We start from the raw sequence: 459844 nt of genomic DNA on the forward strand, positions 1-459844 counted from the left end.
AGCTGTTGTCGTCGGTTGGGAATGATTCCTTCGGGGCGGAAGCGCATGAGGAGGATGAGGGCGGCGCCGAAGGCGAGGAGTTGGTAGTCGTGGAGGAACTGGAGTTTGGCGGGGATGAGGTAGAGGAGGGCGGCGCCGAGGAGGGGGCCGGTGATGGTGCCCATGCCGCCGAGGATGACGGCGGCGAGCAGGAACGCGGAGTTGGGGGGTACGGGGCCGGCGAAGACGTACTGCTCGGGCACGACGGTGGTGGAGACGTGGGCCTGGACGGTGCCGGCGAGTCCGGCGAGGGTGGCGCCGAGGGCGAAGGCGATGAGTTTGACGCGGAATCCGTTGATGCCCATGGCGGTGGCGGCGGTTTCGTCCTCGCGGATGGCGATCCAGGCGCGGCCGATGCGGGAGTTTCCGGCGCGGCTGAAGACGAGGATGACGAGGAGGGTGACGAGGAGCATGAGGAGGTAGTAGTTGGCGAAGGGGTTGAGGGTGAGGCTGCCGAGGGTGTGGGTGTCGCCGAAGTTGTAGCCGAGGATGTTGAGGTTGGGGATGTTGGGTATTCCGTTGGGGCCGTTGGTGACTGAGGGGCCGGATTCGCCGTTGAGGTTGCCTACGGCGATGCGGAAGATCTCTCCGAAGCCGAGGGTGACGATGGCGAGGTAGTCGCCGCGCAGGCGGAGGGTGGGGGCGCCGATGAGGACGCCGAAGACGAGGGAGGCGGCGGCGCCGGTGAGAGCGGCGGCCCAGAAGGGGAAGTGGATGTGGAGGGTGGAGGCGGTGGAGCCGGAGACGAGGGCGGCGGTGTAGGCGCCGACGCCGAGGAAGGCGACGTAGCCGAGGTCGAGGAGGCCGGCGAGGCCGACGACGACGTTGAGGCCGAGGGCGACGGTGGAGAAGATCAGGATGTTGACGGCGATGAGGGTGTATTCGTCGGTGTCCTGGGTGAGAGGGAAGAGGGCGGCGGCGGTGAAGGCGGCGGTGATGGTGATGCGCCGGTGTTTCGCCGTGAGCTGGGAGAGGCGGGTGATGAGTCCGGCTTTGGCGAGGGCAGCGGTGGTGAAGCCGGTCAGGAGCAGGAAGCCGGTGAAGAGTTCTCCGTAGGCGGTGCCGATGCCGTAGGTGAGGACGTAGAGGCCGGTGCCGAAGGCGGCGGCGATGATGAGGATTTCGGCCCGGTCGGGCAGGGGCTTGGTCGGCGGTGGTGGGGTGGTCCGGCCGGTGGGCAGGGCGAGGGCGCCGAGGAAGGTGATGAGGGAGGCCGCTCCCGCGAGGTAGCCGCCGGGTTCGAGGTTGACGATGCCGCCGAGTTGTACGGCGATGGTGATGAGGGTGTACCAGGTGGTGGCGAGGGTGCCGAGGGCGAGGTGGGGTGGCGGTGTGGCTGCGGGTGGGGCTGAGCCGGCGGAGGCCGGGGGTGCCTGAGGCGGCGAGGGTGTGGGCGATGGTGAGGATGGCGCCGGTGAGGGTGAGGACTTGGAGTCCGCCGGGGTAGCCGGTGACGGTGAGGTTGCCGGGGAAGGCGTGGGTCCAGGTCCAGGCGAGGAAGGTGGAGGCGAGGGTGAGGACGGCGCCGCCGATGACGGTGATGCGGGCGGTGTCGGGGGACAGGGGATGCGGGGATCGCCCTGGTGCCGGAGGCACGGGTGGCGCGGGCGGTGCGGGCGGCGTCGTAGGGGTGCGGGTCGTCGTCGGGGGTGCCGGGGTCGTGCCGGTGGGTGGGTTCTTCCGGTTCATGGGTCTCACGCCCGATCCGCTACGCGTTCGCCGAGCAGTCCTTGTGGCCTGACGAGGAGGACGACGATGAGGAGGACGAAGGCCCAGACGTCCTTCCAGCCTCCGCCGCCGAGTTGCTGCATTCCGGGGATGTGCTGGATGTAGGTGGTGGAGGCGGCTTCGGCGATGCCGAGGACGACTCCGCCGAGCATGGCGCCGTAGATGTTGCCGATGCCGCCGAGGACGGCGGCGGTGAAGGCCTTCAGGCCGAGGATGAAGCCCATCTCGAAGTTGATCTGTCCGGCGCGCAGGCCCTGGGCGACGGCGGCGACGGCGGCGAAGGCGCCGCCGATGGCGAAGGCGATGACGATGATGCGGTCGGTGTTGATGCCCATGAGGCGTGCGGTGTCGGGGTCCTGGGCGGTGGCCTGCATGGCGCGGCCGGTGCGGCTTTTGGCGACGAAGAGGCCGAGGGCGAGCATGCACAGGGGGGCCGCGGCGAGGACGAAGAGGTCGTCGCGTTGGAGGTGGATGCCGCCGGTGAGGGCGAAGGCGTCGCCGTGGAACTGGGGGAAGCCACGGGATTTCTTGGCGTCGGGGTAGAAGGCCCAGACGATTTGCTGGAGGGCGATGGACAGGCCGATGGCGGTGATGAGCGGGGCGAGGCGGGGGCGCCGCGCAGGGGGCGGTAGGCGAAGCGTTCGGCGGCGGTGGCGACGGCGACCGAGGCGATGGCGCCGCCGAGGAGCATGAGGGGGGGCGGCGGTGGTGGGGGACGGAGTCGGGGAGCCAGAGGCGGACGGTGAGGGCGCCGAAGCCTCCGATCATGACGATCTCGCCGTGGGCGAAGTTGATGAGCTGGACGATGCCGTAGACCATGGTGTACCCGATGGCGATGAGGCCGTAGAGGGCGCCGAGGGCGAGTCCGCTGACCAGCGTTTGCGGCAGTTCGTGCACCGCGTTCCTCCCCGTTGGGGTGTGGTGGGGGCCCGCGCGAGGGCGTGTGGCCGGCCCGTTCGCGCGGGTGCGGGTGGGTGCTGCGGGGTGGGTGCGGTCAGTCCTGGAAGGTGGCGCTCTTGACGGACTTCCATGCGCCGTCGGTCACCTGGTAGACGGTGAGCTGTTTGTTGGTGGTGTCGCCGTACTGGTCGAAGGAGACCTTTCCGGTGACGCCGTCGAAGGAGACCTTGCCCACGGCGTCGAGGATTTTGGCCCGGGGTTCCGCGGGGAGTTTGCCGTTGTTGTCCTCGACGGTTTTCTTGACGGCCTGGATGATGGCCCAGGCGGCGTCGTAGGAGTATCCGCCGTAGGTGGCGTAGGGGTCTTTGTAGCCGGCGGAGTTGTAGTGGGTGACGAAGGCTTTTGCGGAGTCGAGTTGTTCGACGGGGTAGCCGACGGAGGTGCCGAGGTCGCCGTCGTTGTTCTCGCCGGAGGCGGTGATGAAGCCGGGGTTGTAGATTCCGTCGCCGCCCATGAGGGGGATGTGGGCTCCGGCCTTTTTGACCTGGTCGGAGAGGAGTCCGCCCTCGGGGAACTGGCCGCCGAAGTAGACGGAGTCGGCTCCGGAGGTCTTGATCTTGTTGGCGATGGCGGTGAAGTCGGTTTCCTTGACGGTGAGGTGGTCGGTGCCGGCGATCTCGCCGCCGAGGCGTTTGAATTCCTGGATGAAGATGGAGGCGAGTCCGGCGCCGTAGGTCTGTTTGTCGTCGACGACGAAGACCTTTTTCTTCTTGGCGTCCTTGTAGAAGTACTGGGCGGCGAAGCGGCCTTGGATGATGTCGGTGGTGGCGGTGCGGAAGTAGGTGGCGAAGGGGCGCTTCTTCTCGCCCTTGGCCCAGTCGTCGCCCTGGGTGAGGGCGGGGTTGGTGTTGGCGGGGGATATCTGGGTGAGGTCGGCCTTGGCGAAGACGCCCTGCATGGACTGGGCGACGCCGGAGTTCATGGGGCCGACCATGCCGACGACGCTTTTGTCGGCGACGAGTTTGGCGGCGTTCTGCTGTCCGGTGCCGGGGACGGCCTGGTCGTCGAGGGCGATGGTCCTGAAGGTGACGCCTTTGACCTCGTTGTTCTTGTTGGCGGTCTTCACGGCGAGGTCGACGCAGTTCTTGATGCCCTGGCCGAAGGGGGAGAGCGAGCCGGTCAGCGGGGCGTCGACGCCGATCGTCACGGTGGTCTGCTTGCCGCCGCCGCTGTCGCCTCCTGCCGTGTCGTCGCGTGATCCGCAGGCGGACAGGGCGAGGGCTGTGGTGGTGAGCGCGGTGGTGAGGACGAGGAGGGAACGGTGGCGCACGGTGAATCCTTTCCCTGGCGCGGCGGCTTCTGCCGAGGTGCCGGTTCGCTCGCCGGGCGCGAGGAAAGGTGCTGTGCTGGCTGGGTGATTCGCCCGGCGGGGTCGTGATGGGCCGTGACTCTAAGGGGTGGGCGCCGGGGTGGGGCAGAGGTGCTGACCGTGATGTGACTGTCTTGTTATGACGCAGATCACGTTCCGCTTGCGCGCCGGTCGCGGTGGGCCGCGGCCGGCGCCTGCGGGGCCGGCCCCGTGCCGGGGCGGGCGGGGGTGCGGGTCAGCTCGCGTCGTTGTCGCGCAGGAGGCAGGTGAGGCGGGCGGAGCAGACGCGCTTGTCGTGCTCGTCGGTGACGACGATCTCGTACGTGGCGGTGGTGCGGCCGCGGTGCACGGGGGTGGCGACGCCGGTGACCAGGCCGGAGCGGACGCCGCGGTGGTGGGTGCAGTTGAGGTCCACGCCGACGGCGAAGCGGCCGGGGCCGCCGTGGAGCATGGCGCCGACCGAGCCGAGGGTCTCGGCGAGCACGGCGGAGGCGCCGCCGTGCAGGAGCCCGTAGGGCTGGGTGTTGCCCTCGACCGGCATGGTGCCGACGACGCGGTCGGGGGAGGCCTCGACGACGCGGACGCCCATGCGCTCGCCGAGGTGTCCCGCCGAGAACAGGGCGTTCAGGTCGAGGCCGCTGCCGGCCCACTGCTCGAGGATCTCCGGCGGGAAGGTGGTCCTGCTGTGCTCGCCCATGCGTCGTCGCTCCGATCGTTGTCGGTCGTTGTCGTGTGAACGTCTTTTCAGCTGAACGATACTTTCGTCAACTACCGGCCCCTGCTTGTCCGCTATCGCTACCGCTACCGCGATGTGACGTCCGGTGCCGCCGGGGTGCCCTCGGCCCGTCCGGCCGGCTCCAGGCGGATGACGACGGACTTGCTGGCGGGGGTGTTGCTGGTGTCGGCGGTGTGGTCCAGGGGGACCAGGACGTTGGTCTCGGGGTAGTAGGCGGCGGCGCAGCCGCGTGCGGTGGGGTAGTGGACGACGCGGAAGCCGGGGGCGCGGCGTTCACTGCCGTCGGTCCATTCGCTGACGAGGTCGGCGTAGTCGCCGTCGGCGAGGTGGTGGGCGGCGGCGTCGTCGGGGTGGAGGAGGACGACGCGGCGGCCGTTCTTGATGCCGCGGTAGCGGTCGTCGAGGCCGTAGATGGTGGTGTTGTACTGGTCGTGCGAGCGGAGGGTCTGCAGGAGCAGGCGGCCTTCGGGCACGCGCGGGTACTCGACGTGGGCGGCGGTGAAGTTGGCCTTGCCGGTGGCGGTGGGGAAGGTGCGGCTGTCGCGGGGGCCGTGGGGAGGGTGAAGCCGCCGGGGCGGGCGACGCGGGCGTTGAAGTCCTCGAAGCCGGGGATGACGCGGGCGATGCGGTCGCGGATGGCGGCGTAGTCCTTCTCGAACTGCTCCCAGGGCGTGGTGCTGGTGGTGCCGAGGACGCGGCGGGCGAGGCGGCTGACGATGGCGGGTTCGGACAGCAGGTGGGGGCTGGCGGGGGCGAGGCGGCCGCGGGGAGGCGTGGACCATGCCCATGGAGTCCTCGACGGTGACGAACTGCTCGCCGGTGTGCTGCCGGTCGCGTTCGGTGCGGCCGAGGGTGGGCAGGATCAGGGCGCGCGCTCCGGTGATGACGTGGGAGCGGTTGAGCTTGGTGGAGACGTGGACGGTGAGCCGGGCGCGGCGTACGGCGGCTTCGGTGACGTCGGTGTCGGGGGTGGCGGAGACGAAGTTGCCGCCCATGGCGAAGAAGACCTTGGCCTGTCCGTCGCGCAGGGCGCGGATGGCGCGGACGACGTCGAGTCCGTGGGCGCGCGGCGGGGTGAAGCGGAATTCCTTCTCGAGGGCGTCGAGGAACGCGTCCGAGGGGCGTTCGAAGATGCCCATGGTGCGGTCGCCCTGGACGTTGCTGTGGCCGCGGACGGGGCAGACGCCGGCGCCGGGGCGGCCGATGTCGCCGCGCAGGAGCAGGAGGTTGACGACCTCCTTGATGGTGGGGACGGCGTGCTTGTGCTGGGTGAGGCCCATGGCCCAGCAGACGACGGTGCGCCGGGAGGCGAGGATCATGCGCAGGGCGGTCTCGATCTCCTGGCGGCGCAGGCCGGTGGCGCGCAGGGTTTCGTCCCAGTCGGCGGTGCGGGCGGTGGCGGCGAAGTCCTCGAAGCCGTGGGTGTGCTCCTGGATGAAGGCGGTGTCGAGGGCGCCTTCGGTGTCGAGGAGGAGTTTGTTGAGGAGGCGGAAGAGGGCCTGGTCGCCGCCGAGGCGGATCTGCAGGAAGAGGTCGGTGAGGGCGGTGCCGCCGCCGGCGAGGCCGCGGGCGTTCTGCGGGTTCTTGAAGCGTTCGAGGCCGGCTTCGGGGAGCGGGTTGATCGTGATGATCTTCGTGCCGCCGCGCTTGGCCTGTTCCAGGGCGCTGAGCATGCGGGGGTGGTTGGTGCCGGGGTTCTGGCCGGCGACGATGATCAGTTCGGCTTTGTGGAGGTCTTCGAGGAGGACGCTGCCCTTGCCGATGCCGATGGTCTCGGTGAGTGCGGTGCCGGACGACTCGTGGCACATGTTGGAGCAGTCGGGCAGGTTGTTGGTGCCGAATTCGCGGGCGAAGAGCTGGTAGAGGAAGGCGGCTTCGTTGCTGGTGCGGCCGGAGGTGTAGAAGACGGCTTCGTCGGGGCCGGTGAGGGCGTGGAGCTCTTCGGCGATGATGTCGAAGGCGCGTTCCCAGGTGACGGGTTCGTAGTGGTCGGCGCCTTCGGCGAGGTACATGGGGTGGGTGAGGCGGCCCTGCTGGCCGAGCCAGTAGCCGCTGCGGTCGGCGAGGGCGGCGACCGGGTGTTCGGCGAAGAAGGCGGGGGTGACCCGGCGCAGGGTGGCTTCCTCGGCGACGGCCTTGGCGCCGTTCTCGCAGAATTCGGCGGCGTGGCGCTTGTCGCCTTCGGGCCAGGCGCAGCCGGGGCAGTCGAAGCCGTCCTTCTGGTTGACCTTGAGGAGGGTGAGGGCGGTGCGGCGTACGCCCATCTGTTCATGGGCGATGCGCAGCGTGTGGGCGATGGCGGGCAGGCCGGCGGCGGCGTGCTGCGGGGCGGTGACGTCGGGTGCGTCCTGTACCGGATCGCCGGTGGGCGGGTTGCCTGCCATCTCGCTCCCCCTTGAGCGGTCGGTGGTGCGCGGGTCCGCGCGTTCGGTGCCGATCCTGCCACGGGGTGCGGCGGGGGTGGGGGCGAGGGCGGTGTGGCCGGGATTGTCAGTGGTCCGTGGCAGGATCGGGGGCGTGGCAGCAAAGGCATCGAAGACGAACGAGACGACCGGCACCGAGGCAGTGGAGGGAGGCCGCCCCCGTCTGCTGTTGATGGACGGGCACTCCATGGCGTACCGGGCGTTCTTCGCGCTGCCCGCGGAGAACTTCACGACCTCGTCGGGTCAGACGACGAACGCGGTGTATGGCTTCGCGTCGATGCTGGCCAACACGCTGCGTGACGAGCGGCCCACGCACTTCGCGGTGGCGTTCGACGTGTCGCGCAAGACGTGGCGCTCGGAGGAGTTCCCGGACTACAAGGCGACGCGGTCGGCGACGCCGGACGAGTTCAAGGGGCAGGTGACGCTGATCGGCGAGCTGCTGGACGCGATGGGCGTGCGGCGGTTCGCCGTGGAAGGTTTCGAGGCCGACGACGTGATCGCGACGCTGGCCACGGAGGCGGAGGCGGAGGGCTTCGAGGTCTCGATCGTCACCGGCGACCGGGACTCCTTCCAGTTGATCACCGATGCGGTGACGGTGCTGTATCCGACGAAGGGCGTCTCGGAGCTGACGCGTTTCACGCCGGAGAAGGTCGTGGAGAAGTACGGGCTGTCGCCGCAGCAGTATCCGGACTTCGCGGCGCTGCGCGGCGACCCGTCGGACAACCTGCCGGGCATCCCGGGTGTGGGGGAGAAGACGGCCGCGAAGTGGATCAACCAGTTCGGTTCGTTCGCGGAGCTGGTGGAGCGCGTCGAGGAGGTCAAGGGCAAGGCCGGGCAGAATCTGCGCGATCACCTGGATGCGGTCAAGCTCAACCGCCGTCTGACGGAGATGGTGCGGGACGTGCAGCTGTCCACGCACCCGGACGACCTGGAGCGTCAGGCGTACGACCGCCTGGCGCTGGTGTCGTTCCTGGAGCGGCTGGAGATCCGTAACCAGGGCCTGCGGGACCGGCTGCTGGCGGTCGACCCGGGCGGGGAGTCCGCCGAGGAGGAGCCGGTGGAGGCCGGCGCCGAGGTGGACGGCGTCGTCCTGGGCACGGGCGAGCTGGCGCCGTGGCTGGCCGGGCACGGCGTGGGCCCGCTGGGTGTGGCCGTCACCGACACCTGGTCGCGGGGCGCGGGCCGGGTCGAGGAGGTGGCGCTGGCGACGGGCGAGGGTCCGGCGGTCTGGTTCGACCCCGCGGAGCTGGACGAGGCCGACGAGCGGGCGTTCGCCGCGTGGATCGCGGACCGGGAGCGGCCGAAGGTGATGCACGACGCGAAGGCCGTGATGCGGGTCTTCGCCGATCACGGCTGGGTGGTCGAGGGCGTGGTGATGGACACCGCGCTGGCCGCCTATCTGGTCAAGCCGGGCCGTCGGTCCTTTGCCCTGGACGCGCTGTCGGTGGAGTATCTGGGCCGGGAGCTGGCCACGGCCGCGGCCGGTGACGGGCAGCTGGCCTTCGGCGCCGACGAGCAGGCCGAGGCGGACGCCCTGATGGGCCGGGCCCGTACGGTCCTGGACCTGGGGGACGCGTTCGCGGGCCGGGTCAAGGAGGTGGGCGCGGCGGATCTGCTCACGGACGTGGAGCTGCCGACCAGCGCGGTGCTGTCGGACCTGGAGCGGTCGGGCATCGCCGCGGACCGGGGCTGGCTGGAGCGCATGGAGCAGCAGTTCGCCGCCGCGGTGCAGCAGGCGGTGACCGAGGCGCACGCGGCCGCGGGCCGGGAGTTCAACCTGGGCTCGCCCAAGCAGCTGCAGGAGGTGCTCTTCGGGGAGCTGGGCCTGCCGAAGACGAAGAAGACCAAGACCGGGTACACCACGGACGCCGACGCCCTGGCCTGGCTCGCGGGCCAGACGGAGAACGAACTCCCGGTGATCATGCTGCGGCACCGTGAGCAGTCCAAGCTGCGGTCCACGGTGGAGGGGCTGATCAAGGCGATCGCGCCCGACGGCCGTATCCACACCACCTTCAATCAGACGGTGGCGGCGACGGGCCGGCTGTCCTCCACCGACCCCAACCTGCAGAACATCCCGGTGCGCACGGACGAGGGCCGGGCGATCCGCCGCGGCTTCGTGGTCGGCGAGGGCTTCGAGTCGCTGATGACGGCCGACTACAGCCAGATCGAGCTGCGGGTGATGGCGCACCTGTCCGAGGACGAGGGCCTGATCGAGGCGTTCGCCTCGGGGGAGGACCTGCACACCACGGTCGCCTCCCAGGTGTTCGGCGTCGCCAAGGACGAGGTCGACCCCGAGATGCGCCGCAAGATCAAGGCGATGTCGTACGGCCTGGCCTACGGTCTGTCGGCGTTCGGCCTCTCGCAGCAGCTGAACATCGCGCCCGATGAGGCCCGTCGTCTGATGGACACGTTCTTCGAGCGGTTCGGCGGCGTGCGCGACTATCTGCAGCGGGTCGTCGAGGAGGCCAGGGCCACGGGCTACACCGAGACGATGCTGGGCCGCCGCCGCTATCTGCCGGACCTCAATAGCGACAACCGCCAGCGTCGTGAGATGGCCGAGCGGATGGCGCTCAACGCCCCGATCCAGGGCACGGCCGCCGACATCGTGAAGATCGCGATGCTGCGGGTGGCCGTGGCGCTGGAGAGCGAGCGGCTCACCTCCCGCATGCTGCTGCAGGTGCACGACGAAATCGTGCTCGAGATCGCGCCGGGGGAGCGGGAGCGGGTGGAGGAGCTGGTCCGCCGGGAGATGGCCGGTGCCGTCGAGCTGCGGGCGCCGCTGGATGTGTCGGTGGGCGTCGGCGCGGACTGGGAGTCCGCGGCGCACTGATCGCGCCCCTGTCGTGTGCGGCCCCTCTCCCCTCTCGGGAGAGGGGCCGCGCGCGTTCTCGCGCGTGCGTGTGGTTCTCATCGGCGGCGCGCGTTGCTACCGTGCCCATCCCTGACGCCTCGTCAGGTCTGGGGATTCCCGCCGGGAGGCTTCGCATGCGCGCACTGGTCGCCGCGGCCGCCGGACTGGCCGCCGCCCTCGCCCTCGTCCTCGCCGTCACCGCCCTCGGATCGCCCGGCGGCGACACCTCCCCCGAGCCCCTGCTGTCCTCCCCGCCCGCGCATCCCTGAGAGGGGCCGCCGTGCGCCGCCGAGCGAGCCTGGTCCTGCTGGCCCTCGCCGTGTTCTGCACGGCCCTGTCACCCCTGCTGCGCTGGTACGCCTTCCCCCGCCTGGCCAAGGTCCCCGCCCACCACTACCAGGCCGTCGTCCTGGAGGCGAAGGACGCCACCCTCATCGACTACGCCACCCTCGAGCCCCGGCGGGTCTCCACGGTGACCATGGTCCAGACCCTCAAGGGCAACGTCGAACAGGCCCGCCGGGTCAAGGCCGCCACCGGCCGGGACGTCGTCGTCTGGGACACCCTCACCTACGCCGCCGGACCCGACGGCGCGATGGTCTCCCGCATCCCCGAGCGCTACGTCTTCGACGCCCACAGCCAGCAGCCCGTCCACGCGGGCGGCGAACACGTCGACGACACCCCCGTACGCCGCGACGGCATCGAGTTCAAGTGGCCCTTCCTCGTCGAGAAGCGCGACTACCGCTACTTCGACCTGATGACCCGCACCTCCGCCCCCATCCACTACAAGGGCACCCGCACCTTCCGCGGCCTGGACGTCTACTACTTCGAACAGACGATCCCCTGGACCGAGGTGCCGCTGCCCAAGCGGCTGCCGCTCGGTATCACCCCCGACGCGGTCCGGCAGCTCGGGCTCGAGCGCTGGTACACCACCCGGCGCATGTTCTGGGTCGACCCCGTCACCGGCGCCCCCGTCAACGGCGAGGAGATCCACCGCGAGGAACTGCGCTGGACCGGGCACCCGGAGAAGAAGCCGGTCACCGCCTTCGCCGGGCATGTGAAGATCCGCCCCGACTACGTCGCCGACACCGTCGCCACCGTCAAGGCCCAGCGCCGGCTCGTCCTCCTGCTCACCCGCGACCTCCCCTCGGGCCTGATCGCCCTCGGCGTCGCGCTGCTCGCCGCGGCGCTCGTCCTCGAGGCCCGAGATCGTCGTGCGCCCGCGCCCGGTGTGCCACACGATGGAGGGAAACCCGAACGGCCGCCCCCCGGCGAGGGGGCGCTGAGCAGAGGAGGCTCGCCGTGAAGGAGAGTCCCGAGGACACGTCCACCACGTCCCGCCCGCGCCGGCTCTACACCGGCAGCGAGCGGCCCTTCGACCCCGAGGACCTGGTCATGGCCTCCGGCCGGGATGTGACGCCCGAACGCGTCGAGCAGGCCAGGCGCCTCATCGAGGAGAAGGGGGCCGCGGCTGTCGAGCGGTACCTCCCCTGACGCACCCGGCCATCACCGCCGGGCAGCGGTCGCTCAAGGGCGGCGCGTGTTGGTGCGGCGCGTCGCCGTGGCCGTGGAAGGGTCCTCGGGCCACGGATGCCGGGGGTAGCGGCCGCGCAGCTCGGCCCGTACCGACCGGTAGCCGTCCTTCCAGAACGACGCCAGATCCGCCGTGACGGCGGCGGGCCGCCCGGCCGGCGACAGCAGGTGGACCAGGACGGGCACGCGCCCGCCCGCCACGCGCGGCGTTTCCTCCAGCCCGAAGAGCTCCTGCAGCTTGACGGCCAGTACGGGCTGCTCGCCGCCGTAGTCGATGCGGATCCGCGAGCCGCTGGGCACCTCCAGGCGCTCCGGCGCCAGCTCGTCCAGGCGCGCCGCCTCCCCGGTCGCCCACGGCAGCAGGCCCCGCAGCGCCGTCCCGGCGTCCACCCGCTCCAGGTCCGCGCGTCGGCGCGCCCGGTCCAGCTCCGCCCCCAGCCAGTCCCCGGCCCGCTCCAGCAGCGCGGCGTCCGAGACGTCCGGCCAGGGCTCGCCCAGCTCACGATGGAGGAACGCCAGCCGCTGCCGCAGCGCCGCCGCGTCCGCGCCCCAGCGCAGCAGCCCCCATCCCTCGGCCCGCAGCCCCTCGAGCAGCGCGGCCCGTACGAGCCCGGGATCCGGCGTGGACAGCGGGCTCGAGGCCAGCTCCACGGCGCCCAGCCGCGCCACGCGCCGGGCCACCACGTCACGGCGTTCGGCCGACCACCGCACCTCCTCGCCCTCGGCGAGCAGCGCCCCGGCCGCCGCCCTCGCCGTGTCCTCGTCGATCACGGCGCCCAGCCGGACCCGGGCGGAGGCGGCCGTGACCGGCCGGTCGGCCACGGCCACCGCGAGCCAGGGCGCGCTGCGCAGCCGCGAGGCGTCGCCCAGCTCGGCGCCCGTCCCCGACACCATCAGATACGCGCCCTCGCCGCGCGCCCGTGCCACCCGCTCGGGGAAGGCCAGGGCCGCGACCAGACCCGCCGCCGCGTCGTCGGTGAGCGCTCCGGCCCCCGGCGTGTCGCCCGTACGCCCCGCCGGGGCCGCGGCCTCGCCGGTGACGACCCGCAGCGAGCCCTCCAGCCGGCGTGCCTCCGCCCGCCAGCGGGCGCCGTAGGCGTCGCCGCCGCGGCGGGCGGAGCGCCAGGCGGCCGCGAGGTCGTCGCCGTACTCGCGGGGCGGTTCCTCGCTCAGCAGCGCCACGATCTCCGCCGCGCGGCGCGCGCCCACCTCCCGCGCGCCGTCCAGGAGGGCGCGCGCGAGACGCGGGTGCACCCCCAGGCGCGCCATCCGGCGGCCCCGGTCGGTGGGGCGCCCCCCGGTGTCGACGGCGCCCGTGGCCGTCAGCACGGCGCGCGCGGCGCCGAGCGCGCCGGCCGGCGGCGCGTCGAGGAGGGCGAGGGAGGACGCCGCCGTGTCGCCCCAGCAGGCGGCCTGCAGGGCGAACGCCGTCAGGTCCGCGACCGTGATCTCCGCGGCCGGGAACGCCGGCAGCCGCGTCTCGTCCGCCTCCGCCCAGCAGCGGTACACCGCCCCCGGCGCCTCGCGCCCCGCGCGGCCGGCGCGCTGCCGGGCCGAGGCGCGGGACGCCCGTACGGTCGTGAGCGCGCTCAGCCCCCGGGCGTGGTCCGTACGCGGCTCCCGCGCCAGGCCCGCGTCCACCACGACCCGCACCCCCGGCACGGTCAGGCTCGACTCGGCCACCGACGTCGCCAGCACCACCCGCCGCGTCCCCGAGCCGCCCGCCAGCACCGCGTCCTGCACGGCGGCCGGCGCCCTGCCGTGCACCTGCAGTACCTCCGCGCCGCCGAGCGCACCCGCACCGCCCAGCAGTCCCGCGACACGCCCGATCTCGCCCACGCCGGGCAGGAAGCACAGGACGTCGCCCTCGCGCTCGTCCAGCGCCCGGCGGACGACGGCGGCGACGTGCTCGAGGAGGGCGGGATCCACGCGCATCCCGTGCGGCGGGCGGACCGGACGGCGCGGCGGGGCCCAGACCACCTCCACCGGGTGCGAGACGCCCTGGGCCTCGACGACGGGCGCGTCGCCGAGCAGGCGCGCCCAGCCCGCGGCGTCCGTCGTGGCGGACGCCGCGACCAGGCGCAGCTCCGGGCGCAGGGCGGCGCGCACGTCCAGGAGGAAGGCGGCGGCGGTGTCGGCGTCCAGATGCCGCTCGTGGCACTCGTCGAGCACAACCGTGTCGACCCCGGCGAGCTCGGGATCGCGCTGCAGGCGCTGCAGCAGCACACCGGTGGTGACGACCTCGACCACGGTGGCGGGCCCGGCCCGCCGCTCGCCGCGGACGGTGAAGCCCACCCGGCCGCCCACCTCCTCGCCCAGCAGCCAGGCCATGCGGCGGGCGGCCGCGCGCGCGGCGATCCGGCGCGGCTCGGCGACGACGACGCGCCGCACGGGGGCGGAGGGGGAGGAGGTGCCAGGGCCGTCGGCCGCCAGCCCGGCCAGGACCAGCGGCACCAGGGTGGTCTTGCCCGTGCCGGGCGGGGCGCACAGGACGGCCGCGCCGTGGTCGTCGAGGGCCCGGGCGAGGGCGGGCAGGGCCGCTCGTACGGGCAGCCGGTGCAGGGCGTCGGTGCGGGCGGCGGGGGCGTCGGTGCGGGTCACGCACCCAGTCTCGCCGAGGGCCGGGGCCCGCCCCGCCGGGGCGGGCGCCGGCCCGGTGCGTCAGTCCCGCTCGCAGACGAAGATCGCGGTGCCCGGGATCAGGTTGCCGCGCAGGGGTGACCAGCCGCCCCACTCCTGGTGGTTCCAGGCCGGCCACTCGGGCTCCACGAGGTCGACCAGGTGGAAGCCGCCGGCCACCACGTCGCGCACCCGGTCGCCGATCGTGCGGTGGTGCTCGACGTAGACGGCCCGGCCCTTGTCGTCCTGCTCCACATAAGGGGTGCGGTCGAAGTAGGAGGCGGCCACCGACAGGCCCTCCGGGCCGGGCTCGTCGGGGAAGGCCCAGCGGATGGGGTGGGTGACGGAGAAGACCCAGCGGCCGCCGGGCCGCAGCACCCGGTGCACCTCGCGCATCACGCGGACCGGATCGGCGACGAACGGCACCGCTCCGTAGGCGGAGCACGCCAGGTCGAAGGAGCCGTCGGCGAAGGGCAGCGCCCCGGCGTCGGCCTCCACCAGCGGGAAGCCGTCGCCGATGCGCAGCGCGTGCTGCAGCTGCCGGTGGGAGAGGTCCAGGGCCACCGGGCGGGCGCCCTGGGCGGCCAGCCAGCGGGAGCACTGGGCGGCGCCCGCGCCGATCTCCAGGACGCGCAGGCCCTTCAGTCCGCTCGCGGGGCCCAGCAGGGCGGCCTCGGCCTCGTCCAGGCCCTCGGGCCCCCAGACGAAGCGGTCGTCGCCGAGGAAGCCGCCGTGCTCGCGCTGGTACTCGTCCGCGTTGCGGTCCCACCAGCCACGGCTGGCCCGGCTGCTCTCCGTATCGCCGGTCTCGCGGCGGGTGGCTTCGGGCTCGTATTCTTGGGTCATCTCGGCGGTCGCACCTCGGTGGTCGATCTTGGGTGCTCGATCTTCGCAGGTTCTCGCCCGAACATGACGCTCGGGCGCTGCCGGGGCCCTCGTGGCCTCGCAAAACCTAAGTTGTGCCGGATTTCATGCGATTCATCCCGGGTGTGCGCCTTCGCGCATTGACCGCGCCCCGCTGCCCCCGTATGCTACAAGTTGCGCTGCGGGCCTGCGCGCCTCAGACGGAGTAGGCCGCGCTCGCACTTGTTGTATGTCCCCTCGGTTGTCGAGGCGTTCCCGTTCTCCTACGGGTCCTAGGACTCTTTTCGAAGAGTGCGAAGGATTGCGTCTCCAAGGCTGTCCGGCTTCGGCAGTGCGATACGGGCTCTCGGCGTAGCAGTGCCTACGACTTCAATGTCCGTACCGGAGCCCTTTCCCACATGACGAGCAGCACCGAGACCACCGCCACCACCCCGCAGGTTGCGGTCAACGACATCGGTAACGAGGAAGCCTTCCTCGCCGCGATCGACGAGACGATCAAGTACTTCAACGACGGCGACATCGTCGACGGCGTCATCGTGAAGGTCGACCGGGACGAGGTCCTGCTCGACATCGGTTACAAGACCGAGGGTGTCATCCCCTCGCGCGAGCTCTCGATCAAGCACGACGTCGACCCGAACGAGGTCGTCAAGGTCGGCGACGAGATCGAGGCCCTGGTTCTCCAGAAGGAGGACAAGGAAGGCCGCCTGATCCTCTCGAAGAAGCGCGCCCAGTACGAGCGCGCCTGGGGCACCATCGAGAAGATCAAGGAAGAGGACGGGATCGTCACCGGTACCGTCATCGAGGTCGTCAAGGGTGGTCTCATCCTCGACATCGGCCTCCGTGGCTTCCTGCCGGCCTCCCTGGTCGAGATGCGTCGCGTCCGCGACCTCCAGCCCTACGTGGGCAAGGAGCTCGAGGCCAAGATCATCGAGCTGGACAAGAACCGCAACAACGTGGTCCTGTCCCGCCGCGCCTGGCTGGAGCAGACCCAGAGCGAGGTCCGCCAGACCTTCCTCACCACCCTCCAGAAGGGTCAGGTGCGCTCCGGCGTCGTCTCCTCCATCGTCAACTTCGGTGCCTTCGTGGACCTGGGCGGCGTCGACGGTCTCGTCCACGTCTCCGAGCTGTCCTGGAAGCACATCGACCACCCGTCCGAGGTTGTCGAGGTCGGCCAGGAGGTCACCGTCGAGGTTCTCGACGTGGACATGGACCGCGAGCGCGTCTCCCTGTCGCTCAAGGCCACCCAGGAAGACCCGTGGCAGCAGTTCGCCCGGACCCACCAGATCGGTCAGGTCGTCCCGGGTAAGGTCACCAAGCTCGTCCCCTTCGGTGCGTTCGTGCGCGTCGACGAGGGCATCGAGGGCCTGGTCCACATCTCCGAGCTGGCCGAGCGCCACGTGGAGATCCCGGAGCAGGTCGTCCAGGTCAACGACGAGATCTTCGTCAAGGTCATCGACATCGACCTCGAGCGTCGTCGCATCAGCCTCTCGCTGAAGCAGGCCAACGAGTCCTTCGGTGCCGACCCGTCCGTGGTCGAGTTCGACCCGACCCTGTACGGCATGGCCGCGTCCTACGACGACCAGGGCAACTACATCTACCCCGAGGGCTTCGACCCCGAGGCCAACGACTGGCTGCCGGGTTACGAGAAGCAGCGCGAGGAGTGGGAGCGCCAGTACGCCGAGGCGCAGCAGCGCTTCGAGCAGCACCAGGCGCAGGTCATCAAGTCCCGCGAGGCGGACGCCGAGGCTGCGGCCGAGGGCACCCAGGCCGCCCCGCAGGCCGGTGGCCAGGCTTCCGGCGGTTCGTACTCCTCGGAGTCGGCCGACACCTCCGGCGCCCTGGCGTCGGACGAGGCTCTCGCCGCCCTGCGCGAGAAGCTCGCCGGCGGCCAGAGCTGAGGCTCTGACCGGTAGCAGCTGACAGCTGACTGATGTAAGGCCCGCTCTCCTTGGAGGGCGGGCCTTACTCATGCCCCGAAACCGGCCGACCCGGGAATGGCCGGGGCCTCCAAGGACGTTCCCCCGTACGGAACATGAGGAGGAACGGTCACCGTGTTGGATCCGCAGGATTTGTACGAATGGGAGCCCAAGGGGCTCGCCGTCGCCGACCTGGCCCTGGCCCAGGACACCGCCGGCCTGGTCATGCTCTACCACTTCGACGGCTACATCGACGCCGGCGAGACGGGCGACCTGATTGTCAAGCGGCTGCTCGACGGCCTGCCGCACCAGGTCGTCGCCCGCTTCGACCACGACAGGCTCATCGACTACCGCGCACGTCGCCCCCTGCTGACGTTCCAGCGCGACCACTGGGCCGCCTACGAGACCCCGGCCATCGAGCTGCGCCTGGTGCAGGACGCCACGGGCGCCCCCTTCCTCCTCCTCAGCGGCCCCGAGCCGGACGTGGAGTGGGAGCGGTTCGCCGCCGCCGTGCGCCAACTGATCGAGCGGCTCGGCGTGCGCCTGTCCGTGAACTTCCACGGCATCCCCATGGGCGTGCCCCACACCCGCCCGGTCGGCCTCACCCCGCACGGCAACCGCACCGACCTCATGCCCGGTCACCGCGGCCCCTTCGACGAGGCCCAGGTGCCCGGCAGCGCCGAGTCCCTCATCGAGTACCGCCTGGCCGAGTCCGGCCACGACGTCCTCGGCGTCGCCGCCCACGTCCCGCACTACGTCGCCCGCTCCCCTTACCCCGACGCCGCCCTCACCGCCCTCGAGGCGATCACCGCGGCCACCGGCCTCGTGCTGCCCAACGCCGCCCACTCCCTGCGCAACGCCGCGCTGCGCACGCAGGAGGAGATCGAGCGCCAGCTCGCCGAGGGCGAGGAGGACCTCGTCTCGCTCGTACGGGGCCTCGAGCACCAGTACGACGCCGTGGCCGGCGCCGAGACCCGTGGCAACCTGGTCGCCGAGCCCGTCGACCTGCCGTCCGCCGACGAACTGGGCGCGGAGTTCGAGCGGTTCCTCGCCGACAGGGAGGGCGACGGCGGGCGCTGACCGGGCGCCCGATAGCGTGGGCCCATGCTGAAGGTGGGCCTCACGGGCGGAATCGGCGCGGGCAAGAGCGAGGTGTCACGGCTCCTGGCCTCGTACGGAGCGGTGATCGTCGACTCCGACAGGATCGCGCGGGAAGTGGTCGAGCCGGGCACGCCCGGACTCGCGGCGGTCGTCGCCGAGTTCGGGCCCGGCGTCCTCACCCCCGAGGGCACCCTCGACCGGCCGAAGCTCGGCGCGATCGTCTTCGCCGACCCGGACCGGCTCGCCGCCCTCAACGCCATCGTCCACCCGCTCGTCCGCGCCCGCTCCGCCGAGCTCGAGGCGGCGGCGGGCACGGCCGCCGTGGTCGTCCACGACGTCCCCCTCCTCGCCGAGAACGGGCTCGCCCCCCTCTACGACCTCGTCGTGGTCGTCGACGCCGGCACCGACACCCGCCTCGACCGCCTCGTACGGCTGCGGGGCATGGCCCCCGACGAGGCCCGGGCCCGGATGGCCGCGCAGGCCTCGCGCGAGGAGCGGCTCGCGGTCGCCGACGTCGTCATCGACAACGACGGCCCCCTCGAGACGCTGGAACCCCGGGTCGCGGCGGTGTGGGAGGACCTGCGCCGGCGGGCCGACCAGGACTGACGGCGGCTGGACCGTTCGCCCTATCGGGTGAGGCCCGCGGCGGCCCGCGGGGAGGGCCGGACGGCCCGTACACGGCCTCGTACCGGCGCTTCCGGCCCCACCGAGACGCCTGAGCGCCGGCCGGCGTGCGTCGCGGTGCGCGCGGATGCCCGGCGCGGATGAGTAGCGTTGCGCCCTCGACAGCGTCAGTGGAGCCGTCGTGAGGGGAGCACTCATGGCCATGCCCGAACTGCTCGGCGTAAGCCCGCTCGCGCCACCGCCCGTCCGCAGGTACCGGACCCGCGTCGGCGGCTTCTGCGTCGTCCTGGCCGGGCTAGCCCTCATGGAGGTCTCGGTCACGCACGCGGTGAAGGCCGCCGGCTATGTGGCCGACAGGGGCACCGTGACGGTCGCCCACTGCCGGATCCACCCGGCGCGGGGCCGCCGCAACGAGGAGAGCGTCTGCGACGGCGTCTACCGCCCCGCCGACGGCGGCGCCGCGCGCGACGACGCCGAAATCGACGGGTGGTACGTGCCCGGGGAGCAGGTGACCGTCTACCGCGAGGCCTCCGAGTACTTCCTCCTGAGCATGCGGGCCTTCTGGGGCTGGATGATCCTCTTCTTCCTCGGCATGCTCGGCGCCGCGCACGGCATGGTGACCATCGTCGTCGGCTTCCGCCGCACGACCATCGCCCAGTTCACCGCCGCCCGCGAGATGGTCGGGTGCTCCCTGATGGCGGAGCCCGTGAAGTGGCTGCGACGGGTGGGAGGCGTGGGCGCGCTGCTGTGCCTCCTGCTGGCGCTGGTATCGCCGTAGGACGCACGGTGCGTCCACGCGAAAGGGGGAGGGATCCGATGGGACTTCAGGTGGACACCGGCCGGCTGGAGCAGTTCTCCCGGCAGGTCGGCAGAGGCGCCGAGGACGCGGGGGAACTTCTCTCCTACGCCCGCGGGTTCACGCGCATCTCCGTCGAGCGGGCCGGGCTGATGGCCGACGTGGCCGGACACCACCGCGCCGTACGCGCCGACGTCCTGAGCGCCCTCGAACGGCTCGCCGGCGTTCTGCGGCACTCCTCGGACGAGTTGGGCGCCTCGGCGTCCTACTACCGGCACACCGACCGGGACGTGGCGGCCGACTTCGACGCGGCCCGCCCGCGGGTGAGGCGACCGGGCCGGCCGTGACGTTCACCGATGTCGCGGACCCCACGACGCATCTCGTACCCCCGGCGAAGCCGGAGGAGTTCACCGATCCCATGAAGCCGATCAACGCCGTGGCCGACGTGCTCAGCCCCGGATCGTGGCTGCTGAAACTGGCCGAGCTGATGCTGCCCAGGGACCCGGTGGAATGGGCGCAGCAGATCTTCGCCGGGGACTGGACGGCCTACGCCGAATGCTCCCAGGCCTGGCGGAACCTCGGCCTGGCGTGCGACGCCCTGGCCCGCAACCTCGAGTCGGGCAACGACGCCATCGACGCGGCCTGGCACGGCAACGCCGCCGACGCGGCCTTCCTCTACTTCGACGCCCTGCGAAGGAACCTCGAGGAGTTCCGCGACTCCCTGAACGCGATGGGCGGCGAGTACCTGGCCATCGCGCAGTCGGTCTCCCTCACCGCCGAGGCCGTCGGCCAGTGCATCGGCGCGATCGTCGACGCAGCGGTCACCGCCGCCATCGCGGCCGCCGCCTCCACGGCCGCCGGGTGGACCGGCTGGGCCGCCGCGATGGGATACGCGCTGGGGGCGGCGGAGGCCAAGGTCATCCTCAGGGAGTGGGGGCGGATGACCCACCTCGTCAACGCCGCCCAGGTGAGCGTGAGCGCCGGCTACGCGTCCATCGAGCGCCTCGGCGGTCAGATCACGGCCAGGCTCAACGCCTTCCCCCTGCCCCGCGCGAGCTACGACCATCCGGCAGTCTGAGCCAGGAGCGACCCATGGGTGAACGAGAAGTGGGCCACGAGGAGTTCCTCGCCCCCGGCCGTGACGAGACACAGGCCCGCGTCGTCCACCGGGCGCTGCGGCACCTGGCCGACGGCAGCGCCGGCGAGGTCCTGCGGGAGATGGCCCGCGAGGTCCTCTCCGGCCGTCTCGGCCTCGACGAGGCCGTACGGGTCGGCGCGTACGCCGAGGCGCTGGGCGAGCGGACCCGGCCGCTGCGGGAGGCGTGGGAGCGCGGCGCCCCGCGCGGCCCGCAGGACCCGGAGGCGACGCCGCCGGGCGGCCGCTAGCGGGCGTCGGGCGGGTGTCGGGTGGGCCTCGGGCGGCGTCGGGCGAGCGTCCCCTGAGGGCGGGCGCACGCTAGTGGCGCGGCTTTCCCTCGTGGACCGGTTCGTAGGGCGGGACGTCGCGGCCCGGCTGGTAGTGCGGGCCCTGCCGGATATGGCGGATGATCACCGTCAGGTCGACGACGGTCACCAGCAGTAGCAGCCCGCAGGCGACCGCCCAGCCCACCCGGCCCGCCACGGCGAACGCCGCCGTACCGGCCGCGGCGCACACCAGGCCGAAGACGGCGAGGCCGCAGCGCAGCCGCAGCGGACTGCGGGCGGTGCTCGGTTCGTTGCCCGTACGCATGGCGCACCATCTCCCACCCCCAGGATCCACCCGCGCGGGCGGATCCGGGGCGTCAGAGCAGGCGCTGGATCTCGCCGCGCACGCGGTAGAAGCCGGACGCCGTGGGGGACAGGGCCTCGACGACGTAGCGGGCGCCTGCCTGGCGTACGTGGCGGGGGAACTGGACGTTCCAGGCGGGTTCGTAGCCGTCGGAGACGACGTGGACGCGGAGCCGGCCGCCCTGCTGCACGCACTCGACCACGATGCCGGAGGCGGGCGGGGCGGAGACCGTGGCGACCGTGGTGGCGGGGGCGTAGGTGGGCAGCGCGGCGGCCGACTTGATGTCCAGCGGCACCGGGACCGTGCCGCCCTGCGCGGCCGCGATGGCGCCTTCCGAGGCGTCGACGCAGACCAGGGAGCCGTCCGTGGTGACCATATAGAGCTTCTCGTCGAGGTACTGCATGGACAGCGCCGAGCCGCCGCCCGTGCCGAGCTTCCACAGCCGCGTGCCGTCCGCCGCGAAGCAGTACACGGACGAGGAGGAGTCGCCGGCGAAGACGTAGCGGCCGTCGGGGGCGGTGGCGCAGGAGTAGACCGCCGCGTCGCAGCGGTACGTGGCCTCCACGGCGCCGTCGGCCTTGGCCAGCCGCTGGACGACGTTGCGGTGGGTGCCCGCGTACACCGCGTGCGCCTCCTGCCAGCCGAAGAGCACCGAGCCGGTGGTCCGCGTGTGCCACAGCTCGCCGCCGCCGTCCTGGGCGTACGCGGTGACGCCGGCGCTGTGGCCGTGGTAGACCGCGCGCTCGTCGCGGCGCACCATCCAGGCCGCCTGCCCGGAGCTTCTGCGCGACCACTGGTACTCGTCCTCGTGGTCGATGACGGTGAGCCCGCCGTCGCGGTCGGCGACGTTGAGGACCCCCTCGTGGATGTCGAGCCAGAAGATGTCGACGTCGGAGGCGATCTCGTAGGCGGCGAAGGGCACCTTGGCGGACAGGTCGTACACCGTGCCGTCGTCACAGCCCGCGTAGATCCAGAAGTCGTCCGCCACCAGGCACTTGACGCCGTCCGGCAGACGGTAGCGCGCGAGGACCTCGCCGTCGTGGCCCAGGGTGTAGACGTCGCCGGCCTGGTTGCCCACCCAGCAGCGGTCCTCGCCGATGTGGATGCCGAACGCGGCGGAACCGGTGCGGAAGCGCCACAGGACCGGGGCCACCGCGCGGGCCGTGGAGGGGGCGGAGGCGACCTGGCGGCGCGTCACCGGCCGGGCCGCCCGGCCGCCGGGCACCGCGGGGGCGTAGCCCTTGCGCACCTTCTCGCCGACCTTCCTCGCCGCCGCGGCGCGCGCCTTCTCGACGGTGGGGAAGACCGAGCTCTGCACCTGCCCGGCCGCGCCGATGCGTCCGTAGCGCACGGCCACCGTCGTGCCGTCGACCGTCACCTCGTAGAACTTGTGCGCCCCGCCGCCGTCCTGGGACAGCTCCAGGTACGTCGTGTTCCCCGCCATGGCAAAGCCCCTCTCCCACCGGCCGTGGCGACCGGTCTCGACTGACGGGAACGCTAGGGGCAGCCACTGACAATCGGTCACGAGCCGGGGGACGAGCGGGCGGAGGAGGGCGCTCCGGTGGCCGGGCCGGAGCGCCTGACGTGCAGGTCAGCGGTGGTTCACAGCGCGTCGTCCAGGGTGGCCTCCGCGTCGGTCGTGGCCGGCAGCCCGTCGAGGAACGAGGGGTCGTCCCCGTCGTCGGCCAGGGCCTCCGCGATGACGTGCGGGGCGTTGGTGATGATGCCGTCGACGCCCATCCGGGCCAGGGCGACCGCCTCGTCGGCGTCGTCGACGGTCCACGCCGAGACCTCCAGCGGCCGCCCGTGCGGGCCCTTGAGGGCGTGGACGGAACGCAGCCAGGAGGGGGTGACGCTCTTGTACGAGGGGTTGATCTGGTCGGCGAAGGCGGCGTAGGAGCGCAGCTCGGAGGCCTTGGGGGCGCCCAGGAAGCCCTTCTTGAGGTCGGGGCGGAGCGTGTGCAGCGTCCTCAGGGACGAGGCGTTGAAGCTCTGGACGATCAGCCTGCCTCTGACGTGCGCCGCGTCGAGCCAGCCGGTGCGGCGCAGTTCGGCGACTATCTGCCGCTCGATGCCGGGGTAGAGCTCCGGCGCCTTCACCTCCAGCAGCAGCTTCTGTCGGTTGTGGTCGACCCGGCGCAGATAGCGGTCGAGGGTCGGCACCCGCTCGCCCTTGAAGCGGCGGTCGTACCAGCTGCCGGCGTCCAGCGTGCCGATCTCGGCGAGGGTGAAGTCGGAGACCTTCCACGGCGCGCGCCCGGGGTAGAGCCGCTTCACGTCGGTGGTCCGCTCCAGGGTGGTGTCGTGCATGACGATCAGGGCGCCGTCCTTGGTGCGCTGGACGTCGTTCTCCACCCAGACGGTACCCAGCCGGGCGGCCCTGTCGATGGACGCCAGGGTGTTCTCCGGCGCCTGGACCGGCACCCCGCGGTGGCCGATGACGACGGGCTCGGCGTGGCGCGTGGCGGCGGCCGCCGGGGCGGCGGCGAGGCCGACCGTGGACAGGGAGGCGAGCGTCGTCAGGGACAGGGCGAGAAGTGCGCTGGTCACGGTGGAGACGGGGCGGATGCGCATGGCGGCTCCTCGTGGCGTCCGGACCGGGTGCGCGGCTCGCGCCCGGCCAGCGTGTACGGAAAGTCGTACCTGGTGCACGGAAAGTCGTACCTACGTGCACGGAAAGTCGTACACGAAACACCTACGCGATCGCGACGGGCAGGGCACCCAGACGAAGGACCCTTTGCCGAGTCTTCGCCGCGCGTTCGCCCGCGACGGGCCCGGAAAACGAGGGCCGAACGGGCGGGGCGAGGCCATTGTCAGTGGTGGGCCGTACGGTGGTGTCATGCGGCCCGTATCGAAGATCGAACGCAAGGTGGCGCCTTTCGAGGTCGTCAGCTCCTACCAGCCCAGTGGTGACCAGCCGACGGCCATCGCCGATCTGGAGCGGCGCATCCGGGCGGGCGAGAAGGACGTCGTCCTGCTGGGTGCGACGGGTACCGGCAAATCGGCGACCACGGCGTGGATGATCGAGAAGCTGCAGCGGCCGACGCTCGTCATGGCGCCCAACAAGACCCTCGCGGCCCAGCTCGCCAACGAGTTCCGCGAGCTGCTGCCCAACAACGCCGTCGAGTACTTCGTCTCGTACTACGACTACTACCAGCCCGAGGCGTACGTCCCCCAGTCGGACACGTACATCGAGAAGGACTCCTCCATCAACGAGGAGGTCGAGCGGCTGCGCCACTCCGCCACCAACTCGCTGCTCACCCGGCGGGACGTGGTCGTGGTGGCGTCCGTCTCCTGCATCTACGGCCTGGGCACGCCCCAGGAGTACGTCGACCGCATGGTGCCGCTGAAGGTCGGTCAGGAGACCGACCGCGACGAACTGCTGCGCCGCTTCGTGGAGATCCAGTACACGCGCAACGACATGGCGTTCACCCGCGGCACGTTCCGGGTGCGCGGCGACACCATCGAGATCTTCCCGGTCTACGAGGAGCTGGCCGTCCGGATCGAGATGTTCGGCGACGAGATCGAGGCGCTCTCCACGCTCCACCCGCTCACCGGCGAGGTCATCTCCGAGGACCAGGAGCTGTACGTCTTCCCCGCCAGCCACTACATCGCCGGCGCGGAGCGGATGGAGAAGGCCATCGCGGGCATCGAGGCCGAGCTGGAGGAGACGCTCGCCCGCATGGAGAAGCAGGGCAAGCTCCTCGAGGCCCAGCGGCTGCGCATGCGCACCACCTACGACATCGAGATGATGCGCCAGGTCGGCTCCTGCTCGGGCATCGAGAACTACTCGCTGCACATGGACGACCGCGAGCCCGGCTCCCCGCCGAACACCCTGCTCGACTACTTCCCCGAGGACTTCCTCCTCGTCATCGACGAGTCGCACGTCACGGTCCCGCAGATCGGCGCGATGTACGAGGGCGACGCCTCCCGCAAGCGCACGCTGGTCGAGCACGGCTTCCGGCTCCCCTCGGCCATGGACAACCGCCCGCTGAAGTGGGAGGAGTTCACCGAGCGCATCGGGCAGACCGTCTACCTCTCCGCGACACCCGGGAAGTACGAGCTCTCGCGCGGCAAGGGCTTCGTGGAGCAGATCATCCGCCCCACCGGCCTGGTCGACCCGGAGGTCGTCGTCAAGCCGACCGAGGGCCAGATCGACGACCTGGTGCACGAGATCCGCACGCGCACCGAGCGGGACGAGCGTGTCCTGGTGACGACGCTGACCAAGAAGATGGCCGAGGACCTCACCGACTACTTCCTCGAGCTGGGCATCCAGGTGCGCTACCTGCACAGCGACGTCGACACCCTGCGCCGTGTAGAGCTGCTGCGCGAGCTGCGGGCCGGCGAGTTCGACGTGCTGGTGGGCATCAACCTGCTGCGCGAGGGCCTCGACCTGCCCGAGGTGTCGCTGGTGGCCATCCTCGACGCCGACAAGGAGGGCTTCCTGCGCTCCGGAACGTCCCTGATCCAGACCATCGGGCGCGCGGCGCGCAACGTCTCCGGCCAGGTGCACATGTACGCCGACAAGATCACCCCGGCGATGGAGAAGGCCATCGAGGAGACCAACCGCCGCCGCGAGAAGCAGATCGCCTACAACACGGAGCGGGGCATCGACCCCCAGCCGCTGCGCAAGAAGATCGGCGACATCGTCGCCACGCTCGCCCGCGAGGAGCTCGACACCCAGGAGCTCCTGGGCACGGGCTACCGCAAGGGCGACAAGGACAAGGACAAGGGCAAGGCCCCGGTGCCGGCCAAGGGCAAGACGCGCGGCAAGGCCAAGGCGGCTGCCGTGCCCACGGACCGCCCCGCGGCGGAACTGTCCCAGCTCATCGAGGACATGACCGACCGGATGCGGGCGGCCGCGGCGGAGCTGCAGTTCGAGGTCGCGGCCCGGCTGCGCGACGAGGTGGGCGAGCTGAAGAAGGAGCTGCGGCAGATGCGCGAGGCCGGCCTGGCCTGACGGTCGGTGACGCGCCGGGCGCACCGGGTGGGGTGGCGCGCCGGCGGCGGGGCGGGAGCATACGGAAGCCGTGGCGGGGCATGTTGCAAGACCGCCACAAAGCCCCCCTCGGGTGCGTACACCGCTCCCGCCTGTGCATAGGGTCGTTCAAGAAGACCGCGCGAACGGCGCGGTCACGGGGATGAACGAACGAGAGGGACGCGCGTGACGGTCAATTTGTCCAAGGGCCAGGGCATCAGCCTGCAGAAGGCCGATGGGGGCACCCTGACCGCGGTGCGGATGGGGCTGGGCTGGCAGGCGGCCCCTCGCCGCGGACTGTTCGGATCGCGCACGCGGGAGATCGACCTGGACGCGTCGGCGGTGCTCTTCGCCGACAAGCAGCCGGTCGACGTGGCCTTCTTCCAGCAGCTGGTCAGCAAGGACGGCTCGGTGCGCCACACGGGCGACAACCTGGTCGGCGGCGCGGGCCAGGGCGGCGACGACGAGGCGATCCTCGTCGACCTGCAGCGCGTCCCCGTGCACGTCAACAACATCGTCTTCACGGTGAACTCCTTCACCGGCCAGACCTTCGCCGAGGTGCAGAACGCCTTCTGCCGCCTGGTCGACGAGACCACCGGCCAGGAGCTCGCGCGCTACACCCTCGACGGCGGCGGCCAGTACACCGCGCAGATCATGGCGAAGGTGCACCGTGTGGGCAACGGCTGGCAGATGACGGCCATCGGCACCCCGGCCAACGGCCGGACCTTCCAGGACCTGCTGGCGGAGATCCAGACCGTCCTGTAATCCGTCCGGGCCGCCATGGGCGGCCCGACGAGCGGCGACAGGGCCCGGCGGAGCATCCGCCGGGCCCTCGGCACACAGCGAGCACGACACAACGAGGGGAAGCGGCGATGACGGCCGAGCTGGTGCGGGGGCAGAACCACCCGCTGTCCGGGACACGACTGGAGATCCGGGTCTCGGCGGGCCAACCGGTGATGGCGGGGGTGACGCTCGGCAACGCGGACGGCAGGGTTCCGGGCGATGAATGGGTCGCTCACCCCGCGTCGCCGAAGCTGCCGGGCCTGGAGGTGTCCCGGCAGGCCGCCGCCGAGCACCGGCTGGCGGTCGACCTCGACGCCCTCCCGGAGACCGCGCACCGGGTCAACGTCCTGCTCGCCCTGCCCTCCGGGACCGGTGGCCCGGACCGCTTCGGGGCGCTGGCCGCCCCCTTCCTCGCCGTCACCGGCACCGACGGCACGGAGATGGCCAACTACACCGTCACCGGACTGGACGCCGAGTCGGCGGTCGTCGCCCTGGAGCTCTACCGCAGGCAGGGCGCCTGGAAGGTACGGGCGGTCGGCCAGGGATACGCGGGCGGCCTGACCGCCATGCTGCACGACCAGGGGCTGCCCCGGGCCGCCGAGACGGCGGCCCGCATCGAGGAGGCGATCGCCCAGGGCGTGGCCCGCGCGGTCGCCGCGCCGCCCGCGCAGGTCGGCGGCGGTGCCGCGGACGGCCGGACGGCTGTCGGCGCGGCCGGCCACGACCCGGTGGTGCCGGCCGCTCCGGCGGGAGGTGGCGCCGCGGCGGGCGATGGCGGTCCGGCCGGAAGCGGGGGTTCCGTCCCGGAGCCGGGCGCGGCCTCCGTCGGCCCCGTCAGCTACCGCCATCCCGGACGCCGGACCTCGGCGCCGCCGGAGCCGGCGCCCGCCGCCCCGGCCGCGGAGCCGGGACAGCCGTACCAGCCGGTGGCGGGCGACGCCACAGGCTGGACCATGAACGAGCGGCTCTACAACCAGGTCTGGGGCATGTTCGAGGACCTGGCCCGCGCGACCGCCGCCTACCGCAGCGCGGTCGACTTCGCGGAGTCGCGCCTGGAGCAGGAGCTGGACCGGGTGCTGTCCGACCCGAGCACCCGGGTCGGCCCGGCCGCCGACGCCGCCCGTCAGGAGGCGCGGGCCCGCCAGGCGGAGCTGGTCGAGCAGGCGCGCGCCGCGCTCGACCGGGACCTCGACCGGCTCGTCGTGGAGGCCGAGGTCGTCGAGCACGCGCTGCCGCCCGCCTTCGCGCGCTGGGACAACCCGGTGTGGCAGGCCTACCAGGTCCCGCTGGAGACGCCGATGGCGCTGCGGCTGGGGGACCTGCACCTGCCCGAGCGCAGGGGCCTGCGCATCCCCATGCTGGTGCGGCTGCCGCTGGAGCGCGGACTGTGGATCGACAGCGGCCGCTCCGCGGGCGGCGCGGACGCGAGCCTGGTGGACGCCGCCGAACGGCGCCGGCTCGCCCTGGACTGCGCGGTCTCCCACGCCGCGCGGCTGCTGGCCGTCCACCCGGTCGGCGACTACTCGGTGCACGTCATCGACCCGGCGGGCGCGGCCGGCACGGCGCTGGCCCCGCTGCTGGAGCACGGGGCGCTGAAGGAACCGCCCATGGCGGGGGCCCGGGGCGTGTCGGAGGTGCTGGGGCGGCTGACGCAGCGCGTCGATCTGGTGCAGATGGCGGTCCGCAGCGGGGCCGTGGACTCGCTCCCGCCGGACCTCGACACCGCCGAGCAGCTGCTGATCGTCAACGACTTCCCGCACGGCTTCGACGACCGCTCCGTGACCCAGCTGCGCTACCTCGCGGACGAGGGGCCGTCGGTGGGCGTGCACCTGATGATGGTCGCCGACCGCGACGACGCCCGGGCGTACGGGCCGGTGCTGGATCCGCTGTGGCGTTCGCTGCTGCGCGTCACGCCGGTGCCCGACGACCACCTCGCCGACCCGTGGGTGGGGCACTCCTGGACGTACGAGCCGTCGCTGGCCCCGTCCGGCAGCGATGTGCTGCGGCAGGTGCTCCGGCGCGTCGGGCAGGCCCGGAAGGCGTATGGCATCTGACGAGCAACCGGTCCTGAGCTGGGGTTTTGGGTTTCTCTTTACTGTTCCTTGGTGTTTCCTGTACTGTTTTGGGAACTGCCGTACGCCCGTACGACGTACCGGAGGAACAGTGGACGTCTCCCTGACCCTGTGGACGCTGACCATCCTTGGTCTGTGTGCCCTCATCGCCGCCGACTTCTTCATCGGAGGCCGTAAGCCGCACGAGGTCTCCGTGAAGGAGGCGGGCGTGTGGACGGCGGTCTGGGTGGCCCTGGCCGGGCTCTTCGGGCTGGGGCTCTGGATATTCGGCGGCGGTGCTCCGGCCGGCGAGTTCTTCGCCGGCTTCATCACGGAGAAGTCGCTGAGCGTCGACAACCTCTTCGTCTTCGTCCTGATCATGGCGAAGTTCGCCGTCCCGCCGGTCTACCAGCAGCGGGTGCTCATGGTGGGCGTCCTGATCGCCCTGGTCCTGCGCGCCGTGTTCATCGGCGCCGGCGCCGCGATCATCGCCAACTTCTCCTGGGTCTTCTACCTCTTCGGCGCCTTCCTGATCTGGACCGCGTGGAAGCTCATCCAGGAGGCGCGGGCGGACGAGGACGAGGAGGAGTTCGAGGAGAACCGCTTCCTGAAGCTGGTCGAGCGGCGCTTCCCCTCCACCGACCGCTACCACGGCACGAAGCTGTTCATCACCGAGAACGACAAGCGGCTGGTGACCCCCATGCTGATCGTCATGCTGGCGATCGGCACCACCGATGTGCTCTTCGCGATGGACTCCATACCCGCGATCTTCGGCCTCACCCAGGACCCGTACATCGTCTTCACCGCCAACGCCTTCGCCCTCATGGGCCTGCGCCAGCTGTACTTCCTGATCGGCGGCCTGCTGAAGAAGCTGGTCCACCTCTCCTACGGCCTGTCGGTCATCCTCGGCTTCATCGGCGTCAAGCTCGTCCTGCACGCCCTGCACGAGAACGGCGTCGCCGTCCCCGAGATCAGCATCCCGGTCTCGCTCGGCGTCATCTGCGCGGTGCTGGCCGTCACGACCGTCACCAGCCTGCGGGCCTCGGCCCGGCAGGCGCGGGAGGAGGCCGCCGAGGCCGCCGTGGCGGCACCGGCGGCCGGGGAGGGCAAGGACGACCGGGCGAGCGCCCGCGTCTGACCCTCCCCTCCGGCGGACGCCCGCTCAGGCGGGGGCCGGGCCGGTGGCGGCGGCGGGGGTGCGGCGGGCGTGGGACGGGTCTCGGGCAGCAGCAGGAAGCAGGCCATGCTGAGCAGGGCGACGCCGGACAGATAGGCCGCGACGCCCCAGGGCGTCCCGTCGCCCCGGGCGGCGGCGGTGGCCACCAGGGGGGTGACGGCACCGCCCAGGATGCCCGCCAGGTTGTAGCCGACGGCCGAGCCCGTGCAGCGCACCCTGGCCTCGAACAGCTCGGGCAGGTAGGCGCCGATGGCGCCGAAGGCGGTGCCGAAGGCCAGCATGGCGACGACGAAGCCCAGCAGCATCAGGGCGGGGCGGCCGGACTGCAGGAGGCCGACCAGCGGGAACATCCACAGCGTGACGGCGGCGCAGCCGGCCAGGCACAGCGGGCGGCGGCCGTAGCGGTCGGAGAGGAGGGCGACCAGCGGGGTGGCCGCGCCGTTGACGGCGACCGCCGCCATGGCGCAGCCGAGCATGACGGTCCGGTCGACGCCGAGCCGTTCGGTGCCGTAGGCCAGCGACCAGGTGGTGACCGCGTAGAAGACGGCGTAGCCGAACGACAGCGCCCCGGCGGTGAGCAGGAGCAGCCGCCAGTGGTCGCGGACGACCTCGGCCAGGGGGAGCGTGGCGAGGGCGTCGCCGTCGGACAGTTCGCGGAAGTCGGGGGTCTCGGTGAGCCCGCTGCGCAGCAGCAGGCCCAGCGCGGCCAGGACGCCGGCCGCCCAGAACGGTACGCGCCAGCCCCAGGACAGGAACTGCGCCTCCGTCAGGGTGGCCGAGAGGGTCAGGGTGATGCTGTTGGCGAGCAGGAAGCCGAGGGCGGGGCCGATCTGGGGAAGCTCGCCCACAGGGCGCGGCGGTGGGCGGGGGCGTGCTCGGTGGTGAGCAGGACGGCGCCGCCCCATTCGCCGCCGACGCCCAGCCCCTGCAGGAAGCGCAGGAGGAGGAGCAGCATGGGCGCGGCGACGCCGATGTCGCGATAGGTGGGCACGAAGCCGACCGCGACGGTGGCGAGGCCGGTCAGCAGCAGGGAGGAGATGAGCACCGGGCGGCGGCCGAGGCGGTCGCCGATGTGGCCGAAGAGCATCGAGCCCAGGGGGCGGGCGATGAAGCCGACGCCGAAGGTGCCGAAGGCGGCGAGGGTGCCGACGAGGGGGGAGGTGCCGGGGAAGAACAGCCGGCCCAGGACGAGCGCGGCCGCGGTGCCGTAGGCGAAGAAGTCGTAGAACTCGATGGCGGTGCCGGCCATGGAGGCGGCCGCCAGGCGGAACATGGCCGGGGAGCGGTCACGATTCATGTACGGCCCAACTTCCGCCGGGAGGCCCGGGAAACGGGGGCGTTGGGCCGGAAGCGGGAGCGTGAAGGAGGCATCGGCGGGGGCGCGACGGAATCGCGCCGTCCGCCTGTCGTGCGGACGACGCGCTACCGGGGGCTCCCGCCCCGCGTCACCAGCCGCGCTCGCGCCACTCCGCGAGGTGGGGGCGCTCGGCGCCGAGCGTGGTGTCGTTGCCGTGGCCGGGGTAGACCCAGGTCTCGTCGGTGAGCTCACCGAAGATCTTGGTCTCGACGTCGTGGAGGAGGCTGGCGAAGGCCTTGGGGTCGTCGTGGGTGTTGCCCACGCCGCCGGGGAAGAGGCAGTCGCCGGTGAAGACATGCGCGTGGCCGTGCGGGTCGTCGTAGACCAGGGCGATGCTGCCCGGGGTGTGGCCCACGAGGTGGCGGGCCGTCAGCTCCACGCGGCCGACGCGGATGACGTCGCCGTCCTCGACGAGCACGTCGGTGGGCACGGGAATGCCCTCGGCGTCGAGCCGGCCGGCGTAGGTGCGGGCGCCGGTGGCGTCGACCACCTCGCGCAGCGCGCCCCAGTGGTCGGCGTGCTGATGGGTCGTGACCACCGAGGCGATACCGCTGTCGCCGATCAGCGAGAGCAGGGTGTGCGGCTCCGCGGCGGCGTCGATCAGCAACTGCTCGTCGGTCGCGCGGCAGCGCAGCAGATAGGCGTTGTTGTTCATCGGTCCGACCGCGACCTTGGAGATCATCAGATCGGCCAACTCGTGTACGTCCGCAGGTCCGCCGACCTCTACCGCTCCGCTGTACGTCATGGTGATCACCCTATAGCGCGGGCAGAACGGGCAGGGGAGCGCCACCCGTTTCCAGCCCCGTGCCGTCGCGCCGTCCGGCCAGCCAGCCGAGCAGCGCGGGCGCCGGGCCGGTGACCGTCAGCGGGTCGCCGTCCGCGCGGCCGGTGCGCCACCGCCGGCCGTCGGTGGCGGCCACCACGATCGCCGGCACGGCGGGGTTGTCCAGGAAGCGGTCGGCGAGGAACTCGATCTCGCCGGCGGTGAACGCGTCCGGCAGGTCCTCCAGCTCATAGCCGATGCCGAGGTCGACGTGGTGCAGCTCGACCTCCATGAGGCGGCGGAAGGGGATGCGGGCGGCCTTCTCGGTGACGCCGTTGCGCATGATGACGGTGCGGCTCCAGTCGGCGGGCGCGGTGGCCGTCCGTACGAAGCCCTCGGTGCTCTCGCGCAGGTCGGCGATCTGGGCGTCGAGGGGGCGGGGGGTGTCCCGCTCGATGTCGGCGTCGCGCTCCTCGGAGCTGGCGTACATGGGGCGCCCCTCCAGCACGTTCACCAGGGCGTCGGCGTTGCGGGAGAGGTGGGCGAGGACGTGACCGCGGGTCCAGCCGGGGAGCCGTGACGGCCCGGCGAGCGCGGCGTTGTCCAGTCCGGCGAGCGCGGAGAGCAGCCGGTCGGTCGCCTCCCGTACGGCGTTCAGGTCGTGCACATGATCACTCATGCGGCCGACGATAACTCCGCCACTCCTTCGAGTGAAGGAGTCGCCTCTCCGCCGTAAATCGAATATGCGTGCTATAGGCTCGTGAGTGGCATCGCTTACGACATCCAGGTGGCCCGTGGTTGTCAGACGCCCCCCGTACTCTGGATCGAGGGGCCGCGGCCCACCCCCGCACCGCTCTCCAGAGCCGACTCTCACGAAAGGTGCCGACCCGCGTGGCTGACCGTCTCATCGTCCGTGGCGCTCGCGAGCACAATCTCAAGAACGTCTCGCTCGACCTCCCGCGTGACTCCCTCATCGTCTTCACCGGGCTCTCGGGGTCGGGCAAGTCGTCGCTCGCGTTCGACACGATCTTCGCCGAGGGGCAGCGCCGCTACGTTGAGTCGCTCTCCTCCTACGCACGGCAGTTCCTCGGGCAGATGGACAAGCCCGATGTGGACTTCATCGAGGGCCTGTCCCCGGCCGTCTCCATCGACCAGAAGTCGACCTCGCGCAACCCGCGCTCCACGGTCGGCACCATCACCGAGGTCTACGACTACCTCCGCCTGCTCTTCGCCCGGATCGGCAAGCCGCACTGCCCCGAGTGCGCGCGGCCCATCTCCCGCCAGTCGCCGCAGGCCATCGTGGACCGGGTGCTGGAGCTGCCGGAGGGCAGCCGCTTCCAGGTGCTCTCCCCGCTGGTGCGCGAGCGCAAGGGCGAGTTCGTCGATCTCTTCGCCGACCTCCAGACCAAGGGCTACAGCCGCGCCCGGGTCGACGGCGAGACCATCCAGCTCACCGACCCGCCGAAGCTGAAGAAGCAGGAGAAGCACACCATCGAGGTGGTCGTCGACCGCCTCACCGTCAAGGAGAGCGCCAAGCGCCGGCTGACCGACTCCGTCGAGACGGCGCTGGGCCTGTCCGGCGGCATGGTGATCCTCGACTTCGTCGACCTCCCCGAGGACGACCCAGAGCGTGAGCGGATGTTCTCCGAGCACCTCTACTGCCCGTACGACGACCTGTCCTTCGAGGAGCTCGAGCCGCGCTCGTTCTCCTTCAACTCCCCCTTCGGCGCCTGCCCCGACTGCACCGGCATCGGCACGCGCATGGAGGTGGACCCCGAGCTGATCGTCCCGGACGAGGACAAGTCCCTCGACGAGGGCGCGATCAGCCCCTGGTCGCACGGCCACACCAAGGACTACTTCAGCCGCCTGGTCGGGGCGCTCGCCGACGCGCTGGGCTTCCGTACGGACATCCCCTGGGCCGGGCTGCCCCAGCGGGCCAAGAAGGCCCTGCTCAACGGCCACAAGACGCAGATCGAGGTGCGCTACCGCAACCGCTACGGACGCGAGCGCGCGTACACCACCGCCTTCGAGGGCGCGGTGCCGTTCGTCAAGCGGCGCCACTCCGAGGCCGAGAGCGACTCCAGCCGTGAGCGCTTCGAGGGCTACATGCGCGAGGTGCACTGCCCGACCTGTGAGGGCACGCGCCTGAAGCCGATCGTCCTCGCGGTCACCGTGCAGGGCCGTTCCATCGCGGAGGTCTCCGCGATGTCGATCAGCGACTGCGCCGACTTCCTGCGCGACATGAAGCTCACCGGCCGCGAGAAGAAGATCGCCGAGCGGGTGCTGAAGGAGGTCAACGAACGGCTGCGGTTCCTGGTCGACGTCGGCCTGGACTACCTCTCGCTCAACCGCGCGGCCGGCACGCTCTCCGGCGGCGAGGCCCAGCGCATCCGCCTGGCCACGCAGATCGGTTCCGGCCTGGTGGGCGTGCTGTACGTCCTCGACGAGCCCTCCATCGGCCTGCACCAGCGCGACAACCACCGTCTCATCGAGACCCTCGTCCGCCTGCGCGACATGGGCAACACCCTCATCGTCGTCGAGCACGACGAGGACACGATCAAGGTCGCCGACTGGGTCGTCGACATCGGCCCCGGCGCCGGCGAGCACGGCGGCAAGGTCGTCCACAGCGGTCCCCTCAAGGAGCTGCTGAGCAGTGAGGCCTCGATGACCGGGCAGTACCTGTCCGGCAAGCGGTCCATCGCCACGCCGGACGTACGCCGCCCCGTGGACCCCACGCGCCGGCTGACCGTGCGCGGCGCCCGGGAGAACAACCTGCGCGATATCGACGTCTCCTTCCCGCTCGGGGTGCTCACCGCCGTCACGGGCGTCTCGGGTTCGGGCAAGTCGACGCTGGTCAACGACATCCTCTACACCCACCTGGCGCGCGAGCTCAACGCCGCGCGGGCGGTGCCCGGCCGGCACACGCGCGTGGACGGCGACGAGCTGGTCGACAAGGTCGTGCACGTCGACCAGTCGCCCATCGGCCGTACGCCGCGCTCCAACCCGGCCACGTACACCGGCGTCTTCGACCACGTCCGCAAGCTCTTCGCCGAGACGATGGAGGCGAAGGTCCGGGGTTACCTGCCCGGCCGCTTCTCCTTCAACGTCAAGGGCGGCCGCTGCGAGAACTGCTCCGGCGACGGCACCATCAAGATCGAGATGAACTTCCTGCCGGACGTGTACGTGCCGTGCGAGGTCTGCCACGGTGCGCGCTACAACCGGGAGACCCTGGAGGTCCACTACAAGGGCAAGTCCATCGCCGAGGTGCTGGACATGCCGATCGAGGAGGCGCTCGCCTTCTTCGAGGCCGTGCCGACGATCGCACGCCACCTGCGCACGCTCCACGAGGTGGGCCTGGGCTACGTCCGGCTCGGACAGTCCGCGCCGACCCTCTCCGGCGGCGAGGCGCAGCGGGTGAAGCTCGCGAGCGAGCTGCAGAAGCGGTCCACCGGACGCACGGTCTACGTCCTCGACGAGCCGACGACCGGCCTGCACTTCGAGGACATCAGCAAGCTGATCACCGTGCTGTCGGGGCTGGTCGACAAGGGCAACACCGTGATCGTCATCGAGCACAACCTCGATGTGATCAAGACCGCCGACTGGGTCGTCGACATGGGCCCCGAGGGCGGCTCGGGCGGTGGCCTCGTGGTCGCCGAGGGCACGCCGGAGGAGGTCGCGTCGGTTCCGGCCAGCCACACCGGCAAGTTCCTGCGGGACATCCTGGGCGAGCGCGTCAGCGACGCGCCGTCGGTGCCGGCGACGCGGAAGGCGGCCAAGAAGGCGCCGGCGAAGAAGGCCGCGGCCAAGAAGACCGCCGCCAAGAAGACGACGGCGGCGCGGGCGCCCCGGGCGTAGCGGGGACTCCCGGGTCCGGGGCGTAGCGGGGACCCGGCGTCCCGGCCCGTCCTGACCCGGGATCCAGGCCCGTCCGGCTCGGGTCCCGGCCCGGCTCGGATCCGGGCCCGTCCGGCTACGACGGCGCCAGCTCCGCCGCGTACGGCGGTTCCGCGCCGGTCCGGGCGCAGGTCAGGGCCGCCGCGCGGGCGGCGAAGGACAGGATGGCGGTCCAGGCCGCCGCGTCCAGGTCGGCGAGCCCGGCGGGGGAGAGCGCGCCCGCCGCCGCCAGGCGGTGCAGCAGCGCCGCGTTCACGGTGTCGCCCGCGCCGATGGTGTCCCTCACCTCGACCCGCTCGGCCGGGACGGCGTACGTACGGCCGTCGCGGGTGTGGACGGACATCCCCTCGCCGCCCCGGGTGACCACGACCGCTTCCGGGCCCCGGGCCGCCCAGTCGGCGGGGGAGCCGCCCAGCCACTCGGCGTCCTCGGCGGACAGCTTCAGCAGGCGCACGTCCGGCAGCCAGGAGCGGAAGCGCTCGCGGTAGGCGGCGGCGTCCGGGATGACGCCGGGCCGGACGTTGGGGTCGAGCAGGATGAAGACCCCGCGCCGGGCCTCCCGCCGCAGCAGCGCCTCGTAGGCGCTCGCGCCGGGCTCCAGGGCCAGCGAGCACGTCCCCAGGCACAGGGCGAGCGTCTCGTCCGGCAGCGGGCCCGGCAGCGCGAAGAGACGGTCCGCCGTGCCGCCCGCATAGAAGCCGTAGCCCGCCGAGCCGTCCGCTCCGACGGCCGCCACCGCGAGCGTCGTCGGCTCCGGGCCGCGCTGGACGAGCGAGAGGTCCACGCCCGCGGCCCGAAGCCCGTCCAGCAGCGCCTCCCCGAAGCCGTCCGTGGACACGCGGGAGCAGAAGGCGGCCGGCGTGCCCAGCCGCCCCAGCGCCACGGCGGTGTTGTACGGGCCGCCGCCGCGCCGGGGCAGCAGCGCCGGCAGGCCGTCGTCGCCTCCGGGGCCGCCGGGGACGAGATCGATCAGCGCTTCACCGGCTACGACGATCACTGGGGGGAGTCCTCTCGGGTCGGCGGAGCGAATGCTCCCGGTATTGTCACCACGTCGTGCCATCGCGTCCCGGCGCCGCGTCCCGTCGCACCGGGGCCGCCCGGATGCCCGTCTCCCCGTTGGAGCCCGCCATGTCCTCCCCCGCTGTTCCGGCCGTTCCCTCGGCGTCTCGCCGCACCGTGCTGCGCGGCGCCGCCCTGGCCGGGGCCGCCGGGCTGTGCGCGAGCGCCTGCACCGGCGGCAAGGAGGGCGGCTCGGCCACGCCCACGGCTCCGGTCGACCTCGGGGCCAAGGGCGAGGTCCCGGTCGGCGGGGCCCGGCTCTACCGCGAGCAGAAGCTGGTCGTCGCACAGACCGCCGAGGGGGAGTACAAGGCGTTCAGCGCCGTGTGCACCCACGCCGGCTGCGTGGTCGACAAGGTTGAGGACGGCAAGGTCACGTGCCCCTGCCACGGCAGCGTGTTCGACGCCGCCACCGGCAAGGTCCTCCAGGGCCCGGCCGGCGCCCCGCTGCCGTCCGTGCCCGTCAAGGCCGACGGCGGAAAGCTGATCGCCGGCCCCGCGGCCTGACCCGCCCGGGTAGACGCGTCGAAGGGCGGTCGGCGGCACGCTCAGCACCAGTCCCACGCGATACCCAGGATGCCCGGCCGTACCCCCTGTTCCACCAGGTGCACGCCCCGGTGCCGCCCCGACAGGGTCAGCTCCTGCTGCCCGTGCCGGGGCGCGCCCGCCGCGCTCTGGGCGAAGCGGCGGCAGCGCACGGGCAGGGCGTCGTCGTCGAAGCGGACCTGCAGCACGTACTGCCCGCCCGCGAAGCTGAAGCCCCGGACGTACTCGCCGCTGACGCCGCCCGTGCCGTCGTCGAAGCCGTAGCCGAAGACGTATGTCTCGCCGGTGCGCAGCCGGGTGTCGAAGAGCAGCTCGGCCACCAGCACCCCGGACGCCGTGTGCCACCGCACGCGCCCCACCCGGCAGTTCTCTCCCGCCCGTACGGTCACCCGCCCCGGATCGCAGCCGGGGTCGCCGTGGTGGATGGCCACATAGCGGTCCACCCCGTCGCGGTGCGCCCGCACCACGTGGTGGGAGGAGCGCTCGCGCATCTCCCGGCGGGGGCCGATGAAGACCCGCTCGAGCTGGCAGACGGTGTGCAGCCCGCCGTCGGCCGGCGACTCCAGCTCGCCCAGCAGCCGTTCCACGGCACCCGCCTCCTCGACCAGGGTGCGGTACGAGCGGGCGGCCGGGCGGTCCGGGCGGGGAGGGACCGGCGCGTCGGAGAGTAACCGGGTCAGGGCCTGCGCGGGCAGGTCGAGCACCTCCTCCAGCATCCGCACCGCCCGCAGGGACTCCGCCCGCCGGGGCCGCCGGACGCCCTGCTGCCAGTAACTCAGGCTCGTCACCCCGACCTTGACCCCGCGTTGCGCCAGCCGATGCTGGACCCGGTGCAGGGCCAGCCCGCGCGCCGTAAGGGCCGTGCGCAGGGCCAGGTGGAAGGGGCCCGTGCGCAGCGCCCGGGCCAGTTCGGCCTCGGCAGCGCCGATGCTGCTGCGTGCCATCCGCTCGCTCCTTGCGTGAATGTGAATATTCACGAACGGTGGTCGGGGCCCCGGTGACCAGGTGTGCCGCATTCCTCTTGGACGGGCACCGCTTGTTCACATCCGATTCGATCCGTTCACAGCGTGCTCTCACGCCGTATTGAAGCTGGTTGACCAGTCCTCGACAACACCCGATGCTCCTCACACGCGTCCGGACGCGCTCCTCCACCACAACCCCCCAACGGCGAGGAACGCGAAAATGACCCGTGCTCCGGCATCGGCACATACTGGAAAGACCCGCATACGCGGCAGACGGCTGTCCCTCGCGGCACTTGTCGCCTCCGTCCTGCTCTCCGTCCCCACCACGGCGAGCGCGACCACCGGCGAACAGGCGCCCCTGCGTGCGGCCAAGAGGCTCGACATCACCATGCAGGCCCAGCAGAAGAACAATTGGTGCTGGGCCGCGTCCGGAAACACCATCGCGACCTGGTTCGGCCGCAATTACAGCCAGAACCAGTTCTGCAATGCCGCCTTCAACCGCCAGCAGGGCACCACGTGCCCCAACAACCAGGCCACGCTCGGCAATGTGCAGAACGCTCTCGACTGGGCCGGCATCAACGCCGGTTCGTATGTGAGCGGCTGGCTGCGCTACCCCACCGTGCAGAGTGAAATCAACGCGGGCCGCCCGGTCGAGACCCGCATCCAGTGGTCCTCCGGCGGCGGCCATATGCACGTCCTCTACGGGTACGACGACGCGGACAGCATGGTCTACTGGGGCGATCCATGGCCCTCCAGCAACCGCTACAACTGGGCGTCGCACAGCTGGTACGTCAACAACGACCAGTTCTCCTGGACCCACTCGCTCTACCGGATCGGAGCGTGAGGGCGATGACCGACCGCAGGCCCCTCCACTCCCGCCGCGACGCCTCCCGCGCGGCCGCCGCGGGCGCCCTCACCCTCGCCCTGCTCGGCCTCGCGCCCCTCGCGCACGCCGCCCCGCCCCCGGCGGCCCCGCGCCCCCGCCGGCCGCGGGCGTCGCCGCCGCGCACGAGGCGGCCTCCGCCCCCTCGACGCTCGAGACGCTCTCCCGCTTCTTCGCCCGCGACGGCGCCGTCGCCAGGAGTGCGGCCCACCCGCGGATCGAGGGCGCCACGGTGCCCGTCTACACCCTCTCGCCGGCGTTCGTGGCGGGCGGCCACGACGCCGCGATCGCGCAGCTCGACTTCCTCGCCAGCGCGGCGGTCTCGGCCGACGGCCAGAAGGCCTCGGTGTGGACCGTGCGCACCAAGGACGCCTGGAAGGTGGTCAACATCGCCACCGGCGACGACGAGACGCGCTACGCAGCCGAGGGCGCCCACCGGCTCACCGGCGGCACCGTCTTCCGCGAGCCCCAGATCAACGCCTGGTACGTGCAGCGCGGCGACCGGGTGCTCCCGCTCGACGAGGACGCGGTCCGTGCGATCGGGGACAAGGGCACCACCGTCGACGCCTACCGCGACCGGGTGCGGAAGGCCTACGGCGACAAGCTGCCGGGTTCGGCCTACGCGAAGAAGGGCATGGCCGGCGGCTTCGGCGAGAACGCCGCGGCGGCCGGGTCCGGTGCGGCGGGCTCCGGCGCGGACCGGCCGGCGACCGCGGCGCCGGAGGGCGACGGCGGCCCGCCGGTCACGGCCACCGCCGCGAAGGCCGCGGGCGCGGCCGCCCTGGGCCTGGGCCTGTCGGTCGTGGCCGCCCGCAGGCTCCGGCGGCGCTGACCTCCGAGGGCGCCCTCCGGACCCGGGACCACGGGCCCGGAGGGCGCCCTCGCCCCGTCCCGCGCCCGGCTGGGCGATGGTGTTGTCACTGCCCGCAAGTAGGGTGTGTGACATGGCCGACCCCAGCAGCTACCGACCCAAGCCGGGACAGATCCCCGACTCGCCGGGGGTCTACAGATTCCGGGACGAGCACGGCCGCGTGATCTACGTCGGGAAGGCGAAGAGCCTGCGCCAGCGGCTCTCCTCGTACTTCCAGGACCTCGCCGGCCTGCACCCGCGCACCCGCACCATGGTCACCACGGCCGCCTCCGTGGAGTGGACCGTGGTCTCCACCGAGGTCGAGGCCCTGCAGCTGGAGTACTCCTGGATCAAGGAGTACGACCCGCGCTTCAACGTGAAGTACCGCGACGACAAGAGCTACCCCTCGCTCGCCGTCACGCTGAACGAGGAATTCCCCCGCGTCCAGGTCATGCGCGGCCCCAAGAAGAAGGGCGTGCGCTACTTCGGCCCGTACGCCCACGCCTGGGCCATCCGCGAGACCGTCGACCTGATGCTGCGCGTCTTTCCCGTACGGACCTGCTCGGCCGGGGTGTTCAAGCGCTCCGCCCAGATCGGCCGGCCCTGCCTGCTGGGGTACATCGGCAAGTGCTCCGCGCCCTGCGTCGGCCGCGTCAGCGCCGAGGAGCACCGCGAACTGGCCGAAGAGTTCTGCGACTTCATGGCCGGCCGTACCGGTGCGTACATCCGGCGTTTGGAACAGCGGATGCAGGATGCGGCCGAGGAGATGGAATACGAGAAGGCCGCCCGGCTGCGCGACGACATAGAGGCGCTCCGGCGCGCCATGGAGAAGAACGCCGTCGTGCTCGCCGACGCCACCGACGCCGACCTGATCGCGGTCGCCGAGGACGAACTCGAAGCCGCCGTGCAGATCTTCCACGTCCGCGGCGGCCGGGTGCGCGGCCAGCGCGGCTGGGTCACCGACAAGGTCGAGGCGGTCGACACCGCCGGCCTCGTCGAGCACGCCCTGCAGCAGCTCTACGGCGAGGAGAGCGGCGACGCGGTCCCCAAGGAGGTCCTGGTCCCGGCCCTGCCGGAGCCCGTGGAGCCCGTCGCCCAGTGGCTGGGCGAGCGCCGCGGCGCCCGCGTCGACCTGCGGATCCCCCAGCGCGGCGACAAGAAGGACCTGATGGCGACGGTCCAGCGCAACGCCCAGCAGGCCCTCGTCCTGCACAAGACCAAGCGCGCCTCCGACCTGACCACCCGCTCCCGCGCCCTGGAGGAGATCGCCGAGGCGCTCGGCCTGGACTCCGCGCCGCTGCGCGTGGAGTGCTTCGACATCTCCCACCTGCAGGGGCAGGACGTGGTGGCGTCCATGGTCGTCTTCGAGGACGGCCTGGCCCGCAAGAGCGAGTACCGCCGCTTCCAGATCAAGGGCTTCGAGGGGCAGGACGACGTCCGCTCCATGCACGAGGTCGTCTCCCGGCGCTTCCGCCGCTATCTGCGGGAGAAGATGAAGACGGGGGAGTGGGCCGAGGAGGCCCCCGGCGGCGAGATCGAGGATCCGCTGCCGGAGGACGACGGAAAGCCCAAGCGCTTCGCCTACCCCCCGCAGCTCGTGGTCGTCGACGGCGGTCAGCCGCAGGTCGCCGCCGCCCAGCGGGCCCTGGACGAGCTCGGGATCACCGACGTGGCCGTCTGCGGCCTCGCCAAGCGGCTGGAGGAGGTCTGGCTGCCCGGCGAGGACGACCCCGTGGTCCTGCCGCGCACCAGCGAGGGCCTCTACCTCCTGCAGCGCGTCCGCGACGAGGCGCACCGCTTCGCCATCTCCTACCAGCGCAGCAAGCGGACCAAGACCCTGCGCGCGGGCCCGCTGGACGCGGTCCCGGGCCTCGGCGAGACCCGCAGGCAGGCGCTGCTCAAGCACTTCGGCTCGCTCAAGCGGCTGCGGGCCGCCACGGTCGAGCAGATCTGCGAGACGCCCGGCATCGGCCGCAAGACCGCCGAGACGATCGCCGCGGCGCTGGCCGGGGCGGCGCCGCCCGCGCCGGCTGTCAACATGGCCACGGGCGAGATCATGGACGACGCGGAGGAATGATGGACCTGGCCGGACAGGACCCGGGCCCGCGGAAGCCGCAGTATGGAAGACGGGACGGCGCCCGTGGCGCCGTCGGCAGAACGGGGGAACGCACATGAACGAGACCGATCGGGACGGAGCACAGGTGAGTACGGGCACGACGGCGGATGCGGCCGGTGAGACGGCGGGTATCCCCGAGCTGGTGATCATCTCGGGCATGTCGGGGGCGGGGCGCAGCACCGCCGCCAAGTGTCTGGAGGACCTCGGCTGGTTCGTCGTGGACAACCTGCCGCCCGCGCTGATCCCCACCATGGTGGACCTCGGCGCCCGCTCCCAGGGCAACGTGGCCCGCATCGCGGTGGTCGTGGACGTCCGCGGCCGGCGCTTCTTCGACAACCTGCGCGAGTCCCTGGCCGACCTGGAGGCCAAGAAGGTCAAGCGGCGGGTGATCTTCCTCGAGGCGTCCGACGACGCCCTGGTGCGCCGCTTCGAGTCGGTGCGCCGCCCGCACCCGCTCCAGGGCTCGGGCCGCATCGTCGACGGCATCGCCGCCGAGCGTGACCTGCTGCGCGAGCTGCGCGGCGACGCGGACCTGGTCATCGACACCTCCAGCCTCAACGTCCACGAGCTGCGCGCCAAGATGGACGCCCAGTTCGCCGGCGAGGAGGAACCCGAGCTGCGGGCCACCGTGATGTCCTTCGGCTACAAGTACGGCCTGCCCGTCGACGCCGACCTCGTCGTGGACTGCCGCTTCCTGCCCAACCCGCACTGGGTGCCGGAGCTGCGCCCCTTCACGGGCCTGAACGAGGAGGTCTCGGGCTACGTCTTCAACCAGCCCGGCGCCAAGGAGTTCCTCGACCGCTACACCGAGCTCCTCCAGCTGATCGCCGCCGGCTACCGCCGCGAGGGCAAGCGCTACGTGACGATCGCGGTCGGCTGCACCGGCGGCAAGCACCGCTCCGTCGCCATGTCCGAGAAGCTCGCCCACCGCCTGGTCTCGGAGGGCGTCGAGACCGTCGTCGTCCACCGGGACATGGGGCGCGAGTGACCGGCCGCACCTTCAGGATGCGCCGCGTCCGCAAGCTGGTGCCCGGCCGGGCGCGCGGCGGCGAGCGCGGTGCGGGCCGTGGCGCGCAGCCCAAGGTCGTCGCCCTCGGCGGCGGCCACGGGTTGTCCGCCTCGCTCGCGGCGCTGCGCCGGATCACCGGCGACCTGACGGCGGTCGTGACCGTCGCCGACGACGGCGGCTCCAGCGGCCGGCTGCGCGACGAGCTGGGTGTGCTGCCGCCCGGCGACCTCCGCAAGGCGCTGGCGGCGCTGTGCGGCGACGACGAATGGGGGCAGACCTGGGCCCGGGTGATCAAGCACCGCTTCGAGAGCCGGGGCGACCTGCACGGCCACGCCGTCGGCAATCTGCTGATCGTCGCCCTCTGGGAGCAGCTGGGCGACCATGTGCAGGCCCTGGACCTGGTCGGCAAGCTGCTCGGCGCGCACGGCCGGGTGCTGCCCATGTCGGCGGTCCCGCTCGAGCTGCAGGCGCTGGTGCGGGGCCACGACCCGGCCGCCCCCGACGCCGTCAGCACGGTGTGCGGCCAGGCCACCGTGGCGCTCACCCCGGGCGAGGTGCAGTCCGTGCACGTCGTCCCGGAGGACCCGCCGGCGGTGCCCGAGGCCGTGGAGGCGGTGCTCGACGCGGACTGGGTGGTGCTCGGGCCCGGCTCGTGGTTCTCCTCCGTCATCCCGCACCTGCTCGTGCCCGAGCTCCTGCAGGCCCTGCAGGAGACCAAGGCCCGCCGGGTGCTGTCGTTGAACCTCGCCCCGCAGCCCGGGGAAACCGATGGCTTCTCCCCGCAGCGTCATTTGGAGGTTTTGGCCCGACACGCCCCTAAACTCGCCCTGGACGTGGTGCTGGCCGACGAGGCCGCCGTGCCCGACCGGCAGAGCCTCACCGACGCCGCCAAGCGGCTGGGGGCCACGGTCGAGCTGGCGCCGGTCGCCTCGCCCGACGGCTGCCCGACGCACGATCCGGAGCTGTTGGCCGCCGCGTACGACCGTATTTTTCGGATGCATGGAAGGATCGGCCCATGGCGATGACGGCAGCGGTGAAGGACGAAATCTCCCGGCTCCCCGTCACCCGGACCTGCTGCCGGAAAGCGGAGGTCTCGGCGATCCTGCGCTTCGCGGGCGGTCTGCACCTGGTCAGCGGGCGCATCGTGATCGAGGCGGAGCTGGACACCGGGATCGCCGCCCGGCGACTGCGCAAGGACATCCTGGAGATCTTCGGTCACGCCTCCGACCTGGTGGTGATGGCCCCCGGCGGGCTGCGCCGCGGCAGCCGGTACGTGGTGCGGGTGGTGGCGGGCGGTGACCAGCTGGCGCGCCAGACCGGCCTGGTCGACGGCCGCGGCCGGCCGATCCGCGGGCTGCCCCCGCAGGTCGTCTCGGGTGCCACCTGTGACGCGGAGGCCGCCTGGCGGGGCGCCTTCCTGGCCCACGGCTCGCTCACCGAGCCCGGCCGGTCCTCCTCCCTCGAGGTCACCTGCCCCGGCCCGGAGGCGGCGCTGGCGCTGGTCGGCGCGGCCCGTCGGCTGCAGATCGCGGCCAAGGCCCGGGAGGTGCGCGGAGTGGACCGGGTGGTCGTCCGGGACGGTGACGCGATCGGCGCGCTGTTGACGCGGCTCGGTGCCCATGAGTCCGTGCTGGCCTGGGAGGAGCGGCGGATGCGCCGCGAGGTCCGGGCGACCGCCAACCGCCTGGCCAACTTCGACGACGCCAACCTGCGCCGCTCGGCCCGGGCCGCCGTCGCGGCGGGCGCGCGCGTCCAGCGGGCGCTGGAGATCCTCGGCGAGGAGGTTCCCGAGCACCTCGCGGCCGCCGGCCGGCTGCGCATGGAGCACAAGCAGGCCTCCCTGGAGGAGCTGGGCGCCCTCGCGGAGCCGCCGCTGACCAAGGACGCCGTCGCGGGCCGGATCCGCCGCCTGCTGGCCATGGCCGACAAGCGGGCCCAGGACCTGGGCATCCCCGGCACGGAGTCCAACCTCTCCGACCTCTCGGACCTGTCCGAGGAGATGGCCGAGGGCATGGTCGGCTGACCCGCCGTTCCTGCGTCTCCCGCGCCCCCGTCACCCGCCCAGGGTGGCGGGGGCGTCGCGCTGTGCGGGCCCGTCGCGCCGCTCAGGCCCGGCGCGAAAGGCGCCGTTGACATGATCATGATGCGTTACCAGGCTGGCGCCCACGTACTCACGTGGCAGACAACAGCAAGGGGGGCTCATGAGACGCAGGGCTGGATCAGTCCTCGCGGTGGCTTCGCTGTTCCTCGGCGTGCTCGCCGCCACTCCCGACGCACACGCGCGACCGGCCGCCGAAGCGGCCCCGCGGGCCGATAGCGGCGCGCTGTCCGTCTGGACCGCCGAGGTCACCGCGGCCCAGGTCCCGCTCCTGCTCCGGGCGGGCATCGACGGTCACGAACTGGGCGGGCGCGTCACCGGCGACAAGGCCGTGCCCGTCGAACTCGACCTCACCGCCGACCAGGCCCAGGGGCTGCGGGACCAGGGCGTACGCCTCACCGAGAAGCGCCTGCCCAAGGGCGTGCTCGAGCACACCCAGGCCGCCGGCGACGGCGTCTTCCGCCCGTACAGCGGGAAGAACGGCCTCCAGCAGGAGATCAGGGACACCGGACGGGCCCACCCGGGCCTGACGAAGGTGGTCTCCATCGGCAAGACCACCCGCGGCCAGGACATCCTCGCCATGAAGGTGTCCAAGAACGCCGCGAAGAGCCCCGACGGCTCCCGGCCCGCCGTGCTCTACATGGCCAACCAGCACGCCCGCGAGTGGATCACCCCGGAGATGACCCGGCGGCTGATGCACCACTACCTCGACCGCTACGGCAAGGACCAGCGGATCACGAAGCTCGTGGACTCCGCCGAGCTGTGGTTCGTGCTGTCCGCCAACCCCGACGGCTACGACTACACCTTCCAGAGCCCCGCCAACCGGCTCTGGCGCAAGAACCTCCGCGACAACGACGGCGACGGCAAGATCACTGCCCGCGACGGAGTGGACCTCAACCGCAACTTCCCCTACAAGTGGGGCTACGACAACGAGGGTTCCTCCCCCCAGCCGGCGTCCGAGGTCTACCGCGGCCCGGCCCCCGCCTCCGAGCCCGAGACCAAGGCCCTGGACGCCTTCGAGAAGCGCCACGCCTTCCGCTACGCCGTCAACTACCATTCCGCGGCCGAGCTGATCCTCTACGGCGTGGGCTGGCAGGTCGCCACCGCCACCCCCGACGACGTCCTCTACCGGGCACTGGCCGGCACCCCCGGCAAGCCCGCGATACCCGGCTACCGGCCGCAGGTCTCCTCCGAGCTCTACACCACCAACGGCGACGCCGACGGCCACGCGGGCAACGTCAACGGCACGATGATGATCACCCCCGAGATGTCGACCTGCCAGACGGCCTCCGCCGTGGACCCCGACGACCGCTGGAAGCCGGGCGACTGCCGCTCCATCTTCACCTTCCCCGACGACGAGAAGCTGATCCAGCAGGAGTTCGCGAAGAACGTCCCCTTCGCGCTCTCCGTCGCCGAGACCGCCGTACTCGGCGACCGTCCCGTCTCCGCCGTCGGCCTGAGCGCCCCCGACTTCACCCCGCACGCCTTCACCACCTCCTACGCGCGCGGCGGCCGGCAGACCGTCGCCGTCACCGCCCGCAAGAGCGTCGCCGACAAGCACCTGAACTTCCGGATCGACGGCGGCCGGACGCACACCGAGGAGCTCAGGGCCTGGGACGGCGGCGACCGCTACGGCGGCGAGGACAACATCCGCTTCGACCAGTACCGCGCCACCGTCGAAGGCGCCCGGCCCGGCTCCACCGTCAGCGTCTGGTTCACCGGCCGCACCCGGGAGGGCAGGGCGACCGCCAGCGAGCCCTTCACCTACACCGTCGCCGCCACACCCCGCGCCGACACCCTGGTCATCGCCGACGAGGGCGGGAAGAAGCCCGCGCACGACGCCGCCCTCTACACCAAGGCCCTCGCCGACAACGGCCGCAAGACCGTCGTCTGGGACGTCGCGACCAAGGGCGCACCCCCGGCGCTGGGCGTGCTCGGCCACTTCGACACCGTGCTGTGGTACTCCGGCGCCTCCCGCCCCGACGGCGCCACCCTGCTGGCCGTGCGGGACTTCGTCAACGAGGGCGGCAAGCTGATCACCGCCGGCACCGAGGCGGGCGGCGGCGTGCAGATCGGCGACGCCGACACCGACGACTTCAGCCAGTACTACCTCGGCGCGGACGACCGGCGCGCCCAGGCCGGTCCGACCCGCTTCACCGGTGGCGGCGAGCTCGCGGGCACCACGGCCGCCCTCGGCGCCGCCTCGGGCGCCGGCCCGCTGCGCAGCGCCGGCTCCTTCAGCCCCATCTCCGACGTCCTGCCGCCCGAGACCTTCCCGCTGTTCCGCAGCGCCGCCGCCGGCGAGTACACCCCGAAGGTCACTCCCCGTGACGGAGCGGGCGCGAAGGCGCGCTGGTCGGCGGCCGTCACTACGCGTGACACCGTGCTGCTGGGCTTCGGCCTCGAGAACGTCGCGGACGGTCGTGAACGGGCCGCGTTGGCAGGTGCCGCGCTGCGTGCCGTCGGCGGTTGACGAACCACCTCATACCGGGCGGCCTTCTTTGCTCGTTCGGGCCCCCGACCGCTCGTTCGATCCCAGTCGCCCGAAGGGTTTCGGCCCCGGGCCGCCAATGTCACGTACCTCCCCTGTTAGAGGTAGGGTCGGTGGTGGTCGGGGACATCCCATACACCCGCCGGCGGACAGTCCGGCACACCAACGAGGAGATCGGTTCGTGACGATCCGCGTAGGCATCAACGGCTTTGGCCGTATCGGTCGTAACTACTTCCGCGCGCTCCTGGAGCAGGGCGCGGACATCGAGATCGTCGGTGTCAACGACCTGACCGACAACGCCACCCTGGTGCACCTGCTGAAGTACGACACCATCCTGGGTCGCCTCAAGCAGGACGTCAGCCACACCGACGACACGATCACCGTCGGTTCCATGACCTTCAAGACGATGGCCGAGCGTGACCCGGCCGCGCTGCCCTGGGGCGAGCTGGGCGCCGACATCGTCATCGAGTCCACCGGCATCTTCACCAAGCGTGAGGACGCGGCCAAGCACCTGGCCGCCGGCGCGAAGAAGGTCCTCATCTCGGCTCCGGCCAAGAACGAGGACATCACCATCGTGATGGGCGTCAACCACGAGAAGTACGACGCGGCCAACCACCACGTCATCTCCAACGCCTCCTGCACCACCAACTGCGTGGCGCCGATGGCCAAGGTCCTCGACGAGACCTTCGGCATCGTCAAGGGCATGATGACCACGGTCCACGCGTACACCAACGACCAGCGCATCCTGGACTTCCCGCACTCGGACCTGCGCCGCGCCCGCGCCGCCGCGGAGAACATCATCCCGACCTCGACCGGTGCCGCCAAGGCCACCGCCCTGGTCCTGCCCCAGCTGAAGGGCAAGCTGGACGGCATCGCCATGCGCGTCCCGGTCCCGACCGGCTCGGTCACCGACCTGGTCCTGGAGCTGGACCGCGAGGCCAGCAAGGACGAGATCAACGCCGCCTTCCAGAAGGCCGCCGAGGGTCAGCTCAAGGGCATCCTCGAGTACACCGAGGACGCGATCGTCTCCTCCGACATCGTCAACTGGCCGGCCTCCTGCACCTTCGACTCCTCCCTGACCATGGTCCAGGGCAAGCAGGTCAAGGTCGTCGGCTGGTACGACAACGAGTGGGGCTACTCCAACCGCCTGGTCGACCTGACCGTCTTCGTCGGCGGCCAGCTCTGATCTTCGCCTGAACGACTGGCGTCACAGGCAACGGGATGTAGGGGACGGGGCTCGTACGACGCGATGAAGCGTCGCACGGGCCCCGTCCCATGACTGTCCCCCAGCTGCCGCTGGGCGGATCACGGAAGTCACCGGAGTCAACTGCATGAAGACGATCGACGAACTCCTCCAGGACGGTGTCGAGGGCAAGCGGATCTTCGTCCGCGCCGACCTCAACGTCCCCCTCGAGGGCACCACCATCACCGACGACGGTCGCATCCGCGCCGTCGCGCCGACGATCGCCAAGCTCGCCGAGGCGGGCGCCAAGGTGATCGTCGCCTCCCACCTGGGCCGTCCCAAGGGCGCCCCGGAGCCCCGGTTCTCCCTCGCCCCCGCCGCCGCGCGGCTCGGCGAGATCCTGGGCAAGCAGGTCTCGTTCGCCACCGACACGGTCGGCGACAGCGCGAAGGCCACCGTCGCCGCACTGGCGAACGGCGAGGTCACGCTGCTGGAGAACCTCCGCTTCAACGCGGGCGAGACCAGCAAGGACGAGGCCGAGCGCGGCGCCTTCGCCGATGAGCTGGCGGCCCTGGCCGACCTCTACGTCGGTGACGGCTTCGGTGCGGTGCACCGCAAGCACGCCTCGGTCTTCGACCTCCCGGCGCGCCTGCCGCACGCCGCCGGCGACCTGATCGCCACCGAGGTCGGCGTCCTGAAGAAGCTCACCGAGGACGTCGCGCGCCCCTACGTCGTGGTCCTCGGCGGTGCCAAGGTCTCCGACAAGCTGGGCGTCATCGACAACCTGCTGGAGAAGGCCGACCGCATCCTCATCGGCGGCGGCATGTCGTACACCTTCCTCAAGGCCAAGGGCCACGAGGTCGGCATCTCGCTGCTGCAGGAGGACCAGATCCCGGTCTGCCTGGAGTACCTGGCGCGGGCCGAGAAGCGCGGCGTGGAGTTCGTCCTCCCCGTCGACGTCCTGGTCTCCGCCGACTTCCCGGACCTGAAGACCAAGGCCCCGGCCAACCCGGAGCTCGTCGCCTCGGACGCCATCCCGGCGGACAAGGAGGGCCTGGACATCGGCCCGAAGACGCGTGAGCTCTACGCCTCGAAGCTCGCCGACGCCGGCACCGTCTTCTGGAACGGTCCGATGGGCGTCTTCGAGCACCCCGACTACGCGGGCGGCACCAAGGCCGTGGCGCAGGGTCTGCTCGACAGCTCCGCCTTCACCGTCGTCGGTGGTGGCGACTCGGCCGCGGCCGTGCGCATCCTGGGCTTCGACGAGAACGCTTTCGGCCACATTTCGACCGGCGGTGGCGCCAGCCTCGAGTACCTCGAGGGCAAGCCGCTCCCCGGCCTCGCCGCACTGGAGGACTGAACCACTGTGAGTGCACGTACCCCGCTGATGGCGGGCAACTGGAAGATGAACCTCAACCACCTCGAGGCCATCGCCCACGTCCAGAAGCTCGCCTTCGCGCTCGTCGACAAGGACTACGAGGGCACCGAGGTCGCGGTCCTGCCGCCCTTCACCGACCTGCGCTCGGTGCAGACCCTGGTCGACGGCGACAAGCTGAAGATCAAGTACGGCGCCCAGGACATCTCGGCCTACGACTCCGGTGCCTACACCGGCGAGATCTCCGGCGCGATGCTCTCGAAGCTCAAGTGCACGTACGTGGCCGTCGGGCACTCCGAGCGCCGCCAGTACCACGGCGAGTCCGACGAGCTCTGCAACGCCAAGGTCAAGGCCGCCTTCCGGCACGGCCTGACGCCGATCCTGTGCGTCGGCGAGGGCCTGGACGTCCGCAAGGCGGGCAACCAGGTCGCGTACAGCCTCGCGCAGGTCGAGGGCGGTCTGAAGGACATCCCGGCCGAGCAGGCCGAGAGCATCGTCATCGCCTACGAGCCCGTCTGGGCCATCGGCACCGGCGAGGTCGCCACCCCCGAGGACGCCCAGGAGGTCTGCGGGGCCATCCGCGGCAAGCTGGCCGAGCTCTACGGCCAGGAGCTCGCCGACAAGGTGCGCATCCAGTACGGCGGCTCGGTCAAGTCCGGCAACATCGCGGCGATCATGGCCCAGCCCGACGTGGACGGCGCCCTGATCGGCGGCGCCGCGCTCGACGCGGACGAGTTCGTCAAGATCGTGCGCTTCCGCGACCAGTAGCAACTATGACGACGGCCCCGCGCCGTCGTACCCTGTCGGGGCCGGGACCGGCGCAAACGCGCCCCCCGGCCCCGCAGCATTGTCCATCCGAGTCAGTCCGAGAGAGTTGGTCCAGCCGTGGTCATCGGGTTCTCGATCGCCCTCATCGTCTTCAGCCTGCTGATGATGATGCTGGTGCTCATGCACAAGGGGAAGGGCGGCGGCCTGTCCGACATGTTCGGTGGCGGCATGCAGTCCTCCGTCGGCGGATCCTCGGTCGCCGAGCGCAACCTCGACCGGATCACGATCGTGATCGGTCTGCTGTGGTTCGCGTGCATCATCGTGCTCGGACTGCTGATGAAGCTCGACAGCTGACATACCGTCGTATGAGCCGCCTATGATGGGGGCTTGCGTCCTTACGGCCGGTCTGTAACTCCTGCCACTGGACGCGCGTTGGGCCTTACGTAGACTGGGGCGCCCGCAGCGGAGCCGATCGAGGACCCCGCGGCGCAGCCGCTATCCGGCACAGTGCAGCACCATCACGCAGGGAGTTACGACCGTGGCAAGTGGCAACGCGATCCGGGGAAGCCGGGTCGGGGCGGGGCCGATGGGTGAGGCCGAGCGGGGCGAGTCCGCGCCGCGCCTGCGCATCTCCTTCTGGTGCTCCAACGGGCACGAGACGCAGCCGAGCTTCGCCAGTGACGCACAGGTGCCGGACACCTGGGACTGCCCGCGTTGCGGCTTCCCGGCCGGCCAGGACCGGGACAACCCCCCGGACCCGCCGCGCACCGAGCCCTACAAGACGCACCTGGCGTACGTCCGTGAGCGGCGCAGCGACGCCGATGGCGAGGCGATCCTCGCCGAGGCGCTCGCCAAGCTCCGCGGGGAGATCTGAGCGACGACAACGACACATCGTCAACGGCCCGGCCGCACACCCCTTCGCGGGTGTGCGGCCGGGCCGTCGCATGCCCGCCTGTGCCCGGAATGGGCGGCAGATCAATTAGGTTGGAGATCAGCGGGGCCGTAACGAGAAGAAGTGGGCTGATGTCCGAGATGAACGCAGAGGGCCGCACCCGGCTGGACCGTACTCCCGAGTGGAACGCTCTGGCCAAGCACCGGGACGAACTGGGCGGGACGCACCTGCGGGAGCTGTTCGCCGCCGATCCGCGCCGAGCCGAGACGTACACGCTCAACGTCGGCGACCTGCACCTGGACTACTCCAAGCACCTCGTCAACGACGAGACGCTGCGACTGCTGCGCGAACTGGCGACGTCCGCCGGCGTGGCCGGGCTCCGCGACGCCATGTTCCGCGGCGAGAAGATCAACACCACCGAAGGCCGCGCCGTGCTGCACACCGCGCTGCGGGCCCCCGAGTCCGCCGTCGTCGAGGTGGACGGCGAGAACGTCGTCCCCGCCGTGCACGCGGTGCTGCGCAAGATGCAGGTCTTCGCCGACCGGGTGCGCTCGGGCGCCTGGAAGGGCCACACCGGACGGCGCATCAGGAACGTCGTCAACATCGGCATCGGCGGCTCCGACCTGGGCCCCGCGATGGCCTACGAGACGCTGCGCGCCTACACCGACCGCGACATGACGTTCCGCTTCGTCTCCAACGTCGACGGCGCGGACCTCCACGAGGCCGTGCGCGACCTCGACGCCGCCGAGACGCTGTTCATCGTGGCCTCGAAGACCTTCACCACCATCGAGACCATCACCAACGCCACCTCCGCCCGCAACTGGCTGCTGGCCGAGCTGGGCGCCGGCGAGGACGCGGTGGCCAAGCACTTCGTCGCGCTGTCCACCAACGAGGCGAAGGTCGCCGACTTCGGCATCGACACCGCCAACATGTTCGAGTTCTGGGACTGGGTCGGCGGGCGCTACTCCTACGACTCGGCCATCGGGCTCTCCCTGATGATCGCCATCGGCCCGGACCACTTCCGCGAGATGCTGGCCGGCTTCCACCTCGTCGACGAGCACTTCCGCACCGCGCCGCCGGAGGAGAACGCCCCGCTGCTGCTCGGCCTGCTGGGCGTCTGGTACGGCAACTTCCACGACGCCCAGTCGCACGCGGTGCTGCCCTACAGCCACTACCTGTCGAAGTTCGCCGCCTATCTGCAGCAGCTGGACATGGAGTCCAACGGCAAGTCCGTCGACCGCGGCGGTCACCCCGTCAGCTGGCAGACCGGACCGGTGGTGTGGGGCACCCCCGGCACCAACGGGCAGCACGCCTACTACCAGTTGATCCACCAGGGGACGAAGCTGATCCCCGCCGACCTGATCGGCTTCGCCAAGCCCGTCGACGACCTCCCGCCGGGGCTGGTGGCCCAGCACGACCTGCTGATGGCCAACCTCTTCGCCCAGGGCCAGGCCCTCGCCTTCGGCAAGACCCCCGAGGAGGTCGCGGCCGAGGGCGTCCCGCCGGAGCTCGTCCCGCACAAGACGTTCCGCGGCAACCACCCGACCACCACGATCCTCGCGAGCGAGCTGACCCCGTCGGTGCTCGGTCAGCTCATCGCCCTGTACGAGCACAAGGTGTTCGTCCAGGGCGCGATCTGGAACATCGACTCCTTCGACCAGTGGGGCGTCGAGCTCGGCAAGGTACTGGCCAAGCGCGTCGAGCCGGCGCTGACGGAGGGCGCGGACGTGCCGGGGCTGGACGCGTCGACGGCCGCGCTGGTGGCGCGCTACCGCGCCTTGCGGGGGCGCTAGGCGCCTGGGCCCGGGCCGCACCGGCGTCAACGACAATGGGCCCCACTCCCTCCAGGGAGTGGGGCCCATTGGTGTTACTCGGCTCAGGGCGAAGCCGGCGGGTACAGGTCCCGGGGGAGCCTTGCCGCGGCCGCGGCGTCCAGGAGCCACAGCGTGCGCCGGGTCCCGTACGCCCCGGCGGCCGGGGCCTGGATCTCGCCCGCGCCGCTCAGCGCGAGCGCCACGGCGTTGGCCTTGTCCTCGCCCGCCGCCAGCAGCCACACCTCGCGGGCCGCCCGGATCGCCGGGAGGGTCAGCGAGACGCGCGTGGGCGGGGGCTTGGGGGCGCCGTGCACGCCGATGACCGTGCGCTCGGTCTCCCGTACGCCCGGCAGCTCCGGGAAGAGCGAGGCGACGTGGGTGTCCGGGCCGACGCCCAGCAGCAGGACGTCGAAGGCCGGCACCGGAGCGTGGTCCTCGGGGCGGGCCGCGGCGGCCAGTTCGGCCGCGTAGGCCTCCGCCGCCGCGTCCGCGTCGTCGTACGTGCCGTCCGCCGCGGGCATGTAGTGCACCCGCGCCGGGTCGAGGTCCACCGCGTCCAGCAGCGCCTCGCGCGCCTGCGTGGCGTTGCGCTCGGGGTCGCCCTCCGGCAGGAACCGCTCATCGCCCCACCACAGGTCCAGCCGCGACCAGTCGACCGCGTCCCGGGCGGGCGCCGTGGCGAGGGCCGCGAGCAGCCCGTTGCCGTTGCGCCCGCCGGTGAGGACGACGGAGGCCGAGCCGCGCGCGGCCTGGGCGTCCACGATCTTCGTGATCAGCCGGGCCGCCGCGGCCTGGGCCATCAGCTCCTTGTCCCGGTGGACGACGATCTGAGGCGTGCTCACTTGCCCGCCGCCTTCTTGCCGGAGGCCTTCTTCGCCGGGGCGGGCCGCTCCTCGGCCTGCTCGGCGGGCTCACCGGCGGGCTCCTCGGCCGGCTGCTCCCCGGCGGCCGGCGCGGCGGCCGCGGGCGTGGCCGGTACCGGCTCGCCGAGCCGCTCCACGCCGTACTTCAGGGCGGACTCGTAGATGAGGTCCGGGTCCAGCCGGCGCAGCTCCTCGGCGAGGAGCTCGGCGGTGTCGCGCCGCTTGAGTGCCACCGAGCGGTCCGGCTGGCCGCGCATGGAGAGCGTGGCCAGGGAGCCGTCGGGGCGGTCGAGGGTGATGACGCCGGCCCTGGTCTCCAGGCGGACGGCCGTCAGGCCGGGGCCGTCGGAGACGGTGCGGCGGGCGGTGACCCCGAGGCGGTCGGCGAGCCACATGGCCAGCAGCTCACCGCTGGGGTTGTAGCCCTCGCCCTCGACCTCGGCCGAGATGACCTCGACGTCCGGCTGCTGGTCCAGGGCGGCCGCGAGCATCGAGCGCCACGGCGTGATCCGGGCCCAGGCCAGGTCGGTGTCGCCCGGCGAGTAGTTCGCGGCGCGCGAGGAGAGCTCCGCGAGGGGGTCCTCGGCGGCGTAGGTGTCGGTGACCCGGCGCTGGCCGAGCGCGCCGAGCGGGTCCTTCTCCGGGTCGACCGGAGAGGCCACCGGCCACCAGACGACCACGGGGGCGTCCGGCAGCAGCAGCGGCAGCACCACCGACTGGGCGTGGTCTATGACGTCGCCGTACAGCCGCAGCACCACCGTCTCGCCGGCGCCGGCGTCGGCGCCCACCCGGACCTCGGCGTCGAGCCGGGCCTGGGCGCGGTCGCGCGGGGAGCGGCTGACGCGCTTGATGACGACGAGCTTGCGCGAGGGGTGCTCGCGGGAGGCCTCGTTGGCCGCCTTGAGCGCGTCGTAGGCGTGCTCCTCGTCGGTGACGATGACCAGCGTGAGCACCATGCCGACGGCGGGGGCGCCCAGCGCGCGGCGTCCCTGGACCAGGGCGTTGTTGATCTTGCTGGCCGTGGTGTCCGTGAGATCGATCTTCATGGCCGACGCCAGCTCCGTCCGTCTCGTGCGAGCATCTCGTCCGCCTCGGCCGGACCCCAGGTGCCGGCCGCGTACTGTGCGGGCTTGCCGTGCTTGTCCCAGTACTCCTCGATCGGGTCGAGGATCTCCCAGGAGAGCTCCACCTCGCGCAGGCGCGGGAAGAGGTTGGCGTCGCCGAGCAGCACATCGAGGATGAGCCGCTCGTACGCCTCGGGGCTGGACTCGGTGAAGGACTCGCCGTAGGCGAAGTCCATCGAGACGTCCCGGACCTCCATCGAGGTGCCGGGCACCTTCGAGCCGAACCGCATGGTGACGCCCTCGTCCGGCTGCACCCGGATGACCAGGGCGTTCTGCCCCAGCTCCTCGGTGGCGGTGTGGTCGAAGGGCGAGTGCGGGGCGCGCTGGAAGACGACCGCGATCTCGGTGACGCGGCGGCCGAGCCGCTTGCCGGTGCGCAGGTAGAAGGGGACGCCCGCCCAGCGGCGGTTGTCGATCTCCAGCTTGATCGCGGCGTAGGTGTCGGTCTTCGACTTGGGGTCGATGCCGTCTTCCTCGAGGTAGCCGACGACCTCCTCGCCGCCCTGCCAGCCGTGCGCGTACTGGGCGCGCACGGTCTCCTTGCCGAGGTCCTTGGGCAGCCGCACGGCGCCGAGCACCTTGGTCTTCTCCGCGACGAGCGCGTCGGCGTCGAAGGAGGCGGGCTCCTCCATCGCGGTCAGCGCCAGCAGCTGCAGGAGGTGGTTCTGGATGACGTCACGGGCGGCGCCGATGCCGTCGTAGTAGCCGGCGCGGCCGCCGATGCCGATGTCCTCGGCCATGGTGATCTGCACATGGTCGACGAAGGACCGGTTCCAGATCGGCTCGAAGAGGGTGTTGGCGAAGCGGAGGGCCAGGATGTTCTGGACCGTCTCCTTGCCCAGGTAGTGGTCGATGCGGAAGACCGCCTCGGCCGGGAAGACCTCGTGGACGATCCGGTTGAGCTCCTGGGCGCTCTTCAGGTCGTGGCCGAAGGGCTTCTCGATGACGGCGCGCCGCCAGGTGCTCTCCGTCTGCTCCGCCAGCCCGTGCTTCTTGAGCTGCTGGACGACCGTGGGGAAGAACTTCGGCGGCACCGACAGGTAGAAGGCGAAGTTGCCGCCCGTGCCCTGCGCCTTGTCGAGCTCCTGGATGGTCTCCTTCAGCGTCTCGAAGGCCTGGTCGTCGTCGAAGTCGCCCTCGACGAAGCGGCAGCCCTGCACCAGCTGCTGCCAGACCTCCTCACGGAAGGGGGTGCGCGCGTGCTGCTTGACCGCGTTGTAGACCTCGTGGGCGAAGTCCTCGTCGGCCCAGCTGCGGCGGGCGAAGCCGATCAGGGAGAAGCCCGGCGGCAGCAGGCCTCGGTTGGCCAGGTCATACACAGCGGGCATCAGCTTTTTACGGGACAAATCGCCCGTGACGCCAAAAATGACCAGGCCCGACGGCCCCGCGATACGCGGGAGCCGTCGGTCCAGAGCGTCACGCAGCGGATTGCTGCTGCTCAATTCATGCCTCCGGAGCGAGGCGCTTGAGCTCCGCCTCAGTGGACTTCAGAAGGTCGTTCCACGCCTGCTCGAACTTGTCGACGCCCTCGTCCTCGAGGAGCTGGACGACCTCGTCGTACGAGATGCCCAGCTTCGCGATCGCGTCGAGCTCGGCCTTGGCCTGCTCGTACGTGCCGCGCACCGTGTCGCCGGTGATCCGGCCGTGGTCGGCGGTGGCCTCCAGGGTGGCCTCCGGCATGGTGTTCACCGTGTTCGGCGCCACCAGCTCGTCCACGTACAGGGTGTCCTTGTAGGCCGGGTCCTTGACGCCGGTCGAGGCCCACAGCGCACGCTGCTTGTTGGCGCCGGCCTTCTCCAGGGCGGCCCAGCGGTCGGAGGAGAAGACCTCCTCGTACGCCTGGTAGGCCAGGCGGGCGTTGGCCAGCGCCGCCTTGCCGCGCAGCTCCTTGGCCTCGTCGGTGCCCAGCGCGTCCAGACGCTTGTCGATCTCGGCGTCCACGCGGGACACGAAGAAGGACGCGACCGAGTGGATCAGGGACAGGTCCAGGCCCGCGGCCTTGGCCTGCTCCAGGCCGGTGAGGTAGGCGTCCATCACCGCGCGGTAGCGCTCAAGGGAGAAGATCAGCGTGACGTTGACGCTGATGCCCCGGCCGATGACGTCGGCGATGGCCGGCAGACCCGCCTTGGTCGCCGGGATCTTGATGAGGGTGTTGGGGCGGTCCACCAGCCAGGCCAGCTGCTTGGCCTCGGCGACCGTGGCGCGGGTGTCGTGTGCCAGGCGCGGGTCGACCTCGATGGAGACCCGGCCGTCCTGGCCGTCGGTGGCGTCGAAGACCGGGCGCAGGATGTCGGCGGCGTCGCGGACGTCGGCCGTGGTGATCATGCGGATGGCCTCGTCGACGGTGACCTTGCGGGCCGCGAGGTCGGCGAGCTGCTGCTCGTAGCCCTCACCGCTGGAGATCGCCTTCTGGAAGATCGACGGGTTGGTCGTGACGCCCACGACGTGGCTCTGGTCGATCAGTTCGGCCAGGTTGCCGGACGTGATGCGCTTGCGGGACAGGTCGTCGAGCCAGATCGCGACGCCTTCGTCGGAGAGGCGCTTGAGTGCGTCTGTCATGAGTTCGGCTCCTACTTGATGGTGTGTGCGGCGTCAGCGGCGGTTGGCGTCGGCGATCGACTCGCGGGCGGCCTCGACCACGGCCTCGGAGGTCAGGCCGAACTCGCGGTAGAGCACCTTGTAGTCCGCCGAGGCGCCGAAGTGCTCCAGCGAGACGATGCGGCCGGCCTCGCCGACGTAGCGGTGCCAGGTCAGGCCGATGCCCGCCTCGACGGCCACGCGGGCCTTGACGTCCGGCAGCAGCACGCCGTCGCGGTACGCCTCGTCCTGCTCCTCGAACCACTCGACCGACGGCATCGAGACCACGCGGGTCGGGATGCCCTCGGCCTGCAGGACCTCGCGGGCCTCGACGGCCAGCTGGACCTCGGAGCCGGTGCCGACGAGGATCACCTGCGGGCGGCCGCCCTCGGCCTCGAACAGCACGTAGCCGCCCTTGGCGACGCCCTCGTTGGCCTCGTAGGTCGGGACGTTCTGGCGGGTGAGGGCCAGACCGTGCGGCGCCGGGTGGGTGGTGTGACGCTTGGTGATCTCGCGCCAGGCGATCGCCGTCTCGTTGGCGTCGGCCGGGCGGACCATGTTCAGGCCCGGGATGGCGCGCAGGGCGGCCATGTGCTCGACCGGCTGGTGGGTCGGGCCGTCCTCGCCGAGGCCGATGGAGTCGTGCGTCCACACGTAGGTGACCGGCAGCTTCATCAGCGCGGCCAGGCGGACGGCCGGGCGCATGTAGTCGGAGAACACCAGGAAGGTGCCGCCGTAGACGCGGGTGTTGCCGTGCAGCGCGATGCCGTTCATGGTCGAACCCATGGCGTGCTCGCGGATGCCGAAGTGGATCGTGCGGCCGTAGGGGTTCGCCTCCGGGAGGGGGTTGCCCTCGGGGAGGAAGGACGACGACGCGTCGATCGTGGTGTTGTTCGAGCCCGCGAGGTCGGCGGAGCCGCCCCACAGCTCGGGGATCACGCCGCCCAGCGCCTTGAGGACCTCGCCGGACGCCTTGCGGGTCGCGACGTCCTTGCCGGCCGGGAAGACCGGGATGGCCTTCTCCCAGCCGTCGGGCAGCTCGCCCGCGCTGATGCGGTCGAAGTCGGCGGCGCGCTGGGGGTTTGCCTCGCGCCACTCCTGGATCCGCTTGTCCCAGGCGGCGTGGGCCTCGCGGCCGCGGTCGACGACCTTGCGGACGTGGGTGAAGACCTCGTCCTCGACCTGGAAGTGCTGCTCGGGGTCGAAGCCCATCACGCGCTTGGTGGCGGCGACCTCGGCCTCGCCGAGCGCCGAGCCGTGCGAGGCCTCGGTGTTCTGCGCGTTCGGGGCCGGCCAGGCGATGATCGTGCGGGCCGCGATGATCGAGGGGCGCTCGGTCTCGGCCTGCGCCGCCTTCAGCGCCGCGTACAGCGCCTGGACGTCGAAGTCGCCGCTGGCGGCCTGCTCGATGCGCTGGACGTGCCAGCCGTAGGCCTCGTAGCGCTTGAGGACGTCCTCGGAGAAGGCGGTCTCGGTGTCGCCCTCGATCGAGATGTGGTTGTCGTCGTACAGGGCGACGATGTTGCCCAGCTTCTGATGACCGGCCAGCGAGGACGCCTCGGCGGAGATGCCCTCCTCCAGGTCGCCGTCGGAGACGATCGCCCAGATGGTGTGGTCGAAGGGGGACTCGCCCTTCGGGGCCTCCGGGTCGAACAGGCCGCGCTCGTAGCGGGCGGCCATGGCCATGCCCACCGCGTTGGCGATGCCCTGGCCCAGCGGGCCGGTGGTGGTCTCCACGCCGCGGGTGTGACCGTGCTCCGGGTGGCCCGGGGTCTTGCTGCCCCAGGTGCGGAAGGCCTTCAGGTCCGACAGCTCCAGGCCGTAGCCGGCCATGAAGAGCTGGACGTACAGGGTCAGGCTGGTGTGACCGGGGGAGAGGACGAACCGGTCGCGGCCGGTCCAGCCGGCGTCGCTGGGGTCGTGCCGCATCAGCTTCTGGAACAGCAGGTAGGCGGCGGGCGCCAGGCTCATGGCCGTGCCCGGATGGCCGTTGCCGACCTTCTGCACGGAGTCCATGGCCAGGACGCGGGCGGTATCGACGGCCCGCTGGTCCAGTTCGGTCCATTCGAGGTCTGTGGTGGTCGGCTTGGTGCTCACCCTCGGATCAGGGCTCCTCTCCACATGTTCAATCTGCCGGGGGCGGTATTGCCCGCCACGACGCGGCGAAGTCGAGCCTACCCCCGCCTGGACACGCATTTTTTCGACGAACAGTCGGGCTCATGGGCACTCAAATGAGTGCCCGCAATTGATCGTCGCCCCCGGCAACCTCCTCGGCTCGGCAAAGATTCCCGCCATGGCGTGGCGGCCCTTCTCCCAGCCTGCCGGGCGCCGCCCGAGCCCGCCTGTCGAACACGACCGATCTGCCGGATTCGGCCACATGCGATCCGGCGGCGTGGCGGCCGCAAGATCCGGTGGCGCGGCGGCCCCAACACGACCCCACCCCGGCGGAGGAGGGGCTCACCCCTGCGTCTAGAGTGGCTTGGTACGCGCAAGCCTTCACCCGGGACAACCCGCCCGGACGCGCTTGCTGGCCTTATCTCTGTCAGGGGTGTGCGTGACGGCCGTCGAAACCCGTCCTGCGGGGGTGCTCGCCGAGGCCCCCGGTCACCGGCCGTTCGGGGCCCGTGTCAAGGCGTTCGTAGCACTGACGAAGCCGCGCGTCATCGAGCTGCTGCTGATGACGACGGTGCCGGTGATGTTCCTCGCGGCCGAGGGCGTCCCCGACCTGTGGCTCGTGCTGGCCACCTGCATCGGCGGCTACCTCTCCGCCGGCGGCGCGGGCGCGTTCAACATGTACTACGACCGCGACATCGACGCGATGATGGACCGTACGTCCCAGCGTCCCCTCGTCACGGGCATGGTCTCGCCCCGTGAGTGCCTGGTCTTCGCCTCCGCGCTGACCGTCGGGTCGACCGCGTGGTTCTGGTTCCTGGTCAATCCGCTGTCGGCCATGCTCTCGCTCGGCGCCTCGGTGTTCTACACCGTCGTCTACACGATGATCCTCAAGCGGCGTACCGCGCAGAACATCGTCTGGGGCGGCATCGCGGGCTGCCTGCCGGTCATCATCGGCTGGTCCGCGGTCAAGAACGAGGTCTCCTGGGCCTCCCTGATCCTCTTCCTCGTCATCTTCTTCTGGACGCCGCCGCACTACTGGCCGCTGTCGATGAAGGTGAAGGACGACTACGAGCGCGTCGGCGTGCCGATGCTGCCGGTCGTCGCGGGCAACAAGGCCGTGGCCAAGCAGATCGTCCTCTACAGCTGGGTGATGGTCGCCGTCTCCCTGCTGCTCACCCCGCTGGGCTACACCGGCTGGTTCTACACCGTCGTCGCCGTCGTCTGCGGCGCGTTGTGGCTGAAGGAGGCGCACGCGCTGCAGGCGCGCGCCAAGGCGGGTGTCACGGGCGCGAAGCTCAAGGAGATGCGCCTGTTCCACTGGTCGATCACCTATGTGTCGCTGCTGTTCACCGCCGTGGCGATCGACCCCTTCCTGCGCTAGTCCCGCGCCGCGGCCGCCGATCTCACCGACGGGCGGTCCGGGTGGCCAAAGCCACCCGGACCGCCCGTCGCCGTTTGGGCTACTCGTCGGTAGCATCCTGGCCATGGCAGACAACAAGCAGGCAGCGGCCCACCCCAAGCAGGCGGCGAAGCTGGCCAAGCAGATCACGGCCTTCGCCAAGAGCCACGGCGGCGCCGCTGAGGGCCAGCTCGCCCACATCGCCCGCGGCACCACCCGCATCGCCCTGGTCGGCGCCAACGGCGAGTGGGGCAACCTCGTGGCCGGCTCCTACGAGACCGCGCGGCAGGCCGCCGAGATCGCCGGCATCACCCTCCACGACGACTTCGACGGCGAGCTCGCCGCCAAGGTCCGCACCGGCCCCTACGAGTGGTCGCGGATGGCCGGCATCCAGATCGGCGGCCCCTCCAACGGCCCCGCCGATAACTGACGGCCCCCTCGCCCGTTAGACCCACCGGGAGCGGCGCCGCGCGCCGCGCGGTGGGGGACGGGCGAGGAGGCGGCATGGACGGCCTGACCGGGGGCATACCGCCGCTCGTCGACCAGCACAGCCACGGCGCCGTCCACGGCGACGTGGGCCTGGGGGAGTTCGAGACCCGCCTCGCCGAGGCCGCGGGCGCCACCGGCCCCGCACCGCCCGGCACCACCTTCTTCGACAGTCGCGCGGGCCTGGCCGTACGCCGCTGGTGCCCGCCCCTGCTGGGCCTCGAGCCGCACTGCGCGCCCGTGCGCTACCTCGCCAGACGCCGCGAACTGGGCGCCTACCGCGCCGGTCGGCTGCTGCTGCGCGGCGCCGGCATCGGCACCTTCCTGCTGGAGTCCTCCGCGTCCGGCGGTCTCACCTCGCCCGCCGAGCTGGCCCGCGCCGCCGACGGCCGCGCCCACGAGGTCGTCCGGCTCGAAACGCTCGCCGCCCGCGTCGCCGACACCGCCGGCGGCGCGGACCTCTTCCTCGCCCACGTGGCCGAGGCGCTCTACGCCGCCTCCGGCACTGCCACGGCCTTCGCCTCCGGCGTCGCCTCCTGCGACGACGCCCCGCCGCCGGCCGCCGAGGTGCGCGCGGCGGCCGGGCGCTGGCTGCGCGCCCGCCGCCCGGGCGAGACGCCCGGCGACCCGGTGCTCGGGCGGTACCTGCTGTGGTGCGCGGCCGCCACGGGCCTTCCCGTCCAGCTGCACTGCGCCGACCCCCGGCGGCTGACGGGCTTCCTGCGGGCGATGGCGGGCCGGGGCGTGGACCTGGTGCTGCTGCCGGACCCCTGGCACCGGCGGCAGGCCGCCCGGCTCGCCGCCGTCTTCCCGCACGTCTACGCGGACGTCGGCGCCCGGCCGGAGGAGACCCTCGGCGAGGCGCCGTTCGGCAAGCTGTTGTTCTCCACGGGCGCCCGGGGGCTGGCGGAGCTCTATGTGGTGGCCGCCCGGCTCTTCGTACGGGCCATGGAGCGGCTCATGGGCGACTGGGTCGCCGACGGCTGGTGCCGGGCGGCGGAAGCGGGACGCATCGCCTCGCTCGTGGCCGCCGGCACCGCGCGCAGGATCTACCGGCTGGACGCCGCCACGGGCTGACCGCCGGCCACGGCCTCGTGCTCCCCGGAGGGCGCCGGCACCGCCGCCGCCTCGCCGCGCTCGCGCAGCGACAGGAACACCCGCAGCACCGCGATCCACACCAGGCAGGAGCCGAACATGTGGACGCCGACGACGAACTCCGGCGAGTCGTTGAAGTACTGCACGTAGCCGATGACGCCCTGGAGCATCAGGACGACGAACAGCTCGACCACCCGGCGGCGCGGCACGGCCGGCGCCTTCACGGCCCGCAGCACGAACCACAGGGCGACGGTCAGGCCGATGACGATGTAGACGAAGTCGACGTGGAGCTGGGTGACCTCGCGCCAGTCCAGCGGGATGCGGTGGACGTCCTTCTTGGCGTCGCCCGCGTGCCGGCCGGAGCCGGTGACCACGGTGCCGACCACGATCAGCAGGGCGCTCGCGACGACCAGCACCCAGCTCAGCTGACGCACCGGCCCGGCCACCAGGTCGCGCGGCTCGTCGTCGCCCTCGCCCGAGCGGTGCCACATCACCACGGCCACCGTCAGCAGCGCGGTCGCCGCCAGGAAGTGCGCGGCGACGATGTACGGGTTGAGCCCCGTGAGCACCGTGATGCCGCCGATGATGCCGTTGCTCGCGATGAGCCAGAACTGCGTCCAGCCCAGCCGGGTGAGGGGACGGCGGCGCGGGGCACACGCGCGTGCCGCGACGATCGCCACGCCGACCACCGCGCACAGCACGTAGGTCAGCATGCGGTTGGTGAACTCGATGATGCCGTTGACGCCCATCTCCGGCGTCGGCGTCAGGCTGTCCTCGGTGCAGGTCGGCCACGTCGGGCAGCCGAGCCCGGACTGGGTGAGCCGCACCGCCCCGCCGGTCACGACGATGATCACGGCCATGACGACGCAGGCCAGCGCCGCCCGGTGGACGAAGCGGGCGGACGGCTGCCAACGGTCGGCGACCATCTGGAGGGGGTTCAGCGTTTTCGGCACGAGAGTCATCGTAAGGGTGTGCTTGTGCACGGATTCACGAGGGGCCCGTCCGGCCGCCGGCGCGCCCTGATCCCGGGGGGATCACTCCCAGCGGAAGAACCGGCCCGCCGCGCCCAGGCCGAGGACGGCCCACGCGGCCAGGACGCCCAGGTCGGCCCAGGGCATGCCCGCGCCGTCCCGCAGGACGTCCCGCAGGCCGTCCGAGAGCGCCGCGATGGGCAGCAGGGCGAGCACCGACTGGGCGGCGTCCGGGAACTTCTCCAGCGGCACGATCACCCCGCCGCCGACCAGCAGGAGCAGGAAGACGAGGTTGGCCGCGGCCAGCGTCGCCTCGGCCCTGAGCGTGCCGGCCATCAGCAGGCCGAGCCCGGAGAACGCCGCGGTGCCCAGGAGGAGCAGCAGCAGGACGGCCAGGGGGTTGCCGTGCGGGGACCAGCCGAGCGCGAAGGCGATGGCCGTCAGCAGCGTGACCTGCAGGACCTCGGTGACCAGCACCGAGCACGTCTTGGCGGTCATCAGCGCCCACCGGGGCAGCGGCGAGGCGCCGAGCCGCTTGAGCACGCCGTAGCGGCGCTCGAAGCCGGTCGCGATGGCCTGTCCGGTGAACGCGGTGGACAGCACGGCGAGCGCCAGCACGCCGGGGGCCAGGAAGTCGACGGCCTTGCCCTCGCCGGTGTCGACGATGTCGACGGTGCCGAACAGAAGCAGCAGGAGGGAGGGGATGATCACCGTCAGCAGCAGCTGCTCGCCGTTGCGCAGCAGCATCCGGGTCTCGAGCGCGGCCTGGGCGCGGATCATCCGACCGAGGGGGGCCGCGCCGGGCTTCGGCGCGAAGGTACCGGTCGCGGTCATCCGCGCAGCTCCTTACCGGTGAGTTCCAGGAAGACGTCCTCGAGCGTGTGGCGCTCGACCGTTATGCGGTCCGGCATCACGCCGTGCTGGGCGCACCAGGCGGTCACCGTGGCGAGCAGCTGGGGGTCGACCCGGCCGTTGACGCGGTAGGTGCCCGGGGTCGGCTCCACGGCGGCGGAGTCGGCGGGCAGGGCCTTGAGCAGCGAGGCGAGGTCCAGGCCGGGGCGGCCGCTGAAGCGCAGGGTGTTCTCGGCGCCGCCGCGGCACAGCTTCTCGGGGCTGTCCTGGGCGACGACCTTGCCGCCGTCGACGATGGCGACGTCGTCGGCCAGCTGTTCGGCCTCGTCCATGTAGTGGGTGGTGAGCACGACGGTCACGCCGTCGGTGCGCAGCTCGCGCACCAGCGCCCAGGTGGCGTGGCGGGCCTGCGGGTCGAGGCCCGCGGTCGGCTCGTCGAGGAAGACCAGCTCGGGGCGGCCGACGACGGCCATGGCGAGCGAGAGGCGCTGCTGCTGGCCGCCGGAGAGCCGGCGGTAGGTGGTGCGGCCGCAGTCGCCCAGCCCGAGGCGCTCGATCAGCGCGTCGACGTCCAGGGGGTGGGCGTGCAGGGAGGCGGTGTGGCGGAGCATCTCCTCGGCGCGGGCGCCGGCGTAGATGCCCCCGCTCTGGAGCATCACGCCGACGCGCGGGCGCAGGGCGGCGGAGTCGGCGACGGGGTCGAGCCCGAGGACGCGGACGGTGCCGGCGTCGGGGCGGCGGTAGCCCTCGCAGGTCTCGATGGTGGTGGTCTTGCCGGCCCCGTTCGGGCCGAGGACGGCGGTGACGCCGCCGGTCGCGACGGTCAGGTCCAGACCGTCGACCGCGGTCTTCGACCCGTACCGCTTGACCAGGCCGTGGACCTCGACCGCGGGCTCTTCATGCATGCCGGAAGTGTACGGAGGCCCGGCCCGCGCCAGGCCCGGCGGGGTGGACGCTTAGGTGACCCTAAGTGATCAAAGCCACCGTTCCGTGATCCAGTCGTCGCTTGTCGGTCTCCGGGCAATTACGCAACAATGGTGTTGTGAAATACGCGGGCGAAGCTCCACAGGGGCCCGCGGCCTCCTCGGCCGCCGGGCCGGGCTCCGCCCTGCCCGCCTCCGCCCCGCCGGAGCAGCGCGCTCACGACGAGCAGCGCGGCACCCGCAATCGCGTCGCACGCTCCATCCTCGACCACGGCCCCTCCACGGCGGCCGAGCTGGCCGTCCGGCTGGAGCTGACCTCGGCGGCCGTGCGCCGCCACCTCGACACCCTGATGGCCGAGGGCGTCGTCGAGGCCCGTGAGAAGCGGGTCTACGGCGCCCGGACCCGTGGCCGCCCCGCCAAGGTCTTCGCGCTGACCGACTGCGGCCGGGACGCCTTCGACCAGGCCTACGACAAGCTCGCCGAGGACGCCCTGCGCTGGATCGCCCAGTCCGCGGGCGGCGGCGAGATGGGCGAGGCCGCGGTCGCCGCCTTCGCCCGGGCCCGGATGGCCGCCCAGGCCGACGCCTACCGCAAGGCTCTGGAGGGCCTCGCCCCCCAGGAGCGCACGGAGGCTCTCGCCCGGGCATTGACCGCGGACGGGTACGCTGCTACGGCGCGCAGCGCACCGGTCGGCGAACAGCTTTGCCAGCACCACTGCCCGGTCGCCCATGTCGCCGAGCAGTTCCCGCAGCTGTGCGAGGCGGAGACCGAGGTCTTCTCCCGCCTGCTCGGGACTCATGTGCAGCGTCTCGCCACCATCGCCCACGGCGACGGAGTGTGCACGACGTTCATCCCCAAGAGCAGCAACCCGAAGACCACCACAGCATCCACCAGCACGGCCGGGAGGAACCCCGCATGACTCTCCCCACGGAGACTGCCCACCCTGAGCTCGAGGGCCTGGGCACGTACGAATACGGCTGGGCCGACTCCGACGAGGCCGGTGCCGCGGCGAAGCGCGGCCTGTCCGAGGACGTGGTCCGCGACATCTCGGCGAAGAAGTCCGAGCCCGAGTGGATGCTCAAGCTGCGTCTGAAGGGCCTGCGGCTGTTCGACAAGAAGCCCATGCCGACCTGGGGCTCGGACCTCTCCGGCATCGACTTCGACAACATCAAGTACTTCGTCCGTTCCACCGAGAAGGCCGCGGCCTCCTGGGAGGACCTGCCGGAGGACATCAAGAACACCTACGACAAGCTGGGCATCCCCGAGGCGGAGAAGCAGCGCCTGGTCGCCGGTGTCGCCGCGCAGTACGAGTCCGAGGTCGTCTACCACCAGATCCGTGAGGACCTGGAGGAGCAGGGCGTCATCTTCCTGGACACCGACACCGCCCTGAAGGAGCACCCCGAGCTCTTCCAGGAGTACTTCGGCACGGTGATTCCGGTGGGCGACAACAAGTTCGCCTCGCTGAACACCGCCGTGTGGTCCGGTGGCTCGTTCATCTACGTCCCCAAGGGTGTCCGCGTGGACATCCCGCTGCAGGCCTACTTCCGTATCAACACGGAGAACATGGGTCAGTTCGAGCGGACGCTGATCATCGTCGACGAGGACGCCTACGTCCACTACGTCGAGGGCTGCACCGCCCCGATCTACTCCTCCGACTCGCTGCACAGCGCGGTCGTGGAGATCATCGTCAAGAAGGGCGGCCGCTGCCGCTACACGACGATCCAGAACTGGTCGAACAACGTCTACAACCTGGTCACCAAGCGTGCCGTGGCCTACGAGGGCGCGACCATGGAGTGGGTCGACGGCAACATCGGCTCCAAGGTGACGATGAAGTACCCGGCCGTCTACCTGATGGGCGAGCACGCCAAGGGCGAGACCCTCTCCATCGCCTTCTCCGGCGAGGGCCAGCACCAGGACGCCGGCGCCAAGATGGTCCACATGGCGCCGAACACCTCCTCCAACATCGTCTCCAAGTCGGTGGCGCGTGGCGGTGGCCGTACCTCCTACCGCGGCCTCATCGAGATCGGCGAGGGTGCCCACGGCTCCAAGTCGAACGTGCTCTGCGACGCGCTGCTGGTGGACACGATCTCCCGGTCGGACACCTACCCCTACGTCGACGTCCGCGAGGACGACGTCTCCATGGGCCACGAGGCGACCGTCTCCAAGGTCAGCGACGACCAGCTCTTCTACCTGATGAGCCGCGGTCTGTCCGAGGACGAGGCCATGGCGATGATCGTCCGTGGCTTCGTCGAGCCGATCGCCCGCGAGCTCCCCATGGAGTACGCACTGGAGCTCAACCGGCTGATCGAGCTGCAGATGGAAGGCTCGGTCGGCTGATCGCCGTCCCCCTACCGCCCGCAGCGAACCCTTTGTGACAGGAAGAGAGCACGACGACAGCCATGGCTGACAACACTCCCGCCGGCAGCACGACCGACGGCGCCATCCAGGTGGGCGGCCCGAAGCAGCCCATCGACGCGCGGGTCAGCGCCCCCGCCTCGTACGACGTGGCGGACTTCCCCGTGCCGCACGGCCGCGAGGAGGAGTGGCGGTTCACCCCGCTCGCGCGCCTCCGCGGCCTGCACGACGGCACCGCCGTCGCCGACGGCGCCGGCGTCAGGGTCGAGGTGACCGCCCCCGAGGGCGTGACCGTGGAGACCGTCGGCCGCGACGACGCCCGCCTCGGCAAGGCCGGCAAGCCGGTCGACCGGGTCGCCGCGCAGGCGTTCAGCTCCTTCGAGAAGGCCTCGGTCGTCTCCATCCCCAAGGACGCGGTGCTCACCGAGCCCGTCCGGATCGCCGTGCGCGGCGAGGGCGGGGTGGCCTTCGGCCACCAGGTCATCGAGATCGGCGCCTTCGCCGAGGCCGTCGTCGTCCTCGACCACACCGGTGACGCCACGCTCGCCGCCAACGTCGAGTACCTGATCGGTGACGGTGCCAAGCTCACCGTCGTCTCCGTCCAGGACTGGGACCCCACCGCGGTGCACGCCGCCCAGCACACCGCGCTGGTCGGCCGCGACGCCTCCTTCAAGTCCGTGATCGTCACCTTCGGCGGCGACCTGGTCCGCCTCCACCCGCGGGTCGTCTACGCCGGTCCCGGCGGTGAGGCCGAGCTGTACGGCCTGTACTTCACCGACCAGGGCCAGCACCAGGAGCACCGCCTCCTCGTCGACCACGACACCCCGCACTGCCGCAGCAACGTCGCCTACAAGGGCGCGCTGCAGGGCAAGGACGCGCACGCGGTGTGGATCGGCGACGTGCTCATCCGTGCGGCGGCCGAGGGCACCGACACCTACGAGCTCAACCGCAACCTGGTCCTCACCGACGGCGCCCGCGTCGACTCGGTCCCCAACCTGGAGATCGAGACCGGTGAGATCGTCGGCGCCGGCCACGCCTCGGCGACCGGCCGCTTCGACGACGAGCAGCTCTTCTACCTGATGGCCCGCGGCATCCCCGCCGACGAGGCCCGCCGCCTGGTCGTCCGCGGCTTCTTCGCCGAGCTCGTCCAGCAGATCGGCATCCCCGATCTGGAGGAGCGCCTCATCGCCAAGATCGAGGCCGAGCTGGAGGCAGCGGTCGCATGAGCGAGTTCGTCAAGGTGGCAGCCCTGAGCGAGCTGGAGGAGGACACCCCCAAGCGAGTCGAGATCAACGGCACGGCGGTCTCCCTGGTCCGCACCGAGGGCGAGGTGTTCGCGATCAACGACATCTGCTCGCACGCCAACGTCTCGCTGTCCGAGGGCGAGGTCGAGGACTGCCACATCGAGTGCTGGCTGCACGGCTCCAGCTTCGACCTGCGCACCGGCAAGCCCGACGGCCTCCCGGCCACGCGTCCCGTCCCCGTATACCCCGTCAAGATCGAAGGGGACGACGTGCTCGTCTCCGTCACCCAGGAGTCCTGAGTTCCCCATGGCAACGCTTGAGATCCACGACCTGCACGTCTCCGTCGAGGCCGAGAACGGCCCCCGGGAAATCCTGCGCGGCGTCGACCTGACCGTGAAGCAGGGCGAGACCCACGCCATCATGGGCCCCAACGGCTCCGGCAAGTCCACCCTGGCCTACTCCCTGGCCGGCCACCCCAAGTACACGATCACCGGCGGCACCGTCACCCTCGACGGCGAGGACGTCCTGGAGATGTCCGTCGACGAGCGCGCCCGCGCCGGCGTCTTCCTCGCCATGCAGTACCCGGTCGAGGTCCCCGGTGTCTCGGTCTCCAACTTCCTGCGCACCTCCGCCACCGCCATCCGCGGCGAGGCCCCCAAGCTGCGCACCTGGGTGAAGGAGGTCAAGGAGGCCATGGAGCGTCTCCACATGGACCCCGCCTTCGCCGAGCGCAACGTGAACGAGGGCTTCTCCGGCGGTGAGAAGAAGCGCCACGAGATCCTCCAGCTCGAGCTCCTCAAGCCGAAGATCGCGATCCTGGACGAGACCGACTCCGGCCTGGACGTCGACGCGCTGCGCCAGGTCTCCGAGGGCGTCAACCGCGTCCGTGACACCGGCGAGGTCGGCACCCTGCTGATCACCCACTACACGCGCATCCTGCGCTACATCAAGCCCGACTTCGTCCACGTCTTCTCCGCGGGCCGCATCGTGGAGTCCGGCGGCGCCGAGCTGGCCGACAAGCTGGAGAACGAGGGCTACGAGGCGTACGTGAAGGGTGGCGTAACCGCGTGACGATACTGCTGCCGGGCCTCCTCGACACCGAGGCGATCCGCAAGGACTTCCCGATCCTGGACCGTGTGGTCCACGACGGGAAGAAGCTCGTCTACCTGGACAACGCGGCGACCTCCCAGAAGCCGCGCCAGGTGCTCGACGTGCTCAACGAGCACTACGAGCAGCACAACGCCAACGTCCACCGCGGCGTGCACGTGCTCGCCGAGGAGGCCACGGCACTGTACGAAGGCGCTCGCGACAAGATCGCGGCCTTCATCAACGCTCCCAGCCGCGATGAGGTGATCTTCACCAAGAACGCCTCCGAGTCGCTGAACCTCGTGGCCAACATGCTGGCCTGGGCGGACGAGCCCTACCGCGTGGACCACGAGACCGAGATCGTCATCACGGAGATGGAGCACCACTCCAACATCGTGCCGTGGCAGCTGCTCGCGCAGCGCTCGGGCGCGAAGCTGAAGTGGTTCGGGCTGACCGACGACGGCCGTCTCGACCTCTCCAACATCGACGAGATCATCACCGAGAAGACCAAGGTCGTCTCCTTCGTGCTGGTCTCCAACATCCTCGGCACGGTCAATCCCGTCGAGGCCATCGTCCGCCGTGCCCAGGAGGTCGGCGCGCTCGTCGTCGTCGACGCCTCCCAGGCCGCCCCGCACATGCCGCTGGACGTCCAGGCGCTGCAGGCCGACTTCGTGGCCTTCACCGGCCACAAGATGTGCGGCCCGGACGGCATCGGCGTCCTGTGGGGCCGCCAGGAGCTGCTCGAGGACCTGCCGCCGTTCCTCGGCGGCGGCGAGATGATCGAGACCGTCTCGATGCACTCCTCGACCTACGCCCCGGCGCCGCACAAGTTCGAGGCGGGTACGCCCCCGATCGCCCAGGCCGTCGGCCTCGGCGCCGCGGTGGACTACCTCACCTCGATCGGCATGGAGAACATCGCCCGGCACGAGCACGCGATCACCGAGTACGCGATCCGCAGGCTCCAGGAGGTCCCGGACCTGCGCATCATCGGCCCCACCACGGCCGAGGACCGCGGTGCCGCCGTGTCCTTCACGCTCGGTGACATCCACCCGCACGACGTGGGCCAGGTCCTCGACGAGCAGGGCATCGCGGTCCGCGTCGGACACCACTGCGCACGCCCCGTCTGCCTGCGCTACGGAATTCCCGCGACCACGCGGGCGTCGTTCTACCTGTACTCCACCCCCGGCGAGGTCGACGCCTTGATCGAGGGCCTGGAGCACGTACGGAACTTCTTCGGCTGACGGACGAGGCTGCCACTGTGAAGCTTGATTCGATGTACCAGGACGTCATCCTGGACCACTACAAGCACCCGCACGGCCGGGGCTTGCGGGACGGCGACGCCGAGGTGCACCACGTCAACCCCACGTGTGGCGACGAGATCACACTGCGGGTGCGGCTGTCCGGGCAGACCGTCGAGGACGTCTCCTACGAGGGGCAGGGCTGCTCGATCAGCCAGGCCAGCGCCTCGGTCCTCAACGAGCTGCTGGTCGGCAAGGACCTCGACGAGGCCCGCCGGATCCAGGAGACCTTCCTGGAGCTGATGCAGTCCAAGGGCCGCATCGAGCCGGACGACGCGATGGAGGAGGTGCTGGAGGACGCGATCGCGTTCGCCGGCGTCTCCAAGTACCCGGCGCGCGTGAAGTGTGCTCTGCTGAGCTGGATGGCGTGGAAGGACGCGACGGCGCAAGCGCTGTCCGAAGGGAAGACCGCATGAGCGAGAACGCTGAGACCACCACCAAGCCGGCCACCGAGGAAGAGGTCCGCGAGGCCCTCTACGACGTGGTCGACCCCGAGCTGGGCATCGACGTCGTCAACCTCGGCCTGATCTACGGCATCCACATCGACGACGCCAACATCGCCACCCTCGACATGACGCTGACGTCCGCGGCCTGCCCGCTGACCGACGTCATCGAGGACCAGGCGAAGTCCTGCACGGAGGGCATCGTCAACGAGCTCCGGATCAACTGGGTCTGGATGCCGCCGTGGGGTCCCGACAAGATCACCGACGAGGGTCGCGAACAGCTCCGGGCCCTGGGCTTCAACGTCTGAGCGCCCCGGTTCCCCGGCAGCCCGTCACCTGACCAGCGGTCAGGCGGCGGGCTGCTGTCGTGTGGCGCAGTGGATGCCGCCGCCGCCCTCGGCGAGCGCGGGGATCTCCACCGTCCGTACCGCGCGGCCCGGGTGGAGCGCGCCCAGCAGCGCCGCCGCCTCGTCGTCGGCGCGCCGGTCGCCGAAGCGGGGGACGATCACGGCGCCGTTGACGAGGTAGTAGTTGACGTAGCCGCCCAGGAAGTCGGGGCCGCGCTCGCCGAGCTCGGCCGAGTCCGGCTCGGGCAGGTCGATGATCTCCAGCGTCCTGCCGTCGGCGTCCGTGGCGGCCTCCAGGGCGGCCCGGGCCTGCCGGTAGACCCGCGTCCAGACGTCGCCGGGCTCCGCTCCGGCGGGCGGTTTGCTGAGCACGACCATGGCGGGCCCCACGAAGCGGGCGAGGGCGTCGACGTGGCAGTCGGTGATGTCCGCGCCGCGCACGCCCTCGAGCCAGATCACCCGGCGCACGCCGAGCAGGTCCTTGAGGTCCCGCTCGATGTCGTCGCGGGACCGGCCGGGGTTGCGGTCGTCGTCGACCAGCGAGCTCTCGGTGGCCAGGAGGGTGCCGGCGCCGTCGGTCTCGAAGGAGCCGCCCTCGGCGACGAGCGGCGCCTCGATGCGGGGGATGTCGAAGAGGCCCAGCACGCGCGCGGCGAGCGGTCCGTCGTTGGGGTGCGCCTGCTTGCCGCCCCAGCCGTTGAAGCGGAAGTCGACGCCCGCGAGCTCCCCGCCGGGGCCGGTGACGAACGTGGGGCCGGAGTCCCGCAGCCAGAGGTCGTCCACCGGCACCCGCACGATCTCCACGCCGCCGCCCCCGCACGCCCGGTGGGCGTCCGCGGCGTCCTCGGGCGAGGCCAGCAGCACCACGGGCTCGTACTCCGCGATCGTGCGGGCGATCGCCGCCACGTCGCGGCGCGCGTCCGGGGTGTGCCGGCCCCAGACGGAGCCGGCGGGGGGCCAGCCCATCAGCGTCCGGGCGTGCGGCTGCGACTCGGACGGCAGATGACGCATCGTCGGCTTCCCTCGGGCTGGGCGGACTGCGGGCGTGCTCCTGATCACCGTACGCCCGGGCCGGGCACCCGCGTCAGAGGCCTCCCGTGTACAGCAGACGGTTGGCGGTGCCGGGCTTGAGGTCCGTCACCGCGTTCCTCGTCGCCTGCCCGATCAGCCAGTCGGCGACCTGGGCGGAACCGGCCGAGGGGTTGCGCGCCTTGTACAGGGCCGCGACCCCGGCCGCGAACGGCGCCGCCTGCGACGTACCGCTCTTCGTCGTCGTGCCGCCGCCCATCCTGGTGGAGACGATGTCCGAGCCGGGGGCCAGGACGCGCACGCAGGGCCCGTAGCTGCTGAAGTCGGTCATCTGGTCCGACTCGTTCGTCGCCCCGACCGCGAGGGCCGCCACCGCGCCCGAGGGGGAGTGGTCGCAGGCGTTGTCGTTCTCGTTGCCCGCCGCGACGACGGGCAGGACGCCCCGGGCGGCCAGCCCCGCGGTGGCCGAGTCCACGGCCCGCGAGGCGGGGCCGACGATGGAGGCGTTGACGACCGAGGAGGAGGCGGCGGTCCTCGCGACGTAGTCGAAGGCCGCGACGAACCGGGCGATGGTGGTGCGGCCGTCGCAGTTGAGGACGCGCACGCTGACCAGCGTCGCCCCGCGCGCCACGCCGTAGGACCGGCTGCCGATCACACCCGCCACATGGGTGCCGTGACCGCTGCCGGTGCGGCAGTCGCTGCCGTCGCCGCCGACGGTGACCAGGTCGAGGCCCGCGCGCGCCCGGCCGCCGAACTCCGGGTGGGCGTAGTCGATCCCGGTGTCGATCACATAGACGGTGACGCCCGCGCCGGTGGAGGAGACGGTGTACTGGTGGTCGAGCGGGGGATTGTGCTGGTCGATGCGGTCCAGGCCGTACGAGTCCGTGCCGGCCCGGGGCCGGGCGGGTGCGGCGGGTGTGGCGGCGGCCCGGTCGGGGCCGTCGGCCTGGTAGAGGACCGTGTCCTGCTCGACGGCCTCGACGTCGGGGGTGCTGCGCACGGCCAGCAGCTGCTCCGGGCTGAGCGTGGCGGCGAAGCCGGTGAAGGCGTGGGTGTAGACGTAGTCGGGGTTCACGCCCAGCTTGGTGCTCAGGATGCGCGGCGCGGAGCCCTTGCGGAGGGTGACGATGTAGTGGTCGGGCACGGGAACGCCCCAGGTCGTGCGCAGCGGGGCGAGGCGCGGCGTGGTGCGGTCGGGGTCGGGGTCGGCCGAGGCGGCCGGGGGGATGGCCAGCGGCAGCAGGCTCAGGAGCAGGGCCGTGGGCAGGGCGAGCCGGGCCATTCGCATGCGCGTTCCGTATCTCACGCGGGTTCCGTTCCGGGCGATGGTGGATGATCAACGTCCCAGTCAATGGATATGTCGACTTATCCGTGGCCGCGAACCGGGCTGGGCCATCCGCGCCGGTTCGCCTTGAGAGGCCTGGTCCGGTTAGGTTTTCGGGCATGACCGATGCTGTTGCCCCCGCTTCCCGTACCTCCGGCGCCGTCGCCGCCGGCCTCGCCACGATCACCGTGGACGGCACCGTCCTCGACACCTGGTTCCCGGCTCCCGAGCTCGTCGACGCGCCCGGCCCGGCCGGCACCGAGCGGCTGACCGCCGAGCGCGCCGCCGAACTGCTGGGCGAGGACGCCCTCAAGGCCGTGGGCCCGGACACCCGCCGTGGCGTCGAGGTCGTGGCCGTCCGCACGGTCATCGCCTCGCTCGAGGACAAGCCCCTCGACGCGCACGACGCCTACCTGCGCCTCCACCTGCTCTCCAGTCGCCTGGTCAAGCCCCACGGCCAGAACCTCGACGGCATCTTCGGCCTGCTCGCCAACGTCGCCTGGACCTCGCTGGGCCCCGTCGCCGTCGACCAGGTCGAGGCGGTGCGCCTGAAGGCCCGCGCCGAGGGCCTGCACCTGCAGGTCACCAGCATCGACAAGTTCCCGCGCATGACCGACTACGTCGCCCCCTCCGGCGTCCGCATCGCCGACGCCGACCGCGTCCGCCTGGGCGCCCACCTCGGCTCCGGCACCACCGTCATGCACGAGGGCTTCGTCAACTTCAACGCCGGCACGCTCGGCACCTCCATGGTCGAGGGCCGCATCAGCGCGGGCGTCGTGGTCGGCGACGGCACCGACATCGGCGGCGGCGCCTCCACCATGGGCACCCTCTCCGGCGGCGGCAAGCAGATCATCTCCATCGGCGAGCGCTGCCTGCTCGGCGCCGAGTCCGGCATCGGCATCGCGCTCGGCGACGAGTGCGTCGTCGAGGCGGGCCTGTACGTCACCGCCGGCACCCGCGTCACCCTGCCGGACGGCGAGGTCGTCAAGGCCCTGGAGCTCTCCGGCGCCGACAACATCCTCTTCCGCCGCAACTCCACCACCGGCGCCGTCGAGGCCCGCCCCTACAAGAGCACCTGGGGCGGCCTCAACGAGGTGCTGCACAGCCACAACTGACGCCCCGTTCCGAGCGCCCTTCCTGGTCCCCGCGGGGGAACCAGGAAGGGCGCCGGACGCTCTGGTGATCTCGGGACACACTGCGCCACCATGAGGACCGTGCAGCGGAACCGACCGTCACGGGAGGCGTCATGAGGCTCGGCAAACCACTGGCCGTCGGCATCGCCGAGGAAACGCCCGCATCCGAGGAGACGCCCGCCCCGGCCGGCCGCGAGGCGGCGACGCCCGCCGCGGGACGCGCGCAGGCCCCCGCCGAAACCCCCGCCGAGGCCCCGGCCGCCGCGCTATGAGGCTGCGGCTCCCCCGGGAACACCCCACGACGCCGCCCACCGGCTACAAGATCGCCTACCCGGTGCTCTCCCACGACGGCACCCGGGCCGGCTTCACCGGCGTCTCGCTCGGCGGCGGCAGCCCCTACGGCGTACTGGCCGACGCGCGCTGCGCCTACGGCCGCCGGCACGCCGCCCCCGCCCGCCGCTGCGACTGCGGCTTCCACTGCCTCCACTCGCTCACCGAGACCCTCGGCCTGACCTGCGTCGGCGCCCACCGCCGCGCCGTGGTGCTCGAGGTGTCCGTGCTCGGCTCCTACATCCGCTACGAACGCGGCATGCGCTACGCCCGCCAGCGGGTGCGCACCGTCCGGGTCGGCCCCTGCGCCTGCGGCCGGGCCGCCACGCGCTTCGCGGACGCCGGCTGGGGGCGGCCGGGATGGCGGGCCGTGGCCGCCGACTGCGGGGGCTGCGCCCTGGGGCACGCGGGATGGACGTTCGGGGAGTTCGGGGAGCTGGCCGGCGGGGAGCTCGCCCTCACCGCCGAGGAGGGGGCCGGGGGCCGGCGGCCGGACGCCTCGACCGTCACCGAGCTCATGGCGGAGGCCGCCCTGCTGCAGGCCCGGCTTGACTGGTTTCAGGGCCGGCTGGAGAAGGCGGCCGGGCGGGGCTACCGGGACAGCGCGTTGTAGGCGTCGAGCAGCGCCGCCGTCCGTTCGGCGTCCGCCGGGCGCAGCGGGGCCCGTACCGGCCCGCCGGGCAGGCCGAGCGCGCCCAGCAGCGCCTTGGCGGTGACCGTGCCCGGCAGGCCGGCGGCCATCATCAGCTCGGTCAGCGGCAGGACGCGCTGGTGGTGGGCGGTGGCCTCGGCGGTCGCGCCGCGGTCGAAGGCGTCGAGGGCGGCGGCCAGCACCGGCCCCGCGACGTTGGCGACCGTGCTCACATAGCCCGTGGCGCCCACCGCGCGCAGCGGGAGGTTGAGCTCCTCGGAGCCGGAGTAGTAGGCGAGGCCGGTCTCCGCGATCACCTTCGAGCTGCCCAGCAGGTCGTACGAGCAGTCCTTCACGCCCGCGATGCGCGGGTGCTCGGCCAGCCGCAGCATGGTCGCCGGCTCGATCCTGGTGCCGGTGCGGCCGGGGATGTCGTAGAGCATCACCGGCAGCCCGACCGCGTCGGCGACCGTGCGGAAGTGCTCGGCGATGTCCTCCTGCGGAGGCCTGCTGTAGTACGGGGTCACCACCAGCACGCCGTGCGCGCCGGCCTTCTCGGCCGCCCGGGCCAGCTCCACCGTGTGCCGGGTGTCGGCCGAGCCGACGCCCGCCGTGATCCGCGCGCGGTCGCCGACCGCCTCGGCCACGGCCCGGATCAGGGCGCTCTTCTCCGCGTCGCCGGTGGTCGGCGACTCGCCCGTGGTGCCGCTGAGGACGAGTCCGTCGCAGCCGCCCTCGCCCACGAGCCGGTCGGCGAGGTGCTGGGCGCCGTCGAGGTCGAGGTCCCCGTCCGCGGTGAAGGGGGTGACCATCGCGCAGACGGTACGGCCGAAGGGGCTGGTGGGCGGCATGGGCGTCACTCTCTCGGTGGTTCGCGACAATGCTTGTCCACCGGATTCTGGGCCCCTTCGACCGTACAGGTCTATTTAATTGTTCTCCTGATCACCGCTAAGTGTTGCTACGGCTTCCAGCGCAGCACCTGCGGGTCGTGGTCGCTGGCCTGGTCGGCGAACTCGGCGTTGACGTGCACGATGTCGTAGTCGACGCGGCTGACGTTGCGGCTGGTCAGGATGTGGTCCAGGACCTGGGAGTTGCCCTGGAAGACATAGCCGTAACGCTCCTTCTTCGGCAGCTTGTCGACCAGGTCGGTCAGGACGGCGCCCGAGGTGAGCGTCTTGAGGGCGGGCGAGAACTGGTAGTCGTTGAGGTCGCCGGCGACGATCACGTTCGCGCGCCGGTCGGCGTCCAGCAGCCGGCGGACGAAGGCGTTGACGGCCTTCGCCTGCTGGGTGCGCTGGGTCTCCGAGGTGCGGGCCGGGGGCTGGAAGCGGCCGTCGACGGCCTGGTCGCCGCCCTTGGAGTTGAAGTGGTTGGCGACGACGAAGACGTCCTTGCCCCGGAAGGAGAACTGCCCCGCCAGCGGCTTGCGGCTGTTCGTCCAGGCCGCGTTCGCCGGGTCGATCCGGCCGGGGGAGGCGCTGAGCGCGGCCTTGCCGCCCTCGCGGGTGACCTTCACGGCCGTGGTGGAGTCGCCGCCGGGGACGTCCTTGAACGCCACGCGCGCGGGGTTGAAGAGGAAGGCGGTGCGGATGTTGCCGCCCGGCTGGCCGCCGTCCTGGCCGTCGACCGGATTGATCTGCCGCCACTCGTACGCCGGGCCGCCCGCGGCCTTGATCGCCTCCGTGAGCTTCCGCAGCGTCAGGGTGGCGTCGACCACGCCGCCGTTCGTGGTGCCGTCGTTGTCCTGCACCTCCTCCAGGGCCACGACGTCGGGCGAGGAGAGGTTGTTCACCAGCGCGGCCGCCAGGCGGTCGAACTTCGCCTGCGGGGTCTTGGGGGAGAGGTTCTCCACGTTGTACGTGGCGACGGCCAGCTCGTCGGTCTTCTGCTTGCGCGTGGTCTCGCGCGCGAGCTTGTGGTCGGTGAGCGTGCCCAGCTCGGTGGCCTGGATGGTGTAGCCGCCGAAGTTGTTGTAGTCCAGCGGGCCGGCGGTGCTGCCGGTCAGTTCGTCGCCGACATTCGCGACGGGGAAGGGGCGCTGCGCGTAGGGGATGAGCGAGGCGACCTTCACCCGGCCCGCGTTGGGGTCGGCGTACGAGCCGTAGAGCGTGCCGCCGCGGCCGGTGCGGTTGTGGCGGGGCTCGGTGGTGACCCACAGGTCCTTGTACTCGCTCGTCGCGCCGACCACGGAAGCGTCGCGGACCTCGACCCGCATGCCCTCCAGGGACTCGTACCGGTCCAGGGCGTAACGGCCGGGCTTCAGCGGGAGCTTCTCGATCGAGCCGCCGCGGGCGTCGGGCGCGTAGCGGTCCGGAACGAGGGACGGACGCAGCCGGACGGGGGCGGGCAGGACGTTGCCGGAGGACTTCACCGTCACCGTGGGCTTGCCGATCTGGGTGACCGACTGCAGGCCCGCGGCCTCGCCGCCGGGGTAGAACTCGCTCACCGTGCCCGAGACCAGCACCGCGTCGCCGACGGCGACCGGGGGCGGGGTCTGGCCGGTGAAGACGAAGACCGCCTCGCTGGTCGCGTCGTCGCGGTCGGGGGCGGTGTCCTGGAACCAGAAGCCGCGGGCCGAGCCGAAGTTCCGTACGGCGGTGACGACGCCCGGTACGTCCTGCACCTGCTGCCCGGCGAGCGGGGATATGCGGGTGGTGCCCTGGATGTCGTGGATCCGTATGCCGGAGCCGGGAGCCGCGCTCGCGGACTGGGCGGGAACGAGGAGTCCGGCCGCGAGGGCGCCGGCGACGAGGGAGCCGACGGTCGCCGCGCGGCGGTGCGTGCGCGTGAAACGGCGGTTGGGCAGCACAAGATCCTCCGAATGGGAGCGATGAGGGGGGTTGACCAGGAATCACTGATCATGTGTGGTGCTGGGTGATTACAAACCGTTGCGTAGGCAACACGCAATCTACGCGCGTCAATGTCCGGTGCGGGCGGGGCAGTTGTCAAGAGGTCGCGGGTATTCCGCTTGGCTGGGTCCGACGCCGGGCCCATGAACCGGGCGGCACGGGACGAAACCCGTCTACGCTGGAGCCTCGCGCGCCCCGACCACCGACGCAACCCGGGCGCGGCCGAACCGACGAGGAGATACCCCCCTGATGTCCGGAGACCGCCCGACCATGCCGCCGGTGCGGCTCCCCTCCGACGCGGAGCTCGCGCGGGACGCGCTCAGCGCACCGCTGTTCGCGCGCGCCGCGAAGCTCGCCCGCTGGGCGGCCGAGGGCACCCCGGTCGGCGCGGGCGGCGAACTGCTCGCCGGACAGCTCCGGACCGCCACCGAACTGCTCGGCCTGGCGGACGAGGAGGACGGCACGACCTACACCGCCGAGGCCTGGCAGCTCGCGCTCGACACCGGACTGGTGGAGTTCACGGAGGAGCCGGAGGCGGAGCACGCGGCCGGCGGTGAGGCCGACGAGGACGAGCCCTCCGGCACCGCCCGCGTCGGCGAGGAACTCGCCACGCTCACCTCCGGCAGCCCCGAGGACATCCTCGAGATCTGGCTCGCCGGCCTCGAGACCGTCCTGGCCGACGCCGCCACGCCCGACCTCGGCGACCTCGTCGACCAGCTCGACGAGACCGGGGACATCGACCTCGACTCCATCGACTGGAACCCCGAGGAGGAGGCCGACTTCCTCGACGGCATCCTCGGCAACCTCTACCTCCTCACCGCCCTCGACGAGGGCGAGGCCGGCCGGCCCGTACCGCTGCCCGCGCTCGCCGCCTCCCTGATCGTCCCGGACGACATGGACGAGCCCACGGACGACGTCCTCGAAGAGGTCTCCGACGCGATGATGCGGCTCGACGACCAGTTCCGGCTGCTCGAGCCGACCGGCCTGGTGAGCTACCGGCCGGTCGACGAGTCCCTCATCGAGGAGATCGACGGAGAGGGCCACATCCGCGAGTCCGTCGACGGCGTGACCTGCGACCTCCCCGAGGACGAGGACGTCAGCCGCTACGGCATGGTCGCCCTCACCCCCCTCGGCCTGTACGGCGTACGGGCCCGCATGCTCGACGCCGGCATCGACGCCCCCGCCGTCGGCGACCTCGCCGAGGCCGACGCGAACGCCCTCCTCGCCGCGCTCCCCGGCCACCCCGAGGGCCTGGCCCGCACCGAGACCGAGCTGTGGCTCGCCCGCCGCGCCCCGCTGGACGCGGCCCGCGAACTCCTCGCCGCCGCACACGGCGCGGACGAGGACGCCCCCCGCCGCCGCCTCGCCTGCCAGCAGACGCTCTCCCTCCTCGGCGCCGAGGCCGAGCCCGCCCTGCGCGAGGTCCTCGACGACCCCCAGCTCGGCGGCCTCGCCCGCGTCTGGCTCGCCGAGCGCGGCGCGGCCGACATCCCCGAGCCCGGCGAGGCGATGGTCTTCTGGCTGACCATCGACACGATCGCCGCACAGCTGGCGGCGCGCGGCGACGACGCCGTGGCGGAGTCGGAGGAGCTGCGGGGCCTGGTCATCGGCGTCGTGAGCGGCCACAGCGGCTTCTTCGACGCCGCGTGGCGGGTGGACCACCCGGCGACGGCGGAGGTCCTGGAGGCCATGGGGCGCCTGCACCCCGACAAGAAGACGGCGAAGGAAGCCCGCAAGGCCGCGTTCAAGGCACGCTCGCGCCGCTAGGCGCTGCGCTTGGCTTGCGGGGTCGTGCGGGGGCCTCGGGGCGGCCGGCGCGCCCGCCGCGCTGTGGCGCGGTCGTGTCGCGGGCCGTCGCGTGCGGCGGTTGGGCACCGCCGGTCCGCGCCGCGGGGGTTTCGCGCCGTCGCGGCGGGAGTTGTCGCCCGGCCCGTGCTTGCGGGGCCGGGGCCGGGCGGCGGCCCCCTCCGGGCCCGGCCTCGCGCGCCGCTCGTGCCCGTCGTGGCGGGAGTTGTTGGTCGGCGCGGGTCGCAATCAGGCCGTCGCATCGGTGCATAGGTGTGTTCATCGGGTGTTCCACGGGCAACGGGACCGTAGCGACGGCGTCCCGGGCGGTCCGGGGCCGTATCGCCCCGGGAGATGACGATGAGCATGGGCTTCAGCCGAAGAGAGTTCGCCAGGCGGTCCGCCCTCGTCGGGGCCGGTGTGGCCCTGACCGGCAGCGTCGGGGCGCTGGCGAGCGCGCCGGGCGCCCTCGCCGCCGAGCCGGACGCCGCCGCCGGCCCCGGCCGGCTCGGGTACGGGCCGCTGCGGCCCGACCCGGCCGGTCTCCTCGCGCTGCCCGCCGGCTTCTCCTACCGCGTGGTGACGCGCACCGGCGTCACCAGGCTCGAGTCGGGGGAGTCCACCCCGTCCAACCACGACGGCACCGCCGCGTTCGCGGGGCCGCGCGGCCGGACCCTGCTGGTCAACAACCATGAGCTCAAGGGCCCCCGGCCGGGCTGGAAGCACCCCGTACCGCTGGCCGAGGGGCTCGTCTACGACCCGGCCGCGGCCGGCGGCTGCACCGTCGTCGAGGTCGCCGGGCACGGCGACCACGTGGCCGAGTGGGTCGGCATCGCCGGTACGTCCACCAACTGCGCGGGCGGCAGCACCCCGTGGGGGACCTGGCTGACCTGTGAGGAGACCGAGGACAGGGCCGGCCAGAACGGGATGACGAAGGATCACGGCTACGTCTTCGAGGTCGACCCGCACGACCGGCGAGCCAACCGCGCCCCCAAGCCGGTCAAGGCGCTGGGCCGTTACGCCCACGAGGCCGTCGTCGTCGACCCCGGCCGCGGTCACCTCTACCTCACCGAGGACGCCGCCGGTCCCAACGGGCTCTTCTACCGCTGGACGCCGCCGCGCGGATTCCGGCACGGGCGCGGCCGGCTGCGGACCCTCGCCGACGACGCCGGCGTGCTGCAGGCCTTCAGGTGCTTCGACTCCGGCGGCCGGTTCGTGGACGACCTGTCCCGGGCCGCGCGCGTCGGCACGGTCTACGGCGTGGACTGGGCGGACGTACCCGACCGCGACGCGAGGTCCGTCCCCGTGCGCAAGCAGTTCGCGGCCGGCGCGGTCACCCGGGCGCGCAAGCTCGAGGGCATGTGGTGGGGCGACGGCGGCGTGTACGTGGTGTCGTCCTTCGCCCGGGAGGAGAGCCCGGTCCAGCACGACGGCCAGGTGTGGTTCTACGACCCGCGCCGCCGGACGCTGACGCTCAAGGTGCTGCTCGGCGTCAACAAGGACCCGGGCCGCGACGGCGCCTTCGACGGCCCGGACAACATCACCGTCTCGCCGTACGGCGGCCTGGTGATCGCCGAGGACGGCGAGGGCGTACAGCACCTGTTCGGCGCCCTCGACGACGGGCGCACGTACCCGATCGCGCGCAACGAGCTGAACATAGGCACGCCCCAGAAGCCGGAGTTCAGCGAGTTCACCGGGGTGACCTTCTCGCCGGACGGGCGGACGCTGTTCGCCAACATCCAGGAGCCCGGCATCATGCTCGCGATCACCGGGCCGTGGCGGCGGCAGGGGCGCCGGGAATCCTGACGCCCCGGTGATGTTGAAGAGGAGGTGACTCCTCTCCGGCTCTCCGTCCTCGACCGCTCCCGCACCCGGCGGGGGCGGGAGCCGGGCGAGGCGCTGCGCGCGACCGTGCGGTTCGCGCGGGAGGCGGAGGCACTGGGCTACCACCGGTTCTGGGTGGCGGAGCACCACAGCGTGCCGGGGGTCGCCGGGTCGGCGCCGACCGTGCTCGCGGCGGCGGTGGCCTCGGCGACCTCGCGCATCCGGGTCGGCACGGGCGGGGTGATGCTGCCCAACCACCGGCCGCTGGTGGTCGCCGAGCAGTTCGGGGTGCTGGAGTCGCTCTTCCCCGGCCGGATCGACATGGGGCTCGGCCGGTCGGTGGGGTTCACGGACGGCATCCGGCGGGCGCTGGGCACCGGGAAGGAGGCGATGGGGGGCTTCGACGAGCAACTGGCGGAGCTCGCCGAGTGGTTCGGCGGGGGCGGGCGCCGCTTCCCCGGGGTGCACGCCTTTCCCGCCGAGGGGCTGCGGGTGCCGCTGTTCGTGCTGGCCAACGACGCGGGGGCCGAGGTCGCGGCCCGGGCCGGGGCCGCCCTGGTCGTCGGGGGCATGACGGGCGGCGAGGCGACGGCCGCGGCGATCGGGCGGTACCGTGCGGCCTTCACGCCCTCGCCGTGGCGGGACGAGCCGTACGTGGTCGTCGCGGGCAACGTCGCGGTGGCGGACACCCGGGAGGCCGCCCGGCGGCTGCTCGTCCCCGAGGCATGGGCGCTGGCCCACTCCCGCACCCACGGAGCGTTCCCACCGCTGCGGCCGGCCGAGGAGATCGAGGCGCTGGACATGACGGACCGGGAGCGGACGTTCTTCGAGGACGCGCTGCGCGGGCACGTCCACGGCACGGAGGAGGACGTGGCCGCCGCCCTCACCGCCCTGGTGCGGCGGACCGCCGCCGACGAGGTGCTGATCACCACCAGCTCGTACGACACCGGCGCGCTGCTCGACTCCTACCGGAGGCTGGCCGGAATACCGCTGCCCGGCGGCACATCCGGGACGTAAGGGCGATCCTTCCCCCGCCTGCCGCTGCCCGGCGTTCGGTCTTCGGCAGCTGACCCCCGGCCGCAGGCCATGGCGAAGCGGGCCCGGATCGTGAAGACGATCCGGGCCCGCTCGTCATGGCCTCGCGGCTGCGCGGCGCCTACAGCGCCTGCGCGGCCGGCTGCACCAGGTCGCGGACCGTCTTGGCCTTGACGTAGTCGCCGATGGCCGTCATCTCCCACTCGCCCGAGAACTGACGGATGAACTTGCACATGAGGACGCCCGTCTTCGGCTCGGACCCGGTCAGGTCGAAGCGGACGAGCTCCTCGCCGGTCTGGGCGTCGAGGAGGCGGCAGTAGGCCTTGGCGACCTCGGTGAACTTCTGGCCGTTGAACGAGCTGACCGTGAAGACCAGGCCCGTCACCTCCGGCGGCAGGCCGCCCATGTGGACGGTGATGGTCTCGTCGTCGCCCGAGCCGTCGCCGGTGAGGTTGTCGCCCGAGTGCTGGATGGTGCCGCCCAGGATCTGCAGCCGGCCGAAGTAGCAGGCGTCGATCATGTTGCGCTCGGGGCCGTAGGCGATGACCGAGGCGTCCAGGTCGATGGCCCGGCTGTTCCAGGCGGGCTCCCAGCCCAGGCCCATCCGCACCGAACGGGTCAGCGGCTGCCCGCCCTTGACCAGGGAGACCGTCTCGTTCTTGCGGAGGTTCACCCGGCCCTTGTCGAGGTTGACCTTGCCGGGCGCGGCGGGCGCGGCCGGAACGGCGGGCGCGTGCAGCGGCGCCGGGGGAGCGGTGGCGGGCATGGGCGGGACGGCCGCCGGGGCCGGCTCCTCGACGCTCACGCCGAAGTCCGTGGCGATGCCCGCGAGGCCGTCGGCGTACCCCTGGCCGACCGCCCGGACCTTCCACGCGCCGTTGCGGCGGTAGACCTCCACGACCAGCAGCGCCGTCTCCGTGCCCAGCCGGGGCGGGGTGAACGTGGCGAGCACCGAACCGTCGTCGGCGTTGCGGACGGTCGCGGTCGGCTCGATGCCGGCGAAGGTGGCGCCCTGGGCGTCCGGGCTCGCCGTGACCACGATCTTCTCGATGGCGGCCGGGACGGCCGCGGTGTCGACGGTGATCGCGTCGGGCGTGGCGCCGGACGCGGCCCGGTGGCTCACGCCCGGGCCGCTGGGCTGGTTGTAGAAGACGAAGTCGTCGTCGGAGCGCACCTTGCCGTCGGCGGTGAGCAGCAGGCCCGACACGTCGAGCCGCACCGGGGCGGTGACGTCCACCGTCACACGGGCGACGGAGAGGGGGATGTTCGAGCCAGGTGTCATAGCGGTCATGTCCCGGGTAACGAGTCATGGGGCTTTACGGTTCCATGACCCGGGGCCCGAAGAGTGGAGGGGGAATATTCGAACGGCCGGGGCGGCTGGAATGGACGCATCCGTATCTCGATCTTGACTGTGGGGGGACATCGTGACTTTCGCGCAGGGCACCGTCGCCGAGGGGTTCGAGCCGGTACGCGAGGCCTTCGAGGCCACGCTGGCGCAGGAGCGCGCCGGGCACTCCGCGCAACTGGCCGCCTATGTCGGCGGACGGCGGGTCGTGGACCTGTGGGGCGGACCGGGGATCACGGGGGACTCGCTCACCGGAGTGTTCTCCTCCACCAAGGGCGCGGCACATCTGACCGTGGCGCTGCTGGTCCAGGACGGCACGCTGGAGCTGGACAAGGAGGTACGTCACTACTGGCCCGAGTTCGGCGCCGCGGGCAAGGAGGACGTCACCCTGCGGGACCTGATGTCCCATCGCGCCGGCGTGATCGGCGTCGACGGCGGCTTCACCGCCGAGGAACTGGCCGACGACCGGGCCCTCGCCCGGCGGCTGGCCGCCCAGCGTCCCTACTGGCGGCCCGGCACCGCCTTCGGCTACCACGCCTATGTCATCGGGGCCCTGACCGGCGAGATCGTCCGGCGCGCGACGGGCGCCACCCTCCAGGAGGTCTACGAGACGCGGGTCCGGGCCCCGTACGGCATCGACCTCTACCTCGGCCTGCCCGAGGAGCACGAGCACCGGTTCCTCGACATCCAGCCCATGGACCCCACGCCCGAGCAGAAGCGCGCCCTGGCGGAGACGGAGCCCGGCGCCCACAGCTGGGGCGGCATCGCCTTCAACCGCCACCACGTGGTGCCCACGGACCTGGAGTCCCTGCCCAACTCCCGGGCGGTCCGCGCCGCCGGGCCCGCCTCGGTGGGCGGCATCGGCTCCGCGCGCGGCCTGGCGCGCATGTACGCGGCCGCCATCAGCGAGGTCGACGGCAGGGCGCCGCTGCTGACGCCCACGACGGCGGCCGAGTTCGCCCAGCCGCACTCGACCGGCCACGACCTGGTGCTGGGCTCGCACAACGTGTTCGGGCTGGGCTTCGCCTCCTCGTCGGCCGACTACCCCTTCCTCGGGGCGCGGTCTTTCGGGCACAGCGGCGCGGCCGGGTCGCAGGCGCTCGCCGACCCCAGCACCGGTATGGCCTTCGGCTACACCCGGCGCCGCTTCGCCTTCCCCGGCGGCGCCGCTCCCGAGACGGCGGTGCTGATCAAGGCCGTGCACGACTGCATCGGCTGACCTCCGCGCCGGCGGACGTCGCGTCCGCCGGCGCGGGAGCGGGCCCAGGTCAGCGGGGGGAGACGAAACCGCACTCGTAGGCGGCGATGACCGCCTGGGTGCGGTCGCGCACCCCCAGCTTGGCCAGCACCGCCGCCACGTGCGACTTGACCGTCGCCGCGCCCACGTCCATCCGTTCGGCGATCTCGGCGTTCGACAGGCCGGCCGTCATCAGCTCGAGCACCTCGCTCTCGCGTACCGACAGCCGCTCGCGCAGCCTGCGCGCCGCGTCGTCCGCCCGCCGGACGGTGTGGGCGGCGGCCAGCGCCCGTACCGCCGAGGGGAAGAGCAGCGAGTCGCTGCGGGCCACCACCCGTACGGCCTGCACCAGTTCGTCGGCGCCCGCTCGCTTGAGGAGGAAGCCGGAGGCGCCGGCGCGCAGGGCGTCGTACACGTAGCTGTCGTTCTCGAAGGTGGTGACGACGATGACGCGCGGCGGCGTGTCCATGGTGGCCAGGATGCGTTCGGTGGCCCGGATGCCGTCGACCTCGGGCATCCGCACGTCCATCAGCACGATGTCGGGGCGCGTCTCGCGCACCAGCGACACGGCCTCCGCGCCGGTGGTGGCCTCGCCGACGACCTCCAGCCCCGGCTCGGCGCCCAGGATGGCCCGCAGGGCGGTGCGGACCAGGTGCTCGTCGTCGGCGAGCACGATACGTATCGGCGTCACCGGGCGTCCCCCCGCAGGGGCAGGCGCACCGACAGCCGCCATACGCCGTCGCGCTCGCCCGAGGCGGCGCTGCCGCGCAGCAGCCGGGCGCGCTCGGCGATGCCGGTCAGTCCGCGGCCGCCACCCGGGCGGCGGGGGGGCGGGCGGGCCGCACGGGGTTCTCCAAGGTGACCTCCAGGTCCTCGTCGTCCACAGTGATCCGCAGGCGTACGGGCACCCGGCCCGCGTGCCGCAGGGCGTTGCTGAGGCCTTCCTGCACGATCCGGTACGCCTCGCGGGAGACGACCGGCGGTATCTTCTCAGGTCCCGGGGCGCGGCGCAGTCGACCTCGCCGCCCGCGGCGCGGGTGCGCCGCAGGAGGCCGTCCAGGCCGGCGAGGGTGGGGGCGGGCGCGGAGGAGGCGGGGCCGTCCTCGCGCAGCAGGCCGAGGACGGTGTCGAGTTCGCCGACCGCCTCGCGCGTGGTCTCCTCGATGGCGGCCAGGGCCTGCCGGGCGAACTCCGGGTCGCTGTCCATGACCCTGCGCGCGGCGCTCGCCTGCAGGGACACCGCGCTGAGCGCGTGCCCGACGGAGTCGTGCAGCTCCCGGGCCAGCCGGTTGCGCAGGGCCAGCCGCATGGCGTGCCGTTCGGCCTCGGCGAGGCGGTCGGCCGGCGTCGGCCCCAGCAGGACGGGGGCGCAGCGCGCCAGCAGGCTGCCGGCGGCCCAGGAGGTGGCGACGACCAGCGCCAGCAGTCCCAGCCCGGCCGCCGGGGCCAGTGCCAGTCCAGGGCCCCGGAAGAACGCGATCCAGCCGGTGTCGCGGGCCCGGCCGTGGTCGCCCAGCAGGGGAAGGACGAGCAGGTACAGCGCGGCGGGCGGGGTGGCCAGCGACATCCCGCTGACGATCCCGCCGGTCAGCAGGTGCAGCACGTACCAGGCCGCCGTGCGCACCCGCGCCGCCCACGACCGGCTGGGCCGGGGGTCAAGCTCCTCCTTCGGCACCCCGCACAGCGCCCGCACGGCGCCGCCCATCAGCGGCCGTGCGAGCGGGTAGAGCCCCATGACGGCGGCGGGCGGGAGGGCCAGCGCGAAGGTGGCGAACTGCCAGCCTATGGAGGGGCTCATGAAGATGCTGGTGCCGGGCACGAAAAACGCCAGCACGGTGTTCGCCAGCAGGTAGGAGGGCATCAGCAGCGCGCCGCCGAGCAGTTGGTGCACCCAGCGCAGCCGGGCCCGGCTGCCCAGCGTCGCGCGCATCAGGCGGCGCGGGGCGGCCGTCACGAAGTACGGGCCGTGGCGGTCGCGCGGGCGAGCAGTCCGATGATCACCTGGACAGGGTAGGTGACGGCCCCGACCGTCAGGGCCCCGCACCGGGCGGGGTACAGCGGGTGGGATGGTCGTCCCGGTTCCCGCGGAACGCTGAAGGCATGAACTGAGGGGAAACAACCGTCTTCGGCGTGATCTGCTGTGAATGTTGCGTCAAGTTGCTCATAAGTCCAGAATTCCGCACCGGCCGTCCCGGCACGTCGGCCTGAACGGCAGACCGTATCGACCGCCGGTCGGAGATTCTCCTCGTGCCCACGCCCCATGCTGCGCGCCGGGTTGCCCTGCCCCGGTCCCATCCTCGAATCGTCCTCAGGAAGGGTGACCGGGGCCCGTCCGGGGCGGCCGCGGGCTCGTACAGTGCGTGCATGGCCTCCATGAACGAGAGCGCGGCGGTGCGTGACCTGCGGGAGCCGCCCGTGCTGCACATCAAGGGACGGATACTGACCGGCGCGGACCCCCTCGACGGGGTGCGCGACGAGCTGTGGGTGGTGGGCGGGCGGATCACCTTCGACCGGCCGGCCGGGGCGCGCGACGTCACCACCGTCGAGGGCTGGGTGCTGCCCGGCCTGGTGGACGCGCACTGCCACGTCGGCCTCGACGCGCACGGCGCCGTCGACGAGGCGACCGCCGAGAAACAGGCATTGACGGAACGTCACGCCGGGGCGCTGCTGCTGCGCGACGCGGGCTCGCCCTCCGACACCCACTGGATCGACGACCGCGAGGACCTGCCCCGCATCATCCGCGCCGGCCGGCACATCGCCCGCACCCGCCGCTACATCCGCAACTACGCGCACGAGATCGAGCCCGAGGACCTGGTGGCGTACGTGGCGCGCGAGGCGCGGCGGGGCGACGGCTGGGTCAAGCTGGTGGGCGACTGGATCGACCGCGAGACCGGCGACCTGGGGGCCTGCTGGCCGCGCGGCGAGGTCGAGGCCGCCATCGCCGAGGCGCACCGGCTGGGCGCCCGCGTCACCGCCCACTGCTTCGCCGAGGAGACCCTCGCACCGCTGGTGGAGGCGGGCATCGACTGCATCGAGCACGCCACCGGGCTGACCGAGGAGACGATCCCGCTCTTCGCCGAGCGCGGCGTGGCCATCGTGCCGACGCTGGTCAACATCGCCACCTTCCCCCGCCTCGCGGCCAGCGGCGAGGGCAAGTTCCCCCGCTGGGCGGACCACATGCGCCGGCTCCACGAGCGGCGCTACGCAACCGTGGGCGCCGCCTACGACGCCGGCATCCCCGTCTACGTCGGCACGGACGCGGGCGGTTCGCTGCCCCACGGACTGGTCGCCCAGGAGGTGGCCGAGCTGGTCACGGCCGGCATACCGGCGGCGGCCGCGCTGTCGGCCGCGACCTGGGGCGCACGCGCGTGGCTGGGCCGGCCCGGGATCGAGGAGGGCGCACCCGCGGACCTCGTGGTGTACGAGGCCGACCCGCGCGCCGACGTACGCGTCCTGGGCGCCCCGCGCCGGGTGGTGCTGAGGGGGCGCGTGGTGAGCTGAACCGGCGGCCGACGGGCCTCAGCCGACGGTGGTCAGCGCCTCCTCCAGGGCGGCGGCGAAGCGGTCCGTCGTCGCGCGGTCCCGTACCGCCAGCCGCAGATAGTCCGGCCCCAGGCCCGGGAACGTGTCGCCCCGGCGCACCGCGAAGCCCAGGCCGCGCAGCCGTGTCCGCACGGCCGCGGCCCGGGGCAGCCGGATCAGCACGAACGGCCCGGCCGCCGGCCCGTACACGGTCACCTCGGCGAACTCCGCGAGGCGCAGCTGCAGATGGGCCCGGTCGGCGGCGATCCGGTCCGCGGCCGCAGCCGCCTCGGCCAGGGCCGGGGCCGCGCTGCACGCCTCCGCCGCCGCCAGCGCCGGCGAGGACACCGGCCACAGCGGCTGGGCCCGCTCGAGCCGGGCGATCTTGCCGGGCGAGGCCAGCACGTACCCGACGCGCAGCCCCGCCAGCCCCCAGGTCTTGGTGAGGCTGCGCAGCACGATCAGCCCCGGCAGGTCCGTACGGGCGGCCAGCGACTCCCGCTCGCCGGGCACGGCGTCCATGAACGCCTCGTCCACGACCAGGATCCGCCCCGGCCGGGCGAGGCGCGCCAGCGCGCGGGCGGGGTGCAGCACCGAGGTCGGGTTGGTGGGGTTGCCCACGATCACCAGGTCCGCGTCCCCGGGCACGGCCCGCGGATCGAAGCGGAACCCGTCCGCCGCGTCGAGCACCACGCGCTCCACCGTGTGCCCGGCGTCCCGCAGCGCCGCCTCCGGCTCGGTGAACTGCGGATGCACCACCACCGGCCGCCGCACCGGCAGCGCCCGGGCCAGCAGCACGAACGCCTCGGCCGCACCCGCCGTCAGCAACACCCGTTCCTCCGGCAGCCCGTGGCGCGCTGCCACCGCCCGCCGGGCCGCCCGGCCGTCGGGGTACGCGGCGAGCGAGCCGAGCGAGCCGGCTATGTGCTCGCGCAGCCACAGCGGGGGCGTACCGGCCCGCACATTGACCGCGAGGTCCGTCAGTTCCGCGCCCATGCCGCGTACTTCGGCGTCTCCGTGGTGCCGCAGGTCGGGCTCGGTCGATTCGTGCATGCGATAGACGGTACTGAGGGCGCGTGCGCGGCGTTCACGCGGGGCGGCGCGCGACGGCCGCCGTGACGTGCGCGGACTTCCGTTTCGGCACGGCGAGGACCGCCCCCGGGCCGGCCGCCACCAGCGCGGCCGCCTCGGCGACACCGGGCGTTCCCAGCGCCCTGCGGGCCACCTCGGAAGGATGCGGGACCGGCTGCGCGGCGAGGACCGCCGGGGCGTAGGCGGTCAGGGGCACGCCCAGGCGCGCGGCCGCCTCCAGCAGCCCCGGCTCGGCGGCCCGCGCCTCCACGGTGGCCAGGACGGCGACCGTGCCTCCGCCGGCCTCCGCCAGGACGCCGCTGACCAGGGCGAGCACCTCGTCGGCGGCCACGTCACGGCACGCGCCGACGCCGACGCAGAGCGCGGCGCTCACCGCGCGGCCGCCGCCGCGGCCACGAACCGCGCCGCCGTGCCGGGGGCTCCCGCCCAGTGGACGTGCAGGTACGAGGCGTGCACGCCGCCCTGCGCGAAGCCCTCCACCCGGCGCGCCGGGTGGGTGATCCCCCAGGCCGGGACGGCCCCGGCGGCCGGATCGGTCACCGTGCGGTGGAACTCGTGCCCGCGGACGCGGGTGCCGGCGGCGGCGAGCGGATTGTCGGCGATCGCCACGGCCTCGCGGTAGCCGAGGGTGAGGCGCTCGCTCATGCGGGCGTCCGTCGGCAGGACACCGCACATCGGCTTCCCGTCGAGGGTGCGGGAGAGATAGAGCAGGCCCGCGCACTCGGCGGCGATCGGTGCGCCGCCGGCCGCGAGGGCGGCCACGGCTTCGCGGAGGGGCTCGTTGGCGGAGAGCTCCGGGGCGTACATCTCGGGGAAGCCGCCGCCGATGACGAGGCCGGCGGTGCGTTCCGGCAGGGCCTCGTCGCGGAGGGGGTCGAAGGTGACGACCTCCGCGCCGGCTGCGCGCAGCAGTTCCGTGTGCTCGGCGTACGAGAAGGTGAATGCCGGACCGCCGGCTACGGCGATCACGGGGGCACCGTTCGGGTGCGGCCCGGTGGTCGGGTTGTGCCCCTGCGGAACGCCTGCCCACGAACCGGTGGGCTCCCACTCCGGGCCCTCCACCGGCGGCGCACTGTGCGCCAGAGCCAGCAGCCGCTCCAGGTCGCAGCCTTCCCGTACGCGCGCGGCGAACTCCGCCACCGCGTCGACCGCCTCGGCCTGCCGCTCGGCGACCGGTACGAGCCCCAGGTGCCGGGACGGCGTGTGCACCGGGGCCGCCCGCCGCACCGCGCCCAGGACCTCGACCCCCGACTCGTCCAGGGCCTCCCGCAGCAGCGCCTCGTGACGGTCGGAGCCGACCTTGTTGAGGATCACCCCCGCGACCCGGACCTCCGGATCCCAGGAGGCGAAGCCGTGGACCAGCGCCGCCACCGACCGCGACTGCGACGACGCGTCGACGACCAGGACGACCGGCGCCCGCAGCAGCTTCGCCACGTGCGCCGTCGACGCCAGCTCGCCCTGCCCGGCCGCCCCGTCGTACAGGCCCATGGCGCCCTCGACGACGGCCAGGTCACAGCCCGCTGCCCCGTGCAGGAACAGCGGGGCGATCCGCTCCGGGCCGCACAGGAAGGAGTCCAGGTTGCGGCCCGGGCGGCCCGTCGCCAGGGAGTGGTACCCCGGGTCGATGTAGTCCGGCCCGACCTTGTGCGGGGACACCGCGAGCCCCGCGTCCGCGAACGCCCGCATCAGGCCCGTGGCCACGGTGGTCTTGCCGCTGCCGGACGCCGGCGCGGCGATGACCAGCCGGGGGATGCGCGTACTCACCACTCGATGCCCCGCTGGCCCTTCTGACCGGTGTCCATCGGGTGCTTGACCTTGGTCATGTCCGTCACCAGGTCGGCGAACTCCACCAGCTTCTCCGGGGCGTTGCGGCCGGTGATGACGACGTGCTGGGTGCCCGGCCGGTCGCGCAGCACCTCGATCACCTCGTCGGTGTCGATCCAGCCCCAGTGCATCGGATAGGCGAACTCGTCCAGCACGTAGAGCTTGTACTTCTCCGCGGCCAGGTCCCGCTTGACCTGCTCCCAGCCCTCGCGGGCCTTCTCCTCGTTGGACAGCTCACTGTCGCGCTGGATCCAGGACCAGCCCTCGCCCATCTTGTGCCAGTCGACCGCCCCGCCCTCGCCGGAGGCGCCCAGCACGCGCAGCGCGTTCTCCTCGCCGACCTTCCACTTCGCCGACTTCACGAACTGGAACACCCCGATCGGCCAGCCCTGGTTCCACGCCCGCAGCGCCAGGCCGAAGGCCGCCGTCGACTTGCCCTTGCCGGTGCCGGTGTGGACGAAGACCAGCGGCCTGTTGCGCCGCTGACGCGTGGTGAGCCCGTCGTCCGGTACGACGGTCGGCTGTCCCTTGGGCATTACGCGGCCCTCCTCGAGTTCGTGTTCCGTACGGTACGCACCCCGCGTACGAGAGTGGCGACGCTGTCGGCGCGCAGTTCCTCGAGCATCACGACCGGCCCGCCCAGCGCCCGGCCCAGCTCGCCCGCGAGCCCGAGCCGCACCGGCCCCGCCTCGCAGTCCACGACGACCGACGCCGTGCCCTCGCCGGCCAGCAGCCCCGCCGCCCGCGCGGCCCGTGCCAGCGGCTCGGGACCACCGGTGGCCCGGCCGTCCGTCACCACCACCAGCAGCGGCCGGCGCGACGGGTCGCGCATCCGCTCCACCCGCAGCACCTCACGCGCCTGCAGCAGCCCGGCGGCCAGCGGCGTACGACCGCCGGTCGGCAGCTTCTCCAGCCGCGCCGCGCCCGCCTCCACCGACGACGTCGGCGGCAGCGCCACCTCCGCGCCGGAGCCCCGGAAGGTGATCATGCCGATCTTGTCCCGGCGCTGGTACGCGTCCATCAGCAGCGACAGCACCGCGCCCTTGACGGCGCTCATCCGCTTGCGCGCCGCCATGGAACCGGAGGCGTCGACCACGAACAGCACCAGATTGCCCTCGCGGCCCTCGCGCACCGCCTCGCGCAGATCGTCACGGCGCACCACCAGGCCCGGCCCACTGCGCCCGCGCGCCCGCTGGTGCGGGGCGGCGGCCTGCACGGTCGCCGCGAGGTGCAGCCTGCCCAGCGCCCCGCCCCGGGGGCGGCGCGCCCCCGTGGTGCGCCCGTGCGCGGTCAGGGCGCGCGAGCGGCGCCCGTCGGCGCCCTCGCCCAGCCCGGGCACGTCGAACCTGCGGGCCCGGAACGGGTCGGCCGCGGCCACGGCGGCGGCCTCGGGGGCCTCACCGCCGCTGCCGGGTGCCCCCTCCGGAGCGCTCGAGCCCTCCTGGGGCGCGGGCGAGCCGGAGTCCTGCCGCTGCCCCGGCACGTCGGGGGCGGCGTCCGCCCGCTCCGGCCCGTCCTGCGGCCGTCCACCGTCGGGACCGCCGTCGCCCGGGCCGCCGCCGTCCGGACCGTCGCCGTCCGGACCGTCGCCGTCCGGGCCCTCGGGCTCCGGGTCCGGCTCGGGCTCGGGCTCGTCGTCCTCGAATCCGTTGAGGATCTCGTCCAGCCGGTCCTCGTCCAGGCCGGGGGCATCGAAGGGGTTGCGGCGGCGCCGGTGCGGCAGCGACAGCAGCGCCGCCTGCCGGACGTCCGCCGTCGTCACGTCCGTACGCCCCGCCCACGCGGCCAGCGCGGACGCGGTGCGCGCGGTGACGATGTCCGCGCGCATGCCGTCCACCTCGAAGCCGGCGCACACCGCCGCGATCCGGCGCAGCGCGCCGTCACCGAGCCGTACGTCCGGCAGCAGCGCCCGCGCGGCGGCGATGCGCTCGCGCAGCGCGTCCTCCTCGGCGGCCCACTTGGCGGCGAACGCCGCCGGGTCCTCGTCGTAGGCGAGGCGGCGGCGGACGACCTCGACACGCTCCTCGGTCTCCCGCGAGGCCGCGACCTCCACGGTCAGACCGAAGCGGTCCAGCAGCTGCGGACGCAGCTCACCCTCCTCGGGGTTCATGGTGCCGACGAGGAGGAAGCGGGACGCGTGACGGACGGAGACGCCCTCACGTTCCACGTAGGAGGCGCCGGTCGCCGCCGCGTCGAGGAGTGCGTCCACCAGGTGGTCGCCCAGGAGGTTGACCTCGTCGACGTACAGCACGCCGCGGTGGGCGGCGGCCAGCAGGCCCGGCTCGAACGCCTTCACGCCCTCGGACAGCGCGCGCTCGATATCGAGGGCGCCCACGAGCCGGTCCTCGGAGGCGCCGACGGGCAGTTCGACCATGCGGGCGGGGCGGACCTCCGGCGCCTCGCCGACCTCGTGCGGCCCGTCCGGGCACGAGGGGTCGGGGGCCGCGGGGTCGCAGGAGAACCGGCAGTCGGGGACCGTCACGACGTCGGGCAGCAGCGTGGCAAGGGCCCTGACTGTCGTCGTCTTGGCCGTGCCTTTCTCGCCGCGCACGAGGACGCCGCCCACCGAGGGCGAGACGGCGTTGAGCAGCAGCGCCAGCCGCAAGCTGTCCATGCCGACGACCGCGGCGAAGGGATAAGAGGTGCTCATGCGCTGATCGCTCCTTCGAGTGGCTCTCGGATTGCCTCGGGGCCGTGCGCGGTGCTCACGGCGCCCCCGGTGGGATGAAGGGGGCGCCGGCCGGCACCCCGTCCTCGATCAAGCGCAGCAGCGCATCCGTATCCGCGTGCTCCTCGATCAGGTCGCCCAGCCGGTCGAGCTGTTCCTCGCGCAGTGCCGCGAACGACGTGTCCGGCGCCGGGACGAACGCCCGTCCGGCCGCCTGTGCGACCCGGCGCAGGAACGCCCGGCGGAAGCCGTCGCTCTCGAGGGAGCCGTGCCAGTGGGTGCCCCAGACGGCGCCGACCCGGCAGCCGTCGAGGAACGGCTCGTCGCCGCCGTGGACGTCCGCGACGCCGTGGTGGATCTCGTAGCCCTCCACCCGTTCGCCCAGGGCGGTGCCCACCGGCCTCGCCAGGGTCTTCTCCGCGGCGAAGCGTACGCGTACGGGCAGCAGGCCGAGGCCCTCGACCACGCCGGCGCGGGACTCCACCTCGTCCTCGATCCGCTCGCCCAGCAGCTGGAAGCCGCCGCAGACGCCCAGTACCGGGCGGCCCTCCGCCGCGCGGCGGGCGAGCGCGTCGGCGAGGCCGCGTTCGCGCAGCCACGCCAGCGCGCGGACCGTGCCGCGCGTACCCGGTACGACCACGAGGTCGGCGTCGGCGAGCTCCTCGGGCCGGTCCACGAAGCGCACCACGACGCCCGGTTCGGCCGCGAGGGCGTCCACGTCGGTGAAGTTGGACATCAGCGGCACCGCGCACACCGCCACCCGCAGCACGTCGGCGCCGTGCGGTGAGGCCACCACCGATTCGCGGACGGCGCCGCGCAGCGAGACGCGCAGGCCGTCCTCCTCGTCGATGCCCAGGCCGTGGGTGAAGGGCAGCACGCCGAACGTCCGCCGGCCCGTCAGGTCGCGCAGCATGTCCAGGCCGGGCTCCAGCAGGCTCACGTCGCCCCGGAACTTGTTGACGATGTAGCCCGCTATCAGTTCCTGGTCCTCGGGCGAGAGCAGCGCCGTGGTGCCGAAGAAGGAGGCGAAGACGCCGCCCCGGTCGATGTCGCCGACGACGACCACGGGCAGCCGGCCGGCCCGCGCGATGCCCATGTTGACGATGTCGCTGCGCCGCAGGTTGATCTCCGCCGGGCTGCCGGCGCCCTCGCAGATGACCGCGTCGTGCGTACGCCGCAGCTCCTCCAGGCACTCCGTCACCGTGCCGAACAACTGCTCCTGGCGGCCCGCGTGATAGCCGCGCGCGCTGAGCTCGCCCACCGGCTTGCCCATCAGGACGACCTGGCTGCTGCGGTCGCCGCCGGGCTTGAGCAGCACCGGGTTCATGAGCGCGCTGGGCTCGACGCGCGCGGCCGCGGCCTGCATGGCCTGCGCGCGCCCTATCTCCGCGCCCTCGCGCGTGACGTACGAGTTGAGCGACATGTTCTGCGCCTTGAACGGCGCGACCTTGACGCCCTTGCGGACCAGCCAGCGGCAGATCCCGGCGGTCACCACGCTCTTGCCCGCGTCGGAGGTCGTGCCGGCCACCAGCAGGCCCCCGCCCCTCCCAGCTGTCACCGACAACGCTTCCTCCTCGTCACGGTCGCCACGACCGTTCTCGTCAGCAGGGCCGTTCCCAGGGCCAGGACCGACACCCGGCGCGAGAGCCGCACCGCGCGTTCGACGTCCACGACCTCGACCGGCCGGTTCTCCGCGCCCAGGACGGGGCGGTGTTCGACGCGGCCCGCGTAGGCGAGGGTGCCGCCGAGGCGCACCCCGAGCGCCCCGGCGAAGGCGGCCTCGACGGGGCCGGCGTTGGGGCTGGGGTGGCGGGAGGCGTCGCGGCGGGCGACGCGCAGGGCGCCGCGCGGGTCGGGGCCCGCGAGGACGGCGAGGGCGGCGGTGAGCCGGGCGCCGGGCCAGCCGGCGACGTCGTCGAGGCGGGCGGAGGCCCAGCCGAACCGGCGGTAGCGCGCGGACTTGTGGCCGACCATGGCGTCGAGGGTGTTCACGGCGCGGAAGCCCACCAGCCCGGGCACGCCGCCGAGGGCTCCCCACACCAGCGCGCCCACGACGGCGTCGGAGGTGTTCTCGGCGACGGACTCCACGACCGCGCGCGCGATCTGCTGCTCGTCCAGGGCCTGCGGATCGCGGCCGCACAGGTGGGGCAGCCGCTTCCGGGCGGCCGCCAGGTCGCCGGCGGCGAGCGCCCCGCCGACGGCGCGCGCCTCGCGGCCCAGCGATGTGCCGCCCAGGACGGCCCAGGTGGCGGCGGCGGTCAGGGCGACGCGCGCGGCAGGGGAGGGGCGTGCGGTACGGGCCAGCAGCCCGGCGCCGGCCACGGCGCCGCCCGCGCACAGCAGGGTGTGCAGGGCGCCGGTGCCGCGATGGTCGCGCCACAGGCGCTGTTCGACGGCGTGGGCGGCGCGCCCGAAGGCGGCCACGGGATGGCCGCGGCGGGGGTCGCCGAAGAGGAGGTCACCGGCGAAGCCGAGGGCCGCACCGCACGCGAAACCGAGGTGATCGGCGCGCATCGGTCAGGCCGCCGTCGTGCCTCGGCGGAAGGGGGGCTCACTGTCGGACGGTATGCGGCGGCCGGGCATGGCGATGTGTCCTCACTCAGGGTCCGCGCCCTGGCTCGACGTGACCGGCGACCAGAGTCTCCTGGCTCCCGGATCGACGTCGCTCCGGCCTTCCAGCCCGCGGGGCGGGCCGTGGCCCTCGGTGGAGGACGCTCCCCGGTGACAGTGGCGGGACCGCGCCGGATTCACACCGGCTTCCTCTGCTGTCGCCGTTTGGCTCCGGAAGTGCACCACGGCCCGGGAAGGGCAGTCAACTCACAGCTGACCTGCGGCCTTCCCGGGCCGTGGGAGGGGTATGCGGAGGTGCTCCGGGCGCTCGGAAGCACCCGGAGGGCGCCTTCAGGAGACGATGAGGAAGATGCCGTATCCGACGGCGGCCGCGCACAGCGCGAAGCAGGCGTACGCGCCGGTGCGCAGGAGCGCGTTGGGGGCGACGGGCGCGGCGACGGTGCCGTCCGGCTGCTCCTGGGCCTTGCGGGGCGCGGTGCCGACGATGCCGAGGGTGAAGACGCCGACGAGTGCGACGGTCACGACGAGGCTGACGCCGAAGACCTGGCCGAGGGCTTCCCAGTTGATCTGCATGACGGGGTTCCTTGGTTCCTTAGCTCGTCGCCGCGGCGGGGGCGGCGGGGGCGGAGGAGGCGGTCGCCGGGGCGGCGAGGGGCCGGCCGGCGGCGGGGCGACGGCCTGGAGGGCGGCGGTGATGACGCCGGCGGGCTCGAGGGGCTCGGCGTCCACGCCCTGCGGCTGGTTGAGGTCGTTGACGTTGTCGTGCGTCACCGGCTTGCGGCGCGAGGCCATCCAGATCGCACCGGAGACGCCGAGGCCGAGGACGGCGACCGCGGCCACGCCCCAGTCGCCCTGGTCGGCGAGGAGGGCGGCGCCACCGGCGACCAGGCCCGCGGCGGGCAGGGTCAGGCCCCAGGCCATGACCATGCGGCCGGCGGTGGACCAGCGCACCACGCCGCCCTTGCGGCCGAGGCCGGCGCCCATGATCGAGCCGGAGCAGACCTGGGTGGTGGAGAGCGCGAAGCCGATGTGCGAGGAGGCGAGGATGACGGTCGCGGCGCCGGTCTGGGCGGCGAAGCCCTGGGCGGGCTTGATGTCGGTCAGGCCCTTGCCGAGCGTCTGGATGATGCGCCAGCCGCCGAGGTACGTACCGAGCGCGATGGCCAGGCCCGCGGAGACGATGACCCACATGGGCGGGTCGGAGTGCGGGGCGACGACGCCGCCGGCGACCAGCGCGAGGGTGATCACACCCATGGTCTTCTGGGCGTCGTTGGTGCCGTGGGCGAGGGAGACCAGGGCGGCCGAGGCGATCTGCCCGGCGCGGTAGCCCTTGGCGGTCTCCTGCTCGTCGCGGCCCCGGGCGAGGCGGTAGGTGAGCCGGGTCGCGCACCAGGCGGCGATGCCGGCCACCAGCGGCGCGGCGACGGCCGGGATGAGGACCTTCATCACGACCTTGTCGGTGTTGACCGCGTCGAAGCCGACGGCGACGACCGTGGCACCGATCAGGCCGCCGAAGAGGGCGTGCGAGGAGCTGGAGGGAAGGCCCGCGAGCCAGGTCAGCAGGTTCCAGACGATCGCGCCGACGAGCCCGGCGAAGATCACTTCCGGCCTGATGCCCGCGGTCTCGTCGATGATCCCGCCGGAGATCGTCTTGGCGACCTCAACGGACAGGAACGCGCCGACGAGGTTGAGCACGGCCGACATGGCCACGGCCACCTTGGGCTTGAGGGCCCCGGTGGAGATGGTGGTGGCCATGGCGTTGGCCGTGTCGTGGAAGCCGTTCGTAAAGTCGAACACCAAGGCCGTGACGATCACGATCCCGATGAGAAGCGTGATGTTTTCCATTCACCCAGGCAATCAGCTCGATGGTCAGTACGCGGCGACCGTAGGGACTCAGGGTGAACGGAAGGTGAACTGGGCCCAGCCGAACCATTTCGTGAACCGGAGGCGACGACCGATGAGTGCGCACGAAGAGATCAGCGGCAGCGGACGCGACGCGGGCCCGGCGGCCGACGACCCAAGGCGCGCCTGGGCCGAGGTGGTGGCCACGGCCCGCCGCACCACGGCCGACGGGCTGGTCGTCGGCACCTCCGGCAACGTCTCCGCCAGGGTCGGAGACGTGGTGCTCGTCACGCCCAGCGGCGTCCCCTACGACCGTCTGGGCCCCGACGACATCACCGGAGTCGACCTCGCCGGCCGCCAGGTGATCGGCGATCTGACCCCCACCAGCGAGTTGCCCATGCACCTCGCCGTCTACCGCGCCACCGACGCCGCCGCGATCGTGCACACCCACGCCGTGCACGCCACGGCCGTCTCCACCCTCGTCGACGAGGTCCCGCTGATCCACTACATGGCCGCCGCCCTCGGCGGCCCCGTCCGCGTCGCCCCCTACGCCGTCTACGGCAGCGACGAACTGGCCGCCCACGTCCTCGCCGCCCTCGACGGCCGCAGCGGCTGCCTGCTGCGCAACCACGGCACCCTCACCTACGGCGCCACCCTCGAGCAGGCCCTGGACCGCACCGCCCAGCTCGAGTGGATGTGCCGGGTCTGGCTCGCCGCCTCCACCGTCCCCGGCCGCGCCCCGGCCCTGCTCACCCCCGGGCAGCTGGACGAGACGGCGGCCCGGCTGCGCGGCTACGGGCAGCGGGGGGAGTGACCCCGGGCCCCGGCGCGCACGTCCCGCGGGCGCGGCGCGCCGGGCCGCCAACGCCCACTGGCCCCGGCCGGGGCCCGAGCCCACACTGGGGGTGATGGACCCGCGCCGGGCGGCGGCCCTGACCGCCGCCACCGTGATCGGTGCCGGAGCGGCCGCGGTGGCGGCCGGACGGTACGCCGGTGACGCTGCCCTCAAGGCCGGCCCCGGCCGGCCGCCGCCCGGCGAGGCGAGGATCGCCGTCCACGACACCGGCCCGGGCACCGTCACGCTCACCCGCACCCCCGCCGCGCTGCGCCCCGGCACCTACGGCCTGACCGGGCGCGGCGTGCACGCCGTGGTCGGGGGCGTGGTGGCCGACGTCTCGCACCCCCACCACTGCGTCGTACGGCGCCTGGAGCGCGTCGCGCACGGCAGCCCGCGGCAGGGCGACCACGTCTGGCTGACCCCTCGGCTGCACGCGGGCAACCCGCGCGACGCCCTCGGCCTGGACCACGCCGACGTGGACGTGCCCGGCGAGCTGGGGCCGCTGCCCGCCTGGTTCGTGCCCGCCGCCCGCGACACCTGGGTGATCACCGTGCACGGCCTGGGCACCACGCGCGAGCACGCCATGAACCTCCTGCCGTTCCTGCACGCCCAGCGGCTGCCCGTGCTCGCCGTCACCTACCGGGGCGACCCCGGAGCACCCCGGCCGGCGCACGGAATCAGCCACTTCGGTGCGAGGGAGTGGCGGGATCTCGATGCCGCCCTGCGGTACGCCCTGCGCAACGGCGCCCGCCGCGTCGTGCTGCACGGCTGGTCCACCGGCGCCACCATGGCCCTGCTCGCCGCCCAGGAGTCCTCGCTCGGCCGCCATGTCGCCGGCCTGGTGCTGGACTCCCCGGTCCTCGACTGGCCCGCCGCGCTGCGCGCCCTCGCCGCCCACCGCGTCCCGGCGCCACTCATTCCGCTTGCGGTCCGGGCGACCGAGGGCAGGATCGGCCTCGCCCCCGGCAGCCTGCTGGACGCCGCCGACCCGGCCCACGTGTCCGTACCCACCCTCGTGGTGCACGGCACCGACGACCCCCTCGCACCGCTGGAGCACTCCCGCGAACTCGCCGCCGGGCGACCGGAACTGATCACCCTGCGGACCGTCCGCGGAGCCGGCCACGCCGGGTCCTGGAACGTCGATCCGGCGGGCTACGAGGAGACCCTGCGGCGCTTCCTGATCCCCCTGATGTAGCGGGCTCGCGCGGCGCCCGCGCCCTGCCTGCGACTTCCCATCACGGGGTGCGCGCGGCCGGATAGTTGATTCCGATTGGGTTTTCGGAGCGTGAACGGCAAGACTGCTCCTGTGACGTCCCGTACTCCGCGCGACTCCCGGCTCAGACTCGTCCCCCGACAGCCGATCGCCGCCGCCCGCCGGGCCGTGGCGAACCGAGGCTCCCGCCCGGCGCCCCGACCGCCCGCAGGCATCCCGGCCCGGCCGGAACTGTCCCGGCAGGCCAGAGCAGGACTCGCCGGCGCGGTCCGGCTGGCCCGCTGGGCCGCCGACGAGTGCGCCCGCGGCGGCGGGTTGTGCGACGAGACCGTCGACCGGGCCGCCGCGGCACTGGGACTGACGGCCGGCCAGGTGCGCTCCGAGTGGGACCGCGCCCGCCTCGCCGGGCTCCTCGAGCTCCACGACGGCACCGCCCGCCCCGGCTGGCGGCTGCAGGCCTGGGACCGCGACGACAGCGCCGTGCTGCGCGGCTGGGTCGCCCTCTTCGACGCCTGGTCGCTCGCCCACCCCGAGCCCGCCGGCACCGACCCGACCCTCGCCGCCGAGGTCGTCGAGGCCGCCCCCCAGCTGCTGTCCGTCATGCACCTGTCGGCCGGCCCGGTCTCCGTCGCCATGCTGCTCGACCTGCTCCAGCAGCGCGTCGCCGAGATCCGCGCCGAACGCTGCGAGGTCCCCTACGGCACCCAGCCGCCCCCGGCCCCCGCCCCTGCCCCGGTCGCCGGGGACCCGCTCCCCGAGCTGCTCGACTGGGCGCTGCGCGGCCTCGCCTCCGTGGGCGCGCTCGTCATGCGGGGCGACGCCGGGGCGCGCGCCGAGGCCCTGCTCACCCCCCTGGGGAACTGGGCGGTGTGGGTCAAGCTCGAGCAGATCTGCGTCGCCGCGCAGAGCCCCGCCGGCAACATCGAACTGTCCGCCGAGGCCATGCTGCGCGGCTGCGCCGACCTCACCCCCGGACCCGCCCGCGCCGAGTACCGCGCCTGGCTCGCCGCCCGGCCCGTGCGCAGCGCCGTCGCCGAGCTCCTGGAGGCCGCCCGCGCCGACGACGCCATGGTCCGGGGCCTGGCCTTCGAGGCCCTGCGGGCGGTCGGCGCCCCCGCCGAGCCCACCGTGCGGGCGGCGGCCGAGGAGCCGGTGCTGCGCCCGTACGCCCTGCTGTGGCTCGCCGAGCACGAGGGGCACGACCCCGAGGAGGCGGCGGAGGTCCTCACGCGGGAGGAGGCGACGTGGCTGTGGGTGGACACGGCGGCCGCCGTCGCCGACCACGGGGAGAGCCGGCTGCTGGTCCGCCACCTCGACTCCGCCGTCCAGGGCACGGTCCCCGGCCTGCTGGAGGAGGTACGGGCCGTGGGACACCCCCGCACGGTCCAGGTGCTGGTCGCGCTGGCGGCCGCCCACCCCGACCCGGCGCTGGCCAAGGCCGTGCGCCGGGCCGCCTTCCAGGTGCACCGGGGCGGCGCCTGACCGGGGCCGGGTCCTCAGTCGGTGATCTACGGCCCCTTCGGGGCGTACGTGCCGAAGACGCCGCCGCGCCCCCGGGAGCCGATCATCACCAGGCCGTTGCCGTAGACCAGCTCGGCGTGCAGCACGGTGCCGTCCTCGCTCTCGTACAGCGCGGTCCGCACGAAGCCGAAGGCCTCCGTGAGCTGGCGGATCGCCGCCTGCGCGTCGTCGTACAGCAGGGCGGGGGAGACGGCCGGCGAGGCCGTGGAGGTGTCCGTCATGACGCTCGCTCCTCGTGCGCCGGCGGAAGGTGCCGCGACGCCGCGGGTCGCCCCGGGGGCCCGGCACCCCTCCGACCAGGGCTTTCCACCCCGAGTATCGGCGAACCGGGCCCTCCCCGCCCCTTCCGGCGTGCCGGGGGGCGGCGCACGAGGCCAGCGAATCCGCTTGCGCTCCCCCGTTAGACTGGTCCGTATGGCATTCCTCCTCGCGCATTAGACGGCGTCATCGCGACCCCAGTCCGTCCCACCGCCGTCCACTTCGCCCAGGAGTAGAAACCCCCGTGATCACCGCCTCCGGTATCGAGCTGCGCGCCGGCGCACGCGTCCTCATCGAGTCCGCCAGCTTCCGCATCGCCAAGGGCGACCGCGTCGGCCTGGTCGGCCGCAACGGCGCCGGCAAGACCACCCTCACCAAGTGCCTCGCCGGTGAGGGCATCCCCGCCGCGGGCAACATCGCCCGCTCCGGCGAGGTCGGCTACCTCCCGCAGGACCCCCGCACCGGCGACCTCGAGGTCCTCGCCCGCGACCGCATCCTCTCCGCGCGCGGCCTGGACTCCGTCCTGCGCAAGATGCGCGAGAACGAGGACCGGATGGCCAACGGCAAGGGCGCCACCCGCGAGCGCGCGATGAAGAAGTACGAGCGCCTGGAGACGGAGTTCCTCACCAAGGGCGGCTACGCCGCCGAGGCGGAGGCCGCGACCATCGCCGCCAGCCTGGGCCTGCCCGACCGCATCCTGACCCAGCCGCTGCACACCCTCTCCGGCGGCCAGCGCCGCCGCGTCGAGCTGGCCCGGATCCTCTTCTCGGACGCCGACACGCTGCTCCTGGACGAGCCCACCAACCACCTCGACGCCGACTCCATCGCCTGGCTGCGGGACTACCTCAGGACCTACCGCGGCGGCTTCATCGTCATCTCCCACGACGTCGACCTCGTCGAGACCGTCGTCAACAAGGTCTTCTACCTCGACGCCAACCGCTCGACCATCGACGTCTACAACATGGGCTGGAAGCTCTACCAGCAGCAGCGTGAGGCCGACGAGAAGCGCCGCAAGCGCGAGCGCCAGAATGCCGAGAAGAAGGCCGCGGCCCTCAATTCGCAGGCCGACAAGATGCGCGCCAAGGCCACCAAGACCGTCGCCGCGCAGAACATGGCCAAGCGCGCCGAGCGGCTGCTCAAGGGCCTGGACGAGGTCCGCGTCTCCGACAAGGTCGCCAAGCTCCGTTTCCCGGAGCCCGCGCCCTGCGGCAAGACCCCGCTGACGGCGGAGGGCCTGTCGAAGTCCTACGGCTCGCTGGAGATCTTCACCGACGTCGACCTGGCCATCGACAAGGGCTCCCGCGTGGTCATCCTCGGCCTCAACGGCGCCGGCAAGACCACCCTGCTGCGGCTGCTCGCCGGCACGGAGAAGCCCGACACCGGCCAGGTCACCCCCGGCCACGGCCTCAAGCTCGGCTACTACGCCCAGGAGCACGAGACGCTCGACCCGGACCGCACGGTCCTGGAGAACATGCGCTCCTCCGCTCCCGACCTGGACCTCGTCGAGGTCCGCAAGACGCTGGGCTCGTTCCTGTTCTCCGGCGACGACGTCGACAAGCCCGCGGGCGTGCTCTCCGGCGGCGAGAAGACCCGGCTGGCCCTGGCCACGCTGGTGGTCTCCTCCGCCAACGTCCTCCTGCTGGACGAGCCCACCAACAACCTCGACCCCGCCAGCCGCGAGGAGATCCTCGGCGCCCTGCGCACCTACAAGGGCGCGGTCGTGCTGGTGACGCACGACGAGGGCGCCGTGGACGCGCTCGAGCCCGAGCGGATCATCCTGCTGCCCGACGGCGTCGAGGACCTGTGGGGCCCGGACTACGCGGACCTGGTGGCCCTCGCCTGACGGGTCGCACCCCGGCTTCTTGATCAGTGTGATCCGGATCATTCGGCCGACGGGTGATCCATCATCTGAGTGAGGGCGGCTCGTACCCCCGCACCTCCCCGTGCCCCGGCGCACGCGCTGTGCGAGGTGCGGGGCGCCGTTCGCGCCGCGCGGAGGGGTGCCCCGTCTGACCTGCCGCTTCACCTCGCCACCCGGACGGCCGTACGAGCCGGATCGCCTGGAATCGCCTGCTCCGAGGGCCCTCCCGGCCGGAAAACGCGGGATCTCTTTCCCGCGGACTTCGCATCGACCTTGCCGAATGGGTGGCCAGGAGGCCGCCTAGGGGTGATCATGAGAGACAAGAGGCGCATCTCCCATGAGGAGGCACGGGTGGCCGAGACTCTGAAGAAGGGCAGCCGGGTGACCGGCGCCGCGCGCGAAAAGCTCGCGGCAGACCTGAAGAAGAAGTACGACTCCGGTGCGAGTATCAGGGCGCTGGCCGAAGAGACCGGTCGCTCCTATGGCTTCGTGCACCGGATGCTCAGCGAATCCGGCGTGATCCTGCGAGGTCGCGGCGGAGCAACGCGCGGCAAGAAGGCCGCCTCGGCCTGACGCCGCGCACTCCCAGCACAGCAGTCAGGACAGTCCCACCCGGTCGGCCGACCGGCCGACCGGGTGGTTACTGTGCAGTCAACTAACGCGACTGCGGCCGATTCGGAGGCCCCCATGACTGCTCGCAAAACCCTGCTCGACCAGGACGGCGTACAGCTCACCGTCGATGACACGGTTGCCACCGTCACGCTCACCAATCCCGCCAAGCGCAACGCTCAGTCGCCCGCGCTGTGGCGGGCGCTGACCGAAGCGGGCCGGCTGCTGCCGGGTTCCGTGCGGGTGGTGGTGCTCAGGGGAGAGGGCAAGTCCTTCTCCGCGGGCCTCGACCGTCAGGCCTTCACCCCCGAGGGCTTCGACGGCGAGCCCTCCTTCATCGACCTCGCGCGCGGCACGGACGAGGCGCTCGACGCCGAAATCGCCACGTACCAAGAGGCGTTCACCTGGTGGCGGCGCAACGACATCGTCTCCATAGCGGCCGTTCAGGGCCATGCCATCGGCGCCGGCTTCCAGCTCGCACTGGCGTGCGACCTGCGGGTCTGTGCGGACGACGCCCAGTTCGCGATGCGCGAGACCAGCCTGGGCCTGGTGCCCGACCTCGGCGGCACCCAGCCGCTGGTGTCGCTCGTCGGCTACGCCCGCGCACTGGAGATCTGCGCCACCGGACGCTTCGTCTCCGCCGCCGAGGCCGAGCTCACGGGCCTGGCCAACGTGGTTGTGCCCGTCGCCGAACTCTCGGGGGCCGTCGACGACTTGGCCGCCGCCCTGCTGGCCGCCCCGCGCGACGCCGTCATCGAGACCAAGGCCCTGCTGCGCGGCGTGGCCGGCCGCACCTACGACGAGCAGCGCGTCGCCGAGCGCGCCGCCCAGGGCCGCCGCCTGCGCGACCTCGCGGGGCTCGGGGAGTAACGGCCCTAACGGCCCCGGCCGGAGTTCGTCGCCGCCCAGGCGGGGTACGCGGACCCCGCCTATGGTGGCGGTGAGGACCGGAAGAAAGGCGGCCGACGATGGCGGACACCGTGAGCCCGAATCCCCAGACCGGAAAGAGCGGCCCGAGCGGCGGCCAGGGCAAGCAGCCGCAGGTCGCCCCCGCGGACCGCGGCCGCACCACCATCGCCGACGGGGTGGTGGAGAAGATCGCGGGCCTGGCCGCCCGGGAGGTGCTCGGCGTCCATGCCATGGGCGGCGGGCTCGCCCGCACCTTCGGGGCCGTGCGCGACCGTGTCCCCGGCGGCGGCAAGTCCCCCAGCCGGGGCGTGAAGGCCGAGGTCGGCGAGGTCCAGACGGCCCTGGACCTGGAGATCGTCGTGGACTACGGCGTGGCGATCACCGAGGTCGCCCGCGCCGTGCGGGTGAATGTCATCGCGGCGGTGGAGCGCATGACGGGCCTGGAGGTCGTCGAGGTCAACATCGCCGTGACCGACGTGAAGCTGCCGGACGAGGAAGAGGAAGAGCCGGAGCCGAGGATCCACTAGGCCGGACGGACCGGGTGAGGAGCGCACGATGAGCATGGCCACGACCGGGATGATCGCCGGCATGGGCCTGGCGTTCGCCGGGTACTTCGGCGGGTTCGGGGCCTTCCTGCTGGTGGCGGCGCTGGGCGCCATAGGCTTCGTGGCGGGCCGGTTCCTCGACGGGGACCTCGAGCTCGGCGACTTCTTCCGCCCGCGCGACGGGCGCGGGAGGTAGCGCGTGGAGGCGCGAGAGGTGGTGGAGCCCGCCGTGCGCGGCGCGACCCGCATCGCCGACCAGGTCGTCGCCAAGATCGCCATGCAGGCGGCCCGGGAGGCGCTCGGCGCACCCACGCCGGACGGCCACGAGCCCCCGCGCACCTCGGTCTCCGTGCACGACGGCTCCGCACGGGTAAGAGTCTCGGTGGAGCTCGGCTATCCGGCGGACATCGGCGCCCGCTGCCGTGCGGTACGGCAGCGGATCACCGAACGCGTCAGGACACTGGCGGGCATGGAGGTCCCGGAGGTGGTGATCACGGTGGAGCGGCTGCACTCCGCGCACGGCGACCGCTCGGGCGGGGAGCGGGTGCGATGAGCGATCCCGCACCACCGCCGAAGAGCCCCGGCCCCGACGACGGCCCCGCGCACGACGGCGGGGCACACCGCTTCTGGTCGGCCCGCCGGCTGCCCGCCGCACTGGTGGCGGCCGCCGTGCTGGGCGCCGCCGGGGGCCTCCTCTACGACATCGTCTCCGTACGGACCGGCCACCCGGCCATGGGCTGGCGCCGCAACCTGGCCCACGCCCTGGCCACCCGCCACCTCGACGACCCCTTGATCGCCGGCGGCGCGGCCCTGGCGATGCTGCTCGGCCTCTGGCTGATCGTGCTGGCCGCCACCCCGGGCCTGCGCCGGGTGCTGCCGATGGCCCGCACCTCCCCGGACGTACGCGCCGGGCTCGACCGGGCCGCGGCCGCGCTGGTGCTGCGGGACCGGGCCATGGAGGTCGCCGGGGTGCGGTCCGTGCGGGTCGACGTCCGCCGCCGGGTGGTCAGGGTCCGCGCCCAGTCCCACTTCCGGGACCTGGACGAGGTGCGCACGGACGTGAACACCGTGCTGGCCGAGGGCGTCAGAGAGCTGGGCCTGGCCCGCCAGGCGTCGCTGTCCGTGCACGTCCGCCGACCCGCGAAGAGGTGAAGCCCGGTGCTGAGGACCGCCAACCGGATCCTGCTGGGGCTGGCCGGCGTGCTGCTGCTGGCGCTCGGTGCCGCCGTGCTCGCCGGGGCGCTGGACCTGCCCCGGCGCTGGGACGTCACCCTGCCGGCGGCCTGGCCCTTCGCAGGGCCGGACGACGTGCCGCTGAGCGCCGCCCGCCGGCGGGGGTGGGGCCGGCACGGCTGGTGGTGGCCCACGGTCATCGCGGCGCTGGGCGTCGTCGTGGCGCTGTCCCTGGGCTGGCTGCTCGCCCAGGCGCGCCGGCACCGGTTGCGCGAGGTGGGCGTCGACAGCGGCGACGGCGAAACGGTCGTGGTGCGCGGCCACGCCCTTCAGGACGCGCTGGCGGCCGAGGCGGCGGCGCTCGAGGGCGTGGACGACGCCGTGATCACCCTGACCGGGCGGCGCACGGCCCCCCGGGCGCGCATCGGCCTCACCCTCGCCCCGCACGCCCGGCCCGCCGACGCCCTGCGGCGCCTGGACGCCGAGGTCCTGCGGCACGCCCGTACCTCCGCCGGCCTGCTGCGCCTCCCGGCGGAGGTACGGCTGCGGGCGGTGCGCCACCCCGCGCGCCGGGTGGGCTGAGGGCGCGCCCGGGCCGCGATGCCCGGGACGCCCGCCCGCAGCCCCACCCGCCCAGGTGTCCTAGAAGCCGTGCCGGGCGCCGCCGTCGACGGGCAGCATCACGCCCGTCAGGTACGAGGCCGCCGGGGACAGGACGAACGCCGCCGTCCTGCCGAACTCCTCCGGGTTGCCGTAGCGGCCGAGCGGGATGGCCTGCGAGCGGCGGGCCCGCGTCGCCTCGGGGTCGCCGGAGAGCGCGTCGAGTTCGCGCAGCCGGTCGGTGTCGATGCGGCCGGGCAGCAGCCCGACCACGCGGATGCCGCGCGGGCCCAGGTCCACCGACAGCGACTTGGCGAAGCCCGCCAGGCCCGGGCGCAGGCCGTTGGAGATCGCGAGGCCGGGGATCGGCTCGTGGACCGACGCCGACAGCACGAAGCCGATCACGCCGCCCTCGCCGAGCTCCGCGGCCGCGGTGCGGGCCATGCGGACGGCGCCGAGGAAGACGGACTCGAAGGCCGCCTGCCACTGGTCGTCGCCGTTGTCGGCCGCCGAGCCGGGCGGCGGGCCGCCGACGCTGATCAGGACGCCGTCGAAGCGCCCGAAGCGCTCCCGGGCGGTGGCGACGAGGCGCTCGGCCGCCGTGGGGTCGGCGTTGTCGGCGCCCACCCCGACCGCGCGCGGGCCGATCTTCTCGGCCGCCGCGGCCGCGGCGGCGGCGTCCCGCCCGGAGACGACGACGCCGGCCCCTTCGGCCGCCAGCTCACGTGCGGTGGCGAAGCCCAGGCCCCGGCTCGCGCCGGTCACCACGTACGCCCTGTCCTTGAGTCCAAGATCCATAGGGTTAGTGTGCCGTGTCCTCGCCGGCCAGGAGAAGGGCGGTGCCCACGAGTCCGATGTGGCTGAAGGCCTGGGGGAAGTTCCCCAGCTGCCGGCCGGCCCGGGGGTCGTACTCCTCGGCGAGCAGGCCGAGGTCGTTGCGGACGGCGAGCAGCCGCTCGAACATCTCCCGGGCCTCCTTCTCCCGCCCGGTCATGCACAGCGCGTCGGCCAGCCAGAACGAGCAGGCGAGGAACGCGCCCTCGCCGCCCGGCAGCCCGTCCACGGGCGCCTCGTCCGGGGTGTCGTCCAGGCTGTAGCGGCGGATCAACCCGTCGCGCCTCAGCTCCCGCCGCACCGCGTCGACCGTGCCGACGACGCGCGGGTCGTCGGGCGGCAGGAAGCCCACGCGGGGGATGAGCAGGGTGGCCGCGTCCAGGTCGCGCGATCCGTAGTACTGGGTGAAGGTGTTGCGCTCCTTGTCGTAGCCCTTCTCGCAGACCTCGCGGTGGACCTCGTCGCGCATCGCCCGCCAGCCCTCGAGGTCGCCGGGCAGGCGCGGGTCCTGCTCCAGGGTGCGCACCGCCCGGTCGGCGGCCACCCAGGCCATGACCTTGGAGTGCACGAAGTGCCGGCGCGGGCCGCGGATCTCCCACAGGCCCTCGTCCGGCTCGCGCCAGTGGTCCTTGAGGAAGTCCAGGAAGCAGCGCTGGATGTTCCAGGCGTGCGGCCGCCCGCCGCCGAGGCCGCCGCCGCGGGCCGCGTACAGGGAGTCGATGACCTCGCCGTAGACGTCGAGCTGCAGCTGGCCGACCGCCTCGTTGCCGGTGCGCACCGGGGTGGACCGCTCGTATCCCGGCAGCCAGGACAGCTCCCGCTCGGGCAGCCGCCGCTCGCCCGCCAGCCCGTATATCGTCTGCAGGTCGCCGGGGTCGCCGGCGACGGCGCGCAGCAGCCAGTCCCGCCAGGCGGCGGCCTCGTCCTCGTAGCCCAGGGCGAACAGGGAGTTCAGGGTGAGGGTGGAGTCCCGCAGCCAGCAGTAGCGGTAGTCCCAGTTGCGGACGCCGCCGATCTCCTCGGGCAGGGAGGTGGTGGGGGCGGCGACGATGCCGCCGGTGGGGGCGTAGGTGAGGGCCTTGAGGGTGATCAGCGAGCGGACGACGGCCTCCCGGTGCGGCCCCCGGTAGCGGCAGCGCTCGGCCCACTCCCGCCAGTCCTCCAGGCTGTGCCGCAGCGACTCGTGCGGGTCGACGAGCCGGGGGCGGGCCTCGTGGGAGGGGTGCCAGGTGAGGACGAAGGCGACCGTCTCGCCGGCCTCGACGGTGAACTCCGAGCGGGTGCTGAAGTCCTCCCCGTAGGTGCGTACGGGCGGCTCGCTGCGCAGCCAGACCGAGTCGGGCCCGGCGACGGCGACGCGGTGGCCGTCGCTGCGCCGTATCCACGGGACGATGGCGCCGTAGTCGAAGCGCAGCCGCAGCACGCTCCGCATCTCCACGCTGCCGCTGACGCCCTCGACGATGCGTACGAGGTCGGGGGCGCGGTCGCGCTGGGGCATGAAGTCGGTGACCTTGACGGTGCCGTCGTCGGTCTCCCACACGGATTCGAGGACCAGGGAGTCCTCGAGGTAGGCGCGCCGGGTGCAGGCGCCGGCCCCGGCGGGGGCGAGCCGCCAGTGGCCGTTGTCCTCGTCGCCCAGGAGCGCGGCGAAACAGGCGGGGGAGTCGAAGCGGGGCAGGCACAGCCAGTCGACGGAGCCGTCGCGGCCGACCAGGGCGCCGGTCTGCAGATCGCCGATGAGTGCGTAGTCCTCGATGAGTGCCACGCGGGGCGTCTTCCCTGACGGGGCGGCGACTACTCGGGGCCGGAGGCTGTCCGGGCGACGCCGGCGGCGTCCTCGGGAGCACTGCCGGACTCGGGCGCGCGCCCGTCGCCGCCCTCCGCAGTGGCCTCCGCCTCAGCCTCGGCCGCCGCCTCCGCCTCCGCCGCCGCCTCGGCGCGGTCGCGGCGCTCGCGGCGGACCAGGATGAACCAGCCGACGGGCACGAAGGCGGAGAACAGCCACCACTGCACGGCGTAGGCCATGTGCGGGCCGATGCCGCTGTGGTCGGGGGCGGACAGCGGCCGCGGCTGGTTCTTCCCGGCGGGGGAGGTGAGTTCGACGTAGCCGCCGAGCAGGGTGCGGTGCAGCTCCCCGGCGCGCTGCTCGCTGCTGATGAGCATCACCTGGCGCGGTGGCAGGCCCGAGGTGTTCTTGATGCCGCTGGCCGTGGTCTCGTCGGCCCTGAGCCGGCCGGTGACGGTGACCTTGCCGGCCGGGGCGGCGGGCACGTCGGGGAACTTGGTCAGGTCGCCGTTCGCCGGGACCCAGCCACGGTTGACCAGGACGGCCCGGCCGTCCGTCATGACCAGCGGCGTGAGGACGAAGTAGCCCTGGTTGCCGTCGTCGTCGGTGCGCATCCGCACCACGACCTCGCCCTTGGGGTCGTACGTACCGCTTGCGGTGACCGTGCGCCAGACGTCGTCGCGCGCCACCGTGCGCCCGGGCCCGGTGAGCTCGGTCACGGGCACGGGGTCGGCGGCCAGGCTCCGGGCGATCTGATCGTTCCGCGCTACCCGGTGCTCGTGGCGATGCAGCTGCCAGAAGCCCAGTTGGATCATCGCCGGGATGAGGGCGAGCGCCACGAGTGTGGTGATCACCCACTGCCGGGACAGCAGGAAGCGGTACACGCTTTGACGGTACCTGGTGGGGTTCGCCCCCCGGCGGCCGGGTGCCACCGGTGGGCTATGTCGCTTTATGCCTCTTTTGTCGCCGGAGTCACATGCGACAACAGCTGTATGAAGGCTGCCTCGTCGACCACCGGCGTCCCGAACGAGCGGGCCTTGGCGGTCTTGGAGGTGGGCGCCTCCGGATCGTTGGTGACCAGCAGGCTGGTCAGCCGCGAGACGCTCGTGGCCACGTGTAGCCCCGCCTCGACCGCCCGGTCCTCCAGCAGCTCCCGGTCGACGGAGGTGTCGCCCGAGAACGCCACCCGCATGCCCTGCGTGAGCTGGCCGCCCGGTGCGTAGCGCCCCGGGTTGGGGTACGGGCAGGCCGGGCGCTTGCGGCTGGGCCGCCAGGTCCCGGACCGGTAGGACGGCTGATATCCGACCCTGGCCGGGCGGGCCGGGGCCGCCGGCCCGTCGGACCACTCGGTCAGCGGCTGGCAGGCCAGCAGCGGCAGCCGGATCCCCGCCTCGGCCGCCAGCCGCAGGCTCGGCCGGAAGGCCTCGGCCAGCACCCGGGCGTCGTCCAGCGCGTGGTGGGCGCGCTGCTGCACGACGCCGTAGTGCGCGGCGAGCGACTCCAGCTTGTGGTTGGGCAGCGGCAGCCGCAGCTCCTTCGACAGCGCGATGGTGCACAGCCGCTGGCGCACCGGGGCGGTCGCCCGGGCGCGGGCGTACTCACGGGCGATCATCGACCAGTCGAAGGCGGCGTTGTGCGCGACGAGCACCCGCCCGTCCAGGCGCTTGGCGAACTCCTCGGCGATCTCCGGGAAGAGCGGAGCGTCGGCGAGGACCTCGGAGGTCAGCCCGTGGATCCACACCGGGCCGGGATCCCGCTGGGGATTGACCAGCGTGTACCACTGGTCCTCCACCCGGCCGCGGGCGTCCAGCTGGTAGACGGCGGCCGACACTATCCGGTCATCCCGGGCGAGCCCGGTGGTCTCCACGTCGACGACCGCGTATCCCTGCGGATACGCGGCCGGCCACGGGGTGGGCGATGCGGCGTCGGTGCGGTCTTCGAGCATGGTCCAAGAGCTTAAGGGCCCCCGCTGACAACGCCGCAATCCGGCCGGGGACCGGACGGATCCGGACGGGGTGGATCAAGCCAGATCCGTGCGTACGGCCCCCCCCTCGGAACGGCCCGCGCCGCCGCGTGCCGACGCGTCGCGTCCCCGGCCTCTGTCACCCGGACGGTGGACGCCGGTCCACGACGCGCGGCCGCCAGCGAGGCCCGGCGGCCACCGGGACGCGGGCCCGCGACCGCTGTGGGTGGTGTCACCACCGAACCCGGGGTAACGATCTTTGGTACCCGAGGGTAACAACCCCTAGCGGCAGGCCTGTCGGCCCGCTTATGGTGCCGCCATGCCGCACCTTCCCGATGTCGTGTTGTGGTCCGTACCCGCCTTCATCCTGCTCACCGCCCTGGAGTTGGTGAGCTACCGGCTGCACCCCGACGACCGCTCCGAGGGCTACGAGGCCAAGGACGCGGCGACCAGCATCGGCATGGGGCTGGGCAGCCTCCTCTTCGACGCGCTCTGGAAGATCCCGATCGTGGCGATCTACACGGCCGTCTACGAACTCACCCCCCTGCGCGTGCCCGTCCTGTGGTGGACGCTGCCGCTGATGCTCCTCGCGCAGGACTTCTTCTACTACTGGTCGCACCGCGGCCACCACGTCGTCAGGGTCCTGTGGGCCTGCCACGTGGTGCACCACTCCAGCCGCAAGTTCAACCTGACGACGGCCCTGCGCCAGCCGTGGACGTCGCTGACGGTCTGGCCGTTCTACGTGCCGATGATCGCGCTCGGCGTGCACCCGGCGGCGGTGGCCTTCTGCTCGTCGGTCAACCTCGTCTACCAGTTCTGGGTGCACACCGAGCGGGTCGGCACACTGCCCCGGCCCGTGGAGTACGTCCTGAACACCGCCTCCCACCACCGCGTCCACCACGCCTCGCAGGGCGGCTACCTGGACCGCAACTTCGGCGGCATCCTCATCGTCTGGGACCGGATGTTCGGCTCGTTCGTCCCCGAGGGGGAGCGCCCGGTCTACGGGCTGACGAAGAACATCGACACCTACAACCCGCTGCGCGTGGCCACCCACGAGTACGCGGCCATCGCCCGCGACGTCAGGGCGGCGCGCACCTGGCGGGAGCGGGCCGGGCGGGTCTTCCGCGGCCCGGGCTGGCAGCCGCCGTCGGTCTCCCCGCCGCGCGGGGAGGCCCCGGCCGCCCCGGCCGCCGCCACGAGCGGGCGGGCCGCGTGAGAGGGGCCCGCGCGGCCGCGCCGGCCGCGACCGCCGCCGCCCTGGCCGTGGTGGCGGCCGTGCACCTGGGTGCGCTCCTGGCCGGTGCCACGACCGCCGTGCACATCACCAAGCCGGCCCTGATGCCGCTGCTGGCGGCGTACGTCCTGGCGCGCGGCGGCCCGCGGCTGCTCGTGGTGGGCCTGCTCTTCGGGTGCGGGGGCGACACCCTGCTGCAGACCGGCCGGGAGGCCCTCTTCCTGGTGGGAATGGGCTCCTTCGCCGTCGGGCACGTGTGCTACCTCGTGCTGTTCGCCCGGCACGGCGCCGCGTTCACCCGGCACGGCGCCGGCGCGGCCCGTACGTACCGCCTCACGGCCGCCTACGCCGCGGTCTGGGTCTCCGTCCTGGCGCTGCTGTGGGCCGGCCTGGAGGCGGATCTGAGGGTGCCCGTCGCGCTCTACAGCCTGCTGCTGACCGTGATGGCGCTGGGCGCGACGAGGGTGGGGCCGTGGGCCGCGGCGGGCGGGGTGCTGTTCCTGCTGTCGGACACGCTCATCGCCGGCGGCCTGGCCGGCTGGCCGCAGGCGCCGGCACCCCAGTTCTGGATCATGCTCACGTACATCGCCGCGCAGTACCTGGTGGCGCACGGGCTGCTGACCCACCTGCGGACGGGGGAAGAGCAGACGAAAGGGGCCGGGCGGAAGCCGCCCGGCCCCTTCGCCGCTCGTCGCGGACGTCAGTCCTGGACCGCCGACAGGGCGTCGACGATGCCGTAGCCGTAGAAGCTGTTGACGTTCTTGTTGCCGGTGCAGGCGGCCTTCCACTTACCGGTGCCGTCCGGGTCGTACGACGCGGTCGGGCAGCCGGGGTTCTTGGCCTGGGCCTTCAGGAGCCACTGGATCTCCTGCGGGCTGGACTTGGGGTGGGTGCTCTTCAGCAGCGCCGCCACGCCCGCCACGTGCGGTCCGGCCATGGACGTGCCCTGCAGGTAGGCCCAGTCGCCGCCCGGCATGGTGGAGAGGATGCCACCCTCCTTGGCCGGGGCGTCGGGCACCTGCATGGTGTCGCCGCCGGGGGCCGCGACGTCGACGGCCTTCAGGCCGTAGTTGGAGTAGAACGACTTGGCCGACTTCACGCCGGTGGCCGAGACGGTGACGACGCCGGGCAGCTGGGCCGGGACGTCGAGGCAGACCTTGGGGTCGACCGTACGGGCCGGCGGCTTGGAGCCGGTGTCGTTCGGGCTGCCGGTGTCGACGATCTTGTCGGCGGCCAGGTCGAAGTTGTCGTTGCCCGCGGAGGCGACGTTGACGACGCCCTTGCCCTGGGCGTACTGCGCGGCCCGGCCGACCGCGTCGGCTATCGCCTTCTGGTCGGGGTTGTCCGGGCAGTTGAACAGCCACGGGTCGACGTAGTAGCTGTTGTTCGTCACCGAGGCGCCGTGGTCGGCGGCGAAGACGAAGGCGCAGACGACGCTCTCGGCGTAGAAGAAGCTGTCCTTGGGCGTGCTGACCTTGATGCCGGAGACCTTCACGCCAGGGGCGACACCGGCCACGCCGACGCCGTTGCGGGCCGCGGCGATGGTCCCGGCCACGTGCGTGCCGTGGTAGTCGGTCTTCGGGTCGAAGGGACGCCACGCGCCGGGCGTGGTGTCGGCCTTGCCGGAGACGCAGCTGGCGGACTGGTTCGCGGCGAAGTTGGGCGCCAGGTCGGGGTGGGTGTCGTCCACGCCGGTGTCGATGACGGCGACGGTGACGTTCTTGCTGCCCGGGTTGACCTTGGCGGCCTTGTCGGCGCCGATGGCGGGCAGGTCCCACTGCAGGCCCTCGAGCGGCTCCTTGCCGGTGGCGGCCGAGCGCGCGGCGAGGGACTTGGCGCCCTCCTTCGAGAGCTTCAGCTTCTCCGGCTTGCCGTACTGGGTGGTGGCCGCCGCCTTCAGCGGGGCGGTGCGGGTGGCGCCGGCGGACTGCACGCCGGGGACCGCGCGCAGGGCCTTGGCGAACTCCGGGTTCTTGGAGTGCGCGACGACGACGCCGATCTTGTCGTAGGAGACCACGACGGTGCCGCCGGCCTGCTTGACGGCCTTCTTCACCTTGGTCAGAGTGGCGCGGTCGGTCGCGGTGTTGACCACGTACGACAGCAGCGGACCGTCGGTGGTGGTGGCCGCCCGCACGGCGGTGACGTCCTGCGGGGCGGCCGAGGCCGCACCGGGCAGGAAGCCGAGCGAGGCGGTGAGCGCCAGCCCGACGGGGGCCGCCAGCAGGGCGTGCCGGCGTCTGGGACGCAGCTGAGCCATGGGTTCTCCACATCATCCAGGAAGTCCGCCCGGGCGCATGGGCGCGCGTGGGCGGGTACATGACGAGTGAAGCTAGCGCCGATCATGGCCCTGGGCAATGAATTCACCCGGAAATCACATCGGAAGGAATTATTCCGCGCCAGATGTGGGCAGTTGGGGGGTCTTGCGCCCCCTGCGGAACGCTGCTTTCGGGGTAAATTTCAGGGCGAATCTCAAGGTGAATCTCAAGGCAGATCTGAAGGCAGGTCTCAGGGCGAAGTGCCCCCGCCGCGCAGGGTGTCGATGCTCAGCGGCGCCAGTGGCACCCGGGGCCCGTACCAGCGGCCCGGCGCCACGATCGCGGGCGGACGGCCGGTGCCGACGGCCGGCACCGGCGCCGTCAACCTGACGCTCCCGAACGGGCGTCGGTCGCCGGGGGACCGGTCGGGAGGTGGGGCAGCGCTCACACCAGGTCAACGAGGGCGGCGGCGGGCGGTTTTGCCCGGGGCGGCGGCCGCTGCGACATTCGGTGAACCGCCCCCTGTCGCATACTGCGGTGTCGCTCTACGATGCGTGATCCCAGTCACAGGCTCGGCTCGCGCTCCGTATTCACCCGTCAGGAGAGACCGTGGACTCAGAAGAGGCCGTGGGCACCCCACCGACCACAGCCAAGGGCCCGGACGAGCCCGTTCGTCCCGCCGTCCCCGCACAGCCCGACCGTTTCACGGACGTACGGAACAGCGAGGAGTTCGGCGAACTGCGCCGCGCGCACCGCTCCTTCGCCTTCCCGCTCACCGTGGCGTTCATCGCCTGGTACCTGCTCTACGTGCTGCTGTCCAACTACGCGGGCGGCTTCATGGACACCAAGGTGGCCGGCAACATCAACATCGCGTTGGTGTTCGGGCTGGCGCAGTTCCTCACCACCTTCCTGATCGCCTGGTGGTACGCGCGGCACGCCGCGGCGAAGATCGATCCGAAGGCCGAGGCCCTCAAGGCCCGTATGGAGGCGGGGGAATGAGCACCAGCACCACCTTGCTGAGCGCCACGGCGCATCCGCTGGCCGCCGGGGGCGCCGGCGAGCACCGCACTCTGATCATCACCCTGTTCTCGGTCTTCGTCGCCATCACCCTGGGCATCACGGTCTGGGCCGGCCGGCAGACGAAGGACGCCACCGACTTCTACGCCGGCGGCCGCTCGTTCACCGGTTTCCAGAACGGCCTGGCCATCTCCGGCGACTACATGTCCGCCGCGTCCTTCCTCGGGATCGCCGGGGCCATCTCCCTCTTCGGGTACGACGGATTCCTGTACTCCATCGGCTTCCTGGTCGCCTGGCTGGTGGCGCTGCTGCTCGTCGCCGAGCCGCTGCGCAACTCCGGCCGCTTCACCATGGCCGACGTGCTCGCCCACCGCCTCCGCCAGCGGCCCGTGCGCACCGCCGCCGGCACCTCCACCATCGTCGTCTCGATCTTCTACCTGCTCGCCCAGATGGTCGGCGCCGGCGCCCTGGTGGCCCTGCTGCTGGGCGCCACCGGCGAGGGGTCGCGGCGCTGGATCATCGCCCTGGTCGGCCTGGTGATGGTGCTCTACGTGACCATCGGCGGGATGAAGGGCACCACCTGGGTGCAGATCGTCAAGGCGGTGCTGCTCATCGCGGGCACCCTGCTGATCACCGTGCTGGTGCTCAACAAGTTCCACTGGAACCTCTCCACGCTCCTGGGCCGCGCCGCCGAGGCGAGCGGCAAGGGCGGCGCGTTCCTGGAGCCCGGCCTGCAGTACGGCAAGGACGGAACCTCCAAGCTCAACTTCGTCTCGCTCGGCCTGGCGCTCGTCCTGGGCACCGCCGGACTGCCGCACATCCTGATCCGCTTCTACACGGTGCCCACCGCCCAGGCCGCCCGTAAGTCGGTCAACTGGGCGATCGGCATCATCGGCGCCTTCTACCTGATGACCATCGCCCTCGGCTTCGGGGCGGCGGCCCTGGTCGGGCCCAAGGCGATCACGGCCTCCAACGAGTCCGGCAACACCGCGGCCCCGCTGCTCGCCCAGGAGGTCGGCGGCGGCGCCGGATCCACCGGCGGAGCGATTCTGCTCGCCGTGATCTCGGCCGTCGCCTTCGCCACCATCCTCGCCGTGGTCGCGGGCCTGACCCTCGCCTCCTCCGCGTCCTTCGCCCACGACCTGTGGGCCAACGTCATCCGGCGCGGGAAGACGAGTGAGAAGGAGGAGATCCTCACCGCCAAGATCGCCGCCGTCGTCATCGGCGCGATCTCCATCGCGCTGGGCATCTTCGCCCACCGGCTCAACGCCGCCGCCCTGGTGGCCCTCGCCTTCGCCGTCGCGGCCTCGGCCAACCTCCCCACGATCCTCTACAGCCTCTTCTGGAAGCGCTTCACCACCCAGGGCGCGCTGTGGTCGATCTACGGCGGGCTGATCTCCTCGGTCACCCTCGTGATCCTCTCGCCCGTGGTCTCCGGCAACCCCAAGGCGCTCTTCCCGGGCCTCGCCTTCGACTACTTCCCGCTCGGCAACCCCGGGCTGGTCTCCATCCCGCTCGGTTTCCTGCTCGGCTGGGCCGGGTCGCTGCTGTCCCGTCCCGCGCCGGACCAGGAGCGCAAGTACGCCGAACTCGAGGTCCGCTCCCTCACCGGCTACGGCGCGCACTGACCCCTCGCGGACGACCCGTCGCCCGGGCCTTCAACGAAGTGTTGAAGGTCCGGGCGATCGCGTACGCTGCGGAGTTATTGAACGACTGTTCCAGTCCGCGGGAGGGGCCCACACCGTGCTCATCGACACCTACGGGCGCGTCGCCACGGACCTGCGCGTCTCCCTGACCGACCGGTGCAACCTCCGCTGCACCTACTGCATGCCCGAAGAGGGCCTCGCCTGGCTCGCCAAGCCCGACCTGCTCACCGACGACGAGATCGTCCGCCTCGTCTCCGTCGCCGTCACCTCCCTCGGCGTCACCGAGGTCCGCTTCACCGGCGGAGAACCCCTGCTGCGCCCCGGCCTGGTCTCCATCGTCGAGCGCTGCGCCGCCCTCGCCCCCCGCCCCCGGCTGTCGCTGACCACCAACGGCATCGGCCTGGCCCGCACCGCCGGCGCCCTCAAGGCCGCGGGCCTGGACCGGGTCAACGTCTCCCTCGACACCCTGCGCCCCGACGTCTTCGCCACCCTCACCCGCCGCAGGCGCCACCAGGACGTCCTCGACGGCCTGGCCGCCGCCCGCGCCGCCGGGCTGACCCCCGTGAAGGTCAACGCCGTGCTGATGCCCGGCCACAACGACGACGAGGCGCCGGACCTGCTCGCCTGGGCGCTGGAGAACGACTACGAACTGCGCTTCATCGAGCAGATGCCGCTCGACGCCCAGCACGGCTGGACGCGCGACGGCATGATCACCGCCGATGAGATCCTGGCGAGCCTGCGCACCCGCTTCGCCCTCACCCCCGAGGGCGACGCCGCCCGCGGCTCCGCCCCCGCCGAGCGCTGGCTCGTCGACGGCGGCCCCGGGCGCGTCGGCGTCATCGGCTCGGTCACCCGGCCCTTCTGCGGGGCGTGCGACCGCACCCGGCTGACGGCGGACGGCCAGGTGCGCACCTGCCTCTTCGCCCGCGAGGAGTCCGACCTGCGCGGCGCGCTCCGCGCGGGCGCGCCGGACGAGGAGATCGCGGACCTGTGGCGGACGGCCATGTGGGGCAAGAAGGCCGGCTCGGGCCTGGACGACCCCGCCTTCCTCCAGCCGAGCCGGCCCATGTCGGCGATCGGCGGCTGAGCCCGTATCGGCGATCGGTGGCGAGCCGCGTATCGATGATCGGCGGCTGAGGTCCGCGGGCCACGCACCGGCTGTCAGCCGCTGCGGTTCTCCCACTCCTCGAGCGTCACCACGTCCTTGAGGAAACCGCGCAGCGCCAGGAAGTTGGACAGGTGCTCACGGTGTTCGTCGCACGCGAGCCACGTCTTGCGCCGCTCGGGCGTGTGCAGCTTGGGGTTGTTCCACGCGAGCACCCACACCGCTGCGGCACGGCAGCCCTTGGCGGAGCAGATCACGGCGGTTTCGGGGGAGTTCACACCGTAAACCTTACGTGGACACGGCGACGCCGGGCAGCCACGGGGGGAGCCGCCCGGCGTCGGTCTGTCGCTCCGACGGGGGATGCGGAGCGCCTACGAAGTATGTCACGGGGGGCCCGGCCGGGGGCACCGATCCACATGATTGATCTGAGGTTTTCTTGAGCTTGTCACACCGCTCGTGAGGCATCCGCCCGGAAGCGGAGGCTCACTGCTTGTCGGGTCCTTGATCAGGTCCGGGGGAGCGATCGGCTTCCGGGACGGATTCCGCCCCGGCCGCCGGGGAGCCCGCCGTCAGCACCGGCCTGGTGGGCGCCGGAACGAACGTACCCGGCAGTGAAGGGGCGTTCTCCCGGCCCGCGTTGGCTATCACGACGGCCACGTACGGCAGCGCCGCGCCCAGGATCAGGGTGCCCACCGCCACGTAGCGCTCGATGTTCCACAGGATCACGGTCAGCACCACCGAGAGCGTGCGGATGCCCATGGAGATCACATAGCGTCGCTGCCGCCCGCGGACGTCCTCCGCCAGGCCCTGACGGGCTCCGGTGATCCGGAAGACCTCGTTACCGCCCAGCTTCCGCATCACGTTCCACCACCCGACTGCCGCGCCGACGCCCCTCGGGCTTCTACGCATCCCACGTTACGCCGCGCCCGGTCCCCGGACGAGACCGGGTCGTCCACCCGGTGGCTTGCCCGAAGGCGCCCGACGTGCGCTCACGGCGTACGGACGACTCCGGCGTGCGCCGTAGGAGCGGCCGACCCACAATGGCGGAGCACGCCACATCGCCAAGAACGAGGAGGCGGCATGGACTGGCTGTGGGCAATCATCGTCGGCCTGGTCCTGGGCCTGATCGCCAAGGCGATCATCCCGGGCAAGCAGCAGATCCCGCTCTGGCTCACGCTCCTCTGCGGCCTGGCCGGCAGCCTGCTCGGCAACTGGGCCGCCGGCGCGCTGGGCGTCGAGCACACCAAGGGCATCGACTGGATCCGGCACGCGCTGCAGCTCATCGGCGCGATCATCATGGTCGCCCTCGGCAACCGGCTGTGGGTGGCCACCCGGGGCAAGAAGCACCGCGTCGGCTGACCCACGCCATCCCATGAGGCGGTCGCGAAACGAGGCGGCCGGTGCGCGATGCGCGCACCGGCCGCCTCGGAGTTCCGGCGGAAGGATTCCGGCGGAAAAGCGGGGGACTACAGCCCGCGCAGCTCCGCGATCTTGCGGCCGGCCTTGAGGTAGACCCCGCTCACCGCGCGACCGGCCAGCAGCTCACGGGCCACCTCGCCCAGCGGCCGGATGGCGTCGGCCTCCGCCAGCACCACGGCCTCCTGAGCGCCGTCGGCCTCCAGGACCAGCCGCAGACCGTTCTGCTTGGCGACCCGGCGGGCGGCCGAGGCGCTCGGCTGGAAGCCCAGCACCTTGCTGAGCACGGCCGTGGCCGGCTCCTCGCCGTGCTCGGCCAGGTCCACCACCGGCGTCTCGACGTCGGTGAAGCTCTTCTTCGAGAACTGCGCGATGAACCCCGCACGCGCCGCCATCGCCGCCTCCAGGCCGTACAGCGCGGCCACGACCTCGCCCGCCAGGACCTTCTTCAGGTCCATCGGGTGCAGCGACTTCTCCTCGACGCGGGAGAGCACGAGCGCGATCTCCGCGTCCGTCCACTCCGTCCAGGCCTTGAGGTACGGCTCCATCAGCCGGTCCGGCACCGACATGATCTTGCCGAAGACGTCGTCGGCGGGCGCGGTCAGCCCCACGTAGTTGCCCTTGGACTTGGACATCTTCGCGCCGGTGCCGTCCGTGCCCTCGATCAGCGGCATGGTGACGACGAGCTGCGGCTTCTGGCCCTTGAGCTCCATCAGCTTGCGGCCCATCTGCAGGTTCAGCAGCTGGTCCGCGCCGCCCAGCTCGACGTCGCAGTTCAGCGCCACCGAGTCCAGGCCCTGCGCGATCGGGTAGAGCAGCTCCGACATCGTCAGGCCCGAGCCGGACGCCAGGCGGGTGCGGAAGTCCTCGCGCTGCAGCAGCTGCGAGACCGGCACCTGGGAGAGCAGACCGAGCAGCTCCGGGAAGGTGTACGGGGCCAGCCACTCGCTGTTCTGGACGAACGAGACCTTCTCGAAGTCGAAGAACGGCCGCACCTGCTCGCGGTAGCCCGCGAGGTTGGCGGCGATGTCCTCGTCGGTCAGCGGCGGGCGCTCCGCCGTCCGGCCCGTCGGGTCACCGATCTTGGCGGTGAAGTCGCCGATGAGCAGGCTGACGTCATGGCCCATCCGCTGGAAGCGGCTGAGGATGATCACCGGCACCGCGTGGCCGAGGTGGACGTCGGCGGCCGTGGGGTCGATGCCCAGCTTGATGGCCAGGCCCCTGCCCTCGGCCCGGCGCAGCTCGATCCGCTCGGCCAGCTTGGCCACACCGGGCAGCACCTCGACCGTACGGGAGGCGATGAGCTCGGCCTGGTCCTTCGCCGACAGATCCGTCAGGTCCAGATAGCGCCTCGCCTTCGTCTCCGTGAGCAGCTGCTCCACGGTGGAGTCGGTGGAGAGGTCCTGCGCCAGCAGGGCGCTGGCGCGCGCGACGGAGTCGCCGAGGCGTGTCATCGTGGCGTTCCTGTAGGGGTTGTCGGACAAAGGACAGGTCGAGTCTATTTGCTCGGCGGAGTTCCTTCCGCGCCGGTCACACGCCCCGGCTGACCGAGCTCATGTTGAAGTCGGGGATCCGCAGGGCCGGCATGGCCGCCCGGGTGAAGTAGTCCCCCCACTCGCGCGGCAGCGTCGGCTCGGTGCGGCCCGCCTCGGTGGCCCGGGAGAGCAGCGAGACCGGGGACTCGTTGAAGCGGAAGTTGTTCACCTCGCCGACGACCTCCCCCTTCTCCACCAGGTACACCCCGTCCCGGGTCAGCCCGGTCAGCAGCAGCGACGCCGGGTCCACCTCGCGGATGTACCACAGGCACGTCAGCAGCAGGGCCGGCCCGTCGTGGCCGCTCGCGGCGACCATCTCCTCCAGCGACCGGCTTCCGCCGCCGTCCAGGATCAGGTTGTCGGTGTACGGGGTCATCGGCAGGCCCGTCAGCCCCGCGCTGTGCCGCGTGGTCAGCAGGTGCTCGAGCACGCCCTCGCGGATCCACTCGGTGGCCGCGATCGGCAGGCCGTTGTCGAAGACCGACGCGTCGTCGCCCGAGCTGCCCGCGAGCACGAACGGCGCGCACTCCAGGCCCGGCGCGTGCGGGTCGCTGCGCAGCGACAGCGGCAGGCCCGAGAGCTTCTCGCCGATCCGGGTGCCGCCGCCGGCCCGGGAGAAGACCGTGCGGCCCTCGGCCGCGTCCCGCGCCGTGGCCGACCACTGCTGGTACACCAGCAGGTCCGCCACGGCCGTCGGGGGCAGCAGCGTCTCGTAGCGCCCGGCGGGCAGCTCGAGCCTGCGGGCCGCCCACGCGAGCCGCTCGGCGAGCTCGGCGTCCAGCGCGCCGGGGTCCACGTCGGTGAAGTCCCGGGTGGCCCGCCCCGCCCACGCCGAGCGGGTGCGGTCCGGCGTCTTGGCGTTCATCTCCAGGGCGCCGGTGGGCTGGTCGTGGCGCAGCCGCAGTCCCGCCGAGGTGCCCAGGTAGGCGGACTCCATCTCGTGGCGGGCGAAGCCGTACAGCTCCCGGCCCTGGGAACGGGCCCGGGCGAAGGCCTCGCCGAGGGCCGGCGCGAAGGCGTCGAAGACGGCCGAGGAGGTCTCGGCGGGCGCGTCGGTGAAGCCGGGGGAGTGCGGCACGCCCGTCACCAGCGGCTGGGCGTCCTCCGCGGGCCCCGCCTCGCGGGCCGCCGCCTCCGCCGCCCGGACCAGCGGCTCCAGCTCGTCCATGGTGACGGCGGTCCGGGAGACCACGCCGGACGCCGTGCCCTCGGCCCCGTCCACGGTCGCCACGACGGTGACGCTCCGGCCGCGGGTGACGCCGTTGGTGGTCAGCGCGTTGCCGGCCCAGCGCAGGTTGGCAGTGGACTCCTCGCGAGCGATCACGACGCAGCCGTCGGCACGCGAGAGCTCCAGGACGCGCTCGACGATCTCGTGGGGCTTGGTGTTGCGCGGGCTCACTGACCGGCCTCCTGAGTCGTGTTCAAGATGTTGACGCCCTCGAAGAGGGCCGAGGGACAGCCGTGCGAGACCGCCGCGACCTGCCCCGGCTGGGCCTTGCCGCAGTTGAAGGCACCACCCAGGACATACGTCTGCGGGCCGCCCACGGCCTTCATGGAGCCCCAGAAGTCCGTCGTCGTCGCCTGGTAGGCCACATCGCGCAGCTGCCCGGCCAGCCGGCCGTTCCTGATCCTGAAGAAGCGCTGACCCGTAAATTGAAAGTTGTACCGCTGCATGTCGATGGACCACGAGCGGTCGCCCACGACGTAGATGCCGTTCTTCACGCCGGAGACGAGCTCCTCGGTCGACGGCCCGTCCGCCGCCGGCCGCAGCGAGACGTTGGCCATCCGCTGCACCGGCACGTGCGAGGGCGAGTCGGCGTACGCGCAGCCGTTGGACCGGCCCTGTCCGGTCAGCCGGGCGATGCGGCGGTCCGTCTGATAGCCCACCAGGACGCCGTCCCTGACCAGGTCCCAGGACTGGGCGGCCACGCCCTCGTCGTCGTACCCGATCGTCGCCAGGCCGTGCTCGGCGGTGCGGTCGCCGGTGACGTTCATGATGGGCGAGCCGTACTGCAGCGTGCCCAGCAGGTCGGGGGTGGCGAAGGAGGTGCCGGCGTAGGCGGCCTCGTAGCCGAGCGCCCGGTCCAGCTCGGTGGCGTGCCCGATGGACTCGTGGATCGTCAGCCACAGGTTGGACGGGTCGACCACCAGATCGTACGTGCCCGCCTCGACGCTCGGCGCCCGCATCTTCTCGGCCAGCAGCTCCGGCATCTCCGCCAGTTCGGCGTCCCAGTCCCAGCCGCCCGCGCCGGTCATGTACTCCCAGCCGCGCCCCGTGGGCGGGGCGAGGGTGCGCATCGAATCGAAGTCGCCGGTGGCCGGGTCCACGGCCACGGCGGTCAGCTGCGGGTGCAGCCGCACGCGCTGCTGGGTGGTGGTCGTGCCGGCCGTGTCCGCGTAGAACTTGTTCTCGTGCACGGTCGTCAGAGTGGCGTCCGCGTGGTCCACCCCGTCCGCCGCCAGCAGCCGCTCGCTCCACTGGGTGAGCAGCCCGGTCTTCTCGGAGTCCGGCACCCGGAAGGGATCGATGTCATAGGAGGAGACCCAGGTGCGCTCCGCGTGCACCGGCTCGTCCGCCAGCTCCACCCGCTCGTCGGACCCGGCGGCCGCGATCACCTTGGCCGACAGCTTGGCCATGGCCACCGCCTGCGAGGCCACCCGGGCCGCGGCGTCCATGGACAGATCGACGCCGGCCGCGAACCCCCACGAGCCCTCGTGCACCACACGCACCGCATAGCCCAGGTCGGTGTCGTCCGACGAACCCGCCGGCCGGGCGTCCCGCAGCCGCCACGACGCGCTGCGCACCCGCTCGAAGCGGAACTCCGCGTGCGAGGCCCCCAACGCGCGGGCGCGCGCGAGAGCGGCGTCTGCCAGCGGCCGCAGCGGCAGCGCCAGGAATGACGGATCGATCTCATGCGGCACGGTCCACTCTCCTTCTCGTATGTGACGGAAGTGAACCATGGCCGTGACCGCCGGACCTCGGTTCTGTAGAGATCCAACAGTGACCGCCGGTCCCCCCTGTCGCAGGTCGATTGCCGCTTTGGTGACGTCTACCGATACGTTCGGTGTAGTCCAGCACTACCTATGGATACGTAAACGGAAGGGTGATCCTGTGAGCCGCTCGGTTCTCGTCACCGGAGGAAACCGGGGCATCGGCCTCGCCATCGCGCGCGCCTTCGCCGATGCGGGGGACAAGGTCGCCTTCACCTACCGCTCGGGGGAGCCGCCCACCGAGCTCCTGGACCTGGGGTGCCTCGCCGTCAAGTGCGACATCACCGACCCGGAGCAGGTCGAGCAGGCCTACAAGGAGATCGAGGAGAAGCAGGGCGCGGTCGAGGTGCTGGTGGCCAACGCCGGCGTCACCCGCGACCAGCTGCTGCTGCGCATGTCCGAGGAGGACTTCACCTCCGTGGTGGAGACCAACCTGACCGGCACGTTCCGCGTGGTCAAGCGTGCCTCGAAGGGCATGCTGCGCGCCCGCAAGGGCCGCGTCGTGCTGATCTCGTCCGTCGTGGGCCTGATGGGCTCGGCGGGCCAGGCGAACTACGCCGCCTCCAAGGCCGGACTGGTCGGCTTCGCCCGCTCGCTCTCCCGTGAGCTGGGCTCCCGCAACATCACCGTCAACGTCGTGGCGCCCGGTTTCGTGGACACCGACATGACCCGCGTGCTCAGCGACGAGCAGCGCGCCGGCATCGTCGCCAACGTCCCGCTGGGCCGCTACGCGCAGCCCGAGGAGATCGCCGCCTCGGTCCGCTTCCTCGCCTCCGAGGACGCCGCATACATCACCGGAGCCGTCGTTCCCGTCGACGGCGGATTGGGCATGGGTCACTGACCGACATGAGTGGAATCCTCGCAGGCAAGCGCATCCTCGTCACGGGTGTCCTCACCGAGTCCTCGATCGCCTTCCAGGCCGCCAAGGTCGCCCAGAACGAGGGCGCCGAGGTCATCCTGACCGGCTTCGGCCGCCTTTCCCTCGTCGAGCGCATCGCCAAGCGGCTGCCCAAGCCGGCCCCGGTCATCGAGCTGGACGTCAGCAACCAGGAGCACCTCGACGGCCTGGCCGACAAGGTCCGCGAGCACATCGGCGACGACGTGCCCCTCGACGGCGTCGTGCACTCCATCGCCTTCGGCCCGCAGGGCGCCTTCAACTTCCTCGAGGGCACCTGGGAGGACGTCTCGACGGCCGTTCAGGTCTCGGCGTACTCCTACAAGTCGCTGTCGATGGCCCTGCTGCCGCTGATGCGCGAGGGCGCCTCGATCGTGGGTCTGACCTTCGACGCGCAGATCGCCTGGCCGAAGTACGACTGGATGGGTGTGGCCAAGGCCGCCCTGGAGTCCACCAACCGCTACCTCGCGCGCGATCTGGGCCCCAGGGGCATCCGCTGCAACCTGGTCTCGGCCGGCCCCATCAAGTCGATGGCCGCCAAGTCCATCCCGGGCTTCGAGGAGCTCGCGGACGTGTGGAACCACCGCGCCCCCATCGGCTGGGACCTCGCCGACCCCGAGCCGGCCGGCCGCGGCGTCGTCGGTCTGCTGTCGGACTTCTTCCCCCGCACCACGGGCGAGATCGTCCACGTCGACGGCGGCGTGCACATGATGGGCGCCTAGCACCCCACTCGCCGGACGGAGTCCGGCGCAGCCGTCCGAAGCCTGTGAGGCCCCCAGGGGCCGATCAGTGCGAGGGCGGCGTGCGGAAACGGTCGGCGGCGTGCACATGATGGGCGCCTGACGCTCGTCACGCATCCTCAAGCGGACGCCTGACGCCCGCAGCGCGTTCGTGATGCCCGTCCCGGCACCCGCCGGGGCGGGCATCACGCGTTCCCCGGGTCGTGCGCGGCGGCCCGCGCCCGCACACTGGGGGCAGGGAGGAGGTGGCAGGTGATGCGCTTCCCGATATGCGGCGCGGCGGCGCTGCTCCTGGCGACCGCCGCCCTGTCCGGTGCCCAGGCGACGGCCGCCGGGCACGGAGGACACGCCTCCCGCGCGCCGGAGCCGCGGCGCGAGGCGGAGTGCCACACCCGGGTGCTGGGCTCCCACGCCCGGTCCGACTGCTTCAACGGCGACTCGCGACCCGACCGCGTCCAGCTGCACGTGATGTGCGCCCGGTGGTGGGATCCGGCCATGGACACCGCCCCGGTCACGGTCGGCCCGGCCGGCCATGTCACCCTCACCCAGCGCTGCTGGCTGGAGGTCCGCAAGGCGTGGGTGACCCATACGCCCGGCTGACGGCCGCCGGGGGCGGGGTGGGAGACTGTGTCCCATGCCCGTACTCGACGAGAACCCCAAGAACGGCCAGAAGGCCCTGCTGACCATCCTCGGCGCGATGCTCGGCATCACCGTCGTCATCGCCGTCATCGCGACGATCGCCTCCCCCTGAGCCGGTGAGCGCCTCCCCCTGAGCCGGGGCGTCGCCTCGCGCCCTGAGCCGGGCCTCCGGATCGCGCCGCCCCTAGGGGATGGTGGGGCCAGCCCCACCATCCCCTAGGGGGTCAGGGTCAGGGAGGAGTGGGTGGGTTGCCGGATGGGCGCCGGCCCTCGCTCTCCGTAGGTTCGTAGTACACCGCGACGCGGCGGTGCACCGACCCTCGGAGGCGATCCCCATGTCCGCCGGCAGGCAGGTTCCCGTTCCCGCCAGCACACGGCCCGGACAGCAGACCAGGCTGCCGTGGTGGGCCCTGCTGCTTCCCGCCCTCGCGTTCGTGGCCCTCTTCTCCCTGCTGTCCACGCCCGCCGCGGCGGCCGGCGGCACCGAGCCGGGCGGGAGCACGCTGGCGCGCGTGGTGCGGTTCGTCGAGTACTCCGCCGGGCACTGGGCGCCGTGAGCGTCGTGCGCCGGGGCGCCACCCGGCGGGGTCAAGCCTGCCAACACCCCGCGCCTCGCCATGGGTTTCGTGCGAAGCTGGACGACATGAGCTCCTCCGACACCCGCAGGATTGTCATCCTCCGGCACGCCAAGGCCGAATGGTCCGACGGCGACGACCACGAACGCCCCCTCGCCGAGCGCGGCCGCAAGGACGCCCCCGTCGCCGGCCGCTGGCTCGCCGGGTCCGGCATCACGCCCGACCTGGCCATGTGCTCCACCTCCGCCCGCACCCGCGAGACCTGGAAGCTCGCCGTCCATGAGCTGCCGGAGCGCCCGCGGACGGTCTACGAGGACCGGATGTACGAAGCCTCCCTCGGCGAGCTGATCGCGCTGCTCAACGAGGTCTCCGACGAGGTGAACGACCTGGTGCTCATCGGTCACAACCCCGGCATGCACGGCCTGGCCGACGCCCTGGCCGGCGAGTCGGAAGGCGACCTGCTGGCCCGGATGAACCGTTCCGGCTTCCCCACCGCCGCGATCGCGGTGCTCACCTTCAGCGGTTCCTGGAAGGACGTCGAGCACGGCGTGGGCCGGCTGATCGCCTTTTGGTCCCCGCACGCCTGACCGGCGCGCGAGCCGCTGGGGCGGCCACCGGGGCGGGCGGCCTCACTCGTGGGTGTTGGCCGCCTCGACCTCTTCCCGGGTGACGCCCAGCAGATAGAGCACCGTGTCCAGGAACGGCACGTTCACCGCGGTGTGGGCTGCCTCGCGGACCACGGGCTTGGCGTTGAACGCCACGCCCAGGCCCGCCGCGTTGAGCATGTCGAGGTCGTTGGCGCCGTCCCCGACCGCCACCGTCTGGGACAGCGGCACCCCGGCCTCGGCCGCGAAGCGGCGCAGCAGCCGGGCCTTGCCCGCCCGGTCCACGATCTCCCCGGTGACCCGGCCGGTCAGCTTCCCGTCGACGATCTCCAGCGTGTTGGCGGAGGCGAAGTCCAGGCCCAGCCGCTCCCGCAGGTCGTCGGTGACCTGGGTGAAGCCGCCGGAGACCACCCCGACCTGGAAGCCCAGCCGCTTGAGGGTCTTGATCAGGGTGCGGGCGCCCGGCGTGAGCCGCACCTCGGCCCGCACCTTCTCCACCACCGACGCGTCCAGCCCCGCCAGCAGCGCCACCCGCGCGTGGAGGGACTGCTCGAAGTCCAGTTCGCCGCGCATCGCCCGCGCGGTCACCTCGGCCACCTCCGCCTCACAGCCCGCGTGGGCCGCGAACAGCTCGATGACCTCGTCCTGGATGAGCGTGGAGTCCACGTCCATCACCACCAGCCGCTGCGCCCGGCGCTGCAGGCCGGCCGCCACGACCGCCACGTCCACGCCCAGCGCCGCGGATTCGATGGCCAGCGCGGTGCGCAGCTTCTCCGTGTCCGCGCCCGAGACCGCGAACTCCACGGCCGTGACGGGGTACTTGGCGAGGCGGAAGATACGGTCGATGTTGCCGCCGGTGTCGGTGATGGCGGCGGCGATGGCGGCCGTCGACTCGGCGGTGAGGGGGTGGCCGAGCACGGTGACGTGCGAACGGCCGGTGCCACGGGGGCGGTTGTCGCCCCGGCCGGAGATGATCTCGGTCTGCAGGCGCATCGACTCCGCCCAGCTGTGCACGGTCGCCCGCAGCGAACCCTCGGTCGACGCACCCCCCAAGGGGGCGGTGACCAGCGCGCACAGGGTGATCCGGCCCCGCGTGACGACCTGCTCGATGTCTATGACGTCCACGGCGTAGGCGGCGAGGGTGTCGAAGAGCCCGGCGGTGATGCCCGGCCGGTCCTTACCGAAGATCTTGACGAGCAGGGTCGGGTCGTCTTCGCCGGTGACGGCGGTGGCAGGCGAGGTCTGCGATGCGCTCATGGTGGTTCCTACCGTATCCGTCCCCGCACCGGATCCGCACAGGTGTCCCGGTCGGCGGACGGCCCCGCCCCGGCCCCACCCCTATCCGCGCCCCCGTGGCGGAGGCGGCTCGTCCGGCGGGGGCACGGGCGAGGCCCCGTAGCGGTAGCCCGGCTGCCGGGGCGGGCGGGGCGGAGGACGCAGCGGCGAGCGGCTCGTCTGGGTGGGTGCGCTGTACGGGTCGTCCCCGGCTGCCGCAGGTAGGGATTGGTCTCCGGCCGCGCGGGCCGGTAGCCCGACGACGGGTTGTACGGCCCCGGCAGATACGCCGGATCGGGGTACGCCCCGCCCCCGGCGGCCACCGTCGCGCGCGCGAGCGGTGCCGCCCTGCGGCCCGCCGCCCCCGTCGCGTACGCCAGCAGCCCCCGGCCACCCCCGCCACCAACCCCCACACCGCGCCCAGCGCCGCGGCCGCCGGCGCGCTCCCGCTCAGCTCCAGGCCGGCCCCCATCGCGTCGATGCCCAGCACCGACAGGCTCGCGTCCGCCTTCACCCGCGTCGCCAGCACCAGCAGCGGCAGCGCCACCGCGGTGACCGCGCCCAGCGTCACCCCGCACCGCGCGGAGAAGCCCACCGCGCCCGCGTCGCCCCGGGGCGTACGGGCCGCCGTGAGCACCCCGGCCGTCAGCATCAGCAGCCCGCAGCCCATGGGCAGCAGCCACACGCCCTGCTCGAGCTCGGCGAGGCGGGCCACCGAGACGTCCTGCCCGGTCCGCATCCGCAGCAGGTCGTCCAGGGGGTGGGGCAGCATCTGCAGCAGCGACCCGCTCGCCATCCCCCGCAGGGGCACGAACAGCCCCAGCGGCACCCCCAGCCACACCCCGTTGGGCGCCCCGAGCAGCGCGGCGCCGGCCACCCGGCCGGGGTGGCCGTCGCCCGAGGCGGCGGCCACCGCGGCCGCCAGCCCCGCCACGACCGCCAGCACCAGCACCGCCCGCAGCGCCGAGGCCGCCGGGCGGACGCCGCGGTGCAGCGCCTCCCAGCCGCGTGGCAGCGGGGCCCGGCGGGCCGAGAGCAACGTGATCAGCAGCACACCCAGCACCCACGCCAGCCCGCCCAGCAACGAGGGGCCGGTGCGGACGGAGAAGCCGACGGAGGCCTTGGCGTCGGCGAGGTCCCGCAGGCGGTCGGTGAGACCGCCGCCGATGTCCCCGATGTCGCCGAGGCCCGGAATCTCCAGGCCCGGCCCGCCGCCGGACGCGCCCGGCAGGCCCAGCGCACCCCCGTCGAAGGTGACGGTGGAGGAGCCCGCCCAGGCGAGGGTGCCCAGAATGAGGAGGAAAAGGACGACGACCGCCCCCGCCCGGGCCGCGAGCTCCGCGCCGCCCACGCTCGGGCCCAGGGCGCGCAGCGACCGGGCGAAGACCCAGCCGAGCAGCAGCGCCCCCACCAGCGCGACGCCCAATGGCGCGATGTCGATGGTGGTGTGCGCCCCCGCGCCCGTCAGGCCGAATGCTTCGACCGAGCCCGAGGGGGTGACCGATCCGCCGACCGCCAGGACCACCACGGCGGCCGTCATCGGGCCCAGGGAACCGGCGGCGTCCGCCCCCAGCAGATGCAGCCCCAGCGCGGCCACCCCGGCCATCGCGAGGAACGCCCAGCTCGCCGCTGCGATCGCGGTCAGGAGCAGATCCGCGCCCCGCGCCGCGCGGCTGCCACCGGTCATGGTCATCACGGCCCCCCGGTCCATACCAGATGCCCCGGATGTTCATGATCCGTGCGTATCCATCGCATCCATGGGCGGTTACTACTGTCAGGGCCTGTTTCGCATCGGTCAACGGCGCCTGTTACAGGGCCGGTACACGGTCGCGCCACTCCCGACTTTCGGTTGAGGGACTGCGCCTGAAATAGTTCCTCCCGATGTTCGCCATCCCTAGACTCCCCCGTGCAGGGGGCTCATCGGGGGACAAGTAGTGGGGCATGGAGTGCCGGAACTCGTACTGGAATTGAATGGACAGACCTGGGCATTGGACCCGTCCCGGTCATACACCCTCGGACGCGATCCGCAGGGTGACTTGGTGCTGGAGGACGCCCGGGTCTCATGGCGGCACGCCACCGTCCGCTGGGGCGGACACGGCTGGATCATCGAGGACCACGGCAGCACCAACGGCACCTTCGTGCAGGGGCAGCGGATCGGTCAGACCGAGATCGGTCCCGGCTCCGCCGTGCACCTCGGCAACGCGACGGACGGCCCGCGGCTGAACTTCTCCGGTGCTCCCGGGGCCCCGGCCGCCGACCTGTACAACGCGCACACCGCCATGGCCACGCCCGTGCAGCAGCACGGACAGCAGCCCCCGCAGCAGTACCAGCAGCCGGGCCAGCCGTCCGGCGGCCAGGGATGGCCCGGACAGCAGTACCAGCAGCCCCAGCAGCAGGGCTGGCAGCAGCCCCAGCAGCAGGCGTACGTCCCGCAGCAGGCCCAGGCCGCGCAGCCGCCCGCCGGCGGCGCCGCGGGAGCCCCGCCCGTCTACGGCGACCGCAGCCCGACCAGCTTCCACCAGATGGCCGTCGGCCGCGTGATGCGCATCGGTCGTGCCCTGGACAACGAGCTGGTCGTCTCCGACCTCCAGGTCTCCCGGCACCACGCCGAGTTCCGGGCCACCGCCGGCGGCTTCGAGATCGTCGACCTCGGCAGCCACAACGGCACCTACGTCAACGGTCAGCCGGTCCGCCAGCAGATCATCGGCCCCAACGACATCGTCGGTGTCGGTCACTCGACCTTCCGGCTGGTCGGCGACCGGCTCGAGGAGTTCGTCGACACCGGTGACGTCTCCTTCTCCGCCCGCCACCTGACGGTCACGGTCGACGGCGGCAAGCAGATCCTCAAGGACGTCTCCTTCGGCGTCCCCGAGAAGTCGCTCATCGCCGTCATCGGCCCCTCCGGTTCCGGAAAGTCCACCCTCCTCAAGGCGCTCACCGGCTACCGGCCCGCCAACCAGGGTGACGTCCTCTACGACAACCGAAACCTGTACAAGCAGTTCGCCGAGCTGCGCCAGCGCATCGGTCTGGTCCCGCAGGACGACATCCTGCACAAGGAGCTCACGGTCCGGAAGGCGCTGCGCTACGCCGCCAAGCTCCGCTTCCCCGGCGACACCGCGGCCTCCGAGCGCGAGGCCCGCATCGACGAGGTGCTGCGCGAGCTCAAGCTCGACATCCACAAGGACAAGAAGGTCACCGCCCTCTCCGGCGGCCAGCGCAAGCGCGTCTCGGTCGCCCTGGAGCTGCTGACCAAGCCGTCGCTGATCTTCCTGGACGAGCCCACCTCCGGCCTCGACCCGGGCATGGACCGCGACGTCATGCAGCTGCTGCGCGGCCTGGCCGACGACGGCCGCACGGTCCTGGTGGTCACCCACTCCGTCGCCGAGCTCGCCCTGTGCGACAAGCTGCTCGTCATGGCCCCCGGCGGCTCGGTCGCCTACTTCGGCCCGCCGGAGGAGGCGCTCAACTTCTTCGGCTACGAGACCTGGGCCGACGTCTTCTCGGCCTTCGAGAACTACCGCGACTACGACTGGTCGGGCCGCTGGAAGGGCTCGCAGCACTACCAGATGTACGCGGCCGACATCGACGCCGTCGCCCCGCAGTCCGTGCACGTCCAGCCGCAGATGGTCCGCCCGTCGGTGCCCCAGAGCTGGGGCTCCCAGCTGTGGACGCTGATGCGCCGCTACAGCTCGGTCATCGCCTCCGACCGCGGCTTCCTCGCCCTGATGCTGCTCCTGCCCGCCGTCCTCGGCGGCGTGAGCGCCCTGATCCCGTCCGACTTCGGACTCGGTGCGCCGAGCAAGGGCCACTTCAACCAGGACGCCGGCACGATCATGCTGATCCTCGCGGTCGGCATGTGCTTCTCCGGCGCCGCCAACTCCGTCCGTGAGCTGATCAAGGAACGGGTCATCTACGAACGGGAACGCGCCGTCGGCCTGTCCCGGTCCGCGTATCTGATGTCCAAGGTGATCGTCCTCAGCTTCATCACCGTGGTCCAGGGCGTCCTCACCTGCGCCATCGGCTTCTCGGTCCGCAAGCTGCCGGACGAGGGCCTCATCCTGAAGTCGCTGCCGGCCGTCGAGCTCTGCCTCGTGATCATCGGCCTGGGCTTCACCTGCATGATGATCGGCCTGGTCATCTCCTCCCTGGTGAAGACCGCCGAGAAGACCATGCCGCTGCTGGTCATGTTCGCCATCGTCCAGGTCGTGTTCACCGGCATCCTGTTCAAGCTGTACGACGCACCCGGCGTCGAGCAGGTCGGCTGGCTGATGCCGGCCCGCTGGGCCATCGCCGGCGCCGGCACCACGCTGGACCTCTCGCACATCATGGCGCCGATGGACAAGAGCGACCCCAAGAACCTCGACCCGCTGTGGGAGCACAGCGCGGCGACGTGGGGCCTCGACATGATCGCCCTCCTCGCGATCGGCATCGCCTGCGGCTTCGCGGTCATCCGCCTGCTGCGCCGCCACGAGCCCGAGGTCATGCGCAAGTAGACGGCCTCACGCACAACGCCGAAGGGCGGCACCCGGTTGCGGGTGCCGCCCTTCGGCGCATGTGCTCTCCGTCCCCGGGGGCGGGGCCGGCTCAGTACGCCGAGTTGACGTTGTCCATGGAGCCGTAGACCTTCCACGCGTAGTTGCACGCGGCGGTGATGTTGGCGACCGGGTCGTAGATGTTCCAGGAGGTGCCGTCGACGTGGTACGCCTTGAAGGTCGGGTCGATCACCTGGAGCAGGCCCTTGGAGGGGATGCCGGCGGCGGCGTTGGAGTCCCAGTTGTTGATGGCGTTGGGGTTGCCCGTGGACTCCCGCATGATGTTGCGGTAGATGCCGTTGTACGAGCCGGGGATGCCCTTGGCCTTCATGATGTCCATCGCCTCCTTGATCCAGCCGTCAAGGTTGTTGGCGTAGGTCTTCGGAGCCGGGGCCGGAGCCGGAGCGGCGGGCGCGGCCTGGACCGGCTTGCGCTCCTGGGAACGGCTCGCGGCCTCCTTCTCGGCGCGCTCCTTGTCGGCCTTCGCCTTGGCGTCCGCCTCGGCCTTCTTCTTGTTGGCCTCGGCCTCGGCCTTGGCCTGCTTGGCGGCGTTGTCCGACTGCTTGGTCAGCTCGGCCTGCTGGGTCTCGCCGAACGCGGAGGTGTTCCAGGCGACCTGCTTCACGGCGACCGGCTTCTCGGTGTCGGCGGAGCCACTGGGAACGGCGGCGAACACCAGGGCGGCGGCACCGGCCGCGGCGATGCCGGCGGCGGAGAACTTGTGAACCTTGGTCAGGCGGGAATAGCCGGAGATGGGGGAGCGCATGCTGAGCTGAACCTCTTCCAGTCGCTTGAGTCGCATCAGGCCCGGATCGGCGCGAAGTAAGCGCCGCGTCTCGATCGACGGCGCCGTGCGACGGGGGCAATTCTTAGCGGCTGCAAAAAGGTGTGGCAAAGGTGTGACGTACTATCCCGCTTCGTTGCGGGCGTCGGGACCAAGGGCCCGGAAAAACGGCTCGCTCCCTGCTCGGGGCGATGCTTATGACCGCTTTAAGCCTCCACTAGGCCGCTTCGTACGTGACCTGCGTCCCATGAGCGGGCTCACACCGGGGGTAGCGCTCCCTCACCCGATGTGAGCGCGCAGGCACAAAGCGTTTGCGATCAAAAACGCTGCAACGTTGCTCGGTCGCTCAGACCTCGACCAGCACCTGCTCCAGCGTCTTGCGCACCAGATCCGGCACCCGGCAGTCCCTCGCCGGATACCCCACCGGGATCACCGCGAACGCCTTCTCGTTCGCCGGCCGCCCCAGCACCTCCGACAGGAACCGCATCGGGCTCGGCGTGTGCACCAGCGCCGCCAGCCCCGACAGGTGCAGCGCGGACAGCAGCATCCCCACCGCGATGCCGACCGACTCGTCCACGTAGTAGTGCTTGCGCCTGCCGCCGTCCTCGCCCAGCCAGTAGCGCTGCTGGAAGACCACGATCAGCGCGGGCGCGTCCGTCAGGTGCGGCTTGACCTCGTCCGTGCCCAGCGGCCGCAGCGCCGCCAGCCACTCCTCGCCCAGCCGCCCGTCGTAGGAGATCCGCTCCTCCTCCTCGGCCGCCCGCCGGATGCTCCGCCGCACCTCGGCGTCCTTGACCAGGACGAACGTCCACGGCTGCTGATGCGCCCCGGAGGGCGCCGTGGCGGCACAGGCGATCGCGTCCCTCACCACCTGCTCGGGCACGGGATCGGCGGAGAACTGCCGCACCGTCCGCCGCCGTCCCATCCGCTCCCGCAGCTCGGCGGCGCGGGCGAGGGACTCCGCGGCGGGCATCCGCTCCGGCCGGTACGGAACGGGCCGGTAGGGCTCGCCGTGGGTGGGCGTCCACTGTATTGGTATAGACATGCGGGGAGTCTTCCCCCGCCGTCCCACGGCCAGTCGTGCCCCCGAAGACGGAACGGAACACCGACCACCGGCCTAGGCCCCACGGCCCGGCCGCGGCCGCCCCCGGGCCGATCCCCCGCCCGACGGCGCTGGATACGGTGATCCCATGACCAACGGCCCCCGCTCCGGCCTCACGGCCGTGAGCACCGCACTGCTCGCCATGAGCCGCCACCTGGAAGTACGCGACGTCCTCAAGACGATCGTCGTCTCCGCCCGCGAGCTGCTGGACGCCGAGTACGCCGCCCTGGGCGTGCCCGACGACCACGGCGGCTTCGCCCAGTTCGTCGTCGACGGCGTCAGCGACGAGGAGTGGAAGGCCATCGGCCCGCTGCCCCGCCAGCACGGCATCCTCGCCGCGATGCTCCGGGAGGCCACCCCCCAGCGCCTCGCCGACGTCCGCCAGGACCCCCGCTTCGAGGGCTGGCCCGACGCCCACCCCGACATGAGCGACTTCATCGGCATGCCCGTCGCCGACGGCGAGGAGATCCTCGGCGCCCTGTTCCTCGCCAACAAGAAGCGGGACACCACCACCGGCGGCCGCCGCACGGGCTGCGGCTTCACCGCCGACGACGAACAGCTCCTGGCCGTCCTCGCCCAGCACGCCGCCATAGCCCTCACCAACGCCCGGCTCTACGAACGCAGCCGCGAGCTGACCATCGCCGGCGAGCGGGCCCGCCTCGCGCACGAGCTCCACGACGCCGTCTCCCAGAAGCTCTTCTCCCTGCGCCTGACCGCCCAGGCCGCCGCCGCCCTCGTCGACCGCGACCCCGCCCGCGCCAAGGGCGAGCTGCACGAGGTGGCCCGCCTGGCCGCCGAGGCCGCCGACGAACTGCGCGCCGCCGTCGTCGAGCTGCGCCCCGCCGGCCTCGACGAGGACGGGCTGGCCGCCACCCTGCGCACCCACGTCAAGGTCCTGGACCGGGCCCACAGCGCCCACGTCACCTTCGCCACCCGGGGCGTACGGGCGCTGCCCGCCGCCCAGGAGGAGGCCCTGCTGCGCGTGGCGCAGGAGGCGCTGCACAACGCCCTGCGCCACTCCGGCGCCTCGGTCGTCGACGTCACCCTGACCCGCCTGGGCCACGGCGCCGCCCTGCGGGTGCGCGACGACGGACGGGGCTTCGACCCCTCGGCCGTCCGTCAGGCCGGCCGCCACCTGGGCCTGGTGTCCATGCGCGACCGCGCGGACGGGGTCGGCGGGAAGCTGACCGTGGACTCGGAGCCCGGCAAGGGCACCACGATCGAGATGGAGGTGCCCGGTGGCTGAGGCCAAGGTGATCAAGGTGCTGCTGGTCGACGACCACCAGGTCGTCCGGCGCGGGCTGCGCACGTTCCTGGAGGTCCAGGACGACATAGAGGTGGTGGGCGAGGCCGCGAACGGCGCGGAGGGCGTCGAGCGCGCCGAGGAGCTGCGGCCCGACGTCGTCCTGATGGACGTGAAGATGCCGGGCATGGACGGCATCGAGGCCCTGCGCAAGCTCCGCGAGCTCGGCAATCCCGCCCGGGTGCTGATCGTCACCAGCTTCACCGAGCAGCGGACCGTCGTCCCCGCCCTGCGCGCCGGCGCCGCGGGCTACGTCTACAAGGACGTGGACCCCGACGCCCTGGCCGGCGCCATCAGGTCCGTACACGCCGGGCACGTACTCCTCCAGCCCGAGGTGGCCGGCGCCCTGCTCTCCCAGGAGGAGACCGGCAACGGTGGCCAGGGGCGCGGCGGCGCGCTCACCGACCGGGAGCGCGAGGTGCTCGCCCTGATCGCGGACGGCCGCTCCAACCGCGAGATCGCGCGGGCGCTGGTGCTGTCGGAGAAGACCGTCAAGACGCACGTGTCGAACATCCTGATGAAGCTCGACCTCGCCGACCGCACCCAGGCGGCGCTGTGGGCCGTCCGCCACGGGATAGGCGCCTGAGCCGGCGCCGTACCGGGCGGTAGCTGAACGTCACGTTCTGATCAGCGATTCATGCGGTCGTGTGATAACCCGCCCGCAGGCGCAACCCGAATGGCCCAGGGCCGTTTTCCATGGCGTAACCGCGGCAGCCGGCCGTGGCGACGCTCTGGAAACACTCCCAGGAAGGTCACAGAAAGAGTGAAGAACATGAAGAAGGCCGCTGCCGTCACCCTCGCTGTCGGCGGTCTCGCCCTGGCCGGCGCCGGTGCCGCCTCCGCGCACGGCGGGCACGGCGCGAGCGCCGAGTCCAAGGGCAACCCGGGCGTCGTCTCCGGCAACATCCTCCAGGCGCCGGTCTCCGTCCCCGTGAACGTCTGCGGCAACACGATCAGCGTCGTCGGCCTGTTCAACTCGTCGCTCGGCAACACCTGCGTCAACCAGTAACCGGCGCGATCCCGCCCCGCCGGAAACGTCGGCTCCGCTCCGGTGGAGCCGACATCCGGGTGGTGATCAATCGGCCGAACGAGGGCAAACACCGCCGATGGCCGTGCCATCGGCGGTGCACTGGCGTTCATCAGTGCACGACCCCATGGCTGGGGCCGGCAAGGTCAGTCGTCTCAAAGGAAGACCACCTCATGAACAGTGCCAAGAAGGCCGCCCTCGCTCTGGCCGCCGCAGGCGTCGCCCTCAGCGCCTCCGTGGCGCCCGCCCTGGCCGACGACGGCTTCAGCGGGGCCCTGGCCTCGGGCGTCGCGAAGGGCTCCCCGGGCGTCATCTCGGGCAACGTCATCCAGGTGCCGATCGACATCCCGATCAACATCTGCGGCAACACCATCGACATCATCGCCCTGCTCAACCCGACGTTCGGCAACACCTGCATCAACGGCGACACCCGTGAGCACCACAGCCACTACGAGGAGCACCACAGCCACCACGGCGGTCACGACCGCGGGCACCACGACGACGGCGGGCACCACGACGACGGTGGCCACCACCACGAGGGCGGCCACTAAGGACTGACGCCCCGCGCCCCCAGGGGGCGTACGGGCGCACAGCGAGAAGGCCCCGTGGACCGCGCGGTCCACGGGGCCTTCCCGCGCCCGGAGCCGGCTCCGTCAGCCCCGGCGCCGGTCCCGCTCCTCCACCATGGCGTTGTACGCGGCCACCTGGGCCCGCCGGGCCGTGCGCTCCACCGGCCGCAGCGCGGCCGACCGCGCCGCGATCTCCGAGGCGCTCACCGCGCCGCCGTGCTCACGCCCCTCGCGGTCGCCGGGCCGGTAGGCGAGGGAGATCAGCGCCCCCACCCGCCGGGCGAGCTCCAGCACCCGTACCGCGCGCGGCGGGTAGCCGGGCGCCAGCACCTCGCCCCCGCGCTCGGCCCGCGCCCGGTAGGCCTCCAGCGCCGCCTGCGCCACCGGCCCGGACCCGGCCACGTCCAGACGGATGAGCACCTCGGTCGCCTCGCGCATCGCCTCGGCGAGCTCCCGCTCGGCCTCCGACAGCGACGGCACGTCCGCGGGCGGCGCCTCCCGCACGGGCAGGCAGTGCCAGAGGACCTCCACGTGCACATCGCCCCCGGGCCCCGCCTCGGACACCTCCGGTACGAGCCCCAGTGCCGCGCCCGAGGCGACGACGGCCTCCTCGGCCTCCAGGGCGCGCGCGTTGAACTCCGGGGGCCCGCTCAGCCCCAGCGGGTGTCCGGGCGCCGGCAGCGCGAGGCGCAGCCCCGTCGCCCCGAGGGCGCGCAGCCGCCCCAGGGCCAGGGTCAGGCCGACGGGCCCGGACTCGCCGGGCAGGCCGGTGACACGGTGGACCGCGTCACGTCCGGTGATGTGGTGGGCCGCGTCATCCGGGGCGGCAAATCCGGCAAGCAGGGCATTTCCCCATGCGGTGAGCCGTCCTGAGCGAGGTTCATCGAGCATGCCCCCCAGCCTAGGGACTGCCATCCGCGACCGGTGGCGTAGGTTTTCCTATGGGGACTGCGCCGACAGGCGCAAGCGACGACGCGACTGCAATGGGAGACAACGCGCTCATGAGCGATGTGCTGGAACTGGTGGACGTATCCGTGGTCCGCGAGGGCCGGGCTCTGGTGGACCAGGTCTCCTGGTCGGTCAAGGAGGGCGAGCGCTGGGTGATCCTCGGCCCCAACGGCGCCGGCAAGACCACCCTCCTCAATGTCGCCTCCAGCTATCTCTTCCCGAGCAAGGGCACCGCCCGGATCCTCGGCGAGAAGCTCGGCGCCGTCGACGTCTTCGAGCTGCGCCCGCGCATCGGCATGGCCGGCATCGCCCTCGCCGACAAGCTGCCGCGCACCCAGACCGTCCTGGAGACCGTGCTCACCGCCGCCTACGGCATGACGGCCACCTGGCAGGAGGACTACGAGGAGGTCGACGAGCAGCGCGCCCGCGCCTTCCTCGACGTGCTCGGCATGACCGACCACCTCGACCGCAAGTTCGGCACCCTCTCCGAGGGCGAGCGCAAGCGCACCCTCATCGCCCGCGCGATGATGACCGACCCCGAGCTGCTCATGCTCGACGAGCCCGCCGCCGGCCTCGACCTCGGCGGCCGCGAGGACCTCGTCCGCCGCCTGGGCCGTCTGGCCCGCGACCCCCTCGCCCCCTCGATGGTCATGGTCACCCACCACGTCGAGGAGATCGCCCCCGGCTTCACCCACGTCCTGATGATCCGCCAGGGCAAGGTGCTCGCCGCCGGCCCCATCGAGCTCGAGCTCACCTCCCGCAACCTCTCGCACTGCTTCGGCCTCCCTCTGGTCGTCGAGCGCCGCGGCGACCGGTGGACCGCCCAGGGCCTGCCGATCTCCTGACGGGCCACCGCCGGGGCCGACCGGCCCCGGCACCCTGTCCGACGGCCGTCCCGCGCCCCTACCATGACCATGTGGACACATGGGTCTGGTGGCTCGTAGCCGCCGTCGGGCTGGGTATTCCGCTGGTCGTGACCGCCATGCCGGAGTTCGGCATGTTCGCGGTCGGTGCCGTGGCCGCCGCGGTCACCGCCGCCCTGCACGGGGGCATGGTGGCCCAGGTCGTGGTCTTCGCCGTCGTCTCCGTCGCCCTCATCGCCGTCGTACGCCCGCTCGCCAACCGGCAGCGCTCCCGTCGCCCCGAGGTGAAATCGGGCATCGACGCCCTCAAGGGCCGCCAGGCCGTCGTCCTCGAACAGGTCGACGGCAACGGCGGCCGCATCAAGCTGGCCGGCGAGATCTGGTCCGCCCGCGCCCTCGACCCGGGCCGCGTCCACGCGGTCGGGGAACAGGTCGACGTCGTCGAGATCGACGGCGCGACGGCCGTGGTCATGTGACCGGCCGTGGAAGCGGTGCCTTACGGACGACCTGCGGCCAACGCCTGCACGGCGGCACCGTGTTCTGAAAGACTCTGATCAAGTCCAACGACACAGGCAACGACACAGGCACGGGGAGCTGGAGCCACGATGGAACCGATCATCATCGTCCTGATCATCCTGGTGGTGCTCGTCTTCATCGCCCTCATGAAGACGGTTCAGGTCATTCCGCAGGCCAGCGCCGCCATCGTCGAACGGTTCGGCCGCTACACCCGCACCCTCAACGCGGGCCTGAACATCGTCGTCCCCTTCATCGACTCCATCCGCAACCGCATCGACCTCCGCGAGCAGGTCGTGCCGTTCCCGCCGCAGCCGGTGATCACCCAGGACAACCTCGTCGTCAACATCGACACCGTCATCTACTACCAGGTGACCGACGCCCGCGCGGCGACGTACGAGGTCTCCAGCTTCATCCAGGCCATCGAGCAGCTCACCGTCACCACCCTGCGCAACATCATCGGCGGCATGGACCTCGAGCGGACCCTCACCTCCCGCGAGGAGATCAACGCCGCGCTGCGCGGAGTCCTCGACGAGGCCACCGGCAAGTGGGGCATCCGCGTCAACCGTGTCGAGCTCAAGGCCATCGAGCCCCCGACCTCCATCCAGGACTCGATGGAGAAGCAGATGCGCGCCGACCGTGACAAGCGCGCCGCCATCCTCACCGCCGAGGGCATCCGCCAGTCCCAGATCCTCACCGCCGAGGGCGAGAAGCAATCCGCCATCCTGCGCGCCGAGGGCGAGGCCCGCGCCGCCGCACTGCGCGCCGAGGGTGAGGCCCAGGCGATCCGCACGGTCTTCGAGTCCATCCACGCCGGCGACGCCGACGAGAAGCTGCTCGCCTACCAGTACCTCCAGATGCTCCCGAAGATCGCCGAGGGCGACGCCAACAAGCTCTGGATCGTGCCCAGCGAGATCGGCGACGCGCTCAAGGGCCTCAGCGGCGCCGTCGGCAACCTCGGCCCCATGGGCTCCGGCGGCGGAAGCGGCCCCAGGACCACCAAGGAGAACCCCCGCCCCCGCCGCGAGCAGCCCCCGATCGACTAACCCGATCGACCAGGAGGACGGCGCCCGCCTCCCTGTCGCGACGCGACCCGTCTGATGCATGATCAGTGTGGCCCCTCGACCTCTGACGGCGGGGAGGCGACACACTGACGTAAGGAGATGGCTTTGTCCATCTGGGAAGCTCTCGCGATCCTCGCGGCCGGCATCGGCGCCGGCACCATCAACACCATCGTCGGCTCCGGCACCCTGTTCACCTTCCCGGTGCTCCTCGCCACCGGACTGCCCCCGATCACGGCCAACGTCTCCAACACCGTAGGCCTCGTCACCGGCAACATCAGCGGCGCCATCGGCTACCGCCGTGAACTGCGCGGGCAGAAGCGACGGATGGTCCGCTTCGGCCTGACCGCCCTCGTCGGCGGGCTCACCGGCGCGGTACTGCTCCTGGCCCTGCCGTCGAAGGCCTTCGACGCCATCGTGCCCGTCCTCATCGGCCTCGCCCTGGTCCTGATCGTCCTCCAGCCCCGGATCGCCCGCGCCCTCGCCGCCCGCCGCGAACGCAACGGAACCGCGGTCCCCACCGACGGCGGCCTCGCACTGCTCATCGGCCTGCTGGTCGCCAGCACCTACGGCGGCTACTTCGGCGCCGCCCAGGGCGTCCTGTACCTCGCCCTCATGGGCATACTGCTCCACGACGAACTCCAGCGCGTCAACGCCCTCAAGAACGTCCTGGGCGTCATCGTCAACGGCGTCGCCGCGCTCTTCTTCGTCTTCGTCGCCGACATCGACTGGCTCGCCGTCCTGCTCATCGCCGCCGGATCCACCGTCGGCGGCCAGATAGGCGCCAAGGTCGGCCGCCGCCTGCCGCCGACCGCCCTGCGCGCCGTCATCGTCGTGGTCGGCATCGTCGCGATCGTGCAGATGCTGCTCAAGTAGCCGCAATCCCCCCGGGGGGAACGCTCCGGGCCCTTCCCCCGTATCCAGCACGGGCCCGGAGCGTAGACAGCGGACGCGGTCACCCGGCGCAGAACCGGCCTCCGGCAGACGGCCGGCGCACCTGCGCCCCGCCGCCCCCGCCACTGCGGTATCCGCTGCCCGACGGCCGTATGCGAAGCCGCCAGCCAAGCACCACCACTGTGCGATCCGGACCGACGGGGGCGCAACGGAATTTCCGGTCGCTCGCGCGCGCCCGACGGGGCGTACGGACGTCAGCCCGAGGCCGGAACCTCGTACACGCCGATCAACTGCGCCCGCGCGAGCGAGTGGAACCGCAGGTGGAAGCCCACCACGGCCGGCGAGGCGTCCGCGTCCGGGCCGAGCTTCTCCTGGTCCACCGCGTACACGTTGAACACATACCGGTGCGGCCCGTCCCCGGGGGGCGGCGCGGCACCGCCGAAGTCCTTGCTGCCGTAGTCGTTGCGCGCGTGCAGCGCGCCCGCCGGCAGCTCCGTCATGTCACCGCTCGCCGCACCGGCGGGCAGCTCGGTCACGCCGGCCGGGATGTCGAACAGGACCCAGTGCCAGAAACCGCTGCCGGTCGGCGCGTCCGGGTCGAAGCACGTCACCGCGAAGCTCTTCGCGTTCGCCGGGAAACCCTCCCAGCGCAGATGCGGCGACGTGTTGCCGCCGGAGTACACCTGATCGTCCTTCAGCCGGGCGTCGGGCGCCACGTCCTCGCTCTCCACCGTGAACGACGGAATGGGAGGAAAGAAGTCGTGGGGGAGCGGCGGTTTGTTCTGGGCTGACACTGGGACACCTCCAGTACGAGCGGACGGGTGGGAGCGCCAGCCTAACGAGGCCACCGGGACACATCCGGATACCGGACTGCGACCATATGGAGTGTGCTTCATGTACTTCGCCACATTCGTCATATCCGCCACATTCGCCACAACGGGCCATCGGGACGACCGGGGCCGCCACCCCCGGCACCACGACCGGCGGAACCCCAACGACCGGAAGCCCGACGGCCGGCGGGCCGAGTGATGCGGGCGCTGGCCGTCCTCCTGGCCGCCCTGCCGATCCTGCTCCTGCCGGCCTGCTCGACGGGCGGTCAGAAGACCGAGAAGGCCCCGGCCTCCACCGCCACGACGACCGCACCGCCCTGGGCGAAGGGCATGAAGACCGTCCGCGAGGACAGACTGCCCCCCGAGGCCCGGCGTACCCTCGAACTCATCGCCAAGGGAGGCCCCTTCCCCTACGACAAGGACGGCAGCGTCTTCGGCAACTACGAGAACCGCCTGCCCCGACAGGCCCGCGGCTACTACCACGAGTACACCGTCCCCACCCCCGGCGCCCGCAACCGCGGCGCCCGACGCATCATCACCGGCGACCACGCCGAGCGCTACTACACCGGCGACCACTACCAGACCTTCGAAGCGGTGGTGCAACCATGACCGGCCCTCTGCCCGCCCCCGGCCTCCCCGGCCTCCTCAACGGATCCACGCCCCCGGCATCTACCGCCTGCCCCCGCCGACGCCCCCGAGGACGTCCCGGCCCTCGCCGCCGAGGCCGACTGGCGGGCATCCCGGCTCCGCCTCACCGGCGTCCACGACAAGGCCGTCTTCCTCGACCGGTGCGCGACCGACCTGGAATTCCCCCAGTGGTTCGGCCACAACTGGGACGCCCTGGCCGACTGCCTCACCGACCTGTCCTGGTGGGGATCCGGCAAGTTCCGCGGCTACCTGCTCCTCGCCGAGGACTGGGACGCCTTCGCCGCCGCGGCACCGGACGACGCCCGCACCGCCCTGGCCGTCCTCCACGACGCCGCCGACTACTGGTCGGGCACCGAATCACCCCTGGCCGTCCTCCTCGGCTGACGCCCGCCAGTGGGTACTCCTCGGCGGCCGGGCATGCGGAGGCCGGGGTACGGGCCGCCACCCGCACCCCGGCCCGTCCGGCTCAGAGCCAGTTGCGCTGGCCGCCGACCTCGGCGAGCCACTGGTTCAGATAGGCGGCCCAGTCGGTGTCCCCGAACGACTGCAGATCGACCGTGAACGACCGGTAGGTGTCGCTGCCCGAGCTGAACAGCCCCGGCTTCTTGTCCATCTCCAGAACGACGTCCATCTGACGATCGTCGGCGACGAACGACAGCTCGACCTCGTTCAGCCCCCGGTACTGCGCCGGAGCGTGGAACTCGATCTCCTGGTAGAACGGCAGCCGCTGCCGCGTCCCGCTGATGTGGCCACGCTCCAGATCCGCCGACTTGAAGGCGAAACCGAGCCGGCCGAACGCGTCGAGGATCGCCTGCTGCGCCGGCATCGGGTGCACGTTCACCGGATCGAGGTCCCCCGAGTCCACCGCGCGGGCGATCGCCAGGTGCGTCGTCACCCCCACGCTCATCCCGGTCAGGTGCCGGCCCATGAACATCGTGATCGGCGTCTCCCAGGGAATCTCCAGCCCGAACGGCACCACGTGCACCGCCCCTGCCTGCACCTCGAACTCCCCGCCGAGCTGGACGCGCGTGAACTCCACGTCCTGCTTGTACTCGCCGTCCTCGCCCTCCACCTCGACCCGGGCCTGCAGCCCCACCGACAGCCCCTCGATGCGCTGCGGGACCGAGCCGCCCTGAATACGCACCTCGCCCTGCACCACACCGCCCGGGACGACGTTCTCCTCGAAGAGCACCGTCTCGACCGACGCGCCGCCCGCGCCCAGGCTCGCCATGAGCTTCTTGAACACCATCGCTGTTCCAACCTCCCCGGGACCGGGACGAACCCCGACCCTTCCACTACGCTCGACCGGCATGATCGCCGCGCCTGACCGTATGCCACTGGCTCGGGAGTTCTTCGACCGTCCCGTACTGGAGGTCGCACCCGAGCTCCTCGGCCGCACGCTCGTCCGGACGACCCCCGAGGGGCCGATCGAGCTCCGCATCACGGAGGTCGAGGCCTACGCCGGAGAATCCGACCCCGGCTCGCACGCCTACCGCGGCCGCACGGAACGCAACGCGTCGATGTTCGGGCCGCCCGGACACGCGTATGTCTACTTCATCTACGGAATGTGGTTCAGCCTGAACCTCGTCTGCGGCCCCGAAGGCACCGCGAGCGGCGTCCTGCTCCGCGGCGGCGAGATCATCAAGGGCGCCGACCTGGCACGCGCCCGCCGCCCCAAGGCCCGCCGCGACCGCGAGCTCGCCCAGGGCCCCGCCCGCCTCGCGACCGCCCTCGACGTCGACCGGGCGCTCAACGGCACCGACATCTGCGCCGGCCCCGGCGCCCCCCTGTCCGTTCTCCAGGGCCACCCCGTCCCCGCACACGACGTCCGCAACGGCCCGCGCACCGGAGTCGGCGGCGAGGGCGCGACCCACCCCTGGCGCTTCTGGGCGGACGGCGACCCCACGGTCAGCCCCTACCGCGCACACGTGCCGCGCGACCGGAGCAAGCGCGCGTAGGACGTGGGGACGGTAGAGACGTGGGCCGGCGGGGGTGCCATGACGGTGCTTGACTCCGGCGTCAAGAGGGCCTAACGTAGGCGAGCCGCTTGAGACGGAGCAGCGCTGCGAGCGCGTATCCACTGGGCGGCGACAACCACTACTGCGAGGACATCCCGGGTCGGGATCTATTTCGGTGCGCCGAAATATGACGACGATCGGCTCGATTAGGAGCCGCAAGGGAAATCCGCTAAAGTAGTGGACACGCCGGAAGGCGCGAACAAACCCCGCTCCAACAGGGGGCCGGAAACGGAATTCGGACCGGAAACGGAACGGAAAACGGATCTGGTAAGGTTGGAAACAACGAAGGGAAGCGCCCGGAGGAAAGCCCGAGAGGGTGAGTACAAAGGAAGCGTCCGTTCCTTGAGAACTCAACAGCGTGCCAAAAGTCAACGCCAGATATGTTGACACCCCGTCCATCTCGATGGATGAGGTTCCTTTAAAAGTCCTACCGGGTCCTTTGCGGATCGGGTGGGCACACACAGCGAGGACGCTGTGAACGACCGGGCCTATTCCGCCTGGTTGTTCCGCTCAACGCGAGTGTGAACCGGATTACCGGTAAACATTCACGGAGAGTTTGATCCTGGCTCAGGACGAACGCTGGCGGCGTGCTTAACACATGCAAGTCGAACGATGAAGCCCTTCGGGGTGGATTAGTGGCGAACGGGTGAGTAACACGTGGGCAATCTGCCCTGCACTCTGGGACAAGCCCTGGAAACGGGGTCTAATACCGGATACGACCTTCGAGCGCATGCTTGAAGGTGGAAAGCTCCGGCGGTGCAGGATGAGCCCGCGGCCTATCAGCTTGTTGGTGGGGTAATGGCCTACCAAGGCGACGACGGGTAGCCGGCCTGAGAGGGCGACCGGCCACACTGGGACTGAGACACGGCCCAGACTCCTACGGGAGGCAGCAGTGGGGAATATTGCACAATGGGCGAAAGCCTGATGCAGCGACGCCGCGTGAGGGATGACGGCCTTCGGGTTGTAAACCTCTTTCAGCAGGGAAGAAGCGAGAGTGACGGTACCTGCAGAAGAAGCGCCGGCTAACTACGTGCCAGCAGCCGCGGTAATACGTAGGGCGCAAGCGTTGTCCGGAATTATTGGGCGTAAAGAGCTCGTAGGCGGCTTGTCACGTCGGATGTGAAAGCCCGGGGCTTAACCCCGGGTCTGCATTCGATACGGGCAGGCTAGAGTTCGGTAGGGGAGATCGGAATTCCTGGTGTAGCGGTGAAATGCGCAGATATCAGGAGGAACACCGGTGGCGAAGGCGGATCTCTGGGCCGATACTGACGCTGAGGAGCGAAAGCGTGGGGAGCGAACAGGATTAGATACCCTGGTAGTCCACGCCGTAAACGTTGGGAACTAGGTGTGGGCGACATTCCACGTCGTCCGTGCCGCAGCTAACGCATTAAGTTCCCCGCCTGGGGAGTACGGCCGCAAGGCTAAAACTCAAAGGAATTGACGGGGGCCCGCACAAGCAGCGGAGCATGTGGCTTAATTCGACGCAACGCGAAGAACCTTACCAAGGCTTGACATACACCGGAAACGGCCAGAGATGGTCGCCCCCTTGTGGTCGGTGTACAGGTGGTGCATGGCTGTCGTCAGCTCGTGTCGTGAGATGTTGGGTTAAGTCCCGCAACGAGCGCAACCCTTGTCCTGTGTTGCCAGCATGCCCTTCGGGGTGATGGGGACTCACAGGAGACTGCCGGGGTCAACTCGGAGGAAGGTGGGGACGACGTCAAGTCATCATGCCCCTTATGTCTTGGGCTGCACACGTGCTACAATGGCCGGTACAATGAGCTGCGATACCGCGAGGTGGAGCGAATCTCAAAAAGCCGGTCTCAGTTCGGATTGGGGTCTGCAACTCGACCCCATGAAGTTGGAGTTGCTAGTAATCGCAGATCAGCATTGCTGCGGTGAATACGTTCCCGGGCCTTGTACACACCGCCCGTCACGTCACGAAAGTCGGTAACACCCGAAGCCGGTGGCCCAACCCTTGTGGAGGGAGCCGTCGAAGGTGGGACTGGCGATTGGGACGAAGTCGTAACAAGGTAGCCGTACCGGAAGGTGCGGCTGGATCACCTCCTTTCTAAGGAGCACATAGCCGACTGCGAGCGAATGACTCGCACGGTTGCTCATGGGTGGAACGTTGACTATTCGGCACAGTTCTTGAGGGATCACTAGTACTGCTTCGGCGTGGAACGTGAATCTTGAAAGACTGGGCCGGGCACGCTGTTGGGTATCTGAGGGTACGGACTTCGGTCTGAACCTTCGCGATGCCGGCCCCGGTAAAGCTTTGCTTCGGCAGAGTGTGACGGGTGGCTGGTCGTTGCTTGAGAACTGCACAGTGGACGCGAGCATCTGTGGCCAAGTTTTTAAGGGCGCACGGTGGATGCCTTGGCACCAGGAACCGATGAAGGACGTGGGAGGCCGCGATAGGCCCCGGGGAGCTGTCAACCGAGCTTTGATCCGGGGGTGTCCGAATGGGGAAACCCGGCAGTCGTCATGGGCTGTCACCCGCTGCTGAACACATAGGCAGTGTGGAGGGAACGCGGGGAAGTGAAACATCTCAGTACCCGCAGGAAGAGAAAACAACCGTGATTCCGGGAGTAGTGGCGAGCGAAACTGGATGAGGCCAAACCGTATGTGTGTGATACCCGGCAGGGGTTGCGCATGCGGGGTTGTGGGATCTCTTTTTCATGGTCTGCCGGCCATGAGACGAGTCAGAAACCGTTGGTGTAGGCGAAGGACATGCGAAAGGTCCGGCGTAGAGGGTAAGACCCCCGTAGCTGAAACATCAACGGCTCGTTTAAGAGACACCCAAGTAGCACGGGGCCCGAGAAATCCCGTGTGAATCTGGCGGGACCACCCGCTAAGCCTAAATATTCCCTGGTGACCGATAGCGGATAGTACCGTGAGGGAATGGTGAAAAGTACCGCGGGAGCGGAGTGAAATAGTACCTGAAACCGTGTGCCTACAAGCCGTGGGAGCGTCGCGCATCAAGCTTGCTTGGTGCGTCGTGACTGCGTGCCTTTTGAAGAATGAGCCTGCGAGTTTGCGGTGTGTTGCGAGGTTAACCCGTGTGGGGAAGCCGTAGCGAAAGCGAGTCCGAATAGGGCGATTGAGTAGCGCGCCCAAGACCCGAAGCGGAGTGATCTAGCCATGGGCAGGTTGAAGCGGAGGTAAGACTTCGTGGAGGACCGAACCCACCAGGGTTGAAAACCTGGGGGATGACCTGTGGTTAGGGGTGAAAGGCCAATCAAACTCCGTGATAGCTGGTTCTCCCCGAAATGCATTTAGGTGCAGCGTCGTGTGTTTCTTGCCGGAGGTAGAGCACTGGATAGGCGATGGGCCCTACCGGGTTACTGACCTTAGCCAAACTCCGAATGCCGGTAAGTGAGAGCGCGGCAGTGAGACTGTGGGGGATAAGCTCCATGGTCGAGAGGGAAACAGCCCAGAGCATCGACTAAGGCCCCTAAGCGTACGCTAAGTGGGAAAGGATGTGGAGTCGCAGAGACAACCAGGAGGTTGGCTTAGAAGCAGCCACCCTTGAAAGAGTGCGTAATAGCTCACTGGTCAAGTGATTCCGCGCCGACAATGTAGCGGGGCTCAAGCGTACCGCCGAAGTCGTGTCATTCACACAATAACCCCAACGGGTGTGTGGATGGGTAGGGGAGCGTCGTGTGCCGGGTGAAGCAGCCGCGGAAGCGAGTTGTGGACGGTTCACGAGTGAGAATGCAGGCATGAGTAGCGATACACACGTGAGAAACGTGTGCGCCGATTGACTAAGGGTTCCTGGGTCAAGCTGATCTGCCCAGGGTAAGTCGGGACCTAAGGCGAGGCCGACAGGCGTAGTCGATGGACAACCGGTTGATATTCCGGTACCCGCTTTGAAACGCCCAATATCGAATCAGGCGATGCTAAGTCCGTGAAGCCGTCCTGGATCCTTCGGGTGAAGGGGAGTGGTGGAGCCGACGAACCAGACTTGTAGTAGGTAAGCGATGGGGTGACGCAGGAAGGTAGTCCAGCCCGGGCGGTGGTAGTCCCGGGGTAAGGGTGTAGGCCGTGTGATAGGCAAATCCGTCACACATTAAGGCTGAGACCTGATGCCGAGCCGATTGTGGTGAAGTGGATGATCCTATGCTGTCGAGAAAAGCCTCTAGCGAGTTTCATGGCGGCCCGTACCCTAAACCGACTCAGGTGGTCAGGTAGAGAATACCGAGGCGTTCGGGTGAACTATGGTTAAGGAACTCGGCAAAATGCCCCCGTAACTTCGGGAGAAGGGGGGCCATGTCCGGTGATGAGTCTTGCACTCTGAGCTGGGTGTGGCCGCAGAGACCAGCGAGAAGCGACTGTTTACTAAAAACACAGGTCCGTGCGAAGCCGTAAGGCGATGTATACGGACTGACGCCTGCCCGGTGCTGGAACGTTAAGGGGACCGGTTAGCTCTGTTTCGACAGGGCGAAGCTGAGAACTTAAGCGCCAGTAAACGGCGGTGGTAACTATAACCATCCTAAGGTAGCGAAATTCCTTGTCGGGTAAGTTCCGACCTGCACGAATGGCGTAACGACTTCTCGACTGTCTCAACCATAGGCCCGGTGAAATTGCACTACGAGTAAAGATGCTCGTTTCGCGCAGCAGGACGGAAAGACCCCGGGACCTTTACTATAGCTTGATATTGGTGTTCGGTTCGGCTTGTGTAGGATAGGTGGGAGACTGTGAAGTCATGGCGCCAGCCATGGTGGAGTCGTCGTTGAAATACCACTCTGGTCGTGCTGGATGTCTAACCTCGGTCCGTGATCCGGATCAGGGACAGTGTCTGGTGGGTAGTTTAACTGGGGCGGTTGCCTCCTAAAGAGTAACGGAGGCGCCCAAAGGTTCCCTCAGCCTGGTTGGCAATCAGGTGTTGAGTGTAAGTGCACAAGGGAGCTTGACTGTGAGACCGACGGGTCGAGCAGGGACGAAAGTCGGGACTAGTGATCCGGCGGTGGCTTGTGGAAGCGCCGTCGCTCAACGGATAAAAGGTACCCCGGGGATAACAGGCTGATCTTCCCCAAGAGTCCATATCGACGGGATGGTTTGGCACCTCGATGTCGGCTCGTCGCATCCTGGGGCTGGAGTCGGTCCCAAGGGTTGGGCTGTTCGCCCATTAAAGCGGTACGCGAGCTGGGTTTAGAACGTCGTGAGACAGTTCGGTCCCTATCCGCTGCGCGCGCAGGAGTCTTGAGAAGGGCTGTCCCTAGTACGAGAGGACCGGGACGGACGAACCTCTGGTGTGCCAGTTGTCCTGCCAAGGGCATGGCTGGTTGGCTACGTTCGGGAGGGATAACCGCTGAAAGCATCTAAGCGGGAAGCCTGCTTCGAGATGAGGACTCCCACCCACTTGATGGGGTAAGGCTCCCAGTAGACGACTGGGTTGATAGGCCAGGTGTGGAAGACCGGTAACGGTTGGAGCTGACTGGTACTAATAGGCCGAGGGCTTGTCCTCAGTTGCTCGCGTCCACTGTGTGGTTCCCGGGTTGCGAACAGTCGCACCGGTTGAACCAGTTTCACTTACTTAATTGAAGAGTGTGCTTGTTCGCTAGAACCCGATAGGGTTTCGGTGGTCATAGCGTTAGGGAAACGCCCGGTTACATTCCGAACCCGGAAGCTAAGCCTTTCAGCGCCGATGGTACTGCAGGGGGGACCCTGTGGGAGAGTAGGACGCCGCCGAACAATCTTTCAAGGACCCTTGGTCCCAGCGTTCACGCTGGGACCAAGGGTCCTTTTGTTTTTCTGTTGCTTTGCCGAAGCGCGCCTGTGAGCCGGGTGCGCGAGAATGACTGCGTTACCCGAAGACAGGAGTCACGTCGATGTCCACCAACTCTCCCGAGGGTCGCTCGGGCGGCGAGTCGCGCTACGGAGGCCCCCGCGGCCCGCGCAGCGGCGGTTTCCGGCGCGACGACCGTTCCGGTGGCTTCCGCCGTGACGAGCGTCGTGATGACCGTGGCCCGCGCCGCGACGATGACCGTGGTCCGCGTCGCGAGGACGACCGTGGCGGTTTCCGCCGCGATGACCGCGCCGGCGGCTTCCGCCGCGACGACCGTCGTGATGACCGTGGTCCGCGCCGCGACGATGACCGTGGTCCTCGCCGCGATGACCGTGGTGGCCGTCCTGGTGGTGGCTTCGGCCGCCGTGACGACGACCGCGGCGGCTTCCGCCGTGACGAGCGTCGTGATGACCGTGGCCCGCGCCGCGACGATGACCGTGGTCCGCGTCGCGAGGACGACCGTGGCGGTTTCCGCCGCGATGACCGTCCCGGCGGCTTCCGCCGCGACGACCGTCGTGATGACCGTGGTCCGCGCCGCGATGACGACCGTGGTCCTCGCCGCGATGACCGTGGTGGCCGTCCTGGTGGTGGCTTCGGCCGCCGCGACGACGACCGCGGCGGCTTCCGCCGTGACGAGCGTCGTGACGACCGCCCCGGTGGCTTCCGTCGCGACGAGCGCCGTGACGACCGTCCGGCCTTCCGCCGCGATGACGACCGTGGTGGCTTCCGCCGCGATGACCGTGGTCCGCGCCGCGACGACGATCGTGGCCCGCGCCGCGATGACCGTGGCGGCGAGCGCCCGGCCTTCCGCCGTGACGAGCGCCGTGACGACCGTGGTCCGCGCCGTGACGACGACCGTGGTGGTTTCCGCCGTGACGAGCGCCGCGACGACCGTCCGGGTGGTTTCCGCCGCGATGAGCGTCGTGATGACCGTGGTCCGCGCCGCGATGACGACCGCGGCGGCTTCCGCCGTGACGACCGTGGCGGCGAGCGCCCGGCCTTCCGCCGTGACGAGCGCCGCGATGACCGTGGTCCGCGCCGTGATGACGACCGCGGTGGCTTCCGCCGTGACGAGCGCCGCGACGACCGTGGTCCGCGCCGCGATGACGACCGCGGTGGTTTCCGTCGCGACGACCGTCGCGACGACCGTGGCCCCCGTCGTTCGTTCCGTGACGACCGTCAGGGCGGCGGATACCGCGGCGGCCGTGACGACCGTTCCGGTGGCTTCGGGCGCCGTGACGACCGCGACCGCGGTGACCGGGAGCCGGTGAAGCGGCTGCCGATCCCCGAGGACGTGACGGGCGAGGAGATCGACAAGGACGTGCGGCAGGAGCTGATGAGCCTGCCCAAGACCCTCGCCGAGGACGTCGCCCGCAACCTGGTCATGGTGGCCAACCTGCTGGACGAGGACCCCGAGCAGGCGTACGAGTACTCCCGGGTCGCCCTGCGGCTCGCGTCGCGCGTCGCCGCCGTGCGCGAGGCCGCCGGCTTCGCCGCGTACGCCACGGGCAAGTACTCCGAGGCCCTCGCCGAGTTCCGTGCCGCGCGCCGGATGACCGGTTCGGTCGAGCTGTGGCCGGTCATGGCCGACTGCGAGCGCGGCATGGGCCGCCCGGAGCGCGCCCTGGCCATGGCCGGCGAGCCCGAGGTGCAGAAGCTCGACAAGGCGAGCCAGGTCGAGATGCGCCTGGTCGCCGCCGGTGCCCGTAAGGACATGGGCCAGGCGGAGGCGGCCGTCGTGACGCTGCAGAGCCCCGAGCTGGCGTCGAACTCCGTCCAGCCCTGGACCGCGCGCCTGCGCTACGCGTACGCCGACGCCCTCCTCGACGTCGGCCGGGAGGCCGAGGCCCGCGAGTGGTTCGCCAAGGCCCTCGAGGCCGACCAGGGCGGCACCACGAACGCCTCCGACCGGCTCGCCGAGCTGGACGGCGTGGAGTTCACGGACGCCATGGAGGAGGACGCCGACGAGGCCGACACCGCCACCGAGGCCGACACCGCCGTCGAGGCCGAGGCCGAGGCCGAGGCCGAGGCCGACGTCGAGCCCAAGGCTGACGCCGACACCGACGCCGACGCCGAGACCGAGCCCAAGGCCGAGGCGAAGGACGCCGACGCCGAAGCCGACGCCGGTGCCGAGGCTCCCAAGGAGTCCGGCGACCAGGGCTGATCCGAAGCGATCGCACGTCGAACAACGCCGAGGGCGGGGGCCCGGATCATCCGATCCGGGCCCCCGCCCTCGGCGTTTTGCGTATCAGGGCTCAGTTCAGGGCCAGGCTCCGCAGCACCAGGCCCGTGGCCGGCTTGGGGCCGAACGACGTGGACTTGCGCGGCATCGTCACGCCCTGCTCGGCCAGCTCCCGCACGACGTCCTCGCGGACGGGGTGCATCAGGACGGCCGTACCGCCGTGGCGCTCGGCCTGCTTGACGGCCGCGGCCGTCTCGTGGATGTAGCCGATGTGCTCCGGGTCGTCGGGAACCCGCCAGATGTTCTCCAGCAGGACCGAGTGCAGCACCGTCGCGTCCAGTTCGCGCCAGGCCTGCGGGCGGTCGGCCGGGACCGTGCGGTCCAGCAGCAGCGGGTCGGGACGGTCCAGCAGGTGGAACCGGCCGTCGCCGGCGAGCAGGAAGGCGTTGCCCGGCCCCGAGGCGGCCTCGGCCAGCGCCTCGAGGGCGTTGGGCAGCGGGCCCTCGAGGGTGCGGACGCGGAAGGCGCCGCCCAGCGCGGCCAGGGCGTCCTGGACCGGCAGCCGGTGCAGGAGGCGGTGGATGGCCCGTACGCGCAGCGGGTAGCGGGCGGTGTCGACGAGCAGGACGAGGCCGAAGTCCCAGGGGCCCGGCGCCGGCTGTTCGGCGCGCAGCCGCAGGTAGGTGGCCCAGCGGTGGTGGCCGTCGGCGATCAGGGCGTGCCGGCGGCCGAGGTCGTGGTCGATGAGGGCGAGGTCGTCCGGGTCGGTGATGGACCACAGGCGGTGGGCGTAGCCGTCGTCGGTGGCGGTGGACAGCAGCGGCTCGGTGCGGATGACGCGATCGATGACGCCCGCCGCGCCCTCCTCCTCGTCGTCGCCGCCGCGGTAGGAGAAGAGCAGCGGCTCGAGGTTGGCGCCGGTGTCGCGCATCAGGGCGGCGCGGTCCTCGATGATGTGCGGCATGACGTCCTCGTGGGGGAGGACGACGCCCTCCTCGCGCGGGGTGAGGCGCAGTGCGCCGATGAGGCCGCGCTGGAGTATGCCGTCGCCGCTCTGCTCGTACACGTAGAGCGCGGGCTCGGGGTCGGCGGCCAGGATCCGCTCCTCCTGCCATCGGCGCAGGGTCTCGGCGGCCTGGCGGTGCCGGTCGGCGGCGGTGGCGGCCTGGGGGAGGATGAGGCGGACGATGTTGTGCGGGTCGGCGGTCTCCAGGTGGCGCAGGCCGTCGGGCCGCACGACGACGTCGTACGGTGGCGAGGTGACCGACGCGAGGCTGCCGACCCGCTCGGGGACGTAGCGCAGCCCTCGGAAGGGGGCGAGGCGCAGCCCCCGCTCTGCGGGGCTGCCGTTGGCGCCGTTGCCATGGCCTGGAGTGCTCATTGTGAAATGTTATGTCTCGTGGCCGGATGAGCAATGATCGTGGGAGAGACGTACAGCACAAGGAGCGAACACAGCATGAAGCAGACCGTCCGCACCCGGCCCGGCGGTAGCGAGCGGCGGCTGGACGCCGCCTATGACACGGCGCTGCTGGACCTCGACGGCGTGGTGTACGCGGGCGGCGAGGCCATCGCGCACGCCGTGGAGTCCCTGGGGACGGCCCGGGACGGCGGGATGCACCTGGCGTACGTGACGAACAACGCGGCGCGCACCCCGGAGACCGTGGCGGGGCACCTGACCGAGCTGGGGGTGCCGGCCGAGCCGGCGGACGTGATCACGTCCGCGCAGGCCGTGGCCCGGCTGATCTCCGATCAGCTGCCGTCCGGTTCCCGCGTGTTGGTGGTCGGGGCGGAGGGGCTGCGGGTCGCGCTGCGCGAGCGCGGGCTGGTGCCGGTGGAGTCGCTGGACGACGATCCGGCCGCCGTGGCGCAGGGGTACGGCGGTCCGGACATGCCGTGGTCGCGGCTGATGGAGGCGTCGTACGCGGTGGCGAGCGGGCTGCCGTGGTTCGCCTCGAACACGGATCTGACGATTCCCAGCGCCCGGGGCATCGCGCCGGGCAACGGCTCGGCGGTGCAGGTGGTGCGGATAGCCACCGGCGCGGAGCCGCAGGTGGCGGGGAAGCCGCTGCCGCCGATGCACCGCGAGACGATTCTGCGGACCGGTGCCGAGCGGCCGCTGGTGGTGGGCGACCGGCTGGACACGGACATCGAGGGCGCGCACGCGGGGGGTGTGGACTCGCTGCTGGTGCTGACCGGGGTGACGACGGCCGCGCAGCTGCTCGCGGCGCCCCCGGAGCACCGGGCGACGTACGTGGCGGAGGACCTGCGGGCGCTGCTCGTGCCGCAGCCGGAGGTGTCGGAGGCCGACGGCGGGGCGTTCCGGTGCGGTGGGTGGACGGCGTCGGTGAACGGCGAGGCGCTCGCCCTCGAGGGTGACGGTGACCGCGCCGACGCGCTGCGGGCGCTGTGCGCCGCGGCGTGGACGGCGGCGGGGGACGGCACGTGCGCGCTGGACTCCGCGAAGGCGCTGGCCCGGCTGGGCTGGTAGGGGTGCTGCCGCCGGGGCGGACGCGCACGCGTCCGCCCCGGCATCACGTTCCGGTCAGCCCAGTTCCGCCAGGAGGTCCTCTTCGGTGGCGCCGCGCCGCCAGTAGCCGGTGAAGGTCACCGCCCGGCGGTCGACGCCGCGGTCGCCGACGAGGTGGCGGCGCAGGGCGCGGACGGTGCCGGACTCGCCGGCGATCCAGGCGTAGGGCGTGCCGGAGGGCAGCCGTGCGGCGCGGACCGCGTCGAGGGTGGGTTGTCCGGCGGCGCCGCGGATCAGCCAGGTGATGTCGGCGTCGGCCTTGGTGGGCAGGTCCGTCACGTCGTCGGGGTGGGCGACCTCGAGGAAGACCTTGGCGGGGGTGCCGGCCGGGAGCCAGGCGAGGATGCCGGCCGCGGCGGGCAGGGCGGACTCGTCGGCGGTGATCAGGACCCAGTCGGTGCCGGCGGGGGCTGGAAGTCGACGCCGCCGTTCTCCTCGGCGGTGGGGCCGAGGATGGCGACGCGGTCGCCGGGGCGGGCGGTGCGGGACCACAGCGACGCGGGCCCGCTGTGCCCGTCGTCCGCTCCGTGCTGGACGGATCCGTGCTGGACGAAGTCGACGTCGAGCTCGTCGGGGTCGTGGCGCAGCTCGCGCACGGTGTACGAGCGCATGACGGCCCGTACGGCCGGGTCCTGGATGCGCCATTGGGCGTACCAGCCCACGCCCCGGTCGTCGGGGAGCACCGGGGCGGGCTGTCCCGGCCGGGGGAGGAACAGCTTGAAGCGCTGGTCGCGGCCGCCGGTGACCATCTCGCCGAGCTGGTCGCCGCCGAAGGTGACGCGGACCAGGGAGGGGCCGACCCGCTCGGTGCGCAGGACGTGCAGGTCGAACCAGCGGTAGGGCGGGGGCGGGGTTCCGGACATCGCCGGGGGCGGTCCTTTCGGTCGGTGCGGTCGGGGGCCGGGCGTCAGGACGTCTTCTTGGCCTTCTCGATGGCGGCGGCGAGGTCCTCCAGGAGGGGCGCGCAGCCGGCGTAGGAGAAGCGCGGCTCGCTCAGCCAGGGGGAGACCTGGCCGGCCTTGACGGCGGGGAGTTGCTCCCAGGTGGGCTTGGCGGCGAGGTCCTTGGGCTGCAGGGCGGAGGTGCGGCTGTCGAGGATGATGAGGTCGGCCTGGTACTTGTCGGCGTTCTCCCAGCTCAGGCTCTCGAAGTAGCCGCCCTTGTCGAGCTTGTCGGGGACGACGAGGTCGACGCCGAGCTCGCGGAAGTACATGAGGTCGGCGTTGACGGCCGGGTTGGAGACGTAGAAGAGGTCGGCACTGCCGGAGGCGGCCATGACCTTGATCCGGTTGGTCCTGGCGGCCTTGCGCAGGGTCTCGGCGGCCTTCTCGAAGCGGGCCTTGGCGTCGGTGACCTTCTTGGCCGTCAGGTCGGCGCCGAGGGAGCCGGCGAGGGCGGCGTAGCGCTTGATGGGCTCGAGCATGGAGACCCGGGCGGAGGTGAGGCCGACGCTGGGGGCGAAGCCGAGGATCTTCTTCTTGCTCTCCTCCGGCACGTACCACAGGGCCTCGGGCTCGAACATGTTGCTGACGAGCAGGTCGGGCTTGAGGGCCGCGTACTTCTCGATGCCGAACTCGCCCCAGGCGTTGCCGAGGACGGTCAGCTTGTCGATGTCGAGGTCGCCGGCCTGCGGGTCGGGCTTGCCGTCCTTGAGGGTGGTGGGGCCGAAGACGCCGACGCATTCGACGCCGAAGTCGTGGAGGGCGGCGGCGGTTCCGGTGAAGGCGACGATGCGCCGGGGGGTCCTGGCGGCCTTGACGGTCTTGCCGCGGTCGTCCTTGAAGGTCCAGGCGCCGTCTCCGCCGGAGTCGTCGGAGGCCGATGAGGACGAGCCGCCCCCGCAGGCGGTGAGGAGGGCGCCGAGGCCCAGGGCGCCGCCGGCGGTGAGGAAGCCGCGACGGGAGGGGGCGAGGGTGCGGGGGTGCTCATGGGGTAGTGCTTCTCCCGAGTGAGGATCAAATATGAGGGTAGGCTAACCTAACCTGGTGTTGGTCGACAGTGCCCCTCCCCCACCGCCGCCCCGGAGGCCGGACCCCGCCGCCGCGCCGCCCCGCGCGCCGCCGGACTCCTCGCCGCGGTCGGCGCCCTCCTGCTGGTCCTCGTCGCGTCCGTCGCCGTGGGCGCCAAACAGATCCCCCTCGACCGGGTCTGGCACGGGTTCTTCCACTACACCGGCAACGAGACCGACGTGGTCGTACGGGACGTACGCGTCCCCCGCACCCTCCTCGGCCTGCTCGTCGGCGCGGCGCTCGGCCTCGCCGGCACCGTGATGCAGGCCCTCACCCGCAACCCGCTCGCCGACCCCGGCCTGTTCGGCATCAACGCCGGCGCCGCGGCCGCCGTCGTCTCCGGCATCAGCTTTCTCGGCGTCAGCTCCCTGACCGGCTACGTCTGGCTCGCCTTTCTCGGCGCCGCCGCCGTCTCCGTGGTCGTCTACGCGCTCGGCGGCAGCCGGGGCGCCACGCCCGTACGCCTCGCGCTCGCCGGCACCGCCGTCACCGCGGCCCTCAACGGCTACGTCTTCTCCGTCCAGTTGCTCGACACCGCCGCCCTGGACCGGATGCGCTTCTGGACCGTCGGATCGCTGGCCTCCGCCAACTCCACCGTCGTCACCCAGGTCGCGCCCTTCATCGTGGCCGGCGTCCTGCTCGCCCTGACGCTGGCACGGCCCCTCAACGCCCTGGCCCTCGGCGACGACCAGGCCCGCGCGCTCGGCACCCGGCTGACCGCCACCCGCGTCCTCGCCCTGGCCGCCGTCACCCTGCTGTGCGGCGCGGCGACCGCCGCCTGCGGGCCCGTCATCTTCGTCGGGCTGATGGTGCCGCACGTCGTCCGCGTCTTCACCGGCCCCGACATGCGCTGGATCCTGCCCTACGCGGCCGTCCTCGCACCCGTCCTGCTGCTCGGCTCGGACATCGCCGGCCGCGTCGTCGTCCGCCCCTCCGAACTCCAGGTCGGCATCGTCACCGCCCTGCTGGGCGGACCGCTCTTCATCCACCTCGTACGGCGCCGGAGGATGGCCCGACTGTGAAGCACGCAAGGACCCTGCGCACCCGCGGCGGGCTCTCCGTCCGCCTCGAGACGCGCGCCGCGCTCGTCGTGCTGCTGCTCGCGGCCGGGGCGCTCGCCGCCTCCGTCGCCCTCATCGGCACCGGCGACTACCCCATGACCTTCGCCGACGTCGTCCGCACCCTGACCGGCGACGGCACCCCGGCCCAGGACTTCGTCGTCCACGACCTGCGGCTGCCCCGCGTCCTGGTCGGCCTGCTCGCCGGCACCGCCCTCGGACTGGCCGGCGCCGTCTTCCAGTCCGTCTCCCGCAACCCCCTGGGCAGCCCCGACGTGATCGGGCTCGGCCAGGGATCGACCGTGGGGGCGCTGCTCGTCATCGTCCTCTTCCAGGGCGACCCCCCGGCCGTCGCCGCCGGATCCCTCGCCGGAGGCGTCCTGTCCGGCGCCGCGATCTACGCGCTCGCCTGGAAGAAGGGCGTACAGGGCAACCGGTTCGTCCTCGTCGGCATCGCCATGGCCGCCATCCTCACCGCCGTCATCGGCTACCTGCTCACCAAGGCCAACCTCACCGACGCCGCCCGCGCCACCCTGTGGATGGTCGGCTCCCTGGGCGGACGCGACTGGGACCAGGTCCGGCCCCTGCTCCTCGCGTGCGCCGTGCTCGTCCCCCTCGTCCTCGGCCACGGCCGCGCCCTGCGCATGCTGGAGAGCGGCGACGACACCGCGTACGCGCTCGGGGTGCCCGTCGAGCGGACCCGGCTGGTCACCATGGCGGCCGCCGTGCTGCTGACCGCCGCCGCCACGGCCGCCGCCGGGCCCATCGCCTTCGTCGCCCTCGCCGCACCCCAGCTCGCCCGGCGCCTGACCCGCACCCCCGGACCCAACCTCATCGCCGCCGCCTGCACCGGCGCCACCCTGCTGGTCACCGCCGACTGGGGCTCGCAGCAGCTCTTCGGCGCCGACCGGCTGCCCGTGGGAGCGCTCACCGGCATGCTCGGCGGCTGCTATCTGCTGTGGCTGCTGTTCACCGAGCGCCGCGCGGGGCGGATATGAGCACGGCCCGCCCCCGTACCCCCGCACAAGGAGAGAACACCGTGAGCGACGCACGCGTGGCCACCGGCCCGCAGACCACCGCGAAGGCCGCACCCCGCGCGGACGGCGAAGCCGGCAGCACGACCACGACGAGCCGGCTGACGGCCGAATCCGTCACCCTCGCCTACGACGGACGGGTCATCGCCGAGAACCTCTCCGTCGCCGTCCCCGACAACTCCTTCACCGTCATCGTCGGCCCCAACGCCTGCGGCAAATCCACCCTGCTGCGCGCCCTGTCCCGCATGCTCAAGCCCGCCTCCGGCGCGGTGCTGCTGGACGGCGCGGCCATCGGCTCCTACCCCGCCAAGAAGGTCGCCCGCACCCTCGGACTGCTGCCCCAGTCCTCCGTGGCCCCCGACGGCATCACCGTCGCCGACCTCGTCGCCCGCGGCCGCTACCCCCACCAGGGCCTGCTGCGCCAGTGGTCACCCGAGGACGAACGGATCGTCGACGAGTCGATGGCCGCCACCGGCGTCGCCGCCCTCGCCGACCGGTACGTCGACGAGCTCTCCGGAGGCCAGCGCCAGCGCGTGTGGATCGCCATGGCCCTCGCCCAGCGCACCCCGCTGCTCCTCCTCGACGAGCCGACCACCTACCTCGACATCCAGCACCAGATCGAGGTCCTCGACCTGTGCGCCGAACTCCACGAGACCCAGGGCCGCACCCTCGTCGCCGTCCTGCACGACCTCAACCACGCCGCCCGCTACGCCACCCACCTCATCGCCCTGCGCGACGGGCGCGTCGTGGCCGAGGGACCGCCCGCCGAGGTGGTCACGGCCGAACTCGTCGAGCGCGTCTTCGGACTGCGGTGCCAGGTCATCGACGACCCGCAGACCGGCACCCCCCTGGTCGTCCCCGCCGCCCGCAGGCCCCGCACGGCCCAGGCCGGCGCTACAGGATCGCCCGCAGCCGCAGCACGTCCCGCAGGCTCGCCTTCAGCCTGACCCGGCCGCTGGCCCAGGCCCGCGCGAAGTTCAGCTCGCCGTCGACCAGGGCCACCAGATCGTCGCCCGTCATCTCCAGCCCGATCTCCGCCCGCGCCTCCGGGGCGCCCGGAAGAGTACGCACCTCCCGGATGTGCCCCTCGCGCAGATGGCCCACAAAGGTGACGTCGAGATCGGTGACATGGCAGCTCAGCGAGCGGTCGGGCGTGGCGGCGACACGGAGCTCGCCGCTCGCGCCCGCGAGATTCTCCGCCAGCCGGTCGAGTGCGGCACGGCACTCCTCGATCGTCGCCATCGCCATGGACGGTACACCGGCGAGCCCGGAACACCGGAGAAGCACCCGATAAGGGGTAGCGTCGGTTTCATGACCGACGCGACCCAGCCGCACCAGCCACCCCGGCGCCCCGCCCCCGGGCGCCGAGCGCGCCCCCACCGGCGACGCCGGCGTGGACGCCCACCTGGCCCGGCTGGCGGACGCCGACGACCTCGAGGTGAGCGGCCACCTCGAGGTGTACGAGGATGTACACCAGGGACTGCGCGACGCGCTCGGCGCGCTCGACCAGCGCCCCGGACCCCCTCGTCCGTACGACAACAGGAGCTGAACCGCACGTGGCAGTGACCCGCCGCCGACTCGACGCGGAGCTGGTGCGCCGCAAGCTGGCCCGTTCGCGCGAGCACGCGAGCCAGCTGATCGCCGCCGGCCGTGTGACCGTCGGCGGTACGACGGCGACCAAGGCCGCCACCCAGGTGGAGACCAGCGCCGCCCTCGTCGTCACCCAGGACGACAGCGACCCCGACTACGTCTCCCGCGGCGGCCACAAGCTCGCCGGCGCGCTCGCCGCCTTCGTCCCCCTCGGACTGAAGGTCGAAGGCCGCCGGGCCCTGGACGCCGGCGCCTCCACCGGCGGCTTCACCGACGTACTGCTGCGCTCGGGCGCCGCCCACGTCGTCGCCGTCGACGTCGGCTACGGCCAGCTCGCCTGGTCCCTGCAGAGCGACGAACGGGTCACCGTCAAGGACCGCACCAACGTCCGCGAACTGACCCTGGAGCAGATCGACGACCTGCCCGTCGACCTCGTCGTCGGCGACCTGTCCTTCATCCCGCTCGGTCTCGTGCTGCCCGCCCTCGTGCGCTGCGCCGCCCCCGACGCCGACCTGGTGCTGATGGTCAAGCCGCAGTTCGAGGTCGGCAAGGAGCGCCTGGGCAGCGGCGGCGTCGTACGCAGCGCCCAGCTCAGGGCCGACACCGTACGGGCCGTCGCGGCCCGCGCCGCCGAACTCGGGCTGGGCGTCATGGGTGTTACCGCCAGCCCCCTGCCGGGCCCGTCCGGCAACGTCGAGTACTTTCTGTGGCTGCGCGCCGGTGCGCCTGAACTGGACCCGGCGGACGTTGACCGTGCAGTGGCGGAGGGGCCCCGTTGACCACTTCAAAAGCACCATCAGCAGCACCGGCCGAGCCGGAGGCACAGACAGGACGCACCGTCTTCCTGCTCGCCCACACCGGCCGCCCGGCGGCCATCCGCAGCGCCGAACTCGTCGTCCAAGGACTCCTGCGCTGCGGCATCGGCGTACGGGTCCTCGCCGAGGAGGCCGCCGACCTGCCGCTGCCGCCCTCGGCGGAACGCGTCGAGGCCGGCCTCGGCAGGCCCGACGTCCTCGCCGGCTGCGAGCTGCTCATCGTCCTCGGCGGTGACGGCACGCTGCTGCGCGGCGCCGAGTTCGCCCGGCAGTCCGGCGTGCCCATGCTCGGCGTCAACCTCGGCCGCGTCGGCTTCCTCGCCGAAGCCGAGCGGGACGACCTCGACAAGGTCGTCGACCGCGTCGTGACCCGGGCGTACGAGGTCGAGGAGCGGATGACCCTCGACGTGCTCGTACGCACCGACGGGCACATCGTCCACACCGACTGGGCGCTGAACGAGGCCTCCGTCGAGAAGGCCGCCCGGGAACGGCTCCTGGAGGTCGTCACCGAGGTCGACGGCCGGCCCGTCTCCCGCTTCGGCGGCGACGGAGTGGTCTGCGCCACGCCCACCGGCTCCACCGCCTACGCCTTCTCCGCGGGCGGGCCCGTCGTCTGGCCCGAGGTCGAGGCGCTGCTCATGGTGCCCATCAGCGCTCACGCGCTGTTCGCCAAGCCGCTGGTGACCGCCCCGGACTCGGTGCTGGCCGTCGAGGTCCAGCCGCAGACGCCCAACGGCGTCCTGTGGTGCGACGGACGACGGACCGTGGAGCTCCCGGCGGGGGCGCGGGTGGAGGTACGGCGCGGCGCCGTGCCGGTCCGCCTGGCGCGCCTGCACCACGCCTCGTTCACCGACCGGCTGGTGGCGAAGTTCGCCCTGCCCGTCGCCGGGTGGCGAGGGGCGCCGCACTAGCTCGGGGCGGCCCCTCGGGGCCGCGCCGGGACCGGCGGGGGCGTCGGAAGTCGCCGTCCGGGTGCCCGCGAGGGTGGTGAACGCGACTGCCGCGGTGACGGCGAACGACGCGGCGGGACCGCCCGGAATGTGGATGATCATGGTTCCGCCCTGTCCCCCCAAGGGATCCCCGCACCATCGGGCCGTCACCCGGAACGGCGGCGGGGCTCTCCCCGGGCCGCTCGACGGGGGAGGCCGTCGCGAGCGGCCCCCGGAACCTCGTATGGTCGTATCCGTGTTGGAGGAGATGCGGATCCGGTCCCTGGGCGTCATTGACGACGCCGTTGTCGAGCTGTCACCCGGTTTCACCGCGGTGACCGGCGAGACCGGCGCCGGCAAGACCATGGTCGTCACCAGCCTCGGGCTGCTGCTCGGCGGGCGGGCCGACCCCGCGCTCGTACGCATGGGGGCCAAGGCCGCCGTCGTCGAGGGCCGGCTCGCCGTCGACGCCCGCTCGGCCGTCGCCGCACGGGCCGAGGAAGCCGGCGCCGAACTCGACGACGGCACCCTGCTCGTCAGCCGCACCCTCTCCGCGGAGGGGCGCTCCCGCGCCCACCTCGGCGGGCGCAGCGTGCCCGTGGGCCTGCTCAGCGAGCTCGCGGACGACCTCGTGGCCGTCCACGGCCAGACCGACCAGCAGGGACTGCTGCGCCCCGTGCGGCAGCGCCAGGCCCTCGACCGGTACGCCGGCGACGCCGTCTCCGTACCCCTCGCCGCCTACACGGGCGCCTACCGCCGGCTGCGGGCCGTCGCCACCGAACTCGCCGAGCTCACCACCCGCGCCCGCGAACGCGCCCAGGAAGCGGACCTGCTCCGCTTCGGCCTCGACGAGATCGCCGCCGTCGAACCCCAGCCCGGCGAGGACGCCGACCTCGCCGCCGAGGCCTCCCGCCTCGGCCACGCCGAGGCCCTCGCCTCCGCCGCCACCGCCGCGCACGCCGCGCTCGCCGGCGACCCCGAGGACCCCGAGGGCATCGACGCCGCCACGCTCGTGGCCGGCGCCCACCGCGCCCTCGAATCCGTACGGTCCCACGACCCCGCCCTCGCCGGCCTCGCCGACCGGATCGGCGAGATCGGGATCCTGCTGCGCGACGCCGCCGGAGAACTGGCCGGATACGCCTCCGACCTCGACGCCGACCCCCGCCGGCTGGCCGCCGTCGAGGAGCGCCGGGCCGCGCTCACGCAGCTGACCCGCAAGTACGGCGAGGACATCACCGAAGTCCTCGCCTGGGCCGAGCGCAGCGCCGCGCGCCTGGGCGAACTGGACGGTGACGACGACCGCATCGCCGAACTCACCACGGAACGCGACACGCTGCGCGCCGAACTCGGCGACCTCGCGCAGACGCTGAGCGACGCCCGGACCGAGGCGGCGAAGCGTTTCGCCGACGCGGTGACCGAAGAACTCGCGTCGCTGGCCATGCCGCACGCGCGCGTCTCCTTCGCCATCCGGCAGAACGAGATCACGGGCGGTGCCGCGGACGCCTCCGCGTCCGGTATCGAGGTCGGCGGGCGCGCCGTCACCTACGGGCCGCACGGCGCGGACGACGTCGAACTGCTCCTCGCCCCCCACCCCGGCGCCCAGCCGCGACCCGTCGCCAAGGGCGCCTCCGGCGGTGAGCTCTCGCGCGTCATGCTCGCCGTCGAGGTCGTCTTCGCCGGGTCCGACCCCGTGCCGACCTACCTCTTCGACGAGGTCGACGCCGGAGTCGGCGGCAAGGCCGCGGTCGAGGTCGGGCGCCGCCTGGCCCGGCTGGCGCGGACCGCGCAGGTAGTGGTCGTCACGCACCTGCCGCAGGTGGCGGCGTTCGCGGACCGGCACCTGGTGGTGGAGAAGACGCACGACGGCGCGGTGACGCGCAGCGGGGTGCGGGCGATGGAGGGGGAGGCGCGGGTGCGGGAGCTTTCGCGGATGCTGGCGGGGCAGGAGGACTCGGAGTTGGCGCGGGCGCATGCGGAGGAGTTGCTGGAGGCTGCGCGCGGGGGAGCTGAGGGGGAGGCCCGCTCTTGGTGCGGGTGCGTTGTGGGGCGGGGCCGGGGCGGATGGGCCGGGCCCTTACGGGACTGGATTATTTACGGCCCGGAGCCCTCTGGCGTGATGGTTGGCCCGTACGTGGGCCGCAAATAACCCTGACGTCCCTCTCAGGGCCCGGCCCATCCCACCCCGGCCCCTCCGGCCGGAGCCCGTCTGCGGGCGGGTGGGCAAACCCGACCACCGGGCCGCACCCGGCCACGTACAGTCGGCCCATGGGGATCGGGACAGCGGCGCTGCTCGCGCGGGGGACATACGAGGCACTGCGCCGCATCCGGCCCGGAGGGGCTGGGGTGTGGGACCGGAAGAACAGGTCCGGGCGGACCGTCGATCTGTGCGGTGGGCCCGCGGCGGTGGCCGGCACCGTGGGGGCCGTGGCGACCGCGTCCGCGTTGTCCGGCCGGCATCGGGTCGCCGGGGCGGTGGCCGTGCTGGTGGCCGGTGGGTGCGGGGCGTACGACGATCATGCCGGTGCCGGCGACCCGCGGCGGGGGTTCCGGGCGCATGTGTCGGCGTTGCGGCAGGGCGAGGTGACCAGCGGGGTGGTGAAGCTGCTGGGGATCGGGGCGGCCGGGATCGCGGCCGGTGTCGTGCTGAAGGAGCGGCCGCTCGACCGGCTGCTGGCCGGGGTCGTGATCGCCGGCGCCGCGCACGCGGTCAATCTGCTCGACGTGCGGCCCGGCAGGGCCGGCGCGGCGGTGCTCGCGCTCGGTACGGGCGGGATGCTGCGCGGCAGGGCGGCCGGACAGGTGGCCGCCGGGCCGGTGGGCGCGGCGGCGGCCCTGATCGCCGACGATCTCGGCGAACGGACGATGCTCGGCGACGCCGGCGCGCACGCGCTCGGCGCCGGTCTCGGGCTCGCCGTGGTGGCGGGCAACGGCCGGGCCGGGCTGGCCTTTCACGCCGCCGTGTTGACCCTTGCGGCGGTAGTCGCGGACGCCGGGAATCCCCAAAGTGGGTGAATCCGGAGATCTGTTAGCGAGGTGGGACGGGCCGGCCTCGGGACGGTGGTGCCGGGATGTCGGCGGAGGCTGGCATCCTGGCCTCAGCACCTCGCCGTACGCCCCGACCGACGTCGACCCAGGAGCTTCCCCCGCGTGAGCAGCACACCCGGCCCCTCGCACGGGCGGCCGCCCCTGCACGCTGTTCAGATCCTGGGCAGCGGGAGCGCGGGCAGCGGGGCGCATGTGCGGTCGCTGGCGGACGGGCTCGTGGCGCGCGGGCTGCGGGTGACGGTGTGCGGGCCGTGGGGGACGGGCGAACGCTACGAATTCACCGGCTCCGGGGCGGCCTTCACACCGCTGGGCCCGGGCGCGGGCGCCCTGACCGTCGCCGAGATCCGGGCGGCGAGCGCCGGTGCCGACGTGGTGCACGCGCACGGTCTGCGGTCCGGCGCCCTGGCCGCGCTGGCGCTGCGGGGCCGCGCGACCCCGCTGGTGGTCACCTGGCACGCCCGGGTACGGGCCGAGGGGCCGCGGTCCCATCTCGTACGGCTGATGGAGCGCCAGGCGGCACGGGCGGCGGCCGTGCTGCTCGGCACCTCGTCCGACCTGGTCGATCAGGCGCGGCGGCGGGGCGCGCGGGACGCCCGGCTGGCGCCGGTGGCGTTGCCGGCGCCGCGCACGCGGCCGGACGAGGACGAGTGCGTACGACTCAAGGCCCGGGCCGAACTGGGCGCGATGGCCAGGCCGTTGATCGTCACCGTGGGCCGGCTCGAGCCCGGCCAGGGACACGGCTTCCTGCTGGACGCCGCCCGGCTCTGGCGCGAACTGGACCCCGAACCCCTGCTGATCATGGCGGGTGAGGGCAGCGGACGCGCCGCGCTCCAACGCCGGATCGAGGACGAACAACTGCCGGTCCTGCTGGTGGGGCGCCGCGACGACGTCCCGGAACTGCTGGCCGCGGCGGACGTGGCGGTCCTGCCGAGCCGGTGGGAGGCGCGGTCCCTGCTGGCGCAGGAGGCCTTGCACGCCGGTGTTCCGCTGGTCGCCACGGCCGTTGGTGGAGTGCCGGAGCTTGTCGGTGACGCGGCGGAACTCGTCCCGTACGGGGATGCGGCGGCGTTGGCGGGGGCGGTGGCGCGGCTTCTGGACGATCCCGTTCGCTGTGCGGAGCTTGTGAGTGCCGGGCGGGTGCAGTCGGCGACGTGGCCCTCCGAGGATGACACCGTGGCCCACGTCCTGAGCGTGTACGACGAGCTCAGCCAGCGCCAGCCGAGTTGACGGCGCACCTGGCGCCCTGCTGGGGGGGCGATTCCGGGTGCGGCCCGTGGGTGGGTTTGTGCCCACCCGTTCCGCCCCAGCGGAACGACTGCCCACAAACAGGTAGGCGGAGATCCGGCCGGAGGGGCCGGGGTGGGATGGGCCGGGCCCTGAGAGGGACGTCAGGGTTATTTGCGGCCCACGTACGGGCCGACCATCACGCCAGAGGGCTCCGGGCCGTAAATAATCCAGTCCCGTAAGGGCCCGGCCCATCCCACCCCGGCCCCGCCCCACAACGCACCCGCACGAACACCCGTCACCCCACATGCCGCCGAGCCCGCAACGCCAGCCCCAGCGCCAGCACCGCCTCCGGGTCCTCCAGGTCCGTGCCGAGCAGCCGCCCGATCCGCCCCAGCCGGTCGTACAGCGTCTGCCGGTTCAGGTGCAGCTCCCGCGCCGTCTCCGCCTTGCGGCCCGCGTGGGCGCGGTAGGCCTCGAGCGTCGGCAGCAGCGCCGGCCGCGAGGCCGCGTCGTGGGCCAGCAGCGGCCCGATCACCCGCTGGACGAACGCCGCCAGGTCCCCGTGCGAGCGCAGCCGCCACAGCAGTACGTCCACGTCCAGCCGCCGCACGTCGTACCAGGGCGTACCCCCGCCTCCACAGCCTCCGCAGCCTCCGCGGCCCCCGCCGCGTACCGCAGCCCGGCCCCGCCGTCTCCCACGTGGCCGGCGCGCCCACGACCACCACCGGCGGCCGGAAGCCCGCCCGCTCGGCCCCCGCCCGCAGCGCCGCCGCCACCCGGTCGGCCACGGCGGGCCGGTCCTTCTCGGCGCGCAGCCCGACCAGCAGCGGTACGCGCCCCTCGGGCAGCCGGACGCCGAGCAGGACCGGGGCGCCGACGCCGGCCAGCTCCTCCTGGAGGGAAGCCGCCAGCACGGCCCAGCTCTCGGCGGGGACGAGGTCGTCGGCGGTCCGCGTCACCACGGGGAGCAGTGGTCCAGGGCCCGGCCGGAAGCCCAGGACCCGGGCCTGGGCCGCGGCGTCCGCCGCGTCCAGCCGGCCCTCGGCGAGGTCGGTGAGGAAGTCGCCGCGGCCGCGGGCGGCCAGTTCCTCCTCCTGCCGGGCCCGCATCAGGACGACGGCCAGGAGCCCGGCCGCCCGGTCGGCGGCGATCCGGTGGACGGGCGCCGGCGCCCCGTGCACGGGCAGCACGACGAGCCGGGCCCGCACCGCGTCCGTACCGCCCCTCGAGCCCCCCGAGCCCGCCGGCCCGCCGGGAATGTCGGCGATGACGCTCCCCGGCAGCCCCGCGGCGGAGGCGCGCAGCCCGGCCCAGACCTGCAGTGGGTCGGCGGAGCCGGGTTCGGCGGGAGGGGTGGGAGGTCCGGCGGCGTAGAGCAGGCGGCCGTCGGGGGTCTCGAGGAAGACGGGGTTGCCGGCGAAGTCGGCGAAGAGCCGTAGCAGCTCGGGTACGCCGCCCCCGCCCAGGAGCACCTCGGTGCAGCGCCGGTGCACGTCCTCGGCGCGGCGGAGCAGGGCGTAGTGGGCGTTGACGAGCTCGGTGTGGATCTCCTCGGTGACGGCCACGAACGGCACCTCCCGGTGCAGCTGCACCAGGGGCAGGGCGCAGGAGCGCGCGGTGTCGACGACGGCGGCGGGGAGGGTGGTGAAGCGCGCGCCGAGTTCGACGACGAGGGCGGCGATGCCGCGGTCGGCGAGGCCGCGGACGAAGGCGCGCTGTTCGGCGGGCCGGCTGCCGAGGCCCAGGCCGGTGGTGAGAAGCAGTTCGCCGCCCTTGAGGAGGGCGGCGATGTTGGGTGCCTCGCCGGCGTGGACCCAGCGCAGGGGACGACGCAGCGCGTCGCCGCCGACGAGCACCTCGGGGAGACCGCGCCGCAGGGCGGGCAGCGCCAGGGCTTCCGCCACGGTGATCGTGCCTTGTTCCATGGCGGGGAACCTAACAGGGCGGCGTGCCGCCCCCCGGCGCGGCGGTCAGCCGCCGAAGGCGCTGGAGGCGGCGAGCCGCAGCGCGGTGTCGATGAGCGGCACGTGGCTGAAGGCCTGAGGGAAGTTGCCGACCTGCCGCTGGAGGCGGGAGTCCCATTCCTCGGCGAGCAGTCCGAGGTCGTTGCGCAGGCCGAGCAGCTTCTCGAAGAGCTGGCGGGCCTCGTCGACGCGGCCGATCATGGCCAGGTCGTCGGCGAGCCAGAAGGAGCAGGCGAGGAAGGCGCCCTCGTCGCCCTCGAGCCCGTCGACGCCCGCGGCGGTGCCGGCGGTGGGGTAGCGCAGGACGAAGCCGTCGGGGGTGGACAGCTCGCGCTGGATGGCCTCGATGGTGCCGATGACGCGCTTGTCGTCGGGCGGCAGGAAGCCCATCTGCGGGATGAGCAGGAGGGAGGCGTCGAGTTCCTTGGAGCCGTAGGACTGGGTGAAGGTGTTGCGCTCCTTGTCGTAGCCCTTCTCGCAGACGTCCCGGTGGATGTCGTCGCGCAGCTCGCGCCAGCGCTCGAGGGGGCCGTCGACGTCGCCGGACTCGATGAGCTTGATGGTGCGGTCGACGGCGACCCAGGCCATGACCTTGGAGTGGACGAAGTGGCGGCGCGGGCCGCGTACCTCCCAGATGCCCTCGTCGGGCTCGTTCCAGTGGTCCTCGAGGTAGCCGATGAGGCGCAGCTGCAGCACGGAGGCGTAGTCGTTGCGGGCGAGGCCGGTCATGTGGGCGAGGTGGAGGGCCTCGATCATCTCGCCGTAGACGTCGAGCTGGAGCTGGCCGGCGGCGCCGTTGCCGACGCGGACGGGGGTGGAGTTCTCGTATCCGGGCAGCCAGGGCAGCTCGGCCTCGCCGAGCTCGCGCTCGCCGGCGATGCCGTACATGATCTGCAGGTTCTCGGGGTCGCCGGCGACGGCGCGCAGCAGCCATTCGCGCCAGGCGCGGGCCTCCTCGCGGTAGCCGGTGCGCAGCAGGGAGGAGAGGGTGATGGCGGCGTCGCGCAGCCAGGTGTAGCGGTAGTCCCAGTTGCGGACGCCGCCGATCTCCTCGGGCAGGGAGGTGGTGGGTGCGGCGACGATGCCGCCGGTGGGGGCGTAGGTGAGGGCCTTGAGGGTGATCAGCGAGCGGATGACGGCGTCCCGGTAGGGGCCGTGGTACGTGCAGTGGCCGACCCACTCCCGCCAGAACTCCTCGGTGGCCTCCAGGGAGCCCTCGGGGTCGGGCAGTGCGGGCGGCTCGCCGTGCGAGGGCTGCCAGCTGATGGTGAAGGCGACGCGCTCGCCGGGGGAGACGGTGAAGTCGGAGTAGGTGGTGAGGTCCTTGCCGAAGGTGTCGGCGGTGGTGTCGAGCCAGACCGAGTCGGGGCCGGCGACGGCGACGGTGCGGTCGCCCACCTTGTGCACCCAGGGGACGACCCGCCCGTAGGAGAAGCGCATGCGCAGGGCGGAGCGCATGGGCACCCGGCCGCTGACGCCCTCGACGATCCGGATCAGCTGGGGTGCCCCGTCGCGCGGGGGCATGAAGTCGATGATGCGGACGGTGCCGCGGGGGGTGTCCCATTCGGATTCGAGCACCAGGGAGTCGCCGCGGTAGCGGCGGCGGTCCGCGTGCGGTGGCGCCGCTCCCGAGGGGTGCGCCGGGCCGATCCGCCAGAAGCCGTGTTCCTCCGTGCCGAGCAGGCCCGCGAACGCCGCGTGGGAATCGAATCGGGGCAGGCACAGCCAGTCGGCCGTGCCGTCCCGGCAGACCAGGGCAGCGGTCTGCATATCGCCGATGAGTGCGTAATCCTCGATACGCCCGGCCACGTCATCTCCAGTCGAACGGCATCCAGGACCCCTTCAGGGGTCGAACGGCATCCAGGGCCCTGCGGGGCCCTTTGCTGGTCAAGCGATCTTCGACGAGCTCTGTTCCGGAGTGGCCCTTCCCAGAGGTAGCTGGGGGAGGGCGTGGTGCCGTGCCGGCCGGCTCGCTGCGTGTGTCCGAGCAGGATACGACGCCCAGTTGGCAGACGCGCGACGGTTGGCCGGGGAACTTGTGCCGAATGGGTGGCCTGTGACGACCGCCCGTGACGCAGGGTCGGTGGGGGCGTCGCGCCGCGTCACCGGAAGCGCCCGGGCCCGGTCGCTGATACCCTGGTACCCCGTGGACCGGTGGGCGCAAGACCCCCCAACCGCAGCGACGGCACCCCCGAAAACAACCGGGTGATCGCCGGAACGCACCCTCACTCGCGACCACGGGAGCCCCCCTTTGGCCATTGCCGCAAAGCCCACGACGACCAAGCACATCTTCGTCACCGGGGGTGTCGCCTCCTCGCTCGGCAAGGGGCTGACCGCCTCCAGCCTGGGCGCGCTGCTCAAGGCCCGGGGCCTGCGGGTGACGATGCAGAAGCTCGACCCGTACCTGAACGTCGACCCGGGCACGATGAACCCGTTCCAGCACGGCGAGGTGTTCGTCACCAACGACGGCGCCGAGACCGACCTGGACATCGGTCACTACGAGCGCTTCCTCGACGTCGACCTCGACGGCTCGGCGAACGTCACCACCGGCCAGGTGTACTCCACGGTGATCGCCAAGGAGCGCCGCGGCGAGTACCTGGGCGACACCGTGCAGGTCATCCCGCACATCACCAACGAGATCAAGCACCGCATCCGCCGGATGGCGACCGACGACGTCGACGTCGTGATCACCGAGGTCGGCGGCACGGTGGGCGACATCGAGTCGCTGCCGTTCCTGGAGACCGTGCGCCAGGTCCGCCACGAGGTCGGCCGGGACAACGTCTTCGTCGTGCACATCTCGCTGCTGCCCTACATCGGCCCCTCCGGCGAGCTGAAGACCAAGCCCACCCAGCACTCGGTCGCCGCCCTGCGCAACATCGGCATCCAGCCCGACGCGATCGTGCTGCGCGCCGACCGTGACGTCCCCACCGCCATCAAGCGCAAGATCTCGCTGATGTGCGACGTGGACGAGGCCGCCGTGGTCGCCGCGATCGACGCTCCCTCGATCTACGACATCCCCAAGGTCCTGCACACCGAGGGCCTGGACGCCTACGTGGTGCGCAAGCTCGACCTGCCCTTCCGCGACGTGAACTGGACCCAGTGGGAGGACCTGCTGGACCGCGTCCACAACCCCTCGCACGAGGTCACGGTCGCGCTGGTCGGCAAGTACATCGACCTGCCCGACGCCTACCTGTCGGTGACCGAGGCCATCCGCGCCGGCGGCTTCGCCAACCGCGCCAAGGTCAAGGTCAAGTGGGTCGCCTCCGACGACTGCAAGACCCCGACGGGCGCCCAGAAGCAGCTGGCCGACGTGGACGCGATCTGCATCCCGGGCGGTTTCGGCGACCGTGGCGTCAACGGCAAGGTCGGCGCGATCACCTACGCCCGCGAGAACAAGGTCCCGCTGCTGGGCCTGTGCCTGGGCCTGCAGTGCGTGGTCATCGAGGCCGCCCGCAACCTGGCCGGCATCGAGGGCGCCAACTCCACCGAGTTCGACCCCGCCACCGCCCACCCGGTGATCTCCACGATGGCCGAGCAGATGGACATCGTCGCCGGTGAGGGCGACATGGGCGGCACGATGCGCCTGGGCATGTACCCGGCCAAGCTCGCCGAGGGCTCCATCGTCCGTGAGGTCTACGGCGACCAGCCCTACGTGGAGGAGCGTCACCGTCACCGCTACGAGGTGAACAACTCCTACCGCGGCGAGCTGGAGAAGAAGGCGGGCATCCTCTTCTCCGGTACCTCCCCGGACAACAAGCTGGTCGAGTACGTCGAGTACCCGCGCGACGTCCACCCCTACCTGGTGGCGACCCAGGCGCACCCCGAGCTGCGCTCCCGCCCGACCCGCCCGCACCCGCTCTTCGCGGGTCTGGTCAAGGCCGCCGTGGAGCGTCAGCAGGGCTGATCTGTACGGTTGACCGGGGTGAGGGCCTCCGCTACGGAGGCGCTCACCCCGGTTTCGTATTTCTGGAGGACGCAGATGGGCAGCTTCACGGACACCCCCGCCGAGTGGCGGGTCAAGGCGAGCGCCACGCCGTTCCGGGGCAACAAGACCAGCGTGCGCACGGACGAGGTGGTCATGCCCGACGGCACCACCGTCACCCGTGACTACCAGGTCCACCCCGGTTCCGTGGCCGTCCTCGCCCTCGACGACCAGGACCGGGTGCTGGTCCTGAGCCAGTACCGCCACCCCGTGCGGCAGCGGCTGTGGGAGATCCCCGCGGGCCTGCTGGACGTCCCCGGCGAGAACCCGCTGCGCGCCGCGCAGCGCGAGCTCTACGAGGAGGCGCACGTCAAGGCCGAGGACTGGCGGGTGCTGACCGACGTCTACACCACCCCGGGCGGCTGTGACGAGGCCGTGCGCATCTTCCTGGCGCGCGGCATCTCCGACGTCGAGGGCGAGCGCTTCGAGGTCGAGGACGAGGAGCTGGACATGGAGCTGGCGAGGGTTCCGCTGGCGCTGCTGGGGCGCGGCATCCTCAAGGGCGAGCTCCACAACAACTGCCTGGTCGTCGGCGTGCTTTCGGTCATGGCCGCGATGGCGGGGGACGGCCTGGACGCGCTGCGCCCGGCCGACGCCCCCTGGCCGGCCCGCCCCTTCGAGGCGTGAGGGACGGGGCGCCCCGCGGCCGCCGCGGGGTGCCCCGGACGGGTGCCGTGGTCCGACCATCGGTCAACCCGAAGAGGTGATCTTCAGCATGGCGGGTCGGCGTTACCCGGAGTCCGGCGGGCGGTGAACTAGGCTCGATATGTTCCCGCCGCGGCCGCGGCGGGCTCGCACGTGCAGGTGGAACGGGAGTGGGCCCGTGGCGGAGCGGACGGTGGAGACCGGCGGACCGGCGGGGGCCCCGCCCGAGCGGCGGCTGCCCGCCCCCGCCCCGGAATGAGCCCCCGTCAGACGGCCGCCGCCGCACCGGCGTCGGCGGACCGTCCGTTCGTCGGCCGGCAGCGCGAGCTCAAGGAGCTGCGCGCCGACATCATCCGGGCGGGCCTGGACACCCTCTCCGGCCGTAAACAGCCGCGCGGCCGGGTCCTGCTCATCGCCGGCCGGCCCGGATCCGGCCGCACCGCGCTGGCCGAGCGGCTGGCCGGCCAGCTCACCAGGGAGTACCCGGACGGAGTACTGCGCGCCCGCCTCACGGGTGCCGACGGCTCCCCCGTGCCCACCGAGCGCACCGCCCGCGCCCTGCTCGCCGCCCTCGGCGCGCCCGTGCCGGCCGGGGCCGAGGAGGACGAGCTGACCGCCGCGCTGCGGGCCGCGCTGAACGGCAAGCGGGCGCTGCTGCTGCTGGACGACGCGGCGGGCGCCGAGCAGGTGGACCCGCTGCTGCCGGACGAGCCGGAGTGCCTGGTCGTCGCCGTCTCCCGGGGACCGCTGACCGGGGTGCCGGACGTCCGCCCGTGCGCGCTCGGCGGCCTGGACAAGGCGGCCGCCGTCGACCTGCTCGAGTGGTACGCGGGCCCGACGCGGATCACCTGCGACCCGGTGGCCGCCGGTGCCGTCGTCGAGGAGTGCGGCGGCCAGCCGGCCGCGCTGGTGCTCGTCGGCGGCTGGCTGGCCGCCCACTCGAAGATGTCGGTGGTGGACGCGGCCAAGCGGCTGCGGGAGCCGCCGCCGGCCGGGCGGCCCGAGAGCGCGGCCCGGCCGCTGGCGCGGGCGTTCTCGCTGGCGTACGAGGCCCTGTCGCCCACCGCCGCGCGCACCCTGCACCTGCTGGCGCTGGCCCCGGCCGGGCTGGCCGACGCGCATGTGGCCTCCGCGCTGGCGGGCTGCTCGCTGACCACCGCCCAGTCCGTGCTGGAGGACCTGACGGCCCGCGGCCTGCTGCGGCTGGAGGCCCCGGAGGGCGAGGGCGGCGTGCTGCCCGCGCAGTACCGCGTGCCCGGCTGCCTGGCGCCCATCTTCACGGCGCTGCTGCAGGCGCAGGAGCGGCCGGCCGAGACGGAGCTGGCGCGGGCCAGGATGCTGGAGCGGACGGTGCGGCAGCTGTACTCCTGCCGCGCGGTGACCGAGCGCGACGACCCGGCGGTCCGCCGCAGGATCGAGCAGCTGCCCAGGCCGCTGCGCTTCCCCTCGGCGCGCGCGGCCGAGGAGTGGCTGCTGGCCCGGCTGCCCGCCCTGCTTGCCGCGGCCCGGCTGGCGGTGGAGGACGGCCGGCTCGACACCCTGGCGCGGCGGCTGGTCTCCGCGCTGACCCGGGCGCTGACGGCCCATCTGGGCCCGGAGGCCGCGGCCCCCGAGCTCTACGGGCTGCACCAGCTCGTCCTCGATGTGGCCCGGCGTTGCGAGATGCCGCTGGAGAAGGCCGCGGCGCTGCTCAACCTCGGTGACCTGGACGCCCGGGCCGGGCGCACCGCGGAGGCCCTCGAGCGCTACCGCCAGGCGCTGGACTCGGCGCGGGAGGCGGGCGATCCCTACGCCGTCAGCCGGGCGCTGGAGTCGGTGGGCGCCGCGCATCAGGAGCTGGGGGACTGGCAGCGGGCCGCCGACTGGTACCGGCGCGGTCTGGAGCTGCGGCTGACCCGTGGGGAGCTCGCCGACGAGGCGCGGCTGTACGGGCGGCTGGGCGCGGTGCACGCGTACGCGGGCCAGTTGACGGAGGCGCTGCGCGACTGGCGGGCGGCGGCCGCGGCGTGCCGCCGGCTGCGGGACGTGCCCGGGCACGCGCGGGCGCTGGGCGAGGTGGCCCGGGTGCTGGAGCACGCGGGGCGGCCGAGGGAGGCGCTGCGCACGTACCAGGAGGCGGTGGAGTGCGCGCAGCAGGCGGGCGACGCCCGGCTGGAGGCCGCGCTGCGGCTGCGGCTGGCGGACGTGCTCGAGCGGGCGGGCGACGTCCCGGGGGCGGGAGCGCAGCGTCAGGCGGCCGAGCAGCTGCTGGACCGGGCGGGTCGCACCCCGTCGCAGGACGGCGTGTCACCCTGACGGTGCAACGCAGGGTAACCGATCGTGGACCTAAGAAACAGATGGCGTAACGCTCAAAGATTGGTGCATTGCAAGGCTAGACAGCGGGGGATCCTTCATTAGACTGGCAACGCCGCGATCGACGCGGTCTGCACTGGTGTGCCCGGGCATATCAGGAATAGCCTGTCATTCTCTGAACAAGGACCGTGATCGACGTGAAGGTCGGCATCCCCCGCGAGGTCAAGAACAACGAATTCCGCGTGGCCATCACCCCCGCCGGGGTGCTGGAGCTCGTGCGCAACGGCCACCAGGTCTTCGTGGAGAAGGGAGCCGGTCTCGGCTCCTCCATCACCGACGCCGAGTACGTCGGCGCCGGTGCCGCCATCCTGGACACCGCTGACGACGTCTGGGCCACGGCCGACCTGCTGCTGAAGGTCAAGGAGCCGATCGCGGAGGAGTACCACCGCCTCCGCAAGGGCCAGACCCTCTTCACCTACCTGCACCTGGCCGCCTCCCGCGAGTGCACGGACGCCCTGCTGCAGTCCGGCACCACCGCCATCGCGTACGAGACCGTGGAGCTCGCCAACCGCGCGCTGCCTCTGCTCGCCCCGATGTCCGAGGTCGCGGGCCGGCTGGCCCCGCAGGTCGGCGCCTACCACCTGATGCGCTCGGCCGGCGGCCGCGGCGTGCTGCCGGGCGGCGTCCCGGGCACCCACGCGGGCAAGGCCGTCGTCATCGGCGGTGGCGTCTCCGGCTGGAACGCCGCGCAGATCGCCGTCGGTATGGGCTTCCACGTCACCCTGCTCGACCGTGACATCAACAAGCTCCGCGAGGCCGACAAGGTCTTCGGCACCAAGGTGCAGACGATCGTCTCCAACGCCTACGAGCTGGAGAAGGCCGTCGTCGAGGCCGACCTGGTCATCGGCGCCGTCCTGATCCCGGGCGCCAAGGCCCCCAAGCTGGTCACCAACGAGCTCGTCGCCAAGATGAAGCCCGGAAGTGTACTTGTCGACATTGCGATCGACCAGGGCGGCTGCTTCGAGGACTCCCGTCCCACCACCCACGCGGAGCCGACCTTCCAGGTCCACGACTCCGTCTTCTACTGCGTCGCCAACATGCCGGGCGCGGTGCCGAACACCTCCACCTACGCGCTGACCAACGCCACGATGCCCTACATCGTGGAGCTGGCCAACCGTGGCTGGCAGGAGGCGCTGCGTCGCGACGCCGCGCTGGCCAAGGGTCTCAACACCCATGAGGGTCAGGTCGTTTACGGCCCCGTCGCCGAGGCGCACGGCCTGCCGCACGTCGAACTGAGCACCCTCCTCGGCTGAGTCGGCGCACGCCGTCGGCAGTCGACGAAAGAACAGCACATACCCGGCCGGGCCTTGTCGAGCAAGGCCCGGCCGGGGTGTTTCGCCATGGTTTCGCCCGACCGTGATTCTTCCGGGTTAGGGGCCGTACACCCTTGACAGAAGCCTGTTCGATTGCCGACACATCGTGCCGTCTCCGGCGGATTGTGTTGCTGCGGACCGCCGACACGCCATAGAGTCGCCAACCGTCGGCATGGTGCCACGCTGACCTATCTAGATGTTTCCTGGTCACCAAGGAGGTAGGACGACTTGTGAATGAGTCGACATTTGCTCCCGGGGGTGGTCACCCAGGAATGCCTGCGCTGGGCCAGAGTCCCGTGGGACTCCAAGCTGTCGGCTCCGTCGCTGTCCACACCTTCGCAGCCCACCAGAACATCCAGAGCATGACGACAGCCCACCAGAGCATGGACGGTCAACACGTGAACGCCATGGCCGGCAACCGGGGTGGGGCGGAATCCACCCGTCTCGCCGAGTACGAGGAAGTGCCGGACGGTCACTTCTACGACCCCGACGCGGAGTACGAGCCCGACCCCGAGTACGCGGCGACCCTCGCGCCCGACGCCGCCCGCCAGCGCCGCGAGCGCATCGGCCCCACCGGGCGTCCCCTGCCGTACTTCCCGATCCCCGGACCGCTGGCCGACCACGGCCCGGCGAAGATCATCGCGATGTGCAACCAGAAGGGCGGGGTCGGCAAGACCACCTCGACCATCAACCTGGGCGCGGCCCTCGCGGAGTACGGCCGCCGGGTGCTGCTCGTCGACTTCGACCCCCAGGGCGCGCTGTCCGTCGGGCTCGGAGTCAACCCGATGGAGCTGGACCTGACGGTCTACAACCTGCTCATGGAGCGGGGCATGTCGGCCGACGAGGTGCTGCTGAAGACGGCCGTGCCGAACATGGACCTGCTGCCCAGCAATATCGATTTGTCAGCGGCCGAGGTCCAGCTCGTCAGCGAGGTGGCCCGCGAGTCGACCCTCCAGCGGGCCCTGAAGCCCCTGATGGCCGACTACGACTACATCGTCATCGACTGCCAGCCCTCGCTCGGCCTGCTCACCGTCAACGCCCTGACGGCCGCTCACAAGGTGATCGTGCCGCTGGAATGCGAGTTCTTCGCGCTGCGCGGCGTGGCCCTGCTCACCGAGACCATCGAGAAGGTCCAGGAGCGGCTCAACCCCGAGCTCGAGCTCGACGGCATCCTCGCCACGATGTACGACTCGCGCACCGTGCACAGCCGCGAGGTGCTCGCGCGCGTGGTCGAGGCGTTCGACGATCACGTCTACCACACGGTCATCGGCCGTACGGTCCGCTTCCCCGAGACCACGGTCGCGGGCGAGCCGATCACCACGTACGCGTCCAACTCCGTCGGCGCCGCCGCCTACCGTCAGCTGGCCAGGGAGGTGCTCGCCCGGTGTCACGCCGAGTGAGTCTGCCCGGCGCCGACGAACTGTTCCGCACCACCGGCGGCATGGGACTGCAGTCCTCCTCCCCCCGCCGGAAGGCGAACGGCGAGACGCCGGCGAGGGTGCCGCAGCCGGGCGACGCGCCCGACGGCGAGCGGCCGGGCAAGACGACCGAGCGGGACGGGCGCGCCCCGGCGGCCCCCGCCCCGGCCGGCCCGGAGCAGGACGGCGAGCGGCGCCCCGCCCCGCCGGAGCGCGACCGCGCCACCACGGCCGCCCGTACGGCCTCCGAGCCCGCCACGGGCAAGCGGCGCGGCCGCGGCGCCGGACGGCGGCCCAGCGGCCGTGAGCGGCACGACGAGAAGATCACCGTCTATGTCTCCGCCGAGGAGCTCATGGACCTCGAGCACGCCCGGCTGGTGCTGCGCGGCGAGCACGGGCTCGCGGTGGACCGGGGCCGGATCGTCCGGGAGGCCGTCGCCGTCGTCCTGGCCGACCTCGAGCAGCGCGGCGACGCGAGCATCCTCGTACGGCGCCTGCGCGGCCGCTGAGCGGCCCGGCCGCGCTAGCCTCCTGCCGTACGCCGCTTCGGCCCGTACGGCCCCTTCCGCACCCGCACCCTGGAAACCCGATGCCCGCAGTCCCCGCCACCCCGGTCCGCCGTGCCCTGGGCCACGGCCCGGACGGGCCGCCGCCCCCGCCGGAGCGGGAGCCGGAGCCGCGGGACGGGACCGCGGGGAGTGAGCCGGGGGAGACCGGGGCCGGTGACGGGCGGTTCACGGTCCGGCTGGACAACTTCGAAGGACCGTTCGATCTCCTGCTGCAGCTGATCGCCAAGCACAAGCTGGACGTCACCGAGGTCGCCCTGTCCAAGGTCACCGACGAGTTCATGGCGCACATCCGGGCGATGGGGCCGGACTTCGACCTGGACCAGACCACCGAGTTCCTCGTCGTCGCCGCCACCCTCCTCGACCTCAAGGCCGCCCGGCTGCTGCCCGCCGCCGAGGTCGAGGACGAGGCGGACCTCGCCCTGCTGGAGGCCCGCGACCTGCTGTTCGCACGGCTGCTGCAGTACCGGGCGTACAAGCGCATCGCGGAGATCTTCAGCGACCGGATGGCCGCCGAGGACCGCCGCCGGCCCCGCACGGTCGGCCTGGAGCCGCACCACGCCGAGCTGCTGCCCGAGGTCGTCCTCGGCATCGGCCCCGAGCGCCTGGCGGAGCTGGCCGCCAAGGCGATGCGGCCCAGGCCCGCGCCGCAGGTCTACGTCGACCACATCCACGCGCCGCTGGTCAGCGTCCGCGAACAGGCGGAGGTCGTCGTCGCCCGGCTGCGCGCGGAGGGCGAGACGGACTTCGCCCGGCTCGTCGAGGACGCCCCGGACACCCTGACCGTCGTGGCGCGCTTCCTGGCCCTTCTGGAGCTCTACCGCGAGCGCGTGGTGGTTCTGGACCAGGGCGAGGCGCTGGGGGCCCTGATGGTCCGCTGGACGGGCGCGACGGACGCCGCCCCGCTGGTGACCGACGAGTTCGACCGTGAGCCGGAGACCGAGCCCGAGGAGGGGACGGCGTGAGCGAGGACCTGATGACGGACGCGAGCCAGGAGACGCCACCGGACGGGCCGGCGCCCGCGGGGGCGGCGGCGGTGACCCTGCTCGCCCTCAAGCCGGCCCTGGAGGCCGTGCTCATGGTCGTCGACGAGCCCGCCACCGAGGAGCACCTCGCCGGGGTCCTCGGGCGGTCCCGCCGCGACGTCGCCGCCGCCCTGCGCGAGCTGTCCGACGACTACACCGTCCAGGGCCGGGGCTTCGACCTGCGGCAGGTGGCCGGGGGCTGGCGGTTCTTCACCCGCGCCGAGTACGCCGACGCCGTGGAGGCCTTCGTCCTCGACGGGCAGCAGACCCGCCTCACCCAGGCCGCGCTGGAGACCCTGGCCGTGGTCGCGTACCGTCAGCCGGTCAGCCGTTCGCGGGTCTCGGCCGTCCGCGGAGTGAACTGCGACGGCGTCATGCGCACCCTCCTCCAGCGCGGTCTGGTGGAGGAGGCGGGGACGGAACCCGAAACAGGTGCGATCCTGTACAGGACGACGAATTACTTTCTGGAGCGCATGGGCCTGCGCGGCCTGGACGAGCTCCCGGAGCTCGCCCCCTTCCTCCCCGAGGCGGAAGCGATCGAGGGCGACACTCAGGAAGGTGTGCCGTCGTTCGATCCGGACGCACCGGACACCGACGCAGACGACAAGACGGAACTTTGATGCGAAGCAGCGGCAGGAACAGCGGAAGCGGCAACCGGGACGACCGGGGCGGCCGGGCAGGGTCTCCCCGTCCGGGGTCCGGGGGCGGGCGCGCGGGTGGCGGTCGTTCCGGCGGCGGGCGCCCCGAGAGCGGCGGCCGCTCCGGTGGCGATCGCTCCGGTGGCGGGAGCTACGGCGGCGGTCGCTCCGGTGGCAGCGGCTACGGCGGTGGCCGCTCCGAGGGCGGTCGCGCCGGGGACCGGCGTGACGACCGCCGGGACGACCGCCGTGACGACCGGCAGCAGGAGCGCCCGCGCCGTCCGCGCCCCGAAGAGCGCCGCTACGACGTGGGCCCGGACGCCGAGCGCACCCGGGGCGGTGCCACCAGCGGCCGCCAGAGCGGTCCCACGAGCGGTCGCGGTGCGGCGGCCCGCGGCGGCGCCAAGGGCGGCCCCCGCAAGAGCTCGACCGCCGGTGCCGGCGGCCGCAGCAGCGGCCCCGCCCGTGGCCACGGCTATGCCCCGGCCCGCCCGCGCGAGCTCGACGCCAAGATCGAGGAGCGCAACCGGGAGCGGCACAACAAGCCGCAGGTGAAGACCCCCAAGACCTTCCCCGGCGCCGAGCAGGAGGGCGAGCGTCTGCAGAAGGTGCTGGCCCGGGCCGGCATGGGCTCGCGGCGCGCCTGCGAAGAGCTGATCGAGATGTCGCGCGTCGAGGTCAACGGTGAGATCGTCACCGAGCAGGGCCTGCGCGTGGACCCGGAGAAGGACGAGATCAAGGTCGACGGCCTGACGGTCGCCACCCAGTCGTACCTCTTCTTCGCGCTGAACAAGCCGGCCGGTGTCGTCTCCACCATGGAGGACCCCGACGGCCGCCAGTGCCTCGGCGACTACGTCACCAACCGCGACACCCGGCTCTTCCACGTCGGCCGTCTCGACACGGAGACCGAGGGCATCATCCTGCTCACCAACCACGGCGAGCTGGCCCATCGCCTCACGCACCCCAAGTACGGCGTGCAGAAGACGTACCTGGCGGCCATCACGGGCCCGCTGCCGCGCGACATCGGCAAGCAGCTCAAGAGCGGCATCCAGCTGGAGGACGGCTGGGCCCGCGCCGACAACTTCCGGGTCATCCAGCAGACCGGAAAGAACTACCTCGTCGAGGTGACCCTCCACGAGGGCCGCAAGCACATCGTGCGCCGCATGCTCGCCGAGGCCGGCTTCCCGGTCGAGAAGCTGGTCCGCACCGGCTTCGGCCCGATCCCGCTCGGTGACCAGAAGTCGGGCTGGCTGCGCCGCCTGACGAACACCGAGGTCGGCATGCTGATGCGCGAGGTGGAGCTCTAGCAGGCCCTTCTCCCGGGGCGCTCCGGCCCCGGGAGACGGCCCGCTACGACCACAGGGCCAGGCCCGTCGCCCGGCCCTCCTCGTCCCGCTGGATCTCCATCATTCCCTCGACCGCGTCGCGGGTGATGCGCCCGAAGACGTGCGGGAAGAGGGTTCCGGGGGCCACCCCCGGCGGCGGGGCCGGGTCCGCGGCCTCCCAGCGGACCATCACGTCGAGCTTGTGCTCGTCGATCAGCAGGACCATCAGCGGGCCCGGCACGTCGCGGTAGTACGCCGTCGCCACCGCCAGGGTGGTCGCCTCGTCGGGTGAGCAGTGGACGAAGCCCTCCTCGCCGAGGGACGCGGGGGAGTAGGGACGGTCGGGCACGGCCAGCCAGTCGTCCAGGGGGACCACATGAAAGATCATGGGAACGTTCTACCCCGACTAGGCTGGGCGCCGTGAGAACCGCCCTTGTGATCGGAACCGGACTGATCGGCACGTCCGCCGCCCTCGCCCTCGCCGGCCGCGGCGTCCGGGTGCACCTCGTCGACCACGACCCCGCCCAGGCCCGTACGGCCGCCGCGCGCGGCGCCGGCACGGACCAGGCGCCCGAGGGACGCGTGGACCTCGCCGTCGTCGCCGTACCGCCCGCGCACGTCGCCGACACGCTCGCCGAGGCCATCAGGGGCGGGATCGCCCGCGCCTATCTGGACGTCGCCAGCGTCAAGGGCGGCCCCCGCCGCGAGCTCGAGGCGATGGGCTGCGACCTCACCGGCTACCTGGGCACCCACCCGATGGCCGGGCGCGAGCGCTCCGGCCCCATGGCGGCCACCGCCGACCTCTTCGAGGGCCGGCCGTGGGTGCTCACCCCGACCCGCGAGACGGACACCGAGGTCCTCAACCTCGCCCTCGAGCTCGTCGCCCTGTGCCGCGCCGTCCCCGTCGTCATGGACGCCGACGCCCACGACCGGGCCGTGGCGCTCGTCTCGCACACCCCGCAGCTGGTCTCCAGCCTCGTCGCCGCCCGCCTGCAGGACGCCGACGAGACGGCCGTACGCCTGTGCGGCCAGGGCATCCGCGACGTGACCCGGATCGCCGCCTCCGACCCGCGCATGTGGATCGACATCCTCTCCGCCAACCCCGGGCCCGTCGCCGACGTCCTCGCCGGCATCGCCGCCGACCTCGACGAGACCGTCACCGCCCTGCGCGCCCTGGAGTCCTCGGACGAGGAGCAGCGGCTGGGCGGCGCGGCCGGCATCGAGGACGTGCTGCGCCGCGGCAACACGGGCCGCTCCCGCGTGCCGGGCAAGCACGGCGCCGCCCCGGCGGCGTACGAGACGGTGACCGTCCTCATCGGCGACCAGCCGGGCGAGCTGGCCCGGATCTTCGCCGACGCCGGCCGGGCGGGCGTCAACATCGAGGACGTCCGCATCGAGCACGCCACCGGCCAGCAGGCGGGCCTGATCCAGCTGATGGTCGAGCCCACCGCGGTGACCGGTCTCACGGCGGCCCTGCGCGACCGGGGCTGGGCGGTGCGGCAGTAGGGCGGCCGCGCGCCCGCCGGTCCGGGGCGGTCCGGCGAGACAGTAACCTTGTGTGAGCCTGATATGGATCGCTATTTCTCCGCCCCGTGCACAAGGAAGGTGTCTGACACCGTGGAAACCGCCGCCCGGACCGCCCCGGCAGCTGTCATCGTCGGCATCGACGGCCCCTCCGGCACGGGGAAGTCCAGCACCTCCAAGGCCGTCGCCGCCAAGCTCGGCATGCGCTACCTCGACACCGGCGCCCAGTACCGGGCGATCACCTGGTGGATGCTGAGCAACGGCATCGACGTCGACGACGCCGCCGCCGTGGCCGACGCCGCGGGCAAGCCCGAGATCGTCTCCGGCACGGACCCGTCCGCCCCGACCATCGCGGTCGACGGCGCGGACGCCTCCGGGCCGATCCGCACCCAGCAGGTCACCGCCGCCGTGAGCGCGGTCAGCGCCGTGCCCGAGGTGCGCACCCGGCTGACCGAGCTGCAGCGGGCCATCGCCGCCGGTGCCCCGGAGGGCATCGTCGTCGAGGGCCGCGACGTCGGCACCACCGTCCTGCCGGACGCCGACGTCAAGATCTACCTCACCGCCTCCCCGGAGGCCCGTGCCGCCCGCCGCAGCGGCGAGCTCAAGGGCAAGGAGGCCGCCGACCTGGCCGCCACCCAGGCCGCGCTCGTCAAGCGGGACGCCGCCGACTCCGGCCGCAAGACCTCCCCGCTGGCCAAGGCCGCCGACGCCGTCGAGGTGGACACCACCGAGCTGACCCTGGAGCAGGTCATCGAGTGCGTGGTCACGCTCGTGGAAGAGAAGCGGTCGGCGTGACCGCATCCGGTGCCGTCGTCGGGCGGCGGATCGGCATCGGCCTGATGTACGGGCTGTGGAAGCCGCGTGTGCTGGGCGCCTGGCGGGTGCCCGCCGCGGGGCCCTGCATCCTGGCCGTCAACCACACCCACAACATCGACGGCCCGATGGTGATGGGCACCGCGCCCCGGCCCGTGCACTTCCTGATCAAGAAGGAGGTGTTCGTGGGTCCGCTCGGCCGTTTCCTGCGCGGGATCGGCCAGCTCGAGGTGGACCGCGCGGGCGCCGACCGCACCGCGATCACGGGCGCGCTGAAGGCCCTCGAGGACGGCGGCGTGCTGGGCATCTTCCCCGAGGGCACCCGGGGCGAGGGCGACTTCGCCTCGCTGCGCTCGGGCCTGGCCTACTTCGCCGTACGGTCGGGGGCCCCGATCGTGCCGGTGGCGGTATTGGGGAGCGCCGACCGCGCGGGACGTGTCATAAAGGGTCTGCCGCCGCTGCGCAGCGGCGTCGACGTGGTCTTCGGCGACCCCTTCGAGGCCGGCGACGGCAGCGGCCGCCGTACGCGCAAGGCGCTGGACGAGGCGACCGTGCGGATCCAGGAGCACCTGGCCGCGCACCTGGCGGACGCCAAGCGGCTGACCGGCCGCTGAACGAGACTTTTCAGTAGCGGGCCGTAAGGGTCCGCCGATGACGAAGAACGAGGAAACGACTTCATGAACGACCAGATCCACTCCGGCGACGAGCACGGTGAGCTTGGCGACGCCGAGTACGCGGAGTTCATGGAGCTCGCGGCGCAGGAGGGCTTCGACGCCGAGGAGGTCGAGGGCGCGCTCGGCGAGGCCGGTCACGGCCCGCTGCCCGTCCTCGCCGTCGTCGGCCGCCCCAACGTCGGCAAGTCGACGCTGGTGAACCGCATCATCGGCCGCCGCGAGGCCGTCGTCGAGGACCGTCCGGGCGTGACCCGTGACCGCGTCACCTACGAGGCCGAGTGGGCCGGCCGCCGCTTCAAGGTCGTCGACACCGGCGGCTGGGAGCAGGACGTCCTCGGCATCGACGCCTCGGTCGCCGCCCAGGCCGAGTACGCCATCGAGGCCGCCGACGCCGTGGTCTTCGTGGTGGACGCCACCGTCGGCGCCACCGACACCGACGAGGCCGTCGTCAAGCTGCTGCGCCGGGCGGGCAAGCCTGTCGTGCTGTGCGCCAACAAGGTCGACGGCCCCTCCGCCGAGGCCGACGCCGCCATGCTGTGGTCGCTGGGCCTGGGCGAGCCGATGCCGGTCTCCGCGCTGCACGGCCGCGGCACCGGCGACATGCTGGACGAGGTCCTCAAGGCGCTGCCCGAGGCCCCCGCCCAGACCTTCGGCGCCGCCCTCGGCGGCCCGCGCCGCATCGCCCTGATCGGCCGGCCCAACGTCGGCAAGTCCTCCCTGCTGAACAAGGTCGCGGGGGAGGAGCGGGTCGTCGTCAACGAGCTGGCCGGCACCACCCGCGACCCGGTCGACGAGCTGATCGAGCTCGGCGGCACCACCTGGAAGTTCGTGGACACCGCGGGCATCCGCAAGCGCGTCCACCTCCAGGAGGGCGCGGACTACTACGCCTCCCTGCGCACCGCCGCCGCGGTGGAGAAGGCCGAGCTCGCGGTCATCCTCATCGACGCGAGCGAGTCCATCTCGGTCCAGGACCAGCGCATCATCACCATGGCCGTCGAGGCCGGGCGCGCCATCGTCATCGCGTACAACAAGTGGGACACGCTCGACGAGGAGCGCCGCTACTACCTCGAGCGCGAGATCGAGACCGAGCTCCAGCAGATCGCCTGGGCCCCCCGGGTCAACGTCTCGGCGCAGACGGGCCGGCACATGGAGAAGCTGGTCCCGGCGATCGAGACGGCGCTGGCGGGCTGGGAGACCCGGGTGCCGACCGGACGGCTGAACGCCTTCCTCGGCGAGCTGGTGGCCGCCCACCCGCACCCGATCCGTGGTGGCAAGCAGCCCCGCATCCTCTTCGGCACCCAGGCGGGCACCAAGCCGCCGCGCTTCGTGCTCTTCGCCTCGGGCTTCATCGAGGCGGGCTACCGCCGCTTCATCGAGCGCCGGCTGCGTGAGGAGTTCGGCTTCGAGGGCACGCCGATCCACATCTCGGTGCGGGTCCGCGAGAAGCGCGGCCGCAAGAAGTAACGGAGACCGCCGACGGCGGTCACCGGCCGGCCACGGCCCGCCGGTCCGCCCCGGGCCCCCATGCGGGGTCCGGGGCTCCGTCGTAAGCGATTACGGCGGGAGCCGCGGCTAGAAGCCGCGCGTACGGCCGTCGCGCTGGCCGGGCGGCAGGGCGGGCAGCGCGCTGCCGCGCCGGCCGCCGTAGTAGGAGTCCCAGACGGCGTTGTAGGCCGAGGACCCCTGGTAGGGGGAGTTGCCCGCGGGGAGCTGGCCGGTGTGGCCGCCGTACCCGCCCGGCCGGGGGTCGAAGTCCTTGAACCTCAGCTCCTCCTCTCCCGCACGGTCCCCGGGCAGGGCCCGGAACGACCGGCGGTACTCGGAGCACAGAGCGTCGTAGATCGGGGTGACCGAGCCGGGGTGACCGTCCGAGGAGGCGTCGCGGGGTGGCCGCATGCCGGGGATGTAGTTCTGGTACGAGGTCCGGGCGGGTTCGTATGAGTACACATCCCTGCCAACGACCTCGAGGCCCGTCGGATGCGGCCCCGGACGCGAATGGCCCGCCAGGACGACGTCCGTGGAGTGCACGATGCGAACACCGTCCTCGTTCATGTGCCCGCCAGCGGCATGGTGCCACCGACCAGCCGGCCGGCCGCGGCGGCCCGGTCCAGGGCGGCGCGCAGCAGGTCCTCGCGCGGCTGGGCGCCGATCGTGCCGGACGGGGCGCAGAGGACGAGCACCTGGCCGGACTTGTTGAGGGCGGCCCGCCATTCGTCGGCGACCTGCATCGGGCGGTGCGCCTGCCACCACGCCTGCGCCGGGGTGCCGCCGACGGCCGGCTGGAGGACCGCGTGCAGCTTGCCCAGGGCCACCAGGACCGACCAGCCCGGCAGCTGCCCGGGGAGGTCGTTGACGTCGGTCACGGAGGAGAAGCCCTGCTCGCGCAGCAGGTCCAGGAAGACGTCCACGGGACCGCTGGTGCCGGGGCGGGCGATCGGGCCGAGCGGTTCGACGACCAGGGCCGGGTGGACGTCCCCGGCGGCCAGCACCAGGCCGCTGGTCACGCCGAGCTCGGCCTGCAGCGGCACCTCGGCCTCCGCCCCGCCGCCCTCGCCGGTGATGGACCGCACGGCGCCCTGCAGCTGCTCCTCCGCGACGGGGACGACCTGGGAGGGGATGCAGGCGGCGTGGGCGAAGGCCAGCACGGCGGTCTCGTCGCCGACGAACAGCACGGTGCTGGTGCGCTCCCGCTCGGTGTTCCCGGGCGTGCGGCAGGACGTGCAGTCGTAAAGACCCGGGGCGCTGTCGCCGCCCAGCAGGCGCTCCGCCTCTTCGTCACCGATCTCGGCGCGTACTTCGTCGCTGACATCGAGCATGCGCGGCACGGGGGCTCCTCGAACTTGGGTGTCGTACTCGGTGCGGGGGCGCCGGGTTGCGTCCGGCTCCTCTGGAGACAACGGACGATCCAGGGCCGGGGTCACGCCCCGGAAAAGTTCCCGGATCCGCTACCGATTCCTCATCGCTTGGGGAACGAGTTGGCGATCTAGGCCAACCCGGCGGGCCGCGCCACGGTCTAACCTCTCAGTGGAGGCGGGCTACCGGGAATGTCCGCGGCACACCGGCTGCATGGGGACGAATGCACATCTCATTCCTGATTCACAACGCGTACGGGATCGGCGGCACGATCCGTACCACGTACAACCTCGCGGGCACCCTCGCCGAGCACCACGACGTGGAGATCGTCTCCGTCTTCCGCCACCGCGACGAGCCCGTCTTCGCCCCCGGCGACAAGGTGCGGCTGCGCCACCTGGTGGACCTGCGCAAGGACAGCCCGGGCTACGAGGGCGACGAGCTCGAGTACCGCACGCCGGCCTCGTTCTTCCCCGCCGCCGAGGGCCGCTACAAGCAGTACAGCGCGCTCACCGACCGGAAGATCGCGGAGCACCTGCGGGGCCTGGACTGCGACGTGATCGTCGGAACCCGGCCCGGCCTCAACGTGCACATCGCCCAGCAGGCGCGCCGCGGCCCGGCCCGCGTGGGCCAGGAGCACCTGACGCTCAGCACCCACTCGTCGCCGCTGAAGCTGACGCTGCGCACCCACTACCCGCGGCTGGACGCGGTCACCACCGTCACCGAGGCCGACGCCCGTACCTACCGCAAGCTGATGCGGCTGCCCGGGGTACGCGTCGAGGCCGTGCCCAACAGCATCCCCGCCCCGGCGCTCGCCCCCGCCGACGGCAGCGGCAAGTGGGTGATCGCCGCCGGCCGGCTCGCGCCCGCCAAGCGCTACGACGTCCTCATCCGCGCGTTCGAGAAGGTGGTCGCCGAGCGCCCCGACTGGCGGCTGCGGATCTACGGCGCCGGCGCCGAGCGCGGCAAGCTGCGCGCCCTGATCGACAAGCGCGGTCTCTACAACCACGTCTACCTCATGGGCCCCGCCACTCCGCTGGAGCCGGAGTGGGTCAAGGGCTCCATCGGCGCCGTCACCTCCAGCCTGGAGTCGTTCGGCATGACGATCGTCGAGGCCATGCGCTGCGGCCTGCCGGTGGTCTCCACCGACTGCCCGCACGGCCCCGGCGAGATCATCGACGACGGCGTCGACGGCCTGCTCGTCCCCGTCGGCAAGGTCGACGCCATCGCGGCGGGACTGCTCAGGCTCATCAACGACGACGAACTGCGCCGGCGGATGGGCGCCAAGGCCCTGGAGAACTCGGCGCGCTTCGACCCCGCCGAGGTCGCCGGCCGCTACGAGAGCCTCTTCGCCGACCTCGCCGGCCGCGGCAACCTGCGCGGCTCGCTGCACCGCACCCGGGGCGCCCTGCTCAGCAGCGCCTTCCAGGCCAAGGACAGAAGCCGCACCGCCCTGCGAAGGGTGCGTGCCGCATGACCCCTTCCACCGCGCCCGGCGACGCCGGCGACGGCCTGCCCGCAGCGGCCCCCTCGACGGGCCGTCCGATCCCCACCTCCGAGGAGTGCGCCACCGTGTCTGCCCCTCCCCTGGCCTTCGGCGCGGGGAACCCCAGCGCCGACTGCATCGCGGACTCCGCGGGCGGACTCACCTTCGACCTCGACGTTCCCGGCCACTCCGCCGCCGACGCCGCGCACTGGTCCGCGGCGCTGGTGCTGCGCCGCCGGGGCGCCGACGCCGTCGAGAGCCCCGAGGAGGAGGTGCGGCTGCCGCTGACGCCCAACGGCGACGGCCGGCTGCGCGCCGTGCTGCCCAGCACGGTCGCCCTGCCCGAGGGCCGCTGGGACGTGCACGTCGCCTGCGGCGAGGCCCCCGCCCAGCGGCTGGTGCCCGGCATCGCCGACCTGCGGTCCCTGGTCGACCGCAGACCCGGCCCGAGCACCTCGCCGCTCGCGGTCCGCATCCCGTACGCGACCAAGCACGGCAACCTCTCGCTGCGCAGCTGGCTGCGCGGCCCGCACGCCGAGGCCGGGGACCTGCGCGTGGAGGCCGCCGGGATAACCGGACGGGGCACCCTCCACCGTGTCGAGAACCCCCGGGCGTGGCTCGACGGCGCGGTCCTCGAGGCCCGCTGCCGGCGCGCCGCGGAGCTGGTGCGGACCGTGCCGGTCACCGCCGAGGGGCAGGACTTCTCCTTCACCCTCCCCTTCGCCGTGCTGTGCGAGGAGTGGCGGGGCGGCCCGGAGATGTGGGACCTGTGGCTGCGCGGCGGCCCGGAGGGCGCCGAGGAGGCCCGCGTGGCGCGCCTCCTCGACGACGTCGCCGACAAGAAGCAGATCTTCACCTACCCGGCGCGGGACGTCGCCGCTCCCTACGCGCCTGCCCAGGTGGGGCCGTACTACACCGTCGACAACGACCTCTCGGTCCGGATCGACGAACGGCCGCCGGTGGGCGGCAGGTAGCCGCCCACTCCTGAGGGATCAGCCGGCGGGCCCGGCCGCCACCGGCGGCTCGGCCCGCCGCACCGTCTCCGGGTGGTGCAGGTCGAAGGCCGGCGACTCGGAGCGGATGCGGGGGATGGCGGTGAAGTTGTGGCGGGGCGGCGGGCAGGAGGTCGCCCACTCCAGCGAGCGGCCGAAGCCCCAGGGGTCCTCCACCTCCACGCGCTTGCCGTACCGGGCGGTCTTCCAGACGTTGTAGAAGAACGGCAGGTTGGACAGGCCCAGCAGGAACGCGCCGATCGTGGACAGGGTGTTGAGCGCGGTGAAGCCGTCGGCGGCCAGGTAGTCGGCGTAGCGGCGGGGCATGCCCTCGGCGCCCAGCCAGTGCTGGACGAGGAACGTGGTGTGGAAGCCCGTGAAGAGCGTCCAGAAGTGCATCTTGCCCAGCCGCTCGTCCAGCAGCTTCCCGGTGAACTTCGGCCACCAGAAGTAGAAGCCGGCGAACGTCGCGAACACCACCGTCCCGAAGACCACGTAGTGGAAGTGTGCGACGACGAAGTAGGTGTCGGTGACGTGGAAGTCCAGCGGCGGCGAGGCCAGGATCACCCCGGTGAGCCCGCCGAAGAGGAAGCTCACCAGGAAGCCCACCGCCCACAGCATGGGCGTCTCGAAGGACAGCGAGCCCTTCCACATCGTGCCGATCCAGTTGAAGAACTTCACCCCCGTCGGCACCGCGATCAGGAACGACAGGAACGAGAAGAACGGCAGCAGCACCGCGCCCGTCGCGAACATGTGGTGGGCCCAGACCACCAGCGACAGCGCCGTGATGGTCATGGTCGCGCCGATCAGCGTCAGGTAGCCGAAGATCGGCTTCCTGGAGAACACCGGGATGATCTCGGTGATGATGCCGAAGAACGGCAGCGCGATGATGTAGACCTCGGGGTGGCCGAAGAACCAGAACAGGTGCTGCCACAGCAGCGCCCCGCCCCACTGGGCCTCGAAGACCACGGCCCCGAACCGCCGGTCGGCCTCCAGGCACAGCAGCGCGGCGGCGAGCACGGGGAAGGCCAGCAGGATCAGGATCGAGGTGAACAGCACGTTCCAGGTGAAGACGGGCATCCGGAACATCGTCATCCCCGGTGCGCGCATGCCGATGACGGTGGTGAGGAAGTTGACCGCGCCGAGGATCGTGCCGAAGCCGGACAGCGCCAGCCCCATGATCCACATGTCGGTGCCGATGCCCGGTGAGCGGACCATGCTGCTGAGCGGGGCGTAGCCGGTCCAGCCGAACGTCGCGCCGCCCTCGGGCATCAGCAGGCTCGCGACCACGATCAGGCCGCCGAAGAGGTAGAGCCAGTACGAGAGCATGTTCAGCCGGGGGAACGCCACGTCCGGCGAGCCGATCTGCAGCGGCATGATCGCGTTGGCGAAGCCGGCGAAGGCCGGGGTGGCGAACAGCAGCAGCATGATCGTGCCATGGGCGGTGAACGCCTCGTTGAACCGCTCGTTGGTCAGCAGCTGCAGGCCGGGGCGGGCGAGCTCGGCGCGCATCACCATGGCGAGCAGGCCGGCGACGAGGAAGAAGCCGAACGACGTGATCAGGTAGAGGTGCCCGATCTTCTTGTGGTCGGTGGTGGTCAGCCAGTCCACGATGATCCGGCCGGGACGTCGTGCCCGGGCCGGGCCTTCCGTGGTGGCCTGCGCGGTGTCGGTCCCCATCCGGTGCCCCCTCGCTGTCGGCTCGCACGGGCTGCCCCGCCGTGGTGCGACGCGGAGGCAGTCGGGCATCCGCCATGATGCTCGCCGCGGGGCCGTCCGCGCGAGAGCGCCTCTGTCGACGGGCCGTCAAATCCGGCCTGCCGGGCGGGGTCCGATGTTCCCGGAATTTTATATTCCGGCCCGGGTACGAGGGCGGAAGCGGAGGGGCCGTCAATTCTCCCGTCCTGCTGCCGCATGCGAGGTGGGCGCGGAATTCACCGGGAGTTTCCATGCACCGTCGGCGGAACACGGGAAAAGCGCGGTGAATTCACCGCGAGGGTATTGCGAAGGCTTCGGCGGGGACGGGGAAAGGCACGTATGAGTGATGCGCGGCGCGGTAAACCCCCATGAGTTCACTGTGACAGAAGTGTGACCAGTGGCGGACCGGGCGGGGACGGAAGTATGCGGGGGCCCGGCTTCCGCGCCCGCCCCATGACGCCTACGGTGGCTGCCATGGCACCTCTTCCCGATCTCCCCGCAGAGCCGGACGACGACCTCGACGCCTATGTCGGCCTCGAGGCCGAGGCGGCGGCCGACCGGGCCCGCGCCCGGGGCTGGACGGACGTACGGGCGCTGGCGCCCGGCACGATCATCACCCTGCAATATGTGTTCGGCCGGCTGAACTTCGAGGTGGCGGACGGCACGGTGCGCCGCTGCTGGAAGGGCTGAGGGCGCCGGCGCCCGTACGCGAAGGCGGCCCCGGACGGTGTCCGGGGCCGCCTTCGGCGTGTGCGCTGAGGAGACGCCCTGGGTCAGCCGCCCGCGGTGCCCGCCGTACGGCCGCGGCCCGTGGCCGGGCCGAGCGGCGCGGTGCGGGGCACGCGGTCGGCGTGCGGCGGCCGGCGGCTGCCCGTCGGGGTGACCGGCGTCCGCTCGGAGCGGATGGTGTGCGTCCGGGGGGACAGGTGCGGCCGGCCGTCGGCGACGCGGGGCGGCGTCCCGCCGCCCGGGCGGCTGCCGGCGCCCACGGGCTCGCGCGCGGGCAGTTCGTCGTCGACGGCGGTGCGCGGCGCGCCCAGCACGACGCCCGCGGGGACCGGGGCCGGGACGAAGGTGACGCGGCGCTCGCGCAGCCGCCGCCACAGGGCCAGCAGCGCCGCCTCGGCGCGGGCCATCAGCGGCTCGAACCAGGGCAGGACCAGCAGCACCATCAGACCCGCGGTCCAGCCGAGGGTCACATCGCTCATCCAGTGCGTGCCCAGGTAGACGGTCGTCATCCCCACGCCCAGCGCCAGCAGCGCGGCGATCACCGAGGCGATCCGGCGGGCGTGCGAGGTGGTGGCCAGGTAGGCGAGGACGCCCCAGGTCACCACCGCGTTCGCGGTGTGGCCCGAGGGGAATATGTCGCCGCCGGCGAACATCTCGTTGGAGCCGATCGAGGTGGCGTAGTGCGGGCCGAGCCGGCCCATGCCGATCTTCGCGGCGCCCACGGTCGCGTTGAGCAGCAGCAACGACGTGCCCAGCACCAGCAGCGGGCGCAGGGTCTTCTGCTTGTGCGTGCACCAGCCCAGCCACGCGGCGACCGCCACGGCGGTCGGGCCGCGCTGGCCCAGGACCACGAAGTAGTCCAGGAAGGTGTGGATCTCCGGCCACTGCTTGTACGGCCGGAAGAGCATGACCTGCCAGTCGAACCGCACCGGCCAGGACGTGGTGAGCACGCCGACCACGATCGCCACATAGACCACGGAGGTCGCCACGAAGATCCCCAGACGGGTCCGGGTCATCCGTGGTCGCACGGGATCGGTCGGGCGCTCCTCCGCTGGGACGAGCTCGTCGTTGGTACGCACTCAATCGACGTTACATTGCGTGACGGGAAGCTTCGGCCGATCGAGGCGCTTTGTGATGACGATGTGATGTGGAATGCGTCTCAATCGTGGCGCCCCGCAGGTTTGAAACCGCGGAATAAGAAACGGATAAAGGTGCGTCAGCTGCGCCTCGGGTCATTGCCCGGCTGTTTAATTCTTTTATGTACGGCGGAGTTTATCGGTGATTTGCCGGGCGGCTCCGCCGTGTTTCCCGCCGGCCGCCGGGCCCCGCCGAATTACGATCATGGCGGGCCGGAGCCGTGCAGCCAGAACGCCCCGTAGACGGCCGAGGCGAGGACCACGGCGGAGACGATCGCCGCCGCGCGTACCGTGCGTAGTCGGGCCAGGGCCACCGCCAGGGGCAGCAGCAGGGGGAAGGCCGGCATCATCAGCCGCGGCTTGGAGCCGAAGTACCCCTTCGCCGTCAGCGCCAGCAGCAGCACCGTGCCCGCGTAGACCAGCAGCGGCAGCGGCTGCCCCTGCCGCACCCCGGCCCAGTACAGCCGCAGCACCAGGGCGACGCCGATCAGCAGGCCCAGCCCGGCGGCGAACGCCGGGGACGCCAGGCGCCCGGTGATGAAGGAGCCGAACGCCAGCCCGCCGTCGAAGCCGTTGCCCCAGCCGCCCTGGACGTCCAGATAGCCCGTCGGGCTGCCGGTGCGCACACCGACCCAGACGAAGTACGCCAGCCAGCCCAGCGGCGCCAGCGCCACGCCGAGCAGCAGCCGGGCGAGGGGCGGCCGTTCCCCGCCGAGGCGGCGCGCCCGGACCAGGGCCGCTGCCGCGGTGATCCATACGGCCGCGACCACCGCCGCGCCCACCGGCCGGGTCAGCCCCGCCAGCGCCGCGAACGCGCCCGCCCACACCCAGCGGCCGCTGAGCACGGCGTACACGCTCCACGCCGCCAGCGCCGTGAAGAGCGACTCGGAGTACGCCATCGACTGCACCACGCCGACCGGCAGCGCCGCCCACAGCACGACGAGCAGGACGCCGGCCCGCCGTCCGTACAGCCGCTCGCCGACCGCGAAGATCCCCCAGGCGGCGAACAGCGAGGCCACGCCCGCGACCACCAGGCCCGCGTCGTTCGCCGAGAGCGGCACGAGCGCGGACAGCGCCCGCTCCAGCCACGGCAGCAGCGGGAAGAACGCCAGGTCGGAGTGGACCTTGCCGCCCGCCAGATGAAGGGTGTAGCCGTAGCCGTCCTCGGCGATCCGGGCGTACCAGAGGGAATCCCAGCGCGCCGACAGCAACTGATGCGGACCTTTGCCGTCCGCCAGGCCCCACAGGGCCAGCGCCACGACGCCCAGCGCCCGCACCGCCGCGTACAGCAGCAGGGCGGGGGCGGCCAGGCGCAGGGCCCGGCCCCGGGGCGGGGCGGCCGCGCCGGAGGCCGCACCGGAGGCCGTGCCGGAGGGGGTGGCGAGAGAGGTCATCCGTCGATTGTCCCAGCACCGGCGACGTGCGACGTCGTGTGAGAGCTGCCACGTGGGTTCCGCCGGGACTCGCGTACTCTGTCGACTCACTCGCCCCTCGACACCGCCGGGGCCCATTTCCCCCAAGGCCACCGAGCGGCCGCGAGCGCATGACACGGAGGTGTGTGGATGTCCGGGACGACCACGGCCGGGCCCCGTCGGCCGGTCGGCGTTCCCCGGCCGCGCCGCGCGGAGGACCACGGCGCTCCCGGGGTGAGCCGGTGGACCGTGCTCGTCGTCCTGTGCGTCAGCCTGCTGCTCGTCGCCGTCGACGCCACCGTCCTGCACGTCGCGGTGCCGGCCCTCACCGAGGACCTGCGGCCGAGCGCCATCCAGCTGCTGTGGATCGTCGACGTCTACCCCCTGGTCTGCGCGGCCCTCCTCATCCTCTTCGGCACCCTCGGCGACCGCGTCGGCCGCCGCCGGGTGCTGCTGCTCGGCTACGCGCTCTTCGGGGTCGCCTCCGCGCTCGCGGCGCTCGCGACCGCGCCGGAGGTCCTCATCGCCGCCCGTGCGCTGCTCGGCGCCGGCGGCGCGATGATCATGCCGGCGACGCTGTCCATCCTGCGGCAGGTCTTTCCCGACCGGCGGGAGCGGGCCGTGGCCATCGGCGTGTGGAGCGCGGTGGCCGCGGTCGGCGCCGCGGTCGGACCGCTGCTCGGCGGCTTCCTGCTGGAGCACTTCTGGTGGGGTTCGGTCTTCCTCATCAACATTCCGCTGATGGCGGTCAGCCTCCCGGTCGGGCGGTGGCTGCTGCCCGAGTCGACCGGCGACCGCGACGGCCCCTGGGACGTGCTGGGCGCGCTGATGGCCGCGTTCGGCCTGTTCGGCGCGGTCTTCGGGGTCAAGCGGATCGGCGGCGCCGACCCGCTCTCGCTGGGCACGATCGTCCCGGCGGCGCTCGGCATCGCGCTGCTCGTCCTCTTCGTCCGCCGCCAGCGGCGCCGCCGCCACCCGCTGGTCGACCTCGCGATGTTCGCGCGGCCGGCCTTCGGTACATCGGTGGGCTGCATCGTGCTGGCCATGCTGGCGCTGGTCGGCCTGGAGCTCGTGGCCGCGCAGTACCTGCAGCTCGTCCTCGGCCTCACCCCGCTCGAGACCGGCCTGCGGCTGCTGCCGCTCACGCTCGCCGCGATGGCGGCTGGGCTGGCGGGCTCCCGGATCCTGCAGCGCTTCGGGCCGCGCACGATGGTCGTGACGGGATTCGTGCTGACGGCGATGGCGGTGCTCTCGCTGACGGTGATGGGCCGCCAGGACCAGCCCGCCGTCCTGGTCGTGGGCTTCGTGGTGCTGGGCTTCGGCCTGGAGACCACCCTCTTCGGGGCGTACGAGTCGATGCTGAACGAGGCCCCGGCCAGGAGCGCGGGCGGCGCCGCCGCGATCGGCGAGACCTCCTACCAACTGGGCGCCGGCATCGGCATCGCGCTGCTCGGCAGCGTGATGAACGCCGCGTACGCGCCGGGCGTGGAAGCCGTCCCCGGCGTCCCCAGCGCGGCGGGCGCCTCGGCGCGGCACTCGCTGGGCGAGGCCTACGCCGTCGCCGACCGGCTGGGCGGCGCCCCGGGTGCGGCGCTGCGCGCCGCCGCGCGCGACGCGTTCGTGCACGGCCTGCACGTCACCCTGGCGGTGAGCGCGGGGCTGCTGTTCCTCGGGGCGCTGGCCGCGCTGCGCCTGCCGCGCGTGATGGACTGCGGACGGCCCACGGACTGACGGGCGGCCGGCGGCCGGCCGGGTCTGGACGAGCGGGGTTACCCGGCCGTAGCGTCTGCGGTAACCGATGATCACCGCACCGTGCCGGAGGCTGACGTGTTCGACCCGCATGATCCGCTCGGCATCGACGACCTGCTCACCGACGAGGACCGGGCGATCCGCGGCACCGTCCGCGCCTGGGCCGCCGACCGCGTCCTGCCGCACGTCGCCGACTGGTACGAGCGTGGCGAGATCCCCGGCATCCGCGAGCTCGCCCGCGAGCTCGGTTCGCTGGGGGCCCTGGGCATGCAGCTGACCGGCTACGGCTGCGCGGGCGCCAGCGCCGTGCAGTACGGGCTGGCCTGCCTGGAGGTGGAGGCCGCCGACTCCGGCATCCGCTCGCTGGTGTCCGTGCAGGGCTCCCTCGCGATGTACGCCATCCACCGCTTCGGCTCCGAGGAGCAGAAGCGGCAGTGGCTGCCGGGCATGGCCGCCGGGGAGATCATCGGCTGCTTCGGCCTCACCGAACCCGACCACGGCTCGGATCCGGCGGGCATGCGCACCTACGCCAGGCGCGACGCCGGCGGCGACTGGGTGCTGACCGGGCGCAAGATGTGGATCACCAATGGTTCCGTCGCCGGGGTCGCGATCGTCTGGGCGCGGACCGACGAGGGCATCAGGGGGTTCGTCGTCCCCACCGACCGGCCCGGCTTCTCCGCTCCGGAGATCCGGCACAAGTGGTCGCTGCGCGCCTCGGTCACCAGCGAGCTGGTGCTGGACGAGGTCCGGCTGCCCGCCGACGCCGTGCTGCCGGAGGTCACCGGGCTGCGCGGGCCGCTGAGCTGTCTGAGCCACGCCCGCTACGGGATCGTGTGGGGCGCGATGGGCGCGGCGCGCACCTGCTTCGAGACGGCGCTCGCGTACGCGCGGAGCCGGGAGCAGTTCGGCAGGCCGATCGCCGGCTTCCAGCTCACCCAGGCCAAGCTGGCCGACATGGCGGTGGAGCTGCACAAGGGGATCCTGCTGGCCCATCATCTGGGGCGGCGGATGGACGCGGGGCGGCTGCGGCCGGAGCAGGTGAGCTTCGGGAAGCTGAACAACGTGCGGGAGGCGATCGAGATCTGCCGTACCGCCCGGACGATCCTGGGCGCGAACGGTATCTCCCTCGAGTACCCCGTCATGCGCCACGCGACGAACCTGGAATCGGTGCTGACCTACGAGGGCACGGTCGAGATGCACCAGTTGGTGCTGGGCAAGGCGCTGACCGGCGTCGACGCGTTCCGGTGAGGGCCGGCCCAGCACTTCGCCCCACGCGCCGTACGTACCCGGGGGACGTTCCCCCGGGCCCCGGCCGGGGGCGTCGGCGGCTCAGCTCTGGTTGAAGAAGCCGCCGTTCACGCGGCCCATGGGCTCGCCGCTGACGACCTTGTAGTCGGCGGGGGTGAGCAGGAAGACGCGGTTGGCCACCCGCTCGATCGAACCGCGCAGCCCGAAGGTCAGGCCGGCGGCGAAGTCCACCACCCGCTTGGCGTCGCTGGGTTCCATGCCGGTGAGGTTGACGATCACCGGGACGCCCTCGCGGAACAGCTCGCCGATGCCCCGGGCGTCCCGGAAGCCGTCCGGGGTGACCGTGGCGATGCGGGTGCCCTGCTCCTGCGCGACCTCGTCGGCCACCCGGACCTTGGGGTTGGTCACCCAGGAGTCGCCGGGCTCGGGCCCCTCGGCGTAGTCGTCGTCGTAGTAGCGCTCGTCATCGCTGTCGTCGACGAGGCCAAGCCAGGCACTCGCCTTGCGCACCGATCCCATGGACGCCTCCTCTCACACGCGGTGTGTTCCGCCCGCTCCTCTATGGTCGTCCATGATGCGGATGATGTGCCAAGTGGATGGCGGCCATGCGGGGATTTCGTGACGCATCTGGTGCAAAGCGGGTGGCGGTGCGTCAGAAACTCCTATGAGTGGACCGCAGGCGTTGGACCTGGGCATATGCGGCATGCAGCGGACGGGGCGGGTTCCGGCCGAGCACGATTGTCCCCGGTGAATAGGATGCCCGGGCACATCGACACCACACACGGGGGCACGTTTTGTTCGGGATCATCAGGCCATGCCGTCACCGGCTGTCCGAGAGCATGCGAACGGAGTGGATGGCCCATCTCTGCGGCCTCTGCCTGGCACTGAAGGGCGATCACGGGCAGCTTGCTCGAATAGCCACCAACTACGACGGTCTGGTCATATCCGTGCTGGTGGAGGCGCAGTCCGCGCACCCCGACGGCCCGGAGGGCGCCGCCTCCTGGCGGCGCACGGCGGGGCCCTGCCCGTTGCGCGGGATGCGCTCCGCGCCCGTGGCGCAGGGCGAGGGCGCGCGGTTGGCCGCGTCGGTCTCGCTCGTCCTGGCGTCCGCGAAGATGCGCGACCATGTCGCCGACGGCGACGGGATGTTGGCGCGCCGTCCGGTCGCGGCGGCCGCCCGCCGCGTCGCCGCGGTGTGGGACCGTGCGGGCGCCCGTACGGGATCGGAACTCGGCTTCGATACGGCGGTCCTGGTCGACGCCGTCGAACGGCAGGCCGGGCTCGAGGCGCTGGCCACGGCCGGCACCCCGCTGCTGGAGGTGACCGAGCCCACCGAGACGGCCACCGCCGCCGCCTTCGCCCACACCGCCGTTCTGGCGGGACGGCCGGACAACCGCGAACCGCTCGAGGAGGCGGGCCGGCTCTTCGGCCGGCTCGCCCATCTGCTGGACGCCGTCGAGGACCTGGACGAGGACGCCCGGGCCGGCGCCTGGAACCCCATCGCCGCCACCGGCACCCCGCTCGACGAGGTGCGGCGGCTGTGCGACGACGCGGTGCACGGCGTGCGCCTGGCGCTGCGCGACGTGGAGTTCGCGAGCAAGGCGCAGGGCAGGCTCGCGCACATCCTGCTGGCGCACGAGCTGGAACGTTCCGTCGACCGGGCGTTCGCGGGCGGCGGGTGCGCGACGGGCGCAGGCCATGAGCACCACGGCGACCACCCGCCCGCACCCGAGGGCTCCTACGCCCCCTACGGCGCACCGCCGATGCCGCCGCCGCCCGGTCCGCCCCGGCCGCCGCGGCGCCGGCGCGGGCTGATCGCGGGGTGCGCGGTGTGGACGGGGATGTTCTGCACCGGCCAGATCTGCTGCAGGGATCCCTACCCGGATCCGTGGTCCGGGGAGCCGCGCGAGGGCTGGTGCGCCAAGTGCTGTGACAACTGTGACGGCTGCGATGGCTGTAGCAACTGCGACAGCTGCTGCGACTGTTGCAACTGCTGCGGTGGCGATGGTGGCGGCTGTGATTGCGGATGCGACGGATGCGGTTGCGACTGCTGAGGAGACGAACCGGCTGGGCGGAGCGAGGGGAGGGCGCGGCCTGACGATCGCGCCGGTGAAGGCAGCGGGGCCGGGCGCCCGGGGCGCGGCCGGGGCACCTCCGGCCGTGGCCGGGGAGGGCGGGGTCAGCGCGTACAGGAGGCGGACCACACCCGACCGAAGTCGATGTGGTCGCGGGTGACCAGCCGCTGCCGTCGTCGCATGGGCCAAGTGGAGCAGGCATCCGTTTCTCCGTCAACTGCCCCCAGGCGCACGGTCCATAGTGTGGACGGCGTTCCGGACAGGCTTGACAGCGGACCGTGGCACCGGCATAGCCTCGACGTCCGGCCGTGCTGAGGGGCGCGGTCGCCCTGTGAAGGCAGCTCATCCCGTGTTCGATCCCGCATCCACGGAGCCTTCGCATGCCCGCACACCCCCGTCCGTCCTCGGACGAACCCGCCTCCGCCCCCGTGCCCTCCCTCGCCATCGTCGGCGCGGGCCCCGGGGCACCGGTCTCCTCGAGCGCCTCGCCGCCAACGCGCCCGCGCTCCTGGGGACCGGCCGCCTCGATGTGCACCTCGTGGATCCCCACCCGCCCGGCGGGGGCCGGATCTGGCGGCGCGACCAGTCGCCGCTGCTGTGGATGAACTCCCTGGCCGAGGACGTCACGATGTACACCGACGACAGCGTCGAGATGGCCGGTCCGGTGCGCCACGGGCCCTCGCTCGCGGAATGGGCGGCCCGCGTCCGCGACGGTGAGGAAACGATCCCGCTCGATCCCGGAACCGCCGCCGAGGCCCGCCGCCTGACGCCCCGGAGCTTCGCCGGACGACGGCTGCAGAGCGCCTACCTCACCTGGGTGTACGAGCGCGCGGTCGCTGCCCTGCCACGGGGGATCACCGTCCACGAGCACCGCCGGCGCGCCGTGCGGCTCGCCGGACCGCCCGACGGCAGGCAACGCCTGTGGCTGGAAGGACGTACCGAACCCCTTCACGCCGACCTCGTCGTCCTCGCGCTCGGCCACCTCGACGCCGAGCCCGCCCCCGAAGAACAGGCCCTCGCCGCCTTCGCCGCCGACCACCGACTGACCTATCTGCCGCCCCGGTTCACCGCCGACGCCGACCTCGGCGGCCTGCGCCCCGGCGAGCCGGTGCTCGTCCGCGGCCTCGGCCTCGCCTTCATCGACCTGATGGTCCTGCTGACCGAGGGCCGCGGCGGGCACTACACCGCCGACGACGCCGGAACCCTCACCTACCACGCCTCCGGCCGCGAGCCCGTCCTGCACGTCGGCTCCCGGCGCGGCGTGCCCTACCGCGCCAAACCCGGCTACGCCTGGCACGGCGAACGGCCCCCGCTGCCCCGCTTTCTCGGCCCGGCGCGGATCGAGGAGCTGCGCCGCCGCCCCGGCCCGCCCGACGCCCGGCGCGATCTGTGGCCGCTCGTCGAGAAGGAGCTGGGCTTCGCCCACTACCACCGTCTGTTCACCGCCCACCCGGGGCGCGTGAGCGTCGGCTGGGCCGACTTCGAGGAGAAGTACGCCGCCTGCGAGCCCGGCAGCGCCGCACTCGACACGCTCGTCGCCGCGTCCGTGCCCGACCCGGCCGACCGCCTCGACCTCGCCGCCCTGGACACCCCGCTCGCCGGGCTGCGCCTCCCCGACGGCGACTCCCTGCAGGCCGCCCTGCGCGCGCACATCGAGGCCGACCTGGCACGGCGTCACAACCCCTGTCACAGCCCCGACCTCGCCGTCTTCCACGCGCTGCTGTCCGCCTACGGACAGCTGGCGGCGCTCGGCGACACCGGTCCCCGCCGGCACGGCTTCTTCAGCTATCTGGCCTCCGGCCCGCCCGGCCCCCGGCTGCGGCAGCTGCTCGCCCTCTCCCGGGCCGGGCTGGTGCGCTTCCTCGGCGCGGACACGGCCGTCGAGGCCGATCCGGTGCGCGGAGTGTTCCGGGCGCACAGCCCGAGCGTGCCCGGCCGTGCCGTCGAGGCCCGCGCGCTGGTCGAGGCCCGGCTGCCCGAGCCCTCGGTGGCCCGGTCCCGGGATCCGCTGCTGCGGGGACTGGCCGGCGAAGCCGGTGTCACCGCCGGGGGGTTGCTCACCGTGCGTCCCGAGGACGGGCGGCTGCTGGGACGCGACGGGCGGCCCCACCGCCGCCGGTTCGCGCTCGGGCCGCACACCGACGCCCGGGCGTCGGCGGCGTTCGCGCGGCCGCGCGGCAACGCGCCCGCGTTCCGCCAGAACGACGCCACCGCGCGCGCCGCGCTCACCTTCCTGCGCGACCGCACGGGCTGAGGCCGGACGGCGCCCGCGGGCCCGTCCGCCCGCGCGCCCCGGACCGGCCGGAACGACCGCCCACCCCGTTCACCCACGGCTCTCTCAAGGGACCCCTCATGCCCGAACCCACCCGCCCCCTCCACCTCGCCGTCGCCTCGACCGGCCCGGCGCCCACGACGCCGGGCCCTACGTACGGGCCGCCCGGCTCGCCGAGCGCGGCCGGCTGGACTTCGTCACCCTCGGCGACTCCTTCGCCCCGCCCCGGCGCGGCGCCGGCCGCCCGGACGCCGTCGCCGCCCTGGCCCGGGTCGCGCCCGCCACCGAGCGCATCGGCCTGGTGCCGACCGTCACCACCACCCACACCGAGCCCTTCCACGTCTCCTCCGCCCTCTCCACCCTGGACTGGGTGAGCCGGGGCCGCGCCGGCTGGAACGTGGCGGTCTCCACCGGCGAGGCCGAGGCCCGGCACTTCGGCCGCCGCCCGGCGCCCACCGCGTCGGCGGCGTGGCGCGAGGCGGAGGCGGTCGCCGACGTCGTCGCCCGGCTCTGGGACAGCTGGGAGGACGACGCCGAGATCCGGGACGCGGCCACCGGGCGCTTCATCGACCGCGACAAGCTGCACCACGTCGACTTCCAGGGCCCCGGCTTCAGCGTCCGCGGGCCCTCCATCGTCCCCCGGCCCCCGCAGGGCCGCCCCGTCATCGCCGTCGAGGCCACCGCCGAGCCCTCCCGGGAGACCGCCGCCCGCCACGCCGACGTGGTCTTCGTGCGCGCCGAGCACGCCGGCGACGCCCGCAAGGTCCGGGCCGTCCGCGACGACCTGCGCCGGCGCGCCCGCGACCACGGCCGCGACGTGGCCGGCGCCGGCCGGATCGTCGTGCTGGCCTCCCTGCCCGTCGCGCTGTACGCGGCGGCCGACGCCGTCGCCCTCGCCGACCTCGTCGGCGACTGGTACGCCGACGGCGTGGCCGACGGCTTCCACTTCCGGCCCCGCGACCTCGACCGGGACCTGGCCCTACTCGTCGACGGCACCGTGCCCGTACTCCAGCACCGCGGCCTGTTACGCGCCTTCTACCCGGGCGGCACCCTGCGCGAGCACCTGTGCCTGCCCCGCCCCGCCAACCGCTACGCCCGTGTGAAGGAGACGGCATGACGCTCCGTCAGCGGCGGAGGCCGAACCGCCGTCCGATGCACCTCGCCGCGCACTTCCCCGGCGTCAACAACACCACCGTCTGGGACGACCCCCGCTCCGGCAGCCAGATCGACTTCGCCTCCTTCACCCACCTCGCCCGCGTCGCCGAACGCGGCCTGTTCGACTTCTTCTTCCTCGCCGAGGGGCTGCGGCTGCGCGAGCACAAGGGCCGCGTCCACGACCTCGACGTGGTCGGCCGCCCCGAGTCGCTGACCGTGCTCGCCGCCCTGGCCGCCGTCACCGAGCGGCTCGGGCTGGCCGCGACCGTCAGCGCCACCTTCAACGAGCCCTACGAACTCGCCCGCCGCCTCGCTTCCCTCGACCACCTCAGCGGCGGGCGCGCGGCCTGGAACGTCGTCACCTCCTCCGACGCCTTCACCGGAGAGAACTTCCGCCGCGGCGGATACCTCGAGCACGCCGAGCGCTACACCCGCGCCGCCGAGTTCGTCGCCACCGCACGCGAGCTGTGGGACTCCTGGACCCCGGAGGGCACCCCCCGCCCCTTCGCCCACCACGGGCGGCACTTCTCGGTGTCCGGGGAGTTCGACGTCCCGCGCCCGCCGCAGGGCCACCCCGTCGTCATCCAGGCCGGGGACTCCGGCGAGGGCCGGGAGTTCGCCGCCGCTGCCGCCGACGTCGTCTTCAGCCGGCACGGCACCCTCGAGGAGGGCCGCGCGTTCTACGCCGACGTCAAGCGCAGGCTCGCGGCGTACGGCCGCGCCCCCACCGACCTGAAGATCATGCCCGGGGTCACCCACGTGCTCGGCGACACCGCCGCCGAGGCCCAGGAGAGGGCCGCCGGGATCCGCCGGCGGCAGGTCTCCCCGCAGACCGCCCTGCTGATCCTGGAACAGGTCTGGGGCCGCGACCTGTCCTCCTACGATCCCGACGGGCCGCTGCCCCGTATCGACCCCGATCCCGGTGCGGAGGTCTCCCACGGCCGGGTCCGCCACCACGACCGGCTGGCCGTCGCCGCCCGGTGGCGGGCGCTGTCGGAGGCCAAGGGGCTCTCCATCCGGCAGACGGTGATCGAGACGACCGGCCGGCAGTCCTTCGTCGGCACCCCGCGCCAGGTCGCCGACGAGATGGCGCGCTTCGTGGCCGAGGAGGCCACCGACGGCTTCATCCTCGTCCCGCAGCTGACCCCCGGCGGGCTCGACGAGTTCGTCGACCGCGTCGTCCCCCTGCTCCAGGAGCGCGGGGTGTTCCGGACGGAGTACACGGGCCCCACCCTCCGCGATCACCTCGGGCTGGCCCGGCCCGTGGCGAAAGGCCGGACGGCATGAGACCGCGCGCCCGACGGTCGCATTCCGGCCGTCCCCGGGCGGTGGTCCGAGGAGCCCGGGGCCGGCGGGGGAGGGGAACCCCCTCGCGGGCCGAGGCGTCGAAGGGGTGCGGCGGGAGCCCGCGGAGTGCGGTCCCGGCGGCCGGGAGAGCCGTCGGGGCTCCTTGTCGTGCGCCGGGGGCGCGTCCGAAAGATGCTCTTGCGCTGTGCTCCCTTCCGCCCGAATACTCCCGAGCAGCGCTTGTCAGGGGCACGGCGAAAACGGAATCCGGTGTGTCTTTTGACCGCGCCTCACGGGCCCGTGCACGCCCCGGCCCCCGACCCCACTCGGGAGGAACAACGTGAGGATCAGGCGCACCACCCCCCAGAGCCGTACCGCAGGGCGAGCCAGGACCGTCGCCGCGGCGTCCGTACTCGTCGCCGCCTCCGCCCTCGCCGCCACCGACGCCCGTGCGGAGCCCGCCGGATTCCCGGCGGCGCGGCTGTCCTCCGCGAGCGCCGCCGTGGAGTCGGCGGACGTCGCGGGCACCGCCTGGGTCGTCGACCCCGCCACCCGCACGCTCGTGGTCACCGCCGACTCGACCGTCTCCCCGGCGGACATCGCCAGGATCAGAGCGCAGGCGGGACCCGACGCCGAGGCGATACGCGTCGAGACCGTGCCCGGCGCCTTCAAGAAGCTCATCGCGGGCGGCGACGCGGTCTACGCGCCGAGCTGGCGCTGCTCGGCCGGCTTCAACGTCCGCAAGGGCGGCACCTACTACTTCGTGACCGCCGGCCACTGCACCGAGGGCAAGCCGCAGTACTACGCCGACTCCGGCCACACCACGAGCATCGGCCCCACGACGGGGACCAGCTTCCCGGGCAACGACTACGGCATCGTGCAGTACACCAACGGCTCGCTCCCCCACCCGAGCGAGGTCGATCTCCACAACGGGCGCTCCCAGCGCATCACCGGCGCGGGCAACGCCTCCGTGGGCCAGAGCGTCCAGCGCAGCGGCTCCACCACCGGGGTGCACGGCGGCAAGGTCACCGGGCTGAACGCCACCGTCAACTACGGCAGCGGCCAGGTCGTCCGCGGCCTGATCAAGACCAATGTGTGCGCCGAGCCGGGCGACAGCGGCGGCGCCCTCTTCGCCGGGTCCACCGCCCTGGGCCTCACCTCCGGCGGCAGCGGCAACTGCCGCTCGGGCGGCACCACCTTCTTCCAGCCGGTCACCAAGGCCCTCAGCGCCTACGGAGTGAGCATCTTCTGATCCTCCCCGTGACCGCCCCCCCGCCGGGGCACCGCAGACGTCTGACCGCGAGCGTTCCGCCCTTCCCCAGCCTGCGGCCAGCAGCACAGGAGCCCCCGGCCCCTCCAGGGCCGGGGGCTCCGCCACGCCCCCCGCGGATCGGGGCGCCGCTGTGCTCGACCGCGCCGCGACGCGGGCATACCGTGGACGTAACACCTGACGTGCACGGCGGCAGGGGGTCCGTGATGGTCGAAGACCTCGTGGTGGTGGCATTCGCCACCCTCTCGGCGGGCGTGGTGTATCTGGGCGCCGCGGCCCGGGTGGTCCGGCAGTACGAGCGCGGAGTGGTGCTCCGCCTGGGGCGGCTGCGGTCCGAGATCCGCCAGCCGGGGTTCACGCTGATCGTTCCGGTGGTGGACCGGCTGCGGAAGGTGAACATGCAGATCGTCACCATGCCGGTGCCCGCCCAGGAGGGCATCACCCGGGACAACGTCACCGTCCGGGTGGACGCCGTCGTCTACTTCAAGGTCGTGGACCCGGCCGAGGCCGTCATCATGGTCGAGGACTACCGCTTCGCGGTCTCCCAGATGGCCCAGACCTCGCTGCGGTCCATCATCGGCAAGAGCGACCTGGACGATCTGCTGTCCAACCGCGAGAAGCTCAACCAGGGGCTGGAGCTGATGCTCGACAGCCCCGCGGTGGGCTGGGGCGTGCACATCGACCGGGTGGAGATCAAGGACGTCTCCCTGCCGGAGACCATGAAGCGGTCGATGTCGCGGCAGGCGGAGGCGGAGCGGGAGCGCCGGGCGCGGGTGATCAACGCGGACGCGGAGCTGCTGGCGTCGAAGAAGCTCGCCGAGGCGGCGCAGACGATGTCCACCCAGCCGTCGGCCCTGCAACTGCGGCTGCTGCAGACCATCGTGGCCGTCGCCGCCGAGAAGAACTCGACGCTGGTGCTGCCCTTCCCGGTGGAGCTGCTGAGGTTCCTGGAGCGGGCGGGCGCCGCCCCGGCTCCCACCGCCGCACCGGAGTCCGCGCCCGCACCGGAGTCCGCCCCCGCTCCCGACGCCGCCGTCGAGGCCGCCCCCGAGGTGACCTCGGGGACCGTCCCGGGCCTGAGCCCCGCCCCCGAACGGGAGCCCGGGCTGCCGGCCGAACGCGAGGGCGAGGCGGAGCCGCGGGCCGCGCGCGACGAGCCGGGGTCGTCGGCCAGGTGGGAGCCCGAGCCGCCGTTCGGGCCCGAATAGGAACCGTAACGCCGCCCTGAGCGAAGCTTCCGTCCCACGACTCCCGTGACCACGACGGGCGTCGGCGTACGGCATGCCACGGGGGCGCGCGTATGAAAATACGCGCGACTGGAAGTCGCCCTTGTGCACTCCCTCGCCCGATCGGGACACTCGACGGACCAACTTGGCATGGACGCGACCTCCTACCGGGGGTGCGGCTGTGTCGTTCGTCCTCCGGGCCCGTGTCCTGCGCGCGCGGGCCCAACCCCCCACTGGAGGTGCCGAGTTGAAGCTTCGTCGGATGCCCGTGCGCGCCGTCCTGGCGGGCGCGGCCATCGCCGCCCTGGCCATCGTGACCCCTACGCCGCAGCAGGCCCAGGCGGCGCCCGGTGACGACGGCGGCGGGCTCGTCGCCGGTGTCGTCGACACGCTCGACCGGGTGACGGGCGCGCACCCCGGGCGGGCGCGGATCGCCCGGGCCCGGCTGGAGTCGGCCCGGGCGACGCTGGACGAACGCGTCGCGATCCCCGGCACCGCGTGGGTGACGGACCCCAGAGCCGGCCGCGTCGTCGTGACCGCCGACCCCACCGTCACGGGCGCGAAGCTGGCGAAGCTCAACGAGGCCGTCGCCGGGCTCGGCGAGGCGGTGACGATCCGCAGAACCTCCACCAGGCTCACCCGGTTCATCGCCGGCGGCGACGCCGTCTGGGGCCCCAACGCCCGCTGCTCACTGGGCTTTTCCGTCAAGCGGACCGGCAAGCCGGACGGCTTCCTGACGGCCGGTCACTGCGGCAACGCCGTGACCACCTGGTCCGCGACGCGGGGCGGCCCCCAGATCGCGCGGACCGAGGCGTCGACGTTCCCCGGCGTGGACCACGCCATCGCGGCGTACACCGCCGCCGTCGACCACCCCTCCGCCGTGAGCCTCTACGACGGCACCTCCCAGCCCATCACCGGCGCCGGCCCGGCGGCCCTGGACGAGGCGGTCAGGCGCAGCGGTTCCACCACCGGGGTGCACGCGGGGAAGGTCACCGGCCTCAACGCCACGGTCAACTACCCCGAGGGTCAGGTCAGAGGGTTGATCAAAACCAATGTCTGCGCCCAGCCCGGCGACAGCGGCGGGCCGCTGTTCGACGGCCCCAAGGCGCTGGGGCTGCTCTCCGGCGGCAGCGGCGACTGCGTGCTCGGCGGGGAGACGTACTACCAGCCGGTGCAGGCGGCCCTTGCCGCCTACGGGGCGACGCTCGGCTGATCGCGCCGGCGCCCCGCACAAGCCGCGGCCCCCGGACACACCTCCACGGTGTCCGGGGGCCGCTTCCCGTGCCGGGGCCGGGCGTCGGTCGTCAGAACTCGAAGACCATGCCCTTGCCCGCCTTCAGCTCACAGGGGTTGGCGAAGGTGCGCTCGAAACTGACCCGGCGGCCTTCCCATACGCCTTCGGCCGTCACCGTGCTCGGGTTCCACTCCCGAGTACAGGCGGTGCCCTCCTTGACCTTGGTGACCTTGTCGAAGTCACCGCCGGCCATGCGCAGTTGGGCGCAGGCACCGCGGGTGTTCGGGTGAGTTCCGTCGGCCTTCGGTGTGCACGTGAGGGTCACGGCGCGCTGGACGCCGGCGCTGGCCGCCGAGTCGCCCTGACCGATGGTCAGTACGAGCGCTGAGGGCGCGTACAGACTCTGGGTCTGCGCCGCGGGTATGGGCGTGGGTGAGGCGGTCGCCGACGTCGCGGCTCCCGCCAGGCCGCCCAGTGCCAGCGCGGCTCCCAGCGCGATTCCCCCAGTGATGTACCGCATTCCGAACACTCCCTTGTTCGTCGGTGCAGATAACGGACGGAAGTCTTGCCGAAGTTGTGCATGAACGCACCCCGAACGAACACTTTCAGTCGCTGGTTGAAAACCCTGCGTAGTGCCGCCACGTGGCCGGATTCGATGTGAGGCAGGTCTCCTCGTGCGCCGCGCGATGCGGGGTAGGTCCGGCGGCATGTCCGACTTGGGGGAGAAAGCAGGGAATTAATGTTTCAGGGATGTTGACCAGCGCGGATTCCTTGTAATCGTTGATGGAATATCAAACTCCCCTGTGAAAGCATGATTTATGGCGCGTCGGACCGTTGGTTCTCATGAGTCTCGCGCCGAGCGGGGACGCCCCGGCAGCCCGGCCGAAAAGAGGCTCGCCCGCCCCGCGCGCGGCCGCCGGAGCGTTTTCGGAACGCCGCAGCAATGGCCGAAGACCACTCAGACCGACTGTTCGGTCTGTCGCCGAGGAGGCCCTTCGCCGCCGTCAGGCGGGGCCGGCGGGCCGGCGGCGGGCCCGGCGGGCCGCGCCGATCAGCGTGATGGCCGCACCGCCCGCCGCCCAGGCGGAGAGCACCAGCAGCGGGGAGGTCAGCGCGTTGCCGTGGAAGTAGGCGAGGGAGCGGGCGGACCAGGTGCCCGCGCCCGGTGGCAGGGCCGGGCCGACGGCGCGCCAGAACGGGGGCAGCAGGGGGTAGGGGTACGCCCCGCCCGCGCTGGGGTTGCCCAGCACGACGACGACGGCGATCGCCAGCCCGATGCCCACGATCCCCGCGAGGCCCTGGAAGGCCAGGGTGAGGGCGCCGACGGCGAGGACCACCAGCGAGCCCAGCCCCCACAGGCCCAGGAGGCCGGCCGGCAGCGCCCCCAGTACCGGGCCCGCGATCACGGCGCCCAGCAGGCCGGCGACGACCGCGTAGACGGCGATCGCCCCCAGCCGGATGACCGCCCGGTGGGGGTTGGCCGGGCGGGCGCCCGCGCTGACGGCGAGGATCGCGGCGCACAGATAGCCGCCCACGCACCAGCCCACGACCAGGTAGAACGAGCTCAGCCCGCGGGCGTCGCCGACGGCCGCCGGGTTCACGTCGACGACCTTCAGGGTGCGCCCTTCGGCCTTCTCGGCGCGGGCGACGACCGCCTCGGTGGCCTGGGCGAGCGAGGCGCCGGAGCCGGTGGCGACCAGCAGGGTGTCCGTGTCGCCGCGCGGGTCGACGATCAGGGCCCCGTCGAGGTCGCGCTCGTCGATCAGCCGCCGCGCCTCCGCCCGGTCGCGGACCGCGCGCGGGTCGAGGGGGGCGCCGGGCAGCGCGGCCAGCTTGTCCACCAGGGAGCCGGCGATCTGCCGGGGGGCGACCACCCCGATCGGGATCTCCTTCGGCCTCGGGCTGTGGAAGGCGCCGATGTAGGAGATGACGAACGCGAGCTGCAGCACCAGCGCGCCGATCACCAGCAGCGCCGCCCGGCCCGTCACCGCCTCCCGTACCTCCTGCGCGAAGCGGCTGCCGCCGTCGGGGGTGCTGGCCATGCCTCGAGCCTGCGGGGTCCGGGGGGTCCGCGCAGGCGGTGGGAGCCGTTCGGGTGTGCCGTTCGCATTGATTCGTACGAACGTTCGAGAAGTGGTTTATGGTGGAGACACAGGGGCGGTTTTCGGCCAGGGGGTGAGCGAGCGGCAGGAGGTGCGATGGCGTCGTTCTCGAGGACCCCGTCGTCCCCGGCGGCCTCCGCGTTCACCCACCTGCGCACCGCCTCGGGCTTCTCCACGCGGTACGGCGCCGCGCACCCCGAGCGGCTGGCCGGGCGGGCCGCCGAACGCGGCATGGACGCGCTCGCCCTCACCGACCGCGACAGCCTGGCCGGCGCGGTCCGCTTCGCCAGGGCCGCCGCCGAAGCGGGGGTGCGGCCGCTGTTCGGCGTGGACCTGGCCGTGCGCGAGCCGCTGCCCGCGGACGGGCCCACGGTGCGCCACCGCACCCCCGCCCGCGGGGGCGCCTTCGTCGACGAGTCCGCGCCCCGCGCCGTCTTCCTCGCCCGGGCCGGCGCACCCGCCTGGGCCGCGCTGTGCGGCCTGGTGTCCGCCGCCCACGCCGGGGGCACAGGCCGGCCGGAGCTGGCCCGGGAGGACCTCGCGGCCGCCGCCGGCGGGGCCCGCGCCCCGCTGACCGTCCTGCTCGGACCGGACTCCGAGATCGGCCGCGCGCTGGCCGCGGGACGCCCCGACCGGGCCGAGCGGCTGCTGCCGACCTGGCGGGAAATGTACGGTGACGCCCTGCGGCTGGAGGCCGTCTGGCACGGCCGCTCCGGCACCGGCCCCGGCTCCCTGCGGCTCGCCGCCCGTACCGTCGGCTTCGCCGCACAGCAGGGCGTACCCGCCGTGCTGACCAACGCCGTCCGCTACGCCGACCCCGGCCAGGGGCCCGTCGCCGACGTCCTGGACTCCGCCCGCCGCCTGGTGCCCGTCGACCGCCGCAGGCCCGAGGCCCTCGACGGCGGGGAGCGCTGGCTCAAGGACCCCGCCGCCATGGCCGCCGTCGCCGAGCGCGTCGTGGAGGCGGCCGGATTCCGCCGCGCCGACGCCCGCCGGCTGCTGGCCGCGACCGAGGACACCGCCGCCGAGTGCCTGGTCGACCCCGAGGCCGACCTGGGCCTGGGCTCCGTCCACTTCCCCGAGCCGCACCTGGTCGGGGCCGGCCGCCGCACCGCCGCGCGCGTGCTGCGCTCCCGCTGCGCCGCGGCCATGGTGCTGCGCGGATACGACCGCGACCGCCGCTACTGGGACCGGCTGGAGGAGGAGCTGCGCATCATCGAACAGCGCGGCTTCCCCTCGTACTTCCTCACCGTCGCGCAGGTCGTCGACGACACCCGCGGCCTGGGCATCCGCGTCACCGCCCGGGGCTCCGGCGCCGGCTCCCTGGTCAACCACCTGCTGGGCATCGCTCACGCCGACCCCGTCGCGCACGGCCTGCTGATGGAGCGCTTCCTCTCCACCCGCCGCAAGGCGCTGCCCGACATCGACATCGACGTCGAGTCCGCGCGCCGCCTCGAGGTCTACCGCGCGATCTTCGACCGCTTCGGCGCGGAGCGGGTCGCGACCGTCTCCATGCCCGAGACCTACCGGATCCGGCACGCCGTGCGCGACGTGGGCGCGGCCCTCGGCATGGACCCGGCCGAGGTGGACGCCCTCGCCAAGGCCTTCCCGCACATCCGGGCCCGCGACGCCCGCGCGGCGCTCGCCGAACTGCCCGAGCTGCGCGGCGTCGCCACCGGGCCGCACGGCCTCGCCGACACCCGGCTGTGGCAGCTGGTCGAGGCGCTGGACGGGCTGCCGCGCGGTATCGCCATGCACCCGTGCGGGGTGCTGCTCTCCGACGCCACCCTGCGCGGGCGCACCCCCGTCGTGCCGACCAGCGGCGAGGGCTTCGCGATGTCGCAGTTCGACAAGGACGACGTGGAGGAGCTGGGGCTGCTCAAGCTCGATGTGCTGGGCGTGCGGATGCAGTCCGCCATGGCGCACGCGGTGGGGGAGATCGAACGGGTCACCGGGCGCCGGATCGACCTCGACGACCCCGCGCAGGTGCGGCCGGGAGACAGGAGGACCTACGAGCTGATCCGCTCCGCCGAGACGCTCGGCTGCTTCCAGATCGAGTCGCCGGGCCAGCGCGACCTGGTCGGGCGGCTGCAGCCCTCGACCTTTCACGACCTCGTGGTCGACATCTCGCTCTTCCGGCCGGGGCCGGTCGCCGCCGACATGGTCCGCCCCTTCATCGAGGCCCGGCACGGCCGCGCCCCCGCCCGCTGTCCGCACCCCGACCTGGCCCCGGTGCTGAGCGAGACCTACGGCGTGGTCGTCTTCCACGAGCAGATCATCGAGATCCTGCGGATCATGACCGGCTGCGACCGGGGCTTCGCCGACGAGTCCCGGCGCGCGCTGTCCGACTCCCGGCTGGTGGGCCGGGTGCGGGCCTGGTTCGCCGAGCGGGCGCGCGGGCGCGGCTACGCGACCGACGTCGTCCGCCGCACCTGGGAGATCGTCGAGGCGTTCGGTTCGTACGGCTTCTGCAAGGCGCACGCCGTGGCCTTCGCCGTGCCGACGTACCAGTCGGCCTGGCTCAAGGCCCACCATCCGGCGGCCTTCTACGCCGGGCTGCTCACCCACGACCCCGGCATGTACCCCAAGCGGCTGCTGCTCGCGGACGCCCGGCGGCGCGGGGTGCCGATCCTGCCGCTGGACGTGAACCGCTCGGGGGCCGCCTATTCGATCGAACTGATGTCCGGTGACGCGGTGGGCGAGGGACGCTTCGGCATCCGCCTCGCCCTGCGCGAGGTGCAGGGCATCGGCGAGGCCGAGGCCCTGCGGATCGCGGCCGGCCGCCCGTACACCTCGCTGACGGACCTGTGGCGGCGCGCCCGGCCCGCGCGTCCCGTCGCCGAACGGCTGGCGCGGGTCGGTGCGCTGGACGCCTTCGGCGCCAACCGCCGGGACCTGCTGCTGCACATCGCCGAGCTGCACGGACGGCGGGACGCCGAGGGCGCCGTCCAGCCGACGCTCGTCGACAGCGCCCGGGCCGAGCCGGTCGGCCTGCCCGACCTGGACGCGGACGAACGGCTCGGCGCGGAGCTGAAGGTGCTCGGCATGGACGCCTCGCGCCACCTGATGACCGACCACCGGGCGTTCCTGGCCGAGCTGGGGGCGATCCCGGCCACGCGGCTGCGCGACGCACGGCACGGCGAGACCGTCCTGGTCGCGGGCGCCAAGGCCGCCACCCAGACGCCGCCGGTCCGCTCCGGGCGACGGGTCATCTTCACCACCCTCGACGACGGCACGGGCCTGGTCGACTGCGCCTTCTTCGACGACAGCCACGCGGCCTGCGCCCATACGGTCTTCCACTCCTGGCTGCTGCTCGTGCGCGGCGTGGTCCAGCGGCGGGGCCCGCGCAGCCTGAGCGTGGTGGGCGCGGCCGCGTGGGACCTCGCGGAGCTGGTGCGGCTGCGGGCCGAGGGCGGGCTGGGCGCGGTCGCGGCGGTCCTGGCCGCGCCCCCGGGCGCGGGCCCGCCCGCGGAGACCGGCCGCCGCATCCAGCTGCCCACCGGCTACGCCCTCCACCCGTGGGCGGACCTGCGGCCCGCCGGCGAGGGAGCGGCCACCGGGCGCAAGCTGTGGCACGCGAGTCCGGGGAGCGCGGGACGATGACCGAGCGCCGGCTGTCCCCGGTCCCGCCCCTTCCCACGACCGGAAGCCCTTCCCCCGGACCCCCGGAGGAGGCGACCGTCCTCTATGCGCACTTCCACCCGGCGACCGGCGCCGCCCTCGACGAGGAGACCTACGACGGCCTGCTCGCGCTGCTCGCCGAGATCACACCTGTCGTCCAGGCCGTGCCGCCCGACGCCGCCCTCATGGACGTCCGCGGCGCCGTCCGCTACTTCGGGCACGACCCCGCCGGGCTCGCGGAACTGCTCCGGGTGCGGACCCTCGCCCGCTACGGCGCCGACTGCACGGTCGGCATCGCCGGCAACCCGATGCTGGCGCGGATGGCCGCGCACGACGGCCCGCCCGGGGCGGTCCGCAGGCTCCCCGGCGAACCGGAGGCCGTGGCCGCGTTCCTGGCGCGCAAGCCGGCCGCCGCGCTGTACGGCGTGGGACCGGCCACCGCCCGGACCCTGTGCTCGTACGGGCTCGACAGCATCGGCCGGATCGCCGACGCGCCGCCGGCCGCGCTCCAGCGCATCCTCGGCGCGGCCGCCGGGCGGCGGATCCACGAGCGGGCGCACGGCATCGACCCGACGCCCGTCACCCCGGACGCGCGGGCCCGCTCGATGGGCGCCGAGCACCGCTTCGGCGGCGACGAACTGGACCCGGAGCGGCGGCGGCACGCGCTGCTGGCGCTCGCCGACGGGCTGGGCGCCCGGATGAGGGCGGGCGGCCAGGTCGCCCGTGGCCTGAAGCTCACCGTCCGGTACGCCGACGGCTCGACGAGCACCCGGTCGAGGACCTTCGCCGAACCCACCGCGCACACCCCCGAGCTGACCGCTGCGGCCTACGCGTTGCACGCGGCCCTCGCCCTGCAGCGGGCCAGGGTGCGGGCGGTGGCGCTGCGCGCCGAGGGGCTGTGCGAGGCGGGACGTACGGCGCACCAGCTGACGTTCGACCCGGCGGACGAGAAGGCGCGGCGCGTGGAGGCGGCGGTGGACCGGGCGCGGGCGCGCTTCGGCATGGCGGCGGTGGGGCCCGCCGCGACGCTGGACGTGGCGTAATCACGCCACCGCCGATTTCGGTGAATTTGCTTGACGCAAGCATGGAAATCGCCACACCCTACTCGCAAGTAAGTTAACGACCTTTTAATGCGCCCGTAACACCCGTTGCCGGTGCTTTTCGGCATACCCAACCCCCCACCTGCAAGGAGTTCACGTGAAGCTGCGTCGCAGAAACTGGAAGTCGCTCCGTTCCGTATGCACCGCGCTGACCCTGGCCGTGGGTGCCGCCGCCGTGCCGACCGCCGCGACCGCCGCCCCGGGCGCGGAGCGGAGGGTCACCAGTGGCTGGAACGACTACTCCTGCAAGCCCTCCGCGGCCCACCCGCGCCCCGTCGTCCTCGTCCACGGGACGCTCGAGAACTCCACCAGCAACTGGTGGGCGTTCGCGCCCTACCTGGTCAACCGCGGCTACTGCGTCTTCTCCTTCGACTACGGCAAGCTGCCCGGCGTCCCGGCCTTCCACGGCCTCGGTCCCGTCGCCAAGTCGGCCGAGGAGCTGGCCGGCGACGTGGACAAGGTGCTGGCCGCCACCGGCGCCGCCAAGGCCGACATCGTGGGCCACTCGCAGGGCGGGATGATCCCCCGCCAGTACATGAAGTTCAACGGCGGCGCGAAGAAGGTCAACGCCCTGGTGGGCCTCGCCCCCAACAACCACGGCACGACCCTGTCCGGCATCACCAGGCTCCTGGACATCGTCCCCGGCGCGCGCGGCGTGATCAGCGCCACCGCCCCCGGCCTGACCGACCAGGTCGTCGGCTCGGACTTCATGAAGCGCCTCAACGAGGGCGGCGACACCGTGCCCGGCGTCCGCTACACCGTGATCGCGACCCGGTACGACGAGGTCGTCACGCCCTACGAGACCCAGTTCCTCTCCGGTCCGAACGTCCGCAACGTCACGGTCCAGGACCTCTGCCCGGTCGACATCTCGATGCACCTGACCGTCGGCACGATCGACCGCGTCGCCTTCCACGAGGCGGCCAACGCCCTCGACCCCGCCCACGCCACCCCGGCGAACTGCGCGTCGATGGTGAGCTAGCGGGGAGCCTGCCGGACGGAAAACGAGTGGCTCCGCGCCGCGCGGCGGGAGAGGCTACGGTCGTTGACCGACGACGAGGCGTGGAGCGGGGTTTCGATGACGAGCGGGGCATTGACGGCGGGCGGAGCGGTGACGGTCCGTCTGGTGAAGGCGGGCCGGACCAAGGTGAGCTATCCCGCCGGGGTCGTGTACGACGACGGCACCCATGTCGTCGTCACGGCGCCGTGGGCGGGGGACGGCACCCGCGACTTCGGGTTCGTGCGCTTCGAGCACGGCGACGTCTTCACCGAGCACTACTGGCGCGACCGCTGGTACGCCGTCAAGGAGGTGCGCGACGCGGCCGGCGGGCTCAAGGGCTGGTACTGCGACGTCACCCGGCCCGCCCTCGCCTCGCGGGACGCGCTCGTCGTCGAGGACCTCGACCTGGACCTGTGGGTCTCGGCGGACGGGGCCACCGTCCTGCGCCTGGACGAGGACGAGTTCGCCGACAGCGGCCTGGCCGGGCGCGACCCGGCGGCCGCCGAGGCGGCGCTGCGGGCGCTGGACGAGCTGGAGGCGCTGGCCCGTTCGGACGGATTCGACGGTCTTCTCGCCCGGGCGTGACAGGGTGACGCCATGACCGACACCGGCAAGCGCACCTCCGCCCTCGACCTCGTCCTGGCCGTCGTCGACCCCGGCAGCTGGCGCTGCTGGGACGAGCCCGTCGCGCTGACCACGGACGATCCGGACTACCGCGCCGATCTGCTCGCCGCCCGGGAGCGGACCGGGCTGGACGAGTCGGTGATCACCGGCGAGGGAAGGGTGCACGGCCGCCGAGTCGCCCTGGTGGCCTGCGAGTTCCGCTTCCTGGCGGGGTCGATCGGTGTCGACGCGGGGGAGCGGCTGGTCCGGGCCGTGGAGCGGGCCACCGCCGAGGGGCTGCCGCTGCTGGCGGCGCCCGCCTCGGGCGGGACGCGGATGCAGGAGGGGACCATCGCCTTCCTGCAGATGGTGAAGGTGACCGGCGCGATCACCGATCACAAGGACGCGGGCCTGCCCTACCTGGTGTACCTCCGCCACCCCACCACCGGCGGCGTGCTCGCCTCGTGGGGTTCGCTCGGCCATCTCACGGCCGCCGAACCGGGCGCCCTCATCGGCTTCCTGGGCCCGCGCGTGCACGAGGCGCTGTACGGCGAGGAGTTCCCGCCGGGCGTCCAGGTCGCCGAGAACCTGCTGGCGAACGGGCTGGTGGACGCGGTGCTGCCGGCCGGGCGGCTGGCGGAGGTGGCGGCGCGGGCGCTGTCGGTGCTGTGGGCGGACGGCGCCCGCGAGCGCCCGCCCGCCCCGCCCGTCGCGGACCCCGCGCCCGCCGCGTACGAGGACGCGCCGCCGGTGGAGGAGTCGATCCGCCGGTCGCGGCGGCCCGACCGGCCGGGCGTGCGCGAGTTCCTGGGCGCCGCCGCCACCGACGTCACGCTCCTCAGCGGTACGGGCGCGGGCGAGCGCGACCCCGGGCTGCTGCTCGCGCTTGCCCGCGTCGGCGGCACCGCGTGCGTGGTCCTCGGCCACGACCGGGGCAGCCACCCCGACCCGGCCGCCGGGCAGGCGCTGGGGCCCGCCGGGCTGCGGGCGGCCCGGCGCGGCATGCGGATCGCGGCCGGACTGGGCCTGCCGCTGCTCACCGTGGTGGACACGGCCGGCGCCGCGCTCTCCCGGGAGGCCGAGGAGGGCGGGCTGGCCGGCGAGATCGCCCGCTGCCTCGCCGACCTGGTAAACCTCCCCGCGCCCACCCTGTGTCTGCTGCTGGGACAGGGGGCCGGCGGCGCGGCCCTCGCGCTGCTTCCGGCGGACCGGGTGGTGGCGGCCCGGCACGCGTGGCTCTCCCCGCTGCCGCCCGAGGGCGCCTCGGCGATCCTGCACCGCACCACGGACCGGGCGTACGAGATCGCCGCCCGCCAAGGGGTGCGCTCCGCCGACCTCTTGGCGAACGGAATCGTGGACCGCATCGTAGAGGAAGGGCGACCGGAGGACAGGAACTTCCTTACGGTTCTCGGGCGGGTGATCGGAGGGGACATGGCTGCTCTGACGGCGCGTGACCAGCGGGAGCGGCGCGCGGCGCGCCGGTCGCGCTATCGGCGCCTCGGCGGCGCGGGTGTTGTTCAACCCTAAAGGAAAGGGATCTTTCGGGGTATACGTTCGGAGAGAATTGACAAGGTTAGGTTTGCCTAACCTAAGGTCATCCTCGTGAACGTGACCGATGTCCGGACCACCCGGACGTCGCGGTCCGCCGCCGGCCGGCCCGCGACAACGCGCAGGCTGCTCCTCCTCGTTGGGGGAGCGGCCCTGCTCGTCGGCTGCGCGGCCCTCAGCCTCGCGGCGGGCTCCCGACCGGTGCCCCTGACCACGGTGTGGCACGCCCTGGCCGACGGCGACCGCAGCCGGGACGGCCTCGTCGTCACCGGACTGCGCGTGCCGCGCACGGTGATCGGCATCGTGGTGGGCGCCGCCCTCGGCGTCGCCGGCGCCCTCGCCCAGGGCATCACCCGCAACCCGCTCGCCTCGCCCGCCACCCTCGGCATCAACCACGGGGCCGGCTTCGCCGTGGTCGTCGCGAGCTACGCCCTGCACCTCACCCACCCCGCCCAGTACCTGCCCTTCGCCTTCGCCGGCGCGGCGCTCGCCACCCTCGCCGTGCTCGCCCTCGCCCGCCGCGCCGGCGACCTGGACCCCGTACGCCTCGCGCTCGGCGGCACCGTGCTGGACGCCGTGCTCATCTCCTGGACCTCCGCGGTGATGCTCACCAGCCACCGCACCCTGGACGAGGCCCGCTTCTGGCTCGCCGGCTCGCTCGCCGGGCGGCAGACCGGCATCCTGCTGCCCGTCCTCGCCCCGCTCGCCGTCGGCCTCCTCCTGGCCCTGGCCGTCACGCCCGCGCTCAACGCCCTCGTCCTCGGCGACGAGACCGCCCAGGCCCTCGGCGTCCCCGTCGCCAAGGTGCGCGCCGCCGGGGGAGTGGCGGTCATCCTGCTCGCCGCCTCCTCCGTCGCGGTCGCGGGCCCCCTCTCCTTCGTGGGCCTCGCCGCCCCCCACCTCGTACGCAAGCTCGTCGGCGCCGACCACCGCTGGCTGATCCCCGGCTGCCTGATCGCGGGCCCGCTGCTGCTGCTCGCCGCGGACGTCGCCGGCCGCCTCGTACTCCGCCCCGTCGAACTGGAAGTCGGCATCGTCACCGCCCTGCTCGGTGCGCCCCTGCTGGCCTTCCTCGCCCGGAAGGCGGCGCGATGACCACCCTCACGACCGACGCCGCGCCTCGCGCGGCAGGCGGCGCGCTCGCCCGGCAGCGCCGGCGGACCGCCCTGCTGAGCGCGGCCGCCACGGCCCTGCTCGTGGCGCTGACGGCGATCGGACTCGGCACCGGCGAGGTCCCGATCCCGCCGCTGGACGCCCTGCGCGGCCTGGTGGGCCTCGGCGACCCCGGGAACGTGATGCTCGTTCAGGAGCTGCGCGCACCCCGCGTGCTCTCCGCCGTGGCCGCCGGGGCCGGGCTGGCCGTCGCCGGCGCGATCCTGCAGCGCGTCGCCCGCAACCCGCTCGCCTCACCGGACGTCGTCGGCGTGACCGGCGGCGCCTCGCTGGGCGCCACGGCCGTCATCGCCTCCGGCGCGCCGGCCGCGCTGACCTCGCCCGCCGCCCTCGGCGGCGGCCTGCTCGCGGCCGGCCTGCTCTTCCTGCTCGCCTGGCGGGGCGGGTTCACCGTCTCCCGGCTCGTCCTCGTCGGCCTTGCCGTGCAGTCCGGCCTCGCCGCCGCGGTGAACCTCCTCATCGTCCGCTTCCCCGCCGAACTCGCCTCCTCCGCCCTGCAGTGGACCACCGGCTCGGTCTACGGGCGGACCTGGACCGAGGTGGAGGCCGGCGGCGGGGCGATCCTCGCCGGGCTCGCCCTCGCCCTGGCCTGCCACCGCCGGCTCGCGGTCCTCGACCTCGGCGACGACAGCGCCGCCGCCCTCGGACTGCCCCCCCATGCCGCCCGGTCGCGGCTGCTGCTGCTCGCCGTGGTGCTGGCCTCGGTGGCCGCCGCCCTCAGCGGCCCCGTCGGATTCGTCGCCCTGGCCGTCCCCCACGTCGTGCGGTTCCTGGCCGGGCCGCCCACCGCCGGCACGCTCGCGCTGACCGCGCTGACCGGAGCCGTCCTGCTGTTGGGCGCCGACCTCGTCGTCCTGCACGTCCTGCCCGTCCACGGGCTGCCCGTCGGCGTCGTCACCGCCACCCTCGGCGCGCCCTGGCTCCTCGTCCTGATGTTCCGTCAACTCAAGCCCACCGCCGGGAGTGCCACCCGATGAGCGCCACGACCGATGCCCACCAGCTCGCGGCCCACGGCCTCAGTCTCGGATACGGCGGACGCCTCGTCGTCGAGGGCGTCGACCTGACGCTGCCCGGCGGCGCCGTCACCGCCGTCGTCGGCCCCAACGCCTGCGGCAAGTCCACCCTGCTGCGGGGCCTGGCCCGGCTGCTGACCCCCGCCGCCGGCACCGTGACCCTCGACGGGGCCTCCATCCACCGGATGTCCGCCCGCGCCCTCGCCCGGCGCATGGGGCTCCTCCCGCAGCAGGCCGTCGCCCCCGAGGGCATCACCGTCGAGGCGCTCGTACGCCTCGGCCGCTACCCCCACCAGCGGCTGCTCACCCCCTGGTCCGCGGCCGACCAGGCGGCCGTGGAGGAGGCCCTGCGGCGCACCGGCACCCAGGACCTGCGCGACCGGGCCGTCGACGAGCTCTCCGGCGGCCAGCGCCAGCGCGCCTGGATCGCCCTCGCCCTCGCCCAGGACACCCCGCTGCTGCTCCTGGACGAGCCCACGACCTTCCTCGACCTGCGCCACCAGCTCGACGTGCTGGACCTGGTCGGGGAGCTCAACGCCGAGGCCGGCCGGACCGTGGTGATGGTCCTGCACGACCTCGGCCAGGCCGCCCGCTACGCCGACCACCTGGTCGTCATGCGCGACGGCCGCCCGGCCGCGGCCGGGCCCCGGCGGACGTCCTGACCGCCGAACTGGTCGAGGACGTCTTCCGCGTGGCGTGCCGCGTCGTCCCCGACCCCGAGACCGGTACCCCCTGGTCGTCCCCGCGACCGCTCCCGCGGACGCGCGGCGCCCGCCACCCCTGACGCCCCGCATCCCTCGACCGCCCGACGAAGGAACCCCCGCCATGACCGTGCTCCGACCGACCCTGTACCGCATGCGCAGAGTGAGCTCGCTGCTCCTCACCGTGATCGTCGGCAGTGCCGTCCTGACCGCCTGCGGCGACGACGCGACGAAGGACGACGCGTCCCGGCCCGCCGCCGGCGCCGGCTTCCCGCGCTCGGTCACCCACGCCATGGGCACCACCGAGATCAAGAAGAAGCCGCGGCGCGTCGTCGTCCTCGACACCGGCGAACTGGACGACGTCACCACGCTCGGCATCACACCGGTCGGCGCCGTCTCCCCCCACATGAAGACCGAGGGAGGCTTCCCCTCCTACCTCTCCGCCAAGGTCAAGGACACCAAGGACGTGGGCCCCATGGCGGAGCCCGACATCGAGCGCATCATGGCGCTCAAGCCCGACCTGATCCTGTCCTCCAAGGTCCGCCACGCCAAGGTCTACGACAAGCTCAAGGGCATCGCCCCCACCGTCTTCACCGAGACCACCGGCGCCCCCTGGAAGGAGAACCTCAAGGTCCACGCCCAGGCGCTGGGCCTGGAGAAGGAGGCCGCCTCGGCCCTGGGCGCCTACGAGAAGCGCGCCAAGGCCCTGGGCGAGGAGATCAGGAAGAAGAACGACGGCAAGACCCCGACCGCCTCCGTCGTCCGCTTCGTAGCCGGCCCCACCCGCCTCTACCAGAAGCAGTCCTTCAGCGGCATCGTCCTGTCCGACACCGGCCTGCGCCGCCCCGCCTCGCAGGACGTCGACAAGCCCATGCTCGAGGTCTCCCCGGAGCGGATCGACCAGGCCGACGCCGACATGGTCTTCGTGACCGTCGCCGACGACCCCAAGAAGACCCAGCAGGACGCCGTCCAGGAAAACCCGCTCTGGAAGGGCCTGGGTGCCGTCAAGAACGGCAAGGTCTTCCAGGTGCCCGACGAGACGTGGATGTCCGGCATCGGCGTCCAGGCCGCCGGCCACGTCCTCGACGACATCGCCAAGGCCGCCGGCGTCGACGCCCCCAAGTAGCCGGCCCGGCCCCCGCGTCACCGCCCTCCGCCGGACGGCCCCTCCCCTCGCGCCCCGGCGGACGGCGCCCCACACCCCACCCCTGATCACCGAAAGGTGCCCCCGTGCGGCTGCATCTTCTCGCGCTCAACCCGACCGACTCCGTCACCGAGGGCTATCTGCCCGCCGCCGCCCGCCTGGGCCTCGCGGTCACCCTCCTGACCGACCACCCCGACGCCCACCGGCGCGCCTACGCGCGTCACGTCGCGGACGACGGCGAACCGCTGCCCGAACTCGACATCGTCGCCTGCGACGTCCGCGACTTCCGCGAGGTCATCGGCCGGATCTGCGAACTCGGCCGGCCCGACGCCGTCTTCACCAACAGCGACCACCTGCAGACCCAGGCGGCGCTGGCCGCCGACTACCTCGGCCTGCCCGGCAAGGACTGGAAGGCGGCCTTCAACGCCAAGAACAAGGCCCAGCTGCGCCGGGCCCTGGCCGGCTCCGGACTCGACACCGTCCGCTCCCTCGAGCTCCGCCCGGACGAGGACCCGGCCGTCCTGGCCGAGTCGGACCTCCCCTTCCCGTGCGTGGTCAAGCCCCGCGAGGGCGTCGCCAGCGAGGACGTCGTCCTCGTCCACGACGCCGCCGAACTGGCCGAACGCTGCCGGGAGATCCGCGCCCGCCGGCCTGGGACGGCCCTCGTCGTCGAGGAGTACCTGGACGGGGAGCTGCACACCCTGGAGACCCTCGGCGACGGCACCACCCTGCACCCCTACGCCGCCTTCCGCACCCACCTCTCCCCGCTGCCGTACTTCATCGAGGAACGCCTCGACCTGCTGCCCGAACCGCCGCGGCCCCACAGCGAACAGGTCATCGCCCAGCTGAGGGCGCTGGGCATCGGGTTCGGCGTCTGCCACACCGAGTACGTCGTCCAGGGCGACCGCGCCCGCCTCATCGAGGTCAACTACCGCTCCATCGGCGACCAGTGCGACCTCGTCCTCGCCCCGCTGCTGGACATACCGCTCTTCGAGCACATCCTGCGCACCCACCTCGGTGAGCCACTCCCGGCCGAACTCGGTGCGCGCACCGACGGCCGGGTACGTATGGAGTACGTCTGCGCCGAGCGCGGTGGCGTCCTCAAGGCCGCGCCCGGCGCGAGCGACACCGAGCGCGACGGGGTCCGGCTGGTCTACCGGCCGCTGCGCGAGCTCGGCGAGGAGCACCCGCATTACCGCACGAACCGCGACTACCTGGGGGTGTTGCGGGCGACCGGTGCCGACCAGGACCGGATCGACCGTGCCGTCGCGGAATTCCTGGCCGCCCGGCGATGGGAGATCGTCTCATGAGCGCGGCCGAGACGACCGCACCGGCGCGCGACGCGCTGGAGGAGGAGCTCCTCGGCAGGGTGCTCAGCACCCTGCTGCGCGAGGACGCCTACCAGCTGCGCTCCAAGGCGGTCGCCGAGAGGCGTCCCGACGGCGACTGGCTCCGGCTCCCCGTCACGGGGGAAACGTTGCTGCTCCCGGTCGGCCCCGAGGGCTTCCAGTGCGAGGTCCGGGCCCGCGACGCCGTCCTGGAGACCGCCCAGGGACCGGTGCGGGGCCTGCGCCCCGCCCTCGCCCGGCTGCGCGCGGCCGCCGCCCCCGAGGACCGGCCCGGCTTCGACGCCTTCCTCGCCGAGTGCGACGAGGCGCTCGCCGCGCTCCGCCTGCACGGCCGGGTGCGCGACGACGTCGTGCGGCGGCTCGCCGACGCCTACGGACACTCCACCACCACGTGGACCGGGCTGCGCGGATCGCTCGCCTTCGACGCCCTGGCCGCCTTCCGCGACCATCCCGTCTACCCCACCGGACGCGCCCGCTCGGGCCTGACCGAGCGCGAACTACGCGCGTACGCCCCCGAGTTCCACCCCTCCTTCGCCCTGCGCTGGCTCGCCCTGCCGCACACGGCCGTCACCGGCGACCGGGCCGGGCTGCCCCACTGGTGGCCCACCCCCGCGGCGCTGGGCCTGCCGCACCTGGACGCCACCCACCTGGCGCTGCCCGTCCACCCGCTCACCGCCGGCGCCCCGCTCGCCGAGGCGCTCGCCGCCACCGGCCTCGCCGGCTCCGCCCACCTCGCCGACAAACCCCTGCTGGAGGTGGTCCCGACCCTGTCCATGCGGACCGTCGCCGTCGCCGACGACCCCACCACCCACCTCAAGCTCCCGCTGGCCACCGCCACCCTGGGCCTGCGCAACCGGCGCACCATCCAGCCCGGCACCCTCCTGGACGGCGAGGTCGGCCAGCGGCTGCTCGAGGAGATCGTCGCGGCCGAGCCGCGCTTCGCCGGCGCCGTGCTCGTCGCCGACGAACGCACCCACCTCGGCGCCGGCCACGAACTCCTGGCCACCCTGGTCCGCCGCTACCCGGACGGGCTCGCCGGCGCCCACGTCGTCACCGTCGCCGGACTGCTCGCCCGCACCCCCGACGGACGCCTGGTGGCCGACGCGCTCGCCGACCGGTACTACGGCGGATCGCTCGTCGCCCTGGTCGACGCCTATCTGACGCTGCTGCTGGACTGGCACACCACCCTCTTCTCGTACGGCATCGCCCTCGAATCCCACCAGCAGAACACCTCCGTCGTCCTCGACGAGATCGACGGCCGCCCCCGGATGCGGCTGCTGCTGAAAGACAACGACGGGCCGCGCGTGCACTCCGTCCGGCTCGCCGCCCGCCTGGGCGGCGAGGCCGCCGACCTGCTGGGATTCGACGACCGGCGCATCCTCGTGGCCGGCGACGGCCCCGTCGCCGACGTCTTCGCCACCATCACCGTCCACCTGTGCGCCGGCGCCCTGGCCTTCGAACTCGCCCGCCTGGGCCGGGGAACGCTCGAGCAGTGGCTACGGCAGCTGCGCGAGCGGCTCGCCCAGGCCGTGGAGCGGATCGCGCCCGGCCCCGCCGCCGTGCTGCGCGCCCGGGTCCTGGACGCCGACCGGCTCCCGGTCAAGGCCATGGTCACCGCGGGCACCCTGCTCACCAAGGAACGCTCCGGCGCCGCCGACATCAACAAGCACTACGTCGACGGCCCCAACTACCTGCGCGGGGTCCCGCGGTGACCGCCGTCCTGGAGCGCACCGGGACACGGGCGCCCGCCGGCCTGCGCACCCGGCAGATCCACGCGGTGGCGGCCTGCTACTTCGTCGCCTCCTTCGCGGCGCTGGGCCTGCCGCCCTACCTCACGGCGATCCTGCCCTCGCTCGGCGACACCGAGGCCCGCTGGGCCGGGCTGCTCTACATCGTGCCGACCGTCTTCAGCGCCCTCGGCGCCCCCCTGTGGGGGCGGCTCGCCGACCGCTACGGCCGCAAACGGCTGCTGCTGCGCGCCCAGCTGGGCCTCGCCGTCTCCTTCCTCCTCGCCGGATGGGCGGACAGCCTGCCCGCCTTCACCGCCGCCCTCGTCCTGCAGGGCGTCCTCGGCGGCACCTTCGCCGCCTCCAACGGCTACCTCGCGGCCGCCCTCGACGGGCACCGCCTGTCCTGGGCGCTGACCCTGATGCAGGGCGCCGCCCGGCTCGCGCTCGTCGCCGCGCCGATCGTGGTGGGCTCGCTCTCGCCGTGGGTCTCCCCGCACCGCCAGTACGCCCTGCTCGCCGTGCTGCCGCTGGCCGCCGCCCTGATGCTGGCCGCGCTCCCCGAGCCGCCACGGCCCGCGCCGCAGGCTCCCGGGACGCCGGCCGCCGGCGAGGCGGAGGCCGCCGTCCCGGCCGCCCGTTCGCCCCGCGCCCTGTACGCCCTCGAGTTCGCCTTCGTCCTGGCCACCGTCATCTCCTACCCGTACCTGATCACCCTGGTCGGACAGCGGCTGCCCGGCCTCGGGCCCTTCGCGAGCGGCGTCCTCTTCGCCCTGCCGCACATGTGCTACCCGCTGCTGGCCAGGCCCGTGCACACCGCCGTCGCCCACCGCCCGCTGCTCGGCGCGGTCAGCGGCTTCGCCCTGGTGGCCGTGGCCCTCGCCGGGCACTGGGGCGCCGGCACCGTGCTCTCCTTCGTCGCCCTGCGGCTGCTGCTCGGCGCCGGGATGACCCTCGGCCTGGTGAGCCTGTCCGCGCTCGCCGCCGACGCCTGCCGCGGCCGCGGGCCCGGCCGGATGTTCGGCACCTTGGAGTTCATATCCAAGGCCGGGGCCGTCGTCGCGGGGGCGGTGGCCGCCGTCTCCAACGACGTCTGGGGCCCGGCCGCGCCCATCGTCGCGGGATCCGCCGTCGCCGCCCTGACGGCGCTCGTCAGCACGCCAACCCTCCTCCGCTGGAGTCGCTGAAATGTCCTCCTCCGCTTCCTCCGCCGCCTCCCTGCGCCCGAGCCCCCCGGCGCCCGGCGGCCTCCCCGGCGCCGACCACGTGGTCGCCCACACGCTCCTGAACTGCCTGCTGCGCGAGGTCTCCGGCCCCGAGCACCAGACCGCCGTCACCGACGGACACCTGCTGCTGCGACTGCCCCGCGGCGGGGCCCTGCTGCGGGTCCGGCTGCGCCGCGCCTCCCTGATCGGCGCCCACCGCTTCACCGGCCCGGTCACCGAGGAACGCGACGGCGTCTGGCAGGAGCTGCCCTGGCGCACCCTGGCCGCGTACATCCACCACGAGCTGGAACTGCGCACCGGCGTCCGCAACGACGAGTTCCTCGGCCAGGTCGCCGCCGGCCACGCGGGTGTGAGCGCGGCCCTCGAGGCCTGGCGCCCGGCCCCCGGCGACCTCACCCCGGCCGGGCGCTACCTCGACTCCGAGCAGTCCCTGCTCTTCGGCCACCGCTTCCACCCCACCCCCAAGGCGCGCACCGGCTCCCCGGAGGACTGGGCCCGCTATGCCCCCGAGGCCCGCGCCTGCTTCCCCCTGCGCCACCTGGCCGTACGCCGCGCGCTCGTCCGCGAGGAGGCGGCCCGCCCGGGCGCCCTCGCCGCGCTCGACCGGCAGGGGAGCGTGCCCGAGGGCTACGTGCTGCTGCCCGCGCACCCCTGGCAGTACGCCCTGCTCGAGGACCACCCCGCGCTGCGGGCGGCCAGGGAGCGCGGCGACGTCCTCGACCTCGGCGAGCGCGGCGCGGACTTCGCGCCCACCGCGTCGGTGCGCACGCTCTATGACGGCCGGGACTTCCTGAAGTTCAGCCTCAACATCCGCATCACCAACTGCCTGCGCAAGAACGCCGAGTACGAGCTGACCGGCGCCGTCGCCCTGACCCGCCTGCTGGAGCCGGTGGCCGGCGACCTGGCCGCCCGTTTCTCCGGCGCCGGCCTGCTGCGCGAACCCGGCTACCGCACCCTGGACCTCGGCAGCCGCGAGCTCGCGGAGGGCTTCGGCGTCATCGTCCGCGAGGGCCTCGGCGCCCGCCTCGCGCCCGGCCTGACCGCCCTGCTGGCCGGGGCCGTCGCCGACGAGTACCCCACGACCGGCGCCCAGGTCGCCCGGCTGCTCGCGGGCACCGGCCCCGACGCCGCGCTCGCCTGGTGGGACGACTACCTGTGGCTGCTCGTCCCCCCGGTGCTGGCCGCCTATTTCGACCACGGCGTCGTCCTCGAGCCCCACCTGCAGAACGTCGTCGTCGGCGTCGACGGCGACGGCATGCCCCGCCAGGTCCTGCTGCGCGACCTGGAGGGCACCAAGCTGCTCGCCGAGCACCACGGGGCCGCCCTCGCGGAGCTCGCCCCCGAGGTGGCCTGCCCGATGACGTACGACCGCGAGCGCGGCTGGGACCGCGTCGTGTACTGCCTGCTGGTCAACCACCTCGCCGAGGTGCTCGCCGCCCTCGCCGACCGCCACCCCCAGCTCGAGCCCGAACTGTGGTCCGCCGTACGCCGGGTGCTGGCCCGGCGCGCGGAGGCGCACGGCAACCCGCCGCTGCTGCGGGCCCTGGTCGCCGGGGTGCCGCTGCCCGCCAAGGCCAATCTGCTCACCCGCTGGGAGCGCAAGGCCGACCGGCACGCCGGTTACGTCCGTATCGGCTCGCCCCTGGTCTCGGACCTGCTGTCGGTGGCCCGCGGCGGTCAAGGCCCGACGGAATCCCGCACCGAACCCTGGAGCGCCACCCAGTGATCACCCCCCGAGCCGCCGCCCACGCCGAACGCCTGCCGGCCGGCGAACTGCCCGCCTACCTCTACGACCTCGCCGCCCTCGACGAGCACGTCGAGCGGGTACGGGCCGCCCTGCCGCCGGAGGTGGAGCTGTACTACGCGGCCAAGGCCAACCCCGCCCCCGGGATCCTGCGGGCCCTCGCCCCGCACGTCGACGGGTACGAGGTCTCCTCGGGCGGCGAACTGGCGCACGTCCGCGAGGCCGTGCCCGGCCTCTCGCTCGCCTTCGGCGGGCCCGGCAAGACCGAGGAGGAGCTGCGGCTCGCCCTCGACCTGGGCGTCGAGCGCCTGCACGTGGAGAGCGAGAACGAGCTGCGGCTGCTGGCCCGGCTGGCCGGCGAGCGGCCCGGCCGGGCGCCCGTGGACGTCCTGCTGCGCGTCAACCTCCCCGTGGGGGACGGCGACCTGGGCGGCGCGGCGCTCGCCATGGGCGGCAGGCCCAGCCCCTTCGGCCTCGACCCGCGCCGCGCCGAGGCCTGCGTCCCCTCGCTGGGCCCCGGGCTGCGGCTGCGCGGCGTCCACGCCCACCTCGCCAGCGGCCTCGACGCGCCCGCGCAGCTGGCCCTCGCGGCCCGGATCACCGCCTGGGCGCGGGAGTTCGGCGACCGGCACGGGCTGGGCGCGATGGAGGTCAACGTCGGCGGCGGCATGGCCGTCGACTACGCGAGGCCGCACACCCGCTTCGACTGGGCCGGCTACGGGCAGGGGCTCGGCACGCTCGGCGAGCGGTACCCGGACGTCACCCTGCGCATCGAGCCCGGCCGGTCGATGACCGTCCACGCGGGCTGGTACGTCACCGAGGTCCTGGACGTCAAGCACAGCCACGGCGAGGCCTTCGCGGTGCTGCGCGGTGGCACCCACCACCTGCGCACCCCCGCCGCCAAGGGCCACGACCACCCCTTCACGGTGCTGCCCGTCCAGGACTGGGACCTGCCCTGGCCGCGCCCGGCGGCCCTGGACGAGCCGGTGACCCTCAGCGGACAGCTGTGCACGCCCAAGGACACCCTCGCCGCCCGGGTGCCGGTGGCGGAGCTGCGGGTGGGGGACCGGGTGGCGTTCTCCATGGCCGGCGCGTACGCCTGGAACATCTCGCACCACGAGTTCCTGATGCATCCGGCCCCGTCCTTCCACTTCCTGTCCTGAGCACGCCGTCGTACCCTCGCGGGACCGCCCGCCGTCGCCCCGCCGCCCACCAGCCGGTTCCCGGCCGTTTCGGCGACCGTAGATGGTGGATGCATCTATGTGGGCGTAGCGTCGTCCGACACGGTCCGCCGCACCCGCGGCGGACCGTGCCCACGGGGGACCGTCTACCGAGAGGGGACACCGCCCATGTGCGGAATCACCGGCTGGATCTCCTACGACCAGGACCTCACCACCGCCCGCGGCACGCTGGAGGCGATGACCGCCACCATGGCCTGCCGCGGTCCCGACGCCGGCGGCGTCTGGCTGGACACCCACGCCGCCCTGGGCCACCGCCGGCTGGCCGTCATCGACGTCGAGGGCGGCCGCCAGCCCATGCTCGCCGAACACGGCGGCCGCACCCCGCTCGCCCTCACCTACAGCGGCGAGGTCTACAACTACCGCGAACTGCGCGCCGAACTGCGCTCCCACGGCCACACCTTCCGCACCGACAGCGACACCGAGGTCGTGCTGCGCGCCTACCTCCAGTGGGGCGAGGCCTTCACCGAACACCTCAACGGCATGTACGCCTTCGCCCTGTGGGATCCGCGCACCGAGGAACTCCTGCTGGTCCGCGACCGCATGGGCATCAAGCCGCTGTACTACCACCCCACCGCCGACGGCGTGCTCTTCGGCTCCGAGCCCAAGGCGATCCTCGCCCACCCCGCCGTGCGCCCCGCCGTCGACGCCGAGGGCCTCGCCGAGCTGATGGCCTTCACCAAGACCCCCGGCCACGCCGTCTACAAGGGCATGCGCGAGCTGCGCCCCGGTCACATCGCGCGCGTGCGCCGCGAGGGCCTGACCTTACGCCGCTACTGGGCCCTCGAGGCCGACGAGCACACCGACGACCTCCCCACCACCGTCGCCCGCATCCGCGAACTGCTCGAGGACATCGTCGCCCGCCAGCTCGTCGCCGACGTGCCCCTGTGCACCCTGCTCTCCGGCGGACTCGACTCCTCCGTCATCACCGCGCTCGCCGCCAAGGGCCTGGCCGGCGCCGGACGCGGCCCGGTGCGCTCGTTCTCCGTCGACTTCACCGGCCACACCGAGAACTTCCGGGCCGACGCCCTGCGGCCCACCCCCGACGGCCCCTACGCCCACGCCCTCGCCGAGCACGTGCGCTCCGACCACAGCGACATCGTGCTCGCCACCGCGGACCTCGCCGACCCCGCCCACCGCGACGCCGTGCTGACCGCCCGCGACCTGCCCGTCGCCGGCTTCGGCGACGGCGACACCTCGCTCTACCTCCTCTTCAAGGCCATACGCCAACAGTCCACCGTCGCCCTGTCCGGGGAGTCGGCCGACGAGGTCTTCGGCGGCTACGCGTGGTTCCACAACCCCGAGCACGTGGCCGCCGACACCTTCCCCTGGATCGCCGCCCGCGTCGCCGACCACTTCTCCGGAGAGGGCAGCGGCGGCCGCACCGGGCTCCTGGACCGAGGACTTCTGGCCAAACTCGACCTGCCCGGCTACACCGACGCCGGCTACCGCCAGGCCCTCGCCGACGTCCCCCGCCTGCCCGGCGAGAGCGGGCGGCAGAAGCGGATGCGCGAGATCAGCCACCTGCACCTGACCCGGTTCGTACAGATGCTGCTCGACCGCAAGGACCGGGCCAGCATGGCCACCGGCCTCGAGGTGCGGGTGCCCTTCTGCGACCACCGCCTGGTCTCCTACGTCTTCAACACCCCCTGGTCGATGAAGACCTTCGACGGCCGCGAGAAGTCCCTGCTGCGCGCCGCCACCCGCGACCTGCTCCCCGCCGCCGTCGCCGACCGGGTCAAGAGCCCCTACCCCAGCACCCAGGACCCCCGCTACGCCGCCGCCCTGCGCGCCGAACTCGGCCGGGTGCTCGCCGACCCCGGCGCCCCCGTGCGCCCCCTGCTCGACACCGCCGCCGTCGCCGACGCGCTCTCCGGGGACGCCGGAGAGTCCTTCCGCGCCGCCACCGAAGTGGCCCTCGGCCTCAACACCTGGCTCGCCTCCCACGGCGTCCGGCTGGAGCTCTGAAACCCAGCGGGCCTGCGGGCACGGTGGGCACCCCTGGCGCACAATGGACGGCACACCGCCCGCCCAGCCAGGAGTCCCACCGTGGCCTTGCAGATGACCGTCGACCCGGACGCCGCCGAGCCCCCCTTCGAGCAGATCCGCGCCCGCATCGCCGAGCGCGCCCGCTCCGGCGCCCTCCCGGTCGGCTACAAACTGCCGACCGTACGCGGCTTCGCCGAGGAACTGGGCCTGGCCGCCAACACCGTGGCCAAGGCCTACCGCGCACTCGAGGCGGACGGTGTGATCGAGACCCGTGGTCGCAACGGCACATTCATCGCCGCCCGCGGCGACACCGCCGAGCGCGAGGCCGCGACGGCCGCCGCCGCGTTCGCCCAGCGGGCGCACCGCCTGGGCCTGGACCAGGAGGCGGCCCTGGCCGCCGCCCGGGAGGCGCTGCGGGCGGTCTACGAGCCCTGAGCCGCGAGGGCGAAAGGCCCTTCGGCGTCCCGCCTGCAGTGAAGGCACCGCACGTCCGTTCCGCCCCGGTTACCCTTTCCGTGATGGGACGTCATGGTGGATCTCGGACGTCGCCGCGGGCGACGTCGTGGCGGTCGTGGACGCCGCGGGCACGGCTCGCCGTCCTGCTCGCGACCGCGTTCGCCGCCCTGGTGGCGGTGGTCGCCGTGAGCCTCGCGGTACGCCCCGGCGGAGCCGGGGACGCCGGGGGCCGCGTCGGCGGGGCCGCCGCCGACATCGGCTGGGGCTTCACCCACACCCAGTACAGCGCCGACCTCGGCCAGGACCCCGCCCGCCGCACCGCCGCGCGCACCCTCTCCGGCGACCGGCTGCCCCAGAACCAGCACATCATGGGCTGGGGCGTCGACAACCCCGAGCCCAGAAAAGGGCGTTACAACTTCTCCGACCTCGACCGGCGCGTCGCGCTCATGCGCGCAACGGGCACCACCCCCGTCCTCACCCTGTGCTGCGCCCCCGACTGGATGAAGGGCGGCGACGAGCACACCGACTGGTCCCAGAAGTCCCTGGAGAAGGCCCCCGACCGGGCGCACTACAAGGACTTCGCCAAGCTCGCCGGCGTCATCGCCAAGCGCTATCCCGACGTCCGGCACTTCATCGTCTGGAACGAGTTCAAGGGCTTCTACGACGAATCCAGGAAGCGCTGGGACTACGAGGGCTACACCGAGCTGTACAACCTCGTCTACAAGGAAGTGAAGAAGAGGAACAAGCACGCTCTCGTCGGCGGGCCGTACGTCGTCATGGACAGCGAGGCCCCCGGAGCCGACTCCAACGCCTCCCGGGTGAGCGGCCCCTGGGGCGCGGTGGACCAGCGGGCCGTCGACGCGGTGGAGTACTGGGACGAGCACAAGGAGGGGGCGGACTTCGTCGTCGTGGACGGCGCCAGCTACACCCGTACGGGCAGCAGGACCGTGCCCGACGAGTTCCGGGCCACGGCCAAGTTCACCGACGTCACCGCCTGGCTGAACCGCACCACCGGGCTTCCGGTGTGGTGGGCCGAGTGGTACGTCGAGCCCGCCGACGAGCACGACAACCGCCGCATGTGGAACGAGTCCCACCGCGTGGCCGTGCAGGCCAGCGCCCTGATGCGGCTGGCCGAGGCGGGCGTGGCGGGCGCCTTCTACTGGAACCCCGAGGAACAGGGCGCCGACTGCCCCGGCTGCCTGTGGCGCAGCACCGAACTGGGCGACGGAGGAGGGCAGCTGCCGATGCTGGACCTGCTCACCCGCTTCGCCAAGGCCTTCCCGCCCGGCACCCGGCTGCGGGAGGTGGACGTGGGCGGCGAGGACCGCGCACAGGTCCAGGTGCTCGGCTCCGCCGGCGCGGTGCTGGCCGTCAACACCCAGGACCGCGCCGTCACCGCCCGCATCGACGGCCGCGAGGTCCGGCTCGGGCCGTACGAGACCCGCTGGCTGTGAGGCCGGCGGCACGGCCCCGCCGCGAGCGGCTCCCTCCCCACCGAGCGAAAGGAAGACCGCCATGCCCGATGACACGAGCCAGGCGCTGGTCATCGCCGACGCGGAGAACAACTACTACGTCCTGCCCCGCGAGGTCGTCGAGATGGCGCGGGCGGCGCCCGAGGCCCGGGCCGCCATCGACGAACGCCTCGGCGCGCAGGGCAGGATCCCGCTCGCGGAGGGCTACACCTTCGTCGGCGTGCTGCGCCTGCCGGCCGAGGGGGAGATGACCCACTACACCACCGAGGCCTCCTGGCCCGTGGCCACCACACCCTGATGGCCGCCGCCGACCCGCCGCTCCCGCTGCGCGCCACGATCACCCGGGCCCAGCAGCGCGCCTTCGCGGACCGGGGTCACGTGCCGCTGGCCGGGCTGTGGGACCGCGCCCTGGCCGAGGCGGTCGCGGCGGAGGCCCGGCGGCGGCACGCCGTCGCCGAGGTCCCCGCGACGGCCCGCGCACCCCGTCCCCGCCCGCCGCGCGCCGCGCCGGGCCACTCCCACCGCGAGCGGGCCGCTGCTGGCCCGGCTGCACCTGGCGCTGGTCGGCGCGGCCCGGGCGCTGACCGGCCGGCTGCTCGTGCCGACCTTCGCGGCCTACGGCTACTACGAGGGCGACGACGAGGTGTTCCTGCACGTCGACACCGAACAGTGCGATCTGACGCTGCTGACCGTCGCGTTCGGCGAGGTCGGCCCGCTGCATGTGCATCCCGGCCTGATCGGCAGCACCATGGAGCGGCTGGGCGAGCTGGAGGGCGACCCCGGCTGGGACCGCACCGGCGGCATCCGCGTCACCTACCCGGACACCGGCGTCACCGCCCTCGACGGCCACGTCCTGCCGCACCACCGGCCCGGCCGCCCGCGCCCCGGCCTCCACGCGGTGGCCGCCCTCTGCTACCGCTCCCTGTTCTGACACGACCGCTTACGAGAGCGTCACCAGCCGCCACACCAAGGACCCCAGCACCACCGCCAGCAAGGGCAACGCGAACCAGAACGAGCCCTGCAGCCACCGCAGCTGCCGCACCCCCGGCCGCACCCCCACCCTCACCAGCTCCCGGGCCGCCAGCAGCATCAGCAGCGCCGCCGCGGCCAGGGCGCCGACCACCGACACCGGCGTCCATGTCACCCGCGGCCCCGCCGGGCCGGGCCGGGGGTCCGGGGCGGGGCCGGCGGGCTTGTCCTTCAGCTCGTACAGCACCGCGTCGTCGTTGGAGAGCACCCGGCGCAGCTGCGGCAGCCCGTCCAGCGAGCTGCGCAGGCGCTGCTCCCAGCCGGGGGCGTAGCCCGCGCTGAACTCCAGGTAGACGGACTGGCCCCGGCTGACCATCAGATAGGCGTTGGGGCCGGCGGCGCGCAGCCTGTCCACGAGAGCGGGCGCGTGCGCCGTGTCGCGCGGGGCGAGCGTGGGCTCGTACAGGACGCGTTCCATGTCACGCGCTCCCCACGGTATGGCGGGGGTGACGTCGTTGACGGTGTCGCTGCTCATCCACAGCAGCCGCACGGTGGGCCGGTCGTGGCGGTAGACGTACTCCATGGCCGCGACCTCGCCGGGACGGACGCGCTCGAAGGGTTCGTTGCCCCAGCGGGCCACCAGGAAGCCGAGCACCAGCACCAGCCCGGCCAGCAGCGCCGCCAGCGGAGCCCGCCATCCCCCCTCGCCCCCGGCACCGGGCCGGGGGAACAGCGCGAGGGCGGCCAGGACGCAGGCGCCCGGCAGGGCGAACAGGAAGACGCGCAGGGCGACCTCGCCGCCGTAGGACTGCATCCCGAAGGCGAGGAACGGCACACAGGCGAGGACCAGCAGCGACCTGTCGCCGATCCCGGCCCGGCGGCGCCGCCACCAGCCCAGGGCGGCCAGGGCCAGCACGCCGCCCGCGAGGGCGACGCGGACGTAGAGCACCGCCTTGTGCGTGGCGCTGCCGCCCTCGATGCGGCCGGAGACGGACGAGGAGACGTTCCCGCCGAGCGAGCCCAGCCCGCCGAAGAGGTCGTCGAAGTGGCCCGACCAGTAGGGCTCGGCCAGGAAGCCGATCCAGACCGCGAGGGCCACCGCGCACAGCAGGGGCAGCCCCGGCAGGGACAGCCGGCGGGACAGGGCGAGCGCGGTCACCACGCCCAGCATGACGAACGGGGTCAGCTGGTGGCTGGCGACCGAGGCGACGAACAGGGCCAGCAGCAGCGCCAGCAGGACCGCGGCCTCGCCCCGGCCCACCGGCGCGACCTCCCGCTCGCCCGGCAGCAGCGCGCCGCGCAGCTGACCGGGCCAGCGGAACCACACCAGCAGCACGGCGACGAAGAGCAGATAGAACAGGTAGTTCAGCGACTGGGGGGAGAAGTAGTCCTGCCCCACCCAGCCGCTGAGCGCGAACAGCCACAGCGCCGTCCACTTCGCCCGCCGGCCGGCCCGGACCGCGCGCAGCAGCAGCCACAGCGGTGCCAGGCCGAGCAGCTGGATCGCCAGGGGCCACCAGCGCAGCACCCCCTCGAGGTCGTCCATGCCCGCGGCGCGGGCGGCGAACGCGACCAGCGCGAAGAAGCCCGGCCAGCTCCAGCGGGCGTCCAGGTCGGGCGCGGCCGTGCCGAAGCGGTCGAGGTAGTCCAGGAAGCCCAGGTGCTGCCAGGCCGTGGCGAAGCGCGGCTGGTCCTCCAGCACGGCGGGCACGGCGTGCAGGGACACCACGGTCGCCAGCAGCACGGCGACCGGCAGCCACCGGCCGGGCCGCGGCAGCCACAGCGTCCAGGCGAAGGCCGCCACCAGCAGCCCCGCGCCCAGCAGCGTCGCCACCGGCAGCACGGACACCAGCCCGAACCCGCCCATGCCGTCCAGGTCCACCTCGCCGGCGGCCGTCAGCGGCAGCCAGTACAGCGCCAGCGCGGCTGCCAGCAGCAGCCAGACCCCGGCCGCGGGCGTACGCCACCGGCGCGCGGGGCGCGGCACGGCGCCCCGGCCGGGGCCGGGAGCGCGGGGTTCGCTCGGCGGCCTCGGGGGCGGGCCTGACGTCGGGGCGCCGCTCCGGATGGTCGATGTCCAGCCGTACGCCCAGCGGCAGCGTGTCCGCGTCGAGCGCCGAGCGCAGCGCCCAGCGCGGGCGGAACCCGCCGCCCTCGCGCTCGCCGGGCCGGCCGTCCCCGCGGTCGCCGTGCACCGCGAGATCGGCCAGGTCCCCGTCGGGCGGGGTCTCGGCGTCCCGGGGCGCGGCCTCGCGCTCGGCCTTGCGCTCGGCCCGCAGGACCGAGCGCAGCTTGACGGCGGCGATGGTGACGATCACCGTGAGGCTGCAGATCTCCGCCACCCCCGCGCCCACGAGCCCCATCCGCGGCAGCAGCACCAGGGTCAGCCCCAGCACCAGCGCGCACAGCAGCCCCTGCAGATAGGCCAGTCCGGCGGTGCGGCTCTGCGCCCGCAGCACCGCGAAGTAGACCTCCATCACCACGCGCAGCGCCGCCCCGACCGCGAACCAGCGCAGCAGCGGGGTGGCCGCGTCGGCGTACCCCCGGCCGAAGACCCGCAGGACGTAGGGCGCGAGCAGGAAGAGCAGCAGGCACACCGGCACCATGAGCTTGGCCATCCGGCGCAGCGCCGCCCGGCAGTTCTCCGCCAGCCGCGCCGGGTCGTGCGAGCCCTCCACGGTCAGGGAGGCGCCCATGTTGATGGCGAGCAGATTGACCGTGCCGGCGATGGTGGAGGTGATGTAGAAGTAGGCGTTGTCGGCCGGGCCGACCTGCGCGGCGACGAGCACCGGCACCAGATAGACCACGGCCAGCGAGAACAGCGACCCCGTGCAGTCCCCCGCCAGGAAGCGGCCCATCTCCCGGTAGGAGGCCGGCCTCGCCGTCCGTTCGGTCGCCGCGACGTGCGCGGGCACCAGCCGCCGGAAGACCAGCCAGCCCAGCGGCAGCACCGACACCGCGATCGAGACCACCCAGGAGACGAACACCCCGGACACCGGCAGCGCCACCGCCACCGCCACCAGCAGGGCGAGCTTCACCACCGAGAAGACCGTGTTGCCCACCGGCACCCAGAAGGCGCTGCGCAGCCCGGTCAGCACCCCGTCCTGCAGGGTGAGCACCGACCAGGCCACGGCGGCGGCGACGAACCCCAGCCCCGCGAGCGGCCCGTGCAGGAAGCGGTACGACGGGCCCCAGTGGTCGAGGGTGAGGACGAAGACGCCCGCCGCGACCGCGACGAGCAGCGAACTCCCGGCGTACGTACGCCCGACCAGGGCGCCGGTGGTCCGCCCCGCGACCGGGATGAAGCGGGCCAGCGCCCCCGTGAGGGTGATGGCCGTCAGCCCCGCCAGGAGCTTCATCGCGGCGATGGCCGCCGAGCCCCGGCCGACCGACTCCTCGGTGTAGTAGTGCGCGGCGGCCAGCCAGAAGCCCAGCCCCAGGACGCCGCTGATGCCGGTGTTGAGCATCAGGGCGAAGGCGTTGCGGAACAGCGGGCTGCCGCTGCCGCGCCCGGGCAGCCGCAGCCGCCGGGCGGCCGGCTCCACGGCTCTTTCGGGCCGGGTGGACGTTTCAGGCACGGGATCCGTTCGCTTTCCTGATGCCGCTGTTCCTGACGAGAGTGCTGTTCCTGATGAGACCGCGGGTTCTTCGGACGACGGCGTACCCCTTGGTCAGCGCCCGGTCCCGGGCGAAGAGCCGGCCGATCGCCCTGCCCTCGACGAGCCGTTCGAACTCGGCGAGGGACGTCGAGCGGCGCACGGTCACCCGCTCCAGGGCGTACGGCCCCTGGCGGCGCGCGGCCAGCGCGTTCCCCACGGCGAGGGACACCCCGAACCCGGCCGCGCGCACCGTATCGCGCACCCGGCGGCTGGAGTAGCCGTAGGGATAGGCGAACGACTCGGGCGGGTGACCCAGTTCGGACGTCAGTACGTCACGGCAGTGCGTCACCTCGAACCGCAGCCGGTCGTCGGTGAGCTGGTCGAGCTGGGGATGGGTGTGGCTGTGCCCGCCGATCTCCAGCCCGGCCGCGGCCAGCTCCCGGACCTGCTCCCAGTGCAGCATCAGGTCCAGCGCGCCCCCCGTCTCGTGCTCGCCGCGCAGCCAGCCCGTGGAGGCGAACAGCGTGGCCGTGAAGCCGTACGCGGCGAGCACGGGAAGGGCGTAGCGGTGCACGCCCTCGTAGCCGTCGTCGAAGGTGATCAGCACCGGCTTCGGGGGCAACGCGGCGCCCGTGCGCCAGGCGGCGGCCAGCCCTCCGGCCGTCAGCGGCGTGAAGCCGTGCCGGGCCAGCAGTCCCATCTGCTCCCCGAAGGAGGCCGGCGAGACCGACAGCCCGTACGCCGCGCGGGCCGGCGAATGGGCCACCGAGTGGTACATCAGGATCGGCACCGGGCCGTCGCTCATGCGCCCGCCCCTTCGGGCGCCGCCGCGCCGCCCGGCACCGCTTCACGCCCCGTCCCCGGCGCGACCGCCGCCACCGCGAACCGGTCGCCGCCCCGGCGCGCCCGCAGCGTGCCCAGGGCGTAGCCCCCGGCCGCCGCGGCCACCCCGGCCACGATCGCCCCGGCCCGGCCCGCGCCGCCGGGCCGCCCCAGCAGCGCGTCCCGCACCCCGCGCCCGACGCCGGCCGGAAGCACACGGGTGGTGTAGCGACGCTCGCTCGAAAGCCCCTCCTGGGCGCCCACGCTCCGCGCCACCAGCGCCTTCGACAGGCCCTCGGCGTACGCCCGGGTGCGGAAGTAGCGGAACCGCTCGCGGACCGGCGGCACCCGGTGATGGATCACCGAGCGGTCGTCGATCAGCAGCACGGCGCCGGGCAGCGCCCGGGTCAGCCGGATGCACAGCTCCGTCTCCTCGCAGCCCAGCGGCAGCCGGTGGCCGTCGCGGCCGATGCCGGCGGCGAACCCCCCGGCCGCCTCCAGGGCCGATCTGCGGAAGGAGGCGTTGCCGCCGAGGACGTTGCGCACCGCCACCTTGCCCGGCGGCAGCCCCCGGTACGTACACCCCACGACCCAGTCGAACTCCTCCGGGAACCACGCCGGCCGGCGGCGGGAGGCCCACACCGGCTGGGTGCGGCCGCCCACCGCCATCACCCTGGGGTCGGCGTAGCCCTCGGCGAAGTGCAGCAGCCAGTCCCGCTCGGCGACGGCGTCGTCGTCCAGGAAGGCGACGACCTCGCCGGCGGAGGCGGCGACGCCGGTGTTGCGGCCCGCCGACAGGCCGCGGGGGCCCGCGTTGGCGAGAACCCGCACCGGCCGCGCCCCCGCGCCGTCGTCGCCGTAGGCCTTGGCGAGGCGGCGCAGCAGCGCGGGGTTGTGGTCGACGACCAGCAGCGTCTCCAGCGCGGGACAGGACTGCTCGCGCACCGAGGCCACCGCGGCGAGGATGTCGCCCCAGCGGTCCTCGGTGTAGACGCAGATCACCACCGAGACGGGCGGCATGCCGGTCCGTGGCGTGGGCACAGCACTCAAGAGACTTCCCCGCGGCTGGCGGTGGGCGCGATGGCGAGCGTCCCGCGCCCCCCGGGGGAGCGGCGGCCGGTGCCGCGTTCACGCAGGATGACCTTCAGCACCCGTAGTCCGTCGCGCACGGCCCGCAGGTTGCTGGTGCCGTGGATGCGCACGAACTCATGGCTGGGAATCTCCTGTACGCGCAGCCCGGCCTTCACCACTCTGATGTTCATCAGGGTCTCGACCTCGAAGCCGGCGCAGTCGAGGGCGATCTCGTCCAGGCAGTGCTTCCAGAACGCGTTGTAGCCGTAGCACAGATCGGTGTAGCGCGCGCCGAACTTGTGGTTGACCATCGAGGTCAGCACGCGGTTGCCCAGTTTGCGGATCAGCGTCATGTCGTCCGTGCCGCCGCCGTTGGCGAAGCGGGAGCCCTTGGCGAAGTCCGCTCCTCCCACCAGTGCGGAGACATAGCTGACGATCTCGCCGCCGTCCGCGGAGCCGTCCGCGTCGACCATCACGATGATCTCGCCCGTGCAGGCGGCGAAGCCCGTGATCAGGGCGTCGCCCTTGCCCTTGCCGAGCTGCTCGACGACCTTGACCTCCGGGTAGAGGTCGCGGGCGACCCGCACGGTGTCGTCGGTGGAGTTGCCGTCGACGAGAACCACTTCGTGGATCCAGTCCGGCAGGGTCTTGAAGACGTACGGAAGGTTCTCCGCCTCGTTCATGGCGGGAATGACGACGCTCACCGGTGGCGCTATCGCGAAGTGCGAGGTCACCGGTCGGTAGCGGCCTGATGTCTCCGGATCCTCTTCACTGGCCGCCGGCCGCAGGAACGCACTCATGTGTCTTCTTTCCCTCTCGTCCGGTGGACCGCCTGCCCCAGCGGTCCAATCGTGTATCCGGTTCGAAAAGGGGGTACTCGCCGTGCCCGCCCGGCATGAAAGACCATGCGGGCAGGGCGAGTTGGCAAGTATCACCGAGCCGCGCGGCACGCGACCCGGCGCTGTTGACTGGCCGAGCGCGGCACCCCCTGCCGCGCCCCGCGCCGGACATCATCGCGACGCTGTGAGCCCTCCCCGAGCCGCTTGGAGATGATGGGCCGATGCGGGTAGATGTACGACGGTATTGAAGCTTGAGACTGTATGGCAAGAGGTGGGGCGGAGACTCCTCCTTTGGTGTTTTTTGCGCCTATGCAACTATCCGTACCCTCTCAGCTCTTGACGACGGCTTCGCCGGGTCCGGTCCGCCCGGTCCATCCGGTATTCGGCCCGGGGGCGCCGCCCGGCCCGTCACTCGCCGTGCCGGATGCGCCCCACGCGCTTGAGCAGCCGGTCGGCCGGCTCGAACAGCTCCGGCCGGGACAGCACGGTGTTGCGCAGCGCGCGCACCGGCGCCCGCCGGGCCCGGTAGCCCAGCGCCACCGGATGCCGCCGGGTCACCCAGCCCTCCGAGACGCTGAGCTCACGGGTCTTGAGCGAGTCCTTGTACGCCTTGCCGCCCCGGCCCAGGTCCAGGTAGGCCAGCCCGTCCGCGGCGGCCCCCTCGGCCATCCGCATGTGCAGCACCAGCCCGGGGGAGTAGCGCGCGAACTCGGGGTCGTACGCCGGGAACCAGCAGGCCAGCACCGTCGTCGACCGCAGCCCGAAGTGCGCGGCGACCGGTCGTCCGGCGGCGTAGAGCACCGACAGCAGCCCGGCGAATGACTCCGTGCGGGTGTGGAACAGCTGCTCGACGAGATGGGATATCCAGGGGCGCGCGAAGCGGTCCGCACGCCCTGTTCTTCGGTACTGCGCCGATTTCCAGCCGGTCAGGACCCGCAGCGCGGCCGGATCGCGCTCGTCGTGGACGTACCGGATCTCCCCGACGTCGCGCGCCAGCCGTCGCTCCTTGGCCAGCGTGGTGCGGGTGAACTTCGGCGACTGCTTGCGCAGCGCCGCCAGATAGCGCTCGTAGCCCTGGTCGACGTCGATGACGGGCGAGGCGTACGACCCGGAGGCCGCCATCTCGAACGGCTTCTGCCCCTCCACCAGGTGGTCGAACTCCCACAGCGACAGCCCGCAGGCGAGCAGCAGCTCGCGGGTGTCCCACTGGAATCCGGGCCGGTGCACCAGGCCCTGGGCGTCGGAGACGCCCAGCCCGATGGCCCGCCCCACCCCCAGCGAGGACCGCTGGAAGGGGAAGAACGCCACCGGCTCCCCGTCCTCCCGTACGACCGCTATCCGCGCCCCGCGCCGGCAGCGCCCCACGGCCAGCGCGAACTCCGGAGCGAGGAAAGGATTCGCGAGCTGCGGCGAGCCGTCCTCCACGGCCCGTTGCTGCATCGCCGACCACTCCGCCCGGTCGGCCGCGGTGAGCTCACCGGGCCGGTACACGCTGATGTCCACGTCACGAAGCCCGACTTCTCGCGGCGCGGCCCCGATGGCGCCACGCGTGTGCCAGCAGGAACACCAGAAGGCTGACCGCCGCGACCGCCGCGACGCCGCCCCGCACCGTCCAGGCGTGCAGCGCCAGCATGACCTGGGCGATCAGCAGGTCGACGGCCACGGCCGCGCCCGCGGCCACCACCGCCCGGCTGAGCGGGTCCAGGCCGCGCAGCGCGGCCGCCACGGCGCACGCGGGCGCCACGATCAGGAAGAACAGCGTGAACGGCGCGCGCAGGGGCGATCCGATGTCGGCGAGCGCCAGCACTGCGCCCACCCCGGCGATGGCCGCGGCCGCGCCCGCCACCACGGGGAGCGAGTCCCCCACGGGAGCCCTCCTCCCGCCGTCACCGCCGCCCGTACCGTCCCGTTCCGCCGAATCGTCAAGACCGGTGAGATCAGTGAAGCTCTGCATTGGCGACTTAGCCCCCCGAAGCGCCGGATGCCGGGCTTCAATGTCGCGCAACGGGCAAAGGCACGTCAAGATGTGAAGGCCGTGCGAACAGCCCCCGAACGGTACGCCCGCCACAACCGGAAGCTGTCCGTCGGATGAACAGTCGGTGCGTCGTGACGATGATCCGACGTCCCGTCAATCAGGGGTCCGCCGGGGTGGGTTGACAGCCGTCGAGAGTTCAACTGCTTCGAACGGAATGTCATATACACGACACGAATCAGCCATCCTCCTAGGGTGTCGATCACCCGGTTTTGGCATGGACACTTCCAGCAACGCCGGGCCGCTGCTACCACGGTGGTGGCAGAAAACCCTGCTAAGGGAGATTCCATGAAACTGTCCCGGGTTGCGGGTGCCGCATCCGCGCTGTCCCTCACCGCCGCCCTCGCCCTCGGCGTCCCCGGCGTCGCGCACTCCGCCGAGCGAGCGTCAACCCCCGCCTATGTGGCGCTCGGTGACTCCTACTCCTCCGGCGTCGGCGCCGGTTCCTACGACCCCGCCGGCGGTTCCTGCAAGCGCAGCACGCGGTCGTACCCCGCCCTGTGGGCGGCGCGCAACGCCCCCTCCTCCTTCGCCTTCACGGCGTGTTCCGGCGCCCGAACGGGTGATGTTCTCGCCGGCCAGCTCGGCCCGCTCAACTCCTCCACCGGACTCGTCAGCATCAGCGTCGGCGGCAACGACGCCGGCTTCGCCGACACGATGACGGCCTGCGTCCTGGGCGGCGACAGCTCCTGCCTGGACCGCATCGCCCAGGCCCGCGCGGTCATCCAGAACGAGCTGCCCGCCAAGCTGGACGACGTCTACTCGGCCATCAGATCCAGAGCCCCCCGGGCCCAGGTCGTCGTCCTGGGCTATCCGCGCTTCTACCGGACCGGCGGCCTGTGCGCGGGCCTGAGCGACACCAAGCGCAAGGCCATCAACGCGGCCGCCGACCACCTCGACACGGTCATCGCCAAGCGGGCGGCCGACCACGGCTTCGCGTACGGGGACGTCAACACGACGTTCGCCGGGCACGAGCTGTGCTCGGGCAGCGCGTGGCTCAACAGCGTGTCCCTGCCGGTGGACGAGTCGTACCACCCGAACGCCGCCGGGCAGGCGAACGGATACCTGCCGGTGTTCGACAAGGCGGCCTAGCCGGAGGCCCCTCCGTACAGGCCCGGCCCCGACGGCTTCGACGCAGACGCCGATGCCGATGCCGATGCCGAGGGGGCCGGTCCGGACGGGCTCGGCGCGGCGGGGGAGGAGGACCCGCCGGTCGGCGCCTGTGCGCAGGACACCGTGAACGGCACCCGCTCCGAGCCCGCCGTGCGGGGGCTCTTGACCTCGACCGCGATCCAGTCCTTGTCCGGATCCCCGCTCCGGTGGCCGGTCTCCACGTGCTCCACGAGCTGCGTCAGCCCCGCGCCCGCGCCGAACCGCAGGGTCTTCCACCCGCCGTCGCTCACATGGCCGCTGCCCGTCACCCACCGGTAGACCACCTCCACCGGAGCCCGGTCCACGGCGATGCCCGCCTGGAAGGAGGGGGCCGAGGAGCGCGGCGGCGGGCAGGGGCCGGAGTAGCTGTCGCGCAGCGCGGTCACGACGACGTTCACCGCGGACGAGCCGGAGCCCCCGCCGGGGCCGGAGGCCGAGCCGGACGCGGCGCCGGCCCCGGCCTTCCCGTCGCCGCCCGCGGCCGACGTGCCGCCGCCCGGCGAGCCGCCCGCGCCCGACCCGCCGCCGCGGGTCAGCCCCCACACCAGGCCGGCCGCGGCCAGCGCCGCGACCAGCACGCCGGCCACCAGCACCGTCCGGCCGCGCCGCCCCGGGGCGCGGGGGCGTCCCCCTGTCCTCCCGCCCCTCCCGGCGCCGGCTCCGGTCCCGCTCCGCGCGCGGGCGGGGCCGGGTCGGCCGGTGCGGCCGCGACGGTCGGCGCGTACGCCGCGCCCGCCGCCGCCCGGGCGTCCGGCGCCGGACCTCCCGCGGCCACCGTCCGCAGCATGTTCTCCGCCTGCGGCACGCTGGGCCGTCCGGCGGGATCCTTGCGCAGCATCCCCGCCAGGACGGGGGTGAGCGCGCCCGCGCGCCGGGGCGGGGGGAGCTCGGCGTCGACCACGGCCCGCAGCGTGCTGAGCGGGGTGTCCTGACGGAAGGGGGTCCTCCCCTCGACGGCGGCGTAGAGCGTGACGCCCAGCGACCACAGGTCCGACTCCGGGCCGGGCGGACGCCCCAGCGCCCGCTCGGGCGCCAGGTACTCCGGCGAGCCCACCAGCTGCCCGGTCGCCGTCAGCGCCGAGCTGCCCTCGAGCGTCGCGATGCCGAAGTCGGAGAGCACGACACGCCCGTCGTTACCTATGAGCACGTTTCCCGGTTTCACATCGCGGTGGAGTACGCCCACGGCGTGCGCGCCCCGGAGCGCGGCCAGTACCTCCGCACCGATCCGTGCGGCGCGGGCGGGATCGAGGGGGCCCTCGGCCTCGAGCAGGTCCGCGAGCGACACGCCGCGCACGAGCTCCATGACGATCCACGGGCGGCCGTCGTCGCCCACCACGTCATGGACGGTGACGACGTTGCGGTGCGACACGCGGGCCGCCGCGCGCGCCTCCCGCTCCAGCCTGGCGTACAGCTGCCGCACGTCGGGGCCGGGCATCCCGGCGGGGGCCAGGACCTCCTTGACCGCGACCTCCCTGCCCAGCACCTCGTCCCGGGCCTGCCACACCACGCCCATGCCGCCGTGCCCCAGCCGCTGCTGGAGCCGGTAGCGGCCCGCCAGCAGTCGTCCCGTGCCGGAACTCCCGTCCATGACGTCCGTCCCTCCCCCGAGAGCGATTCGGGGTGAATGTACCGCAACGGAGTGTGATTGCCCCCTGTGCGGCGCCGGAATGTCCCGGCCAACTCGCGCTCGGTGACGGCAGGTTCACGCCAGGGTCGTCAACGCCCTTGACGGGGTGGTGAATCCGACCCGCGGATGCGCGGGTGACGCGATGGGGCGATAGGGTTACTCTGCCTGGGCCGGGTGCCTCGTACGGGTGGGGAGTCTCATGGATCAGATAGCAATGCGCAGCAGGCCGCGTGTGCCTGCCGTCAGCTACGGAAACGGCGCGTCCAGCGCGCGCCTCGACCGTCACCTCGCGGTGCTCGGCGGCCCCGCCGTGCCGCAGCGCGAGGCCGAGGGCGCGACCGTGCTGATGCGCGAGCTCACCGCGCGTGATCACACTCGTGCCGGGCAGAGGAAGACCGCCCGGGTCTCCCTGTTCGCCCCGATCAAGCGACTGCGCCGTTCGCTCTTCGGCAGCCACAGCGGCCCCGCCACCAGCGCCGGCAGCAGCCCCGCCTGACGGTTCCCCCGGCCCGAACCCGCACGGCCCGCCCCCATCCCCAGGGGCGGCCGGCTCCACCGGCACTCCGTCGTCCCCTCACCCGGGCCGTCCCCTTCCTCCGGCGGCCCGCCCGCAACCACCGGCAGCCGGCGGCTCCATGGCGCCCGCGCGCTCTCAGTGCGCGTCGAGCGTGACCGTGAAGGAGAAGCGGTCGCCGCGGTAGCGGATGCGGGCCACGTCGACGGGACGGCCGGAGTCGTCGTAGGTGACGCCCGTGTAGTGCAGGATCGGGCTGAGCAGCGGCACCTGCAGCAGGCGGGCCGTCTCGGGGTCCGCCAGGCGGGCCTCGACGGTGTCGGTGATGCGGCTGATGCGCACCCCGACCGCGTCCCGCAGCACCTTGGTCATCGGCCAGCGGGTCAGGTCCGCGAGGTCGATGCGCTCGGCCACCTCGGGGCGCACGAAGTTCTCCGCCCAGTTCGTCGGCTCGCCCGACGCCTCCTCGGACCGCAGCCGGCGGTAGGCCATCGCCTCGTCCAGGCCGGGGAAGTACTCGGCCAGGTCGGCCGGAACCGCCGTCGGGCCGTGCTCCAGGACGGCCGTGCGCTCGCCGGACTGCTGGGCGACGATCGTGTCGACCGAGCCCAGCAGCCGTACGGGCGAGCCGCGCCGGGCGCTGGGCTCGATGAAGGTCCCGCGCCGGCGGTGCCGGCTGATGAGCCCCTCCGACTCCAGCTCCTTCAGCGCCTGTCGCATGGTCAGCACGCTCACGCCGTAGTGGCCGGCGAGGGCGTCCTCGGTGGGCAGGCGCAGCGGGTCGTCCGGGCGCCGCCCGAGTATCGAGGCACGCAGCGACTGCGTGACCTGGTACCACAGCGGGAGCTTGCGGTTGAGCGCGAGGGAGTCGGGGGCGAAGGTGGTCACGGGAAACTCCGGCTCTACGGTGGCGTCAGCGACTGAAGTGGCGCTCCAGACCCTGCCATACCCCGTCGTAGCCGCTCTGAAGATGGTCGGCCTCCGCCGCCTGCGGCGTCAGCGTCACCGGCCAGCGGGTCTCGAACATGAAGGCGAGGCCGTCGTCGACCTTGTGCGGGGTCAGCTCGGCCGCGCTCGCCCGGTCGAAGGTCTCCCGGTCCGGGCCGTGCGCCGACATCATGTTGTGCAGCGATCCGCCGCCGGGGACGAATCCCCCCTCGCCAGCGGTCTTGGCGTCGTAGGCGCCCTCGATCAGGCCCATGTACTCGCTCATCACGTTGCGGTGGAAGTACGGCGGCCGGAAGGTGTCCTCGCCGACCAGCCAGCGGGGCGCGAAGACCACGAAGTCCACGCCGGCCAGGCCCGGGGTGTCCGACGGCGAGGTGAGCACCGTGAAGATCGACGGGTCCGGGTGGTCGTAGCTGACCGAGCCGATGACGTTGAAGCGGCGCAGGTCGTAGACGTAGGGGACGTGGTTGCCGTGCCAGGCGACGACGTCCAGGGGGGAGTGGTCGTACGTCGCCGACCAGAGGTTGCCGCAGAACTTGTTGACCACCTCGACCGGGCCCTCGGTGTCCTCGTAGGCCGCGACCGGCGCGAGGAAGTCCCGGGCGTTGGCGAGGCCGTTGGCGCCGATGGGGCCGAGGTCGGGCAGGACGAAGGGCTGTCCGTAGTTCTCGCAGACGTAGCCGCGGGCGGTGGCGTCCAGCAGCTCGACGCGGAAGCGGACCCCGCGCGGGATCAGCGCCATATGGCCGGGCTCGGCGCGCAGCAGACCGAACTCCGTGCGCAGCAGCAGCCCGCCGCGCTCCGGGACGATCAGCAGCTCGCCGTCGGAGTCGCTGAAGACCCGGTCCATGGAGGAGGTGGCGTGGTAGAGGTGCACGGCCATGCCGGCGCGCTGGGTGGCGTCGCCGTTGCCGCCCAGCGTCCACAGCCCGGCGAGGAAGTCCGTGCCCGGGGCGGGCTCGGGCAGCGGGTTCCAGCGCAGCCGGTTGGGGTCGGGGACGGTCTCGGTGAAGGGCGCGCCGCGCAGCGCGCCGCCCGCCACCGGGGTGAACGGCGGGTGGGCGGCCGACGGGCGGATGCGGTACAGCCACGACCTGCGGTTGTGCCGGCGGGGCTCGGTGAAGGCGGAGCCGCTGAGCTGCTCGGCGTACAGGCCCAGCGGCGCCCGCTGCGGGGAGTTGCGGCCCTGCGGCAGCGCGCCGGGCACGGCCTCGCTGCTGTGCTCGTTGCCGAAGCCGGACGAGTACACCAGCGCCTCGGCCGTCTTTCGTGCCTGCTCGTTGCCCCTACCGCTCATCGCGCGCTCCCGCTGCCGGTGGATCCCTCATGGATTCCTATGGAGGACCGTAGGATTCCTGGCGGGGCGCGTCAATGGATCAGCTGCCGGAACGGGGGACGCCGCCCGGAAACGGCCGTCGCGGCGGCCGGATCCCCGGGTTCGGTGACGCTCAGGACCAGGGCCGGCCCGGGTGCCACTGCGGGGACGGCAGGTGGATCAGTATGAGGACGAGACCGGCGAGGGTGACGTTGCGGAGGGCGGCCGCGAGGCCGTTCCACTTGGCCGACTGCCACATCGCGAACCACTCGCCGCCTATGGCCATGAAGCCCAGCCCGAACAGCAGCAGGAGCATCACCAGCCCCACCGTGGTGGCCCGCCGGGCCGGGTCGTAGCCCCGTCCGCCCGGCCCGAGGCCGCGCAGCCAGAGCAGGGTGGCCGCGATGAGCACCAGCGCGGCCAGTGCCTCCCAGCCGATGATCGCGACGTAGACGGCGTCCTGGACGGTGCGGTTCGTGATCGCCCGCCACATCAGGTCCTCGTCCTGGAACGTGGTGTCCATCGCCAGGACGTGCCGGACGAACTCCTGGTTGGTGCCGAAGTCGGTGATGTTGCCGAGGGCGACGAGCGTGATCAGGACCGCCACCGTGGCGGTCGACGCCGTGGCCGCCGCCGGCAGGGTGCGCTCAGCGGTCATGGCGGTATGCATGCCCGGGCGGCCGGTCCCGTACGCACCCCTAAGCGCTTGCTCAGGCGCCGGGGTATGGTGTGCGTTCCCTTCCGACGGCGAACAGGGCCCGCAGCGGCCCGGAGAGCGGGGCACGCTATGGGCGCGCAGGCGCAGCGCACCGAGGAGTGGGCCGACGTCACGCCCGACGCCGCCCGGCGGCTGCTCACCGCGGCCGTGGAGGCCTTCGCCGAACGCGGCTACCACGCCACCACCACCCGGGACATCGCCGGTCGCGCCGGCATGAGCCCCGCCGCACTCTATATCCACTACCGCACCAAGGAAGAGCTGCTCTACCGCATCAGCGGCGTCGGCCACCGCCTCGCCCTCGGCATCCTGCGGCAGGCCCGCGACGGCGCCGGCACCCCCGCCGAGCGGCTCGCCGACGCCGTGCGCCGCTTCGTGCGCTGGCACGCCGAACACCACACCACCGCCCGCGTGGTGCAGTACGAGCTCGGGGCGCTCGGCGAGGAGCACTACGCCGAGATCGTCGCGCTGCGCCGGGACACCGACGGCGCGGTGCGCGACATCATCGAGGACGGCGTCGCGGCCGGCGACTTCGACGTCCCCGACGTGCGCGGCACGACGCTGGCCGTGCTCTCCCTGTGCATCGACGTCGCCCGCTGGTTCAACGCGGACGGCAAGCGGAGCCCCGGGGAGGTCGGCGAGCTCTACGCCTCCCTGGTGCTGCGCATGGTCGGCTGCGCGCAGGAGCGCTGACGTACAGCTGACGTACAGTCGGATCCGTGCCCCAGATTCCACTGAAAGTCCACGAGCTCACGGTCGGGCAGCTCGCCGCCCGGAGCGGGGTCGCCGTCTCGGCCCTGCACTTCTACGAGGCCAAGGGGCTGATCACCAGCCGCCGTACCAGCGGCAACCAGCGCCGCTACAGCCGTGACGCGCTGCGCCGGGTCGCCTTCATCCGCGCCTCCCAGCGGGTCGGCATCCCGCTCGCCGTGATCGGCGAGGCGTTCGCCAAGCTGCCCGACGGGCGCACGCCCAACCGGGCCGACTGGGCCCGGCTGTCGGAGGCCTGGCGCACGGACCTGGACGAGCGGATAGCACGGCTGGCCAGTCTGCGCGACCGCCTCGACAGCTGCATCGGCTGCGGCTGCCTGTCCCTGGACTCGTGCGCGCTGTCCAACCCCGAGGACCGCATAGGCGAGCGCGTCGACGGCTCGTTGCTCAGCGGCTGAGCCGCGGCGGCGGGCCGCCGCCGGGGGCCGGCGCTCCCCTGCTCGTGCGGGGAGCGCGCCCTCACACCGTCGCGTACCGCTCCGCGAAGGCGTACCGCCGGGCCGCGAACAGCGCGGCGGGGGTGAGTACGGACACCGGGACCACGATGCCGCAGTCGGTGCAGACAGGTCCCTCGAGCGGGTAGCGCTCCAGGTCGGTGCGCCACTCGATGCGCTCCTGGGCGCACACGGGGCAGGCCTCGCCGGGCGCGGACTCCATGGCCGCGATCACCCGGCGCAGGACGTCGGCGAGCCGGGCGTCCGGCGTCACATCGGGCGACGCGCAGGGCACGATGTCACAGCCGCCCCAGGTGTTGCGGTGCCAGTCGTCGACGGCGCTGGGCTGGCGGATGCCGTCGTGCTTCTCGCGGCGGCGCCGGCCCGCGAACCCGGCCTCGTACGTCAGCCAGACCTCGCGCGCCTCCTCCAGCTCGGCCAGCGCGGAGATCAGCAGGGCGGGGTCGGGAGCGCGGTCGTCGGGGGCGAGGCCGGCGCGGGCGCACAGATGTCGCCAGGTCGCCCGGTGCCCGTAGGGGGCGAAGCGTTCGAGGCATTTGCGCAACGAGGTCCGCCGTAGCGCGATGGTGTTGCGGGGATTGCGGACCTCTCGGGCCAGTGCTCTGAAACCTGCCACTGCATCCCACCTCCGACGGAGCGGACTCGGATCGACATGGAAGGGACGTATCCCGTCGCCCATCGGATCCATCCGATCTTCGGATCCTCCGGACGCGCATACGCCCGACTCCGGTCTGCTACCCCCAAAGGCCGCACAGATGTGGGCTTCCTGGAAGGTGGCGGATGATCGCCGGTCATGCCCGCCCGAGGTCAGCGGACGAGCCGCCCGGCCAGCAGGACCAGGCGCGCCAGCTCGCCGTGGCAGATGTCGCTGTGGGCGCCCGCGGGCGGGCCGCCGCGCCGGACGACCGCCGAGACGTCGACGTTCACGCAGCCCTCGGCGGGCAGCCCCTCCAGGGCCTCGGCGAGCGGCAGGGCCGTGGTGCCCTCGACGGACTGGACGCCGTCGTGGCCCATCGCGCCCCAGCGGACGTCGCGCGGGCCGAACGCCGAGGCGGGGTCGCGGGAGACCTGGGAGGCGAGCGGGTAGAGCAGCCCCAGCGCCTGGTCGTGGTCGGAGTGGCAGCACACCACCGGGCCCCGCACCTTGGTGTGCAGCCCCTTCAGGGCGCCGCCGCGGCCGGCGTCGAAGGGCAGCCGGGGCGCGAACGCGTAGTGCGAGAAGGCGCCTTGGAGCAGGGTGAGGGAGTGCACGCACCCGGTGCGCTCCGGAAGCGCGCCGAGCGCGAACGCCATGAGCCGCCCGCCGAAGCTGTGCCCCACCAGATGGACGCGCAGCTCGGGGGAGGCCTCGGCGAGCAGCCCCAGCGCCGGCCCGAGTCCCGCGCCGCCGACCGTGCCCGCGCGCCGTTTCATCTCCCAGTACGAGCCCTGGCGCAGCAGCTCGAGGGCGCCGTTCCACAGCCGCCGGCCGAGGTCGCCGAAGAGCCCGGCCCCGGCCGCCTCGGGTGCCGCGCCGGGGGGAGCCTCCATGGCGGCCAGCGCGTCCGCGAAGCGGCCGCAGACGCGCGCCGGGTCGTCGGCGAACATCACCGGCTCCGCGGCGGCCTCCGCGTCCGGCTCCATGTCGTGCGCGGAGGGGCCCGCGGCGGCGGCGTCCGTCCGGCGCGGGGCGACGAGCCGGCGCACGAGGGCCGCGAACTCCTCCAGCCGGGCCGGGTCGTCCGGCCGCTGCTCGAGCAGTTCCGCCAGCCGGTCCAGCAGCGGCTCGCTGCCGGGGAAGGCGCGGGCCAGTGCCCGTAGCGTCGCGGGGGCGAGGCAGGGCGCGGCGGCCGGTGCGGCGGCTTGCGCCGGGAAGTCCGGAATCGGCTCGTCCGTGAACCGCATGGACGGCCAGATCACGCCGGCGTAGCCGAGGCGCGCGGGGCTGCCGGCGTCCCTGAGGAGAGCGGGGAAGGGGGCGAGGAAGCGGTCGTAGAGGAGGGTGGCGGTCGACCGGTCGTTGTTCCAGCCGTGCGAGAAGATCACCAGGTCGGTGAGTCCCCGCTCCGTCACCCCGCGTACCAGGGCGTCCCGTGCGCCCGCGTCGGGGTCCCCCTCGGCGTCGAACGTCAGCTCCCAGTACGGCTCCACGGATATGCCCGCCATGGCGCGTCCCCCTGCCCCGGTCCGATGTGCGCGCATCTTCCTGCCGTCAAGGGGACATGTCCAGCCTCTTCCGCACCTGTTCACCCGTCCGTGATTCGCAGGGTGAACCCTTGTGCGGGGGCCGGGCGGACGAGAGCCCGGGACGGGGCGTGCCCGGCGCCCTTCCGCCCCGACATACCGACCGGTTAGTCTGCTCGGGCCGTCGGTGCGAGGGAGGCACGAGCGTGAAGTCCGTACGGAACGCGGGAGTTGTGGTCACCGGGGCGGGCGGCGGCATCGGGGCCGCGCTCGCCCGCAGGTTCGCCGCCGAGGGGGCCCGGGTCGTGGTCAACGACCTCGACGCCGCCAAGGCCGCCGCCGTCGCGGAGGAGACCGGCGCCGTCGCCGTCCCCGGCGACGCCTCAACCGTCCTGCCCGCCGCCCGCGAGGCCCTGGGCGGCGTGATCGACGTCTACTGCGCCAACGCCGGCGTCGCCCACACCGGCGGCCCGGAGGCCGCCGAGGACGCCTGGGCCGCGTCCTGGGACGTCAACGTCATGGCCCACGTCCGCGCGGCCCGCGAGCTGCTCCCCGGATGGCTCGAGCGCGGCAGCGGGCGCTTCGTGGCCACCGTCTCCGCGGCCGGCCTGCTCACGATGGTCGGCTCGGCCCCGTACAGCGTCTCCAAGCACGCGGCCCTCGCCTTCGCCGAATGGCTCTCGCTCACCTACCGCCACCGGGGCGTCGACGTGCACGCCATCTGCCCGGCGGGCGTCCGCACGGACATGCTGCGCGACACCGGCGCGGCGGGGGACCTCCTCCTGCGGCCCACCGCCGTCGAACCCGACGCCGTGGCGGACGCGCTCTTCACGGGCATGGCCGAGGGCCGCTTCCTGATCCTCCCGCACCCCGAGGTGGCCGGCTTCGCCGCCGCCCGCGCGACCGACCCCGACCGCTGGCTCGAGGGGATGAACCACCTCCAGCGCAAGGTCGAGGACCTGGGACGGCCCGGGAGTCCGCCGGAGGCGGAACCGCGCGGGCGGTCGCGGGACTAGTGTGCGGGGCGTGCACGGGGCACAGCGGCGGAAGGGCGGGCAGCGGGCGATGACGACCAGGGCGGCGACGGCCAGGGCGACGGACAACGGCGGAAGGCCGGTGCCACGGCGGTTGCTGGCCGCCGCCACCCGGCTGTTCGCCGAACGGGGCTACGACCGGACGTCCGTACAGGACATCGTGGAGGCGGCGGGCGTCACCAAGGGCGCGCTCTATCACTATTTCGGGTCGAAGGACGATCTGCTGCACGAGGTCTACGGGCGGGTGCTGCGCCTCCAGCAGGAGCGGCTCGACGGCTTCGCGGGCGCCGACGCCCCGGTGGAGCGGCGGCTGCGGGCCGCCGCGGCCGACGTCGTGGTGACGACCCTGGAGAACCTCGACGACACGAAGATCTTCTTCCGGTCCATGCACCACCTCGGTCCCGAGAAGTGCAAGCAGGTGCGCGCCGAACGCCGCCGCTACCACGAGCGGTTCCGGGCCCTGGTCGAGGAGGGCCAGCGCACCGGCGTCTTCAGCTCCGCGACCCCGGCCGACCTGGTGGTGGACTACCACTTCGGCTCCGTCCACCACCTCGGCAGCTGGTACCGCCCGGACGGCGCGCTCGCGCCCCAGCAGGTCGCCGACCACCTGGCGGACCTGCTGATGCGGGCGCTGCGGCCGTAGGACCCGCCACCGCGGGCCCCCGGGTCAGCGGTGGCGCGCGAGCTCCCGGCGGGCCAGCGAGCGCTGGTGCACCTCGTCCGGCCCGTCGGCCAGGCGCAGCGTCCGCGCCGCGGCCCACAACTCGGCCAGCGGGAAGTCCTGGCTCACCCCCGCCGCCCCGTGCAGCTGGACGGCCTTGTCGAGGATGTCCACGACCGTGCGCGGGGTGGCGATCTTGATGGCCTGGATCTCGGTGTGGGCGCCCTTGTTGCCCACGGTGTCCATGAGCCAGGCCGTCTTCAGCACCAGCAGCCGCAGCTGTTCGACGGCCACGCGCGCGTCCGCGATCCACTCCCGCACCACGCCCTGCCCGGCGAGCGGCTCGCCGAACGCCGTCCGGGTCAGCGCCCGCCGGCACATCAGCTCGATGGCGCGCTCGGCCATGCCGATCAGGCGCATGCAGTGGTGGATGCGGCCGGGGCCGAGCCGGGCCTGGGCGATGGCGAAGCCGCCGCCCTCCTCGCCGATCAGATGGCCGGCGGGCACCCGGACGTCGTCGAAGACGACCTCGGCGTGCCCGCCGTGGTAGTGGTCCTCGTAGCCGTAGACCGTCATGGCGCGCCGGATCCGGACGCCGGGGGTGTCACGGGGCACCAGGATCATCGACTGCCGGCGGCGGACGTCCGGGGCGCCCGGGTCGGTCTGGCCCATCACGATGAAGATCCGGCACTCCGGGTGCAGGGCACCGGAGATGTACCACTTACGCCCATTGATGACGTAGGTGTCGCCGTCGCGCTCGATGCGCGTCTCGATGTTCGTCGCGTCGGAGGAGGCCACCTCGGGCTCCGTCATCGCGAAGGCCGAGCGGATCTCGCCGGCCAGCAGCGGGCGCAGCCAGCGCTCGCGCTGCTCGTCGTTCCCGAACTGCGCCAGCAGCTCCATGTTCCCGGTGTCGGGTGCCGCGCAGTTCAGGGCCGTGGGGGCCAGCTGCGGGCTCCGGCCGGTGATCTCGGCCAGCGGCGCGTACTGCAGGTTGGTCAGCCCGGCGCCGCGCTCCTCGCCGGGCAGCCCGGGGGTGTCGGGGAGGAAGAGGTTCCACAGCCCGCGCCGGCGCGCCTCCGCCTTGAGCTCCTCCACCACCGGCGGTACGTCCCACGGCGAGGCGAGCTTCGCGCGCTGCTCGGCGGCGGTGGCCTCGGCCGGGTGGACGTGCTCGTCCATGAAGGCCAGCAGCCTGCCGCGCAGTTCCTCGGTACGGGCGTCGAATGCGAAGTCCATGGGACTCAGCCCTCCTTGAGGGTGGTCAGGCCGTTGCGGACGAAGAGCGGGACGAGCTGTCCGATGCGGTCGAAGCCCGCGCCGACGGTCTGTCCCAGGGTGTAGCGGTAGTGGATGCCCTCGAGGATCACGGCGAGCTTGAAGTAGGCGAACGCGGTGTACCAGGGCAGCGCCGTGACGTCGCGGCCCGAGCGGGCGGCGTACCGCGCGACGATCTCGGCGGGCGTGGGATGGCCGGGCGCCTCGCGCGTGGTGGTGAGGGGGGAGCCGGGAACGGCCCGCTGCTCGCTGTACATCACCAGCAGGCCGAGGTCGGTCAGCGGGTCGCCGAGCGTGGACATCTCCCAGTCCAGGACGGCCCGTACGGTGTCGTCGGCGCCGACGAGCACGTTGTCGAGCCGGTAGTCGCCGTGGACGACGGCCGGCGCGGGGGAGCGGGGCAGCGCCCCGCCCAGCGCCGCGCGCAGCTCGTCGATCCCGGCCAGCTCACGGCTGCGGGAGGCCTCGAGCTGCTTGCCCCACCGCCGCAGCTGCCGCTCCAGGAATCCTTCGGGCCGCCCGAAGTCCGCGAGCCCGGCCGCCTCGGGGTCCACGGCGTGCAGGCCGACGAGCGTGTCGGCGAGGGCCAGCACGACCTCGCGGGTGCGCTCCGGGCCGATCGCGGCGAGCTGGTCCGCGGTGCGGTACGGCGTGCCCTCGACGAACTCCATGACGTAGAAGGGCGCCCCGAGCACGTCCTCGTCCTCGCACAGGAGCAGCGCCTGGGGCACGGGGACCGCCGTCCGGCGCAGCGCGCTGATCACCCGGTGCTCGCGCCGCATATCGTGCGCGGTCGCCAGGACGTGCCCGAGCGGCGGCCGGCGGACCGCCCACCGCGTCGTGCCGTCGGTGACGGCGTAGGTGAGGTTGGACCGGCCCCCCTCGATCAGCTCGGCCGTCAGCTCCCCGCCCGTCAGCCCGGGCAGCGCCCGGTCCAGATGGGCCCGGAGCCGCTTCGGATCGAGTCCGGGGGGATTGCCCTTGCTCATCGCACGCTCCTCGTCAGGGGAGTTGACCGCCACGTCCGGAGGCCATCATGCCGACCGGTCGGTATGCCGTCCAGAGGGAGCCCCCGGGCGGGGGCCGGTGGGCGGGGTCCGGCGGGCCGGCCGGCTCACGCGTGGCAGGCGATCGGGCGGCCGCCGTTCATCGTCTGCATGTCGGCGAGCACGGTGGGCGCGTCGAGCGGGGCGCCCAGCGGCAGGCCCTCCAGTTCGGCGTAGGCGCGGTGGAGGTTGGCGACCAGGCGCTCGCTCTCGCGCAGGCCCGCGAACTCGCCGAGGTCGGCGTCGCGGGCGGCCTCCAGCGGGGTGCGGCCGGCCGCGTGGGACGTCCGGGCCAGGTCCTGGACGAAGCGCAGGTAGGCCTCGACGGTGTCGTACACCCCGGGGTCGGTGACCCGCCCGTGGCCGGGCACGACGACGGGCGCGTCGAGGGCGCGCAGCCGCTCCACGGCGCGCAGCGAGCCGCTGAGCGAGCCCATCATGAGGAAGGGCGTGCCGCCGTGGAAGACCAGGTCGCCGGTGAAGACGACGCCGTGCTCGGGCAGGTGGGCGATGGTGTCGCCGACGGTGTGGGCCACACCGGGGTGGATCAGGCGCACCTCGGTCTCACCGATGTGCAGGGTGAGGGTGTCGGTGTAGGTGAGCGTCGGGGCGGTGACCTCGACGTGGCCGTAGTCGACCTCGGGCCACAGGGTGTGCAGCTGCAGGCCCGCGGCGAGCACCTCGGCGCGGCAGTCGTCGTGCCCGATGACGGTGGCCTCGGGGGTGAAGACGCAGTTGCCGTAGGTGTGGTCGCCGTGGTGATGGGTGTTGACCAGGAGGGAGGGCCGCGGGGCGCCGCCGGCCGCCACCGCGTCGCGCAGCAGCAGGGCCCGCCGCTCGGTGGGCGCGGTGTCGATCAGCAGGGTGCGCCCGCCGCCGGTGACGATCCCGGCGTTGTTCAGGCACCAGCCGCCGTCGGGCTGGATGTAGGCGCTCACCCCGGGGGCGAGCGGGACGGTGTAGGGCTCGGTGCCCTCGGCTCCCGGGGCGGGTGCGATGGTGCGCGTGCTGGTCATGCGAAGGCCTCCCGTGCCGTCCGCCGCCCGGCCGGGCGGATCCGATCACCCGTCAGAATACGGGCGGGGGCCGCCGCTTCACCCCCGGTGTTCGAGTCCGGGCCGCAGTCGCTCGAGGAGGCCGTACAGGGCCGTGCGCTCCGCCTCGTCGAGGGCGTCGAGCGCGCTGTGCGTGGCCTGCATCTCGGCGCGCACCCGGCGGATGGTCTCGCGGCCCTCGTCGGTGGCGACCACGTTCTTGACCCGGCGGTCGGCCGGGTCAGGCTCCCGGCGCACCAGGCCGCGCGCCTCCAGCCGGTCCACGATGCCGGTGACGTTGGAGGCGTCGCACAGCAGCAGCGCCGCCAGGCCGCGCATGGGCACCGGGCCCTTGAGCTGAGCCAGCAGCTTGGCCTGGACGGAGGTGAGGCCGTGGCGGGCCGCGGCGGCGGCGAAGTCCTGCCACTGGGCGGTGCCGAGCGCGGCGACGAGCTCCAGGAGCTGGGCCTTGGTCGGGGTGTGGGGGGTGGGGCCGGTCATGGCCTCGAGTGTACTCAAGAGCTTTATGTCATTAACCATTAACTTGACTACCTGAAGTATCCCCGCCTACCGTGGTCCGAGTTGCTTGACGATCTCAAGCATCAATGTCGTGAAGTAACACGAGCAACGTGAAGGAACACCCCCGCCCCATGACCTCCCAGGCCCCCGCCGCGCAGGGCAGCCGGCGCAACGAGACCGTCATCGTCTTCGCGCTGAGCCTCGCCGCCATGGTCGTCTCGATGATGCAGACCCTGGTCGTGCCGATCCTCGGCCTCATCCAGAACGACCTCGAGACCACCTCCGCCAACGTCAGCTGGGTCACCACGGCGACCCTGCTCTCCGCCGCCGTCTTCACCCCGCTGCTCGGCCGCTTCGGCGACCAGCACGGCAAGAAGCAGACCCTGGTCGGCGTGCTGATCGTCATGGTCGCGGGCTCCGTCCTCGCCGCCGTGACCCACTCCCTGCTCTGGCTGATCGTCGGCCGGGTCCTGCAGGGCGCCGCCACCGCGATCTTCCCGCTGGCGCTGTCCGTGCTGCGCGAGGAGATCCGCCCGGCCAAGCTGCCCGGCGCCATGGCCATGGTCAGCGGCACCCTCGCCTTCGGCAGCGGCCTGGCGCTGGTGGCCACCGGCCTGCTCACCTCCGGCGACAACCCCGACTACCGCAGCGCCTTCTGGCTGGCCACCGGCCTCGCCACGCTCGCCCTGATCGCCGTCGTCGCCCTCGTCCCCGCCACCCGCGAGACCACCGGCGGCCGCACCGACGTCCTCGGCGCCCTCACCCTGGCCGCCACCCTGGTGCTGCTCCTGCTGCCCATCACCCAGGGGCACGAGTGGGGCTGGTCCTCCGCCCGTACGCTCGGCTGCTTCGCCGGCGCCGTGGTGATGGCCGCCCTGTGGACCGTGGTCGAGCGCAAGGTCCGCGAGCCGCTGGTGGACATGCGGATGTTCGCCCACCGCCCGGTGCTCTTCGCCAACGTCGCCGGCCTGCTCGTCGGCTTCGGCTCCTTCGCCCTGTTCATCGGCGTCTCCTACCTCGTGCAGATGCCGTCGAAGGTCACCGGCTACGGCTTCTCCGCCAGCGTCCTGCGCGCCTCGGTGGAGTACCTGCTGCCCAGCACCGTCGTCTCGCTGCTCGCGGCCCCCGTCGGCGGCCAGCTCGTCCGCCACAAGGGCCCCCGCCTGGTGCTGCTGCTCGCCTCGCTGATCGGCACCGCCGGCTTCGTGTGGATCGCCCTCGACCACGAGCACACGTTCTCCGTCATCGCCGCCGGCATGCTCGTCGGCGCGGCCATCAGCTTCGGCTACGCCGCCATGCCCGCCGTGATCGTCGCCAGCGTGCCGCCCAAGCAGACCGGCATCGCCAACGGCATCAACTCCATCTCCCGGTCGACCGGCAGCGCCATCGGCAGCGCCATGATCACCACGGTGCTGGCCTCCAAGAGCATCGAGCACCTGCCGCCGGGCGCGCCCAAGCTGCCCGCCGAGAGCCAGTTCACCCTCACCTTCGTGATCGCCGGCACCGCGTTCGTCCTGGTCGCCCTGGTGGCCTGGGCCGGCCTGCGGAGGATCCACACCCTGCGGGCCGCCGAGGTGGCGGGCCCGGCCCCGGCGGCCGACGCTGGGACGGGCGGCCGGACGCCGGAAGCGGCCGCACCGAGCGACAAGGAGACGGCACGATGAAGGCTGTCAGCTACCGCGCCTACGGGGGCCCCGAGGCCCTGGAGTACGGCGAGCTGCCCGACCCCCGCCCCGGCCCGGACAGCGTCCTGGTGCGGGTCAGGGCCGCGGCCGTCAACCCCGTCGACTGGAAGGCCCAGGCCGGCTACCTCGCCGGCATGATCGACCCGGTCTTCCCCGTCATCCCCGGCTGGGACGTCTCCGGCGTCGTCGTCGCCCTGGGCGCCGACACCCCCGAGTTCCAGGTGGGCGACGAGGTCATGGGCTACGTCCGCGAGGACTTCCTCTCCCGGGGCACCTTCGCCGAGTACGTCGCCGCCCCGGTGCGCACGCTCGCCCGCAAGCCCGCCAACCTCTCCTTCGAGGAGGCCGCGGGCCTGCCCCTGGCGGGGCTGACCGCCTTCCAGAGCCTGAAGGCGGCGCGGGCCGGCGAGGGCGACACCGTCCTCGTCCACGCCGCGGCCGGCGGCGTGGGCTCCATGGCCGTCCAGCTCGCCCGGCACCTCGGCGCCCGCGTCATCGGCACCGCCAGCGAGCGCAACCACGACTACCTGCGCTCGCTGGGCGCCGAGCCCGTGACGTACGGCGAGGGCCTGAACGAGCGGGTACGGGCCATGGCGCCCGGCGGCGTGGACGTCGTCCTCGACCTCGTGGGCGGCGTCGTCAAGGACTCGGCCGAGGTGACCGCCGAGGGGGCCCGCCTGGTCTCCATCACCGACCCGGAGGTCACCGGGCTCGGCGGCCGCCTGCTGTGGGTCCGCCCGGACGTCGCGGACCTCACCGCGCTCGGCCACCTGGCCGAGCAGGGGGTGCTGTCCGTGGAGGTCGCCCGGGTCCTCCCCCTGGAGAAGACGGCCGAGGCCCAGCGGCTCAGCGCCGAGGGCCACACCCGGGGCAAGATCGTGGTGACGCCCTAGGGGTCCTGGGAGGTACACCGGCGCCGGACGGGCCGCTCAGCCCGTCCGGCGGTGCTCCCGCAGCCGGGCGTAGGCGGCCAGCCCGTCCGGCACCCACTCCCACGCGTCCAGGCGCGAGCGCAGCTCCTCCTCCGCCAGGAAGTCCCACCAGGCCACTTCCTCCTCCTGCGGCGCGACCGGCAGCTCGCAGCGGACCTCGTAGACCGCCGACCACCACCGCCCGCCGGGCCCCTCGTACAGGAACCGGAACAGCGGCGTGGGCGCGGGCAGCCCGCTGACCCCCAGCTCCTCCTCCGCCTCGCGCAGCGCGGCCTCGGCGTAGGACTCGCCGGTGCCGAGGACCCCGCCCACGAACATGTCGTACCGCGAGGGGAAGACGAGCTTGCGGTCGGTGCGGCGGTGCACGAAGATCCGCCCCCGCGCGTCCCGGGCCTGGACGAACACACAGCGGTGGATCAGGCCCTTCGCGTAGACCTCGCCCCGCGGCGCCCGCCCGACGACCCGGTCGTGCTCGTCGACGACGTCCAGCACCTCGTCGGCCGCGAGCGGCTGCTGATCACTCATGCGGCCATCCAACCAGCCCCCGTCCCCCGCGTCAGTGCGGCTGCAGGTCCCGCACCCGCCCCTCGGGGGTCATCCCCGACGGCATCGCCGGATGGCGGCCGATCAGCACGATCCCGCACACGATCGCCACCAGGCCCGCCGCCTGCCAGGCCAGCGCCCCGGGCGTGGCGCGCAGCCGGTCGCCGAGGAACCCCACCCCGCAGGCGATTCCGGCCAGCGGCTGGGCCGCGGTCAGCGCGGGCAGCGACATCCGCAGCGGCGCCGTCTCGAAGGCGCTCTGCACCAGCAACAGCGCCGTGAGCCCCAGGGCCGCCACCGCGTACGGCTGCCAGCTGGTGACCAGCGCCGCCACGCCGTGGGCGTCCAGGCGGTCGCCGGTCACCCGGGTGAGGGCGTCCTGGACGCCGTAGAGCAGCCCGGCGGCGACGGCCAGCAGGGCGGCCTCCGTGCTCATCCGCACCCGTTTGGAGATGGCCGCGAGCAGCAGCGCGCCGCCCACCATCACGCCGACGATCAGCCAGTGCCGCAAGGGGTCGGTGACGGTGGCGCCGCCGGTCGGCCGGCCCGCGACGATGAACGCGGCCACCCCGCCCGCGAGCAGCCACAGCCCGGCCCAGCCCGCGAGGCCCAGCGGCTGTCTGGTCTGCCAGCGGGAGAGGGCCATCGCGAACAGCAGGTTTGTCGCCATCAGCGGTTCGACCAGGGACACCTCGCCCCAGTTGAGCGCGAGGGCGCCCAGCACCATCCCGCAGACCATGAACGCGATGCCCGCCAGCCAGCGCGGCATGCGCGCGAGGTCCAGCAGCAGCCGGAAGGAGAGGAAGTCGCTCATGGGGGCGTGCTGCGCGGCGTTCTGCTGCAGCACGAACCCGACGCCCAGACAGCATGCCGCGCTCACGGCGAAGGCGAAGACCATCACGTCGCACCTCAAGACCGTGCGGTCGAAGGGGATTTGACAGAAAGCTGACAGAAATGCAACAGAAAAACGGTAGCCGCCCTGGGGGCGGTGTGGCGCCCGAGTACCCCTCTTTCGGCCGTTCATCCGGAACAGCCGTGCCCATCCCGATAAGGTCGAACATGAGTGCGTCGAGTATGCGTGCGTCCATCAGGGGTGCGCGGGGGTCGTCCCGCCCCGGAGGGTCCGGCAACTTGTACTGACGGTACGTTACTTGACGTTACGTCAGCATCAAGATCGGTCTTGACGCGGAGCCGTGACTACCGGTTTGCTGTGCGTGATCGAGCAAGCTTATTCACCGGCGCCCGGCGACCCGGCGCCCGGAGGGGACGTACGCCGTGGAGGAAGCCCGCAGATGACGCCCCCGCCCCCCTTGGGCCGCTCCCGGAACAAGGAGGGGCCGGCCTTCGAAGCGGCCCTCGACGACCATGAGCTGGCCACCGTCCGGGACGCGCTGGCCCGGGGCCGCTGGGCCGACGCCCGGCAGCTCCTCGCCCGCACCGGAGACGACTGGGACCGCCGCGGCCACCGCCTCGTCGTCCTCGCCGAGGGCCCCACCAGCGTCGCCTGGGCCCGCGAATGGCAGCTCGCCGAGCCCGACAGCCCCGACGCCGCCGCCCTCCTGGCCTGCGCCACCGTCGCCCGGGCCGTCCACGGCAAGGACACCCCCGACGCCGCCCGCGCCCTGTGCCTGGCCGCCGCCGCAATGGCCCCCCGCGACCCGACCCCCTGGCTCGGCATCCTCATCCTCGCCCGCCGCACCGGCACCGACGGCGAGCGCGTCCGCGCCTTCGACCAGGTGCGCGCCCGGCACCGGGACCACCACCACGCCCACCACCTGATGGCCGCCTGCCTGGCCGAACACCAGGACGGCGACCGCGACGACCCGCTCCACGAGGTCTACGACTTCGCCTCCTGGGCCGCCGAGCAGGCCCCCGCCGACTCGCCGCTGGCCGTCCTGCCCGTCGTCGCCCACGCCGAGCGCTACCGCGTCCTCGCCCGCGCCGGCCTCGAGCCCGCCGACCCCGCCCGGTCCGGCCACTGGGGCACCCGCCGCGCCCGCCAGGTGATGAAGGCCGCCTTCGACTGGTGGCTGGAATGGGACGTCGACGACGGCACCGCCCACCCCCGGCGCAAGGTCGACCTCAACTTCCTCGCTCACGCCAAGCTCCACGAGGGCCGCCCCGCCGAGGCCGCCGCCCTGCTCACCCGGATCGGACCGCACGCCACCCACGCCCCCTGGTCCTATCCCGACCGGGATCCCAGGAAGGCCTTCAGGGCCGCCCGCCGCGCCGCCCTCGGCGCCGCCTGAGCCGGCCTCACCCCACGGGAAGGACCCCTCCCGCCATGCCGACGGGCACCACCAGCGAGATCAGCACCTTCAAGGGCCGGGCCAGACGGCTGCGCGCCGACCGCATCGGCGTGGCCGGCCTGCTGCTGTCGGTCGTCGCCGCCAGCGCCCCCCTGATGGTGACGGCGGGCGTCATGCCCACCACCTACGGGACGATGGGCATCGTCGGACAGCCCCTGCTCTACGTCGCCCTCGGCGCCGTCCTGACCCTCTTCTCCGTCGGCTACGCCGAGATGAGCCGGCACGTCCACAACGCCGGCGCCTTCTACGCCTACATCGCCCGCGGCCTGGGCGGCACCGCCGGAGCCGCCGCCTCCGTCGTCGCCCTCGTCTCCTACAGCACCATGCAGGTCGGGATCTACGGCATCTTCGGCCACGAACTGGCCACCCTCCTCGACGACCACCTCGGGGTGAACGTCGCCTGGTGGGTGCCCGCGCTCGCCGCCGTCGCCGTCACCGGCGCCCTCGGCTGGCTCAAGACGGACCTCAACGTCAAGATCCTCGGCGTGCTGCTGCTCGTCGAGTGCGCCATGGTCGCCGTCTTCGACGTCGCCGCCTTCGCCGGCCCCGGCGCCGACGGCCTGTCCTTCCACGCCTTCGACCCCGCCACCCTCTCCGGCGCCGGCCTCGGCACCGCCCTCTGCCTGACCATCGCCTCGTTCGTCGGCTTCGAACAGGCCGCCGTCTACGCCGAGGAGACCAGCCGCCCGCAGGTCGTCGTCGCCCGCGTCACCTTCCTCGCCGTCGGCTTCATCGCCCTCTTCTTCGCCGTCGGCTCCTGGGCCCTGAGCGTGGCCGCCGGCCCCTCCCGGATCGTCGAGGCGTCCCGGGACGCAGGCCCCGGCCTGCTCTTCGTCCTCGCCGAGGACCGGCTCGGCGCCGGCTTCACCGACGTCATGCACCTCTTCTACGTCACCGGGACGTTTGCCGCCCTGCTCAGCTTCCACAACGTCGTCGCCCGCTACGCCTTCGCCATGGGCCGCGAGGGCCTGCTGCCCGCCGCCGTCAGCCGCACCGCCCGCACCAGCGGCGCCCCCGCCCACGGCTCGCTGCTGCAGAGCGTCGTCTCGCTCCTGGTCGTCACCGTCTTCGCCGTCACCGACGACCGCCCCCACGGCGACCCCACCACGCCCGTCATCCGCCTGTTCACCTGGACGGGCAACGTCGGCGCGCTCGGCGTCGTCCTCCTCATGGCCGCCACCAGCGCCGCCGTCATCGCCTTCTTCGTACGCCGCGGCGCGGCCCGCGCCCAGGCCCCGCGCCTGCTCGCCTCCGCCGTCGCCGGACTGGCCCTGGTGGTCATCACCGGCTACGCGGTCGCGGACTTCGGCGCCCTGCTCGGCACCGGCCCCCGCTCCGCCCTGCGCTGGCTCCCGCCCGGCGTCATCGGCCTCGCCGCCGTGGCCGGAGGGGTCCTCGGGCTGGTGCTCAAGGCCGTACGGCCCGAGGCGCACGCCCGGATCGGGCTGGGCAACGAGGCGTTCCAGCTGGAGCGCGCGGCGGAGGCCGCGACGGAGACCGCCACCTCGCGCACGGGCGCCCCATGAGGCTCCGCCCGCGGCCCGTCAGCCCTCGAGCGCCTTGCCCACCCGCCGCGAGACGGTGAACTCGTAGAGGTCCAGCACCCCCGGCGGCTCCGCGAGCCCCGGCCCGCCGGCCCGCACCCAGGCCGCGATGTCCGCCAGCGCGTCGTCGTCGTTGACCAGGCCGAGCCACACGGGCCGGCCTCCGGCCGCCCGGCCCGCCGCGGACGGCTGCACCACCATCACGTTCGCCTGGTCGCACACGTCCAGGCACTCCGACGCCCGCACCAGCGCGGCCTCGCCCACGGCCCCGCGCAGCCGCCCGATCTGCCCGGCGTGGTCCACCCCGGGCACCTTGCGCGCGTCGCCGCAGCAGCAGCCCCGGCACACCGTGATGCGGCAGGGCGCGGCGGAAGGGGCGGGAACGCGGGCACTGTTGGAGATCATCCGGCAGATGATACGCACGGCGTGCGCACGCCCCGCAGGCCCCGGCGTGGGCGGTGGGCCTCAGGCGAACTCCGGTTCCGCCGTGGCCGGACCGCCCAGGGCGTCGCGGCGCCGGGGCATCCGCAACGTCACCATCCGGCGCCAGCCGCCGAGGCGTTCGTAGGCGTAGAGGGCGTGGATGCCCGCCGTCAGCGCCGCCGACTTCGCCCGGGGCCAGCCCAGGAGGCGGCCCATGCGGTGCACGACCGCGAGGCTGACGTCCCGGTAGATCGCGATCTCGGCGAGCGCGCTCTCGCGCAGCAGGTCCCGGATGAGCCGGCCGTGGCCCTCCGCGGCCAGGCGCAGCAGCTCCTCGTGGCAGTAGGCGAGGTGGTTGGCCTCGTCCTGGCAGATCATCCGGACGGCGTTGCCGATCTCCGGATGGTCGCCGAAGTGCGCGGTGAGCATGTTCATCTGCTCGGAGGCGCGCTGCTCGGTGACCCGGCTGTGGGCGAGGTAGGCGATGATGTCGCGCTCGGTCAGCGGGGCGTCGGCGCGCAGCTTGGCGTGCGGCAGGCCGATGCCCTCCCGCTCGAGGATCCTGGTGTAGTCCGTCTCCGGCGGGACGTCGATCCGTTGCAGGCCGCGCCTGTGCAGCAGGGCGTCGAAGATCCGGCCGTGCTTGTCCTCGTCCGCGCCGTGCCGGGCGATCCTGGGGGCGAGCGCCCGCCGGCTCTCGGGTACGAGGGCGGCGATCCGGCCGTTCTCCCAGCCGCCCTGATGCTCGCCGCTCGCGGCGATGGAGCAGAACAGCCGGTAGGAGTCGTCGTTGTCGAGGATCTCCTGGAACAGACTTCTGGCCGTGAGCATGGCCGTCACCTCCGTAGGCACAGTCAAGTGCCCCGCACGGGGCGCGGCAATCAGGGGCCGCCGCGCGCTCGGCCGAACGGAGGATTTCGTACGGGGATTCAGGGGCCGCCCGGCGCGTAACCACCGGGGCGTCCCGGCGTTGTGCTCGGTGTCGGCCGTGGCGGGGAAGACGACCCCCGAGCCCCCACCACGGCCGCGGCCCCTCCCGGCGTTACGCCAGCCCGGCCCGCTCGAGCGCCTCGACGCCGGTGCGCAGGCCCGCGATCCGCTCGTCCAGGGTGAATCCCGCCGGGGCCAGCGACAGGGTGGTCACCCCGGCGTCGGCGTAGGCCTGCATCCGGTCGGCGATGCGCTCCACGCCGCCCAGCAGGGCGGTGGAGTCGATCAGCCGGCGCGGGACGGCCGCGGCGGCGCCCGCCTTGTCGCCGGAAAGGTACTTCTCCTGGATCTCGGCCGCCTCCTTCTCGTATCCCATGCGGCGCGCGAGCTTGTTGTAGAAGTTCTGCTTCGCGCTGCCCATGCCGCCCACGTACAGGGCGGTGTACGGGCGGAAGATGTCGGCGAGCGCGTCGATGTCGTCGCCCACGGCCATGGGGACGGTCGGGACGACGTCGAAGCCCTCGAGGTCCTTGCCCGCCTTGGCGCGGCCGGCCCGCAGGGAGCCCAGGGTGGTCTCCTCGGCGTGCTCGGGGGCGAAGAAGATGACCAGGGCGCCGTCGGCGATCTCGCCGGTCTGCTCCAGGTTCTTCGGCCCGATGGCCGCGATGTACAGCGGGATGTGCTCGCGCACCGGGTGCACGGTGAGCTTGATGGGCTTGCCGGGGCCGTCCGGCAGCGGCAGCGTCCAGTGCTCCCCGTCGTGGGTGACGCGCTCGCGGGCCATGGCCTTGCGGACGATCTCGACGTACTCGCGGGTGCGGGCGAGCGGCTTGTCGAACTTCACGCCGTACCAGCCCTCGGAGACCTGCGGGCCGGAGACGCCGAGGCCCAGGCGGAAGCGGCCGCCGGAGAGCGAGTCGAGGGTGGCGGCGGTCATCGCCGTCATGGTGGGCGTACGGGCCGGGATCTGGAAGATGGCCGAGCCGACGTCGATCCGCTCGGTCTGCGCCGCGACCCAGGACAGCACGGTCGCCGCGTCGGAGCCGTACGCCTCGGCCGCCCAGCAGACCGCGTAGCCCAGGCGGTCGGCCTCGCGGGCCACCGCGAGGTTGTCCGCGTCCATCCCGGCTCCCCAGTAGCCGAGGTTGATTCCGAGCCTCATCCGACTCATCCGGGGCACCCCTTACTGATCAGTAACGTCGTCGTTGCGGGGACTCTAGCGCGCCTGCCCGGGGTACGTCATCGGCGAGTTGTCCACAGGCAGTGGCGGCATGGCGACGCACCGCGGCCCGGACAGTAACCTCAGCGCTCATGGAACAAAGGCATCTCGGCCGCACGGGCCTGCGGGTATCCCGGCTCGGGCTCGGCACCCTCACCTGGGGCCGGGACACCGGGGAGCACGACGCCGCCGAGCAGCTCAAGTCGTTCCGGGACGCGGGCGGCACGCTCGTGGACACCGCCGACGTCTACGCCGACGGGGGCGCCGAGTACCTTCTGGGCCGGCTGCTGCGGGACCTCGTCCCGCGCCGCGACGTCGTCATCGCCACCAAGGCCGGCAGCGTCCTGGACCCCGGGCGGCGCGTCGACTGCTCGCGCGGCCACCTGCTCGCCGCCCTCGACGCCTCGCTGGAGCGGCTGGGCACCGACTACGTGGACGTATGGCAGATACACGCCTTCGACCCGGCCACGCCGGTCGAGGAGACGCTGCAGGCCATCGACCTCGCGGTCGGCAGCGGCCGGGCCCGCTACGCCGGCGTCTCCAACTTCTGCGGCTGGCAGCTCGCCAAGGCCGCGACGTGGCAGCTCGCCGCGCCGGGCGCGCGCACCCGGCTGGCCTGCACGCAGATGGAGTACTCCCTGCTGCAGCGCGGCATCGAGCGCGAGGTGCTGCCCGCCGCCCGCGACCTGGGGCTCGGCGTGCTGCCGTCCTCGCCGCTGGGCCGGGGCGTGCTGACGGGAAAGTACCGCCGCGCCACCCCGTCCGACTCCCGCGCCGCCTCCGAGCACCTGGCGCCCTTCGTCGAGCCCTACCTCGACGAGACGGCGACCCGCATCGTCGACGCCGTGGCCACGGCCGCCGACGGCCTGGTCACCACCTCCCTGCAGGTGGCCCTCGCCTGGATCCGCGACCGCCCCGGCGTCGTCGCCCCCATCGTCGGAGCCCGCACGGCTCAGCAGCTGAGAGAGGCACTGTCAGTGGAGGCCCTTACGCTTCCGGACGAGATCTGCCAGGCGCTCGACGATGTGTCGGCGCCCGTGCACCGCTACCCGGACCAGGACTGGAGCACGCTGTGAACGACGACCGCCTCGCCGGCGAGGCCACCGACGAGGCCCCCGAGGCGGCCACCCCGGTGGCCGCCGAGGAAGGCGACGGCCCGGGCACGCCCCCGGGCCCGGAGCCGGACGAGCCCGCCGAGCCGAGCGCGTCCGGTGGTACGGACGCGTCCGGCGATATCGGCGACTCCGGCGGTATGGAGGACTCCGGACCCGCAGCCGAGACACCTGGGACGCCCGAGGCGCCCGAGACGCCCGGGACGGCCCCGCGGTCCGCCGTCGCCGAGGCGCTCGCCGCGGCCGTGCGGGCCGTGGAGAGCGGGGAGCGCCCGGCCGCGTCGTTCTTCAACGAGCCGAAGCCCGCCGCGCGTCCCGCACGCCCGGCGCGCCCCGCGCCGGCCCCGCGCGCGGCCGCCGCGCCGCCCGCCCGGGCGGCGGTGATCCCGCCCAGCGCCGAGCTGACCGAGGTGCTCGCCGCCGGCGGGGCGCCGGAGCAGCTGGCCGGGCAGGTCGCCGCGACGCTCGGCGAGCACGCGGCCGAGGCCTTGCGGGAGGACCCGTGGCGGCTGCTGGCCGTGCCGGGCGTGCGGCCCGAGCAGGCGGACGGCTTCGCGCGGGCGCTGCTCGGAGCGGAGTGCGGGCCGGGGGACGAACGGCGGGCACGGGCCCTGGTCGGCTGGCTGCTGGAGCGCGCCGCCCTCGCGGGGCACACGGTGCTGGAGTCCTCGGCCCTGCGCGCCGAGCTCGCCCGGCGCTCCGTCCCGGACGCGGACGAGGCACTGCAGAGCGCCGTCGCCGAGGGCTCGGTGCTCGTCTTCCGTGAGGGGCCGGAGCCGGAGGAGACCGAGGAGACCGCGGAGGCGGACGGGAGCGGGGAGCCGGTCCGGCTGCTGCTGGGCCTGGACCGCTACGCCATGGCCGAGGAGAGCCTCGCCGACGGCCTGGCCCGGCTGGCGAACGCCGCCGGCCGGGACGAGGACCTCGCCGGCTGGGAGGACGCCGCCGCCGGCGCGCCCTCGCCGTCCGCCGCCGAGCTGATTCGTGCCGTCGCGGCCGCCGGCCTGGTCACCCACAGCGGGGGAGAGGCCGCCCGGGCCGAGCCCGCCGCGCTGATCGCCGCCGCCGAGGGACTGGGCCTGCGGGCCTGCGCCGCGGCGCACACCGAGGACGGCCGCCGGCGCCTGGCCGGGCTCGGCGTCACCGACGCCGTGACCGTGGCCGGCCTGCTCTCCGGCCAGGAGGGCCCGGGGCGCGACGAGGACGGCGCCCTGGCCCTGGACGTCCTGGCCGTCCTGGACGCCCCCCAGCTGGACGTGGAGACGGCCGCCCTGCTGGTGGAGTCGCTCGCCGACGGCACCCGCCTCGTCCTCTCCGGAGACCCGGGCGTCCTGTGGTCCGCGGGCCCCGGCCGGGTGTTCGCGGACGTCGTGGCGTCCCGTACGTGCCCGGCGGTCGTCTCCCGCACCCCCGACCCCGGCCCCGTCGGCGAGCTGGTCTCGGGCATCGCGATCGGCGAGCTCCAGCAGGTGGACGCCCCCGGCAAGGAGGTCGTGATCGTTCCCGTGCGGGATCCGGGCGAGGCGGTGCACCGCACCGTGCAGCTCGTCGCGGACTCCGTGCCGCGCGCCATCGGCGTGCCCGCCGAGCGCACCCAGGTCATCACCCCCGGGCACGGCGGCCCGGCCGGCACCCGCGCGCTCAACGCGGCGCTCAAGGAGCGGCTCAACCCCGGCCCCGGCCGGTTCGGCGGCTTCGACCCGGGCGACCGCGTCGCCTACGTGCCGGCGCCCGGCCGGATGGTCCCCGGCACCGTGGTCTCGGCGGACGCGGAGGGGCTGCGGCTGGACTGCGGCGGCACGCCCGTGGTCGTACCGCCGGCCCGGGTGGCCGAGGAGGTGCGTCACGGCTGGGCCGTGACGGCCCACCAGGCCGCCGGGACGCGCTGGGAGGCGGCCGTGGTGGTGCTGCCGGGCGACGCCGCGGCGACGCTCACCCGGTCGTGGGTCTACACGGCGTTCAGCCGGGGCGAGCGGCATCTGTCGGTCGTGCACGGGGTGGACCAGGCGCTGGCCCGCGCGGTCGCCGAGGTGCCGGCCACGGAGCGCGACACCCGGCTGCGGCCGCTGCTGGAGGCCCAGCTGCGGCCCGCCGGCTGACCGGCGCCCGCCCCGGGGGCCCAGGGGCCCCCGGGGCGGGCCTCGGTGGATCACCGGGCGGGGCCGCCCGCGGGGATCACCGCTTGGGCGTGCGGACGCCCCCGGTGTCGTCCTCCTCGTCCCCGTCGAGGTCCAGCTCGTCGTCGATCCCGTCGTCCAGCCCCTCGGCGTCGTCGAGGTCGTCGTCGGGGTCGTCGCCGAGAGCCGTCTCCTCGTCGAAGACGGCGCTGACGTCGAAGCGGCAGACGACCCGCTGGGCGTCGGGCTGGTCGAAGGGCGCGGACAGCCACTCGCCGGGCTCGGCGGGGTCGTCGGCGGCCGCCACCCACAGCGTGGAGTCGCCCTCCTCCAGGCCGAACTCCTTGTGCCGGGAGGCGATCTCGTCGGGTTCGTACTCCCCGAAGAGCACGCCGAGGGCCGTGTGCACGTTGTGGCCCACGCCGCCCGGGCCGGCCGGCGCCGTGTCGGTGGCGTCGGGATCGAGGTCGGCGACGCGCTGGGCCTGGGCGAGCAGACGCTGGGGCTCGACCACCGCGTAGTCCCTGCGGATCAGCACGCTGAGCGCGCTGGGTTCCTCGGGCCCGGCATAGGCGGGCAGCGCGTCGTCCCCGGGGATCTCGAAGGGGGTGACCTCGTCGTAGGCGTCGTAGAGCAGCTCGTCGTACGCCTCGGCTGTCGCGGCCAGCTCGTTGAACGCGGCGTAGACGGCCGGGTCGTCCTCCCCCGAACGGCGTTCGACGGCCTCGAGGTGGCGGTCCAGAGCGGCTTTGACCGCCTCGGCGGCGGCCCGTACCTCGGCAGCGGTTGGCTGCGCAGCATCAGACATAGTGCAGACGCTATCCGCACCGGGCCCGTTCCCGCACAATAGATGCGATGCCGGAATACGAATTCTGTGATGTGTATGTGCCCCGGGGCGTCTCCCGGAAGGCCGCCACACGACTGCTGACCGACCACGCCGAGTACGGACACTGGGAGTTGGACCGACTGCGCCTCTATCCCGACGGCAGCCGCAGGGCACGGCTGCGCCGACGGATCATCCGCCAGATCCGGGCGACCTGGTGACCGGGTGAACACGCCGGCCGGGTGACGGCCCCGCCGAGACGCGTCACGGAGCAGCTGGAAAAGCGTCAGGGAGCGGGCCCCGCGACCGCGGGACCCGCTCCCTGTACGTCCTCGGGCCGGCTGCCCGTCCTTCGGACCGGGCAGCCCCGACCGTCCTCAGCCCTGGGCGCCGCGCCCACGGCGGTAGAGCATGGCACCGCCGAGCAGCAGGCCCGCGCTGGCCGCGCCGGCCGCGCCGAGCTGGCCCGCACCGGTGTGCGCGAGCTCGGCGGCCTGCTGGGCCACCGTCGCCGGACGGTGCTCGGAGCCGAGCGCCGTCGGAGGCATGTGCGCGTCCTTGACCTCCATGGCGGGCTTGGCCTGGTGGTCGCCGGGCCCGCCCGGGTGACCGGCGGGCCGGTCCTGGTGGCCGGCCGGCTTGTGGCCCGGCTTCTCCTCGCCGGGCTTGCCGTGGTGGCCGCCGGGCTTGTGCTCGTGGCCGCCCGGGTGACCGGGCTTGTCGCCGTGCGGCGGCTGGTGGCCCTGCTCGTGGCCGTGGCCGTGGTCGTGGTCGTGACCGCCCGACTGGGCGTGTCCGCCGTTGACGCACGTGTTGCTGGTGGCCGGGTTGCCGATGCCGACGACGTTGACGCTGTTGCCGCACGCGTTGACCGGGATGCTCACCGGGACCTGCGCGGTGTTGCCGGAGAGGACACCGGGCGAGCCGGTGCTCTTGCCCTGCGCCAGCGCGCCGCCCTGGTGGCCGTGGCCGCCGCCCTCGTTGACACACCGGTTGCCCGTCGCGGGGTTGAGCAGCCCGATCACGTTCACGGTGTTGCCACAGGCGTTCACCGGCACGTGGACCGGAACCTGGACGGTGTTGCCGGAGGCGACACCGGGGGAGTGCGTCGCGGCACCCCGGGCTCCCGAGTCCGCCGAGGCGTAACCGCCCGTGACCGCCGCGAGCACTCCACTCGCCGCCGCTGCCGTGATCAGGCCCTTCTTGGTGACCTGTCGCATTTCGTCTTGCCCCTCTGCTGCTTTCTGTGCCATGCGGAATGCGCAGGGGCGTCACAACTCCGCCCACGCGCGAAAGACTCACGGGTCGAAAGCCGGGTGGCTCCGGCGCACATGGCATGTGCCCCGGAGCCACCCGGTTTTCAATCCTTCACGGGATGAGACGCAACGTCACTTGTTGACGCAGACGTTGCCCGCGGCGGGGTTGAGCAGCCCGACTACGTTGATCGTGTTGCCGCACAGGTTCACCGGCACCTCCACCGGGACCTGGACGACGTTGCCCGAGACGACGCCGGGGCTGTGCACAGCGGCGCCCTGCGCACCCCCGCTGGCGGCGGCGATGCCCGCGCCCGCGAGAACGAGGCCACTGGTGGCAGCCGCAGCAGCGACGACCTTCTTGAGCATTTTTCCTCCTTGTTGGCAATGCGGTCCCAGCCGCGGACCGCACACCTGTAACGACGAGGAGGGAATGGGGCTACGTAACCACTCCGGCGTTCACTCTTTCTGGTTAAGAAAACGCCAGATGTGTGCAGTCTGACGCTCGTTCAGGCGCGGCTCAGCACTGATCCAGGAATCGATCGAGCACGCGCGCCCCGAATTTCAGACCATCCAACGGCACCCGCTCGTCGACGCCGTGGAACATTCCCGCGAAGTCCAGCTCGGGCGGCAGCTTCAGAGGGGCGAAGCCGAAGCAGCGGATGCCCAGGTCGTCGAAGGACTTGGCGTCGGTGCCGCCGGAGAGCATGTACGGCACCGCCCGCGCGATCGGGTCCTCGGCCCTGAGCGCCGACTGCATGGCATCCACCAGGTCGCCGTCGAAGCTGGTCTCCAGGGCCTTGTCCGCGTGGACGTCCTCCCGCCGGACCCGGGGCCCCAGGATGCGGTCCAGGTCGGCGAGGAACTCCTCCTCGTACCCCGGCAGGAAGCGGCCGTCGACGTGCGCCGTGGCCTGTCCCGGGATCACGTTGACCTTGTAGCCCGCGCCGAGCATCGTGGGGGCCGCGGTGTTGCGCAGCGTGGTGCCGATCATCTTGGCGATGCCGCCGAGCTTGGCGAGCGTGGCCTCCATGTCCTCGGGGTCGAGGGGGGTGCCGAGCGCGTCCGACAGCTCGTCCAGGAAGGACCGTACGGTCTTGGTCACCCGCACCGGGAACTCGTGCCGGCCCAGCCGGGCGACCGCCTCGCACAGCTCCGTGATGGCGTTGTCCTTGTTGGTCATCGAGCCGTGGCCCGCCGTGCCGTCCACGGTGAGCCGCATCCAGTGCATGCCCTTCTGGGCGGTCTCGATCAGATAGAGCCGCAGGTTCTCGTTGACGGTGAAGGAGAAGCCGCCCACCTCGCCGATGGCCTCGGTCACCCCCTCGAAGAGGCCGGGGTGCTTGTCGACCAGATGGCGGGCGCCGTACGTGCCGCCCGCCTCCTCGTCGGCGAGGAAGGCCAGCACGATGTCGCGCGGAGGCTTGCGGCCCGAACGCAGCCGGTCGCGGACCACCGCGAGCGTCATCGCGTCCATGTCCTTCATGTCGACCGCGCCGCGCCCCCACAGGCACCCGTCCGCGATCTCGCCCGCGAAGGGATGGTGGGTCCAGTCGTCGGCGTCGGCGGGCACCACGTCGGTGTGCCCGTGGATGAGCAGGGCCGGCCGGGAGGGGTCAGCACCCTCTATCCGCGCGACCGTCGAGGCCCGCCCCTTGTGCGACTCGATGATCTTCGGCTCGAGGCCCACCTCGGCGAGCTTCTCGGCCACGTACTCGGCGGCCAGGCGCTCACCCGGCCCGGAGTGGTCGCCGTAGTTGCTGGTGTCGATCCGGATCAGGTCGCGGCACAGATCGACGACCTCGCTCTCGGCGCTCAAGCCGGCGGTGGCCGGCTTCGACTCGCTCACGCTGCCTCCTCGTCGTTGCCCGCCGGTCGGCCGGCCCGCGCGCGAGCGGCGGCCTCCGGCGGAGGTCCACCGCCATCCTCCACCCGGCGTTCCCCCAGCCCAAGGCCGCAATGCCGCCGACACGCCCCCGCAACGATCACGGCCCCCGCGGTCCGGCCGGGTGATCGAGCACCCCCGGATGTTTGCTATTGTTTTCCATGTCGCCGCGGGGAACACCGCGAACGACAGACACCTTGTCCGGGTGGCGGAATGGCAGACGCGCTAGCTTGAGGTGCTAGTGCCCTTTATCGGGCGTGGGGGTTCAAGTCCCCCCTCGGACACAAACGAGAACCCCACTTCGGTGGGGTTCTCTTGTTTTACCCGGCGGGCCCGCCGGGCCCGCCGGGCAGCCGCCCGGCCCGGTTCACAGCCAGCCGCGCCGCTTGAAGAGCCGGTGCAGCCAGAAGACGATGCCCGCCATCAGGACCAGCACGGCCGGGTAGCCCCATGGCTCGCGCAGCTCGGGCATGTGGTCGAAGTTCATGCCGTACACCCCGGCGACCATCGTGGGGACCGCCGCCATCGCCGCCCATGCGGAGATCTTGCGCATGTCGTCGTTCTGCTGGACGCCCATCTGCGCGAGGTGGGCGGAGAGGATGTCCGTCAGCAGGCGGTCCAGGCCGTCGACGGACTCGTTGGCCCGCGTCAGGTGGTCGCCCACGTCGCGGAAGAACGGCCGGGCACGCTCGTCGACGAACGGCAGGCCCGACCCCGCCAGCCGTATCACCGGCTCGGTCAGCGGGACGGTGGCCCGGCGGAACTCCACCACCTGGCGCTTGAAGGAGTAGATGCGCGACGCCGTGTGCCGGGTGTCGCCGCCCGGCGGGGCGAACACCTCGGCCTCCAGGTCGTCCAGGTCCGCCTGCAGCATGGCCGACACGTCGATGTAGTGGTCGACGACCTCGTCGCTCACCGCGTAGAGCACCGCCGTCGGCCCGTGCGCCAGCAGCTCGGGGTCCTGCTCCAGGCGGCGGCGCACCCGGGCCAGCGGGCTGCCCTCGCCGTGCCGGACGGTCACCACGAAGGAGTCGCCGAGGAAGAGCATCAGCTCGCCGGTGCTGACGGTGTCCGCGTCGTCGTCGTAGACCACCGGCTTGAGCACCACGAACAGCGAGTCGTCGTACACCTCCAGCTTCGGCCGCTGATGCGCGTTGAGCGCGTCCTCCACGGCCAGCGGGTGGAGCGCGAACTCGCTCGCCACCAGCTCGAACTCCTTCTCGGTGGGCTCGTGCAGCCCGATCCACACGAAGGCGTCGCCGGCCGCCCGCGCCTCGTCGAGCGCGTCGGAGAAGTCGGCGGGCCCTTCGGTGCGGTGCCCGTCCCGGTAGATGGCGCAGTCCACGATCACGCGGTGCATTCTGCCCTGCCTGCCGGAACGTAGTCGCGGTAGCCGTCCGGGGCCGTGGCGGGCGTCGTAGGCTGGCTGCCATGCCCACGCTGATCCTGGTCCGGCACGGCCGGTCCACCGCCAACACCGCGGGAGTGCTCGCCGGCCGGACTCCCGGCGTGGCCCTGGACGAACGGGGCGCGGCGCAGGCGGCGGCCCTGCCGGCCCGGCTGGCCGGCGTCCCGCTGGCCGCCGTGGTCACCAGCCCGCTGCTGCGCTGCCGCGAGACGGTCGCGCCCCTGCTCACCGCCCGGCCCGAGCTGTCCTCGTACGCCGACGAGCGCATCGGCGAGTGCCACTACGGCGACTGGACGGGCCGCAAGCTCACCGAGCTCGCCGACGAGCCGCTGTGGGAGACGGTCCAGCGCCACCCGTCCGCCGCCGCCTTCCCCGGCGGGGAGTCGCTGCGCGCCGTGCAGGCCCGCGCCGTGGACGCCGTACGGGAGTGGAACGAGCGGATCGAGCGCGAGCACGGCGAGCACGCCGTCTATCTGATGTGCACCCACGGCGACCCCATCAAGGCCGTCGTCGCCGACGCCATGGGCCTGCACCTCGACCACTTCCAGCGGATCACCGCCGACCCGTGCTCGGTCACCGCCGTCCGCTACACCCGGCTGCGCCCGTACCTGCTGCGCCTCGGCGACACCGGCGACCTGGCCGGTCTCGCCCCGGCCGAGCCGGCCCGTGAGGAGGGCCACAGCGAGGACGCGGCCGTGGGCGGCGGCGCGGGGGCCCCGTGATCGACCGGCGCAGTAGGGTGGTGACGCGGGACCGCCCCTGATCCCGCACCCGGAACAGTCACTTCCGACCACCGAACCCAATGGAGCAGGACGTTGTCCCGTCAGGTGTTCCTCTATGACCCGCCGGACCGCTTCGTCGCCGGTACGGTCGGGCTGCCGGGCCGCCGCACTTTCTTCCTCCAGGCCAGCGCCGCCGGCCGGACCACCAGCGTCGCCCTGGAGAAGGCCCAGGTCGAGGCGCTCGCCGAGCGCGTCGACGAACTGCTGGACGAGGTGGTCCGGCGCACCGGCGGCAGCGCCCCCGTGCCCGCCGTGGCCCCCGTCGAGTTCACCGACACCGCCCCCCTGGAGTCCCCCGTCGAGGAGGAGTTCCGGGTCGGCACCATGGCGCTGGCCTGGGACGGCGACGGCCAGCGCATGGTGGTCGAGGCCCAGGCCCTGGTCGAGCTGGAGGCGGACACCGACGAGGACCTCGCCGAGGCCGAGGAACGGCTGCTGCAGGACGAGCTGAACGGCCCGCCGATGCTGCGGGTGCGGCTGACCGGAACCATGGCCCGGGCCTTCGCCAAGCGCGCCCTGGAAGTCGTCAACGCCGGCCGGCCCCCGTGCCCGCTGTGCAGCCTGCCGCTCGACCCGGAGGGACACGTATGTCCGCGCCAGAACGGATACCGCCGCGGAGCCTGACCCCGCACGAGCTGCTCGCCGAGGGCGAGCTGACGGTGCGTGGGCAGATCCGCGAGGCGTCCAACGCGGTGCTCTACTGCACGGTCGAGTACGAGGGCGTGAGCGCCGCCTGTGTGTACAAGCCGGTCGCGGGGGAGCGGCCGCTGTGGGACTTCCCCGACGGCACCCTCGCCCAGCGCGAGGTGGCGGCCTACGAGCTCTCCGAGGCCATGGGCTGGGGCCTGGTCCCGCCCACGGTGCTGCGCGACGGGCCGTACGGGCAGGGCATGTGCCAGCTGTGGATCGAGGCCAGCGAGACCGGTGAGGCCAGCGAGGACAGCGAGGCCGGTGAGGACACCGGGGACGCCGGGGAGGGGGCCGGGCAGGACCGGCTGCTCGCCCTGGTCGAGGGCGACGAGCCCGGCCCCGGCTGGAAGGCCGTCGGCTACGCCGACGTGGGGGAGAACCGCACCGCGCTGCTCGTCCACGCCGACGACGAGCGGCTGCGCCGGCTGGCCGTCCTCGACGCCGTGATCAACAACGGTGACCGCAAGGGCGGCCACCTGCTGCCCGCCGCCGACGGGCGGCTCTACGCCATCGACCACGGTGTGACCTTCAACGCGGACGACAAGCTGCGCACGCTGCTGTGGGGCTGGGCGGGGGAACCGCTGACCGAGGAGGCCCTGGCGGCCCTACGGCGACTTTCGGCCGATCTGGCCGAGGACCGCCCTCTGGCCGTCCGGCTGGCGGAGCTGATCACTCCGGCCGAGATCGAGGCCCTCCGGGGCCGGGTCGCGGAGCTGCTGCGCACCGGGCGTCACCGTGAGCCCAGTGGTCAGTGGCCGGCGATCCCCTGGCCGCCGGTGTGATCTTTACGGGCCGGCGCATGGGAATACACATGTCGGGAGCGGTGCGCAAGAAGAGAACTTCGGCCAACCCCCGCGCCCGGTTCGTATCCGGAACGTGCATCCGGTTACGCTCAAGTCATGCATGCCTGGCCCGCTTCTGAGGTTCCCGCCCTGCCCGGCAGTGGCCGCGACCTCCGGATCCACGACACCGCGACCGGCGAGCGAGTGACCCTCGCCCCCGGTCCCGTCGCCCGTATCTACGTGTGCGGCATCACGCCGTACGACGCCACCCACATGGGGCACGCGGCGACCTACAACGCGTTCGACCTCGTGCAGCGCGTGTGGCTCGACACCAAGCGGCAGGTGCACTACGTCCAGAACGTCACCGACGTCGACGACCCGCTGCTGGAGCGGGCCATCGCCAACGGCGACGACTGGACCGCCCTCGCCGAGCGCGAGACCGCCCTCTTCCGCGAGGACATGACCGCCCTGCGGATGCTTCCGCCCCGCCACTACGTGGGCGCCGTGGAGTCGATACCCAAGATCGTCCCGCTGGTGGAGCGGCTGCGCGACGCCGGTGCCGCCTACGAGCTCGAGGGCGACATCTACTTCTCCGTGGCCTCCGACCCCACCTTCGGCAGCGTCTCCGGCCTCGACGCCGAGGCGATGCGCCTGCTGTCCGCCGAGCGCGGCGGCGACCCCGAGCGCCCCGGCAAGAAGAACCCCCTCGACCCCATGCTGTGGATGGCCGCCCGCCCGGGCGAGCCCAGCTGGGACGGGGCCTCCCTCGGCCACGGTCGCCCCGGCTGGCACATCGAGTGCGTCGCGATCGCCCTCGAGCACCTGGGCATGGGCTTCGACGTCCAGGGCGGCGGCTCGGACCTGATCTTCCCGCACCACGAGATGGGCGCCTCGCACGCCCAGGCGCTCACCGGCGAGAACCCCTTCGCCAAGGCGTACGTCCACGCCGGCATGGTCGCCCTCGACGGCGAGAAGATGTCGAAGTCCAAGGGCAACCTCGTCTTCGTCTCCGCGCTGCGCCGCGACGGCGTCGACCCGGCCGCCATCCGGCTCGCGCTGCTGGCCCACCACTACCGCGCCGACTGGGAGTGGACGGACGCCGTGCTGACCGGGGCCGTGGAGCGCCTGGACCGCTGGCGTGCCGCCGTCTCCCGCCCCGACGGCCCCTCCGCCGACGCCCTCGTCGAGGAGATCCGCGAGGCCCTCGCCGACGACCTCGACGCCCCGGCCGCGCTCGCCGCGGTCGACCGCTGGGCGGCGGCCCAGGCCGCCGACGGCGGCACGGACGAGGGCGCGCCGGGCGTGGTCTCCCGCGCGGTGGACGCCCTGCTGGGCGTGGCGCTGTAGCTGTCGCAAGGGAGCCGTGAGGCTTCCGCACCACCGGCTTCCGGGGCGCTCCCCGCGGATCCTCCGCGGGGAGCGCCCCCGTTCGTTCCGCCGGCCGGTACGGCCGAGAGAACCGTGTTTCCGTCAGTGCCCGCGGCGGCCGGTGCGATAAGTCCACGCGCCCGGTGCGCCAGTCCATGGTCGCCCGCAGGCCCGGTGGACTATCCACGCGGTCATGAGCATGCGACAGCGAACACGACGGCTGAGAGCGGTGGTCGCCGGCGCTCTCCTGGCGGCGGTGGCGACCATGGCCGGCCCGGTCCACGGAGCGCGGGCCGTCGCCGCCGAGGAGACCGTGGGCGACGTCACCGGCTTCGCGACGGCCGGGCCCGTCTTCCACCTCCGGGCGGGCACGGCGGCGGTGCGGGTGAGCTTCGTGTCGGTGGACTCGTTCCGGGTGGAGCTCGCGCCCGACGGTACGTTCACCGACCCCACCGGCAAGGACATCGTCCAGCGCCAGGGCCCGCCCCCGCGGACCCGCTGGCGCGAGCGGGCCGACCGCTACGAGCTGAGCACCGAGGCGGTCACCCTGCGCGCGTACAAGCACCCGCTGCGCTTCGCCCTGCACCGCGCCGACGGCTCCCGGCTGTGGGCCGAGACCAAGGGCCTGACCTGGTCCGCGGACCGCACCACCCAGACCCTGGCGCGCGGCGCGGACGAGCAGTTCTTCGGCGCCGGGATGCAGAACGGGCGCGGCAACACCTCGCACCGGGGCAAGACGGTGGAGGTGGGCGTCGACTACGACTGGAACGACGGCGGGCACCCCAACTCCGTGCCCTTCTACCTCTCCTCGGCGGGCTACGGCGTCTACCGCAACACCTACGCCCCCAACACGTACGCCTTCGCCGACCCCGTGACGGCGAGCGCGCGGGAACGGCGCTTCGACGCGTACTACTTCGCCGGGACGTCGGCGAAGGACGTCATCGGCCGGTACACGCGACTGACCGGGCGGCCCTTCCTGCCCCCGCTGTACGGCCTGGAGATCGGCGACTCCGACTGCTACCTGCACAACAAGAACCGCGGTGAGCGGCGCACGCTGGACGCGCTGAAGGTCGCCGACGGCTACGTGGCCAACGACCTGCCGCTCGGCTGGATGCTCGTCAACGACGGCTACGGCTGCGGGTACGAGAACCTCGCCGAGGCGAACAAGGGCCTGGGCGACCGGAAGATGAAGATGGGGCTGTGGACCGAGGACGGCCTGGCCAAGCTCGCCGACCAGGTGAAGGCCGGTCAGCGGGTCGCCAAGCTGGACGTGGCCTGGGTCGGCGACGGCTACAAGTTCGCCCTCGACGGCTGCAAGGACGCCTACAAGGGCATCGAGGACAACAGCGACGCCCGCGGCTTCACCTGGGCCCCCGAGAGCTGGTCGGGCGCCCAGCGGTGCGGAGTGCAGTGGTCCGGCGACCAGAAGGGCTCGTGGGACTACATCCGCTGGCAGATCCCGACCTACGCGGGCGCCACCATGTCGGGCCTCGCCTACACCACGGGCGACGTGGACGGCATCTTCGGCGGCAGCCCGAAGACGTACGTGCGCGACCTGCAGTGGAAGGCCTTCCTGCCGGCCGTGATGACCATGGACGGCTGGGCGCCCAGCGACAAGCAGCCGTGGCGGTACGGCGACCCGTACACCTCGATCAACCGGAAGTACCTGAAGCTGAAGGAGTCGCTGCTGCCGTACATGTACTCCTACGCGGCCCAGGCGACCCGCACGGGCGTCGGGCCGGTGCGCCCGCTGGCGCTGGAGTACCCCGACGACCCCAGGGCGTCGTCGGACGCGGCGAAGTACGAGTTCCTCACGGGCGAGTACTTCCTCGTGGCGCCGGTGTACGAGGACACCGACGTCCGCGACGGCATCTATCTCCCCCGGGGCACCTGGACCGACTACTGGACGGGCCGCACGTACCAGGGCCCGACCACCGTGAACGGCTACCGGGCCCCGCTGGACACGCTGCCGCTGTTCGTGAAGGCCGGCGCGAACATCCCGATGTGGCCCGGCATCCGGTCCCACGAGGACCGCACCGCGGACTCGCCCGTGGCCTGGGACGTCCACCCGAAGGGCACCTCGTCCTTCACCCTCTACGAGGACGACGGCGTCACACGGGCCCACCGCACCGGCGCGTACGCGGAACAGGAGCTGACGGTCCGGGCGCCGTCGGACGGCCCCGCCGGCGACGTGACGCTGTCCCTGTCCGCCCTGAAGGGCGACTACCGGGGCAAGCAGACGGCCCGCCCGAACCACTTCACGGTCCACACCGCCACCGCCCCGGCCACCGCCGCCCTGGACGGGCGGACCCTGCCGAGGCTGGAGTCGAAGGAGGCCTTCGAGGCGGCCGACGAGGGCTGGTGGTACGACGCCGCCGACCGCGGCGGCGTGGTGCGGGCGAAGACGGGCGTCCGGCCGACGGACCGGGGGCTGACGCTGGCGCTGCGGGCGCGGTGACCCGGCCGCGGCTCAGGGGCGGCCGGGCAGCACCGGCGGGTCGCCCTTGGTCCAGGTGATGTTCAGGACCATCCGGCGCAGGCGCCAGCCGTCGGGGGTGCGGACGGCCTCGGCGTCGACGTGGCCACCGGACTCGAAGAGGCGCTCGGGGGTGCCGAGCACGTGGGTGCTGAGCTGGTTCCAGCGGACGGTGGCGCGGTCGCCCTCGAGGTCGACGGCGATGTTCGAACCGAAGTGGACGGTGCGCGCGAAGAGCGCCATGGCCTCGCGCATGGAGGTCAGCTGGGCCTCGGCGCCTTCGTGTGTGCCGGCCGGGGTCCGTGTGGAGGCGTCCTCGGTGAAGACGGAACGGGCCCAGTCGTCGTCGAAGGCGCGCTCGTCGAGCGAGCGGAGGTAGTCCGTGACGAGGCGTTCGATGGCGGCGCGATCGGCGAGGGCGCGGAGTACGGAGTTCTGCTGCTGCGATTCCATGGTCATATCGTCTGACCTCAAGGGAGGTTGAGGTCAACCCCCGGACCCGGGGGGAGGGTCCGGGGGGTGCCGCCCGCGGGACGTTCAGCCGATGCGGACCCCGTAGGCGGTCAGCGGCTCCGTCACCGGCTGGAAGTACGTCGTGCCGCCCGCGGTGCAGTCGCCGCGGCCGCCCGAGGTCAGGCCGAGGGCCGTGGCGCCGTCGAAGAGAGGGCCGCCGCTGTCGCCCGGCTCGGCGCAGACATTGGTCTCGATCAGGCCGGAGACCGTGCCCTCCGCGTACTGGACGGTGGCGTTGAGGGCGGTGACGGTGCCTCCGTGCACCCCGGTGGTGCTGCCGCTGCGCTGCACGGCCTCGCCCACGAAGGCGTCCGCGGCCCGGGAGACGGGCTGCGCCGAGCCGTTGTAGAGGTTCACCTCGCCGGGGTGCTCGACGCCGGGGTCGTACTTCACGATCCCGAAGTCGTCGCCGGGGAACCGGCTGCCGGTCGCGCGCCCGATCTCCCGGCCGCTCGCGTCGTTCCACACGGTGCGGCCGTTCGTGCAGTGACCGGCGGTCAGGAAGTACGGGGTGCCGTCGCCGCCGAGCACGTTGAAGCCGAGCGAGCAGCGGGCGCCGCCGCTGAGGATGGCGTCGCCGCCCCGGATGTAGGTCGTGAACCGCGCGTCGGTGTGGCGCGTCTCGACCTTGTCGCCGAAGGTGCCCGCCATCGTGCTGAGGTTGCCGAACCGGGTGGCGTCGACGGTGCGGTCGGCGGTGACGACGATCTTGTTGATCCTCGGGTCGATCACCCAGGCCGTGCCCGGCGTGTTGGCCTTCTCCCGCAGCGCGGTCCCGGCCGCGTCGAGCTGCGCGGTGGTGTACTTCACCATCCGGGGCTCGGCCCCGGCCTTGCGCACCGTCGCGGCGCCGGCCTCGTCGACCACGTTCACCACGAGTTTCTTCGTGGCGGCGTCGTAGTACGAACCCGCCGCCCCCGCTTTGAGCTGGCCGGCGAGGGACGTCGAGAGGGTTCTGGCCTCCTCGTCGGAGAGGTCGCGCGGTTCGGCGTACGAGGCGGCCGGGGCCGGGCCCGCGGCGGCGCCGGCCATGCCGAGGCCGGCGGTGAGGGCGAGGGCCGCCAGGCCGGTGAGGGCGGCCGCCGTGATCCGGGAGATCGAGCGCTGCATGGTCAACTGCCTCCTGCGGGTCGCGGGGCCCCGGCCGCGAGGGGCCGACGGTCCCGGAGGGCACGGCGAGCGCGCATCCACCCGCCGTCACGGAGTGTAGGCGAATGGATGCGTTGCGTAGCGACGCTCAAGGTAGGGGGCGCTCCCGGGGCGCACACAAGAGTGGTGTTGCGCGCGCCCCGTCCGTCCCCGCGAGACCGGGCGCCCGCGTCAGGTCAGCACGGCCGCGCGGACCGGGCCTCGAGGCCAAGGCCCGGGGTGTACGAGCCGGGGGTGAGGACGACGGCCCGGCCGCCGTAGGACGGCCGCGGGTAGAGGCACCAGGCCATGCTGGTCTGGTTCTTCGCGCTGCGGACCGCCGGGTCGAGGTGGGGCGCGGCGCGCGGGAACATTCTCACACCGCCTCCCGAGTTGGGCTCCGACCAGGTGCACAGGCCGACGACGTGCGGGCAGATCGGTACGCGCGCCCGCCCCTGCGCGTCGGCCGTGGACGCCGGCAGCAGGGCCGCCGTTCCCCCAGCCGCGGTGGCGACCGCGAGCGTCACCGCCTTCGACATCGCATGCCTCATTGCACGCCTCATGGCCGTTCCTCCCTCGTTTCCGGCGATGGGGCCACCGCCAGGCGGTGGCCTTTCCCGCGGGCATCGCCGGCAAACGGGGGCAACAGCCGCAATCCTCCGATCGGGTGCGTCGAGCGACTCCGCCGCGCTACCGCGCGTTGAAGTACTTCGCCTCCGGATGGTGGATCACGATCGCGTCCGTGGACTGCTCCGGGTGGAGCTGGAACTCCTCCGACAGCCGCACGCCGATGCGCTCCGGCTCCAGAAGGGCGGCTATCTTCGCGCGGTCCTCCAGGTTCGGGCAGGCGCCGTAGCCGAGGGAGAAGCGGGCGCCGCGGTACTTCAGGGCGAACATGCCCTCGACGTCGTCCGGGTCCTCCGCGCCGAAGCCCAGCTCGGCCCGCACGCGCGCGTGCCAGTACTCCGCGAGCGCCTCGGCCAGCTGGACGGACAGGCCGTGCAGCTCCAGGTAGTCGCGGTAGGCGTCCGCCGCGAAGAGCTTCGCCGTCGCCTCGCCGATCCTCGAGCCGACCGTGACGACCTGGAGGCCGACCACGTCCGTCTCGCCCGACTCCTCCGGGCGGAAGTAGTCCGCGAGGCACAGCCGGCGCCCGCGCCGCTGGCGCGGGAAGGTGAAGCGGGTGCGCTCGGTGCCGTCCTCGTGCAGCAGGATGAGGTCGTCGCCCTTGCTCACGCACGGGAAGTAGCCGTAGACGACGGCCGCCTCCAGCAGGTTCTCCGTGTGGAGCTTGTCCAGCAGCCCCCTCAGGCGCGGCCGGCCCTCGGTCTCGGCCAGCTCCTCGTACGTCGGGCCGCTCGTACGGGCCTGCTTCAGGCCCCACTGGCCCTTGAACAGCGCGCCCTCGTCCAGCCAGGACGCGTAGTCCTTCAGCGGAATGCCCTTGACCACGCGCGTGCCCCAGAAGGGGGGCTCGGGGACGCGGTTGTCCACGGCGACGTCCGAGCGCACCGACCCCTCGGGCTCCTCGGCCTCGAGCACGGGCACGTCGCGCTTGGGCACGCGCCGCTGCTTGAGCTCCGGCAGGGCCGCGCCCGGGACCCCCCGCTTGACGGCGATCAGCGCGTCCATCAGCCGCAGGCCCTCGAACGCGTCGCGGGCGTAGCGCACCTCGCCCTCGTAGATCTCATGGAGGTCCTGCTCGACGTAGGCCCGGGTCAGCGCCGCACCGCCGAGGATCACCGGGTAGGTCGCCGCCAGCTTGCGCTGGTTCAGCTCCTCCAGGTTCTCCTTCATGATGACGGTGGACTTCACCAGCAGGCCGGACATGCCGATGACGTCGGCCCGGTGCTCCTCGGCGGCCTCGAGGATGGCCGAGACCGGCTGCTTGATGCCCAGGTTGACGACGTTGTAGCCGTTGTTGGACAGGATGATGTCGACGAGGTTCTTGCCGATGTCGTGGACGTCGCCGCGCACGGTGGCGAGCACGATCGTGCCCTTGCCCTCGGCGTCCGACTTCTCCATGTGCGGCTCGAGGTAGGCGACCGCGGTCTTCATCACCTCGGCCGACTGCAGCACGAACGGCAGCTGCATCTGGCCGGAGCCGAAGAGCTCGCCGACGACCTTCATGCCCTCCAGCAGGGTGTCGTTGACGATGTCGAGCGCCGGACGCCCGGTCAGCGCCTCGTCGAGGTCGGCCTCCAGGCCGTTCTTCTCGCCGTCGACGATGCGCCGGCGCAGCCGCTCCTCCAGCGGCAGGGCCGCCAGCTCCTCGGCCTTGCCGGCCTTCATGGACTTGGTGTCCACACCCTCGAACAGCTCGAGGAACCGCTGCAGCGGGTCGTACCCCTCGCGCCTGCGGTCGTGGATCAGGTCGAGGGCGACCTCGCGCTGCTCCTCCTCCAGCCGGGCGATCGGCAGGATCTTGCTGGCGTGCACGATGGCCGAGTCCAGGCCCGCCTCGACGCACTCGTTGAGGAAGACGGAGTTGAGCACCATGCGGGCGGCCGGGTTGAGGCCGAAGGAGATGTTCGACAGGCCCAGCGTTGTCTGGACGTCGGGGTGGCGGCGCTTGAGCTCGCGGATGGCCTCGATGGTGGCGATGCCGTCGCGCCGGGACTCCTCCTGCCCGGTGGCGATGGTGAAGGTGAGGCAGTCGACGATGATGTCGCACTCCCGCACCCCCCAGTTCCCGGTGAGGTCGGCGATCAGCCGCTCCGCCACGGCCACCTTGTGCTCGGGCGTACGGGCCTGCCCCTCCTCGTCGATGGTCAGGGCGATCAGCGCGGCGCCGTGCTCCACCGCCAACCGGGTGATGCGGGCGAAGCGCGAGTCGGGTCCGTCGCCGTCCTCGTAGTTGACCGAGTTGATCACGGCCCGGCCGCCCAGCTTCTCCAGGCCGGCCCGGATGACGGCGGGCTCGGTGGAGTCCAGCACGATGGGGAGCGTGGAGGCGGTGGCGAAGCGGCCGGCGATCTCGGCCATGTCGGCGACGCCGTCCCGGCCGACGTAGTCGACGCACAGGTCGAGCAGGTGCGCGCCCTCGCGGATCTGTTCGCGGGCCATCTCCACGCAGTCGTCCCAGCGGGCGTCCAGCATGGCCTCGCGGAACTTCTTCGAGCCGTTGGCGTTGGTCCGCTCGCCGATGGCCAGGTACGAGGTGTCCTGGCGGAAGGGCACGGTCTGGTAGAGCGAGGCCGCTCCCGGCTCCGGGCGCGGCGCGCGCTCGGTCGGGGTCAGGTCCCGCACCCGCTTCACGACCTGCCGCAGGTGCTCCGGCGTGGTGCCGCAGCAGCCGCCGACCAGGGACAGCCCGTACTCCCTGACGAACGTCTCATGGGCGTCGGCCAGTTCGGCGGGGGAGAGCGGGTAGTGGGCGCCGTTCTTGCCCAGCACCGGCAGGCCGGCGTTGGGCATGGCGGAGACGCGGGTGCGGGCGTGGCGCGAGAGGTAGCGCAGGTGCTCGCTCATCTCGGCGGGGCCGGTGGCGCAGTTCAGGCCGATCATGTCGATGCCCAGCGGCTCCAGGGCGGTGAGCGCCGCGCCGATCTCGGAGCCCAGCAGCATGGTGCCGGTCGTCTCGACCGTCACCTGGACCAGCAGCGGCAGGTCCACGCCGGCCGCCGCCATGGCGCGCCGGGCGCCGACGACGGACGCCTTGGTCTGCAGCAGGTCCTGGGTCGTCTCCACCAGGATCGCGTCGGCGCCGCCGGCGACGAGGCCCTCGGCGTTCTGCTGGTAGGCGTCGCGCAGCGTCCCGTACGAGGTGTGGCCGAGGGTGGGGAGCTTGGTGCCGGGGCCCACCGAGCCCAGGACCCAGCGGGTGCGGCCGTCGCCGGCCGCGTACGCGTCCGCCACCTCGCGGGCGATGCGGGCGCCGGCCTCGGAGAGCTCGAAGATACGATCGGAGATGTCGTATTCGCCCAGAGCGGAGAAGTTCGCTCCGAACGTATTGGTCTCCACGCAGTCCACGCCGACGGCGAAGTAGGCCTCGTGCACCGAGCGCACGATGTCGGGGCGGGTGACGTTCAGGATCTCGTTGCAGCCCTCGAGCTGCTCGAAGTCCTCGAGGCTGGGGTCCTGCGCCTGAAGCATCGTGCCCATCGCCCCGTCGGCCACCACCACTCGGGTGGCGAGGGCCTCGCGCAGTTGCGCGGCTCGGGCGGGCAGAGGGGTCGATGGCGTACGCGAGGCCATGGATGTGCTCCCGGGTGTGCGACGGCTGTCGGCTTTACGCCCTCCCTGCAGAGGGCGCACGCCGCAAGCGTAGCCGCAGCGCGCCGCGCGGGCAGGGGGCGTCCCAGGGAGCGGACGGGCGGCGTCCGGGGCGGCGTACGGCGGGGGTGGCCGGATTGGGCCGGAGGCGGGTCTCAGCGATCATGGAGAAGCCTGCTGTCGGGTACCCCCTGGTCGGCATCGGCCGATAGTGTTCAGCATTGCCGAACGGATACAAACGGATACAGCCGGTCGGCGGGTGTGTAAGGAGGTTGCTCGATGGCACGGACCATCCAGTCGCTCGAACGGGCTGCGGCGATGCTGCGGTTGCTCGCGGGCGGCGAGCGGCGGCTCGGACTGTCCGACGTGGCCTCCGCGCTGGGGCTCGCCAAGGGCACCGCGCACGGCATTCTGCGGACCCTGCAGCAGGAGGGCTTCGTCGAGCAGGACCCCGCCTCGGGCCGCTATCAGCTGGGGGCCGAGCTGCTGCGGCTGGGCAACAGCTACCTGGACGTGCACGAGCTGCGGGCCCGGGCCCTGGTGTGGGCCGACGACCTGGCCCGCTCCAGCGGCGAGAGCGTCTATCTGGGCGTGCTGCACCAGCAGGGCGTGCTGATCATCCACCATGTCTTCCGGCCGGACGACAGCCGTCAAGTGCTGGAGGTCGGCGCGATGCAGCCGCTGCACTCCACCGCCCTGGGCAAGGTGCTGTGCGCCTACGACCCGGTGGCGCACAGCGAGGTGGCCGAATCCGACCGCGAGGCGTTCACCCTCAGCACCGTCACGACCCTGCCCGATCTCGAGGGCGTGCTCGATCTCACCCGGGCCCGCGGCTGGGCCGCGGACGTGGAGGAGACCTGGGCGGGCGTGGCCTCGGTGGCGGCGCCCATCCACGACCGGCGGCGGATGCCGGTGGGCGCGGTCGGCGTCATGGGCGCCGTGGAGCGCGTGTGCGAGGAGGGCGAGGTGCGGGCACGCCTGGTGGCGGCCGTCCGCGACTGCGCGCGGGCCGTCTCCCGCGACCTCGGCGCGGGGCGTTTCTAGGTCCCGGAGCGGACCTGCGGAACGGACCGTGCGGTCCGTTCCGGGGGCCCTCGAGATCCCCTCGTTACCCGCCGGTATCCATACGGAGATTTCCGGCCAGTTGGCGCAATGTTTCCGGTCACAGAACCCTTGACGCGCCCTTAACCGTGCAGAAAACTGCCGTGCATCGGTCGGCATTGTCGAACACCTAACGACAATATTCGCTATGGTGTGCAGTGCGTGCAGTGACATGGGGCCGATCACCGCCCTCACGGAGGGCGCGGACCGCCGGAGCTACCCGGGGTTCGCCTTCCCCTGGACGAAGGACAAAGGAGTCGCGGGTGTCCAGCTCCGACATCTTCACCGGTGAGCTCATCGGTACCGCAGTGTTGATCCTGCTCGGCGGCGGCGTGTGCGCCGCCGTCACCCTGAAGCGCTCGAAGGCGCAGAACGCGGGCTGGCTCGCCATCACGTTCGGCTGGGGCTTCGCCGTACTGGCCGGTGCGTACATCGGCGCCAAGTCCGGCGCGCACCTCAACCCCGCCGTCACCCTCGGCCTCGCCATCGACGGCGCCGTCAAGTGGAGCGACGTTCCGCTCTACATCGGCTCCCAGATGCTGGGCGCGATGATCGGTGCGTCGCTGGTGTGGCTCGCCTACTACGGCCAGTTCAAGGCCCACATGACGGACCCGGAGCTCGTCGAGAGCCTCAACCCCGCCGAGGGCATGGTCGACCAGACCGCGACGCCCGAGGCCGGCCCGGTGCTGGGCGTCTTCTCGACCGGCCCCGAGATCCGCAACGTGGTGCAGAACCTCGTCACCGAGATCATCGCCACCGCCGCGCTGGTGCTCTTCATCCTCACCATGGGTCTGACCAAGGGCCTGGCCACCAGCGGCACGGGCACCCTGATGGTCGCCTTCGTCGTCGTGGGCATCGGTCTCTCGCTCGGCGGCCCGACCGGCTACGCCATCAACCCCGCCCGCGACCTCGGCCCGCGCATCGTGCACGCGCTGCTGCCGCTGCCCAACAAGGGCGGTTCAGACTGGGGCTACGCCTGGGTTCCGGTGGTCGGCCCGCTCGTCGGTGCCGCGCTCGCCGCAGGCATCCACAAGATCGCGTTCTGATCGCACCCGCCGAGACCCTTCAGACCTCAGGAGCAGACACCACCATGACCGAGACCACCGGCACCCACGCCCAGGGCCCGTTCATCGCCGCGATCGACCAGGGCACCACCTCCTCCCGCTGCATCGTCTTCGACCGCGACGGACGCATCGTCTCCGTCGACCAGAAGGAGCACGAGCAGATCTTCCCGAAGCCGGGCTGGGTCGAGCACGACGCCATGGAGATCTGGACGAACGTCCAGGAGGTCGTCGCGGGCGCCGTCGAGAAGGCCGGGATCACCGCCGCCGACGTCAAGGCCATCGGCATCACCAACCAGCGTGAGACCACGCTGCTGTGGGACAAGAACACCGGCCAGCCGGTCTACAACGCCATCGTCTGGCAGGACACCCGCACCGACGCCCTGTGCAAGGAGCTCGGCCGCAACGTCGGTCAGGACCGCTTCCGCCGTGAGACGGGCCTGCCGCTGGCGTCCTACTTCTCCGGCCCGAAGGTCCGCTGGCTGCTGGACAACGTCGAGGGCCTGCGTGAGCGCGCCGAGGCCGGCGACATCCTCTTCGGCACCATGGACTCCTGGGTCATCTGGAACCTCACCGGTGGCACCGACGGCGGCGTGCACGTCACCGACGTCACCAACGCCTCCCGCACGATGCTGATGAACCTCCGCAGCCTCGACTGGGACGAGCGCATCCTGGAGTCGATGGAGATCCCGGCCGCCGTGCTGCCGGAGATCCGCTCCTCCGCCGAGGTCTACGGCAGCGCCAAGGGCGGCGCCCTGGCCGGCGTGCCCGTCGCCTCCGCGCTCGGCGACCAGCAGGCGGCCCTCTTCGGCCAGACCTGCTTCTCCGAGGGCGAGGCCAAGTCGACCTACGGCACCGGCACGTTCATGCTGATGAACACCGGCGACGAGCCCGTCAACTCCTACAACGGCCTGCTGACCACCGTCGGCTACCGCATCGGCGACCAGAAGCCGGTCTACGCCCTCGAGGGCTCCATCGCCGTCACCGGCTCCCTCGTGCAGTGGATGCGCGACCAGATGGGCCTCATCAAGAGCGCGGCCGAGATCGAGACGCTGGCCAGCTCCGTCGAGGACAACGGCGGCGCCTACTTCGTGCCGGCCTTCTCCGGCCTGTTCGCCCCCTACTGGCGCTCCGACGCGCGCGGCGTGATCGCGGGCCTGACCCGCTACGTCACCAAGGCGCACATCGCCCGCGCCGTGCTCGAGGCCACCGCCTGGCAGACCCGCGAGATCACCGACGCCATGACCAAGGACTCCGGCGTCGAGCTGACCGCGCTCAAGGTCGACGGCGGCATGACCTCCAACAACCTGCTGATGCAGACGCTCTCGGACTTCCTGGACGCACCCGTGGTGCGCCCGATGGTCGCCGAGACCACCTGCCTCGGCGCCGCCTACGCCGCCGGCCTGGCCGTCGGCTTCTGGCCGGACACCGACGCCCTGCGCGCCAACTGGCGCCGGGCCGCCGAGTGGACCCCCCGCATGGACGCGGACACGCGTGACCGCGAGTACAAGAGCTGGCTCAAGGCCGTCGAGCGGACCATGGGCTGGATCGAGGACGAGGAGTAATCATGACAACCCCGCAGAGCGTTCCGACCCTGGGAACGCACCCGGCCGCCGGTGCCAACCCGGGCCGAGCCGAGACCCGGGAGCGACTGTCCAACGCGACGTACGACCTCCTGGTCATCGGTGGCGGCATCCTGGGCACCTCGGTCGCCTGGCACGCCGCGCAGTCGGGACTGCGGGTCGCGATGGTGGACGCCGGCGACTTCGCCGGCGCCACCTCCTCCGCCTCCTCCAAGCTCGTCCACGGCGGTCTGCGCTACCTGCAGACCGGCGCGGTCAAGCTGGTGGCGGAGAACCACCACGAGCGCCGGGTGCTGGCCAAGGACGTGGCCCCGCACCTGGTCAACCCGCTCACCTTCTACCTGCCCGTCTACAAGGGCGGCCCGGTGGGCGCGGCCAAGCTCGGCGCCGGTGTCTTCGCCTACTCGGCGCTGTCCGCCTTCGGCGACGGCGTCGGCAAGGTGATCTCCCCGGCCAAGGCCAAGGCCGACAACCCCGGCCTGCGCACGGACAACCTCAAGGCCGTGGCGGTCTACTACGACCACCAGATGAACGACTCCCGCGTGGCCGTCATGACGGTCCGCGCGGCCGTCGAGTCGGGTGCCGTGGTCCTCAACCACGCCGAGGTGACCGGCCTGCGCTTCACGCACGGCAAGGTGACCGGCGCGGAGCTCAAGGACCGCATGGACGGGACCGAGTTCGGCATCGACGCGCGCGTCGTCCTCAACGCCACCGGCCCGTGGGTGGACCACCTGCGGAAGCTGGAAGACAAGGGCGCCGCGCCGTCGATCCGGCTCTCCAAGGGCGCTCACATCGTGATGAAGCGCAAGTCGCCGTGGAAGGCCGCCATGGCCACCCCGATCGACAAGTACCGCATCACCTTCGCCCTCCCCTGGGAGGACCAGCTGCTGCTGGGCACCACCGACACCCAGTACGAGGGTGACCCGGCGGACGTGCGCGCCACCGAGGAGGACATCCAGCAGATCCTCGACGAGGCGGCGTTCTCCATCCAGGACGCGGACCTCGACCGCGACCTGATGACGTACGCCTTCGCCGGCCTGCGCGTGCTGCCCGGCGGACCGGGCGACGTCTCCCAGGCCAAGCGCGAGACGGTCGTCTCCGAGGGCAAGGGCGGCATGCTCTCCGTCGCCGGCGGCAAGTGGACGACCTACCGCCACATCGGCCGTACGGTCATGAAGAAGCTGGCCCAGGTGCCCGGCAGCCCGCTGACCGAGGACATGGAGCCCGTCTCCAGCCTGGTCCGCCGCACCCCGCTGCCCGGTGTCGCCAACCCCAACGCGGTCGCCCACCGCCTGCTGGTGGACCGCGAGCCCGGCAGCCGCATGGACCCGCTGACGGCCCGTCACCTGGCCACCCACTACGGCTCGCTGTCCTTCGACATCGCCCGCCTGGTCAACGAGAACCCCGAGCTCGGCGAGCGGATCCACGAGGACGGCCCGGAGATCTGGGCCCAGGTCGTCTACGCCCGCGACAACGAGTGGGCCGCCACGGTCGACGACGTGCTGCGCCGCCGCACCACCCTGACGATCCGCGGCCTGGACTCCGAGGACGTCCGTGCCCGGGTCAAGGGCATGCTGAACGACAAGAGCTGACGCTCTCGCCGACGCGCGAGCGGAAGGGGAGGGGCGCCCGGGGCGCCCCTCCCCTTCCACATGCGACCCGAACGCAACCGCCGCGGGCTCGAACACGTCCCTCGAAGGGAAGAGGGGGACGACATGAACCGGCCAAAAAAGCGGCGCACGACGCTGCTCAGGCGCCTCGCGGTGCGCGTCGCGACCGGCCTCGCCCTGCTGGTGCTGATACCCGTCGTGACGGCGGGCAGCGCGCTGCGGGCGTCGTACGCGGGCTCGCCCGCCCGGGACGCGGTCACGCGCGGCAGGGACGCCGTCTGGCTGGGGCACGCCTGGATCGACGGCCGCCGCGGCGAGGCCGACCTGGCACGGCTGAAGCGACGGATCGGGGACACCGGAATCCGCGACCTGTACGTGCACGCCGGCCCGCTCGGGAACGACGGCACGCTGCCCGCCTCGGCCTACCGCAACGCCGCCTGGCTCATCGGGGCCGTGCACCGCGAGCTGCCGGGCGTACGGGTGCAGGCGTGGCTGGGGAACAAGCTGGTGACCGGGCCGGGCGGCGCGGGGCTGTGGCTGGGCTCGCCGGCCGCCCGGGCCGCCGTGGTGGCCTCCGCGCGCCAGGTGATGCGGGCCGGGTTCGAGGGCGTGCACGTGGACGTCGAGCCGGTGCCCACCGGCGACGCCGCCTTCCTCGCCCTGCTCGACGACCTCCACCCGGTCGTGCGGTCGGCCGGCGGGGTGCTCTCGGTGGCCGCCCAGCAGATCGACCCGCTGCCCTCGATGCACAGCGCGGCCCGCGTGATGGGCAGCAAGAAGTGGTGGACCCAGAGCTACTTCGGCAAGGTCGCCCGCAGGGTGGACCAGATCGCCGTCATGTCGTACGACACCGCGCTGCCGTGGGAGAACCTCTACGGCGGCTATGTGGCCCGGCAGACGGCGCTCGCCCTCGAGGCCGCCCCGCCGACGACGGACCTGCTGATGGGCCTGCCCTTCTACCACACCGACACCTGGGGCCATCAGAGCCGGGCCGAGACCGCGGCGGCCGCCGTGCGCGGCGCCCGGCTGGGTCTGAGCCGCGAGGACCACGGCCGGCAGCGGTTCGGGATGGCCCTCTACGTGGACTTCGCGGCCACCGAGGCGGACTGGCGTGCCTACCGCAGCCAATGGGGCGTGCGTGGCTGAAAGGCCTCCCCCACGGGGGCTGCGAACGGGGGTCGTCGAAGTCGTAGGCTTGGGGCACACGCAAGGCAACGACAACTGCACGGAACGGCAACCGGCGACGCCCTGGACATCCGAGGGGCAGACCGGTCGGAAGGAGGCGCTGGGTGATCGAGCTTGAGGGGGTTCCCGAGCTGATCGACCCGGTCATGATCTGTGCCTTCGAGGGATGGAACGACGCCGGTGACGCCGCCTCCAGCGCGGTCGCGCATCTGGACCGGGAATGGAAGGGCGAGGTCTTCGCGGCGCTCGACGCCGAGGACTACTACGACTTCCAGGTCAACCGGCCCACGGTCTGGCTGGACGGCGGCGTCCGCAAGATCACCTGGCCGACCACCCGGCTCTCCGTGGTGCGCACCGGCGGCGACAAGGGCGCGCCGCGCGACCTCGTCCTCGTGCGCGGCATCGAACCGAGCATGCGCTGGCGCTCGTTCTGCAACGAGATCCTGGGGTTCGCCCACGAGCTGGGCGTGGAGATGGTGGTGATCCTCGGTTCGCTGCTCGGGGACACCCCGCACACCCGGCCCGTTCCGGTCAGCGGAGTGACCTCCGACCCGGACCTGGCCCGCACCCTGGACCTGGAGGAGTCCCGCTACGAGGGCCCGACCGGCATCGTCGGCATCCTCCAGGAGGCGTGCACCCACGCCGGCGTCCCGGCGGTGAGCCTGTGGGCGGCGGTTCCGCACTACGTCTCCCAGCCGCCGAACCCGAAGGCCACCCTGGCCCTGCTCAACCGCCTCGAGGACCTGATCGACCTGCGCGTCCCGCAGGGCGAGCTGCCCGAGGACGCGCGGGCCTGGCAGCTGGGCGTCGACCAGCTGGCCGCCGAGGACAGCGAGGTCGCCGAGTACGTCCAGTCGCTGGAGGAGGCGCGGGACACCGCGGATCTGCCGGAGGCCTCCGGCGAGGCCATCGCCCGGGAGTTCGAGCGCTATCTGCGCCGCCGCGACGGCCAGCCGGGGCAGCCCGGCGGGCTGGCGGCGGAGCCGGGCCTGACCGAGGGCGGCCGGGACGCCTCGTACCTCAGGGACACCACGAGCGGGCGTACGCGGCCTCCCAGGCCGCCCGCCAAGGATGAGGACGAGGGGGCGGCCGAGGGCCCCGAGAGGGGCCAGGACGGCCCGAAGGACGAGGACTGACCCTCCCGTCCCCGCTTTCGCGGGTTATCGACGCGACGCACCGTGGGGGGCGGTCGTACACTTGTCTGCCCGGTGAAGGCCGGTTCACCGCCCCGTACGGGGGTGGGGGACCGGCCTTCTCGTCCCCCAGGAGGTGTGCGGATGACCAGCACCATTCCCACTGTCGACACCCGTTCGGAGGCGTCGGCCCTGCAGGCCGTCCTGCTCGACATGGACGGCACTCTGGTCGACACCGAGGGTTTCTGGTGGGAGGTCGAAGTCGCGGTCTTCGCCGAGCTGGGACACCAGCTGCTGGAGGAGTGGCGCGAGGTGGTCGTCGGCGGCCCGATGTCCCGCAGCGCCTCCTTCCTGATCAAGGCCACCGGCGCGCGGATCGCGCTGGCCGAGCTGTCCGTCCTTCTCAACAGCCGCTTCTCCGAGATGATCGTCCGCGGGGTGCCGCTGATGCCGGGCGCCCGCCGGCTGCTGGCCGAGCTGGCCGCGCACTCGGTGCCGACGGCGCTGGTCTCGGCCTCGCACCGGGAGATCATCGACCGGGTGCTGCACAGCCTGGGCCCCGAGCACTTCACGCTCACCGTCGCGGGCGACGAGATGGCCCGGACCAAGCCGCACCCGGACCCGTATCTGCTGGCCGCCGCCCGGCTGGGCGTGGACCCCGCGCGCTGTGCGGTGGTGGAGGACACCCTCACGGGCGTGACGGCGGCGGAGGCGGCCGGCTGCCGGGTGGTGGCGGTGCCCTCGGTGGCGCCGATCCCGCCGGCGGCGGGGCGTACGGTCGTCCGCTCCCTGGAAGAAGTCGACTTGTCTTTTCTGCGGGGCCTGATCAAGGTCTGATCCCCGCGGGGCCTGCTCACGGGAATGCACCGGCGCATGCACTGAGCGTGCGGCGCCGGAATGACCAAGAACTCTTAGCGTTTGGTCGATTGTTTTCCGTGACGAATGCGGCGGCTGAATTCACGCGGTCGGCCGGGAAATCGGGCACGTGACGTTCGTCACCGGATCCGAAGTCCGCGCGTCGCCTTGCGTCGCCCCGTGAGGGTGTTCTCGAGGGCTGAAGCGCGCCCTTGTGTCCCGTTTGGTGATCTCCTGCCGGAATCGTTCCGGCGTCCGGATATCGGACATTCACCTGTCGTTATCACCGCGTGATTTTGCGTCGAGTTCGACCTGTTCCGGGGGCGGCGGCAGCGCGCACTAATCTTTTCGCGAGAACTTCACGACTGCCCGTATGACCAACACATCGACTATCGGTAGGGTCCGGGCAGTCGAACGCACCACAGGGAGAACCCCAGACAATGAACCGCAAGACGTTGGTCCTGCCGATCGTGGCAGGCCTGCTGGCACCCGCCCTCGTCGCCTGTGGCGGGGGCGAGGGATCCGGCGGGCACAAGGCCATCGTCATCGGCACGACCGACCGGTTCGAGGAGACCACCGACGCCCCGGCGCCGTTCGACCCCGCCGCCGCGTACGACATCGGCGCCTGGAACGTTCTCCACAGCACCTTCCAGACCCTGCTGCGGCTGCCCCGCTCCGGCACCGAGCCGGTCGGCGACGCCGCCGAGAAGTGCGTGTTCGGCGACCGCAAGAACGAGCAGCTCCGCTGCACGCTGCGCAGCGGCCTGAAGTTCTCCAACGGGCACGCGCTCACCTCCGAGGACGTCAAGTTCTCCATCGACCGCGCCCGGACGATCAACTTCGAGAACGGCCCGGTCTCCCTGCTGAACAACATCGACAAGGTGGAGACCCCGAGCGAGCTCGAGGTGGTCTTCCACCTCAAGTCGCCCGACGCCACCTTCCCGCAGAAGATCGCCACCCCGGCCGCCGCCATCGTCGACAGCGAGTCGTACGAGAAGGACAAGCTGGGCAACGGCTTCACGACGGTCGGCTCCGGCCCGTACACGCTGAAGACCGAGGCCAAGGACGGCCGGGTGGTCAAGGCCACGTTCAGCAGGAACGGGAGCTACAAGGGCTCCGTGAAAGTGCTGAACGACAAGGTCGAGATGCGCTTCTACGACGACTCCGCGTCGATGGAGAAGGCGCTCAAGAGCGGCGACGTGGACATCATGAACCGCGCCCTGCTGCCCGAGCAGATCGGCCGGCTGCGCACCGCCACGGACCAGGGCGTCCGCCTGCTGGAGTCGCCCGGCCAGGAGATCAGCTACCTCGCCTTCAACACCGAGGACCCGTCGGTCAAGCCCAAGGCCGTGCGCCAGGCCATGGCCCAGCTGGTCGACCGCCAGGAGCTGGCCCGCGACGACTACCAGCGCACGAGCGAGCCGCTGTACTCCCTGGTGCCCAGCGGCATCGCCGGCCACCAGAACTCCTTCTCCAACAAGTACGGCGAGCCCAGCACCGAGAAGGCCCGCGCCCTGCTGAAGGCCGCGAACATCACCACCCCGGTGCCGCTGACCCTCACGTACACCACCGACCACTACGGTGAGACCACCGAGAAGGTCTTCAAGTCGCTGCAGAAGCAGCTCAACGGCAGCGGTCTCTTCAACGCCAAGGTGCAGGGCGTGAAGTGGGCGGACTTCCGCCCCGAGGCGGCCAAGGGCAAGTACGCCGTCTACGGTATGGGCTGGTTCCCCGACTTCCCGGACGCGGACAACTTCATCGCCCCGTTCGTCGGCAAGGACAACTTCCTCTCCTCGCCCTACCGCAACCCGAAGATCTCCAACGAGCTGATCCCGCAGTCCCGCGAGGCCGCACAGCGCGACGCGGCCGCCAAGTACTTCCAGCAGGCCGCGGACATCGTCGCCGAGGACGTGCCGGTGCTGCCGCTGTGGCAGGGCAAGCAGTACGTCGCGGTGCGGGAGAAGATCACCGGCGCCGAGTGGGCGCTGAACTCGGCCTCCGAGCTGCAGCCGTGGGAGCTCACCCGCGGCTCCTGACGGCCGGCGCCACCTCGATTCGAACCACCAACGCAAGTCCAGCTTCACCGGTTTCACCAGATGGTCTTTTCTGCGATCAAGAACTGTGAGGAAAGTGCACGTGAGGAAACGTGACCAGTGGCTCGCCGCCCCGCTCGGCGCGGGGCTTGCCGCCGCCCTGCTGAGCGGGTGCGGATCGGAAGACGGCAACGCGGCCGGCACCGGGCAGTCGGTGGTCATGGGCATGTCGGACGAGGTGCTCTCCACCGACCCGGCATCCGGTTATGACCCGGGTTCCTGGCTGCTCTTCAACAACGTCTTCCAGTCGCTGATGAGCTTCCCCAAGGGAAGCACCACTCCGCAGCCGGACGCCGCCCAGAGCTGCAAGTTCAAGGACGACACCAGCACGGTCTACGAGTGCACGCTGGTGGAGGGGCTGAAGTTCAGCAACGGCCACGACCTCACCTCCGAGGACGTCGCCTACTCCTTCCGCCGCACGCTGAAGATCAACGACAAGAGCGGTCCGGCGTCGACCATGCTGTCGACGATCAAGAACATCAAGACGCCGGACAAGTCGACCGTCGTCTTCGAGCTCAAGCGCTCCGACGCGACCTTCCCGCAGAAGATCGCCTCCGGTGCCGGGTCGATCGTGGACCACACGGAGTACCCGAAGGACAAGCTCCGCACCGACGGCAAGGCCGTGGGTTCCGGGGTCTACAAGCTGGAGTCCTTCGACAAGAAGACGAAGGCCGTCTTCAAGCCCAACGGCTCCTACAAGGGCCCGGCCACGCTGCAGAACAGCGGCATGACCCTCAAGTTCTTCGACGGCAAGCAGGACGAGCTCAAGGCCGCCGTGCAGAAGGGCGACGTGGACCTGGCCTACCGAGGCCTGGCCATGAAGGACATCGCCGACATCGAGGCCGCCGAGGCCGGCGACAAGGGCAGCCTGAAGGTGATCGAGGGCACCAGTGCGGAGGTCCAGCACCTGGTGTTCAACGCCAAGGACCCCGTGGTCGGCAAGGTCGGCGTCCGCAAGGCGATCGCCTACACGATCGACCGCTCGACGCTCGTCCGCGACGTCTACAAGCGCACCGCCGAGCCGCTGTACTCGGTCGTCCCCAGCGGCATCACCGGCCACCGGACGCCGTTCTTCGACGTCTACGGCGACCGCCCGCAGCCCGACAAGGCCGCCGCGGCCATCAAGTCGGCGGGCATCACCGGCAAGGTCAAGCTCACCCTGTGGGCCACCCCGGTGCGTTACGGCCCGGCCACCGTGGCCGAGTTCAACGAGATCGCCAAGCAGTTGAACGCCAGCGGTCTCTTCGAGGCCGACGTGCAGAGCGTGCCGTTCGACCAGTACGAGAAGGACATCGCCGCCGGCAAGTACGGCGTCTACGTCAAGGGCTGGGTTCCTGACTACCCGGACCCGGACAACTTCACCGCGCCGTTCTTCGGCGAGGACAACGTGCTGGCGAACAACTACCAGTCCAAGGAGATAGCCGGCATCCTGCCGAACACCGCCGCCCAGGGCAGCCGTGCCGCGACCGTCGCCGACTTCACCAAGGTCCAGAACGCCGTCGCCCAGGACGTGCCGGTGCTGCCGCTGTGGCAGGGCAAGCAGTACGCGGTGGCCAACGAGCAGATCTCCGGTCTGCAGTGGACCCTGGACGCCTCGACCGTCTTCCGTTTCTGGGAGATCAGCAAGGGCGCCAAGGGATAACACCCCCCGTCGACACGACGACGCCCCGGCACACGATGACCGTGTGCCGGGGCGTCGTCGCGTCGCGGCGCCTCACTCGCGCTCGCGGCCTGAGGCAGTGTCGTACGGGGTGGGGTCTCACTGCGCCCCGGGGCGCACCAGTCCGCTCTCGTAGGCGTAGACGGCGGCCTGCACCCGGTCCCGCAGGCCCAGCTTGGTCAGCACATGCCCCACATGCGTCTTGACCGTGGTCTCGCTGACGAACAGATCCGCCGCGATCTCGGCGTTCGACAGGCCCCGGGCCACCAGCTTGAGCACCTCGACCTCACGGTCGGTCAGCGTGTGCAGGGTGTCCGGCAACACCTCCTCGCCCGACGGCAGATGCCCGGCGTACTTGTCCAGCAGCCGCCGCGTGATGCTCGGCGCCAGCATCGCCTCGCCGCCCGCCACCACCCGGATCGCCTGCACCAGCTCATGGGCCGGCGCGTCCTTGAGCAGGAAGCCGCTGGCCCCCGCCCGCAGCGCCTCGACCACGTACTCGTCGAGGTCGAAGGTGGTGAGCACCAGCACCTTCGCCGGGCCGTCGCGCTCCGGGCCGGTGATCTGCCGGGTGGCCTCGACGCCGTCCATGCGGGGCATCCGGATGTCCATCAGCACCACATCGGGCTGCAGGGCCCGGACCTGGTCGATGGCCTGCAGACCGTCCCCGGCCTCCCCGACGACCGCGAGATCCTGCTCGGCCTCCAGGATCATGCGGAAGCCGGTGCGCAGCAGAGGCTGGTCGTCGACCAACAGGACGCGGATCGCCACAGGAGAACTCCTTCGCTAGACCGCGTCCATTCTGCCCTGCGCCTCGCCGGCCGGGGCAGCCGGACCGTCGTCCGGCGCCGTCCGCGGCGCCGGAACGGGCAGCGGATACGGCGGGGGAGTGCCGCCGAACTCCGGGCAGAGCGCCTGGTGGTCGCACCAGCCGCACAGCTTCGTCGGCCGCGGCCGCCAGTCGCCGGTGTCGGTGGCCAGCGAGATCGCCTCCCACAGCGCGCGCAGCTTGCGCTCCACCGCCAGCAGCTCCGCCTCCACCGGGTCGTACGTCAGCACGTCGCCGCTGCCCAGGTAGACCAGCTGCAGGCGGCGCGGCATGCGGCCCTTCAGCCGCCACATCACCAGCGCGTAGAACATCATCTGGAACAGCGGGGTCTCGCGGTACCGCGGGGCGGGGGCCTTGCCGGTCTTGTAGTCCACGATGCGCACGTCGCCCGACGGGGTCACGTCCACCCGGTCGACGATGCCGCGCAGCTTCAGCCCCGAGTCCAGCACCGTCTCCACGAACAGCTCCCGCTCGGCCGGCTCCAGGCGCGTGGGGTCCTCGAGGGTGAACCACCGCTCGACCAGCCGCTCCGCGTCCGCCAGCCACGTCGCGAGCCGGTCGGCGTCCTGGCTGCCGTCCTCCCGCAGGAACAGCTCCGCCAGCTCCGGCTTCGAGCCCAGCAGCCGCTCCCACTCGCCCGGGACCAGCCCCTTGGCCCGCGGCGCCGTCCGCTCGGCCGCCGGGGCGTCGAAGAGCCGCTCGAGCACCGAGTGCACCACCGTGCCCCGGGTGGCCGCCGCGCTCGGCTTCTCCGGGAGCTTGTCGATCACCCGGAAGCGGTAGAGCAGCGGACACTGCATGAAGTCGGCCGCGCGCGACGGCGACAGCGAGGCCGGGCGGGCGGCGGTCGGCGCCGGGGCGGCGGAGGGCTCGGGGGCGGTATCCATGACACAAACCCTACGGCCGGTCACTGACAGTCGGACGCATACCATCGACGGTAGACCCCTTCGCACTGCATGATCGTAAGAATGCACCACGTGGGTGCGAATGACCGGATCCGACGAGGGGACACCGTGGACAACAGCGGGCAGGGCCAATCCGGCGGCGTCGGAGGCGCCGGCCGACCGGCCGGGCCCGGGGATCGCAAGCCGCAGCGCCCGCGCGAGAGCGGCGGCGGCATCCTCATGGGCCGGCCCTTCGGGGTGCCCGTCTACGTCGCCCCCAGCTGGTTCCTCGTCGCCGCCCTCATCACCTGGGTCTTCGGCGGCCAGCTCGACCGCGTCCTGCCCGAGCTGGGCCGCGTCCGCTATCTGGTCGCCCTCTTCTTCGCGGTCGCCTTCTACGCCTCCGTCCTGGTCCACGAGCTGGCCCACACGGTCGCCGCACTGCGCTTCAAACTGCCGGTGCGCCGCATCCAGCTGCAGTTCTTCGGCGGCGTCTCCGAGATCGAGAAGGAGACCGAGACCCCCGGCCGCGAATTCGTGCTGGCCTTCGTCGGGCCGCTGCTCTCGCTCGTCCTCGCCGGGCTCTTCTACCTCGGCGTGCTCGCCGTCGAGCCGGGCACCGTGCCCGCCGTGCTGCTCGCCGGGCTGATGGTCTCCAACCTGCTCGTCGCGGCCTTCAACCTGCTGCCCGGGCTGCCGCTGGACGGCGGCCGCATGCTCCGGGCCATCGTGTGGAAGATCAGCGGCCGGCCCATGACCGGCACCGTGGCCGCCGCCTGGGTCGGCCGCGCCCTCGCCGTCTCCGTCCTCGTCGGCCTCCCGCTGCTCACCCACCGCGACTCCACCGAGGAGCTCGGCGGCCTCGACACCCTCACCGACGCCCTGCTCGCCGCCATCCTCGCCGCGATCATCTGGACGGGCGCCGGGAACAGCCTGCGCATGGCGCGGCTGCGCGAGCACCTGCCCGCCCTGCGGGCCCGCGCCCTGACCCGGCGCGCCGTCCCCGTCGAGACGGACACCCCGCTGTCGGAGGCCCTGCGCCGCGCCAACGAGGCCGGGGCCCGCGCCCTGGTCGTCGTCGACGGACAGGGCAACCCCACCGCGCTGGTCCGCGAGGCCGCCATCGTCGGAGTCCCCGAGCACCGCCGCCCCTGGGTCGCGGTCGGCACCCTCGCCCAGGACCTGCGCGAGGGCATGCGCATCCCCGCCGAGCTCTCCGGCGAGGACCTCCTCGACGTGCTCCGGGCCACCCCCGCCACGGAGTACCTGGTCGTCGAGGACTCCGGCGAGGTCTACGGCGTCCTGTCCACCGCCGACGTCGAGCGCGCCTTCGTCGCGGCCATGGCCAGGCCCTCGTCCTGAAGGCTCCGCGGGCCTCCTGGTGCTTCGGGATGCTTCGGGGCGCCTCGTGGCGCCTCGTGGTGCTGAGGCCTCCGCGGGCCCGGTACGCTGGTCACATGTCCGAACCGACCGGTGCCGCCCGCCGTCGCGGGCCCTTCCAGGTCGGGGACCAGGTCCAGCTCACCGACCCCAAGGGACGCCACTACACGTTCACGCTCGAGGCCGGGAAGAACTTTCACACCCACAAGGGTTCCTTCCCGCACGACGAGCTGATCGGTGCTCCCGAGGGCAGTGTTGTCCGTACCACGGGAAACGTCGCCTACCTCGCGCTGCGCCCCCTGCTCCCCGACTACGTCCTGTCCATGCCCCGCGGTGCCGCCGTGGTCTACCCCAAGGACGCGGGGCAGATCCTGGCCTTCGCCGACATCTTCCCCGGCGCCCGCGTCGTCGAGGCCGGTGTGGGCTCCGGTTCGCTCAGCAGCTTCCTGCTGCGGGCCATCGGCGACCAGGGCATGCTGCACTCCTACGAGCGCCGCGCGGACTTCGCCGAGATCGCGCAGGCCAACGTGGAGCGCTACTTCGGCGGCCCGCACCCCGCCTGGCAGCTGACCGTCGGCGACCTGCAGGACAACCTCTCCGACACCGACGTCGACCGGGTCATCCTCGACATGCTCGCCCCGTGGGAGTGCCTGGAGGCCGTCTCCAAGGCGCTCGTGCCCGGCGGCATCCTGTGCTGCTACGTGGCCACGACCACCCAGCTCGCGCGGACCGTGGAGTCCATCCGTGAGATCGGCTGCTTCGCCGAGCCGCAGCCGTGGGAGTCGATGATCCGCAACTGGCACGTCGAGGGTCTCGCGGTCCGCCCGGACCACCGGATGATCGGTCACACCGGCTTCCTGGTCACCGCCCGCCGCCTGGCGGACGGCGTCGAGCCCCCGATGCGCCGCCGCCGTCCGGCCAAGGGCGCCTACGGCGACGACTACGAGGGCCCCAACAAGGGCTGACGCCCGCCCGTACCACCGAGCGCCGCCGCCGGGTTCCATGAACTCGGCGGCGGCGCTCGTGCGTTGAGTGAATCCAGGGCCCATGCCCGCCGTAGGACGGCCATGCGTCGTATGGCACGATGCGGAAGATCCTCGTCCCCAGCTCTCACAGGAGTCGGTGCGCGTGCAGTCCCCGGCAGGACCCGAGCCCCACCCGCACACCCGTCCCCGCCCGGTCCACTGGCTGGCCACCGCCGCCGCCCTGGCCGGCGTGATCACCGGCGTGGTCCTCCTGGGCCCCGGCGACGCCACCGCCACCGCGCCGGCCACCGCGGCCCCCGACGCCCGGGCCGTGCGGTATCCGGTGCACTGCGGCCTGGCGCGCGCGGAGGTCGTCCGCGCGGTCGCGGGAGACCTCGACGGCGACGGCCGGGCCGAGACGGCGGCGGTCGTGCGCTGCCCTGCGGGGGCGGGCACCCCGCCCAGCGGCGTCTACGTCCTCGCCCCGCCGGCCGCCCCGGGGGCCGCGCCCCGGATCGTGGCGACGCTGGTCGACCCCGGGCAGAAGATGAACGTCACCGGCCTCACCGTCACCGAGCGCACCCTTTCGGCCACTCTTCTCGGCTACTCCGCCGCGGCCGTCCCGCGCTGCTGCCCCGACCTGAGGCGGGCGGTCAAGTGGCACTGGCGCGAGGGGAAGTTCGCGCTGACCCCGCTGCCGGTCGCCACGCGTGCGTGAGCCGTTACGCCGCGTCCGGCCCGTAGACCTCGACCTTGTCCGAGACGCGCCGGACGTGGATGCAGTCCCCCGGGCACTCCCGGGCCGAATCCCGCACGTCGTCGAGCAACGGCAGCGGGACGCGCGTGGTGGCACCCTTGTCCTGGAGCAGCTCGTCGTCCGCGCTCTTCACATAGGCGAGACCGTCGATGTCCAGCTCGAAGACCTCGGGGGCGTACTGCGCGCAGATGCCGTCACCGGTGCACAGGTCCTGGTCGATCCAGACTTCCAGCTCACCGAGTCCCTCTTCCTGCACGGTCATCTCGCCTGCCGTTTCCTGCGTACGTGAACCAATTGGAGCCAGCCCTGACGGGTGTTGACCGACTCGACGATACAACCGCCCGCTTTCCGATGTTGATGGGTGGGTATTCCCCTCACGTGAGGACGTGCGCAAGGGTGAAGATCGGACACACTCCGACCGGGTTTGTGATCTAGGGGTTTCAACCTGCACCGGCCCAGGTAGGGTCAGGAAGCGTCCAGCTCCCCTTGGAGGAGGTGAGGACCGTGGCAGCCCACGACGACGACATGAACCGCGGCATCCGGCCCGGACGAGGGTCTGACGACCCCGCGGGCCAGGTTGCCTATCTCGAGCAGGAGATCGCCGTCCTGCGCCGCAAGCTCGCCGACTCTCCGCGTCACACGAGGATTCTCGAAGAGCGGATCGTCGAGCTCCAGACGAACCTGGCCGGCGTCTCCGCACAGAACGAGCGCCTCGCGAACACCCTCCGCGAGGCCCGGGACCAGATCGTGGCCCTCAAGGAGGAGGTCGACCGGCTCGCGCAGCCGCCGGCCGGCTTCGGGGTCTTCCTGGCGGCGAACGACGACGCCACCGCCGACATCTTCACCGGGGGCCGCAAGCTCCGGGTGAACGTCAGCCCCGGCGTCGGGCTCGAGGAGCTCAGGCCCGGCCAGGAGGTCATGCTCAACGAGGCCCTCAACGTGGTCGACGCCATGGCGTACGAGCGGCACGGCGACATCGTCACCCTCAAGGAGATCCTCGAGGACGGCGAACGCGCCCTGGTCATCGGGCACACCGACGAGGAGCGGGTGGTGAGGCTCGCCGAGCCGCTGCTGGACACCACCATCCGCCCCGGCGACGCCCTGCTGCTCGAGCCCCGCTCCGGCTACGTCTACGAGGTCATCCCGAAGAGCGAGGTCGAGGAACTCGTCCTCGAAGAGGTCCCGGACATCGACTACACGAAGATCGGCGGCCTGGGAAACCAGATCGAGCTGATCCGCGACGCGGTCGAGCTCCCCTACCTCTACCCCGACCTCTTCAAGGAGCACGAACTGCGGCCGCCCAAGGGCGTGCTGCTGTACGGCCCGCCCGGCTGCGGCAAGACGCTCATCGCCAAGGCGGTGGCCAACTCCCTTGCCAAGAAGGTCGCCGAGGTCACCGGCAAGCCCGCGGGGAAGAGCTTCTTCCTCAACATCAAGGGCCCCGAGCTGCTGAACAAGTACGTCGGCGAGACCGAGCGGCACATCCGGCTGATCTTCCAGCGCGCCCGGGAGAAGGCCAGCGAGGGCACGCCGGTGATCGTCTTCTTCGACGAGATGGACTCCCTCTTCCGCACCCGCGGCTCCGGGGTCAGCTCGGACGTGGAGAACACCATCGTCCCCCAGCTGCTCTCCGAGATCGACGGCGTGGAGGGCCTGGAGAACGTCATCGTCATCGGCGCCTCCAACCGCGAGGACATGATCGACCCGGCGATCCTCCGCCCGGGCCGGCTCGATGTGAAGATCAAGATCGAGCGTCCGGACGCCGAGGCCGCCAAGGACATCTTCTCGAAGTACCTGACCGAGACCCTGCCGCTGCACGCCGACGACCTCGCCGAGCACGGCGGGTCCGCCAGGGCGGCCGTCGGGGGCATGATCCAGTCGGTCGTCGAGCAGATGTACGCCGAATCCGAGGAGAACCGCTTCCTGGAGGTCACCTACGCCAATGGTGACAAGGAAGTCCTCTATTTCAAGGACTTCAATTCCGGGGCGATGATCCAGAACATTGTGGACCGGGCGAAGAAAATGGCCATCAAGGCCTTCCTGGACCACAACCAGAAGGGTCTGCGCGTCTCCCACCTGCTCGCCGCCTGCGTGGACGAGTTCAAGGAGAACGAGGACCTGCCCAACACCACCAACCCGGACGACTGGGCCCGTATCTCCGGAAAGAAGGGTGAGCGGATCGTCTTCATCCGCACCCTGGTCACCGGAAAGCAGGGCGCCGACACCGGCCGCTCCATCGACACCGTGGCCAATACCGGCCAGTATCTGTAACACCGCCGTCCGGCTGCGGATGTCCCTGAAGTTCCGCCTTCCCCGCCTCCGGGCGGGGGAGGACCCAGGGCGTCCGCAGCCGGACGCGTTTTGCACCATGTGTTGCACCACTTGTGGGACTCGCACAAGCGACGTTTTCCGACCGCCACAAGAACCGGAGCAATGACTGTAATGATCTCCCCAGGGCCGCAAAGCCGTTCTAGGCTCTTCGGTACCGCCGCCGAGCGCAATGGGGGATCGGGGACCGTGCACGTTCTGGATGCGCAGCGGTACTTGAGCGGCCACCCCACCCGGGGGAGCCGCCGGGCAAGGAGGGCCGCATGACCGTACGGCGAGTAATGGGCATCGAGACGGAGTACGGGATCTCCGTCCCGGGTCACCCGAACGCCAATGCCATGCTCACCTCGTCCCAGATCGTCAACGCCTACGCGGCCGCGATGCACCGGGCACGCCGTGCCCGCTGGGACTTCGAGGAGGAGAACCCGCTGCGGGACGCCCGCGGCTTCGACCTCGCCCGCGAGGCCGCGGACTCCAGTCAGCTCACCGACGAGGACATCGGGCTGGCCAACGTCATCCTCACCAATGGCGCACGCCTGTACGTCGACCACGCCCACCCGGAGTACAGCTCCCCGGAGATCACCAACCCCCGGGACGCCGTCCTCTGGGACAAGGCGGGGGAACGGATCATGGCCGAGGCCGCCGAGCGGGCCGCCCAGCTGCCCGGAGCCCAGCCGATCCACCTCTACAAGAACAACACCGACAACAAGGGCGCCTCCTACGGCACCCATGAGAACTACCTGATGAAGCGGGAGACCCCCTTCTCGGACATCGTGCGCCACCTGACGCCGTTCTTCGTCTCCCGCCAGGTCGTCACCGGCGCCGGCCGCGTCGGCATCGGCCAGGACGGCCACGAGCACGGCTTCCAGATCAGCCAGCGCGCCGACTACTTCGAGGTGGAGGTGGGCCTGGAGACCACCCTCAAGCGGCCCATCATCAACACCCGCGACGAGCCGCACGCCGACGCCGAGAAGTACCGCCGGCTGCACGTCATCATCGGCGACGCCAACCTCTCGGAGATCTCCACCTACCTCAAGCTGGGCACCACCGCCCTGGTGCTGTCGATGATCGAGGACGGCTTCATCGCCGTCGACCTCGCCGTCGAGCAGCCCGTGCGCACCCTCCACCAGGTCAGCCACGACCCCTCCCTGCGACGCCTGATCACGCTGCGCAGCGGCCGTACGCTCACGGCGGTGCAGCTGCAGATGGAGTACTTCGAGCTGGCGCGCAAGTACGTCGAGGACCGCTTCGGGGCGGACGCGGACGAGCAGACCAAGGACGTGCTCACCCGCTGGGAGGACGTCCTGAACCGGCTCGAGCACGACCCGATGAGCCTGGCCGGGGAGCTGGACTGGGTGGCCAAGCGGGAGCTGCTCGAGGGCTACCGCCGCCGCGACGGCCTGGGCTGGGACGCGGCCCGGCTGCACCTGGTGGACCTGCAGTACGCGGACGTGCGGCCGGACAAGGGCCTGTACAACCGGCTGGCGGCCCGGGGCCGGATGAAGCGCCTGCTGGACGAGGCCGACGTGGCCCGCGCCCGCACGGCCCCGCCCGAGGACACCCGCGCCTACTTCCGCGGCCGCTGCCTGGAGCAGTACGCCGAGGACGTGGCGGCCGCCTCCTGGGACTCGGTCATCTTCGACCTTCCCGGCCGTGACTCCCTGCAGCGGGTCCCCACGCTGGAGCCGCTGCGCGGCACCCGCAACCACGTCAAGGAGCTCCTGGACCGCTGTCGCACCGCCGAGGACCTGGTGCGGGTGCTCTCGGGCGGCTGATGCGGGGATCTCCCCGGCGATGCCGGGCGAAGGGTCTGAGAAGCACGGGATGAGGGAATCATCAGGGTGGTTCCGGGACGTTGTAGCAAGTGCGGGGCCGATGCCGGACCCTGCTTGTAGGGTCTGATCTTGTACGGCGCTACATCCGGAAGTTTCGTCCGAACACGAGCGGGGTGAGGGGTATGGCGACCAAGGACACCGGCGGCGGGCAGCAGAAGGCCACGCGTTCGACAGAGGAGGTCGAGGAGCAGGCGCAGGACGCGCAGGTCTCCGAGGACCTCAAGGAGCGCCAGGAGAAGCTGTCGGACGACGTGGACTCCGTGCTGGACGAAATCGATGACGTGCTCGAAGAGAACGCCGAGGACTTCGTACGTTCGTTCGTGCAAAAGGGCGGACAGTAGGGGCGGCACTCCGTCCCGTGTCCCGTGCCGGGGCACGGGACGGACGGCTTGACGGCCCGGCGGTATGGTCCCGTCCAGTATTTCTAGATGATCTCTTCGAAGGATTCGTGTGGAAGCCAACTTTCCCAGTACAGGGCGTCTGCCGGCTGCCTTCCTGACGCCCGGCTCCTCGTCGTTCATGGACTTCCTCGGGGTGCACCGGCCCGAGATGCTGCCGCGCAACCGGCAGCTGCCGGCGCAGGGCGTCATCGAGGCCCCGCACGGCACGACCATCGTCGCGGCCACGTTCACGGGCGGAGTGGTGCTCGCCGGTGACCGGCGGGCCACCATGGGCAACGTGATCGCGCAGCGCGACATCGAGAAGGTCTTCCCCGCCGACGAGTACTCCGCGGTGGGCATCGCCGGCACGGCCGGGCTGGCCGTGGAGATGGTCAAGCTCTTCCAGCTGGAGCTGGAGCACTTCGAGAAGGTCGAGGGGGTCTCGCTCTCGCTGGAGGGCAAGGCGAACCGCCTGTCGACGATGATCCGCAGCAACCTCGGCATGGCGATGCAGGGGCTGGCCGTGGTGCCGCTGTTCGCCGGCTGGGACGTGGACCGCCAGAAGGGCCGCATCTTCTCCTACGACGTGACCGGCGGGCGCTCCGAGGAGCACGGCTACGCGGCGACGGGCTCCGGTTCGCTGTTCGCGCGCGGTGCGCTGAAGAAGCTCTTCCGGGAGAACCTGACGGAAGAGCAGGCCGCCACGCTCGTCGTGCAGGCGCTCTACGACGCCGCCGACGACGACTCGGCGACCGGCGGACCCGACCTCGCGCGCCGCATCTACCCCATCGTCACCGTCATCACCGACGAGGGCTTCCGCAAGCTCACCGACGCGGAGGCCGCCGAGGTGGTCCGCGCCATTCACGAGCGGCGGCTCGAGGAGCCCGACGGCCCGCGGGCCGGGCTCCTGTGACGCCTTCGACACTGACGGAATCCCACACGAGAAGGGACGGATAACGGTGTCGACGCCGTTCTATGTCTCACCCCAGCAAGCCATGGCCGACCGCGCCGAATACGCCCGCAAGGGCATCGCGCGCGGCCGCAGCGTCGTGGTCCTCCAGTACAACGACGGCGTCCTCTTCGTCGCCGAGAACCCCTCCCGCGCGCTGCACAAGGTGAGCGAGATCTACGACCGGATCGCCTTCGCGGCGGTCGGGAAGTACAACGAGTTCGAGAACCTGCGCATCGGCGGCGTGCGCTACGCGGACCTGCGCGGCTACACCTACGACCGGGACGACGTCACGGCCCGCGGCCTGGCCAACGTCTACGCCCAGACGCTGGGCACGATCTTCTCCAGCGCGGGCGAGAAGCCGTACGAGGTCGAGCTGATCGTCGCCGAGGTCGGGGCCGGCCCCGAGGACGACCAGATCTACCGCCTGCCGCACGACGGCTCCATCGTGGACGAGCACGGCTCGGTCGCCGTCGGCGGCAACGCCGACCAGATCAGCACCTACCTCGACCAGCGGCACCGCGACGGCATGACGCTCGCCGAGGCGCTCAAGCTCGCCCGGGCCTCCCTCGCCCGCGACACCAACGGCACCGAACGCACGCTGACCCCCGAGCAGCTGGAGGTCGCCGTCCTGGACCGGACGCGGCCGCAGCAGCGGAAGTTCAAGCGGCTGCTGGGCCGGCAGCTGTCGCTGCTGCTGGAGGAGGGCTCCGGCGCCACGTCCGTCGCGGACGTGGCCGACGAGTCCGGCGAGGACGCCGGCTCGCAGGGCTGATCCGCCCTACCCCACCGACGCCTCACGCCGCGCGCCCCGCCGGGTCTCCCGCCCGCCGGGGCGCGCGGCGTCGTACGGCCCGCTGGTCCCCCGGGTGACCAGCTCCACCGGCACGGTCGTGGTCGTCGCGGGCTCCCCGTCGAGCACGGCCACCAGGGCCCGCATCCCCGCCGCGCCCACGGCCTCGGCGGGCAGGCGGACGGTGGTCAGCTCCGGCTCGACGGCGGTCGCGAGCGAGAGATCGTCGAAGCCGGTCACCGACACGTCTTCCGGCACCCGCAGGCCCAGCCGCCGGGCGGCCTTGCAGGCGCCCGCCGCCAGGACGTCGTCGTCGCAGATCAGGGCGGTCGGGCGGGGTCCGGGCCCGGTCAGTGCCCGCTCGGCCGCGCGCAGGCCGGCGGCCACGGTCAGGGCGGCCGGCTCGGTGCGTACCACCGCCGCGCCCGCCGTGGCCCCGACGGCGTCGGCCAGGGCCCGGGCGCGGACCCGGAAGGTCCAGGAGTCGACGTCGGCCGCGAGGTGCGCGACGTGCCGGTGGCCCAGGGCCAGCAGATGCTCCGTCACCTGGCGCATGCCGTCGGCGATGTCGAGGTTGACGGTCGCCACGGCCTCCGTGCGGTCGGGGTCGCTGTCCAGCATGACCAGGGGCAGGCCGCCCTCGCGCAGGTCACTCAGGGCGTCCGCCGCCATGGAGGAGGCGATCACGCCGTCGAGGGTCGCCCGGGCCGAGGCGAAGGGGTCGCGGGCCGGGCCGGTGCCCTCGGGCGAGGGGTAGAGGACCACGCCGACGCCGTGCTCGGCGGCGACGCGGGCGGCGCCGGTGTAGACGCCGGCGAAGAACTCGTTGGTGAGGGCGGGGACGACCAGCAGCGCGGTGCGGGTGCGGCCCAGGCGCAGGTTCCGGGCGGCGAGGTTGGGGCGGTAGCCCAGCTCGCGGGCGGCGGCGCGCACGGACTCGGCGGTGGGCTCCGAGACCCGGCCCCGCCACTTGCCGCCCATCACCAGGGAGACCGTGGCCTGGGAGACGCCCGCGGCGCGCGCCACGTCCCGGCTGGTGGCCCGGGCGGCAGCGGCGTGCCTGCCCCGGACGGTCGGCCAGCGCGTCCCGGCGCCCGTGTCGTCCCCGCCCCCGCGCTTGTCCTCGGCCACCGCCGCGACACCCCTCTCCGCTGCCTGCAGTACCGCGCGGGTGGACCCGCGGGCTGCCGTCATGGTACGTATAACGGCGCTAGTTATACGTAAAACCGGGATGGCTCGGTCATAAGACTACCGGGCCTGTCAAAAACAGACCGGTTTCAGGAGAGGCGGACCATGGCGGCGGCGGGCGGCGGATACGTCGAGATGCTCAGAACGCGGCACGCGGCGCGACTGCTCACCGGCACCCTGGTGGGGCGGCTGCCCAACGCCACGGCCGCGCTGGCGATCGTGCTCTTCGTGCGCGCCGAGGGCGGCAGCTTCACCCTCGCCGGAGCGCTCTCCGCGGTCTACGGAGTGGCCAACGCCGTCGGCCAGCCGCTGCTCGGCCGGGCCGTCGACCTCTACGGCCAGCCCCGCGTCATCCTGCCCTCGGCCCTGATGACCGCGCTGGGCATGGCCTGCTTCACCGTCGTGGGCCTCGACCCGCTGCCGCTGTCCTACCTGGCCATGATCGTGGCCGGCTTCTTCGCGCCGCCGCTCGAGGGCGGCCTGCGGGCCCTGTGGCCGTCGGTGCTCAAGAACGAGGACGACCTCCACGCCGCGTACTCCCTGGACGCGATCGCGCAGGAGCTGATCTACGTGGTCGGCCCGCTGATCGTCACCCGGATCGTGGCGATCTGGTCCGAGGCCGCCGCGCTGAACGCCCTCCACCTGATGGGCGTCGTCGGCGCCCTCGCGGTGGTCACCTCGCCGCCCTCCCGGAAGTGGCGCAGCGAGCCCCGCGAGGCCCACTGGCTCGGCGCGCTGCGCTCGCGCGGGTTGCTGGTGCTGCTGGGCGCCTTCTTCTTCATCGGCTCGGCGCTGGGCTCCATAGCCGTGGCCGCGGTGGCCTACGGCGACGCCCACGGCGGCGGCAACATCGCCGGCTGGCTGCTGTCGGCCCTGGGCGTCGGCGCCCTGATCGGCGGCTCCGTGCACGGGGCCCGGCAGTGGCCCGGCAGCCCCGAGCAGCGCCTGCGGGTGCTCGTGGGCGGGCTGGCCCTGCTCTACGTGCCGCTGGTGCTGACGCCCGGCGTGGTGGCCATGACGGTCCTGGCCGGCGTGGCGGGACTCTTCCTCGCGCCCTGCCTGGCCACCGCCTTCGTGGTCGTGGACCGGCACGCGCCGCGCGGCACGGTGACCGAGGCGTTCTCCTGGCTGGTGACCTCCTTCGGCGTCGGCGCGGCCATCGGGACGGCCTTCGTGGGGCCGGCGGTCCAGTCCGGCGGCGCCCGGGCGGGCTTCCTGGTGGCGGTCGGCGGCGGGGCCGCGGCCCTGCTCGTCATGGTGCTGGCCCGGCGCTCTCTGCGGGCCCCCTCGGTCCCCTCGCCCGTGGTGGCCCGGTCGGAAAATGATCGAAGCGGTGCTGTCGAACCCGGTTTCAGCGCAGGGCATCAGGCGTAGTGTTCAGGCATGGACCGCCGCATTTTCGGGCTGGAGAACGAGTACGGCGTCACGTGCACCTTCAGGGGACAGCGCCGGCTGTCCCCTGACGAAGTGGCGCGGTACCTCTTCCGCCGTGTCGTTTCCTGGGGCCGCAGCAGCAATGTCTTCCTGCGCAACGGCGCTCGCCTCTACCTCGACGTGGGTTCGCACCCGGAGTACGCAACTCCGGAGTGCGACAGCGTGACCGAGCTGGTCACCCACGACAAGGCGGGGGAGCGCATCCTCGAGGGCCTCCTCGTCGACGCCGAGAGGCGTCTGCACGAGGAGGGCATCGCGGGCGACGTCTACCTCTTCAAGAACAACACCGACTCCGCCGGGAACTCCTACGGCTGCCACGAGAACTACCTCGTCGCGCGGCACGGGGAGTTCTCGCGTCTCGCGGACATCCTCATCCCCTTCCTGGTCACCCGGCAGCTGATCTGCGGTGCCGGGAAGGTCCTGCAGACCCCTCGCGGCGCGGTCTACTGCGTCAGCCAGCGGGCCGAGCACATCTGGGAGGGCGTCAGCTCCGCCACCACCCGCTCGCGCCCCATCATCAACACCCGGGACGAGCCGCACGCCGACGCCGAGCGCTACCGCCGGCTCCACGTCATCGTCGGCGACTCCAACATGTCCGAGACCACGATGCTGCTCAAGGTCGGCGCCACCGACCTCGTGCTGCGCATGATCGAGGCAGGCACGGTGATGCGCGACCTCACCCTGGAGAACCCCATCCGGGCCATCCGCGAGGTCAGCCATGACATCACCGGCAGACGCAAGGTGCGGCTGGCCAGCGGCCGGGAGGCCTCCGCCCTGGAGGTCCAGCAGGAGTACTACGAGAAGGCCGTGGACTTCTGCGAGCGCCGTGGCATCCGCACGGGCACCGTGGAGCGGGTGCTCGAGCTGTGGGGCCGCGCCCTGGAGGCGATCCGGGACGAGCAGCTGGACCGCATCTCCACCGAGATCGACTGGGTGATGAAGCACCAGCTCATCGAGCGCTACCGCACCAAGAACAACATCACCATGTCGCACCCGAGGATCGCCCAGATAGACCTCGCCTACCACGACATCCACCGCCGCCGGGGCCTGTACTACCTCCTGGAGCGGCGGGGGCAGGCCGCCCGGGTGTGCGACGACCTCAAGATCTTCGAGGCCAAGTCGGTACCCCCGCAGACCACTCGCGCCCGGCTGCGCGGCGACTTCATCCGCCGGGCCCAGGAGCAGCGCCGGGACTTCACCGTCGACTGGGTCCACCTCAAGCTCAACGACCAGGCGCAGCGCACGGTGTTGTGCAAGGACCCGTTCCGGTCGGTGGACGACCGGGTGGAGAAGCTCATCGCCGGAATGTGACGGCGGGGGCGGCGAAGGCCGCAAAAGGCACGCGTGTGCGCCGGGTTCACCGTACCCGGCGCACAACCGTGTCGGACGGGGTTGATCGGCGCGATACAGGCCGTAGAGTGACGGGCACTGCCCAGCCGACCCCTATAGCCCGAGTTGGACTTGATGAACCACACGAAGAACGCGCGTCGCCTCGCCGCGGCGTTGGCCGTGCCCGTCCTGCTGCTGACCGCCTCGGCGTGCGGGTCCGACGACGGCGGCTCGTCCGACGCCAAGGTGACGGTGGAGGGGAAGTTCGGCGAGAAGCCCGAGATCTCCGTGCCGAAGGACACCAAGCCGGCGGACAAGCTCGTCGTCAAGACCCTGACGGAGGGGACGGGCGCGAAGGCCGAGAAGGGCTCGTTCGTCCGGCTCGACTTCGCCGGGCAGACGATGAAGGACAACAAGCCGCTGGGCGGTACCTGGGCGACCCAGGACAAGTCGGGCAGCAAGGGTCCGCGCCGTCAGATGGTCCAGCAGCTCGGTCAGCCCAGCCAGGAGATGCCCGCCAAGGTGCTGGACGCCGTGATCGGCCAGAAGGCCGGCTCCCGCATCGAGGTCGAGGGCACGGCGAAGGCGCTGATCGGCGACCAGCTCAACCCGCAGGCGGGCGTCAAGCCCGAGGACGGCCTGGTGTGGGTCATCGACATCGTCGGCGCCCAGAAGGTCGACCCCAAGGCCGAGGTCAAGGGTGAGCAGGCCAAGCCGGAGGAGGGCATGCCGGAGGTCAAGGCCAACGCCCAGAAGGCCGCGGACATCACCATTCCCAAGGACACCAAGCCGCCGACGGATCTCAAGGACCAGGTCCTGATCAAGGGCAGCGGCCCGGAGATCAAGGCCGGCGACGGTCTGATCGCCCAGTACACGGGTGTGAAGTGGGAGGACGGCAAGAAGTTCGACTCCTCCTGGGACCACTCCGGGGCCACCGCGTTCCAGATCGGCACCGGCTCGGTCGTCCAGGGCTGGGACAAGGGCCTGGTCGGCAAGCACGTGGGGGACCGGGTGGAGCTGGTGATCCCGCCGAAGTTCGGTTACGGGGGCCAGCCGGGCAGCGAGCTGGACAAGAACACCCTGGTCTTCGTCGTGGACATCGTGGGCAAGGTCTGATCCGCTGATCGGGATCTGCCAGAATTGCACGGTTGTCCACAGGATTGATTCGTAGGAGCACGTTCGTGAACATCGAGAAGCCCGAGATCGACTTCCCCGAAGGCCCCGTTCCGACCGATCTCGAGATCACCGAGATCTGGGAGGGCGACGGCCCCGTGGCCAAGGCCGGCGACTTCGTCAAGGTCCACTACGTGGGCGTGGCCTTCTCCACCGGTGAGGAGTTCGACGCGAGCTGGAACCGCGGCAACCCGCTGGAGTTCAAGCTCGGCGCCGGCCAGGTCATCCAGGGCTGGGACCAGGGCATCCAGGGCATGAAGGTCGGTGGCCGCCGCAAGCTGGTCATCCCCGCCCACCTCGCCTACGGCGAGCGTGGCGCCGGCGGCGGTGTCATCGCCCCGGGCGAGACGCTGATCTTCGTTTGTGACCTGATGGGCGTCTGAGACACCCCGAACGAAGGCCGAGGGCCCGTGCCAGCCTGGCGCGGGCCCTCGGCTTTTGTCGTACGAGCCGTGAGCGGTACGGTCAACGGTTGAGAGCACAAGTAGAGAGGGCGTCGATGGCGATTGCCAAGGCCGAGCGGCTGATGAACCTGGCGTTGTGCCTGCTGGGCACGCGCCGCCCGCTCAGCAAGGGGGAGTTGCGGGCTTCGATCGAGGCGTATATCGAAGCGGCCCCGGTCGGCGAGTCCGGGAACGACGACGCCTTCAACCGGATGTTCGAGCGTGACAAGGACGACCTCCGCGAGCTCGGCCTGATCATCGAGACCGTCGAGGGCCTCGACGGCGAGACCGGCTACCAGGCCCGCCGCGACAGCAACCGCCTCCCCGCGATCACCCTCGACGTCGAGGAGGCCGCCGCCCTGGGGCTGGCCGCCAAGGTCTGGCAGCAGGCCCGGCTGGCCGGCGCGGCCAGCGGCGCGCTGCAGAAGCTGCGGGCCGCCGGGATGCCGCTGGCCGAGGACGGCTCCCTCAGCGTCCTCGAGACCCGCATCCCCGCGCACGAGGCCGCCTTCGAGCCCCTGATGCTGGCCGCCCGCGACCGCCGCCCCGTGGTCTTCGACTACCGCAAGGCCAACGCGGTCCACCCCGAGCAGCGCCGCGTCGAGCCCTGGGCCCTGGAGTTCTGCCGCGGCCACTGGTACCTGGCCGGCTGGGACCGCGACCGCCAGGCCGAGCGCGTCTTCCGCCTCTCCCGCATCACCGGCAAGGTCCGCTCCCGGTCCCTGCCCTTCACCGCGCCCGTGCCCGACCACGTCACGGTCCGCACGACCGTGGAGAGCTGGGCGGGGGAGACGGCCACCGGCACGGCCCGGATCAAGGTGCGGGCGGGCCACGGCTACCCGCTGCGGGCCCGCGCCGGCGTCACCCGCGACCTCGGCGACGGCTGGGACGAGCTGGAGATCCCCTCCGGGCACGGGCTGGACGCCTGGCTGGTGGAGTTCGGACCCGACGTGATCGTGCTGGAACCCGCCGAACTGCGGGCCGATGTGATCGACCGGCTGCGTGCCGTGGCCAAGGGCTGAGAGGAACGGGAGCGACTTCTGATGGCAGCCAACGCCATTGACCAGACCCGGCGGATGCTGTCGCTGGTCACCTACCTGCGCGAACGGCCCGGTGCCCGGGTCGCCGACGTCGCCCGCGCCTTCGGCATCACCGAGGACGAGCTGATCGGCGACCTCGACGTGCTGCCCATGTGCGGCACCAGCTTCCGCGGCGGCGACCTGCTCGACATCGACACCGACGGCGACCGCATCTGGTGGCACAACCCCGACGCCTCCGGCACCAGCACCGGCGAACCGCTGCGCCTGGCCGCCGACGAGGCCACCGCGCTGCTGGTCGCGGCCCGGGCCGTGGCCACCCTGCCCGGCCTGCGCGAGAGCGACCGGCAGGCGCTGCTGCGCGCCACCGCCAAGATCGAGGCCGCGGCCGGCGAGGCGGCGGGCGCCAGCTCCCGGTTGTCGGTCCGCTTCGAGTCCGAGGGCGGGGTCTTCGCCGACGTCGACCGGGCGATCTCCGAGCGCCGCCGCGTCTGGCTGCGCTACTACTCGCCCGCGCGCGACGAGCTCACCGAGCGCGAGGTCGACCCGATCCGGCTGTTCGCCGTGGGCCACACCTATATGGAGGCGTGGTGCCGGCTGTCCGAGGCGCGGCGCACCTTCCGCCTCGACCGGGTGGCCGAAATCCGGCTGCTCGACGAGCCCTCCGACCCCCCGCCGGTCGAGCTGCGCGACCTGTCCGAGGGCCTGGTCCAGCCCGCCGCCGAGGACCCCGAGGTGGTCATCGAGGTCGGCCCCGGCGGCCGCTGGGTCGCCGAGTACTACCCCCACGACAGCGCCGAGGAGCTGCCCGAGGGCGGCCTGCGGATCACGCTGCGCACCCCCGACCCCGCCTCGCTGCGCCGCCTGGCGCTGCGGCTGGGCCGGGACGGGCGGATCGTCTCCCCGCCCGAGCTGTCCGGCAGCGCGCGGGAGGCGGCACGCGAGGCCCTTGCGGCGTACGGCGAGTGAAGGGGAACGTGAGGGTGGACGGCGCAGGGGACGTCATGGACGCGAGGACGTCGGTGGCCGCGGTCTTCAAGGCCGCGTGCCCCGACTGCCGGGGCAGCTTCGAGCTGGCGGCCGGCGCGCTGCGGCTGGCGATCGGCGCCAGCGACCGCACCACCTTCTACTCCTTCACCTGCCCCGACTGCGGCTCCGCGGTCCGCAAGCCGGCCGGCGAGCGGATCGTCGAGCTGCTCACCGACGGCGGCGTGCGCACCCTGCGGCTGCACATCACCGCCTGACCCCACCGCCCCACCCCACCTCGTCCGACCAGCGAGATCCGGCCAAGTGTTCCCCCGGCCGGTCCTCGCCCCCCGATAGGCTCGTCCCCATGTTCTGGCCCATGCTCGCCATCGCCCTCGGCTTCTGCGGCATCGCCGTCCTCGCGGTCCTCGCCGCGCGCGTCTTCGCCGAGGTGCGGCGGCTCTCCCGGCAGGTCTCGGAGGCCTCGCACCGGATCACCCGGGCGGCCGAGGACCTGGAGCGGGCCGCGTCCCCGCTGGCGGCACAGACCGCCCGTACGCTGCGCGAAGGCCGCTGAACGCCGCATACGGGGGCTCTCCTGCGGTTTCGGGGCGGACGGTACGCTGGTCGAGGTGGCCCTGTTGACGAGGCGGAGGGTCGCGACTGGGAGTATGCACAGGGATTGCCGAGCGTTTACCCCTGCGCGTTACGATCGCTGCCGTACGGCTGATGGACATATGTCCGGTCAGCCGGCCGGTCCCACACCCATCCCGCTTCGGTGAGAAGGTAAACCCTTATGTTCGGACGGCTCGGAGCCCCGGAGCTCATCCTCATCGTCGTCGTTCTCTTCCTGCTGTTCGGTGCGAAGAAGCTTCCGGACATGGCGCGCTCCCTCGGCAAGTCCGCCCGCATCCTCAAGAGCGAGGCGAAGGCCATGAAGTCCGAGGGCCAGGACACCGCCGCCGCCCCGGCCGACCCGCCCGCCGCCGAGCAGGCCCCTCGTACGATCAAGGCCGCGCCCGGCGACGTGACCTCCCGCCCGGTCGGCGAGCCGAGCGACCGTACGACCCAGCGCTGACCCCCGGACAGACCTCAGACGGCCGCCGTGTTCGGGCGACCGTCTGCCGCACGAGAATAGGGACGTGGGTTGCCGAAGTCCGCCCGCAAGAAGGAGAAGGACCCCGAGGGGCGGATGCCGCTCGCGGAGCACCTGCGTGAGCTGCGCAACCGGCTGGCGAAGTCCGTCCTCGCCGTCGTGCTCGTCGCCGTGGTGGCGGCCTTCTCCTACAAGGACATCATCGAGGTCTTCAAGCACCCGATCCAGGAAGCGATCGGCTGCAAGATCTCCTTCGCGGAGCTCGCGAACAAGGACAGCCGCCAGCAGTGCGCCAACATCACCATGTCCGGCCTGGTCGGACCGTTCACCCTGATGGTGAAGGTCTCGCTGGTCTCCGGCCTGGTGCTGGCGAGCCCGGTGTGGCTCTACCAGCTGTGGGCGTTCCTCGCGCCGGGGCTGCACAAGACCGAGAAGAAGTACGCCCTGGGCTTCGTCGCCGCGGGCGTGCCGCTCTTCGCGGCGGGCGGGTTCTTCGCCTACAAGGTCCTGCCCTCCGCGGCCAAGGTCCTCATCGAGTTCACCCCGGGCGGCGTCGACAACCTGCTGCCGCTCGATGAGCTCATCGACCTCGTCACCCGCCTCGTGGTCGTCTTCGGCCTCTCCTTCGAGCTGCCGCTGCTGCTGATGATGCTCAACTTCGGCGGAGTGCTCACCGGCCGCCGCATGCTGGGCTGGTGGCGCGGCATGATCATGGGCGTCACGATCTTCTCCGCCGTGGCCACCCCGACCGTCGACCCGTTCTCGATGTTCCTGCTGGCCGGCCCGATCATCGTGCTGTACTTCATCGCGGTGGGCATCGCGCTGCTGAACGACAAGCGCAAGCGCGAGGCCAACCCCGACCAGCTGCTCTCCGACGACGAGGCCGCCCCGCTCGACCTCACCCCGCAGCCCATCGGCGACTCCGAGCCGCTGCCCCCGCTGACCGAGCAGTCCGCCGGCCACAGTAAGGGCTACGACGACGTGACGTGACCGGGCGCGCCCGACGCACCCGGACCCGACCCGCGAAGGGGCGGCCGCTGATCCCAGCGGCCGCCCCTTCGTCGTACCCCGCCCCTGCCGACCGGTAGTGTCCCCGGGTGACCAGCGACATCACGTTATTCGTCAACCCCACGGCCGGCCGGGGCCGCGGCGCCCGGGCGGCCGCGCCCGCCGCCCGCGTGCTGCGGGACGCCGGATTCCACGTCCGTACGGTCGTGGGCGCCGACGGCCCGGACGCGCTGCGGCGCGCCCGCGAGGCCGTCGCGGGAGGCACCGGGGCGCTCATAGCCGTCGGCGGCGACGGCATGACCTCGCTGGCCCTGAACGCCGTCGCCGGCACCCCCACCCCCCTCGGCGTGGTGGCCGTCGGCACCGGCAACGACTTCGCCCGCGCCGCCGGACTGCCCGTCCGCGACCCCGTCGCCGCCGCCACGGTGGTCGCCGCCTCCCTCAAGGGCGACGGCGGCCGGGCCGTCGACCTCGGCAGGGTCGGGGAGCGGTGGTTCGGCACCGTCCTCGCCTCCGGCTTCGACTCACGGGTCAACGACCGCGGCAACCGCATGCGCTTCCCCACCGGGCGACTGCGCTACGACGCGGCCCTGCTCGCCGAGCTGGCCGCGCTGCGCCCCATCCCCTACCGGCTGCGCCTCGACGACGGCCCCGAGCAGCACATCCGGGCCACCCTCGTCGCGGTCGGCAACGGACGCTCCTACGGCGGCGGCATGCGCATCTGCGCGGGCGCCCGCCTCGACGACGGCCTCTTCGACGTCACCGTCGTCGGCCCCTGCCGCCGCTCCACCCTGCTCACCGTCTTCCCGAAGGTCTACCGCGGCACCCACCTGAGCCACCCCACGGTGACCACCCACCGGGCCGCGAAGGTGACCCTGGAGGCGGACGGCGTCACCGGCTACGCCGACGGGGAACCCCTCGGCCCGCTGCCGCTCACCGCCGAGACCGTGCCCGCCGCCGTGCGGCTCCTGGGAGCTCGATAAAGATCGGGTGGCTGTCGGAGGTCCCCGGTAGGCTCGTAGACAAGATGACCGACGACATGTCCCCTGCTGAGCGCTACGCCCTGGCACGGCAGCGCGCCGCGGAGCAGGCCACCGCGCTCGCCCCCTTCCGCGAGATGTACGAATTCGAGCTTGACCCCTTCCAGATAGAGGCCTGCAAGGCCCTGGAAGCCGGGAAGGGAGTGCTGGTCGCGGCACCGACCGGCTCCGGAAAGACCATCGTGGGCGAGTTCGCCGTCCACCTGGCCCTCACCCAGGGCCGCAAGTGCTTCTACACCACGCCGATCAAGGCCCTGTCCAACCAGAAGTACAACGACCTGGTCCGGCGCTACGGCGCCGCCAAGGTCGGCCTCCTGACCGGCGACAACAGCGTCAACGCCGACGCCCCCGTGCTGGTGATGACCACCGAGGTCCTGCGCAACATGCTCTACGCGGGCTCGCAGGCGCTCATAGGCCTCGGCCACGTGGTCATGGACGAGGTGCACTACCTCTCCGACCGCTTCCGCGGCGCTGTCTGGGAAGAGGTGATCATCCACCTCCCCGAGTCGGTGACGCTGGTCTCCCTGTCGGCCACCGTCTCCAACGCCGAGGAGTTCGGCGACTGGCTGGACACCGTCCGCGGCGACACCGAGGTGATCGTCGCCGAGGAGCGCCCCGTCCCGCTGTGGCAGCACGTGCTGGCCGGCCGGCGGATGTACGACCTCTTCGAGGAGGAGACCGACCACGGCGGCCGCGGCGCCGCCCGCCGCGAGGTCAACCCCGACCTGCTGCGCATGGCCCGCATGGAGAACAGCCGCGTCTACAACCCCCGCGAGCGCCGCCGCGGCAAGATGGTGCGCGAGGCCGACCGCGAGCGCGAGCGCCGCCAGCGCAGCCGGATCTGGACCCCCGGCCGCCCCGAGGTCATCGAGCGCCTGGACGCCGAGGGCCTGCTGCCCGCCATCACCTTCATCTTCAGCCGCGCCGGCTGCGAGGCCGCCGTCCAGCAGTGCCTCTACGCCGGCCTGCGGCTCAACGACGACGCGGCCCGCGCCCGGGTCCGCGAGATCGTCGAGGAGCGCTGCGCCCCCATCCCCGACGAGGACCTGCACGTCCTGGGCTACTTCGAATGGCTCGAGGGGCTCGAGCGGGGCATCGCCGCCCACCACGCGGGCATGCTGCCGACCTTCAAGGAGGTCGTCGAGGAGCTCTTCGTCAAGGGCCTGGTCAAGGCCGTCTTCGCCACCGAGACCCTGGCCCTGGGCATCAACATGCCCGCCCGCACCGTGGTCCTGGAGAAGCTCGTCAAGTGGAACGGCGAGCAGCACGCCGACATCACCCCCGGCGAGTACACCCAGCTCACCGGCCGCGCCGGCCGCCGCGGCATCGACGTCGAGGGCCACGCGGTGGTCCTGTGGCAGCGCGCCATGGACCCCGCCGCGCTGGCCGGCCTGGCCGGCACGCGCACGTACCCGCTGCGCTCCAGCTTCAAGCCGTCGTACAACATGGCGGTCAACCTGGTCTCGCAGTTCGGCCGGCACCGCTCGCGCGAGCTGCTGGAGACCTCCTTCGCCCAGTTCCAGGCGGACAAGTCGGTCGTCGGCATCTCGCGTCAGGTGCAGAAGAACGAGGAGGGCCTCGCCGGGTACCGCGAGGCCATCGAGTGCCACCTCGGCGACTTCGAGGAGTACGCCCGCCTGCGCCGCGACCTGAAGGACCGTGAGACCGAGCTGGCCAAGCAGGGCGCGGTCCAGCGGCGGGCCGCCGCGTCCGCCGCGCTGGAGCGGCTCAAGCCGGGCGACGTCATCCACGTCCCCACCGGCAAGTACGCGGGCCTCGCGCTCGTGCTCGACCCGGGCGTGGCCCCCGCCCGCACCGACCGCCACCGCGGCTACGACCACCACGAGGGCCCGCGCCCGCTCGTCCTGACCGCCGAGCGGCAGGTCAAGCGGCTCGCCTCGATCGACTTCCCGGTGCCGGTCGAGCCGCTGGAGCGGATGCGCATCCCCAGGTCCTTCAACCCGCGCAGCCCGCAGTCCCGCCGCGACCTCGCCTCCGCGCTGCGCACCAAGGCCGGCCACCTCGACCCCGGCCGGCAGCGCAGGTCCCGCGGCGCGGCCGCCGACGACACCGAGATCGCCCGGCTGCGCACCGCCCTCCGCGCGCACCCCTGCCACGGCTGCGACGAGCGCGAGGACCACGCCCGCTGGGCCGAGCGCTACCACCGCCTGCAGCGCGACACCCGGCAGCTCGAGCGGCGCATCGAGGGCCGGACGAACACCATCGCCCGGACCTTCGACCGCATCTGCGCGCTGCTGACCGAGCTGGGCTATCTCCACGGCGACGAGGTCACGGAGAACGGCCGCCGCCTGGCCCGGCTCTACGGCGAGCTGGACCTGCTGGCCTCCGAGTGCCTGCGCGACGGCGTCTGGGACGGCCTGAAGCCGGCCGAGCTCGCGGCGTGCGCCTCGGCGCTGGTCTACGAGGCCCGCGCCGCCGACGACGCGGCCCCGCCGAAGCTGCCCTCGGGCGCGGCGCAGGACGCCCTCGGCGAGATGGTCCGCATCTGGGGCCGGCTCGACGCCCTGGAGGAGCAGCACAAGATCAACCAGACGGAGGGCGTCGGCCAGCGCGAGCCGGACCTCGGCTTCGCCTGGCCCGCCTACCGCTGGGCCCTGGGCCACGGCCTGGACGAGGTGCTGCGGGAGATCGACATGCCGGCCGGCGACTTCGTGCGCTGGACGAAGCAGCTGATCGACGTCCTCGGCCAGATCGCGGCGGCGGCCCCGCCCGGCAGCCCGGTCGCGCGCAACGCGCGCAAGGCCGTCGAAGGACTGCTGCGCGGCGTCGTGGCGTACTCGTCGGTGGGCTGATCCCCCCCCGGGACGGGCCGGTTCCCACCGGCCCGTCCCGGGTCCTACGCGTCCGCCGGGCGCGAGCGCGTCAGTCCCAGCAGGTCACGCGCCGGCCCCACCGGCCGGTGGCCCGTCGGCCACACCGCCCGCAGCGCACGCCGCAGGGGGACGTCCGCCACCGGGATCTCCACCAGGCGCCGCCCTGCCAGCTCCTCGCCGATCGCGAGTTCGCTGATGACCGAGGGGCCCGCCCCGCTGACCACCGCGGCCTTCGCCGCCGTCGTCGAGGCCAGTTCCAGCAGCGGCTCGGCCGCCGCGAGCCCGCCGTGCGCGGCCAGCGCCGCGTCCAGGACCTGGCGCGTCCCCGACCCCCGCTCCCGCAGGATCAGGGGCGTCGCCGCCAGCTCTCCCGCGCTCAGCGGCGCCCGGCGGCGCGCCCAGGGGTGCTGCGGGGCGGTGACCACGACGAGCCGGTCGTGGCCGATCACCGTGCCGTCCAGGCCGGGCGGCACGTCCAGCCCCTCGACGAACCCGAGGTCCGCCTCCCCGGCGAGCAGCCGCGCGGCGACGGCGGTGGAGTTGCCGGCGAGCAGCGAGACGGCCGTGTCCGGCCGCTGCGTGCGCAGCGCGACCAGCCATCCCGGCAGCAGGTACTCGGCGATGGTCATGCTGGCGGCGACCCGCAGGCGCGCGTCGCGCCGCCCCCGCAGCGCCTGCGCGCCCGCGTCGAAGGCCTCGGCCGCCTCCACGATCCGCCGCGCCCAGTCCGTGACGAGCACGCCGGCGTCCGTCAGCCGCGAACCGCGCGGCGAGCGCTCCACCAGCGCGACCCCGAGCTGACGCTCCATGCCGCGCAGCCGGCCGCTCGCGGCGGGCTGGGTGATCCCCAGCTCCTTCGCCGCCCGCCCCAGGCTGCCCAGCCGGGCCACGGCGAGCAGCAGCTCGAGCGCCCCGAGGTCGGGCACCCGGTGCGCCAGCGGCACCCGGAACGGCTCCTGAGTCATCAGTCCAGCTTATGTCCTCATAGCCACATCGTCCCTGGTGAGGGCCTCGCCCCGGGGAGAGGGTGGAACCATGAGCACGCACAGCCACCCCACACCCCTGCGCCACCTCGGCCCCAACTGGTACGCCACCGTCATGGGCACCGCCATCGTCGCGTCCGCCGGGGCCGCCCTGCCCGTCCACGCGCCGGGCCTGCGCGGGGCGTACGAGGCGGTGTGGGCGCTGGCCGTGCTGCTCCTGCTCACCCTCCTCGCCGCCCGCGCCGCCCACTGGGGCCGCCACCCCGACCAGGCCCGGCGGCACCTCGGCGACCCGGCCGTCGCGCCCTTCTACGGCTGCCTGGCGATGGCCGTGCTCGCCGTCGGCGGGTCCACGCTCTCCGTGGGTTCCGGGGTCGTCGGCGAGCGCGCGGCCGTGGCCGCCGACGCCGTGCTGTGGGTGGCCGGCACCGGCATCGGGCTCGCCGCGGCGGCGGCCATCCCGTATCTGATGGTCACCCGCCACCGGATAGCGCCGGGCGACGCCTCCCCCGTATGGCTGCTGCCCGTCGTCGCGCCGATGGTCTCCGCCGCGCTCGGCCCCGCGCTCGTGCCGCACCTGCCGGCCGGGCAGTGGCGGGAGGCGATGCTCCTGGGGTGCTACGCGCTGTTCGGCGCGAGCCTGCTGGCGACGCTCGTCATCCTGCCCGCCGTCGTCGCGCGCCTGATCCACCACGGGCCGCTGCCGCTCGCGCTGACCCCCACGCTCTTCCTCGTCCTCGGCCCGCTGGGCCAGTCCACGACGGCCGTGGGCAACCTCGCCGACGTCGCACCGGGAGCGGTCGCGGCCCCCTACGCCGACGCCCTGGCCGGCTTCGCGGTCCTCTACGGCGTGCCCGTCATGGGCTTCGCCCTGCTGTGGCTGGTCCTGGCGGCGGCCATGACCCTCCGTGCCGTCCGCGGCGGCATGGGCTTCGCGATGACCTGGTGGGCCTTCACCTTCCCCGTCGGCACCTGCGTCACGGGCGCCGCCGGCCTCGCCCGGCACACCGGGCTGACCGCCCTGACCTGGGTGGCGGTCGGGCTGTACGCCCTGCTGGTGACGGCGTGGGCCCTCGCGGCGGCCCGCACGGCGGCCGGGCTGGTCAGCGGCCGGCTGCTCGCAGCGCCGCGCCCAGCACCGCCGGCGCCCGCACGAGCGATGGCCCGTACCACGTGAGATGACGCCCGCTGACGAGCGCGGACGGCAGGCCGGGGAAGGACTCCGGCCCGTCGTCCGCGCCGAAGCGGTAGGGCTCGTCGGGCAGCACGACCAGCTCGGCGCCGCAGGAGTTGAGCTCCTCGAGCGGGATGCGCGGGTAGCGCTCGCCGTGCCCGGCGTGGACGTTGGCCACCCCGAGGCGGGCGAGGACGTCGCCGGCGAAGGTGTCCCGGCCCAGCACCATCCAGGGCCTGCGCCACACGGGCACGACGGCCCGCGTCAGGGGCCCCTCCGCCCGTACGTCGCGCCACGCGTCGCGCGCGTCGTCGAGCCAGCCGGGACGGGCCAGCCGGCAGCCGCGCACCAGGACGCGCTCCAGCTCGGCGAACGCCTGCTCGAGCGTGCGGACTTCGGTGACCAGGACGTTCAGCCCGGCCGCCCGCAGGGCGCCGAGGTCGGGGGCGCGGTTCTCCTCCTCGTTGGCGACGACGAGGTCGGGGGCCAGGGCCACGATCCGTGCCACGTCGGGGTTCTTGGTGCCCCTGACGCGGACGACGTCGAGGTCCGCGGGGTGTTCGCACCAGTCGGTGGCCCCGACCAGCAGCTCCGGCGCCGTGGCGGCCACGGCCTCGGTCAGCGAGGGGACCAGGGAGACGACGCGGCGTACGGCGGGGCGAACCCTGGACGCGGGAGACGTCGGGGTCGTGGGGGTCACCGCCCCACCGTACGCCTGTTCGTCAGTTGCCGGCAGGCGCCATCCTGTCGGCGTAGCCCGGGTGGGCGTCGAGCCAGCGGCGGGCGGACTCCTTCTCCTTGCCCTTGCCGCCGCTCTGGATCTCCGCCTCGAGCGAGGAGAGGTCCTTCTCGGTCATACGGAAGCTCTTCATCCACTCCGCGACGCGCGGGAAGTCCTGGGCGAAGTCCTTCTTGCCCACCGCGTGGATCTCCTCGCCCTTGCCCCAGGCGCCCTTGGGGTCCTTGAGCTTCTTCAGGTCGTGGGTGCCGTACGCCCAGTGCGGCGACCAGAGCGTGGTGACGATGGGTTCCTTCTTCTTGATGGCCCGGTCGAGGTCGGCGAGCATCGCGGAGGTGGAGGACGAGACGACCTTGTACTCGCCGTCCAGGCCGTACTCCTTGAGCACCGTGTCGTTGAGCCGGGCCATCATGCCGGCACTGGCCTCGATACCGGTGATCTTTCCGCCGAACAGCGCGCCCTTGCCCTTGAGGTCCGCCAGGGAGTCGACGCCCTTGACGTAGGAGGGCACGGACAGCTCCAGCGAGGTGGGGCCGTACCAGGAGCCGAGGTCGGCGAGCTTGTCGCCGTAGCGGTCCATGTACTGCTTGTGGGTCGTGGGCAGCCAGGCGTCGAACTGCAGGTCCATCTGGCCCTGCGCGAGGGCGGTGTAGAGCGGTCCCGGGTCGAGCTGCTGGACGGTCGGCTTGTAGCCGCGGTCCTCGAGGACGTTCTGCCAGAGGTAGGTGGAGGCGACCGCCTCGTCCCAGGGGAAGTACCCGAGCTTGATGCTCTTGCCCTGGCCGACGTTCTGGCCGGCGGCCATGCTCTGCCGGCCGTCGTCGCCGCCGACCAGGCGCAGGCCGCCGCCGATGAGTGCGAGGACGACGATGCCGACGGTGGCCACCGCCGTGCCGGGACGGTAGCGCAGGAACGCGGGGGTGGCCCGGCGCGCCGAGGCGGCGGCCTTGGCCGAGGCCCGGCGGCCGAGCGGGGAGACCCGCCGGCCGAGCGCGCCGGTGATGCGGTCGAGGTACATGGCGAGGACGACGACCGCGAGGCCGCTCTCGACGCCGCCGCCGATGTCGACCTTGGTGACGGCGGAGTACACGGCCTCGCCGAGACCGCCGGCGCCGGCCATGCCGGCGATGACGACCATGGACAGCGCCAGCATGATCACCTGGTTGACGCCCGCCATGATGGTGGGCAGGGCCAGCGGGAGCTGGACGCGCACGAGGGTGTCGCGCGGGGTGGTGCCGAAGGCCCGGGCGGCCTCGACGAGTTCGCCGTCGACCTGGCGGATGCCGAGCTCGGTCATCCGTACGCCCGGGGGCATCGAGAAGACGATGGTGGCGATCAGGCCGGGGATGGGCCCGATGGAGAAGAACATCACGCCCGGGATCAGGTAGACGAAGGCGGGCATCGTCTGCATGACGTCCAGTACGGGCCGCAGCACCCCGCTCACCCGGCGGGAGCGTGCCGCCCAGATGCCGAGGGGGACGGCCACGAGCAGGGTGATGAGGCTGGCGACGAGGACGAGCGAGAGCGTCGCCGTCGCCTCGTCCCACAGCCCGAAGGAGTCGATCAGCGCGAGCCCGGCGAAGGCGAGCACGCCGGCGGCCAGCCCGCGCAGCCACCAGGCGAGGACGGCGAGGATGCCGGCGACGATCAGCGCGTCGGGCGCGCCGATGACGGCGTCGACGCCCTCGTACAGGCCGGTCAGCACGGTGTTGACGGCGTCGAAGAGCCAGGCGAGGTGCGTCTGCAGCCAGCCGACGGAGCTCTCCGCCCAGCCGCCGAGGTCGATGCTAGGCACGGGCGGTCACCTCCTCGGTGGTGGTGCGGGGTTGTTCGCCCAGCGCGGCCAGCAGACCCTCGCGGGTGACGACGCCGGCCGGCTCACCGTCCTCGCCGGTGACGGCGACGGGGGAGCCGCTGCGGGAGAGGGGCGCGAAGAGCTCGGCCACGGGCGTGTCGGCGTCGACGCTGGTGGCGGTGGCCGGGACGGCGGCGGACGACTCGTCCATGATCGAACCGGCGGTGAGCACGCGGGAGCGGTCGACGTCCTGGATGAAGGAGGCGACGTAGTCGTCGGCGGGCCGCACGAGGATGTCCTCGGCGGTGCCGTTCTGCACGATCCGGCCGTCGCGCATGACGGCGATGCGGTCGCCCAGGCGCATGGCCTCGTTGAGGTCGTGGGTGATGAAGACGATGGTCTTCTTCAGCCGCTTCTGCAGGTCCAGCAGCTGGTCCTGCATGTCGCGCCGGATCAGCGGGTCCAGCGCGCTGAAGGACTCGTCCATCAGCAGCAGGTCGGCGTCGGTGGCCAGCGCGCGGGCGAGGCCGACGCGCTGCTGCATGCCGCCGGAGAGCTCGTCCGGCCAGGAGGTCTCCCAGCCGGCCAGGCCGGCCAGCTCCAGGGCCTCGGCCGCGCGCTCCTCGCGCTCGCGGCGCGGGACGCCGCGGACCTCGAGCCCGTAGGCGGCGTTCTCCAGCACGCTGCGGTGCGGGAAGAGGGCGAAGTGCTGGAAGACCATGCTGATGTTGCTCGAGCGCACCTCGCGCAGCTCGCGCGGGGACAGCGCGGTCAGATCGCGGCCGTCGTAGAGGACGCTGCCGGAGGTCGGCTCCAGCAGTCCGTTGAGCATGCGCAGCAGCGTGGACTTTCCGGAACCGGAGAGCCCCATCACCACGAAGATCTGGCCGGCCTCGACCTCGAACGACGCGTCGATCACCGCCGCGGTGGTGCCGTCGGCGCGCAGCTCGTCGCGGCTCGCGCCGTCCTCGAGCCGTCGGACGGCGGCTTCGGGTCGTCTGCCGAACACCTTGTACAGGTGCTCGGCCTTCAGCCTGGACACATAGACCTCTCGGGTTGAACTCGTTCCGGCCCGCCTCCCCCCAACCGGGCCGGGCCACTCCGGGCTCGCGCCTGCCCCGGGCCATTAAGGGCAAACCGAACAGTGATCCGCTTCACATCCCGGTGGGGCGCTGTCGGTGGTGTGCGGCATGATCGAGCCGTGACCCGACGCCTGATGCTCCTCGACACCGCCTCCCTGTACTTCCGCGCCTATTACGGGGTGCCGGACTCGGTGAAGGCCCCCGACGGCACGCCCGTGAACGCGGTGCGCGGCCTGCTGGACTTCATCGCCCGCCTGGTCCAGGACCACCACCCCGACGACCTGGTGGCCTGCATGGACTTCGACTGGCGGCCGCACTGGCGGGTCGAGCTGATCCCCTCGTACAAGGCGCACCGGGTGGCGGAGGAGACGGCGTCCGGCCCCGACGAGGAGGAGGTGCCGGACACCCTCTCCCCGCAGGTGCCGGTGATCGAGGCCGTGCTGGACGCGATCGGCATCGCGCGCGTGGGGGCGACGGGGTACGAGGCCGACGACGTGATCGGCACGCTGGCCGGGCGGGCGGCGGGCCCGGTGGACATCGTCACCGGCGACCGCGACCTCTACCAGCTCGTCGACGACCGGCGCGGGATCCGGGTGCTGTACCCGGTCAAGGGTGTGGGCACGCTGAACATCGTGGACGAGGCGGTCCTGCGGGAGAAGTACGGGGTGGACGGCCCGGGCTACGCCGACCTGGCGCTGCTGCGCGGCGACCCCAGCGACGGGCTGCCGGGCGTGCCCGGGGTCGGGGAGAAGACGGCCGCGAAGCTGCTGGCCTCCTTCGGCGACCTGGCCGGGATCATGGCGGCGGTCGACGACCCGGCGGCGAAGGTCACCCCGGCGCAGCGCAGGCGGCTGGACGAGGCCCGTCCCTATCTGGCGGTGGCGCCGAAGGTGGTGCGGGTCGCCTCGGACGTGCCGCTGGCGCCCTTCGACGCGGCGCTGCCGGTCGCGCCCCGCGATCCGGCCGGCCTCGAGGAGCTCTCGGCGCGCTGGGGGCTGGGCGGTTCCCTGCAGCGGCTGCTCTCCTCTCTTTCCGGCTGAGATGTTAGGTTAGGCAGGCCTAACTTATCGCGATCAGGGGATCAGGGGAGAACGCCATGGCAGACCGTCCCGTCCGTAAGAAGCCGCAGCTCACGCAGGCGCACGTGATCCGCACCGAGCGGATCGCGCCGCACATGGTGCGGGTGGTCCTCGGCGGCGAGGCCCTCGCGGACTTCGGCGCCGGCGCGTGCACCGACCACTACGTCAAGCTGCTCTTCCCGGTGCCGGGCGTGGCCTACCCCGAGCCCTTCGACATGGAGGTCATCCGCCGCGACCTGCCGCGCGACCAGTGGCCGCGCACGCGCACGTACACCGTGCGCTCCTTCGACCGCGCGGCCCGCGAGCTGGTGATCGACTTCGTCGTCCACGGCGACGAGGGCCTGGCCGGCCCCTGGGCCGCGACGGCGCGGCCGGGTGACGAGATCCGCATGCTGGGCCCCGGCGGCGCGTACGCCCCGGACCCGGCCGCCGGCTGGCACCTGCTGGCGGGCGACGAGAGCGCGCTGCCCGCGATCGCCGCGTCCCTCGAGGCGATGCCGGAGGGCGCGGTCGTGCGGGCCTTCGTCGAGATCGCCGACGAGAGCGAGGAGCAGAAGCTGGAGCTGCCCGCCGGCGTGGAGGTCACCTGGCTGCACCGCGGCGGCTCCCCGGTGGGCGAGGCCCTGGTCGCGGCCGTGCGCTCGCTGGACTTCCCGGCCGGGGACGTACAGGCCTTCGTGCACGGCGAGGCCGGGTTCGTGAAGGAGCTGCGGCGCCACCTGCGGATGGAGCGCGAGGTGCCGCGCGAGCGGCTGTCCATCTCGGGCTACTGGCGGCGCGGCCACGACGAGGACGGCTGGCAGGCCTCCAAGCGCGAGTGGAACCAGCAGGTGGAGGTGGAGCAGGAGGGCGGTACCGCGACCGCCGCCGGCTGAGACCCGAGGCGACCTGACGGACCGTCCGCCACGGCCGTTCTCGTATTCTCGCCGCATGAACCCTGCCCGGACCTCGCTGGCGGCCCTGGCCGCTGCGGCCCTCGTCCTCACGGCCGCCCCCGGCGCCGCCGCGGACCCCTCCCTGTCCGACTCCGAGAGCTCGATATCGAGCGGTGCCCCCACCCAGCGCGGCCGCGAGGTGGTCTTCACCGTGACCACCGGGCAGACCACGCTCGACGAGCACGACGGCTATCTGACCGTCGAGTCGCCGGCGTTCGCCAAGAAGCTCACGCTGCGGGCGAAACGTTTCCAGGAGGGCAAGAACGGCGAGCTCTACACCAAGGTGGCGGGCATGGTGCTGTGCGACATCGAGCCCGGCACCTACCCCGTGGAGCTCAGGGACGGCGGCGAGGACGAACCGGCGGACTCCGTCGAGCTGACGGTCGTCTCCGCGATGGACCCGGGCAACCGCGAGTTCTGCGCCGGCCCCGCCGACTACGACTCCGCCGTCGATCGGACCAGCGAGACGGCGCCGGACGAGGACGAGGAGGAGGGCGTCACCCTCGGCGAGCTCGCCGCCGTCATCGCCGGCACGGCGGCCCTGGCCGCCGCCCTCGCGGCGACGGCCACCTATCTCCTCACCCGGCGGCGCCGCGGCAAGGGGCCGGAGGGGCCGGACACGCCGGCGTGACCGCCGGACGGGTACGGCACCCGGCCCCACCCGCCCGGGTGGACCGCGCCCAAAGCCCGGACGCCGGGGCGCCGGGCCGGGAACGATGCCGGGCATGCCGGCCGACCCTCACCCCGCGCCCCGTGCCCCTCTCGTGCGGTGCAACCGCTGCCACCACCCCCTGTGGTGGGACCTGACGCCGGGGCAGCCCCGTGCTGGTACTGCTCGCCGTGCGGGCACCCGGCGGAGCGCAGGATCAACGCCGCCGCCGTCCCGCCCCCGTGCCCCCGGGGGTGTTCCTCCCCGGTCACCGAGATCCGGGACGGGGTGCGGCGGCACATCTGCCACTGACCGCCGCGGGCGTCACCGGCGCGAGGCCGCCGCCCGCACCAGCGCCTGGGCCAGGCACAGGTCGTCCCGGGCCTCGGGGTGCCACTGGACGCCCAGGGCGAAGCGCTCGCCCGGGTACTCGAGGGCCTCCACCGTGCCGTCCTCCGCGTGGGCGGTGGCCGTCAGCCCGTCGCCCAGCCGGGCCACCGCCTGGTGGTGGTGGGTGGCCACGTCGAGGGCGTCGGGCAGCAGGCGGGCGGTCAGCGTGCCCGGGACCGGCTTGACGAGGTGGCCGGTGAAGACGCCCGCCCGGGGGTTGTGGGCGTCGTGGCCCACCTCGTCCGGGAGGTGCTGCAGCAGCGTGCCGCCCGCGTGGACGTTCATCAGCTGCATGCCCCGGCAGACGCCCAGCACCGGAACGCCCTGGTCCAGCGCGGCGGCCAGCAGGGCCAGCTCCCAGCGGTCGCGTTCGGGCACGGCCGCGCCGGCGCGCGGGTGGGGCTCCTCGCCGTACAGGGCCGGGTCCAGGTCCTCGCCGCCGGCGAGCACCAGGCCGTCCAGCCGGCCGATCACGGAGGCGGCGGCCGCCGGGTCGTCCGGCGGCAGCATCACCGCCAGGCCGCCGGAGCGCTGGACGTACTCGGGGTAGGCGGCCGGTAGCAGGGCCGCGGGCAGGTCCCACGCCACCCCCCAGCGGGCCCGGGTGAGGTAGGTGGTGACGCCGATCAGGGGTGCCCCGTCGGGCCGTGACCGGGGCGGCTGTGACTGAGCGTTCAATTCCATGCTCCTTTCCTGCCTGTCGCGCCCGCGCGTCAATCGCGGGCCAGTTCCGCTTCCGCCCGGGCCAGCGCCGCGAACTCCTCCTCGGGCGCGCTCGCCACCAGGCGGTGCCGGCTGTAGAGGGCGAAGTACGCCGCGGCGACGGCGTACACGCCCAGCGCGATCAGCGCCGCCGTCACGTCCACCAGGAACGTGGCCACCAGCGCCGAGCAGGCCAGCAGGAACGCCACCGTCGAGGTCACGGTCCCGCCCGGCGTGCGGTAAGGCCGGGCCAGGCCCGGCTCGCGGCGGCGCAGCACGATGTGGGAGAGCGACATCAGCGCGTACGAGATGGTTGCGCCGAACACGGCGACGTTGAGCATCCGCGCCCCGTCGCCGCTGGCGGCGGCCAGGGCGAAGCCGAGCGTGCCCGGCACCAGCAGGCCGAGCCAGGGGGCCTTGCGCCGGCTGGTGAGGGAGAGGAAGCGGGGGAGGTAGCCGGCCCGGGAGAGGGCGAAGAGCTGGCGGGAGCCGGCGTAGATGAGGGAGAAGAAGGAGGCCACCAGGCCCGCCAGCCCCGCGTAGTTGACGATCCGGCCGAGGGTGGTGGGGTGGCCGTCCGGCTGCAGCGCGGCGACCAGCGGATTGCCCGCGTCCTTCATGGCGTCGGCCCCGCCCGCCCCGGTGGAGGCGAGGAAGGTCACCAGGGCCAGGACCAGCAGGATGCCCATCGAGGTGGCCATGGCCCTGGGCAGCGTACGCGCCGGGTCGCGGGTCTCCTCGGCGGCCAGCGGCACGCCCTCGACGCCGAGGAAGAACCACATGCCGAAGGGGAACGCCGCCCAGATGCCCAGCAGCCCGAACGGCAGCCAGGACGAGGACCCGAAGGCGTGCGGGTCGGCGGGGATGTCGTGGAGGCGGGCGGCGTCGAAGTCGGTGAAGGCCCCGACGGCGAAGACGATCAGGGCGGCCACCGCCACGCCCGTGACGACGAAGCTGAACCGCAGCGCCTCGCCGACGCCCCACAGGTGGATGCCGATGAAGAGCACGAAGCAGGCGAGGTAGACCGGCCAGGAGGAGGTGAGGCCGAACAGGTGGAGGGATTCGACGTAGTCGCCGATGAAGAGGGAGATGGCGGCGGGGGCCAGGACGTATTCGATGAGGATGGCGGTCCCGGTCAGGAAGCCGCCCCAGGGGCCGAGGGCCCGGCGCGCGAAGCCGTAACCGCCGCCCGCCGTGGGGAGGATGGCGGCGAGCTCGGCCAGGGCGAAGACCATACAGGTGTACATCAGGCCCATCAGGGCTGCGGCGACGGCGAGCCCGCCGAAACCGCCCTGGGCCAGGCCGAAGTTCCAGCCGGAGAAGTCGCCGGAGACGACGTAGGCGACGCCCAGGCCGGTGAGCAGGAGGGGACCGGCGCTGCCGCGGCGCAGGGTGCGCCGGTCGAGGTAGCCGGTGGATCCGGGGAGCCGCCGGGCGGGGCGGCGGGGGCGGTGCGCTGGGGAGTCCGTGCGATCGGCCATGAGCCGCTCCTGCCTGGAAATGCCGGGGGGCAAAGGTTTTGCGCCATACCTTTGCCCCGGCGGCGGCCGCAATGCAACCCCTGTGCGTTAAACCCGGGTTACTTCCCCCCTCCCGCGCCGGTTACGCCGGGAATCCGCACCGGTCACGCCGGGAACCCGTGCCGGTCACGCCAGGAAACCGCGCAGCAGCGCCGCCGTCCCGCAGCAGTGCTCGCGCATCACCTCGCGCGCCCCGTCCGCGTCCCGGTCCAGCACCGCCTCCACCAGCGCGGTGTGCTGCCGCTGCGAGTGCTCGAGATTGCGTACGAGCAGCGGGATGCCGTCCAGCAGGTCGTTGACGGTGGCGCGGACGGCGGCGTACTGCGCGGCCAGCGTCACCGACCCGGACAGCTCGGCCAGCGTCAGGTGCAGCAGGGTGTCCAGGCGGCGGTAGTCGGCCAGCGGCGCGTCGTGGGTGGCGGCCAGCGCGGCGCGCAGCCGCCGCGTCTGCTCGCCGGTCAGCCCGTGGGTCGCACACAGTCCGGCCGCGCCCACCTCCAGTACCTCGCGGAAGCGCAGGGTGTCCTCGACGTCCACCGCCGCGACCCGGCGCCGCACCTCCTCCTCGCTCGCCGAGCGCGTCCTGGCCAGGACGAACGTCCCGCCGTAGCGGCCACGCCGGCTCTCCACCAGCCCCTGGTCCTGCAGCACCTTCAGCACCTCGCGCAGCGTCACCCGGCTGATGTGCAGACGCTCGGCCAGTTCGCGTTCGGCGGGCAGCCGTTCGCCCTGGGGCACCAGTCCCAGCCGCACGATCTGCAGGATCTGCTCCAGCGCCTCCTCGAAGCCGTTGCCGGCCCGGACCGGCCGCAGTACCGGCGCCAGTCGGTCGTCCATCTCGTGCCCAGTCATCGTTCCCCCCTTCCCAATCAATGGTCTACGGCCCTACCTTAAGACCTCCGGCCGCACCGACAGGAGGCCCACCGTGGCAGACCGCATGCCCCCGCTCACGGTCGACGAGCTGCGCCGGCTCGTGGACACCGGGGAGATCGACACCGTCGTCCTCGCCTTCACGGACATGCAAGGACGACTCCAGGGAAAGCGGTTCGCCGCCCGGTTCTTCCTCGACGACGTCCTCGAACACGGCACCGAGGGCTGCAACTACCTTCTCGCGGTGGACGTCGACCTCAACACCGTCGACGGCTACGCGATGTCGTCCTGGGAACGCGGCTACGGCGACTTCGCCATGCGCGGCGACCTCTCCACCCTGCGCCGCACGCCCTGGAACCCCGGCACCGCCCTGATGACCGCCGACCTGGCCTGGCACGACGGCACCCCCGTCGTCGCCTCCCCGCGCCAGATCCTGCGCCGCCAGCTGGACCGGCTCGCCGAGCACGGCTGGAGCGCCTACGCGGGCACCGAGCTGGAGTTCATCGTCTTCAAGGACACCTACGAAGCCGCCTGGAACCGCGGCTACCGCGAGCTGACCCCCGCCAACCAGTACAACAGCGACTACTCCGTCCTCGGTACCGGCCGCGTCGAACCCCTGCTGCGCCGCATCCGTAACGAGATGGGCGCCGCCGGCATGACGGTGGAGTCCGCCAAGGGCGAGTGCAACCTCGGCCAGCACGAGATCGCCTTCCGCTACGACGAGGCGCTGACCACCTGCGACCAGCACGTCGTCTACAAGACCGGCGCCAAGGAGATCGCCGCCCAGGAGGGCATGGCGCTCACCTTCATGGCCAAGTACAACGAGCGCGAGGGCAACTCCTGCCACATCCACCTCTCGCTGCGCGACGAGGCAGGGCGGCCCGTGCTCGCCGACGACTCCGGCCCGTACGGCATGTCCCCGCTGATGCGGCACTTCCTCGCCGGACAGCTCGCCGCGCTGCGCGACTTCACCCTCCTCTACGCCCCCAACATCAACTCCTACAAGCGCTTCCGGCCCGGCTCCTTCGCCCCCACCGCCGTCGCCTGGGGCCCCGACAACCGCACCTGCTCCCTGCGGGTCATCGGCCACGGCCACTCCCACCGCTTCGAGAACCGGCTGCCCGGCGGCGACGTCAACCCCTACCTCGCCGTCGCCGGCATGGTCGCCGCCGGACTCTACGGCGTCGAGCACCGGCTCGAGCTGCCCGAGGCCTGCACCGGCAACGCCTACACGGGCGACGCGGCACACGTCCCCGCCACCCTGCGCGAGGCCGCCCAGCTGTGGGAGAACAGCCCGATAGCCCGCGAGGCCTTCGGCGACGACGTCGTCGAGCACTACCTGAACATGGCGCGTGTCGAGCAGGAGGCGTACGACACCGCCGTCACGGACTGGGAGCGGTTCCGCTCCTTCGAGCGGATGTAAAGGACAGCCGCCTTGGACATCGTCAACCCGGCGACCGAAGAGATCGTCGCCACCGTCCCCGACACCACCCGCGAGGACGTCGACGCCGCCGTCGCCCGCGCGGCGAAGGCCCAGACGGCATGGGCGGCCCTGCCCCCCGGCGACCGCGCCCGCCATCTGCGCCGCTTCGCCGACGCCGTCGACACCCACCTCGAGGAGCTCGCCCAGCTGGAGGTCCGCGAGGCCGGCCACCCCGTCGGCAACGCCCGCTGGGAGGCGGGCAACGCCCGTGACCTGCTGGAGTACGCGGCCGGGGGAGTCGAGCGGCTCAACGGCTCCCAGATCCCCGTGCCCGGCGGCCTCGACGTCACCTTCCACGAACCGCTCGGCGTCGTCGCCGTCATCGCCCCGTGGAACTTCCCGATGCCCATCGCCGCCTGGGGCTTCGCCCCCGCGCTCGCCGCGGGCAACGCCGTGCTCCTCAAGCCCGCCGAGACCACCCCGCTGACCGCCCTGCGGCTGGCCGGCCTGGCCCTGGAGGCCGGGCTGCCCGAGGACCTCTTCCAGGTCCTGCCGGGGGCCGGCCCGGTGGCGGGCGACGCGCTCGTCGGGCACCCGGGCGTCGCCAAGGTCGTCTTCACCGGCTCCACCGCCGTCGGCAAACAGATCATGGCCAAGTGCGCGGCGGACGTGAAGCGCGTGACCCTCGAACTCGGCGGCAAGAGCCCCAACATCGTCTTCGCCGACGCCGACGTCGAGCGCGCCGCCGCGGCCGCCCCCGGCTCCTTCCTCGACAACACCGGCCAGGACTGCTGCGCCCGCAGCCGCATCCTCGTCCAGCGCCCGGTCTACGACCGCTTCATGGAGCTCCTGGAACCGGCCGTGAAGTCCTTCGTCGTCGGCGACCCCACCGACCCGGCGACCCAAATGGGCCCGCTGATCTCCGCCGCCCACCGCGAGCGCGTACGCTCCTACGTCCCCGAGTCCGCCCCCGCCGCCATCCGCGGCGAGGTCCCGGCGGGCAAGGGGTTCTGGTACCCCGCCACCGTGCTCGAGGGCCGGCCGGAGGACCGTACCGCCGTCGAGGAGATCTTCGGCCCCGTGGCCGTCGTCATCCCCTTCGAGGACGAGGCGGAGGCGGTACGGATCGCCAACGCCACCGACTACGGCCTGGCCGGCTCCGTGTGGACCCGCGACGTCTCCCGCGCCCTGCGGGTCTCCCGGGCCGTCGCCGCCGGCAACCTCTCCGTCAACTCCCACTCCAGCGTCCGCTACTGGACGCCGTTCGGCGGCTTCAAACAGTCCGGCCTCGGCCGGGAGCTCGGCCCCGGCGCGGTGTCCGCCTTCACCGAGACCAAGAACGTCTTCATCGCCATCGACCCCGTGGAGGAGTCCAAGTGACCGACCAGAGCCCCGTCTGCCGCCGCCTCGTCGGCCGCACCGCCGTCGTCACCGGAGCCGGCAGCGGCATCGGCCTGGCCACCGCCCGCCGGCTGGCCTCCGAGGGCGCGAACGTCGTCTGTGCCGACATCGACGAGAGCGCGGGCAAGGCCGCCGCGGCCGAGACCGGCGGCCTGTTCGTCAAGGTCGACGTCACCAGCCCCGAGGAGGTCGAGGCGCTCTTCAAGACCGCCCACGACACCTACGGCTCGGTCGACATCGCCTTCAACAACGCCGGCATCTCGCCGCCCGACGACGACTCCATCCTCACCACCGGCCTCGAGGCCTGGAAGCGCGTCCAGGAGGTCAACCTCACCTCCGTCTACCTCTGCTGCAAGGCCGCGCTGCCGTACATGCAGCGGCAGGGCAAGGGCTCCATCATCAACACCGCCTCCTTCGTCGCCGTGATGGGCGCCGCCACCTCCCAGATCAGCTACACCGCCTCCAAGGGCGGCGTGCTGGCGATGTCCCGCGAGCTGGGCGTGCAGTTCGCCCGCGAGGGCATCCGCGTCAACGCGCTGTGCCCGGGGCCGGTGAACACCCCGCTGCTCAAGGAGCTCTTCGCCAAGGACCCCGAGCGCGCCGCCCGCCGCCTGGTGCACGTGCCCGTCGGCCGCTTCGCCGAGCCCGAGGAGATCGCGGCCGCCGTCGCCTTCCTCGCCAGCGACGACTCCTCCTTCGTCAACGCCGCCGAGTTCCTCGTCGACGGTGGCATCGCGGGCGCGTACGTCACCCCGCTGTAGGGTCCATGATCAAGTGCCGGGACCGGCCCGCGGCGCACGCTCCGGCGCCGGTCCCGCCGCGAGCCCTGCCCTCCTCACGCACCAAAAGAGAGCACATGCGCACCAAGTCCGCCATCGTCGTCGGCCTCGCTGCCGCCGCGGCCCTCGCCGCGTCGGTCCCGGCCCTCGCCGCCCCCGCCCACGAGGCCCCCGCCGCAACTGCCCCCAGCTCGACACGAAGCTCCCGTGGGCCGGCGACAACCGCGCCAGGCTCCAGAAGATGATCGACGAGCGCGGCACCTGTTCCGGCAAGAACGGCCCGCGCCCGGTCGCCGCGTTCGACTGGGACAACACCGTCGTCAAGAACGACATCACCGACGCCACGCTCGCCTGGGCCCTCAAGCACGACAAGATCCTGCGGCCCAGGAGCTGGAAGGACACCAGCGCCTGGCTCACCGCCGCCGCCGACAAGGCCCTGACCAAGGCCTGCGGCACCGCCGTGCCCGTCGGCCGGCCGCTGCCCACCTCGAAGAACACCGCCTGCGCCGACGAGATCTTCGAGATACGCGAGAAGTCGCAGACCATGTCCGGCGAGACGGCCTTCGCCGGCGAGTGGAACCACCGGCGCACGGTGCCCGCCTACGGCTGGATCCCGCAGCTGTTCGCCGGACACACCCCCGCCGCCCTGACCTCCTTCGCCCGCCAGGCCCGCGCCGAGCAGCTCGCCGCGCCCGTCGGTGCCAAGCAGACCGTCGGCACCCACACGATCGCCGGGTACATCCGCTACTACGACCAGCAGAAGGACCTGATCCGCACGCTCAAGGCGGCCGGCTTCGACGTCTACATCGTCTCCGCTTCCTCCGAGCCGATCGCCGAGGCCTGGTCCAGCGGCGTCGGCCTGGACCGCAAGCACACCATCGGCATCCGCAGCATCACCAAGCGCGGCCTCCTCACCCCCGCCCTCAAGGGCTGCGGCGGCGTCGAGACCGGCCGCGGTGACGCCCTGCCGTACATGGACGGCAAGCGCTGCATGATCAACCAGGAGATCTTCAAGATCAAGGGTGCCAAGGCCTGGCAGCAGCAGGACTTCAAGCACCGCATCGCCCTCGGCGCGGGCGACGCCGACACCGACGTGACGTTCGTCAACGACGCCACCGGCGCGCACGTCGCCATCAACCGCAACAAGTCCGAGCTGATGTGCCGGGCCTACGACGACGTGGACGGCCGCTGGGTGGCCAACCCGATGTTCATCGACCCGATGCCGCGCAAGTCCGGCGCCTACCCCTGCTCGACGACCGGCGCCACGGCCGAGGACGGCTCGAAGGTGCCCGTCCGGCGCGCCGACGGCTCCGTCATCGCGGACCAGGTGGACAAGGCGTTCTGAGCCGAGCGCTCACAGGAACGTCCGCCCCTCGCCCCGGTAGGTGGCGACCGTGTCGACGACGCGGTCGCCATCGACGAGGTGCAGCGCGGGGAAGCGCTCGCACAGCTCGCCGGCCTTCGCGTGCCGGAACCACACCCTGTCGCCGATCAGCAGGTCGTCCGCCGCCTGGCCCAGCAGGGGCGTCTGCACCTCGCCGGCGCCCTCCCGGGGCGAGAGCCGCAGCCCCGCCGGGAGATACGGCACCGGCAGCCGGTCCGCGCCGGCCGTGCCGGAGGCGGGGTAGCCGCCGCCGAGCACGGTCACCACGCCCACTCCCGGCCGGCGCACCACGGGCAGCGCGAACAGCGCCGCCGGGCGGGCCCGGAACGCGCTGTAGTCGTCGAACAGGCGGGGCGCGTACAGGCCCGAGCCCGCCGCGACCTCCGTCACCGCCGGCTCGGCGGCGGTGTCGTGCACGCTGCCGGTGCCGCCGCCGTTGACGAACTCCAGGTCCGCCACCTCCCGCACCGCCCGCACGGCCTCGTCCCGCAGCGCCCGCAGGTGGGTGCGGGCGGCGGACTGCATCAGGCGGACCGCACGGGCGCGCAGCGGACGGCCCGCCGGGCTGTCACCCACGCCCGCCACATGGGCCTCATAGGCCATCAAACCCACCAGTCGGAAGCCCGGTCTGCGGTCGACGGCCCGGGCCAGCTCGGCCAGCCGCCCCGGATCGCCCACCGGTGACCGTAACGCCCCGATCCGTACCCGCCCGCCGAGCAGCCACAGCGAGACGTCCAACTCCAGGCACACCCGTACCTCCTCGCGCCCTTGCCGGGCGGCGTCGATCAGCGCCAGCTGGGCCGGGTCGTCCACCGTCACCGTGACCGCGCCCGCCAGCTCGGCGTCCGACGTCAGCTCGGCGAACCCCGCACGGTCGGCCGAGGGATAGGCCAGCAGGACGTCCGCCACGCCCGAGCGCGCCAGCCACAGCGACTCGGCGAGCGTATGGCTCATCACGCCCGCGAAGCCCTCCCGCGCCAGCACCCGGTCCAACAGCGCCCGGCAGCGTACCGACTTGCTCGCCACCCGCACCGGCTTGCCCCGCGCCCGCCGCACCAGATCGGCGGCGTTGGCGTCGAACGCCCGGAGGTCGACCACCGCCAGCGGAGCCTCGAGGTGGGCGGTGGCACGGTCGTAGCGCACTCGGTCCGACGGCATGGCGCGCAGCTTGCCAGAAGGCGAATCGCGCTGGATAGGGGGAGGGCGCGGGCGAATGGCACCCGCCGTGCCACGCACCGTAAAGTGGCGCGCACGCCGGGCCCTTCGGGCCGCGGCCGATGTCCGACATGGGGCGGTTCGGCGAGCCGGGCCCGCGAGGGGGAGCGCACGTGAGCACCGAAGCGGATGCCCTCGCGCCGCCTGCCGCTCCCCTGTACCCGCCGCCGCCTCCGGGGCCGCCCCCGGCCGTCGGCGCACGGCCCGCCGCCCGCAGGAGCGCGGCCGCCGCCGTATGCCTGTTCGCCGGACTGGGCCTCATAGCCGGGGCCGCCGCCGGAAGTTGGCTCACGGGCGGCCGGCCCGACCCGCCCGCCGACCGGGCGGCGTACGAGCGCGGCGCCACCGTGTGGCGCACCGTACCCGTCGACGAGCTCTTCCCCCGCAGCGTGCACGGCGACGCGGCGGGCCCCGGCGGGGCGCGGCGCGACTGGACCCGCGTCGGCGTCGCCCCCGACGGCGACTGCCGGGGCGCCTTCGACCCCCCGCTGGCCGAGGCCCTCGCCCCCGTGGGCTGCCGGCGCCTGCTGCGCGCCACCTACGCCGACGTCACCTCCTCCAGCGTGACCACGGTCGGCCTGATGGTCACGGACACCGGCACCTCCGGCATGCGGGAGCTGCGCGAGCGGTTCGCCGCCGAACGCCTCGACGAGCGGGCCGGCCTGATGCCCCGCCCGTACGCCCCCCGGGGCACCGTCGCCGAGCGGTTCGGCGACGCCCAGCGCGCCAGCTGGCGCATCAGCGTCCTGACGGACGTCCCCGCCGTCGTCTACTCCGTGACCGGCTTCGCCGACGGCCGCACCGGCACCCCGCCCCAGCCCGCCGCCCGGGCGGTCGCCCCCGGCGCGACGACCGCGCCGGCCCAGGCGGGCCTCGGTCACGACGCGACCGCCCTCGAGGAGGAAGTGGAGCGCGTATTCCGCCGGAACGCGCACAAGCCGGGCTCCGGGAGCGGCCGATGACGGTCCGGCGGCGCCGCCCGCGCGTCCTCGCCCCGCTCGCCGCCGCCCTCGCCCTCGCCCTCGCGCTGCCGGCCGCGCCGCCCGCGCACGCCGACGCCATAAGGGCACAGGAGTGGGCGCTTCAGGCGCTGCACGCCGAGGACGCGTGGCGGACGACCAAGGGCGCGGGCGTGACCGTCGCCGTGCTCGACACCGGGGTCGACGACGGGCACCCGGACCTGCGCGGCCGGGTGCTGCCGGGTAAGGACCTGATCGGGTTCGGCGCGGCGCCGGGGGAGCGCTCCTGGGCCCGGCACGGGACCGCCATGGCCGGCATCATCGCCGGCCGGGGCCACGGCCCGGACGACGCCGACGGCGTCATGGGCGTGGCACCCGAGGCCAGGATCCTGCCCGTGCGCGTGATCCTCGAGGACGCCGACCCCGCCCGCCCCAAGGCCCGCGGGGCGCGCGGCAGCGCCCTCGCCGACGGCATCCGGTGGGCCGCGGACCACGGCGCCGACGTCATCAACCTCTCCCTCGGGGACGACAGCGACACCGCGCACCCCGAGCCGCGCGAGGACGCCGCGGTGCAGTACGCGCTGAGCAAGGGCGCCGTCGTCGTCGCGTCGGCCGGCAACGGCGGCGAGAGCGGCGACCACGTCTCCTACCCCGCCGCCTACCCCGGTGTGATCGCCGTGACGGCCGTGGACCGCTACGGGGCGCGGGCCGCGTTCTCCACCCGGCGGTGGTACGCCACCGTCAGCGGGCCGGGCGTCGACGTCGTGATCGCCGACCCCGACCGGCGCTACTACGAGGGGTGGGGGACGAGCGCGGCCGCCGCGTTCGTCTCCGGCGCCGTCGCCCTGGTCCGGGCGGCCGGCCCCGGCCTGAGCGCGGCCGAGATCCGCGCGCTGCTGGTGCGCACGGCGCAGGACGCGCCGCCCGGCGGGCGCAGCGACGACCTGGGGGCCGGGCTGGTGGACGCGGCGGCGGCGGTGGCCGCCGCCGGCCGGGGCACGCTCTCCACACGCGGCGGGGCGGCGGAGGCCCCGCGCTACTTCGGCGGAGGCCCGGGCCCCGCCCGCCGGGACGGCGCCGGCGACGCGCCGCCGACGCCGGCCCTGGCCGCGGGCGGCGCGGGAGCGGTGCTGCTCGCCGTGGCGGCGGTCCTGCGCCGGCGGCGCCCGCGCCGGGCGGCCTGAGCCCGTCCGCGGCAGTGCCGGGAGCCGGTCCCCGGCCCGGACCCGGGCCGGCCTCCGGCCCCGGACGCCCCGCGAAGGCGGCCGGCACCGCCCGATAGGCTCGCCCCGTGGCCCTGAAGAACATCCCCGATCCCGGTTTCTCCGACGACGACGGCTCCGCCGACCCGGCGCTGACCGAGGCGCTCGCCTCTTGGGCGGCCGACCGGTCCGCCGAGGGGCGGGTGCTCGCGGCCCTGCCGGGAGCACGACTGCTCGTCCCCGTCGTGGCGGTGCTCGGCGAGGTGGAGACCGGGCCCGACGGGCTCCGGCGCGAGAAGACCAGCGACATGGCCGTGCCGACGCTGCAGGCGCCGGACGGGCGGCGGGCGCTGCCCGCGTTCACCTCGACGGAGTCGCTGGCCCGCTGGCGCGCGGACGCCCGGCCCGTGGCCGTACCGCTGCACCAGGCGCTGCAGGCGGCGGCGCACGAGAAGGCGGACACCATCGTGCTCGACCTGGCCGGACCGGTGACGTACCCGCTGACCGGCCCCGCGCTGCTCGCGCTGGCCGAGGGGCGCACCAGCGCCGACCCGCTGGCCGACCCGGCCGTCGCGGACGCGCTGCGCGGCGTGCTGGCGGCCGAGCCGGGCGTGCTGCGGGCGCACCTGGCCCCGGCCCCGGAGGCGGACGGCACCCTGGTGCTGACGCTGGCTCCGCAGGCGGCGGCCGGCGAGGTCGTGGGGCGGCTGGCCCGGGCGCTGGCGGCCGACGAGGTGCTGCGGGCCCGGCTCGTGAAGGGCCTGGAGGTGGCTCTGCTGCCGGCCGGGGCGACGGTGCCGGCGGGCGCGGAGGAGCTCTTCAGCCGCTGATCTCCGCTCTTCAGCCGCTGATCTCCGAGAGGCGCCGGGGGAGAGATCGTCCGACAATTGCGTACGGACGGTCCACGAGATCCTCGGGAGGACGCCATGGACGCCCTGAAGAACGTGAAGCCGGCGTGGGAGAACCTCGACCCGGTGAAGACGAGGGCCATTTCCGCCGAGTTCCTCGGGACCCTGCTGCTGGTCTTCTTCGCCGTCGGCTGTGTCGTCCTGGCGGCCGACTACATCGGTGTGCTGGGCATCGCGCTGGCCTTCGGCTTCACTCTTCTGGCCCTCGCGTACGCCCTCGGACCGGTCTCCGGCTGCCACGTCAACCCGGCGGTGACGCTGGGGCTGCTGCTCGAGCGCCGGATCTCGCTGCACACGGCCATCGAGTACTGGATCGCCCAGGTGCTCGGCGCCATCGTCGGTTCGGCGATCCTCTTCCTGCTGGCCAAACAGGTGCCGGGGCTCAAGACCCACGGCGCCTTCGGCAGCAACGGCTTCGCCGAACGATCGGCCGTGCACCTCAACACCGGCGGTGCGTTCCTGGCGGAGGTCGTGATGACCTTCCTGCTGGTCTTCGTGGTGCTCTCGGTGACGCACCGGGTCGCCGTGGTCGGCTTCGACGGGCTGGCGATCGGCGTGGCCCTGGCGGTCGTCCACCTCATCGGCGTGCCGCTGACCGGCACGTCCGTGAACCCGGCCCGCAGCATCGGCCCGGCGCTCTTCGCGGGCGGCGGGGCGCTGTCCCAGCTGTGGCTGTTCATCATCGCCCCGCTGATCGGCGCCGCGCTCGCCGCCTGCGCACACCGGGTCACCCACCCCCTGCACTCGCCGGCCATCGTCGCGGACGACATCGCCGCCCCCGAGCGGCTGGCCGCGCGGCCGGCGGCCAACCCGCGGGGCGGCCCCGGCGGCACGGCGGACGAGCGGGGCCCGGAGGGCGGCGCGGGGACCGGCCCGGCCTGAGGCCTGCGGGGCCGGCCGCGCCGGCCGTCAGGAGGACGCGGCCGTCAGGAGCAGGCGGCCGTCAGGAGTAGACGGGCCCGGTGAACTTCTCGCCGGGCCCCTGGCCGGGCTCGTCCGGCACCACGGACGCCTCGCGGAAGGCCAGCTGCAGCGACTTCAGGCCGTCGCGCAGCGGCGCCGCGTGGAAGTTGCTGATCTCGGTGGCGCTCGCGGTGACCAGGCCGGCCAGGGCGTGGATCAGCTTCCTCGCCTCGTCCAGGTCCTTGTGCTTCTCGCCCTCCTCGGCGAGGCCCAGGTTGACCGCCGCGGCGCTCATCAGGTGCACGGCGACGGTGGTGATCACCTCGACCGCGGGGACGTCCGCGATGTCGCGCGTCATGCTGTCGAAGTCCGGTGCGCCCTCGTTGTCGGGGGTGGCCTCGGGGGTGGCGTCGCTCATCGTTGCTCTTCCGTTCTTCACGTTCTTCGTTCCGCGGCGGTGCGCCCAGCCTAGGGCCAGGGCCCCGGCGCGCTCGGGTGGGGACCTGCCCGGCTCGCTGGTATGCTGGACCACGACCGGCCGGACACCCGTGTGCCCGGCCCACAAGTGGAGGCTCCGATCTCCCACCTGACCGACCCCTGGTCGGCAGGTCTCGGGTCAGACAGGTGGCCCATCGTTCCGTACGGACGATGGGGAGCTGTCTATCGCGCCTCGCGGCTCACCGCGGCGGTGCTCCCTGAGTGTGAGGAGCCCTGCCTGTGACCCGTCCGGGGCGTTTTTTGCGTCTCGCGCGACGCGGCGGTCACACCGAAAAGACGTTACGCGGCTGTCCGCCAGGCGGCCGTGTGGTGCTACCGAGGAGGCCCCATCAGCGCCGAGCCCCGCATCAACGACCGGATCCGAGTCCCCGAGGTGCGACTTGTCGGTCCCAGTGGCGAGCAGGTCGGCATCGTGCCGCTTGCCAAGGCACTGGAGCTTGCGCAGGAGTACGACCTCGACCTGGTCGAGGTCGCGGCGAACGCCCGTCCGCCGGTCTGCAAGCTCATGGACTACGGGAAGTTCAAGTACGAGTCGGCCATGAAGGCCCGTGAGGCGCGCAAGAACCAGGCGCACACGGTCATCAAGGAGATGAAGCTCCGGCCGAAGATCGACCCGCACGACTACGACACCAAGAAGGGTCACGTCGTCCGGTTCCTCAAGCAGGGCGACAAGGTCAAGATCACGATCATGTTCCGTGGTCGCGAGCAGTCCCGGCCCGAGCTGGGCTACCGACTGCTGCAGCGCCTCGCGGAAGACGTCCAGGACCTGGGTTTCGTCGAGTCGAACCCCAAGCAGGACGGCCGCAACATGATCATGGTCCTCGGTCCGCACAAGAAGAAGACCGAGGCGATGGCCGAAGCCCGCGAGGCGCAGGCCGCCCGCAAGGCGGAGCGCCAGGGTGGATCCACCGCGGACGCCGCTGAGGAGCCCGCAGAGGCGTGATCCCGGGGCCCGTAGCGGCCCCGGCGCTCACTCCGGGGCGTCCCCGCCCCGGAACAGCAACCAACAGTTGACGCTCCCATGCGCCCTGAAACGGGCCGGGAGTGCCACCGACGAGGAGAGAACGGCGCTATGCCGAAGAACAAGACGCACAGCGGTGCCAAGAAGCGCTTCAAGGTGACCGGCTCCGGCAAGGTGCTCCGTGAGCGCGCCGGCAAGCGCCACCTGCTCGAGCACAAGTCGTCCCGCCTGACGCGTCGCCTCACCGGCAACGCCGAGATGGCCCCGGGCGACGCCGCGAAGATCAAGAAGCTTCTCGGCAAGTGACGTCCGGCGCCACCGCGCCGAACGCCCGCACCGGGACCCAATCGAATTCGGGCCGTGTGAGAACCCACCACGGCCCCGCTACAAGGAGTTAACAAGTGGCACGCGTCAAGCGCGCAGTCAACGCGCACAAGAAGCGTCGGGCGATCCTCGAGGCGGCCAGCGGTTACCGCGGCCAGCGGTCGCGTCTGTACCGCAAGGCCAAGGAGCAGGTCACCCACTCCCTGGTCTACAACTACAACGACCGCAAGAAGCGCAAGGGCGACTTCCGTCAGCTGTGGATCCAGCGCATCAACGCCGCTGCCCGCCAGAACGGCATGACCTACAACCGCCTCATCCAGGGTCTGAAGGCCGCCAACATCGAGGTGGACCGCAAGATCCTGGCCGAGCTCGCGGTCAACGACATGAACGCGTTCGCCGCGCTCGTCGAGGTCGCCCAGAAGGCGCTGCCGGCCGACGTCAACGCGCCGAAGGCTGCCGCCTGATCCAGGCGCCACCAGGCGTTGAGCGGACCCGCAGGCCCCCGCGGCCTGCGGGTCCGCTGCCTTTTGCCGCTTGATGCCGCTTGCCGCTCGCCGCGCAGTCCGCGAGGCCGTACGACCCCACCCAGTGAAGTGAGCCGCCGCCCATGGGCACCCCCGAGCTGATCTCCCCGCGTTCCCCCCGCGTCATCGCCGCACGGCGGCTGGCCAAGCGTAGTTTCCGGGTCAAGGAGCGCCGGTTCATCGCCGAGGGCCCCCAGGCCGTGCGCGAGGCGATCGAGCACCGCAGCGGCGGCGAGCCGACGCTGATCGAGCTCTTCGCGACCGTCGAGGCCGCCGAGCGGCACGCCGAGATCATCGGCGCCGCCCACGACGCCGGGGTGCGCTGCCACCTCGCCGCCGACGACGTGATCGCCGACCTGTCGCAGACCGTGACCCCGCAGGGCCTCGTCGGCGTCTGCCGCTTCCTCGACTCGTCCTTCGAGGAGATCCTGGCCGCCCGCCCCCGGCTCGTCGCCGTCCTGGCGCATGTGCGCGACCCCGGGAACGCCGGCACCGTGCTGCGGTGCGCGGACGCCGCGGGCGCGGACGCCGTCGTGCTCACCGACGCCTCGGTCGACCTCTACAACCCCAAGTCCGTACGGGCCTCCGTCGGCTCCCTCTTCCACCTGCCGGTGGCCGTGGGCGTTCCGGTGGAGCTCGCCGTGCAGGGGCTGCGGGCCGCGGGCGTGCGGATCCTGGCCGCCGACGGCGCGGGCGACCGCGACCTGGACGCCGAGCTGGACCGGGGCACCATGGGCGGGGCCACCGCCTGGGTCTTCGGCAACGAGGCCTGGGGCCTGCCGGAGGAGACCCGGGCGCTCGCCGACGCCGTGGTGCGCGTGCCCATCCACGGCAAGGCCGAGTCGCTCAACCTCGCCACGGCCGCCGCCGTGTGCCTGTACGCCTCCGCCCGTGCGCAGCGCGCGTCCGGAGGGTGCCGCTCCGTGACCTCCAGCTAGTAGGGTGGCGCTCCGGGGGCTCGGGAGGGGGTGCGGATGAGGTACGTCAGAACTTCCGGGAGCGTGGCCGGCACCTGCCCGGCCGCGTCCCCCGCGGGCTTCGGCCTGCACCCCGACGACCTGCCCGACGGCCTGGTCGTCGCCGATGCCGCCGGCCGTGTGACCTGCTTCAACTCCGCCGCCGCCCGCATCACGGGCGTCCGCGCGGGCGACGCCGTGGGCAGGCCCCTGGAGAGCGCGCTGCCCCTGGAGGACCTCGACGGCCGCCGCTGGTGGGCGCTGACCGACCCCTACGGAGGCCTCGCCACCCGCACCGGGCAGCCCGAGCGCAATCTGCTGCTGCCCGGCGGCCGCCAGGTGCTGGTCTGCGCCCGCTACGTGCGGGAGCGGCCGGGCGGCCCCGTGACGCGCGTCGTGGTCCAGCTGCGCGGCACCGAGGCGCGCCGGCGCACCGAGCGCAGCCACGCCGAGCTGATCGCCACCGTCGCCCATGAGCTGCGCTCCCCGCTGACCTCCGTCAAGGGCTTCACCGCGACGCTGCTGGGCAAGTGGGAGCGGTTCACCGACGACCAGAAGCGGCTGATGCTGGAGACCGTCGACGCCGACGCCGACCGGGTCACCCGGCTGATCGCCGAGCTGCTGGACATCTCCCGCATCGACTCCGGCCGCCTGGAGGTGCGCCGGCAGCCCCTGGACATCGCCGCCGCCGTGCACCGCCACGTCCAGGCCCACGTGCGCGCCGGGCAGAGCGAGGACCGCTTCGTGATCCGTGTCGCGAAGGAGCCGCTGCCCGCGCTCTGGGCGGATCCGGACAAGATCGACCAGGTGCTGGGCAACCTCCTGGAAAACGCGGTGCGCCACGGCGAGGGAACGGTCACCATAGAGGTGGCACCAGCAGTGATGAAGGCCCGTGCGGAGGGGACGGCGGTCACCGTGAGCGATGAGGGCCCCGGCATCCCCGAGGAGTCGATGGCCCGCGTCTTCACCCGCTTCTGGCGGGGCAGCAAGCGCGGTGGCACGGGCCTGGGTCTGTACATCGTCAAGGGCATCGTCGAGGCCCACGGCGGGACGATCACGGTGGGACGCGCCCCCCGCGGCGGCGCCCAGTTCCGATTTACCCTGCCCGTGAGCGCCCCGGCCTTCCTCACCCAGGCCTGAAGCCGCGCCCCACGGGCTCACCGGACCACATGCGCCCCTTAGACTCGACCTTTGGCACCTTTGGCATCACCTGGCCAATGTCGTCGGGCAAAAGCCGCGCAGCGAAGCGAAGCCAGCCAACTGGAAGCACGGGAAGAGATGTCGGCACCGAATAAGTCGTACGACCCTGTCGAGGTCGAGGCACTGAAACCGCAAGAGATCGAGCGCATGCGGGACGAGGCGCTCGCCGCCTTCGCCGCCGCCGCCGACCTGGAAGCCCTGCGCGAGGCGAAGGCCGCCCACATGGGCGACCGCTCCCCGCTGGCGCTGGCCAACCGCGAGATCGGCGCCCTGCCCCCGCAGGCCAAGGCCGAGGCGGGCAAGCGCGTGGGCATGGCCCGCGGTGCCGTGAACAAGGCCCTCGCCGCCCGTCAGGCGGAGCTGGAGGCCGAGCGCGACGCCCGGGTCCTGGTCGAGGAGGCGGTCGACGTCACGCTGCCCCACGACCGTGTCGCCGCCGGCGCCCGGCACCCGCTCACCACGCTCTGCGAGCGCATCGAGGACGTCTTCGTGGCCATGGGCTACGAGGTCGCCGAGGGCCCCGAGGTCGAGGCCGAGTGGTTCAACTTCGACGCCCTGAACTTCGAGCCGGACCACCCGGCCCGCGCCATGCAGGACACGTTCTTCGTCCAGGGTTCGGACAAGAAGAGCGAGTCCGGCATCGTCCTGCGCACCCACACCTCCCCGGTGCAGGTCCGCTCGATGCTGGACCGCGAGCCCCCCATCTATGTCGTCTGCCCGGGCCGCGTCTACCGCACCGACGAGCTGGACGCCACCCACACCCCGGTCTTCCACCAGGTCGAGCTCCTCGCCATCGACGAGGGCCTGACCATGGCCGACCTCAAGGGCACCATCGAGCACATGGTGCGCTCGCTGTTCGGTGAGGGCCTGACCACCCGGCTGCGGCCGAACTACTTCCCGTTCACCGAGCCCTCCGCCGAGCTGGACATGGAGTGCTACGTCTGCCGCGGCGAGTCGGTCGGCAACCCCGAGAAGGCCTGCCGGACCTGCTCCAGCGAGGGCTGGATCGAGTTGGGCGGCTGCGGCATGGTCAACCCCCGGGTGCTGGTCTCCGCGGGCATCGACCCGGAGAAGTACAGCGGATTCGCCTTCGGGTTCGGCATCGAACGGATGCTGATGTTCCGCCACAACGTCGAAGACATGCGAGACATGGTCGAGGGTGACGTGCGCTTCACCCGGCCGTTCGGGATGGAGATCTGATGCGCGCCCCGCTTTCCTGGCTGCGGGAATACGTCGACCTGCCGGCGGGCGAGACCGGCCGTGACGTACAGGCCAAGCTCATCGCCGCCGGTCTCGAGGTCGAGCGCGTCGAGCAGCTCGGCGCCGACATCAAGGGCCCCCTGGTCGTCGGCAAGGTGCTGACCATCGAGGAGCTCGAGGGCTTCCGCAAGCCGATCCGCTTCTGCACCGTCGACGTCGGCGACGCCAACGGCACCGGCGAGCCGCAGGAGATCGTCTGCGGCGCCCGGAACTTCTCCGTCGGCGACAAGGTCGTCGTGGTGCTGCCCGGCGCCGAGCTGCCCGGCGGCTTCGCCATCGCCGCCCGCAAGACCTACGGCAGGGTCTCGCACGGCATGATCTGCTCCGGCGAGGAGCTGGGCATGGGCGACGACGGCACGCACGGCATCATCGTGCTCTCGCCCGAGCACGAGGCCGGCACCGACGCCATCGAGCTGCTGCAGCTCGTCGACGAGGTCCTCGACATCGCGGTCACCCCCGACCGCGGCTACTGCCTGTCGATGCGCGGCATCGCCCGCGAGGCCGCCACCGCCTACGGCCTGCCGCTGCGCGACCCGGCCCTGCTGGACGTGCCCGCGCCCAACAGCTACGGCTACCCCGTCCAGGTCGCCGACCCCACCGGCTGCGACCGCTTCACCGCCCGCACCGTCACCGGCCTCGACGCCGAGGCGCGCTCCCCGCTCTGGCTGCAGCGCCGCCTGCAGAAGGCGGGCATGCGCCCGGTCTCGCTGGCCGTGGACATCACCAACTACGTGATGCTCGAGCTGGGCCAGCCGCTGCACGCCTACGACCGCTCCCGTGTGGACGGCACCCTCGGCGTGCGCCGCGCCCTGCCCGGCGAGAAGCTCGTCACCCTCGACGGCACCAAGCGCGTCCTGGACGCCGAGGACCTGGTCATCACCGACAACCGCGGCCCCATCGGGCTCGCCGGTGTGATGGGCGGCGCCGACACCGAGATCGTGGACCACGCGGCCGGCCAGGGCACCACCGAGGTCGTCATCGAGGCCGCGCACTTCGACCCGGTCGTCGTCGCCCGGGCCGCCCGCCGCCACAAGCTGTCCTCGGAGGCGTCCAAGCGCTTCGAGCGCGGCGTCGACCCGGAGGCCGCCTCCGCGGCCGCCCAGCGCACCGTCGACCTGCTGGTACTGCTGGCCGGCGGCACCGCCGAGGCCGGCGTCACCGAGATCGTCGCCCCCAGTGGGCCGCGCACGATCACGATGCGCGCCGACCACCCCGACCGCGTCGCGGGCGTCGAGTACGGCCGCGAGACCGTTGTGCGCCGCCTGCAGGAGGTCGGCTGCGACGTCTACGGGCAGGACGAGCTGATCGTCACCGTGCCCAGCTGGCGGCCGGACATGACCGACCCCAACGACCTCGCCGAGGAGGTCATCCGGCTCGAGGGCTACGAGAACCTCCCCGCCACCCTCCCGCAGCTGCCGGCCGGCCGGGGCCTGACCCCGCGCCAGCGCCTGCACCGCCGGGTCGGCCGGGCGCTGGCCGGCGCCGGGTACGTCGAGGCGCTCAACTACCCCTTCATCGGGGAGTGGGCCCTGGACCACCTGGGCCTGGAGGCCGACGACCCGCACCGCACCGCCGTGCGGCTGGTCAACCCGCTCTCCGACGCCGAGCCGCTGCTGCGCACCACGCTGCTGCCGGGGCTGTTCGCCGCCCTGCGCCGCAACGACAGCCGTGGCGAGCACGACCTGGCGCTCTTCGAGACCGGCCTGGTCTTCCGCCCGACCGGCGACGAGATCGCCCCGGTGCGCCTGCCCGTCGACCGCCGTCCCACCGACGAGGAGATCGCCGCGCTCGACGCCGCGCTGCCCCGGCAGCCGCGCCGCGCCGCCGTGGTCCTCGCCGGGGCCCGCGAGCGGGCCGGCTGGTGGGGCCAGGGCCGCCCGGCCACCTGGGCGGACGCCGTCGAGGCGGGCCGTTCCGTGGCCCGCGAGGCCGACGTCGAGCTGATCGTCCGCCAGGACCAGCAGGCGCCGTTCCACCCGGGCCGCTGCGCCGCGCTGCTCGCCGTCGTCGACGGCGAGGAGGTGCTCGTCGGCAACGCCGGTGAGCTCCACCCGCGCGTCACCAAGGCGTTCGGCCTGCCGGAGCGCACCTGCGCGATGGAGATCGACCTGGACCGCCTGGAGCAGGCCGGTACCGGCCCGGTCATGGCGCCGCACGTCTCCTCCTTCCCGGTGGCCACCCAGGACGTCGCGCTCGTCGTGGACGCCTCGGTCGCCGCGGCCGACGTCGAGGCCGCGCTGCGGTCCGGCGCGGGCGACCTGCTCGAGTCGCTGCGCCTGTTCGACGTCTTCACCGGCCCCCAGCTCGGTGAGGGCAAGAAGTCGCTGGCCTACGCCCTGCGCTTCCGCGCCGACGACCGCACGCTGACCGCCGACGAGGCCTCCGCGGCCCGTGACGGGGCGGTCCGGGCGGCCGTGGAGAGCACGGGCGCGGTGCTGCGCGGCGCGTAGCGCCCGCAGCGGCCGACGCGCCGTACGCACGCGCGAGGGGCGCCCCGGACTTCCGGGGCGCCCCTCGTGTTTGTCACGCATCGTCAGCGAGGCACGCTCCGAATATCACTCAATGGGGTGGAATCAGGGAGTCAGGTCGTTACTTTCGCGTGACCGCTCGCAAGAATCGAGCGCGTCATTGCTGCAATGGGGGGCCGACGGCATGATCCGTGAACGGGCGCTTCAATGGCGGCGGGCCCTGGTGGTGGCGCTGCCCGGGCTGTGGGTCCTCGGGGTCGTCTGCTGGGAGCTGCTGAGCCCCCTGGGAACCCAGTTCGTCCAGCTCCTCGCCGCCACCCCCGCGATCGCCTGCGCCGGCAGCGGACGCCGCCAGTGCGTCGTCCTGGGCGGCGCCTGCGCGCTGTTCGCCCTGGTGCCGCTGGGCTCCACCGGCCGCGCCGACGACGCCACCCGGCTCGGCACCTGCTGCGCGATCCTCGCGGTCCTCGGCGCCGCCTACCTCACCTCGGGCCGCGGCCGCCGCCTCGCCCAGGAGCTCGAGCACGTCAGGGCGGCGGCCGCCGCCGCCCAGCGCGCCCTGCTGCGGCCCCTGCCGCCCCGGCTCGAGGGCCTCGCCCTGGCCGGCGGCCATCTGTCCGCCAGCAGGGGAGCCCTCGTCGGCGGCGACCTCTACGAGGCGCTCGCCACCCCGCACGGCGTCCGCGTCGTCATGGGCGACGTCCGCGGCCACGGCCTGCCCGCCCTGGGCACCGTCGCCGCCCTGCTCGGCAGCTTCCGCGAGGCCGCCCACGACGAGCCCGAACTGCCCGGCGTCCTGCGCCGCCTGGAGCGCGCCCTGCAACGGCACCTGCGCGAGAGGGCCCGCGCCGACGCCGGGCCCGGGAGGGAACGCTGCGACGCCGAGGAGTTCGTGACCGTCCTGCTGCTGGAGGTCGGCGAGGACGGCGAGATCACGGCCCTCAACTGCGGGCACCCCTGGCCGCACCGCCTCACCGGCACCGGACACGGCGGCCCCCGCGCCGTCGCCGTCGCCCCCGGCGACCCGCTGCCGCCGCTCGGCATGTTCCCGCTGCCCGCCGAGCTGCCCCCGCTCACCCTGGACCGGCTGCGCCCGGGCGACACCCTGGTCCTGCACACCGACGGCGCCGAGGACGCCCGCGACGCCGCCGGGGCGTTCTTCCCCCTCACCGGCGTCCTCACCGAGGCCGCCCGCCGCCCGCTCCTGGCCCCCGCGGCCGTCGTCGAGCACGTCCAGGACGCCCTGCTGCGCCACACCGGCGGCCGGGTCGGCGACGACTTCGCGCTGCTGGCCCTGCGCAACGACCGCCCCCGCGTCCCCGCCGAAGCGTCCCCCCCCCCTCGCCCGCTGCGCCCGGCACTGAAGTCACCTACGGCGGTGGCTCGTTCACACCCCGTGCGAAGCAGCCTCCACTACGCTGATCCCACCGAGCGCACCGGAGGGCGGGCATGGAGCCCAACACACTGCTCGACGCCATCCTCGACGAAGCGGGAATATCCCACGCCGGCCTGGCCGCCCACATCAACGCGGCGGGCCGGGCGCGGGGGCTGGCGTTGCGTTACGAACACACCGCCGTCGCCCGCTGGCTCAAGGGCCAGCGGCCCCGCGGCCAGGTGCCGGACCTGATCTGCGAGGTCCTCGGCGAGCGGCTGCACCGCGCGCTGACCCTCGACGACATCGGCCTGGGCACCCCCGGCACCCCCCGGGCGCCGGGCACCCCGCTGTCGGGCTTCGTCGAGCGCGCCACCGCCCTGTGGCGCTCCGACGAACAGCAGCGCGAACACGTCGTCCAGGCCCCCGCCGTCACGGGCACCCCCGCCGTCATCCCGGTCTGGGAGTGGGAGAACCCTCCCGAGGACGCCGACGTCTCGCGCCGCGGGCTGACCCGCGTCTCGCCGACCGACATCGAGATGCTGCGCGCGGCCCGCGCCCACTACGAGCAGATGTACCGCAAGGCCGGGGGCGTCGCGACCCGGGCCAGGGTGGTCGGCTTCCTCAACGCCGAGACCGCGCCCCTGCTGCGCGGCAGCTACTCCGACGCCACGGGCCGTCAGCTGCACCGGGCCACCGGGGGCCTGGTGGCCGTCGCGGGCATCTGCGCGTACGACTCCGACGCCCACGGACTGGCCCAGCGCTACTTCCACCAGGCGCTGCGGCTGGCCAAGGCCAGCGGGGACCGGGGCCTGGGCGCGTATGTGATCGCCCTGCTCGTCAACCAGTCGCTCTTCATGGGGGAGTACCGCCAGGCGGTCGCGTTCGCCGAGTCCGCGCTGCGGGCCGCGGGCTCCGACCTCACCCCCGCGCTCGCCGCGGACCTCTACGCCATGCAGGCCAAGGCGTACGCGCGGCTCGGCGACGGCGCCGGGGCGCTCGGCTGCATCCGGCGGGCCGAGGCGGCCGCCGAACGCATCCACCGCGGCCAGGAGCCCGCCGAGACCGGCTACGTCCAGCCCGGCCTGGTGAACGTACAGGTGGCGGAGGCGCTGCTCAGCCTCGGCGACCTCGGACCCGCCCGTGAGCACGCGGACCGGGCCGTCGACACCCCCGCTCACGACCGGGGCCGTGTCCACCGGCTCGCCATGCTCACGCACATCGAGCTGCGTCAGGGAGACGCGGACAAGGCGGTGGCCACCGCACGGGAGATGACCGAGCAGGCGAGAGGCATGGAATCGCAGCGCTTACGGGACCGGCTCCGAGCGGTGCGCGAGCACCTGATCGAAAGTGGGTGCGCGGCCACGGCCGAGGCCGCCGAGATGATCGACGGGGCGCTGCGCGTGCCCTTGTGAGACACGTCGCCGGGACGACGCCCGGGAGGTGGCCACCTCGGCGGAAGGTGGCTTACACGTGCGCTGGAAGAATCTCAGGGAGCTGACCGTCTACGAGAACCGCTGGTTCCAGGTCAATCTCGCGGACGTCGAACTCCCCGACGGCCGTCACCTCGACCACTTCGTCATCCGGCTGCGGCCCGTCGCCGTGGCCACGGTGGTCAACGCGGCGAACGAGGTCCTGCTGCTGTGGCGGCACCGTTTCATCACCGACAACTGGGGCTGGGAGCTGGCGGCGGGCGTCGTCGAGGACGGCGAGGACATCGCCGGCGCCGCGGCCCGCGAGATGGAGGAGGAGACCGGATGGCGGCCCGGCCCGCTGCGGCACCTGATGTCCGTCGAGCCGTCCAACGGTCTCACCGACGCCCGGCACCACATCTACTGGACGGACGAGGCCGAGTACATCGGTGACCCGGAGGACGGCTTCGAGTCGGACCGCCGGGAGTGGGTGCCGCTCAAGCTGGTGCCCGACCTGATCGCCCGCGGTGAGGTGCCAGCCGCCAACATGGCGGCGGCCCTGCTGCTCCTGCACCACATCCGGCTCGGCTGACGCCTCCCGCGTCGTCGGCCGTCCCCGTGGTTCCGCGTTCATCGGCCGACCGCCTGCCAGACGGCGACCGCCAGTCCGGCGAGGCCGGTGAGCGCGGCAAGTGACGGCAGCGGCCATGTGCCGTGCTCCAGAGCCCGTACCCGCTCGGTCATCTCGGTCAGATCGCGCTCCGCCTGGTCGCTGCGCTGGGTGAGCAGGGCCAGGTGCCCGTCGATGCGGACGACGCCGACGTCGAGGCTGCGCCTGAGCTCCGCGAGCTCGGCCGCCCTGACGGCGTGCTCGGGATGGATGGTCACGGTCCGTACCCCTTCCGGAAGGTCCATGCGTGGTGACGACGATCCGAGTCAATCGCGCGGACGGGCGGGGCGGGAGCGTGTGCGGAGGGTATCCGCGGGTCACCGGCGCACACCCCGTGTGAACGCGGAACCCCCGTCGGCGGGCCGGCGGGGGCGCGGTCGGTGACCGAGGGTCAGCGCACGGGGTGCTCTCAGTAGGTGTAGAAGCCCGAGCCCGTCTTGCGGCCCAGGCGGCCGGCGTCGACCATGCGCTGCAGCAGCGGCGGGGCGGCGTACAGCGGCTCCTTGTACTCCGCGTACATGCTGTCGGCGACCGAGGCGACGGTGTCCAGGCCGATCAGGTCGGACAGCCGCAGCGGGCCCATGGGGTGGGCGCAGCCCAGCTCCATGCCGTTGTCGATGTCCTCGCGGCTGGCGATGCCGGACTCGAACATCCGGATCGCCGAGAGCAGGTAGGGGATGAGCAGGGCGTTGACCACGAAGCCCGAGCGGTCCTGGGCGCGGATGGCGTGCTTGCCCAGCACCTTGGCGACCAGCGCCTCGGCGCGCCGGATGGTCTCCTCGCCGGTGGTGAGCGCGGGGATCAGCTCGACGAGCTGCTGCACCGGGGCGGGGTTGAAGAAGTGGATGCCGATGACCTTGTCCGGGCGGGAGGTCGCCACGGCCAGCTTGACCAGCGGGATGGAGGAGGTGTTGGAGGCCAGGATCGCGTCCGGGCTGGTCATCACCTGGTCGAGGACCTTGAAGATCTCCGTCTTGACCTGCTCGTTCTCCACGACGGCCTCGATGACCAGGTCGCGGTCGGCGAACTCGCCGAGGTCGGTGGTGAAGCTCAGCCGCGCCAGGGTGGCGTCGCGCTCCGCCTCGGTGATCTTGCCGCGTTCGGCGGCCTTGCCGAGGGAGTTGGTCAGGCGGGTGCGCCCCAGCTCCAGAGCGTCACCGGTGGTCTCGGCGACCTTGACGTCCAGTCCCGCCCGGGCGCACACCTCCGCGATGCCCGCGCCCATCTGGCCGCAGCCGACCACTCCGACGCGTGCAATGCCGGCGATTGAGTCTGTCACCTCGTGCCTTTCGCTGATCTTCGTCGATTGCCGCGGGTGGTCGAAGGTCGTCCGGCTCCCGCCTTGGCAAAGACGTTACTCCGCGGTCGGCGGTGGCGAGTGGGCCGGGGCGGGCATGCTCTGCGCGAATGGTGTGACACACGAGGCATCCTCAAGCAGGGAGAATTCGCAAATGGGGCGTTTGACCAGAAGAGGGTTCGGGGTGGCCGCCGCGGGTGCGATGACGGCGATACTGGCGACGGGTGAGGCGGGCGCGCTGCCGGCGCCCGAGGACGCCGGGCGGAACCGCAAGCGGGAGTTCCGGGGCATGTGGACCGCCACGGTCGTCAACGTCGACTGGCCGTCCAGGCCCGGACTGCCGCCCGAGCGTCAACAGGCCGAGCTGACCGCGCTCCTCGACGTCGCCGTGGCCCGCCGGCTCAACGCCGTGGTCCTGCAGATCAGGCCCACCGCCGACGCCTTCTGGCCGTCCCGCTACGAGCCGTGGTCGGAGTATCTGACGGGCACTCAGGGCCGTTCGCCGGGCTGGGATCCGCTGGCCTTCGCGGTGCGCGAGGCCCACAAGCGCCGCCTGGAGCTGCACGGCTGGTTCAACCCGTACCGTGTCGCCAACCACACCGACCCCGGCCGGCTGACGCCCACCCACCCGGCCCGGGTGCACCCCGGCTGGGTGCTGCCCTACGGCGGCAAGCTCTACTACAACCCCGGCCTGCCGGAGGTCCGCCGCTTCGTCCAGGACGCCATGCTGGACGCGGTCTGGCGCTACGACCTGGACGGCGTGCACTTCGACGACTACTTCTACCCCTACCCCGTGGCCGGGCAGACTTTCGACGACACGGCGGCCTACGAGCGCTACGGCGCCGGCTTCCCCGACCGGGCGGCCTGGCGGCGCGACAACATCGACCGGCTGGTGCGGGAGATGGCCGAACGCATCAAGAGGCGCAAGAGACATGTGCGGTTCGGCATCAGCCCGTTCGCCGTCTGGCGCAACCGCGCCACCGACCCGCTGGGCTCCGACACCCGGGCCGGCGTGCAGACCTACGACGACCTCCACGCCGACACCCGCAAGTGGGTCCGCGAGGGCTGGATCGACTACATCGTCCCGCAGTGCTACTGGCACATCGGCTTCACCGTCGCCGACTACGCCAAGCTCCTGCCCTGGTGGGCGGAGACCGTACGCGGCACCGGCGTCCACCTCTACATCGGCGAGGCCCTCTACCGGGCCGGGGACCCCGCGCAGCCCGCGCCCTGGCAGGACGCCGCCGAGCTCTCCCGCCACGTCGCCCTCGGCAGGACGTATCCGGAGGTGCTCGGCAACGTCTACTTCTCCGCGCAGCACGTCGCCCGGGATCGCATCGGCGCGATGGAGCGCGTGGTGAAGGACCACTACCCCCACCGCGCGCGTCCGCCGCGCTGAGGTCCCGGCGCGGCTACTGGCCGGTGGCCTTGCGGTGGTCCACCACGGAGTCGGGCCCCGGCGACATGATGGTCTCGTGGCCGTCCTCCGCCCGGACCCGGTACGGAGGGGTGCCGTTATGGCCGAGGACCTCGACGATCTCCACGACGTGGTCCTGCTGGCCGACAGTCCTGCCGTGCACTACCAACCGGTCGCCCTTGCTCGCATGCATCGACGTGACCCTTTCGTCGCGAGAGACAGGTCCACTCGGATACTCCCAGCCTAGGGCGACCGGCGGTATAGGGCGCGCCCAGGAAACCGCCGCTCACCCCGCCGCCCGCCGCGCCGCGGCGGTCAGCGCGCGGCCCGCTGGGTCACGCCGATGCACACCAGCACGGCGAGGGCGGCCGCCGGGGCCGCCGGCGTCAGCCGTTCGCCCAGCAGCACCACCGACCACACCAGGGTGAGCAGGGGCTGGGCCAGCTGCAACTGGCTGGCCCGGGCCACGCCGATCACGGCCATGCCCCGGTACCAGATCCACAGGCCGACGAACTGCGAGCCGACCGCCACCCACAGCAGCCCGGCCACGGTGTGGGCGGTCAGCCGCACCGGCTCGGCCGACAGGGCCCACGCCGCCCCGGCGGCCGCCACCGGCAGGCACAGCACCAGGACCCAGGCGGTGACCTGCCAGCCGGGCATCTCCCGCGCGAGCCGGCCCCCTTCCGAGTAACCCGCCGCGCACACCAGCAGGGCGGCGAAGAGGTACAGGTCCTCGGTGGTCGGCGCCCCGCCGCTCTGCCACAGGGCGAAGCCCGCCACCACGGCCGCCCCGGCCACCGCCGCCGCCCAGAACAGGCGCGAGTGCCGGGCCCCGGTGCGCAGCGCCGCGTAGGCCGCCGTCGTCAGCGGCAGCAGGCCGACGACCACGGCCGCGTGGGAGGTGGTGGAGGTGCGCAGGGCGAGCGTGGTCAGCAGCGGGAACCCGACGATCGTGCCGCCGGCCACCACGAGCAGGGCGGGCCAGTGGCGGCGCGCGGGCCGGGCCACCCGCCCCGCGAGCAGGGCGGCCCCGGCGAGCAGGCCCCCCAGGACCAGCCGGCAGGTGGTCACCGACCACGGGCCCATGCCCTCCAGGGCCCAGGCGGTCGCGGGGAAGGTGAGGGAGAAGGCGGCGACTCCCAGGGCGGCGAGCATGGTGCCCGTGCCGAGCCCGGACCGGTCCGGGCGGTGATCCACCGCTATCGCGACCGGGGGAGTAGCGCTATCGTGTGCTGTCATGCACGAGCGTAACAGCGTGAGCGAGCTGGCCGGGATCCTGCGCGGAGAGCTCCACCGCTACTCTCCGGGTGAGAAGCTGCCGTCCAGCCGCTCCCTCGTCGACCGCTTCCGCGTCAGCCCCGTCACCGTCTCGCGGGCGCTCGCCGCCCTGACCGCCGAGGGCCTGGTCGTCACCCGCCCCGGCGCCGGCGCCTTCCGTGCCGAGCCCCGCCCCGCCCCCGCCCGGACCGGCGACACCTCCTGGCAGCAGGTCGCGCTGAGCGCCGAGACCGGCGACGAGGCCGTTCCCCGGTCCGTCGACGCCTCCGGCGTCGTCTCCAGCCTCGCCGTCCCGCTGCCCGGGGTCATCGAGCTCACAGGCGGCTACCTCCACCCCACGCTCCAGCCCGAACGCGCCCTGGGCGCCGCCCTCGCCCGCGCCGGGCGGCGGCCGGGCGCCTGGGAACGTCCGCCGCTGGAGGGCATGGGGGAGCTGCGGGCCTGGTTCGCCCGCGAGATCGGCGGCCCGGCCGGCCTGCTCGCCGCCTCCGACGTGCTGATCACCGCCGGCGGCCAGAGCGCCCTGACCACCGCGCTGCGCGCCCTCGCCCCGCCCGGGGCGCCCGTGCTCGTCGAGTCCCCCACCTACCCCGGCATGCTCGCCGCCGCCCGCGCCTCGGGGCTGCGTCCCGTGCCCGTCCCCGTCGACGTCCACGGCCTGCGGCCGGACCTGCTCGCCGACGCGTTCCGGGCCGTCCGCGCCCGCGTCCTGGTCTGCCAGCCGCTCTACCAGAACCCCACCGGAACGGTCCTGGCGGCCGACCGGCGGCGGGAGGTGCTGCGCGTCGCCCGCGCGGCCGGCGCCTTCGTGATCGAGGACGACTTCGCGCGCCGGCTCGCCCACGAGGACGCCCCGCCGCTGCCGCCCACCCTCGCCTCGGACGACCCCGACGGCGTCGTGGTGCACGTCTGCTCGCTGACCAAGTTCACCTCGCCCAGCCTGCGCGTGGGCGCCCTCGCCGCCCGGGGCCCGGTCCTGGAGCGGCTGCGGGCCATCCAGATCGTCGACAGCTTCTTCGTCCCCCGCCCGCTGCAGGAGGCCGCGCTCGAACTCGTCGGCTCGCCCGCCTGGTCCCGCCACCGGCGCACGGTCGCCGCCGAGCTGCGCGTCCGCCGCGAGACGCTGCTGGCCGCGCTGCGCCGGGAACTCCCCGGCCTCACGGCGGAGTACGTACCGCCCGGCGGCTTCCACGTCTGGCTGCGCCTGCCGGACGGCACCGACGAGAGCGCCCTGGCCGCCGCCGCGCTGCGCGCCGGCGTCGCCGTCACCCCGGGCCGGCCGTTCTTCTGCGCCGAGCCCCCGGCGCCGCATCTGCGGCTGTGCTTCGCGGCGGCCGCGAGCACCGCCGAACTGGAGGAGGGCGTCCGCAGGCTGCGCACCGCCTGCGAGGAGACGGCCGGCTAGGACGCGTCCGGCTCCGCCGGCCCGCTCGCGATCCGCGCCACCGCCGCGCGCAGCCAGCGGTGGGCCGGGTCGGTGTCCAGCCGCACGTGCCAGGCCATGCCCGTGGTCACCGCCGGCAGCTCCAGCGGGATCTCCCGCACGGCCAGCGGCAGCTCCTCGGCGGCCCGGGCCGCGACGGCGGCGGGCACCAGGGCCAGGACGTCGCCGCGCAGCGCGAAGAAACACGCGGTGATGTGCGTGGGAACGGTGGCCAGCACCCGGCGGGTCAGCCCGAGGGCGGCCAGGCGCTCGTCGACGACGCTGTGGAAGCGGCCCCTGCGCGAGGCGGTGATGTGCGGGATCGCGGCGAAGGCCGCGGGGGTCAGCGGCTCGTCCGCGCCCGGTGCGTCCCGGCGGCACACCGCCGCGAAGCGGTGCCGGGCCAGCTCCCGGCCGCGTACGTCCTGCGGGAGGTCCGGCAGGTGGCCGATGTCGAGGTCGACGCGGTCCCGCAGGTCCGCAGGGTCCTCGTCGCCCTCGGGCAGCCAGCGCAGCTGGACGCCGGGCGCCTCCCGCGTCACCCGCTCGGTCAGCGCGGGGCCCAGGACGACGGCGAGCCCGTCGTCCGAGCGCAGGGTGAACCGGCGCCGCACCGCCGCGATGTCCACCGGCTGCGCCGGCCGCAGCGCGGCCAGCGCCCCGGCCAGGGCCGCCTCCACCGACGGTTGCAGCTGAAGCGCCCGCGGGGTCAGGGCCAGCCCCCGCCCGGCCGGCACCAGCAGCGGGTCGTCCAGCACCCGGCGCAGCCGGCCCAGCGTGCGGCTCATCGCGGAGGGGGAGACGTTCATCCGGGTCGCGGCCCCGGTCACGCTGCCCTCGCGCAACAGGGCGTCGAGGGCCGGCAGGAGGTTCATGTCGGGCAACTGCATGAGCGCCATCGTTGCATGGGAATCAAACGTGGCTTGAATATTCGGACCTTGTGGTCAACCGTCGCGCGTTCCACGATGGGCGGGACGAGAAAGCGATGGAGCAGATGATCGATACCAAGCAGCGCAACACGGCCCTCCTGGTGGCGGGGTGCTTCTTCATGGAGAACCTGGACGGCACGATCGTGTCGACGGCCGCGGAGTCCATGGGGGAGTCCCTGGGCGTCGCTCCGACCGCGATAGGGCTGGTCGTCACCGCCTACCTGGTGACGCTGGCCGTCCTGATACCGCTCAGCGGCTGGCTGACCGCCCGCTTCGGGCCCCGGCGCGTCTTCCTGACGGCCATCGCCGTCTTCTCCCTCGCCTCGCTGGGCTGCGCGCTGAGCTCCAGCCTCGGCGAACTGGTGGCCATGCGGGTCCTGCAGGGCGCGGGCGGCGCGATGATGGTGCCGGTCGGGCGCCTGATGGTGGTCGCCCGGGCCGCCAAGCCCGACATACCCCGCCTGGTCTCCTACGTCGTCTGGCCCGCCCTGGTCGCCCCCGTGATCGCGCCGCTGCTCGGCGGCCTGCTCACCACCTACGCGAGCTGGCACTGGATGTTCCTGGTCAACCTCCCCCTGGGCGCCGCGGCCTTCGGCATCGCATGGCGCCTGATCGACGCCGCCCCGCCCGGCCCCGACGTGCCGCGCCTGGACCTGTGGGGCGTCCTGCTCACCTCGACCGGCCTCGGCGCGCTGACATGGACGGCGCACCTGCTGTCCGGCGCGGGCGAGCCCTGGCAGCCCGCGGCCGCCACCGGCGCCCTGGCCGTGCTGCTGCTCGCCGTGGCCGCGTGGCACCTGCTGCGCACGGACCGGCCGCTGATCGACCTGCGCACCCTGAAGGTGACGACCTTCCGTGCGTCGGTGTCCGGGGGCTCGCTGTTCTGGATCGTGGTCGCGGCCGTGCCCTTCCTGCTGCCGCTCCTCTTCCAGGAGGTCTTCGGCTGGAGCGCGGTGCGCTCGGGCGCCGTCGTGCTGTTCGTCTTCGTGGGCAACATCGGCATCAAGCCCGCGACCACCTACCTGCTCAACCGCTTCGGCTTCCGGCCGCTGCTGCTCGCCGCCACGCTCGGCGTCGGCGCCACGACGGCCGTCTGCGCCTTCCTCACCGCCGCGACGCCGCTCGCCCTGATCGTCGTGGTCACCGTGGTCAGCGGCGCCGCCCGCTCGCTGGGCCTGACCTGCTACCAGGTCATCGCCTTCGCCGACGTCCCGCACGAGCGCATGCGGGACGCCAACACCCTGCAGTCCACCGCCCAGCAGGCCGCCGCGGGCCTGGGCGTCGTCGCCGCCACGGTCGCCCTGCGCGCCGGCGGCCCGCTCGGCGACCTGCTGCCGGGCACCCCGTCCGCGGGCACCGCCTACGGCATCGCCTTCTGCCTGCTCGCGCTCGTCAGCCTCGGCGCCCTGGCCGGGGCCGTGCGCCTGCACCCGACGGCGGGCGACGCCGTGCGCCGCCCGGCTCCCGCCCGCGAGCCGGCGCCGGCCGGCGGCCGCTGACGTCCACCGGAACCGACGGGGGCGGCCGCGACGCGGCCGCCCCCGTCCGGCTGTGCCCGCCCGAGGTGGCCGGAATCCGACGACCCGGGCGGGAGCCCGCCGCTCGGCGGGGATCCGTTCGGCGGGAGGGCGTTCAGCAGGGGTCCGACTCGTGCTCCTCGAGCCGCTCGGAGATCGCCTCGCACGCCTCCGCGAACCGGTCGAGCAGCTCGGGCCCCAGCACGTCGGCGAACATCGCCCGGACCGAGGCCGCGTGCGTCGGCGCCGCACGGACGATGGCCGCGTAGCCCTGCTCGGTCAGCACCACCTCCGGGTACCGGGCGCCCGGCACCGCCTCCCGGCCGACCAGGCCGCGCCGCTCCATCCGGGACAGCTGGTGGGACAGCCGGCTCTTCTCCCACTGGGTGGCCCGGCCCAGGTCCGCGGCCCGCATCCGCCGTCCCGGCACCTCGGAGAGGTTCACCAGGATCTCGAAGTCCTGCGGGGACAGGTCGAACTTCCGCTGCAGCTGCCGGCCCAGATGGGTGCTCAGGCGTTTGCTCATGGCCAGGTATGCCCGCCACGCCCGCTGTTGCGTCTCGTCAAGCCAGGGTTCCTCTGCCATGGGACGCATTCTAGCCATAGGTTGACGCATCAACCCGAGCCCTCTACTTTGGTTGTCATATCAACCTGCAGTTCGGGGAGGACTGGAAATGAGCGAGCAGAAGATCATCGCGGTGGTGGGGGCGACCGGCGCTCAGGGCGGCGGGCTGGCCCGGGCGATCCTGGCCGACCGCGACGGGGGGTTCGCCGTCCGGGCGATCACCCGTAACACCGAGTCGGCCAAGGCCCAGGCGCTCGCCGACCTCGGAGCCGAGGTCGTGGCGGCCGACCTCGACGACGAGGCCGCGCTGCGGGCCGCGTTCGAGGGCGCGTACGGCGCGTTCGTGGTGACCAACTTCTGGGAGCAGCGCTCGGAGGACGAGGCGCGCACCCGCACCGCGGCCCAGATGGAACTGGCCCAGGCCGGCAACGCCGCGCGGGCCGCCAAGGCCGCGGGCGTGCGCCACGTCGTCTGGTCCACCCTGGAGGACACCCGCCCGTTCTTCGGGCTCGGCGGCGAGCGGGTGCCGACGCTCGACGACGGCACGTACACGGTGCCGCACTTCGACGCCAAGGCCGAGGCCGACGACATCTTCCGCGAGGCGGGCGTGCCGACCACGTTCCTGCGCACGAGCCTGAACTTCGACGCCTTCCTGACCATGATGGCGCCGCGCCGCGACGAGCAGGGCGCGCTCGTGCTCGCCCTGGCCATGGGCGACGCGACGATGTCCGGGATCGCCTCCGAGGACGTCGGCCGGACCGCGTACGGCATCCTCCGCCGCGGCGGCGACCTCATCGGTCAGACGATCTCCGTCGCCGGCGACCACCTGACCGGCGAGGAGTACGCCGCGGCCATGAGCAAGGCCTTCGGCGAGCCGGTCACCTACTACGCGCAGCCCTTCGAGCAGCTGCGCCAGTTCTCCGTCGAGACCGCCAACATGTTCCAGTACTACGCCGAGAACGAGAAGGAGTTCGTCGGCGCTCGTGACCTCAGCCGGGCCCGGGAGCTCAACCCGGAGCTGCAGTCCTTCGAGGCCTGGCTGGCCGCCCACGCCGACGCCATCCCCCGGGGCTAGGCGAGGGATCCGACGGCCAGGACCGGACACCCGGTCCTGGCCGTCGGCGTTTCCGTATGCCGGCGTTCCCGCACGTCGGGCGGGGCGTTGCATAAAACTTCCTGGCTCCGTATAGTCATGCTGCATACGGAGGAGGACCGATCCATGGCGATACGTGCGGCAGTGGCCGGAGCGAGCGGATACGCGGGCGGCGAGGTGCTGCGCCTGCTGCTCGGACACCCCGAGGTGCGCATCGGCGCCCTGACGGCGAACTCCAACGCCGGACAGCGCCTGGGCGCCCTCCAGCCCCACCTGCCCCAGCTCGCGGACCGGGTGCTCGAGCCCACCGGCGCCGGGACGCTCGCCGGGCACGACGTCGTCTTCCTCGCGCTCCCGCACGGACAGTCGGCGGCCGTGGCCGACGAGCTGGGCGACGACGTGCTCGTCATCGACTGCGGCGCGGACTTCCGGCTCAAGGACGCCGGCGCGTGGGAGCGCTTCTACGGCACCGCGCACGCCGGCACCTGGCCGTACGGGCTGCCGGAGCTGCCCGGCGCCCGCAAGGCGCTGGGCGGAACCCGGCGGATCGCGGTCCCCGGCTGCTACCCCACCGCCGTCTCGCTCGCCCTCTTCCCCGCCTACGCCGCCTCCCTGGCCGAGCCCGAGGCCGTGATCGTCGCCGCCTCCGGCACGTCCGGCGCCGGCAAGGCCGCCAAGACGCACCTGCTCGGCAGCGAGGTCATGGGCTCCATGAGCCCGTACGGCGTCGGCGGCGGCCACCGGCACACCCCCGAGATGGCGCAGAACCTCTCCGCCGTCGCCGGGGAGCCGGTCACCGTCTCCTTCACCCCCACCCTCGCGCCCATGCCCCGCGGCATCCTCGCCACCTGCAGCGCCAAGGCGCGCCCCGGCGTCACCGCGCAGGGCGTGCGGGCCGCGTACGAGAAGGCCTTCCAGGACGAGCCGTTCGTGCGGCTGCTGCCGGAGGGACAGTGGCCGGCCACGGCGCATGTCAACGGCTCCAACGCCGTGAACGTGCAGGTCGCCCTCGACGAGGCGGCCGGCCGGATCGTCGCCGTCAGCGCGATCGACAACCTCACCAAGGGCACCGCCGGCGGCGCGGTGCAGAGCATGAACATCGCCCTCGGGCTCCCCGAGGAGCTGGGCCTCCCGTACACCGGAGTGGCGCCGTGAGCGTACGCCGGGCACTCGCGAGCCTTCTGGTGCGGCTGACCCCGTGCCACACCCCCCAGGACATGACGACCATCGAGTCGGTACACAAGGAGATGGCGTGAGCGTCACCGCAGCGAAGGGATTCACGGCCGCGGGCATCGCCGCCGGGATCAAGGAGAGCGGCAGCCCCGACCTGGCCCTGGTGGTCAACCGCGGCCCCCGCCTGGCCGCCGCCGGCGTCTTCACCGCCAACCGGGTGAAGGCCGCGCCCGTCCTGTGGTCGCAGCAGGTCCTGCGCGGCGGCCAGGTCTCGGCCGTCGTCCTCAACTCCGGCGGCGCCAACGCCTGCACCGGCCCCGAGGGCTTCCAGGACACCCACGCCACCGCCGAGAAGGCCGCCCAGGTCCTCGGCCACAGCGCGGGTGAGATCGCCGTCGCCTCCACCGGCCTCATCGGCGTCCGGCTGCCCATGGACAAGCTCCTGGCCGGCCTCGACAAGGCCGCGGTCGAACTCTCCGAGCACGGCGGCGAGAAGGCCGCCATCGCCATCAAGACCACCGACACCGTCCACAAGACCGCCGTCGCCCAGGGTGACGGCTGGACGGTGGGCGGCATGGCCAAGGGTGCCGGCATGCTCGCGCCCGGCCTCGCCACCATGCTCGTCGTCCTCACCACCGACGCCGACGTGGACGCCCCCGGCCTCGACGCCGCCCTGCGCTCCGCGACCCGGCAGACCTTCGACCGGGTCGACTCCGACGGCTGCATGTCCACCAACGACACCGTGCTGCTGCTGGCCTCCGGCGCCTCCGGCGTCACCCCGGAGGCGGCCGCGTTCGCCGAGACCGTACGGACCGTCTGCGACGACCTGGCCCGCCAGCTCATCGGCGACGCCGAGGGCGCCAGCAAGGACATCCGCATCGAGGTCGTCGGCGCGGCCACCGAGGACGACGCCGTGGAGGTGGGCCGCTCCATCGCCCGCAACAACCTCCTCAAGTGCGCCATCCACGGCGAGGACCCCAACTGGGGCCGGGTGCTCTCCGCCATCGGCACCACCTCCGCCGCCTTCGACCCCGACAGGCTGAACGTGGCCATCAACGGCGTGTGGGTCTGCCGGAACGGGTCCGTCGGCGACGACCGCGACCTCGTCGACATGCGCTACCGGGAGGTCCGCATCACCGCCGACCTGGCCGAGGGCACCGAGTCGGCCGTCATCTGGGCCAACGACCTCACCGCCGACTACGTCCACGAGAACAGCGCGTACTCCTCATGACCGCCACCACCGAGCCCCAGAGCACCCGCAGGCACACCGCCCTGCCCAAGGCCCGCACCCTCGTCGAGGCGCTGCCCTGGCTGACGCGCCATCACGGCAGGACCGTCGTCATCAAGTTCGGCGGCAACGCCATGGTCGACGAGTCGCTGAAGGCCGCCTTCGCCCAGGACGTCGTCTTCCTGCGCCAGGCCGGCCTCAAGCCCGTCGTCGTGCACGGCGGCGGCCCCCAGATCAGCGCCCACCTCGACCGGCTGGGCCTGGAGTCGGAGTTCAAGGCCGGGCTGCGGGTCACCACGCCCGAGGCGATGGACGCCGTACGGATGGTCCTGGCCGGCCAGGTGCAGCGCGAGCTCGTCGGGCTGCTCAACCAGCACGGCCCGCTCGCCGTCGGGCTCACCGGCGAGGACGCGCACCTGATGGCGGCCACCCAGCACTACGCCCACGTCGACGGCGAACGCGTCGACATCGGCCGGGTCGGCGAGGTCACCGGGATCGACCCGGGCATCGTCCGCACCCTGCTGGACGACGGCCGCATCCCGGTCATCTCCTCCATCGCGCACAGCGCCGACGCCGACGACGCCGGCGGCGTGTTCAACGTCAACGCCGACACGGCCGCCGCCGCCCTCGCCGTCGCGCTGGGCGCGGAGACGCTGATGGTCCTCACCGACGTCGAGGGCCTCTACGCGGACTGGCCGCACAGCGACGACGTCATCAGCAGGCTCACCGCCAGCGAGCTCGAGGAGCTGCTGCCCGAGCTGGCCAGCGGCATGGTGCCCAAGATGGAGGGCTGCCTGCACGCCGTGCGCGGCGGCGTCACCACCGCCCGCGTGATCGACGGGCGGGTCCAGCACTCGATCCTGCTGGAGATCTTCACCGACGAGGGCATCGGCACCATGGTCGTCCCCGACCCCGAGGGGCAGCAGTGAACAACGCGGACCTCACCCGGCGCTGGCAGGGCGCGCTGATGGACAACTACGGCACCCCCCGCATCCCGCTCGTACGCGGCGAGGGGACGGCCGTATGGGACGCCGACGGCACGCGCTACCTCGACTTCGTCGGCGGCATCGCCGTCAACGCGCTCGGCCACGCGCACCCCGCGATCGTCCGGGCGGTGTCCGACCAGATCGCCACCCTCGGCCACGTCTCCAACCTCTTCACCGCCGAGCCCACCGTCAGGCTCGCCGAGCGGCTGCTGGAGCTGGCGGGCCGCCCCGGGCGCGTGTACTTCTCCAACTCCGGCGCCGAGGCCGTCGAGGCCGCCGTCAAGATCGGACGGCGCACCGGGCGTACGCACATGGTCGCCGCCGCCGGCGGCTTCCACGGCCGCACGATGGGCGCCCTCGCCCTGACCGGCCAGCCCGCCAAGCAGGAACCCTTCCTTCCGCTGCCCGGCGACGTCACCCACGTCCCGTACGGCGACACGGAGGCGCTGCGGGCCGCGGTCACCACCGACACCGCGCTCGTGGTCCTGGAACCCGTCCAGGGCGAGAACGGCGTGGTCGTGCCTCCGCCCGGCTATCTCGCGGCGGCACGGGAGATCACCCGGGCCACCGGAACGCTGCTCGTCCTGGACGAGATCCAGACAGGTATCGGCCGCACCGGCGACTGGTTCGCGCACCTCGAGCAGGGCGTCGAACCCGACGTCGTCACCCTCGCCAAGGGCCTCGGCGGCGGCCTGCCCATCGGCGCCACCCTGGCCTTCGGCCCCGCCACCGACCTGCTGACGCCCGGTCAGCACGGCTCCACGTTCGGCGGCAACCCCGTCTCCTGCGCGGCCGCGCTCGCCGTCCTGGACACCCTCGCGGCCGAGGAAACCCTCCGACAGGTCCGCCGTACGGGCCGCCTGTTGAGTGACGGGATCGCTGCGCTCGGCCACCCCCTGGTGGACCACGTCCGTGGCACCGGCCTGCTCCTGGGTATTGTCCTTGGCGAGCCCCTCGCACCGAAGGTGCAGCAGGCGGCCCAGGAAGCCGGTCTCCTGGTGAACGCGGTCGCGCCCCACGTGGTGCGGCTGGCCCCGCCACTGATCATCACCGAGGATGAGGTGGGGGCGTTCCTCCGGGCGCTGCCAGGTGTCCTGGACGCCGCCGGCAGGGCCCACGAGGAATGACGACCCGGAGACTGACGACAACGATGACCGAGGCGCAGGAGACCGAGCCGGGCCACGGCGGACAGGCCGTGCCGCAGACCCGTACCGCACGCCACCGCCGGATCGTGGACATCCTCAGCCGGCAGGCCGTGCGGTCCCAGAGCCAGCTCGCCAAGCTGCTGGCGGACGACGGGCTCTCCGTCACCCAGGCCACGCTCTCCCGAGACCTCGACGAACTGGGTGCCGTCAAGATCCGCAACACCGGCGGCGAGCTGATCTACGCCGTCCCCTCCGAGGGCGGCGACCGCACCCCCCGCGCCCCGCTGGGGGAGTCCGCCACCGAGGCCCGCATGGGCCGCCTCGCCGCCGAGCTGCTGATCTCCGCCGAGGCCTCCGCCAACCTGGTCGTGCTGCGCACCCCGCCGGGCGCGGCCCAGTTCTTCGCCTCGGCCATCGACCAGGCGGGCGTCCACGAGATCATCGGCACCATCGCCGGCGACGACACCCTCCTGCTGATCAGCCGCGACCCGGCCGGCGGCCAGGCCCTGGCGGACCACCTGCTGAGGCTGGCGCAGAAGGAAGGCTGAGCGCCCCCGCGGCGGGGGCCCCGGTCCCCGCCGCGGGCGATCGCCCGGATAACGCGAAAGGCCGTTTCCGCGTCTGCGGAAACGGCCTACGACCTGCGAAAATCGCTGGTCGGGACGGCGGGATTTGAACCCACGACCCCTTGACCCCCAGTCAAGTGCGCTACCAAGCTGCGCCACGTCCCGGTGCGACGTTCCCTCCGGTGTTTTCTTCCCGGTGGGGCGTGCAGAAAGAAAATATCCTGTTCCGGGCTGTGATCCAAATCCGGGGGTCCGGTGGGGGTCAGGTGCGGCGCTTGAAGGTGTCCGTGGGGATGTCGACCGCCCGCCCGTCCGGAAGGCGGAGGGGGATGGTGTCGCCGTACTTGTACAGCTCGCGCCGGGCGTAGATGTCGTCCCTGGGGCGAGTGAGCAGGGTGCACTCCCCGAGGAACGGGTCGATGATCAGGTAGACGGGGACGCCGAAGCGGGCGTACTGCCGCACCTTGATCGCGTAGTCGTTCTTGTCGTACTTCGACGAGACGACCTCGATTGCGGCCAGGAGGTCCTCGTAGGTGAACTTCTCCGTGGCCTCGTCCTCGACGATCGACAGGTCCGGGCAGCGCTTGGGCTCCCCGGGGAAGGCGAACTCGACGTCGGAGAACACGCGGTCCTTCCGGATACCGGCTGTCACGGCGGCGTCGCGGACGTCAAAGATGGTCAGGCTCTGGACGCTGCTCTGCGGCGTCATGATGATGCGGTCCCCCACTGCTTCGATCTTGAAGCCGTCCAGCACCGCCGCGATGCGCTCGATGGTTTCCTGCAGGGAATCGCTCTGCGCGGTCATGGTCAAAACAGCCTCCCCTACTTGGGCCGATCGATAGTCGCATCGTAGACCCCGCCCGAACGCGCCGAAGCCCGAACATTCACCCTCGCGCGCTATTGACGAAACATACGGCGCAGTGCATAGTTATGCCTAACAGCGCATGGAACAGCGCACTGCACCGTAAGGAGAAACCCGTGACCGAGCGCGTCGTACTCGCCTACTCCGGCGGCCTTGACACCTCCGTCGCCATCGGCTGGATCGCCGAGGAGACGGGCGCCGAGGTCATCGCCGTCGCCGTGGATGTCGGCCAGGGCGGCGAGGACCTGGACGTCATCCGCAAGCGCGCGCTCGCCTGCGGTGCGGTGGAGGCGGAGGTCGCCGACGCCAGGGACGAGTTCGCCGAGGAGTACTGCCTCCCGGCGATCAAGGCCAACGCCCTCTACATGGACCGGTACCCCCTGGTCTCCGCCCTCTCGCGGCCCACGATCGTCAAGCACCTGGTGGCCGCCGCCCAGAAGCACGGCGCGACGACCGTCGCCCACGGCTGCACCGGCAAGGGCAACGACCAGGTCCGGTTCGAGGCCGGCATCTCCTCGCTCGCCCCCGAGCTGAAGTGCATCGCCCCGGTCCGGGACTACGCCATGACCCGGGACAAGGCCATCGCCTTCTGCGAGGCCAAGGGCCTGCCGATCGCGACGACCAAGAAGTCGCCGTACTCCATCGACCAGAACGTCTTCGGGCGGGCCGTCGAGACCGGCTTCCTCGAGGACATCTGGAACGCCCCCATCGAGGACGTCTACGACTACACCGCCAACCCGGCCACCCCCCGGGAGGCCGACGAGGTCGTCATCTCCTTCGAGCGGGGCGTGCCCGTGGCCCTCGACGGCAAGCCCGTCAGCGTGCTGCAGGCCATCCAGCAGCTCAACGAGCGGGCCGGCGCCCAGGGCATCGGCCGGATCGACATGGTCGAGGACCGGCTGGTCGGCATCAAGTCCCGGGAGATCTACGAGGCGCCCGGCGCGATCGCGCTGATCACCGCCCACCAGGAGCTGGAGAGCGTCACCGTCGAGCGCGAGCTGGCCCGCTACAAGCGGCAGGTCGAGCAGCGGTGGAGCGAGCTGGTCTACGACGGCATGTGGTTCTCCCCGCTCAAGCGGGCCCTGGACGGCTTCATCGACGAGGCCAACGAGCACGTCACCGGCGACATCCGGATGACCCTGCACGGCGGCCGGGCCGTGGTGACGGGCCGCAAGTCCGCCCAGTCCCTCTACGACTTCAACCTCGCCACCTACGACACGGGCGACACGTTCGACCAGTCCATGTCGAAGGGCTTCATCGAGATCTTCGGCCTCTCCGCCAAGATCGCGGCCAAGCGGGACCTGGTGTGAGCGACGAGCAGCAGGACGTACGCCTGTGGGGCGGCCGGTTCGCGGACGGACCGGCCGAGGCCCTCGCCAAGCTGTCCGCGTCCGTCCACTTCGACTGGCGGCTCGCCCCGTACGACATCGCCGGCTCCCGGGCCCACGCCCGGGTCCTGCACAAGGCCGGGCTGCTCACCGACGACGAGCTGAAGCGCATGATCGAGGGCCTCGGGCTGCTCGAGGCCGACGTCGCCGCCGGTACGTTCATGGGCACCATCGCCGACGAGGACGTGCACACCGCCCTCGAGCGCGGCCTGCTGGAGCGGCTCGGCGCCGACCTCGGCGGCAAGCTGCGCGCCGGCCGGTCCCGCAACGACCAGGTCGCCACGCTCTTCCGGATGTACCTGCGCGACCACGCGCGGATCATCGGCGGCCTGATCGCCGACCTTCAGGACGCGCTCGTCGGCCTCGCCGAGGCGCACCCGGACGTCGCCATGCCGGGGCGTACGCATCTGCAGCACGCCCAGCCGGTGCTCTTCGCCCATCATGTGCTCGCCCACGTCCAGGCACTCTCCCGGGACGCGGAGCGGCTGCGGCAGTGGGACGAGCGCACGGCGGTCTCGCCCTACGGGTCGGGGGCGCTGGCGGGCAGCAGCCTCGGCCTGGACCCGGAGGCGGTCGCCGCCGACCTCGGCTTCGAGCGGGGCTCGGCGGGGAACTCCATCGACGGCACGGCCTCGCGCGACTTCGTCGCCGAATTCGCGTTCATCACGGCCATGATCGGCATCGACCTGTCGCGGATCGCCGAGGAGGTCATCATCTGGAACACGAAGGAGTTCTCCTTCGTGACCCTCCACGACGCCTTCTCCACCGGCTCCTCGATCATGCCGCAGAAGAAGAACCCGGACATCGCCGAGCTGGCGCGCGGCAAGTCCGGGCGGCTGATCGGCAACCTCACCGGGCTGCTCGCCACGCTCAAGGCCCTGCCGCTGGCGTACAACCGCGACCTGCAGGAGGACAAGGAGCCGGTCTTCGACTCCTGCGACCAGCTGGAGGTCCTGCTTCCCGCCTTCACCGGGATGATGGCGACCCTCACGGTCCACCGCGCCCGGATGGAGGAGCTGGCCCCGGCCGGTTTCTCGCTGGCCACCGACATCGCCGAATGGCTGGTCAAGCAGGGCGTGCCGTTCCGCGTGGCGCACGAGGTCGCGGGGGAGTGCGTCAAGGAGTGCGAGGCGCGGGGCATCGAGCTGGACGGGCTGAGCGACGAGCAGTTCGCCGCCATCTCCCCGCACCTGACCCCCGAGGTCCGCTCGGTGCTCAGCGTGCCGGGCGCGCTGGCCTCGCGCAGCGGGCGCGGCGGCACGGCCCCCTCGGCGGTCGCGGTGCAGTTGCAGGAGGTCAAGGCGGACCTGGCCGTCCAGCGGGGATGGGCGGACGCGACGCGACACGGCTGATCATTTTGAGACGGCCACCACCCGAATGAGACATTCGTGTCTCATTCGGGTTATGGTCGTCTCATGAGCCTTGATCGCCGCGAGCATGTACTGAGAGCAGCCGCAGCCCTGCTCACCCGTAAGGCGACCGCCTCCATGGACGAGATCGCCAAGGCCGCCGGCATCAGCCGCGCCACCCTCCACCGCCACTTCGCCGGCCGCGACGCGCTCGTACGGGCCCTGGAGAAGCTCGGCATCGAGCAGTTCGAGCGGGCCCTGGACGAGGCCCGGCTGGACGAGGGCGACGCGGCGCAGGCCGTGCGCCGGCTGATCGTGAAGGCCGAGCCGGCCGCCGGCCTGATGTCCTTCCTGTACTCCGAGAACCAGCTCTTCGAGGGCGAGGTCAACGACGGCTGGAACCGTCTCGACGCCCGCGTCCACGCGCTCTTCCTGCGCGGCCAGGAGGAGGGTGCCTTCCGGGTCGACCTCTCACCCGCCTGGCTCACCGACGCGCTGTACGGGCTGATCGCCTCCGGGGCGTGGGCCGTGCAGGATGGGCGGGTGGCCGCCAAGGACCTCACCCGCATGGTCTCCGAGCTGTTGCTCGGCGGGGCGCAGCGGAGGGCCGAGCGGTGAGCGCCAAGACCGCCGATCCGGCGCCCGGTGCGCCCGCGTCGGTGGAAGCGCCGCGGCCGGGCCGCTGGCTCGCCCTGGCCGTCCTCGCCCTGGCCGTGCTGCTCGTCGCCGTCGACGCCACCGTCCTCGGCCTCGCCACGCCCTTCCTCAGCGAGGACCTGCGCCCGACGGGCACCCAGCTGCTGTGGATCGGCGACGTCTACTCCTTCGTCATCGCCGGACTTCTCGTCTCCATGGGCAGCCTCGGCGACCGCATCGGCCGCAAGAAGCTGCTGCTGTGCGGCGCGGTGGCGTTCGGCGCGGTGTCGGCGCTCAACGCCTACGCCTCCAGCCCCGAGATGATGATCGCGGCCCGCGCGCTGCTGGGCGTGGCGGGCGCGACGCTGATGCCCTCCACCCTCGCCCTGATCCGCAACATCTTCCACGACCCCCGGGAACGCAGCCTGGCCATCGGCATCTGGGGTGCCATGGCGTCGGCCGGCGCGGCCGTGGGCCCGGTCGTGGGCGGCTTCCTGCTGGAGAACTTCTGGTGGGGCTCGGTCTTCCTGATCAACCTGCCGGTCATGGCGGTGCTGGTGCTGGTCGGCATCAAGCTGCTGCCCGAGTCCCGCGATCCCTCGCCGGGGCCCTGGGACCTGCTCAGCGTGGTGCTGTCGATGGTCGGCATAGTGACGGTCGTCTACGCGATCAAGGAGGTGGCGACCCACGGGCCGACCTGGCCCATGGCCCTCGTGGGCGTGACCGGCGTGCTGGCGCTGGTGTGGTTCGTACGCCGCCAGCTCACGCTCCCCTCGCCGCTGCTGGACATGAGGCTCTTCCACCACGGGGGCTTCTCCGGCGCCGTGCTGGCCGACCTGCTGACCGTGCTGGGGCTGTCCGGGATGGTCTTCTTCCTCTCGCAGTTCCTGCAGCTGGTGCAGGACCGCAGCCCGCTGGAGGCGGGGCTCGCGGAGCTGCCCGCGGCCGTCGGCGCGGTGACGGCGGGCCTGCTCGCCGGCCAGGCGGCCCGGCGCTTCTCGGTACGGTCGGCGGTCACGGCCGGCCTCGCGGCGATCGGGGTGGCGCTGGCGGCGCTGATGTGGCTGTCCCCCGACACCGACTATCCGGTGCTCGGCGCGGTGCTGCTGATCGTCGGCGTGGGCGCCGGCCTCTCGTTCACCGTCACCGCCGACGTGATCCTCTCCAGCGTTCCCAAGGAGCACGCGGGCGCGGCCTCGGCCGTCTCGGAGACGGCGTACGAGCTCGGTGCCGCGCTCGGCATCGCCCTGCTCGGCTCGATCGTCACCGGCGTCTACCGTGACTTCACCGTGCCCCCGGGGGTGCCGGCCGCGCAGGCGGGCGAGGCCCGCGAGTCGCTGGGCGGCGCGGTCGAGTCGGCGTCGACGCTGCCCGCCGACACGGGCCAGGCGCTGCTGTCCTCGGCGCAGGAGGCCTTCGTGGACGGGCTGCGGATCGCCTCCGGGGTGGGTGCCGTGGTGCTGCTGATCACGGCCGTCGCGGCCTGGTTCCTGCTGCGCGGACAGCGGCTGGAGGAAGGGTACGGCGGCTGAGCCGGATACAGCTCGGATGAGCAAACATCACAGGGGCCGGGGCTGACAAGCCCCGGCCCCTGTGATGTTTACCGGCCGGTAACTCTCTTGACGGCATCCTTATGCGCCGGAGAACATCACGTCCACCGGTCGACATTGTCGAACGTGGTTCGGACGAGGGCGTCCGCAGTGGGACGCCGTGTTCAAAGGAATCCCCCACATGCGTCTGCGTACCACCGCACGGTTCCTGGTCGCCGCCGCGGCCACCGCCGCACTGAGCCTCATGGGGCTCACCGCCACCCCGGCGTCCGCCTCGCCGCTGGACATCCCGCCCAAGGGCGCCAACGACTGGTCCTGCAAGCCGGACTCGGCGCACCCGCAGCCGGTCGTGCTGGTCAACGGCACGTTCAAGCTCATGGCCGAGAACTGGGCCAAGCTCTCCCCGGCCCTGAAGAACGCCGGCTACTGCGTCTTCGCCTTCAACTACGGGCACCTGGAGACCGACCCCATACCGCAGGCCGCCGCCGAGCTCTCGGACTTCGTGGAGGCCGTGCGCGGCGCCACGGGCGCGGAGAAGGTCGACATCGTCGGCCACAGCCAGGGCGGCATGATGCCGCGCTACTACGTGAAGTTCCTCGGCGGCGCCGCCAAGGTCGACGACCTCGTGGGCATCGTCCCCTCCAACCACGGCACGAAGAACCCGCTCGCCATCCCCGCGGGCTGGACCTTCTGTCCGTCCTGCGTGGACCAGCAGGTCGGCTCCGACCTGCTCAAGAAGCTCAACGAGGGCGACGAGACCCCGGCCGGCCCGGACTACACGGTCATCACGACCCGCTACGACGAGGTCGTCATCCCCTACACCAGCGCCCTGCTGACCGGTCCGGCCGAGCACCTCACCAACCTCGTGCTGCAGGACAAGTGCCCGCTCGACCTCTACATGCACGACCAGGCCACCAAGGACCCGGTCGTCGCCCAGTGGGTGCTCAACGCGCTGGGCCGCAAGGGCCCGGCCGACGCGGGCTTCCAGCCCCGCTGCCTCGGCGGGGCGTAGCCACCCGGCCGCCGTCAGGCGGCCTTGGCCTCGCGGGCCTTGGTGGCGTACATGTCGACGTACTCCTGGCCCGACAGCTCCATCACCTCGCTCATCACCTCGTCGGTGACGGCGCGCAGCACATAGCGGTCGCGGTCCATGCCCTCGTAGCGGGAGAAGTCCAGCGGCGCGCCGAAGCGCACCGTCACCGGCGCGATGCGGGGCAGGCCCTTGCCGCTCGGCTGGACCTTCTCGGTGCCGATCATGGCGAACGGCACCACCGGCGCGCCCGTCATCAGCGTCAGGCGGGCGATGCCGGTCCGGCCGCGGTAGAGGCGGCCGTCGGGGGAGCGGGTGCCCTCCGGGTAGATACCGAAGATGTTGCCCTCCTCCAGGATCCGGCGGCCCGTCATCAGCGCGGCCACACCGCCGTTGCCGCCGTCGCGGTCGACCGGGACCATGCCCGAGGAGCTGAAGAACCACGCCATCAGCCGGCCCTTGACGCCCTTGCCGGTGACGTACTCGTCCTTGCCGATGAAGAAGACCTGGCGCTTGACGATCAGGGCGAGGAAGAGCGAGTCGATGAACGTGGTGTGGTTGCCGGCGAGGATCACCGGCCCGCTGTCCGCGATGTGCTCGGCCCCCTCCACCTTCGGGCGGTACAGGACGCGCATGAGCAACCCGAGAAACGCCTTGAGCAAGATGCGGGACAACGGACCCTCCGGTCGTGGTGTATCGGACTGGCGCACAGAGCGCGGTCGCTGACGATACTCGTGGGTACCACCCCTGTGCACGCGGGGTTGACCGACTCGAAACAGAGTGTTGACGTGACTTTTCACTCCGTTCCGTTTCCGTTTCTTCAACAGGGAAGTCGTACGTGCATACGATCACCCGGCAGTGCACCACCACGGAACGAGGAGAGTTCATGCAGCAGGAGCAGCGGCCCGGCAGGCGTACGGTGCTGGGAGCGGCGGCGGCGCTCGGCGCGGGAGCGGTCGTCCTCGGCGGCGGCATCACCCCGGCGGCGGCGGCCGAGCCCTCGGCGCGGCGGGGCGGCCACGGCGGTTCGTACCAGGACCTGCCGGTGCCCACCGTCATCGGACACCGCGGCTGCAGCGGCTCCCGGCCCGAGCACACCCTCGGCTCCTACCAGTTCGCCCTGGACAACGGCGCGGACGTCATCGAGCAGGACCTCGTCCCCACCAAGGACGGCCACCTGGTCTGCCGCCACGAGAACGACATCACCGGCACCACCGACGTCGCCTCCCGCCCGGAGTTCGCCTCCCGCAAGACCACCAAGACCGTCGACGGCGAGGCCCACACCGGCTGGTTCACCGAGGACTTCACCCTCGCCGAGCTGAAGACGCTGCGCGCCAAGGAGCGCATCCCCGGCACCCGCCAGCACAACACCCTCTACGACGGCCGCTGGCAGGTGCCCACCTTCGAAGAGGTCCTCAAGTGGGCCGAGGAGCAGGGCCGCAAGCGCGGGCGCCGGATATGGCTGCACGTCGAGACCAAGCACCCCACGTACTTCCGCAAGGCCGGCCTGGGCCTGGAGGAGCGCCTGGCCAAGCTGCTGCGCCGCTACGGCCGCGCCGGCCGCGACGGTCACACCTTCCTGCAGTCCTTCGAGCCCAGCAGCCTCCAGCGGCTGGGCAAGCTGGGCATCGACTGCCCCAAGGTCCTGCTGCTGGACGACCTGCCGACCCGCCCCTGGGACTTCACCGAGGCCAAGGACCCGCGTACGGTCGCCGACCTCATCACGCCCAAGGGCCTGAAGTGGGTCTCGGGCTTCGCCCAGGGCATCGGCCCGTGGCTGAACCTCGTCATCCCGCGCGACAAGGACGACAGGCTCACCAAGCCCACCACGCTGGTGCGCGACGCGCACGCCGCCGGGCTGATCCTGCACCCGTACACGATGCGCAACGAGAACAGCTTCCTGCCGGCCGACTTCCGCCGGGGCACGGACCCGAACGCCTACGGCGACGTCTTCGCCGCGTTCCGGACGTACTTCGCCACCGGCATCGACGGCATCTTCACCGACAACCCCGACACCGGGGCGCTCGCCCGCGCGGACTTCGTCAAGGGCTGACCCTCGCCGTCCCCCGGACGGGTGGTGCCCGGTCGTCGCGGAAACCGCCGGCGGCCGGGCACGCGTCACGGTTCCCGTGACGCAGAGTGATCTTCTGACCGGGCTGGGCCCGCTGCTGAAGGCGGAGTGCGCCGCCGAGGCGGCCGCGGCCGGCGGCGTGGAGGCCGCCGACCTCGAACAGGGCGTCTGGGTCCGGCTGCTCGACGACGGCCGCACCGCCGTGACGGCGGTGCGGTTACGGGCGACCGTACGGGCCGAGGCCCGCGCCGCACGGCGCCGGGCGCGCCGCGAGGTGCCCTACGACCCGACCGCGCAGCCGCCGCCCACCACCGCGCCCGGAGTCGAACAGACGGTCCTGGACGCCGAGGCACGCCGCGAACTGCGCGCCGCCGTCCGCCGGCTGCCCGGCCGCTGCCCCCGCCTGCTGGGCGCCCTGCTTTCCGCGAACGACCCGACCTACCGGGAAATCGCAGGGAAGTTGGGTATGTCACAAGGATCTTTGGGACCGGTACGTTCCCGTTGCCTGGGATGCCTGCGCAGAATGCTCTTGGCAGAGATTGCGGCTCCTTGACCCGGGGGAAAGGAGCGGTAAGCGACCCACCAGGGGAGGCATGCGCACATGGGTATGAGCGTGACCATCTCGGCCGCGGCCGGGGAAGATGCCGAGCAGATCCTCAAGCTCCAGTACCTCTGCTATCAGAGCGAGGCCGCACTCTACGGCGACTACTCCATCGAGCCCCTCACCCAGACCCTCGACGACCTGCGCGCCGAACTGGGCCGCGGCTGCGTGCTCGTGGCCCGGCTCGGCGAGGAGGTCGTCGGCTCGGTGCGCGGCACGGTCGACGACGAGGGCACGGCCGTGATCACCGGCCTCATCGTCCACCCCAGGATGCAGCGGCACGGCCTGGGCGGGCGGCTGCTCGCCGCCCTCGAGGAGCGCCTGGCGGGGGAGTGGGCCGCCAAGCGCTACCGGCTGGCCACCGGCCAGCGCAGCGAGGGCAATCTGCGGCTCTACCGCAAGTGGGGCTACGAGCGCACCGGATCCCGGGTGGTGACCCGCGCGTTCACGCTGGTCACCCTGGAGAAGGAGGCCCGGACCGCGCTGGCGGCCAGTGCCTAGGGCGTGTCCGATGGGTCAGCACAGACCCCACGACGCCTGGCACGGCACCTCGCCGCGTTGTCGCATCACCCGAGTACGCCCAGTACGCGGGAGATGCTCCGCCTTGCGATGCACCGCGCCAGACGCCGCGGGGCCCGCACCGCCCCATCGGACACGCCCTAGCCCCGGGGCGCCCGGCGCAGCCACATCATCGCGGTCACCGGAAGGATGACCGGGATGAAGAGGTAGCCCATGCCGTAGTCCGACCAGACCGTGGCGTCGGGGAAGGCGGACGGCTCGAGCAGCGTCCACGTCCCCACCGTCATCACGCCCGCCAGCTCGGCGGCGCAGCACACCAGCGCCGCCCGGCGGGCCGACTCCCCGCCGCGCACCAGCGAGTACGTGATGAAGGCGTACACCACGGCCGCGCCGGCCGAGAGCACGTACGCGAGCGGCGCCCTGCCGAAGTCCAGGATCATCTGGACGATGGAGCGGGACGCCGCCGCGACCGTGAACACCCCGTAGAGCCAGACCAGCAGCCGGCCGGGGCCCTGGCCCAGGTCGAAGCCGGAGCGCTGCCGCGTGTCGGTGGACTCGGCCATGTCAGCCTCCCCAGATGTCGTAGAGCCGCACCTCGAGCACGGCGAGGATCACGGCGCCCGCCGCGACGGTGGCCGAGCCCCAGCGGGTGCGCTCGGTCAGTGACATGAAGCCCGCCGCCGGCACCGCGGCCGCCGCGCCCAGCAGATAGGCGACGAAGATCGCCGTGCCCTGCTCGGGCTTGTCGCCGCCGGCCAGCCGCACCACGCCGATGACGAGCTGCACCACGGCGAGCAGGGAGACCACGGCCATGCCGATGAAGTGCCAGTCCTTGGTGGACTGGTCCCGCGAGAAGGCGAAGCCGCACCAGGCGGCCAGCGCGAGCGCGGCCAGACCGGCCGCGAGCGTCAGCGCGTGGATCACCGCGGCCCCCGGTCGGTGAGGGTGTGCGGATGGGGCATGACAGGCATAGGGCGACTCTAATGGCCCGCGCCCGGCCGGCCGTGCGCGACCCCGGGCGTCCACGGACTGAACCACCCTGTCCGCTATACGGACAGGCTTGGCCTATTCGCACACGCTTCTGTTTTACTTGCCCGCATGACCACGACGAGCACCCGCATCCTTGCGACCGAGGCGATGACGACGCCCGGTGCTGCTCGTCGCATGTGTCGAATGTGTGACTGCTGAGGGCCCCCGTCCGTGCCTCGCGCCCCGAAGCGAGACCCCGTAGAGCCCGTCCCGGCCATCCCGGCCGGAACGAACAGCTCCCCGCCCCGCGTCACCAGGAACCCCTTCACCGCGCCACAGCGCATTGTGAGGGGACCCCTATGCCGCGTTCCGCAATGAATTGCCCGTGCCGGCATTCACCGCCGCGCACTCGACAGTGACGGAAACCCCCTGTGATCACCACTACGGGCCTGACAAAGGTCTACCGCTCACGCGGCCGCGAGGTCACCGCCCTCGACGGCGTCGATCTGCACGTCCGTGAGGGCGAGGTGTACGGCGTCGTCGGACAGAGCGGCGCCGGCAAGTCGACCCTCATCCGCTGCGTCAACCTGCTGGAGCGCCCCAGCTCCGGCACGGTCACCGTGGCGGGCCAGGACCTCACGGCGCTGGCCGGCCGCGGCTCCCGCGCGGGCGCCGACCTGCGCAAGGCGCGCAGCCGCATCGGCATGGTCTTCCAGCACTTCAACCTGCTCTCCTCGCGCACCGTGCAGAGCAACATCGAGCTGCCGCTGGAGATCCTCGGCGTCTCGGGCAAGGAACGCGAGCGCAAGGCCCTCGAGCTCCTGGACCTCGTCGGCCTCGCCGACAAGGCCAAGGCCTACCCCGCCCAGCTCTCCGGCGGCCAGAAGCAGCGCGTCGGCATCGCCCGCGCCCTGGCCGGCGACCCCAAGGTGCTGCTCTCCGACGAGTCGACCTCCGCGCTCGACCCGGAGACCACCCGCTCCATCCTCCAGCTGCTGCGCGACCTCAACCAGCAGCTGGGCCTGACCGTCCTCCTCATCACCCACGAGATGGAGGTCGTCAAGACCATCTGCGACTCCGCCGCGCTGATGAAGGGCGGCCGGGTCGTGGAGTCCGGCACCGTCTCCGAGATCCTCGCCACCCCCGGCTCCGAGCTCGCCGCCGAGCTCTTCCCCGTCGGCGGCGAGGCCTCCGGCCCCGACCGCACCGTCGTGGACGTCACCTTCCACGGTGAGGCCGCCACCCAGCCGGTCATCTCGCAGCTCTCCCGCACGTACAACATCGACATCTCGATCCTGGGCGCCGCGATGGACACCGTCGCCGGCAAGCAGGTCGGCCGGATGCGCATCGAGCTGCCCGGCCGCTTCGAGGAGAACGTCGTGCCGATCGGCTTCCTGCGCGAGCAGGGCCTGCAGGTGGACGTCGCAGACACCAAGACCGCGGCGCCCGCCGACGCGCTCCTGAAGGAAGGTGCCAAGTGACCTGGACCGAGATGCAGCCGCTGCTGCGCGACGCCTGTCTCGACACCCTCTTCATGGTGTGGTGGTCCACCGTCTGGGCGATCATCGGCGGAATCCCGCTGGGCCTGCTGCTGGTCCTCACCGACCGCGGCGCGCTGCTGCAGAACGTCGTGGTGAACAAGGTCGTCGGCGCCGTCGTCAACCTCGGCCGCTCGCTGCCCTTCATCATCCTGCTGGTGTGGCTGATCCCCTTCAGCCGCCTGGTCGTCGGCACCTCCATCGGCCCCAGCGCCGCCGTCGTGGCCCTGGTCATCGGCGCCGTGCCGTTCTTCGCCCGGCTGGTGGAGACCGCGATCCGCGAGGTCGACCACGGCCTGATCGAGGCGGCCCAGTCGATGGGCGGCGGCACCCTCACCGTGATCTTCAAGGTGCTCCTGCCGCAGGCCCTGCCCTCCCTCATCGCCGGCCTGACCACCACGGTCATCGCCCTCCTGGGCTACTCCGCCATGGCCGGCGCGGTCGGCGGCGGCGGCCTGGGCAACCTCGCCATCACCTACGGCTACATGCGCCACGAGACCGACCTGATGAACGTCACGATCCTGCTGCTCATCGCGATCGTCACCGTCGTCCAGCTCGCCGGCGACCTCGTCGTACGACGTCTGTCCCACCGCAGCGGACGCCAGGCCCCCGCCGCGGGCCTGCGCCGGCTCCGGTCCGCCGCCGTCCCCAAGCCCCGCACCGCCCCCGAGGCCGCGGAGCCCACCAAGGCGGCATAAGGCCCACGGCCGCACCCCCAGAACCCACGAGCCCGGACCCTTTGCCGGGCGGCAACACCTCGTGAGAACAAGAAAGAGGCACTCTTCGTGCGTACCACCCTCAAGCTCACCGCCGCCGTCGCCGCAGCCGCCGCACTCACCCTCGGCCTGAGCGCCTGCAGCGCCCCCTCCGACACCTCCTCCGGCTCCGGCAAGAAGGGCAAGGACGCCGACCCGGCCGCCAAGCTCGTCGTCGCCGCCAGCCCCACCCCGCACGCCGACATCCTGAACTTCGTCCGCGAGAAGCTCGCCAAGGACGCCGGCCTGAACCTGGAGGTCAAGGAGTTCAACGACTACGTCCTGCCGAACACCGCGACCCAGAACGGCGACGTCGACGCGAACTTCTTCCAGCACAAGCCCTACCTCGACGACTTCAACAAGAAGAACAAGACGGACATCGTCCCCGTCGTCAACGTCGAGATCGAGCCGCTGGGCCTGTACTCCAAGAAGGACAAGAAGGTCGGCGACCTCGGCTCCGGCTCCACCATCGCCGTCCCCAACGACGCCACCAACGAGGGCCGCGCCCTGAAGCTGCTCGCCGACAACGGCGTCATCAAGCTCAAGGCGGGCGTCGGCGCCGAGGCCAAGCTCTCCGACGTCGAGGACAAGAAGGGCGTCGAGTTCACCGAGCTCGAGGCCGCCCAGATCCCCTCCCGCCTGGCCGACGTGGACGCCGCCGTCATCAACGGCAACTTCGCCATCGGCGCCAAGCTCAACCCCGCCAAGGACTCCCTGGCCCTGGAGAAGGCGGAAGGCAACCCCTACGCCAACTTCCTCGCCGTCAAGAAGGGCAACGAGGGCGACCCCCGCATCGCCAAGCTCGTCAAGCTCCTCAACTCCGACGAGGTCAAGAAGTTCATCGAGCAGAAGTTCAGCAACGGCGCCGTCATCCCCGCCTTCGGCACCCCCAAGAGCTGACACCTTGTAACCTCGGCCCTTCGTACGGTCGCAGGCCCCGCGCACACGAACCGCCCGTGCGCGGGGCCTGACACTTGGCGTATCCACCTGCCGATGCTGCATGCTGGTGCACCCGAGCCAGACCGGTACCACCCCCGAGCCATCTCGCACCGGCGTTGGAGCAGCACATGACATCCACCTTTCCGGACATCTCCATCAGTACGGACCGGCTGGTGCTGCGCCCGTTCGAAGCGGGAGACGTCTCCCCGCTCGCCGAGATGATGAACGACGAGCTCATCACCGCCTGGACCTCCGCCCCGCACCCCTACACCACCGCCGACGCCCGCGACTGGGCCCTGCGGCGGGCCCCCTCGGAACGCATCTCCGGGCGCGGAATCGTCTTTGCGGTCACCGAGTTCCTCACCCAGCGCCTCGTCGGCACCCTCCACCTGCGCAACACCGACTGGCGGACCCTGACCACCGAGGTCTCCTACGTCACCGCCCCCTGGGCCCGTGGTGAGGGCTACGCCTGCGAAGCGGTGCTCGCCGCCGCCCAGTGGCTCTTCCGCGACCAGAAGTTCGAACGACTCGAACTGCGCACCGCCGCCGACAACAGCGCCGCCCAGCAGGTCGCCCAGAAGATCGGCTGTGTCAGCGAGGGCGTCCTGCGCAACGCCTGGATAGCGCGCAGCCGCACCGAGGACGCCGGCTGGACCGAGATCCGCACCGACCTCATCGTCTGGAGCCTGCTCCCCGAGGACCTCGACGAGTACCGCGACGCCCCCACCGGCGGCTACGACCACCCCGACTACGCCGCCCGCCGCATCGCCCAGCACCGCGGCTCCGCCGTGGTCCTCGCCGACGGCGACCCCGGCTTCTTCGGCGTCGTCCGCACCCTGCGCGGCCCCGAGCACGGCCTCGAGGTCGAGGTCGTACCCGCCGTCTCCTCCGTCGCCGCCGCCTTCGCCCGGGCCGGCATGCCCTGGGACGACGCCCAGATCGTCGTCGCCCACAGCCGCGACCTGCGGCGCGCCGTCAACGTCTGCCGCGCCCACCCCAAGGTCGCCGTCCTCACCTCGCCCGGCGCCGGTCCCGCCGAGCTCGCCCTCCTCCTCGGACCCGTCCACCGCACCTTCGTCATCTGCGAGGAACTGGGCACCGACCGCGAGGAAGTCACCGTCCTCACCTCCGACCGGGCCGTCGACCACGTCTGGCGCGACCCCAACGTCGTCATCGTCATCGGCGGCTCCGGGGCACCCGTACGGGGCGGCGGCTGGATCGCCGGCCGCGACCCCTCCGCCGTACGCGGCTGGGCGCTGCCCGCCGACGCCTACGCCGGCCGCCCCGGCGAGGGCGAGACCACCGAACTGCGCGCCGCCCAACTGGCACGACTCGGACCGCGCGTGGGCGACCTGGTGTGGGACATCGGCTCCGGCAGCGGCGCCGCCGCCGTCGAGGCCGCCCGGTTCGGCGCGGCCGTCATCGCCGTCGACCACGACCCCGAAGCCTGCCACCGCACCACGGCCGCGGCCCGCCACCACGGCGTGCAGCTGCAGGTGGTCCAGGGTGCCGCCCCCCAGGTCCTGGAGGACCTCCCCGAACCCGACGTCGTCCGCGTCGGCGGCGGGGGCGCACCCGTCGTCGCCGCCTGCGCCGACCGCCGCCCCGAACGGATCGTCGCCCACGCCGCCACCCGCGACGACGCCGAGGCCATCGGCCGCGCCCTCGCCGAAGGCGGCTACACGGTGGAGTGCACGTTGCTCCAGGCAGTGGAGTTGGACACAGCCGCCTGGACCGAGCGCGAGCGCGCCGTAGCCTTCCTCCTGAGTGGCCGTCGCACGCACCCCTGAGGCCCCGCTAAAGGGCGGAGGGTAGGCTGGCGGATCGTTGTGCCGCCCCCCGGTGTCCGACACCACAGTCGCCAATGCTCCGAACGCCCCCCTCGATTGGCGCGTACAGGGCAAGGTGACACGGGACGGCACACAACGTGCCGCGAGGCATGCACGCTCGTTCTTGTCTATGGGCGTGAGCGGTTGGAAGGAGCACTACCGATGGGCGAGGGGTACGCATGACCGACACCGGCCGGTTCCCGGACGAGGGACAGCCGGAGAACGCAGGCGCCGCGGCCCCTGCCGACACCGGAGCTCGCGGACCCCACTCGACGTACGCCTTCCTCGAGGGGGACACCGCGGACGAGGACGACCTGCTGCTGATGCCGGGCGCCCAGGGCGCCTGGATGGAGCAGCCGCCCGCCCAGGCCGGTACGCACGAGACGGGCGGCCGCGACACGGGCTCCCTCGACTACACCGACGTGCGCACCCCGCCCCCGGCGACCGCGCCCGCCGCCACCCCGCCGCGCCGCCCGCTGCACATGGGCCCGCCCGTGCCGGACCCCACCAGCGGCGTCGTCCGCTCCCTGGCCGACCGCGGGCCCGCCACCCAGCAGCAGCCCGTCGGCTCCCCGGTCCCTCCGCCGGCCCCGCCGGTCGGCGGCGTCGAGTACCTCGACGCCCCGCTCGAGGAGACGGCGCCTTCCTTCGTCCCGCCGCAGACGGCCGAGGCACAGGCCGTCGCCGTCGCCCCGGCGCCCGAGACGCTCCTCGGGACCACTCCGCAGGCTGACGAGCCGTCAACGGCCCCGGCCGTTCCCGCCGCGCCGGCGGAGAGCCTCGACCTGGGCACCGAGCCGGCCGCGGCCGTGCAGCCGGTGCCGCCGGTGCCGAGCGCGGACGCCGCGCTGGCGGTCATCGCCAGGGCGACGCAGGAGGTCGCCTCGGCCCTGACGCAGCCGGCGCCGGTTGACGTCCCGTCGGAGCAGCCCGCGCCGGAGGCGGCGGAGGCCGTAGCCGAACCGGCCCCGGCACCCGCCCCGGCCGCCGAGCCCGAGCCTGAGGCCGCCCCGGTGGCCGAGGCTCCCGAGGCTCCCGAGGCCGTGCCCGCCGCCGAGGAAGCGCCGGCCGAGCCGGTTCCGGCGGAGCCCGTCGTGGCAGAGGCCCCGGCTCCGGTCGCCGTACCCACCGAGGAGCAGCCCGCCGAGCCGGTTCAGGAACCGGTCCAGGAGCAGGAGCAGATCCCGGCGGAGCCCGTCGCCGAGCCGGTGCAGGCCGCCCCGGCACCGGTCACCCCCGAGCCCGTCGCCGTGCCCGCCCAGCCGGAGCCCGAGCCGGCCCCGGCCCCGGCCGCCCCGCGCCGGAGCCGGTGCAGGCCGAGATCCCGCAGCCCGCGCCCGTGGAGCAGACGCCGGAAGCGGTGGCGCCCGCGCCGGAACCCGTGGCCGAGCAGGCGGCGGAGCCCGGGCGCCCGCCGAGCCTGCCGTGGCCCAGGAGCCCGTGGCAGCGCCGGAGCCCCGGCGCCCGAGGAGCCCCAGGGCGCCGAGCAGGCGCTGGCCGCCGAGCAGGCCCCGGCCCCCGAACCCGTACCGGCCCCGGAGCCCGAGCCCGCACAGGAGCCCGCCCCGGAGCCGGCAACGGCCGCGACCCCCGAGCCGCAGCCCGCACCGGAACCCACCCCGGCCCCCGAGCCGCAGCCCGAGGCCGCAATGGAGCCGACGCCAGTGCTGACTCCGGCCCCGGAACCGATTTCGGAACCGACCCCGACCCCGGCACCGGATCTGACCCCGACTCCGGAGCCGACTCCGGCACCGGAACCGATCCCGGCACCCGACCTGACCCCGGCACCGGCACCGGAACCGACGCCCGATCCCGAACCCGAACCGGAGCCCGTAGGCCCCCCGGCGGTCGGCTACGACGAGGCGGAGCGCGCCGCGGTCCACCGCGTGATGCGCGAACGCCGCGACATCCGCAACGGCTTCCGTCGCGACCCGATCCCGCACGAGGTGCTGCTGCGCGTCCTGGAGGCCGCGCACACCGCGCCCAGCGTGGGGCACTCCCAGCCGTGGGACTTCGTGGTCATCCGCTCCGAGGAGACCCGCAGGACGATGCACGAGCTGGCCACCCGCCAGCGCGATGCGTACGCCAAGTCCCTCCCCAAGGCCCGGGCGAAGCAGTTCAAGGAACTGAAGATCGAGGCCATCCTCGACACCCCGGTCAACATCGTCGTCACCGCCGATCCCACCCGGGGCGGACGCCACACCCTGGGCCGGCACACCCAGCCCCAGATGGCGCCGTACTCCTCCGCGCTCGCGGTGGAGAACCTCTGGCTGGCCGCGCGTGCCGAGGGCCTCGGCGTCGGCTGGGTCAGCTTCTTCGACGAGCGCGAGATGGTGCGTACGCTCGGCCTGCCGGAGCACCTGGAGGTCGTCGCGTACCTCTGCGTCGGCTACGTCGACGAGTTCCCGGACGAGCCCGAGCTGATGCAGGCCGGCTGGTCGAAGCGGCGCCCGCTGTCGTGGGTGGTGCACGAGGAGGAGTACGGGCGCAGGGCGCTGCCCGGCGAGGACCCGCACGACCTCCTCGCGGAGACCCTGCGCGGCATCCGCCCGCTGGACGCCAAGGCGCTCGGCGAGGCGTGGGAGCGCCAGAAGCGGATGACCAAGCCGTCCGGAGCGCTCGGCATGCTGGAGATCATCTCCGCGCAGCTGTGCGGCCTGTCGCGCAAGTGCCCGCCGCCGATCCCGGAGCCCGCCGCCGTCGCGATCTTCGCGGGCGACCACGGGGTGCACCACCAGGGCGTCACGGCGTGGCCCCAGGAGGTCACCTCCCAGATGGTCGCCAACTTCCTGGGCGGCGGGGCGGTCTGCAACGCCTTCGCCAACCAGGTCGGCGCCGAGGTCGTCGTCGTCGACGTCGGCGTGGCGGGAGAGCTGCCCAGCACGCCGGGCCTGCTGCCGCGCAAGATCCGCCCCGGTACGAGCGACTTCACCAGCGGCCCCGCGATGACCCGCGAGGAGGCGCTGCAGGCCGTCGAGGTGGGCATCGAGACGGCCCGCGACCTGGTCACGGCCGGCAACAAGGCCCTGCTCACGGGCGAGATGGGCATCGCCAACACCACCGTGTCGGCGGCCCTGATCTCGGTGTACACGGGCGCCGACCCGGCCGAGATCACGGGCCGGGGCACGGGCATCAACGACGAGATGCACGCCCGGAAGATCGACGTCGTCCGCCGCGCGCTGGAGCTGCACCAGCCGGACCCCCAGGACCCGATCGGCGTCCTGGCCGCGGTCGGCGGCCTGGAGCACGCGGCGCTCGTCGGCCTGATCCTGGGCGGCGCGTCGCTGCGCACACCGGTGATCCTCGACGGCGTCAGCGCCGGAGCCGCGGCGCTGGTCGCCCGCGCGATCGCGCCGGAGGCACTCGCGGCGTGCATCGCGGGCCACCGCAGCGCCGAGCCCGGCCATGTCGCGGCGCTGACCAAGCTGGGCCTGCGCCCGCTGGTCGACCTCGACCTGCGGCTGGGCGAGGGCACGGGGGCGCTGCTGGCGCTTCCGGTGGTGCAGAGTGCGGCTCGTGCGATGCACGAGGTGGCCACGTTCGACACGGCAGGCGTCACGGAGAAGGGCTGACGCCCTTGGGGGTACGGGTGTGGGTGCGGGCCCGGTCGTCGGGTTTGTGCCCACCCTCCCCAGCTACCGCTGGGAGGTACCCCAGCCCAGCGGAACGACTGCCCACAAACGGGCGGCGGGGTGACTGGCCACCCGCCCGCAGTCAAAGGTCCGGCCTGAGGGGCCGGGGTGGGAGGGGCCGGGTCCGGAGAGGGACGTCGGGGTTATTTGCGGCCCAAGTACGGGGCAACTCTTTCCCGTAGAGGGTTCCGGGCCGTAAATAATCCAGTCCCGTAAGGGCCCGGCCCCTCCGCCCCGGCCCCGCCCCACAGCGCCCCCGCCCCCACGTAAGGTGTCCCCACCAGCGCATTCGCACGAGGAGCCCGCATCCATGGCCGAGCTGCACGCACACGTCGCCGCCTATCCCGTCGGACTGCGCCTCGCCGGGCGCCGGGTCGTCGTCCTGGGTGCCGGTCAGGTGGCCCAGCGCCGTCTGCCCGCCCTCCTGGCCGCCGGTGCCGACGTCCTGCTGATCTCCCCCTCCGCCACCCCTTCCGTGGAGGCGATGGCCGAGGCGGGCGAACTGCGCTGGGAGCGCCGCGGCTACCGCGACGGTGACCTGGACGGCGCCTGGTACGCCCTGATCTCCACCGACGACCCCGCCGCGAACGAGGCGGCCTCCGCCGAGGCCGAGGCCCGCCGCGTGTGGGCCGTACGCAGCGACGACGCCGACGCCGCCTCGGCCTGGACCCCGGCCACCGGCCGCGCCGCGGGCGTCACCGTCGCGGTACTGACCGGCCAGGACCCCCGCCGCTCCGCCGCCGTGCGCGACGCGGTGGTCGAGGGCCTGCGCGACGGTTCGCTCGCCGCCCCCCACCACCGCGCCCGCGCCAAGGGCGTCTCCCTCGTGGGCGGCGGCCCCGGCGACCCCGACCTGATCACGGTGCGGGGCCGCAGGCTCCTCGCCGAGGCGGACGTGGTCGTCGCCGACCGCCTGGGCCCGCGCGACCTCCTCGACGAACTTCCCCCGCACGTCGAGGTCATCGACGCGGCCAAGATCCCCTACGGCCGGTTCATGGCCCAGGAGGTCATCAACAACGCGCTGATCGAGCACGCCAAGGCCGGAAAGGCCGTGGTCCGCCTCAAGGGCGGCGACCCCTTCGTCTTCGGCCGCGGCATGGAGGAGGTCCAGGCCCTGGCCGAGCACGGCATCCCGTGCACCGTCGTCCCGGGCATCTCCAGCTCGATCAGCGTCCCGGCAGCCGCCGGAATCCCCGTCACCCACCGTGGGGTGGCACATGAGTTCACGGTGGTCAGCGGGCACGTGGCGCCCGACGACCCGCGTTCGCTCGTCGACTGGGAGGCGCTCGCCCGGCTGCGCGGGACGCTGGTCCTGCTGATGTCGGTGGAGAACATCGGGGCGATCGCGGAGACGCTGATACGGCACGGCCGCCCCGCCGCCACGCCCGTGGCGGTGGTGCAGGAAGGAACCACGGCGGCCCAGCGCCGTGTGGACGCGACGCTGGAGACGGTGGGGGAGAGGACGGCGGCGGAGGGCATACGCCCGCCGGCGGTCATCGTGATCGGCGAAGTGGTGAACGCGGCCCGGCCGAACGAAGGCTGAAGCGACACGGACTCCACCGGCACCCCAGCCCACCCCGCCCCAGGCGGGGTCCGGCACCCGATTTCGAACCAGGCGAACCAGGAAAAACAGACCATGGCCGACCTCATCACCATCGACGACCCCGACGACCCCCGCCTGCACGACTACACCGGCCTGACGGACGTCGAACTGCGCCGCCGCCGCGAGCCCGAGGAGGGGCTGTTCATCGCGGAGGGCGAGAAGGTGATCCGCCGCGCCGGGCAGGCCGGCTACGGGATGCGGTCGATGCTGCTGACGGCCAAGTGGGTCGAGGTGATGCGGGACGTCATCGAGGAGAGCACGGCCCCGGTCTACGCCGTGACCCCGGACCTGGCGGAGCGGGTGACGGGCTATCACGTCCACCGCGGAGCTCTCGCCTCCATGCGGCGCAAGCCGCTGCCGGAAGCCGGTGAGCTGCTGCGCACGGCCCGCCGGGTCGCGGTGCTCGAGGGCCTGGTGGACCACACCAACATCGGCGCGATCTTCCGCAGCGCGGCCGCGCTCGGGATGGACGCGGTCCTGCTGTCCCCGGACTGCGCCGACCCGCTCTACCGCCGCTCGGTGAAGGTCTCGATGGGCGCGGTCTTCTCCGTGCCCTACGCCCGCCTGGACAGCTGGCCGGCCGATCTGGAGGCGGTGCGCGAGGCGGGATTCGGCCTGCTCGCCCTCACCCCGCACGAGAAGGCGACGTCCATGGACGAGGCGGCTCCGCACCGCCTGGAGCGGGTGGCGCTGATGCTGGGGGCGGAAGGTGACGGCCTGTCCGACCGTGCGCTGCGCGCGGCCGACGAGTGGGTCCGGATCCCGATGGCCCACGGAGTCGACTCCCTCAACGTGGGCGCGGCGGCGGCGGTGGCGTTCTACGCGGTGACGACGGGCCGCCCGACGGCCTAGCGGCCGACCGCCCCGGCCCCCGGGCCGACCGCCGCTCCGGAAACCCCCACTGGCGCCCCCGGCAAGTGCGGCGCCTCCGGCACGAGCGGCGCCTCCGGCGCGAGCGGCGCCACCGGCACCCCCGAGACCTCCCCCATACTCCGGGCAGGCCCCTGGCACCCCTGGGCGGCCGCGATCCCGAGCGCGACCAGCAGGGTCACCACGACGAAGACGATGAGCCGCTGCCGCAGCAGCTTGCGGTCCGGCCCGGGCCGCCGCCCGCCGCTCCCCGGGCGCGTGCGGGCACCGGTACGAGCACCGGTGCGGGAGGCGTTGCGGTCGCGTACGCCCCGCTGGGCCGCCACCGGCCCCCGCCGGTCGATGGCTGTCGGGCCGGGCGCGGGCGCGCCTTGCGGGACCTGTGGGGCGTGTGGGGCGTGCGGCCGCGGCGTGGGGGCGCTGCCGGGCCGCCGCTCGGTGCGCTGGCGCTCGTACTCGGCGGCCCGCCGGGCCGAGGGCCGGTCGGGCTCGCGGCGCGGGGACGGCGGCCGGCCCTCGGCCAGCCCGTGCGCCTCGCGGGCCGCGATCTCCTTCAGCCGCAGGGAGAGCTGCAGGGTGCTGGGCCGCTCCTCGGGGTCCTTGGCGAGGCATGCGTGAATGAGCGGGGCCAGGGCGTCGGGCACGCCCATGAGCTGTGGCTCCTCGTGGACGACGCGGTAGAGCATGACCTCCGAACTGCCCTGCCCGAACGGAGAGTCGGCCGTCGAGGCGTAGGCCAGCGTGGCGCCGAGCGCGAAGACGTCGGTCGCGGGGGTCACGGCGGCGCCGCGCACCTGCTCGGGGGCGAGGAAGCCGGGGGAGCCCACGGCCGTGCCCACGTGGGTGAGCGTGCTCGCCCCGGTGGCCCAGGCGATGCCGAAGTCGATGATGCGGGGGCCCTTGGGGGAGAGCAGGATGTTGGAGGGCTTGAGGTCCCGGTGGACGACGCCGGCGTCGTGCACGGCCAGCAGTCCTTCCGCCAACGCGGCCCCGATGGAGGCGGTCTGAGCGGCCGACAGCGGCCCTTCCTCGGTCACCTTGTCGTGCAGGGAGGGGCCCGGCACGTACTGCGTGGCGAACCAGGGCCGGTCCGCCTCCAGGTCGGCGGCCACCAGCCGCGCCGTACAGCCGCCGCGGATGCGCCGGGCGGCGGAGACCTCGCGGGCGAAGCGGGAGCGGAACTCCTGGTCCTCGGCGAGGTCCGGACGGATGACCTTGAGCGCCACGCGCTGCCCGCGCCGGTCGGAGCCCAGGTAGACCACGCCCATGCCGCCCGCGCCCAGTCTGCGGTGCAGCCGGAAGGAGCCGACGACACGCGGGTCCTCGCGCCGGAGCCGCATCATCGTCATGTTCGTCCCCTACCTCCGGTGGGACTGCCCCACATCGCTGCCCTTCGGCCGTCCGGCCCTTTGGTCGGGCCGTCAGGCCCCGTTGGCCGCCCGGCCTCTGACGTGGCACAGCTTACGGATTGACGGACGGTCGCGCTGCGAGGCCGCGCATGCGTCGGCAGGTGGATTGTCGGTGCCGGGCGGGATGCCCGAAGTGCGGGCGCGCGGCGGCGGAAGGCCGCCCCCGGCGCCGGACCGGCGGCTCAAGGGGCCGCAGCGAAAGGGGGATTGGCGCCTTCAGGGGGGACCGGGCGGAGAGCACCTCGGGCGCCGGGGGCAGGACTCGAACGTATGACGTGACGGCAGGCCGGGCGGCCCCGAGGGTGGAGGCGGCGGTCCGCCGGGACGTGGTGGAAGTGAGCGAAGTCACCCGGCGCGCGGTGCCGCGCGCGGTGCCGTGGGCGGACGGGAGGGGTGTCCCCTCGGGGAGGACCCCCAAGGCGCGGGGGAGGGGTCTCCACCCACGGGAGTAGCCCCGGGGCGCGGCCTCATCCTCGCGGAGAACCGTCAAGCGGTACGAGGGCATGACGCCGGGCGGCGGCCCCGCGCCTAGTGTTGAAGGCAAGCGGCGGGCGCGAACACTCGTCCCCCGAGGTCAGGTGCCCGCCGCCCCCAGGCAACGCACGAGCGGGCATGCACGAACGGGCATCACAGGCGGAAAGCGGAAGGGAGAGGACCGATGGCGCACTACGCGGAACGTCCCGGCGGCCGGGCAAGGACCCGGCAGTCGGTGGACGTCTTCGGGCAGCGCCCGTCCTCCACCCGCCACCCGCTGGTCGCGGCGGCCATGGTGCTGCCGCTGGCGGCTCTCCTGGCCGTCGTCTTCGGCGGCTGGGACGCCGTCGTCACACAAGCGTCGTCCGTGGCCGGAATGCTGGGGCGCTGACGCGCCCCGGGTCCGGGAGAGCGGCCCGGGCCGAGAACGGTCATAACCCCGTGGGGACGGGGGTGCGGCGGACGGCACGAGGGGCCGGGCACCTGGGGAGGTGCCCGGCCCCTCGCGTTCTCGTACAACCCACCACTGCGACGTACCGGACGAAAAAGACCGGTGGCCGGAGCCCTGGGGGCCCCGGCCACCGGCCGTGATGGTGCGCGATACTGGGATTGAACCAGTGACCTCTTCCGTGTCAGGGAAGCGCTCTCCCGCTGAGCTAATCGCGCGGGAAGATCCTTGCGGACCTGGTGGACGATACTGGGATTGAACCAGTGACCTCTTCCGTGTCAGGGAAGCGCTCTCCCGCTGAGCTAATCGTCCGGGTGGTGCTGCGTGCGCGATACTGGGATTGAACCAGTGACCTCTTCCGTGTCAGGGAAGCGCTCTCCCGCTGAGCTAATCGCGCGGGAAGATCCATGCGGATCTGGTGGACGATACTGGGATTGAACCAGTGACCTCTTCCGTGTCAGGGAAGCGCTCTCCCGCTGAGCTAATCGTCCTTGGAGGTGGAGACGGGATTTGAACCCGTGTAGACGGCTTTGCAGGCCGTTGCCTCGCCTCTCGGCCACTCCACCAGGAGTGCGGGGGTTCGGGAAGATCCCCCTACTCGAGCGGACAACGAGACTCGAACTCGCGACATCCACCTTGGCAAGGTGGTGCTCTACCAACTGAGCTATGTCCGCAGGTGCCTCCCCCGGATCACCGGGAGCTGCTCCGCCGTTTCGCTTCCGCGTCCCGGCGACGTGTTGAACTTTAGCGGATTCCGGCGCCAGCTCAAATTCCGTTTGCCCAGCGTGCTGCGCTGATCCCACGCGAGGGCCGGTCGCGGACCCCGCGCCATAGACTCGATGACGTGCAGAGCCTCCCTCCGATGTCCTCCCCGATGGCCCGCTTCGGCGGCCTGATCGCCACTGACCTGCGGGATGTCACCAGTGACCCGGCCGCCCTGGAATCCGCCGGCTGGTGGGCCGTCGTCGCCGACTTCGAGGGCGGCCTGACGTGCGCGCGCTTCGGCGACGTCCGGCCCGCTCCCGCGCCCGCCCCGGTGCCCGGCCGCTGGCGGGGCCCGGCGCCCGAGGACTGGACCAGCTCCCTGGACCGCGACGCCTACGTCGCGGGCGTCCGGCGCGTACGCGAGCACATAGCCGCCGGCGAGGTCTACCAGGCCAATCTCTGCCGCGTCCTGAGCGCGCCGCTGCCGGACCCGGACGCCGCCGACGTGGACGCCCTGACCGCGCTGCTCGCCCGGGGCAACCCCGCCCCCTACGCCGGAACGGTTCGCCTGCCCGCGCACGGGGTGGAGGTGGCCACCGCCTCGCCCGAGCTCTACCTGCGCCGCTCCGGCCGCACCGTGGAGTCCGGACCCATCAAGGGGACCGGCCGCACCGCCGAGGACCTGCTGGAGAAGGACCACGCCGAGAACGTGATGATCGTGGACCTGGTCCGCAACGACCTCGGCCGCGTCTGCGCCACCGGCTCCGTGACCGTCCCCGCGCTCTGCGCGGTCGAGCCGCACCCCGGACTGGTCCACCTCGTCTCCACCGTCCGCGGACAGCTCGCCGACGACGTCGGCTGGGCCGAGCTGTTCGACGCGACCTTCCCGCCCGGCTCCGTGACCGGCGCCCCCAAGGCCAGCGCCCTGGACATCATCGGCTCCCTGGAACCCGCCCCGCGCGGCCCCTACTGCGGAGGCATCGGCTGGGTGGACGCCGACCGGGGCACCGGCGAGCTGGCCGTCGGCATCCGCACCTTCTGGATCGACCGCGCGGCACCCGGCGGACCGGTCCTGCGCTTCGGCACCGGAGCCGGCATCACCTGGGGCTCCGACCCGGAGCGCGAGTGGGCCGAGACCGAGCTCAAGGCGTCCCGGCTGCTCGCGATAGCGTCGGGAACACACCGGCCGCTGGAAGGGACGAACCGGTGAGAATCTGGCTCAACGGTGCGCTGCGCGACGCCGACAGTGCCCATGTCTCCGTCTTCGACCACGGCCTGACGGTCGGCGACGGCGTCTTCGAAACACTGAAGACCACGGCCGGCCGGCCCTTCGCCATGACCCGCCACCTGGCCCGGCTCGCCCGCAGCGCCCAGGGCCTCGGCCTGCCCGAGCCCGACCTCGACGAGGTGCGCCACGCCTGTGACGCCGTCCTCGAGGCCAACCCCATGCCGCTCGGCCGGCTGCGGATCACCTACACCGGAGGGCTCTCCCCGCTGGGCTCGGACCGCGGCACCGCCGGCCCCACCCTCGCCGTGGCCCTCAGCGAGACCACCCGGCGCGCCGACACCACGGCCGCCGTCACCGTGCCCTGGACCCGCAACGAGCGCGGCGCCCTCGCCGGCCTGAAGTCCACCTCGTACGCCGAGAACGTCGTCGCCCTCGAGCGGGCCCGGCAGCAGGGCGCCACCGAGGCGCTGTTCGCCAACACCGTCGGCGCGCTCTGCGAGGGCACCGGATCCAACGTCTTCGTCGTCCTCGACGGCGAGCTGCACACCCCGCCCGTCGCCGCCGGCTGTCTGCCCGGCATCACCCGCGCCCTCGTCATGGAATGGACCGGCGCCCACGAGAGCGACCTGCCCCTGGAGGCCCTCGACCGCGCCGAGGAGATCTTCCTGACCTCCAGCCTCCGCGACGTCCAGGCCGTCCACACCCTCGACGGCCGCCAACTCCCCGGCGCGCCCGGCCCGGTGACCGCCAAGGCGATGCGGGTCTTCGGCGAGCGCGCGGCCGCGGACATCGATCCGTAAATCCCGTGACGGGGGGCCGCCAGGCCGGTAGAACACCAGGAATGACGACCACCCTGCGGCCCACCGCACCCGAACAGCGCACCGACGACGGCGCCCGGTCCCGTTCGTACGAGGTCTGCGTCAACAGCCGGCGCGTCGGCACGGTCGACATCTCCACCGAGCCCCGCCTCGGGCCGGCCGTCGGCAGGATCGCCCACCTGGTCATCAACGAACGCGACCGGCACCGCGGGCGCGCCACGGTCGCCGCGCTCGCCGCCGAGGAGGTGCTGCGCGGCTGGGGCTGTGAGCAGATCGTGGTGAGCGTCCCCGCGAGCGCGACGACCGCCCTGGGACTGGCCGGGGCACTCGGCTACACCGAGCGCAGCCGCAACATGTCCAAACCGCTGGCCGCCGCCCCCGAGCTGCCCGCTGGCAGCACCCCCCGCCCCATGGACGAGGCGGAGTTCCGCCGCTGGCTGGACCACTCCCGCCGGAGCTACGCCCGGGACTGGATCGAGCGGGGCCTGCCGCCCGCCCTGGCCGAGGCCAAGGCCCGGCGCGACCACGAGGGCGCGCTCGGGCAGGGCCTGGCCACGCCCGGCACCACCCTGGCCGTCCTGTCCCACGACGGCGAGGACGTCGGCACCCTGTGGGTGGGGCCGCACCCCGACGGCCGCTACGTCTTCGACGTCGAGGTCGGCGAGGCCCACCGGGGCCGCGGGCACGGCCGCACCCTGATGCTCCTCGCCGAGCGCGAGGCCCTGGCGGCCGGCGCGGCCGCGCTCGGGCTCCACGTCTTCGCCGGCAACACCCCGGCCCTGCGGCTGTACGAGTCGCTCGGCTACCGGCCGACCGCCTTCAACCTGTACAAGCCGCTGCTCTAGCCGCGGTGTCTCCCCGCGGTGTGTCCCTACGGCGTGTCCGAGGGGTCAGCCCGCGAGCAGCCGGTCGGCGATCTCCTCGATCCGCTCCCGCAGGCCCTCCTGGCTCTTGCCGCCGTCCAGCCGCTCGCCGTCGATGACATAGGTGGGCGTCCCCGTCACGCCGATGGCCTTGCCCTCGGCCTGGTCGGCGTCGACGATCAGCATGTGCCGCCCGTCGATCAGCGCGGTGTCCACCTCCTCGGCGTCCAGCCCCAGCTCGCCCGCCGCCTCCACGAGCACCTTCTCGCCCCGGGCGCCGAGCTCCGCGGTGCGCTCCAGCAGGGCCTCGGCGTACGGCCACGCCGTGCCCTGCTCCGCCGCCTCCTCGGCGGCCTGCGCCGCGGCGTAGGCGTGCTTGTGCTTCTCCAGCGGGAAGTGCCGCAGCCGGATCTCCAGCCGGTCGCCGTAGCGGGCGCGCAGCGCGCGCACGTCGTCGAGGGCCTTGTGGCAGTCGGGGCACTGCAGGTCGCACCAGACGTCGAGGACGGCGCGGACGGTGTCGGTATCGCTCATGGGGCCAGTCTCCCAGCCCCCGCCGCCCGGGCGTGATCCCCTACCTGAGGAGGAGGCCGGAGGGGCCCGGACCCGGAGTTCTCCCCGAGGACCGGGCCGGTCGTGGCATGTCCGGCCCCGCCCGGTGCACGATGGAGGCGAGGAGAACGTCACCGGCAGGAGGCCCCGGATGCTGACCTCGACCGTATGCGTTGCCGTGTCCGCGGCCGGCCTGGGCATCGCCCTGCTGACGGCCTACCGCAGGCGCTTCCTGGCCGCGGCCCGGATCGCCGCCTGGTCGCTGGTGCCCGTAGGGCTGGTGATGACGGGCGTCGTGGACTGGCTGGCGGGCATCGTGTTCGACCCCACCGTCTGGGCCGGCTTCGGCGTGCTCGCGCTCTCCGCCGTGCTGTTCCTGATCACCCGGACCGTCGAGCGCCGCCGCGCCGGAGGCCGCCGCGAGCGCCGCGAGGCCGCGTCCGCCGGGCGGCCCGGAGCCGTGGCCCCGGCCGCCTCCGCACCCTCGCTCGGCCCCACCCGCACCAAGGCCCCCCGGCCCGCCGGGACGAAGGCCCCGGCCGGCGACGCAGAGGACTTCTCGGACATCGAGGCGATCCTCAAGAAGCACGGGATCTGACGAACTCCCCCTGGCAGTTGGCGCGTTGGTGAGCGGGCGGCCCCGCCGCTGCGCCATGATCTGTCGGAGATGAACGACGAACCACCGGCCCAGATCACCGACGAGCCGCGCGGCTGCCTGTTCGCGCTGTCCCAACCGCCGCTGATGTTCTTCCTCGCCTTCGTCGCCACGCTGGTCCTGCTGACCGCCGTGCACGACCTCTACCGCTGGTGACCCCGCCGGCCCGGCGGTCGTCAGTCCGCGGCCCCCCGGCGACGCGCCCGGTACGCGGCCACGTGCAGCCGGTTCCCACAGGTGCGCCCGTCGCAGTAGCGGCGCGAGCGGTTGCGGGAGAGGTCGACGAACGCCCGCCCGCAGTCCGGCGCCGCGCAGCGCCGCAGCCGCTCGCGCTCGCCCTCCACCAGCAGGAACGCCAGCGCCATCCCGCCGTCGGCCGCCAGGTGCTCGGCCAGGGAGGCGCCGGGCGCGAAGTAGTGGACGTGCCAGTCGTAGCCGTCGTGATCGGTCAGCCGGGGCGTCGTGCCCGCCTCGGCGACCAGTGCGTTCAGGAGCGTCGCGGCCGCCCGCGCATCCTCGGTGTCGAACACCTGGGCGAAGCGGTCGCGTATGGACCGGACCGCCGCCAGGTCCGGCTCCCGCAGGACGTCGATGCCGCTGATCTCGTGGCGCTCGACGAAGCCCCGCAGCGCCGCCAGATCGTCGAGCTCCATGTTCAGCAGGTCGACGACGGTGTCGAGCGTGCGGCGGGTGTCGTGGTTGATCAGCACGAAACGTTCGCTCCCTGGCCGGACGGACGGAGGGCGGCAGGTGTTCGACCGCGGGGAGCAGACTCTAGCGGCTCCACGACGCGACGGCGCCGTCGTCCGCGGTGGATCCGCGGCGACGGCGCCGTGTCGTGGGTGTTCGATGTGCGGTTGTCCGGATGCGCGGCGCCCGGCCTCCCCGAGTGGGCCGGCGCGCCCTGGTCAGCTACGGCCCGGCATCAGCTCTCGGCCAGGATGTGCGAGAGCTCGGTGTCCAGATCGAAGTGACGGTGTTCGGTGCCTGGTGGCACCGCGGCGTCGGTCCGCTTCAGGAACGACTCCAGTGCCCGCGCCGGCGCCTCCAGCAGGGCTTCGCCCTCGGGAGAGCTCAGCGCGATGCAGACGACGCCCTGGCCATGACTGCGGGACGGCCAGACGCGGACGTCGCCCGTGCCCGTGGGCCGGTGAAGGCCCTCGGCGAGCAGATCACGGGCGAAGACCCACTCGACCGTCTCTTCGGCTCCGGTGTGGAAGGTGGCGTGCACGGCATACGGATCGGCCGTGTCGTACCGCAGGCCCGCAGGTACGGGCAGTGAGGATTCGCTCGACACAACGAGGCGCAGGTGCAGCTCGCAGCTGACCGTGGTGTTCATAAGCGCCAAGGCCTTTCGCTCAGTGTGCGCTCGGGGATTCGCACGTCGGCGAAATCGACATGCCACCTACGGTGCCGTTGTAAACCCCTCTGCCCGTTTTGAGGCTCTTCGGATACCTCGGACGGCCCAGCGCTCACGCCACGCATACCGCCGAACCGGTGATGTCACGCCCTTCGGGTACGTTGGACCTCATGAACGCGGAGAGTGACGAGCGGAGATCCGCTCCGGCGGACGGCGACGCCGAGCCCGGCAAAGGCCTCGGCTCGCGAGCCCCGCACTTCATCAAAAGATCCCGGCCGCTCCACCTGAGCTGGCAGGCCGGCGTCTTCGTCGTCGGCCTCGCCGTCGTCGTCGCGGGCATCATCATGCTGCCCCTGCCCGGCCCCGGCTGGCTGGTGATCTTCGGCGGCATGGCCATCTGGGCCACCGAGTTCGTCTGGGCCCAGCTCGTCCTGCGCTGGACCAAGCGCAAGGTCACCGAGGCCGCCCACCGCGCCCTCGACCCCAAGGTCCGGCGCCGCAACATCACCCTCACCGTCCTCGGCCTGCTGATCATCGCCGGACTCGCGGGCTTCTACGTCGCCAGCTACGGCCTCACCCTGCCCTGGAAGGCCGCCCACTGACCCTCCCCGGGCCCCCTGACCAGGCACGGGTGGCGCGAAGCACCGCCTGACATGCGGTAATGTTTGCGGTGCGCCCGGGCGATTAGCTCAGCGGGAGAGCGCTTCGTTCACACCGAAGAGGTCACTGGTTCGATCCCAGTATCGCCCACATCCCACCGAGGGTCCGCAAGGTTCACACCCCCTTGCGGACCCTCGGTTTTTCGTATGCCCTTGGTCCTCATGGCCCGCCGCCGCACGCACTCGCCGCATCACTACCGCTTCCGCGACGCCTGGACCCTCCCGGCGCCGCCCGACACCGTCTACACGGTGCTGGAGGCCGTCGCCGACTACCCCTCCTGGTGGCCCCAGGTCCGCCGCGTCCACCAGGCCGACGACATCAGCGGCACCGTCCACATCCGCTCCCTCCTGCCCTACGGGCTCACCCTCACCGCCCGCCAGAGCCGCCGCGACCCCCACGCCCGCGTCCTGGAGGTCGTCGTCCACGGCGACCTGGAGGGCTGGGCGCGCTGGACCGTCCTCCCGCACGGCACCACCGGCAGCATCGCCCGCTTCGAGCAGGACGTGGACGCGACCAAACCCCTCATGCGGCGCCTGGCCGTCCCCGCCCGGCCCCTCTTCCGCGCCAACCACGCATGGATGATGCGCGGCGGACGACGCGGCCTGCGCGCCCTCCTGGAGAGCCGGCCGCAGGGCCGGCCCGAGGCCGGGCCGGAGGGGATTTGAAGGAGGGCCGCCGCGACCTGTATTGTTCAGTGCGTCGCCGGGGAAAACCCCGAAGACAGCCCCGGGCGATTAGCTCAGCGGGAGAGCGCTTCGTTCACACCGAAGAGGTCACTGGTTCGATCCCAGTATCGCCCACGCCCGGGAAGGCCGGTCCGTCAACTGACGGACCGGCCTTTCGCATTACCGGCACCCTCACGCCGCAGCGGGCAGCTCCGGACGCAGCGGCCACGCCGGATCGCACTCCTCGTCCGAACCGTTGCGCGCGAACCACGCCTGCAGCCCCCGCGCCTGCGCCGCATGCCACACCGCCTGCCGGGTGTGCAGCTCCGCCGGACTCAGCCGCTCCAGCCGCGACGCGAAACGCCGCCCCACCGCCCGCACGACCTCCAACGCCGCCGTGGCGTCGACGGCCGCGTCATGCGCCCCCGCCAGCTCCACCCCGTACTGCGCACACAGGTCCGTCAGCGTCCGCCGCCCCTTGCGATAGCGGTCCAGATGCTTGTCCAGCACCCACGGATCCAGCACACACAGCGGCGCACCGCCCAGATAGTCCGCCAGCGACGACGCCCGGTGCCGCCGCAACTCCCGGTCCAGCAACGTCAGATCGAACGGGGCGTTCATCACCACCAGCGGCACACCACGCGCCGCATGCCCCGCCAGGGCCCTCGCCACCTCCTCCATCACCGGGGCCGGCCACCGGCCGTACCGCTGCAGATGGTCCTCGCTCAGTCCGTGTATCGCGGTCGCCTCGGCGGGAACGGGAACCCCCGGATTCACCAGCCAACGGGTGGCCACCGGCGCGGCCCCCGCCTGCGACTGCGTCACGAAAGCCGCCGAAACGATCCGGTCGCGCTCCACGTCCACCCCGGTCGTCTCGGTGTCGAAGGCGGCCAACGGCCCTTCGAGCCAGCACGGCATGACACAACTCCTCGCGCTTGTGCGGCACATGGCGTGTTTCCCCTCCCCGCCAGGTGATACCCGGCCACCCGAGTACCCGAACCGCCGCCGTTTGCCGGGGAGTTCGCGTGGAGACAACACAGATGTACGACCAAAGAACCGGCGAGCCCGGAAGGTTTTTCGGACATGGCGCTCGCTCAGCCCGACCCGGCCACCCCCACGGCCGCCGGCCCCCGGGCACCTGACCGCGCCCCGCGGCAGCCTCGCCGTCACCGCGTGCATGGAGACCCTCCAGGTCGGCTACCTGCACGCCGTCGCGGCCGCCGCCGGCTGCTCCCTCGCCCAGCCCTTCCCCGACAACGGCATCGACTGGCACGTCAGCCACAGCGCCCCGGCCACACCACCGACGACGAGGTCACCATCAAGGTGCAGCTCAAGAGCACCTACCAGCTCGGCCCCCGCCCACCCGGCCCGACCTTCGGCTTCACCCTCGACAACGACCACCTGGTCAAGCTCGCCCGCACCCCCGTCTCGGTCCACAAGATCCTCGTCGTGATGATCGTTCCGCGCACCCAGGACGACTGGCTACGGGCCGGCCCCGACCACCTCGAACTGCGCCACTGCTGCTACTGGACCAACCTCGCCGGCCACCCCGCCACCGGCCGACGCAGGACCACCGTGCGGATCCCGACCACACGCGTCTTCGACGACCGCGCACTGCGCGAGATCATGACCCGGGTCGGGGCGGGAGGGAGACCCTGATGCACCGGCCGACCGACGACCCCCGCACCACCCCCACGACCCCGCCGTCCTCGGCACCCTCCTCGCCCGCCACGGCTGGCGACGACACGGCGGAGCCCCCGGCCGCTACCACCGCTGGACACCCCCACCGGCCCCGGCACCGGCACCAGCCTCCTCGTACCCGCCGGCAACGCCTTCCCCGACAGCACCGACCTCCTCACCGAAGCCCTCACCGCCCTCGAACACAGCGCCGCCCCTCCGCCCGCGAGATCCTCATCGCCCTCCGCACCCCCAGCGACGAGATCCGCTGGCACCGCGAGAACCCCGCACACCGCGCCCCCACCGCCGCCTGGGCCGACCAGGAACGCCTGCGCACCGGCGCCCGCGCCATGCTGCTCGCCGGAGCCCTCGCCACCCGCGCCCGCACCGGCCACCACGGCGCCCGCCACCGCCGACAGGCCGAGACCACCCTGGCCCCCCTGCTCCTCGGCCCCACCCCGGCGGAAGCGACCTCACCGTCTTCCTGCCCCTCGAAACCCCGGCCGCCACCGGCAGGCACACCGGACAGAACCCCACCGACGGCCCCGACCGCCTCGCCGCCACCCTCCTGCGCGCCCTGCAGACCACCCGCGACGCCACCGACTACCGCCGCACCACCGGCCGGCCCGACGCCTTCGACAAAGCCGTCGAAGCCGGCGTCAGCCGGGAGCTCACCGACGCCCTCGTCACCCTGACCGCCGGATCCCAGGGCATACGGATCACCGTGGAATGGGCACCCGCCGCCGGCCCGCCCGAAGGCTTCGCCACCCGCCCCGAACCGCTGGAATTCTCACCCGGCGACCTCCCCGCCCTCCGCGAAGCCGGAGCCCGATACGTACGCGACGAACCCTCCGTCCCCGTCCGGATCACCGCAGCCGTGGTGCGGCTGCGCCGCGAGACACCGGGCGGGACGGGCGTGGTGCGCCTGCGGGTGCTCGAGGGAGCCGACGTCCCCCAGGTGCGGGCCACCCTCACCGACGACGACTACCGCGCCGCCGGCCACGCCCACCTCGCCGGCCTCCCGGTCCGGGTGAGCGGGCGCCTGGAGAGCCGCGGCGGCTTCCGCCGCCTGGCCGACGCCCACAGCGTCACCCCCGTCCCGGCGGACGAAGCCGAACGGGACGGACTGCTGAAGTCCCTGCAATCCCCGGAGGAGGAATAACCGTTTAGCGACCAGGGGGCCGGGCTCGGTACGATTCAAGCGCGCAGCGACCGCTGTCGTGCCCCATAAGTCAGGAGAGACCGGTGTCAGACGTCCGTGTGATCATCCAACGCGATTCCGAGCGGGAAGAGCGCGTGGTGACGACGGGCACTACGGCCGCCGATCTCTTCGCCGGAGAGCGCACCATCGTCGCCGCGCGCGTCGCGGGCGAGCTGAAGGACCTGGCGTACGCCGTCGCCGACGGCGAGGAGATCGAGCCCGTCGAGATCTCCTCCGAGGACGGCCTGAACATCCTGCGCCACTCGACCGCCCACGTCATGGCCCAGGCCGTGCAGGAGCTCTTCCCCGAGGCCAAGCTGGGCATCGGCCCGCCGGTCAAGGACGGCTTCTACTACGACTTCGACGTCGAGAAGCCCTTCACTCCCGATGACCTCAAGCTCATCGAGAAGAAGATGCAGGAGATCCAGAAGCGCGGTCAGCGCTTCTCGCGCCGCGTCGTCACCGACGACGCCGCCCGCGAGGAGCTGGCCGACGAGCCGTACAAGCTCGAGCTGATCGGTCTCAAGGGCTCCGCCTCGCACGACGACGGCGCGGACGTGGAGGTGGGCGCGGGCGAGCTCACCATCTACGACAACCTGGACGCCAAGACCGGCGAGCTGTGCTGGAAGGACCTCTGCCGGGGCCCGCACCTGCCGACCACCCGTGTCATCCCGGCGTTCAAGCTGATGCGGAACGCGTCGGCGTACTGGCGGGGCAGCGAGAAGAATCCGCAGCTCCAGCGCATCTACGGCACCGCCTGGCCGACCAAGGACGAGCTGAAGGCGTATCTGGAGTTCCTCGTCGAGGCCGAGCGGCGTGACCACCGCAAGCTGGGCGCCGAGCTCGACCTCTTCTCCTTCCCCGACGAGCTGGGCCCCGGCCTCGCGGTGTTCCACCCCAAGGGCGGCATCATCCGCAAGGAGATGGAGAACTACTCGCGCAAGCAGCACGAGGCCTCCGGCTACGAGTTCGTGAACACCCCGCACATCTCGAAGGAGCACCTCTTCGAGACCTCCGGGCACCTTCCGCACTACGCCGAGGGCATGTTCCCGCCCATCGAGTTCGACGGGCAGAACTACCGCCTCAAGGCCATGAACTGCCCGATGCACAACCTGATCTTCAAGTCGCGCGGGCGCTCGTACCGTGAGCTGCCGCTGCGGCTGTTCGAATTCGGCACGGTGTACCGGTACGAGAAGTCCGGCGTCGTCCACGGCCTGACCCGCTCGCGCGGCTTCACCCAGGACGACGCGCACATCTACAGCACCAAGGAGCAGATGCCGGAGGAGCTCGACACCCTCCTCACCTTCGTGCTCGACCTGCTGCGCGACTACGGCCTGAACGACTTCGAGCTGGAGCTCTCCACCCGCGACCCCGAGTCGGACAAGTTCATCGGCTCCGACGAGGACTGGGCGGAGGCCACCGAGGCGCTGCGCCTGGCGGCCGAGAAGCAGGGGCTGCCGCTGGTCCCGGACCCGGGCGGCGCCGCGTACTACGGCCCGAAGATCTCCGTGCAGGCGAAGGACGCGATCGGCAGGTCCTGGCAGATGTCGACCATCCAGGTCGACTTCAACCAGCCCAAGCGGTTCGGTCTCGAGTACACGGCGGCCGACGGCTCGCGCCAGCAGCCGGTCATGATCCACCGTGCGCTCTTCGGCAGCATCGAGCGGTTCTTCGGCGTGCTGCTGGAGCACTACGCGGGCGCGTTCCCGGCGTGGCTGGCCCCGGTCCAGGCGGTCGGCATCCCGATCGGCGACGCCCACGTCGAGTACCTGCAGGAGTTCGCCGCCGAGGCGAAGAAGAAGGGCCTGCGGGTCGAGGTGGACGCCTCGTCGGACCGGATGCAGAAGAAGATCAGGACCCATCAGAAGGCGAAAACCCCGTTCATGATCATCGTCGGTGACGAGGACATGGCCGCGGGTACGGTCTCGTTCCGCTACCGCGACGGGTCGCAGGAGAACGGCATCCCGAGCGACCAGGCGATCGCGAAGATCGTTGATGTGGTGGAGCGCCGCGTCCAGGTGTGACGTGTTCCCCGCGCAGGCGGGGGTGAGCCGAAGATCCGGAAGCACCACAAGTTCAAGGTGCCGTGCGCTCCGCTAGGGCGGAGGTAGAGGGGCGGCCCGTACGGGCCGCCCCTCGTCGCATTCGCATCCACCCCAAGGAATATGCTGACTCGCATGACGAGTGAGCCGGAGCAGCAGTTCGGGGTGGGGACGCCAGACGCCTTTCAGCGGTTGTGGACGCCTCACCGGATGGCGTACATCCAGGGTGAGGGCAAGCCCACCGGGCCCGGGGCCGATGACGGCTGTCCGTTCTGCTCGATTCCGGCGAAGAGCGACGAGGACGGGCTGATCGTGGCCCGGGGCGAGCTCGTTTACGCCGTGCTGAATCTTTACCCCTACAACGGCGGGCACCTGATGGTCGTGCCGTTCCGGCATGTCGCCGACTACACGGAGCTGGACGAGGCCGAGACGGCCGAGCTCGCCGCGTTCACCAAGCGCGCGATGCGTGCGCTGCGTGAGGCGTCCGGGGCGCACGGTTTCAATATCGGGATGAACCAGGGTGGCGTCGCGGGTGCCGGCATCGCCGCCCATCTGCATCAGCATGTGGTGCCGCGTTGGGGTGGTGACACCAACTTCCTGCCGGTGATCGGGCACACCAAGGTGCTGCCGCAACTTCTCGCGGACACCCGCAAGATGCTGGCGGATGTCTGGGCGGCGGTCTAGGTCGTCGGTGGGTGGGGCAGTTCCGGTCGGATGACGACCGGACGGGACCGGACAGGACACACCCCGCCCAGAATCGGGCAAATCTCACCAATTCTTCTTAAAGAAGCTCTAATAGGACGGTGACCTTTCTTCACCGTCGTACCGTGCTGCGCGCGGCCGCCGGCAGTGCCCTGGCCGGGGCCGCCGGCGGTGCGGTCGCGGGCTGCGACGCCGAGCGGTCGGCCACCGAAGGGGCCCGGCAGCGCACTCCCGAGCCGGCGGGTGCGTCCGCCCCGGCGCGGGCGGGGGCGCGGGCCAGGGCGTCGGCGCCGCCCGGGCCGGGCCTGCTGCTGGCGAAGCTGCCCTCGGGGTTGCCGGCGCAGATCGACCACGGTCCGCGGAAGGGCCGTTCGGTGGCGCTGACGTTTCACGGCCGGGGTGATGCGAAGTCGGCGACGGCGTTGCTGGCGGAGGCCGAGCGGGCCGGGGCCCGGGTGACCGTACTGGCCGTCGGGGACTGGCTGGACGCGGAGCCGCGGATGGCTCGCCGGGTGCTCGACGGCGGGCATGAGCTGGGCAATCACACCATGCGGCATCTGAACATCTGCTCGATGCCCGCGAAGGCCGCCTATGCCGAGATCACCGAGTGCGCCGACCGGCTGCGCAGGCTCACGGGCGGCATCGGCCGCTGGTTCAGGCCCTCGCGCGCGCAGCGGGCGACCGATCAGGTGGTGCGGCTGGCGAGAAAGGCCGGTTACCCGCACGTCCTGTCGTACGACGTGGACTCCCTCGACTTCACCGACCCGGGCGCCGAGGTGGTCCGGCGTACCGTGTTGAACGCGGTACGGCCGGGGTCGGTGGTCAGTCTGCACTTCGGGCACGCCGGCACGGTCGCCGCGCTGCCCGCGATCCTCGACGGCCTGCACCGCCGCGGCCTGCGCGCGGTGACGACTACGGAGCTGCTGACCCGATGATCCAGTTCTCGCATCACCGTCCTCGACGCTCTGTCCGTTCTCTCCGCTCCCTCGGTCCCCTCCGCTCTCTCCGCGCTCCTGGTGCGTCCCGGTCGTCTCTTCCTGGCCGTTCCCTGCCCGGTTTCCCGTTCCGCTCGCGGGGCCGGCGCAGGGCCGCGTTGTTCGCCACGGCCTGTGCGCTGCTGGTGGCCGGCTGCGGGGGCGGTGACGGCGGGGACGGTGCCGCCGCCCGGCAGCCCCGGCAGCCGGGTGGGGGTGCGCACAGTCAGGGGGCGGCGCGGGGTGTTCCGCAGGGGTTGCCGGGGATGCCGCCGCTGCTGGATCCCAACGATCTCTACGCGGCGGACCGGCCGAACGCGTTGTCGCCGGTGGTGAAGGACTTCCCGTCGCGGGTGTACGTGCCGAACACGGAGTCCGACACGGTCAGCGTGATCGACCCGGCGACGTACAAGGTGATCGAAACGATCCCGGTGGGCGAGCAGCCGCAGCACGTGGTGCCGTCGTGGGACATGAAGACGCTGTGGGTCAACAACGACCGTGGTCATACGCTCACCCCGATCGACCCGGCGACGGGGAAGAAGGGGAAGACGGTCGATGTGCACGACCCGTACAACCTCTACTTCACCCCGGACGGCAAGTACGCGGTGGTGATGGCGTCGATGGACCGTGAGCTGGTGTTCCGGGACGCGCACACGATGAAGCGGATGAAGACGGAGCATGTGAACTGCCTGGGGGTGAATCACGCCGACTTCTCGCCCGACGGGCGGTACTTCATCGTCAGTTGTGAGTTCTCGGGGGAGTTGCTGAAGGTCGACACGGCGCGGATGAAGGTGATCGGTCAGCAGAAGCTGCCGTTCGACGGGGCGATGCCGCAGGACGTGAAGATCTCCTCGGACGGCCGGACCTGGTACGTGGCGGACATGATGGCCGACGGGGTGTGGGTGCTGGACGGGGACAAGTTCACGGAGCCGTGGCTGATGCCGACGGGCAAGGGGGCGCACGGTCTGTACGTCAGCCGGGATTCGAAGTCGCTGTACATCTCCAACCGGGGTGAGGGTTCGATCTCGGTGCTGGATCTGCTGAGCCGCAAGCTGGTGAAGAAGTGGGAGTTGCCGGACGGCGGGAGTCCGGACATGGGCGGTGTGTCGGCGGACGGCAAGGTGCTGTGGCTGTCAGGGCGTTACAACAGCGAGGTGTACGCGATCGACACGACGGACGGGCATCAGATCGCGCGGATCAAGGTGGGCGACGGGCCGCATGGTCTGGCGGTCTATCCGCAGCCCGGGCGGTACTCGCTGGGCCACACCGGCATCTTCCGGTAGTGGCCCGGCCGCTTGGCCGCCGCGCCGTGTTCTAGGCGTCGTAGACGTCGACCCTGCCGGGCTTGGCGTCCTGGACGGCGCCGCTGAGGTTGCCCGCGCGGGAGACGAACTTGGAGGTGTCGACGCCGTTGTCCTTCAGGACGCGCAGGGCCGCTTCGTGGACGACGCGCAGGACGGGGGTGGCGGCCCGTAGTGCGTCGTCGGCCATGAAGCGGTGGCGCCAGGGCTTGTCGGCCCAGGCGTGGCGCAGTCCGAAGGGCTCGGGGAGGACGAGCTTGCCGCCCCAGTACTCGAGGAGGGGCGGGTACCAGGTGAGGGGGGCGCGGGCGGCGAGCCGTACGACCTCCCTGGGCTCGACGATGGGGAGGGTGCGGGTCCAGGTCTCCCAGAACTTGATGCCCTTTTTGAAGGTCTTGGTGCGGTTCTTGGGGCGGCCGTTGAAGACGGAGTGGGTGGGGCCGAGGGCGTAGCCGGTGACCTCGATGCGCAGGGTCTTGTGGAGGACGGTGACGTTGATGAGGAGATTGATGACGAGCTGGCCGTCCCAGAGGACGAACTGGACGCCGAGGTAGTGGCGGTCGCCGCTGCCGAAGTGTTGTTTGTCGCAGATGTCCTGGAGCTGGGCGCCCCTGATCTGGTACGAGGCGGCGTCGGTGCCGCCGGGGCGGGACACGGCGGAGGCGCCCTCGCCGATGGGGACGACGACCCAGTGCTCGACGTGGGGCGCGGTGAGGCCGCCGGTGTTGATGGGGGTGCGCTCGAGGAGCTTGAGCTGGTCGTGGATGGCGCGGGCGATGTCCCAGCTGCGGAAGGGGTTGATGTCCCGGCCGGGCTCGGCGGGGACGAGGTCCTCGGCGAGCTGCCAGCTGCCCCAGCGGGTGCCCATGCCGAGTATGCCCTTGGGGCCGGCGTAGAAGACGATGTTGCTCTGCTGCTCGGCGGAGAGCTTCTGCAGGCTCTGGCGGAGCTGTTCGGCGGCGCTCTCGCCGGGGTCGCGGGGCACGCTCTCGGGGATCTTGGCGGCGACGGCGCCGCCGTCGAGCAGCCCGGTCCAGCGGTCGCGCAGGTCCTTCGCGGTGCGCTCGCAGGCGGTCTTGGCCCAGAAGCCGCCGATCAGGGGGGCGATGACCATGGCGCGGAGGTAGAGGCCCCAGAAGCCGTGCAGCGGCGCCTTGACCATGGCGACGGCGATCACGACGGCGAGGGCGACGAGGAGGGTGGTGCCCAGGGCGCCGGCGCGCTTGTTCTGGGCGCCGGCGAGGCTGCGGCGCAGCTGGAAGGCGCCGAACCAGAGGAGGACGCCGGGCAGGAAGAGCAGGCCGAAGACGGCCATGATGACCGTCAGCTGGGCGTCGCGGATCTTGCGGATGCGGTTGGCGGCGAGGCAGTGCTCGACGATCACCTGGGGTTCGAGGCCGAAGGACTGGATGAGGGGCTTGCGGCCGCTGCCGAGCATGCGGGTCTGCACGGCGCGGGCGAAGGCCTCGCCGAGGTTGGGCTCGAAGAGGGAGATCAGGGGTTTCTTGACCTCCGAGGTGGCCCAGTCGGAGTTGGCCTTGAGGAGCTCGTCCACGGGCCCGTCGCGGTAGGCCGCGGAGGCCAGGGCCTGTGTCGCCGCGGTGCCTCCGGCACCGCCCGATACCGGGATCTGCGCACCCGGGCTGAAGTCGTACCCGTCTCCTGCCACCGCTGCCCCCAACCCCGCGCCCGTCCGGACGCGGGCCCGCTCCCGACTGCCGCCCACGGTCTGTGTCATGGGTCGCGTGCTCAGCGTAATGGGGCGGGGTGCCGGCTGTCGTGGGAGATCGGAAAGCCGCCCGCCCCAAGTGAGTTGGGGCGGGCGGCTTGTGAACTATGAGCCGTTCTCGGCCTGTTCGCGAACGCGGTCCGCGATCTGCGGGGGCATGGGCTCGTGCCGCGCGTAGGAACGGCTGAACCGTCCCGTGCCGTGCGAGAGGGAGCGCAGGTCCACCGCGTACCGGCCGATCTCGATCTCCGGTACCTCGGCGCGTACGAGCGTGCGGCCGGAGCCGGACTGCTCGGTGCCCACGACCCGGCCGCGCCGCCCGGACAGGTCGCTCATGACCGGGCCGACGTAGTCGTCGGAGACCAGGACGCGGACCTCGGCGACGGGCTCGAGGAGGTGGATGCGGGTCTCGGCGGCGGCCTCGCGCAGGGCGAGGGCGCCGGCGGTCTGGAAGGCCGCGTCCGAGGAGTCCACCGAGTGGGCCTTGCCGTCGAGGAGGGTCACCCGCACGTCGACCAGGGGGTAGCCGGCGGCGACGCCGCGCGCGGCCTGGGCCCGTACGCCCTTCTCGACCGAGGGGATGAACTGGCGGGGGACCGCGCCGCCCACGACCTTGTCGACGAACTCGATGCCGCTGCCGCCCGGCAGCGGCTCGACCTCGATCTCGCAGATGGCGTACTGGCCGTGGCCGCCGGACTGCTTGACGTGCCGGCCGCGGCCGGTGGCGCGGGAGCCGAAGGTCTCGCGGAGCGAGACCTTGTGCGGCACCACGTCGACCTGGACGCCGTAGCGGGTGCGCAGCCGCTCCAGGGCGACGTCGCGGTGGGCCTCGCCCAGGCACCACAGGACGACCTGGTGGGTGTGCGGGTTGTGCTCCAGGCGCATGGTGGGGTCCTCGGCCACCAGGCGCGCCAGGCTGTGGGAGAGCTTGTCCTCGTCCGCCTTGCTGTGGGCCTCGATCGCCACGGGCAGCAGCGGGTCGGGCATGAGCCAGGGTTCCATCAGCAGCGGGGCGTTCTTCGCGGAGAGGGTGTCCCCGGTCTCGGCGCTGACGAGCTTGGCGACGCAGGCGATGTCGCCGGCGATGGCCTGGGACAGCTGCCGCTGCTGCTTGCCGAAGGGCTGGGACAGGGCGCCGATGCGCTCGTCGACGTCGTGGTCCTCGTGGCCGCGGTCCTCGAGGCCGTGCCCGGAGACGTGCACGGTCTCGTCGGGCCGCAGGGTGCCGGAGAAGACGCGGACCAGGGAGACGCGGCCGACGTAGGGGTCGGAGGCGGTCTTGACCACCTCGGCGGCCAGCGGCCCGGCCGGATCGCACGTCAGCGGCGGGCGGGAGGAGCCGTCGGGGAGGTGACCTCCGGCGGCGTCCGTTCGGGCGGGGTGGGGAAGCCGCCGGTGATCAGCTCCAGCAGCTCCACGGTGCCCAGCCCCTGCCGGGCGCCCTCCTGGGCGGGGGCCGCGGCCAGCACCGGGTGGAAGCTGCCCCGGGCCACGGCCCGCTCGAGGTCCTCGACGAGGGTCTTGACGTCGATCTCCTCGCCGCCGAGGTAGCGGTCCATGAGGGTCTCGTCCTCGCTCTCGGCGATGATCCCCTCGATGAGGCGGTTGCGGGCCTCCTCGATCAGCGGGAGCTGGTCGTCGTCGGGCGCGGTCTCGGTGCGGGTGCCGGAGGAGTAGTCGAAGACGCGCTGGGTGAGCAGTCCGACGAGCCCGGCCACCGGGCGGTGGCCGTCGGGGCCCTCCTTTCCGTGCAGGGGGAGGTAGAGGGGCAGGACGCCGTCGCCGGACTCGCCGCCGAAGGCGGCACGGCAGGTCTCGGTCATCTCCTCGAAGTCCGCCCGGGCCGCCTCCAGGTGGGTGACCACGATGGCGCGCGGCATGCCGACGGCCGCGCACTCCTCCCACAGCATGCGGGTGGCGCCGGCGACCCCTTCGACGCCCTCCGCCGCCGAGACGACGAAGAGGGCCGCGTCCGCGGCGCGCAGACCGGCCCTCAGCTCGCCGACGAAGTCGGCGTAGCCGGGTGTGTCCAGCAGGTTGATCTTGATCCCGGCCCATTCGACGGGCACCAGGGACAGCTGTACGGAGCGTTGCTGGCGGTGTTCGATCTCGTCGTAGTCGGAGACGGCCGCGCCGTCCTCGACCCGGCCCGCCCGGTTCACCGCGCCGGTCGCCAGGGCCAGCGCCTCGACCAGCGTCGTCTTGCCCGAGCCGCTGTGGCCGACCAGCACCACGTTCCGGATGTTGCCCGGCCGGTCGGCCGCCACTGCTCTGCCCGCGGCCCCTGGATGTGCACTCGTCTTCTCGCCCATGTGCCTCGCCTCTCGGTCGACACCTGCGGTCCTTCGAGCTTTCCACCGTGGTCACGCTGCGTCCATACGTCGCACACGGGCGCGCAACCGTCCGCCCCCCGGGTGAGCCGGCGGCAGGGGGCGGCCGTGACGGGCGTGACCTGCGCCATGGCCCGGGGGAGCGATGTGTGCGCGGCGGCCCGGGACGGGCTGGCTACGATGGGCCAGCCGGTGGCCTTCCGACCACCCGGCCCGATCACTACCTTCCGGGAAGGCCATGCTGAACAAGTACGCGCGTGCTTTCTTCACGCGTGTTCTCACACCGTTCGCCGCCCTGCTCATCCGCCTGGGGGTCAGCCCCGACGCGGTGACCCTCATCGGTACCGGTGGAGTGGTGGCGGGCGCGCTGGTCTTCTACCCCCAGGGCGAGTTCTTCTGGGGAACGATCGTCATCACGCTGTTCGTCTTCTCCGACCTCGTCGACGGCAACATGGCGCGGCAGCTGGGCCGCTCCAGCCGCTGGGGCGCCTTCCTGGACTCCACCCTCGACCGCGTCGCGGACTCGGCGATCTTCGGCGGGCTCGCGCTCTGGTACGCCGGGCGGGGCGACGACCTCGCGCTGTGCGCGGTGGCGATCTTCTGCCTCGCCAGCGGCCAGGTCGTGTCGTACACCAAGGCGCGCGGCGAGAGCATCGGCCTGCCGGTGAACGTCAACGGCCTGGTCGAGCGCGCCGAGCGCCTGGTGATCTCGCTGGTGGCCTGCGGCCTCTCGGGTCTGCACACGTTCGGCGTGCCGCACATCGACATCCTGCTGCCCATCGCGCTGTGGATCGTGGCCGTCGGCAGCCTGGTCACCCTGATCCAGCGGGTGATCACCGTCCGCCGCGAGTCCGCCGAGGCGGACGCCGTCGCGGCCGGCGGGGGCGAGGCCGGGTGAGGGAACGCCTGACGGACGCGCTGTACGGGCTGGGCTGGGGCACGGTCAAGAAGCTCCCCGAGCCCATGGCCACGGCCCTGGGCCGGAACATCGCCGACACCGCCTGGAAGCGGCGCGGCCAGGGCGTCACACGCCTGGAGGCCAACCTCGCCCGCGTCGTGCCCGACGCCGGACCGCAGCGGCTCGCGGAGCTGTCCCGGGCCGGCATGCGCTCGTACATGCGCTACTGGATGGAGTCCTTCCGGCTGCCCGTCTGGAGTGAGGACCGCATCCGCTCCGGCTTCGCCCCGGAGGACCTGCACCACCTGGAGGAGGCGCTGGCCTCCGGGCGCGGCGTCGTCGCCGCCCTGCCCCACATGGGCAACTACGACCTGGCCGGGGCGTGGGTCACCACCCGCCTGGGGGTGCCCTTCACCACCGTCGCCGAGCGGCTCAAGCCCGAGACGCTCTACGACCGCTTCGTCGCCTACCGCGAGGGGCTCGGCATGGAGGTCCTGCCGCACTCCGGCGGCAGCGCCTTCGGCACGCTGGCCCGGCGGCTGCGCTCGGGTGGCCTGGTCTGCCTGGTGGCCGACCGGGACCTGTCCGCCTCCGGCATCGAGGTGACGTTCTTCGGCGAGGCGGCGAAGATGCCCGCCGGCCCCGCCGCGCTCGCCCTGCAGACCGGCGCCGTGCTGCTGCCGGTCACCCTCTGGTACGACAGCTCTCCGGTGATGCGCGGACGCATCCACGCCCCGGTCGAGGTGCCCGGCGAGGGCACCCGGGGGGAGAAGGCCACGGCCATGACCCAGGCGGTGGCCGACGCCTTCGCCTCCGGCATCGCCGAGCACCCCGAGGACTGGCACATGCTCCAGCGGCTGTGGCTCGCCGATCTCGACCGGCGGCCGCGGCCCGGCCACGACAAGAGCTCCGGAACGGAGAAGCCTTGAGGATCGGGATCGTCTGCCCGTATTCGTGGGACGTCCCCGGGGGCGTGCAGTTCCACATCCGTGACCTGGCCGAGCACCTGATCCGGCAGGGCCATGAGGTGTCGGTGCTGGCGCCCGCGGACGACGAGACGCCGCTGCCGCCGTTCGTCGTCTCCGCCGGGCGGGCCGTGCCCGTCCCCTACAACGGCTCGGTGGCCCGCCTGAACTTCGGCTTCCTGTCCGCCGCGCGGGTGCGCCGCTGGCTGCACGAGGGCGACTTCGACGTCATCCACATCCACGAGCCCACCTCGCCCTCCCTGGGCCTGCTGACCTGCTGGGCCGCGCAGGGCCCCATCGTGGCGACCTTCCACACCTCCAACCCGCGCTCGCGCGCCATGATCGCGGCCTATCCGATCCTGCAGCCCGCCCTCGAGAAGATCAGCGCGCGCATCGCCGTGAGCGAGTACGCCCGCCGCACCCTGGTCGAGCACCTGGGCGGCGACGCGGTCGTCATCCCCAACGGCGTCGACGTGGACTTCTTCGCCCGCGCCGAGCCCCGGCCCGAGTGGCAGGGCGGCACCATCGGCTTCATCGGCCGCATCGACGAGCCCCGCAAGGGCCTGCCCGTCGTGATGCGCGCCCTGCCCCGGATCCTCGCCGAGCGCCCCGGCACCAGGCTGCTGGTGGCCGGGCTGGGCGACGAGCGGGAGGCCGTGGCCTCCCTGCCCCCCGAGACGCGCGCCCAGGTCGAGTTCCTCGGCATGGTCAGCGACGAGGACAAGGCCCGCCTGCTGCGCAGCGTCGACGTCTACCTCGCGCCCAACACCGGCGGCGAGTCCTTCGGCATCATCCTCGTCGAGGCGATGTCGGCGGGCGCGCCCGTCCTCGCCAGCGACCTCGACGCCTTCGCGCAGGTCCTGGACCAGGGCGCGGCGGGCGAGCTGTTCGCCAACGAGGACGCCGACGACCTGGCCGCCGCGGCCGTCCGGCTCCTGGGCGACGCCGATCGCCGGGCCGAGCTGAGCGAGCGCGGCAGCCGGCACGTACGGCGCTTCGACTGGGGCACGGTCGGCGCCGACATCCTGGCCGTCTACGAGACGGTCGCGGCCGGCGCGGCGTCGGTGGCCACGGACGAACGCAGCGGCTTCCGCGCGCGCTTCGGCCTCGCCCGCGACTGACGGGGTCCCGTCCGACCACCGGCCGGGCTTCGCCCGCGTCCGACCGGGCTTCGCCCGCGACCGACCGGGACGAGCCGGGCGGGCCCGGTACTGTGACCTCGCGTGACCACATTGATCTGGATCGCGGCCGCCCTGGTCGTCATCGGCGTCTACCTGAGCTGGACCGCGGGCCGCCTGGACCGGCTGCACAGCCGCATCGACGCGGCGCGCGCGGCGCTGGACGCCCAGCTGCTGCGCCGTGCCTCGGTCGCCCAGGAGCTCGGCACCGCGGGCGTCCTCGACCCGGCCGCCTCGATGGTCCTCTACCAGGCCGCGCACGCCGCGCGGCAGGCGGAGGAGGAGCACCGCGAGGTCGCCGAGAGCGAGCTCAGCCAGGCGCTGCGCGCCGTCTTCGCCGAGGCGCAGCAGGCGGACGTGGTGCGTGGGGCGCCCGGCGGCGAGGAGTCGCTGGAGGAGCTGACCCAGGCCGTGCGGCGGGTGCCCATGGCCCGGCGGTTCCACAACGACGCGGTGCGGGCGGCCCGGGCGCTGCGCCGGCACCGTAAGGTGCGCTGGTTCCGCCTCGCGGGCCACGCGCCGTTCCCGATGGCCTTCGAGATGGACGACGAGCCTCCGGCCGTACTGGGCGACCGGACAGGCCACTGACCGCGGATTGGCCCTTTTCCCGGCCCTCGCGCCCTGGGTTTGATGACGCTGCAGCTTCACCGCCCTTGATAGCGAGGTCACATCGTGTCCACCCCCACCACCGCCCAGACCCCCGAGACCGGCACCGCGCGCGTCAAGCGCGGCATGGCCGAGCAGCTCAAGGGCGGCGTGATCATGGACGTCGTCAACGCCGAGCAGGCAAAGATCGCCGAGGACGCCGGCGCCGTCGCGGTCATGGCCCTGGAGCGGGTGCCCGCCGACATCCGCAAGGACGGCGGCGTGGCCCGGATGTCCGACCCGAACATGATCGAAGAGATCATCGAGGCCGTCTCCATCCCGGTCATGGCCAAGTCCCGCATCGGTCACTTCGTCGAGGCCCAGGTCCTGCAGTCCCTCGGCGTGGACTACATCGACGAGTCCGAGGTCCTCACCCCGGCCGACGAGATCAACCACTCCGACAAGTGGGCGTTCACCACCCCCTTCGTCTGCGGTGCCACCAACCTGGGCGAGGCCCTGCGCCGCATCGCCGAGGGCGCGGCCATGATCCGCTCCAAGGGCGAGGCCGGCACCGGCAACGTCGTGGAGGCCGTGCGCCACCTGCGTCAGATCAAGAACGAGATCGCCAAGCTGCGCGGCTTCGACAACAACGAGCTGTTCGCCGCCGCCAAGGACCTGCGCGCCCCGTACGAGCTGGTCAAGGAGGTCGCCGAGCTCGGCAAGCTGCCGGTCGTGCTGTTCTCCGCCGGTGGCGTGGCCACCCCGGCCGACGCCGCGCTGATGCGCCAGCTCGGCGCGGAGGGCGTCTTCGTCGGCTCCGGCATCTTCAAGTCGGGCGACCCGGCCAAGCGCGCCGCCGCCATCGTGAAGGCCACCACCTTCTACGACGACCCGAAGATCATCGCGGACGCCTCCCGCAACCTGGGCGAGGCCATGGTCGGCATCAACTGCGACACCCTTCCCGAGGACCAGCGCTACGCCAACCGCGGCTGGTAACACCCGTTCTTCCCCAGGTGGGCGGCCCGCGTCAGGTGCGGGCCGCCCACCGGCGGTCGTACATCCGAGAGGTAGTCCCCCCGTGTCCACCCCCACCATCGGCGTCCTCGCTCTCCAGGGCGACGTCCGCGAACACCTCATCGCCCTCGCCGCGGCCGACGCGCTCGCCCGCCCGGTGCGCCGCCCCGAGGAGCTCGCCGAGGTCGACGGCCTGGTCATCCCCGGCGGCGAGTCCACCACCATGTCCAAGCTCGCGGTCGTCTTCGGGATGCTCGAGCCGCTGCGCGAGCGCGTACGGGCCGGCATGCCCGTCTACGGCACCTGCGCGGGCATGATCATGCTCGCGGACAAGATCCTGGACGGCCGTGAGGACCAGGAGACGCTCGGCGGCATCGACATGATCGTGCGCCGCAACGCCTTCGGCCGGCAGAACGAGTCCTTCGAGGCGTCGGTCGAGGTGGCCGGCATCGACGGCGGCCCCGTCGAGGGCGTCTTCATCCGCGCCCCCTGGGTCGAGTCCGTGGGCGCCGCGGCCGAGGTCCTCGCCCGGCACGACGGGCACACCGTCGCCGTGCGCCAGGGGAACGTGCTGGCCACGTCCTTCCATCCGGAGCTCACCGGAGACCACCGCGTCCACGGCCTGTTCGTGGACATGGTGCGCGCGGCGCAGTAGCCCGGTCCCGGTAGGATCTCTGTCGTTCGTTACGAATTGGGTTACGCGAAGGAGACAGGCGGATGTCCGGCCACTCTAAATGGGCTACGACGAAGCACAAGAAGGCCGTGATCGACGCCAAGCGCGGCAAGCTCTTCGCGAAGCTCATCAAGAACATCGAGGTCGCGGCCCGCATGGGTGGCGTCGACATCGAGGGCAACCCGACGCTCTACGACGCCATCCAGAAGGCCAAGAAGCAGTCGGTTCCGAACAAGAACATCGACTCCGCGGTCAAGCGCGGCGGCGGCCTCGAGGCCGGCGGCGCCGACTACGAGACCATCATGTACGAGGGCTACGGCCCCAACGGCGTCGCGGTGCTCATCGAGTGCCTCACCGACAACCGTAACCGCGCCGCCTCCGACGTGCGCGTCGCCATGACCCGCAACGGCGGTTCGATGGCCGACCCGGGCTCGGTGTCCTACCTGTTCAACCGCAAGGGCGTCATCATCGTCCCCAAGGGCGAGCTGACCGAGGACGACGTGCTCGGCGCGGTCCTGGAGGCCGGCGCCGAGGAGGTCAACGACCTCGGTGAGAACTTCGAGGTCATGAGCGAGGCCACCGACCTGGTCGCGGTCCGCACCGCGCTCCAGGAGGCGGGCATCGACTACGACTCCGCCGAGGCCAACTTCGTGCCCACCATGCAGGTGGAGCTCGACGAGGACGCCGCGCGCAAGATCTTCAAGCTGATCGACGCCCTCGAGGACAGCGACGACGTGCAGAACGTCTTCGCCAACTTCGACGTCTCCGACGACGTCATGGCGAAGGTCGACGCGTAGGCGTTCCGGCTGCGGTCGGCGGACGGGCCGGCGGGACACGCGTCCCGCCGGCCCGTCGCGTTGTCAGTGGCGGCCGATAGCCTGCTGCGGCAGGTGGAACCGGCTGATCGGAGGGGGGCGGGACAATGCGGGTGCTGGGTGTGGACCCGGGGCTGACGCGGTGCGGCGTCGGGGTGGTCGAGGGCGTCGCGGGCCGGCCGCTGCGCATGGTGGGGGTCGGCGTCGTCCGCACCCCCGCGGACGCGGAGGTCGCCGACCGGCTCGTCCTCATAGAGCGCGGCATCGAGCAGTGGCTCGACGAGTACCGCCCCGAGTACGTCGCCGTCGAGCGTGTCTTCAGCCAGCACAACGTCCGTACGGTCATGGGCACCGCCCAGGCCAGCGCGGTCGCCATGCTCTGCGCCGCCCGCCGCGGCCTGCCCGTCGCCCTGCACACCCCCAGCGAGGTCAAGGCCGCCGTCACCGGCTCCGGCCGGGCCGACAAGGCCCAGGTCGGCTCCATGGTCACCCGGCTGCTGCGGCTCGACGCGCCGCCCAAGCCCGCCGACGCCGCCGACGCCCTGGCGCTGGCGATCTGCCACATCTGGCGGGCCCCGGCGACCAACCGCCTGCAGCAGATCGCCGCCGCGCACCGGCGCGTCACCGCTCCCGTACGACTCCCGAAGGGCACCCGATGATCGCCTTCGTCTCCGGGCCGGTCGCGGCCCTCGCACCGGACACCGCCGTCGTCGAGGTCGGCGGGATCGGCATGGCCGTCCAGTGCACCCCCGGCACGCTCTCCGGGCTGCGCGTCGGCCAGCAGGCCCGGCTCGCCACGTCCCTCGTCGTCCGCGAGGACTCCCTGACGCTCTACGGCTTCGCCGACGACGACGAGCGGCAGACGTTCGAGCTGCTGCAGACCGCCAGCGGCGTCGGCCCCCGGCTGGCGCAGGCCATGCTCGCCGTGCACAGCCCCGACGCGCTGCGGCGCGCGTTCGCGTCCGGCGACGAGAAGGCGCTCACGGCCGTGCCGGGCATCGGCAAGAAGGGCGCGCAGAAGCTGTTGATCGAGCTCAAGGACCGCCTCGGCGCCCCGGTCGGGTCCGCCGCCGCGGCGGTGGGCGCCCCCGTCACGCAGGGGTGGAGCGACCAGCTGCACGCCGCGCTCGTCGGGCTCGGTTATGCCACGCGCGAGGCGGACGAGGCCGTCGCGGCGGTCACGCCCCAGGCCGAGGCCACCCTCGCCGAGGGCGGCCTGCCGCAGGTGGGCTCGCTGCTGCGCGCCGCGCTGCAGACTCTGAACCGGGCCCGCTGAGACCGCCGAGAAGTACCCCGCCGAGCACTTCCGACCGTGAGGTTTTGAAACCGTGAACTGGGACGACGAGTCCGCACCCGTCACCACAGGTGATGGCGACCGCCTGGTCGAGGCCGCCGCCGACGGCGAGGACCGGGCCGTCGAGGCCGCGCTGCGCCCGAAGGACCTGGGCGAGTTCGTCGGCCAGGAGCGGGTCCGCGAGCAGCTGGACCTCGTGCTGAAGGCCGCCCGCGCCCGGGGCGCGACCGCCGACCACGTCCTGCTGTCCGGCGCTCCCGGGCTCGGCAAGACCACCCTCTCGATGATCATCGCGGCCGAGATGGGCGCCCCGATCCGCATCACCTCGGGCCCCGCCATCCAGCACGCCGGCGACCTGGCCGCGATCCTGTCCTCCCTCACCGAGGGGGAGGTGCTCTTCCTCGACGAGATCCACCGCATGTCCCGCCCCGCCGAGGAGATGCTCTACATGGCGATGGAGGACTTCCGGGTCGACGTCATCGTCGGCAAGGGCCCCGGCGCCACCGCCATCCCCCTCGAGCTCCCGCCGTTCACCCTGGTCGGCGCGACCACCCGGGCCGGTCTGCTGCCGCCCCCGCTGCGCGACCGCTTCGGCTTCACCGGCCACATGGAGTTCTACGCCCCGCTCGAGCTGCAGCGCGTCATCCACCGCTCGGCCCGGCTGCTGGGCGTGGAGATGGAGGAGGCGGGCGCCGCCGAGATCGCCGGCCGCTCCCGGGGCACGCCCCGCATCGCCAACCGCCTGCTGCGCCGCGTCCGCGACTACGCCCAGGTCAAGGCCGACGGGGTGGTGACCCAGGAGATCGCCGCCCAGGCCCTGCAGGTGTACGAGGTCGACGCCCGGGGCCTGGACCGGCTGGACCGTGCCGTGCTCGGCGCGCTGCTCAAGCTCTTCGGCGGCGGTCCCGTGGGCCTGTCCACCCTGGCGGTGGCCGTGGGCGAGGAGCGCGAGACGGTCGAGGAGGTGGCGGAGCCGTTCCTGGTGCGGGAGGGGCTGCTGGCGCGTACGCCCAGGGGCCGCGTGGCCACTCCGGCGGCCTGGGCGCACCTCGGGCTGACGCCTCCCGGACAGGGCTCGACGGGCCCCGGCCAGCAGGGACTCTTCGATCGGTGACGGTGTGGGTACTGGTCCGCCCAGGAACCGCGGTGCCATGCTGGGCGTTGTTCCATAGGTGCGGGCTCGCTTAGACTCCGCCGATGCCGTCCGTACCGGTGCGGCATACCACCCCCGTAGACCAGGCCGCGTCCCCAAGCGGTCGTGTGAAGGAAACCCCGTCCCGTGAATATCGTGACTCTCCTGCCGTTCATCGTGCTTATCGGGGCCATGTTCCTGATGACCCGGTCGGCGAAGAACAAGCAGCGCCAGGCGATGCAGATGCGCGACCAGATGCAGCCGGGTACCGGTGTCCGGACGATCGGCGGCATGTACGCCACCGTCAAGGAGATCCACGAGGACACGGTCCTCCTCGAGGTCGCCCCGAGCGTGCACGCGATCTTCGCCAAGAACTCCATCGGCGCCGTGCTCGAGGACGCGGAGTACAACCGCATCGTCCACGGCCTGGAGCCGGAGGAGACCCCGGTGGTCCCGGACGACGCCTCCGCGCTGACCGAGGCCGTCGAGACCGGTGAGCCCCCGGCCGAGCAGAAGATCGACCTGGGCAAGGGCGCGGCCGCCGGCGACGAGGCGAAGAAGGCCGACGAGCCGAAGAAGGCCGACGACGCGGCCGAGGCGGAGACCAAGGACGCGAAGCGGGACGGCGACACCGACGCCAAGTAGCTGCTTTCCGGAACCGCGGAGCACCCGACGAGCGGTGCACCGCGGTTCCGTTACGGTCTAGGCTCCGGCGGGGGCAGGTCCCCACAACACATCGTGGCCGTCCGGCGAACACCCGACGCCCGGCGGTTGGACAGGGAGAAACGACAAGGTGGCAGCACCGAAGAAGGGCCGCAGGTCCCCGGGCGGCCAGGGGAGGCCGGGCCGTGTCCTGGCCCTGATCCTGATCGCCATGGTGGCGCTCACCGGGGGGATGTTCGCCTCCGGGCACACCACGCCGCGGTTGGGCATCGATCTGGCGGGTGGCACGAGCTTCACGCTGGAGGCCAAGAACCAGCCCGGCAGGCCCAACGCGATCAACGCGACCAACATGAACACGGCCGTCGGCATCATCGAGCGGCGTGTCAACGGTCTCGGTGTCACCGAGGCCGAGGTCCAGACGCAGGGCGACAACCACATCATCGTGAACATCCCCAAGGGGACGGACGCGAAGCAGGCCCGTCAGCAGGTCGGCACCACCGCCCAGCTCGGCTTCCGGCCCGTTCTGACCGCCACTGCCGGTGTCAAGACCCCTGAGCCCGTGCCCGGCGCGACGGGCAAGGACAAGGGCGACAAGGGCAAGCAGGACGAGAAGAACGGCGACAAGAGCAAGGACGACAAGAGCACCGGGGCCACGACCAAGCCCTCCGGCGCGCCGTCCCCGACCGCCAGCGCCAAGCCCCAGGGCCGTCCGGTCACCGACGCCCTGAAGGCCGACGAGGCCGACGCCACCCCGGGTGCCTCCGCGTCCGGCAAGCCGGACGCGAAAAAGGACGACAAGAAGGCGCCGACGCCCACCCCGGCGCCCGGTGGCGACGCGGCCGCCCTGCAGAAGAAGCTCGACGCCCTGGACTGCTCCACCAAGGAGGGCCGCGCCAAGGCCAACGAGGCCGCCGCCGCCTCCGCGCCGACCGACATGATCGCCGCGTGCCGCAAGGACGGCCAGGTCAAGGAGATCCTGGGCCCGGTGGCCGTCGAGGGCACCAACGTCAGCGGCGCCAGCGCCGTCTTCGACACCCAGCAGGGCAAGGGCTGGCTCGTCCAGCTGAAGTTCGACTCCGCCGGCGCCAAGAAGTTCGCGCAGGTCACCGGCCAGCTGGCCACCAAGCAGTCCCCGCAGAACCAGTTCGCCATCGTCCTGGACGGCGAGGTCGTCTCCGACCCGTCCGTGAGCACCTCGATCGGCGGCGGCTCGGCGGAGATCTCCGGCGGCTTCACCCAGCAGAGCGCCTCGGAACTGGCCAACGTGCTGTCCTACGGCGCCCTGCCGCTGTCCTTCGACGTGGTCAACGAGACCACCGTGACCGCCGCGCTCGGCGGCGAGCAGCTGCGCGCCGGTCTGGTCGCCGGTGCCATCGGCCTCTTCCTGGTGATCGTCTACCTGGTCGCGTACTACCGCGGTCTCGCGCTCGTCGCCCTCGCCAGCCTCGCGGTCTCCGCGATCCTCACCTACACGATCATGGTGCTCCTCGGCCCGGCCATCGGCTTCGCGCTGAACCTGCCGGCCGTCTGCGGCGCCATCGTGGCGATCGGCATCACCGCCGACTCCTTCATCGTCTACTTCGAGCGCATCCGGGACGAGATCCGCGAGGGCCGCACGCTGCGCCCGGCCGTGGAGCGCGGCTGGCCGCGCGCCCGCCGCACCATCCTGGTCTCGGACTTCGTCTCCTTCCTCGCCGCCGCGGTGCTCTTCGTCGTCACCGTCGGCAAGGTGCAGGGCTTCGCGTTCACGCTCGGCCTGACCACGCTCCTCGACGTCGTCGTGGTCTTCTTCTTCACCAAGCCGCTCATGACGATCCTCGCCCGCCGGAAGTTCTTCGCCAGCGGTCACCCCTGGTCCGGCCTGGACCCCGCCCGGCTGGGCGTCAGGCCGCCGCTGCGGGCCTCCCGCCGCCGTTCCGCCCCCGTCGACCCGAAGGAGGCGTGAGATGTCGCGACTCGGCAACCTCGGTGCCAGGCTCTACCGCGGTGAGGTCGGCTACGACTTCGTCGGCAAGCGGAAGATCTGGTACGGCATCTCGATCCTCATCACCATCACGGCCATCGTCGGCCTGGCGGTGCGCGGCCTGAACATGGGCATCGAGTTCTCCGGCGGCGCGGTCTTCAACACGCCCCCGACCTCGGTGTCGGCCACCCAGGCCCAGCGGACGGCGGAGGACACCTCCGGCCACGCCGCCGTCGTCCAGAAGCTGGGCAACAAGACCCTCCGGGTCCAGGTCAGCGAGCTCACCACCGAGCAGTCGCGCAAGACCCAGGAGGCGCTGGCCAAGAAGCTGGACGTCCCGGTCAACAAGATCAACACCGACATCGTCGGCCCGAGCTGGGGCGACCAGATCGCCAAGAAGGCCTGGACGGGCCTGGGGATCTTCATGATCCTCGTGGTGATCTACCTGGCCATCGCCTTCGAGTGGCGGATGGCCGTGGCCGCCCTGGTGGCGCTGATCCACGACCTCACCATCACCGTCGGCGTCTACGCGCTGGTGGGCTTCGAGGTCACCCCGGGCACCGTGATCGGTCTGCTGACCATCCTCGGCTACTCCCTCTACGACACCGTCGTCGTCTTCGACGGTCTCAAGGAGAGCTCGAAGGACATCACCAAGCAGACCCGCTTCACCTACAGCGAGATCGCCAACCGCAGCCTCAACGGCACGCTGGTCCGCTCGATCAACACCACCGTCGTGGCGCTGCTGCCGGTCGCCGGCCTGCTGTTCATCGGCGGCGGCTTCCTCGGCGCGGGCATGCTCAACGACATCTCGCTCGCCCTCTTCGTCGGCCTCGCGGCCGGCGCCTACTCCTCGATCTTCATCGCCACCCCGCTGGTCGCCGACCTCAAGGAGCGCGACCCGCAGATGAAGGCCCTGACCAAGCGCGTGCGTGCCCGGCGCGCCGCCGACGCGGCCAAGGCCGAGGCGGGCGACGCGTCGGCCAACGCGGCGGGCGAGGACGAGGACGTGCAGGACGCGGCGGCGGGCGTCGTCGGCCAGCGCGGCGAGGACGCCGGTCGCAGCCGCGGCCGCGGCGGCCGTCCCTCGGGGAAGCGCCGATGAGCGCCACCAGCGCCTTCGGCGCCGACCAGGAGCTGCGCACGCTGCTGCTCAGCCGGATCCACGACGTTCCGGACTACCCCAAGCCGGGCGTGACGTTCAAGGACATCACCCCGCTGCTCGCCGACGCCACCGCGTTCGCCGCGCTGACGGACGCCTTCGCCGGGCTGTGCCGTGAGTACGGCGCCACCAAGGTCGTCGGCCTGGAGGCGCGCGGCTTCATCCTCGCCGCCCCCGTGGCCGTACGCGCCGGGGTCGGCTTCGTGCCCGTGCGCAAGGCGGGCAAGCTGCCCGGCGCCACGCTCGGCCAGGCCTACGCGCTGGAGTACGGCACCGCCGAGATCGAGCTGCACGCCGATGCGCTCGTCCCCGGCGACCGGGTCCTCGTCATCGACGACGTCCTGGCCACCGGCGGCACCGCCGAGGCCTCGCTCAAGCTGATCCGCCGGGCGGGCGCCGAGGTGGCGGGCGTCGCGGTGCTGATGGAGCTCGGCTTCCTGCCGGGCCGCGAGCGCCTGGCCGGCGAGCTCGCCGGGGCGCCCCTGGAGGCGCTGATCACGGTCTGACCGTCCTACTGCGCCGCACGGCGCGCGAACGGCCCCGAGGCGGGCACCGGGAAGCTCCCGGTGCCCGCCTCGCGTTATGCCTGACGTCCCCTGTGACGCCGGCGGCCGCACGGCGGTCCGGCGGCCGGGATCGATACCATGGCAGTCCGGACCTGATCGGGGGGCCGGAACGCATGAGGAGTGCTCTTGCCAGACGAGGTTCAGCCGCTCTCCCCCAGACTCCGTCCGGGGGGACCCCCAGCCGCCCAAGAAGACAAGGCGTCTCCCGAGGCCGCGGCGGGCAAGGGCACGCCCGCCGGCCCCGCCCGGAGCACGAGCCCCGCCCGGAGCACGAGCGGTCCCGCGCCCGCGACCGACGGGAGCAAGGCGGCCGAACCGCCCCAAGGCCGCCCCGCAGGCCCCGCCCCGGCCGCACCGGCCCGCGCGGCCGCCGGCCAGGGCGCGGTCTCCCACCGGCTCCTCCAGCCGGGTCCGCGCCCGCCTCGCCCGTCTGGGCGTACAGCGCTCCAACCCGTACAACCCGGTGCTCGAGCCGCTGCTGCGCATCGTGCGCGGCAACGACCCGAAGGCCGACACCACCACGCTCCGCCAGATCGAGCGCGCCTACCAGGTCGCCGAGCGCTGGCACCGCGGCCAGAAGCGCAAGAGCGGCGACCCGTACATCACCCACCCCCTCGCCGTCACCACGATCCTCGCCGAGCTGGGCATGGACCCGGCCACCCTGATGGCCGGCCTGCTGCACGACACCGTCGAGGACACCGAGTACGGCCTGGAGGACCTGCGCCGGGACTTCGGCGACCAGGTCGCCCTCCTCGTGGACGGCGTCACCAAGCTCGACCGCGTGCAGTTCGGCGAGGCCGCGCAGGCGGAGACCGTCCGCAAGATGGTCGTCGCCATGGCCAAGGACCCGCGCGTCCTGGTCATCAAGCTCGCCGACCGCCTGCACAACATGCGCACCATGCGCTACCTCAAGCGGGAGAAGCAGGAGAAGAAGGCCCGCGAGACCCTCGAGATCTACGCCCCGCTGGCGCACCGGCTGGGCATGAACACCATCAAGTGGGAGCTGGAGGACCTCGCCTTCGCGATCCTCTACCCCAAGATGTACGACGAGATCGTCCGCCTCGTCGCCGAGCGCGCCCCCAAGCGCGACGAGTACCTGGCCGTCGTCACCGACGAGGTGCAGGCCGACCTGCGCGCCGCCCGCATCAAGGCGACCGTCACCGGCCGCCCGAAGCACTACTACAGCGTCTACCAGAAGATGATCGTGCGGGGCCGCGACTTCGCCGAGATCTACGACCTGGTGGGCATCCGCGTCCTCGTCGACACCGTCCGCGACTGCTACGCGGCGCTCGGCACCGTCCACGCCCGGTGGAACCCGGTCCCGGGGCGGTTCAAGGACTACATCGCGATGCCCAAGTTCAACATGTACCAGTCGCTGCACACGACGGTCATAGGGCCCAGCGGCAAGCCCGTCGAGCTGCAGATCCGCACCTTCGACATGCACCGCCGCGCCGAGTACGGCATCGCCGCGCACTGGAAGTACAAGCAGGAGGCCGTCGCCGGCGCCTCCAAGATCCGCACCGACGTGCCCAAGAACGCCGGCAAGAACCAGGACACCGTCAATGACATGGCCTGGCTGCGGCAGCTTCTGGACTGGCAGAAGGAGACCGAGGACCCGGGCGAGTTCCTGGAGTCCCTGCGCTTCGACCTCTCCCGCAACGAGGTCTTCGTCTTCACGCCCAAGGGCGACGTCATAGCGCTGCCGGCCGGCGCCACCCCCGTCGACTTCGCCTACGCCGTCCACACCGAGGTCGGCCACCGCACCATAGGGGCGAGGGTCAACGGGCGGCTGGTGCCGCTGGAGTCGACCCTCGACAACGGCGACCTGGTCGAGGTCTTCACCTCCAAGGCGGCCGGTGCCGCACCCTCGCGGGACTGGCTGGGCTTCGTGAAGTCCCCGCGCGCCCGCAACAAGATCCGCGCCTGGTTCTCCAAGGAGCGCCGCGACGAGGCCATCGAGCAGGGCAAGGACGCCATCGCGCGGGCCATGCGCAAGCAGAACCTGCCGATCCAGCGCATCCTCACCGGCGACTCGCTGGTCACCCTCGCCCACGAGATGCGCTACCCCGACATCTCCTCCCTCTACGCCGCCATCGGCGAGGGCCACGTCGCGGCCCAGGGCGTGGTGCAGAAGCTCGTCCAGGCGCTGGGCGGCGAGGACGCGGCCACCGAGGACATCGAGGAGGAGGCGGCGCCGATCCGGGGCCGCTCCAAGCGGCGCTCCAGCGCCGACCCGGGTGTGGTCGTCAAGGGCGTCGACGACGTCTGGGTCAAGCTGGCCCGCTGCTGTACGCCCGTCCCCGGCGACCCGATCATCGGCTTCGTCACCCGGGGCAACGGCATCTCGGTGCACCGCGCCGACTGCGTGAACGTCGACTCGCTCTCGCAGCAGCCCGAGCGGATCCTCGAAGTCGAGTGGGCGCCCACCCAGTCCTCGGTCTTCCTCGTCGCCATCCAGGTGGAGGCGCTGGACCGCTCCCGGCTGCTGTCGGACGTCACCCGCGTGCTGTCCGACCAGCACGTCAACATCCTCTCGGCCGCCGTGCAGACCTCCCGCGACCGGGTGGCCACCTCGCGGTTCACCTTCGAGATGGGCGATCCCAAGCACCTGGGGCACGTGCTCAAGGCGGTGCGCGGTGTGGAGGGCGTCTACGACGTCTACCGCGTGACGTCGGCCCGCAGGCCGTAAGCGGACATGCGTAAGGGGCTCCGGCCATGGCCGGAGCCCCTTACGTCATGCCCTTATGCCGGCGTTCAGCCGCCGAACTCCTCCAGGCCCTTCAGGGCCTGGTCCAGCAGCGCCTTGCGGCCCTCGAGCTCCCTGGCGAGCTTGTCGGCCTTGGCGTCGTTGCCGGCGGCACGCGCCTTGTCGACCTGCTCCTGGAGCTTGTCGACCGCCGACTGCAGCTGCCCGGTCAGACCGGCCGCACGCGCCCGGGCCTCCGGGTTCGTACGCCGCCACTCGGCCTCTTCGGTCTCCTGGATTGCGCGCTCGACCGCGTGCATCCGGCCCTCGATCTTCGGCCGGGCGTCGCGCGGTACGTGACCGATGGCCTCCCAGCGCTCGTTGATCGAACGGAACGCCGCCCGCGCCGACTTCAGGTCCGTCACCGGGAGCAGCTTCTCGGCCTCGACGACCAGCTCCTCCTTGAGCGTGAGGTTGCCCTGCTGCTCGGCGTCGCGCTCGGCGAACACCCCGCTGCGCGCCTGGAAGAAGACGTCCTGCGCGCCGCGGAAGCGGGCCCACAGCTCGTCCTCCGCCTCGCGCTGCGCGCGCCCGGCGGCCTTCCACTCCGACATCAGGTCGCGGTAGCGCGCGGCCGTCGGGCCCCAGTCCGTCGAACCGGAGAGCGCCTCGGCCTCGGCGACCAGCTTCTCCTTGACCTTGCGGGCATCCTCGCGCTGCGCGTCCAGCGAGGCGAAGTGCGCCTTGCGTCGCTTGGAGAACGCCGAGCGGGCGTGCGAGAAGCGGTGCCACAGCTCGTCGTCGGTCTTGCGGTCCAGGCGGGGCAGGCCCTTCCAGGTGTCCACCAGGGCGCGCAGCCGCTCGCCGGCCGAGCGCCACTGCTCGCTGGCCGCCAGCTCCTCGGCCTCGGCGACCAGCGACTCCTTGGCCGTACGAGCCTCCTCGGACTGCTTGGCCTTGGCCGCCTTGCGCTCCTCGCGGCGCGACTCGACGTCGGACACCAGCTTGTCGAGCCGGGTCCGCAGCGCTTCGAGGTCGCCCACCACGTGATGCTCGTCGACCTGGGTGCGCAGGTGGTCGATCGCCACCGACGCGTCCTTGGCCGACAGGTCGGTGGTCCTCACCCGGCGCTCGAGGAGGCCGATCTCCACGACCAAGCCCTCGTACTTGCGCTCGAAGTAAGCAAGGGCCTCCTCGGGAGACCCCGCTTGCCACGATCCGACGACCTGCTCGCCGTCGGCGGTACGCACGTACACGGTCCCCGTCTCATCGACGCGGCCCCACGGGTCGCTGCTCACAGCGCCTCCTCCACATGATGCCGGGGCCGGTGTGCGGCCCGCGTGCATCGTCCACAGTTGATCCGGCCGGGGCCGCGCCCCGACCGGTCCGACAGCTTGATCATCCGGGTGCGTACAGCCGCCGGATCAGGCACCCTACACAACGCCAACATAGGCGAACGGCGCCCCGGCTGTCCGTATCCCGCGCGACCGAAATTTCGCCGCGAGGGCGTCAGGATCGCGTCAGGACTTCGCCACCGTCGCCTTGTCGATCACCACGGTGGCGTTCGGGGCGCCGTCGCCGGCTCCGGTCTGCTCTCCCGCGTCGGCGATCTTCTTCAGGGTCTTCATGCCGTCGGCGCCGATGGTGCCGAACGGGGTGTACTGCGGGGGCAGCTGGCTGTCCTGGTAGACGAGGAAGAACTGGCTGCCGCCGGTGTGCGGCTGGCCGGTGTTGGCCATCGCGATGGTGCCCGCGGGGTAGACGTTCCCCTTGAGCTTCTCGTCCTTGAGGTTCTCGTCCGGCAGCGTGTAGCCGGGGCCGCCCTGACCGGTGCCCTTGGGGTCGCCGCACTGCAGGACGTAGATCCCGCCGGTGGTGAGCCGGTGGCACTTGGTGTGGTCGAAGAACCCTTCCTTCGCGAGGAACTCGAAGGAGTTGACCGTGTGCGGGGCGTTCGCGGCGTCGAGCTTGACGTCGATCGTGCCGCAGGTGGTCTTCAGGTTCATCGCGTACGACGCCGACTTGTCGACGCCCATCTCCGGCTCCGACTTCCACGTCTTGGCGGCCGGGGAGCCGGGGGCCGGCTTGGCGCAGGGGTCCGGACCCTTCTTCGGGGTCGGCAGGGCGTCCGCGGCGTCGGCCTTGTCCTTCTTGCCGCCGCCCGACAGCGCGCCGGTGGCGTACGCGGTCGCGCCGCCGACCACCACCATCGCGAGGACGGTGGCGATCACCGCGTTGCGGCGGCGGGCCTTGCGGCGTGTCGCCTCGCGACGCTGCTGCTGCCGTTCGAACTTCTCACGGGCCAGCTGTCGCCGCCGCTGCTCGTTACTGACCACCGGGGTTCTCTCCTCGTGCCGTTTCGTGCATGTCCTGAGCCGCGAATCGCGAGTGTGCCCGTACCGTATACGGGTTCGCGGCGGCGGGAGTGCCGCCGGTAGGCTCTGATCGGTCGGGTGTCCCCAGCAGGGGGCTCCGGCAGGGGCCCACCGCTCCGGCCGTCGACCGACCGAAGACCGACCGACATTAAGGACGAACGTGCTCATTGCCGGGTTCCCCGCCGGGGCCTGGGGGACCAACTGCTACCTGGTCGCCCCTGCCGCAGGCGAGGAGTGCGTGATCATCGACCCGGGCCACCAGGCGGCCCAGGGCGTCGAGGAAGCGCTGAAGAAGCATCGGCTCAAGCCCGTCGCCGTCGTCCTCACCCACGGCCACATCGACCATGTCGCCTCGGTCGTCCCGGTGTGCGGCGCCCATGACGTCCCGGCCTGGATCCACCCCGCCGACCGCTACATGATGAGCGACCCGGAGAAGGCCCTCGGCCGCTCCATCGGGCAGCAGCTCATGGGCGAGCTGACCGTGGGGGAGCCGGACGACGTCAAGGAACTGACCGACGGCAGCAGGCTCGAGCTCGCGGGGCTCGAGTTCACCGTCGCGCACGCGCCCGGCCATACCAAGGGGTCGGTGACCTTCCGGATGCCCGAGACGACCGAGATCCCCTCGGTGTTCTTCTCGGGCGACCTGTTGTTCGCCGGCTCCATCGGACGCACCGACCTGCCCGGCGGTGACCACGCCGAGATGCTCCAGTCGCTGGCCCGAGTGGCCCTGCCGCTGGACGACTCGACCGTGGTGCTGTCCGGCCACGGCCCCCAGACGACCATCGGCCAGGAGCGCGCCACCAACCCGTATCTGCGGGAGGTGGCCGCCGGCCTCGGAGCCGGATCCCCGGCTCCGCGACGAGGAATGTGACGAAAGCTTCCGTGAGCACCTTCAAGGCCCCCCGGGGCACGTACGACCTGATCCCGCCGGTCTCGGCGGTCTACCTGGCCGTCCGCGAGGCCATCTCCGCGCCGCTCAGGCGCGCCGGCTACGGCTACGTCGAGACCCCCGGCTTCGAGCAGGTGGACCTGTTCTCCCGCGGCGTCGGCGAGTCGACCGACATCGTGACCAAGGAGATGTACACCCTCACCCAGCGCAGCGAGGGCAGCGAGCGCCTCGCCCTGCGCCCCGAGGGCACCGCCTCCGTGCTGCGCGCCGCCCTGGAGGCCAACCTCCACAAGGCCGGCAACCTTCCCGTCAAGCTCTGGTACTCCGGCTCGTACTACCGCTACGAGCGCCCGCAGAAGGGCCGCTACCGCCACTTCTCGCAGGTGGGTGCCGAGGCCATCGGCGCCGAGGACCCGGCGCTGGACGCCGAGCTGATCATCCTGGCCGTCGACGCCTACAAGTCGCTGGGCCTGAAGAACTTCCGGCTGCTGCTGAACTCGCTCGGCGACAAGGAGTGCCGCCCCGCCTACCGGGCCGCCCTGCAGGACTTCCTGCGCGACCTCGACCTGGACGACGACACCCGCCGCCGCGTCGAGATCAACCCGCTGCGCGTCCTGGACGACAAGCGCGAGGCCGTGCAGAAGCAGCTCACCGGCGCCCCCATGCTGCGCGACCACCTGTGCGAGGCGTGCAAGGAGTACCACGAGCAGGTCCGTGAGCTGCTGACCGCCGCCGGCGTCGCCTTCGAGGACGACGAGAAGCTGGTGCGCGGTCTGGACTACTACACCCGCACCACCTTCGAGTTCGTCCACGGCGGCCTCGGCTCGCAGTCCGCGGTCGGCGGCGGCGGTCGCTACGACGGCCTGTCCGAGATGATCGGCGGCCCCGCGCTGCCGTCCGTAGGCTGGGCGCTGGGCGTGGACCGCACGGTGCTGGCGCTGGAGGCGGAGGGCGTCGAGCTCGAACTGCCCGCCGCCACCGAGGTCTTCGCCGTGCCGCTGGGCGACGAGGCCCGGCGCGTGCTGTTCGGCCTGGTGACCGAGCTGCGCCGGGCCGGCGTGGCCACGGACTTCGCCTTCGGCGGAAAGGGCCTGAAGAACGCCATGAAGTCGGCCAACCGTTCCGGCGCGCGTTTCGCCCTCGTGGCGGGCGAGCGGGACCTGGCCGAGGGCGTGGTGCAGCTGAAGGACCTGGAGAGCGGCGAGCAGAAGGCCGTCCCGTTCGACACCGTGGTGAGTGAAGTCCGTTCGGCCCAAGGCTGATTCACAGCCTACTGGTGCAGAATGGGCGACTACGGCCTACTGATGGGATCGACAGCGCTATGACGACTTCGGCACTCGACCGCGACACGGATGGCGCGGAGCGGGACGGACCCGCCACGGGTGCGGTGGGCGGCAGCCGTGCGTTCGCGTGGCTGCTGGTGATCACCGGCGCGGCGGGGCTGCTGGCCTCCTGGGTCATCACGATCGACAAGCTGAAGATCCTCGAGGCCAAGGTCGAGGGGAAGACGTTCACCCCCGGGTGCAGCCTCAACCCCATCGTCTCCTGCGGCAACATCATGGAGAGCGCCCAGGCCAAGGCCTTCGGGTTCCCCAACCCGATGATCGGCCTGGTCGCCTACGGCGTGATCATCGCGGTCGGCATGGGCCTGCTCGCCGGTGCGCGCTTCCGCCGCTGGTACTGGCTCGGCATGGAGGCCGGCTGCCTCTTCGGCGTCGGCTTCGTGACCTGGCTGCAGTACGAGTCGCTGTACGTGATCGGCTCGCTGTGCCTGTGGTGCTGCCTGGCCTGGGTCGCCACGATCGTCATGTTCTGGTACGTGACCGTGCAGAACCTGCGCCACGGCTTCATCCCGGCGCCGGAGGGCCTCAAGCGGGGCCTGCTGGAGTTCCACTGGGTGGTGCCGGTGCTGTGGATCGGCGTCATCGGCATGCTGATCCTCACCAAGTGGTGGTGGTTCTGGACGGGCGGCACGGCCTGACCGTCCCCCTGCCCCTGTACCTGGCTTGATCGACGCCGCCGGACCTCCGGGTCCGGCGGCGTTGTCAGTGGGGTGGCATAGGGTTTCGAGCGTGGAGCCCGACCTGTTCACCGCGGCCGCAGAGGACCGCCAGGAGAAGGACCCGGCGGCCAGTCCGCTGGCCGTCCGGATGCGCCCCCGCACCCTCGACGAGGTGGTGGGGCAGGCGCATCTGCTCAAGCCCGGCAGCCCGCTGCGCCGCCTGGTGGGGGAGGGCGGCGGCGGCCCCGCCGGACCCTCCTCGGTGATCCTGTGGGGCCCGCCCGGCATCGGCAAGACCACGCTGGCCCACGTGGTCAGCCGGGCCACCAACAAGCGCTTCGTGGAGCTGTCCGCCATCACCGCCGGGGTCAAGGAGGTGCGGGCCGTCATCGACGGCGCCCGCCGCGCCTCCGGCGGCTACGGCAAGGAGACCGTCCTCTTCCTCGACGAGATCCACCGCTTCAGCAAGGCCCAGCAGGACTCCCTGCTGCCCGCCGTGGAGAACCGCTGGGTCACCCTCGTCGCGGCCACCACCGAGAACCCCTACTTCTCGATCATCTCGCCGCTGCTCTCGCGGTCCCTGCTGCTGACCCTGCAGGCCCTGACCGACGACGACCTGCGCGGCCTGATCCAGCGCGCCCTCACCGACGAGCGCGGCCTCGACGGCGCGGTGACCCTCCACGAGGACGCCGAGGCGCACCTGCTGCGCATCGCGGGAGGCGACGCCCGGCGCGCGCTGACGGCGCTGGAGGCGGGGGCGGGCTCCGCCATCGCCAAGGGCGAGGCCGAGATCAGCCTGGAGACGCTGGAGGGCGCGGTCGACCGGGCGGCGGTGAAGTACGACCGCGACGGCGACCAGCACTACGACGTCGCCAGCGCCCTCATCAAGTCCATCCGCGGCTCGGACGTGGACGCGACCCTGCACTACCTGGCCCGGATGATCGAGGCGGGGGAGGACCCGCGCTTCATCGCCCGCCGGCTGATGATCTCCGCGAGCGAGGACGTCGGGCTGGCCGACCCCACGGCCCTGCAGACCGCGGTGGCCGGGGCGCAGGCGGTGGCGCTGATCGGCTTCCCGGAGGCCCGGATCATCCTGAGCCAGGTGGCCGTGGCGCTGGCCCTGGCGCCGAAGTCGAACGCCGCCTACCTGGCCATCGACGCGGCGCTGGCGGACGTACGCGCGGGCCTGGCCGGCCCCGTCCCCGCCCACCTGCGCGACAGCCACTACAAGGGCGCCCAGAAGCTGGGCCACGGGCAGGGCTACGCCTACCCCCACGACGTCCCCGGCGGCATCGCCGCGCAGCAGTACGCCCCGGACTCCGTCCACGGCAAGCGGTACTACGAACCGACCCGCTACGGCGCCGAGGCGCGCTACGCGGACGTCGTGGAACGGGTGCGGGAGAGGCTGCGCGGCGAGCGGCCACCCGGCAGCAAGGACCCGGCGCCCTAATCCGCCGCCGCCTCGAAGAGCCGGTGCATCTCCGCGCGCAGGCCTACGATGTCCCGCACCGGGCGGGGGAACTCGAACCGGGCGTCGAAGGAGCGGTCCGCGGCCGTGCCGCCGCCCAGGCGCCGGGTGAAGCGCACGCGCAGGCCGAAGCGGTCCAGCGCCAGCGGCACCGCCCGCTCGAAGACGTCCGGGCCCTCCTCGCGCCCGCCCAGCAGCGCGGCCAGGCCGCGCACCTGGTCGCCGTGGCCGGAATGCAGATGCTGCAGCAGCTCCGCCTCATGGGCGACGAGGGGGTCGGGGGCGGCGCCTGCGAACTCCTCCGGCTCCACGTCCTCCGTGCCCCACAGGTCGTCGACGCTCACCTCGCCCAGCTCCAGGCGCAGCAGCATCCGTCCCGGTTCGGCGATCCCGGGGACGCAGGTGAGCCAGCCCGACAGCCGGGCGCGGCCGCGGATGCGGTGGGGGACGGAGACGGGCGCCACATCGGTGAGCTCGAGCACCGCCGCCAGCTCGTCGTCCTGGGCGTGGGTGGCGGCCCGTACGGCCGGGGAGTCGGCGGGCATGACGAGGAAGACCTCGCCGTCCGGGCCGACGGTGCGCACCTCGGGGATCAGGTGGTCGGGGAAGGCGGTGGGAGCCCCCGGAATGAGCAGCACGGCGGAGCATGTACTCTGTACGAGAGTTCGTGTGCGCTCGGCTGCTGACGGCATCCGTGCGATTTCAAGTCCGCTGGGACGCGGCTGACCACGATCTGATCGGACCTCCGTCACATCGACGCCGTCGCCATCGGGCGCTTCGGCCTCTTTCGTGCTGTCCGTGATGTGACTGGTGTTCCCCGGGCGAGACATGCGATCTCCTTGAGTAAGGTAAGCCTAACCTAACTTACAACGGAGGTCTGGAGAACGTGCCTAACCAGTCGCGTCCCAAGGTCAAGAAGTCTCGCGCGCTCGGCATTGCGCTGACGCCGAAGGCCGTCAAGTACTTCGAGGCCCGCCCCTACCCGCCGGGCGAGCACGGCCGTGGCCGCAAGCAGAACTCGGACTACAAGGTCCGTCTGCTCGAGAAGCAGCGTCTGCGCGCCCAGTACGACATCAGCGAGCGCCAGATGGCGCGTGCCTACGACCGCGCCAAGAAGGCCGAGGGCAAGACGGGCGAGGCGCTGGTCGTCGAGCTCGAGCGTCGCCTCGACGCCCTGGTCCTGCGTTCGGGCATCGCCCGCACCATCTACCAGGCCCGCCAGATGGTCGTCCACGGCCACATCGAGGTCAACGGTGGCAAGGTCGACAAGCCGTCCTTCCGCGTTCGCCCGAACGACGTCGTGATGGTCCGCGAGCGCAGCCGCGCCAAGGCCCTCTTCGAGACGGCCCGCGCCGGTGGCTTCGCCGCCGAGGGCGAGACCCCGCGCTACCTCCAGGTCAACCTGGGTGCGCTGGCCTTCCGCCTGGACCGCGAGCCGAACCGCAAGGAGATCCCGGTCATCTGCGACGAGCAGCTCGTCGTCGAGTACTACGCCCGCTGATCCGGACGTAACACTCTCCTGCGCACAGCCCGTCGTCTCGCCTGCCCCCGTGGCCGGCGAGCCGGCGGGCTCACGCGTTTCCGGGCCCGCCCGCCCGTACACCGCGCCCGTACATCCGTGCTCGTACGGACCGGTAATGCGGTACGGGCGAAGAGGCCCGGCGCGATAAGGTCGATACCCGACGTTCAAGCGAAACTACAGCTAGGGAGCGGTGCAGCGTGTCCGGTGGAGAGGTGGCCGGGATCCTCGTGGCCGTCTTCTGGGCGATCCTGGTGTCCTTCATCGCCCTGGTTCTGGTACGGCTCGCGCAGACCCTGAAGGCGGCCACCAAGCTGGTCGCCGAGGTCTCCGAGCAGGCCGTGCCGCTGCTGGCCGACGCCTCCGCGACCGTCCGCTCCGCGAACACCCAGCTCGCCCGCGTCGACTCGATCACCGCCGACGTCCAGGAAGTCACGGCGAACGCCTCCGCGCTCTCCTCGACCGTCTCCTCCGCCTTCGGCGGCCCCCTCGTCAAGGTCGCCGCGTTCGGCTACGGCGTGCGACGAGCGCTGGGCCGCAAGCCGGAGCCGGCCCGGGAGGGCACCGTCTTCGCGGGCCGGACCGTCGGCAACGACCTGCCGTCCGCCCGGCTCGGCGGCCGCCGCATCCGTGGGAAGGGCTGACCCCAGAAATGTTCCGCCGCACGTTCTGGTTCACCACCGGTGTAGCAGCCGGTGTCTGGGCCACCACCAAGGTCAACCGGAAGCTCGCCAAGCTCACCCCGGAGAGCCTGGCCCTGCAGGCGGCCGACCGCGCGGTCATCGCCGGCCGCAAGGTCAAGCTCTTCGCGCTGGACGTCCGCGACGGCATGGCGCACCGGGAAGCGGCGCTCAAGGACGCGCTCGGCCTCACCGCCGCGCCGCCCGCGCCCGAGCACCGCGCCCTGCCCGAGCAGCGCCGCCTGGTCGCTCTCGAACAGCACCACACCCACCACCCGTTCCCCCGGAAAGAGGACCACTGATGGAGTCGGCTGAAATCCGCAGGCGCTGGCTGCGCTTCTTCGAGGAGCGTGGGCACACCGTCGTGCCGTCGGCGTCGCTCATCGCGGACGACCCGACGCTGCTGCTGGTCCCCGCGGGCATGGTGCCCTTCAAGCCCTACTTCCTCGGCGAGGTCAAGCCGCCCTTCCCGCGCGCCACCAGCGTGCAGAAGTGCGTCCGCACCCCGGACATCGAAGAGGTCGGCAAGACCACCCGGCACGGCACGTTCTTCCAGATGTGCGGCAACTTCTCCTTCGGCGACTACTTCAAGGAAGGCGCCATCAAGTACGCCTGGGAGTTGCTGACGACTCCCGTGGCGGACGGCGGCTACGGCCTGGAGCCGGAGAAGCTCTGGATCACCGTCTACCTCGACGACGACGAGGCCGAGCGCATCTGGCGCCACGTGATCGGCGTGCCCGCCCAGCGCATCCAGCGCCTGGGCAAGACGGAGAACTACTGGTCCATGGGCGTCCCCGGCCCGTGCGGACCGTGCTCCGAGATCAACTACGACCGCGGCCCCGAGTTCGGTGTCGAGGGCGGCCCGGCCGTCAACGACGAGCGCTACGTGGAGATCTGGAACCTGGTCTTCATGCAGTACGAGCGCGGCGCCGGCGAGGGCAAGGAAGACTTCCCCATCCTCGGCGACCTGCCCAGCCAGAACATCGACACCGGTCTCGGCCTCGAGCGCCTGGCGATGATCCTGCAGGGCGTGCAGAACATGTACGAGACCGACACCCTGCGCGTCGTGATCGACAAGGCCACCGAGCTCACCGGCGTCCGCTACGGCGCCTCCCAGAACACCGACGTCGCGCTGCGCGTGGTCGCCGACCACATGCGCACGTCCACCATGCTCATCGGCGACGGCGTCACCCCCGGCAACGAGGGCCGTGGCTACGTCCTGCGCCGCATCATGCGCCGCGCCATCCGCAACATGCGCCTGCTCGGCGCCACCGGCCCCGTCGTGGCCGAGCTGCTGAACGTCGTCATCCGCACGATGGGCCAGCAGTACCCCGAGCTGCTCACGGACCGTCAGCGCATCGAGACCGTGGCGCTCGCCGAGGAGGCCGCCTTCCTCAAGGCCCTCAAGGGCGGCACCAACATCCTCGACACCGCCGTCACCGAGACCAAGTCCGCCGGCGGCACGGTCCTCTCCGGCGACAAGGCGTTCCTGCTCCACGACACCTGGGGCTTCCCCATCGACCTCACCCTCGAGATGGCCGCCGAGCAGGGGCTGTCCGTGGACGAGGACGGCTTCCGCCGTCTGATGAAGGAGCAGCGCGAGCGCGCCAAGGCCGACGCCAAGGCCAAGAAGACCGGCCACGCCGACCTGTCCGCGTACCGCGAGGTCGCCGACTCCGTCGGCGAGACCGAGTTCACCGGCTACACCCTCACCGAGAACGAGTCCACCGTCGTCGGCCTGCTCGTCGACGGCGTGCCCTCGCCCGCCGCCACCGAGGGCGACGAGGTCGAGGTCGTCCTGGACCGCACCCCGTTCTACGCCGAGGGCGGCGGCCAGCTCGCCGACCAGGGCCGCATCAAGCTCGACAACGGCGCCGTGATCGAGATCCGCGACGTGCAGAAGCCCGTCCCGGGCGTCAACGTCCACAAGGGCGTCGTCCAGGTCGGCGAGGTCACCGTGGGCGCCTCCGCCTACGCCGTGATCGACGTCCGGCGCCGCCGGGCCATCGCCCGCGCCCACAGCGCCACCCACCTCACCCACCAGGCGCTGCGCGACGCCCTGGGCCCGACGGCCGCCCAGGCCGGTTCGGAGAACTCCCCGGGCCGCTTCCGCTTCGACTTCGGTTCGCCGGCCGCCGTGCCCGGCTCGGTCCTCACGGACGTCGAGCAGCGCATCAACGAGGTCCTCTCCCACGAGCTCGACGTCCACGCCGAGGTCATGAGCCTGGACGAGGCCAAGAAGGCCGGTGCCATCGCCGAGTTCGGCGAGAAGTACGGCGAGCGCGTGCGCGTGGTGACCATCGGCGACTTCTCCAAGGAGCTGTGCGGCGGTACGCACGTCGCCAACACCGCCCAGCTGGGTCTGGTGAAGCTGCTCGGCGAGTCCTCGATCGGCTCTGGCGTGCGCCGCGTCGAGGCCCTCGTCGGCGCCGACGCCTACAACTTCCTGGCCAAGGAGCACACGGTCGTCGCCCAGCTCACCGAGCTGGTCAAGGGCCGTCCGGAGGAGCTCCCGGAGAAGATCTCCGGCATGCTCGCCAAGCTCAAGGACGCCGAGAAGGAGATCGAGCGCTTCCGCGCCGAGAAGGTGCTGCAGGCCGCCGCCGGTCTCGCCGAGGGTGCCAAGGACGTGCACGGCGTCGCCCTGGCCATCGGCCGGGTGCCGGACGGCACCGGCGCCGACGACCTGCGCAAGCTCGTCCTGGACGTCCGCGGACGCATCCAGGGCGGCCGGGCCGCCGTGGTCGCGCTGTTCACCGTGGCCAACGGCCGCCCGCTGACCGTCATCGCCACCAACGAGGCCGCCCGTGAGCGTGGCCTCAAGGCCGGCGAGCTGGTCCGTACGGCCGCCAAGACCCTCGGCGGCGGTGGCGGCGGCAAGCCGGACGTCGCCCAGGGCGGTGGCCAGAACGCCGACGCCCTCGACGAGGCCATGGCCGCCGTCGAGCGCCTCGTGGCCGAGGCGGCCTGAGCATCGTGCGACGAGGCAGGCGTATCGCCGTGGACGTAGGGGACGCCCGGATCGGGGTCGCGTCGTGCGACCCCGACGGGATCCTCGCGACCCCGGTGGAGACCGTCCCCGGACGTGACATCCCGCAGGCCCACAAGCGGCTCGCGGCGATCGTCGCGGAGTACGAGCCGGTCGAGGTCGTCGTGGGTCTGCCCCGCTCCCTCAAGGGGGGAGAGGGGCCGGCCGCGGCCAAGGTGCGGACGTTCGCCCGGGAGATGGCCCGGCGGATCGCCCCGGTGCCGGTGCGGCTCGTCGACGAGCGCATGACGACCGTCACGGCCGCGCAGGGCCTGCGCGCCTCCGGCGTCAGCTCCAAGAAGGGGCGTTCGGTGGTCGACCAGGCGGCCGCCGTGGTCATCCTGCAGAACGCCCTGGAGATCGAGAAGATCTCCGGGCGCCCCCCGGGCGAGGCCGTCGAAGTGGTCATCTGATCGCAATACGGTAACGTTCCGCGCGACATGGCAGCTGTTCGAATGTCTGCCGGGCAGGACCAGACGTCGGACTTTCGCGCTTCACCTGGCGCACTGGCTGCCGCTGTGCGGCTCTAGGGGATAGATGACTGAGTACGGCCGGGGTTCCGGCTCCCAACCGTGGCATCCCGAGGACCCTCTGTACGGGGACCAGGGATACGGCGGGCAGCAGTACGCGCAGCACCAGCCGCAGTCTCAGCCCACCCACGAGCAGCCCTATCCCGATCAGCAGCAGTACGGCTGGGACCCCTCGCAGAACGCGGGGGGCCCCGGGCCGTACGCCGCCGCGGGCCCCGGCGACCCGTACGCCGGGCACGGCGGGACGTACGGGGGCGGCGGGCAGCCGGATCCCTACCAGTACGACACGGGCACCAACGCCTACCCGCCCCAGCACCAGGCCCCGTACGCCGGGGATCAGCACACGGGGCAGCACCCGATTCAGCAGCAGACCGGGCAGCACCCGGTCCAGCAGCAGACCGGGCAGCACCCGATTCAGCAGCACACGGGGCAGCACCCGATTCAGCAGCACACGGGGCAGCACCCCGTCCAGCAGCACACGGGGCAGCACCCCGTCCAGCAGCAGACGGGCCAGCACCCCGTTCAGCAGCAGACCGGCCAGCACCCCATCCAGCAGGCCCAGGTGCCGGCCGAGGCGTCCGCGGAGGTGGTCGAGCAGAAGATCTCCCTCTTCGACGACCCGCTGCCGCCTGCCCCCGCCCGGGACGAGGACGAGTACGAGGACGACGACCCCGAGCCGCGCGAGGAGCCCCGCAGGGGCCGGGGCGGCCGCGGCAAGGGCAAGGGCAAGGAGAAGGGGCCCAAGCGCCGTAGCGGCACCGCCTGTCTGCTGGTCGCCGTGGTGCTCGTCGGCGGCGTGGGCGGCGGCGGTTACCTCGCCTACGACTACTGGCAGACCCACTACGGCTCCGCGCCCGACTACGACGGCGAGGGCTCCGGCTCGGTGCAGGTCGAGATCCCCAAGGGCTCGTCGCTGACCCAGATGGGCCAGGTCCTGCAGAAGGCGGGCGTCGTCAAGAGCGTCGGCGCGTTCACCTCGGCCGCGGCCAAGAAGTCCATCCAGCCGGGCACGTACACCCTGCGCAAGGAGATGTCGGGCGCGGCGGCCGTCGCGCTGATGACGGACTCCGGCAACTTCCTCACCTTCGGTGAGGGCATGCGGGCCAAGGACATGTACGCCGCCATCGACAAGAAGCTCGGGCTCGGCGCCGGCACGACCGGCGGCGTCGCCAAGAGCCAGGCCAAGAACCTCGGGCTGCCCGAATGGGCCACGGCCGACCCCAACGTCAAGGACCCGCTGGAGGGCTTCCTCTTCCCGTCGCAGTACACCGCGGGCAAGGGCACCAAGCCCGAGGACATCCTGCGGCAGATGGTCGCCCGGGCGAAGAAGAGCTACGAGGAGCAGGACGTCGTCGGCAAGGCGCAGGCGCTGGGCCTGAAGTCGCCGCTGCAGGTCATCACGGTCGCCAGCCTCGTGCAGGTCGAGGGCAAGTACAAGCACGACTTCGACAAGATCTCCCGGGTGGTCTACAACCGGCTCAAGCCGGACAACAAGGAGACCTACGGGCTGCTCGACTTCGACTCCACGGTCAACTACGCCAAGAGCCAGAGCACCCTGAACACCGGTGCGGTCAGCGACCTGCGCAAGTTCAAGGACCCGTACAACACCTACAACATCAAGGGCCTGCCGCCCGGGCCGATCAGCAACCCCGGCATGGAGGCCCTGAAGTCGGCCCTCGAGCCCGCGGCCGGTCCCTGGTACTACTTCGTCTCGATCAACGAGAACGAGACGCTGTTCGCCGTGACGAACGAGGAGCACAACAAGAACCGGCAGCGGTACGAGCAGGAGAACAAGAAGAAGGCCGGACAGTGACCGCACGTCACCGGGCCGCGGTGCTCGGCTCGCCGATCGCCCACTCCCTCTCGCCCGCGCTGCACCGGGCCGCCTACGCGGACCTGGGCCTGGCGGAGTGGACGTACGAGCGTCACGAGGTCGGCGAGGCGGCCCTTCCGGCCTTCCTCGCCGGCCTCGACGACACCTGGGCCGGGCTCTCGCTCACCATGCCGCTCAAGCGCGCGGTGATCCCGCTGCTGGACGAGGTCAGCGCCACCGCCCGGTCCGTGGAGGCCGTCAACACCGTCGTACTGACGGAGGACGGCCGCCGCGTCGGCGACAACACCGACATCCCCGGCATCGCGGCCGCGCTGCGCGAGCGCGGCGTGGAGAAGACGGAGTCCGCCGCCGTCCTCGGCGCCGGAGCCACCGCCTCCTCCGCCCTGGCCGCCCTCGCCCGCATCTGCACCGGCGAGGTCACCGCGTATGTGCGCAGCCCCGAGCGGGCCGCCGAAATGCGCCAGTGGGGTGAGCGGCTCGGCGTGTCCGTGCGCACCGCCGACTGGTCGCGGGCCGCCGAGGCGCTCACCGCGCCCCTGGTCGTCGCCACCACCCCGGCCGGTGCCACCGACGCCCTCGCCGGCGCGGTCCCGGACCGCCCCGGCACGCTGTTCGACGTGCTGTACGACCCGTGGCCGACCCCCCTGGCCGCCGCCTGGGCGGCCCGCGGCGGCACGGTCCTGGGCGGCCTGGACCTCCTGGTCCACCAGGCGGTCCTCCAGGTCGAGCAGATGACCGGGCGCGCCCCCGGCCCGCTGGCCGCGATGCGGGCCGCCGGCGAGGCGGCCCTGGCCGCGCGGACGCACTGACCGCTGCCCACGACCCGGGACGGCCGGTCCACAACCTGGACCGGCCGCCGGGGAAGCCCTCGCGGCGTGGGAGGATCGGAGCGAGCATTTCGCAAGGCCTTGGCTACTGAGGAGCACCGTTGAGCAGGTTGCGCTGGCTGACCGCGGGGGAGTCGCACGGCCCCGCACTCGTGGCGACGCTGGAGGGTCTTCCCGCCGGCGTGCCGATCACCACGGAGATGGTGGCGGACCACCTGGCCCGGCGGCGCCTCGGCTATGGGCGCGGTGCCCGCATGAAGTTCGAGCGCGACGAGGTCACCTTCCTCGGCGGCGTCCGGCACGGCCTCACCCTCGGTTCCCCGGTCGCCGTCATGGTCGGCAACACCGAGTGGCCCAAGTGGGAGAAGGTCATGTCGGCCGACCCGGTCGACCCCGCCGTGCTGGCCGAGCTGGCCCGCAACGCCCCGCTGACCCGCCCCCGTCCCGGCCACGCGGATCTCGCGGGCATGCAGAAGTACGGTTTCGACGAGGCCCGTCCGATCCTGGAGCGCGCCTCCGCCCGGGAGACCGCCGCCCGTGTCGCCCTCGGCGCCGTGGCCCGCTCCTTCCTCAAGGAGACGGCCGGCATCGAGATCGTCTCCCACGTCGTGGAGCTGGCCGCCGCCAAGGCCCCGTACGGCGTGTACCCCAAGCCCTCCGACGTCGAGAAGCTCGACGCCGACCCGGTGCGCTGCCTGGACCAGGCCGCGAGCGAGGCGATGGTCGCCGAGATCGACCAGGCCCACAAGGACGGCGACACCCTCGGCGGCGTCGTCGAGGTGCTGGCCTACGGCGTGCCGGTGGGCCTGGGCTCCCACACCCACTGGGACCGCCGCCTGGACGCCCGCCTGGCCGCCGCCCTGATGGGCATTCAGGCCATCAAGGGCGTCGAGGTCGGCGACGGCTTCGAGCTCGCCCGGGTGCCCGGCTCCCAGGCGCACGACGAGATCGTGGCCACCGAGGACGGCATCCGCCGCACCTCCGGCCGTTCCGGCGGCACCGAGGGCGGCCTGACGACTGGTGAGCTGCTGCGCGTACGCGCCGCGATGAAGCCGATCGCGACCGTGCCCCGCGCGCTGGCGACGGTGGACGTCGTCACCGGCGAGGCCGCGCAGGCCCACCACCAGCGCTCCGACGTGTGCGCCGTGCCCGCGGCCGGCATCGTCGCGGAGGCCATGGTGGCGCTGGTGCTCGCCGACGCCGTGGTGGAGAAGTTCGGCGGCGACAGCGTCGCCGAGACCCGCCGCAACGTCCGCGGCTACCTCGAGAACCTGGCCATCAAGTGACGGCACCCGGCACTCCCGCGGTCGTCCTGGTGGGCCCGCCCGGCGCGGGCAAGTCCACCGTCGGCGCCCTGCTCGCCGAGCGGCTGGGCACCGGCTACCGCGACACCGACGCCGACATCGAGCGCGTGGCCGGCAAGCCCATCCCGGAGATCTTCATCGACGAGGGCGAGCCGCACTTCCGCGAGCTGGAGCGGCAGGCCGTGGCCGCCGCCGTGGCCGAGCACCCCGGTGTGCTCGCCCTCGGCGGCGGCGCCGTCATGGACCCCGGCACCCGGGCCCTGCTCGCGGGCCTGCCCGTGGTCTTCCTCGACGTCGAGATGGCCGACGCCGTCCGCCGGGTCGGCCTGGACGCCCCGCGCCCGCTGCTCGCCGTCAACCCCCGCAAGCGGTGGCGCGAGCTGATGGAGCAGCGCCGCCCGCTCTACACCGAGGTCGCCCGCGCCGTCGTCGGCACCGGCGGCCGCACCCCGTCCCAGGTAGCCGACGCCGTGATGGAGGCGCTGCGGCTGCCCCGGGCCCACACACCGGACACCACGCAGTGAGGAACGCATGACCGACGCCCCCACCCGTATCCAGGTCGCCGGCAGCGCGGGCACCGCGCCGTACGAGGTCCTGGTCGGGCGCCAGCTGCTGGGCGAGCTGCCCGGCCTGATCGGCCCCAAGGCCAAGCGCGTGGCCGTGCTGCACCCGGAGGCGCTCGCCGAGACCGGCGAGGCGATCCGCGAGGACCTGGCCTCCCAGGGCTACGAGGCCATCGCGATCCAGCTCCCGAACGCCGAGGAGTCCAAGACCGTCGAGGTCGCCGCCTACTGCTGGAAGGCGCTCGGGCAGACCAGCTTCACCCGCACCGACGTGATCGTCGGCGTGGGCGGCGGGGCCACCACCGACGTGGCCGGCTTCGTGGCCGCCACCTGGCTGCGCGGGGTGCGCTGGATCGCGGTGCCCACCACCGTGCTGGGCATGGTCGACGCGGCCGTCGGCGGCAAGACCGGCATCAACACCGCCGAGGGCAAGAACCTCGTCGGCGCCTTCCACCCGCCGGCCGGCGTGCTGTGCGACCTGGCCGCGCTGGACTCGCTGCCGGTCCACGACTACGTCAGCGGACTCGCCGAGATCATCAAGGCCGGCTTCATCGCCGACCCGGCCATCCTCGAGCTCATCGAGGCCGACCCCGAGGCCGCCCGTACGCCCGCCGGCCCGCACACCGCCGAGCTGATCGAGCGCTCGATCCGGGTCAAGGCGGAGGTCGTCTCCTCCGACCTCAAGGAGTCCGGCCTGCGCGAGATCCTCAACTACGGGCACACCCTCGCCCACGCGATCGAGAAGAACGAGCGCTACAACTGGCGGCACGGCGCGGCCGTGGCCGTGGGCATGGTCTTCGCGGCCGAGCTCGGCCGGATCGCCGGACGCCTGGACGACGCCACCGCCGACCGCCACCGCGCGGTCCTGCAGTCGGTGGGCCTGCCCGTCACCTACCGGGGCGACCAGTGGCCGAAGCTGCTGGAGACCATGAAGGTCGACAAGAAGACCCGCGGCGACCGGCTGCGCTTCATCGTCCTGGACGGCCTGGCCAAGCCCACGGTCCTGGAGGGACCGGACCCGGCGATGCTGCTGGCCGCGCACGCCGAGATCGCGGCGTGAGCGGCATGAGCGGCATGAGCGGCGAGAGCGGCGTGAGCGGCGGGGCCCGGCGGGTCCTGGTCCTCAACGGCCCCAACCTCGGCCGGCTCGGCTCCCGCGAGCCCGACGTCTACGGCTCGACGTCCTACAAGGGGCTGGTCGAGGAGTGCGCCCGGCTGGGCGCCGAGCTCGGCTTCGACGTCGAGGTCCGCGAGACCAACGACGAGGGCGAGCTGGTGCGCTGGCTGCACGAGGCCGCCGACGGCGCGCTGCCCGTGGTCATCAACCCCGGTGCCTTCACGCACTACTCGTACGCGATGCGGGACGCGGCGGCGCAGCGCACCGCGCCGCTGATCGAGGTGCACATCTCCAACCCGTACGCCCGGGAGGAGTTCCGCCACACGTCCGTGATCGCGGCGGTCGCCAGCGGCACCGTGGCGGGCTTCGGCATCGGCTCCTACCGGCTCGCGCTGCGCGCGCTGGCGGAGGAACTCGCGGGCTGACGGCCCGTCGGGCACTTCGTGTCACCCCCGGCCGTTGAGCGATGCGGCGGCCGGGGAGGGCGGTCTCGGGTACTCTCCCGTCTGGCCCAGCGCCCTTCACCACGCGACCGCACGAGACGGAGTGCCACCGGATGCAGTACCCCGTGGGACCGCCGCTGCCACCGGCCCACCCCCGATGCCGGCCGTTCCCCGCCGGGGAACGAGGCCGCCGGACACCTTCCCCGGCCCCCGTGGCGGCCGACGCCTCCACCGCCGCCGTCGCGGTGCTCCTCATCGGCCCCGCCGGCGCCGGCAAGACCACCGTGGCCCGGCACTGGGCGGACACCCGCCGGGTGCCCACGGCCCACATCAGCCTGGACGACGTGCGCGAATGGGTGCGCTCCGGCTTCGCGGACCCGCAGTCCGGCTGGAACGACCACTCCGAGGCGCAGTACCGCCTCGCCCGGCGCACCTGTGGCTTCGCCGCCCGTAACTTCCTCGCCAACGGCATCTCCTGCATCCTCGACGACGCCGTCTTCCCCGACCGGCCCGTGGTGGGCCTGGGCGGCTGGAAGCGGCACGTGGGCCCCGGCCTGCTGCCCGTCGTGCTGCTGCCGGGCCTGGAGGTGGTCCTCGAACGCAACGCCGAACGCAGCGGGAACCGCCGGCTCAGCGACGAGGAGGTCGCCCGGATCCACGGCCGGATGGCCGGCTGGTACGGCTCGGGGCTGCCCATCATCGACAACACCCACCAGGACGTCGCCACCACGGCCCGGCTCCTGGACGAGGTCGTCGCCCGCGCCCTCACCTCCTGGTAGCGCGCGGGGCCCCGGTCGGAGTCCTCCGGAAGGCCGGAAAGCTCCGCCGAACGTACGCTCGGAGGCATGTCCGAGGTGTACGCGGCACGGCGCTCCAGGCTGCGCGAGCGGTGCGAGGCGGCCGGCAGTGAGGCCGCCCTGGTCTCCGGCGAGGCCAACGTGCGCTATCTGGCGGGCGGAGCCCCGGCCGGCGCCGTGCTCCTCCTGGGGCCGGGCCCCGACGTGCTGGTGTGCGGCATCGACCCCTTCGCGGACGTCACCGGCGCCGGCCGGCCCGCCGACGACCTGGGCGTCCTGGTGCTGCCGAGCCCGGAGGGGGATCCGGCCGTGGCGGCCGCGGAGCGTGCCGTCGAGGCCGGGGCGGGCTCGCTGGCCCTGGAGGAGCACCACCTGACCGTGGCCCGGCACCGGGCGGTGCGTTCGGTGGCGCCCCGTGCGCGCCTGGAGGACCTGGGAACGGCCGTGGAGCAGCAGCGGATCGTCAAGGACGACGAGGAGATCTCGCACCTGCGGATCGCCGCCGAGATCACCGACCAGGCGCTGGGGGAGCTGCTGGAGTCGATACTCGTCGGGCGCACCGAGCGGCATCTGGCGCTGGAGCTCGAGCGCCGGCTGATCGATCACGGGGCGGACGCGGCGGCGTTCCCCACCTCGGTGGGGGCCGGGCCGAACTCGGGGCGCGCCGGTCATGTGCCGACCGACCGCCGGGTGGAGGAGGGCGACTTCCTCAGCGTCTGCCTGGGTGCGGACTATCGTGGATACCGGAGCGAAATCGCTCGTACGTTTGTGATCGGATCCTCCCCGGCGGACTGGCAGATCGAGCTGTACGAGCAGGTGTTCGCAGCCCAG

At 72.6% G+C, this 459844-nt stretch carries 395 protein-coding genes, 10 tRNA genes, 3 rRNA genes, 23 pseudogenes and 1 riboswitch (1 of these 432 cut by a window edge); of the genes and pseudogenes, 288 read left to right on the top strand and 143 right to left on the bottom strand.

The window, feature by feature from the left end:
- The 5 genes and pseudogenes from J1792_RS10015 to J1792_RS10035 form a co-directional block, all read right to left on the bottom strand.
- A pseudogene (locus J1792_RS10015) lies at positions 1–1728 on the bottom strand (branched-chain amino acid ABC transporter permease); the annotation flags it as partial.
- A gap of 5 nt (positions 1729–1733) precedes the next feature.
- Positions 1734–2664 (bottom strand): annotated as a pseudogene (locus tag J1792_RS10020) (branched-chain amino acid ABC transporter permease).
- 97 nt (positions 2665–2761) lie between these two features.
- Positions 2762–3997 (bottom strand): branched-chain amino acid ABC transporter substrate-binding protein, encoded by a 1236-nt coding sequence (locus tag J1792_RS10025; protein WP_207247134.1) that lies wholly within the window; start codon positions 3995–3997, stop codon positions 2762–2764.
- A 274-nt stretch (positions 3998–4271) separates the two neighbouring features.
- Positions 4272–4733, bottom strand: a complete 462-nt coding sequence (locus J1792_RS10030; protein ID WP_086575256.1) for a PaaI family thioesterase — start codon at positions 4731–4733, stop codon at positions 4272–4274.
- A gap of 104 nt (positions 4734–4837) precedes the next feature.
- Positions 4838–7156: an FdhF/YdeP family oxidoreductase gene (locus tag J1792_RS10035; RefSeq protein ID WP_242645868.1), complete on the bottom strand. Its 2319-nt coding sequence runs from the start codon at positions 7154–7156 to the stop codon at positions 4838–4840.
- A gap of 133 nt (positions 7157–7289) precedes the next feature.
- Here J1792_RS10035 and polA point away from each other — a divergent pair, with 133 nt between their 5' ends.
- The 4 genes from polA to J1792_RS10055 all read left to right on the top strand — a co-directional run bounded on the left by polA (position 7290) and on the right by J1792_RS10055 (position 11537).
- Positions 7290–10025, top strand: coding sequence for a DNA polymerase I (polA, locus tag J1792_RS10040; RefSeq protein ID WP_086572329.1), 2736 nt, complete (start codon positions 7290–7292; stop codon positions 10023–10025).
- Positions 10026–10180: 155 nt separating this feature from the next.
- Positions 10181–10315: an SPW_0924 family protein gene (locus J1792_RS10045; protein WP_107431158.1), complete on the top strand. Its 135-nt coding sequence runs from the start codon at positions 10181–10183 to the stop codon at positions 10313–10315.
- 11 nt (positions 10316–10326) lie between these two features.
- Positions 10327–11349, top strand: a complete 1023-nt coding sequence (gene pgfA, locus J1792_RS10050) for a cell envelope lipid trafficking protein PgfA (RefSeq protein WP_207247135.1) — start codon at positions 10327–10329, stop codon at positions 11347–11349.
- The gene (locus J1792_RS10055) at positions 11346–11537 is read left to right on the top strand and encodes a hypothetical protein (RefSeq protein ID WP_086572332.1); all 192 of its coding nucleotides are present in this window, start codon (positions 11346–11348) and stop codon (positions 11535–11537) included. Before pgfA ends, J1792_RS10055 begins: the two co-directional genes overlap by 4 nt.
- Before the next feature lie 33 nt (positions 11538–11570).
- On the opposite strand, the gene hrpB is transcribed toward J1792_RS10055, so the two are convergent.
- Both hrpB and J1792_RS10065 read right to left on the bottom strand, forming a co-directional pair.
- On the bottom strand, positions 11571–14177 hold the full coding sequence (gene hrpB / locus J1792_RS10060; protein WP_086572334.1) for an ATP-dependent helicase HrpB: 2607 nt from the start codon (positions 14175–14177) through the stop codon (positions 11571–11573).
- A gap of 60 nt (positions 14178–14237) precedes the next feature.
- Positions 14238–15041: a class I SAM-dependent methyltransferase gene (locus J1792_RS10065; protein WP_086572336.1), complete on the bottom strand. Its 804-nt coding sequence runs from the start codon at positions 15039–15041 to the stop codon at positions 14238–14240.
- A gap of 416 nt (positions 15042–15457) precedes the next feature.
- On the opposite strand from J1792_RS10065, the gene rpsA reads away from it, so the two are divergent.
- The 7 genes from rpsA to J1792_RS10100 all read left to right on the top strand — a co-directional run bounded on the left by rpsA (position 15458) and on the right by J1792_RS10100 (position 20882).
- The gene (gene rpsA / locus J1792_RS10070) at positions 15458–16957 is read left to right on the top strand and encodes a 30S ribosomal protein S1 (protein ID WP_086572338.1); all 1500 of its coding nucleotides are present in this window, start codon (positions 15458–15460) and stop codon (positions 16955–16957) included.
- Between the two features lie 153 nt (positions 16958–17110).
- Complete coding sequence (locus J1792_RS10075) at positions 17111–18055, top strand: PAC2 family protein (RefSeq protein WP_207247136.1); 945 nt, start codon at positions 17111–17113, stop codon at positions 18053–18055.
- Positions 18056–18079: 24 nt separating this feature from the next.
- A complete protein-coding gene (gene coaE / locus J1792_RS10080; RefSeq protein ID WP_086572342.1) occupies positions 18080–18682 on the top strand; it encodes a dephospho-CoA kinase in 603 nt (200 codons plus the stop codon).
- Positions 18683–18896: 214 nt separating this feature from the next.
- Positions 18897–19478, top strand: coding sequence for a hypothetical protein (locus tag J1792_RS10085; RefSeq protein ID WP_086572344.1), 582 nt, complete (start codon positions 18897–18899; stop codon positions 19476–19478).
- Positions 19479–19516: 38 nt separating this feature from the next.
- Complete coding sequence (locus tag J1792_RS10090; protein WP_086572346.1) at positions 19517–19843, top strand: type VII secretion target; 327 nt, start codon at positions 19517–19519, stop codon at positions 19841–19843.
- Complete coding sequence (locus tag J1792_RS10095) at positions 19840–20574, top strand: WXG100 family type VII secretion target (protein WP_086572348.1); 735 nt, start codon at positions 19840–19842, stop codon at positions 20572–20574. The genes J1792_RS10090 and J1792_RS10095 overlap by 4 nt, the downstream gene beginning before the upstream one ends.
- Positions 20575–20588: 14 nt before the next feature.
- A complete protein-coding gene (locus J1792_RS10100) occupies positions 20589–20882 on the top strand; it encodes a hypothetical protein (RefSeq protein WP_207247137.1) in 294 nt (97 codons plus the stop codon).
- Positions 20883–20952: 70 nt separating this feature from the next.
- Here the strand turns inward: J1792_RS10100 and J1792_RS10105 are convergent, their stop codons facing one another.
- The 3 genes from J1792_RS10105 to J1792_RS10115 form a co-directional block, all read right to left on the bottom strand.
- On the bottom strand, positions 20953–21225 hold the full coding sequence (locus tag J1792_RS10105; protein WP_086573318.1) for a DUF6343 family protein: 273 nt from the start codon (positions 21223–21225) through the stop codon (positions 20953–20955).
- Between the two features lie 52 nt (positions 21226–21277).
- Complete coding sequence (locus J1792_RS10110; protein ID WP_207247138.1) at positions 21278–22708, bottom strand: WGR domain-containing protein; 1431 nt, start codon at positions 22706–22708, stop codon at positions 21278–21280.
- A gap of 158 nt (positions 22709–22866) precedes the next feature.
- The gene (locus J1792_RS10115) at positions 22867–23838 is read right to left on the bottom strand and encodes a glycerophosphodiester phosphodiesterase (RefSeq protein WP_086573321.1); all 972 of its coding nucleotides are present in this window, start codon (positions 23836–23838) and stop codon (positions 22867–22869) included.
- A gap of 265 nt (positions 23839–24103) precedes the next feature.
- Here J1792_RS10115 and uvrB point away from each other — a divergent pair, with 265 nt between their 5' ends.
- From uvrB to J1792_RS10135, 4 genes are all read left to right on the top strand, one after another.
- A complete protein-coding gene (gene uvrB / locus J1792_RS10120) occupies positions 24104–26224 on the top strand; it encodes an excinuclease ABC subunit UvrB (protein WP_086573323.1) in 2121 nt (706 codons plus the stop codon).
- 204 nt (positions 26225–26428) lie between these two features.
- Positions 26429–27007, top strand: coding sequence for a TerD family protein (locus J1792_RS10125; protein ID WP_086573324.1), 579 nt, complete (start codon positions 26429–26431; stop codon positions 27005–27007).
- Between the two features lie 107 nt (positions 27008–27114).
- On the top strand, positions 27115–29079 hold the full coding sequence (locus J1792_RS10130) for a TerD family protein (protein WP_207247139.1): 1965 nt from the start codon (positions 27115–27117) through the stop codon (positions 29077–29079).
- 109 nt (positions 29080–29188) lie between these two features.
- Positions 29189–30214, top strand: a complete 1026-nt coding sequence (locus J1792_RS10135; RefSeq protein WP_207247140.1) for a TerC family protein — start codon at positions 29189–29191, stop codon at positions 30212–30214.
- A 47-nt stretch (positions 30215–30261) separates the two neighbouring features.
- Here the strand turns inward: J1792_RS10135 and J1792_RS10140 are convergent.
- The 3 genes and pseudogenes from J1792_RS10140 to J1792_RS10150 form a co-directional block, all read right to left on the bottom strand.
- A pseudogene (locus J1792_RS10140) lies at positions 30262–31526 on the bottom strand (MFS transporter); the annotation flags it as partial.
- Between the two features lie 172 nt (positions 31527–31698).
- The gene (locus tag J1792_RS10145; RefSeq protein WP_086569365.1) at positions 31699–32355 is read right to left on the bottom strand and encodes an MBL fold metallo-hydrolase; all 657 of its coding nucleotides are present in this window, start codon (positions 32353–32355) and stop codon (positions 31699–31701) included.
- A 10-nt stretch (positions 32356–32365) separates the two neighbouring features.
- Positions 32366–33052 carry a maleylpyruvate isomerase family mycothiol-dependent enzyme gene (locus J1792_RS10150; RefSeq protein ID WP_086569353.1) on the bottom strand — a complete coding sequence of 229 codons (687 nt, stop codon included), beginning with the start codon at positions 33050–33052 and terminating at the stop codon, positions 32366–32368.
- 212 nt (positions 33053–33264) lie between these two features.
- On the opposite strand from J1792_RS10150, the gene uvrA reads away from it, so the two are divergent.
- Positions 33265–36228, top strand: coding sequence for an excinuclease ABC subunit UvrA (gene uvrA / locus J1792_RS10155; RefSeq protein WP_086569355.1), 2964 nt, complete (start codon positions 33265–33267; stop codon positions 36226–36228).
- Positions 36229–36343: 115 nt separating this feature from the next.
- Here uvrA and J1792_RS10160 read toward each other — a convergent pair whose 3' ends face one another.
- Positions 36344–37264 (bottom strand): carbohydrate kinase family protein, encoded by a 921-nt coding sequence (locus tag J1792_RS10160; RefSeq protein ID WP_207247141.1) that lies wholly within the window; start codon positions 37262–37264, stop codon positions 36344–36346.
- Between the two features lie 131 nt (positions 37265–37395).
- Here J1792_RS10160 and J1792_RS10165 point away from each other — a divergent pair, with 131 nt between their 5' ends.
- The gene (locus tag J1792_RS10165) at positions 37396–37833 is read left to right on the top strand and encodes a Rieske (2Fe-2S) protein (RefSeq protein WP_086569359.1); all 438 of its coding nucleotides are present in this window, start codon (positions 37396–37398) and stop codon (positions 37831–37833) included.
- Positions 37834–37874: 41 nt separating this feature from the next.
- Here J1792_RS10165 and J1792_RS10170 read toward each other — a convergent pair whose 3' ends face one another.
- Positions 37875–38816 (bottom strand): hypothetical protein, encoded by a 942-nt coding sequence (locus tag J1792_RS10170; RefSeq protein ID WP_086569361.1) that lies wholly within the window; start codon positions 38814–38816, stop codon positions 37875–37877.
- A gap of 238 nt (positions 38817–39054) precedes the next feature.
- Here J1792_RS10170 and J1792_RS10175 point away from each other — a divergent pair, with 238 nt between their 5' ends.
- The 13 genes and pseudogenes from J1792_RS10175 (at position 39055) to pgi (ending at position 54292) form a co-directional block, all read left to right on the top strand.
- Positions 39055–39678 carry a papain-like cysteine protease family protein gene (locus tag J1792_RS10175; RefSeq protein ID WP_086569363.1) on the top strand — a complete coding sequence of 208 codons (624 nt, stop codon included), beginning with the start codon at positions 39055–39057 and terminating at the stop codon, positions 39676–39678.
- Between the two features lie 271 nt (positions 39679–39949).
- The gene (locus J1792_RS10180) at positions 39950–40549 is read left to right on the top strand and encodes a hypothetical protein (protein WP_372446094.1); all 600 of its coding nucleotides are present in this window, start codon (positions 39950–39952) and stop codon (positions 40547–40549) included.
- 112 nt (positions 40550–40661) lie between these two features.
- Positions 40662–42644 carry an excinuclease ABC subunit UvrC gene (gene uvrC, locus J1792_RS10185; protein ID WP_086569493.1) on the top strand — a complete coding sequence of 661 codons (1983 nt, stop codon included), beginning with the start codon at positions 40662–40664 and terminating at the stop codon, positions 42642–42644.
- 94 nt (positions 42645–42738) lie between these two features.
- A complete protein-coding gene (gene rapZ / locus J1792_RS10190) occupies positions 42739–43671 on the top strand; it encodes an RNase adapter RapZ (protein WP_179198874.1) in 933 nt (310 codons plus the stop codon).
- On the top strand, positions 43668–44717 hold the full coding sequence (locus J1792_RS10195; protein WP_086569491.1) for a gluconeogenesis factor YvcK family protein: 1050 nt from the start codon (positions 43668–43670) through the stop codon (positions 44715–44717). Before rapZ ends, J1792_RS10195 begins: the two co-directional genes overlap by 4 nt.
- On the top strand, positions 44708–45715 hold the full coding sequence (gene whiA, locus J1792_RS10200; protein ID WP_086569489.1) for a DNA-binding protein WhiA: 1008 nt from the start codon (positions 44708–44710) through the stop codon (positions 45713–45715). Before J1792_RS10195 ends, whiA begins: the two co-directional genes overlap by 10 nt.
- A 178-nt stretch (positions 45716–45893) precedes the next feature.
- Positions 45894–48170, top strand: a pseudogene (locus J1792_RS10205) (M14 family metallopeptidase); the annotation flags it as partial.
- 292 nt (positions 48171–48462) lie between these two features.
- Positions 48463–49467, top strand: coding sequence for a type I glyceraldehyde-3-phosphate dehydrogenase (gap, locus tag J1792_RS10210; protein ID WP_086569484.1), 1005 nt, complete (start codon positions 48463–48465; stop codon positions 49465–49467).
- A 145-nt stretch (positions 49468–49612) separates the two neighbouring features.
- Entirely contained in the window at positions 49613–50824 is a 1212-nt protein-coding gene (locus tag J1792_RS10215; RefSeq protein WP_086569482.1) for a phosphoglycerate kinase, read from the top strand.
- A gap of 6 nt (positions 50825–50830) precedes the next feature.
- A complete protein-coding gene (tpiA, locus tag J1792_RS10220) occupies positions 50831–51607 on the top strand; it encodes a triose-phosphate isomerase (protein ID WP_086569480.1) in 777 nt (258 codons plus the stop codon).
- A 117-nt stretch (positions 51608–51724) separates the two neighbouring features.
- A complete protein-coding gene (gene secG / locus J1792_RS10225; protein ID WP_107431054.1) occupies positions 51725–51961 on the top strand; it encodes a preprotein translocase subunit SecG in 237 nt (78 codons plus the stop codon).
- 232 nt (positions 51962–52193) lie between these two features.
- On the top strand, positions 52194–52481 hold the full coding sequence (locus tag J1792_RS10230; RefSeq protein WP_004002138.1) for an RNA polymerase-binding protein RbpA: 288 nt from the start codon (positions 52194–52196) through the stop codon (positions 52479–52481).
- A 158-nt stretch (positions 52482–52639) separates the two neighbouring features.
- On the top strand, positions 52640–54292 hold the full coding sequence (gene pgi / locus J1792_RS10235; RefSeq protein ID WP_207247754.1) for a glucose-6-phosphate isomerase: 1653 nt from the start codon (positions 52640–52642) through the stop codon (positions 54290–54292).
- Between the two features lie 83 nt (positions 54293–54375).
- Here pgi and pgl read toward each other — a convergent pair whose 3' ends face one another.
- From pgl to tkt, 5 genes are read right to left on the bottom strand one after another with little or no spacing between them, the layout of a single operon-like run.
- Positions 54376–55155, bottom strand: coding sequence for a 6-phosphogluconolactonase (gene pgl / locus J1792_RS10240; protein ID WP_086569477.1), 780 nt, complete (start codon positions 55153–55155; stop codon positions 54376–54378).
- A complete protein-coding gene (gene opcA, locus J1792_RS10245; RefSeq protein WP_086569474.1) occupies positions 55152–56222 on the bottom strand; it encodes a glucose-6-phosphate dehydrogenase assembly protein OpcA in 1071 nt (356 codons plus the stop codon). Before opcA ends, pgl begins: the two co-directional genes overlap by 4 nt.
- On the bottom strand, positions 56219–57742 hold the full coding sequence (gene zwf / locus J1792_RS10250; RefSeq protein ID WP_086569472.1) for a glucose-6-phosphate dehydrogenase: 1524 nt from the start codon (positions 57740–57742) through the stop codon (positions 56219–56221). The genes opcA and zwf overlap by 4 nt, the downstream gene beginning before the upstream one ends.
- Before the next feature lies 1 nt (position 57743).
- Entirely contained in the window at positions 57744–58859 is a 1116-nt protein-coding gene (gene tal / locus J1792_RS10255; RefSeq protein WP_086569470.1) for a transaldolase, read from the bottom strand.
- 33 nt (positions 58860–58892) lie between these two features.
- Positions 58893–60974, bottom strand: coding sequence for a transketolase (tkt, locus tag J1792_RS10260; RefSeq protein WP_086569469.1), 2082 nt, complete (start codon positions 60972–60974; stop codon positions 58893–58895).
- A gap of 457 nt (positions 60975–61431) precedes the next feature.
- On the opposite strand from tkt, the gene J1792_RS10265 reads away from it, so the two are divergent.
- From J1792_RS10265 to J1792_RS10275, 3 genes are all read left to right on the top strand, one after another.
- The gene (locus tag J1792_RS10265; RefSeq protein ID WP_086569467.1) at positions 61432–62373 is read left to right on the top strand and encodes a heme o synthase; all 942 of its coding nucleotides are present in this window, start codon (positions 61432–61434) and stop codon (positions 62371–62373) included.
- A 103-nt stretch (positions 62374–62476) separates the two neighbouring features.
- On the top strand, positions 62477–62821 hold the full coding sequence (locus J1792_RS10270; RefSeq protein ID WP_086569465.1) for a hypothetical protein: 345 nt from the start codon (positions 62477–62479) through the stop codon (positions 62819–62821).
- Between the two features lie 74 nt (positions 62822–62895).
- Entirely contained in the window at positions 62896–63954 is a 1059-nt protein-coding gene (locus tag J1792_RS10275; protein ID WP_086569463.1) for an amidohydrolase, read from the top strand.
- Here the strand turns inward: J1792_RS10275 and J1792_RS10280 are convergent.
- The 3 genes from J1792_RS10280 to J1792_RS10290 all read right to left on the bottom strand — a co-directional run bounded on the left by J1792_RS10280 (position 63927) and on the right by J1792_RS10290 (position 66700).
- The gene (locus tag J1792_RS10280) at positions 63927–64925 is read right to left on the bottom strand and encodes a COX15/CtaA family protein (protein WP_086569461.1); all 999 of its coding nucleotides are present in this window, start codon (positions 64923–64925) and stop codon (positions 63927–63929) included. The genes J1792_RS10275 and J1792_RS10280 overlap by 28 nt on opposite strands.
- A gap of 81 nt (positions 64926–65006) precedes the next feature.
- Entirely contained in the window at positions 65007–65777 is a 771-nt protein-coding gene (locus J1792_RS10285; RefSeq protein WP_086569459.1) for an ABC transporter permease, read from the bottom strand.
- Complete coding sequence (locus J1792_RS10290; protein WP_086569457.1) at positions 65774–66700, bottom strand: ABC transporter ATP-binding protein; 927 nt, start codon at positions 66698–66700, stop codon at positions 65774–65776. The genes J1792_RS10285 and J1792_RS10290 overlap by 4 nt, the downstream gene beginning before the upstream one ends.
- A gap of 137 nt (positions 66701–66837) precedes the next feature.
- Here J1792_RS10290 and J1792_RS10295 point away from each other — a divergent pair, with 137 nt between their 5' ends.
- The 8 genes from J1792_RS10295 to J1792_RS10330 all read left to right on the top strand — a co-directional run bounded on the left by J1792_RS10295 (position 66838) and on the right by J1792_RS10330 (position 73453).
- Entirely contained in the window at positions 66838–67638 is an 801-nt protein-coding gene (locus J1792_RS10295) for a helix-turn-helix transcriptional regulator (protein WP_086569456.1), read from the top strand.
- Positions 67635–69056: a Fe-S cluster assembly protein SufB gene (gene sufB / locus J1792_RS10300; RefSeq protein ID WP_086569454.1), complete on the top strand. Its 1422-nt coding sequence runs from the start codon at positions 67635–67637 to the stop codon at positions 69054–69056. Before J1792_RS10295 ends, sufB begins: the two co-directional genes overlap by 4 nt.
- Before the next feature lie 62 nt (positions 69057–69118).
- Positions 69119–70300 carry a Fe-S cluster assembly protein SufD gene (gene sufD / locus J1792_RS10305; protein WP_086569452.1) on the top strand — a complete coding sequence of 394 codons (1182 nt, stop codon included), beginning with the start codon at positions 69119–69121 and terminating at the stop codon, positions 70298–70300.
- Positions 70297–70617, top strand: coding sequence for a non-heme iron oxygenase ferredoxin subunit (locus J1792_RS10310; RefSeq protein ID WP_086569450.1), 321 nt, complete (start codon positions 70297–70299; stop codon positions 70615–70617). The genes sufD and J1792_RS10310 overlap by 4 nt, the downstream gene beginning before the upstream one ends.
- Positions 70618–70624: 7 nt before the next feature.
- Positions 70625–71389 carry a Fe-S cluster assembly ATPase SufC gene (gene sufC / locus J1792_RS10315; protein WP_086569449.1) on the top strand — a complete coding sequence of 255 codons (765 nt, stop codon included), beginning with the start codon at positions 70625–70627 and terminating at the stop codon, positions 71387–71389.
- Between the two features lie 2 nt (positions 71390–71391).
- The gene (locus J1792_RS10320; protein ID WP_086569499.1) at positions 71392–72645 is read left to right on the top strand and encodes a cysteine desulfurase; all 1254 of its coding nucleotides are present in this window, start codon (positions 71392–71394) and stop codon (positions 72643–72645) included.
- A gap of 17 nt (positions 72646–72662) precedes the next feature.
- The gene (sufU, locus tag J1792_RS10325) at positions 72663–73118 is read left to right on the top strand and encodes a Fe-S cluster assembly sulfur transfer protein SufU (RefSeq protein ID WP_086569447.1); all 456 of its coding nucleotides are present in this window, start codon (positions 72663–72665) and stop codon (positions 73116–73118) included.
- The gene (locus tag J1792_RS10330; protein WP_086569446.1) at positions 73115–73453 is read left to right on the top strand and encodes a metal-sulfur cluster assembly factor; all 339 of its coding nucleotides are present in this window, start codon (positions 73115–73117) and stop codon (positions 73451–73453) included. The genes sufU and J1792_RS10330 overlap by 4 nt, the downstream gene beginning before the upstream one ends.
- Before the next feature lie 39 nt (positions 73454–73492).
- Here the strand turns inward: J1792_RS10330 and J1792_RS10335 are convergent, their stop codons facing one another.
- Both J1792_RS10335 and J1792_RS10340 read right to left on the bottom strand, forming a co-directional pair.
- On the bottom strand, positions 73493–74503 hold the full coding sequence (locus J1792_RS10335; RefSeq protein ID WP_086569444.1) for an agmatine deiminase family protein: 1011 nt from the start codon (positions 74501–74503) through the stop codon (positions 73493–73495).
- 73 nt (positions 74504–74576) lie between these two features.
- The gene (locus tag J1792_RS10340; protein WP_086569442.1) at positions 74577–75809 is read right to left on the bottom strand and encodes a S8 family peptidase; all 1233 of its coding nucleotides are present in this window, start codon (positions 75807–75809) and stop codon (positions 74577–74579) included.
- 155 nt (positions 75810–75964) lie between these two features.
- Here J1792_RS10340 and dapD point away from each other — a divergent pair, with 155 nt between their 5' ends.
- The 3 genes from dapD to J1792_RS10355 all read left to right on the top strand — a co-directional run bounded on the left by dapD (position 75965) and on the right by J1792_RS10355 (position 77921).
- Positions 75965–76960, top strand: coding sequence for a 2,3,4,5-tetrahydropyridine-2,6-dicarboxylate N-succinyltransferase (gene dapD, locus J1792_RS10345; protein WP_086569441.1), 996 nt, complete (start codon positions 75965–75967; stop codon positions 76958–76960).
- A 131-nt stretch (positions 76961–77091) separates the two neighbouring features.
- Positions 77092–77250: a hypothetical protein gene (locus tag J1792_RS10350; protein WP_207247142.1), complete on the top strand. Its 159-nt coding sequence runs from the start codon at positions 77092–77094 to the stop codon at positions 77248–77250.
- Entirely contained in the window at positions 77247–77921 is a 675-nt protein-coding gene (locus tag J1792_RS10355) for a hypothetical protein (RefSeq protein WP_086569439.1), read from the top strand. Before J1792_RS10350 ends, J1792_RS10355 begins: the two co-directional genes overlap by 4 nt.
- On the opposite strand, the gene dapA is transcribed toward J1792_RS10355, so the two are convergent.
- Positions 77900–78790 carry a 4-hydroxy-tetrahydrodipicolinate synthase gene (gene dapA, locus J1792_RS10360; protein ID WP_086569438.1) on the bottom strand — a complete coding sequence of 297 codons (891 nt, stop codon included), beginning with the start codon at positions 78788–78790 and terminating at the stop codon, positions 77900–77902. The genes J1792_RS10355 and dapA overlap by 22 nt on opposite strands.
- 107 nt (positions 78791–78897) lie before the next feature.
- On the bottom strand, positions 78898–80745 hold the full coding sequence (locus tag J1792_RS10365; RefSeq protein WP_207247755.1) for a DUF8508 domain-containing protein: 1848 nt from the start codon (positions 80743–80745) through the stop codon (positions 78898–78900).
- Between the two features lie 292 nt (positions 80746–81037).
- Here J1792_RS10365 and J1792_RS10370 point away from each other — a divergent pair, with 292 nt between their 5' ends.
- From J1792_RS10370 to J1792_RS10380, 3 genes are all read left to right on the top strand, one after another.
- Entirely contained in the window at positions 81038–82555 is a 1518-nt protein-coding gene (locus tag J1792_RS10370) for a hypothetical protein (RefSeq protein ID WP_207247143.1), read from the top strand.
- A gap of 384 nt (positions 82556–82939) precedes the next feature.
- Positions 82940–84379 carry an alkaline phosphatase PhoX gene (locus J1792_RS10375; RefSeq protein WP_086569494.1) on the top strand — a complete coding sequence of 480 codons (1440 nt, stop codon included), beginning with the start codon at positions 82940–82942 and terminating at the stop codon, positions 84377–84379.
- Between the two features lie 24 nt (positions 84380–84403).
- Positions 84404–85414, top strand: coding sequence for an MsnO8 family LLM class oxidoreductase (locus J1792_RS10380; RefSeq protein WP_207247144.1), 1011 nt, complete (start codon positions 84404–84406; stop codon positions 85412–85414).
- 139 nt (positions 85415–85553) lie between these two features.
- On the opposite strand, the gene J1792_RS10385 is transcribed toward J1792_RS10380, so the two are convergent.
- Complete coding sequence (locus J1792_RS10385) at positions 85554–86714, bottom strand: TerD family protein (RefSeq protein ID WP_207247145.1); 1161 nt, start codon at positions 86712–86714, stop codon at positions 85554–85556.
- A gap of 142 nt (positions 86715–86856) precedes the next feature.
- Between J1792_RS10385 and J1792_RS10390 the strand changes: the two genes are divergently transcribed.
- Positions 86857–87996, top strand: a complete 1140-nt coding sequence (locus J1792_RS10390; RefSeq protein WP_242705066.1) for a serine hydrolase domain-containing protein — start codon at positions 86857–86859, stop codon at positions 87994–87996.
- Positions 87997–88045: 49 nt separating this feature from the next.
- On the opposite strand, the gene J1792_RS10395 is transcribed toward J1792_RS10390, so the two are convergent.
- Positions 88046–88747, bottom strand: a complete 702-nt coding sequence (locus J1792_RS10395) for a response regulator transcription factor (protein WP_086574189.1) — start codon at positions 88745–88747, stop codon at positions 88046–88048.
- A 426-nt stretch (positions 88748–89173) separates the two neighbouring features.
- A pseudogene (locus J1792_RS35340) lies at positions 89174–89944 on the bottom strand (histidine kinase); the annotation flags it as partial.
- Positions 89945–90378: 434 nt separating this feature from the next.
- Here J1792_RS35340 and J1792_RS10405 point away from each other — a divergent pair.
- Positions 90379–91515: an amidohydrolase family protein gene (locus tag J1792_RS10405; protein ID WP_242645871.1), complete on the top strand. Its 1137-nt coding sequence runs from the start codon at positions 90379–90381 to the stop codon at positions 91513–91515.
- Positions 91516–91533: 18 nt separating this feature from the next.
- On the opposite strand, the gene cobC is transcribed toward J1792_RS10405, so the two are convergent.
- The 8 genes and pseudogenes from cobC to J1792_RS10445 form a co-directional block, all read right to left on the bottom strand.
- The gene (cobC, locus tag J1792_RS10410; protein WP_086574191.1) at positions 91534–92589 is read right to left on the bottom strand and encodes an Rv2231c family histidinol phosphate aminotransferase CobC; all 1056 of its coding nucleotides are present in this window, start codon (positions 92587–92589) and stop codon (positions 91534–91536) included.
- Positions 92590–92623: 34 nt separating this feature from the next.
- The gene (locus J1792_RS10415) at positions 92624–93001 is read right to left on the bottom strand and encodes a cobalamin biosynthesis protein (protein ID WP_307842949.1); all 378 of its coding nucleotides are present in this window, start codon (positions 92999–93001) and stop codon (positions 92624–92626) included.
- Complete coding sequence (locus tag J1792_RS10420; RefSeq protein ID WP_307842950.1) at positions 92998–94392, bottom strand: cobyrinic acid a,c-diamide synthase CobB; 1395 nt, start codon at positions 94390–94392, stop codon at positions 92998–93000. Before J1792_RS10420 ends, J1792_RS10415 begins: the two co-directional genes overlap by 4 nt.
- Entirely contained in the window at positions 94389–94988 is a 600-nt protein-coding gene (gene cobO, locus J1792_RS10425) for a cob(I)yrinic acid a,c-diamide adenosyltransferase (RefSeq protein WP_086574197.1), read from the bottom strand. The genes J1792_RS10420 and cobO overlap by 4 nt, the downstream gene beginning before the upstream one ends.
- Complete coding sequence (locus J1792_RS10430) at positions 94988–97102, bottom strand: putative cobaltochelatase (RefSeq protein WP_207247147.1); 2115 nt, start codon at positions 97100–97102, stop codon at positions 94988–94990. Before J1792_RS10430 ends, cobO begins: the two co-directional genes overlap by 1 nt.
- 55 nt (positions 97103–97157) lie before the next feature.
- Positions 97158–98678, bottom strand: a complete 1521-nt coding sequence (locus tag J1792_RS10435; protein ID WP_372446095.1) for a cobyric acid synthase — start codon at positions 98676–98678, stop codon at positions 97158–97160.
- A complete protein-coding gene (locus J1792_RS10440; RefSeq protein ID WP_086574203.1) occupies positions 98675–99634 on the bottom strand; it encodes a cobalamin biosynthesis protein in 960 nt (319 codons plus the stop codon). The genes J1792_RS10435 and J1792_RS10440 overlap by 4 nt, the downstream gene beginning before the upstream one ends.
- Positions 99635–99758: 124 nt before the next feature.
- A riboswitch (cobalamin riboswitch) is annotated at positions 99759–99882 on the bottom strand.
- 457 nt (positions 99883–100339) lie between these two features.
- Positions 100340–101536, bottom strand: a pseudogene (locus J1792_RS10445) (inorganic phosphate transporter); the annotation flags it as partial.
- A gap of 112 nt (positions 101537–101648) precedes the next feature.
- Between J1792_RS10445 and J1792_RS10450 the strand changes: the two are divergent.
- From J1792_RS10450 to J1792_RS10460, 3 genes are all read left to right on the top strand, one after another.
- Positions 101649–102347 (top strand): class II aldolase/adducin family protein, encoded by a 699-nt coding sequence (locus J1792_RS10450; RefSeq protein ID WP_207247149.1) that lies wholly within the window; start codon positions 101649–101651, stop codon positions 102345–102347.
- 94 nt (positions 102348–102441) lie between these two features.
- Complete coding sequence (locus tag J1792_RS10455; RefSeq protein WP_086574385.1) at positions 102442–103566, top strand: alpha/beta hydrolase; 1125 nt, start codon at positions 102442–102444, stop codon at positions 103564–103566.
- A 111-nt stretch (positions 103567–103677) separates the two neighbouring features.
- Positions 103678–105066, top strand: a complete 1389-nt coding sequence (locus J1792_RS10460; RefSeq protein WP_207247150.1) for a hypothetical protein — start codon at positions 103678–103680, stop codon at positions 105064–105066.
- Between the two features lie 47 nt (positions 105067–105113).
- Here J1792_RS10460 and J1792_RS10465 read toward each other — a convergent pair.
- Positions 105114–105326 (bottom strand): annotated as a pseudogene (locus J1792_RS10465) (VOC family protein); the annotation flags it as partial.
- 281 nt (positions 105327–105607) lie between these two features.
- On the opposite strand from J1792_RS10465, the gene J1792_RS10470 reads away from it, so the two are divergent.
- The 8 genes from J1792_RS10470 to amaP all read left to right on the top strand — a co-directional run bounded on the left by J1792_RS10470 (position 105608) and on the right by amaP (position 111042).
- Positions 105608–107206 (top strand): ABC-F family ATP-binding cassette domain-containing protein, encoded by a 1599-nt coding sequence (locus tag J1792_RS10470; RefSeq protein WP_086567432.1) that lies wholly within the window; start codon positions 105608–105610, stop codon positions 107204–107206.
- A 369-nt stretch (positions 107207–107575) separates the two neighbouring features.
- Positions 107576–107797: a helix-turn-helix domain-containing protein gene (locus J1792_RS10475; protein ID WP_030366669.1), complete on the top strand. Its 222-nt coding sequence runs from the start codon at positions 107576–107578 to the stop codon at positions 107795–107797.
- A gap of 114 nt (positions 107798–107911) precedes the next feature.
- Positions 107912–108703: an enoyl-CoA hydratase/isomerase family protein gene (locus J1792_RS10480; RefSeq protein WP_086567430.1), complete on the top strand. Its 792-nt coding sequence runs from the start codon at positions 107912–107914 to the stop codon at positions 108701–108703.
- Positions 108704–108801: 98 nt separating this feature from the next.
- Entirely contained in the window at positions 108802–109269 is a 468-nt protein-coding gene (locus tag J1792_RS10485) for an Asp23/Gls24 family envelope stress response protein (RefSeq protein ID WP_086567428.1), read from the top strand.
- Between the two features lie 28 nt (positions 109270–109297).
- On the top strand, positions 109298–109483 hold the full coding sequence (locus tag J1792_RS10490) for a hypothetical protein (protein ID WP_086567426.1): 186 nt from the start codon (positions 109298–109300) through the stop codon (positions 109481–109483).
- An 81-nt stretch (positions 109484–109564) separates the two neighbouring features.
- Complete coding sequence (locus J1792_RS10495; protein WP_242645992.1) at positions 109565–109840, top strand: Asp23/Gls24 family envelope stress response protein; 276 nt, start codon at positions 109565–109567, stop codon at positions 109838–109840.
- On the top strand, positions 109837–110439 hold the full coding sequence (locus tag J1792_RS10500; RefSeq protein ID WP_086567422.1) for a DUF6286 domain-containing protein: 603 nt from the start codon (positions 109837–109839) through the stop codon (positions 110437–110439). Before J1792_RS10495 ends, J1792_RS10500 begins: the two co-directional genes overlap by 4 nt.
- 6 nt (positions 110440–110445) lie before the next feature.
- The gene (gene amaP, locus J1792_RS10505) at positions 110446–111042 is read left to right on the top strand and encodes an alkaline shock response membrane anchor protein AmaP (RefSeq protein WP_086567420.1); all 597 of its coding nucleotides are present in this window, start codon (positions 110446–110448) and stop codon (positions 111040–111042) included.
- A gap of 60 nt (positions 111043–111102) precedes the next feature.
- On the opposite strand, the gene J1792_RS10510 is transcribed toward amaP, so the two are convergent.
- The 4 genes from J1792_RS10510 to J1792_RS10525 form a co-directional block, all read right to left on the bottom strand.
- Positions 111103–111858 carry an SDR family oxidoreductase gene (locus tag J1792_RS10510; protein WP_086567418.1) on the bottom strand — a complete coding sequence of 252 codons (756 nt, stop codon included), beginning with the start codon at positions 111856–111858 and terminating at the stop codon, positions 111103–111105.
- A 4-nt stretch (positions 111859–111862) separates the two neighbouring features.
- A complete protein-coding gene (locus J1792_RS10515; protein WP_086567417.1) occupies positions 111863–113659 on the bottom strand; it encodes a glycoside hydrolase family 15 protein in 1797 nt (598 codons plus the stop codon).
- Positions 113660–113688: 29 nt separating this feature from the next.
- Positions 113689–114564, bottom strand: a complete 876-nt coding sequence (locus J1792_RS10520) for an SURF1 family cytochrome oxidase biogenesis protein (protein WP_207247151.1) — start codon at positions 114562–114564, stop codon at positions 113689–113691.
- A gap of 65 nt (positions 114565–114629) precedes the next feature.
- The gene (locus J1792_RS10525) at positions 114630–115625 is read right to left on the bottom strand and encodes a DEDDh family exonuclease (RefSeq protein WP_086567414.1); all 996 of its coding nucleotides are present in this window, start codon (positions 115623–115625) and stop codon (positions 114630–114632) included.
- 337 nt (positions 115626–115962) lie between these two features.
- Here J1792_RS10525 and J1792_RS10530 point away from each other — a divergent pair, with 337 nt between their 5' ends.
- Positions 115963–116859 (top strand): sterol desaturase family protein, encoded by an 897-nt coding sequence (locus J1792_RS10530; RefSeq protein ID WP_086567412.1) that lies wholly within the window; start codon positions 115963–115965, stop codon positions 116857–116859.
- Positions 116856–117617: a lysoplasmalogenase gene (locus J1792_RS10535; RefSeq protein WP_242705069.1), complete on the top strand. Its 762-nt coding sequence runs from the start codon at positions 116856–116858 to the stop codon at positions 117615–117617. The genes J1792_RS10530 and J1792_RS10535 overlap by 4 nt, the downstream gene beginning before the upstream one ends.
- Here J1792_RS10535 and J1792_RS10540 read toward each other — a convergent pair.
- Entirely contained in the window at positions 117578–119134 is a 1557-nt protein-coding gene (locus tag J1792_RS10540) for a S8 family serine peptidase (protein WP_086567410.1), read from the bottom strand. The two genes, J1792_RS10535 and J1792_RS10540, sit on opposite strands and share 40 nt — an antisense overlap.
- Before the next feature lie 248 nt (positions 119135–119382).
- Complete coding sequence (locus J1792_RS35025) at positions 119383–119517, bottom strand: hypothetical protein (RefSeq protein ID WP_278186247.1); 135 nt, start codon at positions 119515–119517, stop codon at positions 119383–119385.
- A gap of 224 nt (positions 119518–119741) precedes the next feature.
- Between J1792_RS35025 and J1792_RS10550 the strand changes: the two genes are divergently transcribed.
- The 3 genes from J1792_RS10550 (at position 119742) to moaA (ending at position 122882) form a co-directional block, all read left to right on the top strand.
- Entirely contained in the window at positions 119742–120131 is a 390-nt protein-coding gene (locus J1792_RS10550; protein ID WP_179198792.1) for a DUF485 domain-containing protein, read from the top strand.
- Positions 120128–121777, top strand: coding sequence for a monocarboxylic acid transporter (locus J1792_RS10555; RefSeq protein WP_086567405.1), 1650 nt, complete (start codon positions 120128–120130; stop codon positions 121775–121777). The genes J1792_RS10550 and J1792_RS10555 overlap by 4 nt, the downstream gene beginning before the upstream one ends.
- A 115-nt stretch (positions 121778–121892) precedes the next feature.
- The gene (gene moaA / locus J1792_RS10560) at positions 121893–122882 is read left to right on the top strand and encodes a GTP 3',8-cyclase MoaA (protein WP_207247153.1); all 990 of its coding nucleotides are present in this window, start codon (positions 121893–121895) and stop codon (positions 122880–122882) included.
- 74 nt (positions 122883–122956) lie between these two features.
- Here moaA and J1792_RS10565 read toward each other — a convergent pair whose 3' ends face one another.
- Together J1792_RS10565 and J1792_RS10570 are read right to left on the bottom strand one after the other, a co-directional pair.
- On the bottom strand, positions 122957–123178 hold the full coding sequence (locus J1792_RS10565; protein WP_086567401.1) for a hypothetical protein: 222 nt from the start codon (positions 123176–123178) through the stop codon (positions 122957–122959).
- A 205-nt stretch (positions 123179–123383) separates the two neighbouring features.
- Positions 123384–123758 carry a DUF3099 domain-containing protein gene (locus J1792_RS10570; RefSeq protein ID WP_086567400.1) on the bottom strand — a complete coding sequence of 125 codons (375 nt, stop codon included), beginning with the start codon at positions 123756–123758 and terminating at the stop codon, positions 123384–123386.
- 222 nt (positions 123759–123980) lie between these two features.
- Between J1792_RS10570 and J1792_RS10575 the strand changes: the two genes are divergently transcribed.
- Entirely contained in the window at positions 123981–124259 is a 279-nt protein-coding gene (locus J1792_RS10575; RefSeq protein ID WP_086567398.1) for a GlsB/YeaQ/YmgE family stress response membrane protein, read from the top strand.
- 107 nt (positions 124260–124366) lie between these two features.
- Here the strand turns inward: J1792_RS10575 and tyrS are convergent, their stop codons facing one another.
- From tyrS to J1792_RS10590, 3 genes are all read right to left on the bottom strand, one after another.
- Positions 124367–125770 carry a tyrosine--tRNA ligase gene (gene tyrS, locus J1792_RS10580; RefSeq protein ID WP_086567437.1) on the bottom strand — a complete coding sequence of 468 codons (1404 nt, stop codon included), beginning with the start codon at positions 125768–125770 and terminating at the stop codon, positions 124367–124369.
- A 76-nt stretch (positions 125771–125846) separates the two neighbouring features.
- Positions 125847–127250 carry a metallopeptidase TldD-related protein gene (locus J1792_RS10585; protein ID WP_086567397.1) on the bottom strand — a complete coding sequence of 468 codons (1404 nt, stop codon included), beginning with the start codon at positions 127248–127250 and terminating at the stop codon, positions 125847–125849.
- Positions 127247–128773, bottom strand: a complete 1527-nt coding sequence (locus J1792_RS10590) for a TldD/PmbA family protein (protein ID WP_207247154.1) — start codon at positions 128771–128773, stop codon at positions 127247–127249. Before J1792_RS10590 ends, J1792_RS10585 begins: the two co-directional genes overlap by 4 nt.
- Before the next feature lie 190 nt (positions 128774–128963).
- On the opposite strand from J1792_RS10590, the gene fabG reads away from it, so the two are divergent.
- From fabG to J1792_RS10615, 6 genes are all read left to right on the top strand, one after another.
- Positions 128964–129683 carry a 3-oxoacyl-[acyl-carrier-protein] reductase gene (fabG, locus tag J1792_RS10595; protein ID WP_086573878.1) on the top strand — a complete coding sequence of 240 codons (720 nt, stop codon included), beginning with the start codon at positions 128964–128966 and terminating at the stop codon, positions 129681–129683.
- Positions 129684–129688: 5 nt separating this feature from the next.
- Complete coding sequence (fabI, locus tag J1792_RS10600; protein WP_207247155.1) at positions 129689–130459, top strand: enoyl-ACP reductase FabI; 771 nt, start codon at positions 129689–129691, stop codon at positions 130457–130459.
- A gap of 273 nt (positions 130460–130732) precedes the next feature.
- Complete coding sequence (locus J1792_RS10605) at positions 130733–131077, top strand: hypothetical protein (protein ID WP_086573880.1); 345 nt, start codon at positions 130733–130735, stop codon at positions 131075–131077.
- 34 nt (positions 131078–131111) lie between these two features.
- Positions 131112–131228 (top strand): SGM_5486 family transporter-associated protein, encoded by a 117-nt coding sequence (locus J1792_RS35030; RefSeq protein ID WP_278186248.1) that lies wholly within the window; start codon positions 131112–131114, stop codon positions 131226–131228.
- 223 nt (positions 131229–131451) lie between these two features.
- Positions 131452–131673: a hypothetical protein gene (locus J1792_RS10610; RefSeq protein WP_086573882.1), complete on the top strand. Its 222-nt coding sequence runs from the start codon at positions 131452–131454 to the stop codon at positions 131671–131673.
- Positions 131674–131759: 86 nt separating this feature from the next.
- The gene (locus J1792_RS10615) at positions 131760–132278 is read left to right on the top strand and encodes a SixA phosphatase family protein (protein WP_086573884.1); all 519 of its coding nucleotides are present in this window, start codon (positions 131760–131762) and stop codon (positions 132276–132278) included.
- A 42-nt stretch (positions 132279–132320) separates the two neighbouring features.
- Here J1792_RS10615 and serB read toward each other — a convergent pair whose 3' ends face one another.
- Together serB and J1792_RS10625 are read right to left on the bottom strand one after the other, a co-directional pair.
- Entirely contained in the window at positions 132321–133553 is a 1233-nt protein-coding gene (gene serB / locus J1792_RS10620; protein ID WP_086573886.1) for a phosphoserine phosphatase SerB, read from the bottom strand.
- Entirely contained in the window at positions 133474–135264 is a 1791-nt protein-coding gene (locus tag J1792_RS10625) for a streptophobe family protein (RefSeq protein ID WP_307842954.1), read from the bottom strand. Before J1792_RS10625 ends, serB begins: the two co-directional genes overlap by 80 nt.
- A gap of 241 nt (positions 135265–135505) precedes the next feature.
- On the opposite strand from J1792_RS10625, the gene J1792_RS10630 reads away from it, so the two are divergent.
- Positions 135506–138064, top strand: a complete 2559-nt coding sequence (locus tag J1792_RS10630) for an ABC transporter ATP-binding protein/permease (protein WP_086570705.1) — start codon at positions 135506–135508, stop codon at positions 138062–138064.
- 91 nt (positions 138065–138155) lie between these two features.
- Here J1792_RS10630 and J1792_RS10635 read toward each other — a convergent pair whose 3' ends face one another.
- On the bottom strand, positions 138156–138869 hold the full coding sequence (locus tag J1792_RS10635) for a transglycosylase SLT domain-containing protein (RefSeq protein WP_086570710.1): 714 nt from the start codon (positions 138867–138869) through the stop codon (positions 138156–138158).
- 364 nt (positions 138870–139233) lie between these two features.
- Positions 139234–139932 (bottom strand): nitroreductase family protein, encoded by a 699-nt coding sequence (locus J1792_RS10640; RefSeq protein WP_207247156.1) that lies wholly within the window; start codon positions 139930–139932, stop codon positions 139234–139236.
- A 145-nt stretch (positions 139933–140077) separates the two neighbouring features.
- Here J1792_RS10640 and J1792_RS10645 point away from each other — a divergent pair, with 145 nt between their 5' ends.
- From J1792_RS10645 to J1792_RS10660, 4 genes are all read left to right on the top strand, one after another.
- Positions 140078–141235, top strand: a complete 1158-nt coding sequence (locus tag J1792_RS10645; RefSeq protein WP_086570702.1) for a GAF domain-containing sensor histidine kinase — start codon at positions 140078–140080, stop codon at positions 141233–141235.
- Positions 141228–141878 (top strand): response regulator, encoded by a 651-nt coding sequence (locus tag J1792_RS10650; protein ID WP_086570700.1) that lies wholly within the window; start codon positions 141228–141230, stop codon positions 141876–141878. Before J1792_RS10645 ends, J1792_RS10650 begins: the two co-directional genes overlap by 8 nt.
- 177 nt (positions 141879–142055) lie before the next feature.
- Positions 142056–142301, top strand: a complete 246-nt coding sequence (locus J1792_RS10655) for a chaplin (protein ID WP_086570698.1) — start codon at positions 142056–142058, stop codon at positions 142299–142301.
- A 191-nt stretch (positions 142302–142492) separates the two neighbouring features.
- The gene (locus J1792_RS10660; protein ID WP_086570696.1) at positions 142493–142870 is read left to right on the top strand and encodes a chaplin; all 378 of its coding nucleotides are present in this window, start codon (positions 142493–142495) and stop codon (positions 142868–142870) included.
- Between the two features lie 102 nt (positions 142871–142972).
- Here J1792_RS10660 and J1792_RS10665 read toward each other — a convergent pair whose 3' ends face one another.
- Complete coding sequence (locus tag J1792_RS10665) at positions 142973–143779, bottom strand: Rv1486c family protein (protein ID WP_086570694.1); 807 nt, start codon at positions 143777–143779, stop codon at positions 142973–142975.
- A gap of 92 nt (positions 143780–143871) precedes the next feature.
- Here J1792_RS10665 and J1792_RS10670 point away from each other — a divergent pair, with 92 nt between their 5' ends.
- From J1792_RS10670 to J1792_RS10685, 4 genes are all read left to right on the top strand, one after another.
- On the top strand, positions 143872–144681 hold the full coding sequence (locus J1792_RS10670; protein ID WP_086570692.1) for an ABC transporter ATP-binding protein: 810 nt from the start codon (positions 143872–143874) through the stop codon (positions 144679–144681).
- Between the two features lie 71 nt (positions 144682–144752).
- Positions 144753–145175 (top strand): NfeD family protein, encoded by a 423-nt coding sequence (locus J1792_RS10675; protein ID WP_242705073.1) that lies wholly within the window; start codon positions 144753–144755, stop codon positions 145173–145175.
- 129 nt (positions 145176–145304) lie between these two features.
- Entirely contained in the window at positions 145305–146258 is a 954-nt protein-coding gene (locus J1792_RS10680) for an SPFH domain-containing protein (RefSeq protein ID WP_086570690.1), read from the top strand.
- Positions 146259–146381: 123 nt separating this feature from the next.
- Entirely contained in the window at positions 146382–147149 is a 768-nt protein-coding gene (locus tag J1792_RS10685; RefSeq protein WP_086570688.1) for a sulfite exporter TauE/SafE family protein, read from the top strand.
- A gap of 272 nt (positions 147150–147421) precedes the next feature.
- Here the strand turns inward: J1792_RS10685 and J1792_RS10690 are convergent, their stop codons facing one another.
- Entirely contained in the window at positions 147422–147961 is a 540-nt protein-coding gene (locus tag J1792_RS10690; RefSeq protein WP_086570686.1) for a YbhB/YbcL family Raf kinase inhibitor-like protein, read from the bottom strand.
- A gap of 100 nt (positions 147962–148061) precedes the next feature.
- On the opposite strand from J1792_RS10690, the gene J1792_RS35035 reads away from it, so the two are divergent.
- The 3 genes and pseudogenes from J1792_RS35035 to J1792_RS33960 form a co-directional block, all read left to right on the top strand.
- Entirely contained in the window at positions 148062–148196 is a 135-nt protein-coding gene (locus J1792_RS35035) for a hypothetical protein (RefSeq protein ID WP_278186249.1), read from the top strand.
- Positions 148196–148606, top strand: coding sequence for a guanyl-specific ribonuclease (locus tag J1792_RS10695; RefSeq protein WP_207247157.1), 411 nt, complete (start codon positions 148196–148198; stop codon positions 148604–148606). Before J1792_RS35035 ends, J1792_RS10695 begins: the two co-directional genes overlap by 1 nt.
- Positions 148607–148792: 186 nt before the next feature.
- A pseudogene (locus J1792_RS33960) lies at positions 148793–149029 on the top strand (barstar family protein); the annotation flags it as partial.
- An 82-nt stretch (positions 149030–149111) separates the two neighbouring features.
- On the opposite strand, the gene J1792_RS10705 reads toward J1792_RS33960, so the two are convergent.
- Complete coding sequence (locus J1792_RS10705; RefSeq protein WP_086573294.1) at positions 149112–149894, bottom strand: sporulation protein; 783 nt, start codon at positions 149892–149894, stop codon at positions 149112–149114.
- A 61-nt stretch (positions 149895–149955) separates the two neighbouring features.
- Here J1792_RS10705 and J1792_RS10710 point away from each other — a divergent pair, with 61 nt between their 5' ends.
- The 6 genes from J1792_RS10710 to J1792_RS10735 all read left to right on the top strand — a co-directional run bounded on the left by J1792_RS10710 (position 149956) and on the right by J1792_RS10735 (position 158615).
- On the top strand, positions 149956–150603 hold the full coding sequence (locus tag J1792_RS10710; RefSeq protein ID WP_207247158.1) for a DNA-3-methyladenine glycosylase: 648 nt from the start codon (positions 149956–149958) through the stop codon (positions 150601–150603).
- Between the two features lie 604 nt (positions 150604–151207).
- Positions 151208–152731 (top strand): 16S ribosomal RNA (locus J1792_RS10715).
- Positions 152732–153007: 276 nt separating this feature from the next.
- Positions 153008–156130 (top strand): 23S ribosomal RNA (locus J1792_RS10720).
- 110 nt (positions 156131–156240) lie between these two features.
- Positions 156241–156357 (top strand): 5S ribosomal RNA (gene rrf, locus J1792_RS10725).
- The 16S, 23S and 5S rRNA genes sit together here, the layout of an rRNA operon.
- A gap of 237 nt (positions 156358–156594) precedes the next feature.
- Positions 156595–157722 carry a hypothetical protein gene (locus J1792_RS10730; protein ID WP_207247159.1) on the top strand — a complete coding sequence of 376 codons (1128 nt, stop codon included), beginning with the start codon at positions 156595–156597 and terminating at the stop codon, positions 157720–157722.
- A gap of 50 nt (positions 157723–157772) precedes the next feature.
- Entirely contained in the window at positions 157773–158615 is an 843-nt protein-coding gene (locus tag J1792_RS10735; RefSeq protein WP_207247758.1) for a tetratricopeptide repeat protein, read from the top strand.
- 91 nt (positions 158616–158706) lie between these two features.
- Here J1792_RS10735 and J1792_RS10740 read toward each other — a convergent pair whose 3' ends face one another.
- Positions 158707–160014, bottom strand: a complete 1308-nt coding sequence (locus J1792_RS10740) for a DUF1015 family protein (protein WP_207247160.1) — start codon at positions 160012–160014, stop codon at positions 158707–158709.
- A 75-nt stretch (positions 160015–160089) separates the two neighbouring features.
- Here J1792_RS10740 and J1792_RS10745 point away from each other — a divergent pair, with 75 nt between their 5' ends.
- A complete protein-coding gene (locus tag J1792_RS10745) occupies positions 160090–161121 on the top strand; it encodes an HAD-IIA family hydrolase (RefSeq protein ID WP_207247161.1) in 1032 nt (343 codons plus the stop codon).
- 54 nt (positions 161122–161175) lie between these two features.
- Here the strand turns inward: J1792_RS10745 and J1792_RS10750 are convergent.
- Together J1792_RS10750 and J1792_RS10755 are read right to left on the bottom strand one after the other, a co-directional pair.
- A pseudogene (locus tag J1792_RS10750) lies at positions 161176–162023 on the bottom strand (siderophore-interacting protein).
- A 44-nt stretch (positions 162024–162067) separates the two neighbouring features.
- Positions 162068–163123 (bottom strand): ABC transporter substrate-binding protein, encoded by a 1056-nt coding sequence (locus J1792_RS10755; RefSeq protein ID WP_207247759.1) that lies wholly within the window; start codon positions 163121–163123, stop codon positions 162068–162070.
- A 126-nt stretch (positions 163124–163249) separates the two neighbouring features.
- Between J1792_RS10755 and J1792_RS10760 the strand changes: the two genes are divergently transcribed.
- The 3 genes from J1792_RS10760 (at position 163250) to J1792_RS10770 (ending at position 166208) form a co-directional block, all read left to right on the top strand.
- Entirely contained in the window at positions 163250–164191 is a 942-nt protein-coding gene (locus tag J1792_RS10760; RefSeq protein ID WP_207247760.1) for a FecCD family ABC transporter permease, read from the top strand.
- Positions 164188–165225 carry a FecCD family ABC transporter permease gene (locus J1792_RS10765; protein WP_086573700.1) on the top strand — a complete coding sequence of 346 codons (1038 nt, stop codon included), beginning with the start codon at positions 164188–164190 and terminating at the stop codon, positions 165223–165225. The genes J1792_RS10760 and J1792_RS10765 overlap by 4 nt, the downstream gene beginning before the upstream one ends.
- Before the next feature lie 137 nt (positions 165226–165362).
- The gene (locus J1792_RS10770; protein WP_242646006.1) at positions 165363–166208 is read left to right on the top strand and encodes an ABC transporter ATP-binding protein; all 846 of its coding nucleotides are present in this window, start codon (positions 165363–165365) and stop codon (positions 166206–166208) included.
- On the opposite strand, the gene J1792_RS10775 is transcribed toward J1792_RS10770, so the two are convergent.
- Positions 166156–166503: a sterol-binding protein gene (locus J1792_RS10775; protein WP_086573704.1), complete on the bottom strand. Its 348-nt coding sequence runs from the start codon at positions 166501–166503 to the stop codon at positions 166156–166158. The genes J1792_RS10770 and J1792_RS10775 overlap by 53 nt on opposite strands.
- A 151-nt stretch (positions 166504–166654) precedes the next feature.
- Between J1792_RS10775 and J1792_RS10780 the strand changes: the two genes are divergently transcribed.
- The 6 genes from J1792_RS10780 (at position 166655) to J1792_RS10805 (ending at position 172867) form a co-directional block, all read left to right on the top strand.
- Positions 166655–166810 carry a hypothetical protein gene (locus J1792_RS10780; protein ID WP_372446096.1) on the top strand — a complete coding sequence of 52 codons (156 nt, stop codon included), beginning with the start codon at positions 166655–166657 and terminating at the stop codon, positions 166808–166810.
- A 13-nt stretch (positions 166811–166823) separates the two neighbouring features.
- Positions 166824–167630, top strand: a complete 807-nt coding sequence (locus tag J1792_RS10785) for a TlyA family RNA methyltransferase (protein WP_086574909.1) — start codon at positions 166824–166826, stop codon at positions 167628–167630.
- Positions 167627–168577: an NAD kinase gene (locus tag J1792_RS10790; RefSeq protein ID WP_086574907.1), complete on the top strand. Its 951-nt coding sequence runs from the start codon at positions 167627–167629 to the stop codon at positions 168575–168577. Before J1792_RS10785 ends, J1792_RS10790 begins: the two co-directional genes overlap by 4 nt.
- Positions 168578–168839: 262 nt before the next feature.
- Positions 168840–170741: a DNA repair protein RecN gene (recN, locus tag J1792_RS10795; protein WP_207247162.1), complete on the top strand. Its 1902-nt coding sequence runs from the start codon at positions 168840–168842 to the stop codon at positions 170739–170741.
- A gap of 119 nt (positions 170742–170860) precedes the next feature.
- Positions 170861–171607, top strand: coding sequence for a hypothetical protein (locus J1792_RS10800; protein WP_086575497.1), 747 nt, complete (start codon positions 170861–170863; stop codon positions 171605–171607).
- Between the two features lie 135 nt (positions 171608–171742).
- Positions 171743–172867, top strand: coding sequence for a glycosyltransferase family 4 protein (locus tag J1792_RS10805; protein WP_207247163.1), 1125 nt, complete (start codon positions 171743–171745; stop codon positions 172865–172867).
- 295 nt (positions 172868–173162) lie between these two features.
- On the opposite strand, the pseudogene J1792_RS10810 reads toward J1792_RS10805, so the two are convergent.
- Together J1792_RS10810 and J1792_RS10815 are read right to left on the bottom strand one after the other, a co-directional pair.
- Positions 173163–174792 (bottom strand): annotated as a pseudogene (locus tag J1792_RS10810) (PucR family transcriptional regulator).
- A 45-nt stretch (positions 174793–174837) separates the two neighbouring features.
- A complete protein-coding gene (locus J1792_RS10815) occupies positions 174838–176640 on the bottom strand; it encodes a glycoside hydrolase family 15 protein (protein WP_086575373.1) in 1803 nt (600 codons plus the stop codon).
- Positions 176641–177082: 442 nt separating this feature from the next.
- Here J1792_RS10815 and pyrG point away from each other — a divergent pair, with 442 nt between their 5' ends.
- The 9 genes from pyrG to J1792_RS10860 all read left to right on the top strand — a co-directional run bounded on the left by pyrG (position 177083) and on the right by J1792_RS10860 (position 188077).
- Complete coding sequence (gene pyrG, locus J1792_RS10820) at positions 177083–178735, top strand: CTP synthase (protein WP_242645874.1); 1653 nt, start codon at positions 177083–177085, stop codon at positions 178733–178735.
- A gap of 75 nt (positions 178736–178810) precedes the next feature.
- The gene (locus J1792_RS10825; RefSeq protein ID WP_086575470.1) at positions 178811–179440 is read left to right on the top strand and encodes an NUDIX domain-containing protein; all 630 of its coding nucleotides are present in this window, start codon (positions 178811–178813) and stop codon (positions 179438–179440) included.
- 273 nt (positions 179441–179713) lie between these two features.
- Complete coding sequence (locus J1792_RS10830) at positions 179714–181753, top strand: tetratricopeptide repeat protein (protein WP_207247164.1); 2040 nt, start codon at positions 179714–179716, stop codon at positions 181751–181753.
- A 194-nt stretch (positions 181754–181947) separates the two neighbouring features.
- Positions 181948–183063 carry an alanine dehydrogenase gene (gene ald, locus J1792_RS10835; protein WP_086570328.1) on the top strand — a complete coding sequence of 372 codons (1116 nt, stop codon included), beginning with the start codon at positions 181948–181950 and terminating at the stop codon, positions 183061–183063.
- Positions 183064–183395: 332 nt separating this feature from the next.
- On the top strand, positions 183396–184523 hold the full coding sequence (locus tag J1792_RS10840; RefSeq protein WP_086570322.1) for a ParA family protein: 1128 nt from the start codon (positions 183396–183398) through the stop codon (positions 184521–184523).
- On the top strand, positions 184508–185050 hold the full coding sequence (locus J1792_RS10845; RefSeq protein ID WP_179198905.1) for a hypothetical protein: 543 nt from the start codon (positions 184508–184510) through the stop codon (positions 185048–185050). Before J1792_RS10840 ends, J1792_RS10845 begins: the two co-directional genes overlap by 16 nt.
- An 80-nt stretch (positions 185051–185130) precedes the next feature.
- Positions 185131–186072: a segregation and condensation protein A gene (locus J1792_RS10850; RefSeq protein WP_207247165.1), complete on the top strand. Its 942-nt coding sequence runs from the start codon at positions 185131–185133 to the stop codon at positions 186070–186072.
- An 11-nt stretch (positions 186073–186083) separates the two neighbouring features.
- The gene (gene scpB, locus J1792_RS10855; RefSeq protein WP_207247762.1) at positions 186084–186752 is read left to right on the top strand and encodes an SMC-Scp complex subunit ScpB; all 669 of its coding nucleotides are present in this window, start codon (positions 186084–186086) and stop codon (positions 186750–186752) included.
- Positions 186752–188077 carry a pseudouridine synthase gene (locus J1792_RS10860; protein WP_207247166.1) on the top strand — a complete coding sequence of 442 codons (1326 nt, stop codon included), beginning with the start codon at positions 186752–186754 and terminating at the stop codon, positions 188075–188077. Before scpB ends, J1792_RS10860 begins: the two co-directional genes overlap by 1 nt.
- 43 nt (positions 188078–188120) lie before the next feature.
- Here J1792_RS10860 and J1792_RS10865 read toward each other — a convergent pair whose 3' ends face one another.
- A complete protein-coding gene (locus tag J1792_RS10865; RefSeq protein ID WP_086570773.1) occupies positions 188121–188483 on the bottom strand; it encodes a DUF952 domain-containing protein in 363 nt (120 codons plus the stop codon).
- Between the two features lie 32 nt (positions 188484–188515).
- Here J1792_RS10865 and J1792_RS10870 point away from each other — a divergent pair, with 32 nt between their 5' ends.
- From J1792_RS10870 to der, 4 genes are all read left to right on the top strand, one after another.
- Entirely contained in the window at positions 188516–189601 is a 1086-nt protein-coding gene (locus J1792_RS10870; RefSeq protein ID WP_086570771.1) for a prephenate dehydrogenase, read from the top strand.
- 99 nt (positions 189602–189700) lie between these two features.
- Positions 189701–190414: a (d)CMP kinase gene (gene cmk / locus J1792_RS10875; RefSeq protein WP_207247167.1), complete on the top strand. Its 714-nt coding sequence runs from the start codon at positions 189701–189703 to the stop codon at positions 190412–190414.
- A 44-nt stretch (positions 190415–190458) separates the two neighbouring features.
- Positions 190459–191046: a lysophospholipid acyltransferase family protein gene (locus J1792_RS10880; protein WP_086570783.1), complete on the top strand. Its 588-nt coding sequence runs from the start codon at positions 190459–190461 to the stop codon at positions 191044–191046.
- Positions 191047–191109: 63 nt separating this feature from the next.
- Complete coding sequence (gene der / locus J1792_RS10885) at positions 191110–192570, top strand: ribosome biogenesis GTPase Der (protein WP_086570767.1); 1461 nt, start codon at positions 191110–191112, stop codon at positions 192568–192570.
- Positions 192571–192678: 108 nt separating this feature from the next.
- Here the strand turns inward: der and J1792_RS10890 are convergent, their stop codons facing one another.
- Both J1792_RS10890 and J1792_RS10895 read right to left on the bottom strand, forming a co-directional pair.
- Positions 192679–193134: a hypothetical protein gene (locus tag J1792_RS10890; RefSeq protein WP_307842955.1), complete on the bottom strand. Its 456-nt coding sequence runs from the start codon at positions 193132–193134 to the stop codon at positions 192679–192681.
- 20 nt (positions 193135–193154) lie between these two features.
- On the bottom strand, positions 193155–193931 hold the full coding sequence (locus J1792_RS10895; RefSeq protein WP_086570766.1) for a DUF8842 C-terminal domain-containing protein: 777 nt from the start codon (positions 193929–193931) through the stop codon (positions 193155–193157).
- Positions 193932–194182: 251 nt separating this feature from the next.
- On the opposite strand from J1792_RS10895, the gene J1792_RS10900 reads away from it, so the two are divergent.
- Positions 194183–195433, top strand: coding sequence for a glycosyltransferase family 4 protein (locus J1792_RS10900; RefSeq protein WP_086570764.1), 1251 nt, complete (start codon positions 194183–194185; stop codon positions 195431–195433).
- On the top strand, positions 195430–196416 hold the full coding sequence (locus tag J1792_RS10905) for a hypothetical protein (RefSeq protein WP_242645877.1): 987 nt from the start codon (positions 195430–195432) through the stop codon (positions 196414–196416). Before J1792_RS10900 ends, J1792_RS10905 begins: the two co-directional genes overlap by 4 nt.
- Positions 196417–196434: 18 nt before the next feature.
- On the opposite strand, the gene ctaD is transcribed toward J1792_RS10905, so the two are convergent.
- Entirely contained in the window at positions 196435–198114 is a 1680-nt protein-coding gene (ctaD, locus tag J1792_RS10910; RefSeq protein ID WP_086570762.1) for an aa3-type cytochrome oxidase subunit I, read from the bottom strand.
- A 492-nt stretch (positions 198115–198606) separates the two neighbouring features.
- Here ctaD and J1792_RS10915 point away from each other — a divergent pair, with 492 nt between their 5' ends.
- A complete protein-coding gene (locus tag J1792_RS10915) occupies positions 198607–198822 on the top strand; it encodes a proteinase inhibitor I78 (RefSeq protein ID WP_086570761.1) in 216 nt (71 codons plus the stop codon).
- Between the two features lie 83 nt (positions 198823–198905).
- Here the strand turns inward: J1792_RS10915 and J1792_RS10920 are convergent, their stop codons facing one another.
- Both J1792_RS10920 and J1792_RS10925 read right to left on the bottom strand, forming a co-directional pair.
- Positions 198906–199940: a phosphatase PAP2 family protein gene (locus J1792_RS10920; RefSeq protein ID WP_179198927.1), complete on the bottom strand. Its 1035-nt coding sequence runs from the start codon at positions 199938–199940 to the stop codon at positions 198906–198908.
- A gap of 260 nt (positions 199941–200200) precedes the next feature.
- Complete coding sequence (locus tag J1792_RS10925) at positions 200201–201391, bottom strand: glycosyltransferase family 39 protein (RefSeq protein WP_207247168.1); 1191 nt, start codon at positions 201389–201391, stop codon at positions 200201–200203.
- A 168-nt stretch (positions 201392–201559) separates the two neighbouring features.
- Between J1792_RS10925 and J1792_RS10930 the strand changes: the two genes are divergently transcribed.
- Together J1792_RS10930 and J1792_RS10935 are read left to right on the top strand one after the other, a co-directional pair.
- Positions 201560–203140: an MFS transporter gene (locus J1792_RS10930; RefSeq protein WP_086569076.1), complete on the top strand. Its 1581-nt coding sequence runs from the start codon at positions 201560–201562 to the stop codon at positions 203138–203140.
- Between the two features lie 81 nt (positions 203141–203221).
- Entirely contained in the window at positions 203222–204406 is a 1185-nt protein-coding gene (locus J1792_RS10935) for an acyl-CoA dehydrogenase family protein (protein WP_207247169.1), read from the top strand.
- A gap of 81 nt (positions 204407–204487) precedes the next feature.
- On the opposite strand, the gene J1792_RS10940 is transcribed toward J1792_RS10935, so the two are convergent.
- The gene (locus J1792_RS10940; protein ID WP_086569072.1) at positions 204488–204925 is read right to left on the bottom strand and encodes a cell division protein SepF; all 438 of its coding nucleotides are present in this window, start codon (positions 204923–204925) and stop codon (positions 204488–204490) included.
- 275 nt (positions 204926–205200) lie between these two features.
- Between J1792_RS10940 and J1792_RS10945 the strand changes: the two genes are divergently transcribed.
- The 7 genes and pseudogenes from J1792_RS10945 to J1792_RS10975 all read left to right on the top strand — a co-directional run bounded on the left by J1792_RS10945 (position 205201) and on the right by J1792_RS10975 (position 214904).
- Positions 205201–206460 carry a DUF5685 family protein gene (locus J1792_RS10945; RefSeq protein ID WP_207247170.1) on the top strand — a complete coding sequence of 420 codons (1260 nt, stop codon included), beginning with the start codon at positions 205201–205203 and terminating at the stop codon, positions 206458–206460.
- 401 nt (positions 206461–206861) lie between these two features.
- A pseudogene (locus tag J1792_RS10950) lies at positions 206862–208735 on the top strand (FAD/NAD(P)-binding protein).
- A 98-nt stretch (positions 208736–208833) separates the two neighbouring features.
- Positions 208834–209870 (top strand): annotated as a pseudogene (locus J1792_RS10955) (LLM class flavin-dependent oxidoreductase).
- Positions 209867–211195, top strand: coding sequence for an NtaA/DmoA family FMN-dependent monooxygenase (locus J1792_RS10960; protein ID WP_207247171.1), 1329 nt, complete (start codon positions 209867–209869; stop codon positions 211193–211195). Before J1792_RS10955 ends, J1792_RS10960 begins: the two are co-directional and overlap by 4 nt.
- Positions 211196–211535: 340 nt before the next feature.
- Positions 211536–212447, top strand: a complete 912-nt coding sequence (locus J1792_RS10965; RefSeq protein ID WP_207247172.1) for a S1 family peptidase — start codon at positions 211536–211538, stop codon at positions 212445–212447.
- A gap of 224 nt (positions 212448–212671) precedes the next feature.
- A complete protein-coding gene (locus J1792_RS10970; RefSeq protein ID WP_086574075.1) occupies positions 212672–213673 on the top strand; it encodes a slipin family protein in 1002 nt (333 codons plus the stop codon).
- A 280-nt stretch (positions 213674–213953) separates the two neighbouring features.
- Positions 213954–214904 carry a S1 family peptidase gene (locus tag J1792_RS10975; RefSeq protein ID WP_086574077.1) on the top strand — a complete coding sequence of 317 codons (951 nt, stop codon included), beginning with the start codon at positions 213954–213956 and terminating at the stop codon, positions 214902–214904.
- A 91-nt stretch (positions 214905–214995) separates the two neighbouring features.
- On the opposite strand, the gene J1792_RS10980 is transcribed toward J1792_RS10975, so the two are convergent.
- Together J1792_RS10980 and J1792_RS10985 are read right to left on the bottom strand one after the other, a co-directional pair.
- Positions 214996–215445, bottom strand: coding sequence for a subtilase-type protease inhibitor (locus J1792_RS10980; protein WP_086574079.1), 450 nt, complete (start codon positions 215443–215445; stop codon positions 214996–214998).
- Positions 215446–215929: 484 nt separating this feature from the next.
- Complete coding sequence (locus J1792_RS10985; protein ID WP_207247173.1) at positions 215930–216967, bottom strand: YhgE/Pip domain-containing protein; 1038 nt, start codon at positions 216965–216967, stop codon at positions 215930–215932.
- Positions 216968–217123: 156 nt separating this feature from the next.
- Here J1792_RS10985 and J1792_RS10990 point away from each other — a divergent pair, with 156 nt between their 5' ends.
- The 19 genes and pseudogenes from J1792_RS10990 to J1792_RS11080 all read left to right on the top strand — a co-directional run bounded on the left by J1792_RS10990 (position 217124) and on the right by J1792_RS11080 (position 241059).
- Positions 217124–220630 carry a DNA polymerase III subunit alpha gene (locus tag J1792_RS10990; protein ID WP_086574083.1) on the top strand — a complete coding sequence of 1169 codons (3507 nt, stop codon included), beginning with the start codon at positions 217124–217126 and terminating at the stop codon, positions 220628–220630.
- Positions 220627–221691: a DNA polymerase Y family protein gene (locus J1792_RS10995; protein WP_086574086.1), complete on the top strand. Its 1065-nt coding sequence runs from the start codon at positions 220627–220629 to the stop codon at positions 221689–221691. The genes J1792_RS10990 and J1792_RS10995 overlap by 4 nt, the downstream gene beginning before the upstream one ends.
- Positions 221692–221845: 154 nt before the next feature.
- Positions 221846–222727, top strand: coding sequence for an esterase/lipase family protein (locus J1792_RS11000; RefSeq protein WP_086574084.1), 882 nt, complete (start codon positions 221846–221848; stop codon positions 222725–222727).
- 96 nt (positions 222728–222823) lie between these two features.
- Positions 222824–223330, top strand: a complete 507-nt coding sequence (locus J1792_RS11005) for a ribonuclease FAU-1 family protein (protein WP_207247764.1) — start codon at positions 222824–222826, stop codon at positions 223328–223330.
- A 12-nt stretch (positions 223331–223342) separates the two neighbouring features.
- A complete protein-coding gene (locus J1792_RS11010) occupies positions 223343–224875 on the top strand; it encodes a carboxyl transferase domain-containing protein (RefSeq protein WP_207247174.1) in 1533 nt (510 codons plus the stop codon).
- 147 nt (positions 224876–225022) lie between these two features.
- Positions 225023–225991, top strand: coding sequence for a FecCD family ABC transporter permease (locus tag J1792_RS11015; protein WP_207247765.1), 969 nt, complete (start codon positions 225023–225025; stop codon positions 225989–225991).
- Positions 225988–227046 carry a FecCD family ABC transporter permease gene (locus tag J1792_RS11020; RefSeq protein WP_086574053.1) on the top strand — a complete coding sequence of 353 codons (1059 nt, stop codon included), beginning with the start codon at positions 225988–225990 and terminating at the stop codon, positions 227044–227046. The genes J1792_RS11015 and J1792_RS11020 overlap by 4 nt, the downstream gene beginning before the upstream one ends.
- Positions 227043–227866, top strand: a pseudogene (locus tag J1792_RS11025) (ABC transporter ATP-binding protein). The gene J1792_RS11020 and the pseudogene J1792_RS11025 overlap by 4 nt, the downstream one beginning before the upstream one ends.
- 41 nt (positions 227867–227907) lie before the next feature.
- Positions 227908–228909, top strand: coding sequence for an ABC transporter substrate-binding protein (locus J1792_RS11030; protein WP_207247175.1), 1002 nt, complete (start codon positions 227908–227910; stop codon positions 228907–228909).
- A gap of 104 nt (positions 228910–229013) precedes the next feature.
- Positions 229014–230237 carry an ATP-grasp domain-containing protein gene (locus J1792_RS11035; RefSeq protein ID WP_207247176.1) on the top strand — a complete coding sequence of 408 codons (1224 nt, stop codon included), beginning with the start codon at positions 229014–229016 and terminating at the stop codon, positions 230235–230237.
- Positions 230234–231988, top strand: coding sequence for an IucA/IucC family protein (locus J1792_RS11040; RefSeq protein ID WP_086568740.1), 1755 nt, complete (start codon positions 230234–230236; stop codon positions 231986–231988). Before J1792_RS11035 ends, J1792_RS11040 begins: the two co-directional genes overlap by 4 nt.
- The gene (locus J1792_RS11045) at positions 231985–233190 is read left to right on the top strand and encodes an MFS transporter (RefSeq protein WP_242705075.1); all 1206 of its coding nucleotides are present in this window, start codon (positions 231985–231987) and stop codon (positions 233188–233190) included. Before J1792_RS11040 ends, J1792_RS11045 begins: the two co-directional genes overlap by 4 nt.
- Before the next feature lies 1 nt (position 233191).
- A complete protein-coding gene (locus J1792_RS11050; RefSeq protein ID WP_207247177.1) occupies positions 233192–234955 on the top strand; it encodes an IucA/IucC family protein in 1764 nt (587 codons plus the stop codon).
- The gene (locus tag J1792_RS11055) at positions 234952–236136 is read left to right on the top strand and encodes a type III PLP-dependent enzyme (RefSeq protein WP_242705076.1); all 1185 of its coding nucleotides are present in this window, start codon (positions 234952–234954) and stop codon (positions 236134–236136) included. The genes J1792_RS11050 and J1792_RS11055 overlap by 4 nt, the downstream gene beginning before the upstream one ends.
- Positions 236137–236322: 186 nt before the next feature.
- Positions 236323–238179 carry an asparagine synthase (glutamine-hydrolyzing) gene (gene asnB, locus J1792_RS11060; RefSeq protein WP_086568743.1) on the top strand — a complete coding sequence of 619 codons (1857 nt, stop codon included), beginning with the start codon at positions 236323–236325 and terminating at the stop codon, positions 238177–238179.
- An 81-nt stretch (positions 238180–238260) separates the two neighbouring features.
- Positions 238261–238635, top strand: a complete 375-nt coding sequence (locus J1792_RS11065) for a GntR family transcriptional regulator (protein WP_086568745.1) — start codon at positions 238261–238263, stop codon at positions 238633–238635.
- 83 nt (positions 238636–238718) lie between these two features.
- On the top strand, positions 238719–240110 hold the full coding sequence (locus J1792_RS11070) for a glycoside hydrolase family protein (RefSeq protein ID WP_086568747.1): 1392 nt from the start codon (positions 238719–238721) through the stop codon (positions 240108–240110).
- A gap of 61 nt (positions 240111–240171) precedes the next feature.
- Positions 240172–240426 carry a hypothetical protein gene (locus J1792_RS11075; protein ID WP_086568749.1) on the top strand — a complete coding sequence of 85 codons (255 nt, stop codon included), beginning with the start codon at positions 240172–240174 and terminating at the stop codon, positions 240424–240426.
- A gap of 300 nt (positions 240427–240726) precedes the next feature.
- The gene (locus tag J1792_RS11080) at positions 240727–241059 is read left to right on the top strand and encodes a hypothetical protein (RefSeq protein WP_207247178.1); all 333 of its coding nucleotides are present in this window, start codon (positions 240727–240729) and stop codon (positions 241057–241059) included.
- A 9-nt stretch (positions 241060–241068) separates the two neighbouring features.
- On the opposite strand, the pseudogene J1792_RS11085 reads toward J1792_RS11080, so the two are convergent.
- From J1792_RS11085 to J1792_RS11110, 6 genes and pseudogenes are all read right to left on the bottom strand, one after another.
- Positions 241069–244564, bottom strand: a pseudogene (locus J1792_RS11085) (lipopolysaccharide biosynthesis protein).
- Positions 244565–244667: 103 nt separating this feature from the next.
- On the bottom strand, positions 244668–245501 hold the full coding sequence (locus J1792_RS11090; protein WP_086568754.1) for a polysaccharide deacetylase family protein: 834 nt from the start codon (positions 245499–245501) through the stop codon (positions 244668–244670).
- On the bottom strand, positions 245498–246538 hold the full coding sequence (locus tag J1792_RS11095; protein WP_086568756.1) for a glycosyltransferase family 2 protein: 1041 nt from the start codon (positions 246536–246538) through the stop codon (positions 245498–245500). The genes J1792_RS11090 and J1792_RS11095 overlap by 4 nt, the downstream gene beginning before the upstream one ends.
- A 26-nt stretch (positions 246539–246564) precedes the next feature.
- Positions 246565–247389 carry a glycosyltransferase family 2 protein gene (locus tag J1792_RS11100; protein WP_086568757.1) on the bottom strand — a complete coding sequence of 275 codons (825 nt, stop codon included), beginning with the start codon at positions 247387–247389 and terminating at the stop codon, positions 246565–246567.
- A 447-nt stretch (positions 247390–247836) separates the two neighbouring features.
- A complete protein-coding gene (locus J1792_RS11105; RefSeq protein WP_086568759.1) occupies positions 247837–248931 on the bottom strand; it encodes a GNAT family N-acetyltransferase in 1095 nt (364 codons plus the stop codon).
- Position 248932: 1 nt separating this feature from the next.
- Positions 248933–249295 (bottom strand): hypothetical protein, encoded by a 363-nt coding sequence (locus tag J1792_RS11110; RefSeq protein ID WP_307842956.1) that lies wholly within the window; start codon positions 249293–249295, stop codon positions 248933–248935.
- Between the two features lie 453 nt (positions 249296–249748).
- Between J1792_RS11110 and J1792_RS11115 the strand changes: the two genes are divergently transcribed.
- Positions 249749–250552, top strand: a complete 804-nt coding sequence (locus J1792_RS11115; RefSeq protein WP_086568761.1) for an SGNH/GDSL hydrolase family protein — start codon at positions 249749–249751, stop codon at positions 250550–250552.
- On the opposite strand, the gene J1792_RS35345 is transcribed toward J1792_RS11115, so the two are convergent.
- Together J1792_RS35345 and J1792_RS35350 are read right to left on the bottom strand one after the other, a co-directional pair.
- Positions 250549–251199, bottom strand: a complete 651-nt coding sequence (locus J1792_RS35345) for a hypothetical protein (protein WP_307842957.1) — start codon at positions 251197–251199, stop codon at positions 250549–250551. The two genes, J1792_RS11115 and J1792_RS35345, sit on opposite strands and share 4 nt — an antisense overlap.
- A complete protein-coding gene (locus J1792_RS35350; protein ID WP_307842958.1) occupies positions 251145–252200 on the bottom strand; it encodes a serine/threonine-protein kinase in 1056 nt (351 codons plus the stop codon). The genes J1792_RS35345 and J1792_RS35350 overlap by 55 nt, the downstream gene beginning before the upstream one ends.
- Positions 252201–252438: 238 nt before the next feature.
- On the opposite strand from J1792_RS35350, the gene J1792_RS11125 reads away from it, so the two are divergent.
- Positions 252439–252735: a hypothetical protein gene (locus J1792_RS11125; RefSeq protein WP_207247180.1), complete on the top strand. Its 297-nt coding sequence runs from the start codon at positions 252439–252441 to the stop codon at positions 252733–252735.
- 156 nt (positions 252736–252891) lie between these two features.
- Here J1792_RS11125 and J1792_RS11130 read toward each other — a convergent pair whose 3' ends face one another.
- The 3 genes from J1792_RS11130 to J1792_RS11140 all read right to left on the bottom strand — a co-directional run bounded on the left by J1792_RS11130 (position 252892) and on the right by J1792_RS11140 (position 255674).
- Entirely contained in the window at positions 252892–253641 is a 750-nt protein-coding gene (locus J1792_RS11130; RefSeq protein ID WP_086568767.1) for a GntR family transcriptional regulator, read from the bottom strand.
- A gap of 25 nt (positions 253642–253666) precedes the next feature.
- Positions 253667–254998: a homogentisate 1,2-dioxygenase gene (hmgA, locus tag J1792_RS11135; RefSeq protein ID WP_086568768.1), complete on the bottom strand. Its 1332-nt coding sequence runs from the start codon at positions 254996–254998 to the stop codon at positions 253667–253669.
- A 151-nt stretch (positions 254999–255149) separates the two neighbouring features.
- A complete protein-coding gene (locus tag J1792_RS11140) occupies positions 255150–255674 on the bottom strand; it encodes a DUF2165 domain-containing protein (protein ID WP_242645878.1) in 525 nt (174 codons plus the stop codon).
- Positions 255675–255803: 129 nt separating this feature from the next.
- Here J1792_RS11140 and J1792_RS11145 point away from each other — a divergent pair, with 129 nt between their 5' ends.
- Positions 255804–256424 (top strand): TetR/AcrR family transcriptional regulator, encoded by a 621-nt coding sequence (locus J1792_RS11145; RefSeq protein WP_086568772.1) that lies wholly within the window; start codon positions 255804–255806, stop codon positions 256422–256424.
- A 26-nt stretch (positions 256425–256450) separates the two neighbouring features.
- Positions 256451–256900, top strand: a complete 450-nt coding sequence (soxR, locus tag J1792_RS11150) for a redox-sensitive transcriptional activator SoxR (RefSeq protein WP_086568773.1) — start codon at positions 256451–256453, stop codon at positions 256898–256900.
- Positions 256901–256961: 61 nt separating this feature from the next.
- Here soxR and J1792_RS11155 read toward each other — a convergent pair whose 3' ends face one another.
- Together J1792_RS11155 and J1792_RS11160 are read right to left on the bottom strand one after the other, a co-directional pair.
- On the bottom strand, positions 256962–257573 hold the full coding sequence (locus J1792_RS11155; RefSeq protein ID WP_086568776.1) for a hypothetical protein: 612 nt from the start codon (positions 257571–257573) through the stop codon (positions 256962–256964).
- Positions 257574–257764: 191 nt separating this feature from the next.
- Positions 257765–259102, bottom strand: coding sequence for an alpha/beta fold hydrolase (locus J1792_RS11160; RefSeq protein WP_086568777.1), 1338 nt, complete (start codon positions 259100–259102; stop codon positions 257765–257767).
- A 224-nt stretch (positions 259103–259326) separates the two neighbouring features.
- Between J1792_RS11160 and J1792_RS11165 the strand changes: the two genes are divergently transcribed.
- Together J1792_RS11165 and J1792_RS11170 are read left to right on the top strand one after the other, a co-directional pair.
- Positions 259327–260136 (top strand): SDR family oxidoreductase, encoded by an 810-nt coding sequence (locus J1792_RS11165; protein ID WP_086568779.1) that lies wholly within the window; start codon positions 259327–259329, stop codon positions 260134–260136.
- A gap of 49 nt (positions 260137–260185) precedes the next feature.
- Entirely contained in the window at positions 260186–260797 is a 612-nt protein-coding gene (locus J1792_RS11170; RefSeq protein ID WP_086568781.1) for a TetR/AcrR family transcriptional regulator, read from the top strand.
- Between the two features lie 24 nt (positions 260798–260821).
- On the opposite strand, the gene J1792_RS11175 is transcribed toward J1792_RS11170, so the two are convergent.
- From J1792_RS11175 to J1792_RS11190, 4 genes are all read right to left on the bottom strand, one after another.
- Positions 260822–262054, bottom strand: a complete 1233-nt coding sequence (locus tag J1792_RS11175; protein ID WP_086568782.1) for an acyl-CoA dehydrogenase family protein — start codon at positions 262052–262054, stop codon at positions 260822–260824.
- 5 nt (positions 262055–262059) lie between these two features.
- Positions 262060–263082, bottom strand: a complete 1023-nt coding sequence (locus J1792_RS11180) for a phosphotransferase family protein (RefSeq protein WP_207247181.1) — start codon at positions 263080–263082, stop codon at positions 262060–262062.
- A 125-nt stretch (positions 263083–263207) separates the two neighbouring features.
- A complete protein-coding gene (locus J1792_RS11185; protein ID WP_207247182.1) occupies positions 263208–264155 on the bottom strand; it encodes an MBL fold metallo-hydrolase in 948 nt (315 codons plus the stop codon).
- Positions 264156–264233: 78 nt separating this feature from the next.
- Positions 264234–264674: a MarR family winged helix-turn-helix transcriptional regulator gene (locus J1792_RS11190; RefSeq protein ID WP_086568787.1), complete on the bottom strand. Its 441-nt coding sequence runs from the start codon at positions 264672–264674 to the stop codon at positions 264234–264236.
- Between the two features lie 149 nt (positions 264675–264823).
- On the opposite strand from J1792_RS11190, the gene J1792_RS11195 reads away from it, so the two are divergent.
- Positions 264824–266356 (top strand): MFS transporter, encoded by a 1533-nt coding sequence (locus J1792_RS11195; RefSeq protein WP_086568788.1) that lies wholly within the window; start codon positions 264824–264826, stop codon positions 266354–266356.
- Complete coding sequence (locus J1792_RS11200; RefSeq protein WP_086568790.1) at positions 266353–267270, top strand: NADP-dependent oxidoreductase; 918 nt, start codon at positions 266353–266355, stop codon at positions 267268–267270. The genes J1792_RS11195 and J1792_RS11200 overlap by 4 nt, the downstream gene beginning before the upstream one ends.
- Positions 267271–267306: 36 nt before the next feature.
- Here J1792_RS11200 and J1792_RS11205 read toward each other — a convergent pair whose 3' ends face one another.
- Together J1792_RS11205 and J1792_RS11210 are read right to left on the bottom strand one after the other, a co-directional pair.
- Positions 267307–267834: an NUDIX hydrolase gene (locus J1792_RS11205; RefSeq protein WP_207247183.1), complete on the bottom strand. Its 528-nt coding sequence runs from the start codon at positions 267832–267834 to the stop codon at positions 267307–267309.
- A gap of 31 nt (positions 267835–267865) precedes the next feature.
- Positions 267866–268750, bottom strand: a complete 885-nt coding sequence (locus tag J1792_RS11210) for a DMT family transporter (RefSeq protein WP_086568794.1) — start codon at positions 268748–268750, stop codon at positions 267866–267868.
- 394 nt (positions 268751–269144) lie between these two features.
- On the opposite strand from J1792_RS11210, the gene J1792_RS11215 reads away from it, so the two are divergent.
- Together J1792_RS11215 and J1792_RS11220 are read left to right on the top strand one after the other, a co-directional pair.
- Positions 269145–270101 (top strand): hypothetical protein, encoded by a 957-nt coding sequence (locus tag J1792_RS11215; protein WP_086568795.1) that lies wholly within the window; start codon positions 269145–269147, stop codon positions 270099–270101.
- A gap of 35 nt (positions 270102–270136) precedes the next feature.
- Positions 270137–271687: an APC family permease gene (locus J1792_RS11220; protein ID WP_086568797.1), complete on the top strand. Its 1551-nt coding sequence runs from the start codon at positions 270137–270139 to the stop codon at positions 271685–271687.
- A gap of 18 nt (positions 271688–271705) precedes the next feature.
- Here J1792_RS11220 and J1792_RS11225 read toward each other — a convergent pair whose 3' ends face one another.
- The 3 genes from J1792_RS11225 to J1792_RS11235 all read right to left on the bottom strand — a co-directional run bounded on the left by J1792_RS11225 (position 271706) and on the right by J1792_RS11235 (position 274220).
- Entirely contained in the window at positions 271706–272110 is a 405-nt protein-coding gene (locus J1792_RS11225) for a hypothetical protein (protein ID WP_086568798.1), read from the bottom strand.
- A 60-nt stretch (positions 272111–272170) separates the two neighbouring features.
- A complete protein-coding gene (locus J1792_RS11230; RefSeq protein ID WP_086568800.1) occupies positions 272171–272959 on the bottom strand; it encodes a hypothetical protein in 789 nt (262 codons plus the stop codon).
- A 211-nt stretch (positions 272960–273170) separates the two neighbouring features.
- A complete protein-coding gene (locus tag J1792_RS11235) occupies positions 273171–274220 on the bottom strand; it encodes an LLM class F420-dependent oxidoreductase (RefSeq protein WP_086568802.1) in 1050 nt (349 codons plus the stop codon).
- 149 nt (positions 274221–274369) lie between these two features.
- Here J1792_RS11235 and J1792_RS11240 point away from each other — a divergent pair, with 149 nt between their 5' ends.
- Together J1792_RS11240 and J1792_RS11245 are read left to right on the top strand one after the other, a co-directional pair.
- On the top strand, positions 274370–275353 hold the full coding sequence (locus J1792_RS11240; RefSeq protein ID WP_086568804.1) for an aldo/keto reductase: 984 nt from the start codon (positions 274370–274372) through the stop codon (positions 275351–275353).
- Positions 275350–277488: a helix-hairpin-helix domain-containing protein gene (locus tag J1792_RS11245; RefSeq protein WP_372446097.1), complete on the top strand. Its 2139-nt coding sequence runs from the start codon at positions 275350–275352 to the stop codon at positions 277486–277488. Before J1792_RS11240 ends, J1792_RS11245 begins: the two co-directional genes overlap by 4 nt.
- Before the next feature lie 76 nt (positions 277489–277564).
- Here the strand turns inward: J1792_RS11245 and J1792_RS11250 are convergent, their stop codons facing one another.
- Complete coding sequence (locus tag J1792_RS11250; protein ID WP_086568808.1) at positions 277565–278314, bottom strand: hypothetical protein; 750 nt, start codon at positions 278312–278314, stop codon at positions 277565–277567.
- Positions 278315–278361: 47 nt separating this feature from the next.
- Here J1792_RS11250 and J1792_RS11255 point away from each other — a divergent pair, with 47 nt between their 5' ends.
- On the top strand, positions 278362–278550 hold the full coding sequence (locus J1792_RS11255) for a DUF5703 family protein (RefSeq protein ID WP_086568809.1): 189 nt from the start codon (positions 278362–278364) through the stop codon (positions 278548–278550).
- Positions 278551–278706: 156 nt separating this feature from the next.
- Here the strand turns inward: J1792_RS11255 and J1792_RS11260 are convergent, their stop codons facing one another.
- The 3 genes from J1792_RS11260 to J1792_RS11270 all read right to left on the bottom strand — a co-directional run bounded on the left by J1792_RS11260 (position 278707) and on the right by J1792_RS11270 (position 281431).
- A complete protein-coding gene (locus J1792_RS11260; RefSeq protein WP_086568812.1) occupies positions 278707–279549 on the bottom strand; it encodes a chaplin in 843 nt (280 codons plus the stop codon).
- Positions 279550–279717: 168 nt separating this feature from the next.
- A complete protein-coding gene (locus tag J1792_RS11265) occupies positions 279718–279951 on the bottom strand; it encodes a chaplin (RefSeq protein ID WP_086568814.1) in 234 nt (77 codons plus the stop codon).
- Between the two features lie 151 nt (positions 279952–280102).
- Positions 280103–281431 (bottom strand): M20/M25/M40 family metallo-hydrolase, encoded by a 1329-nt coding sequence (locus J1792_RS11270; protein ID WP_207247184.1) that lies wholly within the window; start codon positions 281429–281431, stop codon positions 280103–280105.
- 235 nt (positions 281432–281666) lie between these two features.
- Here J1792_RS11270 and J1792_RS11275 point away from each other — a divergent pair.
- A tRNA-Leu gene (locus tag J1792_RS11275) sits at positions 281667–281751 on the top strand.
- Positions 281752–281834: 83 nt separating this feature from the next.
- Here J1792_RS11275 and corA read toward each other — a convergent pair.
- Entirely contained in the window at positions 281835–282827 is a 993-nt protein-coding gene (gene corA, locus J1792_RS11280; protein WP_086568817.1) for a magnesium/cobalt transporter CorA, read from the bottom strand.
- A gap of 71 nt (positions 282828–282898) precedes the next feature.
- Between corA and J1792_RS11285 the strand changes: the two genes are divergently transcribed.
- From J1792_RS11285 to J1792_RS11305, 5 genes and pseudogenes are all read left to right on the top strand, one after another.
- A complete protein-coding gene (locus J1792_RS11285) occupies positions 282899–283597 on the top strand; it encodes a histidine phosphatase family protein (RefSeq protein WP_086568819.1) in 699 nt (232 codons plus the stop codon).
- A gap of 93 nt (positions 283598–283690) precedes the next feature.
- Positions 283691–284281: a DUF3090 domain-containing protein gene (locus J1792_RS11290; RefSeq protein WP_086568821.1), complete on the top strand. Its 591-nt coding sequence runs from the start codon at positions 283691–283693 to the stop codon at positions 284279–284281.
- Positions 284245–285129 carry an SCO1664 family protein gene (locus tag J1792_RS11295; RefSeq protein ID WP_086568823.1) on the top strand — a complete coding sequence of 295 codons (885 nt, stop codon included), beginning with the start codon at positions 284245–284247 and terminating at the stop codon, positions 285127–285129. The genes J1792_RS11290 and J1792_RS11295 overlap by 37 nt, the downstream gene beginning before the upstream one ends.
- Positions 285130–285246: 117 nt before the next feature.
- Complete coding sequence (gene mshC / locus J1792_RS11300; protein ID WP_086568825.1) at positions 285247–286476, top strand: cysteine--1-D-myo-inosityl 2-amino-2-deoxy-alpha-D-glucopyranoside ligase; 1230 nt, start codon at positions 285247–285249, stop codon at positions 286474–286476.
- A 220-nt stretch (positions 286477–286696) separates the two neighbouring features.
- Positions 286697–288943: pseudogene (locus J1792_RS11305) on the top strand (glycoside hydrolase family 31 protein); the annotation flags it as partial.
- A gap of 24 nt (positions 288944–288967) precedes the next feature.
- Here J1792_RS11305 and J1792_RS11310 read toward each other — a convergent pair.
- From J1792_RS11310 to metH, 4 genes are all read right to left on the bottom strand, one after another.
- Positions 288968–289426, bottom strand: coding sequence for a nuclear transport factor 2 family protein (locus J1792_RS11310; protein WP_207247185.1), 459 nt, complete (start codon positions 289424–289426; stop codon positions 288968–288970).
- A gap of 84 nt (positions 289427–289510) precedes the next feature.
- The gene (locus tag J1792_RS11315; protein ID WP_086568829.1) at positions 289511–290596 is read right to left on the bottom strand and encodes a S1 family peptidase; all 1086 of its coding nucleotides are present in this window, start codon (positions 290594–290596) and stop codon (positions 289511–289513) included.
- A 215-nt stretch (positions 290597–290811) separates the two neighbouring features.
- The gene (locus J1792_RS11320) at positions 290812–291153 is read right to left on the bottom strand and encodes a peptidase inhibitor family I36 protein (protein ID WP_179198848.1); all 342 of its coding nucleotides are present in this window, start codon (positions 291151–291153) and stop codon (positions 290812–290814) included.
- 151 nt (positions 291154–291304) lie between these two features.
- Complete coding sequence (gene metH / locus J1792_RS11325) at positions 291305–294811, bottom strand: methionine synthase (RefSeq protein WP_086568833.1); 3507 nt, start codon at positions 294809–294811, stop codon at positions 291305–291307.
- Positions 294812–295108: 297 nt separating this feature from the next.
- Here metH and J1792_RS11330 point away from each other — a divergent pair, with 297 nt between their 5' ends.
- The 9 genes from J1792_RS11330 to J1792_RS11370 all read left to right on the top strand — a co-directional run bounded on the left by J1792_RS11330 (position 295109) and on the right by J1792_RS11370 (position 307092).
- Entirely contained in the window at positions 295109–295873 is a 765-nt protein-coding gene (locus J1792_RS11330) for an IclR family transcriptional regulator (protein ID WP_207247186.1), read from the top strand.
- A gap of 320 nt (positions 295874–296193) precedes the next feature.
- A complete protein-coding gene (locus J1792_RS11335; protein WP_086569143.1) occupies positions 296194–296976 on the top strand; it encodes an MIP/aquaporin family protein in 783 nt (260 codons plus the stop codon).
- A 44-nt stretch (positions 296977–297020) separates the two neighbouring features.
- Positions 297021–298556, top strand: coding sequence for a glycerol kinase GlpK (gene glpK, locus J1792_RS11340; RefSeq protein ID WP_086569145.1), 1536 nt, complete (start codon positions 297021–297023; stop codon positions 298554–298556).
- Between the two features lie 2 nt (positions 298557–298558).
- The gene (locus tag J1792_RS11345; RefSeq protein WP_207247187.1) at positions 298559–300166 is read left to right on the top strand and encodes a glycerol-3-phosphate dehydrogenase/oxidase; all 1608 of its coding nucleotides are present in this window, start codon (positions 298559–298561) and stop codon (positions 300164–300166) included.
- 123 nt (positions 300167–300289) lie between these two features.
- Entirely contained in the window at positions 300290–301330 is a 1041-nt protein-coding gene (locus tag J1792_RS11350; RefSeq protein ID WP_086569148.1) for a glycoside hydrolase family 18 protein, read from the top strand.
- A gap of 143 nt (positions 301331–301473) precedes the next feature.
- Positions 301474–302505, top strand: coding sequence for a PAC2 family protein (locus tag J1792_RS11355; RefSeq protein ID WP_179198863.1), 1032 nt, complete (start codon positions 301474–301476; stop codon positions 302503–302505).
- Positions 302506–302646: 141 nt separating this feature from the next.
- Positions 302647–303339 (top strand): HAD family hydrolase, encoded by a 693-nt coding sequence (locus J1792_RS11360; protein WP_086569150.1) that lies wholly within the window; start codon positions 302647–302649, stop codon positions 303337–303339.
- A gap of 458 nt (positions 303340–303797) precedes the next feature.
- The gene (locus J1792_RS11365; RefSeq protein ID WP_207247188.1) at positions 303798–305393 is read left to right on the top strand and encodes an ABC transporter substrate-binding protein; all 1596 of its coding nucleotides are present in this window, start codon (positions 303798–303800) and stop codon (positions 305391–305393) included.
- 100 nt (positions 305394–305493) lie between these two features.
- A complete protein-coding gene (locus tag J1792_RS11370; RefSeq protein WP_086569154.1) occupies positions 305494–307092 on the top strand; it encodes an ABC transporter substrate-binding protein in 1599 nt (532 codons plus the stop codon).
- A 117-nt stretch (positions 307093–307209) separates the two neighbouring features.
- Here J1792_RS11370 and J1792_RS11375 read toward each other — a convergent pair whose 3' ends face one another.
- Positions 307210–307881 (bottom strand): response regulator, encoded by a 672-nt coding sequence (locus J1792_RS11375; RefSeq protein ID WP_086569156.1) that lies wholly within the window; start codon positions 307879–307881, stop codon positions 307210–307212.
- A 15-nt stretch (positions 307882–307896) separates the two neighbouring features.
- Positions 307897–308826 carry a RecB family exonuclease gene (locus J1792_RS11380; RefSeq protein ID WP_242645879.1) on the bottom strand — a complete coding sequence of 310 codons (930 nt, stop codon included), beginning with the start codon at positions 308824–308826 and terminating at the stop codon, positions 307897–307899.
- A 126-nt stretch (positions 308827–308952) separates the two neighbouring features.
- Between J1792_RS11380 and J1792_RS11385 the strand changes: the two genes are divergently transcribed.
- The 3 genes from J1792_RS11385 (at position 308953) to J1792_RS11395 (ending at position 311886) form a co-directional block, all read left to right on the top strand.
- Positions 308953–310185, top strand: a complete 1233-nt coding sequence (locus tag J1792_RS11385; RefSeq protein WP_086569160.1) for a site-2 protease family protein — start codon at positions 308953–308955, stop codon at positions 310183–310185.
- Positions 310186–310280: 95 nt separating this feature from the next.
- The gene (locus tag J1792_RS11390; RefSeq protein ID WP_086569162.1) at positions 310281–311168 is read left to right on the top strand and encodes a tRNA (adenine-N1)-methyltransferase; all 888 of its coding nucleotides are present in this window, start codon (positions 310281–310283) and stop codon (positions 311166–311168) included.
- Positions 311169–311331: 163 nt separating this feature from the next.
- Positions 311332–311886 (top strand): hypothetical protein, encoded by a 555-nt coding sequence (locus J1792_RS11395; RefSeq protein WP_086569164.1) that lies wholly within the window; start codon positions 311332–311334, stop codon positions 311884–311886.
- A gap of 4 nt (positions 311887–311890) precedes the next feature.
- Here the strand turns inward: J1792_RS11395 and J1792_RS11400 are convergent, their stop codons facing one another.
- Positions 311891–312187 (bottom strand): ferredoxin, encoded by a 297-nt coding sequence (locus J1792_RS11400; protein ID WP_086569165.1) that lies wholly within the window; start codon positions 312185–312187, stop codon positions 311891–311893.
- A gap of 242 nt (positions 312188–312429) precedes the next feature.
- Between J1792_RS11400 and arc the strand changes: the two genes are divergently transcribed.
- The 5 genes from arc (at position 312430) to prcA (ending at position 318192) form a co-directional block, all read left to right on the top strand.
- Positions 312430–314196: a proteasome ATPase gene (arc, locus tag J1792_RS11405; RefSeq protein ID WP_086569213.1), complete on the top strand. Its 1767-nt coding sequence runs from the start codon at positions 312430–312432 to the stop codon at positions 314194–314196.
- Positions 314197–314516: 320 nt separating this feature from the next.
- Positions 314517–316028, top strand: a complete 1512-nt coding sequence (gene dop / locus J1792_RS11410) for a depupylase/deamidase Dop (RefSeq protein ID WP_207247190.1) — start codon at positions 314517–314519, stop codon at positions 316026–316028.
- Between the two features lie 182 nt (positions 316029–316210).
- On the top strand, positions 316211–316429 hold the full coding sequence (locus J1792_RS11415) for a ubiquitin-like protein Pup (protein WP_086569168.1): 219 nt from the start codon (positions 316211–316213) through the stop codon (positions 316427–316429).
- A gap of 109 nt (positions 316430–316538) precedes the next feature.
- Positions 316539–317381, top strand: coding sequence for a proteasome subunit beta (prcB, locus tag J1792_RS11420; protein WP_086569170.1), 843 nt, complete (start codon positions 316539–316541; stop codon positions 317379–317381).
- 46 nt (positions 317382–317427) lie between these two features.
- Positions 317428–318192, top strand: a complete 765-nt coding sequence (gene prcA, locus J1792_RS11425; protein WP_086569172.1) for a proteasome subunit alpha — start codon at positions 317428–317430, stop codon at positions 318190–318192.
- A gap of 6 nt (positions 318193–318198) precedes the next feature.
- On the opposite strand, the gene J1792_RS11430 is transcribed toward prcA, so the two are convergent.
- Positions 318199–319236 carry a LacI family DNA-binding transcriptional regulator gene (locus J1792_RS11430; RefSeq protein ID WP_372446124.1) on the bottom strand — a complete coding sequence of 346 codons (1038 nt, stop codon included), beginning with the start codon at positions 319234–319236 and terminating at the stop codon, positions 318199–318201.
- Positions 319237–319503: 267 nt separating this feature from the next.
- On the opposite strand from J1792_RS11430, the gene J1792_RS11435 reads away from it, so the two are divergent.
- The 12 genes from J1792_RS11435 to J1792_RS11490 all read left to right on the top strand — a co-directional run bounded on the left by J1792_RS11435 (position 319504) and on the right by J1792_RS11490 (position 331737).
- Positions 319504–320772 carry an MFS transporter gene (locus tag J1792_RS11435; protein ID WP_086569176.1) on the top strand — a complete coding sequence of 423 codons (1269 nt, stop codon included), beginning with the start codon at positions 319504–319506 and terminating at the stop codon, positions 320770–320772.
- Positions 320773–320781: 9 nt separating this feature from the next.
- Positions 320782–322143, top strand: a complete 1362-nt coding sequence (gene pafA, locus J1792_RS11440; RefSeq protein WP_086569178.1) for a Pup--protein ligase — start codon at positions 320782–320784, stop codon at positions 322141–322143.
- A gap of 153 nt (positions 322144–322296) precedes the next feature.
- Positions 322297–323277, top strand: coding sequence for an FKBP-type peptidyl-prolyl cis-trans isomerase (locus J1792_RS11445; protein ID WP_086569180.1), 981 nt, complete (start codon positions 322297–322299; stop codon positions 323275–323277).
- A 65-nt stretch (positions 323278–323342) separates the two neighbouring features.
- Positions 323343–323717, top strand: a complete 375-nt coding sequence (locus J1792_RS11450; RefSeq protein ID WP_086569183.1) for an FKBP-type peptidyl-prolyl cis-trans isomerase — start codon at positions 323343–323345, stop codon at positions 323715–323717.
- A 116-nt stretch (positions 323718–323833) separates the two neighbouring features.
- Positions 323834–324799 (top strand): helix-turn-helix transcriptional regulator, encoded by a 966-nt coding sequence (locus tag J1792_RS11455; protein WP_086569185.1) that lies wholly within the window; start codon positions 323834–323836, stop codon positions 324797–324799.
- Positions 324800–324820: 21 nt separating this feature from the next.
- Positions 324821–325783 carry a helix-turn-helix transcriptional regulator gene (locus J1792_RS11460; protein WP_086569187.1) on the top strand — a complete coding sequence of 321 codons (963 nt, stop codon included), beginning with the start codon at positions 324821–324823 and terminating at the stop codon, positions 325781–325783.
- Between the two features lie 35 nt (positions 325784–325818).
- Positions 325819–326058: a hypothetical protein gene (locus tag J1792_RS11465; protein ID WP_107431044.1), complete on the top strand. Its 240-nt coding sequence runs from the start codon at positions 325819–325821 to the stop codon at positions 326056–326058.
- 89 nt (positions 326059–326147) lie between these two features.
- Positions 326148–326357 carry a hypothetical protein gene (locus tag J1792_RS11470; RefSeq protein WP_086569189.1) on the top strand — a complete coding sequence of 70 codons (210 nt, stop codon included), beginning with the start codon at positions 326148–326150 and terminating at the stop codon, positions 326355–326357.
- Between the two features lie 219 nt (positions 326358–326576).
- Entirely contained in the window at positions 326577–326858 is a 282-nt protein-coding gene (gene tatA, locus J1792_RS11475; RefSeq protein ID WP_086569191.1) for a Sec-independent protein translocase subunit TatA, read from the top strand.
- Positions 326859–326927: 69 nt separating this feature from the next.
- The gene (gene tatC / locus J1792_RS11480) at positions 326928–327866 is read left to right on the top strand and encodes a twin-arginine translocase subunit TatC (protein ID WP_086569193.1); all 939 of its coding nucleotides are present in this window, start codon (positions 326928–326930) and stop codon (positions 327864–327866) included.
- A gap of 107 nt (positions 327867–327973) precedes the next feature.
- Positions 327974–328867, top strand: coding sequence for a diacylglycerol kinase (locus tag J1792_RS11485; RefSeq protein WP_086569195.1), 894 nt, complete (start codon positions 327974–327976; stop codon positions 328865–328867).
- A gap of 44 nt (positions 328868–328911) precedes the next feature.
- Positions 328912–331737: a DEAD/DEAH box helicase gene (locus J1792_RS11490; RefSeq protein ID WP_086569197.1), complete on the top strand. Its 2826-nt coding sequence runs from the start codon at positions 328912–328914 to the stop codon at positions 331735–331737.
- Between the two features lie 44 nt (positions 331738–331781).
- Here J1792_RS11490 and J1792_RS11495 read toward each other — a convergent pair whose 3' ends face one another.
- On the bottom strand, positions 331782–332723 hold the full coding sequence (locus J1792_RS11495; protein ID WP_086569199.1) for a LysR family transcriptional regulator: 942 nt from the start codon (positions 332721–332723) through the stop codon (positions 331782–331784).
- A 70-nt stretch (positions 332724–332793) separates the two neighbouring features.
- On the opposite strand from J1792_RS11495, the gene J1792_RS11500 reads away from it, so the two are divergent.
- Positions 332794–333918: a TDT family transporter gene (locus J1792_RS11500; RefSeq protein ID WP_207247191.1), complete on the top strand. Its 1125-nt coding sequence runs from the start codon at positions 332794–332796 to the stop codon at positions 333916–333918.
- Here the strand turns inward: J1792_RS11500 and J1792_RS11505 are convergent.
- From J1792_RS11505 to J1792_RS11515, 3 genes are read right to left on the bottom strand one after another with little or no spacing between them, the layout of a single operon-like run.
- Complete coding sequence (locus tag J1792_RS11505; protein ID WP_086569202.1) at positions 333845–334615, bottom strand: helical backbone metal receptor; 771 nt, start codon at positions 334613–334615, stop codon at positions 333845–333847. The genes J1792_RS11500 and J1792_RS11505 overlap by 74 nt on opposite strands.
- A 22-nt stretch (positions 334616–334637) precedes the next feature.
- Positions 334638–336449: an ABC transporter permease/substrate binding protein gene (locus tag J1792_RS11510; RefSeq protein WP_207247192.1), complete on the bottom strand. Its 1812-nt coding sequence runs from the start codon at positions 336447–336449 to the stop codon at positions 334638–334640.
- The gene (locus J1792_RS11515; protein WP_086569206.1) at positions 336442–337491 is read right to left on the bottom strand and encodes a quaternary amine ABC transporter ATP-binding protein; all 1050 of its coding nucleotides are present in this window, start codon (positions 337489–337491) and stop codon (positions 336442–336444) included. The genes J1792_RS11510 and J1792_RS11515 overlap by 8 nt, the downstream gene beginning before the upstream one ends.
- Before the next feature lie 174 nt (positions 337492–337665).
- Here J1792_RS11515 and J1792_RS11520 point away from each other — a divergent pair, with 174 nt between their 5' ends.
- From J1792_RS11520 to J1792_RS11530, 3 genes are read left to right on the top strand one after another with little or no spacing between them, the layout of a single operon-like run.
- Complete coding sequence (locus tag J1792_RS11520; protein ID WP_086569217.1) at positions 337666–338571, top strand: 5'-3' exonuclease; 906 nt, start codon at positions 337666–337668, stop codon at positions 338569–338571.
- A gap of 56 nt (positions 338572–338627) precedes the next feature.
- A complete protein-coding gene (locus J1792_RS11525; protein WP_086569207.1) occupies positions 338628–339485 on the top strand; it encodes a siderophore-interacting protein in 858 nt (285 codons plus the stop codon).
- Between the two features lie 55 nt (positions 339486–339540).
- On the top strand, positions 339541–340176 hold the full coding sequence (locus J1792_RS11530; RefSeq protein WP_086569209.1) for a hypothetical protein: 636 nt from the start codon (positions 339541–339543) through the stop codon (positions 340174–340176).
- A 342-nt stretch (positions 340177–340518) separates the two neighbouring features.
- On the opposite strand, the gene J1792_RS11535 is transcribed toward J1792_RS11530, so the two are convergent.
- From J1792_RS11535 to J1792_RS11545, 3 genes are all read right to left on the bottom strand, one after another.
- On the bottom strand, positions 340519–341268 hold the full coding sequence (locus J1792_RS11535) for a gamma-glutamyl-gamma-aminobutyrate hydrolase family protein (RefSeq protein ID WP_086569211.1): 750 nt from the start codon (positions 341266–341268) through the stop codon (positions 340519–340521).
- A gap of 29 nt (positions 341269–341297) precedes the next feature.
- Positions 341298–342767, bottom strand: coding sequence for an ethanolamine permease (eat, locus tag J1792_RS11540; protein ID WP_207247193.1), 1470 nt, complete (start codon positions 342765–342767; stop codon positions 341298–341300).
- A 165-nt stretch (positions 342768–342932) separates the two neighbouring features.
- Positions 342933–343658: a FadR/GntR family transcriptional regulator gene (locus tag J1792_RS11545; RefSeq protein ID WP_372446098.1), complete on the bottom strand. Its 726-nt coding sequence runs from the start codon at positions 343656–343658 to the stop codon at positions 342933–342935.
- A 73-nt stretch (positions 343659–343731) separates the two neighbouring features.
- Here J1792_RS11545 and J1792_RS11550 point away from each other — a divergent pair, with 73 nt between their 5' ends.
- From J1792_RS11550 to J1792_RS11565, 4 genes and pseudogenes are all read left to right on the top strand, one after another.
- Positions 343732–345099, top strand: a complete 1368-nt coding sequence (locus J1792_RS11550; RefSeq protein ID WP_086573614.1) for a glutamine synthetase family protein — start codon at positions 343732–343734, stop codon at positions 345097–345099.
- Positions 345100–345111: 12 nt separating this feature from the next.
- Positions 345112–346479: an aldehyde dehydrogenase family protein gene (locus J1792_RS11555; protein WP_086573613.1), complete on the top strand. Its 1368-nt coding sequence runs from the start codon at positions 345112–345114 to the stop codon at positions 346477–346479.
- On the top strand, positions 346476–347261 hold the full coding sequence (locus J1792_RS11560; RefSeq protein ID WP_086573611.1) for a 3-oxoacyl-ACP reductase: 786 nt from the start codon (positions 346476–346478) through the stop codon (positions 347259–347261). The genes J1792_RS11555 and J1792_RS11560 overlap by 4 nt, the downstream gene beginning before the upstream one ends.
- 95 nt (positions 347262–347356) lie before the next feature.
- Positions 347357–348624 (top strand): annotated as a pseudogene (locus J1792_RS11565) (HAD family hydrolase).
- A gap of 9 nt (positions 348625–348633) precedes the next feature.
- Here J1792_RS11565 and J1792_RS11570 read toward each other — a convergent pair.
- Entirely contained in the window at positions 348634–349821 is a 1188-nt protein-coding gene (locus tag J1792_RS11570) for an alanine racemase (RefSeq protein WP_372446099.1), read from the bottom strand.
- A gap of 170 nt (positions 349822–349991) precedes the next feature.
- On the opposite strand from J1792_RS11570, the gene J1792_RS11575 reads away from it, so the two are divergent.
- The 4 genes from J1792_RS11575 to J1792_RS11590 all read left to right on the top strand — a co-directional run bounded on the left by J1792_RS11575 (position 349992) and on the right by J1792_RS11590 (position 353829).
- Entirely contained in the window at positions 349992–350840 is an 849-nt protein-coding gene (locus J1792_RS11575) for a hypothetical protein (RefSeq protein WP_086568982.1), read from the top strand.
- Positions 350837–352021 carry a type VII secretion-associated serine protease mycosin gene (mycP, locus tag J1792_RS11580; protein ID WP_086568980.1) on the top strand — a complete coding sequence of 395 codons (1185 nt, stop codon included), beginning with the start codon at positions 350837–350839 and terminating at the stop codon, positions 352019–352021. The genes J1792_RS11575 and mycP overlap by 4 nt, the downstream gene beginning before the upstream one ends.
- A 107-nt stretch (positions 352022–352128) precedes the next feature.
- Complete coding sequence (locus J1792_RS11585; protein WP_207247194.1) at positions 352129–352869, top strand: SseB family protein; 741 nt, start codon at positions 352129–352131, stop codon at positions 352867–352869.
- 96 nt (positions 352870–352965) lie between these two features.
- The gene (locus tag J1792_RS11590; protein ID WP_242645880.1) at positions 352966–353829 is read left to right on the top strand and encodes an MIP family channel protein; all 864 of its coding nucleotides are present in this window, start codon (positions 352966–352968) and stop codon (positions 353827–353829) included.
- Between the two features lie 61 nt (positions 353830–353890).
- On the opposite strand, the gene J1792_RS11595 is transcribed toward J1792_RS11590, so the two are convergent.
- Positions 353891–354268, bottom strand: coding sequence for a DUF1844 domain-containing protein (locus tag J1792_RS11595; RefSeq protein ID WP_086568977.1), 378 nt, complete (start codon positions 354266–354268; stop codon positions 353891–353893).
- Positions 354269–354652: 384 nt separating this feature from the next.
- Here J1792_RS11595 and infC point away from each other — a divergent pair, with 384 nt between their 5' ends.
- The 10 genes and pseudogenes from infC to J1792_RS11645 all read left to right on the top strand — a co-directional run bounded on the left by infC (position 354653) and on the right by J1792_RS11645 (position 365417).
- Complete coding sequence (gene infC, locus J1792_RS11600; RefSeq protein WP_086568975.1) at positions 354653–355291, top strand: translation initiation factor IF-3; 639 nt, start codon at positions 354653–354655, stop codon at positions 355289–355291.
- A gap of 129 nt (positions 355292–355420) precedes the next feature.
- Entirely contained in the window at positions 355421–355615 is a 195-nt protein-coding gene (gene rpmI / locus J1792_RS11605) for a 50S ribosomal protein L35 (RefSeq protein WP_086568974.1), read from the top strand.
- A gap of 95 nt (positions 355616–355710) precedes the next feature.
- Entirely contained in the window at positions 355711–356097 is a 387-nt protein-coding gene (gene rplT, locus J1792_RS11610; RefSeq protein ID WP_071964710.1) for a 50S ribosomal protein L20, read from the top strand.
- A gap of 143 nt (positions 356098–356240) precedes the next feature.
- Positions 356241–357095, top strand: coding sequence for a TrmH family RNA methyltransferase (locus J1792_RS11615; RefSeq protein WP_086568972.1), 855 nt, complete (start codon positions 356241–356243; stop codon positions 357093–357095).
- A 36-nt stretch (positions 357096–357131) separates the two neighbouring features.
- Complete coding sequence (locus J1792_RS11620; RefSeq protein ID WP_086568970.1) at positions 357132–358253, top strand: sensor histidine kinase; 1122 nt, start codon at positions 357132–357134, stop codon at positions 358251–358253.
- Between the two features lie 138 nt (positions 358254–358391).
- Positions 358392–359513 carry a phenylalanine--tRNA ligase subunit alpha gene (pheS, locus tag J1792_RS11625; protein ID WP_086568968.1) on the top strand — a complete coding sequence of 374 codons (1122 nt, stop codon included), beginning with the start codon at positions 358392–358394 and terminating at the stop codon, positions 359511–359513.
- A complete protein-coding gene (pheT, locus tag J1792_RS11630) occupies positions 359513–362023 on the top strand; it encodes a phenylalanine--tRNA ligase subunit beta (RefSeq protein WP_207247195.1) in 2511 nt (836 codons plus the stop codon). The genes pheS and pheT overlap by 1 nt, the downstream gene beginning before the upstream one ends.
- Positions 362024–362225: 202 nt before the next feature.
- Positions 362226–363389 (top strand): annotated as a pseudogene (locus tag J1792_RS11635) (PP2C family protein-serine/threonine phosphatase); the annotation flags it as partial.
- Positions 363390–363490: 101 nt separating this feature from the next.
- A complete protein-coding gene (locus tag J1792_RS11640) occupies positions 363491–364828 on the top strand; it encodes a tetratricopeptide repeat protein (RefSeq protein WP_086568964.1) in 1338 nt (445 codons plus the stop codon).
- Positions 364829–364886: 58 nt separating this feature from the next.
- Entirely contained in the window at positions 364887–365417 is a 531-nt protein-coding gene (locus J1792_RS11645; protein ID WP_086568962.1) for an NUDIX hydrolase, read from the top strand.
- A 38-nt stretch (positions 365418–365455) separates the two neighbouring features.
- Here the strand turns inward: J1792_RS11645 and J1792_RS11650 are convergent, their stop codons facing one another.
- Positions 365456–365713 carry a hypothetical protein gene (locus tag J1792_RS11650; RefSeq protein WP_086568989.1) on the bottom strand — a complete coding sequence of 86 codons (258 nt, stop codon included), beginning with the start codon at positions 365711–365713 and terminating at the stop codon, positions 365456–365458.
- 191 nt (positions 365714–365904) lie between these two features.
- Positions 365905–366762 (bottom strand): 3-hydroxybutyryl-CoA dehydrogenase, encoded by an 858-nt coding sequence (locus tag J1792_RS11655; protein WP_086568987.1) that lies wholly within the window; start codon positions 366760–366762, stop codon positions 365905–365907.
- A 184-nt stretch (positions 366763–366946) separates the two neighbouring features.
- Here J1792_RS11655 and J1792_RS11660 point away from each other — a divergent pair, with 184 nt between their 5' ends.
- Positions 366947–368191, top strand: a complete 1245-nt coding sequence (locus J1792_RS11660; RefSeq protein ID WP_086568960.1) for a glycoside hydrolase family 10-like protein — start codon at positions 366947–366949, stop codon at positions 368189–368191.
- Positions 368192–368204: 13 nt separating this feature from the next.
- Here J1792_RS11660 and J1792_RS11665 read toward each other — a convergent pair whose 3' ends face one another.
- Entirely contained in the window at positions 368205–368402 is a 198-nt protein-coding gene (locus tag J1792_RS11665) for a DUF1918 domain-containing protein (RefSeq protein WP_086568959.1), read from the bottom strand.
- Between the two features lie 122 nt (positions 368403–368524).
- Positions 368525–369448, bottom strand: a complete 924-nt coding sequence (locus J1792_RS11670; protein ID WP_207247196.1) for a DMT family transporter — start codon at positions 369446–369448, stop codon at positions 368525–368527.
- Here J1792_RS11670 and J1792_RS11675 point away from each other — a divergent pair.
- The gene (locus J1792_RS11675; protein ID WP_207247197.1) at positions 369447–370892 is read left to right on the top strand and encodes an aminotransferase-like domain-containing protein; all 1446 of its coding nucleotides are present in this window, start codon (positions 369447–369449) and stop codon (positions 370890–370892) included. The genes J1792_RS11670 and J1792_RS11675 overlap by 2 nt on opposite strands.
- Here the strand turns inward: J1792_RS11675 and J1792_RS11680 are convergent.
- The gene (locus J1792_RS11680) at positions 370889–371800 is read right to left on the bottom strand and encodes a LysR family transcriptional regulator (RefSeq protein ID WP_207247198.1); all 912 of its coding nucleotides are present in this window, start codon (positions 371798–371800) and stop codon (positions 370889–370891) included. The two genes, J1792_RS11675 and J1792_RS11680, sit on opposite strands and share 4 nt — an antisense overlap.
- Before the next feature lie 104 nt (positions 371801–371904).
- Between J1792_RS11680 and J1792_RS11685 the strand changes: the two genes are divergently transcribed.
- Positions 371905–373338: an MFS transporter gene (locus tag J1792_RS11685; RefSeq protein WP_086566665.1), complete on the top strand. Its 1434-nt coding sequence runs from the start codon at positions 371905–371907 to the stop codon at positions 373336–373338.
- 133 nt (positions 373339–373471) lie between these two features.
- On the opposite strand, the gene J1792_RS11690 is transcribed toward J1792_RS11685, so the two are convergent.
- Positions 373472–373942 (bottom strand): MarR family winged helix-turn-helix transcriptional regulator, encoded by a 471-nt coding sequence (locus tag J1792_RS11690; protein WP_086566634.1) that lies wholly within the window; start codon positions 373940–373942, stop codon positions 373472–373474.
- A gap of 88 nt (positions 373943–374030) precedes the next feature.
- Here J1792_RS11690 and J1792_RS11695 point away from each other — a divergent pair, with 88 nt between their 5' ends.
- From J1792_RS11695 to J1792_RS11720, 6 genes are all read left to right on the top strand, one after another.
- Positions 374031–374996, top strand: a complete 966-nt coding sequence (locus tag J1792_RS11695; RefSeq protein ID WP_086566635.1) for an NmrA/HSCARG family protein — start codon at positions 374031–374033, stop codon at positions 374994–374996.
- 144 nt (positions 374997–375140) lie between these two features.
- Positions 375141–376169, top strand: coding sequence for an N-acetyl-gamma-glutamyl-phosphate reductase (gene argC / locus J1792_RS11700; protein ID WP_086566637.1), 1029 nt, complete (start codon positions 375141–375143; stop codon positions 376167–376169).
- A 97-nt stretch (positions 376170–376266) separates the two neighbouring features.
- On the top strand, positions 376267–377418 hold the full coding sequence (gene argJ / locus J1792_RS11705; RefSeq protein ID WP_086566638.1) for a bifunctional glutamate N-acetyltransferase/amino-acid acetyltransferase ArgJ: 1152 nt from the start codon (positions 376267–376269) through the stop codon (positions 377416–377418).
- Positions 377415–378344 (top strand): acetylglutamate kinase, encoded by a 930-nt coding sequence (gene argB, locus J1792_RS11710; protein ID WP_086566640.1) that lies wholly within the window; start codon positions 377415–377417, stop codon positions 378342–378344. Before argJ ends, argB begins: the two co-directional genes overlap by 4 nt.
- Positions 378341–379528 carry an acetylornithine transaminase gene (locus tag J1792_RS11715; RefSeq protein WP_207247199.1) on the top strand — a complete coding sequence of 396 codons (1188 nt, stop codon included), beginning with the start codon at positions 378341–378343 and terminating at the stop codon, positions 379526–379528. Before argB ends, J1792_RS11715 begins: the two co-directional genes overlap by 4 nt.
- 23 nt (positions 379529–379551) lie before the next feature.
- Complete coding sequence (locus tag J1792_RS11720) at positions 379552–380094, top strand: arginine repressor (RefSeq protein ID WP_086566643.1); 543 nt, start codon at positions 379552–379554, stop codon at positions 380092–380094.
- Between the two features lie 106 nt (positions 380095–380200).
- Here J1792_RS11720 and J1792_RS11725 read toward each other — a convergent pair.
- Positions 380201–380277: transfer RNA gene (locus J1792_RS11725), tRNA-Pro, on the bottom strand.
- Between the two features lie 97 nt (positions 380278–380374).
- Positions 380375–380917, bottom strand: coding sequence for a Uma2 family endonuclease (locus J1792_RS11730; RefSeq protein WP_086566645.1), 543 nt, complete (start codon positions 380915–380917; stop codon positions 380375–380377).
- 173 nt (positions 380918–381090) lie between these two features.
- On the opposite strand from J1792_RS11730, the gene J1792_RS11735 reads away from it, so the two are divergent.
- The 5 genes from J1792_RS11735 (at position 381091) to J1792_RS11755 (ending at position 386909) form a co-directional block, all read left to right on the top strand.
- On the top strand, positions 381091–382284 hold the full coding sequence (locus tag J1792_RS11735; RefSeq protein ID WP_086566646.1) for an argininosuccinate synthase: 1194 nt from the start codon (positions 381091–381093) through the stop codon (positions 382282–382284).
- On the top strand, positions 382281–383714 hold the full coding sequence (gene argH, locus J1792_RS11740) for an argininosuccinate lyase (RefSeq protein ID WP_086566648.1): 1434 nt from the start codon (positions 382281–382283) through the stop codon (positions 383712–383714). Before J1792_RS11735 ends, argH begins: the two co-directional genes overlap by 4 nt.
- A gap of 63 nt (positions 383715–383777) precedes the next feature.
- A complete protein-coding gene (locus J1792_RS11745; RefSeq protein ID WP_086566649.1) occupies positions 383778–384329 on the top strand; it encodes a TetR/AcrR family transcriptional regulator in 552 nt (183 codons plus the stop codon).
- Entirely contained in the window at positions 384326–385879 is a 1554-nt protein-coding gene (locus tag J1792_RS11750; protein WP_307842964.1) for an MFS transporter, read from the top strand. The genes J1792_RS11745 and J1792_RS11750 overlap by 4 nt, the downstream gene beginning before the upstream one ends.
- Before the next feature lie 199 nt (positions 385880–386078).
- Positions 386079–386909, top strand: a complete 831-nt coding sequence (locus J1792_RS11755; protein WP_086566651.1) for an alpha/beta fold hydrolase — start codon at positions 386079–386081, stop codon at positions 386907–386909.
- 14 nt (positions 386910–386923) lie between these two features.
- Here J1792_RS11755 and J1792_RS11760 read toward each other — a convergent pair whose 3' ends face one another.
- A complete protein-coding gene (locus J1792_RS11760; RefSeq protein ID WP_086566653.1) occupies positions 386924–387601 on the bottom strand; it encodes a lysophospholipid acyltransferase family protein in 678 nt (225 codons plus the stop codon).
- Between the two features lie 212 nt (positions 387602–387813).
- On the opposite strand from J1792_RS11760, the gene J1792_RS11765 reads away from it, so the two are divergent.
- From J1792_RS11765 to J1792_RS11775, 3 genes are all read left to right on the top strand, one after another.
- The gene (locus J1792_RS11765) at positions 387814–388980 is read left to right on the top strand and encodes a glycerophosphodiester phosphodiesterase (RefSeq protein ID WP_086566654.1); all 1167 of its coding nucleotides are present in this window, start codon (positions 387814–387816) and stop codon (positions 388978–388980) included.
- Positions 388981–389056: 76 nt separating this feature from the next.
- Positions 389057–389551 carry a sigma-70 RNA polymerase sigma factor region 4 domain-containing protein gene (locus J1792_RS11770; protein ID WP_086566656.1) on the top strand — a complete coding sequence of 165 codons (495 nt, stop codon included), beginning with the start codon at positions 389057–389059 and terminating at the stop codon, positions 389549–389551.
- Between the two features lie 48 nt (positions 389552–389599).
- Entirely contained in the window at positions 389600–390100 is a 501-nt protein-coding gene (locus J1792_RS11775) for a GNAT family N-acetyltransferase (RefSeq protein WP_086566657.1), read from the top strand.
- 158 nt (positions 390101–390258) lie between these two features.
- Here J1792_RS11775 and J1792_RS11780 read toward each other — a convergent pair whose 3' ends face one another.
- Together J1792_RS11780 and J1792_RS11785 are read right to left on the bottom strand one after the other, a co-directional pair.
- Positions 390259–390681 carry a hypothetical protein gene (locus tag J1792_RS11780; protein WP_207247200.1) on the bottom strand — a complete coding sequence of 141 codons (423 nt, stop codon included), beginning with the start codon at positions 390679–390681 and terminating at the stop codon, positions 390259–390261.
- 1 nt (position 390682) lies between these two features.
- Positions 390683–391042, bottom strand: coding sequence for a hypothetical protein (locus J1792_RS11785; RefSeq protein ID WP_086566660.1), 360 nt, complete (start codon positions 391040–391042; stop codon positions 390683–390685).
- 476 nt (positions 391043–391518) lie between these two features.
- Here J1792_RS11785 and J1792_RS11790 point away from each other — a divergent pair, with 476 nt between their 5' ends.
- The 8 genes and pseudogenes from J1792_RS11790 (at position 391519) to J1792_RS11820 (ending at position 402235) form a co-directional block, all read left to right on the top strand.
- Positions 391519–392568, top strand: a complete 1050-nt coding sequence (locus tag J1792_RS11790; protein WP_086566662.1) for a methionine ABC transporter ATP-binding protein — start codon at positions 391519–391521, stop codon at positions 392566–392568.
- A complete protein-coding gene (locus J1792_RS11795) occupies positions 392565–393323 on the top strand; it encodes a methionine ABC transporter permease (RefSeq protein WP_086566663.1) in 759 nt (252 codons plus the stop codon). The genes J1792_RS11790 and J1792_RS11795 overlap by 4 nt, the downstream gene beginning before the upstream one ends.
- Positions 393324–393410: 87 nt before the next feature.
- Entirely contained in the window at positions 393411–394280 is an 870-nt protein-coding gene (locus tag J1792_RS11800; RefSeq protein WP_207247201.1) for a MetQ/NlpA family ABC transporter substrate-binding protein, read from the top strand.
- 167 nt (positions 394281–394447) lie between these two features.
- Positions 394448–394930, top strand: a pseudogene (locus J1792_RS33970) (GNAT family N-acetyltransferase); the annotation flags it as partial.
- A gap of 141 nt (positions 394931–395071) precedes the next feature.
- Positions 395072–396109: pseudogene (cbiE, locus tag J1792_RS33975) on the top strand (precorrin-6y C5,15-methyltransferase (decarboxylating) subunit CbiE); the annotation flags it as partial.
- 218 nt (positions 396110–396327) lie between these two features.
- The gene (gene cobT, locus J1792_RS11810; protein WP_207247203.1) at positions 396328–399720 is read left to right on the top strand and encodes a nicotinate-nucleotide--dimethylbenzimidazole phosphoribosyltransferase; all 3393 of its coding nucleotides are present in this window, start codon (positions 396328–396330) and stop codon (positions 399718–399720) included.
- A gap of 370 nt (positions 399721–400090) precedes the next feature.
- Entirely contained in the window at positions 400091–401323 is a 1233-nt protein-coding gene (gene cobA / locus J1792_RS11815) for a uroporphyrinogen-III C-methyltransferase (protein WP_207247204.1), read from the top strand.
- 93 nt (positions 401324–401416) lie between these two features.
- A complete protein-coding gene (locus J1792_RS11820; protein ID WP_207247205.1) occupies positions 401417–402235 on the top strand; it encodes a TrmH family RNA methyltransferase in 819 nt (272 codons plus the stop codon).
- Here the strand turns inward: J1792_RS11820 and J1792_RS11825 are convergent.
- Positions 402232–403602, bottom strand: a complete 1371-nt coding sequence (locus J1792_RS11825) for a serine/threonine-protein kinase (protein ID WP_207247206.1) — start codon at positions 403600–403602, stop codon at positions 402232–402234. The genes J1792_RS11820 and J1792_RS11825 overlap by 4 nt on opposite strands.
- A gap of 266 nt (positions 403603–403868) precedes the next feature.
- Between J1792_RS11825 and J1792_RS35755 the strand changes: the two genes are divergently transcribed.
- Positions 403869–404114, top strand: a complete 246-nt coding sequence (locus J1792_RS35755; RefSeq protein ID WP_372446125.1) for a DUF8836 family protein — start codon at positions 403869–403871, stop codon at positions 404112–404114.
- A 206-nt stretch (positions 404115–404320) separates the two neighbouring features.
- Complete coding sequence (locus tag J1792_RS11830; protein WP_086574469.1) at positions 404321–404527, top strand: hypothetical protein; 207 nt, start codon at positions 404321–404323, stop codon at positions 404525–404527.
- 200 nt (positions 404528–404727) lie between these two features.
- Here J1792_RS11830 and J1792_RS11835 read toward each other — a convergent pair.
- The 6 genes from J1792_RS11835 to J1792_RS11860 all read right to left on the bottom strand — a co-directional run bounded on the left by J1792_RS11835 (position 404728) and on the right by J1792_RS11860 (position 405258).
- A tRNA-Val gene (locus J1792_RS11835) sits at positions 404728–404802 on the bottom strand.
- Between the two features lie 19 nt (positions 404803–404821).
- Positions 404822–404896, bottom strand: a tRNA-Val gene (locus J1792_RS11840).
- A gap of 13 nt (positions 404897–404909) precedes the next feature.
- Positions 404910–404981 (bottom strand) — tRNA-Val (locus tag J1792_RS11845).
- Between the two features lie 19 nt (positions 404982–405000).
- A tRNA-Val gene (locus J1792_RS11850) sits at positions 405001–405075 on the bottom strand.
- A 1-nt stretch (position 405076) separates the two neighbouring features.
- A tRNA-Cys gene (locus tag J1792_RS11855) sits at positions 405077–405150 on the bottom strand.
- A gap of 35 nt (positions 405151–405185) precedes the next feature.
- Positions 405186–405258 (bottom strand) — tRNA-Gly (locus tag J1792_RS11860).
- Between the two features lie 188 nt (positions 405259–405446).
- On the opposite strand from J1792_RS11860, the gene J1792_RS11865 reads away from it, so the two are divergent.
- The 3 genes from J1792_RS11865 to J1792_RS11875 are packed head-to-tail and all read left to right on the top strand — an operon-like array spanning position 405447 to position 408180.
- Positions 405447–406499: a chorismate-binding protein gene (locus tag J1792_RS11865; protein WP_242646048.1), complete on the top strand. Its 1053-nt coding sequence runs from the start codon at positions 405447–405449 to the stop codon at positions 406497–406499.
- Positions 406496–407317 (top strand): aminotransferase class IV, encoded by an 822-nt coding sequence (locus J1792_RS11870; RefSeq protein ID WP_086574473.1) that lies wholly within the window; start codon positions 406496–406498, stop codon positions 407315–407317. The genes J1792_RS11865 and J1792_RS11870 overlap by 4 nt, the downstream gene beginning before the upstream one ends.
- A 41-nt stretch (positions 407318–407358) precedes the next feature.
- Positions 407359–408180, top strand: a complete 822-nt coding sequence (locus tag J1792_RS11875; RefSeq protein ID WP_086574475.1) for a GNAT family N-acetyltransferase — start codon at positions 407359–407361, stop codon at positions 408178–408180.
- A gap of 45 nt (positions 408181–408225) precedes the next feature.
- On the opposite strand, the gene J1792_RS11880 is transcribed toward J1792_RS11875, so the two are convergent.
- Positions 408226–408732 (bottom strand): DsbA family protein, encoded by a 507-nt coding sequence (locus J1792_RS11880; RefSeq protein ID WP_086574477.1) that lies wholly within the window; start codon positions 408730–408732, stop codon positions 408226–408228.
- Between the two features lie 169 nt (positions 408733–408901).
- Between J1792_RS11880 and J1792_RS11885 the strand changes: the two genes are divergently transcribed.
- Together J1792_RS11885 and J1792_RS11890 are read left to right on the top strand one after the other, a co-directional pair.
- Positions 408902–409348: a hypothetical protein gene (locus J1792_RS11885; RefSeq protein WP_207247207.1), complete on the top strand. Its 447-nt coding sequence runs from the start codon at positions 408902–408904 to the stop codon at positions 409346–409348.
- A gap of 69 nt (positions 409349–409417) precedes the next feature.
- On the top strand, positions 409418–409561 hold the full coding sequence (locus J1792_RS11890) for a hypothetical protein (protein WP_179199106.1): 144 nt from the start codon (positions 409418–409420) through the stop codon (positions 409559–409561).
- 20 nt (positions 409562–409581) lie between these two features.
- Here J1792_RS11890 and J1792_RS11895 read toward each other — a convergent pair whose 3' ends face one another.
- Both J1792_RS11895 and J1792_RS11900 read right to left on the bottom strand, forming a co-directional pair.
- Positions 409582–410115, bottom strand: a complete 534-nt coding sequence (locus J1792_RS11895) for a CGNR zinc finger domain-containing protein (protein ID WP_086574480.1) — start codon at positions 410113–410115, stop codon at positions 409582–409584.
- 215 nt (positions 410116–410330) lie between these two features.
- Entirely contained in the window at positions 410331–410744 is a 414-nt protein-coding gene (locus tag J1792_RS11900) for an SsgA family sporulation/cell division regulator (protein WP_003959770.1), read from the bottom strand.
- 191 nt (positions 410745–410935) lie between these two features.
- On the opposite strand from J1792_RS11900, the gene J1792_RS11905 reads away from it, so the two are divergent.
- The 4 genes from J1792_RS11905 (at position 410936) to J1792_RS11920 (ending at position 412225) form a co-directional block, all read left to right on the top strand.
- On the top strand, positions 410936–411367 hold the full coding sequence (locus J1792_RS11905) for a TIGR02611 family protein (protein ID WP_086574482.1): 432 nt from the start codon (positions 410936–410938) through the stop codon (positions 411365–411367).
- A 76-nt stretch (positions 411368–411443) separates the two neighbouring features.
- Positions 411444–411515 (top strand) — tRNA-Val (locus J1792_RS11910).
- A gap of 56 nt (positions 411516–411571) precedes the next feature.
- Positions 411572–412090: an SRPBCC family protein gene (locus J1792_RS11915; RefSeq protein WP_086574483.1), complete on the top strand. Its 519-nt coding sequence runs from the start codon at positions 411572–411574 to the stop codon at positions 412088–412090.
- Between the two features lie 63 nt (positions 412091–412153).
- Positions 412154–412225, top strand: a tRNA-Val gene (locus J1792_RS11920).
- A 57-nt stretch (positions 412226–412282) separates the two neighbouring features.
- Here J1792_RS11920 and J1792_RS11925 read toward each other — a convergent pair.
- Complete coding sequence (locus J1792_RS11925; RefSeq protein WP_086574485.1) at positions 412283–413008, bottom strand: 3'-5' exonuclease; 726 nt, start codon at positions 413006–413008, stop codon at positions 412283–412285.
- Positions 413009–413173: 165 nt separating this feature from the next.
- Here J1792_RS11925 and J1792_RS11930 point away from each other — a divergent pair.
- From J1792_RS11930 to J1792_RS11955, 6 genes and pseudogenes are all read left to right on the top strand, one after another.
- A pseudogene (locus J1792_RS11930) lies at positions 413174–413749 on the top strand (DUF4365 domain-containing protein).
- A pseudogene (locus J1792_RS11935) lies at positions 413748–414929 on the top strand (hypothetical protein); the annotation flags it as partial. The pseudogenes J1792_RS11930 and J1792_RS11935, both read left to right, overlap by 2 nt.
- Positions 414930–415012: 83 nt before the next feature.
- The gene (gene thrS, locus J1792_RS11940; protein ID WP_242705079.1) at positions 415013–416992 is read left to right on the top strand and encodes a threonine--tRNA ligase; all 1980 of its coding nucleotides are present in this window, start codon (positions 415013–415015) and stop codon (positions 416990–416992) included.
- A 141-nt stretch (positions 416993–417133) separates the two neighbouring features.
- Positions 417134–417694 (top strand): HIT family protein, encoded by a 561-nt coding sequence (locus J1792_RS11945; RefSeq protein ID WP_086573687.1) that lies wholly within the window; start codon positions 417134–417136, stop codon positions 417692–417694.
- A gap of 119 nt (positions 417695–417813) precedes the next feature.
- On the top strand, positions 417814–418647 hold the full coding sequence (locus tag J1792_RS11950) for a polysaccharide deacetylase family protein (protein ID WP_242705080.1): 834 nt from the start codon (positions 417814–417816) through the stop codon (positions 418645–418647).
- 113 nt (positions 418648–418760) lie between these two features.
- Positions 418761–419969: a YVTN family beta-propeller repeat protein gene (locus J1792_RS11955; protein ID WP_207247772.1), complete on the top strand. Its 1209-nt coding sequence runs from the start codon at positions 418761–418763 to the stop codon at positions 419967–419969.
- Between the two features lie 31 nt (positions 419970–420000).
- Here J1792_RS11955 and J1792_RS11960 read toward each other — a convergent pair whose 3' ends face one another.
- Together J1792_RS11960 and J1792_RS11965 are read right to left on the bottom strand one after the other, a co-directional pair.
- Complete coding sequence (locus J1792_RS11960; RefSeq protein WP_242645884.1) at positions 420001–421725, bottom strand: AbeC-like domain-containing protein; 1725 nt, start codon at positions 421723–421725, stop codon at positions 420001–420003.
- Positions 421726–421821: 96 nt separating this feature from the next.
- Positions 421822–424028: pseudogene (locus tag J1792_RS11965) on the bottom strand (elongation factor G-like protein EF-G2).
- 256 nt (positions 424029–424284) lie between these two features.
- Between J1792_RS11965 and pgsA the strand changes: the two are divergent.
- The 15 genes and pseudogenes from pgsA (at position 424285) to J1792_RS12040 (ending at position 439640) form a co-directional block, all read left to right on the top strand.
- A complete protein-coding gene (pgsA, locus tag J1792_RS11970) occupies positions 424285–424944 on the top strand; it encodes a phosphatidylinositol phosphate synthase (protein ID WP_086573680.1) in 660 nt (219 codons plus the stop codon).
- On the top strand, positions 424941–425873 hold the full coding sequence (locus J1792_RS11975) for a phosphatidylinositol mannoside acyltransferase (protein WP_086573678.1): 933 nt from the start codon (positions 424941–424943) through the stop codon (positions 425871–425873). The genes pgsA and J1792_RS11975 overlap by 4 nt, the downstream gene beginning before the upstream one ends.
- Positions 425870–427030: a glycosyltransferase family 4 protein gene (locus J1792_RS11980; protein WP_086573676.1), complete on the top strand. Its 1161-nt coding sequence runs from the start codon at positions 425870–425872 to the stop codon at positions 427028–427030. The genes J1792_RS11975 and J1792_RS11980 overlap by 4 nt, the downstream gene beginning before the upstream one ends.
- A 102-nt stretch (positions 427031–427132) precedes the next feature.
- Positions 427133–427675, top strand: a complete 543-nt coding sequence (locus J1792_RS11985) for a hypothetical protein (protein WP_086573675.1) — start codon at positions 427133–427135, stop codon at positions 427673–427675.
- Between the two features lie 81 nt (positions 427676–427756).
- Entirely contained in the window at positions 427757–428668 is a 912-nt protein-coding gene (gene pdxS, locus J1792_RS11990; protein ID WP_086573673.1) for a pyridoxal 5'-phosphate synthase lyase subunit PdxS, read from the top strand.
- Positions 428669–428750: 82 nt separating this feature from the next.
- Positions 428751–429341 (top strand): pyridoxal 5'-phosphate synthase glutaminase subunit PdxT, encoded by a 591-nt coding sequence (gene pdxT / locus J1792_RS11995; RefSeq protein WP_086573671.1) that lies wholly within the window; start codon positions 428751–428753, stop codon positions 429339–429341.
- A 62-nt stretch (positions 429342–429403) separates the two neighbouring features.
- Complete coding sequence (locus J1792_RS12000; protein WP_086573669.1) at positions 429404–430156, top strand: YebC/PmpR family DNA-binding transcriptional regulator; 753 nt, start codon at positions 429404–429406, stop codon at positions 430154–430156.
- A 125-nt stretch (positions 430157–430281) separates the two neighbouring features.
- Positions 430282–430833 carry a crossover junction endodeoxyribonuclease RuvC gene (ruvC, locus tag J1792_RS12005; protein ID WP_086573668.1) on the top strand — a complete coding sequence of 184 codons (552 nt, stop codon included), beginning with the start codon at positions 430282–430284 and terminating at the stop codon, positions 430831–430833.
- A complete protein-coding gene (ruvA, locus tag J1792_RS12010; protein WP_207247208.1) occupies positions 430830–431450 on the top strand; it encodes a Holliday junction branch migration protein RuvA in 621 nt (206 codons plus the stop codon). The genes ruvC and ruvA overlap by 4 nt, the downstream gene beginning before the upstream one ends.
- Before the next feature lie 52 nt (positions 431451–431502).
- Positions 431503–432582 carry a Holliday junction branch migration DNA helicase RuvB gene (gene ruvB / locus J1792_RS12015; protein WP_207247209.1) on the top strand — a complete coding sequence of 360 codons (1080 nt, stop codon included), beginning with the start codon at positions 431503–431505 and terminating at the stop codon, positions 432580–432582.
- A gap of 165 nt (positions 432583–432747) precedes the next feature.
- Complete coding sequence (yajC, locus tag J1792_RS12020) at positions 432748–433245, top strand: preprotein translocase subunit YajC (protein WP_086573663.1); 498 nt, start codon at positions 432748–432750, stop codon at positions 433243–433245.
- 148 nt (positions 433246–433393) lie between these two features.
- Positions 433394–435208 (top strand): protein translocase subunit SecD, encoded by a 1815-nt coding sequence (gene secD / locus J1792_RS12025; RefSeq protein ID WP_207247210.1) that lies wholly within the window; start codon positions 433394–433396, stop codon positions 435206–435208.
- 1 nt (position 435209) lies between these two features.
- Positions 435210–436328, top strand: a complete 1119-nt coding sequence (gene secF, locus J1792_RS12030; RefSeq protein WP_207247211.1) for a protein translocase subunit SecF — start codon at positions 435210–435212, stop codon at positions 436326–436328.
- Positions 436325–436891 (top strand): adenine phosphoribosyltransferase, encoded by a 567-nt coding sequence (locus J1792_RS12035; protein ID WP_207247212.1) that lies wholly within the window; start codon positions 436325–436327, stop codon positions 436889–436891. The genes secF and J1792_RS12035 overlap by 4 nt, the downstream gene beginning before the upstream one ends.
- Before the next feature lie 186 nt (positions 436892–437077).
- A pseudogene (locus J1792_RS12040) lies at positions 437078–439640 on the top strand (RelA/SpoT family protein).
- Between the two features lie 65 nt (positions 439641–439705).
- On the opposite strand, the gene J1792_RS12045 reads toward J1792_RS12040, so the two are convergent.
- The gene (locus tag J1792_RS12045) at positions 439706–440935 is read right to left on the bottom strand and encodes a DUF349 domain-containing protein (protein WP_086566740.1); all 1230 of its coding nucleotides are present in this window, start codon (positions 440933–440935) and stop codon (positions 439706–439708) included.
- A 222-nt stretch (positions 440936–441157) separates the two neighbouring features.
- Positions 441158–441973: a peptidylprolyl isomerase gene (locus J1792_RS12050; RefSeq protein ID WP_086566738.1), complete on the bottom strand. Its 816-nt coding sequence runs from the start codon at positions 441971–441973 to the stop codon at positions 441158–441160.
- 199 nt (positions 441974–442172) lie between these two features.
- On the opposite strand from J1792_RS12050, the gene J1792_RS12055 reads away from it, so the two are divergent.
- The 4 genes from J1792_RS12055 (at position 442173) to J1792_RS12070 (ending at position 446353) form a co-directional block, all read left to right on the top strand.
- Positions 442173–442883, top strand: a complete 711-nt coding sequence (locus J1792_RS12055; protein ID WP_086566736.1) for an MBL fold metallo-hydrolase — start codon at positions 442173–442175, stop codon at positions 442881–442883.
- An 11-nt stretch (positions 442884–442894) separates the two neighbouring features.
- Positions 442895–444163 carry a histidine--tRNA ligase gene (gene hisS / locus J1792_RS12060; protein ID WP_086566734.1) on the top strand — a complete coding sequence of 423 codons (1269 nt, stop codon included), beginning with the start codon at positions 442895–442897 and terminating at the stop codon, positions 444161–444163.
- Between the two features lie 59 nt (positions 444164–444222).
- On the top strand, positions 444223–444882 hold the full coding sequence (locus tag J1792_RS12065) for a vitamin K epoxide reductase family protein (protein WP_086566733.1): 660 nt from the start codon (positions 444223–444225) through the stop codon (positions 444880–444882).
- Between the two features lie 91 nt (positions 444883–444973).
- Positions 444974–446353, top strand: coding sequence for a replication-associated recombination protein A (locus tag J1792_RS12070; protein ID WP_086566731.1), 1380 nt, complete (start codon positions 444974–444976; stop codon positions 446351–446353).
- Here J1792_RS12070 and J1792_RS12075 read toward each other — a convergent pair.
- Positions 446350–447063: a DUF2470 domain-containing protein gene (locus J1792_RS12075; protein ID WP_086566729.1), complete on the bottom strand. Its 714-nt coding sequence runs from the start codon at positions 447061–447063 to the stop codon at positions 446350–446352. The genes J1792_RS12070 and J1792_RS12075 overlap by 4 nt on opposite strands.
- A gap of 194 nt (positions 447064–447257) precedes the next feature.
- Between J1792_RS12075 and rpsD the strand changes: the two genes are divergently transcribed.
- The 13 genes from rpsD to J1792_RS12140 form a co-directional block, all read left to right on the top strand.
- A complete protein-coding gene (rpsD, locus tag J1792_RS12080) occupies positions 447258–447872 on the top strand; it encodes a 30S ribosomal protein S4 (RefSeq protein WP_086566727.1) in 615 nt (204 codons plus the stop codon).
- A gap of 218 nt (positions 447873–448090) precedes the next feature.
- Complete coding sequence (locus J1792_RS12085; RefSeq protein ID WP_086566726.1) at positions 448091–448534, top strand: DUF948 domain-containing protein; 444 nt, start codon at positions 448091–448093, stop codon at positions 448532–448534.
- Positions 448535–448542: 8 nt separating this feature from the next.
- Positions 448543–448872: a DUF6167 family protein gene (locus J1792_RS12090; protein ID WP_086566724.1), complete on the top strand. Its 330-nt coding sequence runs from the start codon at positions 448543–448545 to the stop codon at positions 448870–448872.
- Entirely contained in the window at positions 448872–451541 is a 2670-nt protein-coding gene (alaS, locus tag J1792_RS12095; protein WP_207247213.1) for an alanine--tRNA ligase, read from the top strand. Before J1792_RS12090 ends, alaS begins: the two co-directional genes overlap by 1 nt.
- A complete protein-coding gene (gene ruvX / locus J1792_RS12100; protein ID WP_086566721.1) occupies positions 451538–452011 on the top strand; it encodes a Holliday junction resolvase RuvX in 474 nt (157 codons plus the stop codon). Before alaS ends, ruvX begins: the two co-directional genes overlap by 4 nt.
- Positions 452012–452135: 124 nt before the next feature.
- On the top strand, positions 452136–453941 hold the full coding sequence (gene mltG, locus J1792_RS12105) for an endolytic transglycosylase MltG (protein ID WP_207247214.1): 1806 nt from the start codon (positions 452136–452138) through the stop codon (positions 453939–453941).
- Positions 453938–454771 (top strand): shikimate dehydrogenase, encoded by an 834-nt coding sequence (locus J1792_RS12110; RefSeq protein ID WP_086566718.1) that lies wholly within the window; start codon positions 453938–453940, stop codon positions 454769–454771. The genes mltG and J1792_RS12110 overlap by 4 nt, the downstream gene beginning before the upstream one ends.
- 119 nt (positions 454772–454890) lie before the next feature.
- Positions 454891–456075, top strand: coding sequence for a chorismate synthase (gene aroC / locus J1792_RS12115; RefSeq protein WP_086566716.1), 1185 nt, complete (start codon positions 454891–454893; stop codon positions 456073–456075).
- Positions 456072–456617 (top strand): shikimate kinase, encoded by a 546-nt coding sequence (locus J1792_RS12120; RefSeq protein WP_086566715.1) that lies wholly within the window; start codon positions 456072–456074, stop codon positions 456615–456617. Before aroC ends, J1792_RS12120 begins: the two co-directional genes overlap by 4 nt.
- 7 nt (positions 456618–456624) lie before the next feature.
- Entirely contained in the window at positions 456625–457716 is a 1092-nt protein-coding gene (gene aroB, locus J1792_RS12125; protein WP_086566713.1) for a 3-dehydroquinate synthase, read from the top strand.
- Between the two features lie 5 nt (positions 457717–457721).
- The gene (aroQ, locus tag J1792_RS12130) at positions 457722–458198 is read left to right on the top strand and encodes a type II 3-dehydroquinate dehydratase (RefSeq protein ID WP_242646067.1); all 477 of its coding nucleotides are present in this window, start codon (positions 457722–457724) and stop codon (positions 458196–458198) included.
- A gap of 41 nt (positions 458199–458239) precedes the next feature.
- Entirely contained in the window at positions 458240–458995 is a 756-nt protein-coding gene (locus tag J1792_RS12135; RefSeq protein WP_372446100.1) for an AAA family ATPase, read from the top strand.
- A 66-nt stretch (positions 458996–459061) separates the two neighbouring features.
- A protein-coding gene (locus J1792_RS12140; RefSeq protein ID WP_086566708.1) for an aminopeptidase P family protein crosses the window boundary here: on the top strand, positions 459062–459844 show its 5' portion. It continues 327 nt past the right edge of the window; 783 of the gene's 1110 nt are visible here — the first part of the coding sequence; it begins with the start codon at positions 459062–459064; its stop codon lies beyond the right edge, outside the window.

The sequence above is a fragment of the Streptomyces triculaminicus genome (assembly GCF_017349075.1).
Taxonomy (GTDB): domain Bacteria; phylum Actinomycetota; class Actinomycetes; order Streptomycetales; family Streptomycetaceae; genus Streptomyces; species Streptomyces triculaminicus.

What these genes read in the sequence shown, in the direction of transcription:
- J1792_RS10030 (WP_086575256.1), bottom strand. Translation starts at nt 4,733, where the DNA reads ATGGGCGAGCACAGCAGGACCACCTTCCCGCCGGAGATCCTCGAGCAG.
- J1792_RS10035 (WP_242645868.1), bottom strand. Translation starts at nt 7,156, where the DNA reads ATGGCAGGCAACCCGCCCACCGGCGATCCGGTACAGGACGCACCCGAC.
- J1792_RS10045 (WP_107431158.1), top strand. Translation starts at nt 10,181, where the DNA reads ATGCGCGCACTGGTCGCCGCGGCCGCCGGACTGGCCGCCGCCCTCGCC.
- J1792_RS10065 (WP_086572336.1), bottom strand. Translation starts at nt 15,041, where the DNA reads ATGACCCAAGAATACGAGCCCGAAGCCACCCGCCGCGAGACCGGCGAT.
- rpsA (WP_086572338.1), top strand. Translation starts at nt 15,458, where the DNA reads ATGACGAGCAGCACCGAGACCACCGCCACCACCCCGCAGGTTGCGGTC.
- coaE (WP_086572342.1), top strand. Translation starts at nt 18,080, where the DNA reads ATGCTGAAGGTGGGCCTCACGGGCGGAATCGGCGCGGGCAAGAGCGAG.
- J1792_RS10085 (WP_086572344.1), top strand. Translation starts at nt 18,897, where the DNA reads ATGGCCATGCCCGAACTGCTCGGCGTAAGCCCGCTCGCGCCACCGCCC.
- J1792_RS10090 (WP_086572346.1), top strand. Translation starts at nt 19,517, where the DNA reads ATGGGACTTCAGGTGGACACCGGCCGGCTGGAGCAGTTCTCCCGGCAG.
- J1792_RS10100 (WP_207247137.1), top strand. Translation starts at nt 20,589, where the DNA reads ATGGGTGAACGAGAAGTGGGCCACGAGGAGTTCCTCGCCCCCGGCCGT.
- J1792_RS10105 (WP_086573318.1), bottom strand. Translation starts at nt 21,225, where the DNA reads ATGCGTACGGGCAACGAACCGAGCACCGCCCGCAGTCCGCTGCGGCTG.
- J1792_RS10110 (WP_207247138.1), bottom strand. Translation starts at nt 22,708, where the DNA reads ATGGCGGGGAACACGACGTACCTGGAGCTGTCCCAGGACGGCGGCGGG.
- J1792_RS10115 (WP_086573321.1), bottom strand. Translation starts at nt 23,838, where the DNA reads ATGCGCATCCGCCCCGTCTCCACCGTGACCAGCGCACTTCTCGCCCTG.
- uvrB (WP_086573323.1), top strand. Translation starts at nt 24,104, where the DNA reads ATGCGGCCCGTATCGAAGATCGAACGCAAGGTGGCGCCTTTCGAGGTC.
- J1792_RS10130 (WP_207247139.1), top strand. Translation starts at nt 27,115, where the DNA reads ATGACGGCCGAGCTGGTGCGGGGGCAGAACCACCCGCTGTCCGGGACA.
- J1792_RS10145 (WP_086569365.1), bottom strand. Translation starts at nt 32,355, where the DNA reads ATGACGTACAGCGGAGCGGTAGAGGTCGGCGGACCTGCGGACGTACAC.
- J1792_RS10150 (WP_086569353.1), bottom strand. Translation starts at nt 33,052, where the DNA reads ATGAGTGATCATGTGCACGACCTGAACGCCGTACGGGAGGCGACCGAC.
- J1792_RS10165 (WP_086569359.1), top strand. Translation starts at nt 37,396, where the DNA reads ATGTCCTCCCCCGCTGTTCCGGCCGTTCCCTCGGCGTCTCGCCGCACC.
- J1792_RS10170 (WP_086569361.1), bottom strand. Translation starts at nt 38,816, where the DNA reads ATGGCACGCAGCAGCATCGGCGCTGCCGAGGCCGAACTGGCCCGGGCG.
- J1792_RS10175 (WP_086569363.1), top strand. Translation starts at nt 39,055, where the DNA reads ATGACCCGTGCTCCGGCATCGGCACATACTGGAAAGACCCGCATACGC.
- uvrC (WP_086569493.1), top strand. Translation starts at nt 40,662, where the DNA reads ATGGCCGACCCCAGCAGCTACCGACCCAAGCCGGGACAGATCCCCGAC.
- rapZ (WP_179198874.1), top strand. Translation starts at nt 42,739, where the DNA reads ATGAACGAGACCGATCGGGACGGAGCACAGGTGAGTACGGGCACGACG.
- whiA (WP_086569489.1), top strand. Translation starts at nt 44,708, where the DNA reads ATGGCGATGACGGCAGCGGTGAAGGACGAAATCTCCCGGCTCCCCGTC.
- J1792_RS10215 (WP_086569482.1), top strand. Translation starts at nt 49,613, where the DNA reads ATGAAGACGATCGACGAACTCCTCCAGGACGGTGTCGAGGGCAAGCGG.
- J1792_RS10230 (WP_004002138.1), top strand. Translation starts at nt 52,194, where the DNA reads ATGGGTGAGGCCGAGCGGGGCGAGTCCGCGCCGCGCCTGCGCATCTCC.
- pgi (WP_207247754.1), top strand. Translation starts at nt 52,640, where the DNA reads ATGAACGCAGAGGGCCGCACCCGGCTGGACCGTACTCCCGAGTGGAAC.
- opcA (WP_086569474.1), bottom strand. Translation starts at nt 56,222, where the DNA reads ATGAAGATCGATCTCACGGACACCACGGCCAGCAAGATCAACAACGCC.
- tal (WP_086569470.1), bottom strand. Translation starts at nt 58,859, where the DNA reads ATGACAGACGCACTCAAGCGCCTCTCCGACGAAGGCGTCGCGATCTGG.
- J1792_RS10270 (WP_086569465.1), top strand. Translation starts at nt 62,477, where the DNA reads ATGGCAGACAACAAGCAGGCAGCGGCCCACCCCAAGCAGGCGGCGAAG.
- J1792_RS10275 (WP_086569463.1), top strand. Translation starts at nt 62,896, where the DNA reads ATGGACGGCCTGACCGGGGGCATACCGCCGCTCGTCGACCAGCACAGC.
- J1792_RS10285 (WP_086569459.1), bottom strand. Translation starts at nt 65,777, where the DNA reads ATGACCGCGACCGGTACCTTCGCGCCGAAGCCCGGCGCGGCCCCCCTC.
- J1792_RS10290 (WP_086569457.1), bottom strand. Translation starts at nt 66,700, where the DNA reads ATGCATGAAGAGCCCGCGGTCGAGGTCCACGGCCTGGTCAAGCGGTAC.
- sufB (WP_086569454.1), top strand. Translation starts at nt 67,635, where the DNA reads ATGACTCTCCCCACGGAGACTGCCCACCCTGAGCTCGAGGGCCTGGGC.
- sufD (WP_086569452.1), top strand. Translation starts at nt 69,119, where the DNA reads ATGGCTGACAACACTCCCGCCGGCAGCACGACCGACGGCGCCATCCAG.
- J1792_RS10310 (WP_086569450.1), top strand. Translation starts at nt 70,297, where the DNA reads ATGAGCGAGTTCGTCAAGGTGGCAGCCCTGAGCGAGCTGGAGGAGGAC.
- sufC (WP_086569449.1), top strand. Translation starts at nt 70,625, where the DNA reads ATGGCAACGCTTGAGATCCACGACCTGCACGTCTCCGTCGAGGCCGAG.
- J1792_RS10330 (WP_086569446.1), top strand. Translation starts at nt 73,115, where the DNA reads ATGAGCGAGAACGCTGAGACCACCACCAAGCCGGCCACCGAGGAAGAG.
- J1792_RS10335 (WP_086569444.1), bottom strand. Translation starts at nt 74,503, where the DNA reads ATGCGTCATCTGCCGTCCGAGTCGCAGCCGCACGCCCGGACGCTGATG.
- J1792_RS10340 (WP_086569442.1), bottom strand. Translation starts at nt 75,809, where the DNA reads ATGCGAATGGCCCGGCTCGCCCTGCCCACGGCCCTGCTCCTGAGCCTG.
- dapD (WP_086569441.1), top strand. Translation starts at nt 75,965, where the DNA reads ATGACCGATGCTGTTGCCCCCGCTTCCCGTACCTCCGGCGCCGTCGCC.
- J1792_RS10350 (WP_207247142.1), top strand. Translation starts at nt 77,092, where the DNA reads ATGAGGCTCGGCAAACCACTGGCCGTCGGCATCGCCGAGGAAACGCCC.
- J1792_RS10355 (WP_086569439.1), top strand. Translation starts at nt 77,247, where the DNA reads ATGAGGCTGCGGCTCCCCCGGGAACACCCCACGACGCCGCCCACCGGC.
- dapA (WP_086569438.1), bottom strand. Translation starts at nt 78,790, where the DNA reads ATGCCGCCCACCAGCCCCTTCGGCCGTACCGTCTGCGCGATGGTCACC.
- J1792_RS10370 (WP_207247143.1), top strand. Translation starts at nt 81,038, where the DNA reads ATGTCCGGAGACCGCCCGACCATGCCGCCGGTGCGGCTCCCCTCCGAC.
- J1792_RS10375 (WP_086569494.1), top strand. Translation starts at nt 82,940, where the DNA reads ATGGGCTTCAGCCGAAGAGAGTTCGCCAGGCGGTCCGCCCTCGTCGGG.
- J1792_RS10385 (WP_207247145.1), bottom strand. Translation starts at nt 86,714, where the DNA reads ATGACACCTGGCTCGAACATCCCCCTCTCCGTCGCCCGTGTGACGGTG.
- J1792_RS10395 (WP_086574189.1), bottom strand. Translation starts at nt 88,747, where the DNA reads ATGGCGGCTGTCGGTGCGCCTGCCCCTGCGGGGGGACGCCCGGTGACG.
- J1792_RS10405 (WP_242645871.1), top strand. Translation starts at nt 90,379, where the DNA reads ATGGCCTCCATGAACGAGAGCGCGGCGGTGCGTGACCTGCGGGAGCCG.
- cobC (WP_086574191.1), bottom strand. Translation starts at nt 92,589, where the DNA reads ATGCACGAATCGACCGAGCCCGACCTGCGGCACCACGGAGACGCCGAA.
- cobO (WP_086574197.1), bottom strand. Translation starts at nt 94,988, where the DNA reads ATGCCCAAGGGACAGCCGACCGTCGTACCGGACGACGGGCTCACCACG.
- J1792_RS10430 (WP_207247147.1), bottom strand. Translation starts at nt 97,102, where the DNA reads ATGAGCACCTCTTATCCCTTCGCCGCGGTCGTCGGCATGGACAGCTTG.
- J1792_RS10440 (WP_086574203.1), bottom strand. Translation starts at nt 99,634, where the DNA reads ATGCGCGCCGATCACCTCGGTTTCGCGTGCGGTGCGGCCCTCGGCTTC.
- J1792_RS10450 (WP_207247149.1), top strand. Translation starts at nt 101,649, where the DNA reads ATGAGTGCGCACGAAGAGATCAGCGGCAGCGGACGCGACGCGGGCCCG.
- J1792_RS10455 (WP_086574385.1), top strand. Translation starts at nt 102,442, where the DNA reads ATGGACCCGCGCCGGGCGGCGGCCCTGACCGCCGCCACCGTGATCGGT.
- J1792_RS10480 (WP_086567430.1), top strand. Translation starts at nt 107,912, where the DNA reads ATGACTGCTCGCAAAACCCTGCTCGACCAGGACGGCGTACAGCTCACC.
- J1792_RS10485 (WP_086567428.1), top strand. Translation starts at nt 108,802, where the DNA reads ATGGCGGACACCGTGAGCCCGAATCCCCAGACCGGAAAGAGCGGCCCG.
- J1792_RS10490 (WP_086567426.1), top strand. Translation starts at nt 109,298, where the DNA reads ATGAGCATGGCCACGACCGGGATGATCGCCGGCATGGGCCTGGCGTTC.
- J1792_RS10495 (WP_242645992.1), top strand. Translation starts at nt 109,565, where the DNA reads ATGCAGGCGGCCCGGGAGGCGCTCGGCGCACCCACGCCGGACGGCCAC.
- J1792_RS10500 (WP_086567422.1), top strand. Translation starts at nt 109,837, where the DNA reads ATGAGCGATCCCGCACCACCGCCGAAGAGCCCCGGCCCCGACGACGGC.
- J1792_RS10510 (WP_086567418.1), bottom strand. Translation starts at nt 111,858, where the DNA reads ATGGATCTTGGACTCAAGGACAGGGCGTACGTGGTGACCGGCGCGAGC.
- J1792_RS10525 (WP_086567414.1), bottom strand. Translation starts at nt 115,625, where the DNA reads ATGCTCGAAGACCGCACCGACGCCGCATCGCCCACCCCGTGGCCGGCC.
- J1792_RS10530 (WP_086567412.1), top strand. Translation starts at nt 115,963, where the DNA reads ATGCCGCACCTTCCCGATGTCGTGTTGTGGTCCGTACCCGCCTTCATC.
- J1792_RS10540 (WP_086567410.1), bottom strand. Translation starts at nt 119,134, where the DNA reads ATGGCTCAGCTGCGTCCCAGACGCCGGCACGCCCTGCTGGCGGCCCCC.
- J1792_RS10555 (WP_086567405.1), top strand. Translation starts at nt 120,128, where the DNA reads ATGAGCACCAGCACCACCTTGCTGAGCGCCACGGCGCATCCGCTGGCC.
- J1792_RS10570 (WP_086567400.1), bottom strand. Translation starts at nt 123,758, where the DNA reads ATGCGGAAGCTGGGCGGTAACGAGGTCTTCCGGATCACCGGAGCCCGT.
- J1792_RS10575 (WP_086567398.1), top strand. Translation starts at nt 123,981, where the DNA reads ATGGACTGGCTGTGGGCAATCATCGTCGGCCTGGTCCTGGGCCTGATC.
- tyrS (WP_086567437.1), bottom strand. Translation starts at nt 125,770, where the DNA reads ATGACACGCCTCGGCGACTCCGTCGCGCGCGCCAGCGCCCTGCTGGCG.
- fabI (WP_207247155.1), top strand. Translation starts at nt 129,689, where the DNA reads ATGAGTGGAATCCTCGCAGGCAAGCGCATCCTCGTCACGGGTGTCCTC.
- J1792_RS10605 (WP_086573880.1), top strand. Translation starts at nt 130,733, where the DNA reads ATGCGCTTCCCGATATGCGGCGCGGCGGCGCTGCTCCTGGCGACCGCC.
- J1792_RS35030 (WP_278186248.1), top strand. Translation starts at nt 131,112, where the DNA reads ATGCCCGTACTCGACGAGAACCCCAAGAACGGCCAGAAGGCCCTGCTG.
- J1792_RS10610 (WP_086573882.1), top strand. Translation starts at nt 131,452, where the DNA reads ATGTCCGCCGGCAGGCAGGTTCCCGTTCCCGCCAGCACACGGCCCGGA.
- J1792_RS10615 (WP_086573884.1), top strand. Translation starts at nt 131,760, where the DNA reads ATGAGCTCCTCCGACACCCGCAGGATTGTCATCCTCCGGCACGCCAAG.
- serB (WP_086573886.1), bottom strand. Translation starts at nt 133,553, where the DNA reads ATGAGCGCATCGCAGACCTCGCCTGCCACCGCCGTCACCGGCGAAGAC.
- J1792_RS10625 (WP_307842954.1), bottom strand. Translation starts at nt 135,264, where the DNA reads ATGACCATGACCGGTGGCAGCCGCGCGGCGCGGGGCGCGGATCTGCTC.
- J1792_RS10635 (WP_086570710.1), bottom strand. Translation starts at nt 138,869, where the DNA reads ATGCGCTCCCCCATCTCCGGCTATTCCCGCCTGACCAAGGTTCACAAG.
- J1792_RS10640 (WP_207247156.1), bottom strand. Translation starts at nt 139,932, where the DNA reads ATGTCTATACCAATACAGTGGACGCCCACCCACGGCGAGCCCTACCGG.
- J1792_RS10645 (WP_086570702.1), top strand. Translation starts at nt 140,078, where the DNA reads ATGACCAACGGCCCCCGCTCCGGCCTCACGGCCGTGAGCACCGCACTG.
- J1792_RS10660 (WP_086570696.1), top strand. Translation starts at nt 142,493, where the DNA reads ATGAACAGTGCCAAGAAGGCCGCCCTCGCTCTGGCCGCCGCAGGCGTC.
- J1792_RS10665 (WP_086570694.1), bottom strand. Translation starts at nt 143,779, where the DNA reads ATGCTCGATGAACCTCGCTCAGGACGGCTCACCGCATGGGGAAATGCC.
- J1792_RS10670 (WP_086570692.1), top strand. Translation starts at nt 143,872, where the DNA reads ATGGGAGACAACGCGCTCATGAGCGATGTGCTGGAACTGGTGGACGTA.
- J1792_RS10680 (WP_086570690.1), top strand. Translation starts at nt 145,305, where the DNA reads ATGGAACCGATCATCATCGTCCTGATCATCCTGGTGGTGCTCGTCTTC.
- J1792_RS35035 (WP_278186249.1), top strand. Translation starts at nt 148,062, where the DNA reads ATGTACTTCGCCACATTCGTCATATCCGCCACATTCGCCACAACGGGC.
- J1792_RS10695 (WP_207247157.1), top strand. Translation starts at nt 148,196, where the DNA reads ATGCGGGCGCTGGCCGTCCTCCTGGCCGCCCTGCCGATCCTGCTCCTG.
- J1792_RS10705 (WP_086573294.1), bottom strand. Translation starts at nt 149,894, where the DNA reads ATGGTGTTCAAGAAGCTCATGGCGAGCCTGGGCGCGGGCGGCGCGTCG.
- J1792_RS10710 (WP_207247158.1), top strand. Translation starts at nt 149,956, where the DNA reads ATGATCGCCGCGCCTGACCGTATGCCACTGGCTCGGGAGTTCTTCGAC.
- J1792_RS10740 (WP_207247160.1), bottom strand. Translation starts at nt 160,014, where the DNA reads ATGAGCACTCCAGGCCATGGCAACGGCGCCAACGGCAGCCCCGCAGAG.
- J1792_RS10745 (WP_207247161.1), top strand. Translation starts at nt 160,090, where the DNA reads ATGAAGCAGACCGTCCGCACCCGGCCCGGCGGTAGCGAGCGGCGGCTG.
- J1792_RS10775 (WP_086573704.1), bottom strand. Translation starts at nt 166,503, where the DNA reads ATGGCGACGATCGAGGAGTGCCGTGCCGCACTCGACCGGCTGGCGGAG.
- recN (WP_207247162.1), top strand. Translation starts at nt 168,840, where the DNA reads ATGGTCGTATCCGTGTTGGAGGAGATGCGGATCCGGTCCCTGGGCGTC.
- J1792_RS10800 (WP_086575497.1), top strand. Translation starts at nt 170,861, where the DNA reads ATGGGGATCGGGACAGCGGCGCTGCTCGCGCGGGGGACATACGAGGCA.
- J1792_RS10825 (WP_086575470.1), top strand. Translation starts at nt 178,811, where the DNA reads ATGGGCAGCTTCACGGACACCCCCGCCGAGTGGCGGGTCAAGGCGAGC.
- J1792_RS10830 (WP_207247164.1), top strand. Translation starts at nt 179,714, where the DNA reads ATGAGCCCCCGTCAGACGGCCGCCGCCGCACCGGCGTCGGCGGACCGT.
- J1792_RS10840 (WP_086570322.1), top strand. Translation starts at nt 183,396, where the DNA reads ATGCCTGCGCTGGGCCAGAGTCCCGTGGGACTCCAAGCTGTCGGCTCC.
- J1792_RS10850 (WP_207247165.1), top strand. Translation starts at nt 185,131, where the DNA reads ATGCCCGCAGTCCCCGCCACCCCGGTCCGCCGTGCCCTGGGCCACGGC.
- scpB (WP_207247762.1), top strand. Translation starts at nt 186,084, where the DNA reads ATGACGGACGCGAGCCAGGAGACGCCACCGGACGGGCCGGCGCCCGCG.
- J1792_RS10860 (WP_207247166.1), top strand. Translation starts at nt 186,752, where the DNA reads ATGCGAAGCAGCGGCAGGAACAGCGGAAGCGGCAACCGGGACGACCGG.
- J1792_RS10865 (WP_086570773.1), bottom strand. Translation starts at nt 188,483, where the DNA reads ATGATCTTTCATGTGGTCCCCCTGGACGACTGGCTGGCCGTGCCCGAC.
- J1792_RS10880 (WP_086570783.1), top strand. Translation starts at nt 190,459, where the DNA reads ATGTACGGGCTGTGGAAGCCGCGTGTGCTGGGCGCCTGGCGGGTGCCC.
- der (WP_086570767.1), top strand. Translation starts at nt 191,110, where the DNA reads ATGAACGACCAGATCCACTCCGGCGACGAGCACGGTGAGCTTGGCGAC.
- J1792_RS10900 (WP_086570764.1), top strand. Translation starts at nt 194,183, where the DNA reads ATGCACATCTCATTCCTGATTCACAACGCGTACGGGATCGGCGGCACG.
- J1792_RS10905 (WP_242645877.1), top strand. Translation starts at nt 195,430, where the DNA reads ATGACCCCTTCCACCGCGCCCGGCGACGCCGGCGACGGCCTGCCCGCA.
- ctaD (WP_086570762.1), bottom strand. Translation starts at nt 198,114, where the DNA reads ATGGGGACCGACACCGCGCAGGCCACCACGGAAGGCCCGGCCCGGGCA.
- J1792_RS10915 (WP_086570761.1), top strand. Translation starts at nt 198,607, where the DNA reads ATGGCACCTCTTCCCGATCTCCCCGCAGAGCCGGACGACGACCTCGAC.
- J1792_RS10925 (WP_207247168.1), bottom strand. Translation starts at nt 201,391, where the DNA reads ATGACCTCTCTCGCCACCCCCTCCGGCACGGCCTCCGGTGCGGCCTCC.
- J1792_RS10930 (WP_086569076.1), top strand. Translation starts at nt 201,560, where the DNA reads ATGTCCGGGACGACCACGGCCGGGCCCCGTCGGCCGGTCGGCGTTCCC.
- J1792_RS10940 (WP_086569072.1), bottom strand. Translation starts at nt 204,925, where the DNA reads ATGGGATCGGTGCGCAAGGCGAGTGCCTGGCTTGGCCTCGTCGACGAC.
- J1792_RS10960 (WP_207247171.1), top strand. Translation starts at nt 209,867, where the DNA reads ATGACGCTCCGTCAGCGGCGGAGGCCGAACCGCCGTCCGATGCACCTC.
- J1792_RS10970 (WP_086574075.1), top strand. Translation starts at nt 212,672, where the DNA reads ATGGTCGAAGACCTCGTGGTGGTGGCATTCGCCACCCTCTCGGCGGGC.
- J1792_RS10975 (WP_086574077.1), top strand. Translation starts at nt 213,954, where the DNA reads ATGCCCGTGCGCGCCGTCCTGGCGGGCGCGGCCATCGCCGCCCTGGCC.
- J1792_RS10980 (WP_086574079.1), bottom strand. Translation starts at nt 215,445, where the DNA reads ATGCGGTACATCACTGGGGGAATCGCGCTGGGAGCCGCGCTGGCACTG.
- J1792_RS10985 (WP_207247173.1), bottom strand. Translation starts at nt 216,967, where the DNA reads ATGGCCAGCACCCCCGACGGCGGCAGCCGCTTCGCGCAGGAGGTACGG.
- J1792_RS10990 (WP_086574083.1), top strand. Translation starts at nt 217,124, where the DNA reads ATGGCGTCGTTCTCGAGGACCCCGTCGTCCCCGGCGGCCTCCGCGTTC.
- J1792_RS10995 (WP_086574086.1), top strand. Translation starts at nt 220,627, where the DNA reads ATGACCGAGCGCCGGCTGTCCCCGGTCCCGCCCCTTCCCACGACCGGA.
- J1792_RS11005 (WP_207247764.1), top strand. Translation starts at nt 222,824, where the DNA reads ATGACGAGCGGGGCATTGACGGCGGGCGGAGCGGTGACGGTCCGTCTG.
- J1792_RS11010 (WP_207247174.1), top strand. Translation starts at nt 223,343, where the DNA reads ATGACCGACACCGGCAAGCGCACCTCCGCCCTCGACCTCGTCCTGGCC.
- J1792_RS11020 (WP_086574053.1), top strand. Translation starts at nt 225,988, where the DNA reads ATGACCACCCTCACGACCGACGCCGCGCCTCGCGCGGCAGGCGGCGCG.
- J1792_RS11030 (WP_207247175.1), top strand. Translation starts at nt 227,908, where the DNA reads ATGACCGTGCTCCGACCGACCCTGTACCGCATGCGCAGAGTGAGCTCG.
- J1792_RS11040 (WP_086568740.1), top strand. Translation starts at nt 230,234, where the DNA reads ATGAGCGCGGCCGAGACGACCGCACCGGCGCGCGACGCGCTGGAGGAG.
- J1792_RS11050 (WP_207247177.1), top strand. Translation starts at nt 233,192, where the DNA reads ATGTCCTCCTCCGCTTCCTCCGCCGCCTCCCTGCGCCCGAGCCCCCCG.
- asnB (WP_086568743.1), top strand. Translation starts at nt 236,323, where the DNA reads ATGTGCGGAATCACCGGCTGGATCTCCTACGACCAGGACCTCACCACC.
- J1792_RS11070 (WP_086568747.1), top strand. Translation starts at nt 238,719, where the DNA reads ATGGGACGTCATGGTGGATCTCGGACGTCGCCGCGGGCGACGTCGTGG.
- J1792_RS11075 (WP_086568749.1), top strand. Translation starts at nt 240,172, where the DNA reads ATGCCCGATGACACGAGCCAGGCGCTGGTCATCGCCGACGCGGAGAAC.
- J1792_RS11090 (WP_086568754.1), bottom strand. Translation starts at nt 245,501, where the DNA reads ATGAGCGACGGCCCGGTGCCGATCCTGATGTACCACTCGGTGGCCCAT.
- J1792_RS11095 (WP_086568756.1), bottom strand. Translation starts at nt 246,538, where the DNA reads ATGCCGCCCGTCTCGGTGGTGATCTGCGTCTACACCGAGGACCGCTGG.
- J1792_RS11100 (WP_086568757.1), bottom strand. Translation starts at nt 247,389, where the DNA reads ATGAGTGCGTTCCTGCGGCCGGCGGCCAGTGAAGAGGATCCGGAGACA.
- J1792_RS11115 (WP_086568761.1), top strand. Translation starts at nt 249,749, where the DNA reads ATGAAACTGTCCCGGGTTGCGGGTGCCGCATCCGCGCTGTCCCTCACC.
- J1792_RS35350 (WP_307842958.1), bottom strand. Translation starts at nt 252,200, where the DNA reads ATGGACGGGAGTTCCGGCACGGGACGACTGCTGGCGGGCCGCTACCGG.
- J1792_RS11125 (WP_207247180.1), top strand. Translation starts at nt 252,439, where the DNA reads ATGGATCAGATAGCAATGCGCAGCAGGCCGCGTGTGCCTGCCGTCAGC.
- hmgA (WP_086568768.1), bottom strand. Translation starts at nt 254,998, where the DNA reads ATGAGCGGTAGGGGCAACGAGCAGGCACGAAAGACGGCCGAGGCGCTG.
- J1792_RS11140 (WP_242645878.1), bottom strand. Translation starts at nt 255,674, where the DNA reads ATGACCGCTGAGCGCACCCTGCCGGCGGCGGCCACGGCGTCGACCGCC.
- J1792_RS11145 (WP_086568772.1), top strand. Translation starts at nt 255,804, where the DNA reads ATGGGCGCGCAGGCGCAGCGCACCGAGGAGTGGGCCGACGTCACGCCC.
- J1792_RS11160 (WP_086568777.1), bottom strand. Translation starts at nt 259,102, where the DNA reads ATGGCGGGCATATCCGTGGAGCCGTACTGGGAGCTGACGTTCGACGCC.
- J1792_RS11170 (WP_086568781.1), top strand. Translation starts at nt 260,186, where the DNA reads ATGACGACCAGGGCGGCGACGGCCAGGGCGACGGACAACGGCGGAAGG.
- J1792_RS11175 (WP_086568782.1), bottom strand. Translation starts at nt 262,054, where the DNA reads ATGGACTTCGCATTCGACGCCCGTACCGAGGAACTGCGCGGCAGGCTG.
- J1792_RS11180 (WP_207247181.1), bottom strand. Translation starts at nt 263,082, where the DNA reads ATGAGCAAGGGCAATCCCCCCGGACTCGATCCGAAGCGGCTCCGGGCC.
- J1792_RS11185 (WP_207247182.1), bottom strand. Translation starts at nt 264,155, where the DNA reads ATGACCAGCACGCGCACCATCGCACCCGCCCCGGGAGCCGAGGGCACC.
- J1792_RS11190 (WP_086568787.1), bottom strand. Translation starts at nt 264,674, where the DNA reads ATGACCGGCCCCACCCCCCACACCCCGACCAAGGCCCAGCTCCTGGAG.
- J1792_RS11195 (WP_086568788.1), top strand. Translation starts at nt 264,824, where the DNA reads ATGACCTCCCAGGCCCCCGCCGCGCAGGGCAGCCGGCGCAACGAGACC.
- J1792_RS11200 (WP_086568790.1), top strand. Translation starts at nt 266,353, where the DNA reads ATGAAGGCTGTCAGCTACCGCGCCTACGGGGGCCCCGAGGCCCTGGAG.
- J1792_RS11205 (WP_207247183.1), bottom strand. Translation starts at nt 267,834, where the DNA reads ATGAGTGATCAGCAGCCGCTCGCGGCCGACGAGGTGCTGGACGTCGTC.
- J1792_RS11210 (WP_086568794.1), bottom strand. Translation starts at nt 268,750, where the DNA reads ATGGTCTTCGCCTTCGCCGTGAGCGCGGCATGCTGTCTGGGCGTCGGG.
- J1792_RS11215 (WP_086568795.1), top strand. Translation starts at nt 269,145, where the DNA reads ATGACGCCCCCGCCCCCCTTGGGCCGCTCCCGGAACAAGGAGGGGCCG.
- J1792_RS11220 (WP_086568797.1), top strand. Translation starts at nt 270,137, where the DNA reads ATGCCGACGGGCACCACCAGCGAGATCAGCACCTTCAAGGGCCGGGCC.
- J1792_RS11225 (WP_086568798.1), bottom strand. Translation starts at nt 272,110, where the DNA reads ATGATCTCCAACAGTGCCCGCGTTCCCGCCCCTTCCGCCGCGCCCTGC.
- J1792_RS11230 (WP_086568800.1), bottom strand. Translation starts at nt 272,959, where the DNA reads ATGCTCACGGCCAGAAGTCTGTTCCAGGAGATCCTCGACAACGACGAC.
- J1792_RS11235 (WP_086568802.1), bottom strand. Translation starts at nt 274,220, where the DNA reads ATGAGGCTCGGAATCAACCTCGGCTACTGGGGAGCCGGGATGGACGCG.
- J1792_RS11240 (WP_086568804.1), top strand. Translation starts at nt 274,370, where the DNA reads ATGGAACAAAGGCATCTCGGCCGCACGGGCCTGCGGGTATCCCGGCTC.
- J1792_RS11250 (WP_086568808.1), bottom strand. Translation starts at nt 278,314, where the DNA reads ATGTCTGATGCTGCGCAGCCAACCGCTGCCGAGGTACGGGCCGCCGCC.
- J1792_RS11255 (WP_086568809.1), top strand. Translation starts at nt 278,362, where the DNA reads ATGCCGGAATACGAATTCTGTGATGTGTATGTGCCCCGGGGCGTCTCC.
- J1792_RS11260 (WP_086568812.1), bottom strand. Translation starts at nt 279,549, where the DNA reads ATGCGACAGGTCACCAAGAAGGGCCTGATCACGGCAGCGGCGGCGAGT.
- J1792_RS11265 (WP_086568814.1), bottom strand. Translation starts at nt 279,951, where the DNA reads ATGCTCAAGAAGGTCGTCGCTGCTGCGGCTGCCACCAGTGGCCTCGTT.
- corA (WP_086568817.1), bottom strand. Translation starts at nt 282,827, where the DNA reads ATGCACCGCGTGATCGTGGACTGCGCCATCTACCGGGACGGGCACCGC.
- J1792_RS11285 (WP_086568819.1), top strand. Translation starts at nt 282,899, where the DNA reads ATGCCCACGCTGATCCTGGTCCGGCACGGCCGGTCCACCGCCAACACC.
- J1792_RS11295 (WP_086568823.1), top strand. Translation starts at nt 284,245, where the DNA reads ATGTCCGCGCCAGAACGGATACCGCCGCGGAGCCTGACCCCGCACGAG.
- mshC (WP_086568825.1), top strand. Translation starts at nt 285,247, where the DNA reads ATGCATGCCTGGCCCGCTTCTGAGGTTCCCGCCCTGCCCGGCAGTGGC.
- J1792_RS11310 (WP_207247185.1), bottom strand. Translation starts at nt 289,426, where the DNA reads ATGGAATCGCAGCAGCAGAACTCCGTACTCCGCGCCCTCGCCGATCGC.
- J1792_RS11315 (WP_086568829.1), bottom strand. Translation starts at nt 290,596, where the DNA reads ATGCAGCGCTCGATCTCCCGGATCACGGCGGCCGCCCTCACCGGCCTG.
- J1792_RS11320 (WP_179198848.1), bottom strand. Translation starts at nt 291,153, where the DNA reads ATGTCGAAGGCGGTGACGCTCGCGGTCGCCACCGCGGCTGGGGGAACG.
- metH (WP_086568833.1), bottom strand. Translation starts at nt 294,811, where the DNA reads ATGGCCTCGCGTACGCCATCGACCCCTCTGCCCGCCCGAGCCGCGCAA.
- J1792_RS11330 (WP_207247186.1), top strand. Translation starts at nt 295,109, where the DNA reads ATGGCACGGACCATCCAGTCGCTCGAACGGGCTGCGGCGATGCTGCGG.
- glpK (WP_086569145.1), top strand. Translation starts at nt 297,021, where the DNA reads ATGACCGAGACCACCGGCACCCACGCCCAGGGCCCGTTCATCGCCGCG.
- J1792_RS11345 (WP_207247187.1), top strand. Translation starts at nt 298,559, where the DNA reads ATGACAACCCCGCAGAGCGTTCCGACCCTGGGAACGCACCCGGCCGCC.
- J1792_RS11350 (WP_086569148.1), top strand. Translation starts at nt 300,290, where the DNA reads ATGAACCGGCCAAAAAAGCGGCGCACGACGCTGCTCAGGCGCCTCGCG.
- J1792_RS11360 (WP_086569150.1), top strand. Translation starts at nt 302,647, where the DNA reads ATGACCAGCACCATTCCCACTGTCGACACCCGTTCGGAGGCGTCGGCC.
- J1792_RS11365 (WP_207247188.1), top strand. Translation starts at nt 303,798, where the DNA reads ATGAACCGCAAGACGTTGGTCCTGCCGATCGTGGCAGGCCTGCTGGCA.
- J1792_RS11380 (WP_242645879.1), bottom strand. Translation starts at nt 308,826, where the DNA reads ATGGATACCGCCCCCGAGCCCTCCGCCGCCCCGGCGCCGACCGCCGCC.
- J1792_RS11390 (WP_086569162.1), top strand. Translation starts at nt 310,281, where the DNA reads ATGTCCGAACCGACCGGTGCCGCCCGCCGTCGCGGGCCCTTCCAGGTC.
- J1792_RS11400 (WP_086569165.1), bottom strand. Translation starts at nt 312,187, where the DNA reads ATGACCGTGCAGGAAGAGGGACTCGGTGAGCTGGAAGTCTGGATCGAC.
- dop (WP_207247190.1), top strand. Translation starts at nt 314,517, where the DNA reads ATGACCGTACGGCGAGTAATGGGCATCGAGACGGAGTACGGGATCTCC.
- J1792_RS11415 (WP_086569168.1), top strand. Translation starts at nt 316,211, where the DNA reads ATGGCGACCAAGGACACCGGCGGCGGGCAGCAGAAGGCCACGCGTTCG.
- J1792_RS11435 (WP_086569176.1), top strand. Translation starts at nt 319,504, where the DNA reads ATGGCGGCGGCGGGCGGCGGATACGTCGAGATGCTCAGAACGCGGCAC.
- pafA (WP_086569178.1), top strand. Translation starts at nt 320,782, where the DNA reads ATGGACCGCCGCATTTTCGGGCTGGAGAACGAGTACGGCGTCACGTGC.
- J1792_RS11445 (WP_086569180.1), top strand. Translation starts at nt 322,297, where the DNA reads ATGAACCACACGAAGAACGCGCGTCGCCTCGCCGCGGCGTTGGCCGTG.
- J1792_RS11455 (WP_086569185.1), top strand. Translation starts at nt 323,834, where the DNA reads ATGGCGATTGCCAAGGCCGAGCGGCTGATGAACCTGGCGTTGTGCCTG.
- J1792_RS11460 (WP_086569187.1), top strand. Translation starts at nt 324,821, where the DNA reads ATGGCAGCCAACGCCATTGACCAGACCCGGCGGATGCTGTCGCTGGTC.
- J1792_RS11465 (WP_107431044.1), top strand. Translation starts at nt 325,819, where the DNA reads ATGGACGCGAGGACGTCGGTGGCCGCGGTCTTCAAGGCCGCGTGCCCC.
- J1792_RS11470 (WP_086569189.1), top strand. Translation starts at nt 326,148, where the DNA reads ATGTTCTGGCCCATGCTCGCCATCGCCCTCGGCTTCTGCGGCATCGCC.
- tatA (WP_086569191.1), top strand. Translation starts at nt 326,577, where the DNA reads ATGTTCGGACGGCTCGGAGCCCCGGAGCTCATCCTCATCGTCGTCGTT.
- J1792_RS11490 (WP_086569197.1), top strand. Translation starts at nt 328,912, where the DNA reads ATGACCGACGACATGTCCCCTGCTGAGCGCTACGCCCTGGCACGGCAG.
- J1792_RS11495 (WP_086569199.1), bottom strand. Translation starts at nt 332,723, where the DNA reads ATGACTCAGGAGCCGTTCCGGGTGCCGCTGGCGCACCGGGTGCCCGAC.
- J1792_RS11500 (WP_207247191.1), top strand. Translation starts at nt 332,794, where the DNA reads ATGAGCACGCACAGCCACCCCACACCCCTGCGCCACCTCGGCCCCAAC.
- J1792_RS11520 (WP_086569217.1), top strand. Translation starts at nt 337,666, where the DNA reads ATGCTCCTCGACACCGCCTCCCTGTACTTCCGCGCCTATTACGGGGTG.
- J1792_RS11525 (WP_086569207.1), top strand. Translation starts at nt 338,628, where the DNA reads ATGGCAGACCGTCCCGTCCGTAAGAAGCCGCAGCTCACGCAGGCGCAC.
- J1792_RS11530 (WP_086569209.1), top strand. Translation starts at nt 339,541, where the DNA reads ATGAACCCTGCCCGGACCTCGCTGGCGGCCCTGGCCGCTGCGGCCCTC.
- J1792_RS11535 (WP_086569211.1), bottom strand. Translation starts at nt 341,268, where the DNA reads ATGGAATTGAACGCTCAGTCACAGCCGCCCCGGTCACGGCCCGACGGG.
- eat (WP_207247193.1), bottom strand. Translation starts at nt 342,767, where the DNA reads ATGGCCGATCGCACGGACTCCCCAGCGCACCGCCCCCGCCGCCCCGCC.
- J1792_RS11545 (WP_372446098.1), bottom strand. Translation starts at nt 343,658, where the DNA reads ATGACTGGGCACGAGATGGACGACCGACTGGCGCCGGTACTGCGGCCG.
- J1792_RS11570 (WP_372446099.1), bottom strand. Translation starts at nt 349,821, where the DNA reads ATGCCGTCGGACCGAGTGCGCTACGACCGTGCCACCGCCCACCTCGAG.
- mycP (WP_086568980.1), top strand. Translation starts at nt 350,837, where the DNA reads ATGACGGTCCGGCGGCGCCGCCCGCGCGTCCTCGCCCCGCTCGCCGCC.
- J1792_RS11590 (WP_242645880.1), top strand. Translation starts at nt 352,966, where the DNA reads ATGGACGCCCTGAAGAACGTGAAGCCGGCGTGGGAGAACCTCGACCCG.
- J1792_RS11595 (WP_086568977.1), bottom strand. Translation starts at nt 354,268, where the DNA reads ATGAGCGACGCCACCCCCGAGGCCACCCCCGACAACGAGGGCGCACCG.
- rpmI (WP_086568974.1), top strand. Translation starts at nt 355,421, where the DNA reads ATGCCGAAGAACAAGACGCACAGCGGTGCCAAGAAGCGCTTCAAGGTG.
- J1792_RS11615 (WP_086568972.1), top strand. Translation starts at nt 356,241, where the DNA reads ATGGGCACCCCCGAGCTGATCTCCCCGCGTTCCCCCCGCGTCATCGCC.
- J1792_RS11620 (WP_086568970.1), top strand. Translation starts at nt 357,132, where the DNA reads ATGAGGTACGTCAGAACTTCCGGGAGCGTGGCCGGCACCTGCCCGGCC.
- pheS (WP_086568968.1), top strand. Translation starts at nt 358,392, where the DNA reads ATGTCGGCACCGAATAAGTCGTACGACCCTGTCGAGGTCGAGGCACTG.
- pheT (WP_207247195.1), top strand. Translation starts at nt 359,513, where the DNA reads ATGCGCGCCCCGCTTTCCTGGCTGCGGGAATACGTCGACCTGCCGGCG.
- J1792_RS11640 (WP_086568964.1), top strand. Translation starts at nt 363,491, where the DNA reads ATGGAGCCCAACACACTGCTCGACGCCATCCTCGACGAAGCGGGAATA.
- J1792_RS11660 (WP_086568960.1), top strand. Translation starts at nt 366,947, where the DNA reads ATGGGGCGTTTGACCAGAAGAGGGTTCGGGGTGGCCGCCGCGGGTGCG.
- J1792_RS11665 (WP_086568959.1), bottom strand. Translation starts at nt 368,402, where the DNA reads ATGCATGCGAGCAAGGGCGACCGGTTGGTAGTGCACGGCAGGACTGTC.
- J1792_RS11675 (WP_207247197.1), top strand. Translation starts at nt 369,447, where the DNA reads ATGCACGAGCGTAACAGCGTGAGCGAGCTGGCCGGGATCCTGCGCGGA.
- J1792_RS11670 (WP_207247196.1), bottom strand. Translation starts at nt 369,448, where the DNA reads ATGACAGCACACGATAGCGCTACTCCCCCGGTCGCGATAGCGGTGGAT.
- J1792_RS11680 (WP_207247198.1), bottom strand. Translation starts at nt 371,800, where the DNA reads ATGCAGTTGCCCGACATGAACCTCCTGCCGGCCCTCGACGCCCTGTTG.
- J1792_RS11685 (WP_086566665.1), top strand. Translation starts at nt 371,905, where the DNA reads ATGATCGATACCAAGCAGCGCAACACGGCCCTCCTGGTGGCGGGGTGC.
- J1792_RS11690 (WP_086566634.1), bottom strand. Translation starts at nt 373,942, where the DNA reads ATGGCAGAGGAACCCTGGCTTGACGAGACGCAACAGCGGGCGTGGCGG.
- J1792_RS11695 (WP_086566635.1), top strand. Translation starts at nt 374,031, where the DNA reads ATGAGCGAGCAGAAGATCATCGCGGTGGTGGGGGCGACCGGCGCTCAG.
- argC (WP_086566637.1), top strand. Translation starts at nt 375,141, where the DNA reads ATGGCGATACGTGCGGCAGTGGCCGGAGCGAGCGGATACGCGGGCGGC.
- argB (WP_086566640.1), top strand. Translation starts at nt 377,415, where the DNA reads ATGACCGCCACCACCGAGCCCCAGAGCACCCGCAGGCACACCGCCCTG.
- J1792_RS11720 (WP_086566643.1), top strand. Translation starts at nt 379,552, where the DNA reads ATGACCGAGGCGCAGGAGACCGAGCCGGGCCACGGCGGACAGGCCGTG.
- J1792_RS11730 (WP_086566645.1), bottom strand. Translation starts at nt 380,917, where the DNA reads ATGACCGCGCAGAGCGATTCCCTGCAGGAAACCATCGAGCGCATCGCG.
- J1792_RS11745 (WP_086566649.1), top strand. Translation starts at nt 383,778, where the DNA reads ATGAGCCTTGATCGCCGCGAGCATGTACTGAGAGCAGCCGCAGCCCTG.
- J1792_RS11755 (WP_086566651.1), top strand. Translation starts at nt 386,079, where the DNA reads ATGCGTCTGCGTACCACCGCACGGTTCCTGGTCGCCGCCGCGGCCACC.
- J1792_RS11765 (WP_086566654.1), top strand. Translation starts at nt 387,814, where the DNA reads ATGCAGCAGGAGCAGCGGCCCGGCAGGCGTACGGTGCTGGGAGCGGCG.
- J1792_RS11775 (WP_086566657.1), top strand. Translation starts at nt 389,600, where the DNA reads ATGGGTATGAGCGTGACCATCTCGGCCGCGGCCGGGGAAGATGCCGAG.
- J1792_RS11780 (WP_207247200.1), bottom strand. Translation starts at nt 390,681, where the DNA reads ATGGCCGAGTCCACCGACACGCGGCAGCGCTCCGGCTTCGACCTGGGC.
- cobT (WP_207247203.1), top strand. Translation starts at nt 396,328, where the DNA reads ATGACCGACACCGGCCGGTTCCCGGACGAGGGACAGCCGGAGAACGCA.
- cobA (WP_207247204.1), top strand. Translation starts at nt 400,091, where the DNA reads ATGGCCGAGCTGCACGCACACGTCGCCGCCTATCCCGTCGGACTGCGC.
- J1792_RS11820 (WP_207247205.1), top strand. Translation starts at nt 401,417, where the DNA reads ATGGCCGACCTCATCACCATCGACGACCCCGACGACCCCCGCCTGCAC.
- J1792_RS11825 (WP_207247206.1), bottom strand. Translation starts at nt 403,602, where the DNA reads ATGACGATGATGCGGCTCCGGCGCGAGGACCCGCGTGTCGTCGGCTCC.
- J1792_RS11830 (WP_086574469.1), top strand. Translation starts at nt 404,321, where the DNA reads ATGGCGCACTACGCGGAACGTCCCGGCGGCCGGGCAAGGACCCGGCAG.
- J1792_RS11865 (WP_242646048.1), top strand. Translation starts at nt 405,447, where the DNA reads ATGTCCTCCCCGATGGCCCGCTTCGGCGGCCTGATCGCCACTGACCTG.
- J1792_RS11875 (WP_086574475.1), top strand. Translation starts at nt 407,359, where the DNA reads ATGACGACCACCCTGCGGCCCACCGCACCCGAACAGCGCACCGACGAC.
- J1792_RS11880 (WP_086574477.1), bottom strand. Translation starts at nt 408,732, where the DNA reads ATGAGCGATACCGACACCGTCCGCGCCGTCCTCGACGTCTGGTGCGAC.
- J1792_RS11885 (WP_207247207.1), top strand. Translation starts at nt 408,902, where the DNA reads ATGCTGACCTCGACCGTATGCGTTGCCGTGTCCGCGGCCGGCCTGGGC.
- J1792_RS11890 (WP_179199106.1), top strand. Translation starts at nt 409,418, where the DNA reads ATGAACGACGAACCACCGGCCCAGATCACCGACGAGCCGCGCGGCTGC.
- J1792_RS11900 (WP_003959770.1), bottom strand. Translation starts at nt 410,744, where the DNA reads ATGAACACCACGGTCAGCTGCGAGCTGCACCTGCGCCTCGTTGTGTCG.
- J1792_RS11905 (WP_086574482.1), top strand. Translation starts at nt 410,936, where the DNA reads ATGAACGCGGAGAGTGACGAGCGGAGATCCGCTCCGGCGGACGGCGAC.
- J1792_RS11915 (WP_086574483.1), top strand. Translation starts at nt 411,572, where the DNA reads ATGCCCTTGGTCCTCATGGCCCGCCGCCGCACGCACTCGCCGCATCAC.
- J1792_RS11925 (WP_086574485.1), bottom strand. Translation starts at nt 413,008, where the DNA reads ATGCCGTGCTGGCTCGAAGGGCCGTTGGCCGCCTTCGACACCGAGACG.
- J1792_RS11945 (WP_086573687.1), top strand. Translation starts at nt 417,134, where the DNA reads ATGCTGACTCGCATGACGAGTGAGCCGGAGCAGCAGTTCGGGGTGGGG.
- J1792_RS11960 (WP_242645884.1), bottom strand. Translation starts at nt 421,725, where the DNA reads ATGACACAGACCGTGGGCGGCAGTCGGGAGCGGGCCCGCGTCCGGACG.
- pgsA (WP_086573680.1), top strand. Translation starts at nt 424,285, where the DNA reads ATGCTGAACAAGTACGCGCGTGCTTTCTTCACGCGTGTTCTCACACCG.
- J1792_RS12000 (WP_086573669.1), top strand. Translation starts at nt 429,404, where the DNA reads ATGTCCGGCCACTCTAAATGGGCTACGACGAAGCACAAGAAGGCCGTG.
- ruvC (WP_086573668.1), top strand. Translation starts at nt 430,282, where the DNA reads ATGCGGGTGCTGGGTGTGGACCCGGGGCTGACGCGGTGCGGCGTCGGG.
- ruvA (WP_207247208.1), top strand. Translation starts at nt 430,830, where the DNA reads ATGATCGCCTTCGTCTCCGGGCCGGTCGCGGCCCTCGCACCGGACACC.
- secF (WP_207247211.1), top strand. Translation starts at nt 435,210, where the DNA reads ATGTCGCGACTCGGCAACCTCGGTGCCAGGCTCTACCGCGGTGAGGTC.
- J1792_RS12035 (WP_207247212.1), top strand. Translation starts at nt 436,325, where the DNA reads ATGAGCGCCACCAGCGCCTTCGGCGCCGACCAGGAGCTGCGCACGCTG.
- J1792_RS12065 (WP_086566733.1), top strand. Translation starts at nt 444,223, where the DNA reads ATGACGACTTCGGCACTCGACCGCGACACGGATGGCGCGGAGCGGGAC.
- J1792_RS12075 (WP_086566729.1), bottom strand. Translation starts at nt 447,063, where the DNA reads ATGCCGTCAGCAGCCGAGCGCACACGAACTCTCGTACAGAGTACATGC.
- J1792_RS12090 (WP_086566724.1), top strand. Translation starts at nt 448,543, where the DNA reads ATGTTCCGCCGCACGTTCTGGTTCACCACCGGTGTAGCAGCCGGTGTC.
- alaS (WP_207247213.1), top strand. Translation starts at nt 448,872, where the DNA reads ATGGAGTCGGCTGAAATCCGCAGGCGCTGGCTGCGCTTCTTCGAGGAG.
- mltG (WP_207247214.1), top strand. Translation starts at nt 452,136, where the DNA reads ATGACTGAGTACGGCCGGGGTTCCGGCTCCCAACCGTGGCATCCCGAG.
- aroB (WP_086566713.1), top strand. Translation starts at nt 456,625, where the DNA reads ATGACCGACGCCCCCACCCGTATCCAGGTCGCCGGCAGCGCGGGCACC.
- aroQ (WP_242646067.1), top strand. Translation starts at nt 457,722, where the DNA reads ATGAGCGGCATGAGCGGCGAGAGCGGCGTGAGCGGCGGGGCCCGGCGG.
- J1792_RS12135 (WP_372446100.1), top strand. Translation starts at nt 458,240, where the DNA reads ATGCGGCGGCCGGGGAGGGCGGTCTCGGGTACTCTCCCGTCTGGCCCA.